General features: G+C 61.7%; 370 protein-coding genes, 6 tRNA genes, 1 pseudogene and 1 other annotated feature (1 of these 378 cut by a window edge). Of the genes and pseudogenes, 251 read left to right on the top strand and 126 right to left on the bottom strand.

Going from position 1 to position 360,363, the window contains the following annotated elements; translation table 11 throughout:
* Positions 1-205: the start of a DUF47 family protein gene (locus ACIQUB_RS05990; protein ID WP_026283297.1), read on the bottom strand. It extends 437 nt beyond the left edge of the window; only the first 205 of its 642 coding nucleotides appear in the window; the start codon lies at positions 203-205; its stop codon lies off the left edge, out of view.
* Positions 206-430: 225 nt separating this feature from the next.
* On the opposite strand from ACIQUB_RS05990, the gene ACIQUB_RS05995 reads away from it, so the two are divergent.
* On the top strand, positions 431-895 hold the full coding sequence (locus ACIQUB_RS05995; RefSeq protein ID WP_113237008.1) for a BA14K family protein: 465 nt from the start codon (positions 431-433) through the stop codon (positions 893-895).
* Positions 896-1,050: 155 nt separating this feature from the next.
* Here ACIQUB_RS05995 and ACIQUB_RS06000 read toward each other — a convergent pair whose 3' ends face one another.
* From ACIQUB_RS06000 to ACIQUB_RS06080, 17 genes are all read right to left on the bottom strand, one after another.
* Positions 1,051-1,515, bottom strand: a complete 465-nt coding sequence (locus ACIQUB_RS06000; protein WP_402928858.1) for an acyltransferase — start codon at positions 1,513-1,515, stop codon at positions 1,051-1,053.
* A gap of 450 nt (positions 1,516-1,965) precedes the next feature.
* Positions 1,966-3,159 carry a tyrosine-type recombinase/integrase gene (locus ACIQUB_RS06005; protein ID WP_402928860.1) on the bottom strand — a complete coding sequence of 398 codons (1,194 nt, stop codon included), beginning with the start codon at positions 3,157-3,159 and terminating at the stop codon, positions 1,966-1,968.
* A gap of 244 nt (positions 3,160-3,403) precedes the next feature.
* The gene (locus ACIQUB_RS06010; protein ID WP_402928862.1) at positions 3,404-3,676 is read right to left on the bottom strand and encodes a hypothetical protein; all 273 of its coding nucleotides are present in this window, start codon (positions 3,674-3,676) and stop codon (positions 3,404-3,406) included.
* Positions 3,676-4,173 (bottom strand): hypothetical protein, encoded by a 498-nt coding sequence (locus ACIQUB_RS06015; RefSeq protein WP_402928864.1) that lies wholly within the window; start codon positions 4,171-4,173, stop codon positions 3,676-3,678. The genes ACIQUB_RS06010 and ACIQUB_RS06015 overlap by 1 nt, the downstream gene beginning before the upstream one ends.
* A 3-nt stretch (positions 4,174-4,176) precedes the next feature.
* The gene (locus ACIQUB_RS06020; RefSeq protein WP_402928866.1) at positions 4,177-4,518 is read right to left on the bottom strand and encodes a hypothetical protein; all 342 of its coding nucleotides are present in this window, start codon (positions 4,516-4,518) and stop codon (positions 4,177-4,179) included.
* Between the two features lie 12 nt (positions 4,519-4,530).
* Positions 4,531-5,040, bottom strand: a complete 510-nt coding sequence (locus tag ACIQUB_RS06025) for a GIY-YIG nuclease family protein (protein ID WP_402928867.1) — start codon at positions 5,038-5,040, stop codon at positions 4,531-4,533.
* 575 nt (positions 5,041-5,615) lie between these two features.
* Entirely contained in the window at positions 5,616-5,828 is a 213-nt protein-coding gene (locus ACIQUB_RS06030) for a hypothetical protein (protein WP_402928868.1), read from the bottom strand.
* Between the two features lie 10 nt (positions 5,829-5,838).
* A complete protein-coding gene (locus tag ACIQUB_RS06035; protein WP_402928869.1) occupies positions 5,839-6,306 on the bottom strand; it encodes a hypothetical protein in 468 nt (155 codons plus the stop codon).
* Positions 6,297-7,235, bottom strand: a complete 939-nt coding sequence (locus tag ACIQUB_RS06040; protein ID WP_402928871.1) for a hypothetical protein — start codon at positions 7,233-7,235, stop codon at positions 6,297-6,299. Before ACIQUB_RS06040 ends, ACIQUB_RS06035 begins: the two co-directional genes overlap by 10 nt.
* Positions 7,232-7,855: a hypothetical protein gene (locus ACIQUB_RS06045; protein WP_402928872.1), complete on the bottom strand. Its 624-nt coding sequence runs from the start codon at positions 7,853-7,855 to the stop codon at positions 7,232-7,234. The genes ACIQUB_RS06040 and ACIQUB_RS06045 overlap by 4 nt, the downstream gene beginning before the upstream one ends.
* A gap of 12 nt (positions 7,856-7,867) precedes the next feature.
* Positions 7,868-8,995: a DNA polymerase III subunit beta gene (gene dnaN, locus ACIQUB_RS06050; protein ID WP_402928874.1), complete on the bottom strand. Its 1,128-nt coding sequence runs from the start codon at positions 8,993-8,995 to the stop codon at positions 7,868-7,870.
* Entirely contained in the window at positions 8,982-9,398 is a 417-nt protein-coding gene (locus ACIQUB_RS06055) for a DUF4326 domain-containing protein (protein ID WP_402928876.1), read from the bottom strand. The genes dnaN and ACIQUB_RS06055 overlap by 14 nt, the downstream gene beginning before the upstream one ends.
* Before the next feature lie 2 nt (positions 9,399-9,400).
* The gene (locus ACIQUB_RS06060; RefSeq protein ID WP_402928877.1) at positions 9,401-10,348 is read right to left on the bottom strand and encodes a DUF2303 family protein; all 948 of its coding nucleotides are present in this window, start codon (positions 10,346-10,348) and stop codon (positions 9,401-9,403) included.
* 32 nt (positions 10,349-10,380) lie between these two features.
* Positions 10,381-10,722 (bottom strand): hypothetical protein, encoded by a 342-nt coding sequence (locus ACIQUB_RS06065; RefSeq protein WP_402928879.1) that lies wholly within the window; start codon positions 10,720-10,722, stop codon positions 10,381-10,383.
* 21 nt (positions 10,723-10,743) lie between these two features.
* Positions 10,744-11,256, bottom strand: coding sequence for a single-stranded DNA-binding protein (locus ACIQUB_RS06070; RefSeq protein ID WP_402928881.1), 513 nt, complete (start codon positions 11,254-11,256; stop codon positions 10,744-10,746).
* Positions 11,256-11,618: a hypothetical protein gene (locus ACIQUB_RS06075; RefSeq protein WP_402928882.1), complete on the bottom strand. Its 363-nt coding sequence runs from the start codon at positions 11,616-11,618 to the stop codon at positions 11,256-11,258. Before ACIQUB_RS06075 ends, ACIQUB_RS06070 begins: the two co-directional genes overlap by 1 nt.
* Positions 11,615-12,325 (bottom strand): hypothetical protein, encoded by a 711-nt coding sequence (locus tag ACIQUB_RS06080; protein ID WP_402928883.1) that lies wholly within the window; start codon positions 12,323-12,325, stop codon positions 11,615-11,617. Before ACIQUB_RS06080 ends, ACIQUB_RS06075 begins: the two co-directional genes overlap by 4 nt.
* 272 nt (positions 12,326-12,597) lie before the next feature.
* Here ACIQUB_RS06080 and ACIQUB_RS06085 point away from each other — a divergent pair, with 272 nt between their 5' ends.
* The gene (locus ACIQUB_RS06085) at positions 12,598-12,948 is read left to right on the top strand and encodes a hypothetical protein (protein WP_402928885.1); all 351 of its coding nucleotides are present in this window, start codon (positions 12,598-12,600) and stop codon (positions 12,946-12,948) included.
* Between the two features lie 528 nt (positions 12,949-13,476).
* Here the strand turns inward: ACIQUB_RS06085 and ACIQUB_RS06090 are convergent.
* Positions 13,477-14,109 carry a helix-turn-helix domain-containing protein gene (locus ACIQUB_RS06090; protein WP_402928887.1) on the bottom strand — a complete coding sequence of 211 codons (633 nt, stop codon included), beginning with the start codon at positions 14,107-14,109 and terminating at the stop codon, positions 13,477-13,479.
* Between the two features lie 99 nt (positions 14,110-14,208).
* Between ACIQUB_RS06090 and ACIQUB_RS06095 the strand changes: the two genes are divergently transcribed.
* The 41 genes from ACIQUB_RS06095 to ACIQUB_RS06295 all read left to right on the top strand — a co-directional run bounded on the left by ACIQUB_RS06095 (position 14,209) and on the right by ACIQUB_RS06295 (position 48,120).
* Complete coding sequence (locus ACIQUB_RS06095) at positions 14,209-14,478, top strand: helix-turn-helix domain-containing protein (RefSeq protein ID WP_402928889.1); 270 nt, start codon at positions 14,209-14,211, stop codon at positions 14,476-14,478.
* Between the two features lie 104 nt (positions 14,479-14,582).
* Positions 14,583-14,658: transfer RNA gene (locus ACIQUB_RS06100), tRNA-Met, on the top strand.
* Positions 14,659-14,801: 143 nt separating this feature from the next.
* Positions 14,802-15,299 carry a hypothetical protein gene (locus ACIQUB_RS06105; protein WP_402928891.1) on the top strand — a complete coding sequence of 166 codons (498 nt, stop codon included), beginning with the start codon at positions 14,802-14,804 and terminating at the stop codon, positions 15,297-15,299.
* Between the two features lie 4 nt (positions 15,300-15,303).
* Positions 15,304-15,525 carry a hypothetical protein gene (locus tag ACIQUB_RS06110; RefSeq protein ID WP_402928893.1) on the top strand — a complete coding sequence of 74 codons (222 nt, stop codon included), beginning with the start codon at positions 15,304-15,306 and terminating at the stop codon, positions 15,523-15,525.
* Positions 15,522-16,082, top strand: coding sequence for a GcrA family cell cycle regulator (locus ACIQUB_RS06115; protein WP_402928895.1), 561 nt, complete (start codon positions 15,522-15,524; stop codon positions 16,080-16,082). Before ACIQUB_RS06110 ends, ACIQUB_RS06115 begins: the two co-directional genes overlap by 4 nt.
* Positions 16,082-18,613: a DNA methyltransferase gene (locus ACIQUB_RS06120; protein WP_402928896.1), complete on the top strand. Its 2,532-nt coding sequence runs from the start codon at positions 16,082-16,084 to the stop codon at positions 18,611-18,613. Before ACIQUB_RS06115 ends, ACIQUB_RS06120 begins: the two co-directional genes overlap by 1 nt.
* Positions 18,610-19,056 (top strand): hypothetical protein, encoded by a 447-nt coding sequence (locus ACIQUB_RS06125; protein WP_402928897.1) that lies wholly within the window; start codon positions 18,610-18,612, stop codon positions 19,054-19,056. Before ACIQUB_RS06120 ends, ACIQUB_RS06125 begins: the two co-directional genes overlap by 4 nt.
* Positions 19,053-19,580, top strand: coding sequence for a hypothetical protein (locus tag ACIQUB_RS06130; RefSeq protein WP_402928898.1), 528 nt, complete (start codon positions 19,053-19,055; stop codon positions 19,578-19,580). The genes ACIQUB_RS06125 and ACIQUB_RS06130 overlap by 4 nt, the downstream gene beginning before the upstream one ends.
* A 3-nt stretch (positions 19,581-19,583) precedes the next feature.
* Positions 19,584-19,793: a hypothetical protein gene (locus ACIQUB_RS06135; protein WP_402928899.1), complete on the top strand. Its 210-nt coding sequence runs from the start codon at positions 19,584-19,586 to the stop codon at positions 19,791-19,793.
* Positions 19,793-20,089 carry a hypothetical protein gene (locus tag ACIQUB_RS06140; RefSeq protein ID WP_402928900.1) on the top strand — a complete coding sequence of 99 codons (297 nt, stop codon included), beginning with the start codon at positions 19,793-19,795 and terminating at the stop codon, positions 20,087-20,089. Before ACIQUB_RS06135 ends, ACIQUB_RS06140 begins: the two co-directional genes overlap by 1 nt.
* Positions 20,090-20,163: 74 nt before the next feature.
* A complete protein-coding gene (locus ACIQUB_RS06145; protein ID WP_402929121.1) occupies positions 20,164-22,185 on the top strand; it encodes a DNA cytosine methyltransferase in 2,022 nt (673 codons plus the stop codon).
* Complete coding sequence (locus tag ACIQUB_RS06150; RefSeq protein WP_402928902.1) at positions 22,182-23,435, top strand: hypothetical protein; 1,254 nt, start codon at positions 22,182-22,184, stop codon at positions 23,433-23,435. Before ACIQUB_RS06145 ends, ACIQUB_RS06150 begins: the two co-directional genes overlap by 4 nt.
* Positions 23,436-23,440: 5 nt before the next feature.
* On the top strand, positions 23,441-25,264 hold the full coding sequence (locus ACIQUB_RS06155; RefSeq protein ID WP_402928904.1) for a phage/plasmid primase, P4 family: 1,824 nt from the start codon (positions 23,441-23,443) through the stop codon (positions 25,262-25,264).
* Between the two features lie 303 nt (positions 25,265-25,567).
* Positions 25,568-26,353 carry a hypothetical protein gene (locus ACIQUB_RS06160; protein WP_402928905.1) on the top strand — a complete coding sequence of 262 codons (786 nt, stop codon included), beginning with the start codon at positions 25,568-25,570 and terminating at the stop codon, positions 26,351-26,353.
* Positions 26,354-26,516: 163 nt separating this feature from the next.
* Positions 26,517-27,062, top strand: a complete 546-nt coding sequence (locus ACIQUB_RS06165; protein ID WP_402928907.1) for a hypothetical protein — start codon at positions 26,517-26,519, stop codon at positions 27,060-27,062.
* Between the two features lie 175 nt (positions 27,063-27,237).
* Positions 27,238-27,840 carry a hypothetical protein gene (locus ACIQUB_RS06170; RefSeq protein WP_402928908.1) on the top strand — a complete coding sequence of 201 codons (603 nt, stop codon included), beginning with the start codon at positions 27,238-27,240 and terminating at the stop codon, positions 27,838-27,840.
* The gene (locus ACIQUB_RS06175) at positions 27,837-29,825 is read left to right on the top strand and encodes a terminase gpA endonuclease subunit (protein WP_402928910.1); all 1,989 of its coding nucleotides are present in this window, start codon (positions 27,837-27,839) and stop codon (positions 29,823-29,825) included. Before ACIQUB_RS06170 ends, ACIQUB_RS06175 begins: the two co-directional genes overlap by 4 nt.
* Positions 29,822-31,444: a phage portal protein gene (locus tag ACIQUB_RS06180; protein WP_402928911.1), complete on the top strand. Its 1,623-nt coding sequence runs from the start codon at positions 29,822-29,824 to the stop codon at positions 31,442-31,444. Before ACIQUB_RS06175 ends, ACIQUB_RS06180 begins: the two co-directional genes overlap by 4 nt.
* Complete coding sequence (locus ACIQUB_RS06185) at positions 31,441-31,710, top strand: hypothetical protein (protein ID WP_402928912.1); 270 nt, start codon at positions 31,441-31,443, stop codon at positions 31,708-31,710. Before ACIQUB_RS06180 ends, ACIQUB_RS06185 begins: the two co-directional genes overlap by 4 nt.
* A gap of 9 nt (positions 31,711-31,719) precedes the next feature.
* A complete protein-coding gene (locus ACIQUB_RS06190; protein ID WP_402928913.1) occupies positions 31,720-32,640 on the top strand; it encodes a S49 family peptidase in 921 nt (306 codons plus the stop codon).
* 17 nt (positions 32,641-32,657) lie between these two features.
* Positions 32,658-33,236, top strand: coding sequence for a hypothetical protein (locus ACIQUB_RS06195; RefSeq protein ID WP_402928915.1), 579 nt, complete (start codon positions 32,658-32,660; stop codon positions 33,234-33,236).
* Between the two features lie 2 nt (positions 33,237-33,238).
* Positions 33,239-33,622: a head decoration protein gene (locus ACIQUB_RS06200; RefSeq protein ID WP_402928917.1), complete on the top strand. Its 384-nt coding sequence runs from the start codon at positions 33,239-33,241 to the stop codon at positions 33,620-33,622.
* Positions 33,623-33,632: 10 nt separating this feature from the next.
* On the top strand, positions 33,633-34,643 hold the full coding sequence (locus tag ACIQUB_RS06205; protein ID WP_132668047.1) for a major capsid protein: 1,011 nt from the start codon (positions 33,633-33,635) through the stop codon (positions 34,641-34,643).
* A gap of 99 nt (positions 34,644-34,742) precedes the next feature.
* Positions 34,743-35,102, top strand: a complete 360-nt coding sequence (locus ACIQUB_RS06210; RefSeq protein ID WP_402928919.1) for a hypothetical protein — start codon at positions 34,743-34,745, stop codon at positions 35,100-35,102.
* A gap of 4 nt (positions 35,103-35,106) precedes the next feature.
* On the top strand, positions 35,107-35,493 hold the full coding sequence (locus ACIQUB_RS06215) for a hypothetical protein (RefSeq protein WP_402928921.1): 387 nt from the start codon (positions 35,107-35,109) through the stop codon (positions 35,491-35,493).
* Entirely contained in the window at positions 35,493-36,206 is a 714-nt protein-coding gene (locus tag ACIQUB_RS06220; protein WP_402928923.1) for a hypothetical protein, read from the top strand. The genes ACIQUB_RS06215 and ACIQUB_RS06220 overlap by 1 nt, the downstream gene beginning before the upstream one ends.
* A 16-nt stretch (positions 36,207-36,222) precedes the next feature.
* Positions 36,223-36,411: a hypothetical protein gene (locus tag ACIQUB_RS06225; RefSeq protein WP_402928924.1), complete on the top strand. Its 189-nt coding sequence runs from the start codon at positions 36,223-36,225 to the stop codon at positions 36,409-36,411.
* Positions 36,412-37,917 carry a hypothetical protein gene (locus tag ACIQUB_RS06230; RefSeq protein ID WP_402928926.1) on the top strand — a complete coding sequence of 502 codons (1,506 nt, stop codon included), beginning with the start codon at positions 36,412-36,414 and terminating at the stop codon, positions 37,915-37,917.
* A 41-nt stretch (positions 37,918-37,958) separates the two neighbouring features.
* Positions 37,959-38,333: a phage tail tube protein gene (locus tag ACIQUB_RS06235; RefSeq protein ID WP_402928928.1), complete on the top strand. Its 375-nt coding sequence runs from the start codon at positions 37,959-37,961 to the stop codon at positions 38,331-38,333.
* The gene (locus ACIQUB_RS06240) at positions 38,333-38,662 is read left to right on the top strand and encodes a hypothetical protein (RefSeq protein ID WP_402928929.1); all 330 of its coding nucleotides are present in this window, start codon (positions 38,333-38,335) and stop codon (positions 38,660-38,662) included. Before ACIQUB_RS06235 ends, ACIQUB_RS06240 begins: the two co-directional genes overlap by 1 nt.
* A gap of 136 nt (positions 38,663-38,798) precedes the next feature.
* Positions 38,799-40,724 carry a phage tail tape measure protein gene (locus tag ACIQUB_RS06245; RefSeq protein WP_402928931.1) on the top strand — a complete coding sequence of 642 codons (1,926 nt, stop codon included), beginning with the start codon at positions 38,799-38,801 and terminating at the stop codon, positions 40,722-40,724.
* A gap of 8 nt (positions 40,725-40,732) precedes the next feature.
* Positions 40,733-41,191 carry a DNA circularization N-terminal domain-containing protein gene (locus ACIQUB_RS06250; protein ID WP_402928932.1) on the top strand — a complete coding sequence of 153 codons (459 nt, stop codon included), beginning with the start codon at positions 40,733-40,735 and terminating at the stop codon, positions 41,189-41,191.
* A 14-nt stretch (positions 41,192-41,205) separates the two neighbouring features.
* Entirely contained in the window at positions 41,206-41,829 is a 624-nt protein-coding gene (locus tag ACIQUB_RS06255; protein WP_402928933.1) for a hypothetical protein, read from the top strand.
* Positions 41,829-42,884 carry a phage baseplate assembly protein gene (locus ACIQUB_RS06260; protein WP_402928935.1) on the top strand — a complete coding sequence of 352 codons (1,056 nt, stop codon included), beginning with the start codon at positions 41,829-41,831 and terminating at the stop codon, positions 42,882-42,884. The genes ACIQUB_RS06255 and ACIQUB_RS06260 overlap by 1 nt, the downstream gene beginning before the upstream one ends.
* On the top strand, positions 42,881-43,297 hold the full coding sequence (locus ACIQUB_RS06265; protein WP_402928936.1) for a phage baseplate assembly protein: 417 nt from the start codon (positions 42,881-42,883) through the stop codon (positions 43,295-43,297). Before ACIQUB_RS06260 ends, ACIQUB_RS06265 begins: the two co-directional genes overlap by 4 nt.
* 8 nt (positions 43,298-43,305) lie before the next feature.
* Positions 43,306-43,836 (top strand): phage GP46 family protein, encoded by a 531-nt coding sequence (locus ACIQUB_RS06270; RefSeq protein ID WP_402928937.1) that lies wholly within the window; start codon positions 43,306-43,308, stop codon positions 43,834-43,836.
* The gene (locus ACIQUB_RS06275; RefSeq protein WP_402928939.1) at positions 43,808-44,890 is read left to right on the top strand and encodes a baseplate J/gp47 family protein; all 1,083 of its coding nucleotides are present in this window, start codon (positions 43,808-43,810) and stop codon (positions 44,888-44,890) included. Before ACIQUB_RS06270 ends, ACIQUB_RS06275 begins: the two co-directional genes overlap by 29 nt.
* Positions 44,880-45,668: a hypothetical protein gene (locus tag ACIQUB_RS06280; RefSeq protein WP_402928940.1), complete on the top strand. Its 789-nt coding sequence runs from the start codon at positions 44,880-44,882 to the stop codon at positions 45,666-45,668. Before ACIQUB_RS06275 ends, ACIQUB_RS06280 begins: the two co-directional genes overlap by 11 nt.
* 15 nt (positions 45,669-45,683) lie before the next feature.
* Positions 45,684-46,559 carry a hypothetical protein gene (locus tag ACIQUB_RS06285; RefSeq protein ID WP_402928942.1) on the top strand — a complete coding sequence of 292 codons (876 nt, stop codon included), beginning with the start codon at positions 45,684-45,686 and terminating at the stop codon, positions 46,557-46,559.
* A 2-nt stretch (positions 46,560-46,561) separates the two neighbouring features.
* Positions 46,562-47,551, top strand: coding sequence for a tail fiber protein (locus tag ACIQUB_RS06290; protein ID WP_402928944.1), 990 nt, complete (start codon positions 46,562-46,564; stop codon positions 47,549-47,551).
* A gap of 8 nt (positions 47,552-47,559) precedes the next feature.
* A complete protein-coding gene (locus ACIQUB_RS06295; RefSeq protein WP_402928945.1) occupies positions 47,560-48,120 on the top strand; it encodes a hypothetical protein in 561 nt (186 codons plus the stop codon).
* 6 nt (positions 48,121-48,126) lie between these two features.
* On the opposite strand, the gene ACIQUB_RS06300 is transcribed toward ACIQUB_RS06295, so the two are convergent.
* Positions 48,127-49,218: an acyltransferase family protein gene (locus ACIQUB_RS06300; protein WP_402928946.1), complete on the bottom strand. Its 1,092-nt coding sequence runs from the start codon at positions 49,216-49,218 to the stop codon at positions 48,127-48,129.
* A gap of 147 nt (positions 49,219-49,365) precedes the next feature.
* On the opposite strand from ACIQUB_RS06300, the gene ACIQUB_RS06305 reads away from it, so the two are divergent.
* From ACIQUB_RS06305 to ACIQUB_RS06345, 9 genes are all read left to right on the top strand, one after another.
* Positions 49,366-50,127: a lysozyme gene (locus ACIQUB_RS06305; RefSeq protein ID WP_402928948.1), complete on the top strand. Its 762-nt coding sequence runs from the start codon at positions 49,366-49,368 to the stop codon at positions 50,125-50,127.
* Positions 50,127-50,558 carry a hypothetical protein gene (locus ACIQUB_RS06310; RefSeq protein ID WP_402928950.1) on the top strand — a complete coding sequence of 144 codons (432 nt, stop codon included), beginning with the start codon at positions 50,127-50,129 and terminating at the stop codon, positions 50,556-50,558. Before ACIQUB_RS06305 ends, ACIQUB_RS06310 begins: the two co-directional genes overlap by 1 nt.
* Positions 50,540-50,872 (top strand): hypothetical protein, encoded by a 333-nt coding sequence (locus ACIQUB_RS06315; RefSeq protein WP_402928952.1) that lies wholly within the window; start codon positions 50,540-50,542, stop codon positions 50,870-50,872. The genes ACIQUB_RS06310 and ACIQUB_RS06315 overlap by 19 nt, the downstream gene beginning before the upstream one ends.
* On the top strand, positions 50,872-51,327 hold the full coding sequence (locus ACIQUB_RS06320) for a hypothetical protein (protein ID WP_402928954.1): 456 nt from the start codon (positions 50,872-50,874) through the stop codon (positions 51,325-51,327). The genes ACIQUB_RS06315 and ACIQUB_RS06320 overlap by 1 nt, the downstream gene beginning before the upstream one ends.
* Positions 51,311-51,655: a hypothetical protein gene (locus tag ACIQUB_RS06325; RefSeq protein WP_402928956.1), complete on the top strand. Its 345-nt coding sequence runs from the start codon at positions 51,311-51,313 to the stop codon at positions 51,653-51,655. The genes ACIQUB_RS06320 and ACIQUB_RS06325 overlap by 17 nt, the downstream gene beginning before the upstream one ends.
* A gap of 128 nt (positions 51,656-51,783) precedes the next feature.
* Positions 51,784-52,281 carry a hypothetical protein gene (locus ACIQUB_RS06330; RefSeq protein WP_402928957.1) on the top strand — a complete coding sequence of 166 codons (498 nt, stop codon included), beginning with the start codon at positions 51,784-51,786 and terminating at the stop codon, positions 52,279-52,281.
* Positions 52,282-52,415: 134 nt separating this feature from the next.
* Positions 52,416-52,700 (top strand): DUF982 domain-containing protein, encoded by a 285-nt coding sequence (locus ACIQUB_RS06335; RefSeq protein WP_402928959.1) that lies wholly within the window; start codon positions 52,416-52,418, stop codon positions 52,698-52,700.
* A gap of 258 nt (positions 52,701-52,958) precedes the next feature.
* Positions 52,959-53,630 (top strand): hypothetical protein, encoded by a 672-nt coding sequence (locus tag ACIQUB_RS06340; RefSeq protein ID WP_402928961.1) that lies wholly within the window; start codon positions 52,959-52,961, stop codon positions 53,628-53,630.
* A 1-nt stretch (position 53,631) separates the two neighbouring features.
* Positions 53,632-54,192, top strand: a complete 561-nt coding sequence (locus tag ACIQUB_RS06345) for a hypothetical protein (RefSeq protein WP_402928963.1) — start codon at positions 53,632-53,634, stop codon at positions 54,190-54,192.
* A 578-nt stretch (positions 54,193-54,770) separates the two neighbouring features.
* On the opposite strand, the gene ACIQUB_RS06350 is transcribed toward ACIQUB_RS06345, so the two are convergent.
* The 3 genes from ACIQUB_RS06350 to ACIQUB_RS06360 form a co-directional block, all read right to left on the bottom strand.
* Positions 54,771-55,145 carry a thermonuclease family protein gene (locus ACIQUB_RS06350; protein WP_402928964.1) on the bottom strand — a complete coding sequence of 125 codons (375 nt, stop codon included), beginning with the start codon at positions 55,143-55,145 and terminating at the stop codon, positions 54,771-54,773.
* Entirely contained in the window at positions 55,142-55,438 is a 297-nt protein-coding gene (locus tag ACIQUB_RS06355) for a hypothetical protein (protein WP_402928966.1), read from the bottom strand. Before ACIQUB_RS06355 ends, ACIQUB_RS06350 begins: the two co-directional genes overlap by 4 nt.
* Positions 55,439-55,760: 322 nt before the next feature.
* Positions 55,761-55,834 (bottom strand) — tRNA-Cys (locus tag ACIQUB_RS06360).
* A gap of 721 nt (positions 55,835-56,555) precedes the next feature.
* Here ACIQUB_RS06360 and ACIQUB_RS06365 point away from each other — a divergent pair.
* From ACIQUB_RS06365 to exoR, 6 genes are all read left to right on the top strand, one after another.
* Positions 56,556-57,218, top strand: coding sequence for a protein-L-isoaspartate O-methyltransferase (locus ACIQUB_RS06365; RefSeq protein ID WP_113237011.1), 663 nt, complete (start codon positions 56,556-56,558; stop codon positions 57,216-57,218).
* 222 nt (positions 57,219-57,440) lie between these two features.
* A complete protein-coding gene (locus ACIQUB_RS06370; protein ID WP_113237012.1) occupies positions 57,441-58,391 on the top strand; it encodes a DUF2497 domain-containing protein in 951 nt (316 codons plus the stop codon).
* A gap of 120 nt (positions 58,392-58,511) precedes the next feature.
* Positions 58,512-61,355 (top strand): valine--tRNA ligase, encoded by a 2,844-nt coding sequence (locus ACIQUB_RS06375; protein WP_113237013.1) that lies wholly within the window; start codon positions 58,512-58,514, stop codon positions 61,353-61,355.
* Between the two features lie 393 nt (positions 61,356-61,748).
* Positions 61,749-63,023, top strand: a complete 1,275-nt coding sequence (locus tag ACIQUB_RS06380; protein ID WP_402928970.1) for an OmpP1/FadL family transporter — start codon at positions 61,749-61,751, stop codon at positions 63,021-63,023.
* Between the two features lie 235 nt (positions 63,024-63,258).
* Entirely contained in the window at positions 63,259-63,756 is a 498-nt protein-coding gene (locus ACIQUB_RS06385) for a hypothetical protein (RefSeq protein WP_162737447.1), read from the top strand.
* Positions 63,750-64,553: an exopolysaccharide production regulator ExoR gene (exoR, locus tag ACIQUB_RS06390; RefSeq protein WP_018900092.1), complete on the top strand. Its 804-nt coding sequence runs from the start codon at positions 63,750-63,752 to the stop codon at positions 64,551-64,553. Before ACIQUB_RS06385 ends, exoR begins: the two co-directional genes overlap by 7 nt.
* A 53-nt stretch (positions 64,554-64,606) precedes the next feature.
* Here exoR and xth read toward each other — a convergent pair whose 3' ends face one another.
* Positions 64,607-65,398 (bottom strand): exodeoxyribonuclease III, encoded by a 792-nt coding sequence (gene xth / locus ACIQUB_RS06395; RefSeq protein ID WP_113237016.1) that lies wholly within the window; start codon positions 65,396-65,398, stop codon positions 64,607-64,609.
* Between the two features lie 121 nt (positions 65,399-65,519).
* Positions 65,520-65,852: an iron-sulfur cluster insertion protein ErpA gene (erpA, locus tag ACIQUB_RS06400; RefSeq protein ID WP_113237017.1), complete on the bottom strand. Its 333-nt coding sequence runs from the start codon at positions 65,850-65,852 to the stop codon at positions 65,520-65,522.
* Positions 65,853-66,071: 219 nt separating this feature from the next.
* On the opposite strand from erpA, the gene ACIQUB_RS06405 reads away from it, so the two are divergent.
* The 13 genes from ACIQUB_RS06405 to ACIQUB_RS06465 all read left to right on the top strand — a co-directional run bounded on the left by ACIQUB_RS06405 (position 66,072) and on the right by ACIQUB_RS06465 (position 81,465).
* Positions 66,072-67,289, top strand: coding sequence for a deoxyguanosinetriphosphate triphosphohydrolase (locus ACIQUB_RS06405; RefSeq protein ID WP_113237018.1), 1,218 nt, complete (start codon positions 66,072-66,074; stop codon positions 67,287-67,289).
* A 65-nt stretch (positions 67,290-67,354) separates the two neighbouring features.
* Positions 67,355-69,112: an arginine--tRNA ligase gene (gene argS, locus ACIQUB_RS06410; RefSeq protein WP_113237019.1), complete on the top strand. Its 1,758-nt coding sequence runs from the start codon at positions 67,355-67,357 to the stop codon at positions 69,110-69,112.
* A gap of 59 nt (positions 69,113-69,171) precedes the next feature.
* The gene (locus tag ACIQUB_RS06415) at positions 69,172-72,228 is read left to right on the top strand and encodes an SPOR domain-containing protein (RefSeq protein WP_113237020.1); all 3,057 of its coding nucleotides are present in this window, start codon (positions 69,172-69,174) and stop codon (positions 72,226-72,228) included.
* 141 nt (positions 72,229-72,369) lie between these two features.
* Positions 72,370-73,383, top strand: a complete 1,014-nt coding sequence (gene nagZ, locus ACIQUB_RS06420) for a beta-N-acetylhexosaminidase (protein WP_113237021.1) — start codon at positions 72,370-72,372, stop codon at positions 73,381-73,383.
* Between the two features lie 72 nt (positions 73,384-73,455).
* Positions 73,456-74,268: a ScpA family protein gene (locus ACIQUB_RS06425; RefSeq protein ID WP_113237022.1), complete on the top strand. Its 813-nt coding sequence runs from the start codon at positions 73,456-73,458 to the stop codon at positions 74,266-74,268.
* Positions 74,265-74,996 (top strand): SMC-Scp complex subunit ScpB, encoded by a 732-nt coding sequence (gene scpB / locus ACIQUB_RS06430; protein ID WP_402928974.1) that lies wholly within the window; start codon positions 74,265-74,267, stop codon positions 74,994-74,996. The genes ACIQUB_RS06425 and scpB overlap by 4 nt, the downstream gene beginning before the upstream one ends.
* 186 nt (positions 74,997-75,182) lie before the next feature.
* On the top strand, positions 75,183-75,392 hold the full coding sequence (locus tag ACIQUB_RS06435) for a twin-arginine translocase TatA/TatE family subunit (protein ID WP_047510174.1): 210 nt from the start codon (positions 75,183-75,185) through the stop codon (positions 75,390-75,392).
* A 48-nt stretch (positions 75,393-75,440) separates the two neighbouring features.
* A complete protein-coding gene (gene tatB, locus ACIQUB_RS06440; protein ID WP_113237024.1) occupies positions 75,441-76,109 on the top strand; it encodes a Sec-independent protein translocase protein TatB in 669 nt (222 codons plus the stop codon).
* Positions 76,106-76,933 (top strand): twin-arginine translocase subunit TatC, encoded by an 828-nt coding sequence (gene tatC / locus ACIQUB_RS06445; protein ID WP_018900081.1) that lies wholly within the window; start codon positions 76,106-76,108, stop codon positions 76,931-76,933. The genes tatB and tatC overlap by 4 nt, the downstream gene beginning before the upstream one ends.
* Positions 76,934-77,030: 97 nt before the next feature.
* Positions 77,031-78,314, top strand: a complete 1,284-nt coding sequence (gene serS / locus ACIQUB_RS06450; protein WP_113237025.1) for a serine--tRNA ligase — start codon at positions 77,031-77,033, stop codon at positions 78,312-78,314.
* A 4-nt stretch (positions 78,315-78,318) separates the two neighbouring features.
* Entirely contained in the window at positions 78,319-79,086 is a 768-nt protein-coding gene (surE, locus tag ACIQUB_RS06455) for a 5'/3'-nucleotidase SurE (RefSeq protein ID WP_113237026.1), read from the top strand.
* Between the two features lie 6 nt (positions 79,087-79,092).
* Positions 79,093-79,746, top strand: a complete 654-nt coding sequence (locus ACIQUB_RS06460) for a protein-L-isoaspartate(D-aspartate) O-methyltransferase (protein WP_018900078.1) — start codon at positions 79,093-79,095, stop codon at positions 79,744-79,746.
* Positions 79,747-79,875: 129 nt separating this feature from the next.
* Positions 79,876-81,465 (top strand): peptidoglycan DD-metalloendopeptidase family protein, encoded by a 1,590-nt coding sequence (locus ACIQUB_RS06465; protein WP_113237027.1) that lies wholly within the window; start codon positions 79,876-79,878, stop codon positions 81,463-81,465.
* Between the two features lie 131 nt (positions 81,466-81,596).
* On the opposite strand, the gene ACIQUB_RS06470 is transcribed toward ACIQUB_RS06465, so the two are convergent.
* Positions 81,597-82,469 carry an ATP-binding protein gene (locus ACIQUB_RS06470; protein ID WP_113237028.1) on the bottom strand — a complete coding sequence of 291 codons (873 nt, stop codon included), beginning with the start codon at positions 82,467-82,469 and terminating at the stop codon, positions 81,597-81,599.
* Positions 82,470-82,678: 209 nt separating this feature from the next.
* On the opposite strand from ACIQUB_RS06470, the gene yajC reads away from it, so the two are divergent.
* The 7 genes from yajC to ACIQUB_RS06505 all read left to right on the top strand — a co-directional run bounded on the left by yajC (position 82,679) and on the right by ACIQUB_RS06505 (position 89,277).
* Complete coding sequence (gene yajC, locus ACIQUB_RS06475) at positions 82,679-83,023, top strand: preprotein translocase subunit YajC (protein WP_047510188.1); 345 nt, start codon at positions 82,679-82,681, stop codon at positions 83,021-83,023.
* 55 nt (positions 83,024-83,078) lie between these two features.
* Positions 83,079-85,610, top strand: coding sequence for a protein translocase subunit SecDF (gene secDF / locus ACIQUB_RS06480; RefSeq protein WP_113237029.1), 2,532 nt, complete (start codon positions 83,079-83,081; stop codon positions 85,608-85,610).
* Positions 85,611-85,614: 4 nt separating this feature from the next.
* On the top strand, positions 85,615-86,001 hold the full coding sequence (locus ACIQUB_RS06485) for an Mth938-like domain-containing protein (RefSeq protein ID WP_113199537.1): 387 nt from the start codon (positions 85,615-85,617) through the stop codon (positions 85,999-86,001).
* A 3-nt stretch (positions 86,002-86,004) separates the two neighbouring features.
* On the top strand, positions 86,005-86,856 hold the full coding sequence (locus ACIQUB_RS06490; RefSeq protein WP_113237030.1) for a phytoene/squalene synthase family protein: 852 nt from the start codon (positions 86,005-86,007) through the stop codon (positions 86,854-86,856).
* Positions 86,857-86,927: 71 nt separating this feature from the next.
* Entirely contained in the window at positions 86,928-87,395 is a 468-nt protein-coding gene (locus tag ACIQUB_RS06495; RefSeq protein WP_113237031.1) for a hypothetical protein, read from the top strand.
* A gap of 169 nt (positions 87,396-87,564) precedes the next feature.
* Positions 87,565-88,224, top strand: coding sequence for a peroxiredoxin (locus ACIQUB_RS06500; protein WP_047512084.1), 660 nt, complete (start codon positions 87,565-87,567; stop codon positions 88,222-88,224).
* A 15-nt stretch (positions 88,225-88,239) separates the two neighbouring features.
* Entirely contained in the window at positions 88,240-89,277 is a 1,038-nt protein-coding gene (locus tag ACIQUB_RS06505; RefSeq protein WP_113237032.1) for an MBL fold metallo-hydrolase, read from the top strand.
* Between the two features lie 31 nt (positions 89,278-89,308).
* Here ACIQUB_RS06505 and trmFO read toward each other — a convergent pair whose 3' ends face one another.
* The 3 genes from trmFO to ACIQUB_RS06520 all read right to left on the bottom strand — a co-directional run bounded on the left by trmFO (position 89,309) and on the right by ACIQUB_RS06520 (position 93,583).
* Positions 89,309-90,742, bottom strand: a complete 1,434-nt coding sequence (trmFO, locus tag ACIQUB_RS06510) for a methylenetetrahydrofolate--tRNA-(uracil(54)-C(5))-methyltransferase (FADH(2)-oxidizing) TrmFO (protein WP_113237033.1) — start codon at positions 90,740-90,742, stop codon at positions 89,309-89,311.
* Between the two features lie 102 nt (positions 90,743-90,844).
* The gene (locus tag ACIQUB_RS06515; RefSeq protein WP_113237034.1) at positions 90,845-92,917 is read right to left on the bottom strand and encodes a pyridoxamine 5'-phosphate oxidase family protein; all 2,073 of its coding nucleotides are present in this window, start codon (positions 92,915-92,917) and stop codon (positions 90,845-90,847) included.
* 51 nt (positions 92,918-92,968) lie between these two features.
* Complete coding sequence (locus ACIQUB_RS06520; RefSeq protein ID WP_113237035.1) at positions 92,969-93,583, bottom strand: glutathione S-transferase; 615 nt, start codon at positions 93,581-93,583, stop codon at positions 92,969-92,971.
* 109 nt (positions 93,584-93,692) lie between these two features.
* On the opposite strand from ACIQUB_RS06520, the gene ACIQUB_RS06525 reads away from it, so the two are divergent.
* Positions 93,693-94,580: a LysR family transcriptional regulator gene (locus ACIQUB_RS06525; RefSeq protein ID WP_113237036.1), complete on the top strand. Its 888-nt coding sequence runs from the start codon at positions 93,693-93,695 to the stop codon at positions 94,578-94,580.
* 39 nt (positions 94,581-94,619) lie between these two features.
* On the opposite strand, the gene ACIQUB_RS06530 is transcribed toward ACIQUB_RS06525, so the two are convergent.
* The 3 genes from ACIQUB_RS06530 to ACIQUB_RS06540 form a co-directional block, all read right to left on the bottom strand.
* Positions 94,620-94,913 (bottom strand): hypothetical protein, encoded by a 294-nt coding sequence (locus ACIQUB_RS06530; RefSeq protein WP_155947784.1) that lies wholly within the window; start codon positions 94,911-94,913, stop codon positions 94,620-94,622.
* A 511-nt stretch (positions 94,914-95,424) separates the two neighbouring features.
* Positions 95,425-95,568 (bottom strand): DUF1127 domain-containing protein, encoded by a 144-nt coding sequence (locus ACIQUB_RS06535; protein WP_018900063.1) that lies wholly within the window; start codon positions 95,566-95,568, stop codon positions 95,425-95,427.
* 308 nt (positions 95,569-95,876) lie between these two features.
* Complete coding sequence (locus tag ACIQUB_RS06540; RefSeq protein WP_113237037.1) at positions 95,877-96,020, bottom strand: DUF1127 domain-containing protein; 144 nt, start codon at positions 96,018-96,020, stop codon at positions 95,877-95,879.
* A gap of 654 nt (positions 96,021-96,674) precedes the next feature.
* Between ACIQUB_RS06540 and ACIQUB_RS06545 the strand changes: the two genes are divergently transcribed.
* The 4 genes from ACIQUB_RS06545 to tig all read left to right on the top strand — a co-directional run bounded on the left by ACIQUB_RS06545 (position 96,675) and on the right by tig (position 100,267).
* Positions 96,675-97,778, top strand: a complete 1,104-nt coding sequence (locus tag ACIQUB_RS06545; protein ID WP_113237038.1) for a DUF2157 domain-containing protein — start codon at positions 96,675-96,677, stop codon at positions 97,776-97,778.
* Positions 97,775-98,368, top strand: a complete 594-nt coding sequence (locus ACIQUB_RS06550) for a GDYXXLXY domain-containing protein (protein WP_113237039.1) — start codon at positions 97,775-97,777, stop codon at positions 98,366-98,368. The genes ACIQUB_RS06545 and ACIQUB_RS06550 overlap by 4 nt, the downstream gene beginning before the upstream one ends.
* Before the next feature lie 156 nt (positions 98,369-98,524).
* Positions 98,525-98,609, top strand: a tRNA-Leu gene (locus tag ACIQUB_RS06555).
* 182 nt (positions 98,610-98,791) lie between these two features.
* The gene (tig, locus tag ACIQUB_RS06560; RefSeq protein WP_402928983.1) at positions 98,792-100,267 is read left to right on the top strand and encodes a trigger factor; all 1,476 of its coding nucleotides are present in this window, start codon (positions 98,792-98,794) and stop codon (positions 100,265-100,267) included.
* Positions 100,268-100,349: 82 nt separating this feature from the next.
* On the opposite strand, the gene ACIQUB_RS06565 is transcribed toward tig, so the two are convergent.
* From ACIQUB_RS06565 to ACIQUB_RS06595, 7 genes are all read right to left on the bottom strand, one after another.
* The gene (locus tag ACIQUB_RS06565) at positions 100,350-102,131 is read right to left on the bottom strand and encodes a B12-binding domain-containing radical SAM protein (protein WP_402928984.1); all 1,782 of its coding nucleotides are present in this window, start codon (positions 102,129-102,131) and stop codon (positions 100,350-100,352) included.
* 186 nt (positions 102,132-102,317) lie between these two features.
* A complete protein-coding gene (gene sthA / locus ACIQUB_RS06570) occupies positions 102,318-103,724 on the bottom strand; it encodes a Si-specific NAD(P)(+) transhydrogenase (protein ID WP_113237042.1) in 1,407 nt (468 codons plus the stop codon).
* Between the two features lie 244 nt (positions 103,725-103,968).
* The gene (radC, locus tag ACIQUB_RS06575; protein ID WP_113237043.1) at positions 103,969-104,778 is read right to left on the bottom strand and encodes a DNA repair protein RadC; all 810 of its coding nucleotides are present in this window, start codon (positions 104,776-104,778) and stop codon (positions 103,969-103,971) included.
* A gap of 7 nt (positions 104,779-104,785) precedes the next feature.
* Entirely contained in the window at positions 104,786-105,622 is an 837-nt protein-coding gene (gene map, locus ACIQUB_RS06580) for a type I methionyl aminopeptidase (RefSeq protein WP_018900055.1), read from the bottom strand.
* Positions 105,623-105,841: 219 nt separating this feature from the next.
* On the bottom strand, positions 105,842-106,054 hold the full coding sequence (locus ACIQUB_RS06585) for a cold-shock protein (RefSeq protein WP_018900054.1): 213 nt from the start codon (positions 106,052-106,054) through the stop codon (positions 105,842-105,844).
* 469 nt (positions 106,055-106,523) lie between these two features.
* Complete coding sequence (locus tag ACIQUB_RS06590; RefSeq protein ID WP_018900053.1) at positions 106,524-106,727, bottom strand: hypothetical protein; 204 nt, start codon at positions 106,725-106,727, stop codon at positions 106,524-106,526.
* Between the two features lie 122 nt (positions 106,728-106,849).
* Positions 106,850-107,320, bottom strand: coding sequence for a hypothetical protein (locus ACIQUB_RS06595; protein ID WP_402928988.1), 471 nt, complete (start codon positions 107,318-107,320; stop codon positions 106,850-106,852).
* Positions 107,321-107,994: 674 nt separating this feature from the next.
* Between ACIQUB_RS06595 and ACIQUB_RS06600 the strand changes: the two genes are divergently transcribed.
* The gene (locus tag ACIQUB_RS06600) at positions 107,995-109,752 is read left to right on the top strand and encodes an AIPR family protein (RefSeq protein ID WP_402928990.1); all 1,758 of its coding nucleotides are present in this window, start codon (positions 107,995-107,997) and stop codon (positions 109,750-109,752) included.
* Positions 109,753-109,830: 78 nt separating this feature from the next.
* Here ACIQUB_RS06600 and ACIQUB_RS06605 read toward each other — a convergent pair whose 3' ends face one another.
* The 3 genes from ACIQUB_RS06605 to uvrB all read right to left on the bottom strand — a co-directional run bounded on the left by ACIQUB_RS06605 (position 109,831) and on the right by uvrB (position 113,358).
* A complete protein-coding gene (locus tag ACIQUB_RS06605) occupies positions 109,831-110,118 on the bottom strand; it encodes a type II toxin-antitoxin system RelE/ParE family toxin (protein WP_113239296.1) in 288 nt (95 codons plus the stop codon).
* Positions 110,118-110,363: a CopG family ribbon-helix-helix protein gene (locus tag ACIQUB_RS06610; RefSeq protein WP_113239297.1), complete on the bottom strand. Its 246-nt coding sequence runs from the start codon at positions 110,361-110,363 to the stop codon at positions 110,118-110,120. The genes ACIQUB_RS06605 and ACIQUB_RS06610 overlap by 1 nt, the downstream gene beginning before the upstream one ends.
* A 61-nt stretch (positions 110,364-110,424) precedes the next feature.
* Positions 110,425-113,358 (bottom strand): excinuclease ABC subunit UvrB, encoded by a 2,934-nt coding sequence (uvrB, locus tag ACIQUB_RS06615; protein WP_113239298.1) that lies wholly within the window; start codon positions 113,356-113,358, stop codon positions 110,425-110,427.
* A gap of 157 nt (positions 113,359-113,515) precedes the next feature.
* Positions 113,516-113,571, top strand: a sequence feature (sul1 is cis-regulatory element that is thought to sense ions involved in sulfur or methionine metabolism; They are found in Alphaproteobacteria).
* Positions 113,572-113,642: 71 nt separating this feature from the next.
* Between uvrB and ACIQUB_RS06620 the strand changes: the two genes are divergently transcribed.
* A complete protein-coding gene (locus ACIQUB_RS06620; RefSeq protein WP_113239299.1) occupies positions 113,643-115,109 on the top strand; it encodes a SulP family inorganic anion transporter in 1,467 nt (488 codons plus the stop codon).
* Positions 115,110-115,410: 301 nt separating this feature from the next.
* A complete protein-coding gene (locus tag ACIQUB_RS06625; RefSeq protein WP_113239300.1) occupies positions 115,411-116,187 on the top strand; it encodes an alpha/beta hydrolase in 777 nt (258 codons plus the stop codon).
* A 29-nt stretch (positions 116,188-116,216) separates the two neighbouring features.
* Here the strand turns inward: ACIQUB_RS06625 and ACIQUB_RS06630 are convergent, their stop codons facing one another.
* A complete protein-coding gene (locus ACIQUB_RS06630; RefSeq protein ID WP_113239301.1) occupies positions 116,217-117,521 on the bottom strand; it encodes a tlde1 domain-containing protein in 1,305 nt (434 codons plus the stop codon).
* Between the two features lie 351 nt (positions 117,522-117,872).
* Between ACIQUB_RS06630 and ACIQUB_RS06635 the strand changes: the two genes are divergently transcribed.
* A complete protein-coding gene (locus tag ACIQUB_RS06635) occupies positions 117,873-118,892 on the top strand; it encodes a methyltransferase (RefSeq protein WP_402928994.1) in 1,020 nt (339 codons plus the stop codon).
* 38 nt (positions 118,893-118,930) lie between these two features.
* Here ACIQUB_RS06635 and phaC read toward each other — a convergent pair whose 3' ends face one another.
* Complete coding sequence (phaC, locus tag ACIQUB_RS06640; protein WP_113239303.1) at positions 118,931-120,769, bottom strand: class I poly(R)-hydroxyalkanoic acid synthase; 1,839 nt, start codon at positions 120,767-120,769, stop codon at positions 118,931-118,933.
* A gap of 152 nt (positions 120,770-120,921) precedes the next feature.
* On the opposite strand from phaC, the gene ACIQUB_RS06645 reads away from it, so the two are divergent.
* The 4 genes from ACIQUB_RS06645 to recJ all read left to right on the top strand — a co-directional run bounded on the left by ACIQUB_RS06645 (position 120,922) and on the right by recJ (position 126,116).
* Positions 120,922-121,338 (top strand): hypothetical protein, encoded by a 417-nt coding sequence (locus ACIQUB_RS06645; protein ID WP_047512040.1) that lies wholly within the window; start codon positions 120,922-120,924, stop codon positions 121,336-121,338.
* A 226-nt stretch (positions 121,339-121,564) separates the two neighbouring features.
* Positions 121,565-122,785: an LL-diaminopimelate aminotransferase gene (locus ACIQUB_RS06650; RefSeq protein WP_018900041.1), complete on the top strand. Its 1,221-nt coding sequence runs from the start codon at positions 121,565-121,567 to the stop codon at positions 122,783-122,785.
* Between the two features lie 65 nt (positions 122,786-122,850).
* Positions 122,851-124,173 carry a homoserine dehydrogenase gene (locus ACIQUB_RS06655; protein ID WP_018900040.1) on the top strand — a complete coding sequence of 441 codons (1,323 nt, stop codon included), beginning with the start codon at positions 122,851-122,853 and terminating at the stop codon, positions 124,171-124,173.
* A 140-nt stretch (positions 124,174-124,313) separates the two neighbouring features.
* Positions 124,314-126,116: a single-stranded-DNA-specific exonuclease RecJ gene (gene recJ, locus ACIQUB_RS06660; RefSeq protein ID WP_402928997.1), complete on the top strand. Its 1,803-nt coding sequence runs from the start codon at positions 124,314-124,316 to the stop codon at positions 126,114-126,116.
* Positions 126,117-126,126: 10 nt separating this feature from the next.
* On the opposite strand, the gene ACIQUB_RS06665 is transcribed toward recJ, so the two are convergent.
* The gene (locus ACIQUB_RS06665) at positions 126,127-126,594 is read right to left on the bottom strand and encodes an Lrp/AsnC family transcriptional regulator (protein WP_113239305.1); all 468 of its coding nucleotides are present in this window, start codon (positions 126,592-126,594) and stop codon (positions 126,127-126,129) included.
* Between the two features lie 96 nt (positions 126,595-126,690).
* On the opposite strand from ACIQUB_RS06665, the gene ACIQUB_RS06670 reads away from it, so the two are divergent.
* Genes ACIQUB_RS06670 through ACIQUB_RS06685 form a run of 4 tightly spaced genes read left to right on the top strand, consistent with a single transcriptional unit; the run spans position 126,691 to position 131,144 of the window.
* Positions 126,691-127,896 (top strand): diaminopropionate ammonia-lyase, encoded by a 1,206-nt coding sequence (locus ACIQUB_RS06670; RefSeq protein ID WP_402928999.1) that lies wholly within the window; start codon positions 126,691-126,693, stop codon positions 127,894-127,896.
* On the top strand, positions 127,893-129,122 hold the full coding sequence (locus ACIQUB_RS06675; protein ID WP_113239307.1) for a Zn-dependent hydrolase: 1,230 nt from the start codon (positions 127,893-127,895) through the stop codon (positions 129,120-129,122). The genes ACIQUB_RS06670 and ACIQUB_RS06675 overlap by 4 nt, the downstream gene beginning before the upstream one ends.
* A 15-nt stretch (positions 129,123-129,137) precedes the next feature.
* Complete coding sequence (locus ACIQUB_RS06680) at positions 129,138-130,292, top strand: M20 aminoacylase family protein (RefSeq protein ID WP_113239308.1); 1,155 nt, start codon at positions 129,138-129,140, stop codon at positions 130,290-130,292.
* A gap of 54 nt (positions 130,293-130,346) precedes the next feature.
* On the top strand, positions 130,347-131,144 hold the full coding sequence (locus tag ACIQUB_RS06685; protein WP_113239309.1) for an aldolase: 798 nt from the start codon (positions 130,347-130,349) through the stop codon (positions 131,142-131,144).
* 145 nt (positions 131,145-131,289) lie between these two features.
* On the opposite strand, the gene ACIQUB_RS06690 is transcribed toward ACIQUB_RS06685, so the two are convergent.
* Together ACIQUB_RS06690 and ACIQUB_RS06695 are read right to left on the bottom strand one after the other, a co-directional pair.
* Positions 131,290-131,364: transfer RNA gene (locus ACIQUB_RS06690), tRNA-Glu, on the bottom strand.
* A gap of 169 nt (positions 131,365-131,533) precedes the next feature.
* On the bottom strand, positions 131,534-132,595 hold the full coding sequence (locus ACIQUB_RS06695; RefSeq protein ID WP_113235839.1) for a class I SAM-dependent methyltransferase: 1,062 nt from the start codon (positions 132,593-132,595) through the stop codon (positions 131,534-131,536).
* A 240-nt stretch (positions 132,596-132,835) separates the two neighbouring features.
* Here ACIQUB_RS06695 and ACIQUB_RS06700 point away from each other — a divergent pair, with 240 nt between their 5' ends.
* Positions 132,836-133,270 (top strand): hypothetical protein, encoded by a 435-nt coding sequence (locus tag ACIQUB_RS06700; protein WP_113235838.1) that lies wholly within the window; start codon positions 132,836-132,838, stop codon positions 133,268-133,270.
* 393 nt (positions 133,271-133,663) lie between these two features.
* Here ACIQUB_RS06700 and ACIQUB_RS06705 read toward each other — a convergent pair whose 3' ends face one another.
* From ACIQUB_RS06705 to ACIQUB_RS06720, 4 genes are all read right to left on the bottom strand, one after another.
* Positions 133,664-134,437 carry an amino acid ABC transporter ATP-binding protein gene (locus ACIQUB_RS06705; RefSeq protein WP_018900031.1) on the bottom strand — a complete coding sequence of 258 codons (774 nt, stop codon included), beginning with the start codon at positions 134,435-134,437 and terminating at the stop codon, positions 133,664-133,666.
* Between the two features lie 17 nt (positions 134,438-134,454).
* A complete protein-coding gene (locus ACIQUB_RS06710) occupies positions 134,455-135,609 on the bottom strand; it encodes an amino acid ABC transporter permease (protein WP_113235837.1) in 1,155 nt (384 codons plus the stop codon).
* A 4-nt stretch (positions 135,610-135,613) separates the two neighbouring features.
* On the bottom strand, positions 135,614-136,819 hold the full coding sequence (locus tag ACIQUB_RS06715; RefSeq protein ID WP_113235836.1) for an amino acid ABC transporter permease: 1,206 nt from the start codon (positions 136,817-136,819) through the stop codon (positions 135,614-135,616).
* 98 nt (positions 136,820-136,917) lie between these two features.
* Positions 136,918-137,943: an amino acid ABC transporter substrate-binding protein gene (locus tag ACIQUB_RS06720; protein WP_018900028.1), complete on the bottom strand. Its 1,026-nt coding sequence runs from the start codon at positions 137,941-137,943 to the stop codon at positions 136,918-136,920.
* 379 nt (positions 137,944-138,322) lie between these two features.
* On the opposite strand from ACIQUB_RS06720, the gene ACIQUB_RS06725 reads away from it, so the two are divergent.
* Positions 138,323-139,513 carry a cystathionine beta-lyase gene (locus tag ACIQUB_RS06725; RefSeq protein WP_113235835.1) on the top strand — a complete coding sequence of 397 codons (1,191 nt, stop codon included), beginning with the start codon at positions 138,323-138,325 and terminating at the stop codon, positions 139,511-139,513.
* A gap of 12 nt (positions 139,514-139,525) precedes the next feature.
* Here the strand turns inward: ACIQUB_RS06725 and ACIQUB_RS06730 are convergent, their stop codons facing one another.
* Together ACIQUB_RS06730 and ACIQUB_RS06735 are read right to left on the bottom strand one after the other, a co-directional pair.
* Positions 139,526-140,677: an FAD-dependent monooxygenase gene (locus tag ACIQUB_RS06730; protein ID WP_113235834.1), complete on the bottom strand. Its 1,152-nt coding sequence runs from the start codon at positions 140,675-140,677 to the stop codon at positions 139,526-139,528.
* Positions 140,678-140,720: 43 nt separating this feature from the next.
* Complete coding sequence (locus ACIQUB_RS06735; RefSeq protein ID WP_018900025.1) at positions 140,721-140,966, bottom strand: zinc-finger domain-containing protein; 246 nt, start codon at positions 140,964-140,966, stop codon at positions 140,721-140,723.
* Between the two features lie 186 nt (positions 140,967-141,152).
* On the opposite strand from ACIQUB_RS06735, the gene ACIQUB_RS06740 reads away from it, so the two are divergent.
* The 8 genes from ACIQUB_RS06740 to ACIQUB_RS06775 all read left to right on the top strand — a co-directional run bounded on the left by ACIQUB_RS06740 (position 141,153) and on the right by ACIQUB_RS06775 (position 148,707).
* Positions 141,153-141,938 carry an alpha/beta hydrolase gene (locus tag ACIQUB_RS06740; RefSeq protein ID WP_113235833.1) on the top strand — a complete coding sequence of 262 codons (786 nt, stop codon included), beginning with the start codon at positions 141,153-141,155 and terminating at the stop codon, positions 141,936-141,938.
* Between the two features lie 201 nt (positions 141,939-142,139).
* The gene (gene cysE, locus ACIQUB_RS06745) at positions 142,140-142,988 is read left to right on the top strand and encodes a serine O-acetyltransferase (protein WP_113235832.1); all 849 of its coding nucleotides are present in this window, start codon (positions 142,140-142,142) and stop codon (positions 142,986-142,988) included.
* Positions 142,989-143,125: 137 nt separating this feature from the next.
* Complete coding sequence (locus ACIQUB_RS06750) at positions 143,126-143,329, top strand: DUF3126 family protein (RefSeq protein ID WP_018900022.1); 204 nt, start codon at positions 143,126-143,128, stop codon at positions 143,327-143,329.
* A 149-nt stretch (positions 143,330-143,478) separates the two neighbouring features.
* Positions 143,479-143,913: a DUF3597 domain-containing protein gene (locus ACIQUB_RS06755; RefSeq protein ID WP_113235831.1), complete on the top strand. Its 435-nt coding sequence runs from the start codon at positions 143,479-143,481 to the stop codon at positions 143,911-143,913.
* 232 nt (positions 143,914-144,145) lie between these two features.
* Positions 144,146-144,514, top strand: coding sequence for a phasin family protein (locus tag ACIQUB_RS06760; RefSeq protein ID WP_111561398.1), 369 nt, complete (start codon positions 144,146-144,148; stop codon positions 144,512-144,514).
* Between the two features lie 259 nt (positions 144,515-144,773).
* On the top strand, positions 144,774-145,127 hold the full coding sequence (gene clpS, locus ACIQUB_RS06765) for an ATP-dependent Clp protease adapter ClpS (protein WP_018900019.1): 354 nt from the start codon (positions 144,774-144,776) through the stop codon (positions 145,125-145,127).
* 10 nt (positions 145,128-145,137) lie between these two features.
* Positions 145,138-147,639: an ATP-dependent Clp protease ATP-binding subunit ClpA gene (clpA, locus tag ACIQUB_RS06770; protein ID WP_113235830.1), complete on the top strand. Its 2,502-nt coding sequence runs from the start codon at positions 145,138-145,140 to the stop codon at positions 147,637-147,639.
* Between the two features lie 123 nt (positions 147,640-147,762).
* Positions 147,763-148,707 (top strand): phosphatase PAP2 family protein, encoded by a 945-nt coding sequence (locus ACIQUB_RS06775; RefSeq protein WP_113235829.1) that lies wholly within the window; start codon positions 147,763-147,765, stop codon positions 148,705-148,707.
* On the opposite strand, the gene ACIQUB_RS06780 is transcribed toward ACIQUB_RS06775, so the two are convergent.
* The 4 genes from ACIQUB_RS06780 to ACIQUB_RS06795 form a co-directional block, all read right to left on the bottom strand.
* Entirely contained in the window at positions 148,691-149,116 is a 426-nt protein-coding gene (locus ACIQUB_RS06780) for an HIT family protein (RefSeq protein WP_111561400.1), read from the bottom strand. The genes ACIQUB_RS06775 and ACIQUB_RS06780 overlap by 17 nt on opposite strands.
* Positions 149,117-149,168: 52 nt before the next feature.
* Positions 149,169-150,359, bottom strand: coding sequence for a GNAT family N-acetyltransferase (locus ACIQUB_RS06785; RefSeq protein ID WP_113235828.1), 1,191 nt, complete (start codon positions 150,357-150,359; stop codon positions 149,169-149,171).
* A 93-nt stretch (positions 150,360-150,452) separates the two neighbouring features.
* The gene (locus ACIQUB_RS06790; RefSeq protein WP_111561402.1) at positions 150,453-151,172 is read right to left on the bottom strand and encodes a glycerophosphodiester phosphodiesterase; all 720 of its coding nucleotides are present in this window, start codon (positions 151,170-151,172) and stop codon (positions 150,453-150,455) included.
* Positions 151,172-151,639, bottom strand: coding sequence for a RidA family protein (locus ACIQUB_RS06795; RefSeq protein ID WP_113235827.1), 468 nt, complete (start codon positions 151,637-151,639; stop codon positions 151,172-151,174). The genes ACIQUB_RS06790 and ACIQUB_RS06795 overlap by 1 nt, the downstream gene beginning before the upstream one ends.
* Positions 151,640-151,775: 136 nt before the next feature.
* Here ACIQUB_RS06795 and ACIQUB_RS06800 point away from each other — a divergent pair, with 136 nt between their 5' ends.
* The 15 genes from ACIQUB_RS06800 to lpxB all read left to right on the top strand — a co-directional run bounded on the left by ACIQUB_RS06800 (position 151,776) and on the right by lpxB (position 166,789).
* Positions 151,776-152,624, top strand: a complete 849-nt coding sequence (locus ACIQUB_RS06800; protein WP_113235826.1) for a cell envelope integrity EipB family protein — start codon at positions 151,776-151,778, stop codon at positions 152,622-152,624.
* Between the two features lie 132 nt (positions 152,625-152,756).
* Positions 152,757-153,431, top strand: a complete 675-nt coding sequence (locus ACIQUB_RS06805) for a pentapeptide repeat-containing protein (RefSeq protein WP_402929124.1) — start codon at positions 152,757-152,759, stop codon at positions 153,429-153,431.
* Positions 153,432-153,646: 215 nt separating this feature from the next.
* On the top strand, positions 153,647-154,414 hold the full coding sequence (rpsB, locus tag ACIQUB_RS06810) for a 30S ribosomal protein S2 (protein WP_112433827.1): 768 nt from the start codon (positions 153,647-153,649) through the stop codon (positions 154,412-154,414).
* Positions 154,415-154,659: 245 nt separating this feature from the next.
* Positions 154,660-155,586 carry a translation elongation factor Ts gene (gene tsf, locus ACIQUB_RS06815; protein WP_018900009.1) on the top strand — a complete coding sequence of 309 codons (927 nt, stop codon included), beginning with the start codon at positions 154,660-154,662 and terminating at the stop codon, positions 155,584-155,586.
* A 93-nt stretch (positions 155,587-155,679) separates the two neighbouring features.
* The gene (gene pyrH, locus ACIQUB_RS06820) at positions 155,680-156,402 is read left to right on the top strand and encodes a UMP kinase (RefSeq protein ID WP_018900008.1); all 723 of its coding nucleotides are present in this window, start codon (positions 155,680-155,682) and stop codon (positions 156,400-156,402) included.
* A 55-nt stretch (positions 156,403-156,457) separates the two neighbouring features.
* Complete coding sequence (frr, locus tag ACIQUB_RS06825) at positions 156,458-157,018, top strand: ribosome recycling factor (RefSeq protein ID WP_018900007.1); 561 nt, start codon at positions 156,458-156,460, stop codon at positions 157,016-157,018.
* Positions 157,019-157,062: 44 nt separating this feature from the next.
* Positions 157,063-157,809, top strand: a complete 747-nt coding sequence (locus ACIQUB_RS06830) for an isoprenyl transferase (RefSeq protein ID WP_026283284.1) — start codon at positions 157,063-157,065, stop codon at positions 157,807-157,809.
* Positions 157,809-158,642 carry a phosphatidate cytidylyltransferase gene (locus ACIQUB_RS06835; protein ID WP_113235825.1) on the top strand — a complete coding sequence of 278 codons (834 nt, stop codon included), beginning with the start codon at positions 157,809-157,811 and terminating at the stop codon, positions 158,640-158,642. The genes ACIQUB_RS06830 and ACIQUB_RS06835 overlap by 1 nt, the downstream gene beginning before the upstream one ends.
* Positions 158,643-158,670: 28 nt before the next feature.
* The gene (gene rseP, locus ACIQUB_RS06840; protein WP_113235824.1) at positions 158,671-159,804 is read left to right on the top strand and encodes an RIP metalloprotease RseP; all 1,134 of its coding nucleotides are present in this window, start codon (positions 158,671-158,673) and stop codon (positions 159,802-159,804) included.
* 195 nt (positions 159,805-159,999) lie between these two features.
* Positions 160,000-162,339 (top strand): outer membrane protein assembly factor BamA, encoded by a 2,340-nt coding sequence (gene bamA / locus ACIQUB_RS06845; protein WP_026283283.1) that lies wholly within the window; start codon positions 160,000-160,002, stop codon positions 162,337-162,339.
* 50 nt (positions 162,340-162,389) lie between these two features.
* On the top strand, positions 162,390-163,451 hold the full coding sequence (lpxD, locus tag ACIQUB_RS06850; protein WP_113235823.1) for a UDP-3-O-(3-hydroxymyristoyl)glucosamine N-acyltransferase: 1,062 nt from the start codon (positions 162,390-162,392) through the stop codon (positions 163,449-163,451).
* Positions 163,444-163,911: a 3-hydroxyacyl-ACP dehydratase FabZ gene (gene fabZ, locus ACIQUB_RS06855; protein ID WP_112945689.1), complete on the top strand. Its 468-nt coding sequence runs from the start codon at positions 163,444-163,446 to the stop codon at positions 163,909-163,911. Before lpxD ends, fabZ begins: the two co-directional genes overlap by 8 nt.
* Entirely contained in the window at positions 163,908-164,726 is an 819-nt protein-coding gene (gene lpxA / locus ACIQUB_RS06860; RefSeq protein WP_113235822.1) for an acyl-ACP--UDP-N-acetylglucosamine O-acyltransferase, read from the top strand. Before fabZ ends, lpxA begins: the two co-directional genes overlap by 4 nt.
* A gap of 3 nt (positions 164,727-164,729) precedes the next feature.
* Positions 164,730-165,611 (top strand): LpxI family protein, encoded by an 882-nt coding sequence (locus tag ACIQUB_RS06865; protein ID WP_113235821.1) that lies wholly within the window; start codon positions 164,730-164,732, stop codon positions 165,609-165,611.
* Complete coding sequence (gene lpxB, locus ACIQUB_RS06870) at positions 165,608-166,789, top strand: lipid-A-disaccharide synthase (protein WP_113235820.1); 1,182 nt, start codon at positions 165,608-165,610, stop codon at positions 166,787-166,789. The genes ACIQUB_RS06865 and lpxB overlap by 4 nt, the downstream gene beginning before the upstream one ends.
* Before the next feature lie 33 nt (positions 166,790-166,822).
* Here lpxB and gltA read toward each other — a convergent pair whose 3' ends face one another.
* The gene (gltA, locus tag ACIQUB_RS06875; RefSeq protein WP_018899997.1) at positions 166,823-168,112 is read right to left on the bottom strand and encodes a citrate synthase; all 1,290 of its coding nucleotides are present in this window, start codon (positions 168,110-168,112) and stop codon (positions 166,823-166,825) included.
* Between the two features lie 327 nt (positions 168,113-168,439).
* On the opposite strand from gltA, the gene ACIQUB_RS06880 reads away from it, so the two are divergent.
* Positions 168,440-170,854 carry a ComEC/Rec2 family competence protein gene (locus tag ACIQUB_RS06880; protein ID WP_402929126.1) on the top strand — a complete coding sequence of 805 codons (2,415 nt, stop codon included), beginning with the start codon at positions 168,440-168,442 and terminating at the stop codon, positions 170,852-170,854.
* Here ACIQUB_RS06880 and lexA read toward each other — a convergent pair.
* Complete coding sequence (lexA, locus tag ACIQUB_RS06885; RefSeq protein ID WP_018899995.1) at positions 170,848-171,573, bottom strand: transcriptional repressor LexA; 726 nt, start codon at positions 171,571-171,573, stop codon at positions 170,848-170,850. The genes ACIQUB_RS06880 and lexA overlap by 7 nt on opposite strands.
* A gap of 199 nt (positions 171,574-171,772) precedes the next feature.
* On the opposite strand from lexA, the gene ACIQUB_RS06890 reads away from it, so the two are divergent.
* The 18 genes and pseudogenes from ACIQUB_RS06890 to ACIQUB_RS06975 all read left to right on the top strand — a co-directional run bounded on the left by ACIQUB_RS06890 (position 171,773) and on the right by ACIQUB_RS06975 (position 185,972).
* Entirely contained in the window at positions 171,773-172,657 is an 885-nt protein-coding gene (locus ACIQUB_RS06890) for a VOC family protein (protein ID WP_113235818.1), read from the top strand.
* Positions 172,654-173,496 (top strand): 3-deoxy-8-phosphooctulonate synthase, encoded by an 843-nt coding sequence (gene kdsA, locus ACIQUB_RS06895; protein ID WP_112979638.1) that lies wholly within the window; start codon positions 172,654-172,656, stop codon positions 173,494-173,496. The genes ACIQUB_RS06890 and kdsA overlap by 4 nt, the downstream gene beginning before the upstream one ends.
* 153 nt (positions 173,497-173,649) lie before the next feature.
* Positions 173,650-174,924 carry a phosphopyruvate hydratase gene (eno, locus tag ACIQUB_RS06900; RefSeq protein ID WP_065694334.1) on the top strand — a complete coding sequence of 425 codons (1,275 nt, stop codon included), beginning with the start codon at positions 173,650-173,652 and terminating at the stop codon, positions 174,922-174,924.
* A 138-nt stretch (positions 174,925-175,062) separates the two neighbouring features.
* Complete coding sequence (locus tag ACIQUB_RS06905) at positions 175,063-175,383, top strand: septum formation initiator family protein (protein ID WP_113235817.1); 321 nt, start codon at positions 175,063-175,065, stop codon at positions 175,381-175,383.
* Positions 175,384-175,529: 146 nt separating this feature from the next.
* Complete coding sequence (gene pdhA / locus ACIQUB_RS06910; RefSeq protein ID WP_018899990.1) at positions 175,530-176,576, top strand: pyruvate dehydrogenase (acetyl-transferring) E1 component subunit alpha; 1,047 nt, start codon at positions 175,530-175,532, stop codon at positions 176,574-176,576.
* Between the two features lie 17 nt (positions 176,577-176,593).
* Positions 176,594-177,976 carry a pyruvate dehydrogenase complex E1 component subunit beta gene (locus ACIQUB_RS06915; protein ID WP_113235816.1) on the top strand — a complete coding sequence of 461 codons (1,383 nt, stop codon included), beginning with the start codon at positions 176,594-176,596 and terminating at the stop codon, positions 177,974-177,976.
* A gap of 18 nt (positions 177,977-177,994) precedes the next feature.
* Positions 177,995-179,344 (top strand): pyruvate dehydrogenase complex dihydrolipoamide acetyltransferase, encoded by a 1,350-nt coding sequence (locus ACIQUB_RS06920; protein WP_113235815.1) that lies wholly within the window; start codon positions 177,995-177,997, stop codon positions 179,342-179,344.
* Between the two features lie 19 nt (positions 179,345-179,363).
* Positions 179,364-180,005 (top strand): SGNH/GDSL hydrolase family protein, encoded by a 642-nt coding sequence (locus ACIQUB_RS06925; RefSeq protein WP_113235814.1) that lies wholly within the window; start codon positions 179,364-179,366, stop codon positions 180,003-180,005.
* A gap of 2 nt (positions 180,006-180,007) precedes the next feature.
* Positions 180,008-180,589 (top strand): GNAT family N-acetyltransferase, encoded by a 582-nt coding sequence (locus ACIQUB_RS06930; protein ID WP_162737372.1) that lies wholly within the window; start codon positions 180,008-180,010, stop codon positions 180,587-180,589.
* Between the two features lie 15 nt (positions 180,590-180,604).
* Positions 180,605-182,050, top strand: coding sequence for a dihydrolipoyl dehydrogenase (gene lpdA, locus ACIQUB_RS06935; RefSeq protein WP_113235812.1), 1,446 nt, complete (start codon positions 180,605-180,607; stop codon positions 182,048-182,050).
* 76 nt (positions 182,051-182,126) lie between these two features.
* Complete coding sequence (locus ACIQUB_RS06940) at positions 182,127-182,381, top strand: GlsB/YeaQ/YmgE family stress response membrane protein (protein WP_065694341.1); 255 nt, start codon at positions 182,127-182,129, stop codon at positions 182,379-182,381.
* A gap of 14 nt (positions 182,382-182,395) precedes the next feature.
* Positions 182,396-182,644 (top strand): GlsB/YeaQ/YmgE family stress response membrane protein, encoded by a 249-nt coding sequence (locus tag ACIQUB_RS06945; protein ID WP_047510257.1) that lies wholly within the window; start codon positions 182,396-182,398, stop codon positions 182,642-182,644.
* A gap of 39 nt (positions 182,645-182,683) precedes the next feature.
* A complete protein-coding gene (gene lipA, locus ACIQUB_RS06950; RefSeq protein ID WP_037178038.1) occupies positions 182,684-183,658 on the top strand; it encodes a lipoyl synthase in 975 nt (324 codons plus the stop codon).
* Between the two features lie 66 nt (positions 183,659-183,724).
* Positions 183,725-183,961, top strand: coding sequence for a type II toxin-antitoxin system ParD family antitoxin (locus ACIQUB_RS06955; protein ID WP_113235811.1), 237 nt, complete (start codon positions 183,725-183,727; stop codon positions 183,959-183,961).
* A 5-nt stretch (positions 183,962-183,966) separates the two neighbouring features.
* Positions 183,967-184,251, top strand: coding sequence for a type II toxin-antitoxin system RelE/ParE family toxin (locus ACIQUB_RS06960; protein WP_113235810.1), 285 nt, complete (start codon positions 183,967-183,969; stop codon positions 184,249-184,251).
* 69 nt (positions 184,252-184,320) lie between these two features.
* A pseudogene (locus ACIQUB_RS06965) lies at positions 184,321-184,907 on the top strand (AAA family ATPase).
* A gap of 42 nt (positions 184,908-184,949) precedes the next feature.
* Positions 184,950-185,519 carry an AAA family ATPase gene (locus ACIQUB_RS06970; protein WP_402929016.1) on the top strand — a complete coding sequence of 190 codons (570 nt, stop codon included), beginning with the start codon at positions 184,950-184,952 and terminating at the stop codon, positions 185,517-185,519.
* Between the two features lie 9 nt (positions 185,520-185,528).
* Positions 185,529-185,972, top strand: coding sequence for a type II toxin-antitoxin system RatA family toxin (locus ACIQUB_RS06975; RefSeq protein ID WP_018899977.1), 444 nt, complete (start codon positions 185,529-185,531; stop codon positions 185,970-185,972).
* Positions 185,973-185,978: 6 nt separating this feature from the next.
* Here ACIQUB_RS06975 and ACIQUB_RS06980 read toward each other — a convergent pair whose 3' ends face one another.
* Both ACIQUB_RS06980 and ACIQUB_RS06985 read right to left on the bottom strand, forming a co-directional pair.
* Entirely contained in the window at positions 185,979-186,479 is a 501-nt protein-coding gene (locus tag ACIQUB_RS06980) for a CinA family protein (protein WP_113235808.1), read from the bottom strand.
* Positions 186,476-187,696, bottom strand: a complete 1,221-nt coding sequence (locus ACIQUB_RS06985) for a bifunctional 2-C-methyl-D-erythritol 4-phosphate cytidylyltransferase/2-C-methyl-D-erythritol 2,4-cyclodiphosphate synthase (protein WP_113235807.1) — start codon at positions 187,694-187,696, stop codon at positions 186,476-186,478. The genes ACIQUB_RS06980 and ACIQUB_RS06985 overlap by 4 nt, the downstream gene beginning before the upstream one ends.
* Positions 187,697-187,858: 162 nt before the next feature.
* On the opposite strand from ACIQUB_RS06985, the gene dusB reads away from it, so the two are divergent.
* The 7 genes from dusB to hflX all read left to right on the top strand — a co-directional run bounded on the left by dusB (position 187,859) and on the right by hflX (position 197,181).
* Positions 187,859-188,860, top strand: coding sequence for a tRNA dihydrouridine synthase DusB (gene dusB, locus ACIQUB_RS06990; RefSeq protein WP_402929019.1), 1,002 nt, complete (start codon positions 187,859-187,861; stop codon positions 188,858-188,860).
* Positions 188,857-190,008 (top strand): nitrogen regulation protein NR(II), encoded by a 1,152-nt coding sequence (locus tag ACIQUB_RS06995; protein WP_018899973.1) that lies wholly within the window; start codon positions 188,857-188,859, stop codon positions 190,006-190,008. The genes dusB and ACIQUB_RS06995 overlap by 4 nt, the downstream gene beginning before the upstream one ends.
* Positions 190,005-191,456 (top strand): nitrogen regulation protein NR(I), encoded by a 1,452-nt coding sequence (ntrC, locus tag ACIQUB_RS07000; protein WP_018899972.1) that lies wholly within the window; start codon positions 190,005-190,007, stop codon positions 191,454-191,456. The genes ACIQUB_RS06995 and ntrC overlap by 4 nt, the downstream gene beginning before the upstream one ends.
* Positions 191,457-191,666: 210 nt before the next feature.
* Complete coding sequence (locus ACIQUB_RS07005; RefSeq protein WP_113235805.1) at positions 191,667-193,937, top strand: PAS domain-containing sensor histidine kinase; 2,271 nt, start codon at positions 191,667-191,669, stop codon at positions 193,935-193,937.
* Positions 193,927-195,291, top strand: a complete 1,365-nt coding sequence (locus ACIQUB_RS07010) for a sigma-54 dependent transcriptional regulator (protein WP_018899970.1) — start codon at positions 193,927-193,929, stop codon at positions 195,289-195,291. Before ACIQUB_RS07005 ends, ACIQUB_RS07010 begins: the two co-directional genes overlap by 11 nt.
* A gap of 242 nt (positions 195,292-195,533) precedes the next feature.
* Complete coding sequence (hfq, locus tag ACIQUB_RS07015) at positions 195,534-195,776, top strand: RNA chaperone Hfq (RefSeq protein ID WP_018325164.1); 243 nt, start codon at positions 195,534-195,536, stop codon at positions 195,774-195,776.
* Positions 195,777-195,852: 76 nt separating this feature from the next.
* Positions 195,853-197,181, top strand: a complete 1,329-nt coding sequence (hflX, locus tag ACIQUB_RS07020) for a GTPase HflX (RefSeq protein ID WP_113235804.1) — start codon at positions 195,853-195,855, stop codon at positions 197,179-197,181.
* A 34-nt stretch (positions 197,182-197,215) separates the two neighbouring features.
* Here hflX and ACIQUB_RS07025 read toward each other — a convergent pair whose 3' ends face one another.
* Genes ACIQUB_RS07025 through ACIQUB_RS07035 form a run of 3 tightly spaced genes read right to left on the bottom strand, consistent with a single transcriptional unit; the run spans position 197,216 to position 199,896 of the window.
* A complete protein-coding gene (locus tag ACIQUB_RS07025; RefSeq protein ID WP_113235803.1) occupies positions 197,216-198,445 on the bottom strand; it encodes an NAD(P)/FAD-dependent oxidoreductase in 1,230 nt (409 codons plus the stop codon).
* Positions 198,446-198,455: 10 nt separating this feature from the next.
* Entirely contained in the window at positions 198,456-199,289 is an 834-nt protein-coding gene (mazG, locus tag ACIQUB_RS07030; protein WP_113235802.1) for a nucleoside triphosphate pyrophosphohydrolase, read from the bottom strand.
* Positions 199,290-199,308: 19 nt separating this feature from the next.
* Positions 199,309-199,896: a nucleoside deaminase gene (locus tag ACIQUB_RS07035; protein ID WP_113235801.1), complete on the bottom strand. Its 588-nt coding sequence runs from the start codon at positions 199,894-199,896 to the stop codon at positions 199,309-199,311.
* A 59-nt stretch (positions 199,897-199,955) separates the two neighbouring features.
* Between ACIQUB_RS07035 and ACIQUB_RS07040 the strand changes: the two genes are divergently transcribed.
* From ACIQUB_RS07040 to ACIQUB_RS07065, 6 genes are read left to right on the top strand one after another with little or no spacing between them, the layout of a single operon-like run.
* Positions 199,956-200,156, top strand: a complete 201-nt coding sequence (locus ACIQUB_RS07040) for a hypothetical protein (protein WP_162737371.1) — start codon at positions 199,956-199,958, stop codon at positions 200,154-200,156.
* A gap of 2 nt (positions 200,157-200,158) precedes the next feature.
* Complete coding sequence (cysG, locus tag ACIQUB_RS07045) at positions 200,159-201,595, top strand: siroheme synthase CysG (protein ID WP_113235855.1); 1,437 nt, start codon at positions 200,159-200,161, stop codon at positions 201,593-201,595.
* A gap of 2 nt (positions 201,596-201,597) precedes the next feature.
* On the top strand, positions 201,598-201,912 hold the full coding sequence (locus ACIQUB_RS07050; protein WP_111561437.1) for a DUF2849 domain-containing protein: 315 nt from the start codon (positions 201,598-201,600) through the stop codon (positions 201,910-201,912).
* Between the two features lie 8 nt (positions 201,913-201,920).
* On the top strand, positions 201,921-203,594 hold the full coding sequence (locus tag ACIQUB_RS07055) for a nitrite/sulfite reductase (protein ID WP_113235800.1): 1,674 nt from the start codon (positions 201,921-201,923) through the stop codon (positions 203,592-203,594).
* A complete protein-coding gene (locus ACIQUB_RS07060) occupies positions 203,594-204,106 on the top strand; it encodes a DUF934 domain-containing protein (RefSeq protein WP_113235854.1) in 513 nt (170 codons plus the stop codon). The genes ACIQUB_RS07055 and ACIQUB_RS07060 overlap by 1 nt, the downstream gene beginning before the upstream one ends.
* Before the next feature lie 37 nt (positions 204,107-204,143).
* Positions 204,144-205,355: a UbiH/UbiF family hydroxylase gene (locus ACIQUB_RS07065; RefSeq protein WP_113235799.1), complete on the top strand. Its 1,212-nt coding sequence runs from the start codon at positions 204,144-204,146 to the stop codon at positions 205,353-205,355.
* Here ACIQUB_RS07065 and ACIQUB_RS07070 read toward each other — a convergent pair.
* Together ACIQUB_RS07070 and ACIQUB_RS07075 are read right to left on the bottom strand one after the other, a co-directional pair.
* The gene (locus ACIQUB_RS07070) at positions 205,335-206,285 is read right to left on the bottom strand and encodes an AEC family transporter (protein ID WP_113235798.1); all 951 of its coding nucleotides are present in this window, start codon (positions 206,283-206,285) and stop codon (positions 205,335-205,337) included. The two genes, ACIQUB_RS07065 and ACIQUB_RS07070, sit on opposite strands and share 21 nt — an antisense overlap.
* A 74-nt stretch (positions 206,286-206,359) precedes the next feature.
* Positions 206,360-207,109, bottom strand: a complete 750-nt coding sequence (locus ACIQUB_RS07075; protein ID WP_018899958.1) for a cytochrome c biogenesis CcdA family protein — start codon at positions 207,107-207,109, stop codon at positions 206,360-206,362.
* A 153-nt stretch (positions 207,110-207,262) separates the two neighbouring features.
* Between ACIQUB_RS07075 and ACIQUB_RS07080 the strand changes: the two genes are divergently transcribed.
* Positions 207,263-209,071 (top strand): sensor domain-containing diguanylate cyclase, encoded by a 1,809-nt coding sequence (locus ACIQUB_RS07080; protein WP_113235797.1) that lies wholly within the window; start codon positions 207,263-207,265, stop codon positions 209,069-209,071.
* Positions 209,072-209,087: 16 nt separating this feature from the next.
* Here ACIQUB_RS07080 and ACIQUB_RS07085 read toward each other — a convergent pair whose 3' ends face one another.
* From ACIQUB_RS07085 to ACIQUB_RS07150, 14 genes are all read right to left on the bottom strand, one after another.
* The gene (locus tag ACIQUB_RS07085) at positions 209,088-209,417 is read right to left on the bottom strand and encodes a DUF6665 family protein (RefSeq protein ID WP_113235796.1); all 330 of its coding nucleotides are present in this window, start codon (positions 209,415-209,417) and stop codon (positions 209,088-209,090) included.
* A gap of 181 nt (positions 209,418-209,598) precedes the next feature.
* Positions 209,599-209,757 (bottom strand): entericidin, encoded by a 159-nt coding sequence (locus ACIQUB_RS07090; RefSeq protein ID WP_113235853.1) that lies wholly within the window; start codon positions 209,755-209,757, stop codon positions 209,599-209,601.
* 87 nt (positions 209,758-209,844) lie between these two features.
* Positions 209,845-210,111: a DUF2934 domain-containing protein gene (locus tag ACIQUB_RS07095; protein WP_081993029.1), complete on the bottom strand. Its 267-nt coding sequence runs from the start codon at positions 210,109-210,111 to the stop codon at positions 209,845-209,847.
* Between the two features lie 281 nt (positions 210,112-210,392).
* Entirely contained in the window at positions 210,393-210,809 is a 417-nt protein-coding gene (locus tag ACIQUB_RS07100; protein ID WP_402929024.1) for a hypothetical protein, read from the bottom strand.
* Positions 210,806-211,180 carry a hypothetical protein gene (locus ACIQUB_RS07105; protein ID WP_402929026.1) on the bottom strand — a complete coding sequence of 125 codons (375 nt, stop codon included), beginning with the start codon at positions 211,178-211,180 and terminating at the stop codon, positions 210,806-210,808. Before ACIQUB_RS07105 ends, ACIQUB_RS07100 begins: the two co-directional genes overlap by 4 nt.
* Complete coding sequence (locus ACIQUB_RS07110; protein ID WP_402929027.1) at positions 211,177-211,392, bottom strand: hypothetical protein; 216 nt, start codon at positions 211,390-211,392, stop codon at positions 211,177-211,179. Before ACIQUB_RS07110 ends, ACIQUB_RS07105 begins: the two co-directional genes overlap by 4 nt.
* The gene (locus ACIQUB_RS07115) at positions 211,389-212,045 is read right to left on the bottom strand and encodes a hypothetical protein (protein WP_402929029.1); all 657 of its coding nucleotides are present in this window, start codon (positions 212,043-212,045) and stop codon (positions 211,389-211,391) included. Before ACIQUB_RS07115 ends, ACIQUB_RS07110 begins: the two co-directional genes overlap by 4 nt.
* Positions 212,046-212,059: 14 nt before the next feature.
* Positions 212,060-213,247 carry a tyrosine-type recombinase/integrase gene (locus ACIQUB_RS07120; RefSeq protein WP_402929031.1) on the bottom strand — a complete coding sequence of 396 codons (1,188 nt, stop codon included), beginning with the start codon at positions 213,245-213,247 and terminating at the stop codon, positions 212,060-212,062.
* A gap of 207 nt (positions 213,248-213,454) precedes the next feature.
* Positions 213,455-213,709, bottom strand: a complete 255-nt coding sequence (locus ACIQUB_RS07125; protein ID WP_402929032.1) for a hypothetical protein — start codon at positions 213,707-213,709, stop codon at positions 213,455-213,457.
* Positions 213,696-213,974 carry a hypothetical protein gene (locus tag ACIQUB_RS07130; RefSeq protein WP_402929034.1) on the bottom strand — a complete coding sequence of 93 codons (279 nt, stop codon included), beginning with the start codon at positions 213,972-213,974 and terminating at the stop codon, positions 213,696-213,698. The genes ACIQUB_RS07125 and ACIQUB_RS07130 overlap by 14 nt, the downstream gene beginning before the upstream one ends.
* Positions 213,971-214,297, bottom strand: coding sequence for a hypothetical protein (locus ACIQUB_RS07135; protein WP_402929035.1), 327 nt, complete (start codon positions 214,295-214,297; stop codon positions 213,971-213,973). The genes ACIQUB_RS07130 and ACIQUB_RS07135 overlap by 4 nt, the downstream gene beginning before the upstream one ends.
* Entirely contained in the window at positions 214,294-214,602 is a 309-nt protein-coding gene (locus ACIQUB_RS07140; protein ID WP_402929037.1) for a hypothetical protein, read from the bottom strand. Before ACIQUB_RS07140 ends, ACIQUB_RS07135 begins: the two co-directional genes overlap by 4 nt.
* A complete protein-coding gene (locus ACIQUB_RS07145) occupies positions 214,599-214,886 on the bottom strand; it encodes a hypothetical protein (protein ID WP_402929038.1) in 288 nt (95 codons plus the stop codon). The genes ACIQUB_RS07140 and ACIQUB_RS07145 overlap by 4 nt, the downstream gene beginning before the upstream one ends.
* 518 nt (positions 214,887-215,404) lie before the next feature.
* Positions 215,405-216,064 (bottom strand): hypothetical protein, encoded by a 660-nt coding sequence (locus ACIQUB_RS07150; RefSeq protein ID WP_402929039.1) that lies wholly within the window; start codon positions 216,062-216,064, stop codon positions 215,405-215,407.
* 105 nt (positions 216,065-216,169) lie between these two features.
* Between ACIQUB_RS07150 and ACIQUB_RS07155 the strand changes: the two genes are divergently transcribed.
* The 31 genes from ACIQUB_RS07155 to ACIQUB_RS07305 all read left to right on the top strand — a co-directional run bounded on the left by ACIQUB_RS07155 (position 216,170) and on the right by ACIQUB_RS07305 (position 246,895).
* Positions 216,170-216,319 carry a hypothetical protein gene (locus ACIQUB_RS07155; RefSeq protein ID WP_402929040.1) on the top strand — a complete coding sequence of 50 codons (150 nt, stop codon included), beginning with the start codon at positions 216,170-216,172 and terminating at the stop codon, positions 216,317-216,319.
* Entirely contained in the window at positions 216,316-216,735 is a 420-nt protein-coding gene (locus ACIQUB_RS07160; protein WP_402929041.1) for a hypothetical protein, read from the top strand. Before ACIQUB_RS07155 ends, ACIQUB_RS07160 begins: the two co-directional genes overlap by 4 nt.
* Positions 216,732-216,914: a hypothetical protein gene (locus ACIQUB_RS07165; protein ID WP_402929043.1), complete on the top strand. Its 183-nt coding sequence runs from the start codon at positions 216,732-216,734 to the stop codon at positions 216,912-216,914. The genes ACIQUB_RS07160 and ACIQUB_RS07165 overlap by 4 nt, the downstream gene beginning before the upstream one ends.
* Before the next feature lie 223 nt (positions 216,915-217,137).
* Entirely contained in the window at positions 217,138-217,431 is a 294-nt protein-coding gene (locus ACIQUB_RS07170; RefSeq protein ID WP_402929044.1) for a hypothetical protein, read from the top strand.
* The gene (locus ACIQUB_RS07175; protein ID WP_402929046.1) at positions 217,431-218,234 is read left to right on the top strand and encodes a DUF6551 family protein; all 804 of its coding nucleotides are present in this window, start codon (positions 217,431-217,433) and stop codon (positions 218,232-218,234) included. Before ACIQUB_RS07170 ends, ACIQUB_RS07175 begins: the two co-directional genes overlap by 1 nt.
* Positions 218,231-218,494: a hypothetical protein gene (locus tag ACIQUB_RS07180; protein ID WP_402929048.1), complete on the top strand. Its 264-nt coding sequence runs from the start codon at positions 218,231-218,233 to the stop codon at positions 218,492-218,494. Before ACIQUB_RS07175 ends, ACIQUB_RS07180 begins: the two co-directional genes overlap by 4 nt.
* A gap of 74 nt (positions 218,495-218,568) precedes the next feature.
* Positions 218,569-218,820, top strand: a complete 252-nt coding sequence (locus ACIQUB_RS07185; RefSeq protein WP_402929049.1) for a hypothetical protein — start codon at positions 218,569-218,571, stop codon at positions 218,818-218,820.
* Positions 218,813-219,088: a hypothetical protein gene (locus tag ACIQUB_RS07190; protein WP_402929050.1), complete on the top strand. Its 276-nt coding sequence runs from the start codon at positions 218,813-218,815 to the stop codon at positions 219,086-219,088. The genes ACIQUB_RS07185 and ACIQUB_RS07190 overlap by 8 nt, the downstream gene beginning before the upstream one ends.
* Positions 219,089-219,090: 2 nt before the next feature.
* The gene (locus ACIQUB_RS07195; RefSeq protein ID WP_402929052.1) at positions 219,091-219,408 is read left to right on the top strand and encodes a DUF3850 domain-containing protein; all 318 of its coding nucleotides are present in this window, start codon (positions 219,091-219,093) and stop codon (positions 219,406-219,408) included.
* Positions 219,409-219,412: 4 nt separating this feature from the next.
* Positions 219,413-220,489, top strand: a complete 1,077-nt coding sequence (locus tag ACIQUB_RS07200) for a toprim domain-containing protein (RefSeq protein ID WP_402929054.1) — start codon at positions 219,413-219,415, stop codon at positions 220,487-220,489.
* A complete protein-coding gene (locus ACIQUB_RS07205; protein ID WP_402929056.1) occupies positions 220,486-221,523 on the top strand; it encodes a hypothetical protein in 1,038 nt (345 codons plus the stop codon). Before ACIQUB_RS07200 ends, ACIQUB_RS07205 begins: the two co-directional genes overlap by 4 nt.
* Positions 221,524-221,595: 72 nt before the next feature.
* Complete coding sequence (locus tag ACIQUB_RS07210) at positions 221,596-223,467, top strand: hypothetical protein (protein WP_402929058.1); 1,872 nt, start codon at positions 221,596-221,598, stop codon at positions 223,465-223,467.
* Positions 223,468-223,875: 408 nt separating this feature from the next.
* Positions 223,876-224,469: a hypothetical protein gene (locus ACIQUB_RS07215; protein ID WP_402929059.1), complete on the top strand. Its 594-nt coding sequence runs from the start codon at positions 223,876-223,878 to the stop codon at positions 224,467-224,469.
* A 634-nt stretch (positions 224,470-225,103) separates the two neighbouring features.
* Entirely contained in the window at positions 225,104-226,789 is a 1,686-nt protein-coding gene (locus ACIQUB_RS07220) for a hypothetical protein (protein ID WP_402929060.1), read from the top strand.
* Positions 226,790-226,824: 35 nt separating this feature from the next.
* Positions 226,825-227,283, top strand: a complete 459-nt coding sequence (locus ACIQUB_RS07225; protein ID WP_402929062.1) for a hypothetical protein — start codon at positions 226,825-226,827, stop codon at positions 227,281-227,283.
* Positions 227,284-227,397: 114 nt separating this feature from the next.
* Entirely contained in the window at positions 227,398-228,960 is a 1,563-nt protein-coding gene (locus tag ACIQUB_RS07230) for a portal protein (protein WP_402929064.1), read from the top strand.
* Between the two features lie 14 nt (positions 228,961-228,974).
* Positions 228,975-229,325, top strand: a complete 351-nt coding sequence (locus ACIQUB_RS07235; protein WP_402929065.1) for a hypothetical protein — start codon at positions 228,975-228,977, stop codon at positions 229,323-229,325.
* A gap of 14 nt (positions 229,326-229,339) precedes the next feature.
* Positions 229,340-230,185, top strand: a complete 846-nt coding sequence (locus ACIQUB_RS07240) for a hypothetical protein (protein WP_402929066.1) — start codon at positions 229,340-229,342, stop codon at positions 230,183-230,185.
* Positions 230,186-230,331: 146 nt separating this feature from the next.
* The gene (locus tag ACIQUB_RS07245) at positions 230,332-231,201 is read left to right on the top strand and encodes a phage capsid protein (protein ID WP_402929067.1); all 870 of its coding nucleotides are present in this window, start codon (positions 230,332-230,334) and stop codon (positions 231,199-231,201) included.
* A gap of 60 nt (positions 231,202-231,261) precedes the next feature.
* Positions 231,262-231,537, top strand: coding sequence for a hypothetical protein (locus ACIQUB_RS07250; protein WP_402929069.1), 276 nt, complete (start codon positions 231,262-231,264; stop codon positions 231,535-231,537).
* Positions 231,538-231,604: 67 nt separating this feature from the next.
* Complete coding sequence (locus tag ACIQUB_RS07255; protein WP_402929070.1) at positions 231,605-232,234, top strand: hypothetical protein; 630 nt, start codon at positions 231,605-231,607, stop codon at positions 232,232-232,234.
* Positions 232,234-234,264, top strand: coding sequence for a hypothetical protein (locus ACIQUB_RS07260; protein ID WP_402929072.1), 2,031 nt, complete (start codon positions 232,234-232,236; stop codon positions 234,262-234,264). The genes ACIQUB_RS07255 and ACIQUB_RS07260 overlap by 1 nt, the downstream gene beginning before the upstream one ends.
* A 9-nt stretch (positions 234,265-234,273) precedes the next feature.
* Complete coding sequence (locus tag ACIQUB_RS07265; protein ID WP_402929073.1) at positions 234,274-234,849, top strand: hypothetical protein; 576 nt, start codon at positions 234,274-234,276, stop codon at positions 234,847-234,849.
* A complete protein-coding gene (locus tag ACIQUB_RS07270; RefSeq protein ID WP_402929075.1) occupies positions 234,849-237,710 on the top strand; it encodes a hypothetical protein in 2,862 nt (953 codons plus the stop codon). The genes ACIQUB_RS07265 and ACIQUB_RS07270 overlap by 1 nt, the downstream gene beginning before the upstream one ends.
* Before the next feature lie 82 nt (positions 237,711-237,792).
* Positions 237,793-238,068 carry a hypothetical protein gene (locus ACIQUB_RS07275; RefSeq protein WP_402929077.1) on the top strand — a complete coding sequence of 92 codons (276 nt, stop codon included), beginning with the start codon at positions 237,793-237,795 and terminating at the stop codon, positions 238,066-238,068.
* 55 nt (positions 238,069-238,123) lie between these two features.
* Positions 238,124-243,184 (top strand): LPD38 domain-containing protein, encoded by a 5,061-nt coding sequence (locus ACIQUB_RS07280; protein ID WP_402929078.1) that lies wholly within the window; start codon positions 238,124-238,126, stop codon positions 243,182-243,184.
* A gap of 63 nt (positions 243,185-243,247) precedes the next feature.
* A complete protein-coding gene (locus ACIQUB_RS07285; RefSeq protein ID WP_402929079.1) occupies positions 243,248-244,615 on the top strand; it encodes a hypothetical protein in 1,368 nt (455 codons plus the stop codon).
* Positions 244,615-245,169, top strand: a complete 555-nt coding sequence (locus ACIQUB_RS07290) for a hypothetical protein (RefSeq protein WP_402929081.1) — start codon at positions 244,615-244,617, stop codon at positions 245,167-245,169. The genes ACIQUB_RS07285 and ACIQUB_RS07290 overlap by 1 nt, the downstream gene beginning before the upstream one ends.
* Positions 245,170-245,219: 50 nt before the next feature.
* A complete protein-coding gene (locus ACIQUB_RS07295) occupies positions 245,220-246,086 on the top strand; it encodes a hypothetical protein (RefSeq protein WP_402929083.1) in 867 nt (288 codons plus the stop codon).
* A complete protein-coding gene (locus ACIQUB_RS07300; RefSeq protein ID WP_402929085.1) occupies positions 246,083-246,367 on the top strand; it encodes a hypothetical protein in 285 nt (94 codons plus the stop codon). The genes ACIQUB_RS07295 and ACIQUB_RS07300 overlap by 4 nt, the downstream gene beginning before the upstream one ends.
* 189 nt (positions 246,368-246,556) lie before the next feature.
* Complete coding sequence (locus tag ACIQUB_RS07305) at positions 246,557-246,895, top strand: hypothetical protein (RefSeq protein ID WP_402929087.1); 339 nt, start codon at positions 246,557-246,559, stop codon at positions 246,893-246,895.
* A gap of 72 nt (positions 246,896-246,967) precedes the next feature.
* Here ACIQUB_RS07305 and ACIQUB_RS07310 read toward each other — a convergent pair.
* Positions 246,968-247,043: transfer RNA gene (locus tag ACIQUB_RS07310), tRNA-Lys, on the bottom strand.
* A 367-nt stretch (positions 247,044-247,410) separates the two neighbouring features.
* Between ACIQUB_RS07310 and ACIQUB_RS07315 the strand changes: the two genes are divergently transcribed.
* From ACIQUB_RS07315 to ACIQUB_RS07335, 5 genes are all read left to right on the top strand, one after another.
* Positions 247,411-247,617: a hypothetical protein gene (locus ACIQUB_RS07315; protein ID WP_113200237.1), complete on the top strand. Its 207-nt coding sequence runs from the start codon at positions 247,411-247,413 to the stop codon at positions 247,615-247,617.
* A 227-nt stretch (positions 247,618-247,844) separates the two neighbouring features.
* The gene (locus ACIQUB_RS07320; RefSeq protein WP_113235795.1) at positions 247,845-249,158 is read left to right on the top strand and encodes an efflux RND transporter periplasmic adaptor subunit; all 1,314 of its coding nucleotides are present in this window, start codon (positions 247,845-247,847) and stop codon (positions 249,156-249,158) included.
* A 9-nt stretch (positions 249,159-249,167) separates the two neighbouring features.
* Positions 249,168-249,887, top strand: coding sequence for an ABC transporter ATP-binding protein (locus ACIQUB_RS07325; RefSeq protein WP_113235794.1), 720 nt, complete (start codon positions 249,168-249,170; stop codon positions 249,885-249,887).
* Positions 249,877-251,085 carry an ABC transporter permease gene (locus ACIQUB_RS07330; protein ID WP_113235793.1) on the top strand — a complete coding sequence of 403 codons (1,209 nt, stop codon included), beginning with the start codon at positions 249,877-249,879 and terminating at the stop codon, positions 251,083-251,085. Before ACIQUB_RS07325 ends, ACIQUB_RS07330 begins: the two co-directional genes overlap by 11 nt.
* 109 nt (positions 251,086-251,194) lie before the next feature.
* The gene (locus tag ACIQUB_RS07335) at positions 251,195-251,812 is read left to right on the top strand and encodes a GntR family transcriptional regulator (protein WP_018899948.1); all 618 of its coding nucleotides are present in this window, start codon (positions 251,195-251,197) and stop codon (positions 251,810-251,812) included.
* 48 nt (positions 251,813-251,860) lie between these two features.
* Here the strand turns inward: ACIQUB_RS07335 and ACIQUB_RS07340 are convergent, their stop codons facing one another.
* Positions 251,861-252,673, bottom strand: coding sequence for a ferredoxin--NADP reductase (locus ACIQUB_RS07340; protein WP_112979677.1), 813 nt, complete (start codon positions 252,671-252,673; stop codon positions 251,861-251,863).
* 247 nt (positions 252,674-252,920) lie between these two features.
* On the opposite strand from ACIQUB_RS07340, the gene pcsA reads away from it, so the two are divergent.
* The 14 genes from pcsA (at position 252,921) to ACIQUB_RS07410 (ending at position 269,077) form a co-directional block, all read left to right on the top strand.
* Positions 252,921-253,649: a phosphatidylcholine synthase gene (gene pcsA / locus ACIQUB_RS07345; RefSeq protein ID WP_113235792.1), complete on the top strand. Its 729-nt coding sequence runs from the start codon at positions 252,921-252,923 to the stop codon at positions 253,647-253,649.
* Positions 253,650-253,673: 24 nt separating this feature from the next.
* Positions 253,674-254,657 carry a quinone oxidoreductase gene (locus ACIQUB_RS07350; RefSeq protein ID WP_113235791.1) on the top strand — a complete coding sequence of 328 codons (984 nt, stop codon included), beginning with the start codon at positions 253,674-253,676 and terminating at the stop codon, positions 254,655-254,657.
* A 39-nt stretch (positions 254,658-254,696) separates the two neighbouring features.
* Positions 254,697-256,271, top strand: a complete 1,575-nt coding sequence (locus ACIQUB_RS07355) for an ABC transporter ATP-binding protein (RefSeq protein WP_113235790.1) — start codon at positions 254,697-254,699, stop codon at positions 256,269-256,271.
* Positions 256,261-257,346: an ABC transporter permease gene (locus ACIQUB_RS07360; protein ID WP_047510346.1), complete on the top strand. Its 1,086-nt coding sequence runs from the start codon at positions 256,261-256,263 to the stop codon at positions 257,344-257,346. Before ACIQUB_RS07355 ends, ACIQUB_RS07360 begins: the two co-directional genes overlap by 11 nt.
* Entirely contained in the window at positions 257,343-258,263 is a 921-nt protein-coding gene (locus ACIQUB_RS07365; protein ID WP_113235789.1) for an ABC transporter permease, read from the top strand. The genes ACIQUB_RS07360 and ACIQUB_RS07365 overlap by 4 nt, the downstream gene beginning before the upstream one ends.
* Before the next feature lie 45 nt (positions 258,264-258,308).
* The gene (locus ACIQUB_RS07370) at positions 258,309-259,382 is read left to right on the top strand and encodes a BMP family ABC transporter substrate-binding protein (RefSeq protein ID WP_113235788.1); all 1,074 of its coding nucleotides are present in this window, start codon (positions 258,309-258,311) and stop codon (positions 259,380-259,382) included.
* 146 nt (positions 259,383-259,528) lie between these two features.
* On the top strand, positions 259,529-260,491 hold the full coding sequence (gene ytfQ, locus ACIQUB_RS07375; RefSeq protein ID WP_112945640.1) for a galactofuranose ABC transporter, galactofuranose-binding protein YtfQ: 963 nt from the start codon (positions 259,529-259,531) through the stop codon (positions 260,489-260,491).
* Positions 260,492-260,611: 120 nt separating this feature from the next.
* Complete coding sequence (gene ytfR / locus ACIQUB_RS07380) at positions 260,612-262,135, top strand: galactofuranose ABC transporter, ATP-binding protein YtfR (protein WP_113235787.1); 1,524 nt, start codon at positions 260,612-260,614, stop codon at positions 262,133-262,135.
* Positions 262,132-263,148, top strand: coding sequence for an ABC transporter permease (locus tag ACIQUB_RS07385; protein WP_113235786.1), 1,017 nt, complete (start codon positions 262,132-262,134; stop codon positions 263,146-263,148). The genes ytfR and ACIQUB_RS07385 overlap by 4 nt, the downstream gene beginning before the upstream one ends.
* Complete coding sequence (gene yjfF, locus ACIQUB_RS07390; RefSeq protein WP_047510358.1) at positions 263,145-264,113, top strand: galactofuranose ABC transporter, permease protein YjfF; 969 nt, start codon at positions 263,145-263,147, stop codon at positions 264,111-264,113. The genes ACIQUB_RS07385 and yjfF overlap by 4 nt, the downstream gene beginning before the upstream one ends.
* Positions 264,106-264,879, top strand: a complete 774-nt coding sequence (locus ACIQUB_RS07395) for a FadR/GntR family transcriptional regulator (RefSeq protein ID WP_402929091.1) — start codon at positions 264,106-264,108, stop codon at positions 264,877-264,879. Before yjfF ends, ACIQUB_RS07395 begins: the two co-directional genes overlap by 8 nt.
* A gap of 81 nt (positions 264,880-264,960) precedes the next feature.
* The gene (gene glmU, locus ACIQUB_RS07400) at positions 264,961-266,322 is read left to right on the top strand and encodes a bifunctional UDP-N-acetylglucosamine diphosphorylase/glucosamine-1-phosphate N-acetyltransferase GlmU (RefSeq protein WP_113235785.1); all 1,362 of its coding nucleotides are present in this window, start codon (positions 264,961-264,963) and stop codon (positions 266,320-266,322) included.
* Positions 266,323-266,430: 108 nt separating this feature from the next.
* Positions 266,431-268,257 carry a glutamine--fructose-6-phosphate transaminase (isomerizing) gene (glmS, locus tag ACIQUB_RS07405; protein ID WP_113235784.1) on the top strand — a complete coding sequence of 609 codons (1,827 nt, stop codon included), beginning with the start codon at positions 266,431-266,433 and terminating at the stop codon, positions 268,255-268,257.
* Between the two features lie 115 nt (positions 268,258-268,372).
* A complete protein-coding gene (locus ACIQUB_RS07410) occupies positions 268,373-269,077 on the top strand; it encodes a DUF502 domain-containing protein (RefSeq protein ID WP_112945635.1) in 705 nt (234 codons plus the stop codon).
* A gap of 10 nt (positions 269,078-269,087) precedes the next feature.
* Here ACIQUB_RS07410 and ACIQUB_RS07415 read toward each other — a convergent pair whose 3' ends face one another.
* On the bottom strand, positions 269,088-269,582 hold the full coding sequence (locus ACIQUB_RS07415) for a peptide deformylase (RefSeq protein ID WP_113235783.1): 495 nt from the start codon (positions 269,580-269,582) through the stop codon (positions 269,088-269,090).
* 168 nt (positions 269,583-269,750) lie between these two features.
* Here ACIQUB_RS07415 and mgtE point away from each other — a divergent pair, with 168 nt between their 5' ends.
* Together mgtE and ACIQUB_RS07425 are read left to right on the top strand one after the other, a co-directional pair.
* Complete coding sequence (gene mgtE / locus ACIQUB_RS07420) at positions 269,751-271,163, top strand: magnesium transporter (protein WP_113235782.1); 1,413 nt, start codon at positions 269,751-269,753, stop codon at positions 271,161-271,163.
* A 77-nt stretch (positions 271,164-271,240) separates the two neighbouring features.
* A complete protein-coding gene (locus ACIQUB_RS07425) occupies positions 271,241-271,633 on the top strand; it encodes a MerR family DNA-binding transcriptional regulator (RefSeq protein WP_018899930.1) in 393 nt (130 codons plus the stop codon).
* Between the two features lie 16 nt (positions 271,634-271,649).
* Here the strand turns inward: ACIQUB_RS07425 and ACIQUB_RS07430 are convergent, their stop codons facing one another.
* Positions 271,650-272,636 carry a heparan-alpha-glucosaminide N-acetyltransferase domain-containing protein gene (locus ACIQUB_RS07430; RefSeq protein ID WP_113235781.1) on the bottom strand — a complete coding sequence of 329 codons (987 nt, stop codon included), beginning with the start codon at positions 272,634-272,636 and terminating at the stop codon, positions 271,650-271,652.
* A complete protein-coding gene (locus ACIQUB_RS07435) occupies positions 272,637-273,401 on the bottom strand; it encodes a DUF599 domain-containing protein (RefSeq protein ID WP_113235851.1) in 765 nt (254 codons plus the stop codon).
* Positions 273,402-273,589: 188 nt separating this feature from the next.
* Here ACIQUB_RS07435 and ACIQUB_RS07440 point away from each other — a divergent pair, with 188 nt between their 5' ends.
* On the top strand, positions 273,590-274,996 hold the full coding sequence (locus tag ACIQUB_RS07440; protein WP_113235780.1) for an L-serine ammonia-lyase: 1,407 nt from the start codon (positions 273,590-273,592) through the stop codon (positions 274,994-274,996).
* 124 nt (positions 274,997-275,120) lie between these two features.
* Positions 275,121-275,558: a DUF1489 family protein gene (locus ACIQUB_RS07445; RefSeq protein ID WP_026283272.1), complete on the top strand. Its 438-nt coding sequence runs from the start codon at positions 275,121-275,123 to the stop codon at positions 275,556-275,558.
* Between the two features lie 40 nt (positions 275,559-275,598).
* Here the strand turns inward: ACIQUB_RS07445 and ACIQUB_RS07450 are convergent, their stop codons facing one another.
* From ACIQUB_RS07450 to ACIQUB_RS07465, 4 genes are all read right to left on the bottom strand, one after another.
* On the bottom strand, positions 275,599-275,877 hold the full coding sequence (locus ACIQUB_RS07450) for a hypothetical protein (RefSeq protein ID WP_113235779.1): 279 nt from the start codon (positions 275,875-275,877) through the stop codon (positions 275,599-275,601).
* A gap of 115 nt (positions 275,878-275,992) precedes the next feature.
* Entirely contained in the window at positions 275,993-277,435 is a 1,443-nt protein-coding gene (locus ACIQUB_RS07455; protein ID WP_113235778.1) for a serine hydrolase, read from the bottom strand.
* 139 nt (positions 277,436-277,574) lie between these two features.
* On the bottom strand, positions 277,575-278,327 hold the full coding sequence (locus ACIQUB_RS07460; RefSeq protein WP_402929095.1) for a hypothetical protein: 753 nt from the start codon (positions 278,325-278,327) through the stop codon (positions 277,575-277,577).
* Positions 278,328-278,577: 250 nt separating this feature from the next.
* On the bottom strand, positions 278,578-279,183 hold the full coding sequence (locus tag ACIQUB_RS07465) for a transglutaminase-like cysteine peptidase (protein ID WP_113235776.1): 606 nt from the start codon (positions 279,181-279,183) through the stop codon (positions 278,578-278,580).
* 36 nt (positions 279,184-279,219) lie between these two features.
* Here ACIQUB_RS07465 and ACIQUB_RS07470 point away from each other — a divergent pair, with 36 nt between their 5' ends.
* On the top strand, positions 279,220-279,528 hold the full coding sequence (locus ACIQUB_RS07470; protein WP_162737370.1) for a hypothetical protein: 309 nt from the start codon (positions 279,220-279,222) through the stop codon (positions 279,526-279,528).
* Positions 279,529-279,556: 28 nt separating this feature from the next.
* On the opposite strand, the gene pip is transcribed toward ACIQUB_RS07470, so the two are convergent.
* The 3 genes from pip to ACIQUB_RS07485 form a co-directional block, all read right to left on the bottom strand.
* A complete protein-coding gene (pip, locus tag ACIQUB_RS07475; RefSeq protein WP_402929096.1) occupies positions 279,557-280,525 on the bottom strand; it encodes a prolyl aminopeptidase in 969 nt (322 codons plus the stop codon).
* Positions 280,526-280,587: 62 nt separating this feature from the next.
* Positions 280,588-281,199, bottom strand: coding sequence for a PilZ domain-containing protein (locus tag ACIQUB_RS07480; protein WP_026283270.1), 612 nt, complete (start codon positions 281,197-281,199; stop codon positions 280,588-280,590).
* A gap of 88 nt (positions 281,200-281,287) precedes the next feature.
* Positions 281,288-281,929, bottom strand: coding sequence for a PAS domain-containing protein (locus tag ACIQUB_RS07485; protein WP_402929097.1), 642 nt, complete (start codon positions 281,927-281,929; stop codon positions 281,288-281,290).
* A 303-nt stretch (positions 281,930-282,232) separates the two neighbouring features.
* Between ACIQUB_RS07485 and ACIQUB_RS07490 the strand changes: the two genes are divergently transcribed.
* Both ACIQUB_RS07490 and ACIQUB_RS07495 read left to right on the top strand, forming a co-directional pair.
* The gene (locus tag ACIQUB_RS07490) at positions 282,233-283,000 is read left to right on the top strand and encodes a rhomboid family intramembrane serine protease (RefSeq protein ID WP_113235773.1); all 768 of its coding nucleotides are present in this window, start codon (positions 282,233-282,235) and stop codon (positions 282,998-283,000) included.
* 101 nt (positions 283,001-283,101) lie between these two features.
* A complete protein-coding gene (locus ACIQUB_RS07495) occupies positions 283,102-283,536 on the top strand; it encodes a CBS domain-containing protein (protein WP_113235772.1) in 435 nt (144 codons plus the stop codon).
* A gap of 20 nt (positions 283,537-283,556) precedes the next feature.
* Here ACIQUB_RS07495 and ACIQUB_RS07500 read toward each other — a convergent pair whose 3' ends face one another.
* The 3 genes from ACIQUB_RS07500 to folE all read right to left on the bottom strand — a co-directional run bounded on the left by ACIQUB_RS07500 (position 283,557) and on the right by folE (position 285,726).
* The gene (locus ACIQUB_RS07500; protein WP_113235771.1) at positions 283,557-284,519 is read right to left on the bottom strand and encodes a patatin-like phospholipase family protein; all 963 of its coding nucleotides are present in this window, start codon (positions 284,517-284,519) and stop codon (positions 283,557-283,559) included.
* Between the two features lie 109 nt (positions 284,520-284,628).
* Positions 284,629-285,087 (bottom strand): phosphoribosyl-AMP cyclohydrolase, encoded by a 459-nt coding sequence (gene hisI / locus ACIQUB_RS07505; protein WP_113235770.1) that lies wholly within the window; start codon positions 285,085-285,087, stop codon positions 284,629-284,631.
* A gap of 24 nt (positions 285,088-285,111) precedes the next feature.
* Positions 285,112-285,726, bottom strand: a complete 615-nt coding sequence (folE, locus tag ACIQUB_RS07510; protein ID WP_113235769.1) for a GTP cyclohydrolase I FolE — start codon at positions 285,724-285,726, stop codon at positions 285,112-285,114.
* A 303-nt stretch (positions 285,727-286,029) separates the two neighbouring features.
* On the opposite strand from folE, the gene ACIQUB_RS07515 reads away from it, so the two are divergent.
* The 4 genes from ACIQUB_RS07515 (at position 286,030) to thrS (ending at position 289,541) form a co-directional block, all read left to right on the top strand.
* Positions 286,030-286,476 (top strand): iron-sulfur cluster assembly scaffold protein, encoded by a 447-nt coding sequence (locus ACIQUB_RS07515; protein ID WP_112945623.1) that lies wholly within the window; start codon positions 286,030-286,032, stop codon positions 286,474-286,476.
* A 10-nt stretch (positions 286,477-286,486) separates the two neighbouring features.
* On the top strand, positions 286,487-286,888 hold the full coding sequence (gene yidD / locus ACIQUB_RS07520) for a membrane protein insertion efficiency factor YidD (RefSeq protein WP_113235768.1): 402 nt from the start codon (positions 286,487-286,489) through the stop codon (positions 286,886-286,888).
* Positions 286,885-287,412, top strand: a complete 528-nt coding sequence (locus ACIQUB_RS07525) for a DUF1697 domain-containing protein (RefSeq protein ID WP_113235767.1) — start codon at positions 286,885-286,887, stop codon at positions 287,410-287,412. The genes yidD and ACIQUB_RS07525 overlap by 4 nt, the downstream gene beginning before the upstream one ends.
* 122 nt (positions 287,413-287,534) lie before the next feature.
* Positions 287,535-289,541 carry a threonine--tRNA ligase gene (gene thrS, locus ACIQUB_RS07530; protein WP_111561469.1) on the top strand — a complete coding sequence of 669 codons (2,007 nt, stop codon included), beginning with the start codon at positions 287,535-287,537 and terminating at the stop codon, positions 289,539-289,541.
* A gap of 83 nt (positions 289,542-289,624) precedes the next feature.
* On the opposite strand, the gene ACIQUB_RS07535 is transcribed toward thrS, so the two are convergent.
* Entirely contained in the window at positions 289,625-290,719 is a 1,095-nt protein-coding gene (locus ACIQUB_RS07535; protein WP_113235765.1) for a hypothetical protein, read from the bottom strand.
* Between the two features lie 113 nt (positions 290,720-290,832).
* On the opposite strand from ACIQUB_RS07535, the gene ACIQUB_RS07540 reads away from it, so the two are divergent.
* The 3 genes from ACIQUB_RS07540 to ACIQUB_RS07550 all read left to right on the top strand — a co-directional run bounded on the left by ACIQUB_RS07540 (position 290,833) and on the right by ACIQUB_RS07550 (position 293,282).
* The gene (locus ACIQUB_RS07540; protein WP_112979700.1) at positions 290,833-291,417 is read left to right on the top strand and encodes a nitroreductase; all 585 of its coding nucleotides are present in this window, start codon (positions 290,833-290,835) and stop codon (positions 291,415-291,417) included.
* On the top strand, positions 291,417-292,019 hold the full coding sequence (locus tag ACIQUB_RS07545) for a flavin reductase family protein (RefSeq protein ID WP_047510415.1): 603 nt from the start codon (positions 291,417-291,419) through the stop codon (positions 292,017-292,019). Before ACIQUB_RS07540 ends, ACIQUB_RS07545 begins: the two co-directional genes overlap by 1 nt.
* Positions 292,020-292,142: 123 nt before the next feature.
* A complete protein-coding gene (locus ACIQUB_RS07550; RefSeq protein ID WP_113235764.1) occupies positions 292,143-293,282 on the top strand; it encodes a DUF2336 domain-containing protein in 1,140 nt (379 codons plus the stop codon).
* Here the strand turns inward: ACIQUB_RS07550 and ACIQUB_RS07555 are convergent, their stop codons facing one another.
* Both ACIQUB_RS07555 and ACIQUB_RS07560 read right to left on the bottom strand, forming a co-directional pair.
* Entirely contained in the window at positions 293,283-293,696 is a 414-nt protein-coding gene (locus tag ACIQUB_RS07555; protein ID WP_113235763.1) for a hypothetical protein, read from the bottom strand.
* A gap of 140 nt (positions 293,697-293,836) precedes the next feature.
* On the bottom strand, positions 293,837-295,006 hold the full coding sequence (locus tag ACIQUB_RS07560; RefSeq protein WP_113235850.1) for an AI-2E family transporter: 1,170 nt from the start codon (positions 295,004-295,006) through the stop codon (positions 293,837-293,839).
* Positions 295,007-295,416: 410 nt separating this feature from the next.
* On the opposite strand from ACIQUB_RS07560, the gene ACIQUB_RS07565 reads away from it, so the two are divergent.
* Positions 295,417-296,040 carry a GntR family transcriptional regulator gene (locus ACIQUB_RS07565; RefSeq protein WP_113235762.1) on the top strand — a complete coding sequence of 208 codons (624 nt, stop codon included), beginning with the start codon at positions 295,417-295,419 and terminating at the stop codon, positions 296,038-296,040.
* On the top strand, positions 296,037-296,492 hold the full coding sequence (locus ACIQUB_RS07570; RefSeq protein ID WP_113235761.1) for an OsmC family protein: 456 nt from the start codon (positions 296,037-296,039) through the stop codon (positions 296,490-296,492). The genes ACIQUB_RS07565 and ACIQUB_RS07570 overlap by 4 nt, the downstream gene beginning before the upstream one ends.
* A 21-nt stretch (positions 296,493-296,513) precedes the next feature.
* On the opposite strand, the gene parE is transcribed toward ACIQUB_RS07570, so the two are convergent.
* Entirely contained in the window at positions 296,514-298,607 is a 2,094-nt protein-coding gene (gene parE / locus ACIQUB_RS07575; protein WP_113235760.1) for a DNA topoisomerase IV subunit B, read from the bottom strand.
* 220 nt (positions 298,608-298,827) lie between these two features.
* On the opposite strand from parE, the gene ACIQUB_RS07580 reads away from it, so the two are divergent.
* The 4 genes from ACIQUB_RS07580 (at position 298,828) to ACIQUB_RS07595 (ending at position 303,113) form a co-directional block, all read left to right on the top strand.
* Positions 298,828-299,712, top strand: coding sequence for an alpha/beta hydrolase (locus tag ACIQUB_RS07580; RefSeq protein WP_113235849.1), 885 nt, complete (start codon positions 298,828-298,830; stop codon positions 299,710-299,712).
* A 160-nt stretch (positions 299,713-299,872) separates the two neighbouring features.
* Positions 299,873-300,643 (top strand): triose-phosphate isomerase, encoded by a 771-nt coding sequence (tpiA, locus tag ACIQUB_RS07585; RefSeq protein WP_113235848.1) that lies wholly within the window; start codon positions 299,873-299,875, stop codon positions 300,641-300,643.
* Positions 300,644-300,749: 106 nt separating this feature from the next.
* Entirely contained in the window at positions 300,750-301,301 is a 552-nt protein-coding gene (gene secG / locus ACIQUB_RS07590) for a preprotein translocase subunit SecG (RefSeq protein ID WP_113235759.1), read from the top strand.
* Positions 301,302-301,484: 183 nt separating this feature from the next.
* Entirely contained in the window at positions 301,485-303,113 is a 1,629-nt protein-coding gene (locus tag ACIQUB_RS07595; protein WP_112979708.1) for a CTP synthase, read from the top strand.
* 333 nt (positions 303,114-303,446) lie between these two features.
* Here ACIQUB_RS07595 and ACIQUB_RS07600 read toward each other — a convergent pair whose 3' ends face one another.
* On the bottom strand, positions 303,447-305,159 hold the full coding sequence (locus tag ACIQUB_RS07600; RefSeq protein ID WP_113235757.1) for a PAS domain-containing methyl-accepting chemotaxis protein: 1,713 nt from the start codon (positions 305,157-305,159) through the stop codon (positions 303,447-303,449).
* A 103-nt stretch (positions 305,160-305,262) separates the two neighbouring features.
* The gene (locus ACIQUB_RS07605) at positions 305,263-306,351 is read right to left on the bottom strand and encodes a citrate synthase/methylcitrate synthase (protein ID WP_113235756.1); all 1,089 of its coding nucleotides are present in this window, start codon (positions 306,349-306,351) and stop codon (positions 305,263-305,265) included.
* An 85-nt stretch (positions 306,352-306,436) separates the two neighbouring features.
* On the opposite strand from ACIQUB_RS07605, the gene ACIQUB_RS07610 reads away from it, so the two are divergent.
* From ACIQUB_RS07610 to ACIQUB_RS07630, 5 genes are all read left to right on the top strand, one after another.
* Entirely contained in the window at positions 306,437-307,576 is a 1,140-nt protein-coding gene (locus ACIQUB_RS07610) for a citrate synthase family protein (RefSeq protein ID WP_113235755.1), read from the top strand.
* 120 nt (positions 307,577-307,696) lie between these two features.
* The gene (locus ACIQUB_RS07615; RefSeq protein ID WP_402929103.1) at positions 307,697-308,242 is read left to right on the top strand and encodes a FecR domain-containing protein; all 546 of its coding nucleotides are present in this window, start codon (positions 307,697-307,699) and stop codon (positions 308,240-308,242) included.
* Positions 308,243-308,248: 6 nt separating this feature from the next.
* The gene (locus ACIQUB_RS07620; protein WP_113235754.1) at positions 308,249-310,108 is read left to right on the top strand and encodes an adenylate/guanylate cyclase domain-containing protein; all 1,860 of its coding nucleotides are present in this window, start codon (positions 308,249-308,251) and stop codon (positions 310,106-310,108) included.
* Between the two features lie 96 nt (positions 310,109-310,204).
* Entirely contained in the window at positions 310,205-312,109 is a 1,905-nt protein-coding gene (locus tag ACIQUB_RS07625; protein WP_113235753.1) for a DEAD/DEAH box helicase, read from the top strand.
* 161 nt (positions 312,110-312,270) lie between these two features.
* Complete coding sequence (locus tag ACIQUB_RS07630) at positions 312,271-312,993, top strand: methyltransferase (protein WP_113235752.1); 723 nt, start codon at positions 312,271-312,273, stop codon at positions 312,991-312,993.
* Between the two features lie 21 nt (positions 312,994-313,014).
* Here ACIQUB_RS07630 and ACIQUB_RS07635 read toward each other — a convergent pair whose 3' ends face one another.
* The 6 genes from ACIQUB_RS07635 to ACIQUB_RS07660 all read right to left on the bottom strand — a co-directional run bounded on the left by ACIQUB_RS07635 (position 313,015) and on the right by ACIQUB_RS07660 (position 319,007).
* Positions 313,015-313,428, bottom strand: coding sequence for an ACT domain-containing protein (locus ACIQUB_RS07635; RefSeq protein WP_113235751.1), 414 nt, complete (start codon positions 313,426-313,428; stop codon positions 313,015-313,017).
* Between the two features lie 110 nt (positions 313,429-313,538).
* Positions 313,539-314,762, bottom strand: a complete 1,224-nt coding sequence (glp, locus tag ACIQUB_RS07640; protein WP_113235750.1) for a gephyrin-like molybdotransferase Glp — start codon at positions 314,760-314,762, stop codon at positions 313,539-313,541.
* A complete protein-coding gene (moaC, locus tag ACIQUB_RS07645) occupies positions 314,759-315,259 on the bottom strand; it encodes a cyclic pyranopterin monophosphate synthase MoaC (RefSeq protein WP_113235749.1) in 501 nt (166 codons plus the stop codon). The genes glp and moaC overlap by 4 nt, the downstream gene beginning before the upstream one ends.
* 1 nt (position 315,260) lies before the next feature.
* Positions 315,261-316,073: an indole-3-glycerol phosphate synthase TrpC gene (gene trpC, locus ACIQUB_RS07650; RefSeq protein WP_113235748.1), complete on the bottom strand. Its 813-nt coding sequence runs from the start codon at positions 316,071-316,073 to the stop codon at positions 315,261-315,263.
* A 9-nt stretch (positions 316,074-316,082) separates the two neighbouring features.
* Positions 316,083-317,099, bottom strand: coding sequence for an anthranilate phosphoribosyltransferase (gene trpD, locus ACIQUB_RS07655; protein ID WP_113235747.1), 1,017 nt, complete (start codon positions 317,097-317,099; stop codon positions 316,083-316,085).
* Between the two features lie 15 nt (positions 317,100-317,114).
* Positions 317,115-319,007 (bottom strand): peptidylprolyl isomerase, encoded by a 1,893-nt coding sequence (locus tag ACIQUB_RS07660; RefSeq protein WP_113235746.1) that lies wholly within the window; start codon positions 319,005-319,007, stop codon positions 317,115-317,117.
* 218 nt (positions 319,008-319,225) lie between these two features.
* On the opposite strand from ACIQUB_RS07660, the gene ACIQUB_RS07665 reads away from it, so the two are divergent.
* The 15 genes from ACIQUB_RS07665 (at position 319,226) to ACIQUB_RS07735 (ending at position 334,377) form a co-directional block, all read left to right on the top strand.
* Positions 319,226-319,507 (top strand): hypothetical protein, encoded by a 282-nt coding sequence (locus ACIQUB_RS07665; RefSeq protein ID WP_018899882.1) that lies wholly within the window; start codon positions 319,226-319,228, stop codon positions 319,505-319,507.
* A gap of 695 nt (positions 319,508-320,202) precedes the next feature.
* Positions 320,203-320,409 carry a hypothetical protein gene (locus ACIQUB_RS07670; RefSeq protein ID WP_018899881.1) on the top strand — a complete coding sequence of 69 codons (207 nt, stop codon included), beginning with the start codon at positions 320,203-320,205 and terminating at the stop codon, positions 320,407-320,409.
* A 186-nt stretch (positions 320,410-320,595) separates the two neighbouring features.
* Positions 320,596-320,685 (top strand) — tRNA-Ser (locus ACIQUB_RS07675).
* 199 nt (positions 320,686-320,884) lie between these two features.
* Complete coding sequence (locus ACIQUB_RS07680) at positions 320,885-321,466, top strand: dual specificity protein phosphatase family protein (RefSeq protein ID WP_162737368.1); 582 nt, start codon at positions 320,885-320,887, stop codon at positions 321,464-321,466.
* Positions 321,467-321,609: 143 nt separating this feature from the next.
* A complete protein-coding gene (locus ACIQUB_RS07685; RefSeq protein ID WP_113235745.1) occupies positions 321,610-323,289 on the top strand; it encodes a phosphoethanolamine--lipid A transferase in 1,680 nt (559 codons plus the stop codon).
* Positions 323,290-323,539: 250 nt separating this feature from the next.
* Complete coding sequence (locus ACIQUB_RS07690) at positions 323,540-324,136, top strand: tyrosine-protein phosphatase (RefSeq protein ID WP_113235845.1); 597 nt, start codon at positions 323,540-323,542, stop codon at positions 324,134-324,136.
* Positions 324,137-324,154: 18 nt separating this feature from the next.
* Positions 324,155-324,544, top strand: a complete 390-nt coding sequence (locus tag ACIQUB_RS07695; protein ID WP_113235744.1) for a response regulator — start codon at positions 324,155-324,157, stop codon at positions 324,542-324,544.
* A 261-nt stretch (positions 324,545-324,805) separates the two neighbouring features.
* Positions 324,806-326,107 carry a RimK family alpha-L-glutamate ligase gene (locus ACIQUB_RS07700; RefSeq protein WP_402929107.1) on the top strand — a complete coding sequence of 434 codons (1,302 nt, stop codon included), beginning with the start codon at positions 324,806-324,808 and terminating at the stop codon, positions 326,105-326,107.
* Positions 326,108-326,142: 35 nt separating this feature from the next.
* Complete coding sequence (locus tag ACIQUB_RS07705; RefSeq protein WP_113235743.1) at positions 326,143-327,672, top strand: hypothetical protein; 1,530 nt, start codon at positions 326,143-326,145, stop codon at positions 327,670-327,672.
* Positions 327,672-329,147 (top strand): aminotransferase class V-fold PLP-dependent enzyme, encoded by a 1,476-nt coding sequence (locus ACIQUB_RS07710; RefSeq protein WP_113235844.1) that lies wholly within the window; start codon positions 327,672-327,674, stop codon positions 329,145-329,147. The genes ACIQUB_RS07705 and ACIQUB_RS07710 overlap by 1 nt, the downstream gene beginning before the upstream one ends.
* 118 nt (positions 329,148-329,265) lie before the next feature.
* A complete protein-coding gene (locus tag ACIQUB_RS07715; protein WP_113235843.1) occupies positions 329,266-329,928 on the top strand; it encodes a porin family protein in 663 nt (220 codons plus the stop codon).
* A gap of 238 nt (positions 329,929-330,166) precedes the next feature.
* A complete protein-coding gene (locus ACIQUB_RS07720; RefSeq protein ID WP_113235742.1) occupies positions 330,167-331,267 on the top strand; it encodes a septal ring lytic transglycosylase RlpA family protein in 1,101 nt (366 codons plus the stop codon).
* A gap of 42 nt (positions 331,268-331,309) precedes the next feature.
* Positions 331,310-332,521: a D-alanyl-D-alanine carboxypeptidase family protein gene (locus ACIQUB_RS07725; RefSeq protein WP_113235741.1), complete on the top strand. Its 1,212-nt coding sequence runs from the start codon at positions 331,310-331,312 to the stop codon at positions 332,519-332,521.
* Between the two features lie 142 nt (positions 332,522-332,663).
* On the top strand, positions 332,664-333,359 hold the full coding sequence (gene tmk / locus ACIQUB_RS07730; protein WP_402929109.1) for a dTMP kinase: 696 nt from the start codon (positions 332,664-332,666) through the stop codon (positions 333,357-333,359).
* A complete protein-coding gene (locus ACIQUB_RS07735; protein ID WP_113235739.1) occupies positions 333,352-334,377 on the top strand; it encodes a DNA polymerase III subunit delta' in 1,026 nt (341 codons plus the stop codon). Before tmk ends, ACIQUB_RS07735 begins: the two co-directional genes overlap by 8 nt.
* A gap of 16 nt (positions 334,378-334,393) precedes the next feature.
* On the opposite strand, the gene ACIQUB_RS07740 is transcribed toward ACIQUB_RS07735, so the two are convergent.
* Positions 334,394-335,188, bottom strand: a complete 795-nt coding sequence (locus tag ACIQUB_RS07740; RefSeq protein WP_113235738.1) for a sulfite exporter TauE/SafE family protein — start codon at positions 335,186-335,188, stop codon at positions 334,394-334,396.
* Between the two features lie 268 nt (positions 335,189-335,456).
* On the opposite strand from ACIQUB_RS07740, the gene metG reads away from it, so the two are divergent.
* From metG to ACIQUB_RS07755, 3 genes are read left to right on the top strand one after another with little or no spacing between them, the layout of a single operon-like run.
* The gene (gene metG / locus ACIQUB_RS07745; RefSeq protein WP_402929111.1) at positions 335,457-337,010 is read left to right on the top strand and encodes a methionine--tRNA ligase; all 1,554 of its coding nucleotides are present in this window, start codon (positions 335,457-335,459) and stop codon (positions 337,008-337,010) included.
* Positions 337,011-337,017: 7 nt separating this feature from the next.
* Positions 337,018-337,800, top strand: a complete 783-nt coding sequence (locus ACIQUB_RS07750; protein ID WP_113235737.1) for a TatD family hydrolase — start codon at positions 337,018-337,020, stop codon at positions 337,798-337,800.
* A 4-nt stretch (positions 337,801-337,804) separates the two neighbouring features.
* Positions 337,805-338,638, top strand: a complete 834-nt coding sequence (locus ACIQUB_RS07755; RefSeq protein WP_113235736.1) for an MBL fold metallo-hydrolase — start codon at positions 337,805-337,807, stop codon at positions 338,636-338,638.
* A gap of 14 nt (positions 338,639-338,652) precedes the next feature.
* Here the strand turns inward: ACIQUB_RS07755 and atzF are convergent, their stop codons facing one another.
* Genes atzF through ACIQUB_RS07805 form a run of 10 tightly spaced genes read right to left on the bottom strand, consistent with a single transcriptional unit; the run spans position 338,653 to position 349,069 of the window.
* On the bottom strand, positions 338,653-340,473 hold the full coding sequence (gene atzF, locus ACIQUB_RS07760) for an allophanate hydrolase (protein WP_402929112.1): 1,821 nt from the start codon (positions 340,471-340,473) through the stop codon (positions 338,653-338,655).
* Positions 340,470-340,823, bottom strand: coding sequence for a cupin domain-containing protein (locus ACIQUB_RS07765; protein WP_113235734.1), 354 nt, complete (start codon positions 340,821-340,823; stop codon positions 340,470-340,472). Before ACIQUB_RS07765 ends, atzF begins: the two co-directional genes overlap by 4 nt.
* Positions 340,816-341,484 (bottom strand): isochorismatase family cysteine hydrolase, encoded by a 669-nt coding sequence (locus ACIQUB_RS07770; protein ID WP_113235733.1) that lies wholly within the window; start codon positions 341,482-341,484, stop codon positions 340,816-340,818. The genes ACIQUB_RS07765 and ACIQUB_RS07770 overlap by 8 nt, the downstream gene beginning before the upstream one ends.
* Complete coding sequence (locus tag ACIQUB_RS07775; protein ID WP_113235732.1) at positions 341,484-343,034, bottom strand: ABC transporter ATP-binding protein; 1,551 nt, start codon at positions 343,032-343,034, stop codon at positions 341,484-341,486. Before ACIQUB_RS07775 ends, ACIQUB_RS07770 begins: the two co-directional genes overlap by 1 nt.
* Before the next feature lies 1 nt (position 343,035).
* Complete coding sequence (locus ACIQUB_RS07780; protein WP_113235731.1) at positions 343,036-344,088, bottom strand: ring-opening amidohydrolase; 1,053 nt, start codon at positions 344,086-344,088, stop codon at positions 343,036-343,038.
* Positions 344,088-344,789 (bottom strand): isochorismatase family cysteine hydrolase, encoded by a 702-nt coding sequence (locus tag ACIQUB_RS07785; protein ID WP_113235730.1) that lies wholly within the window; start codon positions 344,787-344,789, stop codon positions 344,088-344,090. The genes ACIQUB_RS07780 and ACIQUB_RS07785 overlap by 1 nt, the downstream gene beginning before the upstream one ends.
* Positions 344,790-344,801: 12 nt before the next feature.
* Complete coding sequence (locus tag ACIQUB_RS07790; RefSeq protein WP_113235729.1) at positions 344,802-345,818, bottom strand: formamidase; 1,017 nt, start codon at positions 345,816-345,818, stop codon at positions 344,802-344,804.
* A 42-nt stretch (positions 345,819-345,860) separates the two neighbouring features.
* Positions 345,861-346,787, bottom strand: a complete 927-nt coding sequence (locus tag ACIQUB_RS07795) for an ABC transporter permease (protein ID WP_113235728.1) — start codon at positions 346,785-346,787, stop codon at positions 345,861-345,863.
* Complete coding sequence (locus ACIQUB_RS07800; RefSeq protein WP_113235727.1) at positions 346,787-347,926, bottom strand: ABC transporter permease; 1,140 nt, start codon at positions 347,924-347,926, stop codon at positions 346,787-346,789. The genes ACIQUB_RS07795 and ACIQUB_RS07800 overlap by 1 nt, the downstream gene beginning before the upstream one ends.
* An 18-nt stretch (positions 347,927-347,944) precedes the next feature.
* A complete protein-coding gene (locus tag ACIQUB_RS07805) occupies positions 347,945-349,069 on the bottom strand; it encodes a BMP family ABC transporter substrate-binding protein (RefSeq protein WP_113235726.1) in 1,125 nt (374 codons plus the stop codon).
* 326 nt (positions 349,070-349,395) lie between these two features.
* On the opposite strand from ACIQUB_RS07805, the gene ACIQUB_RS07810 reads away from it, so the two are divergent.
* From ACIQUB_RS07810 to ACIQUB_RS07820, 3 genes are read left to right on the top strand one after another with little or no spacing between them, the layout of a single operon-like run.
* Positions 349,396-350,073, top strand: a complete 678-nt coding sequence (locus ACIQUB_RS07810; protein WP_113235841.1) for a GntR family transcriptional regulator — start codon at positions 349,396-349,398, stop codon at positions 350,071-350,073.
* A 55-nt stretch (positions 350,074-350,128) separates the two neighbouring features.
* Positions 350,129-350,524 (top strand): RidA family protein, encoded by a 396-nt coding sequence (locus tag ACIQUB_RS07815; protein ID WP_113235725.1) that lies wholly within the window; start codon positions 350,129-350,131, stop codon positions 350,522-350,524.
* Positions 350,525-350,533: 9 nt separating this feature from the next.
* Entirely contained in the window at positions 350,534-350,899 is a 366-nt protein-coding gene (locus ACIQUB_RS07820) for a VOC family protein (protein ID WP_113235724.1), read from the top strand.
* 29 nt (positions 350,900-350,928) lie between these two features.
* Here ACIQUB_RS07820 and ACIQUB_RS07825 read toward each other — a convergent pair whose 3' ends face one another.
* The 6 genes from ACIQUB_RS07825 to ACIQUB_RS07850 all read right to left on the bottom strand — a co-directional run bounded on the left by ACIQUB_RS07825 (position 350,929) and on the right by ACIQUB_RS07850 (position 356,986).
* On the bottom strand, positions 350,929-351,510 hold the full coding sequence (locus ACIQUB_RS07825; RefSeq protein ID WP_113235723.1) for an NAD(P)H-dependent oxidoreductase: 582 nt from the start codon (positions 351,508-351,510) through the stop codon (positions 350,929-350,931).
* Positions 351,507-352,916 (bottom strand): FAD-binding oxidoreductase, encoded by a 1,410-nt coding sequence (locus tag ACIQUB_RS07830; RefSeq protein WP_113235722.1) that lies wholly within the window; start codon positions 352,914-352,916, stop codon positions 351,507-351,509. The genes ACIQUB_RS07825 and ACIQUB_RS07830 overlap by 4 nt, the downstream gene beginning before the upstream one ends.
* A gap of 1 nt (position 352,917) precedes the next feature.
* Positions 352,918-354,231: a cytosine deaminase gene (locus tag ACIQUB_RS07835; protein ID WP_113235721.1), complete on the bottom strand. Its 1,314-nt coding sequence runs from the start codon at positions 354,229-354,231 to the stop codon at positions 352,918-352,920.
* Positions 354,231-355,073 (bottom strand): ABC transporter permease, encoded by an 843-nt coding sequence (locus ACIQUB_RS07840; protein ID WP_113235720.1) that lies wholly within the window; start codon positions 355,071-355,073, stop codon positions 354,231-354,233. The genes ACIQUB_RS07835 and ACIQUB_RS07840 overlap by 1 nt, the downstream gene beginning before the upstream one ends.
* Positions 355,073-355,903, bottom strand: a complete 831-nt coding sequence (locus ACIQUB_RS07845; RefSeq protein ID WP_113235719.1) for an ABC transporter ATP-binding protein — start codon at positions 355,901-355,903, stop codon at positions 355,073-355,075. Before ACIQUB_RS07845 ends, ACIQUB_RS07840 begins: the two co-directional genes overlap by 1 nt.
* A gap of 66 nt (positions 355,904-355,969) precedes the next feature.
* Positions 355,970-356,986, bottom strand: a complete 1,017-nt coding sequence (locus tag ACIQUB_RS07850; RefSeq protein WP_112944797.1) for an ABC transporter substrate-binding protein — start codon at positions 356,984-356,986, stop codon at positions 355,970-355,972.
* A gap of 183 nt (positions 356,987-357,169) precedes the next feature.
* Between ACIQUB_RS07850 and ACIQUB_RS07855 the strand changes: the two genes are divergently transcribed.
* Complete coding sequence (locus ACIQUB_RS07855) at positions 357,170-358,120, top strand: LysR family transcriptional regulator (RefSeq protein WP_113235718.1); 951 nt, start codon at positions 357,170-357,172, stop codon at positions 358,118-358,120.
* Positions 358,121-358,140: 20 nt separating this feature from the next.
* Here the strand turns inward: ACIQUB_RS07855 and ACIQUB_RS07860 are convergent, their stop codons facing one another.
* Entirely contained in the window at positions 358,141-358,938 is a 798-nt protein-coding gene (locus ACIQUB_RS07860; protein WP_113235717.1) for a creatininase family protein, read from the bottom strand.
* Between the two features lie 210 nt (positions 358,939-359,148).
* Positions 359,149-359,445, bottom strand: coding sequence for a hypothetical protein (locus tag ACIQUB_RS07865; protein WP_113235716.1), 297 nt, complete (start codon positions 359,443-359,445; stop codon positions 359,149-359,151).
* 110 nt (positions 359,446-359,555) lie between these two features.
* Between ACIQUB_RS07865 and ACIQUB_RS07870 the strand changes: the two genes are divergently transcribed.
* The gene (locus ACIQUB_RS07870; protein ID WP_113235715.1) at positions 359,556-360,161 is read left to right on the top strand and encodes a TetR/AcrR family transcriptional regulator; all 606 of its coding nucleotides are present in this window, start codon (positions 359,556-359,558) and stop codon (positions 360,159-360,161) included.
* Positions 360,162-360,363 lie beyond the last annotated feature (202 nt).

Consider the following 360,363-nt stretch of genomic DNA (forward strand, 5'->3'; position numbering starts at 1 on the left):
GGCGAACGGCAAGCAGGACATCGCGGGTAATATCATCGGCTTCGTTTTCCAGTGTGACGATGCGGGCGCAGTGCTTCTCGGTGTCGTTTCCGGAAAGCAGTTCGTTCAGCGCTTCGGCCGCACCCACGACTGTTTTCGCGTGCTGTGCGAAAAGATCGAAGAACCGGTCTTCGCGTGGCATGAGTTTCCGAAACCAGCTCAGCATAATATCCATCCATGAAAGGGTATTGTCATAAAAGTGTCATAAAGCAGCGACCGGACCAATGAAAGTGCCGGAGGGGCATTCGGGGACGCAGGGTTAACCACACGAAATCGCCGCATTCGCTGGCGAATGCTGAGCAAAACCAAGCGATTGGAACGAGTTGTCGGAATGCGCGTTATCTCGTCGTGGGACAACGATGAAGCATCTCTGTGGATTGTGAGGTCTGAAATGAAGAAATTGGCCATTATCGCCGTGGCGTTGATGACATGCCTGGGGAGCATCTCCCCGGCCAGCGCTTTTGACGTCCGCTACCCACGCGGCAAGGAGGTCGATGGACTGACCGGCCTGCCGAATACGCCCAAGCCGGAGTTTAGCGATCGATGCGGCCCGTACCGCAACTGCTACGGCAATCGGGATCGCTATCGCTACAGCGACCGTGGTCGCGATTACTACCGCCGCGACTATAATCGCTACGACGACCGTTACTATCGCCGCCATAGCGACAACACCGGCGCGATCATCGGCGGATTGGCGGCAGGCGCGATTCTCGGCGGCGTACTCGCGTCTCAGCCGCGCTATCGCTCCGGCGATTCGCATGTCGACTACTGCTATAGCCGCTACCGCTCCTATCGCGCGTCCGACAACACCTACCAGCCCAACTATGGTCCCCGCCGTCAGTGCGTGGGTCCGTAAGAGATCGGCACGCGATCGCAATGGAAATGCCTCCGGACGCAATGCCGGAGGCTTTTTTTGTGTGATCTTCGTGGCCGCGTTAACCGTCGCTGCCGCGTGCGCTTTCAATCCGATCCGATGTCGTTTCCTTCGACGACCTCGTTGTCATATTCCTATTAGTGCCACTCGATGTTAGAGCGCAGGAGTTTCGCAGGTACGCCGCCCACCAGCGTTCCCGCTTCAACGTCGCGGGTGACAACTGACCCGGCCGCGATCACCGCGCCGGGGCCAATTTTGACGCCTTTTAGAATGATACTGTTCATGCCAATCCAGACATGATCGCCAATGACGATCGCGCCATCTTTTGGGCGGTTGGAATTGACGATGGTGTGATTGTCGGAATCCCTGATGGAGACATTCTCGGCGATCATCACATCCCGGCCGATTTTGATGGAGTTGAAACAACTGATCGTACTGTTGCTGTTCAGATACCCGCTTCCGAGTTCCAGCACAGCGCCTTGGTCGACGACGACTTTGCTACCTGTGTAGATCGTGAAGTGGCCTTCGACAGATAATTGTCCTCCATCAGAAACTGCAACGAGTGTCTTGTCCGCGAGGTAAGCTGGCCAGCGAAAACCCACGTCGAGCCTTCCATCACCTGACAAGGTGCAATTGCGTGCCCGTTTTAGGACCGCGCCACGCCATAGTTCCACAGTAATACGACCGAATTTCCGCCTACGCGTTGCACGGAAAATAGGGAGCCTGTCCGCTATGCGTTTACCGAGCCGAATTCCTCGCATGAGCATTTAGCAGTCCTGGTTGCCGGTGCCGTAAAGCTGAATGCTAGGAGATGCGCCGCGACTGTGAAACTCCACCTTTGGTGGAGGTCCCAACGATGGCCCGTCTGTCAATGAGCACACGCTCACCGCGTTGACAGGGGAAATCGCCGCACGCAAGCGGTCAATCTTTGACTGCTTATCGGATCTGGGAAAGGAAAATTGGAGGCCTCGCCCGGGGTAGAGAAAGACTTTGAAAGCAGTAACATAGCCAGCTGACTGCCACACTTTCCCGCTGGGAAAACGCAAGTAAAATCAGCCGACGTTGCCACACCCTGCCACACCCTCAATCTCTTCCGGCTGGTCTGCCGAGAGCAGTTTCGTGCCCATCCCATCCCAGTTGATTTTCGCGACCGTTTGTCTCGCTAGCCGCGCTCTGTTCGCGTCCCTCGTGTAGATCTTTGACGTGCGGCCGCCGCTCCATCCGAACATAGATTCAAGCATGTTGTCGGTCGCCTCGTTGTGAGCGACGTCGGTCGCAAGTCCCTTTCGGATCGAGTGCGATGTAAGGTGCGGCATTCCTGCCTGGCGCCACCAATCCGAGATCCTGTTTCCCAGTCCCTTGACGGAGAATGGCTTGCCAAAATCTGTGACCAGATAGGTCAGTGCGGTCACCTTGTGAGTGGCTAAGACGGCTTCGAGGATCGGATGGATAGCGATTTCCAGATCGACCGGCTTCTTCTTGCGGTTTTTAAAAAGCCGCAGCTTAAAAGTATCCTTGCGCCGATGTTGAGGGCCGATAGCAGCGAGGTCGGACACGCGAAAGCCCGTATACATTTGGATCGCCAGGTAAAATACAGCTTTCGAGCCAATGCCATGGTGCTCTATAAAACGTCCTATCTCTTCCGGTGTTGCCGTCGTATGCCCGTCGGTGTGGACCTTGAAAGGAGCAACGAGCTTGGCGACGTTCGCGGTGATCGGCTTCCCCTCCTTCGTCGTGTTGAAGACTTGCCGGAGTACCTTCAACCTCTCATCCGCGGCGAAAGGAACGTCTTTCTTCCGGTCGCGCAGCTTTTCAAGGTTGCCGACATCGAGGCGGGAAAGCGGCATGTCGGCGAAGGTGCGCCGGTCTGCGGGGTCGTTCGGATGCAGCTGCTCTTCCCACATCGCCTCGATGATGTTGCGTCGACGCGTCTGCGTCGTTGTGTCCAACGCCATGAAATCGTTGCTGCGCATGTACTCCAGGCAAAGCCACCGGAAGGTATTGGGCTTGACTATCGATGACATCAGAGGCGAATGTTCGGGCGCGGCTTGGGCAACCGGCAGTACGGCCTTGCGCGCGGCCCAATAAGCGATCGAGAACTCCTCAGAATCTATATCGTCGGGAAGTCGGCAGATACGCTTGCCGTCGATACGAAGATAGTAACGTATCGTCTTGTGGCGCGACTTGTTGCGCTCCACGTATGGTAGGTCGATGTTCGCCACGTCCATCATCACGACGCCCGCCAATCTTCATTGTCGTCCGCGCCGCCCCCTGCTGAGATCGGTTCGCCGCCCCTTGTCGGCCAATCCATCATAGCGGCGGATATCTCGTGGACAAGCCAGAGCGTTCGGCTGTGCCATCTTCGTGGTGGGGGAAGGACGCCCTCCTGTACCATGAGGTCGACAGTGTTCTGGCTGACACCTATGGCATATGCCACTTCCGCTCGGCTCAAGCTCAACCGCGGGACATCGCGCATGGCGGGTTCCGGTTTCATTGGGTCCCCTCTTTAGGCATGCCGCCATGGACTTCGATCGTCATCAGCTTGGCGGCCAGTGCGGAGCCTGATGCGCATGGTTGCAGATTGATGATGTGCGCAGCGTCCGCGCCGAATATGGCTTCGCAATCGTACGTGGCGACGGTCATGACCGCGCCCGCACCTTCGAAGGATCTTTCCGCCAGGCCGCTGCGCTCGCCGCCACAGACTGGGCAGCGACTTTGCGCCGAGAGCTTTGAGATGAATGTCTTACGCACTGAACTTGACATCAGAAAAGGCTTCCTTGCGCTGGCTGGGGCGCGGCCGGCGGCGATATTACCGGGGCGGGTACGATCAGGCGCTGACGCCAGTCGAAGAAGCCGAGGGCGCCCTTGACCTTGATCGGGGTCTGGAGGATCTGCTGTTCGGCCAGGACGAACCCGTAGGGTCCGAAGAACCAAGGGCTATCGTGCGACCTGGTGGTCTCGACGAGGCGGCCGACGCCGATGATGGCACCGAAGGACAGCCCGCTTTCGTCGATGTTCGACAATTCGCTGTGCGGGGACGCCTTTACGTAGTCGTGGACAACCTCGAGGTAGTCCTCGCGATCGTCTTCGAAGTTCTTCTTGGTGTAGGCGCTGGCGTGAATGCAGATGAGACCGCGCTGCGCGGTATTCCACTTGCGGTTCTCGATGTCCTTCCAGCCCATCGCAATGGCCTGCGCCCATGGCTGACGGATGGAGAGCGCCAAGACGGGCAGTTCCGATTCCTGAAGGTTGCAGAACATGGGCTACTCCTGAACAGTTGGGGAAAGGGCCGCAGCTCGCCGTCTAGTGGCGGCGGCATTGCGGGAATGGTGTTGAGCGTCCCAGCGGAGATGGCAGCGCTGGCAGAGCGCGCGGCAGCGCGCCGGATCGGCGTGACGCTCGTCATGGTCCATGTGCGCGATCGTCAGAACGACCTTGCTGCCGGTCTCCGGATGAGCCTCACCGTTTGCCGCGCGGGGATGCATCGGCGTTCCCTCGCAGGCGTTTCCTGCCCGCTGAAGGATTTCCGCGCGAAAGGCCTTCCATTCTCTCGAATGCGTGCCGCCGCCCGGATAGAGAGCCTGCCGCTCAGCGCGAATTGGCATCGGTCGCCTCCATCATCTGAGAAGTGCGATGATGTCATCATCGCTCGGTGATTTTCGAAGTGTAAGCAGTTCGTCTAAGTGGCTTTCGATCGTGCGCGACATATTGATCATCTCGTCGCGTAGCTTTCGATCAACAGAAAACCATTCACCTTTGATGTTCCGATCTGCATATTTGGAATGCATCCGGATCTCCTCTGCCCTTCCACCGTAGGTGATTGCTAAAATTGACAGCCTTTTGGGGTTGGAGACCTGTAGCTCTCGGAGCCTCTTTGCGGGATCAAACGAAATTCCAATCTTCACGAGGCCGCCGACGTCGTAGTTTTCTCCGATAAAATAAACTCGCTGCAACAGTGTCGCCTCGTGCCAAGACCTGTAAGCGTCGACCATTGCCTTCATGGCCTCAAACGGGCATCCGTCCTTCGTCCACCTGAACAAGCCATGTGGTCCGTCGATCCGATACTTGCCGTTTCCGCCGCGGGTTAATCGAAAGGGGCCGAGCGCGTCGATCACCTGTATGGTCATTCGGCGTACCTCTGGACGGGTGACGCTGGCTGGCTGACGGCTGGAAGTGCCGATTGAACAGCCGCGAGAGCCCTGCGTCGGATCTGCATCCCCTCGACATCGTCGAAGCCAGCCCAGCCCTTTTCTTGAATGGCCATGACGATCGCGAGGAGCTCGGGAGCGGCAGCTATCAATCGCGCATCTTCTGGGCGAACGCATTGGGCCACCAAGAGCCGGGTGCGGCCTGCGTCGCTTCCACTGAACCCGGAATAGACGAGGCACAGTTCACGGAGCTGGTTAGTCTGCCATTCATCATCGGTCCATCGGCGCGTGATTGGATTGCGCAAGGTCGTACCTTGGCTCCACGGGCCGGCTGTGTGATTATGCATTGCCAACCTCCCTCTCTACGGGCGCGGGGGTATGCCACTTCGCCTTATAGGCAGTGATGAATTCTGGTTCGAAGCCGGATTGCCAGCCGCAGCACTTGCATTCGAACTGACTGCCGTTGAACTGGGTGCGAGGCATAATCCGGCACGTTGGACCGCCGCAGTATGGCGAGTATCCCCCGCGGTTCATGAGGTTATCGCGGACGATGCTCATAGGCACGCTCCTCTTATGGCTTCCCGCTTCGCCTCGGCCATGGTGTTGACGCCTTCAGGCGAATAGCCGTCGTACAGGTGCCCGCCATCTTTCCAGCGAACACGGATGTAGAATTTGTGCTGCGGGTGGTCGTGGTCTCGCTCGATCTCGATCGTGGCGCCCTTGTGGGTGCCAAGGAAATATCCGCGTTCTTTGGTAATAATCCTCATGGCCTTGCCCTCAACCGCTACTGTCGACGTCGTAGGACTTGCCGCACTTCGTGCAGGTATATTCGTGCTGGCAGTTGCCGGTGCTCCGGTGGTTGAACTCGTGCACGCACTTCTGCCAGCCGAAATAGCGGACCTCCTCGTTGCCGTGTGAATGGAAGTACAGGACGCCAAAGCCTCCATCGATGTAGTGGGCGTGGTCGACGAAGTAGAGGAGCATGGTGGCCCACCCTTCCATCGCCTTTCCGTCCGGAGTTGCCCTGGGCGACCTCTTCACGCCATTCTGACACCAAGCTTCAGCCTTGAAGCCTCGGCTGCTGCGCCAGCCCCAGAACTCTTTCTCGGTGACGAACTTGACGTTCGGCATCATTTCAAAGATCGGATCGAACCATGTTTTACCGTCCGATCCGGGCGCTTCGTAAAACGCTTTCTCGACTTTCTTCCTGTAATCGCCTTCCGGCGCGCCAATGGTTACGAGCATGGCTGATCCTCCAGGTTGGTGTCAGGGTGGAAGCGAGGATCGAGCGGGTGAGGCATGAACTCAAACGGATCAACCGGGCTTTCGCCTTCGAAGTCCCACCAGTAATTTCGGCCGTTCTCGCCTTCCGACCATGCGGCCTCATAGACGCGACCATCGTCGTCGCGGACCCAATACCGATCGGACGTGCGGATGGTGACGCCTACTTCGGAGAAATCCTCGACGTTGGTGATTTCCTTGTCGGCGCGCTCAATCGGGAGCCAGGTTCCAACCGAAAGCTCTGCGGGTGCTGCCGGTTCAACGGCAGAGATGATGGCCATGAACCGATCGAAATTCGTATCGTTGTCGAGGAAGGCGCGATTGAATACCGGGCCGACATCTGTCTCGGCTGTTGCAAGGTCGCTGATCTGATCCACAATCTCGACGCGCCCCTGGGCGCGGGCCTTCGCTATCTCGTCACGCATCCGCTTCATGCTGTAGCGCGGGCCATCGTCACCCACCGAAATAGGAAGGGGTGCTGGGGGCACTTCCTCAAATCGCTTGGTAAATTCAGGGTGGCCGAGATAGGCAAGCTGTGTGCTGCCAACCCGTCGGAACGCGACACCGTCAACACCCTGAGACACCAGTTCGCAGAGATCGCCGTTGACCAGGTTCCGATACTTCGGAAAGATTTCCTCACGAGGCGCGCTGGCCGGTACGGCGGAGATCTTCTCTCGGATGGCGTCCCTGACAAGCTCGAGTGCATCACCCGCCAGCAGCATCGCGTCGTGCGCGACACCATCTGATCCTCCGGCCGCTTTTTCAAACTCACCCACACTGTCGTCGATGATTGCAGCGGCCTCCTGCAGCGCTTCAAGGCGACCGAGGCGGCGGGCGTGGTCGATCTCATCGTGGAGGCGCTTCGTCGTGTAGCGCGGCTGAGTATCGGTCATGGTCGAGTGCCTCCCGTGGATGGATCAAATCCGGGCAACGGCCCACGGCCGTGACGGGTCGATCGCTTGGCGCGGATGCGGGCAATCGTCTCGGGGCGCTGCAGCTTCTCCAGATCTGCTTCGGCGCAGCCGAACAAATTCAGATCGGCAACAACGCAAAGCGACGTCAGCGTCAGCATCGCGGCGCCGACTTCTTTGGCCGGCTCGCCGATTGGACGGTCATAGGTATAATCGACGAGCTGATGGGCCTCCTGGCGGCTCATACCGAAGGCCTGGCAGGTCTCGTTTGCCTCTTCAAAGAAGCGTGCGCGCCGTTCGGTGACATCGGTCGGATCGTCGTGGAACAGGGCGTAGTGGGCTTCCTCGACCCGGTCCTGGTAGCCTTCATCAGGCAAGTGCATCCAGTGTGTCGGCTCATAGTCTATGGTGAGCCAATACTGCAGGAAGTGATCTTCCTCCATGAAGCCTTCAGGGTCGGAGCCCCAGCGCGTCCTGCCGCCGTAGGTCGCCCAATGAGCAACGCAAGGGCGGTAGTAGCCGACGCGGGTCAGGATAAAGGTGCCATTCTTGGGGGCGTTCCTGATGTCCTGCCATCCCGATAGATCTTGACGTATGCTCATTGGTTCTCTCCCTCACACACGCATCGGCATAAGCAGGATCAGGTTTTCCGGATTGCCGCCGACGCTACGAAGCACCGCGGGTGAGCCGCTGTCCGCGAGCTCGATCGTCAGCTGTTCGCCCGGCAGGTGCGCCAGCACGTCGTTGACGTACTTTGCGTTGAAGCCGATCTGCAGTTCAGCCTCACCGGTATAGGACAGGGTGTCGGTTGCGGTACCGGCATCGGGATTGTTCACCTCGAGGTGAAGCTGCCCGCCGGCGAAGCTGAAGCTGACCGCGCGGCCGCGCTCGCCGCTGATGGTCGCGACGCGGTCGATCGCCGCCGACAGCGCGGCGGACGCGATCGTCGCCTGCATCTCGTGGCCGCTGGGCACGATGCGTGCGTAGTCCGGAAAGACGCCGTCGACGAGCTTCGACGTGATTAGCGAACTGCCGCCCGAGAATCGGATCAGCGTGTCCGAGAACTCGATCTTGATCTCGCCGGTCTTCGGCAGGATCTTCTCGATTACCTTCAGTGCCTGGCGGGGAATGATCACGGACGCCATGTCCGGGGTGGTTGCAGCCGCCACCAGCCTCTTTGACAGCCTGTGGCCGTCGGTTGCGACAAGCACCAGGCCTTGCTCGTCAGCGTCCGCGCTGGTGGGGTGCAGGAAAATGCCGTTCAGGTAGTGGCGCGTCTCTTCGGTCGATACCGCGAAGCCGCAGGCCGTGATGGCGGCCGCGAAGTCCGCGCTCGGCACGGTCACCTGGTGCTGGAAACCTGACGGCACCTTCATTTCGGGGAAATCGGTCGCAGGCAGAACCTGCAGGCTGAAGCGCGACCGGCCAGCCTCGATCGAGATCGACGATGCCTGCGCATCCTTGCGCTTGACCGTGACGTCACAGCCGTCGGGCAGCTTGCGGACGATGTCGGTGAGCATGCCGGCCGGGACGGTGAACGCGGTGAAGTTTATATCGACGTCGGCCCTGAAAGGCGTTGAGGCCTCGATGTCGAGATTACTCAGTCGGGCCGACAGCGTGCCGGGTGTCGGGCCGGCCTCGATCAGGACGTTCTGCAGAATGGGGATGGTGTTTCGCTTCTCGACGACGTTTGACGTCAGCGCGAGCGCGGCCATCAGGGCGGACTTTTCAGCCTTGAACATGATCAGGTCTTTCAGGGTTGGCGAGACGGAGAAGCACGTCGGCGTGGCACGGCAGGTCAAGGCTGCACCAGCATGCGAGGTTGCTGCCCCGCAGCGACGACACGTCCTCGGCGGTGAACCGAAGCAGGCGCCCTTCGGAAAGTGCTGCCTCGTAGCAGTCAACCGCTCGTCGGGCAGCATCTTCCTTGGTTCGATGATGGGGGTAGTTGATCTCCTGATCATGTGCGCCGGCCCATGCATCCGCGCCGTCGTGGAACCTGCCACGGACCTTGACCCGCCACGGGTTACCCCACTTGCTCGGCCGCGCCACGTTGATTGGAAGCAGGCCGTTGGCCGCGAGAGAGGCTTTTCCGAGATGGAAGCCTCTCTTGCGGGACAGTTGGATGCGGACCGGCGCTATCATGATCAGGCGCTCATTTCCGGCTGACCCTGGAAGGCAGGGGCGCCGGTTTCGGATGCCGCCTTTTCCATGTCGCGCATCACCTGCTGGGTGATGTAGACGTCAGGACGGTAGAGCTTGATGATCCACTTGATGCTGCCGCCAGCCAGGCGGTAGCGAAGACGGACCGGAATGCGGCAGGGCTCGCCCATGAAGAACGGCGAGACCGAGAGGATGAACATGCCGGGCACGTCGATCTTGTTGCCGTTCGCGTCCCTGTGCTCTTCCTCGAAGGAAATCTGGCCTTCGCCGGTCTGGAGCGTCACCGCGTTCTTGACGCGCGTTTCGGCAAACACCTGCAGGCCACGGGACAGCGTGTGCATTTCGGTCGGGTAGGCGACCCGGAAGCCGAACTTGTGGCGGAAGTCTTCTTCCTCCATGCCGTCGGGCGTGGACAGCTCGGCGATATGGTCTTCGATGAACTCGGCGAAATCGCCCTGATCCATCGGCTTGCCGTCGACGGCAACCCATGCCTTCCATTCGTCGGAGAGCGGGAAATCGTAGCGGATGCGATGCTTGCCGTTGTCGGCGACGCCGCCGGCGACAGCCTGGTGATAATCGACGACCATGGTCAGTGACGGCTTTTGCCAGTCGGTGTCAGCAAAGATCGCGCTATCGTCCGTTGCGTGCCGCTGGCCGAGCTCGATGAAGCTTTCCAGCGTCGTCACCTTCGCGGTGCCGCTCTTGCGCGCGGGCGCGAAGCGGAAGCGCTCGAACAGGTCTGCGACGGGCTCGATGCGGCCGTTCTCGCGATTGACGAAAACCGGCACGTGATCAGGGATCCCGTGCTGTCCATCAGTGCGTTCCAGAATTTCGAGCTTCGAGCCGGCCTTGTCAGCAAGCTTGCTGATCGCTTCGATGTCGGCGCCCATCGCGCCCGAGATCGGGAGAAGCTCGGCGGTTTCCTTGGTCATGTGTCAGCGTCCTTCGTTGCTGGCGTTGAGGTTCAGGCGGTTTCGCGGTCGCGCACTTCGCGCGGCGAGAACATGTCTTGCTGCTGGGGATGTTCGGTGGAGAGCGCGCCGCCTTCGGTGACCCAGTAGACGGAGGCGCGGCGCGGGCGCTTCGGCGTCTTGGTGGAGACGTCGGCATTGATCGTCACCATGCCGTTGGCGACGGCGAAATCGAGCTTCAGGTTGAGCGTGCCCTTGAAGGTGGACTTCGGGCTGTCGTTCGACAGATCGGCCAGTTCGCTCAGCACTTCCTGCAGCTTGGCCGAAAACTCCTTGTTGAGTTCTCCGCCCTCGAGCATGCCGACGAGCGCCTGGCTGTCGCGGATGATTTTCATGTGATGGTCCTCTCGGGTTAATCAGCGCCACTCGGGCGCGAAGGGAATGTCGTCATCCATGTCACGGGAGAAGTTGGCCGGCGCACCTGATGCGTCGGAGCCGCTGCTGGTGCGTGAGGCGCGGTCGCCGTCGAACCCGTAGTCGGACGCTCCATCGCCGCCGGCGCGGTACCCGGAACCCTCGCGCTTATCGAGCAGCTGGATCGACGCGTTGAAGCCCTGCAGGATAACCTCGGTCGAGTACCGGTCCTGGCCCTGGCTGTCCTGCCACTTGCGTGTCTGCAGCTGGCCTTCGACGTAGATCTTCGAGCCCTTCTTGACGTATTGCTCGACAACCTTGCAGAGCGGCTCGGCGAAGATGACGACCTGGTGCCACTCGGTTTTCTCCCGGCGCTCGCCGCTCGAGCGGTCGCGCCAGCTTTCCGACGTAGCGAGGCGGATGGTGGCGATCGGGCGACCATCCTGGGTGCGGCGGATCTCTGGATCGGCGCCGACGTTGCCGAGGAGGATGACCTTGTTGACGGAGCCGGCCATTACGCGACATCCGCGAACTGGGCGCCACCATCAGGTGTCACCTCGCCACCGACGAGCAGCAGCGCGAGGAATGCGCTGGCGAGCAGAATGTCGCGGCCGCCTTCTGTGCGCGCCCGGGGATCGCCGTCGAGGATCCTGCGCGCGAAATGCTCGGCCGCCACGAGATCGACCGGCGCGAGGACGCAATCGAAATTGGCATCGACCACCGCGACCGCGGAAGGGCTGAAGGTACGGCTGATCGGAATGCCGCTACGCGATACGCCCTGCGGCAGTTCGCCACCGGCGTCGGTCAGCACCAGCTTGCAGCCGGAGCGGCTGAAGCTGTCGTCTATGATGGTGCAGGGGATGGGTGTCTTGGTCACAGCTTCAGCTCCAGTGTTCCGCGGTGGGCGGCGTTGCAGGCGGCGGCCTCGAAGAACCGGTCCTCGCCGATCAGCCGCTTGAAGGTCTCGATGAAGGCCTCTTCGGCCTTCATCGGACCCCATGGCTTGATCAGCTTCAGGTCGCCGCGAAACTTCGGCTTCGGGTATCGATCGACCGGGTAGATTTCGACGGCGCGCGGGCCGCAGAGCGCGCGCGCTTCGGCGGCCGCCATGCGGGTGTCCATTTCGCGGACAAGCGCGCGCTGGCTGTTCGTCCAGGCAGACGGCACGGGAAGTCCCGCCGCCGTGTAGATCACGTGATCCCAGCGGTCCTTGATGGTATCGAGCGCGAGCTCGAACGCCTCGCCGGTCATCCTCGGATCGAGATCGCGGATCGTGGCCGCGATCAGGTTGCGCATCGGAACGGTGATGTCGCCAAGCAGGCCTTCATGCGCGTCATGCAGAAGGAAGAGCGCGGCCGTCCGGTTGCTCGCGCCTTCGTTGAGCATCGCCTCCGTGCCCATGACGCAGTGCTGCGCCACCGAAAAGACCGGGCCGATGCGGCTACCGGCAAAGCGCGGAATGACCGACAGCCGCTGTGCGATCTCGCTGAAATTGATCTCGGCAGCATCGGGCGCGGCGAGATCCATCAACGTTCCGTCGCAGCGGAAGGAGGGGATGGGAGACGATGCCAGGCGAGACGTCATCGACGAGCGTCCCAAGCGAGTTGCTGATCGAGATCGGCGAGGCCGTAGTAAGTCTGAACGACGAGGTTGCCCGTCGTGACTGATGCCAGCATCCACAAGATGCCGGTGATGATCAGCGCCTTCCCGTAAGAAACGCAAGGTGACGAGACTTCGACCGTCGGAGGAGGGTCTACGCGCGCGCCGAAAGGCGTGAAGTAGTCATATCCACCTGTCTTGCCATTCCCGCGATAGGATGCAAGATGCGATCCTGAGTTGTTGCCGCAGGAGGGAAAATGAAACGTTGGATCAATGCCTTCGCGATCGGCGCCGTCATCCTGTGTGCCGACACCGCCAGTGCCGATGAGGCGTGGGACAGGGTGATGGTCAAAATGGCCGATGTCATCGCGATCCAGAAGCTCTGCCCGACGCTCCGCCCGGTCACCAAGGTGATGATGGTTGCCATCGCTGCCTTTGACATAGACCTGGCCGAGGGGACTGCGGATAACCGAAAGCTGATGGACCTGACCAGATACAAGATCTCGCTGCTGAACGCCAATGGCGGGCGCGACATGGCCTGCGCGACGGGTATCGCGCTCTACGGCCCGCAGGGTCTGAACGGCGCCAACATGATGGAGCCGTACTGACGCGCGAGCGCCTGATATCGTCAACAGTTTCATGGAGATACCCTCGCTGATCGGTTTGGAAATGGCCGCATTCGAGGGGTGAGCGAACGGGCCATTCCGAAGCCGGCCGACGATTAGGTGTCGGCGACTTGTCTCACGGAGCGTCGTGCGGCAACGCGAGCTGCGGCCGTCGAAAATCGTTTGATCACAGGCTGGGTGTAGCCGCGGCCACGGAGACTGTCTTCGTTCACATTCTCGCCGCCGAATGCCATCTCTCGCATGTCTTCAGCCATGCGAGAGATTATGGTTGCCGTGGGGCTTGGCGCTTGCGCTGGGCGAGGGATCGGAGCGTAGGTGATCATAGATGGCCTCAATTGATTGTTGGAGAGGCCAATATGTCGAATATCGACAATGATTGTCAAGCGGATACTTGTCGATAATCGTCAATATGATTATTCGTCAATCCCGACCATATACTGTTGTTCGACAAAGCAGGAATCAAAAAGGCGGCCATTTGGCCGCCTTTATCGTTGATTGAGGATGTTGGAATTAGTCTTCCCGCTGCACCGAGTAGACCACTTTTCCTACCACTCGGACGATATTCCCGTCGCCTTCAGACAGGTCGATCGGCGATTGGTGCCTTGGGTCGGTAGATTCTGGTATCAGCCAATACTTGCCAGTTTCGTCTCGGAAAAGTGTCTTCACCGTCGCCTCCCTCAGCCCGTCCGGCCGCTCGACCTCGATGATGTACCGCTTGCCTGGTACGAACTGTTCCCCGGTTTCATGGATGTCGGTGTAGATGATCGCCGATCCCTCTGGATACCGCTTATTCATTGATGGGCCACGCGTTTCAGCGCCATGAAGCGTGAAGCTGCGGTACTCGGGATCATCGGGCACTACGACGTCGTAACAATCGTCCTCGTCCCACAGGGGGGATTCGCTCCATTGGCCAGCCTGGACGGGCTGGCGAACCCGGACTGTCCGTACGGAGCCATGATTTGAGATGAAATCCACTGGCTCGCGATGAAAAATCTCGCCGAGCGTACGCATCTTGGTGAGCGTCAGCTCGGTCTTTCCTTTCTCGAGACGGTTGTAATTCTCCGTCGATATCCCAAGCGCTGCGGCCACATCGGCTTGTGTGAGGCCGCTCAACTCTCTGATTTTTTTCAGTTGGTTTGTCATGGCTACTTATAACGATAATCGTCAATTCATGTATGACGGTAATCGACAACAAAAGCGCTTGCCTTTCTTGTCGATAATCGACATATTGACGATATGAGGTTGAAAGAGTGGCGACTTACGCAGGAATTAACGCTGGCTGAGATGGCTGCAGCGCTCTCGATCGAGAACGCGCGGACGTACCAGCGTTATGAGGATGGAGAAAATCGTCCTGACGCTCCCATCGTCGAGCGCATTATTGCGTTGACCACGGGTGTTGTTACGCTCGACGATCTTCATTTGCAGCGTCTGGACTGGCTTCGCAACAAGAGGCCCGATGCTTTTTCCCATCCGATTACTCATCACCAAGTTTGTGCGGAGGGCACGCGTTGATGCCCCTCCATTTACTTGCACGTGTACGCCGTCTTTCGCCTCGTGGCGGCGTACCTGTCGGCCGGGGGCGTCGATCCTCCACGATCCCCGGCCGCTCACCGTTTCGCAGGGTAGGGAAGAGGTCATCCCGCGTGGTTCATACCCACGAGATCGCAGGTTCAAATCCTGCCCCTGCAACCAGTTTCTGCGTTCGTTTTTCATGTGGTCCCCCGTGACCTGCTGACGGACCGAAACTCACATTTTTAGCTCTGTCCCGCCACGGGACATTTCATGGGTTTGTCCCGTGGCGGGACGCGTTTGCCTTTTTGACTGGAGACGAGACGATGCGACTTTCTGAAGCCTGGATGTACCGTGTAAAGGCCGCGCAGCGCGACCTGATCGAGGCGTGCGGCACGGTGCGCCGTATCGAGGAGCGCTTCAACTTCGGAAAATCGACGGTCGGTCGGTGGACGAACGGCGGTGATCCGACGCTGATGCCGATCGAGGCCGTCGTGGCGCTCGAGAGCGAGTGCGGTGTCCCCTTCGTCACCACGGTTCTTGCCGAGCTGCAGGGGCGGCGCCTCAGCGATCCGGGCGAGGATGCAGCCGGCGACGTCTGCGTGATGACGTCGCATGCCGAGCTCCTGCGCAGCGCCGCAGAGCTGACCACCGGCCTGGCGATGGCAATTGCGGACGGCAAGGTCACGCCGGCCGAAGCCTCATCGATCGACAAGGTCGCATCCAAGATGCAGACGGCAATGGCCGACATGCGGTCGGCGCTGGCAACCATCAAGGCCAGAGGCGGTGTCAACGCGTCGCTGCGCCTCGTCAACGAGGATTGAGCCGATGGCGCGCAAAGGTCAGGCATCCATCACATTTCGCAATGTCAACATGTCGGTGTCCGACGTGGAGACGCTGATGCGTGGCCTCAACCGGCATGGCATCAAGGCCGTATCGAGCAATACGCACGTCTGCCCCTGCTGTGATCACGTCCTGGCGATCGCAGAGGTCGTCGAGAAATACTGCGCCAAGTGCGGCGACGTTGAGCCGCGCGAGGTGCGCGCATGAGCGTCTCCGTCGATATCTCTTGGACCGATGCGCGCGTTACCGCCGCCGCCAAGCTCTGGAACGAAGGGCTGTCTGCCGCCGCGATCGCTGAAAGACTGGGCGGCATCACGCGCAGTGCCGTCCTCGGCAAGGTCAACCGTCATCCCGACCTGTTCGCGCCGCGCCGCGAGAGTGGGCAGCGGGCAGGGCGGTCGGCGCGTCCGGCTCCGAAGGCTGCAGTGACGGTGCCAGATGTAGTCAAGCGCACTTCGAGCTTCGGATACCAGCCGTCGGCGCCGCGCGCCCGTCGGCCCGATCCGGTTCCTCCTGTCGTGCAGGCGATGAACATTCCGAATCGGCCGGCCGGCAACTATCGCCACCGGGATTTCCGCCTCGACGACAGCCAAACGGTCCCGTTCTCAAAGGTCGGCCGATTTCAGTGCGCCTGGCCGCTTACCGATTTCGAGGATGCGGATACAGCCGACATGCCTTGCTGCGGCCGCCCGCGTCGCGGCGGCGATGCGCCTGACAGCAGTTATTGCGCCGAGCACGCGGCGATCTCGCGGGGTGTCGCCTGATGGATTACGGCGCCTTCCTGCATGCGAAGATCCAGATGGCGCCAGAAGGCGGCTTCACGGTTTCGGACGATGAAATCAACCTGATCCTGAAGCCGCACCAGCGCGCCATCGTCATCTGGGCGTGTGCCGGTGGGCGTCGCGCGATCTTCGCGGCCTTCGGTCTCGGAAAGTCCGTCATTCAGCTGGAGATCCTGCGCCTGGTGCTGAAACGGTTCGGCGGCCGCGGGCTGATCGTCATTCCGCTCGGTGTCCGTCAGGAATTCCGTCGCGATGCGGCGATGCTAGGGATCGAGATCACCTTCGTCCGGTCGATCCTCGAAGCCGGCGCCGACGGCATCTACATGACGAACTACGAGACGGTGCGCGACGGCAAGATCGATCCGCACCACTTCACCGCAGCCAGCCTCGATGAGGCGTCATGCCTGCGCGGCTTCGGCGGATCGAAGACATTCCGCGAATTCATGCGGTTGTTCGATGGCGTCCGCTTCAAGTTCGTGGCCACCGCGACGCCGAGCCCGAACGAATTCATCGAGCTTCTGGCCTACAGCGCATTCCTCGAGGTGATGGACGTCGGCCAGGCGAAGACGCGGTTCTTCAAGCGCAATTCCGAAAAGGCCGACACGCTCACCATCCACCCGCACAAGGCCCGCGAATTCTGGCTCTGGGTGGCAAGCTGGGGCCTCTTCGTCGAGCGCCCGTCCGATCTCGGTTTTTCCGACGAGGGATACGACCTGCCGGAAATGCAGGTCAACTGGCACGAACTCCCGGCGGACCACACGACGGCCGGCATGGAGCGCAACGGGCAGGGACGCCTGCTGCGCAACGTGTCGGCCTCTCTGGTCGAGACGGCGCGCGAGAAGCGCGACAGCCTGCCGGATCGTATCGCCAAGATGATGGAACTGCGCGCCGAGGATCCCGACGCGCACCGGCTGATCTGGCACGATCTCGAGGCCGAGCGTCATGCGATCGAGGCGGCCATCCCATCCGTTCGCACCGTCTACGGCACGCAAAAACTCACCGTCCGCGAAGATACGATCATCGACTTTTCCGAAGGTCGCATTCAGGAGCTCGCGGGCAAGGCCTCGATCATGGGGTCTGGCTGCAATTTCCAGCGCTTCTGCTCGTGGGCGATCTTTCTGGGCATCGGCTTCAAGTTCAACGACTTCATCCAGGCCGTCCACCGCATCCAGCGATTCCTGCAGACGAATGTCGTTCGTCTCGACCTGATCTACACCGAGGCCGAGCGCCCGGTGCGCGACAGCCTGGAAGCCAAGTGGCGCCGCCACATCGAGCAGAGGGCGGAAATGACCGCGATCATTAAGGAATTCGGCCTTTCGGCTGCAGCCATGGCCGCAACGCTGTCCCGCGCCATGGGCGTGGAGCGTATAGAGGTCAGGGGCGAGGGATACCGCATCGCCAACAACGACTGCGTGCTGGAATGCAAGGGCATGGCCGACAACAGCGTCGACCTGATAGTCACCTCGATCCCATTTTCCACCCAGTACGAATATTCGCCGAACTATGCGGACTTCGGGCATACCGACGACAATGCGCATTTCTGGGAGCAGATGGATTTCTTAATCCCCGAGCTCTTGCGCGTGCTGGCGCCGGGCCGTATCGCCGCCATCCATGTCAAGGACCGGATCGTGCCGGGTGGCATGACAGGTCTCGGCTTTCAGACGGTCTACCCTTTCGCCGACGATTGCACGGCACATTTTCGCAAGCACGGCTTCGCTTTCCTTTCCCGCAAGACGATCACCACCGACGTCGTGCGCGAGAACAATCAGACCTACCGTCTCGGCTGGTCAGAGCAGTGCAAGGATGGCAGCCGGATGGGCAATGGCTTGCCCGAATACCTGCTGATCTTCCGCAAGCCACCAAGCGATGCCTCGAACGGCTACGCCGACAAGCCCGTCGGCAAGAAGAAGCGCCAGTGGTCGGCGGAGGCCTCGAACTGGTCTAGCGACGACGGATACAGCCGCGCCCGCTGGCAGCTCGATGCCCATGGCTACGAGCCGTCATCCGGCAACAGGCTTTTGCGGCCGGAGGAATTGCTAGGGTTGGAGGCAAGTCAGATCTTCAAGATGTGGAAGTCTTTCCAGCTGGATAGCGTATACGATTTCGAGCATCACGTTAAGGTCGCGGAAGCGCTGGAAGAACGTGGCATGCTGCCCTCGACATTTATGCTGCTGCCTCCGCATTCCAAGCACGACGACGTCTGGACCGATGTGACGCGCATGCTGTCGATGAACACGCTGCAGGCGGCCAAGGGGCGGGAACTGCACCTCTGCCCGCTGCAGTTCGACATCGTCGATCGGGCAATCCTGCAATACACCGAAGAAGGCGAGACGGTCTTCGACCCGTTCGGCGGCCTGATGACGGTTCCCTATCGCGCGCTGAAACTGCGTCGCCGGGCCGAGGCGGTGGAGCTGAACCCGGCCTATTTCCTTGATGGCTGCAAGTATGTCGAAGCGATCGCTCGCGAACGCGCCATGCCGACGCTGTTCGATCTGCTGGAGGCCGCCGAGTGAGCGAGCCTGTCCATCTCTTCGTGGTCACCGACGACGCCGAGCGCGCCAGCCTCGATGTCGTCGGCGTGCATCTGCAGGATGTGCCGCCATTCATCCGGATCGTCACCGAGGCCGACGAGATCCGCAAGCTGCCGGTCGGCGTCCGTTGCTTCGGATGCTGGTTTGCCTGGGGCGCGCATCGTCACGACGCCGCGCAGCTCGCGTGGCAGGACCGTCGTTTCCGTGGCGGTATCGAGGGAATGACCGTCAAGTTTCTCGAGCGGCTGGACGAGTGGCGGGCGAAGCGCGCCGAAGCGGAGCGCAGGCTTGTCGCCGAGATCCTCGCGGAAGCGTCCGACGCCCCCGTCACCCAATATGCCGATTTCATCAACGCCCAGGCCGCCGCGCGCGCCGAGCCGTCCGCAACTGTTGCGGTGCTCCAAAGACAATCGAGGTGGTCATGAGTTTCGTAGCCGATCGTTTCGGGTTCCCGCCCGTTGTCACGCAACAGCAGTTGGCGGCCATGGCGCCGCATGTGCGCAGCGAGTGCGTCGCGCTGATGCGCGAAGCCGGGCTGACGATCGAGCAGATCGCGCGGCCGCTCAATGTGCGGCCGGCCGTGATCGAGAGGCTGGCCAGTGCTCGCCATCGCTATCAATTGCCACGGGCGGCCGAGACCGTGGATGAGGCGGGTGACGGCACATCGAAGCCGGCTCACCGTACCGAAGGTCTGCCGCGCGGCAGCTTCCTGATCCTGAAATACGCTGCGCAGCGTCAGTTCGAGCTTTCCATCGGGAAAGACGATCTGGCGTCGGAGCTCGGTGTTTCGCACAAGATGATAGATGCCGGCATGGCGCGGCTTCTGGATGAGGGGCTTATCGTCCGCGCGGCCGCTGGTTCCGGCCACAAGCCCGCACTCTATCGCGCCACCGAACGCGGCGAGCAGTTCGCCGCCGCCGTCTTCCACCTCGATACGACCGGGGCATGACACATGCTGTCCGATTCGATCCGGCATATGCGCGAAAGGTTGAAGCACGAAGGCTCGCAAGCCGGGCTGCTGCTGACCCTTCAGGCGTTCGAGATCGAGGCGCGCAACATGGAAGACCGGCTGCACATGCTTCTCGGCACACCGCATGTGGCGCTCGATGGCAATCTCATCTCGGCGCCGGATCCGATCGTCGACATCGTGGGAGCGGCCTGATGCGCGAGAGAAACACCAGGGTCGTGCTGATCGTAGCACCCGATGTGCTGCAGCGTGCCGAAACGCTCCGTGCTTTCGATCTGGACGCGAGTAAGGACGGACTTCGCTTTATCGACAAGGCCTATAGCCTGCGCGGCTGGTCACGCGGCACGGCCTATCTCGCCATCCAGCCCGGCCGTTGGTCGACGCCTCGAGGGGTCGAGCTTGATCAGGCGCTGACCGCACTCACCCGCAGCGGCCAGCTGCGCATCGCAAACGAGCGCGATCTTGCGTCTCTCAGAAAGGGATCTGCTTGATGTACATGGGCACGCTTTTTGGTGATCTGAGCACTTCCGAGCTGTTGCGTCAGCATGGCGGTCATATTCCGCCGATGATCATTGACAGTTTCGCTGGCGGCGGGGGCGCCTCGACTGGGATCGAGATGGCTTTGGGTCGATCGCCTGATCTTGCCATCAATCACAATGCCGACGCGCTGGCGCTGCATGAAGCCAATCACCCGCAGACACTCCACCTTTCTGAGAATGTCTACAAGGTGGATGTCCTAGACTACCTGCACGGCCGCCATGTCGGATTGGCGTGGTTCTCGCCGGACTGCAAGCATTTCTCCAAGGCGAAGGGCGGCAAGCCAGTGGAGCGCAATATCCGGGATCTTTGCTGGGTGATCCCCGGCTGGATCGAGCGCATTCAGAAGAGCGGTGGCAAGGTCGATGTCGTCATCATGGAGAACGTCGAGGAGTTCAAGGATTACGGCCCGCTGATGATGACGGACAAGGGGCAGATGCCCGATCCGGAGCGCCGTGGCGAGACCTTCCAGAAGTGGTGCAAGGCGTTGCGTCGCCTCGGTGGTAGGATCGAGTACAAGGAGCTGCGCGCCTGCGACTACGGCGCGCCGACGATCCGCAAGCGCCTTTTCGTCATCATCCGCTTCGACAAGAAGCCGATTGTCTGGCCGAAGCCCACCCACGGCGCGCCAGATGATCGTGATGTGATCGCGGGCCGAAAGCTGCCCTGGCGTACGGCAGCCGAGATCATCGATTGGTCGCAGCCGTGCCCGTCGATTTTTGACACAACGGATGAAGTGATGGAAAAGCACGGCCTTCGGTCTGTGCGTCCTCTCGCCGACAACACGATGGCGCGCGTGGCGCGCGGCATGAAGCGGTACGTTCTTGATGCCGAACGGCCGTTCATCGTCAACCTGACGCACGGTGCGCGCTGCGAGGATGCCGCGGAACCGTTCAACACAATCACGGGAGCGAACAGAGGCGAAAAGGCCGTCGTTGCCCCCTCGGTAATCAGGATGAATACCGGGGCGACCGGGCAGGATGTCCGAGAGCCATTGTCCACGATCACGGCAAACAGCTTCATAAAGCGCCCCGGCGGATGCGCTCCGGTTGGTGTCGTCGCGCCGCACCTGATGACGATGCGCAACAGCGGCAAGCCGTTCAACGGGGCGGATGAGCCGACGCACACCATAACGGCAGGTGGGGCGGGTCTTTCAGTTGTGGCTCCGGTTCTAACCTACGCTCAGCAGGGCGGCGCCAATCGCAGTGTCGAGGATCCCCATCATACGATCACGGCCAGCGGCAAGGACCAGAACGCTGTTATCGTGCCGTCACTCGTGGGGTGCGGCGGGCGGGCTGGGCAGAGCCGTCCAAGGGGCGGCGATGAGCCTCTCGCAACGATCACCGCCAAGGCTGATGTATGCTCCGCTGTCGCGTTCATCGCACAACATAACGGGGACCCGCGCAAGGACGGTCAGGATATTGCCCGTCCCGGAAGACCCATCGGCGAACCTATGTCGACCGTAACATCGACAGGAGCGCAGCAGGGCGTGGTTAGCGCCTTCGTTTCTCGCCAGTTCGGCACGTCGACCGGCCACGAGGCGGAGCAGCCTCTGGCAACCACGACGGCGGACGGCGGCGGAAAGTCGATGTTGGTCGCCCCGTATCTGCAGGCCTATTACGGGACTGGCGACGGCGGCGAGGAGGATCAGCCTTGCCGTACGATCACCACCAAGGACCGACACGGGCATGTTGAGGCGAGTATCGACGCGCCGCCGTTCACCGCGGCGCAGGAGGGGCGTGCGCGCCAGGTCGCCGATTTCTTGCGTACACGCGGTTTCTGGGATGATCGGGAGTTCGTAACGGTCGTGATCGGCGACGAGGTGTTCGTTATCGTCGATATCGGCATGCGGATGTTGACGCCACGCGAGCTGTATAACGCCCAAGGCTTTCCGGCAGATTATATGATCGACGGCGACGGCAAAGGGCGCGTGTTCTCGAAATCTGTTCAGGTCAGCTGCGTTGGCAATTCCGTATCGCCGCCGGTTGCCGAAGCTCTTGTTGGAGCGAATTGCGGGCATCTCGCCGTCCTGCACGAGGCGGCAGAGTGAGCGATCCCATCATTGAAGAATTCGTCCTGAAGGCGCAGCAAGTCAGCGTGACCGAGGCGGCGACGCGTCTCGGCGTGCCGCGGCCGAAAGGTGAGGTGAAGGGTCTGCCGTGGTCGAGTGATCGCGGCCAGGCGTGCCCGCGCTGTGGGGGCACCGACCGGTTCTCGATCAGCGCCAGCAAGGAAGCGTGGAACTGCCGCAACGACAGTATCGGCGGCCGCACGGGCATCGGGCTTGCCGGATACCTGTTGCGTCTCGATCTCCATACGCGCTCGGGGTTTCTCGAAGCCTGCGCGGCCGTGCTCGGCGAAGAGATTCCTGAAGGCGGCGAACGCGAGACGCCGGAGGATCGGCAGGCGCGTGAGGAGCGCATCGCGGAAGGCCGGGCGAAGATGGAGGCCGATCGGGCTGAACAGGAGCGCGACCAGAACGCGCACCGCGAGCGTGAGATTGCCCGGGCGCGCGGGATCTATTTCCATGCGCAGGAATGCCTGGACGAAACGCTCTACGGCGCGCGGATGATCCGGGCCTATCTGTTGCGGCGCACCGGCTGCACCGTGCCGATGGAGCTTTTTCTCAACATCCGGTTCGACGGCCGCCACACCTATTGGCACGAGCATGACGAGTTCGGCCGCCAGCGGTCGATCCATTCGGGACCGGCGATGATCGCGCCGCTCGTCACGCTCGACGGCCAGGTCACCGGCTGCCATCAGACATGGATCGACATGCGCAACGCGCCGAAATTCCGGCCGTCTCTCGGTCTTGATGCCAAGGGCAAGCCGCTCGCCACCAAGAAGGTGCGCGGCACGAAGAAGGGATCTCTGATCCCTGTTCTCGGCGATCTGGCGGCCAGACGCTGGGTCGGGGGCGAGGGTATCGAGAACGCCGTCGCCGTCGCGGGTTACGAGGGCTTCCGCGCCGACACGTTCTATTTCGCGGCCGGCGACCTCGGCAATCTTGCGGGCCCGGCCGATCGCGGCCGTGGCAGGAGCGAGAGCTACCCGGTCGATGGCCGCAAGGTTCCGGTCTGGCCGCACCCGAAGCCGGATCAGCAGGCGGACGAAGCCATGCAGGTTCCGGCGCATGTCGCCGCACTTGTGCTGCTCGCCGACGGTGACAGCGAGTTTTACTTCACGGCCGCCGCCATGGCCCGGGCAAAAGCCCGGATGTCAGCGCCCGGCCGCGACATCAAGGTCTGGTGGCCGCCCGTAGGCGCGGATTTCGCCAGTCTTCTTTCTGAAAGGGCATAAGGGGAATGCAGGACAATTTATCGGCGGACATGCCGGGCGGGCTGAAGGATATCATTCAGGACGCCCTGGCGCAGCGCGGGGTGGACCCCGAAACCCCACCCGTCTCAGACGATTCGGATGAGACCCTCGACGACATGCCGCCGGCGCCACCCGCCGACGACGATCTTAAGGCGACGCTCGAATATTGCGCCGGCCTCGACCATTCCGACACGGATAATGGCAAGCGCCTGCTGAAGCATTTCGGGCAGGATCTGCTCGTCATCTCTCAGGAGAAGGCGAAGCAGGCTCTGTTCGGTGTCTGGACCGGGACGCATTGGGACATCGCCAATGGCGGACCGAAGGCGCTCAAGATCGCGCAGCAGCTCGGCGACAGGATCGCGCAGGAGCGCTTCTACATCAAGCCGACCCAGTCGGAGCAGGAGAAGATCGAGGCCGGCAAGGCAGCGGCCGAGATGGAGGAGAACGGCGAGGACATGGACGTCGGCAAGCGGCGACTGATCGCTGCCCGCGAAAAGGCGCTCGATGCCTTCGGCAAGCGCGTCAAACGGCGCATGGACCACGCGGTCTCGTCGAAGAACATCGCGCGGATGAACGCCGCACTTGCGTGCTCGGCGCCCCACATCATCAAGACGCCGGACGAACTCAACGCCGACAGGATGCGGTTTGCTGTTCAAAACGCCACCCTGCGCTTCGAACGCAAGATGGAGCGGCGCAAAAACCCGAAGTTCGTCAGTCGCGAGGAGACGCCGAACGTTCCGGAGACGATCGACGTGTGCATCGAGGCGGAAGCCAGGGTGACGCGAGGACATCGCCGCGAGGATCTGATCACCCATGTCGCGCCTGTGCGCTTCGAGCCGAAGGCGACATGCCCGCGCTGGACACGGTTCCTCGAGACGATGCTGCCCGATCCTGCCGTTCGCCGCCTGGTGCAGGTGTCCTCCGGTCTCGGCCTCGTCGGCATCACCGTGCAATACCTCTTCTTCCACTATGGCGACGGCGCAAACGGCAAGTCGGTCTACATGGAAACACTGTGCCGGCTGCTCGGCGATGTCGCCGTGACGCTGCCCGCCACCAGCCTGATCGGCGAGAGCGGATCGTCAGGCGGCGCGTCACCGGATCTGGCGCGCCTGCTCGGCCGTCGGCTGTTGCGCGTCAAGGAACTGCCAGAGGGCGAAGATCTGAAAGAGAACCTCGTCAAGGAGCTGACAGGCGGCGAGACGATCACTGCGCGCGACCTGTTCGCCGGTTACATGGATTTCGACCCGATCTTCGTCGTCATCATGAGCGGCAACGGCTATCCGAAAATTTCCGGCAATGACGACGGCATCTGGCGACGCATGTCCGTCGTGCATTGGCCGGTCAAGGTGCCGGAGGCGGAGCGGCGCGAGTTCGAGGACATGCTGAATTATTTCCGGCCAGAGTATTCCGGCATCCTCAACTGGCTGATCGAGGGCGTGAACATCTATCTCAAGGAGGGGATCGTCATTCCCGACGCGGTGCGCAGCGCGACGCAGGAGTATCGCGACGATATGGACAGGACATCGGCTTTCGTGGCGCGCTGCGTCGTCAAGGATCCCGAAGCGGAGCCGATACAATCGAAAACGCTCTTTGCTGCCTATTGCCGGTTCACCGAGGACGAAGGTGGCAGGCCGATGAGCGCGACCGCCTTCGGACGAGCGATGGCGAAGAAATTCAAGAAGGAGACGTCTGGTTACGTCTTCTACCACGGTATCCGCTTGCGCGATGTGCCCGCGCCGCATCGCGACGACGTTCCCGAGCCACCAGCTGGTCGCTTCGATGACGATGCACCGCTGCCGGAGGTCTACTGACATGCCCCGTAATCCCACCCGTCACCGCTCGCACCCTCCAGAATTGGATAGTTCGGATAGTTTCTTCGAGGGTTCTTGGAGGGTTCCAAGGGGGTGTGGGGGAGTAAAATCAATGACTTGGATAGTTTCGGAGGGTTTTCGCGTGCGTATTGTCTGCGAAAAATATGGAAGGGGATTTTTGATGAAACATCAATGTAAGGCGAGGAATACCATCCAAACCATCTAACACATTGAATTTAATAGAAATAACTCTCCAACAACTATCCAATCAACTATCCAGACTATCCAATGAGGGAAAAGAAGATGAAGAAGATATCGATTGAACAGTTTCTGACCTGGGCTTTTACGCAGGAGCTGTGCAAGGTCGGGTCTGGGATTGATTACGGTCCGAGCATTGCGGGCGCCTGGGGCAAGGTCAGCGAGATGGCCGATCTTGGAACCATCATCGACCGCTCGCCGAACGGCTACGGTGTGATCCCCGATTACATGGCTGGCGGCGATCCGCATCCAGACGCTGTGGCAGCCGGCGATGCGGTGAAGCGGCTGGCGGCGCGCGGTGGCTTCGAGATCGGCGACGGATGGAAGCCGTTCCCCGAGTGGTCCGACGATCTGGGTCTCGTCGCCGGTGAGGTTGCCAGCACCGTGCAGGCGCTTCGCCTTAAGCCGGATGTGCTGGGCGGACGTCACGTCGTCAACCTGGTCGTCACCTATGCCATCCTCGGCCGTGGGCCGGATTGGACGGTCGAGCGGCCGGAAGAAACGATGGTATCTTCGAAGGGAAAGCCGTTGTGGTTTGTCCAGCGCTCGACCAAGGACGGTTTCGGCCGATCCTATATGTTCGAAACGGACGGCTTTGACCGCAAGAAACAGCGTCCGATGCGTGGGGCTTACCGAAAATACCAGCTTTCTGCGCCGCTGAGAGGAGCGATCCTCTCCCGTCTGGACTGGCAGCTGTGGCAGGATGCGCTAGAAACGCTGCATCGCGAGCTATCGGGCAAGCTTCACAGCTCAACGCTGCTTCCATTTATTGCTGATCGAGCACCATGGGCGCGGTCGAGGGTTTTCACGCAAGGTATTGAAAATGCTTGATATAAATTTCTGTCGGCCGGATTGCGATGCGGCAGATAGTTGACATACATTAAGCACACTGAAAAAGGTTAGAGAAACCCGCTAGGCCACCGCCCGGCGGGTTTTGCGTTTCCGGACGATGGAGGCGACCATGATCTCGCCGCTGTAATGGCGGCATTCCGAGGTGCAGACGATGGCCACCGAGCTTTTTTTCGATGCGAGCGAGATCCAGCAGTTGTCCCGAGCGATCGGCAACCTGCCCGCCGAGATCAAGGGAAAGGCCGTGGCCAGCGCGATGCGTCGCATGCGCGATATGGCCAGGACGAGGATAGTCAAGCGCAGCGCTGAGCGCACCGATCTTCCGGTCGGTAAGGTCAGAAAGCTGACGACGGCTTTCTTCAACGCCGGAAGCAACACGATCGATGTGATCGAGAAGTCTGGCTGGATACCGCTGTCTGATCTCGGCGCCACGCAAACGTCGCGCGGCGTTCGGGTCAGGGCAAGGGGATCATACAAGTCGGCCTTCATCGCCACCATGGGAAGCGGTCATCGCGGCGTGATGAAGCGCGTCGGCAAGGAGCGGCTGCCGATCAGGGAACTGTTCGGTCCGAACCCAGCGCATGACGTGACGAACAATCCAGACGAGTTCGTCAAGGTGCTGGCGGAGCTGATCGAAGATCACTTGGCGCCCCGAGTGCTACACGAACTGGATCGCCTCCTACCTCGATGACCCCCCAAGGGGCGGGGTCGAGGGGGGCGGGCACCCCCCCTGGGCAAGGGACCGTACCGGAAATCTTGCCCTCTGCGGGCCGGGGCGACCCCGGGATCCTGTCAGTCTTTCGCTTCAAAAACTTGGGTTAACGGGGTTAACGGCGTTAACGCGGCAGTTAACGAGCAGGTTAACGATGAGCACTGTCATGTGGTCGATTGCGCAGATTGCTGCGCGCGACGGAATTTCCAAGGCGGCTGTTTCGAAAGCCGTCAAGAAGATGCTCGACGATTGGAAAGACACCCCCGTCGAGCGTGGCTCTCAAGGTCAGGTGATGCGGGTCTCCCTTGCTCACTACGACGAGTTTCGCCAGCGGTTTACGAACCCGGCAAAGGCGACGGCTCCGATCAGAGGTGTCAGTGAAGGCGGGCATTCAGGATCGACCAGACCGCCGCCGCGCGATGAGGAGAGTTTCGAAGAGGCCCGCCGGCAGTCAGAGTGGCTGAAGGTCGGACGTGAAAAGATCCGTCATCAGGAAGATTGCGATCAGCTTATCCGCAAAGATCGAAACGAGGAGGCCTTAGCTATCATCGGCGGCGAGATACAAGCAATCCTGAGGCGTTTGCCGAACAGGGCGGATGAGGTTGCAATGGCTGTCTCAAAAGAAGGCGTACATGGTGTTCGCGTTCTCCTTCGCCAGATCGCATTCGCCATCGGTACAGAGATCGCCGACAAGCTGGCGGTGATCGCGGCGTCCGCGCCGGAGCATGATCCGCTAATCGAGGATGAAGAGGCGTGACGGTGCATCCCGGCGCTTTGCGGTCGGTCGCATCCGTTCTCGAGCGGTCGATCCGCCCGCAGCCACCAGTATCATTTCCGGTCTGGCTACCGAAGAACGTCGTTCTTGTGGATGGCCCGCGAAAAGGGGAGCTTTGGTCGGCAGAGGACGCGCCGTACCTAGTGGATATCGCTGATTGCCTCAGTCAGGAGCATCCCTGCAATCTGGTGACGGTGCGAAAGGCGCAGCAGACGGGTGTCACAATCCTCGCGCTCGCCTGGATGATGTACATCGCCGAGAACAGCCCCGATAATGCGCTTTATGGCGTACCGGGCATCGACGCGCTGCAGGATATCAATTCGGCGAAGCTGCAGCCTCTCATCGACAGATGGCAGGAAAAGACAGAAAAGCTGATCATCCAGCCGACGACAAGTCGGTCAGGGGTCGGATCGACCACCTACGAGAAGAAGTTCCCAGGTGGCTCGATCTTTCTGGCCAACGCTAACACCGTGATGGACTTGTCGTCCAAGACGACAAGATTCGGGGTGAAGGACGAGGTATCGAAGTGGCAGATGCTGCCCAACGGTGCCGATCCAGAAAACCTTTTTTTTGGTCGCTTCACAGCTTTTCGCAGACAGAAGACCTACAAGATCTTCGAACTGTCGACGCCCGAGCTGGACAGCGGGGATGCACTTGGTGAGGGGCCCGGTCACTGCCGGATCGACCGGAGTTTCCGGCGATCTGATCAGCGGTTCTGGTTTATCCGCTGCCCAGAGTGCCGTCAGGAGATGGTGCAAGTCGACGCTAAGCTGCGTATCGACCGCGCGCATCCTCACAAGACTGTAATGGTCTGCGACTGTGGGCATCACATTTCAGAGATGGAACGCGTACTTGGCGTTCGTCAGGGACGTTACATAGCCACCAAGGATGAGCCGGACAGGCATCCTGGTTTCCACGTTGATGCGTTCATGTCGCTGATGATGTCCTATGAGGCCATCGCCGAGGACAAGATCACCTACGAAGCCAAGGGCGAGGCCGGTGCGAAGGACTATAGCAATCTGGTGAAGGCCTTGCCTTACCAGATGAAAGGGAATGCGCCGGATCACCAGCGGCTCATGGAGCGGCGTGAGACCTACGAAGTCGGCACGATCCCATCGGGCGGACTTTTGTTCGTCGCCGGCGCCGACGTCCAGTCCTACGGAATTTACTGTGAAGCGGTCGTCTTCGCGGAGGATCGGCAGAGCTGGAATGTCTTTGCCGAATTCTTCGAGGGTGCGACCGATAACCCCCAGGCGGGCGCCTGGCTGCTGTTGGAGAAGTGGTATCAGCAGGAATTTCCTGATGCCAACGGGGTGCTGCGAAAGATCGAGGCGCTCGGCGTCGATAGTGGTTATCGCACCAACCAGGTTCTCGAGTGGTGCCGCCGCCACCCCAATACATATGCCATCAAGGGCATGCCTGGCCGCGGTGTCCCGGCGATCAGCGCGCCGCAAAAGAAGTCGATCCAGAAAGGCGGGAAGCGCCGCCGCTTCGGTTCGTCGATGGCGTGGCCGGTGGGTACATGGTCGTTGAAGGCCGAGCTTTACGGCAATTTGCATAAGGTTGGTTTGCGGTCCGGCGAGGCTGCTGATCCGCCCGGCTATTGCCATTTCCACATGGAGCTTGGCGAGGAATACTTCCAGCAGCTCACGGCGGAATACTTTTCGCAGAAACTGATCAAAGGGAAGCTCCACGAAGAATGGCTTACGCGGCGCCCTGACAATCACTTTCTCGATTGCAGGATCTACGCCATGGCGATGGCCGAACATCTCGGCCTGTCGCGGATGACGAAAAGTCAATGGGCAGCACTAAGGGCCAAGCACGACCCGATCATGCATCCCGATCTTCTGTCACCCGCGTCGATCATCGTCGCGCAGCAGACTGTACAACCCGAGCCAGAACCTCAGCCGGCGTCGCCGGTGGTGAACAAGCCAGAGCCAGAGAATCGATGGAAACGACGCAGGTGAAACCGAGACACAAGGTCAAGGCGACCGGCGTTCGCAGCGATGCCCCGTCTGTTGCTCCTGGCCCTGGTAGGGTGCGTGCCAGCTACATGCGCGACACCCAGTCGGGCGTGATCGCTGCCCGGCCCGCTTCGCTTCGCGAGCATCGTGATGAGATCCGCAGAGTCTGGACGCGCGCGGCCGGGCTCGCCATGGATCTGCTGCAGAACAGTGGAAAGCTTCGTGGCGCGGCGGATCAGATCATTGCTGACACCGTCGGCATCGAGCTTCAGCTCAACCCGCGTCCTGATTTGACCAGGTTCGGTTATAGCCCGGAAGAGACCACCGTGTGGATCCGGGAGTTAAAGGCGGCTTGGAAGATCTGGGCATGGAACCCGCTCGAGTGCGATTTTCGCGCCAAGTGGACCATCCCGCAGATGACCGATATCGGGGTTCGTCACTGGCTGGCCTTTGGCGAAAGTGTCGGGGTCTGCCAGTATCTGCCGCGGTCGCAACGTCTTGCGGGAACGCAGACTGGGACGAAATTCCTGCTGCTTTCGCCGCAGCAATTGGTCCAGGATACCAGTGACGTCGAGGGCCTTTATCAGGGCGTCGTGCACGACAGCTATGGTCGCCCGATAGCCTATCGCTTCGAAGAGAAGCGTGATGGGTTCCGGCAGAAGAAGGATTATGCGGCGCGCGACAGCGATGGCCGGCAGATGGTCATGCACGCCTATGACCCGTTCTCGAGCGACGATGTGCGCGGGATTTCACCGCTGGTGACAACGTTCCGGAAATACCTGATGGCCGAGAACGTCGACGACGCGACGGCGCAGCTGATGTTCCTGCAGACGATCTATGCGGCGATCTTGAAAAGCGACAAGCCGAGCGCGGAGGCATTCGAGGCGCTCGACATGATGAAGGAAGCAGGCGGAGAAGGCGCGGCTGACATCGCTTCCGACTTCGTCAACTACTTCAAGGCGCAGCTCGACCGGGCTGCAGAATCGGAAATACGGCTTGGCCCGGGGGCAGGGGTGTCGCATCTCGCACCAGGCGAGGACATGGAGTTCAAGAGCATCACGGCGCCGGGGCCGAACCACAAGGATGTGATCGGCACATTCAACCGGGAAACGGCGCGCGCACTCGGCATCACCTACGGCGGGTACACGCTGGACTTTACCGCGGCCACCTATGCCAGCACCCAGATGGAGAACGCCTCGACCTGGCCGATCGCACGCCGGCGCACCGATCGCATCGCTTCGCCGCACGTTCTGATCCCTTACGCAAGCTGGGTTGACGAGCGTATCGAGACTGGCCTGACCCCTTTCAAGGGTGGGATCGATGTCTATCGTGCCAATCGCGAGGCGATCCTGTGGGCGATCTGCACCGGGCCGAGCAAGCCGACCGCCGATGATGTCAAGAAGGCCAAGGGGGCTAGCGAGCGGATCGTCAACGGTACAGGCACGCTCGAGCAGGAAATCAGTGAGGATGGAGGAGATCCGGAAGAGGTCTTCGAAAACCGCCTCTACTGGCACAACCGCTACATCAAGGCAGGCATGAAGTCGCCGTTCGAACGCGGCCTGCCCAGCGATCCGAGCGCTTCGAGTGACGAGCCTGCGGGCAAAGGCAAGGTGAACGCATGACGAACGCAGTGAAAATCGGCGGCATCACGGTCGATGTCGAAGATCCCTGCGCGCTTTACGCCGTTCTGGCCGCGGCCCGGACCAAGCGCCTTGCTGGCGAGCAGATCGAGGAATCGGAAATTCGGTCGCCGGTCATGCATCAGCGGATCAAGGTCGCGTCCTCGAGCATCGCCGATATAGAAAAGGAACTGGTCAGGCTGCAAGCGGCCTGCCAGGCGAAGACGACCGGTTGCCGTCCAACGCGGCGCATGCGGTTGCGTTTCTGAGGATATGTCATGAGCTTTCGTTATGCACAGATCGCCCAGCGCGTGTTCAATACGCCGCTGATGTATGATCCTCGCAAGGCCGAGGCATTCCTGCAGGGGCTTGGGAGCCGCATCGCCGGCGATACCATCGTGATCACCAATCCCGAGGGCGCCATCGATCATGTCGGTGGCGGCAATGGACGGCCGCTGGCAGGAAAGGTCGGAGGCCGTATCGAGCGGGTTTATAACCGGGCCAACGCCCTGCCGTTCGACGTAGTCGAAAACATCGCCATCATCCCGATCGAAGGCAGCCTGGTGCACAAGGGCGGCTGGGTCGGATCGAGTTCCGGCGAGACGTCCTACCAGGGTTTGCAGGCGCAGATCTCGATGGCGCGTCGCTCGAACATGGTTCGCGGCGTTGCGTTCGAGGTGGACAGCTACGGCGGCATGGTCAACGGCGGCTTCGAGACGGCGGCGGCAATGGCACAGCTGTCGAAGGAGAAGCCCACCATATCGATCCTGACGGATCATGCCTATTCCGCCGGCTACCTGCTCGCGTCACAGGCGCGGCAGATCATCATGCCGCGCTATGGCGGCGCCGGATCGATCGGGGTGATCATGATCCACGCGGACTATTCGCAGGCGCTCGAGGATGAGGGCATTCGCCTCACCATCATTCGTGCCGGAAAACAGAAGGCCGACGGAAACCCTTACGAGCCGCTCAATGCGAGCCTTGCCGAAAAGTGGCAGGCCGAAGCGGAGGGCATGCGTCAGGACTTCGCGCAGGTCGTTGCCTCTGGCCGCCGCGGCCGCATCACCAAGGCAAAGGCGCTGGCGACGGAAGCCGGCGTTTTCGACGCATCGGACGCGGTCAAGCTGGGCCTTGCCGATGCTGTCGGCGATCCGCTGGAAGCGTTCGATGCCTTCGTCAAGGAAGTGAACCGGGGCTGATCCCCAGGAGACCCATCATGACCAGTCTGATTGCTGCCATCCGGGCCGCCGTGCGCCCCGGAGCGGCTCCTCATGTCCTCGTCACCGACGAAGGCGAACCGGACGCCTCCGCGTCCATCACCGAAGGGCCTCTGCTCGAGGCATCGCTAACAGGAGAAGACATGCCTGATCCACAGCCTGGGGCCGGCATGGCCCCTGCATCGATCGCTCAAGCCGTTGCAACCGCCGCAGCCGGTGGCGCCGATGGTTTCAAGGCGGCCACCGACCGCATGACCGCCATTCTCGGTGCCGAAGGCGTCAAGGGTGACGCCAAGCGCATGAGCGCGGCGCTCGATCTTTCGACAGCGTCGCCGGACATGTCGGCCGATGCCGTCATCTCATTCGTCGTCGCCAACGTTCCTGCGGCCGAGGCGTCGACAGCCGCCACCGAGCCGGCGGCATCTGCAGCGCCGGCGTCCGCATCGGTGTACGAGGCGCAGCGCCTCGCTGCTGCCAATCTCGCGCTGCCTGGCGCATCCGGCGCCGGCCACAAGGCCGCCGCTATCAATCGTGACGCCATCTTCGCCGCGCGTCGCGTAACCCCGAAAGGAGCATGATCATGGCGACGAGCTTCACTGAAACGGCGCGCGACCTCGCCTTCATCCTCTCCGAGGGTAACGGTATGGTGTCGCGCGAAGTGCTCACCATCAAGTCCGGATCCGGCAAGGTGTTGGCCGGAACCGTCCTCGGCAAAGTTACTGCCGATGGCAAGTATGTTCCATCGCCGAACGCCAGTGTCGCCGGGAAAGAGGGCGCCGAGACCGGCGTTGCGATCCTTGGCTACGAGGTCGACGCGACTTCCGCTGATGTACCTGCGGTCTGCGTCACGAATGATGCGGAAGTCAAGTTGCCGATGCTGATCTTCGAAGCGACGGTGAACGACGCGGCCAAACGCACGACCAAGCTGGCGCAGCTGCGCGCCGTTACAATCAAGGCACGATAGGAGAACGACGATGCCTGCACCGAATGTCCATGCCTCCGACCCGTTCAGCCTTGAAAGCCTGACAGCGGCCGTCAACGCCGTTCCCTATCGCCCTGGCCAGGTCAGCGCCAGCGGCATCTTCCAGGAAGATAGCGTCTCTACCACGATGATCTCGATCGAGCGTCGCAACGGCAAGCTCGGCCTGGTAGAGCCGTCCGAGCGTGGCGGCCCTGGTGAGACGACGGGCGATGATGACCGCACCAAGGTGCCGATCAACGTGCCGCACTACCAGCGCAATGACAGCGTCATCGCCGATGAAGTTCAGAACGTCAGGGAGTTCGGCACCGAGAGCTCTCTCGAAACCGTCGTCGGTCGCGTCAACCGAAAGGCTGCTCGGCACGGTCAGGACCTGCAGATGACGCTGGAACACCAGCGTGTGGGCGCCTTGAAGGGTATCGTCACGGCAAAGTCCGGCAAGACGCTCGTCGATCTCTACAATGCGTTCGGCATTGCCGTTCCGGCGGCCATCTCGCTGGAGCTCGATGTCGACACCACGCTCGTTACCGGGCTCTGGCAGGATGTCGTCTATTCGATCGAAGATTCTCTGGATGAGCCTTATGGCGGCATCCATTGCTTCACCGGTCGTGATTTTCACAAGGCGCTCTGGCAGCACAAGTCCGTACGCGAAACATTTCTCTACGGCACAAGCGCCGTCATCCTGCGTCAGGACGTTCCTGATACCTTCGAGTGGGGCGGCGCGACCTGGGAACGCTACAAGACCGGCGCGAAAGCGACCGCGGATCTCGGCGCACCGTACATCGCCGCCAACGAAGCCCGCGTCGCGATCACCGGTGTCGATGATCTCTACATCACGCGTTTCGCTCCGGCCGACTACAATGAAACGGTGAACACGCCGGGCCTGCCGCTCTATGCGCAGATGATCGAAAAGCTGAACCACAAGGGTTACGACCTTGAAGTTCAGTCTAACCCGATCTCGATCTGCACTCGCCCCGAGGTTCTGCGCAAGCTGACGCTCACCTGATTGCAGCAGCGGACAAGACTAGGGAGGCCGGCCACGCCGGCTTCCTGTTGCCCGATGCCTGGCGAGCAGGCATCGGGCAACAGGAAGGGAGTTCCTAAAATGGCATCGAAAATTGGCATCGCCTTTCACCACGGCGGCATCATTCCGGCGTCCGTCCTGAAAAAGGACAAGGACGTGTCGGTGGCGGCGCACGAGGCGATCGAGGTACCCGCTGACTACGGTCAGCACCTCATCGACGACAAGTTTGCGTACGCGAAGGACGTCGAGAAGGTCACCAAGGCCAAGAAGGCCGAAACTCCGACATCCGGCGCTACTGCCGCTGAAATCGCCGCAGCAGAGAAGGCTGTGACGGACGCAGAAGCCGAAGTGACGGCCGCCGGCGACGACGCCGCTCTCAAAGCCACTGCCGATCAGGCTCTCGCAAGCGCAAAAGCCGCGCTGGAAAAGCTGAAGGGCTGATCCGGTGGTTGACTGGGAAGCGGCGCGCGCCTTCACACTGCAGGCCTGCGCCGACATCTTCGACTACACGTCATGTCGGTTGCAGCCGCGCAAAGCCGGGATCACGGCAAACCACGGTGCCAGCAACGACCCTGATCGGATCGCCTTCGATTTCATAGGTACCATCGATCTGGAACCCCCGAGCGATCGCATTCCACGGCATCTCTCGTCGGATACCGGGATCAGAAACGGTACAGTGTCGTATGACGCGGTGCTCACCGCACATATCGGCGCGTGGCCATATCTGCCGGTCAAGGGTGATTTCGTCGTCGCTGTTGGCACGACATGGAAAATCGCCGCCAAGGAACAAGACGGCACGCCGCGGCCTGCCTGGTATCTGACGAGGGCGTGATGCTGTCTGCCGAGGCTTTGAGACTGGCCGCGATCGAGGTTCTGTGCCCGACGGCGGCGGCGGAGGCTGGCGGCGGGTTCCCGACGCTGGCTGGTTCGCGGGTGTTCGACAGTCGGGCGGCGTCGCTCGAGGACCTCGATCGAACCAGCGGCTACACGCCGGTTCTGGCTCTCTATACGCCAGAGAGCGGTGTGTCGCTTCGCGGGCCACTGGCGTCCGTGGATGACGTCGTCGCCGATGCGATGCTCGACATCGTCGCCGAGCTGGCGGTCGCCAGTCGTGACGATCAGGGGGAATTCGCCGATGCCATGGCGGAAACCGATCCGGAAGCGAGGCTCGTTCTCGCCGCCCTTTGCTCGCAGGTTCGATATCTCCTCGAGCGCAGTCAGTCGGGTGGTATCTGGCGGTACCTCGTCAATCATATCATCAAGATCGAGGCGCAGACCTTCGCGGTCCCCAACCTCGGGCTTCGCTGGCAGCGGGTCACGATGCGGTTTCACTGCGAGATCCGCGACGACGATTTCGGCGGCGAGACAGACGGGTTGCCCGAGCCGATAGCAACGGTGTTCAGTGCGCTGCCCGACAATTCCTATGCCAAGGCGAAGCTTGCGTCGCTTGGTGCGCATTTCAGCCGAGATGCCCGCGTGCCCCTGCAGGGGATCGACGGCGATTTCGGCGCGCCGACACCCGGCTTCAAAGTCGATTTTTCCTAGATCCCCGGAGGGTCCGATGTCTGATCTTTACAAGCCCCGCGATGGGCTGCGCATTCCCATGCCCGGCAGCCAGCCTGATTGGCCAGCCGATGGCAGGTCCGTGAATTTCGCCAGCCCATACGAGGTTCGTCTCGTGAACGATGGCGACCTCGTCAAAGTCGAAGAGCAGCCGGAAGATGCCGGCTCCAGCACAAGGAAGAAGTAAATGGCATCGAACATTCCTGCCGCACTGACAGCGCCGATCTTCACCTTCGATGTGCAGAGCGGCGGCAACTTCGAAGCGGAAACGCGCGAGATCCTTCTTGGCTATGGCCTGGCTGCCGGTGCGCTCGCCGAGGGCAGCATCGCGCTCTGCAACACGCGCGAGGATGCGCGCCGTCTGGCGGGTGCCGGCTCCATGCTCGAATCGATGTTCCTTGCGACCCGTCGCAATGCGCCGGCGCAGGAAATCTGGATAGGTCGAGTGGCTGATACCGGCACGGCCGAAATCCGCACGATCACGGTTGCGAACGTTCCGGCCGCTGGCGGACAGGGCGTACTGCAGATTGCAGGCGAGACGATTTCTATCGAGATTGCGGCCGGCGCCACGGCGGCGCAGGTGGCCGCGTCGCTCGGCGCTGCCATCAATGCCTATTACAACCGATTGAAGAATTACTCGCTGCCGTTTACGGCCAGCGTGGCTGCAGCGGTCGTCACGATCACGGCGCGGCACAAAGGGGTCTACGCGTCCGGTCTGGATATCTACATTCCGGTGCTGGAATCGGTGAATGCATTTTCCGGTGTCCTGACCTTCCAAACGGCAACTCCCGGCGCCGGTGTCGGCTCGATCGCCAACGTCCTGGCAGCGATGAACGACGACCCATTCGAGATCATCACGTCGGCGTTCGGCGATTCCGCCAATCTCGCGCTGGCGATGGTCTTCCTCAATGAAGTATCGGGTCGCTGGTCGTACGCACAGCAGATCTACGGTCACTACTTCTATCCCAAGACGGATACCTCGTCGAACCTCGCCACCTTCGCTCTCGCCCGCGACAACTGGCACCTGACGATGGTCCCGATGTTCAGCGCTGGCGGCTTTGCGACCCCCGATTACATGTGGGTGGCGGCACAGGTTGGGCGGATCGCGACCTGGCTCGGCGGTGGCGCCAATGGCGACGTTTCCCGCAATCAGACGGGTCTCGTCGTGCAGGACGTTCTTGCACCGCGCGACCGGACATACTGGATGGATTACGCAACGCGCGACGCGATGCTGAAGAACGGCGTCTCGACCTGGAACGTAAACCGCAACGGCGACGTGACGATCGACAAGATCATCACGCATCAGCAGACCACGAACGGCGCGCCTGATACGACGTTCCGTGACATCCAGGCGGTCTATCAGGTCATCTATGCGCTGAAGAAGTTCCGGGCCGATCTTGCCTATGAGCACTCGAACAAGGCGCTGGCGCAGGACAATCCATCGAACCTCGACGCCATCAGCACGCCGAAGGACATCAAGGCGACGCTCTTCCACACCTACCAGTCCATGCCTGGCGTGTTGAAGAACTCGGCGTCGGTGTTGCCCTACATCGTTGTCACCATCGACCAGGACAACCCAAACCGCGTCAACGCGCAGCTGCCGATGGACCGCGTCAATGCGCTCGACATCTTCGCCGGCCTCGCCACGGTCTACAGCCAGTTCACGACATCGGCCGCGACGGCGTCGCTCTGACGCCGTTTCCTCTCACACACACCATCTAGGGGATAGATCCTATGGGAAACAAGGATTTTGGCGGTCGTATTACCACCCGCCTTTCTTCCGGCGAAGCGCTCAGCCTTCGCGGCACGCTCAACCTGAACCCGTCCGGCCAGAGCAATGAGGCCGTGACAAACCAGGACGGTTCGGTCGATCGCGTCGCCAGCGTGCAGGCGAAGAGCGCGGAGATCACATTCGCTGATCGCGGCCTCAACCTCGACGCGCTGATGAAGTCGGATCGTTTCAACGTAACCTTCATCGAGGACTTCACCGGCGTCACGCACTATTACACCGGGGCATTCCTGGTCGGCAATCCGCAGATCAACCGCGCGAATGGCGAAGTGACCGGGATCTCGATCGCATCCGAAGGCTATAACCGGAGTGACGCCTAATGGCCGCCGAGGAGCCCGTCACCGAAGAGACGATTAAGCCACCGAAGGGCATTGTCCCGCTGTCGAAGCAGTACACCGTCCACGACAAGACGTTCTCGGAGGTCAAGCTCCGGGAGCCGACCTATAGCGAGATCTTCATGCAAGGCCGCGGCAAGCCGCGCGAATGGCAGCCGAGCCCCCATGGCCCGGTTGTCGTCAGCTATCCCGGCGTGGTCGATTCATACCTGCAGGAGCTCGTGGTCGAGCCCGGCTATGAATTCCTTTCCAGCCTTTCGGTGGTTGACGCCTTGAAGCTTGAAAAGGCGGTTCTCGATTTTTTTCCGATGTAGGCGGAGAGCTGGACGACATCGCCGACTGGCTTGTTTTCAAATGCGGATGGGATGCCGGTCGTGTCGAGACAATGACCGCCCGGCAGATCTTTTACTGGGCGTCTCGCCTGCTTGAATTTGGGAAGCGAACGAAAACGTGACACGCACCGTTGAAGCACAGCTGCGGATTTCGGCGGTCGACAAGACCGGCCAGACGTTCAAGGCCGTGGCCGGCAAGATGGGCGAGATCAATCGCCGCGCCGAAGCGCTCAACCGTCAGCAGAGTATGTTGACGCGCGGGTCGCAGGCGGCCTTTGGTGCGATGTTGCGCTACGCCGCGCCGGCAGCGCTGGCCTACGGGGCAAAGAAGGCGCTGACAGACTTCGCCGCGGTCGAGCGTGAGATGACCAGGATCGGGATCACGGCCAACGCCAGTGCCGAGGAGACGAAGGCAGCGTTTACCGAGATCCAGGCTGTCACCAAACAGCTTGCCATGGGCGTCGAGAGCGGCGTGACCGCGCTCGACACGCTTGTTGCGTCCGGCATGGATCTCAAGGAGGCCATGGCCTTTCTGCCATCCGTGCTGGCGACGGCGCAGGCATCGGGTGCGGCGACCGACGATATCGCCAATACAGCGATCAAGGCGGCTTCGGCGCTCAAACTCGAAACCGGTCAGATGCAGCATGCTTTCGACATCATGGTCGCGGGCGGCAAGGCCGGCCAGTTTGAGTTGAAGGACATGGCGACCTATATTCCGGATCTGGCAAACTCGTTTTCCTCGCTCGGATACACGGGTGAGGATGGCCTCAAGAAGCTGGTCGCAATCCTGCAGACGATCCGTGAGGATACGGGCTCGGCATCATCAGCTGCGACTTACGCGCAGAACATCTTTGGCAAGATCTACTCGGCAGACACGGCGACCAAATTTTCCAAGATGGGTATCGACCTCCGGAAGGAGATGGATGCGGCCCGCAAAAGCGGGGAGGATACCGTCGCCGCTTTCGTTCGGATTTCGAAGGAGGCGATCAAGGGCGATCTCAGCAAACTGCCATTGTTGTTTACCGACGAGCAGTTTCGCCTCGGCATGCAGTCGCTGATGACCAGCGCGGATAGCTACAAGAAGTTTATCGACACGGTGAACAGCTCGGAAGTCGATGGTACCGTTCTAAAAGATCTGGCCCGCGTTACCGGAGATGCTCAGGCGAGCATTGATCGGTTATCGAGCAGCTGGGACAAATTGATGAATAGTGCCGGTAAGGCGATTTCAGTGCCAGCGGTTCCAGCAATGGACACGGTGTCGAATTCCATCGACTACAACACAGCCGTTCAGCAAGGGCTGGCAAAGAACGGCAAAGGTTTCTGGTCTTTAGATTCTTGGATGGCGCCGATCAACGAGTATGCGGCGTCGCTTGGTAGCAAGAGCGCCAGAGATCGCGCCGATAAGCTGGCATTGGCCGGTGGCTACCGAGACCCTGCGTTTATCAACCGCATGCGGCAGGGGCCCAACATGCCGCAGGGGCCGCAGCTTCCGGAGTTCCCCGGTGGAGATCGCCACCTCGATCCCCGCAAGCTGCCTCAGACAGGTGTTCCTGTCCCGGGCTCTCGGCCGGGAGCCTCGGCGCCGGTTAGGCTGAGTGCAGCAGAAATTTACGGTCAATACGCCGATAGTCGGAACAACGAAAATCGACTGGACCTTCAGCGGGCAAAGACCGCCGGCATGCCCGCGAGTGGACCTGGATTATCAGGCGCCTTGGCAGAGTTCTTCCGCATTCCCTCGAAAGAGGAATTCAAGGAGGCGCTGAAAATCGACGCAACCGGCCTGAAGCAGTCCGGCGACGAGGCGGGGCAGAAGGTCGCGGATGGCGGGCGCGAGGCAGGTGATTCTATAAAGTCCTCTGCCGCAGCCTTGTCGGAAGCCGGTGCAAGTATCGCGTCCGCAATTCTGTCAGCGGCCAAACAGCTGCAGGCCGCCGGCGTCACTGCGAGCCGGCTGACGACACCGGGGCCGCGCGTTAACGCGAACACCGGGCCGTCCATGCCATCCACCGCATCACAGCCGGGCGGCGGTGGCGGAGGCTTCTAGGAGAGACCATGCGAGATTGGGCGAAAACACTGCGCCCTGCGAGCTATCGCGGGGTTCCCTTCTGGGTCGACTACGAGGATCTGTCCGGCGGCAAACGTCTTGCATTGCACGAATACGCCGGGGGCAAGCGACCTGTCATCGAAGAGCTTGGCTTGATGTCCAAAAGCTTCGGTGTGACGATGTATCTGGTCAGCGATCTGGCGGACGTTCAGGCCTTGGCTCTTGAGGCCGTTATCCTTGCGGACGGGCCGGGGCTCCTGATCATGCCGATGGACGGCGGAATGCTCGCGACGGCGCAGGATTTCCGTCGCTCGCGGGCAAAAGACAAGCACGGTTATGTCGGCTTCGATGTGACCTTCATCCCCGCTTTGACGGCCGGCGGAATTGTTCTGTCGATCGGCGATTTGACGGCGACGGTCGCCAACGGCTTTGCGGCGGCTGCAGCGCAATTTGCAAAACTCTTCTGATACCGAGGTTCATGATGGCGGCAGATAAAGGCACGATCCTGTCGTGGCTGGCGGACCTGTCTGCCGCCATCGTGGTCGACAACGAAGATGCCACCGATCTTGCGCTCAGGATTGCCGAGGCTCCAGATCTCGATGCGGAAAGCTTCGCCACCGAAGCCTTTCTGATGATGCGGGTCATTGCCGAGAGCGTGGACAGTCCAGCCGATTTCGACCGTCTGGCGCAAAGCGTTGCAGCGACCGGGGCCACTGGCGACGCGATTGCGATCATGTCGAGCATGGCGCTCGCCGTGGCAGGCTGCCGCCCGTCATGGCCGTCACGTCCGGCTGCGCGACGCGCGCGCGCCCGGGTCTCGGCGGCTGGAGATCGCGGCGTTGACGCCATGACGCAGTTGGGAGCCGACGGAGCGGACCTCTATGCATGGCTAACCGCGATCACGGCGATCTCGTGCAGGATCATATCCGACCTTGCGGCAGATGCCGCGCCGATCGTCAAGGCGTCGACGGGTGTGTCTCTCCCTTCCACGGTTCTCGCCTATCAACTTTACGGCGATGCAAACCGAGCTGGTGGCTTGGTGGATATCGCGGGGTCGGGAACGCCGCTGGTGATGCCAACTGTTTTTGATGCGCTGGCGTCGTGATGCTCGAAATTATTAGCGCAAGCGGGCTGCCGCAGATCATCTCCATCACCGTTAACCTTTCGGCCGAGGAGGCGGTGCGAACTGCCGAGATCACCGTCGTTCCGGTCGGCGAGACCGTGCCGGTGTCTCCAGGGCAGGAGACGGTGATCACCGCCGGCGCCGATGTGCTGCTGACCGGATATGTCCGTGATGTCAGGCCCGGCCACACGGCAACCGAGCGCACCCTCGTCGTGACAGTGTGTTCGCGTACGGTCGATGCGACGGAGTGCTCGATAGAACATCCGACGGGCGAGGTCATCGAAAAGGATCTCGCGGCGATTGCCAAGGAACTGGATAGCCTGAAGATCGGGATAGAGACCGATGGCACCAAGTTCCCGAAGGAGCCGCGCCATAAGGTCCGGGATGGCGAAACCTTGTTCTCGACGATCGAACGCCGGGCGCGCGGTCGCGGCATCCTTATTTACGATACGCCGAAAGGGCGGCTGAAGCTGGCGACCAAGCCGGAGGGCACGCACACCGGTGGTCTCATCTGGGGCGTGAACATCGAGCAGGCATCGTCGGAATTGACGGAGCGCGGCCGGTATAGCGAGGTGAAGGTGCGCGGCCAGGCAACGCACGGAACCGACAAGCAGCAGCTGCGTGGCCAGAGCGTCGCAAAGGACAGCGGCGTCAAGCGCTCTCGGCCGCTGGTCATCCTGCACGAGGGCGAAACAACCGTCGATCGCCAGAAGACGCGTGCGGAATGGGGAGCCAAGCGCGGCGCGGGCTTTGCTTCGACTGCATCAGCCACGATCACGGGGTGGCGCGACAGCAGTGGCAAGATCTGGGACCGCAACTGGCTCGTCTACGTCGAGGATCCATGGATCGGCATCGAGGGTATGATGGTCATCAAGGGCGTCTCGCTGACGCAGGACACCAGTGATGGCGGGCCGGGCACAATTGCGACCCTGTCCTTGGCCGACCCCCGCGCCCTTGGTGGCGAAAATCCTCGCGGCAAGACCGCAACCGTCTATTCGGCGCCGGGCGCCATCACCGTCGATTGGGAAGACGAATGAGCGGAAAGCGTATCGAACTCGATGGCAACAATGAGGAAAGCGGCGGCCAGCAGTTCGTCACCGGTCGCGGTCTCTACGCCGACGGTAACAGCCGCATCCACCGCATCGAGTCTCACGGTTTCGCCTCGTCTCCTGTCAAGGGTGCGAAGGCGCTGCTTCTGTCGCCGAATGGCAACCCTGATGAGGCTTATGTCATCGGCGGCGAGCACCAGGCGCATCGCCCCTCCGATCTGCCGGGTGGCGGAACGGCGATCTACGACGCTTCAGGAAACATCATCAGCCTCGTCGGCACAAAGATCCGCATCGTTGCGCCTTTGCTGGAGCTTGTCGGAAATCTCGAGGTGGATGGAAACATCCATGCATCGGGAACCATCATCGACGAGCTCGGCAACACCAACCACCACTCGCATTGAGACATCGCATGCTGAAGATCATTCCGGTCGACGAGGCCGAAGAGCCCTACCGTGCGCCTGATCTCGGGTGGGACGGGATCGTTGGCGACTTGATCTTGAACCCTTTGGATCATGTCGACGCACCAGGTGATCTGCGCGCCGAGCAGGGGCTCGCCACGCAGGTTTTGATTTGCCTCATGACGGACCGGCGGGTCGAGGCAAGCGAGCTGAGAGACGGCGACGAGAACCGTGGATGGATCGGCGACAGTTTCGATGTGGTCGATGGAGAGACGCCGATCGGGTCGAGATTGTGGCTCCTTCGCCGATCTGCCCTGTATCCCGGCATCGAGATAAAAGCGCAGGACTACGCTCGCGAGGCGCTTCAGCCGCTGGTCGATCAGGGTGCCGTCGCCAAGGTCGACGTGACAGCGACCATCGGCATCAATCGGCTCGTTCTTGCCGTTGCGCTTTATGGCCGCAACGGCTCGCAAGTTTACAGCTCGAAATTCGAACTTCTCTGGAGACAGATAGATGGCGTGGGCAATCCGCTCTCTCAGTGATGCGTCTGCGCGTATTCGCGGTCGCTTCCGTCAGTATATGCCGGGTACAGATTCTGCGCTGAAGAACAACTTCGTTACTGTCGTCGTGAAGGTGCTCGCCGCACTCTCGCATGAATTCGAACTGCGCATGGCATTTCTGGCCAAGCAGTTGTTCGTATCGACGGCGACTGGCCAGTTTCTCGCATTGCACGCCAGCGATGTCGGTATCTACCGCAAGCCAGCCTCGGCCGCAGCCGGCAAGATCGTCGGAACCGGCGCGCCAAACGTCACCTATCCCGGCGGCGTCAGGTTCATTTCAGGGAACACGACCTACATCACGGTGACGCCTGCATCTGCCAGCCCGTTGGGCGATGTCATCTTCTCCGTCAAATCGGAAGCGACCGGCTCCCAAACCAATCGGGATGTCGATGGCGTTCTGACCGTAGCTGATCCTGTCCTCTATCCCGCCTTGTCGAGCGAGTTTCTCGTCGGCGCCGATGGCCTTGGCGGCGGGGCAGATGTCGAGGACGATGACAGCTTGCGGGCGAGGGCGCTCCATCGGAAGCGCAATCCGCCAGGTGGCGGAAAGCTCTCGGACTATGAAGAGATTGCGCTCTCGGTGCCCGGCGTCATCAAGGCGTGGGCTTTCCGTCAGTCCCTCGCTCCCGGCTTCATCGCGGTGTTCTTCCTGTTCGATGGGCGCCCGAATTCCATCCCCTCGGCCGGGGACGTGACGACGGTGCAAGGCGCGATCGAGGCCGCAAGGTTGATCCGGATCGATGACAGCGTGGTAGTTGCTCCGACGCCGCGACCGATCGACATCATCATAAACGGTTTGAGCAACGACACTGCCGATGTCCGGCAGTCGATCGAGACGGCGATCGCGGCCATGTACATCGAGAAATGCCGGCCGGGCATAGCTGGTGACACCTTCGCAGTGTCCCGTTCATGGATATCGGAGGCCATATCCGAGGCGACCGGCGAGGATCGGCACGTTCTGGCCTTGCCGCTCGACGATGTGATCATGACGAATGGACAGTTTCCGGTTCCGGGGGCGATGACCTATGGCGCGTAGTCCTGCCTTCAACACGATCACCCGCTCGGCGCGCGACATAGATGGTGGAGAGGCATTGCCTTCTCCCTACGACGCGCTTGCGGCGCCGGCGAATGACGATCTGATCACCGCAGCTCTTTCGATGTGGCCGACAGGTCCAGCCTGGGGGTCGCCGGACGGAGCAGCGGTGTCGCTCGGATCAATGCTCGCCCGCTTCACGCGCGTGCTGCTCGATCCCTTCGTATGGCTTTATGCCAGAGCCTTCGCCTTGACGCGCGAAGCAAGTCTGCAGGGCATCACCGAGTTGCTTCCCGAATGGGAGAACGATCATGGATTGCCCGAACCATGCTTCGCGCTCACCGAGCAGACCACGGCGCAGCGCATGATGTCGCTCAGCCGGAAGGTTCGTGCCGAGGGGGTCAACCATCCGGAAGAATTCGTTCGCCTGGCGCTCGACTATGGTTTCGAGATCGAGATCGAAGAGCCGGCGATCTTCGAATGCGGCTTTTCCGAGATCGCCGGCCGCCACACGGTCGGGCCTTCGTATGAGGAAACCTACTGGATCGTCAGGGTGAGGGACACTGCCATCAGCTATTTCGAGGCTGGTGTCGGCGAGGCGGGATACGACCCGCTGTTTTCCTTCGGGGCGTCCGAGCAGCTTCTTTGCCTTCTACGCAAGATGGCGCCGGCGTGGACGCTTCCGGTTCTTGCTCCATGGATCAACTACGCCGCAATCGGCGACGGTACCGGTCGGGTTCTCGGCGACGAGCACGGCAACATCATCGGCGTCATCATCTAACTGTTTGAGGAAAAGATGAAGTACAACCCTCCCTACGGCAGTGCCGATCCCAATGCTCCGTTCGCGGATCGCAACACGCCTGCAGCGACATCAGGCTCTCGCGTGCCGGCGGCCGCAATCGAGTATCCGCAGCGTGAAATCATGGCCGTCATTGATGCCGCAGGTCTCTCCGCGTCGAATGCCGACCTCACGCAGCTTCTCCAGGCGATCAATCACCTTATCGCGGCCGCTACTGGCGGCGCCGGCGATCCCAACTACGTTCTGATGACGCAGGCTCGCGTTCGCCTGCCGATCTTTCCAGAAGTGCAGGCTTCGGATGGCATCATCCCGATTATTTCACCTGGTGCCGGTCAGGTGCGTGTGCCGGCGGGATACAACTTCATCCACCGTGGCATATTCCTCGTGACGACGGTGCAGACCGACTTCGTGACGATGGCCAGCAAGACCTATCACTTGCGCTGGGCGCCGGACACGGGGTTCGTGCTGAAGGATCTCGCCGACGGGACATACAACCCCGGCGGCCTAGCCGAAGGTAACGCTGCTTTCGATAGCGCCTACGACAATATGCTTGTCGCACGCGTCGTCACGAATGCGTCCAACGGCCCGACCATCACGAGCCTGGTGAACAAGAACCGGATGAGCGCTGACGGCATGGTGACAGTGAATGCAACGCCGTTTGGCGGAGCCGCCTCCACTCCCGTGACGTTGAACTGGGCACGCCGGCCCTTGGTGGCAACGAAGGCCACCACAGCCATCCTGGATCACAACACTGCGAACTGTGAGGTTGATACCGGCGTCGAGGTGAACGACCGCTACTCGATTGGCTGCTTCTATCGGCGCACATCGAACCAGGGCGACGGCGGAAACATTTTCTATCAGGCATGGTTGTAGTCATGGACGATATCGTACTCATCAATGAGCTCAATCCGGATGCAGCTACGCGCAACCACGTTGTCCCCGCTGTAAACGGGGCTGGGGCAGCAACACGTCTGTCGATTGGCGACATTCTCGACCTGTACGATCTCGTCGGGAAGCTCGGGGCGGGAACCATCGACAACAGTTTCGATGATACCGACAAACTTCTGTACATGACCGGCGCGGCACTAAAGCTTGGAACGGTGGCGGGGCTGATTGCATCGTTGCGTAATCAGGTCCCCGTCGGCCTCATCATGCCGATGGCAACCCCCATTGCGCCGGCCGGGGCATTGAAAGCGAACGGAGCAGCATATTCCAGGACCACCTATGCCGCCCTGTTTGCCGAGCTCGTCACCAACCAGGGCTTCAGCGCGCAGACATTCACGGTGTCGATCGCTGCTCCTGCGGTCATAACAAGAGCCGGCCACGGCTTTGTCGGTGGCGAGCGCCTCCGTCTGAGTACCACCGGTGCGCTGCCGACAGGTTTGAACACGACGTCGGATTTCTTTGTCATCTATGTCGATGCCAACACCTTCCGCTTGGCAAGCACCCAGGCAAACCAGCAGTTGGGCACGGCCGTGACTACGACAGGTGCTCAATCGGGAACCCACTCATACACCCGTAGCCTTTGGGGGTTGGGGGATGGATCAACGACCTTCAACGTCCCGGATCTCCGGGGCGAGCATCTTCGCGGGTGGGATGATACGCGTGGCGTCGATCTTAGCCGTGTGTTCGGCTCATATCAGCACGACACCTTCCAAGGTCACTGGCACCGATTGATTCTCTCGTCAGCAGGAGGCGTCGGTTCTGCCCCGCAGCCCGCCGCGACCAATACGGCGAACAACGGTCTGAATACCGACAGTGTTGGCGTTCAGCAGCCAGTCACGGACTTTGCAAATGGCGCGCCAAGGGTCAGCGCGGAAACGCGTGGACGTAACGTTGCGACCGCATTCTGCATCAAATTTTGAGGTCTGAGATGGAAATCTATCACTATCATCCCGCCACTCTCGAATTTCTCACTGCGTCCGAAGCGGATGAAAGTCCGCTCGAGCCGGGCGTTGTCGTGATACCTGCCCACGCAACCATCGTGGCGCCCCCGGTCGCGGTCGCAGGGTACGCGCGCGTTTGGAACCTCGATCAGGAAGCTTGGGGTCAACTCGAGGATCATCGTGGCGAGACCTGGTGGATCGTATCGACGGGCGCCCTTGTTTATATCTCATTCATTGGCGACCCGTCTGAGCAAGGGCTTACAAATGTCGAGCCGCCACCGGTGATCCCGACCGAATATACGCTGCCTGCTGACCTGCCGTGGGACCGAATGACGGAGAGCGAAGCAGAGCTCATTCAGGATGGCGTCGACGCCGCGCCAGCGAAAACCCGCAACATGATCAATAAGGCGACATCCTTCACTACGGGGACGGACGCTTTTACTAAATTCAAGGCGATCATCACGGCTATCGTCGGCGCTGAAAGAGCCGACGCGATAATGGGTTATCCTTTGGAGGCGGCGGCAGTTGTTCTCGAAGAGATGGCCTAATTGAAGTTAGGATACAGCCAAACTCTCTTTCGCATTCGTTTGCGATATCGCCTTGGCAACAACCCTGCCAAGGGTCATCGATGGAACCTCGATCAGCCTGTAGATAGCGCTGCACACGATGAGGCAGGCGGCAGCAGTGCCTATCCATACGAAGGCAAACTGGTACGTTCCCTGCAATCCTAACGCCTGACCGAAAGAGGTAATCTGGTCGAGCAGGAAGAAGTGCGAAATATACATGGAGAAGCTAACTACCCCAAAAGCGGAGAGCGCCTTGTTTGACAGTGGTCTCCCGGCTCCAAAACTCATCGCCAAGACTATGGCCCCGAACGTCAAGCCGTAGAGAGGCAGGTCGTGCAAACGGAAAATCATCACGCTAACAGTGCCCATAATGCCAAGCGCAAGTCCTGTATTCGCCATTGCAAGCCACGGTCCTTTTAGATCCGACTTGGCGGCCGCTCGGATGCGGTATGCCGCAACCCCTGCCGCAAACGCGGTGACCTGGGACGGAAGCGACAAGAAACAGAAATCTGCCATCGTGGCCGGGTCGCTTCCAGGGAATGCTGTTGAAACGGCGAGTTGGGAGTATCTGAGCCAAGCGTCCGAAACGATGTAGGCTATGGCCAACCCAATCAATGATGAGCGAACGTTACGAAGGGCGAGGATCACCAGCGGGAAGATTGCATAGAACGCCATCTCTACGGCGATAGACCATCCGCCAGGAACGATCAGGTTGATCGTGGTGGGAAAGAACCCGTGCATGAAGGTCGCTGTTGCCGCAACATGCCAAAATTCGATGCCCGATGGCGCCGTTGGTCGAGGCCCATATCCGTAAAGAAAAAGGTAGAAGCAGATGCCAAGCCAAAAGACTGGGGCAATCCGGAAAAAGCGGCGAGCGTAGAAGGGCAATGCGCCGTCGTTCCTGCGGTCCCAGGATGCGGCCAGTGTGTACGCCGACACGGTGAAGAAGAGTTGCACGCCTCGGGCGCCCCAGTAAGTAAGAGTGTCAAAGCCCTCGACATGCTGGCCCGCGTGAACCGTCAGCACCAGTAGAATAGCTACGCCTCGAAGCGTGTTGATGAAATCCAACTTCCCGTCCATGCACCTGCCCCTGCACAACCTTCGGCTTCACTTATTAGATAAAGCCGAACGCTTTGCAAAGGGTGCCCGGTCGGAATGAACCACATTTCCTGCGCTCCGTCAGCGCTGAACTCCAACATATGAACTTCCGAAATAGGAGAGTTTTCCATGCTCGTTACCAACTGGCGGCGCGTAGTCGCGATCTCTTTGAGCTTCTGGATGCAGGTCTCCGGCCTGGCGGTACTCATCTTTCCCGAGCTTAAATACAAATGGACGGGAGAAGATTCCGATCCCGTCTTTTTCTGGTGGCTCGGCGTACTGCTGCTGGCCGCCGGTATCGTGGGCCGTCTCTATGAGCAGGGCGTGTCGAAAATCCGGGAGTGGTTTCGTATCGTCGGCGTTGTCGTGGTCCTTGCGCTGCTGGCGCTTCTGCTCGCTACGACCGTGCGTGCGGCGCCGGCGAGCGAGGCTGAAACGCTCGATATAGCGGTTCCATTCATTCTTCAGAAGGAAGGGGTGAAGCTCGTCGCCTATCTCGATATGGTCGGCGTGCCGACGATCTGCGGTGGATTGACCACGGCGGCCGGCATGAAGGTCTATATCGGCATGCCGGCGATGAGCATGGCGGAATGCCTGGCGCTAATGCGCCTGAAGGTGGCCGAGTATCGCGACGGTCTTCATCGCTATTTCACGCCAGCGACCATCCGGGATCGTCTGCCCGCCACGCGCGATACGGCCTATACCTCGCTGGCCTATAACATCGGTGTCGGCACAGCCGGCAACAGCACGGCCGTGCGGCGGCTCAATGCCGGCCAGGTCGCGGCTGGTTGTCAGGCGATCGGATGGTTCAACAAGGCGGGTGGGCGGGTCATCCGCGGTCTTTTCGAAAGGCGGAAGGATGAAATCTCCCTCTGCATGAAGGGCATCTGATGTTCGGGAAACTCACCGATATCATCAAGATCCCTGCCGCTATCCTGTTCGGGCTCGCGATCGGCCTTGCCGTGATGCTCTTCGCCTATGAGGGCATCCGGATGCCAATTGTAGGCCAGCTCGTCAACGGCAAGGTTCAGGATGTGGTCACGGCTGCACTTGCTCAACAGAAGGCCGTTTGCGACGGACGCATCGAAAAGCTTTCCTCGTCGACCGAGTTGGCAGCGCTGAAGGCGACGCTGGATCGCGAGCGCGCACTGCGCCGGATGGCTGACGAGGCGGCGGCCCAGGCCGATGAGAGAGCGTTTGCTGCTGAGCGGCAGAAAACTGCCGACCAGGCGACGATAGCGAGGCTGTTGGCTGAAGCCATGGCTGACACGGGTCTGTCGCGACCCAACGAAAGGGACCGGGCATGGCAAGCAAAACACTGATGGGCGTGACGCTGGCTATGGGACTGGTCGGTTGCCAAACGGCGTCAGACGATGCAAAGGCGCAGATCAGGCTGAACGCCGCTGCGGTGGCGGTCGGGCAGACGAAGGCGCAGCCCCCGAAACTCGTCCTTCCTGGTTCGTGTACGGCAAAGGTCGATCGCGTGGTCGATGCGGACGAGCCGTGGGTCATCCACAATTGGCGTTGGCAGGTATCGGCCGATGACCGGGATCGGAAGGCGGTCGACTGCGGTGCCTGGGCCGAAGATTACAATCGACGTCTCGCCGAACTTCAGCAACACGGAGGGTCGAACTGATGGCCTCGGAGCCTTACGTCGGACCTGGCGTGTGGATACGCGTCAAACACCGGTTCGGCGCACGCATGATGGAATGGTTCTATGCCAGCCACACGGCTGCGTGGGGCGTCGTCCTTATACTGAGCGACCATCTTTTCGATCAGCCTGCCTGGTCGGGGTTCAGGGATATATTCCGGAATGAAGCATTGCTTGGTTGGATCATGGTGCTGCTCGGCGCGCTGCGTGTCGGTGGCCTCATCGTCAACGGCGCTCGTAAGAACGTCACTCCGATGATCCGGCAGGTATCAGCAGGCATAGGCTGTCTCATCTGGGTCGGCATTACATACTGCTATGCATCCTCGAATGTCTTGAGCACCTGGCTCGCCATCTATCCGCTCTTTGCGGTCGGCGAACTTGTCAACATCCACCGTGCAGCTCATGACCAAGGGGAAATAAGGAATGGAAAAGCTGGTTGATCTGCCGCCGGTTGCTTTGGTCACACTGGGCGCGACGCTCGCAGTCATCATCGCCGTGCGCTGGCTGGGGCTGACAGTCGGCGAGAAAGCATCTCCAGTTAAGAGCGGCGCGGCCGCTCAGGTAGCGGCTGTCATCGTTGATCCGACGGCTTTGGTGAACGCCACGGCAGCAGTTGATCGCCTCACGCATGAGTTGGAAGCACAGCGCGTCTTGGCGAAAGATGGCGTGCACATGCTTTGCCGAAGGGTAGAGGCGCTGGGGGACGAAGTGGAAGGCTTAGCAGGGTCTCTCGACAAGCTTATCCTTGAGATGGCACGGAAGCGATGATCCTAAAGGAGCGCGGCTCAACGGCCTCCTTGGTAACGCTATTTGAAATTTGCGGTTGCTTTCCAGTTCAGCCACAGCAAGATTACGCCCCTGTAACAAGGGGGTGGAAAGTGCTTCGAGTCATATCCATGGCGGTCGCCGTTTCGTTGACTTTGGCGATGCCAAGTTACGCCGGGTTTCAAACTTGGTCCGTCGATCGAGAGTCTGATCCGTTCTCGGGCGGAGAGAGCGTCTCTGTAGACTTCATGTCATCGCTCCGCTCAGGCGTAATCGTGCTGTGCGACACTGCCAAAAAAGGCCTCATCGTTCGAGCAATCCCTGGCTTCGACTACGACACAAGGCTTTCTGGCCTAACACCGACTGTCAAATTCGCTTTCGACGGCAAGCTACTATTCAGTGCAGCCGGAGAGACGGGATCGGTTGGGAACAGCCTCGCTGTGTCTCAGGTCACGTTGATCGATGATCAGGCAAAGCAGTTTGTAGAAGCTTTTGCAGCGGCTAAGAAGCAGATTGCCATTGATGATGGCATAGCAGACAAGCCGCACCTGCTTACTGCTAGAGGATCAACCAATTCAGGGCAGGCAATTGTGGCCTGCATCGAGAAGCAAAACCAGTCGGGAGAGTGACGGTTCGCCCTTGCGAAACAACTCACCTTTGCCGCGCGCGTGGTGTGGTGCCTCCATAACTCCTTGATTTGACTCGGAACGAATCACTTTGTCACCAGTTCATTCGCATCCACTGTCAGCCGAGGTGATGCGTTATGGCCAGCTTTTCGCTTACCCCGATCGAGCCGCTCGAAGTTGAGATACGTGGCATCGGGCAGTACGCTCCCGCCGAGACCGTTGAGGAGATGGTATCATTCCTCGTGTCGGAATGGCCGGACAAAACGAAGCCGGGGTTTCACAGCGCGCTAGCCAGATCGATCGATGCCATGGTGATGGCGGCTGAGCCATCCGCCGCCCGCGTCGCCTTCGTTGACGCCGCCCACGCGGCCGGCATGCACGTTCTTCCCGACGATATGGCGGAGATCCGTAAAGCGAGCTAATCGCCATGGTTCGAGCCAAGCCTCTCCAGTCGAGCGACAAGCCGCTCCGCAGCCGCGCGCGCAAGCCTCGCGACCCAGCGCAGCCGAACCTTGCTGGCGTGAGGTCACGTGAGTGGCGCACCTTTCCTCCATTGCAATCGCAGAATGAATGATGCAGTTTGCGGAAAACTCTTGCTGATAAGAATGACCATGTGGAAATCGCAAAGTATACAGCTCGTATGGTTCTTAAGTTCCGTGGAGAACGTACGGGCTAGTAAGGTGTTCGAGGAACTCACTGGCTCTGAGCCGGTAAGCTATCAAAGTAATCGTGTGCCAAATCCGACGAATCCATTCCTTGGCGTGGCTAATGGCCCCCATGAAGGCTTCGAATTCAGCGTGCAGATCCAGCCCGGCCGAATGGATTTAGTCCTCACGCCGGCTATGGACGGTCAGGAAAACGCGGAAGGGCTCCTTCTTGTCGAAACTGAAAAGGCGGTTCGCACCGCTGTTGCAGCGGCCGCAAACGTTGGCGACATTTCGCCAATCCGTTTGGCGCTGATCATCAATTTGTTTGAGCCATCCGAAAGCTTGAGCGTTTCCCGCGCGACCATCGAAGAGAGGATCGGTTTCTCCCCCAACATCGGCGAATACTCGGATCTGGTTTTTCAAATCAATCGCCGGAAACAGCTGGCCTCACCCGAGATCGAAATAAATCGGCTTCTTCGATATGGAAGTATCACACTTCAAACATTCTCAGTCAGCTTCCAACCCGGCGGAGTTCCTTCACCAGTAACCGTCGCTCAGTTCGGGGCCAGTCTGATGGTTGATATTAATACGATCATCGACGGACGGACCTTCAGCAAGGCCGATACCGACACTATATTCAGTCAAATCGCTGGGGAGGCGCTGAGGATCGCTGCCTCCGGGAAAACTGGTTCGCTGGAGGGCTGAGATGAGACAGGTAAAAGGGAAAGCGCTTTTCCCGCGCGTAGCGAATTGGAAAGCGGGCATTGCAGCCAGCAGTGCAGTTCAGGTGGCACCGTCGTCATCGTCGTCTTCCGCGAGCGTTGAGCCGCTCTCGTACTACACTGCCGAACTTGTCTCTTACGCCCGCCCAAATAGCGTTCGCAGCGCGAAATTTTCTGCGGTTCAGGAAGCACTTCTAACGCTTTGTATGCTGCCGGAAGAGCATCCGTTGTACCTGGATCCGAAGGCGTCGTCGCGCGCCTCAGCCTTGCTCGGCGTCCTGTCTTCAAATCTCAATATTTCCCCGCCCAAATTATTCCCGCAAGATGGGGAGGCTGCCGTTCTTACGTGGGATTTAGGGATGATCAAACGACTGCTGACAGTGGATGCCGATGATACTGATCTCATGGATATCAGTCGCAGAACATTCATGCGGTGTGATCACGAGCTTCCTGAGGATGAGACCCAGCAGCTTTCAGCGCTCCTCACTGAATTGGGCGCCCAGCATTCAATGCTTCCCGGTTCGTTAGTGGATGAAGATGCTTGAAGGAGATACGGTGTGTAGGGCCGTGCTCTATCCAAGGTGCGCCAAGAATGGGTCGTTTGACGAAGCTGCGTTGCTCCAGTTCGGCGATGTATATCGCGATGGGAGAATGTATGCGCTTTCGCTAGCATCGCGCTTTCTGCTCAAAGACGAGGAGGGAGCCCACGGATACGGGCGAAGGGCCGCCGGTGTGGCGAACGGTATATTCGCAGAAAAGCACGGAGCTGAGCCTCTAGGCGAAGATCGCGTACACTATCTCGGGTTCTATGACATCGAGTACGGCCCGCTTTCGAAGGTGTCCCTTGAGCATTACCATTCTAGGCTAACTTGGAAGATTGAGCATGGCGAACATGCGCACTTTCAACTCGAGTGGGTGCTCACTAGCAAGCTTCCGCCCGGCAATAAAACTGACAAAGTCCTTAGGAAGGACAGGTCAGCCGCCCGAACTATCATTTCGTTCTTGCTGAGTGGTCCCGTAAGAGATCCACAAGTGGATAGTGAACTCCTACCGTTCGATTTACCCAACTTGCCTCGCCCCCTGGCTGCATAGCAAAAGGCCATTTGGGGCGAGGCAACTCCCTCTAGGCACACCAGTCATTGCGGTGCCCCGGCCGCCACGTCCTGGCGAACCCTTCCTTGAGCAGGGTTTGCCCTACCTCTGACCCGTCGTTCCGATAGATGTTCACCAGCGGCCGGCGGGCAGGGGTCTTGTCCTTTACCCCATAGAACTCGACCGTAAGGCCTACCTCGGCCAATATCTCTTTCAGCCTTCCCTTGGCCAACAGCGCCAGCTTGCGTTCCTTCATGCACTTGGCATGACTTCCGATCTCCGGCGAATCGATGCCACTCTGGAACGGCACTCCCTCTCCAAGCAGTCTTAAGTTCTGGCCGTCGCATGTGACAGTATCGCCGTCGACGACGGTCAGGCTAGCACATACCAGCAGCGTGGCGATCATTGCTTGCTCCCCTTCATTCCGTTCGCCGCCATCAGGTCATGATATCGCTCTTCGACCTTGCGCATAGCCTCGCGGCCTTCATCGGCATAGCCCGAATGCGGCAACACCCTGTTCCTGATCTTCATCGGGCCATGCAGGTTCCACATCCACTTCCCCTTCGTCGGCCCATGCGGCTGCAACTGTATCCTCCCTATCCCGATCTCCCCGTCATAGCCCGACCAGTCGGAATCGCGAGGTTTGTCGCGCTCGTCCAGCTTCGTGCGGCGCCAGTGGTATAGGGGTTGATAGGGCATTCGTTCAGTCTAGCAGTGAGGGGCGCCGGATAAAATTCCCAAAAGAAATCAATCGCCCCAAAATTCCCCTCACATCAAGCCACTTTCATTGTTTTCGCTTGATAATTCTGAATAATTGGTAGTCCTGCAGGGATTCTCAGAGATGGTGGCCGCGATCGGGCCGGCGATAAATCTCGCGTCGAATCGATAGTTGCCGATCGGCCAAACCGGGAACGCATTGCCACACCTCGATTTGGTGTGGCGGAACGGTTCAAGTCCAAACTGCCACACCGGAAAAATTCCGGTGCTTTTTCAGCAAGATAAAAATGTGGTGTGAAGATATTGGAGGCCTCGCCCGGAATTGAACCGGGGTACAAGGATTTGCAGTCCTCTGCGTCACCACTCCGCCACGAGGCCTCACGACGCTTACTTTCGAAAGCGTGGGCGGCATTTAGAATGAATAGAAAACAAGCGCAAGGGGGTTGTTCAAAAACCTGAGGGATTTCAGACGACAAAATTCGCGACGGACATGGTTCGCGCAAACCTGCCGCATAACAGGTCCGACTGCCCGCTGCCGAGCCTGCTACCAAGTTGGTCAGTTGGCGCGCTGCAACGAAACGAGCGGGGACACACCATTGGTCGCGACACCAGGCACGCTCGCGTGTACGAGCGGTATCATCACGATGATCGCGAATAGGCCCCCGATAAAGAGACCACCCAAGAGAGCTGATTTCGCCATGACACCCCGCTGGCCATCGTTCTTATTGGTTAAAGTCATCGCTAATAAAGCTGACGGCCACCTGAACGTCTTGGTTGCGGGAGACGATGTTTAACTCTCAGCCTGTCTCTTTTCCGAGCAAGCCGCAGCACATGATGGCGATCAGCGCGGCGACGATGAAAAAGTCGAACAGCGAGAAATATTCAGCTATGACTGACATGATCTTCTCCTCCTTATTCCTCCGGTTGCAATATTATCACAATCTCATGAACGTCACCATGGATTTTTGAGAAGGCTTAAGGGGAGTGGCCGTGATGTCCGAATTCTTGCTGCAGTCGCTCACGAAGCCTTGAAAGCCGGTTGCCCTGCGATTAAGACACGGGTGAGCAATAAGCGCTTTTCATTGGGCGAGAGGACACTATGAATTTCGAGACGGCACGCGCCAACATGGTCGACAACCAGATCCGCACCACGGATGTCACCTCTCACTCCGTTCAGGCCGCTTTCCTTGCCGTGCCGCGTGAGGCTTTCGTTCCGGAAAAGTCGAAGGCAATCTCCTACATCGACACCGACGTCGAAATCTGTCCGGCGGCCGCAGGCAAGCCGGCGCGTTTCCTGATGCAGCCGTCGCCGCTCGCCAAGCTGCTGCAGCTTGCTGCCGTGACGAAGCATGACGTTGTTCTCGATGTCGGCTGCGGCACGGGTTATGTCTCCGCACTCTTCTCCAAGCTCGCCGGTTCCGTCGTGGCTCTGGAAGAAGACGAAGCGCTTGCCGCCGAGGCAACGGCAAACCTTGCCGATTACGCCAACGTCTCCGTCGTCACGGGATCGCTTGAATCCGGCAGCGCCAAGGGCGCACCCTACGACCTGATCTTCGTCAACGGCGCGGTGGAAGAAGTTCCGGCTTCGCTCTTCTCGCAGTTGCGTGAAGGTGGTCGCCTTGTCACCATCAAGGGATATGGCGGCTCGGCGCGTGCGACGGTGTTTGTCAGCGAGCGCGGCGCGGTCTCCGAAAACGTCTTCTTCAACGCTTCCGTCAAGCCGCTGCCGGGCTTCGCCAAGGCACGTGAATTCGTTTTCTAAGCAACGCGCGACGTGGGTTCTTGATGATGCGGGCGCCACTGGCGCCCGTTTCTGTTTCAGGCGGACCTTCGAAGCAGTCATTGACCTTTGAGAAAACTGTGCAAAGCGGCAGTCATTTGATTCGCGATGATTTTTTTCCCCGATCGGCTATCCTACAGTCTGGGTGATTCGGATGCCGACACCTCGCAATCCGGTCGTTGTTTGAGAATAACGGGGATAGATATGGCTCAGCCAAGCGTAGCGCGTGAACCGTCCATGGAAGAAATCCTGGCGTCGATCCGCCAGATCATCGAAAGCAATGAGCCGGGCGCGGGCAGGGCACTCTCCGCATCGCTGCCGCCTGTTTACGGTGACGATGAAGACGATCACGGCTCCGACATTCATCTGACGGTTGATCAGGCCTATGCCGGCGTGGAATTCCCCGATCCCGCACCGCAGCAGACCGATCCGCGCTTCGTCGCCGCCAATTCCGCGGGCTCCGCACCCGCTCAGGAAGCGCCGCGCGCCGCCATGTCGCTCGCCGATGTCGCCGCCCGCGTTCGCGCCGCCTCCGAGCGCAACACGCTTCAGCCGCAGCGCGAACCGCCCCTCGAGTTCCGCCAGCAGCCGGCGCCTGTGGCACCGGCTCCCGTCATGGACGCCCAGCCGCAGCAGGTAGTCGAGGAGCACCCGGTGGTGCAGCAGGCTGCTCCGGCGCCGCAGCGCGCACCCGAGCCCGTGCTGGCTGACGAACCGGCCGCAACGGCGTTCGAAATGCCGCCTCATCAGCCGGTCGCAGAAGTCGAGACCGCTCAGCCCGCGGCAGCGCCGGTTCAGGAGCAGGTCGCGATCGCTCCGCCCATTGCCGCTTCGCCGATGTCAGCCGCGCCGATCTCGGCACAACCGATCTACGCCGAGCCGGTCTCCGCGCCGCTGTCGGATCGCCTTCTGCCGAGCCTGATGGACGAAACCCAGCAGTCGCTGCTGTCGCAGGATGCCGGCCTGCAGATTGCCCGCTCCTTCGAGGAACTGGCCGCCGCCATCGATGGCGCCGAGCGCCGCTCGCTGGACGAGATCGCCGAAGACATGCTGCGCCCGATGCTGCGCGACTGGCTCGACGACAACCTGCCGACGCTGGTCGAGCGCCTCGTGCGCGAAGAGATCGAGCGCGTGGCGCGCGGCCCGCGCCGCTGATCGGATCCGCCGCTTTTTACAAAGAGCCGCTCCGGTCCCCGGGGCGGCTTTTTTATTGACTTGCTGGCGGGCATCCTATTTACAACCCGCATCCAGAAAACCTCCAGATTTGGTCCAAAAATGCTCGAAAAGACCTACGATTCCGCAGCCGTTGAACCGAAGATCGCCGCGAAATGGGACGAGGCGGACGCTTTCCGCGCGGGCGCGAACGCCAAGCCGGGCGCCGAAAGCTTCACCATCGTGATCCCGCCGCCGAATGTGACGGGTTCGCTGCACATGGGCCACGCGCTGAACAACACGCTGCAGGACATCATGGTCCGCTTCGAGCGCATGCGCGGCAAGGACGTGCTGTGGCAGCCGGGCATGGACCATGCCGGCATCGCAACGCAGATGGTCGTCGAGCGCAAGCTGATGGAACAGCAGCTTCCGGGCCGCCGCGACATGGGCCGCGAAGCCTTCATCGAGAAGGTCTGGGAGTGGAAGAACGAGTCGGGTGGCCTGATCTTCAACCAGCTGAAGCGCCTCGGCGCCTCTTGTGATTGGTCGCGCGAGCGCTTCACCATGGACGAGGGCCTCTCCGAGGCCGTTCTCGAAGTCTTCGTCAGCCTTTACAAGGAAGGCCTGATCTACAAGGACAAGCGTCTCGTCAACTGGGACCCGAAGCTCCTGACCGCGATTTCCGACATGGAAGTCGAGCAGCTGGAGGTCAAGGGCAATCTCTGGCACTTCCGCTATCCGCTGGAAGCAGGCGTCACCTACCAGTACCCGATCGCTTTCGACGAGGAAGGCAAGCCGACGGAATTCGAGACGCGCGACTACATCGTCGTCGCAACGACCCGTCCGGAAACGATGCTCGGCGATACCGGCATCGCGGTTAATCCTGAAGACGAGCGCTACAAGTCGATCGTCGGCAAGCATGTCATCTTGCCGATCGTCGGCCGCAAGATCCCTATTGTCGCGGATGATTACGCCGATCCGACCGCCGGCACAGGCGCCGTCAAGATCACGCCTGCGCACGACTTCAACGACTTCGAGGTCGGCAAGCGCGCTGGTCTGCGCGCCATCAACGTCATGAACATCGATGCCTCGATCTCCATCAAGGAGAACGAGGACTTCCTCGAAGGTCTCGATCATCCGGCGGCACTTCATGGCGCCTGGGACCGTCTGGAATGCCAGGATCGTTTCACCGCCCGCAAGATCATCGTCGAGATTTTCGAAGAGGCAGGCCTGCTCGACAAGATCGAGCCGCACAAGCACGTGGTCCCGCATGGCGACCGCGGCGGCGTGCCGATCGAGCCGCGCCTGACCGACCAGTGGTGGGTCGACAACAAGACGCTCGCCCAGCCGGCGATCGCGTCGGTCCGCGAAGGCCGCACCAATTTCGTGCCGAAGAACTGGGAAAACACCTATTTCCAGTGGATGGAAAACATCCAGCCCTGGTGCATTTCCCGTCAGCTGTGGTGGGGTCACCAAATTCCCGCCTGGTACGGTCCCGATGGCCAGGTCTTTGTCGAGAAGACCGAGGAAGAGGCGCTACAGGCCGCCATCCAGCACTACATCGCTCATGAGGGACCGTGGAAGGCTTGGGTCGAGGAAAAGCTCGAGAACTTCCAGCCGGGCGAAATCCTGACGCGCGACGAAGACGTGCTCGACACCTGGTTCTCTTCCGCTCTCTGGCCGTTCTCGACCCTCGGCTGGCCGAAAAAGACGCCTGAGCTTGCACGCTACTACCCGACCAACGTTCTGGTCACCGGTTTCGATATCATCCCGTTCTGGGTTGTTCGCATGATGCAGATGGGTCTGCACTTCATGAAGGACGAGGACGGCGTTCCGGTCGAACCGTTCCACACCGTCTATATCCACGCGCTGGTTCGCGACAAGAACGGCCAGAAGATGTCGAAGTCCAAGGGCAACGTCATCGACCCGCTGGAACTGATCGACGAGTACGGCGCCGACGCGCTGCGCTTCACGCTGGCGATCATGGCGGCCCAGGGCCGCGATGTGAAGCTCGATCCGGCCCGTATCGCCGGCTACCGCAACTTCGGCACCAAGCTGTGGAACGCCACGCGCTTCGCCGAGATGAACGGCGTCGTCAACGACCCGCATTTTATTCCTGAAGCCGCCGAGCTCACGGTCAACCGCTGGATCCTGACGGAACTGTCCCGCACCGAACGCGATCTCACCGAGGCAATCGAAGCCTATCGCTTCAACGATGCCGCCGGCGTGCTTTATCGTTTCGTCTGGAACCAGGTCTGCGATTGGTATCTCGAACTGCTGAAGCCGATCTTCGGCGGCACGGACGAAGGCGCCAAGAAGGAGGCGCAGTCCTGCGTCGCCTACGTGCTCGAAGAGATCTACAAGCTGCTGCACCCCTTCATGCCCTTCATGACCGAAGAACTTTGGGCGCATACGGCAGGCGAGGGACGCGAGCGTGATGGCCTGGTTTGCCACGCCGAATGGCCGTCGCCGTCCTACGCCGACGACGCGGCAGCCGACGAGATCAACTGGCTGATCGACCTCGTCTCCGATATCCGCTCGGTTCGCTCCGAAATGAACGTACCGCCGTCGGCCGTAGCCCCGCTCGTCTTCGTCAACGCCAACAGCCTGACGCGTGACCGGCTGTCGCGCCACGATGCGGCGATCAAGCGCCTCGCGCGCGTCGATGGCATTTCGCTGGCCGACCAGGCGCCGAAGGGTGCGGCCCAGATCGTGGCCGGCGAAGCGACGGTCTGCCTGCCGCTCGGCGCGCTAATCGATCTCGGTGCCGAGAAGGCCCGCCTCGAAAAGGCAATCGCCAAGACCGAGGCCGAAATGGCAAGGATCAACGGCAAGCTCTCCAACGAGAAGTTCGTCGCCAACGCCAACCCGGAGGTCGTAGCGGCCGAACGGGAACGCCTGGAAGAGCTGACGGTCCAGCTCGCGAGCCTCAAGATCGCGCTCTCGCGTGTAGATGAAGCCTCGTAAAATCAACTTTCAATAGTATTTCATTCCAAGGCGCCCGATGAAGAATCGGGCGCCTTTTTTCGAAAAATTAACCCTAATCACGCCTTCCGCCGCCACAACTTGGCCGGAGCGACACCATTTTTCAGCTTTTCCACGAAGTTTTTCCTAAAAATCGAACTGTTGTCAGAAGGTAACATATCTGTGTTCGTATAGAACGATCGCCCTATCGCCTGATCGATTCCAGGATCTTTTGAGATACATTTTCTAAATTGGGGAAATTTTGACGTGCTCGTCAATTTTTTACGTAAAGCATCCATTAGCTCACTTTTCAATCGCGCCCGGTCACGAAGTTGCCATTTTAACCTCTCGCCGTCACAGTCCCACCATCGCAATTGCCTCAGTGGGGGAGACACCTTGGCATCTCGTAAGGTTCTGGCGGCAGCCCTGCCGCTTGTTATGATTTCGGCGCTCACCCAGCCTGCCCTCGCGGGTGGTCTGGATCGTGGCGGCTATAATATCGATCAGTTGTTCGATGCATCGCAGTTCTCCGTCCAGTCGGGCGTGATCTATGTCATGCCGCAGCGCAAGCTGAAGAACGCCAAGGATACCGATCCAAGCGATGGCTTGGGGAGCAATGGTCGTGGTGGCGGATCGACCACCGCCGACGACACTGAGAATTATGCCATCCCCTATGGTGGCATCAAAGGCGGCATCGGTGATCTCGACTGTTTGGTCGATTACTCGGAGCCCTTCGGCGCTCACACCAATCCGGGTGCGAACTGGGTTGGTGCGCAGAACAATATCGAAACCAAGATCACAACGCACAATTATGGCGCGACGTGCTCCTACAAGTTCGACATGGGTCCGGGGCAGCTCCGCGTTATCGGTGGCACGTTCTATCAGGAAGTCGAAGGCTTTAAGGAACGTTACGTTTTCAATCCGGCGCTGTTGGGCGGCACCGGTACCGGCATTGGCCGGCTTGACCTGGAAGACCAGGCTTGGGGCTGGCGTGCAGGTGTTGCCTATGAGATTCCGGAATACGCGCTTCGCGCGAGCCTGGTTTATAACAGCCGCGTCAAGTACGACAATCTGACGGGTACCGTCGACCTCACGCAGGCGATCGGCGGGATCGCGCCTTATAGCCGCGCTCCCTACGGACGCGTAACGCCAGTATTTGGCTCGGCCGAAGCGCCCGATTCGCTTGAGTTTAAGGTGCAGAGTGGTATCGCGCCGGACTGGCTGGCCTTTGGATCGGTGAAGTGGACCAATTGGAGCTTGCTTCAGTCCATATCTCTTTGCCCAACGGCGACCAGAGGGCGTACTTGCAGCGCGACCAGCGGTACGCAGCTTACCTCGCTCGATCTGCTTTACCAGGATGGCTGGACGGTAACGGGCGGCATTGGCCACAAGTTCAACGATCAGTGGAGCGGTGCAGTCAGCCTGACGTGGGACCGGGGCACGAGCCATGGTTACGGCGCGCAGACGGACAGCTGGACGCTTGGCGTCGGTGCCGCATATAGCCCGACTGAGAACATCGAGTGGCGGCTCGCCGGCGCGCTTGGCATTCTGACAAGCGGTTCCTCGGGTGCCATCACGCAGGATGGTGTCACTTATGGTGACGACGTCTCCTACGACTTCGGCAACGATCTTGTGGCGGCCATCTCCACCAGCATCAAGGTCAAGTTCTGACCTGCCAAGATCAGTGCAAGTGAAAGCCCGGCAAACTGTCGGGCTTTTCTTTGTCTGGGTGCCATTAAGCATGCTTTCGTCACGTGTCATTTTGTGACGATTCAGCAACAGTTTTTTTTGAGTGTTGGCGTATGATGGGCTCCATCACGAATTGTCCATTTCCCGCCACAAACTAGGCGCAGCGGTAATCTCGGGCGAGGGAATGACAGGCATAGGGTGCGCGTAAAAGAGTAAGATGGGTCGTTTTTCGGTGAGTGTGAAAGAGACGGACTTGAGGTGTGGCGCAATTGCCGCCGCTTCGCTTGTTTCGCCTGTTTTACAGGGTGTTTCAGCCGGAAAGCGCCGTTCGATCGCAGACTTCTCAAGCCTTTCATCTTCCTCACGTTCGACGGTGTTGCCTAGATCCGGACCGGCTTTCGGTAACGACGTCTCGCGTTTTGTCACAATTGGTGACTACGACATTTCTGAAGGCGAAATGCCGCTCCGCGGGCTCGCTGTAATGAGGTTGAAGGCATCGCCGTCAGTTCGCGCCGGGAAGCGGGCGGATGCGGTCGGTGCGAAGGGAATGAAGGCTCTCTTTGGGGAGCAGATGGCTGGATGCGACGCGGGCAAGCGGGTCTTGGAACCCACCGCGGGATCGCTCGCCGAAGGGACTTTATCTGCGGGCCGAACGGGCGGGATGTTCGAGATGGCGCGTATGGGTGGAAACGAAAGAAATCGAGTGAAATGCTGACGTTCGAGTTCAGACCTTTCAGATTGATGCTTATGGGGCTCTCCGTCGCCTGCTGCGCGGCGATGAGTTGTCCGGCAAGCGCGTTCGACATCAAGTCGGGCGTCAACAAGGAATCCGGTCCTTTCGATCTCTTCAAGTTCGGTTTCAAGGCCTATAAGAACGGCCAGAAGGAAGAGGCTGTCGAAGCCTACAAATACGCCGCCGAAAAGGGCCACACCGGATCGCGCTGGGCGCTGGCCAACATGTATGCCGATGGCGACGGCGTCGCGCAGGACGATTTCGAGGCCTTCAAGATCTATAGCGAGATCGCTCAGCAGGGCGTCGAGCCCGGCTCCGAGGATACCGGCTTCTTCGTCAACGCACTGCTGTCGCTCGCCGGCTATTACAAGCACGGCATTCCGGGCAGCCCCGTGAAGACCGATCTCACCCAGGCGCGCCAGATCTATTTCCAGGTCGCCTCCACCTTCGGCGTTCCCGAAGCGCAGTTCCAGCTGGCGCAGATGATGCTTGCCGGCGATGGCGGCGCCACCAGCACGCAGCAGGCCAAGAAGTGGCTGAACCAGGCCCGCAAGGCCGGTCACCCGGGCGCCATGTCCGTCTTCGGCAATATCCTGTTCCAGGAAGGCCAGTCGGCCAACGGTCTGGCGCTGATGACGGCGGCACTCGATCGCTGCAAGCCCAAGGATTGCAACTGGATGGAATCGCTGCAGGAGCAGGCCTTCTCGGTTGCCAGCGAAAGCGACCGCCGCAACGCCATCGCTCTCTCGCACAAGATCGCCAGCAGCAACACCGACTGAGCGATGTAAGACCGGATCGCCGAGATCCGGCCTCGATTGGTGCCGCCTAGCCCTTAGGCCGCGAAATCGAAATAGGCGACCACAGGCACGTGGTCGGAAGGCTTCTCCCAGGCACGCACATGTTTTTCGATGGCCGTCGAGGTCATCCGGTCGGCGGCTTCCGGCGACAGCATCAGGTGATCGATGCGAATGCCGTTGTTCTTCGGCCATGCGCCGGCCTGATAATCCCAGAACGTATACGCCGGCACCGCGTCCGTCGTCGCGCGTACCGCATCCGTCAGCCCCAGGCTCTCGAGCCTGCGAAACGCCTCCCGCGTCTGCGGCAGGAACAGAGCGTCGTGTTCCCACACCTTGGGGTCGAAGCAATCATGCGGCTCGGGGATGACGTTGTAGTCGCCGGCAAGGATGAGGATTTCCTCGTAAGCCAGCCGCTCGGCCGCGAATGTGCGCAGCCGCTCCATCCAGGCGAGCTTGTAGCCGTATTTCTCGGTATCGACGGGATTGCCGTTCGGCAGATAGAGGCAGCAGACGCGGGCAACGCGGTTGCCGGGAATTGAGAACACGGCTTCCAGAAAACGTGCCTGTTCGTCCAGCGGATCGCCCGGCAGTCCGCGCGTCACTTCGTCCGGCTTGGTCTTGGAAAGAATGGCGACGCCGTTGAAGCCCTTCTGCCCATGCGTCTCCACATGATAGCCCAGAGCCTCGATCTCCAGCCGCGGAAATCCCTCGTCGACCGTCTTGATCTCCTGCAGGCAGGCGATATCGGGGTTCGAATCTTTCAGCCACTGCGTGAGATTGTCGATACGCGCCTTGACGCCGTTGATGTTCCAGGTCGCGATCTTCACTCTTTTGTCCCGTTCCGCTTTGACGTCTTCTTCTAGCGTGGTCTTGAGACAAGCGACAAGACGTTAAACCGGCCGGAAGGCAATCTTCGGCCGGTTCGGTGTGGATAGCGGGAGAGGGTGGTCAGATCGAGAAGCTGGTGCCGCAGCCGCAGCTGGCAACCGCGTTCGGGTTCTTGATCTGGAAGGACTGGCCGAGCAGGTTATCGACGAAATCGATCTCAGAGCCCGCCATGTAGATCAGCGACATGCTGTCGATCAGCACCTTCGCGTCGTGCTTTTCGACGACCACGTCGTCGTCCTGGATGCCGTCGGTCAGGTCGAACTTGTAGGAAAAACCCGAACAGCCGCCGCCTTCGACGGAAACGCGCAGCGCGCTCTTGCCGGGGTCGCTGCCGACAATAGTGGCGATTCGCTTCGCAGCCGCGTCGGAAAGGGTTACACTTGCTTCGGTCATGCCTGCTCCTGCCGGGGTCAAGATCCGGAGAGAATAGTGGTCCAGCCATCAATATAAACGGCTGTTTTTCAATGCTATCGCGCCTTATATCATGAAAGCGCGGCCCGCGGCAAAGTGGTCGATACGTCGTCTCTTTGCCGTTTATGCTCTCTATAGGTATGAAGAGCATATGGCGGCGTCAATGGGCGTGAACCTGGACATGGCGAGTGACGGTGAAGAATGACGATCGACAGACGTGCATTAGGCTTCGGTAACAGCGACAGGGCAATCTACGCGGCTGACCCGTGGACGACGCGTGGGCGGCTTTATCCCGAGAATTCCAGCCCCACGCGCTCGGACTTCCAGCGCGACCGCGACCGCATCGTCCACACGACCGCCTTCCGGCGCCTCAAGCACAAGACCCAGGTCTTCATCGCCCAGGATGGGGATCACTATCGCACGCGCCTCACGCACACGATCGAGGTGGCCCAGATCGCCCGCGCGCTCGCAAGGGCGCTGAAGCTCGATGAGGATCTGGCCGAAGGCGTCGCCCTCGTGCACGATTTCGGCCACACGCCCTTCGGCCACACCGGCGAGGACGCGCTGCACGAGGTGCTGCTGCCCTATGGCGGCTTCGACCACAATGCCCAGTCGCTGCGCATCGTCACCAAGCTCGAACGCCGCTACGCCGATTTCGACGGCATCAACCTGACGTGGGAGAGCCTGGAAGGCCTGGTTAAGCACAACGGTCCGCTGCTCACCAAGGATGGTACCGGCACGCGCGGCCCCGTGCCGCAGCCGATCCTCGATTACTGCGAGATCCACGATCTCCAGCTCGACACCTACGCCAGCCTCGAGGCGCAGGTAGCCGCGATCGCCGACGATATTGCCTACAACACCCACGATATCGATGACGGCCTGCGCTCGGGCTATCTCACCTTCGACATGCTCGAGGATATTCCGTTCCTGGCTGGACTGATGGCCGAGGTGAGGGAGCGCTACCCCACGCTGGAGCCGAGCCGCTTCACCCACGAAATCATGCGCCGCCAGATCACCCGCATGGTCGAGGACGTGATTTCCGTCGCCCAGGAGCGTCTGGCTGAAATCCGCCCCGAGAGCGCCGACGACGTCAGGCACGCCAGCCGCGTGATCGCGACGTTTTCCGAGGGCATGGCCGAGACCGACAGGCAGATCAAGGCGATGCTCTTCAAGCGCATCTACCGCCATCCCGACATCATGCGCATCCGGTCAGGCGCAGCCCAGATCGTCACCGACCTGTTTTCGGCCTACATGGCCAACCCGAAGGAGATGCAGAGCCACTATTGGGTGGATCACATCGCGGGGCTGGCAGAGGCGCCGAAGGCGCGCCATGTTGGCGATTATCTCGCCGGCATGACCGATACCTACGCCATCAGCGCCCACAGGCGATTGTTTGACCAGACTCCCGATTTGCGCTAGGCAGCGGTCGCTCGGCAAAGGCCGGGCGGATGCCGTGTGGCACAGCCTATGCATGGAAGAGTGCGATGAACCTTTTTACCGATTTCGAAGCCAGGATTAAAACCGCCCTTGAACAGATCGAACTGGTCAAGGAAAAGCGATCCGAGCTGGATTTCGGACGCATTGCCGTCGAGCCGCCGCGTGACGCGAGCCACGGCGATGTCGCGACCAATGCGGCGATGGTGCTTGCCAAGCCGCTCGGCACCAATCCGCGCGCGCTGGCCGAAATCATCACCGAAAAGTTGAAGGAAGATCCAGACGTCGCCGAAGTATCCGTCGCGGGCCCTGGTTTCATCAACATCAGGATCGCCGTCGGCTACTGGCAGCGCCTGCTGGCCTCGATGATCACTGCTGGCACCGATTACGGTCGCTCGACGATGGGTGAGGGCCGCAAGGTCAACGTCGAATATGTTTCGGCCAACCCGACCGGCCCGATGCATGTCGGCCATTGCCGTGGCGCTGTCGTCGGCGACGCGCTGGCCAATCTCTTGTCCTTCGCCGGCTTCGACGTCACCAAGGAATACTACATCAACGACGCCGGTTCGCAGATCGACGTCTTGGCGCGCTCCGTCTTCCTGCGTTACCGCGAGGCGCTCGGCGAAAAGATCGGCGAGATCCCGGCTGGCCTCTATCCGGGCGATTATCTCGTGCCCGTCGGCGAAGCGTTGGCGCGTGACTATGGCGTCAAGCTGCACAACATGCCCGAGGATCAGTGGATGCCGCTGGTCAAGGATCGCACCATTGACGCGATGATGGTTATGATCCGCGAGGATTTGGAGGCGCTGAACGTCCATCACGACGTGTTCTTCTCCGAGCGCACGCTGCACGCCAATGGCGCTGCCGCTATCCGCACGGCCATCAACGACCTGACCTTCAAGGGCCACGTCTACAAGGGCACGCTGCCGCCGCCGAAGGGCCAGCTACCGGAAGATTGGGAAGATCGCGAACAGACGCTGTTCCGCTCGACCGAGGTCGGCGACGACATGGACCGCCCGCTGATCAAGTCCGACGGCTCCTACACTTACTTCGCCGCCGACGTCGCTTACTTCAAGAACAAGTTCGATCGCGGCTTCAGCGAGATGATCTATGTGCTCGGCGCCGACCATGGCGGCTACGTCAAGCGCCTGGAAGCGGTCGCGCGCGGCGTGTCGGAAGGCAAGGCCAAGCTTACCGTTCTGCTGTGCCAGCTGGTCAAGCTGTTCCGCGATGGCGAGCCGGTGAAGATGTCGAAGCGCTCGGGCGACTTCGTGACGCTGCGCGATGTGGTCGAGGAAGTCGGCCGCGATTCGGTGCGGTTCATGATGCTGTATAGAAAGAGCTCGGAGCCGTTGGACTTCGATTTCGCCAAAGTAACGGAGCAGTCGAAAGACAATCCGGTCTTTTACGTACAGTACGCGCACGCCCGTTGCATGTCTGTATTCAGGCAGGCGAAGGAGGCGTTTCCGGATCTCGACGTGTCGCCTGAGATCCTCGCGAACGCCGTGTCCGGAATCTCGGATCCTGCGGAATTACAATTGGTTGCGAAGGTTGCCGAGTTCCCTCGGTTGCTCGAGGCAGCGGCTCAATCGCAAGAGCCGCATCGTGTCGTATTCTACCTCTATGATCTTGCCAGTTCTTTCCATGCTCATTGGAATAAGGGCAAGGATCAGGTAGACTTACGATTTATTAACGATAAGAGCCGAGAGTCTAGTATTACCAGACTAGGGCTGGTGTACGCCGTTGCGTCCGTTTTGAAGTCGGGTCTTGCCATCGCAGGAACGGCTGCGCCGGAAGAGATGCGGTAGCGTCACCATTTACCCACAATGCGCTGGCACGAAACCTTTGCATTTGCGAGTGGATGAGTATGGCAGATAAACAGCGGGCGTATGACACGCGTAACGATGCGAACCTCTTTGCTGACGATGATCCCCTTGCGGAGCTTGCACGTATCGTCGGTTTTGAGCCCCGTGTAGCGGCAAACACCGTCGAAGCGGCGCCAAGGCAGGAGCCTGCCTTCAATCTCGAAGACGAACTGCTGCGCGAGTTCGAGCGTTACGACGCTCCGACCGCGCCTGCAGTCGTCGCTCATCCGATCGAGACGGCTTACGCTCAGCCTGAGCCCGTAGTCTATGCCGAGCCGGAGCCCGTTACCTACGACGAGCCCGAGCCGCACTACGAGCCCGCACAGCACTACGAGCAGGCGCCGCGCTACGAGGCCGAGCCGGTTCATTACGAAGCGCCGGTTGTCTCGGAACGGGTCGAAGACGAGGCCTTGCCTGCCGTCGAGCAGTCGTCTGTCATCGAGCAGCCCGATGCCCGCGCGATCCTCTCGTCCGCCGATTGGGCGGCCAGCGTCTCGCGTCCTGCGGAGCCTGTCTCCGGCGGCGCTCGCGATCTGATCGAGGAGCTCGAGCTTTCGATCAGCGCCGCACCGGCACCGGTTCAGCCTGCCAAGGCCCCGCAGTGGTCAGCCGCAAGCATCCGCCTGCCGATCGCCAATTTCCATACGTCTCGCCGCGAAGAGCCGGCCGCAACGCCTGTTGCCGCCCAGGCACCTGTCGTCGAGCCGGTAGCTGTTGCTCCGCGCTTCGAAGCGCCGGCCGCCGCAAGCTTCCCCGCTGAAATCGACCGTCATGAGCCGTCATTCGTCGTCGAGCAGCCCGTCGCTGAGCCGATCGTCGAACCTGTCGTCGACCACAGCGCCTTCGATCTGGCCGCTGCCGCCAAGGGTGGCGACGTCAAGGCCGATGCCGCGCTGACGGAAGCTGTCACCGAAGTCGACGATATCGCCTTCGATATCGATGACCTCCTGGCCGATGTATCGCAGTACCCGGTTACCGCTCGCGAAGCCGCGCCCGTGGAAGCACAGCCGGTCGCCCCGGTCGTCCACGAGCCGATCCCTGCACCGGCCTATGTGCCCGAGCCGCCTTTGGCCGTCGCTCCCGTAGCGGCAGCGCCCGTAGCGCCTCGCTATGCACCCGAGCCGTTGCCGGTCGCCGCCAAGGCAGCACCTGACGTCGAAGACCCGTTCGCCGGCCATGACTTCGAGCTGGATCTCGAAGGCATCGAGCTTGAACTCGCCGACCTCGATTTCGTCGAGCCCGTCGTGGCCGAGGAGATCGAGCAGCCGAAGCCTCAGCCTGTTGCTGCACCGGTGGCCTACCAGCCGGCAGTCCGCCAGCCGGAGCCTGCCGCGCAGCCGGCACCCACACCGTATCAGCCGTCCGCCCCGGCACCGGCCTACCAGGCGCCCGCTTACCAGGCAGCCGCACCGGTCTACCGTTCGCCGGAGCCCGCAGCGCCGTCCTACCGTGCGCCGGCACCTGCCGTCGACACGACGGAAGAGCTGCCCTTCGATCCGTCGATGATCTCCGATGCGGAGTATCAGATGGAAGCGGTCGAGATGCACGTCCCGACGCTGCCGCCGGTCGAAAAGCACGAACCCGTTCCCGCGATGTCGGATTTCGATTTCGACGTCGATTCGGAAATCGCCAACCTGCTGACGCCAGCCAAGCCCGTCGAAGCACCCGCAAAGCAGGCTCAGGACATCCGTGCCCGCGCCCAGGCTTCTGTCGCCGCCGTGGCTTCCGTTGCACGGCCGCAGCCGGCTCAGCCGCAGGCCCAGAGCTTCGATGAATTCGAGCGCGCGCTGGAGGAAGATTTCCGCCGCAGCGTCAACGAGCCCGTGCAGCAGCGTCGCGAGACGGTGTCGGAAGTTCAGATCCAGTCGGCGAGCGACGCCGAGGATATGAGCCGCGCCCGCTCGATGAAGCGCATGCTGGCGGCAGCCGCTGCCATCGTCATCTTCGGCGGCGTCGCTTATGCTGGCTATTCCTTCCTGGCGCGCGACGGCGGCCTCGGTATCGCCACCGGCGAACCGCGTGTCATCGTGGCCGACAAGGACCCGGTCAAGGTCGTTCCGGAAAACCCGGGTGGCAAGACCGTTCCGAACCAGGACAAGGCTGTTTACGACAGCGTTGGTGGCGCCGCCACCGAAGCCCCGAAGCAGAAGTCGCTGGTGTCAAGCGACGAGCAACCGGTTGACGTCGTTCAGCGCACGCTGACGCCGGAAACGCTGCCTGAAGACAACGACGCGCCGATGCCATCCATGGCGACGCCCGTCGGCGACACCGAGGATCCGCGCCTGCTGCCGAACGACAGCGCGACCGATACGGCCGCTGCCGCTCCGTCGGATGCCGATCGTTCGCCGTCGGTCTCGGCCCGCAAGGTCCGCACCATGATCGTCAAGCCGGACGGCACGCTGGTCGCCCGCGACGAGCCGGCGCCGGAGCCTGCTGCATCCTCGCTGCCGAAGCCCACCTCGGTGCAGACGCAGAAGATCGCCGCAGGTGGTGCATCGGCTTCGGCTCCGACGATCGAACAGCTGGCCTCCGCCGACATTCGCTCGACGCCGGTCGAAGGTGCTACGCCGACCGCAAAGCAGACCTCCGAGAACGTGCTTGCCAAGGCCGCGGCGGCAACGCCTGACAGCGTCAACCCGCCGGTCCGTGCCGTAACTAGCACCAAGACCGACACCGCGCCGACCCCGGCATCGCGTCCGGGCGCTTCGGCTCTCGCACCGGCAACGGCCGCACCGGCACCAGCCGCCCAGGCACCGAAGGAAGTCGCGGCGGTTCCGCCGGCAGCGGCACAGGCACAGCCGACGACAGCGGCTCCTGGCAGCTACGGCGTCCAGATCGCATCGCTGCCGTCTGAAGCCGAAGCCAAGAAGTCCTATGCAAGCCTGTCGAAGAAGTTCGGCGGCGTACTGGCTGGCATGCCTTACGAAATCCGCAAGGCCGACATCGCAGGCAAGGGCACCTATTACCGCCTGCGCATCACCGCCGGCTCCAAGGACGAAGCAGCCGCGATCTGCGAAAAGTATCGCGCAGCCGGCGGCTCCTGCCTGATTTCGAAGTAAGTCTCGAAAACGGAATGATCGAAGAGCGGCGGGGCCTACCCGCCGCTCTTTTCGTTTGTGGAGCTCCCTTTGTGCCCTTCTTTTTTGTGAATGGCAGTTGACGCTGCTCGCATTTCGCGAGGGCGTCTCTATGATTCGGGTATGACCGAATCAAAAGCGATGATCCTTGGCTGTAGCGGCCTTTCCCTGACGCCCGAAGAGAAGGCCTTCTACGCGGGCGAGCGCCCCTGGGGCTTCATCCTGTTCGGCCGCAATATTTCCGAACCGCAGCAGATCTCTGACCTCGTGGCCGAGATGCGCGAAAGCGTCGGCTGGCACGCACCGGTGCTGATCGATCAGGAGGGCGGCCGCGTCCAGCGCATCCGCCCGCCGATCCTGCCGCATTATCCCTCCGGCCAGCAACTGGGCGACCTTTATCGAGAGAATCCTGAAAAGGGCAAGCGCGCAGCCTGGCTGATGTCGCGCCTGCACGCCTTCGATCTCTCGAAGTTCGGCATCAACGTCGATTGTCTGCCCGTCCTGGATGTCCCGGTCGAAGGCAGCAGCAACGTCATCGGCAACCGTGCCTACGGCATGGACCCGAAGACCGTAACCGACATGGGCATCGCCGCCTCCGAGGGCCTGAAGGCCGGCGGCGTTCTCTCGGTGATGAAACACATGCCCGGCCACGGCCGCGGCTTTGCCGATTCCCACCATGAGCTTCCAGTCGTCCGCGTCTCGCGCGAAGAACTCGAAGCCCATGACTTCCCGCCATTCATCGCCATGAAGGACGAATTGATGGCGATGACCTGCCATCTCGTCTTCACCGCGATCGACTCGGATAATCCGGCCACCACCTCGCGCAAGGTCATCGACGGGATCATCCGCGAACACATCGGCTTCAAAGGCCTGTTGCTCTCCGATGATAGTTCGATGAACGCACTGAGCGGCACGCTTGGCGAGCGGGCGGCGAATATCATTGCGGGCGGCTGCGATATCGTGCTGCATTGCAATGGCCATATGGATGAGATGCTGGAGGTCGTGGCCAACGTGCCGCTGCTCCAGGGTGCGGCACTCGAACGTGCCAAGCGCGTGGAGCAGGGGTTCCCGACGGCCGATGGCGCCGACGAGGCTGCGATCCGCGCCGAATTCGATGCGATGTTTGCGACGGTCTGATCGCGAAAGGAACGAGACGACGTGACAACGACGACAAAGGCTCAGGAGCGCCCGCAGACATCGGCAACGCCGATGGACAAGCTGTGGCAGGACGGCAGCGCCGACCGCGCCTCGACCGATCCGGCGCTGTTGATCGACGTCGCCGGCTTCGAAGGCCCGCTCGACCTGTTGCTGCATCTCGCCCGCACACAGAAGGTCGATCTATCCCGCATTTCCGTGTTGGCGCTCGCCGAGCAATATCTGCTGTTCATCGATAGCGCCCGCCGCATCCGCATCGAGCTCGCGGCGGACTATCTGGTCATGGCGGCATGGCTCGCTTACCTGAAGTCGCGCCTGCTCATTCCGCAGCAGGTGAAGGATGACGGCCCCTCGGGCGAGGAGATGGCAGCGTCGCTGGCGTTTCGCCTGAAGCGCCTGGAAGCGATGCGCGAGGCGGCCGGCGGTCTTGTGAACCGCAATCGCCTCGGCCGCGACGTGCTCGCCCGTGGCGCGCCCGAGCATATCCCCGATCGCCACCAATCCGCCTACGACGCCAGCCTCTACGATCTTTTGACCGCCTATGCCTCGCTGCGCCAGCGTCAGGCGGTGACCCAGGTCACGATCGCGCGCCGTACCGTCTGGTCGCTCACCGAAGCGCGTGAATTGCTGACCCGCCTGATCGGTGAGATCGGCGACTGGACGGCGCTCGAACAGCATATCCTGACCTACATGGTCTCGCCCGAAGATCGGGTGACAGCAATCGCCAGCGCCTTTGCCGCGTCGCTCGAGCTCGCGCGTGAAGGCAAGATCGAAATCCGCCAGGAAGGTGTCTTCGAGCCGATCTACATGCGGCGCGGGCCAAATCATGCGACACTGCAGGTCGTCGAACAGGAGCTGCCGGCTTGAGCGATCTGGAAGACATCGATCTGGAAAATGGCGACGCCGAGCGCGACAACGACCGCACCGGCGATGACACCGTCCATGACGAGAGCGAGGCCGCGCGCATCGCCGAGGCATTGGTCTTCGCCTCCGCCCAGCCCGTCTCGGAAGCTTTCATCAGCGATCGCCTGCCGAAAGCATTCGACGTGCGCGCCATCATGCTGCGGCTGCAGCAGGAATACGCCCATCGCGGCGTCAATCTGGTGAGGGTCGACGATGCCTGGGCGTTCCGCACCGCCGCAGACCTCTCCTTCGTCATCCGCCGCGATGAAAACGAGGTCCGCAAGCTCTCGCGCGCCGCACTCGAGGTTCTCGCCATCATCGCCTATCACCAGCCGGTGACGCGCGCCGAGATCGAGGATATCCGAGGCGTGCAGACCTCGCGCGGCACGCTGGATGTGCTGATGGAAGCCGGTTGGGTGCGTTTTCGCGGCCGCCGCCGCACGCCGGGGCGTCCGGTGACGCTCGGCACCACCCGCGACTTCCTCGATCACTTCGGGCTCGAGGAACTGCGCGACCTGCCTGGTATTGAAGAGCTGAAGGGGGCAGGGCTGCTCTCGGGCCGGATCCCGGCCAATTTCAACATTCCGTCGCCGTCGATGAACGACGAGCTGACCGAAGACGAAGACCCCATCACGCAGATGGATCTCGAGGAACTGGGCCTTCTTGCGCCCGGCGGCGCGTCCGAGGAATAGCCGGCTCCGTGTCTTTGTTTCGCCACTGGAAGCGAAAACAATTGTCTTCACGACTTTTCGACCGGGGACTATCTTGTCACGATGGTCGATACCGTGACATTAAGCGTCTATCTACGGGGAATTAGATGTTGGATTTGATGTCGGGTATTCTTACATCAATAGAGCATCACAACAGGAGTTAGCGTAATGGGTTCTTTTAGCATGTGGCACTGGCTGATCGTTCTGGTCATCGTGCTGTTGCTCTTCGGTCGCGGCAAGATTCCGGAACTGATGGGTGATGTTGCCAAGGGCATCAAGAGCTTCAAGAAGGGCATGAACGACGAGGACGCGCCCGAAGCTTCGAGCACGACTACCGCAGGCAAGACCGTCGATCACAAGGCCGACGAAACGAAGTAACCACGTCCGGGCAGCGCCGCCCCCGCGTTTCCCGTTCAGGAGCCTTGAATGTTCGATATTGGCTGGACCGAGCTGCTTGTCATCGCGGTCGTATTGATTGTCGTGGTGGGTCCCAAGGATCTGCCTCCGATGCTTCGTGCTTTCGGCAAGATGACGCAGCGCGCCCGCAAGGTCGCCGGCGAATTCCGTGCCCAGTTCGACGAGGCGCTGCGCGAAGCTGATATGGACGACGTGCGCCAGACGCTGAGCGACGCGCAGAAGCTCAATCCCGTCAACACACTGCGCGAGGCAATGAACCCGCTTCGCCAGATGGGCAACGAGATCAAGGCCGATCTCCAGCGGTCGACATCGGTCGATAGCAAGACGGAAGCGCCGCTTGGTCTTATGCCGGCGCCGGAAGTCGCACCGACCGAGACGCCTGCGGTCATGCCGGCTCCGACGCCGGTGCCATCAGCATCGGCCGCCGTGCCCGAGGCTGCCGCGGCAAAGCCCGCTCGCAAGCCCCGCGCCAAGGCCGCCGACAAGGCGGACGCTGTAGCCGCCGTCGCGGTGACACCGGCCGAAAAGCCGAAGCGTGCCGCTGCAAAGGCTTCTCCAGCAAGCGCTGCGCCAGCCAAGGCTGCTCCCGCAAAGAAGACGGCCGCCGCCAAGCCGGCAGCTGTCGCCACGGCCGCGCCGAAGAAGCCGGCGGCGAAGAAAAAGAAAGATGAAGCATGAGCGGTGATATCGAAGACAAGCCGCAGCCGTTGATCGAGCATTTGATGGAGCTGCGCACGCGGCTCATGTGGTCGATCGGCGCCTTCTTCGCTGCCTTCATCGTCTGCTTCATTTTCGCCAAGCACCTCTTCAATGCGCTGGTCTTCCCCTATAAATGGGCGGTCCAGTGGGCGCATCTCGATGTCTCCAAGGCGCAGCTGATCTACACCGCGCCGCAGGAGTTCTTCTTCACGCAGGTGAAGGTGGCTATGTTCGGCGGTCTCGTGATCGCCTTTCCGATCATCGCCGCGCAGATCTACAAGTTCGTGGCCCCTGGCCTCTACAAGAACGAGCGTTCGGCCTTCCTGCCCTTCCTGATCGCCTCTCCGATCCTGTTCCTGATGGGCGCGGCACTCGTCTATTTCTTCTTCACGCCGATGGTCATGTGGTTCTTCCTGACCATGCAGCAGGCGCCGGGCGAGGGCGATGTCGCCATCTCGCTCCTGCCGAAGGTCTCTGAATATCTCAGCCTCATCATGACGCTGGTCTTCTCCTTCGGCCTTGTGTTCCAGCTTCCCGTCATCACCACGCTGCTCGCTCGTGTCGGCCTGCTGACATCCGACTGGCTGCGTGAAAAGCGCAAGTTCGCGATCGTCATGGCCTTCATCGTCGCAGCGGTGCTGACCCCGCCCGATCCGATGTCCCAGATCGGCCTTGCGCTGCCGACCATCATTCTCTACGAGATTGCCATCTACGCGGCGCGACTCGTGGAACGCCAGCGTGCTCGCGATGCGGCCACCGAGGCTGAAGGGTCCCAGGACGTTGCCAAGACGGACAACGTCTAGCGTCACCGCAATTCCTCGATGAGCGCTTTCCAATATCCGGTCGAGGCCCGGTCAGGCTTTGGCCGGGTCATCCTTTTTGTAACGACCTGGAACGACGATGCTCGATATCAAATGGATCCGTGAGAATCCCGAAGCCCTCGACGCGGCACTTGCCAAGCGTGGTGCCGAGCCCCTGTCCGAAAGCCTGATTGCGCTCGACGAAAAGCGCCGCACGGCCGTTCAGAAGGTCCAGGACATGCTGTCCCGCCGCAACGCCGCCTCCAAGGAGATCGGTGCTGCCATGGCGCAGAAGAACACCGAGCTGGCCGAGAAGCTGAAGGCCGAGGTCGCCGACCTCAAGGTCCTGCTGCCGGCCGCCGAGGAAGACGATCGCGCCTTCTCCGAAGAACTGAACGACGCCCTTTCGCGCATCCCCAACGTTCCCCATGACGACGTCCCCGTCGGCAAGGACGAGGCCGACAACGTCGTCACCCGCGTGACCGGCGAGAAGCCGCGTTGGAACCATACGCCGAAGGAACACTACGAAATCGGCGAAGCCCTCGGCTACATGGATTTTGAAACCGCCGCCAAGCTCTCCGGCTCGCGCTTCACCGTCTTGACCGGCCCGCTGGCAAGGCTGGAGCGGGCGCTCGGCCAGTTCATGATCGACCTGCACACCAGCGAGCACGGCTACACGGAAGTGAGCTCGCCGCTGATGGTGCGCGACGAAGCGGTCTTCGGCGTGGGACAGCTGCCGAAATTCGCTGAGGACATGTTTCGCACGACGGATGGCCGCTGGCTGATCCCGACGGCAGAAGTCACGCTGACCAACCTCGTGCGCGAAGAGATCCTCGAGCATGACAAGCTGCCGCTGCGCTTCACCGCGCTGACCCCGTCCTTCCGCTCGGAAGCAGGCTCGGCCGGCCGCGACACCCGCGGCATGCTGCGCCAGCACCAGTTCTGGAAGTGCGAGCTGGTCTCGATCACCGACGCCGAGAGCTCGATCGCCGAGCATGAGCGCATGACGGCCTGCGCAGAGGAAGTGCTGAAGCGCCTCGGCCTGCATTTCCGCACGCTGACGCTCTGCACCGGCGACATGGGCTTCGGCTCGCGCAAGACCTACGATCTCGAGGTCTGGCTGCCCGGCCAGAACACCTATCGCGAAATCTCGTCCTGCTCGGTCTGCGGCGATTTCCAGGCGCGGCGCATGAACACGCGCTATCGAGGCAAGGAAGACAAGACCAACCGCTTCGTTCACACGCTGAACGGCTCCGGCACCGCCGTCGGCCGCTGCCTGATCGCGGTTCTGGAAAACTATCTCAACGAGGATGGTTCGGTGACCATCCCCGACGTGCTGGTGCCCTACATGGGCGGCCTGACGAAGATCGAAAAGGCGGCTTGAGACCATGCGCATTCTGCTTACCAACGACGACGGCATTCACGCGGAAGGCCTTGCGGCGCTGGAGCGGATTGCGCGCACACTCTCAGACGACGTCTGGATCGTCGCGCCCGAGACCGATCAGAGCGGTCTCGCCCATTCGCTGAGCCTGTCGGAGCCGCTGCGCCTGCGCAAGATCTCCGACAAGCATTTCGCGTTGCGCGGCACGCCGACCGATTGCGTCATCATGGGCATCAAGCAGGTGATGGAGATCAAGCCCGATCTCGTGCTGTCAGGCGTCAACGCCGGTTCGAACGTCGCTGACGACGTCACCTATTCGGGCACCATTGCCGGCGCCATCGAAGGCACCATGCAGGGCGTGCGCTCCTTTGCGTTGAGCCAGGCTTACATTCGCGAAGGCGACCAGCGCATCCTGCCCTGGGAAGTCTGCGAGACGCATGCGCCAGCGCTGCTCAATAAGCTGATGTCGGTCGATCTCCCCGAGGGCACCTTCCTCAATCTCAATTTCCCGAACTGCGCGCCTGACGAAGTCGAGGGGACGGAAGTGACTGCGCAGGGCAAGCTCGCCTTCAATCTGGAGGTCGATGCCCGCGCCGATGGTCGCGGCTTTCCCTACTACTGGCTGAAGTTCGGCGAGCGTGCTGGCGCCTTCGTTGACGGCACCGATGTCAACGCGCTCAAGAATAGCAAGATTTCGGTAACACCTTTGAAACTGGATCTGACCGATTATTCCGTACAGGACCGCGTGGCGCGGGCGCTTTCGGGTACGGAGTAAATCGCATTGGCGGCACGTCTGGTGGAGAAGGAAGAGTTTGCGGCACTCGTTTTGAGGCTGCGGGCCGAAGGCGTGTCCGATCTTGATCTGCTGACGGCGGTCGAGCAGGCGCCGCGCTCGCTCTTCGTGCCGCCGCAGTTTACCGAGCAGGCCTATTCCAGCCGCACCATCCCCATCGAGTGCGGCTCCTTCCTCGAAGGCGTCGATTTCGCCGTCCGCGTCCTGCATCACCTGAGAGTGAAGCCCGGCCAGCGTGTGCTGGAAGTGGGCACCGGCAGCGGCTTCATGACGGCTGTGATTGCCCGCATGGCCGAGCGCGTGCTCACCATCGACCGCTACAAGACGCTGACCTCGAACGCCCAGAAGCGTTTCGAGACGCTCGGCATTCGCAACATCATCGTTCGCCAGGCCGATGGCAGTGCCGGCCTGCAGGGCGAGGGCACCTTCGACCGTATCCTGGTCACCGCCGCCTTCGAGAGCATGCCGCGCTTCTATGCCGACCAGCTGGTTTCCGGCGGTTCGATGATCGCGCCGTTGATCATCTCCGAGACCGAATGTCGTCTCGTGCGCCTGACGAAGACTGGCAGCCGCTTCGAGCGCGAGGAGCTATTCAACTCCCCGTACCTGCCGATTGTTCCGCGCGTCGCCTCGCAACTCTGATCGCGTCGTCGCTATGGTTAGCGATTTGTCAAAAAACGCAAGCCGATGCTTCCGCCTTAACCGGTTGGTAATGCTAACGCGCTTTAATCATACCCACAAATGGTTGCGTTATTCAGTGGGTCGAGTGTCATGCGTTTCAGCGTTTCGCCTAAGTTCGGGAAGTCTGCCGGTAATGCCCTGATCGTGGCTCTCCTGGCGAGTGCTGCATCAGGTTGCAGTTCCGATGTGACACGTTTCGGCGGTCTGTTTTCTTCGTCCGGTCAGGACCAGATGACGACAAATTCCATTCCTCGGCGGAGCATGAGCGGCCTTCAGGCTGATCCGGTGCCGCAGGCGGACATGCAGGGCGGCGCGATGCAGCCCAACTATGCCAACAACAATCAGGCGATGAACCAGTCCTATCCGAGCCAGCAGTCGACCTACGGCTCGAGTGCTCGCATGGCATCGGCTCCGGTTTCCGTCCAGCGCTCCGAGCTTGCCGCTCCCGGCGCCGTGTCGCAGGCCCCCGTATCTGCTGCTCGCGAAAAGCAGGTCGCTCTCGCTCAGCCGTTCCCGGCCGCCAACGCGCCGCAGCATTCCAGCCAAGTCATCGTTCCGCCGAAGCGCAACGCCGACAACATCGTCACGGGCTCGACCCCGAAGGTCTCCGGCTGGTCCTCGACCAACGCTCCCTCGGTCACCATGCGTCCCGGCGAAAGCGTCGCGATCCTCGCCAACCGCTACGGCGTTCCGGAAAAGGAAATCCTGCGCGCCAATGGCCTGAAGAGTGCAGCTGCCGCAAGGCCCGGCCAGACCATCCTGATCCCGACCTTCAACGGCGGCAACGCCGCCAAGGCCGCCGCGCAGTCGAACGACCTTGCGAAGGGTGGTCAGGCGCCGCAGCCGGCTCGTGGCCAGGAACAGAACCTCGCGGTCATCCCGAACGGCTCCAACGCCTCGCGTGACAAGTCGATGGCAAGCGCCGACCAGTCTGGCAAGGCGCCCGTCGGCGCCGGCCCGAAGGGCGTGGGCGGCACCTACGTCGTCAAGTCGGGTGACTCGCTTGCCAAGATCGCCAAGGCGACCGGCAACAGCATCGACGACATCAAGGCCGCCAACAACCTCACGGCCGGCTCGATCCGCATCGGCCAGGAACTGAACATCCCGAACGGCAGCGGCTCCGCCGACACCATGAAGACGGCGTCGATCCAGCCGAAGGCCGAGCCCAAGCCCGCTGCACAGCCGGCATCCGCGCCGGAAACGGCTGCAACCCAGCCCGCCACCTACAAGGCGCCGGTCGCCACCGAAAGCGTCAGCGACGCCGCCAAGAAGGAAGTGGCATCGGCAGCACCTGAAGCAACCGGCATCGGCAAGTATCGCTGGCCGGTCCGTGGCGCCGTGATCGCCGCCTATGGCGCCAACGTCAACGGCAGCCGCAATGACGGTATCGACATCTCGGTTCCGCAGGGCACGGCCATCAAGGCCGCTGAAAACGGCGTCGTCATCTACGCCGGCAACGGCCTCAAGGAGCTCGGCAACACGGTTCTCGTTCGCCACGACGACGGCACCGTCACCGTCTACGGCAATGCCGACACGCTGAGCGTGACGCGCGGCCAGAAGATCCAGCGCGGCCAGACGGTCGCGGTGTCAGGCATGAGCGGCAACGTCAAGCAGCCGCAGGTTCACTTCGAAGTCCGCAAGGACGCGACGCCGGTGAACCCGATGACTTTCCTCGAGTAGGTTGGGCCTCGAGTAGGTTAGGCCTCGAGTAGGTCAAGAGTTTCCTCGAATAGGTATTGTGTATCGAGGACAATGCAAAAGCCCGGCGGACGCCGGGCTTTTGTCGTTTCAGGTGACGGTGAAAGCTGCCATCAGGCTCTGTCGAGCGCGATCCGCTTCCGGCCCGCCAGATCCTGGATATACTGCCAGGCGACGCGGCCCGAGCGCGCGCCGCGTGTCGTTGCCCATTCCAGCGCTTCCGCATGCAGCGTCTCGCGGTCGAGCGGCAGCTTGAAGTGGGCGGCATAGCCGTCGATCATCGTCAGATAGTCGTCCTGGCTGCACTTGTGGAAGCCGAGCCACAGCCCGAAACGGTCTGACAGCGACACCTTCTCCTCGACAGCCTCCGACGGGTTGATCGCCGTCGACTGCTCGTTCTCCATCATGTGGCGCGGAAGGAGGTGGCGACGGTTGGAGGTCGCATAGAACAGCACATTGTCCGGCCGTCCCTCGACACCGCCGTCGAGCGCCGCCTTCAACGACTTGTAGGCCGTGTCGTCATGGTCGAAGGAGAGGTCGTCACAGAAGACGATGACCCGGTGCGGCGTATCCTTCAACAGGTCGAGCAGCGCGGGCAGGCTGGCGATATCCTCGCGGTGCACTTCGACCAGCTTCAGCGAAACGCCGCTTTCGCGTCTGACATCTTCGTGAACGGCCTTCACCAGCGACGACTTGCCCATGCCCCGCGCGCCCCACAGAAGCACGTTGTTGGCGGCATAGCCCTCGGCGAAACGCACCGTGTTTTCATGTAGGATGTCGCGCACCCGATCGACGCCGCGGATCAGCGCCAGCGCCACGCGGTTTGGACGCTGGACAGGCTGCAGATGCTGGCGGGCGGGGGCCCAGACGAAGCAATCGGCCGCGTTCCAGTCGTTGATGGCGGGCGGCGGTCCCGCCAGCCGTTCCACGGCATCGGCAAGGCGGCGCAGTTCGCCGAGAATGATGCTGTTGACGTCTTCGGCCATGGCGTTTCCTCCTTGGGGCGTATGCGGCTGTGTGCCAATCGCTTTTCCTAGCCGGGTAGCATGGTGTTTTATAAGCGGAAAGGTTATGAGGCAGCGGAATCGGTACGGTTTTCGGCTGTTTCAGTTGCAATCGCAAAGACCATAATTATAGTCCGGCCACCGAGAAAAAAGGCGACAATCCGCCTCCGGAAAAGTTTGAGGAGATTAGCATGTTCATCACCCCGGCATTCGCCCAGGCCACCGACAGCGCGGCGTCGCCGTTCGGTTCCGGCTTCGAAATGATCATCCTGTTCGTGCCGCTGATGGTCGTCTGGTATTTCCTGCTCATCCGTCCGCAGCGCGCCCAGGCCAAGAAGCGTGACGAAGCCCTGAAGGCGATCCGTCGCGGCGACCAGGTCGTCACGTCAGGCGGTCTCGTCGGCAAGGTCACCAAGGTGATTGACGAAAAAGAAATCGAAGTCGAAATTGCTGATGGCGTGCGCGTTCGCGTCGTCCGCACCGGCGTCACCGAGATCCGCGTCAAGGGCGAGCCCGTAAAGGCAGACGCGGCATAATCATCACGCATATCCCACGAACCGGATCACCCGGATCTGACATAGTCGAGAGAAAATGCTTCATTTTTCCCGCTGGAAGACCCTTCTGATCTGGTTTGTGGTACTGGTGGCCGTGTTGATCGCGGCCCCCAATTTTCTGCCGGTCGGCCAATCCGGCCTGCTGTCTTCCTGGCTGTCCAAGCACCGCGTCGTGCTGGGCTCCGATCTTCGCGGCGGCACGCATGTCGTCTTCGAAGTCGATCGCGCCGATGTCGCGCGCCAGAAGCTGGTCGCCACCGTCGGCGAGATCAGCCGCTCCTTGCGCCAGGCCAATATCCGTTACACCGGGCTTACGGGCAACGACCAGACGGTCACCGTCAAGATCACCGACCCCGCGCAGGTCGACGCCGCCGTCGCCGCACTGAAAAATCTGACCTCGACACAGGGCGTCACGCTCAAGCAGACCAATAGCGGTGACCTCACGATCGAGATCGCGGATGCCGCCATCGACGCCGCCATTTCAGACGCGCAGGCCCAGTCCGTCGATATCGTCAGCCGCCGCATTGCCGGCCTCGGCAATCCGGATTTCGCGATCAAGCCCGAGGGTGCCGATCGTCTTGATGTCCAGGTCTTCGGCGTCATCGATGCCGAGCGCCTGAAGAATATCCTCAACGAGCCCGCCAAGCTCTCCGTGCGCATGCTCGACGAGACCATGTCGGGACAGGACGCGGTCAACGGCCGCTGGCCGGCGAGCTCCGAGGTTCTCTATTCGCTGGATGATCCGCCGGTTCCCTATCTCGTGGACCGCACCGATTTCATCACCAGCGCCAATATCGTCGATGTCCAATCCTTCGCGGATGCGCAGGCCGACACGGTGGCGATCCGCTATGCGCTCGACGCCGAAGGCACCAAGCGCCTGGCGGAGAAGACACAGCAACACGCCGGCGGCCACCTCGCCATCATCTTTGACGACCAGGTCATGGCGTCGCTCCCGATCAGCGCGCCGATCCTTGACGGCAAGGGCGAGATCCCGGTCAGCTACACCGAGGAAGGCGCCAGCGACCTGGCTCTCATGCTGCGCGCAGGCGCTCTTCCGGCGACGTTGACGACAGTCGAGGAGCGCACGGTCAGCCCGGCGCTCGGTGCGGAATCGGCGCGGGCAGGGCTCGTCGCCGGCATCGTCGCGGCCATCCTGGTGATCGGCCTGATGTTCGGCTTCTATCGCGGCCTCGGCCTGATCGCCGCTTTGTCGCTGCTCCTGAACCTCATTCTCATCCTCGCGGTGATGAGCCTTATCGGTGCCACGCTCACCTTGCCGGGGATTGCCGGCATCGTGCTCATCATGGGCATGGCGGTTGATGCCAATGTCCTGATCTATGAGCGCATTCGCGACGAAGCGAAAACCGGCCGGCCCTTCTTCGAGGCGATCGACTACGGTTTCTCCCGTGCGATCATGACGATCCTCGATGCCAACGTCACCATCTTCATTGCCGCCGCCATCCTCTATTTCCTCGGCAACGACGCCGTGCGCGGCTTTGCCGTCACGCTCGCCGCCGGCATCCTGACCACCATCTTCACGGCGGTCACGCTCACCCGCTGGATCGTCGTAACCTGGCTGCATCGCCGTCATCCCCGGCATCTGCCGAAGGATGTCCACACCGGCATCTTCGATCGCGCCAACATCCGCTTCATGGGCATTCGCCGCTACGTCTTCACCGCCTCGGCCGCCCTTTGCGTCGCAGCCATGGTAGGCTTCGCCGCGGTCGGAATGCATCTCGGCATCGATTTCGCCGGCGGCTCGATCATCGAGGTCAAGGCCAAGCAGGGCCCTGCAGATATCGAGGATATCCGCGCCCGCCTCGGCGATCTGCCGATCGGCGACATCCTTGCTCGCAGGCTGGCCGATCCCGCCGGCGCGCTGATCCAGCTGGAAGCGCAGGGCGGCGGCGAGAATGCCGAACAGTCGGCGGTCACGCTGGTACGCGACGAACTCGCCAACGACTATGATTTCCGCCGCGTCGAAGTGGTCGGCCCCGCCATATCCGGTGAACTCACCCGCGCCGCCTCGCTCGGCGTGCTGGCGTCGCTCATCGTCATCCTCGTCTATATCTGGATGCGCTTCGAGTGGCAGTTCGCTGTCGGCGCCATCGTCGCCACGCTGCACGACATCATCCTGATCCTTGGGCTCTTCGTGCTCACCGGCATCGAGTTCAACCTGACCAGCGTCGCCGCCCTTTTGACGATCATCGGCTATTCGCTCAACGATACCGTGGTGGTCTACGACCGCATGCGCGAGAACCTCAAACGTTACCGCAAGATGCCGCTGCCGATCCTGATCGACGCGTCGATCAACCAGACGCTGTCGCGCACCGTGCTGACCGCCGCCACCACCATGCTGGCGCTGCTCGCGCTGGCAATCTTCGGCGGCGAGGTCATCCGCTCCTTCGCCTTCATCATGTTGGCTGGCGTTGCCATCGGCACGTTCTCCTCCATCTACATTGCTGCACCGGTGCTGATCGTCTTCAAGCTCCGCCCGGATGCGCTCGATAACGATAACGACAAGAAAGTACCGGAACCGGCCGCCCAGCCCGGCAAGCCGGCAGTGTGAGAATATGGCAAGAGGCATTGAAATACGCGAAGCGCATTTTCCCGGTCGCGCTCCGATCGATACCTACGGGAACGGCGGCTTCCGCTTCGCCGACATGTCGCATCGCGGCTCCATCCTCTGCCTGCCGTCAGGCATCCACGGCTGGAACATGGACGCGACCATGCCGCTGTCGATCGAAAACCTGCAGCGCGTCTTGAACGAGGCATCCGAGATCGAATTCCTGCTGCTCGGCACCGGCGTCGACATGCGCCCGATCCCGGCGGAGCTGAAAGCCGCGCTGAAGGGCGCCGGCATTTCCTCGGACTCGATGAGCACGGGTGCGGCGGTGCGCACCTTCAACATCATGCTGATGGAATCGCGCGCCGTCGCAGCGGCGCTGATCGCGGTCTGACGCATGGCCGATCAATCCTCGACGAACCAGGACATCTGCCTGGCGATGCTGCGCGACAGCGATCGTGATCGCTATCTCGCCTGCCTCCTGTCTCCCGAAGACAAGCGCGGCGCGCTGGCGGCGCTTTACGCCTTCAACGCCGAACTCGCCCGCATCCGCGATCTCGTGCATGAGCCGCTTCCCGGCGAAGTCCGCATGCAATACTGGCGCGATCTTCTGGAGGGAACCGCGCACGGCTCCACCGAGGCCAACCCGGTGGCTGCCGCGCTGCTGGCCGCAATCGAGGCGCATCGCCTGCCGCGCAAGACATTGTCGGATATGATCGACGCCCGCATCTTCGACCTCTACGACGATCCGATGGAATCGCGCGGCGCGCTGGAAGGCTATGCCGGCGAGACGGCCTCGGCGCTGATCCAGCTCGCAAGCCTGATCCTGTCGCCCGAGGAGGCGGCGCGGTCGGCCGAAGCCGCCGGCCATGCCGGTGTCGCCCAGGCGATCGCGGGCTTGCTGCTCTTGATGCCGCTCCATCGCCATCGCGGGCAGATCTATATCCCGCTCGAGATCCTGGCCGCGACCGGGCTTGACCGAGACACCTTTCTCGCTGGCGAAGACAAGGCACGCATCTCGGCCGCCATCGAGGCCTTCGCCGGGCTTGGCCGTGACCATCTCGCGAAAGCGCGCAAGGTCGCCATCCCGCAGGCGGTCTTCCCCGCCTTCCTGCCCGCATCGCTTGCCGCGCCGGTTCTGTCGAAGGCGCAGAAGCTGGGGGCGGGGCTGTTCGATCGCTCCGCGCAGCAACCGCAATGGCGCCGCCAGATCGGCATGACCGTGGCGCTGATGCGCAAGAAAATCTGAGGCTCGTTCAAACTCGCGCAAGCCTCGCGCGTTATAGCTGTCATCATCGCTTGCTTTGAATGGAGTGTGACGTGAGCATATTGATCTGGGCCACTCTTTTCGTGATGCTCGTCATCGTGGCCTTCATCGCCGTGCGCATGTCGGCGAAGCATGAGGAGCAGGGCCTGCACGATACCGGCCTTGCCATCATCGAGTTCAACCGCGCCTTCCCGACCGAAGCGATCCGCTCGCTGCAGGCGACGGCCAACGGCCAGGTGGTCTTCGTTCGCCTGCACGACAACAAGGCCGGCTTCATGCGCAGCATGCAGCGCCATTACTCCTGCCAGGTCATTCAGCCGGGCAGGGTGCGCGTTCAAAGCTCTGAAACCGGAAAAGGGCTGACGGTCGATTTCCTCGATACGCCCCACCAGAACGGCACCTTCGAATTCGCCTCGCCGAAGGAAGCCTCCGAAGTCGCCCTCTGGCTGCTCGGCAACTACGTCGCCGAACCCGACCGCGAGCTGCCGCTGGCAGACCCGACCGCCGCCAACCACCGGTAAACTGCCCCCAATTTTCACTCGATCAATGCCCGGCCATGCGCCGGGCTTTTGACGTTTTTCCGACCGCGCTACCTCTTTCGTGTCATATTGCCTTAGTCCTCAAAGTGGAGCATGTTTCGCGCACGCCGCGAGACCTCATGAATTTTCCTACAACTTATTGGAGGTAAGTATGCTTGCGATCAACGACATTGCTCCCGATTTCGAAGCGCAGACGACCGAAGGCACGATCAATTTTCACGATTGGATCGGCAGCTCCTGGGCGGTTCTGTTTTCGCATCCCAAGGATTTCACGCCCGTCTGCACCACGGAACTCGGCTACATGGCGAAAATCAAGCCGGAGTTCGACAAGCGCGGCGTCAAGATCATCGGCCTCTCCGTCGATCCGCTGGATCGTCACGACGGCTGGATGAACGACATCGAGGAAACGCAAGGTACGCGCCCCAACTACCCGATGATCGCCGACGTCGATTTCAACGTCTCCAAGCTCTACCACATGCTGCCGGCAGCCGTGTCGGGTGATCCGACAGTCCGCACCGCGGCCGACAACCAGACGGTCCGCAACGTCTTCGTCATCGGCCCCGACAAGAAGATCAAGCTCATCCTCGTCTACCCGATGACGACCGGCCGCAACTTCGACGAAGTCATTCGCGTCATCGACTCTCTGCAGCTGACCGCGAAGCACAAGGTCGCGACGCCGGCCAACTGGCAGAACGGCGGCGACGTCATCATCGCCGGCTCGGTCTCCGACGAGGACGCAAAGAAGCAGTACCCTGACGGCTGGGTGTCGCCCAAGCCCTATATCCGCATCGTGCCGCAGCCGAAGGGCTAAGCACAGGAGGCGAAGATGATCTTCCGTCAGCTTTTCGACCCCGCATCCAGCACCTACTCCTACCTGATGGCAAGCAGGCGGGGCGGGGAGGCGCTGATCATCGATCCGGTCCTTGAAAAGGTCGATCGTTACCTGCAGCTCATCCACGAACTCGACCTGAAGCTGGTCAAGGCCGTGGACACGCATCTGCATGCCGATCACATCACCGGTCTTGGCGCCTTGCGCGACAAGACCCATTGCACGACCGTCATGGGCGAGCAGACCAAGGCCGATGTCGTCTCGATGCGCCTGTCCGACAACGACAGGCTGACGATCGAGGGCTTGTCGCTCGATGTCATCTATACGCCCGGTCACACGGACGATAGCTACAGCTTCGTCCTTCCCGACCGTGTCTTCACCGGCGACACGCTTTTGATCCGCGGCACCGGCCGCACCGACTTCCAGAACGGCGATCCGCGCGCCCAGTTCGAATCCATCTTCGGCCGCCTGCTGAAGTTGCCCGGCACGACGCTCGTCTACCCCGCCCACGACTACAAGGGCGACACGGTCTCGACGATCGGCGAAGAGAAGGCCTTCAACCCGCGCCTGCAGGTGCGCTCGGCCGACGAATATGCCGACCTGATGAACAATCTGAAGCTCGCCAATCCGAAGATGATGGACGTGGCGGTGCCGGCCAACATGAAGATCGGCATGGATCATCACGACGTCGACAGTCACGGATGGTCATTGAGCGTCCGGCAGGTCTTCGATCTGATGGGCAGGCCCGACGTCGCGCTGATCGACCTGCGCGAGGATAGCGAACGCCAGCGCCATGGCGTTATCCCGTCATCGCTGCATTTTCCCTATCCGGCGCTTGCAGAAAGCATCAGCGCCGGCGGCGTTCTGCATGAACTCGGCGTATCGACCACCAAGCGCCTGGTCTTCTACTGTGCCTTCGGCGAACGCTCCGCCATGGCGGTCCAGGCCTCGCACGATGCCGGCATCGCATCCGCCTGCCACATCGAGGGCGGTATCGACGCCTGGAAGAAGGCCAACGGGCCGGTCACCCACTGACCTGTCTTGGCTTGTGAGCAAAGCGGCCTGATCAGGCCGTCTTTGCCACCGGCAATGTCTCGCCAAGCCACGTCGCGCAGTCGCTCAGCGCCCGCTTGGCGATCAGCTGCCGCTTCATGATCGTCTTGTCCTTGCCGCGGAAGCGCTTCACGCCCTCAGGCTTGACGATCGAGCCCGGCTCAAGCTCCGGAAACAGCCCGAAATTGATGTTCATCGGCTGGAAGGAACGCTTGCCCGGTTCCTCGTCGTTGCTGATATGCCCGCCGGTGATATGACCGAGCAGCGAACCGAGCGCGGTCGTCGCAGGCGGCAGCGATACCGTTTCGCCCTTGCGCTCGGCAGCTGCGAACCGGCCGGCGAGCAGGCCGACGCTGGCGCTTTCGACATAGCCCTCGCAGCCGGTGATCTGGCCCGCGAAGCGCAGGCCCGGCCGCGACTTCAGCGTCAGCGAACCGTCGAGCAGCGTCGGCGAGTTGATATAGGTGTTGCGGTGCAGGCCGCCGAGACGGGCGAACTCGGCGTTCTGCAATCCCGGGATCATCTTGAGGATCTCGGTCTGCGCGCCGTATTTCAGCTTCGTCTGGAAGCCGACCATATTGTAGAGCGTGCCGAGCGCATTGTCCTGGCGCAGCTGCACGACGGCATAGGCCTTGACCGTCGGATTATGCGCGTTGGTGAGCCCCATCGGCTTCATCGGCCCATGGCGCAACGTCTCGCGGCCGCGCTCGGCCATGATCTCGATCGGCAGGCAGCCGTCGAAATAGGGCGTGCCTTCCCACTCCTTGAACCCGACCGTGTCGCCGGTGATCAGCGCGTCGACGAAGGCATTGTACTGCGCCTCGTCCATCGGGCAGTTGATGTAGTCCTTGCCGGTGCCGCCGGGGCCGACCTTGTCGTAGCGCGACTGATACCAGCAGATATCCATGTCGATGCTTTCGCGATAGACGATCGGCGCGATGGCGTCGAAGAAGGCGAGCGCATCGGCGCCGGTTTCCGCCTGGATGGCGCCAGCAAGCGACGGCGCCGTCAGCGGGCCGGTGGCGACGATCGCCAGATCCCACTCCTTCGGCGGCAGACCGGTGATCTCCTCGCGCATGACAGTGATCAGCGGATGATCGTGCACCGCCCGCGTGACGGCTTCCGAGAAGCCGTCACGATCGACAGCCAGCGCGCCGCCGGCCGGCACCTGGTGCTTGTCGGCGCAGGCCATGATCAGCGATCCCGCCATGCGCATTTCCGCATGGATGACGCCGACGGCATTGGCGGTCGCATCGTCCGAGCGGAACGAGTTGGAACAGACGAGTTCGGCCAGATGATCCGTCTTGTGGGCATCGGTGCCGCGCACGCCGCGCATCTCGTGCAGGATGACGGGGACGCCGGCGTTTGCGATCTGCCACGCGGCTTCGGAGCCCGCGAGCCCGCCGCCGACGACGTGGATGGGAGAATGGGAAGAGGTCTTTGTCATGCGCGGCTGATTATCACGCCGCGCCATGACAGCAAACTGGATATTGGCGGGAAACCGGATATTTGAGCAGCACCTGCTGTACCCCGGTCGCCCCGCCATTCTCTAGAGATCGAGCTCCAGCCGCGTCTCGCCCTTGGCCGGAACCGCGCAGCAGATCAAAGCCTCGTCCTCGGCAACCTCGGCCGTCGGCTCCCTGGTATAAGCCACCGCGCCCGACAGCACCTTGGTCCGGCAGCTGCCGCAATTGCCGAGCCGGCAGCTGAACTCCGGCTGCAACCCGCGCGCCTCGGCAAGCTCCAGCAGCGTGCCGCCTTTAGGCTCCCACCGCGCTTCCTTGGCCGATTGCGTGAAGTAGACAGGCACCGGCACATCCGCCGCCGCCCGAGCCTGCACCGGGGCAGCCTCGGCCGAAACGCCACCCGATCGCGCAACCGATGCCACGCCGAACGCCTCGGCATGGATTCTGCCATCCGCGATGTTGAGGCCACGCAGCCCGTCATAGACCGACTGCATGAAGCCCGGCGGGCCGCAGAGGTAGAAGTCGTAATCGTTGAACGGCAGCACGGCGCGCAACAGAGCCATGTCGATCCGCCCCTGCGCCTCATAGTCCCGCCCCTCGACCGCGCCCGAGACATCTCCAAGCAGCCGGACCAACCTGACCGCCCCGCCGGAGGCCGCGACCAGCGCTCCAATCTCATCGTCAAAGGCGCGCTCGGCCTTGCTGTGCGCGGAATAGAACAGCCAGACCGGCCGCATCCCGCGCTTGCGGAACCCCTCATAAACGACATGCCGCAACATCGCGAGCAGCGGCGTTATGCCGATGCCCGCCGCCAGCATCACTGCCGGCCGCTGCTCCGCCGCATCGATGCCGAAGGCACCACCCGGCGCCCGCGCCTCGATGATATCGCCGACACCAATGTGGTCGTGCAGGTGGCGCGAGACGACGCCCTCCCGCTTCACGCTGATGCGGTACCGGTTATCGGACGGCGCGACCGACAGCGTGTAGGTCCGGATCAGCGGCCGATCTTCGCCCGGTACATTGACGCGTATCGGCAGATATTGCCCGGCCGCATGCGCGATGAGCCCGCCGCCATCGACGGGCTCCAGGTGAAACGAGCGGATGCCGGCGCTCTCATCGACAATGCCTGCCACCCGGAGCGGCCGCCAGCGGCTCGCCATCTCGGCGGCGCTGATGCGTCCGGCGGCGGCCTGCCAATCGCCGGTCATCAGCGCGTTCGGCGATTGCCCGTCGGCGCGCGAATTCCACCGAAGCGGCAGCGCATCCGCCCGGTAGACGACACGGCGCGGGCGAAAACGCCACAGACGCTCCGCACCCTGGAAGGCGGCGATCTCCGGCGAATCCAGAACGACTTCGGCATCACCAGACAATTGCATCAGATCGCCGCTGTCGAAATCGACGAAGACAAGACCGGCGCGGCCGTTGATGAGAATATTGCCGAGCGTGTTGAAGAACAGATTGCCGGCGAAGTCGGGGATCGTCAGAACCCCATCCTCGCCGATCCGTACGAAGCCCGGCTTGCCGCCCCGGTGCGAAACGTCCACCTGCCGCTCGCCATCGTCACGATCGGCATAGGACGCCACGAAAAACGTGTCCGACTTCGAGATCAGCGCCATCGCCCGCGCATCCAGCGCCTCAGCAACAACGGCCGGCACGGCCGAGGAGAGTTCAGGCTCGCGGCTGAAACCGAAATCGCGCAGCTGGATATATTGCGGGCAGTTGCCATAGGACTGGCCGACGGTGACGTCGAAGCGATCCGCCGTGCTGCGTGCGATCGTGCCGTTCAGCCGGTTGCGCCGGCGCGTCTGCAGCTCGATGCCAAGCATGCCGATCGCGTCGCCATCCTCCATTCCGCGATCGGCCGGATCGGCGGGCTCACGCGCGAGCTTGACGCTCAGCGTGCGCACATCCGGACTGTCGAGGAACCCTGGATAGTTCGCCCGCAGCGTCGCCCAGGCGTCGCCGTCGGCGTCCACCGTGCCGAGCACGATGAAGGGCAGCTGCGGGTAGAACTGGCGGTGCTGGTCGATCAGGTGATCGCGCAGCACGCGCGCGCCCACATCTTTCATGCGCGCCGCGACCCCGGCCTTTTCCTGCAGGGAAATCTCCCCGTCATGCCACGGGGAAGGCTTTTCAGTCTGCGTCAAGGCAAGCATGACATTCTCCTTCGTGGATTTGTGAGGATCGGCGGCGGCGCGTGGCCCGTATCAGGCCGCGTCGGGAATACCGATCGCCGTCTTCTGGAATGGCCGGAAGCCGGGCAGCGCCTCGATACGCTTCAGCCAGGCGCTGACGTTGCCGTAGCGGAAGCGATCGACATTCCCCTCCGGCGCGCGGGCGATGTAGCTGTAGAGCGCGACGTCGGCGATCGTCGGCCGGTCCGCCGCGATCCATGCCTTGCCGGCCAGCTCCGCGTCGATCAGCGCCAGAATACGGTGCGCGCGCCCGATCACCTCTTCGGTGTCGAAGCTTGCGCCGAACACCGTGACCAACCGCGCGGCGGCCGGGCCATAGGCGATCTCGCCCGCAGCCACCGAAAGCCAGCGCTGAACGGTGGCGGCGCCCACGGCATCCTCAGGCAGCCAATCCGCCGCATGCTTCTTGGCGAGGTAGACCAGGATCGCATTGGAATCCGCAAGCACCAGCCCATTGTCATCGAGCACAGGGATCTGCCCGAACGGGTTGAGCGCCAGGAAGGCGGGCTTCTTGTGCTCGCCGCCGGCGAGATCGATGTCGACAATCTCGGCGTCGATCCCGGCAAGCGAGATGAACAGACAGGCGCGGTGCGCATGGCCGGAAAGCGGGTGCGAGTAGAGCTTCATGGAACAGGTCTCCGTTGATATTGCCCGGGAGAATAATTGTTCCTGTTTTCGTATGGAATTTCGATTATGAGAAAGGGACTGTTTCTCCGAGTGGAATAAAGGCTGCGATATGGATCGGCTTCAATGCATGAAAGTTCTGGTGCGGGTATCCGAGACGGCAAGCTTCGCGGAAGCGGCGCGCCAGCTACACATGAGCCCGCCCGCCGTCACCCGCGCCGTGGCCTTTCTCGAGGATGCCACCGGCGCGCGCCTCTTCGTGCGGTCGACGCGATCGGTCAATCTGACCGAGGCCGGCCGGCGCTATGCCGATGATTGCAAGCGCATTCTGGCGGAGATCGACGAGGCAGAGGCCTCTGCCGGCGGCTCGCACGCGACGCCATCAGGCATGCTGACGATTACCGCGCCGGTGCAGTTCGGGCAGTTGCATACTATGCCTGTCATGACCGAGTTTCTCGATATCCATAAGGGCGTGACCGGCCGTGTGCTCTTGTTCGACAGGATCGTCAGCCTTGTGGAGGAGGGGATTGACGTCGCGATCCGCATTGGCCGCCTGCAGGATTCCGACCAGACGGCGATCAAGGTGGGCAGTGTCCGCCGCGTCGTCTGCGGCGCGCCCTCCTATTTCGAACGCCACGGCGAACCGAAGACACCCGCCGATCTCGCCAACCACGCCACCATCGTCAACACCGGCTCGTCGGCACCGCTCGACTGGCACTTCGCCCCCGACGGCGCCGCCGCAATGCTCCATCCGCGCCTCTATTGCAACACGGTCGACGCCGCGATCGCCGCCTCCGTCACCGGCTGGGGACTATCCCGCCCGCTCTCCTACCAGGTCAGCCGGTACGTTGCCGCCGGCCATCTGCGTCTGACGCTCGAAGATTACGAGGAACCACCGCTGCCGATCCATGTCGTCCATGCCGAGGGCCGCCACGTCTCGGCCAAGACCCGGTCCTTCGTCGATTTCGCGGTGGCGAAATTGCGGGCGCTGGAGATGTAGGTGAACAATGAACTGCGATGATCCGATCGCCGTTGGGTCTCAGGAAGGGCCCCAGTAATAGCAGTAGTCCTCATCCTCGCCGATGTACTCCCAGACGCCGGCGTCATCGATCTCGAGATCGTTGCAGGCTGACGATGGGCCCGCATTGAATGTTGCCTTTGGTGCCGTATGCGCCTTCGCACGAATGCGCCGGCCCATGATCATTGGCGGCCTGGCGCGTCCATCGGCGCCTGGAGGGATTTCGGAATGGCAGTGAATGCAGCGCGTAGCGGCGACTTTGATCTCTTCCTTGCAGATCGGGCAGGCACGAGTTTTAGCATTAGGGTCAGCCATCACGTTGTCCTTGGGAAAGTTGATCGGAGCACTTGGATGCACTGGGGGATCGGGGATGCAGCTCGGCCATGGGCGAGCCGCGCCCGTGAATGCTATAATGAGCTATGTGCGCCGGCCCGCATTTTGGCCGAGTGCGTGGCACACTTTATTCGGCAGTTGTGTATTAGGCAATCGTGATGTTTGGGCGGTGCGACCGGGCCGCCGTAAAGGAAAAGCCCGGTGCGGACTAATCCGACGCCGGGCTTCTGACGGATCGCATAGGGCGATGCATCCGTGGCAAGGTGGATTTCAAACCTTGCAACAAGATAACTGGTAGGAGCCAAGATGGTTCCAGAGAGTTGGAAGCAAACCGCTTATCAGTCCCAAACCGCGACCAAATCGACAATATTAGATCAAAAAAAGCTATGACACGGCCTATGTCAAAATAACTCATGCGCAATAAAATCAATAACTTAAAACGCGAAAACGGCGCCGTGAAGGCGCCGTTTTGGGTACTTCAGGCGTTCCGCTATTAGCGGAAAGCGCGCGAAGCGATGTTGTGGATCTGATAGCGGCTTACGCCGATGTCGGCCAGGGCCTGGTTGGAGAGGCTGCCGAGTTCGCTCAGGGTACGGCGGTAGCTAATCCAGCTCTTTGCAATGCGGATCGGGTTCATGGGTAGTTCCTCAAGATCAATTCAGTGAGCGGCGCGATTGCCGTCTCAGTGGTTGACGCTGATATAGGTTATCCCGGTCATATTGTGCAGTGCATTTATTAGGCTCCTGCCATGCAATTGTGCAGTACGATGCACAGATAAAGCGCAAGTGTCACTTTTTGAGCAGGCGGAATACTGGGCTGTGGCGCAACCCAGACGTTAATGAGGCGTTAAGACAAAAGAAAACGCCCGTTGCCTGGTGGCAGCGGGCGTCTTGGTGAGGCGATCGGCTTGGGAGGAAGCGAACCGCCCGGATACTAGCGCAGATATTAGCGAACGGCTTCGCGAGCAACGCGCTGGATGTCGGCGCGGTCGATGCCGAGGTCGTGCAATTCGCGGTTGGTCATGCGGCCCAGTTCGGTAACGGTCTGACGATACTTGCGCCAGTTGTTGAAAGAGCGAGAAATGTTCATGTCGGTCCCCTTTCCGAGGGCTTGCGTCTGCCAGCTGCCGCCTATCGGCGCTGACCTCTATTTGATGAGCTGAATATATATTGCACTGCGAAGAGCTAACAGAGACAAGAATTCAACGCACATATGCAGCTGCTGCATTTCTCAAGCTGTAAACCGCACGATTTGGCCACGTTCTGGTCAATCAATAGGCAAAATGAGCAATCCAGCGGCGTCGGCGCGGATGAGCCGCCCTGCGGAGGACAAAACGAAGACGCCCACCGGATGCGCAATCCGATGGGCGTCCATACGTATGACCGGCAACTGGGAGGAGGACGTTGCAGGTCGATCGGGTTGTTTGGAAGGGAGGATAGATCCAAATCCCGATCATATCGGCGGAAATCATATCCGAAAGCGTCCGGTAATCCGGTCCGGGTACATCCCCGGCTGCGCGCATGCTCAATGGCTTTGAGTGAAATATTGCGATGCAGTATATCGGTTGTCTCCATGCGCAATATGCATGGCATGAGCAAACCTAAGGGCAAAGTCTTGCCGGGCGATTAACGGCCCTGCCGAAAGGGTCTGTGAAGGAAATCGCAAGGAGCCGTTTCCTCAATCGGCAAACCGCGTCTATAAAGTTGAAAAGTCAGGCGCAATTTTGCGTTTCGGGGGTAGGGCATGTATCGCGGACGTCTTGAGAGGGATTTGTCGCAGTGGGTCGGCAAGGGGTTGCTCACCGAGCAGACCGCCGATGCGCTGCTCAAGGAATATGACGGGCGTCCGGCAAGCTTCAGCCTCGGCAATGTGCTGATGATCCTCGCGGCCATCCTGCTCGGCGCAGCCATTCTTCTGGTGGTCGCGTCCAACTGGGAGGCGATACCGCGTCTGGTCAGGATGTTCTTCATCCTCGCGCTTATCTGGTCCGTCCATCTCGGCGCCGGTGCTGCCCTTGTCCGTGGCCAGATCGCCGCCGCCAACGCGCTGCTTGTTATCGGCACGCTCACCTTCGGCGGCGCCATCTCGCTGGTCGGGCAGATGTATCATCTGTCGGGTGACGAGCAGACGGTCATGTATCTCTGGTTCGCCATGGCGGTGGTCTCGGCCGTGCTGTTCCGCTCGGGCGTGGTGTCGGGCGTGGCGGGCTTCCTCGCCTGGGGCAGCTTCGGCCTGTATCTCAGCGGCTCCGACATGCGCCTGATGACGCTTGATTCATGGGCAGCACCCGTCATGGCGGCGATCGTCGTGGCCTTGGTGCGCTACACCGGCGCTGGCCGCGTTCGCCATCTGGCCTACCTGCTGCTGCTTGGCTGGCTCGCCTGGCTCTACACGCTGAATTCCGATCTGTGGCTGGCGCTGATCTATGTCATCGGCGGCATGGCGGTCTTCGTTCTGGTCAGCCTGCCGGTTGCGCGCCTGTCCTCGCTGATCAGGGGCGCCGGCGCCGCACCTGCCTTCTATTCCTTCCTGCTTGCCGTCATCGGCCTGTTCCTGCTGCATGTGGAACTCGATGCCAGCAAATGGGTTCTCCCGCTCGGCATCGTGACACTCGCCGCCTCCGTGCTGGCGATCGCCTTGCAGGGGCGTGACAACGGCGCCGTCCGCTATCTGGCCTACACGGTCTTCGCGGTCGAAATTCTCTATCTCGGCTCGGTGACTGTTGGTTCCATCCTCGGCACCTCGGGGCTCTTTCTCTGCTCCGGCCTCTTCGTCGCGGCCGTGGCCTGGATCGTCATCCGTCTTGAACGAAGATTTGCCGGCAAGGCCAGGGAGGCGGTCCAATGAGTATATTCTCCTTCAAGGGCTATTCGAAACGCCGCTGCGTCACCGCCGCCGTCACCGTGGCGCTGCTGCAGACAGCCGTGCTCGGCTACATCGTGCAGAGCCGCGCATCTGTCCTGCGCAACGGAACGCAGGTTCTGTTGAAGACGGCGCCCGTCGATCCGCGCGACTTCCTGCGCGGCGATTACGTGGTGCTGAACTACGACATCTCCTCCGTGCCCGTCTCCTCGATATTGGGCGCCATGCCGAAGGAGGCCGCCGAGCGCAGCCTTTGGGTGCGCATCAAGCCGGGCGAGGGCGGTTTCTGGCAGATCGCCGAATCATCCTTCGACAAGCTTCCGCCAGCCGACGGTACGGCCGTGCTCCACACCCAGCCCTTCTATAGCTACGGCGAAACGTCTCAGGCCGAAACCATCCGCGTCGAATACGGTATCGAGCGCTATTACGTTCCTGAGGGCGCCGGACATGCGCTGGAAGAGGCGCGCCGTGATGGGCAGGTGTCGATTGCTGCAAGCGTTGGCGCCAATGGCATGGCGCAGATCAAAAGCCTGCTGGTGGACGGCAAGCCGGCCTATGAGGAGCCGCTTTACTGAGTTTGACCGCTTGCGGGCGCAAGTCCGCGCGGTGGCGGGAAAAATCGCTGTCATTTGACCTTCATTTTTCCTTTGCCTCCTCCAAATCGGGTGATATAGAGACGCCGCGCTCCGGAAGGCCTCATGTGCAGGCATATGCATGCGGTTTTTGAGAACGCGGGTATGGTGAAATTGGTAGACACGCCAGATTTAGGTTCTGGTGCCGCAAGGCGTGGGAGTTCAAGTCTCTCTACCCGCACCAAAGCTGGCTTGCAGGCGAGGGACCGAAAACGGTGCCCCTCGATTGCCCGGAGCCAAGCGCCGTTCCGCTCACGCAGAACGAAGAAGAATTGAGAACAAGCCACGCCCGGCACTTTCCGGCGTCGTGCTCATCGAAACGAACGGCGTCTGGGCACGGCCGCCACGAATTGAAGGTAGGAAGACATGCAGGTTATCGAAACGCTCGCTGAAGGGCTGAAGCGCGAAATCAAGGTCGTAATCCCGGCCAAGGACATGGAAACCAAGATGAACGAGCGTCTTGCCGACGTGAAGGACAAGGTCCGGATCAACGGCTTCCGTCCGGGCAAGGTTCCGGCCGCTCACCTCAAGAAGGTTTACGGCAAGTCCATCATGGCCGACCTCGTCAACGAGATCGTCCGCGAACAGCCGACCTCCATTCTCGCCGAGCGCGGCGAAAAGTCCGCCACGCAGCCTGAAATCGCGATGACGGAAGACAAGGACGAAGCAGAACTGATCCTGTCGGCTCAGAAGGATTTCGAGTTCACGCTCTCCTACGAAGTTCTGCCCCCGATCGAACTGAAGTCCGTCAAGGGCGTCAAGATCACCCGTGAAGTCGTTGATATCTCCGACGAGGAAGTCAACGAGCAGGTTCTCAAGGTCGCTGAAAGCGCCCGTTCCTACGAGACCAAGAAGGGCAAGGCCGCAGACGGCGACCGCATCACCATGGACTACGTCGGCAAGGTCGACGGCGTTGCCTTCGAAGGCGGCACCGACCAGGGCGCCGAACTTGTTCTCGGCTCGGGCCGTTTCATCCCCGGCTTCGAAGAACAGCTCGTCGGCACCAAGGCTGGCGACGAAAAGACCATCAACGTCACGTTCCCGGCTGACTACCCGGCCAAGAACCTCGCTGGCGCTGAAGCCACCTTCGACGTCACCGTCAAGGATGTTGCTGCTCCTGCCGACGTTGAAATCAACGACGAACTGGCTCAGAAGCTCGGCCTGGAATCGGCTGACCGTCTGAAGGAAATCGTTCGCGGCCAGATCGAATCGCAGTACGGCTCGATGACCCGCCAGAAGGTCAAGCGTCAGATCCTCGACCAGCTCGACGAAATGTACAAGTTCGAGACCCCGGCTTCGCTCGTCGACGCCGAGTACAACGGCATCTGGAACCAGGTTGCCAACGACCTCGCACAGTCCGGCAAGACCTTCGAAGACGAAGACACGACGGAAGAGCAGGCTCGCGAAGAGTACAAGAAGCTCGCTGAGCGCCGCGTTCGCCTCGGCCTCGTTCTCTCCGAAATCGGCGAAAAAGCCGGCGTCGAAGTGAGCGAAGACGAAATGCAGCGCGCCATCTATGAGCAGCTGCGTCAGTATCCGGGCCAGGAAAAGCAGATCCTCGAATTCTTCCGCAGCCAGCCGGGTGCGGCCGCTTCGATCCGCGCGCCGATCTTCGAAGAGAAGGTCATCGACCATCTGCTGACCGAACTCGACGTCACCGACAAGAAGGTCACCAAGGAAGAGCTGCTCGCCGACGAAGAAGGCGAAGGCTCCGAGAAGGAAGCCAAGAAGGCCGCTCCGAAGAAGAAGGCTGCCAAGGCTGAAGCCGCCGAAGGCGAAGAAGCTGCTCCGAAGAAGAAGGCCGCTCCGAAGAAGAAGGCTTCCGAGGAAGGCGCCGAGTAATCTCCGGCCAATCGATCCAACGAAAAACCCCGCTTCAAGCGGGGTTTTTTGTGCTCAAAATTTGAAGTCGGGAAACGCCGGCTCAGCCCGCCCGATGCGCATGCGTAAGCTCGTTGACCTTCTTGATATGCGAGACCGCCGCCTGTCCGCCAGCCGTCTTTGTGAAGAGCTCCAGCGTCTCGTCCTCGTGGTCACCAACAGGTGTCAATGCCTGGTCCATATAGGTCTTGGCATTCTTGTCGCGTGAAATCATGAAGGCGGTGACCGCCAGTCGCGCGATCGTGCCGCCAAGCTTCAGATGCTTGGCGATCGTCTCGCCGACGAAGCGTGGCCAGAAGACCAGGTCGCTCTCGCGTGGCAGGTCCGGCCGGCGCTCCGAGGGGTGCTTCAACCGCAACAGCCCACTCTGCAGCGGATGCACGTTTTCAAGCGGCACGGTAGTCGCGAACGACACCAGAACCTTGACCAGTCGCGCCAACGGTACCCCGGTCGCCACCGCCCGGCGCAGTAGCGTCTTCATATGCTCCGGCGAATAGTAGAGCGACCATGCTTCCTGATAGATGCTCTCCCACTCCTGCCTGCTCATCTTCGGGTGCTCGGTGCAGACATGCTCGACATCGTAGATGTTGAGATCCGGATCCATCGCCACGCCCTTGCGGAACAGCGTCTGGTGATCTTCCGAGCCGGGCAGCGGGGTCAACACGAAGAACTCGATCACGTCGAGCGGCAACTCGTGCTGGATGATCGCGATATCCCGGCGGATCGATTCCGGCGTATCGGCCGGGAAGCCAAGGATGTAGCCGGCCAGCGTCATGATCCCCTGCGCCTTCCAGGCGAGCAGCATCTTGCGGTATTCGGTGATCTTGTTCTGGTTCTTCTTCGCCGCCGTCAGATTGTCGGGGTTGACGTTCTCCAGCCCGATGAACACGCGGGTGACGCCGGCGCGCTTCGATTTCTCGATGAAGTTGGGGATCTTGTGGCAGAGCGTATCGACCTGGATCATCAAGCCGAGCGGAATGCCATCCTTTTCACGCAGCTGGATCAACCGATCGAAGATCGCTTCCCAATCCTTGTTGCGGGCGAAGTTGTCGTCGGTGATGAAGAATTTGTGGATGCCCTGCGCCCAATTCATCCGCACCAGCTTCTCGACATCATCGGCCGTGCGGAAGCGCGACTTGCGGCCCTGCACGTTGATGATGGTGCAGAAGGAACACTGGTAGGGACAGCCGCGACCGGCGTCGAAGCTGGTGCTCAATCCAAGCGTCTGCGCGACATTGACCTTCGGCAGGAACGGAACAGCGGCGCCTTCGATGCTCGGAAGATCGTTCATGAAATTGTAGAGCGGCGCCAGCGTGCCCGATGCGGCGTCCTGCAGCACCTTGTCCAGCCGCCCCTCGACTTCGCCCGCGAACATCGAGATGCCCATCTCGCGGCATTCGTCGAGCCCAACGGCATGGTCGTCGAGCATCGACAGACACCCGGAGACATGAAAGCCACCCATCGCCACCGGAATGCCGGCATCGCGGAAGGGCCGGGCGATATCGAGCGCGCGCGGATACTGGTTCGATTGCACGCCGACCAGCGCCACCATGCCGAAATTGCCGTTGGCTTTCAGCTGCCGCAGCAATGCTGAGGTGTTCACCCGCGTATTGGTCTCGTCGATAACGGTGATGTCGATGCCGACACCGGGTCCGAGCACCCGCCGCTCGGCGCAATCGGCGGCAATTCCGTAGAGCGCCGCCAGCGAGTTGGACGGGATCATCGCCCGCCACCAGCGGATGACGTAGCCGTCGTCGTCATAGTGCGACGGCTTGATGAGGATGAGCTGGAAATTCCGGTCAGTCGTCTCGGATTGTTCGCGCACGGTCACTCGCTGATTAGAGAGTCCCCCAGTGACATGAACGCTATCAGACGCAGCCGATTATACAAGCTGCGCCTATTACGAGGTTGTCAGGCGTCGAAACGCCTTCGTGGAGACTGTCAACAAACGGGCTGATGTGCTTGATAGTGCTTACCACCACGCGGATGCGCGTGGCGTCACGCGAAAAGCTCAGAGCTCCGACTTGATATCGCCCATCCGGTTCCAGGCATCGAGGCCGGCGATCTTGTACGCTTCGGCGAGAGTCGGGTAGTTGAACGTGTTCTCGACGAAATACTCGACCGTTCCCTTGAGGTTCAATACGGCCTGGCCGATATGCACCAGCTCGGTAGCGCCTTCGCCGACAATATGGACGCCGAGCAGGCGGCGTGTCTTGAGCGAGAAGATAAGTTTCAGGAGACCGGTATCGAGGCCCATGATATGGCCGCGCGAGGTCTCGCGGAAACGGGCGATGCCGCATTCGTAGGGAATGCCGCGTTCCTTCATCTCTTCTTCCGTCAAGCCGCAGGTCGAAATTTCCGGCACGGCATAGATCCCGTAGGGGAAGTATTTCGGCGGCTCCTTGGCAACGGCACCGACGGCGACGCGCGCCGCGATGCGGCCCTGTTCCATCGAGGTGGACGCCAGGCTCGGGAAGCCGACGACGTCGCCTGCCGCGTAAATGCCGGGCACCGACGTCTCGAACGTCTCGGGATTGACCTTCAGGCGGCCACGGCTGTCGGCCTCCAAGCCCGCCGCCTTCAGGTTCAGCGCATCGGTGGCGCCCATGCGGCCGGCCGCGAACAGAACCATGTCGGTCACCAGGCGGCGACCATTGTCGAGAATGAGCTCGACCTTGCCGTCATCGAGCTTGGTGACCTTCTCCGCCTTGGTGCCGAGCATGATCTTCATGTTGCGGTCGCGAAGCTGGTAGGTGAAGTCCTCGACGATTTCCTTGTCGATGAAATCGAGCATCGTCGATTTCGGATCGATTAGCGTGACGGCGGTGTCGAGCGCGCTGAAGATCGTCGCATATTCGATGCCGATGACGCCGGCGCCGATCACCACCATGGAGCGCGGCAGTTCCTCGATATCGAGCAGCTCGTCGCTGTCGAGAACCGTCTTGTTGTCGAAGGGGATATAGTCAGGGCGGAACGGCTTGGTGCCGACCGCAAGCAGGATGCTGGCGGCCGAGACGCGCATGACTTCGCCGTCGTCCTTGACGATTTCGAGCGTCGAGGCATCGATGAAGCTCGCCTTGCCGCGCAGGTGCTGCACGCGGTTACGCGCGAACTGGTGCTCAAGCACTTCCACTTCATGATCGAGCGTGATCAGCAGGCGGCGGCGCAGGTCCTCGGCGCTGATCTCCTGCTTGACCCGGTAGGCCTTGCCGTAAAAGCCGCGCTCGCGCCAGCCGGAAAGATTAAGCGCCGTTTCGCGCAAGGTCTTCGAGGGGATGGTGCCGGTATGGACGGAGACGCCGCCGACGCGCTTGCCCTGCTCGATGACGAGGACCTTCTTGCCGAGCTTGGCGGCCTGAATAGCACCACGGCGACCGGCCGGGCCGCTCCCCACAACAACGAGATCGTATTGAAACATGGAAGCAGGCCCCGGTTGAAAAGCTGGAATCATATTGCGACGCAAAATGGCGCGTTCACAGGTATCCGGTCAATGTTGCAGATTGATTTACGGCCGAATATTAGGAATGAGCGAGACGAAATAAGGGCGGCGGTGTCGGTGCTGCGGGATGGTTCGTCATAGAGACGGCCATCGACGATGAGAACGAATGGGTCGCTCCAGAATAGCGGATCCGACCTGCGCGGGGAAAATCGCGGCGGCGATTTCAGATCAGCCGCAAGCCCTTGAGGCTGGCATGGCCATCCTTGCCGATGATGATGTGGTCGTGCACCGTGATCCCGAGCGGCTTGGCCGTATCGATGATCATCTTGGTCATGTCGATATCGGCGCGCGACGGCGTGGGATCGCCGGACGGGTGGTTATGCACCAGAATGATCGCGGTGGCCGAAAGCTCCAGCGCGCGGCGCACCACTTCGCGCGGATAGACCGGTGTGTGATCGACCGTGCCATGCCCCTGGACTTCGTCGGCGATCAGCGCGTTGCGCTTGTCGAGGAACAGGATCCGGAATTGCTCGCGGGTCTCATGCGCCATGGCGGCGTGGCAGTATTCGATCACAGACGACCACGACGACAGCACCTGCTTGCCGCGCAGTTCGCTCTTCAGCGTCCGGTGCGCGATGGTCGATATCAGCTTCAGATCGAGCGCCACGGCTTCACCGACGCCCTTCACCTCCTGCAGCAGCGCGATCGGCGCGCCGAAGACGGCGGCGAGCGAGCCGAAGCGGTCGAGCAGCGCCTTGGCGATCGGCTTGGTATCGCGGCGCGGGATCAGCCGGAACAGCATCAGCTCCAGCATCTCGTAATCGGCAAGCGCCGTATCGCCATGATCGCGGAAGCGCTGGCGCAGCCGCTCGCGGTGGCCGTGATAATGCTCTTCCTTGGCGGGCGAGGGCCGAAGCGCTGCGGGCTTGCCGGCCTGCTCGGCGAAGAAGGACCGCTCGTCCATGCCATCGTCCTCATCCGCCGCGAAAGGCAGCTCCAGGTCTTCGGAATGGGAAACCGGTCCTTTTGCCATCAGCGGCTCATTTTGTGAGGGGTGGCAGGCCCGGGCGGTCGAGCCCGCCGGGCGACAGCGTGAAGATCTCGCAGCCATCGGCGGTGACGCCGACCGTGTGCTCGTATTGCGCGGATAGCGACCGGTCGCGGGTAACGGCGGTCCAGCCATCGGCCAGCACCTTCACATGCGGGCGACCGAGGTTGATCATCGGCTCGATCGTGAAGATCATGCCCTCGCGCAATTCAGGCCCCTCGCTGGCGCGGCCGTAATGCAGGATATTCGGGCTGTCGTGAAACAGCGCGCCGACCCCATGGCCGCAGAAATCGCGCACGACGGAGCAGCGCTCGGCCTCGGCATAGGTCTGGATCGCCTCGCCGATGGCGCCGGTGCGCGCACCGGGGCGCACGGCGGCAATCCCGCGCATCAGCGATTCATAGGTCACTTCGAGCAGCCGCTCGGCGGCGCGCTTGACTGTGCCGACGGTATACATGCGGCTGGAATCGCCATGCCAGCCATCGACCACATAGGTGACGTCGATATTGACGATATCGCCCTCGCGCAGCGGCTTGGCATCCGGGATGCCGTGGCACACGACATGGTTGATCGAGGTGCAGGTGGATTTCGTATAGCCGCGGTAATTGAGCGTCGCCGGAACGGCGCCATTCTCAAGCCCGAAATCGAAGACGAAACGATCGATCGCATCGGTCGTCACACCCGGCTTGACGATATCATCAAGCGCATCGAGACACCGGGCGGTGACCTGGCACGCCTTGCGCATGCCCGCGAAGGCATCGGCGCCGTAGAGCCTGATGGCGCCGGTATTCTTGGATGGCGCGGAGGAGGCTTCGATATAGTTTACCATTGCGGGGGCCTTAGCGGAAATTGTCGTCATTCATAATGCAGCTATGCCGGGTTCGTCCATTGCGATCAATGGGGGAGGCGCATTTAAGCTATCACGCCTTCCGCGCACGCTGCCATCCCATTGGCAGCCGATCGAGCCACCCGGCGCCAGCAAGCCGGAAAACGAAAACGGCGCCCTTGCGGAGCGCCGTTCGCAGTCCTGCCGAGGCAGAAACCAGTATTAGTTGGCCGAGATGTTGACGGCCTTCGGGCCCTTGCCCATGCGATCCGGCTCGGTGTCGAAGGTAACCTGCTGGCCTTCGCGGAGCGACTGGATGCCGGAAGCCTGGAGAGCGGAGATGTGAACGAATACGTCCTTCGCACCGCCATCAGGAGTGATGAAACCAAAACCCTTGTCCTGGTTGAAGAATTTTACGACGCCTTTGGTGGCCATTGGGATAGGTCCTTTTCCCTGTAGTCTGTCTGGTATCCATCCCCCCGAGAGGAAATGGACGGCTTTCACTTTCGCGCTCCCTCATCTTAACTCAGAACGCGAAGGGTCAGTCGAGTAGTTCACGAACGGGGAAAGAACGTCTACGCGCGTGAAGGTCCCCCCACGCCGCCCCTCAAAGAAGGGCTCAGCCACATCAGTCCAGTCACCGGCATGCAAATGCCCGAGTACACAATTGGTGCCAGTAAACGGAGCAAAATGCAAGCGACATTATTCTGACATCAGCCGCTCCAAAGCGGGAATGGTCAAAGATTCAAACACTTGACGATTGGTAACGCTGGGCCGGTATCGCTGACCCATTCCGGGAATGCGTACCGGAACGGCACGTTCACATCCCTAATCCGTGCGAATGCCCAACTGTTGGGCGACTGCCCGCTAAACGCGAGCAGAATTCCCGGTAGGCGCGAGTAGATCAGCGGGCCGCGCCGGCGCTGAGCTTGTGCTGCACCATGTCGGCACTCCCACGCACATAGGAGAGGGCAGGCTTGCCGGCGGCATCGGCGGCGGCATAGGCGATGATCGTGACGTCTTCCTCGTAGGTCGAGACATAGAGCACCTGGGCCGGATTGACGTAGATCGTGTGATTGTGGGTGTTCTTGAAGCCGACGAATGCCATAAAAGTCTCCTACCTGTCGCCTGGAGAGATATGCCACGCGGGCGTTGACGCAAGTTTAACGCGATGTCGGCGGGCAGGGCGGGGCGCTGGGGGCGCCGGGGGCGGTGGCGATCGCGATCGCATCAGGGTGTGGCCTGCGCTTCCTCCTGCGGGTGCTCGAAGACCGGTGGCGCTTTCTCGGCGATAAGGGCAAGTGTCTCATCGAGGCAGGCGAGCGCCCGGGCGTCGCCGGCAAGGCAATCACGGACGACCGACACCGTATGGCCGCGCAGGTCCGGCGGCAGGAGGTCAAGGAGCCGGAACATCGCGCCGTGCTCTCCATCGCGGGCATCGGCGCAGGCCATCCCGGCCCAGCCGAGATAGTCGGTGAAGCAGGGTGTGTATTCCGAGGGCAGCGTATGGACGCAGGCGAGCTTGCTTCCCTTGACGGCGATGCGCTGGCAGGCGCGAGCGCGGCGGCAGCGGTTGATCGGGCAGGTTAAGACCGGCATGGACAGCATCTCCGATGTCCTCGCCGCCAGCGCAACGATCAACTCGAGACCGAGGCGGTCCTTAAGGTCCTTGCCGGGATTATCATGAGGGTGCTGCGGCATTGCGGTCCTCTTCGGCTCCGGCGCGCGGCGATGCCGTCACGCGGCTGGTTTTACCCGTGGTTTGCTGGTTCAGGCTTCACTCGGACGGGGCGCTGGAAATCACCGCGATAGAGTAAAAAATATGGTGCCTTCCAGCACCCCGTTCGGCGGTTTATGAACGCAACTCCGGTCTCTCTGCCTTCTCGCCCAACTTTGCGACGAGACCATGTGTGCCTCACAGGCACGTCCGGGCTCAACTCGGGCCTATCTCGCGATAGAACCCGCCGTCACCGGAGGGAGACCATTTTCTGCGAACCCCGGATGAGAGAGCTTGCGTCCTCCTCAAACACCCAGCGCCGACCCCACCTCGCCGGCACGCCTGCCGGTGTATCCGTGGTGGGGTGAGGGGATGATGGCATGGGTGGGGAGGGTGGGGAAAATTTTTGTTTGGGCGTGATTTTGATAGATTAGCGCGAAGCGGGAATAGTTTCGTTAGTCGCCAATATTGTTACAACTGACGTAGGTCTTTTATGATGCAATTATCGTCGGGCCAATTTTCCAAAACAAAACACATATCAGTGCATCGCATTGTTAGTGCGCCTAATACATCGATAGCGGCGCAGTTCCTGCTTGATGCGGGATTTATTTTCACTCTAAAATTGCAATTAGCCGATTCGCACTGATTTGGAGAATCTATGAACCCCGTAATTCGCGCCCAACTAAGAGAATTCTCAGCAGCCAGCGGGATATTAAACGAGAAGCAGGATACGCAGTTCGAAATATACTCAATATTCTGTATTATGACCGGGTTGCTTGGCGAAAATATCGAAGCATATGACGTTCATCTCGTTGGTGACGAATTCGGTCTTGATGGCATAGCCATAGTGGTTCAAGGGGAGTTGGTAAAGAACCGAGAAGAAGCGTTGGAGAAATTAGACAATATCAACAACCCTTCTATTGAATTTATATTCTTCCAGGCGAAGACAGGCACGTCTTATGACTACGGCGATATTTCTAAGTTTTTCGATGCGGCGAGCGGATTCTTCAATGGGGAGCTAAAGGGAGAAAGCCCCGCGATTGACGACCTGATCGATGCAATGGAAGCAATATATGAGAAAGGTGTCGGCAAAAGAAATCCGAGACTTAGTTGCTATTACGTAGCGACCGGAAACTATGAGAGTCCGGCTAGAATTGAAAAGTTGCGGACAAATTTCAAGTCGCAACTTCAGGAGACGAATATATTTGATAACTCGGCGTTGTCAGTTGAGTTTGTGGGAGCGAGTGATCTACAGCAATACTACAGGGCAGCGACGAGTGCCGTGGAGGTCGATATCGACTTCGCTAGAAACGTAGTTATGCCGAATAATAACCATGTAGAAGAGGCCTATGTTGGATACATAGACGCCGCTAACTTGCTAAAGCTATATACGTTAAGAGATGCCTCTGGGAACCTAATCGGAGTCAATAGATCTGTTTTCTTTGATAACATTAGAGATTATGATTCTAAATCGAAAATAAATGTATCCATAAAGGATAACGTTAGATCCTCTGGTGGCCTGGAATTCGTGTTTCGAAACAACGGAATTACAGTCGTATCGAAGAATATCGATCGAACTGGTGATAAGTTCAGGCTAGAGGATTTTCAGATCGTTAATGGTTGCCAGACGAGCAATATAATTTTTGATTTGGTTTATGGTGAGGAAGATGAGCCGGCGAATTTTGAGTTGGCTAACCAGATTCAGGTGCCATTCCGTTTGATTGGTTCGCGGGATGATGATTTTGTCTCCTCAATCATAGTCGGTACGAACAGGCAAAATCCAGTAAGGGACGAACAGTTTTGGGCCCTTCGACCATTCATGAAGAGTTTCGAGGAATACTGCCGAAATCTTGAGGCTGAAGAGATTATCTATTTTGAGCGTCGCGATAATCAATATCGAAAAATGGATATTGAAAGAACCAGAGTTATGCAGCCTGCAGTGGTGATGAAGGCCGTAGCTGCCGCCCTCCTTTGCCAACCACACCGTGCGGCTCGCGACTACCGCGGCATTATATCGGAATATGAGGATTCGATCTTCCTAGATGATCACGACGTGCGAATTTATCATGCCGTAGCGTACCTCTATTATCGATTGGAATTTCTTTGGAGAAATCAGCGCATACCAAACGATTACAAGACGTTTAGATATTACATCATGGCGGGAGTTGGGTTGTCTGAGTTGGACGGAGCCAACGTTTTCTCTCTGAAAAAGAACAAGATAGCCGCTATAGCGCAAAAGATTATAGATGTTAGTAAGGACGAGGACAGTCTGAAAGCTCTCGTTGAAAAAGTGATTGGAGTTGTGCAGGCGCGGCTTGCGGAAATGGGCATTGCTACGCAAGAGCGAGTTAGAGATACGATTAGGTCTGAGACGTTTGCTTCTGCATTTAGAGAGAGATTTTTAGCGTCTAAGTAGCCTAGGGTTGTGGCTGCGGCGTCTTGTTGGCCCTGTTGTATTATGTATGCGGACGCCAACAGGCCCGTGCCTTACGGCCTAAAACCTCTCCGGCCACCGCTGCGCCGCATGGAAAACCGCAATGATCTCGACGTGCCCTGCGTTCAGCCGATAGGCGACGATGTAGGGAATATCCGCCAGAGCCAGTTCCCGCGTGCCGGCTATGCGGCCGGGACGTCCCAGGTCAGGCTGATCGCGCAGGAGATCGATGGCGGCGGCAAGTCGGGCGATGACGCGTAGAGCGGCAGCGGGGTTATCCTGCTCGATCCATTCACCGATATGCCTTAGATTGCCGAGCGCGCGCCTCGTGTAACGGATCGGCGGCATCAGGCGCCGCGTGTCGTTACGCCATACTTGGCGAAAACCGCGTTCACCTCATCTTCGCCCGCAAATTCTCCCCGGTCGGCTTCCGCGAGCCCAGCCTCGATTTCGGCCAACTGCCATTCCTCGCGGGCGACAAAATCCTCGATCGCATCGGCGGCGACGCTGTCCGCAGGCTTCGCCAGCTTATCGGCCAGCCGGTCGAGGCGGGCGGCGGTTTCGTCGGGAAGATGGACGGTAATCGCGTTCATGGAGAACCTCCGGTTCAGGCGATTATGGGAGTTTGGTTAGTGGCGTCAAGCTCGCGCCCACCTACCGCCCCGGCCGCCCCGTCTTGCCCTTCGTCCGCTTCTGCCGTTTCACATCGCCCGCATCCTCATAGCTGCCGACACCCGTCTTGCCGCGCACCAGGGGACGTGGGTCGTCGCGGTCGGGCTGGCCTTCGAGCAGGGGAGAGAAGCGCTTGGTGCTCTTGGCGGCGTCGGGCTTTTCCGGGAGCTTGCCTGACACGGGCTTCTCGGTGCGGCCGACGGTCATTTCGTCGAGGTCGTTCCTGCGGAAGGTGCGGGACGGGATGGCGGTGTCGGTGCCTGGGCCCATGTCGTCGAGGGTGGGTTTCTGGAAGAGGGAGGTGGCCTCGGCGTTCGCGGCTTTCCCCTCCCCAACCCTCCCCACAGGGGGGAGGGAGCCGGTTGAGGTTGCCGATGGGTTGAGGGACTCGCGGGTGGCCTTGGCGTTCCGCTTGATGCCTTCCATGGCTTTGGACTCCTCGCGCGCCATCGGGTCGTCCATGACGGCGAGTTCGGCGGCCTTGAGGCGTTTGATTTCGTCGCGCAGGCGCGCGGCCTTTTCGAAGTCGAGATCGGCGGCGGCGTCGCGCATCTGTTTTTCCAGCGCGTTGAGATGGGTCTGCAGGTTGCCGCCCACGAGGTTGCCGCCGTCGGCAAAGCCCTTGCCTGATACGCCGGAGATGTCGGCGCGGACGTGGTCGCGTTCGTAGACGCTGTCGAGGATGTCGGAGATCTTCGCCTTCACCGATTCCGGGGTGATGCCGTGTTCGGTGTTGTAAGCCACCTGCTTTTCGCGGCGGCGGGCGGTCTCGTCCATGGCGCGCTGCATCGAGCCGGTGATGTTGTCGGCATAGAGGATGACCTTGCCGTCGACGTTACGCGCCGCGCGGCCGATGGTCTGCACCAGCGAGGTCTCGGAGCGCAGAAAACCTTCCTTGTCGGCGTCGAGTATGGCGACGAAGCCGCATTCAGGAATGTCGAGGCCTTCGCGCAGAAGGTTGATGCCGACGAGCACGTCGAAAGCACCCAGACGAAGATCGCGGATGATCTCGATACGCTCCAGCGTGTCGATGTCCGAGTGCATGTAGCGGACGCGCACGCCCTGTTCATGCAGATATTCGGTGAGGTCCTCGGCCATGCGCTTGGTGAGCACGGTGCAGAGCGTGCGGTAACCCTTCGCCGCGGTCTCGCGGATCTCGCCGAGCACGTCGTCGACCTGGCTGCGGGCGGAGCGGACTTCGACAGGCGGGTCGATCAGGCCGGTCGGACGGATCACCTGCTCGGCAAAGACGCCGCCGGACTGGTCGAGTTCCCAGCCGCCGGGGGTGGCCGAGACGGCGACGGTGTCGGGGCGCATCGCGTCCCATTCCTCGAAGCGCAGCGGCCGGTTGTCCATGCACGAGGGCAGGCGGAAGCCGTATTCGGCAAGCGTCGCCTTGCGCCTGAAGTCGCCCCGGTACATGCCGCCGATCTGCGGAATGGTGACGTGGCTTTCGTCGATGAAAAGCAGGGCGTTGTCGGGGATATATTCGAACAGGGTCGGCGGCGGCTCGCCGGGGCTGCGGCCGGTGAGATAGCGCGAATAGTTCTCGATGCCGGCGCAGGAGCCGGTGGCCTCAAGCATCTCGACATCGTAGCGGGTGCGCTGTTCCAGGCGCTGGGCTTCCAAGAGGCGGCCGGCCTTTTCGAGTTCGGCGAGGCGCAGGCGCAGCTCTTCCTTGATCGCCTTGATGGCGCCGTTCAGCGTCGGGCGCGGGGTGACATAGTGGCTGTTGGCGTAGATCTTCACGCTCTTCAGGTCGCCGGTTTTCTGGCCGGTGAGCGGGTCGAACTCCGTGATGGCGTCGATCTCGTCGCCGAACATGGAGATGCGCCAGGCCGCGTCTTCCAAGTGGGCCGGAAAGATTTCGATCGTGTCGCCACGAACACGGAAGGAGCCGCGGACGAAGTTGATGTCCTGGCGCTTGTATTGCTGCGCCACGAGGTCGGCCAATAGTTGACGTTGGTCCAGGCGGTCGCCGACTTCCATCTGGAAGGTCATGGCGGTGTAGGTCTCGACCGAGCCGATACCGTAGATGCAGGAGACGGAGGCGACGATGATGCAATCGTCGCGCTCGAGCAGCGAGCGGGTGGCGGAGTGGCGCATGCGGTCGATCTGCTCGTTGATCGAACTTTCCTTCTCGATGAAGGTATCGGAGCGCGGCACATAGGCTTCCGGCTGGTAGTAGTCGTAGTAGGAAACGAAATATTCCACCGCATTGTCGGGGAAGAAGTTCTTGAATTCGCTGTAGAGCTGGGCCGCCAGCGTCTTGTTCGGCGCCAGGATGACGGCCGGGCGCTGCGTGGCCTCGATCACCTTGGCCATGGTGAAGGTCTTGCCGGAGCCGGTGACCCCCAGCAGCACCTGGCTGCGGTCGCCATTGTCGAGGCCCTCGACGAGGTCCTTGATCGCCGTCGGCTGGTCACCAGCCGGTGAGTATTCCGAGTTCATGCGGATCTCGATGCCGCCTTCGGATTTCGGCGGCCGGGCCGGGCGATGCGGCGTCCACATCTTGCCGTCCTTGAACAGCGGATTGCCGCTCTCGATCAGCGCCGACAACGCTTCCACCGTGGCGGTCACGGCCGTGCCCGCCTTCAGCGCGGCGGCGTCTTCGAGGGATACGTCGAGGCCGGAGACCGGATTGAGGCCGGCCGCGGCGCGCGTCTTCGGGTCGGTCGAGCCGCCCATGGACGTACCGCGCGCGGATTTGGAAGCGGCGATCTCCACCTTCTTGCGGTGCTTGCCGGCCTTGGAGGCGATCTGCCGCTGCGTCTCGACACCGGATGCCTCGGCATCGGCCTCGAGCTGCTTCACCCAATCGGCGACGGAACCCTCTAGGGGCGCGCCTTCGAATGCGGATTGGGGAGCTTCCTCGAAACCATCGGGGGCGGGGGACTTTTTCGGAGATTTGGCCATGGCCGGAATATGGAGAGAGTCAGCGCGAAATGGAAGAGGCAAAGAGTACAAAAGGGAAACGGATTTTGCGGCGTCCGACGCTGGATGTCTGCGACGATCAAATGGCCCGGCGATATTGCATCGCGGCAAAAATGCGGGCTATAACGGACCCACTCACCACGGACCCGGTGAAATTCCGGGTGGCTCTTCTGGCCGCCGATCCGCCAGACAACGCAAAACCTGCACGCCATATTTCGACCGCCCCTTAGGGCGCGTTGGGCCACGCTTTGCGAGATATCACCAACATGCACGTATCCTCCTTCCGCCGGGATTGGTTTTCCAATCCGACCCGCGAAATGCTTGCCGGCGCCGTCGCCACCTTCGCGCTGATCCCCGAGGTCATCGCCTTCTCCTTCGTCGCCGGCGTCGATCCGCAGGTCGGCTTGTTCGCCTCCTTCGTCATCGGCATCGTCATCGCCTTCACCGGCGGCCGCCCGGCGATGATCTCCGCCGCCGCCGGTTCCGTGGCGCTGGTCGCGGCACCGCTGGTGCACGCCCACGGGCTGCCCTATCTCTTCGCCGCCGGCCTGCTCGCCGGCGTCATCCAGGTCGTGTTCGGCCTGTTGCGCCTCGGCGTGCTGATGCGCTTCGTGTCGAAATCGGTGCGCACCGGCTTCGTCAACGCACTGGCGATCCTGATCTTCGGCGCCCAGCTGCCGCATATCATCGGCGGCGACTGGATCGCCTATGCCATGCTGGCCGCTGGCCTCGCGGTGATCTACATCGCCCCGCGCATCACCACCGCCATCCCGTCGCCGCTGATCTGCATCCTGCTGCTGACGATCGCCTCCGTCGGCCTGCATCTGCCGTTGCTGACCGTCGCCGATCTCGGCAAGCTGCCGGATTCGCTGCCGATCTTCGCCTGGCCGCAAGTGCCGCTGAACCTGGAGACGCTTGAGATCATCGCCGGTCCGGCACTGGCCATCGCCATGGTCGGCCTGCTGGAATCGATGATGACGGCGAGCGTCGTCGACGATCTCACCGACACGACGAGCGACAAGAACCGCGAATGCGCCGGCCTCGGCATAGCCAACGCCGCCGCCAGCCTGTTCGGCGGCATCGCCGGCTGCGGCATGATCGGCCAGACGGTCAGCAACGTGAAGTACGGCGGCCGCGGCCGTCTCTCGACGCTGTTTGCCGGCGCGCTGCTGTTGATCCTCATGGTTCTGCTGAAGCCATGGGTCTCGCAGGTGCCCGTCGCGGCATTGGTCGCGATCATGGTCATGGTGTCGATCGACACGTTCGACTGGTCGTCGGTCAAAACCATGGTGGTGCATCCGAAGACCTCGAGCATCGTCATGCTGGCGACCGTTATCGTCACCGTCTTCACCGCCAACCTGGCGCTCGGCGTCACCGTCGGCGTGCTGCTGAGCGGCGTCTTCTTCACCTTCAAGGTCGCCAAGCTGCTGTCGGTCCGCAAGGACACGGACGAAGCGGGCGAGCGCATCGCCTATCATGTCACCGGCCAGGTCTTCTTCGCCTCCGCCGACGTCTTCATCGACGCCTTCGACATCGCCGATGCCGAGGGCATGGCGGTGACGATCGATCTCACCCACGCGCATTTCTGGGACATCACCGCCGTCGCGGCGCTGGACCGCGTGGTGCAGCGCTTCAAGGCCCACGGCGTCGCCGTCGAGGTGAACGGCCTCAACGAGGCGAGCGCGACGCTGATCGGCCGGCTGGACAATGCGCCGAGCCTGAAGGAAATCTGAGCGCTTAACGTCGTCCTGTCGCGAACCCGACCTGTAACAAACCCGCCGACGCCGGCGTATACGGGTCGCGTCAGGACAATCAGGCATAAACGGCATGCCTGTAGCGAGGTCATCCTCACCTGCGCCAGCCGGCGATCGTGTCCTGGCTGCAGGTCTTGGCCAAGGCACGCGACACATTCAATGGTGTCGCGACGGTGCCCGGAAGAGAACCGGCAGGCCGATGCAGATCGACCGGTGCCGATCATGCGCGGGGCCACAGCCTGTCGCCGGGTCGGATGGATCAAAGCCGAAGGTAAAGACCATGATGATCAACAGACGGACTTTCTCGACAGCGCTTCTCGCCGGCGCTGCCGCTTCCCTCATTTCTACGCGCGGCATGGCCGCGATGGCGCAGCCCGCCAAGGCGCGCAACATCGTTCTGGCCCACGGGCTGTTCGCAGACGGTTCCTGCTGGACGGAGGTGATCGCGCGCCTGCAGGCTGCCGGTTTCAACGCCACCGCCGTGCAGAACCCGCTGACCACGTTGCCTGAAGCCGTCGCTTCGGTCCAGAAGGTGCTGGATCGCCAGGATGGCTCGACCGTCCTCGTCGGCCACTCCTTCTCCGGCATGCTGGTCACCGAGGCCGGCGTGCATCCCAAGGTTTCGGCGCTGGTCTATGTCGCCGCCCGCGCGCCCGATGCGGGCGAGGACTATACGGCGCTGGCAAAGACCTACCCGACCCCGCCTGCTTCGGCCGGGATCGTGTTCGATGGCGATGAAGGACGTCTGAGTGAAGAGGCGTTCCTGCGTGATTTCGCCGGCGATCTGCCGGAGGCGAAGGCCAGGGTGCTCTACGCCGTGCAGCAGCCGTTCCACAAAGCGTTGCTGACGGGCAAGACCACGCAGGCGGCGTGGCGTTCGAAGCCGAGCTGGTATGCGGTGTCGACGGAGGATCAGACGATCAATCCGGATCTGGAGCGCTTCATGGCCAAGCGCATGGGCGCCAAGACGATCGAGCTCAAATCCAGCCATCTGTCGCTGATCTCGCATCCCGACGAGATCACCCAGATGATCATCGAGGCCGCAGGCGGCCGCTGAGTTGACGTGAAGCGAACGACGTCGCGGTCTTAGGACCGCGACGAGAACAGCGAGGCGAAGGTGGAGCGCGGCTTGTCGGGCATGCTTTCGACGACGACGAGCTGGCGGATGTCGCCGCGCTTGAAGGCGGCAAGGAAGCGCTTGTAGTCCTTGAAGGAGACGCAGCCGTTGGAGTCGCCGCGCGCGCCGAGCATGTAGGTGTGGGCGAGCAGGCCGACGCGGTTGTAGATGTTGCCGGCGCCGCCGAGCGGGTTGAGGCGGATCGCCTCGACGCCGTGGAACAGGCTTTCGCGCATGGTCAGCTGGTAGGTGTGCGGCGGGGTCGGGCCACGCATCTTCTCGCGAACATATTTCGGATTGTCGCGCATCTTGCCGAGGCCGGAATGGGCTTCGAGACGTTCGCCGTTGGGCAGGTAGACCATGCTTGCGGAGATGTCATAGACCGCGACGCCGGCACGGGCGACAGGGCTTGCCTGGCGCTTCGGCACAACAGGGATTTCGCCTTCATCATCACCGATATCTGGCCGTGCATAGGCAAGCACCGGTTCTGCAGGGCGGCTGGCGCGGTCGTTTGCCGGCGCGCGCTTGGCCATGCCGTCGGGACGGGCCATCGGCAGCGGTACGGAATTGTTGTCGTTGAGAACGAGGCCGAAGGCATTGCCGGCGTCGCCCTTGCCGGCGTCGCTTTCGACGTCGACGCTTGCCACTTCGACAGCTGCGGGCCTTGTCGGAATGGAGGCGGGCGCGTTGACGGCAACGCGGCCCTGCTGCTCATCCGAAGCGGCCTTCGGCATGGCGGCAAGCGCGAGAAGGGCAGGGCCTTCGAGTGCGGCGATCTCAGCCTTGGACGGAATGACGATGCGATCGGACGAGCTGGCGACCTGAGTGGCAGCGGCAACGGCGTCGTCCTTGACCTTCGACGGCTGCGCGGAAGCGACGACGGTGCGTGCGGGCAGGGCGTCGGCGATGACAGGACCCGAGCTGCCGACGAAGGCAGCCCTGAGAACGTCGGGCGTCAGCAGGCGCTCACGCTTCGATGACCGGTTTTCCGCCGTCAGCGGCTGCAGGCGCGAGAATTTGCTGACGTGAATGTTGCGCTCTTTGGGAGCGGCCGTGGCGGTGTGCTGCACGAGCGCGATATCGCCGATGGCGTTCTTGTAGGGTGCGGGAGCGACGGCGTGCATCGTCGCGATCGACGTCACGACCCATGCCGAGGCAGCAAAACTAGCACCGATGAGACCCGCCCCGGACATAAGGCGGAATGAGCGACTGAAACGAGAAATGGACGTACCTACTGGCCTGGTATTGGCAAACACATCGACCGCAAACGCCATAACACTCGTCTTTCACAACTCGTTACTAAGGCCGGCGGTACAGATAGATGGATACTTCTTCGCCGGGGCCGGTAATGGAGCAACAGGGCCAAAATGCGGCCTGTGCGTGATTTCCGGTTGGCTGAGATGATGCCGAATTATGGTAACCAAACCCTTTACGGCGGCGACGCCTGTTTCGAAATTCGTCACCTTGTCCGCTAACCATGTTGATCTTGTTCGATTTTTTCTAATGTTCCTCGGCCTCCGTCGTGCAATGTGACCTATGTCGCCGTTTTGACATAAATATTAGCGGGAAAAGATATTGCGGATGTGCTATGAAAAGGCATCGAAGGCTTCCGAGGGGAAACGCCAATGTCTTCGGCACAAACCGCATCCGTTAACGAGATTTCGCCGGCGTTGCTTGTCGATGCGATGTTCGCGGTTCGCAAGACGGCCGCAATGAAGGCGGCGATCGAACTCGACCTCTTCACCGTGATAGGAACGGGCCAGACGGCCAAGGCGGCGGCATCCGAGATGCGATGCGCCGAGCGCGGCGTCCGCATCCTCTGCGACTATCTCGTCGTCGCCTGCTTCCTAAGCAAGGGTGGCGACGTCTACGCGCTGACCCCATCGAGCGCCGTGTTCCTCGATCGCCATTCGCCCGCCTATATGGGGTCGGCCATCGATTTCATCGCGGCACCGCAGATGCTCTCGCTCTTTCTGAGCGACCCCGCCGCCTGCGTGCGCAATGGCGGCGCCGAGGGGCTGGCGAACCTCTCGCCTGACAATCCCGTGTGGGTGCGCTTCGCCCGTGCCATGGGCGCCTTTACCGGCGGGGCGGGCAGGACGCTTGCCGCCGACGTCGCGGCATGGCCGTCACCGCCGTCAAAGGTGCTCGATATCGCCGCCGGCCCCGGCTATTTCGGCATCGAGATCGCCAGGGCCATTCCGCAAGCGCGGATCGTCGCGCTCGATTGGAAGCCGGTGCTGGAACTGACGCGGGAGAATGCGACGGCGGCTGGTGTGGCCGATCGTTTCAGCTTCATCGCCGGCAGCGCCTTCGATGTCGACTGGGGCAGCGACTACGATCTCATCATGCTGCCGAACTTCCTGCATCACTTCGATATCGCCGGCTGCGCGGAACTGCTGAAGAAGGCACGCCCAAGCCTCAGCGCCAAGGGCAAGCTGATCGCCGTCGAGTTCGTCCCCAACGAGGATCGCGTCTCCCCCGATTTTCCCGCAGCCTTCGCCTTAGAAATGTTGGCGACGACACCACGCGGCGACGCCTATACGGCGTCCAACCTGCGCGAGATGGCCTCGATGGCGGGCTTCCGTGACATCGCGATCAGTCCGCTGCCGCCATCGCCGGCAAGCGTGATTGTGTTCGAGTAGATTGACGTCACCGATCGGTGATGGCGCATAAGCGCCGCTCAGGCCTTCTCCAGCACGTAGCTGCCCGGCGCTTCCTCGAGCGCGTTCAGCGCATCGCCGCCTGGCTTGCGAGCCGGTACCCGCTTGCCGTCCTTGGCCTCGATCCACGCCTGCCAGTGCGGCCACCAGGAGCCTGCCGCTTCCTCGGCGTCGACGAGCCAGTCCTCGTATTCGCCCTTGGCCGGTCTGCCGGTCCAGTATTGGTACTTCTTCTTGTCCGGCGGGTTGACCACGCCGGCGATGTGGCCGGAGCCGGCGAGCACGAAATCGACCTTGCCGCCGAAGAACTGGCTGCCGAGGAACACCGATTTCGCCGGCGCGATATGGTCCTCGCGAGTTGCGAGGTTATAGATCGGGATCTTGACGCTCTTCAGCGATACCGCCTGGCCATCGAGCACCATCTCGCCCTTGGTCAGCGCGTTCTTCAGATAGCAGTTGCGCAGATAGAAGGCGTGGTTGGCCGCCGCCATCCGCGTCGAATCGGCGTTCCAGAACAAGAGGTCGAAGGGCATCGGCTCCTGGCCCTTGAGGTAATTGTTGACGAAGTAGGGCCAGATGAGCTCGGAGGCGCGCAGCATGTTGAAAGCGGTCGCCATCTTCGAGCCATCGAGATAGCCGGTCACGTTCATGTAGTTCTCAAGCCGCGTCAGCTGTTCCTCGTCGACGAACACCTTGAGGTCGCCGGCATGGGTGAAATCGACCTGGGTGGTGAACAGCGTCGCGGAGCGGATGCGCTTGTTCTTCTCCTTGGCGTGCAGCGCCAGCGTCGCGGCCAGCAGCGTGCCGCCGACGCAATAGCCGATGGCGTTGACGTCCTTCTCGCCGGTCGCCTTCTCTATGGTCTCGAGCGCGAAATCGATCCCTTCGCGCGCATAGGCCGCCCAATCCTTGGCCGCATGGCGCGCATCCGGATTGACCCAGGAGATGACGAACACCGTCTGCCCCTGATCGACGCAGAACTTGATGAAGCTTTTCTGCGGATTGAGATCGAGGATGTAGAACTTGTTGATCCAGGGCGGGCAGATGAGGAGAGGGCGCTTCAGCACCGTCTCGGTCGTCGGCTCGTATTGGATGATCTGGCAGATCTCGTTCTGGGCGATCACCTTGCCTGGCGTCAGCGCCATGTCGCGGCCGACGGCGAACTTGGTCATGTCGGTCTGTCGAAGCTTCAGGTCGCCATGGCCGGCCACGATGTCCTCGGCCAGCATCTTCATGCCCCGCACCAAGTTTTCACCGCTGCTCGCGATCGTTTCGCGATAGAGCTGCGGATTGGTGGCGACGAAATTGGTCGGCGAGATCGCCGCCGTGATCTGTCTGACGTAGAAATTGGCCTTCTGCCGCGTGTGCTCGTCCAGACCCTCGGTCTCGGTGACGAGTTTTTCGGCCCAGTCCGCGGTAATGAAATAGGCCTGCTTCAGGAATTCGAAGAAGGGGTTCTTCTCCCAGTCCTGGTCAGCGAAGCGCTTGTCCTTGCGATCGGGCTCCGGCTCGAGCGATTCGCCCTGCATGCGCTGCATCGAGCGCATCCACACGCCGAAAAAGCTGGTCATCAGCTTGGTCTGCGCATCGAAGGCGCGGCGCGGGTCTGAGATCCAGTATTCGCTGACCTTGGAGAGTGTCTTGACCATGTCGGTGACGGGGTCGGCGGTGTTTTCGCGAATCTCGCCGCTTTCGCGCGGGCCAAGCCAGGCGGACGCCGCTTTGCCCAGGTTTTCCAGGGCGCGGGCGAAGTTCAGCGCCATCGTTTCCGGGTCCTTCAGCATGTAAGGATCGAAATCCTTCGCCTCGAAGCCCGGGCCTTGGCCCTTATCGCTCTTGTCCTGGTTGCTGTCGGTCACGCGGTTCCTCCGGCGGCAGCATCTCTATCCAAATCAAGTTGTATCCGCTCGGATCAAGAAAACAAGTTCCGCAGACATGCCTTCATGCTATTGCTTTGTGCAGGCTGCGAATTTAACAAGTCGAAGCAGCTTAAGGATTTGGAACCTCTGGCATGACCAACACAGGCATTCGTACCATCGCAAACGTCACCCGCATCGCCCTTATCGGCGCCGCCGCGGCCATGGCGCTTGCCGGATGCATGCGAACGCCCGAGGAAAAGGCCGCGTTTGCCGCAAAGCAGGCGGCCCCGACAGCCGTGGTCATGAACGCCACCAAGGGCGAGGCGCCGACCGAAAGCGGTCTGTCGCACTATCGTGACGGCTATCCTGGTTTCGGCGCGCCGCTGACCGCCGCCAACGTTCAGATGAACGACGAGGAAGCCTCGGGCCTGCAGCAGAAGCTGACGGCGCTGAGCAACCGACGCAAGGCGGGCACCATCTCGGAAGCCGAATACCAGCGCCGCGTTGCGGAATACCGCAAGCTAGCCGAAGACCACGGCCCGGAAACGCTGTCCGAAATCACCAAATAAGGCCTTGCCTTCTCTGGCGTTTGCAAGCAAAGCCTTCCGTCAGGTGCGGAAGATGAAATTTTCCTGATAAAGCGTCAGCCCCGAGGCGGTCCGTCAAAGAATCGCCGTGCGCTGGACGTCTGATGAATACGGCCTTGGCGATTCTGAAGTTCGTGTCGCAAGCAGCCGGAAGTTAGGACGAACTTCGATTTGCGGTCATGGTGGCCGCGTTTCCGTGGGGAAAGAGATGGAAGAGTTTCACAAAGTCCGGCGTTTGCCGCCTTATGTTTTCGAACAGGTCAACCGTTTGAAAGCAAGCGCGCGAGCGGGCGGAGCCGATATCATCGATCTCGGCATGGGAAACCCTGACCTGCCGACCCCCAAGGCGATCGTCGACAAGCTCTGCGAAGTGGTTCAGGACCCGCGCACGCATCGCTATTCCTCGTCCAAGGGCATTCCTGGCCTGCGCCGCGCCCAGGCCGCCTATTACGCCCGCCGCTTCGGCGTGAAGCTCAACCCGGATACGCAGGTGGTCGCCACCCTCGGCTCCAAGGAAGGCTTCGCCAACATGGCGCAGGCAATCACCGCGCCCGGCGATGTCATTCTCTGCCCGAACCCGACCTATCCGATCCACGCCTTCGGCTTCCTGATGGCGGGCGGCGTGATCCGCTCTCTGCCGGTCGAGCCGGATGACAGCTTCTTCCCGCCGCTGGAACGCGCCGTGAAGCACTCGATCCCGAAGCCGCTGGCGCTGATCGTCAACTATCCGTCGAACCCGACGGCCTATGTCGCGACGCTCGATTTCTACAAGGATGTCATCGCGTTTGCGAAGAAGCACGACATCATCGTGCTCTCCGACCTTGCCTATTCGGAGATCTACTTCGACGACAACAACCCGCCGCCATCGGTGCTGCAGGTGCCCGGCGCCATGGACGTCTGCGTCGAGTTCACCTCGATGTCGAAGACCTTCTCCATGCCCGGCTGGCGCATGGGCTTTGCTGTCGGCAATGAACGCCTGATCGCAGCGCTGACGCGCGTGAAGTCCTACCTCGACTACGGCGCTTTCACGCCGATCCAGGTCGCCGCCACGCACGCGCTGAACGGTGACGGCTCGGATATCGCCGAGGTCCGCGGCGTCTACAAGCGCCGCCGCGACGTCATGGTCGACAGCTTCGGCAAGGCCGGCTTCGAAGTGCCGCCGCCGGCAGCCACCATGTTCGCCTGGGCGAAGATCCCGGAAAAGTTCCGCCATCTCGGCAGCCTCGAGTTCTCCAAGCTCCTGGTCGAGAAGGCAGACGTTGCCGTTGCGCCGGGGATCGGCTTTGGCGAAATGGGCGACGATTACGTGCGTCTGGCGCTCGTCGAAAACGAGCACCGCATCCGTCAGGCGGCGCGCAACATCAAGAAGTTCATGTCCACCGCCGACGAGACGATGCACAACGTCGTCTCGTTGAACGCTCACCGCTGATACAATCAGTTCTTTCGGCAGCCGCTCCGGCGGCTGCCATTCATGACATATTTCAGGATCGATCCATGGCAGATGCCCTTAAAATCGGCGTTGCGGGCTTGGGTACCGTTGGTGCCTCTCTCGTTCGTATCATTCAGCAGCGCAGCGACGTGCTTGCCGCGACGTGCGGCCGGCCGATCCTGATTACCGGCGTTTCCGCCCGCGACAAGACCAAGGACCGCGGCATCGATGTCGGCGGCATCGAGTGGTTCGACACGCCCGAGGAACTGGCGACCAAGGGCGACATCGACGTCTTCGTCGAACTCGTCGGCGGCGCGGAAGGGCCGGCCAATATCGCCGTCCACGCAGCCCTCAACCGTGGTCTCCATGTGGTGACAGCCAACAAGGCGCTGCTCGCCTATCACGGCGTCGAGCTCGCCAGGATCGCCGAAGAGAAGGGCGCGCTGCTCAACTTCGAAGCGGCCGTCGCCGGCGGCATCCCCGTCATCAAGGCGCTGCGTGAATCTCTGACGGGCAACACGATCTCGCGCGTCTACGGCATCATGAACGGCACCTGCAACTACATCCTGACCAAGATGGAGAAGGAAGGCCTGTCGTTTTCCGATTGCCTGAAGGAAGCCCAGCGCCTCGGTTACGCCGAAGCGGATCCCGCCTTCGACATCGAGGGCAACGACACCGCCCACAAGCTCTCCATCCTGACGACGCTCGCCTTCGGCAACCAGATCGCCGTCGACGACATCTATCTCGAGGGCATCACCAACATCTCGATCGACGACATCCATGCGGCCGCCGATCTCGGCTACCGCATCAAGTTGCTCGGCGTTGCCCAGCGCACCGATACCGGCATCGAGCAGCGCGTGCACCCGACCATGGTACCCGTCGACAGCGTCATCGCCCAGGTCGATGGCGTCACCAACGCGGTTGCGATCGAATCCGACATTCTCGGCGAACTCCTGATGGTCGGCCCCGGCGCCGGCGGCAACGCCACGGCCTCGTCGGTACTCGGCGACATCGCCGACATCGCCAAGAGCCGCCCGGGCGCCCAGCAGGTTCCGGTGCTCGGCCACCCGGCCAAGTCGCTCGAGCCCTACCGCAAGGCGCAGATACAGAGCCACGAGGGCGGCTATTTCATCCGCCTGACGGTTCTCGACCGCACCGGCGTCTTCGCCAGCGTCGCCACCCGCATGGCCGAGAACCACATCTCGCTCGAATCCATCGTGCAGCGCTCCAAGCAGCACCTTTCGCCATCGCACCACCAGACGATCATCCTCGTCACCCATGCGACCACCGAGGATTCGGTGCGCAAGGCCGTCGAGGCGATCAAGACCGAGGGCTATCTGGTCGGCGAACCGCAGGTGATCCGCATCGAGCGTCCGAAGGAAGATTGAGCCTCGCACGCGTCGTGGCGATACGGCGTCACCGTATGGTGATCTATTCTGTGGGCGGCGGGGCGCAGGTGTGCTCCGCCGTCTTTCGTTTGCCGTCACGGCTCTGTAGAACGGCCTTGTAGTGGCAGTGGAGTGACATGATGGACATCCCGGCCGATCCGGTACAGCGCGCCTTTCTGGGTGTCGAGAAATCCGTTCTCGACAATCGCTGGATCTCGCGGCTGGATCAGGCCGGGCAGAACCGGGCGCTTGCCATGTCGCAGATGCACGGCCTGCCGGATCTGATCGCCCGCGTGCTCGCCGGCCGCGGCGTCACCGTCGACGAGGCGGTCGAATTCCTCGATCCGACGCTGCGCTCGCTGATGCCCGATCCCTACAAGCTGACCGATTGCGAGAAGGCGGCCAAGCGCATCGTTGATGCCATCAACACGCGCCAGCAGGTCGCGATCTTCGGCGATTACGACGTCGACGGCGCATCGTCCTCGGCGCTGATGTACCGCTTCCTCAGCCATTTCGGCGTGACATCCGAAATCTACATTCCAGACCGCGTCTTCGAAGGCTATGGCCCGAACCCCGCCGCCATGGACCAGCTGATCGACAACGGCGCCCGCCTGATCGTCACCGTCGACTGCGGCTCCACCAGCCACGAGGCGCTGGCGGCTGCCGCCAAGCGCCATGTCGACGTCGTCGTCATCGATCACCACCAGGTGACACACGACCTGCCGCAGTGCCACGCGCTCGTCAATCCGAACCGCGAGGACGATCTGTCGGGGCAGGGGCATCTCTGTGCCGCCGGCGTCGTCTTTCTTGTCTTGGTTGCCACACTGAGGCTGCTGCGCGAGGCCGGCCATCCGAAAGCGCGCAGCATCGACCTCCTGCAATGGCTCGACATCGTAGCGCTCGCCACGGTCTGCGACGTCGTTCCGCTGAAGGGCCTGAACCGCGCCTATGTCGTCAAGGGCCTGATCGCCGCCCGCCACCAGGGCAATGCCGGTCTGTCGGCGCTGTTTCGCAAGGCGGGTCTTGCCGGGCCGGTAACGCCCTATCATTTCGGCTTCCTCATCGGCCCCCGTATCAACGCCGGCGGCCGTATCAGCGACGCCGCACTCGGTAGCCGGCTATTGACGCTTGACGATAGCGGAGAAGCCGAGGCCATCGCCGAGCGTCTGGACGAGCTCAATCGCGACCGTCAGGTGATGGAAGCCCATATGCTGCAGGAGGCAGAGGCCGAGGCATATGCCGAATATGGCGACGGCACCGGCGCCTCCGTCATCGTCACCGCGCATGAGAAATGGCACCCCGGCATCGTCGGCCTGATCGCCGCGCGGCTGAAGGAGAAGTTCAAGCGCCCGGCCTTCGCCATCGCCTTCGACCCCAATGGCAAGGGCACCGGCTCCGGCCGCTCGATCAATGGCTTCGACATGGGCAAGATGGTGCGCGCGGCCGTGGACGAGGGGTTGCTGGTCAAGGGCGGCGGCCATGCGATGGCGGCGGGCCTCACCGTCGAGCGCGACAAGCTCGGCCGCCTGCGCGGCTTCTTTTCGGAGCGCGCCGAAAAGACGGTGGCGGCGCTGGTGGCCAACGAGACCCTTAAGATCGACGGCGCGATCGGCGCCAGCGGCGCGACGATCGATTTGATCGATCGCCTGGAAACGGCAGGGCCATACGGCTCCGGCCATTCGCAGCCGATCTTCGCCATCCCCGCCCACCGCGTCCGCGATTCGAGGATCGTCGGCGAGAAGCATGTGAAGGTGACGCTGGAAGCCATGGACGGCGCCCGTCTCGACGGCATCGCCTTCCGCGCCGCCGATACGCAGCTCGGCAACCTGCTGCTGAATTCGCGCGGCGCCAACCTGCATGTGGCGGGCTCGCTCGGCGACAATCACTATCAGGGCTCGCGCCGCGTCCAGCTGCGGGTGATTGATGGCGCCATCGCGCGCTGAGCCATTCCCGTCAGAGCGGCACTGTCAGCGTCGATTTGACGTTGTCCATGGCGATGAAGGTCTTGAATTTCTTCACATTGCCGCTGTCGAAGAAGAGCCGCCGCGTCAGCCGTTCGTAATGGGCCATGTCTGATATCAGCACGACGAGCACGAAGTCCGCCTCTCCGGTCACGTAATAGCACTGCTGCACCTCGGGCGCACCGGCAAAGCTCTGCTTCAGCGCATCGATCAGATCGGCACGCTCATTCTCCACTTCCACCTCGACGAAGATGGTGATCGGCTGGCCGACCTTGGCGGGATCGAGCAGCGCCGCGTTTTGCCGGATGACGCCACTCTGCTCCATCCGCTTGATGCGCCGCTGCACCGCCGGCGCTGACAGGTTGACCGCCTCGCCGATCACCCGCTGCGGCGTCGTGTTGTCCTCCTGCAGGATCTTCAGAATGGCGATGTCGAATTGGTCGAGACCATCGGCGGACATGGCGGCTCCACGAAACAAACTTGCAAAACAGAGGCCGTTTTGCAGCGCCTTTTTCGCGCCTCCTGCAATATATCTTTGTGCACAGGAGGGATCGACATGTTTTTGAAGAACACGCACATCGATTTCGGCAAGCCGCTATCCGCCAACGACGCTGGCATGCTCGGCCCCGAGGGCGCCGACCAGGCGCAAAACTATCTCAGCCACCGCGACGGCCATAAGCCGACGCCGCTGCACGCCCTGCCGGGCCTGTCGCGGGCGCTCGGCGTCGCCTCCATCCACGTCAAGGACGAGGGCCACAGGCTTGGGCTCGGCAGCTTCAAGGCGCTCGGCGGCGCCTATGCCGTCGCCCGCCTCGTGCTCGACGAGGCATCGAAGCGATTGGGCCGCTCGGTCGATATGGCCGAATTGCAGACGCCCGAGGTGAGAGCCGTGGCCGCCGCGATGACCTTTGCCTGCGCCACGGATGGAAACCACGGCCGCTCGGTGGCGCAGGGTGCTCAGCTGGTCGGCGCCCGCTCAGTCATCTCGGTTCACTCAGGCGTCAGCGCCGAGCGCGTCACCGCCATCGCCCGCTATGGCGCCGAGATGGTCCGCGTCGAGGGCACCTATGACGATTCGGTGGCGGAAGCCGCCCGCGTCGCCACAGAAAACGGCTGGACGATCGTCTCCGATACCGCATGGCCGGGCTACGAGCGCATCCCTGGCCTTGTGATGCAGGGCTACACGGCGCTGGTGCGCGAGGCGCTGCAACAGCTTCCGGAAGTGCCGACCCATGTCTTCGTTCAATGCGGCGTCGGCGGCATCGCGGCAGCCGTGGCCGCCCACTTTGCGCTCGAGCTCGGTGAGAACCGGCCTGTCTTCACCGTCGTCGATCCGGCCGGCGCCGCCTGCATGTTCGAGGCGGCAAGAGCGGGGCGGCCTGTTACCATCGCCCATGCAGAGCCGACGGTCATGGCGATGCTCGAATGCTACGAGCCGTCGCCGATCGCCTGGCGTATCCTTAGCCGGCTTGCCGATGGTTTCATGACCGTGGAGGATGCGGACGCGATCGCGGTGATGAACCGGCTGGCGCGGCCCGCTGCCGGCGATCCGGCCATCGTTTCGGGCGAAAGCGGCGGCGCTGGCCTGGCCGGACTGATTGCCGCGCTGTCTGATCCCGAGGCCAAGGCGGCGCTCGGGCTCGATGAGACGGCACGCGTCTTCGTCATCAACACCGAGGGCGCCACCGATCCGCAACGCTACGAGGAGCTGGTCGGGATAGCACCGGATAAGGTCGGTCACCGCATGGAGATATCCGCATGAGCCTTGCTTCCATTGATCGCGAGCGCATGCTCGGGCGCATTCGCGAACTGGGTGAGGTGGGGCGGGAGGATGGCCGGCTGACGCGGCTCGCCGGATCGGATGCGGACCGCGCCGGCCGCGATCTGCTGGTCTCCTGGTTGGAAGGCGCCGGGCTCGAGGTCAGAATAGACCGCATCGGCAACATCTTTGGGATCTGGACGGAAGAGCCGATCGCCGACGAAGCGCCGGTGCTGCTTGGCTCGCATATCGACACCGTGATCAACGCCGGAATCTATGACGGCTGCTATGGCGTGATCGCCGGGCTGGAGGTGATCGAAACGCTGAAACGAAACGGTTTTGCGCCATCGCGGCCGATCGCGGTGGCGGCCTTCACCAACGAGGAAGGCGTGCGCTATGCGCCCGATATGATGGGCTCGCTGGTCCATGCCGGCGGGCTCTCCGTCGAGGCGGCGCTTGCAAGCGTCGGAACGGACGGTTCGGTGCTGGGCGACGAGCTTTCGCGCATCGGCTACGCCGGCGATATCGAGCCGGGCTTTCTCAGGCCGAAAGCCTATGTCGAGCTGCATATCGAGCAGGGGCCGGTGCTGGAGCGCGAGGGGCTGCGGATCGGCGCAGTCGAGACCCTGCAGGGCATCTCCTGGCAGCGCGTGACGATATCAGGCGTCGCCAACCATGCCGGCACGACGCCGATGTCGATGCGCTCGGATGCCGGCCAGGCCGCCGCCGAGGTGATGGTTTTCCTGCGCCAGCGCGCGATGGCGTCAGACATTCCCGTGGTCGCCACCATCGGCTGCATGGCCTTCGAGCCGAACGCCATCAACGTCATCCCGTCGCTGGCAAGCTTCACCGTCGATCTCCGCAGCCCGGATGAGCAGCGTCTGCGCGAGGAGGAGGCGGCACTTTCCACCTTTCTCGATGCGCTGGCATTGCGCGACGGTCTCGGCGTTTCCGTCGAGCGGCTGGCGCGGTTCCAGCCGGTGACGTTCGACCCAGCTATCGTGGCGCTGATTGAGCAGGCTGCCGGCCGACGCGGTCTGTCGTCGCGCCGGATGACATCAGGTGCCGGCCACGACGCGCAGATGATCGCCCGCATCGCGCCCTCGGCGATGATCTTCGTTCCGAGCCGCGACGGCATCAGCCACAATCCGAGAGAGCATACCGATGCCGATGACCTTGTCGCCGGCGCCGACATCCTGCTTGATGTCGTCCGCGACCTCTCTGCATGATCGGGAGACGATGACATGACCGACCTGAAAGCGCTGAACGACGAGATGACGGCATGGCGGCGCGATCTGCACGCGCATCCGGAATTCGGCTTCGAGGAGACAAGGACGGCGGCCTTCGTGGCGGATAAGCTGCGTTCGTTCGGCCTCGAGGTCGCGGAAGGGGTCGGCGGGACCGGCGTTGTCGGCACGCTTACGCGGGGCACCGGTAATCGCGCGATCGCGCTCCGCGCCGATATGGATGCGCTGCGTATCACCGAGCGGGGACACGCGGACTACCGCTCGCGGGTGCCGGGCACGATGCACGCCTGCGGCCATGACGGGCACACCGCCATGCTGCTTGGCGCTGCCAAACTATTGGCCGAGGAGGGCGGTTTTGACGGCACAGTGCGCTTTCTGTTCCAGCCGGCGGAGGAGTGGGGCAAGGGCGCGCTCGCCATGCTCGACGGCGGGCTGATGCAGCGCTTCCCCTTCGAGGAGATCTACGGCCTGCACAACATGCCGGGCCTGCCGGTCGGGCATTTCGAGACAAGGACAGGGCCGATCATGTCGGCGGAGGATAATTTCGAGATCGTGCTCACGGGGCTTGGTGGCCACGCCGCCCGGCCGCAATTCGGCAACGAGGTGCTGGTCGCCGCCTGCGCGCTTGTGACGAACCTGCAGACGATCGTCTCGCGCCGGCTGAGCCCCGCCGATATCGCCGTGGTCTCCGTCACCGAACTCATCACCGACGGCACCCGCAACGCGCTGCCGGGGCTCGCCCGCATTCTAGGTGATGCCCGCAGCTTCCGCCCGGAAGTGAGCGCCGAGATCGAGCGGCAGATGCGCGTCATCGCCGATGGCACGGCGATGGCCCACAACGTGACGGCCGAGACGCGCTACACCCGCGAATTCGTGCCGCTCATCAACGACGCCACCTTGGTGGAGGAGGCGATGGCCGCCGCCCGCACTGTCCTGCAGGCTGATCACGTCAAGGTCGCCGCCGAACCGATGACCGCATCGGAGGATTTCGCGCGCTTCCTGGAACACGTGCCCGGCTGCTTCGTCTTCATGGGGAACGGCGAAAGCTCCGCGCCGCTGCATAATCCCGATTTCGATTTCAACGACGCTGGCCTTCTGGCGGGAGCACGCTACCATGCCGCGATCATCCGCCGACGCCTGCCGATTGCCTGAGTTTCCGCCCGCATATTTCTACTGCCTGACAAATAATCGCAATGGAGCATCGATATGGCGCATTCCCTGAACAAGCCCTACGCGGCAACCGGCGTTTCCGGCGCCAACCAGCCGGAACTCGACACCGAGGAGGTCTGGCAGGCCCGCGCCGATCTGGCGGCCTGCTTCCGCATGGCGGCGCGCCATGGGCTCGAAGAGGGGATCTGCAACCATTTCTCGGCGCTGGTGCCCGGCTATGACGACCTCTTCATCGTCAATCCCTATGGCTACGCCTTCCGCGAGCTGAGGGCATCGAAGCTTCTGATCTGCGATTTTCACGGCAACGTCGTCTCGGGCGAGGGCGAGCCGGAGGCGACCGCCTTCTATATTCATGCCCGCATCCATGCCCGCGTTCCGCGCGCCCGCGTCGCGTTCCACACCCACATGCCCTACGCGACGGCGCTGTCGATGACCGAGGGCGACCCGCTGATTTTCGCCGGCCAGACGGCGCTGAAATTCTACGGCCGCACCGCCTATGACCGCGATTACAACGGCCTGGCGCTGGACGAGCGCGAAGGCGACCGCATCGCCAATGCGATCGGCGACGCCGACATCGTCTTCATGAAGCATCACGGCGTCATGGTGCTGGCGCCCAATATCGCCGAGGCCTGGGACGATCTTTATTATCTCGAGCGCGCCTGCCAGGTACAGACGCTGGCGCTCTCCACCGGCCGCCCGGTCCTGCCGGTCGCCCCCGATATCGCCGAGGCCGCCTACCGCCAGATGCGCGAAGGCGACCCGGAATCGGCGCGGCTGCATCTGGCGGCGATCAAGCGCATGCTCGATGCCGAGGAGCCGCAATATCGCGATTGAGGGTGGGAGAGGGCGCGTGTCCAGAGGGGTACGCGCCTGATACGAGACGGCGAATAACAGATGGGACCGAACGGCTCGTTCGCTAGGTCATTTATGGGGAAATCAGGAAAAAGTTGTTCGTTATCAATGATAACGAAGAGAGAAGTGGCACGCCCTAGGGGAGTCGAACCCCTCTTCCCAGAATGAAAATCTGGTGTCCTAACCGATAGACGAAGGGCGCCTCCTTCGTGGTGGCGCCCTTATAATCAGGCACTTGGATTCCCGCAAGCGGCAAAACGCATAAAAATGGCGATGTGCTGATCTTTTCCCTATCTGATTGATAGTTAATGGCTATTTTCAGCGTTTGGCGATGCATCGATCCTGTCCGGGCCGCGGAAGTCGGCCTCTTCTCAAGCGCGAACCTCGAACACCATGTTGAACGGCGTTTCGGTGGCGCGGTGGAAATGCTTGAAGCCGGCATCGAGCGCCACCTTGCGCAATCGCGTTTCGCCGGCCTGCGCGCCGAGCGCCAATCCGACCTCCTGCGACATCGAGGCGGGCGTGCAGATCATCGTCGAGGCGCCGTAATAGACGCGGCCGACGGGGTTGAGATTGTCCTTTAGGTGATCATGCGCGAAGGGCTCGACGATCATCCAGGTACCGCCGGGCGCAAGCGTTTCCTTCACATGCTTTCCCGCGCCGACGGGATCGCCCATGTCGTGCAGGCAATCGAACATCGCGACGAGATCGTAACGCCCGGCCGGGAAGCTCGCCGCCGACGCCTGCTCGAAGCTGACGCGATCGGAAACGCCGGCCTCCTTGGCCGCCATCCGGGCGCGTTCGATCGACGGCATGTGATAGTCGTAGCCGACGAAGCGCGAGGCGGGATAGGCCTGCGCCATCAGGATGGTCGAGCTGCCATGGCCGCAGCCGACATCGGCCACCTTGGCGCCGGCCTTCAGCTTGTCCTCGACGCCATCGAGCGCCGGTATCCACTCGGTGACAAGGCTGTTGTTGTAGCCGGTGCGGAAGAAGCGTTCGGTGCCACGAAAGAGGCAGTTGCTGTGCTCGTGCCAGCCGAGTCCCTTGCCGGTGCGGAAGGCGTCGGCCACCTTCGGCTCATCCGTCCACATCGCCTGCACCAGCTGGAACGCGCCGGTGAAGAAGGCGGGGCTGTTCTCGTCGGCGAAGACAAGAGCCTGCTCCGGTGTCAGCCGGAAGCGGTCGGTCTTTTCGTCATAGGTCAGATAGTCGGCGGCGGCGAGCGCCGACAGCCATTCGCGCAGATAGCGCTCCTTGACCGCCGTCTTTTTTGCAAGCTCGGCGGCGGTCACGGGCTCGCCGTCGCTCATTGCCTTGAACAATCCGACGTCGTCGCCGAGCACCACGAGGGAGCCGGATACGGCGGCGCCGATATCGCCGACCAGCCGGCCGACGAGGGCATCCACTTTTTGCATGTCGGGTTGGCGCATGTCATCCTCCATAAAAATGCAGGGAAGAACCAGCGGCGCGACTATACACCCGCTCACGGCGGCGTGAAAGGACGGCGGAGTAGGGGGCGACGGCAGGCGTGAGCCTAAGCGTGGCAGCTGCGAGCTACGCGGATTGGTGTCACGCAATATTCGCGCAACCATCGAAAAAGCCGCGTTGACAACAAAATGCGCCGGGATAAGAGTGGCTTAGCCTGCATATTAGGCTTTGGAGGAATGACCATGATCAAGCATCTGACAATTCTTGCCTCTGTTTCCCTGCTCGGCGCGCTCGCCTTCGCCACACCGTCCTCGGCGCTCTCGATGAAGGAATGCAGCGCCAAGTACAAGTCGGCGCAGGCGGATGGTTCCGCCAAGGACATCAAGTGGAACGACTTCCGCAAGGCGCAGTGCGGGCCTGATGCGACGGCCGAGCCCGACGTGACGATGGCGACCGGCGTCGAGCCCGAGAAGCCGACGATGGACGCTCCCAAGGGCGTGACCTTCCCGACGGCGATTGCTCCCAAATACGCCAAGGAAACCCCCGGCAAGGGCCGCATGCACACCTGCGTCGATTCCTACCATACCAACAAGGACGCCAACACGCTCAACGGCCTGAAGTGGATCCAGAAGGGCGGCGGCTTCTACAGCCTCTGCAATGCCAAGCTGAAGGGCTGATTTCGGATTGCCGAACGTCCCCGGGACGGCATCCGCCGTCCCGTCCGGCTGCTACGGCGAGGCGGGGGAAGGGCTTCGTTTCAAAGGGTTTCCGGCGCCAGCCACCCTCTCCGTCGTCATGCTCGGTCTTGTACCGAGCATCTGCCGGTCTCTCCATTTGCTCGACGGGAATGGATACTTGCACCCGGCGGACTCATTCATCGCCTTTGCTTCGTTCGCTCGGCTTGAGCAGCACCGTTGCATTCTCGACGGCGTGCTTAGATCCTCGGCACGTTGGCCGAGGATGACGCCGAGAGTGAGGAGGCGCTCTCATTTCCACGTGCCCTTCGCGCGTAAAAAAACCCGCAGCGGCCTTCGCCCGGCGGGTTTTCATTGAGCGTTGCTGTCGCAGTCCTAGTGCAGGATCTGGCTGAGGAAGAGCTTGGTGCGCTCGTGCTGCGGATTGTCGAAGAACTCGGCGGGCGAGTTCTGTTCGACGATCTGGCCCTGGTCCATGAAGATGACGCGGTTGGCGACCTGGCGCGCGAAGCCCATTTCGTGGGTCACGCACAGCATCGTCATGCCTTCTTCGGCAAGGCCGACCATGGTGTCGAGCACTTCCTTGATCATTTCAGGGTCGAGTGCCGATGTCGGCTCGTCGAACAGCATGATCTTCGGGTTCATGCACAGCGAGCGGGCGATCGCCACGCGCTGCTGCTGGCCGCCGGAGAGCTGGCCCGGATACTTGTTGGCCTGCTCCGGGATCTTGACGCGTTTGAGGAAGTGCATGGCGATCTCTTCAGCCTGCTTCTTCGGCATCTTGCGCACCCAGATCGGCGCCAGCGTGCAGTTTTCCAGGATCGTCAGGTGCGGGAAAAGGTTGAAGTGCTGGAAGACCATGCCGACTTCGCGGCGCACTTCGTCGATCTTCTTAAGGTCGTTGGTCAGTTCCGTGCCATCGACGATGATCTGGCCCTTCTGGTGTTCTTCCAGACGGTTGATGCAGCGGATCATCGTCGACTTGCCGGAGCCCGAAGGGCCGGCAATGACGATGCGCTCGCCGCGCATGACCTTCAGGTTGATGTCGCGCAGCACGTGGAAATCACCGTACCACTTGTTCATGCCGATGATCTCAATGGCAACATCAGTTGCAGACACGGTCATCTTCTTGGGTTGGGCTTCAGCCATGATTTTTCCCCTTGCTCTTATCGTTTGTGGCCAGTGTCGAGGTGGCGTTCCATGAAGTTTGAATAGCGTGACATGCCGAAGCAGAAAAGCCAGAAAACGAAGCCCGCGAAGATCAGGCCGGTCAAAGGCGTCACAGCGCTTGCCCAGTTGGCGTCCGAGAAGTTCAGGCGCACGATGTTCAACAGGTCGAACATGCCAATGATCGACACCAGCGACGTATCCTTGAAGGTGCCGATGAAGGTGTTGACGATGCTGGGGATAACCAGCTTGATCGCCTGCGGCATGATCACCAGCCGGGTCTTCTGCCAGTAGCCGAGGCCGAGCGAATCCGCGCCCTCGAACTGGCCCTTCGGAATGGCCTGCAGGCCACCGCGGATGACTTCGGCCATGTAGGCGGAGGTGAAGATCGACACCCCGATCAGTGCGCGCAGCAGCTTGTCGATGGTCCAGCCGGTCGGCAGGAACAGCGGCAGCATGACGCTTGCCATGAAGAGCACGGTGATCAGCGGTACGCCGCGGACGATTTCGATGAAGGCCACGCAGACCATGCGGATGACGGGCATCTTAGATCGCCGACCGAGCGCGAGCAGGATGCCGCAGGGAAACGAGACCGCGATGCTGACGAAGGACAGGATCAGCGTCACCATCAGGCCGCCCCAGAGCGACGTTTCGACGACCTCGAGACCGAAGCCGCCGTAAAGCAGCCAGAAGGAAACGACCGGCAGGACGAGGAACAGCAGGATGGCGTTCAAGCCCTTGCGCGGCACCGACGGGATCAGCATCGGCACCAGTAGTGCCACGAACAGGATGCCGACGATGGTCGGGCGCCAGCGGTCGCTGATCGGATAGCGGCCGAAGATGAACTGGTCATACTTGGCCTGCACGAAGGCCCAGCAGGCGCCGCTCCAGCCATCAGGCTGAACGCCGCCCTGCACAGTGGTGGCGCAGAAGGTGCGGTCGGGACCGGACCAGACGGCCTCGATGAACAGCCAGTTGACGATGTGCGGCACCGCCCAGAGGATCAGCGCCAGCGCAAGCAGCGTCAGCACGACGTCTTTCGGCGTCGCCAGAAGGTTCTTGCGGACCCAGGCGGTGACGCCTTTTTGTCCCGCCGGAGCGGGTTCGGGCGACAGCATGGTGGTTCGGACGAAGGAGTTCTTGGATACGGACATCGTCTTATCTCTCCACCAGGGCCATCTTGGCGTTGAACCAGTTCATGAACAGCGAGGTGAGGATGCTCAATCCGAGGTAGATGATACCCCAGATGCAGACGATCTCGATCGCCTGACCGCTCTGGTTCATGATGGTGCCGCCGACCGCGACGAGGTCCGAGAAGCCGATGGCGATCGCCAGCGACGAGTTCTTGGTGAGGTTGAGATACTGGCTCGTCAGCGGCGGGATGATGATGCGCATGGCCTGCGGCACGACGACGAGGCGCGTGACGCTGGAGGGATGCAGACCGAGCGCGCCGGCCGCTTCCGACTGGCCCTTCGGCACGCCGCGGATACCGCCGCGAACGATCTCGGCGATGAAGGATGCGGTATAGAAGGACAGCGCCAGGAACAGCGACATGAACTCAGGCCCGACAACCGAGCCGCCAGTGAGGTTGAACTTGCCGGCGACGGGAATGTCGAAGGACATCGGCAGTCCCGATGCGAGGAAGGCCACGACGGGCAAACCGACGATGAGCCCGATCGACACCCAGATGGTGTGGAACGGCTTGCCGGTGGCAGCCTGCCGCTTGTGCGCCCAGCGCGCCATGACGATAACGGCGATGATCGCGATCACGAAGGCCGCCAGGACCGCGAGCATGCCGCTCTCGAAGATCGGGCGAGGGAAGGCCAGGCCGCGATTGTTGAGGAACATGCTGAACGGCAGATGCAGTGATTCACGCGGCTGCGGCAGAACGGCGAGAACGCCGGAATACCAGAAGAAGATGACGAGCAGCGGCGGGATGTTGCGGAACACCTCGACATAGATCTGGCACAGTTTGGCGATCAGCCAGTTGTGCGACAGGCGCCCGATGCCGACGATGAAGCCGATGATGGTCGCCGTGATGATGCCGGTGATGGCCACCAGCATGGTGTTGAGGATACCGACGACAAGCGCGCGTCCATAGGTCGAATCGCTGGAATAGCTGATCAGCGACTGGCCGACTTCGAAGCCGGCGCGGCCGCGCAGGAAGCCGAAGCCCGAGGCCGTGTTGCTGCGCGCCAGGTTGGCCGCGGTGTTGTGCGCGATCCACCAGACGAGGCCGACGAGTGCGACAACGGTGATGACCTGGAAGAAGATGCCCCGATATTTCGGGTCGTTGAGTACGGACCGGTAGTTCCAGCCGTTTTCGGATATGGGTGTGGTGTGAGCCGCCTCTTGCTGCGCCATGCCGAGCCTTTCCCCTGTGTGCCCCTTTTAGGGCTTTTCTTTTTTGGAAGACGGAAAGGCGGCTTGGCCGCCTTTCCGGGCTTTCATATGGGGGCCGATTAGCGGACCGGAGGTGCGTACTGGATGCCGCCCTTGTTCCACAGCGCGTTCAGGCCGCGAGCGATCTTCAGCGGGCTGCCCTGGCCGATGTTGCGCTCGAAGATTTCGCCGTAGTTGCCGACGCCCTTGATGACGTTTGCAGCCCAGTCGTTGGTGAGACCGAGATCGGTGCCGATCTTGGTGTCAGCCTCGGAGCCGAGGAAGCGCTTGATGTCAGGGTTCGGCGAGTTCTTCATCTCGTCGACGTTTGCCTGGGTGATGCCGAATTCCTCGGCATTGATCAGCGCGTAAGCCGTCCAGGAAACGATGTCGAACCACTGGTCGTCGCCCTGGCGAACGGCCGGGCCGAGCGGCTCCTTGGAGATGATCTCAGGCAGGATCATGTGCTCGTCGGGGTTCTTCAGCGTCAGACGCAGCGAGTAGAGGCCGGACTGGTCGGTGGTGTAGACGTCGCAACGGCCCGAATCATAGGCTGCGTTGACTTCCTCGAGCTTTTCGAAAACCACCGGATTGTACTGCAGGTTGTTGGCCTTGAAGTAGTCGGCGAGGTTGAGCTCGGTCGTGGTGCCGGACTGTACGCAGATCGCCGCGCCCGAGAGTTCGAGAGCCGACTTCACGTTCAGGCTCTTGCGAACCATGAAGCCCTGACCGTCATAATAGGTGATCGGGCGGAAGTTGAAGCCGAGAGCGGTGTCACGGTTGATGGTCCACGTCGTGTTACGCGACAGGACGTCGATTTCGCCGGACTGCAGCGCCGTGAAGCGCTCCTTGGCGTTTGTCGGCGTGTACTTCACCTTGGTCGGATCGCCGAAGACGGCGGATGCAACGGCCTTGCAGAAATCGACGTCGAAACCGGCCCAGTTGCCGGAAGCGTCAGGTGCCGCAAAACCGGTCAAGCCGGTGTTGACGCCGCACTGAACGAACCCTTTTGCTTTTACGTCCCCGAGCGTCGTCGCCGAAGCTGCCGAAGCGCCAAGTGCGAAGACTGCTGCGCCAATGGCGACCGACAGAAGCTTAATCTTCATTTTTCCCAACCTTTTTCCGTTATCTTTTGTTTATTGTGGGAGCATCCGCAGAAGCATGCTGACCCCCCAAAAGACCCGACACCCTCCCGGCGCGAGTTGGTCTATCACAGTCGGAAATGTCATCACGGTCAAGTCTCGCGCCAAAAGATTGCGTGATATTTCGGCAATTTGCTGAGCGGGGCTCACAAAATGAGCAATTGATTACCCAAAAGGCAGCGTTTGGCGAAAAAAATCGCGCAAACTCACTGATATATCTGGATAAATGCCGTACCGGCCGGTTCTCTCGGCCGACTTCACGTTACGTGAGTGGGGTTGACCCCGTCTCAGGAGAGGTCCAAGACTTCGGCAAAGCGCGTTCATTCCAAAGGCTTAATTAGACATGACAGATAGAGACGGCCTGCTGCAAAACGCCGGCATCAACACCCGCCTTTCGCATATCGGCAACGACCCTTCCGACTATCATGGCTTCGTCAATCCGCCCGTCGTGCACGCGTCGACGGTGCTGTTTCCCAATGCCAAGGCGATGGACCAGCGGGCGCAGAAATACACCTACGGGACACGCGGAACGCCAACCACCGATGCTCTTTGCGAGGCGATCGACGCGCTTGAGGGATCGGCCGGAACGATCCTCGTTCCCTCGGGTCTCGCCGCCGTCACCGTGCCGTTCCTGGCTTTCCTGTCGTCGGGCGATCATGCGCTGGTGGTCGATTCGGTCTATGGCCCGACCCGCCATTTCTGCGACACGATGCTGAAGCGCTTGGGCGTTTCCGTCGAATATTACGATCCGGCGATCGGCGTTGGCATCGAGACGCTGATCAAGCCGAACACCAAGCTGGTGCACACGGAAGCGCCGGGCTCCAACACCTTCGAGATGCAGGATATCCCGGCGATCGCCGCGATCGCCCACAAGCATGGCGCAGTGGTAACGATGGACAATACCTGGGCGACACCAGTCTATTTCCGCCCGCTCGATTACGGTGTCGATATCTCGATCCACGCGGCGACGAAATATCCGTCCGGTCACTCCGATATTCTGATGGGCACGGTTTCGGCCAATGCCAAGCACTGGGAGCAGCTGCACGAGGCCAACATCACGCTCGGCATCTGCGGCGCGCCTGACGATGCCTACCAGATCCTGCGCGGCCTTCGCACCATGGGCGTGCGCCTCGAGCGTCACTACGAAAGCGCGCTCACCATTGCGAAATGGTTGGAGGGCCACGAAGACGTCGCCGCCGTGCTGCATCCGGCGCTGCCCAGCTTCCCGGGCCACGAGCTCTGGAAGCGCGACTTCAAGGGCGCCAGTGGCATCTTTTCCTTCGTACTGAAGGCAGATAGCCCGGCCGCCTTCAAGCCGAAGGCGCATGCCTTCCTCGATGCGCTGAGGATCTTCGGTCTCGGCTGGTCCTGGGGTGGCTTCGAAAGTCTGGCGGTCCATGTCAACCTGAACGACCGCCGCGTCACCAAGTCGCCGACCGAGGGGCCGGTGATCCGCCTTCAGATCGGTCTGGAGGATGTTGCCGATATCAAGCTCGATATCGAGCGCGGCTTCGCCGCCGCCAAGGCGGTCTGATCAGCGACGCTGTCAGTCGATCGCGCGATAAGCGTAGATCCAGTCGAGATCCGCCGCGAGACTTTGCGGCGGCTTCAGCGACAGAACGATATCACGCCCGATCCGGAATGGACCACGGGCGTGATAGACGAACTGGTTGAACGCGCCGCGCTGGCGCAGCCGGTTCACGCGCGGCACGCGATGCGTCTCGAACAGCGGCAGCGCTTCTGAAACAGGACGTTTGGCCAGGAACGACGCCAGTTCGTAGGCGTCCTCGATCGCCATCGCGGCACCTTGCGCGGCAAACGGCATCATCGCATGCGCCGCATCGCCGATCAGCACCGTGTCGCGGCCGTTCTGCCACTTGCCGCGCGTCGCCTCGTAAAGCGGCCAGAAAGTCATCTCACCGGACTTTTCGAACAATGACAGCAACGCCGGGTTCCAGCGCGAGAAGCGGGCGAGCAACTGCTGTCGCTGCGCCTGCGTCGGCTGTGAGAGCCATTCGCGCGTAGCAGCATGGCCCGTGGTGATCGCCACCATGTTGAAGCTGTCGGTCTCGCGCAGCGGATAGGCGACCAGATGCGCCGATGGCCCGAGAAAGGCCGAAACGCTCTCGCGGTTGAGGACGCCCCGCGCATCCGCCGCCGAGACGGTGAAGCGATAGGCGATGTTGCCGGAAAAGCGCGAGGAGGGGCTGTCGGCGATGAGATCGCGCGTCTTCGACCAAACGCCATCGGCGCCGATGATCACGCCGCCCGCACGGGCGATCGCAGCGATGTCGCCGCTTTCGATGCGTGAGCCGAGATGCAGCGTGCAGAGCGGATTGTCTTTTACGGCGGCAAGCAGCGCGCCTTGCAGGCTGGTGCGATGCAGCACCCCGTAGGGCGCCTCCCAGCGCGCGCGGGCGGCGGGGCCTGATGGCACGGCGGCCAGTTCATGCAGTGACGTGCCGGAGATCAGGCGAATGCTGTTCGGCTCGAGCCAGACCGGCGTCAACAGGTCGAGAACGCCGAGCTTGTCGAGGATGCGCGACGCGTTGGGCGATATCTGCAGCCCGGCGCCCACCTCGGTCAGCTCAGGCGCCTGTTCGAAGATTTCGGAACGAATGCCATGCCTGGCGAGTGCCAGCGCCGCCGTCAGACCAGCGACGCCCGCTCCGATAATAGCGGCATGTTCGACCGACATGGTCGATCCAATCTGTGTTTCGGTGAATTAAGCGACGTGTGAGTTAGGCGACCTGGAAGTGGAAGACGCAACCGGCCGGGTTCGTCTGGGTGGCCTTCAGCGCGCCGTTGAAGCGGTAGAGGGTCGAGCAGTAGGAACAGACCTTCTCGTTCTCGTCGCCCATGTCGATGAAGATATGCGGGTGGTCGTAGGGAACGGAGGCGCCTGTGCACATGAATTCCTTCACGCCGACTTCGATGACACGGTGTCCGCCGTCGTTCTGGAAGTGGGGGATATTGTGACCGGCCATGAGGGATCTCCGAATGCCTTTGAAAACGTGCGCACCTTATAGTGCGTCGCCGGAAATGTGTCGAGCCAAAGGAGAGGCGCGCCCGATAGTTTTTGGAGGCGCTTTTGGGCCGTGCTTTTTGATTGGGGCAGGGGTTCCCGTCAGCGGCCCGATAAAATATGGTCCCGGCAAAACAGGACTGCCCCGATGAACTTGAATACGCCTGCCTTTTCGACCTTCGTGCACGACGGCCTCAACCTTTCCTATTTCGACGAGGGAAATCCCGAGGGACCGCCGGTGCTGCTCATTCACGGTTTCGCCTCGACCGCCAGCGTCAACTGGGTCTACCCGGGCTGGCTGAAAACGCTGGGCGAGGCCGGATACCGGGTGATCGCCATGGACAACAGAGGCCACGGCGCAAGCGACAAGCCGCATGATTCCGAAGCCTATCGGCCCTGGATCATGGCGGCTGATTCCATCGCGCTGCTCGATCATCTCGGCATTCAGGAAGCCAACCTCATCGGCTATTCGATGGGCGCCCGTATCTCGGTCTTCGCTACGCTGAACAGGCCCGATCGCGTCCGCTCGCTGGTGCTCGGCGGCCTCGGCATCGGCATGACGGATGGTGTCGGCGACTGGGACCCGATCGCCGATGCGCTTCTCGCACCTTCGATCGATGGCGTCACCCACGCGCGCGGCCGCATGTTCCGCGCCTTCGCCGAGCAGACGAAGAGCGACCGCCAGGCGCTCGCCGCCTGCATCAGGGGCTCGCGCGATCTGGTCGAACGAAGCGACATGGCAAAGATCGAGGCGCCGACGCTGGTCGCCGTCGGAACCAAGGATGATATCGCCGGTTCCCCGCAAGAGTTGGCAGCGCTGATGCCCGACGCCCGCGCGCTCGATATCCCCGGCCGCGACCACATGCTTGCCGTCGGCGACAAGGTGTTCAAGGCGGCCGTGCTGGACTTTTATGCGGAACTCTCCGCCCGGTGACATCTGCGAGGGGCACGCAAGGGTTATCGTTCACCAAAAGGCGGAAATAGCGAAAAGCTGTTTCCGTCGACCCATTTATATCAGCGGGATTTTGCCCTATATAGGGTGACACTCAAGCGCCAGTGGCGTGGCCGGATCGCGCGATCCAGCCGGAATACAAATGCCCGGATGGAGTGCCATTCGGAAGACAAGGAGACCTCGATGGTCGCGAAGTCAGACATTCGTCCTCTTGAGACCCAAGGTTCGCTCAAGGCGATGGACCCGATCTGGGATAGCCTGCGCGAGGAAGCGCGTCTTGCCGCCGAAGCCGATCCGGTGCTGGCTGCATTTCTGTATTCGACCGTGCTCAACCATCGCTCGCTCGAGGAATGCGTGATCTATCGTATCTGCGAGCGCCTCGATCATCCCGATATGCAGGCGATCCTGCTGCGCCAGACCTTCGACCAGATGTTGGCCGACTGGCCGGAATGGGGCGCCATCCTGCGCGTCGACATCCAGGCCGTTTACGACCGCGATCCGGCATGCCTACGCTTCATGGAAGCGCTGCTCTATTTCAAGGGTTTCCACGCGCTGCAGACCCATCGTCTCGCGCACTGGCTGCTCAATCGCGGCCGCCGTGATCTGGCGCTCTATCTGCAGAGCCGCTCGTCGAGCGTCTTCCAGACCGACATCAACCCGGCCGCACGCATCGGTCGCGGCATCTTCCTCGATCACGCGACGGGCCTCGTCGTCGGCGAAACCGCCGTTATCGGCGACAACGTCTCGATCCTGCACGGCGTCACGCTTGGCGGCACCGGCAAGGAGGGGGCCGATCGCCATCCGAAGATCGCCAGCGGCGTGCTGATCGGTGCCGGCGCCAAGATCCTCGGCAATATCGAGATCGGTCATTGTTCGCGCATCGCCGCCGGCTCCGTCGTGCTGAAGGCGGTGCCGCCGAAGACGACGGTCGCGGGCGTACCCGCCAAGGTGGTCGGCACGGCCGGCTGTTCGGAACCAGCCCGGCTCATGGATCAGGTGATCATGGATCAGGTGATGGGCGCCGACATCTAGGCGCTTTCGCGTCGCTTATAGCGACAACATGGCCTGAAGAACGGCGGGGAAAGCGGTGTCACTACCGGCTCCGCGCCTTTACAGGCCCAACTTTCCCATGCAAAAAGCGGCCATTGAGACCGCTCAGGAGATGCAGTGTGAAGCCCGAAGAAATCAAGAAACTCGACGCCTATTTCAAACGCACGTTCAACCCGGAAATGATCGTCAAAGCACGTCCGCGCAAGAACGATTCCGCTGAAGTCTACATGGGCGAGGAATTTCTGGGCGTCGTCTACATTGATGACGAGGACGGCGACCGCTCGTACAACTTCTCGATGGCGATCCTCGACGTCGATCTCTGATCCGTCGCGAGGTCCTTCTCGCACCGATTGTGCCTAGGCCGCGGCGTCGCGGCCTGGCCGAAATTGCTGGTCCCGCTCTGGACCACCCGGTCTTGCGCCCCATCTTGGGCTTGAGCATGTGCTCGAGCGCCATCAAGGGGAAACCGGACATGGGTATTTTCGACAAGATCAAACACGCAATCTGGGGTGAAGCGCACGCCGCCGAGGCAGCGCCTGCCGCCGCGCCGAAGATCGAGCCCGCGCAGGCGCCGATATCGCCTTCAGCCGCCCCGAGCCCGTCTCCGACCCCCGCACCCACGTCGCCAGCCACCTCCGCGCCATCGACCTCGGTCGATATCGCGATGGTGCTCGACGCCGCCGTCAAGAAGAATGGCCAGAAGCTCGATTGGCGCCGCTCGATCGTTGATCTCATGAAGGCGGTGGGCATGGATGCGAGCCTGACCGAGCGCAAGGAACTGGCGACCGAGCTCGGCTATACCGGCGACAAGAACGACTCGGCGACGATGAACATGTTCCTGCACAAGGCGCTTCTGAAGAAGCTATCGGAGAATGGCGGCAAGGTTCCGGCCGATCTGCTCGACTGATAGTCGTCGAGAAAGCATTCGCGGCTCGCAACCGAGTTTTTGTTCAAAGCTTACGGTTGCGGCCGCCTGATATATTTTAGCGAAATCAATTAAAGACGTACGTCGCTCGAAAATCGGACCAGCATTACAATTGTTGTCGCAACCAATGATTGTTTTGCATTGCACAAAGTCGCTTGACTTCGTGTGCGGTGCAGCTAACTTCGGTCATCGATGCAAGACAAGGAGGATAGTCATGCTGAATTTTGAGGACACGAATCGCAAGAGCAAGGAAGCCATGGACGCGGTGCTGAAAAGCTACTCGGAAACGGCCAAGGGCATGCAGGCGATCGCCACGGAAACCACCGAATATTCCAAGAAGTCTTTCCAGGATGCTGTCACGCATTTCGAGACGCTCTCGGGCGCCCGCAGCTTCGAAGCCGTCTTCGAGTTGCAGACCAGCTATGTGAAGTCGGCCTACGAAAACTTCGTCGCCGAAGCGACGAAGCTGACGGAAATGTACTCCGACATCGCCAAGAGCGCCTATAAGCCCTACGAGGCGCCGGTCGCGGCCGCCGCCAAGGCAATGAAGCCGGCGCCGGTGGCGACGCAGACGGCGGCCTAAGCTTAGCGCCCACGTCTCTTACCTCTTGAAATACAAAGACCGGCTACGCATCTGCAGCCGGTCTTTTTGTTTTGCCGCCAGGCAGTCTCAAATCTGCGCGCTATTTTTGTGTCTTTGCGCCTGACGCGGGCGAATTGTGATTGCAGTGTGAAGCAAGGGGCTTAAAATCGCACTATTATGAACTAAGTTAGTAGTCAGACATTCGGCGGGTAAAGCACATCTCCCATGCTCCGCCGGGTTGATCGAGGAACGAATGAAAATGATCGCAACGCCCGTCCGGATGCAGGATGATAGCGAAAGGAACGGGGACAACGGAAATCGCGGCACCTCGGTCATAACGCGCACCAAACCGAAGACCAAGAAGCCTAACCTGTACCGCGTACTTATTCTGAACGACGACTACACGCCCATGGAATTCGTCATCCACATCCTGGAGCGGTTTTTTCAGAAGGACCGTGAAAGTGCCACCCGCATCATGCTGCATGTCCACAACCACGGCGTTGGCGAATGCGGAACATTTACATACGAGGTGGCGGAAACCAAGGTGAGCCAGGTGATGGACTTCGCCCGACAGCACCAGCATCCGCTGCAATGCGTCATGGAAAAGAAGTGAGGATCTGAACGTGCCAACATTTTCGCCTAGTCTTGAGAAGGCGCTCCATCAGGCACTGACCTTTGCCAACGAGCGGCATCACGAATATGCGACGCTCGAGCATCTGCTGCTCGCCCTGATCGACGACGCCGATGCGGCAGCCGTCATGGGTGCCTGCAACGTCGATCTCGTCGCGCTGAAGAAGACGCTCGTCGAATACGTCGATAATGAACTCTCCAACCTGATCACCGGATACGATGAAGATAGCAAGCCGACCTCCGGCTTCCAGCGTGTCATTCAGCGTGCCGTGATCCATGTGCAGTCGTCCGGCCGCGAGGAAGTGACCGGCGCGAACGTGCTCGTCGCCATCTTCGCCGAGCGCGAGAGCCATGCTGCATACTTCCTGCAGGAGCAGGAAATGACCCGCTACGACGCGGTCAACTACATCTCGCACGGCATCGGCAAGCGCGCCGGCTCTTCGGAGAACCGCACGCCGCGTGGCGCCGAGGAGGGCGAAGCCGAAAGCAAGCCGAATGCGGCGCGCGGCGCCGAGGAAGAAGGCGGTGCCAAGAAGCAGCAGGACGCCCTGAAGGCCTATTGCGTCAACCTCAACGAGAAGGCCAAGACCGGCAAGATCGATCCGCTGATCGGCCGCCACGCCGAGGTCAACCGCACCATCCAGGTCCTGTGCCGCCGTTCGAAGAACAATCCGCTCTATGTCGGCGATCCCGGCGTCGGCAAGACGGCGATTGCCGAGGGTCTCGCCAAGCGGATCATGGAAGGCAAGGTGCCCGAAGCGCTGGCCGATGCGACGATCTTCTCGCTCGACATGGGCACGCTGCTCGCCGGCACCCGCTATCGCGGTGATTTCGAAGAGCGCCTGAAGCAGGTCGTCAAGGAACTCGAGGAGTATCCGGGCGCTGTTCTGTTCATCGACGAAATCCACACGGTGATCGGCGCAGGCGCCACCTCGGGCGGCGCGATGGATGCATCGAACCTCTTGAAGCCGGCTCTGTCTTCGGGCGCGATCCGCTGCATCGGTTCGACCACCTACAAGGAATATCGTCAGTTCTTCGAGAAGGACCGCGCTCTGGTGCGTCGCTTCCAAAAGATCGATGTGGCTGAGCCGTCCATCGACGACGCCATCGCGATCATGAAGGGGCTGAAGCCTTACTTCGAAGAATATCACCACCTGCGCTACTCGAACGACGCCATCAAGACGGCGGTCGAGCTGTCGGCCCGCTACATCTCCGACCGCAAGCTGCCGGACAAGGCGATCGACGTGATCGACGAAACCGGTGCGGCCCAGATGCTGCTGCCGCCGTCCAAGCGTCGCAAGCTGATTACCGAGAAGGAAATCGAGGCGACAATCGCCACGATGGCCCGCATTCCGCCGAAGAGCGTGTCGAAGGACGACGAAGCCGTTCTCGCCAATCTCGAGCAGGAACTGCGCTCGGTCGTCTACGGCCAGGACCTCGCCATCGAAGCGCTCTCGACCTCGATCAAGCTGGCGCGTGCCGGCCTGCGCGAACCGAACAAGCCGATCGGCTCCTACGTCTTCTCCGGCCCGACTGGCGTCGGCAAGACGGAAGTCGCCAAGCAGCTGGCCTCTTCGCTCGGCGTCGAGCTTCTGCGCTTCGACATGTCCGAGTACATGGAGCGGCATACTGTCTCGCGTCTGCTTGGTGCACCTCCCGGCTATGTCGGCTTCGACCAGGGCGGTCTCTTGACCGATGGCGTCGACCAGCATCCGCATTGCGTGGTTCTGCTCGACGAAATCGAAAAGGCCCATCCCGACATCTACAACATCCTGTTGCAGGTGATGGACCATGGCACGCTGACCGACCACAACGGCAAGAAGATCGACTTCCGCAACGTCATCCTGATCATGACGACCAATGCGGGCGCGTCGGAAATGGCAAAGGCCGCCTTCGGCTTCGGTTCGTCCAAGCGGACGGGCGAGGACGAGGAAGCGCTGAACCGCATCTTCACGCCGGAATTCCGCAACCGTCTCGACGCGGTCATCCCGTTCGCGCCGCTGCCGACAGTGGTCATCCACAAGGTCGTGCAGAAGTTCATCATGCAGCTCGAAGCCCAGCTTTCCGAACGGAATGTCACCTTCGACCTGCACGAGGATGCGATTTCGTGGCTGGCCGAGAAGGGCTACGACGAAAAGATGGGCGCCCGTCCGCTGGCGCGCGTCATCCAGGACGTCATCAAGAAGCCGCTTGCCAACGAGATCCTCTTCGGCAAGCTGAAGAAGGGCGGCGTCGTCAACGTCACCGTCGGACCGAAGGAAGACGGCAAGCCGGGCATCATCCTGGAAGCCGTATCGGACACCGCGCCGATCAAGCCGAAGCCGGAAGCCGAGGTCGTGCACCCCGAGGTGGACGACGAGGATGACGGCGAGCTGAAGACGAAGGCCAAGGCCAAGAAGGCCACGGTCAAGAAGTCGAAGGCAGCAGCGGTTGCCGAGCCCGAGGTAAAGAGCGCGCCGAAGAAGGGCGCGGTGCCAAGGGTGCCGAAGAAGTAAAGCGAATAGAAAAGGCGGCTCCCGGGCCGCCTTTTTCATGTCCGTTGCTTGCTGGGCGCGGCATCGACTTAGGCGAATGTTAAAAGCGATCGGCTATATCGGGCGATATTAGGAGCCTGATCCATGGTGTTTCTGCCGGCCGAGCGCATCATCGTCACTGTCATCGCCGCCCTTGCGGTGCTTGACGGCATCTTGCTGTGGTCGAAGGACGTCGGGATCGATGTCGTCGGTTATGCCGGCATGGTTGGCTGCGGCCTTGGCGCGATGGTGCTCGGGCAATTCTATCGCCACGTCAGGCACAACCCGTCCATTGCCGCAACGGCAACCGCCGCAGGCCTCTTCATCCTCTTCACTATCGTCGGATCGATCTTCAACTATCTGCTGCTGCCGATTGCTCGCGAGCCCGTCGATGTCGCGCTGGCGCGTTTCGACGCGTTCTTCGGTTTCGACTGGCCGCGCTTCGTCGAATGGGCATCGCATTATCCGCGTGTCGGGATGGCGCTTCAGGCGGTCTATGCGACATCGCTGCCGCAGCTGCTGGTCGTCATTTTCGTTCTGGGATTTTCCGGACGGCTGCGGCTTCTGCAGCATTTCCTTCTGACGGGTGTCATCGGCGCGCTGCTGGCCATTATCTGCTGGTCGTTCTTCCCGTCATTCGGCGCATCGTCGATCTACAGCCTTCCCAAGGCAGTGACCGATGCCGTGCCCTTGGCGGTTGGACCGGAGTATGGTGCCGAACTGGTGGCACTCGGCCGGACCGGTGCGACCTATATTTCGCCGAAGAACGTGCTCGGCGTCATCGGCTTTCCTTCGTTTCACACGGTCATGGCCGCGATGTCTGCGGTGTTCATGATGCGAATCCGCTGGATCGGCCCGATCTTTCTCGTTCTCAACGCGATGATGATGCCCGCCATCGTCATTCAGGGCGGGCACAATCTGGTGGACGTGATTGGCGGACTGGTGGTCTTCGTGATTGCCTATGGCCTTGCGGCCATCGCCTTGCTCCAGGCAGAAAGCGGTCCGGCGAAGACGCGAACCGCTTCTTCATCGATCAAAGCTCCGCTTTGATCTTCTCCGCATTCGCCGCCAGCACGGCGCCATCTTCCATCTGGCCGGAATGCGGCTTCAGCGCGATGCCGTCGTGGCGTGGGATGACGTGGAAGTGCAGGTGGAAGACGGTCTGGCCGGCCGCCGGTTCGTTGAACTGGCAGACGAAGACGCCGTCGGCGTCGAAGGCTTCCTTCACCGCGTTGGCGATCGTCTGGACAACGGGGATGGTCTTGGCCAGCGCTGCCGGATCGGCGTCGAGAAGATTGCGCGAGGCGGCCTTGGGCACGACAAGCACATGGCCCGGCGCCTGCGGCATCACATCCATGAAGGCTAGCGTGTGCTCGTCTTCGTAGACCTTGACCGAGGGGATCTCGCCACGCAGGATCTTGGCGAAGATGTTGTTGGTGTCGTAGGCCGCGCTCGTCATCTTGTCTCTCCTGATGGTGTCGTGTTCGCGTAGCGCGGCTGAGGCGAGGGCGTCAATCCTCCTGTAGCCGCTCGCCGCGACGGAACGGGCTGTGCTCGCTCAAAATCTCGTTCATGTGCTCGACGTCGTCGCGTTCGCGGGCGAGATAATCGCCGATCGCCTGGCGCAGGCCCGCATGGGCGACATAGTGGGCCGAGTGCGTTGTCACCGGCAGGTAACCTCGGGCCAACTTGTGCTCTCCCTGCGCGCCGGCCTCCACCCGCTTCAGCCCCTTGGCGAGCGCAAAGTCGATCGCCTGGTGATAGCAGACCTCGAAATGCAGGAAGGGATGATCCTCGATGCAGCCCCAGTGTCGGCCGTAAAGCGTTTCGGAACCGATGAAGTTGATGGCGCCGGCAACATAGCGGCCATTGTGCTTGGCCATGACAAGCAGGATATCCTCGGGCATGCGCTCGCCGATCAGCGAGTAGAATTCTCGCGTCAGATAGGGCCGCCCCCATTTGCGGCTGCCGGTATCCATGTAGAAGGTGAAGAACTGGTCCCAGATATCCTCGGTGAGGTCGCTGCCGGTCAGCCAGTCGATGCTGATGCCGTTTTCGAGTGCTGCGCGGCGTTCCTTGCGAAGCGCCTTGCGTTTGCGCGAAGCGAGCGTTTCCAGAAATTCATCGTGGTTGGCATAGCCTTCGTTGATGAAGTGGAACTGCTGGTCGGTGCGGTGCAGATACTCCTCGCTCTCCAGCACCGCCATCTCGTCGTCGGGCACGAAGGTGATGTGCGCGGAGGATACGCCAAGCCGTCGCACGACTTCCTTCAGGCTTTCCGCCATCGCGTCCTGTACGGCCAGACGCGGATAATCCTCGGCGACCAGAAGGCGAGGGCCGGTGGCGGGCGTAAAGGGGATCGAGCATTGCAGCTTCGGATAATAGCGTCCGCCGGCGCGTTCGAAGGCGTCGGCCCAGCCGTGGTCGAAGACATATTCGCCGCGGCTGTGGTTCTTCAGATAGCCGGGAAGGGCGCCGACGAGGCGTCCGTCTTCCGTCTCGAGCAGCATGTGGTGCCCGAGCCAGCCCGTCTCCGCGGTTGCCGATCCCGATTCCTCGAGCGACGACAGGAAGGCATGCGAGACGAAGGGGTTGTAGGCGATCGATGTGTTTGATCGGGAAGCCCCGGCGAGCTTGGACCAGCTCTCCGGGGAAATCGCGGTGAAAGACCGCTCTATGCGGATTGAAAGTTCATCAGTCATGGAGCGAATGCGAGACCGTTTCAATGATTTGGGGGCATTGCCAGTCTGCGCATATCTTGATGAAAAAGCGAGGGCTTGTTGAAAAAGCGAGCGTCAAACGGACGCGCGCGGGTCGAAGCCCTCGAAGGTCATCTGGTCGGCGTTTTCGAAAGTGTGCTTGCGCGCCTTCTCGTCACGAACCGTCCAGGTGATGACGACGATGCCCTTTTCGCGCTCTGCCGTGATGAAGGGGTTGGGCAGGTCGGCATAGAAATAGGAAATGAAGTCGAGACCATGTTTCATAGCCTTTTCATGGGCTTGGAACTCCTCAGGCTTGTTTCCGCCAGCCGTCAGCCCGATCGGGTAGGGCGCGTTCAGCGCCTTCAGTTCCTTCAGGAGCCAATGGTCGAAGCTCATCAGCGCAACCTGGCCTTCATAGCCCTCGAGCTCTTCCAGCACCGCCTCGACGAAGCCTTCATCGTCGGTTTCGCGGCCCTTGAGCTCGATCACGAGGGGCACTTTTCCCTTCACAAGTTCGAGAAGTTGGCGAAGCGTCGGGATCTTGTCGGCCGTTCCGCCGACCGAGAGCATGCCAAGTTCCTTCGATGTACGCTCGCGCACATCGCCCTTCAGATTGCAAAGGCGTTCGAGATTCTCATCGTGAAAGACGACGGGAACGCCATCCGAGGCGTAGTGCAGGTCGCATTCGATCGCAAAGCCGGCCTCGACCGCGCGCGCGAAAGCGGAAAGCGTGTTTTCCCAGACGACCTTGTTCTGGTCGTGATAGCCGCGGTGGGCAACGGGACGTTCCTTAAGCCATGCTGCAGAGGTCATTACGCGATTTCCATGATGGCATCGATTTCGACGGCGGCGTTCATAGGCAGCGCTGCCATGCCGACGGCGGCACGGGCATGCTTGCCGGCATCGCCGAGAACATTGGCGATCAGGTTCGATGCGCCGTTGATGACGAGGTGCTGCTCGACGAATTCAGGCACGGAGGCCACGAAGCCGTTCAGCTTGATCACGCGCTTGATGCGGCCAAGATCGCCGCCGAGTGCAGCACTTGCCTGCGCCAGGATGTTGATGACGCACAGTTCAGCGGCACGCTGGCCCGTGGCGACGTCGACATTGCGGCCGAGGTGGCCGGTAACCGCGATCTTGCCGTTTTCGATCGGCAACTGGCCGGAGATGTGCAGCACGTTGCCCGAGATGACGTAGGAAACGTAGTTGGCTGCGGGTGCTGCAGCCTGGGGCAGGGATATCCCCATCTCTTTGAGCCGTGCTGCGATCTGATCGGACATTTTCTTCTCCGCTTTTGTTGTGAATAGTTCTAAAACTATGCATCTGGGCTTGAATCAATTTTGTGACACGATCGAGCCTCGATTTAGCCGGATGCGTTCTTATAACATCGTTGGTGAGTCCAACAGGAGATTATCTATGGTCCGATCGAGTCTTGCCGCGCTGTTCCTTGCAGGCGTTTCGGCAACCGCTCATGCGGCGACACCCGCTGCCGGCGCAGTGATGGCCACGGGCCTGATCGCGCATCGGGCGATCTACGATCTGGAACTGAAGGATGCGTCGGAACGTTCCGGCATTTCGGGCATGTCCGGCCGCATGGTCTACGAGTTCGACGGCGACTATTGCACCGGCTACACCACGAAGTTCCGCTTTGTCACGCAGATCGATACAGGCGACGCCGTGCGCGTCAGCGATCAGCAGACCAACACGTTCGAGAACCTGAAGGACCGCAAGTTTACGTTCGACACCAAGTCCTTCACCGACGACCAGCTCGACAAGGAAGTGAACGGTGCGGCCCAGGACCAGGCCGACGGTACCAAGGTCGATCTGAAGCAGCCATCGAGCAAGGAGCTGCAGCTGGCCGCCAGCCGCTTCCCGACCGAGCATATGATGGACGTCATCAAGAACGCCAAGGCCGGCACCCGCCTGTTCGAGGCCCGCGTCTTCGATGGCTCGGATGATGGCGACAAGGCGCTGGCGACGACAACGGTTGTCGGCAAGGCGGTGACACCTGTCAGCGACGAGGCCGATGCTGGCAATGCCGGTGCCTTTTCCAAGACGAGCTTCTGGCCGGTGACCATTTCCTACTTCAACGAAAACACCAAGACCGACGCTCTTCCGGTCTATCGCATGTCGTTCAAGCTCTACGAGAACGGCATCACGCGCGACCTGACGATGGATTACGGCGATTTCGTCCTGACCGGAAAGCTCTCCAAGCTGGAGCTTCTGGACGCCAAAACCTCGCCTGTAAGTAATTGCACGCGTTGAACGATTTCGTCGTTTCAATTTGATACCGTATGCAAAGCGACGCGCTCTGTGCTAGACATCGCTCTATAGTGAGCATTGACGGCAAGCGGAGTGCATATATTGCCAGGCTTTAGAGTATCGATCGTGGCCGCGATGGCCTTGGCTGCTTCGGTGGGGGCAGCGGTGTTTACAAGTTCGATCTCCGCGGCCGATTGCGGCTCGACCGCTACGGCCGGTATTGATTGGGGCGGTTGCAGCAAGAAGAACCTGATGCTGCAGGGTGGCGATTTCCAGAAGGGAAATCTCGCCGACGCCGATTTCACGCTCACCAATCTCAGCCACACCAATCTCGCCGCCGCCAACCTGGAGAAGGCAACGCTGGTTCGCACCTGGTTTACCGGTTCCGACCTGACCAAGGCCAATTTCTCCAAGGTCGAGGCCTATCGTTCCGGCTTTGAGGGTGTGAATGCCGAGGGCGCCAATTTCACAGGCGCGGAGCTGCAGCGCGCCAATTTCAACGGCGCGACGCTGAAGGGCGTAAACTTCGAGAAAGCCGAGCTCGGCCGCGTCACCTTCAAGGGCGCCGATGTCACCGGCGCGAATTTCTCGCTGACCAACCTGTCGCGCGCCGATCTCAGCGGCGCCACCTTCACCGGTCCGATCTCGTTCGACCGCGCCTTCCTGTTCCTGACAAGGATTAGCGGACTGGATCTGTCGCAGGCGACCGGCCTCGACGAGGCGCAGGTGGCACTGGCCTGCGGCGATTCGAAGACCAAACTACCACAGGGCATGGCGACGCCGACAAGCTGGCCCTGCGACGCCGACTGATCCGCCCAAGGGTCGGGAATGTGCCTAAAGGCCGGGCATAGCGGTTATTTTGCCGATAAGGCTTGATTTTCCGGGGCGGGGAGGGTATGGCCCCCGCATTCCACACGTAAGGCATGGGATTGTCCGGGAGAAATCCGGATGGTTCCGCCCGGTGGCATTCTCGAAGAGAGTGCTGTTCGCCTTGCGGAGGTTCAACCGGAAAAGGATAACAAGGCATGGCATTGCCCGATTTTTCTATGCGCCAGCTGCTTGAAGCAGGCGTCCACTTTGGTCACCAGACTCACCGCTGGAACCCGAAGATGAAGCCGTACATTTTCGGCGATCGTAACAACATCCACATCATCGACCTCGCACAGACGGTTCCGCTTCTGTCGCGCGCTCTGCAGGCTGTTTCCGACACCGTAGCCCGTGGCGGCCGCGTTCTGTTCGTTGGCACCAAGCGCCAGGCTTCCGAGCTCATCGCTGACTCGGCCAAGCGTTCCGCTCAGTACTACGTCAACTCGCGTTGGCTCGGCGGCATGATGACCAACTGGAAGACGATTTCGAACTCGATCCAGCGTCTGCGCAAGCTCGACGAGATCCTGTCTTCGGAACAGTCCGGCTACAATAAGAAAGAGCGCCTGAACCTCGAGCGCGAGCGCGAAAAGCTCGACAAGGCTCTCGGTGGTATCAAGGACATGGGCGGCACGCCGGACCTGATGTTCATCATCGATACCAACAAGGAAAAGATCGCGATCGACGAAGCCAAGCGCCTCGGCATCCCGGTTGTCGCGATCATCGACTCGAACTGCGACCCGGACCTGATCGACTATCCGATCCCCGGCAACGACGACGCTTCGCGCGCCATCGCCCTCTACTGCGACCTGATCTCGCGCGCTGCCATCGACGGTATCGCTCGTCAGCAGAGCTCGTCGGGCCGTGACCTCGGTGCATCGATCGAAGCTCCGGCTGAGCCGGCGCTCGAAGGCGAAGCCGAAGCCTGATAAAAGAAGCAGGTGGATCGATTGGTCCGCCGTGCTTTCCAGAGATTGGGAAAAGGCCGCTCGCGACTTTCATGAAGTTGGGCGGCCTTGACCATTTCAGGCGAGGGGAAAAAGTCTCTCGCCATTTGAGTTTCGTTATGACGCGTCATTCATCACGCTGTCATACATACAGGTACATTTCGTGCCTCAATCCGGTGCCGCACCGCCTTTCGCGGGCCACCGTTTGAACCGACAAGAGGAAGCTTATGACCGAGATTACGGCTGCACTGGTGAAGGAACTGCGCGAGAAGTCCGGCGCAGGCATGATGGACTGCAAGAAGGCGCTGGTGGAAAACAACGGCGACATCGAAGCATCGATCGACTGGCTCCGCGCAAAGGGCATCTCGAAGGCCGACAAGAAGGCTGGTCGCGCTGCTGCTGAAGGCCTCGTTGCCATCGCCGGCGCCGGCCACAAGGCTGTTGTCGTCGAGCTCAACTCGGAAACCGACTTCGTTGCCCGTAACGACGCCTTCCAGGATCTGGTTCGTGGCATCGCCAACGTTGCCCTGACGACCGACGGTTCGGTTGAAGCCATCTCGGCTGCGACCTACCCGGCATCCGGCAAGCCGGTCGCCGACACGATCAAGGACGCGATCGCCACCATCGGCGAAAACATGACGCTGCGCCGCTCTGCCAAGCTCGAAGTCGAACACGGCGTTGTTGCGACCTACATCCACAACGCTGCCGGCGACGGCATCGGCAAGCTCGGAGTTCTGGTTGCCCTGAAGTCGGAAGGCGACAAGGCTGTCCTGACCTCGATCGGTCGCCAGGTTGCCATGCACATCGCTGCGACCAACCCGCTCGCGATCCGCGCTGAAGAAGTCGACGCTACCGTTGCAGAACGCGAACGTAACGTCTTCATCGAACAGGCTCGCGAATCCGGCAAGCCGGAAGCCATCATCGAAAAGATGGTCGACGGCCGCATGCGCAAGTTCTTCGAAGAAGTTGCTCTTCTCTCGCAGGCTTTCGTCATCAACCCCGACCTGACGGTCGGTGCTGCTGTTGAGGCCGCTGCCAAGGAAGCCGGCGCCAAGATCGAAGTCGTCGGCATGGCGCGCCTCCTGCTCGGCGAAGGCGTCGAGAAGGAAGAGAGCGATTTCGCTGCTGAAGTGGCTGCTGTCGCCAAGAGCTGATCGTCCTATATATGTGAAAACAGAAGGGCATCGCGTGACAACGCGGTGCCCTTCGTGTATCCGGCACTCAGCGGTAATATACGAGGAGCCAAGATGTCGTCAGAGCCTGTCTACAAACGTGTTCTACTCAAGGCTTCCGGCGAAGCCCTCATGGGCAGCCAGGGATTTGGAATCGATGTAGCGGTGGCCGACCGCATTGCGGCCGACATAGCCGAAGCGCGGCAGATGGGTGTGGAAGTCGGCGTCGTCGTCGGCGGCGGCAACATCTTCCGCGGCGTGGCCGTCGCTTCCAAGGGCGGTGACCGCGTCACGGGCGACCACATGGGCATGCTCGCGACCGTCATCAACGCGCTGGCGCTGGCGACCTCGCTGCGCAAGCTCAACATCGATACCGTGGTGCTGTCGGCGATCGCCATGCCGGAGATTTGCGAGAGCTTCTCGCAGCGCGCCACGCTTTATCATCTGTCGCTGGGCCGTGTGGTGATCTTCGCCGGTGGTACCGGCAACCCGTTCTTCACGACCGACTCGGCCGCTGCCCTTCGCGCCGCCGAAATGGGCGCCGAAGCGATCTTCAAGGGCACGCAGGTCGACGGTATCTATTCGGCCGATCCGAAGAAGGTGCCCGATGCCACGCGCTTCGACCAGCTGACGCACAAGGAAGTGCTCGACAAGGGCCTCGCTGTCATGGACGTTGCGGCGGTCGCACTCGCACGCGAAAATTCCATTCCGATCATCGTCTTCTCGATCCACGAGAAGGGCGGTTTTGCTGAAATCCTCCGGGGCGGCGGTCTGAAGACCATCGTTACCGACAACTGACAGAGTGGCGGCGCCCAAAGCGCGCCGCAGCTTCTACCGAGACGGGAGCACTGCTATGAGTGAAGGCATCGACATCAACGACATCAAGCGCCGCATGGATGGCGCGATCAACGCGTTCAAGAGCGATATCGCATCGCTGCGCACCGGTCGCGCATCAGCGAACATTCTCGACCCAGTCACGGTCGAAGCCTATGGTTCGCGCGTGCCGCTCAACCAGGTCGCGAACGTGACCGTGCCGGAGCCGCGCATGCTCGGCATTTCGGTCTGGGACAAGTCGATGGTCGGCGCGGTGGATCGTGCGATCCGCGAAGCCAATCTTGGCCTCAACCCGATCGTCGACGGCCAGAATCTGCGCATTCCGCTGCCCGAACTCAACGAAGAGCGCCGCAAGTCGCTCGTCAAGGTCGCACACGACTATGCCGAGAAAAGTAAGGTTGCGATTCGCCATGTTCGCCGTGACGGCATGGACGGCCTTAAGAAAGCCGAAAAGGACGGTGTCATAGGGCAGGACCTGAGCCGCTCGCAGTCGGATCGTGTGCAGAAGATGACAGACGACACGATTTCTGAGGTCGACCGCTTGCTTGGCGAGAAGGAAAAGGAAATCATGCAGGTCTAAGGCGCAAAGCGCCTGCGCCTTGGACTGTAAAAACCGGACGGGAAATGTTGGAAAGAACATTTGTGACTGTGCCAGAACACGTTGCCATCATCATGGATGGCAACGGTCGATGGGCAAAGCAGCGGGGGTTGCCGCGCACCATGGGGCATCGCAAGGGCGTTGACGCCGTGCGTGAGACCGTGCGCGCAGCGGGCGACATCGGGGTCAAGTATCTCACTCTCTTCGCCTTCTCGTCGGAGAACTGGCGCCGTCCGGAAACCGAGGTGTCGGACCTTTTGGGGCTGCTGAAGGCGTTCATCCGCCGCGACCTCGCCGAACTGCACAAGCAGAACGTGCGCGTGAAGATCATCGGCGATCGCCACAGCTTGCAGAACGACATTCTCGACCTCTTGATCGACGCCGAAGAGACCACAAAGGCCAACACGGCGCTCACGCTGATCATCGCCTTCAACTATGGCTCGCGCGACGAGATCGCCCGCGCCATGGCGAGCCTGGCTCGCGATGTCGAGCAGGGGCGGCTGCGCTCGCAGGATATCACGCCGGCGCTCATCAATGCCCGGCTGGACACGGCAGGCATCCCGGATCCCGACCTCATCATCCGCACCAGCGGCGAAGAGCGCCTGTCGAACTTCCTGCTTTGGCAGGCGGCCTATTCCGAATTCATCTTCATTCCCGATTACTGGCCGGATTTCAGCCGCGAGACGCTTTACGCGGCGCTCGAGACCTTCGCGTCGCGTAATCGACGCTTTGGTGGCCTGGTTGCCGAAACCGCGGCGGCGGTGGGAACCTGATGCAACGCGAACTGCAGCTTCGTATCATCTCGGGCATCATCCTCGCCGTCATCGTGCTTGCCGCGACGTGGTATGGCGGGCTCGCCTTCAGCCTGCTGTCGGCCCTGATCGGGCTTCTGATCTATTATGAGTGGTCGACGATCACCCGCCTTGCCAGTGAGCAGCCGGTTGCCAATGCGATCGGCTGGATCGGGCAGGCGGCGATTGCCGTTGCTGTTGTATCCGGCACTGTCGGCTACTCGCTGATCCTTCTCCTGTTGTTCTTTGCCATCGCAGTCGGCTTTGTCGTCACGCGCGGCGTATCGCGCTGGTTCCCGGCCGGGATCGTCTATGCCGGGCTGACCGGGATCGCGCTGGCTAATATTCGCGGCAGCGATGCAGCCGGCCTGCACGCGATGCTCTTCGTATTCGCCGTCGTCTGGGCGACCGACATCCTCGCCTACTTCATCGGCCGCGCCATTGGCGGGCCGAAGCTGGCACCAAGGATCTCTCCCGGCAAGACATGGTCGGGTGCGATCGGCGGCGCCGTCTGCGCGGTCGTTGCAGGTGTGCTGGTCGCTTACGCGGCATTTCCCGATGGCATAGCGCTGGCGGCCTTGGTAGCGCTGGTGCTGTCCGTCTGCAGCCAGTCTGGCGACCTCTTCGAATCCTTCATCAAGCGCCGCTTCGGCGTCAAGGATTCCAGCCGTCTCATTCCGGGGCATGGCGGGGTCATGGACCGGGTTGACGGGCTCATTTTCGCCTGTTTTGCGGCGTTCTTGCTTGCCGGGCTTTTTTCGCTGATAAAGGGCGGAGAAATGGCGTCGCTGGGCGCAGCCTTGTTCGGCGGATAATGTCGATAGAGGCTGACGGAAGGATTTTATGGCAGGCTTGACCGAAATTTTTGGGTTTCTGACGGGATATATCGTTCCTTTCGTGCTCGTGCTTTCTCTCTTGGTGTTCGTGCACGAGATGGGGCACTACCTCGTCGGTCGCTGGAGCGGCATCCGCATTCTGGCGTTTTCGGTCGGGTTTGGTCCCGAACTCTTGGGCTTCACCGACAAGCATGGAACGCGCTGGAAGCTCTCGCTGATCCCGCTTGGCGGCTATGTCCGCTTCTTCGGCGACGAGGATGCGTCGAGCAAGCCTGATGAGGACAAGCTCGCGCAGATGTCGGACGAGGAGCGCGCGCGGTCCTTCGCCGGCGCCAAGCTCTGGAAGCGTGCGGCAACCGTCGCCGCCGGCCCGATCGCCAACTTCATCCTGGCGATCGCCATCTTCACCGTCCTGTTTTCGATCTACGGCCGCTCGGTCGCGGATCCCGTCGTGGCGGAAGTCAAGCCGGGCAGCGTTGCCGCCGAGGCCGGCGTCGTGCCGGGCGATCTGTTGATCGCCATCGACGGCTCCAAGGTGCAGACCTTCGACGACGTGCGCCGCTACGTCAGCATCCGCCCCATGCAGCGCATCGTCGTGACGATCGAGCGCAACGGCGAGAAGATCGATGTCCCGATGGTGCCCGCGCGCACCGACATGACCGACCAGTTCGGCAACAAGATCGAGATCGGCCTGATCGGTATCGTCACCAATCAGGACGTCGGACACTTCCGCCAGCAGACCTACACGCCGCTTGAAGCGCTGCATGAGGGAACGCTGCAGACCTGGCACATCGTCACCGGTACCTTCAAATATATCGGCAATCTGGTGTCCGGTTACATGAAGCCCGACCAGCTCGGTGGCCCGATCCGTGTCGCGCAGGCATCCGGCCAGATGGCGACGCTGGGCGTTGCAGCTTTGCTTCAGCTGGCCGCCGTATTGTCTGTTTCGATCGGATTACTCAACCTGATGCCGGTTCCGGTACTTGATGGCGGGCATCTGATGTTCTATGCGATTGAAGCTGTGAGGGGAAAGCCGTTGGGATCGTCGGCCCAGGAGATTGCGTTTCGCATCGGACTGGCCATGGTTCTGAGCCTGATGGTTTTTGCCACGTGGAACGATATTAGTGCTCTGATCGGCTGATTGCAGGACGAGGGAAAATTACGATTTATTTACGATGTTTCAAAGCTGTAGTGGCGAAAGCGTCACGCTTTGAAATGAAGTAAACAGAAATTAACTAGCTCCCTTGCTTGTATATCAAAAGCGGGTAAAACGACACACGTGACCGGAATCGGGGGACGCCTGGTGATGGGGACGAGAAAAAAGGTAATGGGTGAAATGAAGGCTGGTTCAAGATTTTTGAACGCAGTATCGGCGGTTGCGCTGTCTGCAGGTATCGTTGCGTCGGGAGCGGGTGCGACAGTGTTCATCTCGGCTTCTGCTGCCGAGGCTGCAGTCATTCAGCGTGTTGACGTCCGTGGTGCAAACCGCGTCGGCGCCGAAGCTGTGCGGTCCAACCTCACGATCCAGCCCGGCCGGAGCTTCTCCAACACCGACATCGACGACTCCGTAAAGCAGCTCTACGACACGGGCTACTTCTCCGACGTCAAGATCTCCGTTTCCGGCAGCACGCTGGTTGTGACCGTTGAGGAAGCTCAGCTCATCAACCAGGTCGTGTTCAACGGCAACCGCAAGATCAAGGATGACAAGCTCGCAGCGGTCGTCAAGACGCAGTCTTCCGGCGCTTACAACGAGACCCAGATCCAGGCCGACATCCAGTCGATCAAGGACGCTTATGCAGCGACCGGTCGCAGCGAAGTCGAAGTGACGACGCAGGTCGTTCCGCTCGGTCAGGGCCGCGTCAACCTCGCATTCGTCATCAATGAAGGCGACCGCACGAAGATCGACTCGATCAACTTCGTCGGCAACAACGCCTACAGCTCTGGCCGCCTCGCATCGGTCATTGCCACCAAGCGAAGCAACTTCCTGTCCTTCCTGACCCGCAAGGACGTCTACAGCGCTGACAAGCTGCACGCAGACGAAGAAGCGCTCCGCCAGTTCTATTACAACCGTGGTTACGCCGACTTCCGCATCGTGTCTTCGGACGCTGCGTTCGACGAGGCGACCAACAAGTACACGCTGACCTTCAACATCGAAGAAGGCCCGCGTTACGATTTCGGCGCAATCTCTGTCCAGTCCACCGTTCAGGGTGTCGACGGCGCGCAGCTTCAGGGTCTCGTTCGCACCCATGAAGGCCAGGTCTACAACGCCAAGGAAGTTCAGAAGTCGATGGAAGCGATTTCGGATCAGGTGGCTTCGGCCGGCTATCCGTTCGCTCGTGTCACGCCCCGTGGCAACCGCGACCTCAACAACAACACCATCGGCGTCGAATACCTCGTCGACCAGGGCGAAAAGGCCTACGTCGAGCGTATCGAAATCCGCGGCAACAGCCGTACGCGTGACTACGTCATCCGTCGCGAGTTCGACATGAGTGAAGGCGACGCCTTCAATCAGCAGATGATCACCAGAGCCAAGCGTCGCCTTGAGGCTCTCGGCTATTTCTCGACCGTCAACATCTCGACCCAGCCTGGCAGCTCGCCGGACCGCGTTGTCGTTGTTGTCGACGTTCAGGACCAGGCAACCGGTTCGTTCGGTATCGGCGCGGGTTACGCTGCCGGCGGCGACGGCCTGCTGCTCGAAGCCTCGATCGAAGAGAAGAACTTCCTCGGACGCGGCCAGTACATCAAGGTGTCTGCCGGCGGTGGTCAGGAAGGTTCGCGTACCTACGGCCTGAACTTCACCGAGCCTTACTTCCTCGGCTATCGTCTGGCTGTCGGCTTCGACATCAACCACAGCGAGACGTCGAGCAACGACAACTACGACTACGAAGAAAACAACGTCGTTCTGCGCGCCACCGCGCCGATCACCGAAGATCTGGCGACGACGTTCCGCTATAACTACAAGCAGATGAAGTACGATCCGTCGGGATCGCTCTCCGATCTGTCCACGCCTTACCAGGACCTCGTCAACAACAGCCCGTGGGTAAAGTCGTCTGTGTCGCAGACGCTGACCTACAACACGCTGGACGACATGGTTCTGCCGCGTGAAGGTATCTACGCCAGCCTGACGCACGAAATCGCCGGCCTCGGCGGTGACTCGCAGTTCTACAAGATCTACGGCAAGGCGCGTTACTATCACACGCTCGCTGACGACGCCGACATCATCGGCTCGGTTGCGGGTTCTGCGGGTTACGTCGTCGGCTTCGGCAAGGATCTGCATGTCTTCGACCAGTTCACGCTGACGAACGGCGACATCCGCGGCTTCGAGAACAAGGGTATCGGCCCACGCGTTGGCGGCGGTCCGGATGATCCGCTCGGCGGCACGACCTACTTCACCGTTTCGGCTGAAGCATCGTTCCCGCTTCCGGCTTTCCCGCGTGACTTCGGTCTTCGCGGCGCGGTCTTCGCGGACGCTGGTACGCTCTTTGGCAACAAGGTCAACGTCAGCGGTTCCGAGTTCGTGAACGGCGAAGATGCTTCGCTGCGCGCTTCCGTCGGTGTCGGCATCGTCTGGAACTCGCCGTTCGGCGCTCTGCGCGTCGACTACGCGATCCCGGTCCTGAAGGAAGACTACGACAAGGTTCAGCACTTCAAGTTTGGCATCAACAACCAATTCTGATATCGGCAGTCCGGAACCGTAAAATCGAATTCCGTTCTGGAGATTTGCCGATGGAGCAAACCTATTTCTTTCCGCCCCATGACGGTGTGAAGCTCTCGGAGCTAGCGCAATTTCTTGGGGCGGAACTTGCCGACCCCAATCATGCCGATATCGTGATCCGTTCCGTTTCGCCCGTAAGCCGGGCGAAAGCGGGCGATCTCTGTTATGTCATTTCCAAGAAGAGCAAGGACGAACTCGTAACCTGCGAGGCGTCCGCTGTGCTGGTGAGTTCGGCATTGCAGTCGATCGTGCCGGCGCATGTGCCTGTTCTCGTGTCGAAAAACGCCCATGCCGCGTTCGCGATGGCCGGTGGGCTGCTCTATCCGAACGCCTTGACGCCACAGCGGTTGCGGTCTGTGGGCGCTGATGTTTCCGACCGTGCGTCCGTCGATCCGACGGCGAGACTCGAAGCGAATGTCGAGATCGAGCCGTTTGCCGTAATTGGCGCTCATGCCGAGATCGGTGAGGGCACGCGCATCGGCGCCGGCGCCGTCATCGGACCAGGCGTCAAGATCGGCCGCGATTGCACGATCGCCAGCGGTGCCAGCATCCTGTGCTCGCTGGTGGGCAATCGCGTGATCATCCACAATGGCGCGCGCATCGGCCAGGATGGTTTCGGCTATGCGCCGGGTCCTCGGGGCATGATCAAGATCGTGCAGATTGGCCGCGTCATCCTGCAAGACGACGTCGAGGTTGGTGCCAACACGACGATCGATCGCGGCACGATGGATGACACTGTCATCGGCGAGGGGACGAAGATCGACAACCTCGTCCAGATTGGCCACAATGTTCGCATCGGCCGTCATTGTGCCGTTGTCTCGCAGGTCGGCATCGCCGGAAGTGCGATTATCGGCGATGGCGTGCAGATCGGTGGTCATTCCGGCATTCGAGGCCATATAACAATTAACGACGGTGCCCAGATCGCTGCCATGAGCGGCGTAGTGTCCGACATCCCCGCTGGGGAGCGCTACGGCGGCATACCTGCACGACCGGCGCATGACTTTTTGCGCGAAGTCGCGGCAGTCATGATGCGGACGACGGGCCCCAAGAAAACGGGAGAAAAGAATGGCTGAAGAAGTCAAGAAGTCGCTTTCCTCGGCTGACATCATCGAAATCATGAAGTTGCTGCCGCATCGCTATCCGTTCCTGCTGGTCGACAAGATCATCGACATCGACGGCGACGATTCGGCAATCGGCATCAAGAACGTGACGGCAAACGAGCCGCATTTCACCGGACACTTCCCGGAGCAGCCAATCATGCCAGGCGTCCTGCTGGTCGAAGGTATGGCCCAGACGGCCGGCGCGATCTGTGCCAAGAAGGAAGGCGAAAGCGGCAATCTGGTCTACTTCATGACCATCGACAACGCCCGTTTCCGCAAGCCCGTGGTTCCTGGCGATCGGGTGGAGTACCATGTCGTCAAGCAGAAGCAGCGTGGCAACATCTGGAAGTTCCACTGTGATGCGAAGGTCGATGGAGCGCTGGTCGCCGAAGCCGATATTGGCGCGATGATCGTGCGCAAGGATCACGCATGAGCACGATCGCAGCCAGTGCCAGCATTCATCCGATGGCAGTCGTCGAAGACGGCGCCGTAATCGGCGAGAACGTCAAGATCGGTCCGTTCTGCCATGTCGGCCCGCGGGTCGTGCTTGGCGATAACACCGAAATGCTCCCGCATTCGATCGTCAGCGGCATCACAACGCTTGGCAAGGGATGCCGGATTTTCCCGATGGCCGTTATCGGCGGCGATCCGCAGAGCGTTCATCACGGTGGCGAAGAGACGACCTTGACGGTCGGCGACAATTGCACGATGCGCGAAGGTGTGACGATCAACACCGGCACCGCCGACTTCGGCGGCAAGACCATCGTTGGCGACAACAACCTGTTTCTCGCGAACTCGCACATCGCCCATGACTGCCGCGTCGGCAACCACGTCATCATGTCGAACAACGTGATGCTTGCAGGCCACGTCGTTATCGAGGATCGCGTGATCCTGGGCGGCGGTTGCGCCGTGCACCAGTTCACCCGCGTCGGCCGTCATGCGTTCGTCGGTGGCTTGTCGGCTGTCAGCTACGACGTCATTCCGTATGGCATGCTGAACGGCAACCCCGGTCTTCTCGGCGGCCTCAACGTGGTCGGCATGACGCGTGCAGGCATCGACCGCGCCACGATCCATATCGTGCGCCGTGCCTACAAGGCGATCTTCGAGACCGAAGGCAATCTGCGCGACAACGCCGCTGCCATCCGCGAGGAATTCGCCGATTGCGAGCAGGTCGTCCAGATCCTCGACTTCATCGCCGCCGAAAGCGATCGCGCGCTCTCTTCTCCGACGCGGGGACAGAAGGGATAAACCTTGTCTCCAACAAGTGACACGGCAAAAGGCCGCCTGGCGATCATCGCCGGCAGCGGCTTTCTGCCGTCCTATGTCGCCGAAGCCGCCAAGAGCGCCGGCGAAAACCCGCTGATCATCGCGCTGAAAAACGAGACCGACCGCTCATGGGAAGGTTTCGAGCACGCTATTGTCGGGGTCGGCGATTTCGCCGCCATCGACGGCATGCTGGACAGCCATCGCATTGACCGGGTCGTGATGTCCGGCGCGGTACGCAGGCGGCCGGAATGGCGCGAGGTTCGCCCGACGCTGAAGACGCTCGCAAGCATCCCCTCGACCATTCGCACGCTGCTCTCAGGCGGCGATGACACCGTGCTGCGCATGGTGATCGGGCTGATCGAAAAGAACGGCCGCCGCGTGATCGGCGTGCAGGAGATCGCACCGGATCTTCTGGCCTCGGTCGGTCCGCTCGGCGCGATTGCGCCATCAGCCGAGGACGTCAAGGATATCGCCAAGGCGGGGTCGGCAGCAGACGCGCTCGGCCGGCTGGACGTCGGGCAGGGCGCCGTCTCTGTTGGCGGCCGCATCGTGGCGCTCGAGGGTGTCGAGGGAACGGACAGCATGTTGCAGCGTGTCGCCGATCTGCGCGCCGCCGGCCGCATCTCGTCGCGCCGTCGCGGCGTGCTCGTCAAGCTCTGCAAGCCGCAGCAGGACCTGCGCGCCGATCTGCCGTCGATCGGCATCTCGACCATCGAGAATGCCAGCAAGGCCGGCCTGGCGGGCGTGGCGATCGAGGCTGGGCGCGCGCTGATTCTGGATCGCCCGGCAGTCATATCGGCGGCAAAGGAAGCCGGTATCTTCGTCTGCGGTCTGGATCGTGGATTGCCATCCTGGGGGCTTGAATGAGCGTGCGTGCATTGAAGGTCGCGATCATCGCGGGCGAAGTCTCCGGTGATCTTCTGGCGGCCGATCTGATCGCCGCGCTGAAGCAGCAATATGCGGGGCCAGTCGAGCTCATCGGTGTCGGTGGCGAGGGGCTGCAGGCGCAGGGCCTGACATCGCTGTTCGATTTCTCCGAGCTGTCGATCATGGGCATCACCCAGGTTCTCGCGAAGCTTCCGACGCTGGTCAAGCGCATCCGCCAGACAGCTGCGGCCGTCATTGCCGCCAAGCCCGACGTGCTCGTCATTGTCGACAGCCCCGATTTCACCCACCGCGTCGCCAAGCGCGTGCGCACGGCGCTGCCTGACCTGCCTGTCGTCAACTACGTCTGTCCGAGCGTCTGGGCGTGGAAAGAATACCGTGCGCAGCGCATGCTGCCCTATATCGACCATGTGCTGGCCGTGCTGCCTTTCGAGCCCGAGGTGATGCGCAAGCTCGGCGGTCCGCCGACAAGCTATGTCGGCCATCGCCTGACCGCCGATGTCGATGTTCTCGCGACCCGCAAGGCGAGGGCGGCAAGCAAGCCGCGCCCGGCACATGAGCCGAAGACGATCATGCTCCTGCCGGGCTCGCGCGGATCCGAGATCACGAAGCTCTTGCCCTATTTCGGCGACGCAGTGGCCGAGCTCTCTGCCCGCAACGATGGCATGCGCTTTGTGCTGCCCACGGCCCCGCGCCGCGAGGCCATGGTACGAGAAATCATCAAGGACTGGCCGGTCAAGCCCGAGGTGGTGACAGGCAAGGACGACAAGTGGAAAGCCTTCGCCGAGGCCGACGCCGCCATGGCCGCATCCGGCACGGTTATCCTGGAGCTGGGGCTCGCAGGCGTTCCCACCGTCTCGGCCTACAAGACCGATTGGATCATCAAGCTGATGACCGGCAAGATCAAGATCTGGACGGCGGCGATCCCGAACCTCGTCGCGGATTATGCTGTCGTGCCCGAGTATATCAACGAGGTCGTGCGCGGCGCGAGTTTCACGCGCTGGGCCGAGAAGCTCTCATCCGACACCTTGCCGCGCCGCTCGATGATGGAGGGCTACGATCTCGTCTGGGAGCGGATGCAGACCGAAAAACCGCCCGGCGTTCACGCCGCGGAAATCGTGCTTGACGTGCTGAAAAACAAAAAACCCGGTCAAAACTGACCGGGTTTCTTTTTGAGCTTCGATGCGTCGAGCTTAACGCTTGGAAACCGGAACGTAGTCGCGCTGCGCTTCGCCGATGTAGAGCTGGCGCGGACGGCCGATACGCTGCTGCGGATCTTCGATCATTTCGTTCCACTGAGCGATCCAGCCGACGGTGCGGGCGAGAGCGAACAGAACGGTGAACATGGTCGTGGGGAAGCCGAGAGCCTTGAGCGTGATACCCGAATAAAAGTCGATGTTCGGATAGAGCTTCTTCTCGATGAAGTATGGATCGGTCAGCGCGATGCGCTCGAGTTCCATGGCGACGTCGAGCAACGGATCGTCCTTGATGCCGAGCTCGCCGAGCACTTCATGCGTCGTCTTCTGCATGATCTTGGCGCGCGGGTCGTAGTTCTTGTACACGCGGTGGCCAAAGCCCATCAGGCGGAACGGATCATTCTTGTCCTTGGCGCGGGCGATGTACTCAGGAATGCGGTCGACCGTGCCGATTTCCTGCAGCATGTTGAGCGCTGCTTCGTTGGCGCCGCCGTGGGCAGGGCCCCAGAGGCAGGCAATGCCTGCCGCGATGCAGGCGAACGGGTTTGCACCCGAGGAGCCGGCGAGACGAACGGTGGACGTCGAAGCGTTCTGCTCGTGGTCGGCGTGCAGGATGAAGATGCGGTCCATGGCGCGGGCAAGCACCGGATTGACCACATATTCCTCGCAAGGAACGGCAAAGCACATGCGCAGGAAGTTCGACGCGTAGTCGAGATCGTTCTTCGGGTAAACGAAGGGCTGGCCGATATGGTACTTGTAGGCCATGGCGGCGATCGTCGGCATCTTGGCGATCATGCGAAGCGAAGCGACCATGCGCTGGTGCGGATCGGTGATGTCGGTGCTGTCGTGGTAGAATGCCGACAGGGCGCCGACGCAGCCGCACATGACGGCCATCGGATGCGCGTCGCGGCGGAAACCGGTGAAGAAGCGGCTCATCTGCTCGTGCACCATGGTGTGGTGCGTGACGCGGTAGTCGAAGTCCTTCTTCTGCGCGGCGGTCGGCAGTTCGCCGTAGAGAAGCAGGTAGCAGACTTCGAGGAAGTCGCCCTGTTCGGCCAGCTGCTCGATCGGGTAACCGCGATGGAGCAGAACGCCCTCGTCGCCGTCGATATAAGTGATTTTCGATTCACAGGATGCGGTCGAGGTGAAACCAGGATCGTACGTGAAGGAAGCCGTGTTCTTGTAGAGGGCGCCGATATCGATGACATCAGGGCCGATCGTGCCGCTCTTGACCGGCAGGTCGACTGTCTTCTCACCGAGTTTCAGTGTTGCGCTTTGATCCGTCATTCTGATCCTCCAAACTGGCGGTTGGCGCCTTAAAAGCGCCATAGGGTTAAGCGTCGTCTGCGATAGCTATATGATCGCGCGCCTAATGCCAAGTTACCGTGATGCCATTTTGTGCATCGCAGTATCAACTTTTAAGCACTCCAGCGATGTCGTCTCCGCATAGCGGAAGTCAATGATAAACCTGACATTTTTGATGGTTTTATTTCCCGTTTGAATTCAAACGATTATAGTTGCGTTTCGGCTCCACCGGCCTCATTCTGATTGCAGGTCAGGGTGGCTTTCGGGTGTCGTTGCATGCCGGAGTTGAATGCCAGTCACGTCGTTTTGATGCCACCCGAAGCGGCGCAAATTGCCAATTTGCCGGCCGTAACAGGGCAAAATGCCCGTGCCATAATGACGCGCGCGCCATTGACGCAGTCGACGTCGGGTTTTCTGAGTCGCGCAAGCCGAGGGATCAATCGTCAGGCATCCTTCGCAGCACAGGCATTCAGCACGGAATTCGACCACGGCCGCTTTTTCCTGGCGTCGCCCGTCTTCCTCGGCGCTGGCGCCGTCGCCTGGTTCCGGCTCGCCGTCGATATGCCCCCTATGCGGCTCCTTGCCTGGGCTATCCTCTTCGGTCTCGTCTTTGTCTTGGCCGGCGCTGCGCGCGTCGCGACCCGCCGCGTGGCGATATCAGGCCTGCTTGTCGTCCTCGGCATGTTCGCGGCGCAACTCGAGACGTGGCGCGCTGATACCATCGTTCTCGACACACCGGTGACCACGACTGTGACCGGCCGCGTGGAACGGCGCGAGGGAGATGACAACGGCCGCTGGCGCTACATCGTCAGGGTAACGCGCACGGACGAGCCCGCGCTCAAGCGTTCGCCGCAGCAGGTCTCGCTCGTCGCGCGTGCAGGAGAGCCCGTCGCGGTCGGCGGATGGCTCAGAGGCCGTGTGCGCCTGACGCCGCCAGCCGGACCTGCGCTCCCCGAACTGAACGATTTCGCCTTCTCCGCCTATTTCGACGGCATCGGCGCCAACGGCTTCTTCTACGGCGTTCCGCAGCCCATCGCGTCGCAGACCGATATCGCCGATCTCTCTGCCGCCGATCGCGCCGTGGAATGGCTCTACGGCTTGCGCAGCAGTATTGGCGACCGCATTCGCAGCATCCTGCCTGATGATACCGGCGCCTTCGCCGCCTCGCTTGTCACCGATGAGAGACGCGCTATCTCCAACGAGACGACGGAGGCCCTGCGCCAATCCGGCCTCGCGCATATCGTCGCGATCTCGGGCCTCAACATGGCGCTGTCGGCCGGCATCTGCTTTGTCGGGCTGCGGCTGTTCTTTGGACTGTTTCCTGGCTTCGCGCAGGCCTATCCGACCAAGAAGCTCGCCGCCGGCAGCGCGCTTCTGGCGCTGACCGCCTATTACATGATCTCGGGCTTCGCCGTCTCCGCCGAGCGCGCCTTTATCATGATGGCGATCATGCTGGTCGCGGTGCTGTTCGATCGCCCCTCGATCAGCCTGCGCAACATCGCGCTCTCGGCGCTGCTGATCATCCTGATGTCACCATCGGAGGTGCTGGGCCCCAGCTTCCAGATGTCCTACGCCGCGACGCTGGCGCTGGTCGCGGGCTTTGCTGTCTGGACTAGGAGGCGGCATCGCGAAAGCGTTTTTCTCACGCATCCCGCGATAAAGCCGGTCATGGTCACGCTTCGCTTCTTTGGCGGCATCGCGCTGACCTCGATGATCGGCGGTTTCTCGACGGCGCTGTTTTCGATCGAGCATTTTCATCGGCTGAGCGGCTACGGCCTTCCCGCCAACCTGCTTGCAATGCCCGTTATCTCCTTCATCGTCATGCCTTTCGGAATGCTCGCGATGTTGGCGACGCCCTTTGGTCTGGACGCGCCACTATGGACCGTCGCCGGCTTCGGGCTGGATCTGGTGATCGACATCGCCAAGATGGTTTCCGGCTGGGGCGGCAGTGTCGATATCGGGCGGATACCGGAATGGTATTTCCCGATCGCCGTGCTCGGCTTCCTAGTCTGGGGGCTGATGCGGACACGGCTGCGATGGATCGGCGCTGTGGGAGCCGCGCTTGCAACGCTCGTCGTTGTTCTGCTGCCTGCGGCACCTGCGCCCGAGCTGGTCGTCTCCGAGGATGGGAGCCTCGTGGCGGCAGTCACAGGCGACGGCCTCGCCAGCAACCGCGAACGCCCGCCCGACTTCATCTTCGGGCAATGGCAACGCGCGCTCGCGATCGAAGAACACAAGCCGCCTGACATGCTTGAAGGCGAGGCCTTGCCCATCCCGAAGAGGGGAGAGCCGCGACCAAGGCTGACACTGAAACAACAAGGCGAAGCCCGCGCCATGATGCGCGATGCCGCAGCGTCCACAAATGACAGCGCTTTTCAGTGCCTGAAGACGGCCTGGTGCGTGACAGCGCTCGACAGCGGCTACATCATCGCGATGCTCGAAAACGCCGCCTATCTCGGTCCTGCCTGCGACGTTGCCGATATCGTCATCACGCCTGTCCGTCTGCGCCAGGCGACATGCCGTTCCGGCGCAATGCTATTGACCGGCGAAACCCTCAGGCGATCGGGCGCCGTCGAAATCCGCATCGACGAGCAGGGGGCGCCGGTCGTCAAAACAGCCTATGAAAGCGTCGGTCGCCCGTGGATGCGCCATCGCGCCTATGACTGGCGCAACGACAGCTTCAGCGATGATCCGTCACCAACTAGTGACGTCACCACTCAGTGATACCGGCGAATAAGCCCGACGAGCTTGCCCTGAACCTTGACGCGGTCGGGCCCGAAAATACGCGTTTCGTAAGCCGGGTTCGCGGCTTCCAGCGCGATCGAGGCGCCCTTGCGGCGGAAGCGCTTCAGCGTCGCTTCCTCGTCATCGACAAGCGCCACAACGATATCGCCGGGGTTGGCGGTGTTGCCGTTGCGGATGATGACGGTGTCGCCGTCGAAAATGCCGGCTTCGATCATCGAGTCGCCCTTGACCTCGAGCGCGTAGTGCTCGCCGGAGCCGAGCATGTCGGCGGGGACGGTGATGTCGTGGGTGTTGTTCTGGATCGCCGAGATCGGCACACCGGCGGCGATGCGGCCCATGACGGGAACGGACGCTGAGTTGCCGTTGTCGGCGCTCGGCGCGGCCTTCGGGGCAGGGGCTGCGGCCACCGGCTGCGGCTTGCCGAGGCTGCCTTCAATGACGCTCGGCGAGAAGCCGCGTCGCGGCTGCAGGCTCGGATTATAGGCTTCCGGCAGCTTGATCACCTCGAGCGCGCGCGCTCGGTTCGGCAGCCGGCGAATGAAGCCGCGCTCTTCCAGCGCGGTGATCAGCCGGTGAATGCCGGATTTTGATGCGAGATCGAGTGCATCCTTCATTTCATCGAAGGATGGCGGAACGCCCGACTCTTTCATCCGCTCATGAATGAACAGAAGCAGTTCTTGTTGCTTGCGTGTCAGCATCGAAATGAACCCCAGAGTCGTGAAACAAAGCCAGAACGGACACTATATGTTCCATATGTGTTCCGCAAGTGCCTAAATTTTCGTAAAACTTGGCTCGGAATCGTCGCGATTTTGCACTTCATTCGATTTAACCGGGCTCGCCTCTTGCATTGTGGCGAAAGCCAGCGCACATCTCTGCCGATTTCGGGAGGATTTGCTGATGAGTGACCCCCATCCTCTGGACCACGTGGTGCTGCCGGTCGTCAACATCGAGATGGCGCGCGAGCGCCTGGGTAAGCTCGGTTTTACCGTCGCCGCCGATGCGCGGCACCCATTCGGCACCGAGAATGCCTGCGTCTTCTTCGCCGACAAAACCTATCTCGAGCCGCTCGGCATCGCCAGCCTGGAGACTTACGAAGCGGCCATCGGCGATGGCAACGTCTTCACCGCCCGCGACCGCGCCTTTCGCTTCCGCTGCGGCGATGACGGGCTGTCGGCGATCGTCTTCGGGACGCCTGATGCCGACAGTGATCACACACGCTTTCTCGCCGATGGCATGAGCGGCGGCGAGATGCTGCAATTTGCCAGGCAGATGAAGATGCCGGATAGTTCCGAGGCGACCGCCGCGTTCCGCCTCGCTTTCGCGGCCGATCTACGCGCGCCCGATTTCTTCCTCTTCGCCTGCCAGCGCGTCAACCCGCTGCCCAGCGACCGCAAGGCGTTGGAAACGCATGCGAACGGCGTTTTGGGCATCCTGTCGATCGTGCTCTCGTCCTCCGATCCGAAGGCGTTCGCGCCGCTGTTGCAGTTGGCGTCTGATGCGCAGGCGACCCGCGAGGAGGCCTTCGGTGTCAGTCTGGATGCCGGCAACGCCCGTATCAATATCCTGTCGCCGGATGGCTTGAACGCCTATTACGATCTCTCCGAGCCCAAGGCCGATCGCGGCCTGCGCGGCGCGGCGATTGTCTTTTCCGTTGCCGATCTCGCCGTGACAGAGGCGCATTTGGCTGCTAACGGGATCACCTATACACGCAAGAACAATCGAATTCTGGTGAAGGCCGCACCCGGCCAGGGCGCGCTCTTCGCCTTCGAGGAGAAACGATGACTGAAACCAATTCCGAGGTGGCCGTTGGCGAAGGCGCCGGCCGTGTGGTGTTTTCCAACACCGGCAAGCTGTCGCTGATCGCCGGCCCCTGCCAGATGGAAAGCCGCGACCATGCCTTCATGATCGCCGGCACGCTAAAGGAGCTCTGCGACAAGCTCGGTATCGGCCTTGTCTACAAGTCCTCCTTCGACAAGGCCAACCGCACGTCGCTGTCGGCCCAGCGTGGTATCGGGCTTGAAACGGCGCTTGAAGTGTTCGCCGATCTCAAGAAGGAATATGGCTTCCCCGTTCTCACGGACATCCACACCGAGGAGCAGTGCGCCGAAGTCGCCACTGTCGTCGATGTGCTGCAGATCCCGGCCTTTCTTAGCCGGCAGACGGACCTGCTGGTCGCCGCCGCCAAGACCGGCCGCGCCATCAACGTCAAGAAGGGCCAGTTCCTGGCGCCCTGGGACATGAAGAACGTGCTGGCCAAGCTGAATGCCAGCGGCAACCCGAACATCATGCTGTGCGAACGCGGCGCTTCCTTCGGCTACAACACGCTGGTCTCCGACATGCGCTCTCTGCCGATCATGGAAGCCATGGGTGCGCCTGTTGTCTTCGATGCGACCCATTCGGTACAGCAGCCGGGCGGGCAGGGTGGCTCCAGTGGCGGCCAGCGCGAATTCGTGGAAACGCTGGCGCGTGCGGCGGTCGCCGTCGGTGTCGCCGGTGTGTTCGTCGAGACGCACGAAGATCCCGACAACGCGCCGTCGGATGGCCCGAACATGGTCTATCTCAAGGATATGCCGCGCCTGCTGGAAAAGCTGCTGGCCTTCGACGCCATCGCCAAGGGCTGACGTTCAAAAGACTGACACGTTCGTGTATTAGGCCACGAGGAATAAAGCGGCGAAGCATGCGCAAAACGGCTCCGAACTGCCATTGTAATTTGCGCATCTTCGATTAAAGACGAATTTCAAACGATTTATCCACCCTCAAGCAGAGAAGAGCCGATGACCGCTATTACCGATATTATCGCCCGCGAGATTCTCGACAGCCGTGGTAATCCCACCGTCGAAGTCGATGTCTATCTCGAAGATGGCAGCATGGGCCGCGCCGCCGTTCCGTCGGGCGCGTCGACCGGCGCGCACGAAGCCGTCGAACTCCGCGATGGTGGCAAGCGTTATCTCGGCAAGGGTGTCGAAAAGGCCGTCGAAGCCGCCAACACGGAAATCTTCGACGCCATCGGCGGCATCGACGCTGAAAACCAGATCCAGATCGACAACATCATGATCGAACTGGACGGCACGCCGAACAAGTCGCGCCTCGGCGCCAACGCCATCCTCGGCGTTTCGCTGGCCGTTGCCAAGGCTGCCGCTGAAGCTGCCGGCCTGCCGCTCTACCGCTACGTTGGTGGCGCTTCCGCGCACCTGCTGCCGGTTCCGATGATGAACATCATCAACGGCGGCGCGCATGCCGACAACCCGATCGACTTCCAGGAATTCATGATCCTGCCTGTAGGCGCTGATTCCATCCGCGAAGCCGTTCGCATGGGCTCGGAAGTCTTCCACACGCTCCGCAAGGAACTGGCTGCCCAGGGTCACAACACCAACGTCGGCGACGAAGGCGGTTTCGCACCGGGCCTGAAGAGCGCTCCTGAAGCCCTCGACTTCATCATGAAGTCGATCGAGAAAGCCGGCTACAAGCCTGGCGAAGACATCCACCTCGGCCTCGACTGCGCCTCGACCGAATTCTTCAAGGACGGCAAGTACGTTCTGGAAGGCGAAGGCCGCACGCTGGAGCCGGGCGCAATGGCCGAATACCTGGCACAGCTCGCTGCCCAGTACCCGATCATCTCGATCGAAGACGGCATGGCTGAAGACGACTGGGATGGCTGGAAGGCTCTGACGGATCTGGCCGGCAAGAAGGTTCAGCTCGTCGGCGACGATCTCTTCGTCACCAACTCGGCTCGCCTGCGCGATGGTATCAAGATGGGCGTCGCCAACTCGATCCTCGTCAAGGTCAACCAGATCGGTTCGCTGACGGAAACGCTCGACGCCGTCAACACCGCGCACAAGGCAGCCTACACCGCCGTCATGTCGCACCGTTCGGGCGAAACCGAAGACAGCACGATCGCCGATCTCGCCGTTGCGACCAACTGCGGTCAGATCAAGACCGGCTCGCTGTCGCGTTCGGATCGTCTTGCCAAGTACAATCAGCTGATCCGCATCGAAGAGGGCCTCGGCCCGCAGGCCCAGTACGCCGGCCGTTCGATCCTTCGCGGCTAAGTCGTCTTATTTCAGGCATTTGGAACCCGCGCCTTCACCGGCGCGGGTTTTTTGTTGCGCCGCGTTCATAGTCAACGGACGGTTAATCTCTGCCCGGTAGTCTTCTGGTCAAGGGTAATGCGTTTCGAGAATGCGTGTATGTGGACCAAGCATCATAAGAAGAAAAAGATCGGCCGTTTCGTCATTCCGGCGATGGCGGTCGCGTTTCTCTCCTACTTCGGCTACCATTGCATCCATGGCGACTACGGCCTGCGCGCGACCGAAGTGTTCGAGCGCCAGCGCATCACGCGCGAAAGAGAGCTGGCCGTGCTTAAAAATAAGCGCGAACACCTTGAAAAGCAGGTGGCGCTCCTAAGTGATGGTTCCATGGATAGGGACATGCTGGACGAGAAGGCCCGTCTTCAGCTGAACTTCTCCCGCGCCGATGAGGTCGTCATATTCAATCATTATTCGAATTAACTGGATTCCGGTTAATCGAAATAAATTGATATTTATCAATGGCTTATTGATGAATACGAGCCATGCAATTATGGCATTGCTGCGGCGAAATTTCTTCCTTATGGTGCGCACCACCCAAGAACCGATAAACCCATAGGGAGGGTTGAATGGCTCCGCGAAAAAACGCGACCGTTTCCAGCCGTAAGACAAGCGCAAAGCCCGCAGCCAAGGCATCGAATGGCGGCCCGGTGGCCGATTTCGATCGTGACGAAGAGCTCAAGGCTTATCGCGAAATGCTACTCATCCGCCGTTTCGAAGAGAAGGCGGGCCAGCTTTACGGCATGGGCTTCATCGGCGGTTTCTGTCACCTTTATATCGGTCAGGAAGCTGTCGTCGTCGGCATGCAGATGGCGCAGAAGGAAGGTGACCAGGTCATCACCGCTTACCGCGACCACGGTCACATGCTGGCAACCGGCATGACCGCACGCGGCGTCATGGCCGAGCTGACCGGCCGCATCGACGGCTACTCCCGTGGCAAGGGCGGCTCGATGCACATGTTCTCCAAGGAGAAGCATTTCTACGGCGGTCACGGCATCGTCGGCGCACAGGTGTCGCTCGGCACCGGTCTCGCCTTCGCCAACCGCTATCGCGGCAATGACAGCGTCTCGATCGCCTATTTCGGCGACGGCGCCGCCAACCAGGGCCAGGTCTACGAGAGCTTCAACATGGCTGCTCTGTGGAAGCTCCCGATCATCTACATCATCGAAAACAACCGTTACGCCATGGGCACGTCCACGGCCCGCGCGACGGCGCAGTCGAACTACTCGCTGCGTGGTTCCGGCTTCGGCATCCCCGGCGTCCAGGTCGACGGCATGGATGTTCGCGCCGTCAAGGCTGCGGCCGACGAGGCGCTCGAGCATTGCCGTTCCGGCAAGGGTCCGATCATTCTCGAAATGCTGACCTATCGTTATCGCGGTCACTCCATGTCCGACCCGGCGAAGTATCGCTCCAAGGAAGAAGTGCAGAAGATGCGCTCCGAGCAGGATCCGATCGAGCAGGTCAAGGCACGCCTCATTGAAAAGGGCTGGGCCTCAGAGGACGATCTCAAGGCGGTCGACAAGGACGTTCGCGACATCGTCGCCGATAGCGCCGACTTCGCCCAGGCCGCACCGGAGCCGGATGCATCCGAGCTCTACACCGACATTCTGCTGTAATCGGGGAGGGTAGACCCATGCCAATCGATATTCTCATGCCCGCCCTCTCTCCGACGATGGAAGAAGGCACGCTGTCCAAGTGGCTGAAGCAGGAAGGTGACAAGGTCACCTCCGGCGACATCATTGCCGAAATCGAAACCGACAAGGCGACGATGGAAGTCGAAGCCGTCGACGAAGGCGTCATCGGCAAGCTGCTCGTTGCCGCAGGCACCGAAGGTGTCAAGGTGAATGCCAAGATCGCTGTGCTCCTGCAGGACGGCGAATCCGCATCCGACATCTCGGCTGCACCTGCTGCTGCTGCGCCGGCCGCCGCCGCGGCACCGAAGGCCGCTGAAGCGCCCGCCGCTGCCGCAGCGCCGGTTCCGGCCGAGCCCAAGGCTCAGGTTCCGAACGATCCCGAAATTCCCGCCGGCACCGAAATGGTCTCCATGACCGTTCGCGAAGCGCTTCGCGACGCCATGGCCGAGGAAATGCGCGCTGACGACAATGTCTTCGTCATGGGCGAGGAAGTGGCCGAATACCAGGGCGCCTATAAGGTCACCCAGGGTCTGCTGCAGGAATTCGGCGCCCGCCGCGTCATCGACACCCCGATCACCGAGCACGGCTTTGCCGGCGTCGGCGTCGGTGCTGCGATGTCCGGCCTGAAGCCGATCGTCGAGTTCATGACCTTCAACTTCGCCATGCAGGCGATCGACCAGATCATCAACTCCGCTGCCAAGACGCTCTACATGTCCGGCGGCCAGATGGGCGCTCCGATCGTGTTCCGTGGCCCGAACGGTGCCGCTGCCCGCGTCGGCGCTCAGCACAGCCAGGACTACTCGGCCTGGTACAGCCAGATCCCGGGCCTCAAGGTCGTCATGCCTTACACGGCATCCGACGCCAAGGGCCTGCTCAAGGCTGCGATCCGCGATCCGAACCCGGTCGTCTTCCTTGAAAACGAAATCCTCTACGGTCAGCACTTCGACGTGCCGAAGATGGACGACTTCGTTCTCCCGATCGGCAAGGCCCGCATCCACCGTCAGGGCAAGGACGTCACGATCGTCTCCTTCGGTATCGGCATGACCTATGCCACCAAGGCCGTCGCTGAACTCGAAAAGATCGGCATCGACGTCGAACTGATCGACCTGCGCACGCTGCGTCCGATGGACCTGCCGACCGTGATCGAATCGGTCAAGAAGACCGGCCGTCTCGTCACCGTCGAGGAAGGCTACCCGCAGAACTCGGTCGGTACCGAAATCGCCACCCGCGTCATGCAGCAGGCCTTCGATTATCTCGATGCGCCGGTTCTGACGATCGCCGGCAAGGACGTTCCGATGCCTTATGCCGCCAACCTCGAAAAGCTTGCGCTGCCAAGCGTCGACGAAGTCGTCCAGGCCGTGAAAGCCGTCTGCTACAAGTAACAAGGGAAGGGTATTTCGATGCCTATCAACATCACGATGCCTGCCCTGTCTCCGACCATGGAAGAGGGCAACCTCGCCAAGTGGCTGGTCAAGGAAGGCGATACGGTTAAGTCTGGCGATGTCATCGCCGAGATCGAAACCGACAAGGCGACGATGGAAGTCGAAGCGGTCGACGAAGGTGTCGTCGCCAAGCTCGTCGTTCCCGCCGGCACCGAAGGCGTCAAGGTCAATGCCTTGATCGCCGTTCTGGCCGCCGATGGCGAAGATGTCGCTGCCGCCGCCAGCGGCGCTGGCTCGGCTGCTCCGGCACCGAAGGCTGCCGAAGCGCCGAAGGCTGAGGCAAAGACCGAAGCCGCTCCGGCTCCGGCCGCAACCCCCGCGGCTGCCCCGGCACCCGCAGCAGCGCCTGCCGCTGCTTCCACGGGCGGCAACCGCACCTTCTCCTCGCCGCTCGCGCGTCGTCTGGCGAAGGAAGCCGGTATCGATCTCGCAGCTGTCGCAGGCTCCGGCCCGCATGGCCGCGTCGTCAAGAGCGACGTCGAGGCCGCCGTCGCTGGCGGTGGTGCAAAGGCTGCCCCTGCCGCAGCTCCGCAGGCTGCCGCATCGGCTCCTGCCGCCGCACCGAAGGGCGCATCCGACGAGACCGTTCTCAAGCTGTTCGAGCCGGGTTCCTACGAACTCGTGCCGCATGACGGCATGCGCAAGGTCATCGCCAAGCGCCTGGTCGAATCCAAGCAGACCGTGCCGCACTTCTACGTCACCGTGGATTGCGAGCTCGACGCGCTGCTGGCGCTGCGCGCCCAGCTCAACGACGCCGCTCCCCGCAAGGAAGGCGCGCCGGCCTACAAGCTGTCGGTCAACGACATGGTCATCAAGGCCATGGCGCTTGCTCTGCGCGACGTTCCGGATGCCAACGTCTCCTGGACCGAAGCCAACATGGTCAAGCACAAGCACGCCGATGTCGGCGTTGCTGTCTCGATCCCGGGCGGCCTGATCACCCCGATCATCCGCAAGGCCGAGGAAAAGACCCTGTCGGCCATCTCCAACGAGATGCGCGACCTCGGCAAGCGTGCCAAGGATCGCAAGCTGAAGCCTGAGGAATATCAGGGCGGCACCTCGTCGGTCTCCAACATGGGCATGATGGGCGTCAAGCACTTCGCCGCCGTCATCAACCCGCCGCACGCAACGATCCTCGCGGTCGGCGCGGGCGAGCAGCGCCCGGTCGTCAAGAACGGCCAGCTTGCTGTCGCAACCGTGATGACCGTCACGCTGTCGACCGACCATCGCTGCGTCGATGGCGCGTTGGGCGCGGAGTTGCTGCAGGCGTTCAAGGGCTACATCGAAAACCCGATGGGCATGCTCGTCTGACGAAACAGCGGAGGCGGAAATGACGAAGACCGTTCTTTGCTATGGTGATAGCCTGACCTGGGGTTATGACGCCGCTTCCGTCGGCCGTCATGACTACAAGGATCGTTGGCCGAGTGCGCTTCAGGCTGCACTCGGCAACGAAGTCCGGGTTATCGCCGAGGGATTGAACGGGCGGACGACCGCCTTCGATGACCATCTTGCTGATTGCGACCGCAATGGCGCCCGCGTCCTGCCGACCATCCTGCAGACGCATGCGCCGCTCGATCTCGTCATTCTGCTCCTCGGCACCAACGACATGAAGAATGTCGTGGCCGGATCGGCATTCGCCGCATGCCAGGGCATTGCCCGGCTGGTGCGGCTGATCCGCAACCACGCCTGGCCGTTCGATTTCGACGCGCCGGATATCCTGATCGTCGCGCCACCGAGGATCTGCGAAACGGCCAACGTGCCCTTCGCGGCCTCCTTCATCGGCGGCATCGAGGAATCCGCGATGCTGGCAACGCTCTATCGGGACCTCGCCGACGAACTCGGCTGCGGTTTCTTCGACGGCAATTCGGTCGCCAAGACGACGCCGCTCGACGGCATCCATCTCGACGCCGACAATACCCGCGCTCTCGGGCGTGGCATGGAATCGACCGTGCGGATGATGTTGGGGCTTTGACGGTGGCGTCTTTCGTGACGCTGCGTCCCGCCACACGGGATGACGCGGCCGAACTGGCGATCCTCTCGGACATTGCCTCGCATGGTTTCGCGTCCTGGCTCTGGCTGGGTGAGCTCGGCGGCACCGGCAGCGATACGCCGATGGAGCTTGGCCGGCTGAAGATGCGTCGGGACGAAGGTTACGGCACATGGCGCCAAGCGGTGCTGGCCGAAGCCTACGGAGAGACGGCGGGCGCGGCGATCGGTTACGCGCTGGGCGAGGACGTAAAGAGCATGGAGGTCGACCGCGTGGCTTTGCAGCCGGTGATCGACCTGCAGAAGAAGGTTGTTGGCAGCTGGTTCATTGCAACGCTCGGCGTCTATAGCCATCTGCGAGGCATCGGGATCGGCAGGGAAATACTGAAAGACCAGATCGACAGGGCAGGGACGCTGCCGGTCAGTCTGATCACCGCAAGTGACAATGAAGCGGCTCTGTCGCTTTACAAGAAGAATGGATTTTCGGAAGCGGCGCGGCAGAATGCGATGTCTCTTTTCGAAAGCAGCAGGAAACACGAGTGGGTGCTTCTCACCCGCGACGCCCGATAACAAAGGCAGGAAAACATGGCTGAGAATTACGACGTCATCATCATCGGCTCCGGTCCCGGCGGCTATGTGGCCGCTGTGCGCGCCAGCCAGCTCGGTCTCAAGACCGCGATCGTCGAGCGCGAGCACCTGGGCGGCATCTGCCTGAACTGGGGCTGCATCCCGACCAAGGCACTGCTGCGCTCGGCCGAAGTGCTCGACCACGCCAACCACGCCAAGGACTACGGTCTCGTGCTCGAAGGCAAGATGAGCGCCGACGTGAAGGCCGTTGTCGCCCGCTCGCGCGGTGTCTCGGCGCGCCTCAACGGCGGCGTCGGCTTCCTGATGAAGAAGAACAAGGTCGATGTGATCTGGGGTGAAGCCAAGATCACCAAGCCGGGCGAGATCGTCGTCGGCAAGTCCTCCAAGCCCGTCGTCGAGCCGCAGAACCCGGTTCCGAAGAACGTCAAGGGCGAGGGCACCTACACTGCCAAGCACATCATCATCGCGACCGGCGCCCGCCCGCGCGCGCTGCCGGGTATCGAGCCGGATGGCAAGCTGATCTGGACCTATTTCGAAGCGATGAAGCCGGCAGCCCTGCCGAAGTCGCTGATCGTCATGGGCTCGGGCGCCATCGGCATCGAGTTCGCGAGCTTCTACCGCTCCATGGGCGTCGACGTTACGGTCGTCGAGGTCATGCCGACCATCATGCCGGTCGAGGACGTCGAAGTCACCGCGATCGCGCGCAAGCAGCTTGAGAAGCGCGGCATGAAGATCCTGACCAGCGCCAAGATCACCAAGGTCGAAAAGGCCGCCGATAGCCTGACCGCGCATGTCGAGACCGCTGACGGCAAGGTCCAGCAGATCACCGCAGACCGCATGATCTCGGCTGTCGGCGTCCAGGGCAACATCGAAAACCTCGGCCTTGAAGCCGTTGGCGTCAAGACCGACCGTGGCTGCGTCGTCATCGACGGCTACGGCAAGACCAACATCGCCGGCATCTATGCCATCGGCGACGTCGCCGGCCCGCCGATGCTTGCCCACAAGGCCGAGCACGAAGGCGTCGTCTGCGTCGAAAAGATCGCCGGCCTGTCGAATGTTCACGCCACCGACAAGGGCAAGGTCCCCGGCTGCACCTACTGCCACCCGCAGGTCGCCTCCGTCGGCCTGACGGAAGCCAAGGCCAAGGAAGCCGGCCGCGATATCCGCGTCGGCCGCTTCTCCTTTGCTGCCAACGGCAAGGCGATCGCGCTCGGCGAGGACCAGGGTCTCTGCAAGGTGATCTTCGACAAGAAGACCGGCGAACTGCTCGGCGCCCACATGGTCGGCGCCGAAGTCACCGAACTCATCCAGGGCTTCGTCGTCGCCATGAACCTGGAAACGACCGAAGAAGAACTGATGCACACCATCTTCCCGCATCCGACGGTTTCCGAAACCATGAAGGAAGCGGTTCTGGATGCTTACGGTCGCGTCCTCAACGCTTGATAATTTTCTGCGCCGCTCTCTATGACGGATTGAACCACGTTCAATCTCGGACTGGAAAAAGCGAAAGGAAATCATCATGTCCATGGGTACGCAGGCACTCGTCATCTTCCTCCTGATCGGTCTGGTCGCGGGGTTCCTCGCCAGCCTGATCGTTGGCGGAGGCGGATTGATACGGTGCCTGCTCAGCGGCATCATCGGCGCGTTCGTCGGAGGCTTTCTCTTCAACGCGCTGGGGATCTCGCTCGGTATCGAGAATGCGCTTGTGGTGCAGATCATTCATGCCACGGTCGGCGCCATCATCGTGGTGTTGATCGCAAGGGCGATAGCTTGAGGGGATAGGACCGGATGGAAGGTGTGGGCTGGATTACGGCGATCATCGTCGGCGGCTTGGCGGGCTGGCTCGCGGGCATTTTGATGGGCATACGCTTTGGCGTTCTGATGAACATTGTCATCGGCATCGTCGGTGCTGTCATCGGCAGCGCGATCTTTGCCCGCGCCGGCATCTATGTCGCCAGCGGTTGGCAGGGTTACCTTGTGACGGGTTTCATCGGCTCTTGTATCTTGCTATTTCTGGCAAAACTCGTCAGACGCTGACGAAAGAGGCCGTTTCGGCGGTTTGAAGGCAGGTTATTGATGGTAACTATTCTCGACAGGATCAATCCAAACGCTGAAAAGCGCGTGCGGCACCCGGAAAAAGCGCATCGCCCGGATACGGAAGTCATGCGCAAGCCGGACTGGATCCGCGTCAAGGCGCCGACCTCCAAAGGCTACGCCGAAACCCGCTCGATCGTGAAGGAGCACAAGCTCGTCACCGTCTGCGAGGAAGCCGGCTGCCCGAATATCGGCGAGTGCTGGGACAAGAAGCACGCCACCTTCATGATCATGGGCGAGATCTGTACGCGCGCCTGTTCCTTCTGCAACGTCGCGACCGGCAAGCCGAACGCGCTTGACATGGCCGAGCCCGAGAGCGTGGCGAAGGCCGTCAAGGAGATGGGCCTCAGCCACGTGGTCATCACCTCGGTTGACCGCGACGATCTGGAAGACGGCGGCGCCGAGCACTTCGAGAAGGTGATCTGGGCGATCCGCGCTGCGTCGCCGACGACCACCATCGAAATCCTGACGCCCGACTTCCTGAAGAAGCCCGGCGCCTTGGAGCGTGTCGTCGCCGCCAAGCCCGACGTCTTCAATCACAACATGGAAACCGTTCCGGGCAACTATCTGACCGTCCGTCCCGGCGCGCGCTACTTCCACTCCGTTCGCCTGCTGCAGCGGGTGAAGGAACTGGACCCGACCATGTTCACCAAGTCTGGCATCATGGTCGGCCTCGGCGAGGAGCGCAACGAAGTGCTGCAGCTGATGGACGACCTGCGCGTTGCCGACGTCGACTTCCTGACGATCGGCCAGTACCTGCAGCCGACCCGTAAGCACCACGCTGTCATGAGCTACGTCACGCCCGAGGAATTCAAGTCCTACGAGACCGTCGCCTACACCAAGGGCTTCCTCATGGTTGCCTCCAGCCCGCTGACCCGCTCCTCGCACCACGCCGGCGACGACTTCGCCCGCCTGCGCGCGGCGCGTGAGAAGAAGCTGCTGGTGGCTGCGGAGTAAGACGGTTCTCTTGGCGGGCCTGCTGTGCCATTATCGGCGGCAGGTAATGCAGCAAAGGAACACGTCATGCCCGTGGTAACCGTGACTGTGCCGGATGAGATGAAGGCCTGGCTGGAAAAGCAGGCCGCCGTCGGCCGCTATGCCGATGCGTCCGACTACGTCCGCGACCTCGTTCGCCGCGACCAGGAGCGCGCGAGCAAGATCGCCAACATGCAGGCTCTTGTCGATGAGGGGCTGGCAAGCGGTGTCTCCGATGAAACCATGGATGACATTCTGCGGTCGCTAAACGAAGCAGCGGAATAGGTCTTATGGGCTACCGGCTGTCGCGTCAGGCCGCTCATGATCTTCGCACTATTCACGCGACAGGCGTTCGGCTTTTCGGCAAGTCGCAAGCCGACAGCTATCACCGTCATTTTGGCGATATCTTCGAAATACTCGCGGACAATCCGAAACTCGCCCGGCTTCGCCAGGAAATCACCCCACCCGTGAGGATACATCCTTGCGGCGCTCACTTGATTGTCTACCATGAGCTGGGTGATGGCAGTATTCTCATCATCCGCGTACGCCATGGTCACGAGAATTGGCAGGCATAATCGCGGTAGAGCCTTCCACACCCGTCCAGGCGGCCTGATCTCCCCGCAATCAGACAAGAGGCCATCGTGTTGCAACAACCGAAGCATCGGCTGAACGTCACCGATCTCGGTGAGGCTGCCGAACTCCTGAAGCGCGCCGACCGCATCGTCATTTTCGGCTCGTCAGGTGGCGGCAAGAGTACGCTGGCGCAGAAGCTCGCGCGCATTCTCGGCGTTCGCTACGTCTCCATGGACCGCGAGGTGTTCTGGCTTCCAGGCTGGGTGTCGAGACCGAGGCCGGAACAGCGCGAGATCATCGCCAGGATCGTGACCGAGGACCGCTGGATCATCGACGGCAACAATCCGAGAACGCTCGATCTCAGGCTGCCGCGCGCCGACGTCATCTTGTGGGTGAGGGTGTCGCGCTGGCTCTGCCTGTGGAGCATCTTCAAGCGCGGCATCGTCTATCGCGGCAGGACGCGGCCCGACATGGCGCTTGGGTGCCTGGAACATGGCCGGACCGGGAGTTCATCTCCTATGTCTGGAATTTCGAGAGGGACGATGTGCCCGAATTCATGGAAGGCATCCGCCTGCATGGGCCTGATGTACCGCTCGTCGAATTGAGGAGCAGGGCGCAGATGGGACAGCTGCTTCAGCGCCTCGACGTCATCGGCTAGGATGACAGCCTGATTCGGTCTTTGCTTACGGGAGGGAAAGACATGCCGAATTTCGTCACTGATATCACCAGTGCCGCCAACCTCGTCAGCCGCGCCGACCGCATCCTCGTGATCGGCTGCTCGGGCGGTGGCAAGACGACGCTGTCGAAGCGCCTAGGCGCGCGGCTCGGCGTGCGGCACATCTCCATGGATCGCGACTTCTATTGGCTGCCCGGCTGGGTGAAACGGCCGAAGGCCGAGGAGCGCGAGATGATCGCGGCGGCCGTTGCCGAAGAGCGGTGGCTGATGGACGGGACCGGCGCCTCGACCTTCGATCTCAGGATGCCGCGCACCGATATGGTGCTCTGGGTGCGGCTGCCGCGCTGGCGGTGTCTGCTCGGTGTCACCACCAGGTGGCTTCGTTGGCGGGGCAGGGCGCGGCCGGAGATGGCGCCGGGCTGCCCGGAAAAGCTGGATGGCGAGTTCTTGACCTATATCTGGAATTTCGAGCGACGCTGGGCGCCGCTCATCCTTGCGGGCATCGAGCGATACAAGCCCGATGTGCCCGTCCTTCAGTTGAAATCGCACCGTGAAATGCGCCGCCTTCTTGATCTTCTTGGCGCGCCCGCTTAACTGCCGGTCATGCCTCAGTTCGAAACGCACCGCCCCGTCCCGCATTCCGCAGACCAGATGTTCGATCTCGTTGCCGATGTCGAGAAATACCCGCAATTCCTGCCGCTTTGCGAAGGGCTTGCGATCCGCAGCCGCAAGGAGCGCGATGGCAAGGTTCTCCTCATCGCCGACATGACGGTCGGCTACAAGGCGATCCGCGAGACCTTCACGACGCAGGTGCTGCTCAACAAGGCCGAGCGCGTCATTGACGTCAAATACATCGACGGCCCCTTCAAGTATCTCGACAATCGCTGGCGCTTCGAAGATACGGCGTCGGGTTCCAACGTGCATTTCTTCATCGACTACGAGTTCAAGAGCCGCATCCTCGGCGCCCTGATGGGCTCGATGTTCGACCGCGCCTTCCGGATGTTCACCGAAGCCTTCGAAACGCGCGCCGGCAAGATCTACAGCTGATCCAGCTTACTGCGGCCCGAGCTGCCGGATCATCGCCAGCGCCGTCCTGACGGTGGCGAGGCGAACCTCGCCGCGGCCGATATCGCCATAGAGCATCTTGTTGTGAATGAGGTCACCGTGGCGTGACTTCGCGGCGAGGTGCACGAGGCCAACGGGCTTGTCCGCCGATCCGCCGCCTGGCCCCGCGATACCCGTGACCGCGACAGCGATCGATGCTCGCGAGCGGAAGAGGGCGCCATGCACCATCTGCCGCGCCGTCTCTTCCGACACCGCGCCGAAGCGCGCAAGCGTCGCTTCCTGGACGCCCAGCATCTCCATCTTCGCGGTGTTCGTATAGGTGACGAACCCGCGGTCTACGACAGCGGACGAGCCCGCGATTTCCGTGAGCGCGCCGGCGATCAGCCCGCCGGTACACGATTCCGCCGTCGAAACCATCAATCCCGCCGCTCCGAATGTCCTGATAATGGCTTCGGCCTCGGACAGGATATCGGCGGGATAGAGGCTCATTGGGCAATCTCCTGATAGACGACGGTGGCGGTGGCGATGGCGGCGATCCCCTCGCGGCGGCCGACGAAGCCGATCGTCTCGTTGGTCGTCGCCTTGACCGAGCAGCGGTCGATCGAGATGCCGAGAAAGTCCGAAAGCATGGCGCGCATCGTGTCGCGGTGCGGCCCGACCTTCGGCGCTTCGGCAATCAGCGTCACGTCGGCGTTCATGATGGTGCCGCCGCGCTCGCGCACGATCTTGGCCGCATGCTCGATGAAGATGCGAGATGGAGCGCCCTTCCATTGCGGATCCGACGGCGGGAAGTGGTCGCCGATATCGCCGGCGCCGCAGGTGGCAAGCAGCGCGTCCGTCAACGCATGCAGCGCCACGTCGGCGTCGGAGTGGCCCTTGAGCTTCTGGTCGTGGGGAATGAAGACGCCGCACAGCGTCACGCCGTCGCCTGCCTCGAGCTGGTGCACGTCGTAGCCGTTGCCGGTGCGCACATCGGGAAGGCGTGTGCTGGAAAGTCTCTGATCGGCCATTGCGATATCGCGCCTCACTGTCAGTTTTACATTGTCGGCCATGCCCTCGACGATGGTCACGGGATGGCCGGCCCATTCGGCGATCGCCGCATCGTCGGTGAAATCGGTGCGATCGGCGGCGGCCGCCTTCTCATGCGCGGCGAGGATGATGCCGAAGTCGAAGGATTGCGGTGTCTGCGCCGCATAGAGCTGCGCGCGGGGCACGGTCTCGACCACGATACCGGATTGATCCGCCCGCTTCAGCGTATCGGCGACCGGCATGGCCGGCAGCACGGCAGGCGCGCCTACAGCCAGTGTGGCCGCGACGCGGTCGAGCAGATCGTGATCGAAGAACGGCCGCACGGCGTCATGAATCAGGACGTGGGTGATCCCCTTGTCCTTCAGATGCCGAAGCCCCGAAAGCACCGATTGCTGGCGCGTCGAGCCGCCGTGGACAGTGGCGATCGGCAGCTTGGAGGTGACACCAGCGGTTGCCTTCGCAAATAGAGCTTCGTCATCGGCGTGAATCACGGCGACGATCTCGGTCACTTGAGGCCATGTCGTGAAATTTTCGAGCGTGTGGGCAATGACGGGCCTACCACCGATCCGGCGATATTGCTTCGGGCCTTCAACGGATGCGCCGGCGCGCTCGCCCCGGCCTGCGGCCACCAGGATAATTCCGATCGATATCGGTTGCTTTTGATGCATTTGCGGCATAAATCCCCAAAAAGCAGAATTTCTGGAGGTGCTCTAACGGCTTGGCGCACCGAATTCCAGCATCTGCCCGAAAAATATCAATTCGGGCACTTCCCCCTTGGCAAGTCTTTTAAATCTGTCTAAAAATAGTGCACCTGCTTAGCGTGCCTGAAAGATAATCAGTTGTCTGACATACACCTCGCATCTCCTTTGTGCATCGGAACCGTTGCGGTGCGCAACCGTATCGTGCTGGCGCCCATGTCCGGCGTCACCGATATGCCGTTCCGTCAATTGGCCTGGCGCCATGGCGCAGGGCTGGTGGTGACCGAGATGGTGGCGAGCCGCGAACTCGTCAACGACACCGAGCAATCCTGGGCGCGGCTGAAGACCGCTGGCTTCAATCCGCACATGGTGCAGCTTGCCGGTCGCGAAGCGCACTGGATGGCGGAAGGCGCGAAGATCGCCGCCGCGCACGGCGCCGATATCATCGATATCAATATGGGCTGCCCCGCCAAGAAGGTGATCGGCGGCTATTCTGGCTCGGCGCTGATGCGCGATCCCGATCATGCCCTGGGACTGATCGAAGCGACAGTCAAGGCGGTGGATGTTCCCGTCACGCTGAAGATGCGGCTTGGCTGGGACGAAAATTCGATCAACGCACCCGAAATCGCAAAGCGCGCCCAGGAGGCCGGCGTCCAGCTGGTGACGATCCACGGCCGTACGCGCATGCAGTTTTACGAGGGACGCGCCGATTGGGACGCGATCCGCGCCGTGCGCGATGTCCTCACCATCCCGCTGGTCGCCAATGGCGACGTCGAAACGGTCGAGGACGCCCATGAAATCCTGCGCCGCTCGGGCGCCGATGCCGTCATGATCGGCCGTGGCTGCCAGGGGCGCCCGTGGCATGCCGGCGTGCTCGCCGGCGCCGAGGCGCCTCAGCCATGGGAGATCGCCGATATCGCCGTCGAGCATTATCGCATGATGCTCGATTTTTATGGCGAAGCGGTCGGCGTTCGTCATGCGCGCAAGCATCTCGGCTGGTATATGGAGCGCTTCGCACCGTCGGTGTCGGCAAACGACAAGGCGGCGATCATGACCGCGCGCGATCCTCGCGAGGTCTCGCAGCGATTCCACGATGCCCTGGTTGCGGCGGCAGACAATACAGATGCCCGGGAGGCTGCATGACAAACGACGCGTCGCTATCATCTGCCCATGCCGGCAGTGCCGTCGCCATGGCCGTTCTCAACGCCATCCAGAACCCCGTCATCATGGTCGATGACGCAGGGCTTGTGGCCTTTGCCAACTGGGAGGCGGAAGCCTTCTTCGGGGCCAGCGCCTCGCATCTGGCGCGTTACAAGATCTCGACTTTCATTCCCTTCGGCAGCCCGCTACTGGCGCTGATCGACCAGGTGCGCGAGCGCCGCGCGCCGATCAACGAGTATCGCGTCGATCTGAGCTCGCCCAGGCTTGGCCAGGACAAGCTCGTCGACATCTACGTCGCTCCGGTGACGAGCGAGCCGGGCTCCGTCGTCATCGTCTTCCAGGAACGCTCGATGGCCGACAAGATCGACCGGCAGCTGACGCATCGCGCTGCCGCCCGTTCGGTCACAGGTCTCGCCTCGATGCTGGCGCATGAGATCAAGAACCCGCTCTCCGGCATTCGCGGCGCCGCGCAGCTGCTCGAGCACTCGGCAACCGACGACGACCGCGCGTTGACCCGGCTGATCTGCGACGAGACCGACCGCATCGTCTCGCTGGTCGATCGCATGGAGGTCTTCTCCGACGAGCGCCCGGTCGATCGCGTGCCCGTGAACATCCATTCCGTGCTCGATCATGTGAAGGCGGTCGCCAAGGCGGGCTTTGCGCGTCACATCAAGATCACCGAGAACTATGACCCCTCGCTGCCGTCGGTCTACGCCAACCGCGACCAGTTGGTGCAGGTCTTCCTCAATCTCGTCAAGAACGCTGCCGAGGCGATCGGCGACCGGCCGGATGGCGAGGTGGTGCTGACGACCGCCTACCGTCCCGGCATCCGCCTCTCGGTCGCCGGAACCCGCGAAAAGATCTCGCTGCCGCTGGAGTTCTGCGTGCAGGACAACGGCCCTGGCGTGCCGTCCGATCTCCTGCCGCATCTGTTCGACCCCTTCATCACCACCAAGACCAACGGCAGCGGCCTCGGCCTCGCGCTGGTGGCCAAGATCATCGGTGATCATGGCGGCATCATCGAATGCGACAGCCAGACCAACAAAACCACATTCCGCGTGCTCATGCCTGCCTCCAAGGACGCATCGCTTGAGGACGCAACCATAACCCCCACAGGACCTTCTCGATGACAGCAACGATCCTCGTCGCGGATGATGATGCGGCAATTCGTACGGTGCTTAATCAGGCCTTGAGCCGCGCCGGATATGACGTGCGTATCACTTCGAACGCCGCCACACTGTGGCGCTGGGTTTCGGCCGGCGAGGGCGACCTCGTGGTCACAGACGTCGTCATGCCCGACGAGAATGCCTTCGACCTGCTTCCGCGCATCAAGAAGGCCCGTCCGGATCTTCCCGTGCTGGTCATGAGCGCGCAAAACACCTTCATGACGGCGATCAAGGCCTCGGAGAAGGGCGCCTACGACTATCTGCCCAAGCCCTTCGATCTGACCGAACTGATCGGCATCATCGGCCGGGCGCTGTCGGAGCCGAAGCGCAAGCCCGCCAAGGTCGAGGACGACGTGCAGGACGGCATGCCGCTCGTTGGCCGCTCGGCCGCCATGCAGGAAATCTATCGTGTCCTGGCGCGTCTGATGTTGACCGACCTGACGCTGATGATCACCGGCGAATCCGGCACCGGCAAGGAGCTCGTCGCCCGCGCGCTGCACGACTACGGCAAGCGCCGCAACGGTCCCTTCGTGGCGATCAACATGGCCGCGATCCCGCGCGACCTGATCGAATCCGAGCTGTTCGGCCATGAGAAGGGTGCCTTCACCGGCGCCCAGACCCGCTCCACTGGCCGTTTCGAGCAGGCCGAGGGCGGGACGCTGTTCCTCGACGAAATCGGCGATATGCCGATGGATGCGCAGACGCGCCTGCTGCGCGTGCTGCAGCAGGGCGAATACACGACTGTCGGCGGCCGCACCCCGATCCGCACCGACGTGCGCATCGTGGCGGCCACCAACAAGGATCTGAAGCAGGCGATCAACCAGGGCCTCTTCCGCGAGGATCTTTACTACCGCCTCAACGTCGTACCGCTGCGCCTGCCGCCGCTGCGCGATCGCGCCGAAGACATCCCCGATCTCGTCCGTCACTTCGTGCAACAGGCGGAAAAGGAAGGCCTCGGCACCAAACGTTTCGATCAGGAAGCGCTCGATCTGATGAAGGCCTACGCCTGGCCGGGCAACGTGCGCGAGCTGGAGAACCTCATCCGCCGCCTGATGGCACTTTATCCACAGGATGTGATCACCCGCGAAATCATCGAATCCGAGCTGCGCTCCGACGTGCCTGATAGCCCGATCGAGAAGGGCCCGATCCGCAATGGAAACATGACCATTGCTCAGGCCGTTGAAGAAAACATGCGGTCCTATTTCGCGACTTTCGGCGATAACCTGCCGCCTCCGGGCCTTTATGACCGCGTTTTGACCGAGATGGAGTATCCTCTCATCCTGGCAGCGCTGACGGCCACGCGCGGCAACCAGATCAAGGCCGCCGATCTCCTTGGTCTCAACCGCAACACGTTGCGCAAGAAGATCCGCGAACTCGGCGTATCCGTCTACAGAAGCTCCCGCACCGCTTGACGCCCTGCAGCGCTTGACAATGTGACGCGATGCGTTGCATTTTCGCCACATTGCGTTGCCAATAAGTCACGCAAGGGGTTTGTGTTCCTGCGGTCAGTTCTGCGTCCGAAGATCCGGCTCGACGATGGACGAGCGGGAGATCGAGCGCGGTCTTCACCCTGACCCAAGGACGGCGGCGAAATGCGTTTCGCCGCGTGGAGAGTTAAACGAATGAAGCAGGATGCGTTGCCGCCGGCGGCGGAGGGCGAAGCAGTTACCACGGTAACGGATCGCCGCGCGCTGTTTGCTCTGCCCGGTCTCGTGCTTGCCGGGGGCGCGCTCCTCTGCGCGACGATGACGCTCTTCGTGCTGCTCGGCCTGACGCCGATCGCCCCGACATCGCCCGTCGTCATCACGTCCGTCGTCGTCAATTCCTTCTTCGTACTCGGCCTGATGGCGCTGATCGGCCGCGAGGTCTCGCGGCTCCTGAAGGCGCGCAAGCGTGGCCGCGCCGCTGCGCGTCTGCATATCCGCATCGTCGTGCTCTTCTCGATCGTGGCGATCACGCCCGCCATTCTCGTGGCCCTCTTTGCCAGTATCACGCTGAACGCCGGTCTAGACCGCTGGTTCGCGCTGAGGACGCAGTCGATCGTCAGTTCCTCCCGCAATATCGGGCAGGCCTACATGATGGAGAATGCGAGCTATCTGCAGGGCCAGACGGTCTCCATGGCAAACGACCTCGAGCGCAATCGCCAGCTGTTCAATCTCGATCGCACCGGCTTTGCCGAGCTGATGACGCGCCAGGCGAGGGGACGCGGCCTGCTCGGCGCATTCCTGGTGCAGGCGGATGGTACTGTTATCACGCAAGCCGATATCAAGACTGAGAAACCGCTGCCGGCGATCCCCCAGGACGCGCTCAATAAGGCTTCGGCCGGCCAGCCGACGCTCATTCCGCCGGGCGTCACCAATCTTGTCGGCGCCATCATCCGGCTCGAATCGATCGACGGCGCCTTCCTCTATACGGTGCGCGCGGTCGACCCCAAGGTCATGACCGCGATGCGGATGATGGAGGAGAACGCCACCGAATATAGGTCGATGGAGGCGGGGCGTTTCTCGCTGCAGATCGCCTTCGCCATCCTCTATGTCGGTTTCGCGCTGATCGTGTTGCTCGCCGCCATCTGGACGGCCATTGCCGTCGCCGACCGTATTGTCCGCCCGATCCGCCTGCTCATCACCGCAGCCGATAGCGTCGCATCCGGCAATATGGACATCGTCGTTCCCGTGCATGCCGTTGATGGCGACGTCGCCAATCTGTCGCGCACCTTCAACAAGATGATCTCGGAGATCCGCACCCAGCGCGACGAGATCCTCGAAGCCAAGGACGAGGTGGACGACCGTCGCCGCTTCATAGAAGCGGTGCTCTCGGGCGTCACCGCTGCCGTCATCGGCGTCGAGCACGATCGCCGCGTCACGATCGTCAACAGTTCGGCCGAAACGCTGATGGCGCTCGATGCGAGCGACATGCTCGGCAAGCAACTCTCCGAGATTGCCCCCGAGGTCGACCAGGTTCTGACTGAGGCGGCGTCGCGCTATCGCGGCGATTTCCGCAAGCAGATCGCGCTGGTGCGCGCCGGCACAGTGCGCACGCTGAGCGTCCAGGTGACGCGCGAGGAAGTGCGCGATCTCAGCGAATCCTACGTCATCACGCTCGATGACATCACCGACCTCGTGATTGCTCAGCGCTCCACCGCCTGGGGCGACGTCGCGCGCCGTATCGCCCACGAAATCAAGAACCCGCTCACCCCGATCCAGCTTTCGGCCGAGCGCATCCAGCGCCGCTATGGCAAGCAGATCAACCAGGATGACCGCGGCGTCTTCGATCAGTGCACCGAGACGATCATCCGCCAGGTCGGCGATATCGGCCGCATGGTCGACGAGTTCTCCTCCTTCGCGCGTATGCCGAAGCCGATCAAGGAGCCAAGTGACCTGCGCAAGATCCTGCACGACGCGGTCTTCCTGCGCGAGATGGGCAACAGCCACGTCGCCTTCCTGCAGGAGTTCGGCGATGCGCCGCTTGAAGGACAATTCGACAGCCGCATGCTCGGCCAGGCCTTCGGCAATCTCATCAAGAACGCGGTGGAAGCGATCGAGGCCGTGCCGGCCGACGAGCGCGAGGAGCGCAAGGTGCTGGTGCGCGCATCGCTTGATCAGCCGCGTGACCGCTTCACCGTCGATATCATCGACAACGGCCGCGGTCTGCCTGTCGAGAACCGGCACAGCATTTTGGAACCGTATATGACGATGCGCGAGAAGGGGACCGGTCTCGGCCTCGCCATCGTGAAGAAGATTATTGAAGAACATGGCGGGCAGCTCGAACTGCATGATGCACCCGCTGATTTTGACCAGGGAAGAGGGGCCATGATCCGCGTGCATCTGCCACGCCTGGAGCAATCGCCCGCCGCCTCGGCCGCAAGTGACAAGGAAAATGCATATGGCCTCTGATATTCTGGTCGTCGACGACGAACACGACATCCGCGAGATCGTCTCCGGCATTCTCTCCGACGAGGGCCACGAGACCCGCACCGCCCACGACAGCGACAGCGCCCTTGCTGCGATCTCGGACCGTGCGCCGCGGCTGATCTTCCTCGATATCTGGATGCAGGGCAGCAAGCTCGACGGTCTGGCGCTGCTGGACGAGGTCAAGGCGCGCCATCCCGATATTCCCGTCGTCATGATCTCCGGCCACGGCAATGTCGAGACCGCCGTCTCGGCCATCAAGCGCGGCGCCTTCGACTTCATCGAGAAGCCCTTCAAGGCCGACCGCCTGATCCTGATTGCCGAGCGCGCGCTGGAAAATTCCAAGCTCAAGCGCGAGGTCTCCGAGCTGAAGCGCAAGGCCGGCGATCCGGTCGAGCTGATCGGCACCTCCGTTGCCGTCTCGCAGCTGCGCCAGACGATCGAGAAGGTATCGCCGACCAACAGCCGCATCATGATCCTTGGCTCCTCCGGCTCCGGCAAGGAGCTGGTCGCGCGGATGATCCACAAGAAGTCGTCGCGCGCGAGCGGGCCGTTCGTGGCTATCAACGCCGCCAATATCACGCCCGACCGCATGGAAGTGGCGCTCTTCGGCACCGAAGGTTCGCCCGGTCAAGCCCGCAAGATCGGCGCGCTCGAGGAGGCCCATCGCGGCATCCTCTACCTCGACGAGGTCGGCGAAATGCCGCGCGAGACACAGAACAAGATCCTGCGCGTGTTGGTCGATCAGCAGTTCGAACGTGTCGGCGGCTCCAAGCGGGTGAAGGTCGATGTGCGCATCGTCTCTTCGACCGCCTACAATCTCGAAAGCCGCATCGCCGAAGGCTGGTTCCGGGAGGACCTCTATCACCGCCTTGCCGTGGTGCCGGTCAAGGTGCCCTCGCTGGCCGAACGCCGCGAGGACATCCCGTTCCTTGTCGACCAACTGATGCGCCAGATTTCCGAGCAGGCCGGCATTCGTCCACGCCGCATCGGGGACGATGCGATGGCGGTGCTGCAGGCCCATGACTGGCCAGGCAATATCCGCCAGCTGCGCAACAACATCGAACGCCTGATGATTCTCGCCCGGTCCGATGGTCCGGATGCGCCGATCACCGCCGAGATGCTGCCGACCGACCTCGGCGACATGCTACCGAAAGTATCGGCGAAGAACGACTACCACATCATGACGCTTCCGCTGCGCGAGGCCCGCGAGATGTTCGAGAAGGATTATCTGATCGCCCAGATCAATCGATTCGGCGGCAACATCTCACGCACCGCCGAGTTCGTCGGCATGGAGCGTTCGGCGCTGCACCGCAAGTTGAAGTCGCTCGGCGTCTGATCAGAGGTTTGATCGGTAGCCGGCGTGTCTTTTCTATGGGCGGGCAGGGCGACGGCAGGGGCCCAAGGTGATCTGCCGCCGCATAAAATTAGACAGGCCTTTTTCGCCGTTGCGGAAAAGATTGCGATTTGATACCAAAGGCTTTCCGGGCAGCAGGGATGAGGGTTGTCGGCTGCCTGATGGAAAAATAAGAAGTATTTTACCGGCACGTGAAGGCCGGCAATAAAGAAAGAATCGGCGCGATGGCGGAACGTTCTCAAAACCTGCAGGACTTATTTCTCAATACTGTTCGCAAGCAAAAGATTTCCCTGACTATATTTCTGATTAACGGTGTGAAGCTGACCGGCGTTGTTACGTCGTTCGACAACTTCTGCGTTCTGCTGCGCCGTGACGGCCATTCGCAACTCGTGTATAAGCACGCGATCTCGACCATCATGCCCGGCCAGCCGATGCAGATGTTCGAAAGCGAAGAATCCGCTTCCTGACAGGACAGACGTCATCTCGACACGTGATACCAAGAATGATTCGATCATCCCGGAAGCTGTGAAGCACCGGGATGACATGCGCGCGACCGTCGTCGTGCCCGTGCTCAAGCAGGCACGCGGCAGCCGCGGCAGTGCTGACACCATCACCACGACCCGCACGCCGGAAAGCCGCCTCGAAGAGGCGACGGGCTTGGCGCAGGCGATCGATCTCGATGTGGTCAAGGGTACCATCGTCACCGTCAGCGAGCCCCGTCCGGCGACGCTGATGGGCACCGGCAAGATCCAGGAGATCAAGGACAGCCTTGATGAGACCGATTCCGGCCTCGTCATCGTCGATCATCCGCTGACGCCGGTTCAGCAGCGCAATCTCGAGAAGGAATGGAACGCCAAGGTCATCGACCGCACGGGTCTCATTCTCGAAATCTTCGGCCGCCGCGCCTCCACCAAGGAAGGCACGCTGCAGGTCGATCTCGCGCATCTCAACTATCAGAAGGGCCGGCTGGTTCGCAGCTGGACCCACCTTGAACGCCAGCGCGGTGGTGGTGGCTTCATGGGTGGTCCGGGTGAAACCCAGATCGAAGCCGACCGCCGCATGCTGCAGGATCGCATCATCAAGCTCGAGCGCGAACTGGAGCAGGTAGTCCGCACTCGCCAGCTGCATCGCGCCAAGCGTCGCAAGGTGCCGCATCCGATCGTGGCGCTGGTAGGCTACACCAACGCCGGCAAGTCGACGCTGTTCAATCGCATCACCGGCGCCGGCGTTCTCGCCGAAGACATGCTGTTTGCGACGCTCGATCCGACGCTCCGCCGCATGAAGCTGCCACATGGCCGCACCGTCATCCTGTCGGATACCGTCGGCTTCATCTCCGATCTCCCCACCCACCTCGTCGCCGCCTTCCGCGCGACGCTGGAAGAGGTGCTGGAAGCAGATCTCGTTCTGCACGTCCGCGACATGGCCGACGAGGACAACCAGGCGCAAAGCGCTGACGTGCTCCGCATCCTGAAGGATCTCGGAATCGACGAAGCCGAGGGCGAAAAGCGCATCATCGAGGTCTGGAACAAGATCGACCGTCTTGAGCCGGAAAACCACGAAGCGATCGTCCAGAAGGCCGAAGGCGCCCGCAATGTCGTGGCCGTCTCTGCCGTCACGGGCGAGGGCGTCGATGCGCTGATGGAAGAGATCAGCCGCAGACTGTCCGGCGTGCTGACGGAAACCACCGTCGTGCTCCCGGTTGATAAGCTTGCCTTGCTGCCATGGCTTTACGATCACGCCATCGTCGACAGCCGCGAAGACAATGAGGATGGATCGGTCACGCTCGATCTCAGGCTGTCTGAAACGGAAGCCGTCGAACTCGAGCGCCGGCTGGGCAATACGGCGAGGCCGAAGGAAGACTGGGAGCGCTGATCCGGCGCTCCTGTTCCCTATATTTGGCGCTCGGCTAGACCAGCGCGCTCTCATCCTGCACCGCGACTTTTTTCTCTGACACGAGCCGATCGAGTGCGATTCGTCCGACCGGATCGAGCAGCTCACCGGTAACCAGCGTGGTGATCAGGCTGCGCACCAGCGGCAGCTTGGTCGCCGGGCCAATCATGATGTCGCGGCTGAAAGGCAGCACTGAGCTGTCTGATTGATAAAACGGCGTCAGGATACGGCTGAGCAGCTGGTAGAACCGGATATGCATCTGCCGCTGATTCAGATGGCGGTCGATGGCCTCGCCGACAGTAGCCTCACGGCAGAGCGCTGAAGCGAGCGATGCTGCGTCGAGCAGCGCCATGTTGGCTCCTTGGCCGAGCTGCGGGCTCGTGGCATGCCAGGCGTCGCCGACCTTCAGGACGTGCTTGCCGGCGACCGGCGTGCGGGTCAAGTGCCGGTAGCGCGCGTGCACCGGCTCGGCCACGGCGGCAAGCGCCTCTGCCTCAGGCCAGAAGGATCGTACCGAGTCGATCCAGGCGTCGCGCCCGGCAGCCCGCCATGCTTCGAAATCCTTGTTGCGGATGCTCCAGAAGAACGTCGCCATCGGAGCCGCGCCATCGCGCGCCGTTCCGACCGGCAGTACGCCGGCCATCTGGCTTGCTCTCTTGTAGCGCTGCTCCAGTTCGTCCTTGCGGAATACGCCATGCTCCGGCCAGGGCACCGTCGCCCAGAGCGCCCCGTAGCCGAGCTCGGTGGCGGCTTTCGCGGCGAGCGGCGAGTTGGCGCCCATGGCATCGATGGCGAGATCGGCGGTTGCCGTGCGGATGCCGCCGTCGAGGACTAGGCGCGGCGTGCTGCCAGCCTCGATCTCGGCCACCCGTGACGATGTTTCGAACCGTACCCCTGCATTGATCGCCGCTTCGAGCAAGAGATCGAACAGGGCGACGCGCTGGATGGCGATGCCATAGGCGCCGGTGCGATAGCCGACATCGAGCACGGTGCGACCATTGCCGGACAGTCGGCCATGCATGCGGCTGATGCGGGCGCCACGCGCCTCGACTTGGCCAAGCAGGCCCATGCGTGAGAGCACCGCAGCCCCGGTCGGCTGCAGCACGAAGCCGGAGCCAACGGGCTGCGGCGCACTCATCTGATCATAGATGGTCACGCGGGCGCCGCGGCTCGCAAGCAGTGCTGCGAGCGACAGGCCACCAACGCCGGCGCCTGCAATCGCGATGTCGAGCGTTTCAAGCTTCATGGCGCCCAGGTCAGCCCAGCTGTCGCTCGATAGCCTTGGCGGCCTGCCATAGCTCTTCCATCCGCTCCAGCGTCGCAGCCTCCAGCGTTTCACCTTCCGCTTCAAGAGACGTTTCTATATGGTTGAAACGGCGCCTGAACTTGGTATTCGTTCCGCGTAGAGACTGCTCCGGATCAGCCTTCACATGCCGGCCGATATTGACCACGGCGAAGATCAGGTCGCCGAGTTCGTCGCTGACCTTGGCGTGGTCGCCAGAGGCCAATGCTTCCCTCAGTTCCGCGATCTCCTCCTCGATCTTGTCGAGAATGGGTTCCGGCGCAGACCAATCGAAACCGACCTTGGCGGCGCGTTCCTGCAGCTTCAGCGCTTCCGTCAGCGCCGGAAAGCTGCGCTGCACCGAGCCGAGAAAGCCGGCCTTGAAATCCTCCGAGATCCCGCGTGCGGCCCGGCGCTCAGCGCGCTCGCGCTTCTCTGCCTGCTTGATGTCGTCCCACTGCTTCTTCACCGCGTCGGGCGTATCCGCCTCGGAGCGGGCGAAGACATGCGGATGGCGGCGGATCATCTTGCGCGTGATCGCTTCGACCACGTCGCCGAACGAGAACTCGCCGGCTTCCTCGGCCATACGGGCATGGAACACGACCTGCAGAAGCAGGTCGCCCAACTCGTCGCAAAGATCGTCCATGTCGTTGCGCTCGATCGCGTCGGAAACCTCGTAGGCCTCCTCGATCGTATAGGGCTTGATCGTCTCGAAAGTCTGGACGATGTCCCAGGGGCAACCGGTCTCGGGATTGCGAAGGGCTGCCATGATCTCGATCAGGCGGGAAATGTCTTGGGAGGCTTCCATCGTGCTCTGGTCGCTCGCGTCAGTTCAACGGAATATCGTTGTCGCCCTTGGACGACTGGTAGCTCTCGGAAAGCGCGTCGTAACGACCCTTGATCCGCGCCGTCTGCGCCTTCAGTTCGGCCTTTTTGGTGTCGCTCTCGGTCTCGACCAGATCGGCGATCGCGAAGCTGTTCCAGAAGGCGTTGCTGCGGCGGTAGCCGCCGGGCTCCAACCCGAACACTTCCTTGAGGATCTTCAGATCGTGGGGGATCGCGAAGGCGTCGCGGGAATCCTCGTGGCTGAAGAAATAGTAGAAATTGTCGAAGCCGGCCCAGGTGATCGCCGACATGCACATGGTGCAGGGTTCGTGGGTCGATAGGAAGATCAGGTCCTTGGTGGCAGGCTTCTCGCCCAGCTCGTAGAAGCGCTTCAGCGTGTGCACCTCGCCATGCCAGAGCGGATTTTCCAGCTCGTTGTTGGTCTCTGCGACCACGAGCGAAAGGTCCGATTTGCGCAGGATCGCGGCGCCGAAGACCTTGTTGCCGAGCCCGACGCCGCGTTCGGTCATCGGCAGGATATCGTGCTCCATCACATCGAGCAGGCGGGCGGCAATGGTGGTGTCGGACATGGTGTTCTCCTTGTTGCCGGCACTTTATCGCCGGTGCCGCGCGAGGCAAACGAGGATTCTTGGCCGCGCCCGAATTTGTCACAGGCTTTGTGCCGCATTGCAGCGCGATTCACTGTGCTGCGTGTGCCGCATCGGTGAGTTTTGCTCAAATCATTGACATGCCGGGTAAAACAATACGCGGTCGTACCGGGTTTGGAATTTCTGTTTCTTCATTTGGCTGGTCCGGTGGTGCATATTCCGGCAACTTCGAAATGGATTGATGATGCCTTCCAAGAGTGAGCAACTGTCGGTTTTTCCTGCCTTCGTTCGTGTCGAAGGCAAGATCGCGGCTGTCTTCGGCAATGGCGATGAAGCCTTCGCCAAGGTGCGCCTGCTGTCGAACACCAAGGCCCGGATCGTCGCCTACACGGATCGCCCCGAGGCCGATTATCACGCCCACCTGATCGCCAACCGCATCGAAACCGTCCGCGCCGCCTTCGCGCCCGAGCAGATCCAGGGCGCAACGCTGGTCTTTGCGGCCACGGGCGATGCAGCCGCCGATCGCGCCATCGTCGACGCCGCGCGCGCCGCCAAGGTGCCAGCCAATGCCGTCGATCAGCCGGATTACTGCGACTTCTATACCCCGGCGCTCGTCAATCGCGCGCCCGTCGCGGTTGCCATCGGCACGGAAGGGGCAGGGCCTGTGCTCGCGCAGATGATCCGCGCCCAGGTCGATCAGCTGCTAGCGCCATCGCTCGGCCGCCTTGCCGAACTGGCTGTCAGCTATCGCGGTCGCGTCGAACATGTGCTTGAGAAGGGCGCCACGCGTCGTCTCTTCTGGTGCCGGTTCTTTTCCGGCGCGGTTGCCGATGCTGTTTCCAACGAGAACATGCCGCAGGCACAACGCCTTGCCGACGAGCTGTTGCTTTCCGCCAACAAGGCCGAAGGCCGCATCTGGCTGGTCGGCGCCGGCCCGGGTGCCGCCGATCTGCTGACGCTGCGTGCCCAGCGCGTGATGATGGAAGCAGACGTGATCGTCTATGACGCATTGGTGCCGCAGGAAATCGTCGACATGGGCCGCCGCGATGCGGAGCGCCTCTCGGTCGGCAAGCGCAAGGGCTGTCATTCGAAGTCGCAGGAAGAGATCAACGACCTGCTCGTTTATCTCGGCCGCGAAGGCAAGCGCGTCGTTCGCCTGAAGTCGGGCGATCCGCTGGTCTATGGCCGCGCCGGCGAGGAAATGGCCGCATTACGCGCCGCCGGTATCGCCTATGAAGTCGTCCCTGGCATCACCTCTGCTTTCGCAGCCGCCGCTGATTTCGAGCTGCCGCTGACGTTGCGCGGCGTCGCCTCGTCGCTGGTCTTCACGACGGGCCACGATCTGACCGGCGACGTGCTTCCCGATTGGGCGAGCCTTGCCGTATCCGGCGCCACCATCGCCGTCTATATGGGGCGCACGGTCGCGGCATCGGTTGCCGAGCGGCTGATGCGCGCCGGCATTGCGCCGGAAACGACGGTCGCCGTCATCGAGAATGCCAGCCGCGCCGATCGCCGGCTGCTTCATGGTACGCTTCGCGATCTGCCCGGTCTGCAGAACCGTGATGAACTCACCAGACCTGTCATGGTCATCATCGGCGACGCCGTTGCGGGCGCCAATTTCGAACTGTCCGAACCGCTGGTGCGTGCACGCGCCCGGTCCGATGAACTGCTAAGGAGCTGACTATGGGAGACAAGGTTCTGACCGCCAATAGGCTGACCGACGGCATCGCCGTCTGGCTCGATGCCAATGGCACCTGGGTGACGTCGCTGCAGGATGCGCTGGTCGCGCGCCATGCCGAGGCCGTTGCCGCGCTGGAGGCGATCGGCAAGAAATCCTACGCCGATAATCTGGTGGTCGATGTCGCCGTGGTTGACGTGCAGGAGACCGATGGTGTTCTCTGGCCGCTGCGCCTTCGCGAGCGCATTCGTGCACAGGGTCCGACCATGGAATACGCGCCGGGCTACAAGCCCGCCGATCCCGCATTCATTGCAGTCTGAGGAATACGATGTACCGTTACGACGAATTTGACCACGCCTTTGTCGCCGAGCGCGTCGCGCAGTTCCGCGATCAGGTTGAGCGCCGTCTGTCCGGCGAGCTCGCCGAGGATGCGTTCAAGCCGCTGCGCCTGATGAACGGCGTCTATCTTCAGCTGCACGCCTATATGCTGCGCATCGCCATTCCCTATGGCACGCTGAACTCCAAGCAGATGCGCATGCTGGCCCATGTCGCGCGCACCTACGACCGCGGCTACGGCCACTTCACGACTCGCCAGAACCTGCAGTTCAATTGGCCGAAGCTGTCGGATATGCCCGACGTGCTGGCCGAACTCGCCACCGTCGAAATGCACGCCATCCAGACCTCGGGCAACTGCATCAGAAACGTGACAGCCGACCACTTCGCCGGTGCCGCCGCCGATGAAGTCGCCGATCCGCGCCCCTATGCCGAAATCCTGCGCCAGTGGTCTTCCGTTCATCCGGAATTCTCCTTCCTGCCGCGCAAGTTCAAGATCGCCGTGACGGGTGCCGAGCGCGACCGCGCCGCGATCCAGGTCCACGACATCGGCCTGCATCTGAAGAAGAACGACAAGGGCGAGATTGGTTTTGCCGTCTATGTCGGTGGCGGCCAGGGCCGTACGCCGATGATCGCCAAGCTGATCAAGGACTTCCTGCCGGAAGAGGACCTGCTGTCTTATACGACCGCCGTCATGCGCGTGTATAACCTGCACGGCCGCCGCGACAACAAGTACAAGGCCCGCATCAAGATCCTCGTCCACGAAACGGGCGCCGAAGAGCTGGCCCGCCAGGTCGAGGTCGAGTTCGCGGCGCTGAAGGACACCGAACTGAAGCTCCCGGAAGCCGATGTCGCCGCTATCACCGCCTATTTCGCGCCGCCGGCACTGCCGCAGCGTGCCGAAGGCTGGGAGAACCTTGCGCGCTGGAAGAAGGCCGATCCGGCATTCTCCCGGTGGGTCCATCAGAACGTCCAGCCGCACAAGAACCCCGACTACGGCATGGTGACGATCTCGCTGAAGCCGATCGGCGGCATTCCCGGTGACGCTTCAGACAGTCAGATGGATGCGGTGGCCGATATCGCCGAGGAATATGCCTTCGACGAAATCCGCGTCAGCCACGAGCAGAACCTCATCCTGCCGCATGTGGCGCTGGCCGATCTCGAAGCCGTCTATCGCGGCTTGGTTGCCATCGGTCTCGCCGAAGCCAATGCCGGCCTGATCACCGACATCATTGCCTGTCCCGGCTTGGACTATTGCGCGCTCGCCAATGCGCGCTCCATCCCTGTCGCGCAGGAAATCTCGAAGCGTTTCGGCAACCCCGAGCGTCAGGCCGAGATCGGTGAGCTGAAGATCAAGATCTCCGGCTGCATCAACGCCTGCGGCCACCACCATGTCGGCCATATCGGCCTCTTGGGCGTCGAGAAGAAGGGTGCCGAACTCTACCAGATCACGCTCGGCGGTTCCGGTGATGAGCACACCTCGATCGGCGAAATCATCGGCCGTGGCTTTGAGCCGGAAAAGGTGACGGATGCGATCGAGAAGATCGTCGACACCTATCTCGGCCTGCGCAACGATCCGTCCGAAATCTTCCTCGATGCTTACCGCCGCGTCGGTCCGCAGCCGTTCAAGGATGCGCTCTACGGTGATTCCAAGGCGGAGGCTGCATGATGACCAGGATCTGGAGAGAAACCGGCTTCGTCGAGAACGACCCCTGGGTCATCGAGACCGAAGAGGTGAAGGCCGGCGAGGGGCAGAAGCCTCTGCTCAGCCTTGAGGAACTGGTGGCCAAGGCCGACGAGAGCAACGAAGTCGGCTTCGGCGTGCTGATCAAGCCCGCCGACGACGTGCGCAAGCTCGAGCCCTATCTCTATCGCCTCGAACTCGTGGCGGTGGCGTTTCCTGCCTTCAACGACGGCCGCGCCTTCAGCCATGCATCGCTGCTGCGCGAGCGTCTCGGCTATACGAACGAACTGCGCGCCGTCGGCGATGTCCTGATCGACCAGGTGCCGTTGATGCTGCGTTGCGGCATCGATAGCTTCGCGGTGACCAACGAGACTGCGATAAAGCGTCTCACCGAAAAGCGCTTGCCGGAGATTCCGCATTATTATCAGCCGACTGCGCGTGACGCGGAGCCGGGCAAGAGCTATAGTTGGCGCCGTCAGGCGAAGCCGGCGGCATAAGGCCGGCTCGCCGTTTCAGAATTTGCGGAACGGTGCAATGAAGACTTTCGAAATCGCGGTGATCGGCGGCGGACTGGCCGGAATGATCGCCGCAATCGCCCTTGGACGCGGCGGACGCAACGTTGCACTCGTTGCGCCGCCGGCCCCAAGGGAAGACCGCCGGACCACGGCGCTGATGGATCAGTCGATCCGCTTCATCGACCGGCTGACGTTCTGGGAGCGCCTGCGTCTTTCCTCCGCGCCGCTCTCGACCATGCGCATTATCGACGGTACAAATCGGTTGCTGCGCGCGCCGACCGCGACCTTCCGTGCCGCCGAAGTCGGGCTCGAAGCCTTCGGCTATAATTTTCCCAACAAGGCATTGATGGAAGTGCTGGAGGCGGCCGCTGCCGCCGAGGGCAACATCACGCGCTTTACTGCCTTTGCCGACGTGATCGATGTCACGGAAGACGCCGTCTCCATCTCGCTCGACAATGGCGAAACGCTCACCGCCGATTTCGCGATCGGCGCCGATGGCCGCAAGTCGAAGCTGCGCGAGACTGTCGGTATTGACGTCAAGAAATGGTCCTATCCGCAATCGGCCATGGTGCTGAATTTCCAGCATTCCCTGCCGCACGAAAACATCTCCACCGAGTTCCACACGGAAAACGGCCCCTTCACCCAGGTGCCGCTCCCCGGCAATCGCTCAAGCCTCGTCTGGGTACAGAGTCCGTCGGATGCTCAGACGCGCAGCGAGCTTTCGTTGGCCGAACTTGGCAACGTCGTCGAGGAGCGCATGCAATCGCTGCTCGGCAAGGTGACGGTCGAGGAGGGCGTGCAGATCTGGCCGCTATCGGGCATGATGGCGCATCGCTCGGGCAAGGGCCGGGTGGCGCTGATCGGCGAGGCCGCGCACGTGTTTCCGCCCATCGGCGCGCAGGGGCTGAACCTCAGCTTGCGCGATGTCATGGCGCTGACCGATATCCTCTGTGACCGACCGGAACTGCCGATCTCCAAGGATGCCGGCAGCCAGTTCGACCGCAAGCGTCGCGTTGATATCATGACCCGTACGGCAAGCGTCGATGTGCTGAACCGCTCACTTCTCTCCGATTTCCTGCCGATGCAGGTGCTGCGCGCGGCCGGCCTGCACATCCTGGCCGCCGTTCCGCCGTTCCGCAGTATGGTGATGCGCGAGGGTGTCGAACCCGGGCGCGGCCTGCGCGCGATCCCGGATGCGATCAAGGAACATCTACGTCGGAAGAAAGCCTGACTTCATCGCGATCAGGAACAGCGACACGGTCACCACGGATAGCGTCGTGGTGATCAGGATCGTGGCCGACGCCCGTTCCTGCCAGACGCCGTAGAGTTGGCCAATGACGAAGACGTTGGTCGCCGTCGGTAGAGTGGCAAGCAGGACGGCGGCGTAAATCCACACCGGATCGAAGCCGCCGACGGTCGTCAGCGCGAGGTAGACCACGATCGGGTGGATGATCAGCTTGGCCGGGACGATGTAGCTGATCTCAACAGGAATACGCCGCATCGGTCTCAGCGCCAGCGTGACACCCATGGCAAATAGCGCACATGGAGCGGCGGCCTGAGCGAGATAATCGATGAAGCGCTGAAAGGCCGCCGGCTGCGGTATCTCGAAGCCGGCCGCGACGAAACCAAGTGCGGTCGACAAGATGAACGGATGCAGCGCCACCTTGCGCGCGATATCGAACGCCAGCCGTCCACGCGAACGCTTGTCGTCACCCGATGCCGCCATCATTGCCGGCGCGACGATGAAGTGGACGGCGTTTTCGATGCAAACGATCAAGGCTACGGGGACGGCGGCCCCTTCACCGAGCGCGATCAGCGCAAGACCGGGACCCATGTAGCCGATATTGCCGTAGGAACCGGCAAAGGCCTGGATCGTGCTGTCGGCAAACGAGTTGCGGCGCAGAAAGCGGCCGATCAGAAACATCGCGATGAAGATCGAATAGGTGGCGGCGAGATCCGTGACGATGAAGTCTATCCGCGTCAAATCCTCGAACGGGGTGCGCGACACCAGCTTGAAATAAAGCGCGGGCAGGGCGGCATAGACGATGAAAGTGTTCAGCCACCCCATCGCCTCGGCCGGTTGCTTGGTCACCTTGGCGGCGATGAAGCCAATGACGATCAGGCCGAAGAACGGCAGGAGAAGACTGACGATGTCGGCCAAGGGTCATTCCAATGCTGGCGCCGATGTGGCGCTATAGGCGGCCAAGACGGCTTGTCGGTGGGAGGAGCCTAGGCTTAGCCGATTTTCATCAGGATTGGAAAGGTCTGCTGGAACCAGATTGCGGCGTCGCTGACAAAACCGAAGATGAAGGCGAGGCCCGTCAGGATCAGGAACACGCCCATCACTTTCTCGACCGTGCCGAGATGGCGGCGGAAGCGCGTGAGGAAGCCCATGAAGGCGCCGGAAAAGCCGGCGGCGATCCAGAAGGGGATGGCGAGCCCGAGCGAATAGACGGCAAGCAGGCCAGCGCCCGAGCCGACTGTTTCGCGCGAGGCGGCAACGCCCAGGATGGCGCCGAGCACCGGGCCGATGCATGGCGTCCAGCCAAAAGCGAAGGCGAGCCCCATCACATAGGCGCCCGTCAGCGTCGCCGGCTTGCCGCTGCCCTGGAAGCGTGCTTCCCGCGCCAGAACGCCGATGCGGAAGACGCCAAGGAAGTTCAGGCCCATGACGATGATGATCAGCCCGCCGATCTTGGAGAGCAGATCGAGATGCTGACGCAGCGCCATTCCGATGCTCGATGCGCCGGCCCCGAGCGCCACGAAGACGGTGGCAAAGCCGAGTGTGAAGAACAGCGCCGAAAACAGCACGCCGCGCCGAACATCCGGAGCAACCGTGACCGCCCCGCCACCCCGGAACTGCTCGACGGAAATGCCGGCCATGTAACAGAGATAGGGCGGCACCAGCGGCAGCACGCAGGGCGAAAGAAACGACAGGGCGCCGGCAAGCAAGGCACTCAACAGGGAAATATCGGCAATCGACACGCGGTTCTCCGGCGCAGGGCATTGGAGCGCAGTCCTAGCGCAGCCGGTGGCCCGCCGCCAATCACCTTTTTGCGTCTCGCGTCTCGGGAGCTTGGATAGGCCGATACAACCTGTGTTAATTGTCTGGCAATTCGGATGCCCTAATATACCCTCATGCGGATCAGCGTCATCACCAACTGGGCCTACGGAGTGACGGTTGTTCTGACCGTGCTGTCGGGCTCTGCCTTCATCCTGTCTGCCACAAGCGCCACCCGCGAACGGATCGCGGTCGAGGAACATCTGGCGCTGGACGATCTCGCCGACGAACTGGCGCTGGGCGCCGAAGAGCGCACCGATGAAGCGCGCCTCTATGTCATGCGCGACGACATCAGGCATCTCGATGCCTTCCAGGGCAAGGAAGGCGAGGAGCGCCGGCGCGAGCGCGCGATCCGGGGCGTCCGCGAACTGGGTGCAGCACCGATCGAATTGCAGGCGCTTGAAGACGTGGAGAAAAGCGCCGACGTACTCGACAAGATCGAGGAAGAAGCGATCGCCGCGTATCGCAACGGCGATCAGGCGGGCGCCCGCCAGACCTTGTTCGGGCCGGAACACGACCGCCTGCAGACCGCATTGCTCGCTACTGTTACGCGCTTCCGCGATCTCGCGAACGCGCGTACGCAGTCGGTCATGCACAACACCCAGCTGCGCAGCGACTGGTGGGGTTTCATCGCCAAGACGCTGCTCGCCGTCACTGCCGCCCTGTTTCTGAGCGTGCTTTATTTCATCCTGAAGCGTCGCGTCGCTATGCCTTTGATGCGCATGACCGGCATCGTCACGCGTCTTGCCAAGCAGGATTACGCGGTGGACGTGCCGCTCGATCGCCGCCGCGACGAGATCGGCGAGATGAATGAAGCCATTCACATCTTCCGAGAAAACGGGTTGGAACGCGATCGTCTGGACGCCGAGCGCCGGCGCGACCAGCAGACGAAGGACCTGATTCTGCAGATGATGCACCGCTTGCAGGCCTGCCAGGCGCAGGACGAACTGGCCGAAGTCGTGGCCCTGTTCTCCCCGCAGATCTTCCCGGATCTCGCCGGCAACCTCTACATCATGAACGAAAGCCGCTCGACATTGTCGCGCATCTCCTCATGGCACGAGCCGCAGCGCTCCGAGCCTGTATTTCCGGCGACGGCCTGCTGGGGCCTCAGGCGCGGCCGCCCGCATGTGAGCTCGCACGAACACGGCGACATCAGCTGCCAGCATCTCGACCAGTCCGATACGATGGGACTCTGCGTTCCGCTGACGGCGCAGGGCGATGTCGTCGGGCTCCTCTATTTCGAGGAGCGGCCGCAGGGCCATATGGAGGCGGAGGCGTCGCGCCTCTATCTCGAGCTGATCGCCGAAAACATCGGCCTTGCCGCCGCCAACCTGCAACTGCGCGACAAGCTCACCAACCTCTCCATTCGCGACGCGCTGACGGGGCTCTATAACAGGCGCTCGCTCGACGAAGATATGAACAATCACGCACGCGATCGCGAGCTGGAGCAGCTCAGCTGCATGATGGTCGATATCGATCACTTCAAGCGCTTCAACGACGAGTTCGGCCATGACGCCGGCGACGAGGTCATGCGCTACGTCGCGCAGACCATTCTCGACACGATCGGCGACGCCGGCCGTGCCTATCGCTTCGGCGGCGAGGAGTTCACGGTCCTGCTGCCTGATATCGGCGATGCCGAAGGATTCGACATCGCCGAGCGCCTGCGCTCCAACATCCGCGGACTGGCGCTCTCGCATCGCGGCCGCATTCTCGGGCCGATCTCGGTGTCGATCGGCTTCGGCTCTCTGTCTGAAGGCGCTGCCGTCTCGACATTGCTGACACGCGCCGACGCGGCATTGCTGCAAGCGAAGGCGGAGGGGCGCAACAGGACAGTCATGGCCTCGGTGCTGATGCCGGAGGATAGCAAGAGGCGTGGCTCCGCCTGAAGGGCGAGGTGATCGCTTACTTCTCAGTCGATCCAAGCCGCACGAGGACCTCGTCCGGAATGCCGTACCGCTGGATGACATCGCGGCTGTTGCGCAGACCGCAAATCTCGCGCTGGACGAACAAATCCCATATGGCGTCCGCCGCCTTTCGAAGGCGAGCGTCGCGGTCGTCCTGGCCATGTCGCGCCGGATCCCAAGCCTTCAGATCAGCCAAGGCTGCTTCGGCCTTCAGCCCGCTGCGTCCAAGCGAGTTCGCTCGCTCCGCTCTCAATTCGTATTCGAGAACATTGAACCCGCTCTCGACCGAGAAAGGCTGCCTCAGTGATTGCGGCGGACGAACGGTCATGACGATACCCTCATGCTCGCGCTCACCTATACTGTGGGCGAGCATAGCTCGTTTGGCGAATACGGTGACAGAGTAAGGGTGATCAGCTTGCCGGTAAAGATAGCCGCCGAGGCAATCGAGATGCCCCGGCCGAGAAGCTGCTCTTCGGAGTGTGGTGATAACCGAGCCGCAGCTAGCCGCCTTACTTGGCGGCGGCGTTGCCAACCCGGTTGCCCGCATTCTGCGTCGCATCGACGGTGTTGGCCGCATCCTTGCCCATGCCGCGGATCGTATTGCCGCAGGAGCTGAGGGCCAGCATGACGCAAAGAGCAGCCGCGATCTTCGTGGTGATGGAAGTCATGTCGCAATCCTTTTCGTGGAACCTGTGACACAACGCATGGATCGGCAGCTGGTTGCATTCCATTGCCGTTCACGTATGCCTGTCGCGCTATGGCTGCTCGCGCATCCCTGGCGTCGCTTCCCGCTCGTCGGCATCTTCCAGATCCGTCTTCACGATGAAGGCATCGGTATGCTGCCTTGCCGCCTCCCTGAGCGCCTCGAGGTTCGGCACATCATCACCCTCGATCTGGTCGCCGCCATGATTGATCTCATGCTCGGCCTGCGACCAATGCTCTTCATGACGTCCCTCAGGTCTGCCTTCGCGCTCCCAGATGGCATGAGCGCGGTCGCGGATATCTTTTTCACGGTCTGACATGATGTTCTCCGATGTTTTCCATCGCTAGAACTGGCGGCGGGCATCAAATGTTCCGCAGGCGGCCGGGGAACCGGAAAATATAATCCCGGCTGACGGCCAGATGGTGCCTGTGGGACTTTCGATCTGTCCCAAAAGTCCGATGGCAATCTGCTAATTAATTGATTTAATGGTGAGAGCGATGGGGCTCGAACCCATGACCTACTGATTAAAAGTAAGTTGTGCAGCCAGCAAAAACAGATACTTAGCTGATAAAGGCCGTGGGATTTTGTTTGATCTCGTCGCTATCCGTCGCCTTCTGTTTCGCGCTCTAAGTCGTCCTTCAGCCGCTCGTCGATTTGGGCTTGTAGATCCGGCAGGTCATGGTGGCGCCAGGCTTCACACAGCTGGGTGATCACCATATCGGTCTCGCCGTAGAGCATCTCGATTTCCTGCAAGAGCCCGGCGATGTCGTTCAACCTAGTCGTGGCGAACTTATGCACGTTGTGAGGGGTTTGCCGGTTCAAGGTGCGGAAACCAACTTTGCGGGCTGAGCCGATCTTTCGGCGCCAGCCCTTCTTCGCGGCTGCGTTTATCTCTGCGAGCATGGGGATAGAGGCATCGACGACGGCATTGCCATACTGGCCAGCTTCGCAATTGCAAAACTCCCAGCTGGCATCGAACCTGGTGCATGGGCAATCCTTGTCGTGGCCGGCCGTCATCGATCGCCATCCCTCTCTACGGGCGCTGGTGGCTCCCCGTGGCTTGACGCTGTGTCAAGCGCTCTGATTTTGGCGGCGATGGCCGAATGCTTGCCAGCATATTCACCAGCGATAGCCGCGGCCTGTTCGATCGCGATCTCAAAGCCGTCGATGCAGCCGATGACGTAGCCGCGATCAGAGCGCAGTCGGTCGATGGTCGCCTGCAACTCGGCTATGCGAGCGTCATAGATCTCGATGAGCATGCTGTAGTGGCGATCAGCCGCGCTCGGCACGAAGCCGGGAACGTAATCCGGCTTTCCCGCGCTGATCTCGTGGCCGTTTTCAAGCGCCGCGCGCTTCTCTAGCCATTCCTTGGTGATGGGGAGCTTCATGCTGCCTCCCCGAACCGGAGGGCATATTCCTCAGCGACAACATTGGCGGCCGAGACATCCCACGAATATGAAGGGTGGCCGAACGGCACGCCTATATTGGCGATGTAATCGCGATAGGCCTGGCGCGCGAATGGAAGCGCCTCGGCGGCCTTCATGTTCCACCCCTTGGCGATGGCAATCCAGATGCGGAAAACAAACTGTGCCCTGGTCATTCCCCGCCTCCCATAGGAGAGGACAGAGCGGCGCGGATGCGGAGGAGCGTTCCCTCAACCTTGTCGATCAGGGCGGAGGCGTCGCAAAGCGGCTGGCTCATCGTTTCGTTCGCCGCAAGATTAATGTCCTGTTGAGCATCCAAAAGGTCCTCAATCAGGGCATCAATATCATCCAAAGACGGAAGTTCGCGCCCCATCGAACGCTCAGCGGGAGCCGGCGAAAGGGAAGCGCCCAACTCGGGTATGGACGCAAGCGGTAGCATCGAGAAGTAGACGTGTCGGTGCGCGTCGAAGGCTTCCCCCATGATCATACCATCTGATGCTACAGTCTCTTTGAAGGCGTCGCACGCGCCTTGGTAGTCGTTGCCGCTTGCATCGACAGCGAACACCCAACCTTCTTTGAAGCCGTCTCGGAAGGCCATCCCGAACGCTTCGTTGGCAGGGTCGAAGGCGGAGTTAACGTCCGCCGCAGTCGCCACCACATTATGAGTGGGTGATGGGGCCTGCTGTCGGCGGGCTGCGTCCTCTTTATTCACGAGATCCAGCTGCTCGATAAATATAGCCTTCCATCGATCGTCGGCCGGAAACTTACCGGCAATAAAGCCCTTAAGGTTTTGTATCCAGACAAGCTCCATAAGCGTCGCTTTTTCCATTCTACCCTTCCTCGTTAAACTGCCATGTCGATGCTAGCGCCAGCGTCGAACCATTCGACCATCTTGCCGATCGCGGTCGTTGCCATATCCGGATGGATGGCCAGGTAGTGGCGCAGAATGTCGGTTGCGGTCTTCAGGCTGTGGCCGGTGATCGCGCAGATCTCGGCGATCGTTGCGCCGGCGAGCGCCAGCCAGGTGACGGCCGTCGCGCGCAGATCCTTCTCCATGATCGTGGCGCAGCTCTTGCACTTCTTGGCCGCCTCGAGCCGGACCTCTGCGAATAGCTGGCGATAGGTCCAGTGGTTCCACGGCTCCCAGGTGCTCTCATTTATGTGTAGCTTGGTGCTGACCACCTTCTGAACCTTGCGGCGGCGGTAGCCTTCCTCGATCCGAGCCATGTACTGCGGCGAGACGGGCGGGTTGACGATCGCCCTGGTCTTGCCCTGGTAGACAATGAAGCGGCCGTTGCGCACGGCGCTGGTCTCGAGCTGCAGGCGGTCGCCCTGGCGCTGGCCAGTCCAGACGCCGCAATAGATCATGTCGGCGACGTCTACGCGCTTCTTCTTCTTTTCGGCCGCCCAGATCAGCCATTTGAATTCTTCCGGCGTGATGAACCGAGCCCGCGGATCCGGCGTCTCCATATCGAGATCCCGGCAGGGATTGACTGGGATCTTCACCTTTCCGCGCTGCATCGCCCACTTGATGGCGCGGCCGAGGGCGCCCATGGTGCCGCGCGCGGTCGACACGCCGCGCTCCTCGAGGAGCGTTTCATAAAGGCCGTAGCAGATCTGATAGTCCAGCGACGTGACCTCGCTCGCCCAGAGATCCGGATCGTGATCGCCGAGCAGCATGATCTTCTGGCGATAGTCCTGCTGGGTGCGGTCGGCCTTCAGCTGCAGGCGCGGGTTCTTCAACCATTCCTCGGCAAGCTTCGAAACGGGATAAGTGCCTTGCGGCTTTGGCGGCGGGGCGAGAGGAATAACGCCGGTACCGCCGGCGTCGATATCGTCCTGGACAAGCTTCGTGTTGCCGAACTTGTTCGACCAGTCCATGGCCTCGCCCTCGGTGAACCATGCACCGTCGCGATGCTTGAGGTCCCTCGGCGTATAGCCGAGGTTGCGCAGGCCTGGTCCAGGCTTGAAGCGCGGGCGGCCGTCGCGCCATTCGACGTATTTGATTTTGACGGGTTTCTTGGAGGCCATGACTATACTCGATGTTCGCAAAAACAGATCGGCCCGGCAGCCACGCGAAACAAAGACTGCCGGGCCGTTGACAGGCGCTGGGATTGGGGCGGAGGCGCCTGCAGGGGAGCTATCGCCTGGTGTGTGTCACCAGGCTGATCCCTCCCAAGAGAAAGACGGCGAGCACGATCTCGCCGACGAAGGTCCAGCCGAGGAGCGTCACGGCCATCAATGGAGCTGCGCCATCTTGGCGCTGCGGGCATCGCGGCGGCGCTTCTTCAGGAGTTCCATGCTTTCCAGAACGGTCGCCTCGACGATCAGCGAGGTGCGATACTCCTGAGCCTTCAGCATGTGCGCCTCGAGCTCAAGCACGGCCTCCGTCGCGCCATGGTGTTCCTTCAGCGCCTCGATAAGAGCGTGCATCAGTTTGTCCTGCGGATCGCTGGTGGCGATCAGGCGCTCGATGAGCTCAACCGTTTCCATTGCCTGTTCCTTTCAGCTTGTCGCGGGCGATCGTGCCGGCGATCGTGAGATCGAGGCCGCCGCCACTGGTCGCCTTGACCAACTCGAGGCGTCGGAGCGCTTCGATCGTCGAGGCGGGAAAGCGCGTGCTGCCGAGCATCCAGGTCGCACCGTAGTCGCGCTGGTTGCGATAGAAGCCGACGGCCGAGAGCGCCTTGCGCTGCTGGGCGGTAAGCGCCTTCATGGGATTGGTGACGGCAGGGTTTTCGGAGATCGGAGTCGTCATGCTTCGATGCTCTCGATGTATGCGCGGCTCAGATGGGCGTGGCGGATCCACCGCTGGTCGATCAGATCCTTGTAGCTGTCGGCAATCGCCTGATAGCCACCCGGTTCAACCAAATTCGCTGCAACGCTGGAATGGGTCATGACCTGCATGGCCATGATTGCAAAGAGCAGATACTTTGGATCCTCGCCGCGATTGAGCTCGTCATCGACCCACTGCTGAAAATGTTCCGCCCAGGTGCTTGTGCTTGATCTAGCCATGATCCGCATTATCGGATCGTCGCCAAGCAAAGCCTCCTCGGCTCCGATGTTTTTCACCGGTCTCATGCCGCGTCCTCCTGGTCCTCGTAATAGCCGTCGCCATCGCTTTCGATCAGGCTCGCGGCCGTGACGTTGGCCATGGTGCAGGGAATGCGGCTGATGACCTGGTCGTCCTCGTCGATCGAGAACTCGGATCCGCACTCGAAGCGGAAAGCCGCTTTGTCATCCATGTTGGCCTGGTAGCCGTCGTCGCCCTCTTCATCGGGGAAAAACTTCTTGTCGAAGTAGCTCTCCTGCAGGGGCGCGCTGCAGAGAGGGCAGCCGTCCTGCTCTTTCAGTCGCTCGAGGCGGCACTGCAGCAGCGTCTTCATGCCCGTCCTCCGCTGTACTTCGCGCGGAGACGCGCATTCTCGTTGGCGGCGATGACAGCGAGCGGCATGGCGGGCGGCTCGGGCGCTTCGGCGGCCTGGGGAGCGATCGCGCCCTCGAGCCAGGCTTCCATCGCCTTGCGCGGCCAGGCCCAGGCAGACGGCACCTTGCGCGGCATTCCGTCTTTCTGGTGCATGCGCAGCCAGTTGCGCTTAATCCAATCTTCCTTCCGGCCGAGCGCTTGGGCGAGCTCGTCGATCTTCACCAGGCGGTCCTGCAAATGCATGTTTCGCTCCTGCAAATCAGTTGTGCAGGGCGAGCATATTCATCATTTTCACTTTTAATCAAGCGAGAGTTCATGAATTCAGGGAATTTAGTGATGGCAGGCGCGTGCTAAGCAATGACGAAGTCACCTTTTTCCACACTATGCGTTCATTTCAATATCGGCGAGGATCGGAAAGATTTATGGCGGTTAGGTAGGGGCAGAAATGCGGAATATGCTTGGAGCGGCCGGCTCATTATTGGCTTTTATCGCGTCGCTCGCCGTGTCTGGGTTTTATCTTGTGGCTTTCTTCGAGGGCGCGGATCTCTGGTTTGGCTGGCACGGTTGGTGGGTCGCCGTAATTGCGACAGTTGCCATGTTTGTACTTGGACCAGTCGGCTCGGTGGCAATCGCCGTTATTGGTGGGTATGGGGCGCTTTACGGATGGGGCTGGCACTGGGCGCTATGCGCAGTTGTCTTCTTCCCAGGGCTGGCAGGGATAGTCGGCTACGCGCTAATGTCCGGCGCAGCATCGATCTTCTCTACGCGGCGTGACGCTCTCTAAAGGAGGCGATGACTACGCCTCGAACCACAACCCGGTCGTTGTCGATCAACAGCGGCTTAACGAGCGAACGATCAAGAGTTGAAGCCACGAGAAACGGGTCCTCGAATATGCGGAATACCGTCTCGGCCTTGCCGTTTCGGTCGTAAACCTGCGCGCACACGATGTCACCAGCTAGCGGCTTGCCGTTGAGGTCGACCATCAGTACGTCACCGGAAAGGTAGCCTGCTGCTTCCAGGCAGCGGGATCGCAAGATCCAAGGATCCACGCCGTTCCTGTCGGCTTTCAAGGCTTTGACAGCGCCGTCGACGACCTCGAGCGGTTCAGCCTCATATCGGGAGCTCTCAGTTTCAGCCAGGCCGCGTGGCTTGGCGTGCAGCGTATTCTCGTACGCTTTGACGCCTGTCGCCTCCTCGACGAGCATAATCGTCGAGGGCTCCAGCTGCGCTTTCTTATCCGGATCATTGCGGAATTTGGCGAACGTCGAAGGGTTGACCCCCGTTCGACGAGACAGTTCCGCGACCTTCCATCCTTTTGCTCTCAGGACGAAGTCGAGCCAATCCAGCTGTTTTCTACGAATATTTTCCACAACGCAAAACATATGGTGGAGGAGATCACTAAGAAATTCTTGAACAGTCACTTGACGAAATCACGCAAATCACTCTTTTCATGAAATTAGTGACAAAGGAAGAGCGTGATGCAGCTGACCTGGAAGATAGTTGATGAGTGGCGAGCGGAGCGGGGTATGACCCGGTCGGACCTCGCGAGGCGTGCTGGAATTCCCGAGCGCACCATCTATTCCGGCCTCCGCAAGGGCGCCCGCTTGCAGGCCGCGACCACCGCAGTCGTCCGATCGGTTTTCCCCGAAAAGTTCCGCGAGGAGGAAGAGCGGTGAGTGATGTGAAAAACATACTTCGAAGAGAGTATGGGCGCGGCCGTTCAGTCGTCGCCTTTCTGGCCGATCTGATCCTCGGCGGCGCGCCTCCCAAGAAGCCTTTGCCGGAGATCTTCTTCTGCCCCGTCATCTTCGCCAACGGCCGCGACGATGACACGGAAGGCCTGCGCGCCTTCTTCGAAAATCGCCCCGTCATGTGCCGCGGCGAAATGGTTCCTCACGGCCACGTCAATCTGCGGGTCGACGACCTTCGTCTGTCAGTGTCGTCGATCTGGCTTCGCTCCGGTGAGCAGATCGTCGGCGTGCTCGGCAGCCCGGCGCCAGGCCGTCCGATCGCAACGGTCGATGTGGGCCACGGCTTCTTCAGGACGATAGAAGGCCGCTCGATCGGCGTGAATTGCCCGGTGCAGCCATGAGGCGCGTCGGCCAGTATCTCATCGATGCCGACCAGGCGGAGCACTGCCTCGAGCTCTGGGCGTCGAAGCGCTTCGACACGCTGGATATCGCCCGGTTCCTTCGCATCCCCGAGCATGTGGTCTGCCGGACGATCCAGGCGGCCCGGGACATCATCATTATGGAAAGGGCAAAAGCATGATGGGTTTTCCTATCCCTTCCATATTCTTCCAAAAGCCGGTCGTGCCGCCTGCGCCTAAGGCCGAGGGGATCGCGTACGTCGTCCGCCACGACAGCTGGGCGCCCGGTCACCAGGTCCTCACGCGCATTTACCGCAGCGAGCAGGAATTCAGGATGGCTCATATCCATGAGCCGGGGATCCGCTTCCTCTATCGGATCCGTATCCGGGCAAAAGGCGCTCGCCGATGAAATCTCGCGCCTTTGCCACTTCCCGCGATCTCGGCGACCCGGAAGGCGAGCTCGAGGACAACACTGCCGTCCACCAGGCGTTGCTCGACGAGCTCAACGGTCATGCGGCCGCCGACGGCTGGGCCGGAACGACCGTCACCCAATACCTGATCATGTGTGACCAGGTGAGCATCACCGTCGTGCCGGGTCCTGCGTTCGCGGCGATCGACGACCTGCGCCAGGCCTACCTGCGATATCGCAAGGCGGCCGCCGCAGAGAACGACAACCACAACCAAGGAAGGCTGATCTGATGCAAGGCGTGAACATGCAGATCGGCGACGCTCCGGAGCTCGCGTTCATCGATGTCGGATCCATCCGCGTCGATGCCAGCTACCAGAGGCCGCTGAAAGAGCGACGAGTGGCGCAGATCCTGCGCGATTTCACCTGGTCCCAGTTCGGAACGTTGATGCTCGTCGACCAGGGCGACGGCACCTTCACTGTCTACGACGGGCAGCACCGCCTGGCCGCCGCCACCCGACATCCTGGCATCAATCAGGTGCCGGCCGCGATCGTCAGGCTCGACCAGGCATACGAGGAAGCGCAGAGCTTCCTCGGCGTCAACCTCAACCGCTCGGCGATATCGACAGTGGAGAAATACTGGGCAGGCATCGAGGCCGGCGACGAAACGATGATGCGGATCTGCGCGGTCCTCGATGAGGCCGGCTGCGAAGTCGTTCCTCCTGGCACGAAGACGCCGGCGCCGAACCGCACGAGCTCGATCTCGGCGATCGAGCGGGCGATCCGGTCCTACGGCGACAAGGCTGTTACGCAGGCTTGCCTGACCTTGGTCGCGGCCTGGTCGAAAGACAATGGCGCGCTCAACGGCTCGCTGATCCAGGCGATCGCCCGTCTCTACCGCAACAATCGCGACCTGGACGAAGCGCGCCTGGTCACCAAGCTGCGCGGGAAGGATCGCAAGATCCTGACGGCCGACGCCGAGGCGCTGCGGAAGATGGGCGGCGGCGACGCGCCGCTCGCGCTCTCGAAGGCCATCGTCGAGATCTACAACAAGGGCCTGCAACTCAACCACATACAGATTGGAGCGAAGCGATGACCACGAAACCTATTAGCGAGCAAGAGTTCATCGAAATGGCGAAGCGCTGCAGCGATGAAATCAAGGAGCTCCGCGCCACCATCGATAGGCTCCGTCCTAAAGCTGACGCGTATGACAGCGTCTGCATCATTCTCGGTCTCCTGCCGAGGCGCAGTGAGAGTTTTGGCGAGGATCTCGCCTGGAAACTCGATCGTCGAATTGACGAGCTCAAGAAGGCGAAGGCGCCTGTGCCGACCGACGCCGAGCTTGCCACCGAATAAGCTTCGATACCCGCGCTGGCTTTTGTCCGTTGTTGCCGGCGCGGGCACTGCACCAAAAAACACCAGAGAAGAAAATGAAGCAGCGGACACCATACCGGCCGGACCAGGGGCAAGCGCTCGCGCGTATTGAGGCGAGCCGCAGCCGGCTGAAGATTACCCAGGAGGATCTGGCAGAGGCTGCCGATCTCTCCATTCGCACCTACCGCCGCATGATCAAATCCGGGCTTGGCTTCCAGCGCCAGATCCGGGCGCTGCGGTTTGCGCTGCGGACAATCGAGGCGAAGCGCCGATCGGCGGAGAAGATGTTCGAGGGGCACGATGGCTGAATTGAGGATCGTTAAGCGCGCCGCGTCGGTGGCGCTGAAGGGCATTCGCTTCTGCCTGGCTGCAAGCGAGCTCAAGACCGCCGATCGGCGGGCAGTCGAGATCTACCTGTTGGTGACAATCTGCGGCGTCTCCCAGCCGCTGGCCGCCGAGGTCTGCGGCTGCACCAAGCAAAACGTCTCCAAGCTACTGCGCGCGGTCGAGGATCGGCGCGACGACAATAATTTCGACGTGGCTCTCGGCCGCCTCGAGCAAGCAATCGGAGTTTGAGCATGGGAACCACGCACTACCTGAAATGCCTGGCGCCGTTCTATGACGCGATCGAGCGCGGTGACAAGAGTTTCGAGATCCGGCTCGACGATCGCGCCTACCAGACTGGCGATCTCCTGGCGCTTGAGCGCCATGATCCGGACGTCGGGCCGCTCGATCGCAGCGGGATGTTTCCGCCACCGCCGGCGCTGGTGGTGGAGGTCACCTTCGTTCTTCGTGGTGGCCAGTTCGGTCTCGAGACGGGATATGTCGGCATGGCTGTTCGTCGTGCTGAAGCGACAGAGCCCCGATCGGCGAAACTCTCGCCGTTTCAGTCATAGCGCCATGAGCCGTTTTTCCGTCGCCAAGGAACGCGTACTCGACGACCTCGAGGGGATCGTCGAGCAGCTGCTTCGCGCTAGCCGCAAGCATCATCGCCGGTCGCTCTGGAACGTCTGCAATCCTTACCGGCCGAAATCCAAGCCGGAGCAAATGTGCGTCTGGCTGCAGGGTGCCCGTCGCGGTGCCTGGAAGGATTTCGTGTCGGGGGACCAGGGCGACGCGATCGACCTGGTCGCTTACGCGCTGACCGGCGCGGTGACGGCGGACACCCGCATGACGGCGCTGGAATGGATCGAGGATAGGTTCGGCCTGAAGAACATGTCGCCCGCCCGCCGCGAGACGATTGCCAAGGAGGCGACGGCCAGGCGCGCGGCCGCCGAGGCGAAAGAGACGGCCAGGCGCACGGCGTCGCGCGAGCGTGCCCGGAAATTCTTCTACTCGTGCCAGCCCATCGAGGGCTCTCTCGCCGAGGTCTATCTGCGTTCCCGCAATATCGACCTGGCCGGTGTTCCCAAGCTCGGCCGCGCTCTGCGTTTTCACCCGGCTTGCGAATACTGGATGATCGAGGAGCGGCCGCGCATGCCGGCGATGATCGCGGCGATGGTCGGCCAGGACGGCAAGATCGGTGCCTGCCACTACACGTTTCTCGCGCCAGACGGATCCGGCAAGGCCGACGTGCCGAAAGCCAAGCTGATGTTTCCCGAGACATCCGGCCTGGTCATTCGTCTGACCGATGGCCCTTCCGGCCTGCCGGCCGAGCGTGCGGCGGAGGCGTCGGCGCTCGGCCTGGTCGGCTTGGTCGAGGGGGTTGAGGATGGGCTGTCGGTCGCGGTCGCCGAGCCGGATCTGCGGATGTGGTCGGCCGGATCTCTGCCAGGCTTTGGAACCGTGCCGGATCACGGCTGCGTCTCCTCCTGGCTCGTCTTCAAGGACAATGATTGGGGCAAGCGCCAGGCGCAGCAACAATTCAGCCGGGCGGTCGCTCGGCTCAAGGGCTTCGGAAAGCCGGTGGAGGTGATCTCCATGCCGGCCGACTGGGGAAAGGACGTCAACGACGCGCTAAGGAGCGGATGGAAATGACAAATATCAAGGATATCGACCCGGCCGATTTCGCCGGCGGCGTGGCGCATGTCGCCGCTGGCCAGCTGTTTGAGTTTCTCTCGATGACAGAGAATGCCGAGGGCGTGAAGGCCGTCAACTGGTTCGGCGGCTCCTCCTCGGCCGCCGAGGACCTGCAGACGACAGTCTCGGCCTTCGCGCTTTATGTCACCGACACGGATTGCGTTGGCGAAACACTGTGGCGCTGGGCTGAGATCACCGGCATGGGCGTCGCCAGCACCGACAGCCAGACGTTCGACGATCTGGCTATGCCGCACCGCCTAGCTTTCAGCATGTTCGCGACCGTCGCCAAGATCGCCAACGGCCAGATCCGCGCGCTGCAGGAGCAGATCCGCGCGGCCGAGCTCGCGGAGCTCGCCAACGAAACCGCGCCGGCGCTGGCGGTCGAGGACAGCATCTTCGAGCCGATCGGCACACTCGGCGACCAGGAGCCGCACCAGGCGCAGTTCCTCGCCGACCAGGTCGAGCTCGATACGGCCAGGCTCGAGGCCGAGCGGATCGCGGCCGAAAAGGCCGAGGCCGGCGAGGAGCAGTCGGTGGGCGAGGAGCTGCAGGAAGAGCCGGAAACGCCGGCGGCATTGTCAGTTGGAATTGAACAGGGGGCGACCAGTGAAGAAGGCAGTACAGACAAGGGACCGGAAGCAGGCGACGAGGCGCCGGCGGATCCAGCTGCACAGGGCGATGTATCTGACCTTTCTGATGACGGATCTGCCGAGGCGGATCGATCAGGGAGAAGTGACCACGACGCCAGCGCAACGACAGGTCAGGCTGGCGAACTGGCGTCGCCGGTGGAAGAGCAGCCAGGCACGGAAACTGGCGGCGCTCCTGGCCAACCGCAAGCCGTGGGAGCCGATGCGGGCGACCTGGCCGGTGGAGCATCGGGTGCTGACGGATCAGCGCCTGCTGGAGATGGCAGCGCAGGATCTGCAGGAGACGTTGCCGGAGATACGGCAACAGATGGGGTGAAGTCGAAGAAAACCAAATCAGCTGACTGAAATTGACCGGTCAAAAGTCAACCGGAAGGCGGGTTTCGACCCGTTTTCCGGCCACGGGGAAAAATATTTTTGATGACACAGGAAAATGACCAGGGAGCGAGCAAGGTGGGCGGGTTCGTTTCCATGTCGGTGCAAAAGGTAAAGCTGGCCGAAAGGCGCCAGTCGCCCAAATACCCGACGCCTGGCAACCCTTGGAACGGGATCAAGCCAGGCGAGTGGCCGGAAAAGTCGCCGCTCGACGAGACCGGCTTCCTGCCGGACGATTGCCCGGTGCGGCCGCTCGGCTATGACGGCGAAAGTTTCTACTTCCTCGACACGATGGGCCAGGTGTTCAACACCGGCGACGGATCGCTCGGCGTCGAGCGGATCCAGAAGCTGTTCGCCGGTCATGAGGATTTTCTCTATTGGGCCTGGCCGGCGAAGGATGCCAAGCGAATGATCGCCGACCCCACGTTCAAGAGCGAGCGGGTGCGGCGCGATCTCTACGCGGCCTGCCGGCATCGTGGCGCCTGGGCGCAGTCCAACACCGTGCGCGGCCGTGGCGCCTGGCGCGACCTCGAGGGCAATCTCATCCTGCATTGCGGCGATCACATGTGGATCTCCGGAGAGATGGAAGATACCGGCGAGCACGGCGATTTCATCTATCCGCGCCGGCCGCCTTCACTGGCGCCCTGGGGCGAGGCGGTCAAGCCCGAAGGCAATCCGGCCGTCGAGATCATCGAGTTGCTGCGAACCTGGAATTTCTCTCGTGGCGACACGGATGCCATGTTCCTGCTCGGTTGGATCGGCGTTGCCATGCTCGGCGGCGCGCTCGACTGGCGGCCGTCGATCTTCTCGGTCGGTGACGCCGGCACGGGTAAATCGGAACTGTTCGGCCAGCATGGCCTGATGCGCGCCATCCTCGGCCGCATGATGATCTCGACCACGAATGCCAGTGAAGCCGGCCTCTATCAGCTGGTCGGCCATGACAGCCTGCCGATCGCGATCGACGAGCTCGAGGGCGACGACAGTCACGACCAGGCGCAGAAAATCATCAAGATGGCCCGCGACGCCGCCTCCGGATCCGTGCGTATTCGCGGCGGCCAGAACCACAAGGGCGTCGACTTCCAGGCGCAATCGACCTTCAGCTTTTCCGGCATCAATCCACCGCCGATCCCGCCGGCGAACCTGACGCGCCTGGTCATCATCGAGATGCTGCCGCTGAAGCCGACCAGCAACAAGGCGCCGGTGCTGAAGGCGGCCGAGACGGTCGGACCTCGGCTGCTGCGGATCCTCATGGACAACTGGCACGAGCTAAAGACCCGGCTCGAGGAATATTATGCGATCCTGCGCGAAGCGGGGCACGGCAGCCGCGGGCAAAAGACCTTCGGCACGTTCCTCGCCCTGGCGCACACCATGCTCGGCGACGAGGGGCTTGAGCGCCTCGGCCTGCCACATGAGGGATCGGAGGGCGGATACGCCATCTGGGGCCAGCGCCTGGCACCGCACATGCTGCCCGAGCTCGAGGGCGTCGAGCCCGAGTGGAAGAAGTGCCTCGACATGATCCTGACCAGCGTGATCGACGTCCATAGCGGCGGCGGCAAGAAGACCGTCGCCCAGGAGCTCCAGCGGCTCAAGATAGATCCCGAGGCGACGTTGGGCGGCGTGAGGGAGCGGTTGAACGCGATCGACCTCGGCCTGCGCGGCAATGTCGATACGGGTCTTGTCCTGGTCATTCCAAATGCGTCGCAGATCCTCGGCAAGGCGCTGATCGACACGCCCTATGGCGATCGCGGCGGCAATGGCAGCTGGCGCTGGGCGCTTCGACGAGGGCCGCCGGAGATCGTCATGAAAGAAATCGACCTGGGCGACGGCAAGATGGGCAATCGCGTCACTGTCGCCGGCGCCCAGCGGCGCTGCCTCTTCGTCAACCTGAAGGACTACAAGGATTGGCTCAAACAGTAGCCGGCGCAACCTGCGGCGGCACTGGACCGCCAAATTGCGCCATTTTTGAAGAGAGAACCCGGACCCCGACCCGCCGCTATGCGCGAAAGCGTGTGGTTGACGGTTTTTGCCTTGCTGTAGCGTAACCCTAGACGTGTGTTGGCCGCCTGGCCTTTGTCTAAGCTGTCTAACGAGTGTCTAGCGCGACTGGCGCTTCAACTATTTGGTTTCATTGAGGAAACCACACTCGTTAGACAGTGAAGACAGTTAGACACCTAAACCCCTCATATGATGCATATGCACCCGCATACGTATGAGAACATACGCTGTCTAACTGTCTAACCTGTCTATTTATATACCTATGTATATGAATAGATTGAATAAAATGGATTAGACAGTCGATAGACAGTCCTTAGACAGTGAGATCGGATGGCCGAGAATATTAAATCCGGAGAAAATGCGGGATCGGGGCTCGATTGGCGCGCCGAGGCGAGCGAGGCGCTCGACGCCTCGGATCCGGAGAAGGGCGAGCGTCGGCGCGGCCGTGGTCGTCCGAAGGGCTCGACGAACCGCAAGACGCAGGATTTCGCCGCCTGGTACGAGGCGCAGGGGCTGAAAGACCCGCTGCAGCTGCAGGCCGAGTTCATGTCGGCGGATCCTGTCGGCGTCCAGGCGTTCTTCATCGAGCACGAGCGGACCTACAAGGCGATCGGGAAGCAGATGGGGCTCGCGGTGCCGTCCCTGGGCGAGATCGTGAAAGAGCAGCTGGCCTGCGCGCGGGACCTGGCGCCTTACCTGCATGGCAAGGCTCCGGTGCGCCTGGTCGTCGAGGATGAGCGGCTGCCGTTCCTGGTCATCAACGCGGACACCAACCAGATCGACCAGGCCAGGACGATCGCCGCTGCGAAGGGTCTCACGGTCGGCGCGCCGCTCGATGCCACATTCAATGAAATCAATAGCTTAGGCGAATCGGCGACGGAAAGTCCCACGGCAAAAGTCCCACGCGGAGGGAATAGCAAGTGAAATCAATCACTTACGAAAAAATGATACTGATACAATATCAGTTGCATGAGCAGTCCCTTATGAAAGGGGACCGGCCATTTTTGACATTGCCTCCCTTTGCGAGCTCGACCCGGTCGATCGATGCGGCCGAGTGCCTGGGCGATGATCGGCACCCCCTCGACCGGTCGGCCAGCCTGGCCACCTTTCCCCTCGGCGCGGCCAGCGCGGCGCGGCATGCGGCGGGCGCATGGCTGGCCAGAACCCTTGCCGCGCAGTGCCTTCCCGGAAGCGGGGGGCACCCCCACACCCAGGGGTTGGCGCACGCGCACCGATCCCAATTTGTGCCAAGGGCATCAAGGCAATTACAGGTGGTGTTCTGGGGCTTCTGCGCCGCGACTTGGCTCTACGCCCTGGGGGTCGGGGGTCGCGCGGCGAGTGCCCTACGGCCGCTTCTCGCGCCGATCGGGGTCGGGGGCGGAATTCGCTTTGTCCTGGGCAAGGGGAAGGGAAAGCGGACGCTCTCCGACCGTCGTCCGACTGCCGTCGGCCGCCGCTCTCCGATCGACATCAGCGGGGCCTGCGCGCTTGCGCTAATGCGCGCGCAGGCGCTCCTTTCCACGCCGGGCGTCCGCCCGGCTATCATGGGCTGCCGCCCATGAGTAACCACATTGCAAACATCATCGGGCGTGACGACCTCAAGGCGTACAACGACGTCGAGCTGCGCAAGAAGATTGCGGAGCTCGACTATGTCGGCGATTTCAACCCATTCAATTACACGCCGCCCGGGCCTGTGGGGCAGTCGTTCCTCAACTCGACGACGCTCACCAGCTTCATCATGGGGCCGCTCGGCGGTGGTAAGACGACGCTCTGCGCGTTCAAGCGCATTATGGCCGCCACATTAGCGCCTATCGCCTGGCATCCCGAAGACGGGAAGCCGACGCGCATGTGTCGCTGGATCGTGCTTCGCGACACCTTCCGATCGGCGGAAAAGACCGTCCTGGAAAGCTGGAAGCAGTGGTTCCCGAAAGGCTTCATCGGCTCAAAGTGGGCAGGTGGTAACGATCGGCCGGTGACGCACACCCTGCGCTTCATGGGTTCGGACGGTGTTCGCATCGAGATCGTGACCGAATTCGCCGGTCTGGGCGAAAACTCGATCGAGACTCTCATGAAGGGCCGCGAGTATTCCGGCGGCTGGCTGAACGAAGCGGACACCCACGTCGACGGCGCCCTCGACGACATCGAGCAGCGTGTCGGCCGTTATCCCTCCGCGAATATCCTGCTCACGGTCGACGAGATCGAAGAGCTCAGCCGAAAGCTTGGCCGGCGCCTGGTGAGCGGCCAGCGCCAGCGTATGATCATCGGCGACTTGAACGCCCCGACGATCGATAACTGGGTGTACAAGAAATTCGTCAAGCTAGTCACGGCCGACCGCATCCTTTATCGCCAGCCGTCCGGGCTTTCCGACCAGGCCGAAAACCTGTTCAACCTCGAGGCAGACTACTACGCTCGTATCGTCCGCAACCAGGACGAACACTTCATCAAGCGGATGGTCGAGAACGAGTTCGGCTATTCCCGGCACGGCAAGCCGGTCCACGAAAAGTTTAACCGTCTGATCCATGTTGCGCGCCGGCGCATCGAGTTCGATCCGCGCCTGGCGCTTGGGATTGGGATCGATACTTCGACCAACTCCCTCAACCCGGCTGCGGTCCTGGGTCAGCCGGTCGGTGCGCGGATCAAGGTGATCGACGAGCTATATCTCGGCCATGGTGTGGGGCCCGCCCGTTTTGGCGAGGCTCTCAAGTTCAAGCTCGAGACAGACTACGCCGAGGCGAAGACCATGCGCGTCTGGATCGACCCTGCTGCCGAGTTCGGCGCCGATCGCGAGGGTGGCCAGCTGGCAGCGATGGAAATGCTGTCGATGATCCTGCACCTGCCGGTGTTGATCCCGTTCGGGGGGTCGAACGAGCTTGCGATGCGCCTCGACGCGGTCAACACCGAGTTGCGCGGCTATCATGAGCCGGATAGCGAGCTGCTGATCTGCCCGGAAAAGTGCCCGCAGCTCCTGGAAGGGCTCGACGGAAAGTACCGGTTCAAGCGCAAAAAGGAGAACTCGGCCAACGAGTTCGAGGAGCAACCGGAGAAACTGCATCCATGGTCCGACTTGATGGACGGCCTGCAGTATCTCATCGGCGGCTTTCGCGGCAGGACGGCGGTCATTCGTGGCGCGGCCGATCGGGCGGGCGATCGGGATCCGCGTAGTCGGCCCTCCGGCGGACCCGCGCAGTCCCCCTGGGGTCGGGGAGGGTTTGACCCGCACCGCGTCGGTATGGGGCGGCGATGAGGTTCGAGGTCGCGACGCCGGCAACGATATTCGACATGGCCGAGCTCGGTGGCGCGAGAACGTCGCTTCATTGGGCCATCGTCCGCGAAATGTGGGCGGAGGGTGAGACGTTCGCGCTGCGCCTCGACGGCCGCCTGGTCGGCCTGTTCGGCTTCTATCCCTTGGAGGGCGGCGCCGAGGCCTGGTTCAATGTTCGCCCCGAGCTCGCCGAGCACATGCTTTTCGTCATCCGCCAGATACGGTTGACCTTAGTTACCCGCTCTTACCCTGAAATTGTGGTGCTCTGCACCTCCGAAGCTGGTCGTCGCATCGCGGCGCTCGCCGGCTTTCGCTTCGTTGAAAAACTTGAGCGCGGGGAAATCTGGAATGTCGACATTGCTCGGAGGCGGGTCGAGCGCCTCGAAAGCGTCCGCGAAAGCAGCGGATCTACAGAAGCAGGAAGCGGAGGCGCAGCAGCGTCGGACGCTGGCGGATCTCGCCAGGCAGCAGGCTGAGACCGACCAGGCGACTGCCGGCAAGACCGGCCGCAAGTCGGGCAGTCGTCTTCTCACCTTCATCAACGACACGTCCCTGTCCGGATCCGGCAGCGATAAATTCGGGCAGGCCTGATGTTCGAAACAGCAAAGCTGAAGGCGCGCCGCAACGCGGCCAAGGGCGAACGCGACCAGTTTCAGCCGCTGCTCGACGAGGCCTACCAGTATACGATCCCGTTCCGCAAATCGACGCGGAACACCGGTACCGGCGAAAAGCGCGTCGACCAGGTCTTCGACCACACGGCGATCGACGCGGCTTTCCGTTTCGCAGGCAAATTTCAGCAGGACTTCTGGCCGCCCGGCCAGGATAACTTCGAACTGGCGCCGGGCCCCACGGTCCCCGCCGCGGAAAAAGAGAAGCTCGCCGAGGGGCTGAAGCCGGTGAGTGATGTCGCCCAGTCGTTCTTCCAGGATGGCGATTGGGATATCGCTTTCCATGAGATGGGTCTCGATCTGAACGCCGGAAACGGCGCGATCCTGATGAACCCAAGCGCCAGCGACGAGCCGGACAAGCTGTGGAACCCGATCTCGGTCTCCATGGACGAATTGCTCTGGGAGAATGGCCCAAACAATAAGATTTCAGCGATCTTCTGGGACCGCAAAATGTCGATCCGCGTCCTCATGGATACCTGGCCGGAAGGTGATTTCGGCACGGATCTGAAAGAGCTGTTTGCCAACAAGCCAGAGGATCAGATCGAGGTCCATGTCGACACGATCTGGGATCGAAAGCGTCGACGTTGGGACATGCTCGTGTGGTGCGAGAAGCAGGAAAAAATCATCTTCAAAAGCGAGAGCAGGACGTGCCCTTGGCTGACCGTTCGGTATTTCCGCGTTCCGGGCGAAACTTACGGTCGCGGCAACGCGATGCTGGCCATGCCGTCGATCAAGACGGTCAACACGGTCGCCCGCCTGCAGCTGCAGGCAGCCGCGATTGCCATGCTCGGCATCTACACCGCCGTTGACGATGGCGTGTTTAACCCGGATCTCGCACCGCTCGAGCCGGGCGTTTTCTGGAAGGTCGCCAGAAATGGCGGCACGCTCGGCCCTTCGATCAATCGCTTCCCGGATCCGCGCCTCGATCTGTCGAACCTCGTCTTGAACGACATGCGTTCGAGCGTGAAGGCTACCATGCTCGACGAGAGCCTGCCGCCGGAAAACGCGGCGGTAAAGTCGGCAACCGAAATCATCGAGCGCGTCAAGCGCCTGGCTGCGGACTATCTCGGTTCGTTCGGTCGCCTGGTCAACGATATCGTAGTCCAGGCCATCAAGCGCGTGATCGAGCTTGCCTACAATATGGGCCTGATCAGCAACGAGATCCCGATCGACCAGCTGCTCGTCAAGGTGAAAGTCAAATCGCCCCTGGCGATCGCGCGCGAGACCGCCCGCATCGAGAAGATTGTGCAGTGGCTCGAAATGGTCCTGCAGATCCTTGCCTCGACCGGCGCGCCGGGCGGTGTCAACCGGATCGTCCACCTTGAGAAGCTGATGACCGACGTCGGCCGCGAGATGGGCGTGCCGGCTGAGTACATCGTCACGGAAGAGCAGCGTGCCGCGATAGACAAGCAGGAGGCCGAGAAGCAGGCGGCCTTGATGGCGCTGCAGGCAGCCACCACCGGCGCCATACCAGGAGTAGAGTGATGCGAGCAAACCCGATGGAAAGCCTTATCGCCGACGCCTCGCGCGCTGGCTGGGACTGGTTCGACCAGGCCGATCCGTCAGTGCAACAGGCACTCAACGTCAATCAGTCGAAGCAGAATGAGGACGACAAGGCGATTGCCTTGGCTTGGGCCCGGTTCGCCAAGAGCTCGGATGGCAGAAAGGCTATCGAGCGGCTTTTCGACACGACACTGCGACGGTCTGTTTTCTTCGCGCAGCTCGGCCTGGATCTGAATTCCATGGCCGTATTTGGCGCGTTTCGCGAGGGCCAAAACGCTCTCGCTCATGAGATTGCCAGGCAGATTGCCCTGGGCAATGCCGAGAAAATCAAACCTCGGGAAACCTGAAAGGAAGGCGTGACATGAGAGATTTGCTTTCCCGGCTTCGGCCGGTTTTTGATGGCGAAGGCGGCGGCTCCGGTGGCGGAGGCGGCGACGGCGGCGGTGGCGGTGGCTGGTCGGCGCCGCAGGGGCTTCCGTCTGAGTTCTCCGGCGCCTCGGCGGACGAGGCGCTCGGCAAGCTTCTTGGCGGCTACAACGATTTGAATACGCGCTTCGGCGGAATGCGCGAAAAACTCTCGAAGATGCCTTCGGCGCCCGAGAAAGCCGATCTCTACACTTTCGAGCCCGGCGAAAACCTCAAGCCCTTCTTTGGCGATCTCAGCCAAGATCCGACTTTCGCGTCGGCGCGCAACGCCGCGCACAAGCATGGTCTCAGCCAGGAGCAATTCGCCGGCTTCATCTCCGACGTCTACTCGCCCCTCGTCGAGCAGGGTGTTCTCGCGAAGCCTTTCGACCCGGCTGGCGAAATCAAGTCGTTCCAGACCGCGACCGGCATGGATGCGACCAGGACGCAGGAGGCGCTTGTTGCATCGGAGACGTTCGCAAAGGGGCTGACTTCCCAGCTGAAGGACGTTCCCGAGGCGCTAAAGGAGGACGTCAACGCGCTACTGATCGGCATGACGGACACGGCGGCTGGCAATGTCCTTCTTCGTGCGCTGTCCGGCCGCCTCGGCGAAAGCGGCATCCGGGTTTCAGGCGACGGTGGTGGCAACGGTCCTCTGACCATGGACGATCTTCGCAAGCTCGATACGGATCCGCGCATCGACCCCAAAAACCGCGATCACAAGGATGCAAGCCAGCGCTTCGATCCGGATCTGCGTCGGCGTTACGACGACGCTTACAATCGCCTGTCCTCCAACCGATAAAGTTGACCGGACTTCCGCCCGCTTATCGTCGAGATCAGCACAGGGCGGACCTGCAGCGCCCGCGGCCTCTCCGGCCTTGACCGGACCCGCGGGCCTTTGCGGCCTCTCCACCCCGGTGTTTCCCCAGCAACATCGAGGATTTCTCAATGACCGTGAATGCCAACAACTGGAATACGACCCAGTTCGCCAACCGTGCGATGGCGATCTACCAGAACAAGGGCAACCGCCTGCGCCCGACCGTCACCCAGGCAATCAGGATCGAGAACAACGAAAAGGCCGTGTTCTGGCTGGCCGGTAAGTCCAAGGCCGTCAAGAAGACCCGCCGCCAGCGCAACATCCCGAGCAACGGCGAGCGCAAGAAGTTCGAAGCCAGCCTGGAAACTTGGGTCGCCTTCGACGAAGTCGACGAATACGACGTCGACCGCATGACCGTGGATGAAAAGGAAGTCGTCTACGAAAGCGGCGCCAACGCTCTCGGCCGTGCGACCGACATCGAAATCTACGCCAAGATGGCGGCGAAAAAGACTGTTGCCGACCAGGACTTTTCCGCCGGCGCCTTCAGCGCGGCCAATGCCCTCACGATTTGCGCGCAGTTGCAGAACGACAAGGTGCCGTGGGACGGCAATGTGTATTGCGGCCTGCCGTCTCTGCAGTGGAACCAGCTTCTGGCGAACAAGATCGTCAACAGCGCGGACCACGTCGGCAGCGATCTTCCTTTCGTGAAGGCGACCGATACCCGCTTCTGGAATGGCGTCAACTGGTTCCTCTTCGTCGAGGAGGACGCGCAGGATCTTTATCCGGTGCCGTCTGCCAACAAGCAGGACCTCTTCATCTGGCACAAGTCCGCGATGGGCTGGGGCAACAACACGGATCTCAGTGTGATCACGCAGTGGGACAACCGCGAAGACGTCTGGACTATCAACATGAAGGCCAAGGGCTGCGCGACGACCCTGCAGGAAGGCAACGGCATCAAGCGGTTCACCACGTCGACGAACTCGGCGATCACGATCGTCTAACCAGGTCGCCGGCGTCTTCGCCGGCTTCCGCCTTTGTTCACTGAAAAGAGGATCTTCATCATGGCATTCGACGTCAAGGGCTTCCGCACTGTCGACTTCATGTCCAACCCGTCCGGCCTGGCTGGCGCCAACCTCGGCGTACACAAGTATGTCACCAACGACGACACGGCCGCGATCGAAACGGCCGGCTACTTCAACTCGCTTGCGACCCGCGTCAAGGTCGGTGACCACATCGACATGACCCTGGCTCTGGCGACCGCGCCGATGCGGCGCAATTACATCGTCTCCGCCAATGCCGGCGGCGTCGTCACGATCGCCAAGCAGAACGTCGCCTGATTTTCTGCCGCCTTGCCGTCGCCAGTGTCACGCCCTGGCGGCGGCTTGCTGTTTTTAGGAGCCGCCCGTGTCCCTTCTTTCCGTCATCGATATCGTCAACACGGCCTGCGCGCGCATCGGCGAGGATCCTGTCGAGAGCCTGACCGACGACCTAGGCGGCGGCCAGAGCGCTTCGCTCATCTACGACGAGACGGTCGATTTCAATCTCGGCCTGCAGCCTTCCGGGTTTTCTTTCGCGCGCGAGGTCCGCCAGCTTTCCAAGCTTACCGACGCCGAGCCGCTCACCGGTTATGCGCACGTCTATGACATTCCCGGCGCCTACACCGGTTTGCCCGTCTTCTTGAGCGACGATGCCACCGACCCTGATTGCCGCTTCACCCGCTACATTTTGACGGGCGGCCAGGTGCACTCTGACGCGGATCCGCTCTTCGCCATGGTGAAATTTCGGCCTGATCCTAATCGTTGGACTGGGACATTCAAGACGGCCACGATCACGGCTCTTGCGGGGAAGCTCGCGTATGCCATCGCTTCGAACCGGGGCGCCTATAGCGATTTTATGCAGGAAGCCTACGGCACACCAAGCGAGGGTTTTCGTGGTGGCCAGATGCGCGTTGCCTTGTCCGAGGACGGTTTCGCCAATCCGCCGCGCCGCGTCCAGGTCGACAGAAATCCGCTCACCAATGCCTGGAGGTCGTGATGGTTTCCAGTCCTGGGCGCCCGCAATCCGCTTTCACCGCCGGCGAGCTCTCGGAGCTCCTCGAGGAGCGTACCACGCTCAAATATTTTTCGACCGGGTTGAAGTATGCGGAAAATATCACGATCTCGGTCCAGGGAGGCTTTCGTCTGCGGGAAGGCCTCCGGCTGATCGGTGACCTGCCGGCGAACGCTGAGCGCATTATCCCCTTTGATGCGTCAAACGGGACATACTACGACCTGGTCTTTGCCGGTGACAATTGCCAGGCTTGGAACGCGACGGCTAACACGGCGACCTTTGCGATCGCTGGCCTGTCGGCCTACGTTTCCGATATGACGGCAGCGCAGCGTCTCGACACTTTGCTGCTCTTTCACCAGAGCCTGCAGTCGAAGCGTGTCAGGCTGACGGGGACGGGGTGGACGGTCGACAACCTGCCCTATGAAAAGCTGCCGACATACGACTATGGCGCCGCGTACACCAACGGCGTCTCGGCGCAGTGGCGGTTGGAAATGATCGGTTTGACGTCTGGGTCGACCATCTTCGTGCTGACGGTTTCGGGCCAGGAGACGCAGTCGATCGGCTATACGACCGACACGACAGCCCTTGCTGCTGCCATTTATGCCGCACTCACGAACTTGCCAAATGTTTCGCCGGGTTTTGCCGTTGGCATCCCCGTTCTAGGCACGATCGTCATCACCTTCAGCGGCGCCGGAAACGAAGGCGATGGATGGGCTGTCTCTGGCCGCATCGTCAACAAAGCCGACGCCGCCATCCTTTCTGTAAAACAAACCGTCGGCGTCGCCCCTGGCGAGCCGGTGATATCAGCGGCCAAGGGATGGCCACAGTGCGGCTGCTTCTACAATCAGCGCCTCATCGTCGGCGGGTTCAAATCGTTGCCGAACGCGTGGATGGCGTCGAAGTCGGCCGATTATTTCAATTACGATGACCGCTTCACAGAGGCCAACGGACCATTTCTCGTGCCGATGGACATCGCCGGTGGCGAGCAGATCGAGGCGATCGTGCCATCGCTGAATTTGCTGCTCTTCACCACGCAGGCGGAATACTGGATCGCCGAGCGAGCAATCTCGAAGACCGAGGCGCCGAACCACGTCCAGGCGTCCAGGCACGGTATCCGGCGCGGCGTTCCGGTCGAAGAAAACGAGGGCGCGGCCATCTGGTGTCATGCCAATGGTGCAGCGATCGGCGAGCTCCGCTACACCGACGCCGAGGGGAACTTTGTCGCAACCGACATTTCGCTGCTGGCGCCGCATCTCCTCGAGGACGTCACCGACATGGCGGTGCGCAGGGCCACGAACAAGGGCGACGGAAACCTTCATGCGATCATCCGCGCGGATGGCCAGGCGCGCCTGGTCACCATGTTGCGTGAACAAGAGGTGACCGCCTACGCCCGCATGGTTGCCGATGGGGCCTTCAAGGCCGTGGCCCGCAACGGTCGCAACGAGCTTTCCTTCATCATGGAGCGATCCGGCGCCCGGTCGCTCGAGCGGATGGAATACGACTTGCTCCTCGATGAGGCGATCGACTTCACCTACGGCGTCGCACAAAAGGTCGTTGCCGGCCTCAGCCGCTTCAATGGCCGTGAGGTTTGGGCGATCGGCGATCGAAATGTGTTCGGCCCCTATACCGTCGCCGGCGGCCAGATCTCGCTTCCGGTCGCCGTGTCGGCCGCGACCGTCGGGACCTGGCGACCGCCGATCGTTTCCACGCTGCCGCCACCACGCGACGTCGGGCCGAACACCGTGTTGAAGCGCAAGGCCCGGATCCACACCGTGCATATTTCCGTCATCGATACCACGAGCCTGGCGATCTCGACGAATGGCGGCCGCCTTCACGAGGTCGACCTGCATCGCTTCGGCGTCCAGGCCGATATTCCGGAGCTCGACCAGGGCGTGACACGCTCGATCAAAATCTCTGGTCTTCGCGGTTACGCCGACGCGCCCTTCCTCACTATCTCCCAAACTCGGCCCGGTAGACTGAACGTGAGGGCGATTACCGTCGAGGCTGCACTTTAGGGGGTCTCCATGGCAACAGTTGCGCTCGCCGCAATCGGTAAGGTTTTTGCAGGTCTGGGTTTGAGTGGGGCCGCTAGCGCCGGCGCCGGTGCCGCCGCGACTGCGGCGACGGCTACAGCTGGCACGGCTGCGGTCGGCTCTGGAGCGCTTGGCGTTCTTTCAGGTGTTTCCACGCTTTTGAAGGTCGTTGGCACGATTGGTGCCGGCCGGGCCGCTGCGGCCGAAAGCCGGCAGCTAGCCGACCAGGCCGATCTTTCAGCCAACCAGGAGCAGCTTGCCGGAGAGCAGCGCAAGACGAAAATGACGCGCGAGCTCGCGCGCGTCCTGGGTAATAACGATGTTGCATACGCAGCGGCAGGCATCGATCTCACGCAGGGTGTCGCGGCCAGTAATGCGGCCTCGGCCAAGGCGCGCGCGGCCGACGAGATCTCGATCGACCAGCAGGACACGGATTTCAAGCGATCGATGTATCGGATGCGCGCGTCGAACCTGCGCGATCGCGCGCGGTCGCAAAAGGGTGGCGCCATGCTGTCCGCTCTTGGCGATGTCGCCGGCTTTGGCATAGATCTGGCATCGAGGGGCTAATGGTCAACCGTTCTACTCGTAACCCTGGCGCGCTTGCCCGTTTCGACGCAAGCGGCCAGATCTCCACCGACGTTCCATCCTATGCGGTCAACACCGGCCAGGCCTCGGCCGCGCTCGCCGATGTTGCAGGTAGCCTGGCGGGAACGCTTGGCAAGCTCGCCGATCGCGCCGCTAAGCGTGAAGGGGAAATGGCTGGTCTTTCTGCGGGGCAGCAAGCGGGCGCGGCCTATCTTCAGTCCCAGCAGATCGGTATCGAGGCAGGCGCGGTGGCCGGAACCGGTCCTTGGATCGAGCAGGCGAAAGCGATCCTCCGTCGCGAGGAGGGCTTCAGCGACAAGACCTATTATGACGTCAACGCGCACCGCGCCGGCTATGGCTCCGATACGACGGTGACAGCCGATGGCAAGGTCGTGAAAATCTCCCAGGGCATGAAGGTCTCGAGAGAGGATGCTGAGCGCGACCTCGATTACCGCCTGACGAAGCGTGAAGGCCTGCAAGTGCAGAAGCAGCTGGGCGAAACCTGGGCGACCCTGCCGGATGGCGCCAAGGCCGTGCTTTCATCGGTGGGCTACAACTATGGTTCGCTTCCCAAAAACGTCGTCGCTGCGGCAAAGACCGGAGACCTGTCGGCGCTTGCTGCCGCCGTTGGCGGGCTGTCCGCGAACAAGGGTCGGCGAGCGCGTGAGGCCGCGCTCATCCTTGCATCTGCCAGAGGCGCGACATCGCCGGCTCCTGCAGGCGAGCCGGACGGCCTGGTCGAAAAGGGCAACATAGATCTTGCCAAGCGTCCGCAGGTGGAAAATCCGGATGGCTCGATCAGCACGGTGCGATCGATGTCCTTTGAGGAAGATGGGCGCGAGGTCCTGGTGCCGACCGTTTCGCCAGATGGGAAGATCCTGAGCGACGAGGACGCGATCAGCCTTTATCGACGCACGGGCCAGCACCTCGGAAAGTTTAGCTCGGCCGCGCAGGCAACATCTTACGCGGAGAGCCTGCACAACGCCCAGGCTGCATTCTATGGCGTCGACCAGCGAAAAACCGGCAGCGTGAAAGCGCCGGCAGTCGCTGCAGCGCAGCCGCTTTCGACAGCGCCTCTTGCGTTGCGTCGCGACGGCACAATTCGCGGTGAAGCTTACGATGATGCTGCGTTGGCCAGCTGGGGCTGGCGTATGCAGGAGGGCGTTAGCAACGACCTCCTGGCAGCTCAGCAAGAGTTTCAGGACGACCCGGCTGGCTTCGCCGGCGCGGCCGCACAGATCCGGCAGAGGTACGTCCAAGATCTCGGCGATCCCCAGGCAAAGGAGATGTTCGAGAGAAGCTTCGTCGACCGGTCGCAGGCCTATGCGCGCAATGTCGCGGCCAACCATGAGAAGAAGCTCCGCGAAGAACAGGTCGCATCGTTCGGCGCAGGGCTCGATGCGCGCCAGGTCGACATCGAGCGCCAGGCGCAGCTGCTCGGCGCCAATCCCGATGGCGACAAGATCATCGGCGACCAGGTCCGCACCGTCCAGGCGTCGATCGACGGAGCGGTTGCGGCCGGGACGATCACCGCCCTGCAGGGCGAAAAGCAGAAACAAGAGCTCGCCGAGACGGCCGCGCGCGGTCGCATTCAGGGTGTCTATGATGCGCTAGCGACGCCGGAGGCCAAGGAGCAGTTCTCGCTTTCTATCCTCGAGGACTGGAAAGACCAGAAGGGACCGCTCGCCGCGATGCCCTTTGCCAAGGTGAAGGCGATCTCGGATACGCTGCGTCGCGATGCTCGCGAACAGATCAATGCGAAATCGGCCGACAACAAGGTCGAGGCCGCTCGGCTTTCCTCGCTCATCGATGACGATGTCACCAGCATGACCGCCACCGGCAAGGGTGTGGATCCGTCGTCGACCGGGTTGACCCCGGATCATGTTCGCGCGGTCGTCGGCGAGGCTGGGCTGATCAAGTGGCAGGAAGCGCGCGAGCACGCCGGCAAAGTCTATGATGCGACGAGCGGCATGGAAACACAGTCGGCCGACGATATTGCGCAGCGCCTCGAGGTGATTGCACCTAAAGCCGGATCTGCAGGATACGCTGAGGATCTCGATGTATTTGAAAAGGCGCAGAAGCAGGCCTCGGCGGTTCTGAAGGCGCGGTCGCAGGATCCGGCCGCCGCCGTTGACAAGGCGTTTCCCAACGTCAAGGCACTTGCCGACCAGGTCGACCCGCAGGATCCATCGACAACGCAGGCTCTCGTTTCCGGTCGTCTGCAGGCGCAGAAGGCTCTCGGGATTTCGGATTTCGAGCAACAGCCGTTGACGAACGCCGAGGCGCTGCAGCTTGCGCGATCCGTTACCAGCCAGCGCGATCCCGGTCTCGCCTCGAAGGCAATGCTCGACCTGGTCGGACAAGTCGACAATACCTATGGGCCGCAGGCCGATCGCGTCCTGTCTCAGGTTTTGGCCGCCCAGGGCGTCGATAAGGAAATGGCCACGCTCGGCGCCGGCTATTTTCGGCGGCTGTCGCAGGGACAGAAGCCGACGAATGCGGATAAGCGCCAGGCGCAGGTTGCCAGCGAGACCGCCGCGTCTGAGGGGCGTGGAAAGTCGTTTACTGCGACTGGACCTTCTGGCGATCCTCTGCAGGCTTCGCAAAGCCCGGCCCGCGCTTCGACGAGTTCGGATTTTTACGGCGTTCCCAACTACCAGCAAATGCAGCGCCTGGTCGATCATCCGGAGTTGGCGCCGGCGTTTGATGAAAAGTTCGGGCCTGGTGCATCCACGCGGATCATTGGCCGCCCGGGAAATCTGTCTTACCAGACGCCGCAGGGCCTGGTGACGATCGCGCCTGACGGCACGCAAACGATCGAGCCGCAGCCTGGCCAGAAATAGCCCTTGTAAAGATGCGACCCCCGACTTCAATTACAACGACAAGCCTGTATAGGTTGAAGCGTGGAATCGATCGGGGGTCGTCATGAAGCGTGTCGTCGGATTATCTGTCTTGTGTGTCCTCGCGGGCTGCGTCTCGGCGCCCCAGGGTTATTGGCACCGCGTGAGTGATGGAAAGCGTGTCGATGCCGACCAAGTCCTCCTTGCTCAGTTTCAGCGCGATCGGGCGGTTTGCGACGGCGAGGCCGCGAAGGCGTCGCTTGCTTCGAATGAGAAGGTGCTTTCAGTCCACAATTATAATGTGAACCTGGTCTTCGACGGGTGCCTGGTCGGCAAGGGCTACGTTCGACAGCCGACGTAGTTGACCTGACAACCCGACTTTTATTCTGCAGCCTCCACAATTGCGAGGCTGCACCATGCCCAATCCCTTTGACGATCTCGACAATGACAACAGCGGCGTGCTGCAGGAAGCGCCTCGCCCTGGGTTGATCGATCGTTTCAAAACCAATTTCGAGGCGGGGAGCCGGCAGAACACTATTCTCGGCGCCACCTTCGACGCGGCGACCTCTGTCGGCCATGAGGATCGCCAGCGCTTCGATCGCCAATATGAGAGCTATCCAGAGTGGCAGGGGATCCTCGAGGGCGGCGCGGCGCTTGCTGGCCAGATCGGCGGGACGGCGGCCAGCCCTGAAAATTTCCTGCCGATCGGCCTCGGCGAAAAGATCCTGGTCGGCGGGAAAGTGGCGGTGACTGGCCTCTGGGCCAAGGTTTTCGCCGGCGCCGTCGACAGCGCCGCGTCGAACGCGATCGCCGATGCAGCTGTCCAGGGGATCGAGATCGCCGGCGACAACCGGGAAAGTTTCGACCCGGTTCAATATGCGACCAGCGTCCTACTGGGCGGTATCGTCGGCGGTATTGGTGGCGCGGCCGGAAAGGGCCTCGAGCGCTTGCGTGGCGGCAAGGCGGCGGCCGGCGAGATCCCGGCTAAATCCAATCCGTTCGACGACCTGGACGAAGCGGCCGCGCCGATCGCCAACGGCCCCGATGTCGCGGCGCAGGCCAAGCCGGATCCTGCTCCGGAGCCCGTCGTCGAGGCTGCTCCGAATCCCGTCGTTCAAGCGAAGCCAGCTGCGGCTGCTATCGACCAGGTGAGCGCCTCTCCTGCTCGAGCCGAAACTGCGGCTCCATCCGCGCCAGCCGAAACCGGAACGATCGGTGAAGTTCTGTCGGCAAAAGCTGCGGAGGTGCGTGGCACTTCGACGGAAGCTGCTCCTGCCAGCGGTGCAGAAACTGCCCATGCCGCTGGCGAAGGATCGGCGCCTGCTCCGGAGGCGAAAGACGCTGTACCGCTGAGCTTTGAGACGGAGCGTGGTTCAACCTACGAAGTCTCCGGCCCATCGACGACCAGGACGAAGGCTGCGCGCGATCTGCCTGGTCACGAGGGGGATGCGGGATTGAAAGATCCTTCCGAGTTGACAGTGTACGTCGACGAGAACGTGGGGGCCTTGAGTTCCGCAGGCCTGGAGGGTGTCGGCTCCAACGGGTCGCGGGTCGTGCTGAAGGATGGTAAAGCGACGCTCCTAACCTGGAATGAAAAGGCCGGCGCATGGGGATCGACAGAAAGCTCGCGTGACATTGTCTATCATTCTGAGCCTGCCGTTGGCCGCTATCCGCTCGAGCTCTGGAAGCAAAAGGACGATGTGCCTGGATACCAGGCTTATTCCTCGATGCATGCCGGCAATAAAATCGTCAAGGTGGGGCCCACTCTCGCGGAAACGCGCGGGGCAGCAAAAGACGTTGGCGATTTCCTGATGGCGCAGCCTGCGACCGGCCTGCAGGCTCAGCGGTCGCGAGGGGCGCCCAGCGCGGCCTCATCCCCAGCGCCACAAGCGGCCGGGCGTGTCCAGCGCGTGCGTGAGACAGCCGAAGCGCTCGCCAAGGCAATGAACATCACCGCGACCAGGCAGGGTCGGATCTCGGGTGGCAAGCGTGTTCTCGGCACCTTCGACACGAAAGATAGTGTCGTTCGCGTTCGGTCGCTCGACGACTTCGACACGTTAACCCACGAGTACGGCCACCACCTCGACGCCCATGTTCCCGACGTCAAGGCGTTCATCAAGCAGAATTCCAAGGTGCTATCGGCGCTCGACTATGATCCCAGCAAAGGGCGCGACTACGAAGGGTTCGCCGAGTTCTTTCGTCTCTGGGTCACCAACCGGCCATATGTCCAGATAAACATGCCGGCGCTCGCCGGTGATTTCGAGAAGCTGCTGCAGGCCAAGGCTCCGGATCTGGCGAAAGCGATCGACGACGCAACCGACGCCTGGGACGCGTTCTTGAAAGCGCCCTCGACCGTGGCCGTGCGGTCGACGATCGTTTCGGCGAAAAAGGGTGGCTGGTTTAACAACACCAGCAAGGAGCTGAAGAAATCCGGGTTCGGCGGCACGATCGCCGAGGTCCTGCAGCGCATCTATACTTTCAGCTTCGACGACCTCAATCCGATCAACCGGGCGGTCGGCTATCTCAAGGATCTGCACCTCGAAAACAAGGGCGTTGCGCTCGACCTCAATGTGTCGAGAGATCCGTACAAACTTGCCCGCATGTCGCGCGGCTCCTACGCTTCTGGGCACATGGACGTCATGTATGGCGTGGCGCCGTATCGTGGCATCAATCCGGAGAGCCCATCGCTTCGCGACGCGATCGTCGAGGCGACCGGCAAGCCGAACTCGCTATCCAAGTGGGATGACGAGAAGGTCGGCGAGTTTGGCGCCTATCTGTGGTCTAGGCGCGCGGTCGGCGAGTGGGAGCGGTATCGGAAAGGCGAGATCCCCAATCCGCCCGACAAGCTGACTGAGGCCGACCACCTCCAGAACATAAAGGATCTCGAGGCCGCCAATGCGAAATATCAATCGGCCGCGGCGAAGGTGCACGAGTTCGGCCGCGCGCTTTGGAAAAAGAAGCTGGATGCCGGCCTCATCGATCAGGAGACCTATGCGCGCGGTCTTCTGATCCAGGACTATGTGCCCGGTCTCCGCGACTTTTCGAACGATACCGACATGAAGGTCGGCGGCAACAAGCGCGCCGGCGGATCCACGAAGGGCGGTTTCGTCAAGCGCTTCAAAGGGTCGAAACGCGACGTCATCAATCCGCTCGAGAGCATGGCGGCCGACGCCTATGAGACTGCCATGACGATCGCCCGTAACGACGTTGTCAAGTCGCTCCATCGCCTGGCGCTCAATGCCGGGCCTGGCGGCGGCGCGATCGCCGAGCTCGTCCCCGCCAAGGAACTGAGAGCGAACATGGTCGACCCGCTCGAGGCGGTGCAGAACGCCGCGAAGAATGCCGGTCTCTCGGATGCTGATATCACGTTGCTGCGCGACGCCGTCGAGAGCGCTGTCGGTGAAGAGAAGGCGGCCGTGTTCCGGCCGGCGATGATCAACGAGAAGGGCGAACCGATCGTGTTTTTCCGCGACGGCGGCGACCTGAAGGCCTTGCGCCTGGCAGACGGAAAGTTCGGCCTCGACATGTATAAGTCGCTCACTGGCATGAGCCAGGTCGAAAGGAATTTCTGGCTCGAGCTCGTCGCCATGCCGGCCCGGTTGCTTCGCGCTGGCATCACCCTGTCGCCGGAATTCATCGCAGCCAACTTCGTCCGCGATCAGTTCATGGCCAGCATCTTTTACGGCAAGCCGTTCCAGCGCGTTGCGCGCACGCTGCAGGGCGCGACCGACGACCTGGTCGGTAGCGATGTCGCCAGATCGTATTCCCGCATGTTCGGGATATCCGGCGGCGCCGAAACCGCGTCGCTCTCCAAGGCCATGGCCGAGCGAGATCTAGCCGGCCTGCGCCATCGCGGCTGGGCCGCCAACCGTCTGACGTCGTTTCACGGGATCCTCGAGACGGCCGAGATCGCCGAGACGGCGACCCGCGTCGGGCTTTTCCGCACGTTCAAAGATGAGGCGAAAAAGCGGGGGCTCGACGATTACGAGGCCTTGTTCGAGGCGGCTTGGCGTGCGCGCGACTACATGGATTTCGATCGGCGCGGATCCGGCATGGCTGCGCTATCGAAGGTGACGCCGTTCCTCAATGCGTCCCTGCAGGGTCTCGACAAGGCGACCCGCCACATGATCGCGCCGCTTGCCCGCAAGGTCCTCGGCCAGGCCCAGGGTCCGGAGGACGCGGCGGCCGTCGCGCTCGCCGCGAAAACCTGGGCGCGGCTTTCCGTCCTGGTCGCCGGTTCCGTATCGCTCTACGCGCTGATGAGCCAGCACGAGGATCACGACGAGATCTCGGAGACGACCAGGGCGACACACTGGATGATCAAGTCGGGCGAGAAGTGGACCGCCATTCCTAAGCCGTTCGAGATGGCGATCGCCATCAATCTCGGCGAGGCCGTTTACGATAGCTGGATCCAGAAGGATCCGAAGGCAATGCAGCGGTGGCGCGATAGCTTGTTCATGACCGTCATGCCGCCGTCGGTCATTGAGAGCAATCCGGCGATCAAGAGCTATTTCGAACTCAAGGCGAACAACGACTTTTTCACCGGCGCGCCGATCGTGCCCGATCAGCTGCAGGGGATGGAGCCCTGGCTGCAGTACACGGCTCGCACCAGCGCGATCGCCAAGCAGCTCGGCTATATCTTCAACGAGCCGCCCGTGGTCATCGACCACCTGATCGTCGGCCACCTCGGATCCTGGGGGCGGAATGCGATCTCGCTTTATGACCTGGCGCAACCGGATGCGCCTGGCTTTGCCTGGGACGATGCGCCGATCGCGCGGCGCTTCATCAAGGACGCCGCCAAGGGATCGCAATCCGTCACCATGTTCTGGGACCAGGTGAGCGAGCGAGAGGGCAAGCTCGAGGGCCGCGTGAAAAGCTGGAAGGCCATGGCCGAGGCGGGCGACGCAGCGGGCGCGGCAGACTATTTCGCTAGCCTGCCGGCGATTGATAAAGCCTATGTCGCCGTCTCCTCGCTTGATGCTGATAGCCGGCGGCTGCATCCGCTCATTCGTGCTCGAGGCGGGATCCAGGCGATCAGCACCGTGCGACGTGAGCTGGCCAGCGGCAGGTTGACCGACGGCGACGGCAATCCGATTAAGGTCTCGCCGGCCGAGCGGACGGCGGCCGACGACATCCTATCCTCGCTAGCCATGGCCATGGCGCGTAACGGGCTGAAGACGACGGGCGTTGCGGGATGGGAGCAGCGCACTGAGATGGACGAAGATGGCTTCTATCGCGAGCTTGAGGCCGTCAATCCGGATCTAGCCCGTCGCCTCGGTGATGCTTTCGCCGACAAGAGGGTGTGGAAACTCGACGCAATCAAGGAAGCTTGGCCGGAACTGAAAGCGAGGGCGCTCGACGCTGGATCCGACGCCTTCACCGGCGACCTGGTCGCCGAGGTGAAGTCGGCCGGCCTGGCGCTCGATGGCGACAAGCGCAAACGCAAGAAGCGGCCGGAGCTCGTGCCGGACCAGTGAGCCTGGTTGACCCGATCTGCGAAATGACATCATCGCCCCATCTGTTAGAAGGGGCGATTTTTCATGAGCATTGTGTTCCCGATCGAGGAAGATGATCGCTACCGTCGTTATACGGCTAGCGCGGGGCAGAAGGCCTTTGCTGTTCCATTCCCCTTCCAGCAGAATGAGGACGTGGCGATCCTCCTGCAGACGGCGCCATCGGAATATACGGAATTCTCTCCGACCGCCTACGTTCTCGCGGGCGCCAACGACCCTTCCGGCGGCAGCTTCACGATGAACGTCGGCCGTACGGCCGGTGATGTCATCCTGGTCCTCGGCCGTGCCATCCTCGACCGCATGTCGTCGATCGTCACCAACGGCCGCTTCCGTTCCGAACTGATCGACGGCGAGCTCGACCGGATCCGCATCATCCAGCAGGAAATCGCGCGTGACAACGAGCGAGCTATGAAGGTCGATTATGGCGCGCCAGGCTATACGATTGCCAACGACCTGGCCGATGGCGAGCTCTTGATGAAGAGCGGGCAGCGTTTTGTTGCCGGGCCAGACGCCAGCGAAATCCAAAATGCCCAAGGATATGCGCAGGCTGCATCACTTTCTGAGATAGCTGCTGGCCTGTCTGCAAACGCGGCAGCGGGAAGCGCGGGCGCAGCTGCGGCCAGCGCCACACTCGCGCAAAAATGGGCGACAAACGCGGAGGACGCTGAAGTTGTGCCCGGATCTGGGCTCTTCTCCGCCTATCATTGGTACAGCAAGACGCTTGCCCTCTATAATAGCGTCGTCGCCGGATTAGCGGGAGCCATCCACGGGGCAACCGCCAAGACGGCTTTCGTAGCTGCAGACGAGCTTGGTTTCTGGGATAGCGTTTCCGGCGCTCTTCGCAAAATCACCCTTGCGAATTTCTGGGCGCAATCGAAATGGAAGTCCGTCAAGATCGGTGAATACTACTTCGTCAATACGGGCTTGGTTGGAGTTGATATTCCTCCGACCAGTGACCCTGAAGTCGTCTTCATCGAGCTCACGGCAGGCCTCACTGGAGCAGGTGGCTTCAACAACGGCAAGCTGACAACCGAAAGCGTCACTGGATCTGCCCCGCTTGTGGTTGCGACGGCCGTCATCTCTGTCGCGGGTTCGCCGATGAATGGGCAGACGATCAATTTGCTCAACACCGAGGGCCGAATTCTGCGACCGAGTGCGAGCCCTAACACGAAGCAGGACGATCAGCTGCAGGAACATGGTCACCGACAAATGCTCTCCTCGGCCGGGTCGCTGGGTGGGGCCCCGCAGTCGCCGACCGTTTCGACCGCAAACAATGGCGCGCAGCTGGACAGCAATATCACCCTTGTGGTCACCACGACGGGTGGCGCGGTTCGGACGGGTACGGAAACCCGCATGAAAAACATCGGCGTTAAAGCTTACATGAGGATCAAGTAATGCCCTGGGCGATAAACGGACAAGTTTCGACCGATCTCATCGTCGGCGGCGTCGCAATCACAGAAGAGCAGTACCAGCAAGCGATCGCTGGCATTGTCGAAGGGAAGGTCGTCGTGATCGATGGTGGATTTTCGGTAGTGGAGCCGCCGGAGGTCGAGGCCCCTGTCGAAGAGCCAACACTCGACGAAGTCAAGGCGGGTCTCAAATTCCAGATCGATGCGGCTGCTGAGAGCGAGCGCAGCCGCTACATCACGGCCGGCTCTGGGCAGGCGATGACCTATATGCAGAAGGCGTCCGAGGCGGCGCTTTACCTTGCTGATCCTAGCCAAGACGCGAGCTCATTCCCACTTTTGTCTGCCGAGGTCGGCATCACGGCCGACAGCCTCGGCGACGTGGCAAGCGTCGTCAACTCTGCGTACCTGCAGTGGCAGATAGTCGGCGCGGCTATCGAGGCGACCAGGCTCGCCGGCAAGGCAGCGGTTCAGGCGGCGACCGATGTCGAAGCAGCCAACGCTGCGGCCGGTGCGATCAGTTGGCCGGATCCAGGCGTTTGACCGCATCGGTCTAACCATAACCTTCAGGCTCCACCCACCAGGAGCCGACGATGTCATCGAAAACCATTCCTCTTGCCGTGCCCGCTGCCGCTATGCTGTTGCTCGATTTCATCGGCGACTACGAAGCGCCAGGCGGGTACAATGTCATTTATGGGAACAACCAGGGCAAGCTTCCGAAGCCGCTCACCGAGATGACGCTCGGCGACGTGATTGACGCGCAGCCGTCCTGGACGAAGCGTTTCAAATCGAGCGCAGCTGGCCGCTACCAGTTTATGCGGAACACACTGCAGGGGATCAGCCAGGAGGTTCGGACCCTGCGTGGTGACGTGCTATTCAACAAGGGCCTGCAGGATCGGCTCGGCTTCTATCTCCTTCTTCGCCGTGGCTATCAGGACTTCATCGACGGCAGGATCGGCGTCGCCGAGTTTGGAAAGCGCCTTGCCCAGGAGTGGGCAAGCTTCCCCGTGCTACAGGATTGCCAGGGAAACAGCCGCGCGGTCGCTCGCGGTCAAAGCTACTACGCCGGCGACGGACTGAATAAAGCACTGGTGGCGCCCGACCTGGTCGAGCGTACGCTGCGGCGTGTCCTGACCAAGGCCGCCGCAGCGCCTGTCGCGCGTCCGGATCCCGTCGCCGAGCAGGAGGATCAGATCTGGTCTCCGCAGACGCCGGCCAAGCCAGAGGCATCGAGCTCGGCCGCGCCCGCCAAGCCAAAAGCCGTTCGAAAGTCGGGCCGGTTCTGGACCTGGCTGACGACGGGCGGCGTGTCGCTGACGACGATCGCCGAAAAGGTCGGCCTGTTTCAGTTAGACTGGCGAGTGCAGATCTCGATCCTGCTCGTGGTCGTCGGCTTCGCTGTCTATGCGATTGCGACCATGCCGGCTGTTCGCAATGTCCTCGGGCTTGCACCGAAATGATCAGCAACCTCAAAGCCGCCGCCGCCGCGATCGGCGCCGCCATCGTTGCTGCGGCTCTGGTCTTTTCCTACGCCGAACTCGCGCTGGTGCCGGCGGCGCGCCTCGAGGGCGGGAAAGCCAAGATTGGCGAGATCGCGGCCGATGCCCAGGCGCAGGAAAATGAAAGGAAGAACGATGATGCCTACCTGCAGGACCGCAGCCGCTACGATCTTTGCGCTGAGTACCTCTCTTCTCGCAAGCTGCCAGTCGACGAGTGTGAAGGCCTGCGGGGGCTTCGTTAAGGCGAACCTTTCGCCGATCGGCGTGGCACAACTGCTCACCGTGGATCCGGAGGGCGGCCGGCGCGTTATAGGGAATGATCGCAATGGCCAGCGGCTTGGGCTCTGGGAATAACCTGGTCGCATTTGACTGGACCGCTGTCGCCCTAGGATCCGTCCTGGGGCGATTGGCATTTAAGGGTTAAGGTCAACATGACACCTGCAGATTTTTTCGATGCGCTGGGGATCAAGGCCAGTGTCATGTTTGCCGGGCTTTCCGGCGGCGCTCTGCGCGCGTTGTCGCGCCGGCGGTACTCGGCGAGGGAAATCATTGCTTCGCCCGTCTGTGGCGCGCTGGCGGCCGCGTATCTTACCGAGCCGGTGCTGCACTATCTGCACGCGATCAACTGGCCACTGCCGGAAGATTTCATGACGTCGATGAACGCAACGGCGTTCGTTGTCGGCGTCTCTGCGATGTGGATCGCGGATCTGATCTTCGATGCTGTCGCACGGTGGATCCGAGGCGGCGGACCGCCCGCCAACCCGGCTTAATCGACCGTGGGACTCGTGGGACTTTTTTTAGTCCCAAAAGTCCCACGAAAATTTGCTAAGTTATTGATTTTATGGTGAGAGCGCCGGGGTTCGAACCCGGGACCTACTGATTAAAAGTCAGTTGCTCTACCAGCTGAGCTACGCTCTCCCGTGTTCCGAAGCATCCCTCTAGGACCCCGGCTGGAAGTGCGCGGAACATATGCAGACGACCCATTGCGGTCAACTGAAAAATCCACCTTTCCTGTGCATTAGGCACATTTCTTGCGAGAGATCGAGAAGCAGGCGGGGGAATGCAGCGGGAAGGCCTGCGGCTTTCGGATTGGCGGTGGAAAGTGGGGATCCAAAGATTGAGACCGTCGCCTATTGTCGATGCCCCAGGTCGAATGAGCGCATCAAATGCACGAGCAGCAATAAAGTTCCCGAAAAATATTTAAGAAAATCAATTGGTTCAATCGCATTCGCGGCTTAACAAATCGATCCCTGACCCTAAATCTCCCTTATAGAAGGAGATGACCATGACCGACGTGATCGAACACACCAATAGCCGCAAGGTACTGCGTGGCCGTGCCTATAGTCTCACGGAGTTCTCGCGCAAATACAGGCTCGGCCAGGATGAAGCCGTTCGCCTGTTCGAGAAATTCGGCCCGTCCGCCACCGAACTCGATCTGCTGATGGCTGCCAAGCGCCGTCCGCCCGTCTCGCTGGAATCACTTGGCGCCTGATAGGCGCCATTCGCGCCGGGGGCAGAATCACGCGGGCAATCAACGCTCGCGTAAAGTGATGTGCGGCGTACGCCCTGCCACAAACTCGACTTTCATTACCAAGATTTCATTTCCATTTGACGTTGCTGCGTGCCAATGCGGTCAACTTGCTAATCCTGCGTTCAGCTTCAGATCGTTATTCCCGAAGCTGACAGTCGTATTGGCTGTATCTGACCGAGGCTGCCCGCATGAACGATATGACAACGCCCAATAAACCCCAGAGCACGAAGCCCCAGAGCACGGCAACCGCCGATCTCGCCGTTGTCCTCGCCGCCTCTCAGCAGAAGCAGAAGGGCCGGTGGTGGAAGCGCTCGTTGGTATCGCTGGTCGTGATAGCGGCGCTTGGGGGCGGATTGTATCTGTATTCGCGCCAAAGCGGCAGCGAGGTGAGCTATACGACGCAGCCGGTTAAGAACGGCGACCTGACTGTGCTTGTGACAGCCACCGGATCTGTGCAGCCGACGGAGCAGGTCGACATATCGAGCGAACTGTCAGGTACCGTTCGCGACGTCAACGTCGATTACAACAGCGAGGTGAAGGCCGGCGACGTGCTGGCAGTGCTCGACACCATCAAGGTCGAGGCCGACGTCAAGAGCACGCAGGCGAAGCTCGATTCGGCGAAGGCGAACGTCGTCAAGGCTACCGCGGATCTGGAGTCCGCTAAGAGCTCCTACGATCGCTACCGTAACCTCGTCCAAAGCAATGTGACGACGCAGCAGAGCCTCGAGGACGCGCGCTACAAGTACGATTCGGCTGTTGCCACCAAGGAGATCAACGAAGCGGCGGTGCTCTCGGCGGAAGCCGATCTGCAGCTCGCCCAGGTCAATCTCACCAAGTCCAAGATCGTCTCGCCGATCGATGGCGTCATTCTCACGCGCTCGGTCGATCCGGGCGCGACGGTCGCGGCTTCGCTGTCGGCGCCTGTTCTCTTCGTCATCGGCGGCGACCTCAGACAGATGGAGTTGCAGGTCGATGTCGACGAGGCCGATGTTGGCCAGATCGCGGTCGGTCAGAAAGCGACCTTCACGGTCGATGCATATCCGGATCGCACATTCCCCGCCGAGATCAAGCAGATCCGCTTTGCCTCTGAAACGACCAACAACGTCGTCACCTACAAGGCCATCCTCTCCGTCGACAACGCCGACCTGCTGTTGCGCCCGGGCATGACGGCAACCGCCGACGTCACAGTCGAAGCGGTCAAGAGCACGCTCATGGTGCCGAACGCTGCCTTGCGCTACGCGCCTCCGGCCACTGAAGCCAGGCGCAATCGGGGCCTGTTCGGCATGTTCGCTCCCCCACGCATGGGCCCTCGCGGCGGCAATCAGGGTGGCGGCGAGACCTTGACCGGTGCCAAGCGTCGGGTCTGGGTGCTGAGATCCGGCAAGCCATCGCCTGTCGTCATCCAGGTCGGTTCTTCCGATGGCCAGTTCACCCAGGTGACGTCAGGCGATCTCAAGGAAAACGAAGCGATCATCACCGATTCGACCGAGCGGTCGAGATAGCGGCGCGCCATGACCACGCCGCCTCTCATCGAGTTCAGCAAGGTGTCGAAGATCTACGGTCGCGGCGAAGCCTCGATCCGTGCGCTCGATCATGTCGATCTCGCCATCCGCGAGCACGAATTCGTCGCGATCATGGGGCCATCGGGCTCCGGCAAATCGACGGCCATGAACATTCTCGGCTGTCTCGATGTCCCAAGCGCCGGCGACTACCTGTTCCAGGGCATCTCGACCACCGGTTTCGACCGCGCGCAATTGACGATGCTGCGCCGTCACATGCTGGGCTTCGTCTTCCAGGGCTTCAACCTCTTGCCGCGCACGTCGGCGGTCGAGAATGTAGAGCTGCCGCTGATCTATCGTGGCATGCCAGCCGCGGAGCGGCATCGTCTGGCGAAGGAAGCCCTTGGCTTGGTCGGCCTTGGCGGCCGTGAACATCACAAGACACAGGAGCTCTCCGGCGGCCAGCAGCAGCGCGTCGCCATCGCACGCGCCATCGTCACGCAGCCATCCCTGCTTCTCGCCGATGAACCGACGGGTAATCTCGACACCAAGACCAGCATCGAAATCATGGACCTGATGACGCGGCTGAACCGCGAGCAGGGCATCACCATCGTCATGGTTACGCACGAGCCTGACATCGCGGCCTATGCGCAGCGGCTGCTGCGCTTTCTCGATGGTAAGCTGGAAGCGGAAACAGCGCATCAGGGAAGGGCGGGTCACCATGTTTCTTGAGACGGTCAAGCTCGCGCTGCGCGCCATCAGCCGCAACATGTTGCGGTCGTTCCTGACGGTTCTCGGTGTCGTCATCGGCGTCGCCGCCGTCATCGCGCTGGTCACGATCGGCAACGGCACCACGGCACAGGTCACGTCCGAGCTGTCGCGTCTCGGCACCAACATGCTGTTTGCCCGCCCCGGCCAGTTCGGTCCCGGCCGCGCAAGCTCCGAGGCACGGCGTTTCACCGTGGCAGATGTCGACGCCATCAGCGAGCAGGTGAGCGGGCTGCGGGCCGTGGCGCCGCTCAACCAGACCACCGCGACTGTCATCTACGGTGGCCAGAGCCACTCGACGACGGTGATGGGCACGACCAACGACTATTTCACGGCACAGGACTGGGACATCGCCTCCGGGCGCACCTTCGACGCCGCCGAAGAGCGCGGCCGCGCGCGCTGCGTTCTTGGCGAGACCGTCCGTTCGCAGCTCTTCGGGTCCGCCGATCCGATCGGCCAGCAAGTGCGCGTCGGCAAGGTCTCTTGCGGCGTCATCGGCGTGTTGGCCAAGCGCGGGCAATCCGGCATGGGTACCGACCAGGACGATGTCGTCATCGTGCCGATCAAGGTCTACCAGCGCCGCATCGGCGGGAAGGCCAATGCCAATGTCTCGATGATCCTGATCTCCGCGCGCGATGGCGTTGCCACATCCAAGGTCCAGTCGGATACGGAGAACCTGCTGCGCGAACGCCGCAAGATCATTCCCGGTCGCGAAGACGATTTCAACGTCAACGACATGACCCAGATCGCAGCCGCCATGACCGGAACGACGACGCTTCTCACCAGCCTGCTTGGTGCGGTGGCCGCGATCAGCCTGCTCGTGGGCGGTATCGGCATCATGAACATCATGCTGGTCTCTGTCACCGAGCGCACGCGCGAAATCGGCATTCGCCTGGCGATCGGGGCGCTGGAGCGGCAGGTGTTGATGCAGTTCCTGGTCGAGGCGGTGGCGCTGTCGATATTCGGTGGCATGAGCGGCATTCTGCTCGGGCTGGGGCTTGGCTTCGGCGCCGTCTCCCTGCTCAAGGTGCCCTTCGTGGTGAGCCCGACGATGATCATCGTCGCCTTCGCCTTTTCCGCTGCGATCGGCATGATCTTCGGCTATTTCCCGGCTAGACGGGCCGCCCAGCTCAATCCGATCGATGCGCTGAGGCACGAGTAAGCCACTGTAAAATAACGGCTCTCCCTTCGGCCTAATATATCATGGCAACCTGCCATTGAATCCGTTAACGCGGGGCTTATGATATATCAGGTCGAATCACGGATCCGCGATGCCGAACTCCTCACAGAGCCATCTTGCCTATCTGGCGCTGGAACATGCCATCGTGACCTTGGCGTTGACGCCTGGTGCGCTCGTCAATGAAAAGCAGCTGATCGATCTCTCCGGACACGGCCGCACGCCGGTGCGCGAGGCGATCCAGAAGTTGGCCTGGCAGGGGTTGATCGTGGTGAAGCCACGCGTCGGCCTGCAGATCGCCGAGATCAAGCCGACCGATCACGCCCATGTCATGCAGGTTCGCCGCGAGCTAGAGCCGATCGCCGCGGCACTCGTTGCCGAACAGGCGACCGATGGGCAGCGCAACCAGTTGGTCGAATGCGCGCGCGCCATGAACGATTGCGCCGTGAGCGGCGATCTCGCGGGATTTTTCGCAGCAGACAAGGCATTTGATGAGATCCTCGAAGAATCCTGTCCCAATGCCTTCATCACCTCGGCGCTCGGCCCGGTGCAGACCCATTCGCGTCGCCTCTGGTATTCGAAGGCGAGCCCGGAGCGCATGGATCGGTCGATCTCGCTGCACGTTGCCGTTATCCGTGCGATCCAGCAGGGCAAGGCGACTGAAGCGCGCAAGGCGATGACGACGCTGATCGATTACCTCGGCCAGAAATGAAAACGGCCCCGTTTCCGGAGCCGTTGTTCTAACCATGTGATGGGGCGATCAGCCGACGAAGGCGCGTTCGATGACGAACTGCGCCGGCTTGCTGTTTGCGCCTTCCTCGAGGCCAGCCTGCTCAAGCAGTTCCTTGGTGTCCTTCAGCATCGCCGAAGATCCGCAAATCATGCCGCGGTCGATTTCGGGATCGAGCTTGGGAACGCCGAGATCGGTGAACAGCTTGCCTGAGGAGATCAGGTCGGTGATGCGGCCGCGGTACTCGAAGTCCTCGCGCGTCACCGTTGCGTAGTGCAGCAGCTTGTCACCGACCACTTCCTGCAGGAGCTCGTCATTCTGGATCTCGTGAACCAGGTCGAAGCCGTATTTCAGCTCGGCTATGTTGCGCGTCGTGTGGGTGAGGATGACCTGGTCGAACTTCTCATAGGTTTCCGGATCGCGGATCAGGCTGGCGAAGGGCGCGATGCCGGTGCCGGTCGAAAACATGTAGAGACGACGGCCAGGCGTCAGTGCGTCGAGCACCAGCGTACCCGTCGGCTTCTTGCGCATCAGCACCTGATCGCCGGGCTTGATCGCCTGCAGATGCGAGGTCAGCGGACCATCGGGAACCTTGATGGAGAAGAATTCGAGTTCTTCGGCCCAGGCGGGGCTGGCGATCGAGTATGCGCGGAAGATCGGCTTGCCCTCGACCATGAGGCCGATCATCGCGAATTCGCCCGAGCGGAAGCGGAAACCTTCAGGACGCGTCATCGTGAAGCGGAACAGGTTGTCCGTGTAATGCGTGACGCTGAGAACGGTTTCGGCGAATACGCCGGCAGGGATTGGGGCTGCGAATTCTTCGGTCTTTGCAGGGGCGTTCATTGCGGTATCGGATCCCGTAGTTCGTCGATCATCAATTCGATGCGAGCGAGATATTACAAATAGGCGGCGGATTAAAGGTATTCCATTCCCTCTGTGGCGAGTTGCATGAAATATGCATGTTATCGTCAGGTTTGGGAAACCCGATGTGCATCATTCGCTTTTGCTCTGGCGAAGCCTGACAAAGGATGCATATTAGGCCGAAATCGCGCCTCGGGGGTGCGGATTGCTTATGGCAACTCGGGGAAACATGAAGATTTTCAATTACAAGCGCGTACCCTACGCGGAAATGCGCGCATTTTCCGTCCATATTTTGACGGCCTCCGGTTCCTTCCTCGCTTTCCTCGGCGTCGTCGCCGCCGCCGAACATCGTTTTGTCGACATGTTCTGGTGGCTGGGGCTGGCGCTTCTGGTCGATGGTATCGATGGGCCGATCGCGCGCAAGGTCAAGGTCAAGGAAGTTTTGCCGAACTGGTCGGGCGATACGCTCGACAACATCATCGATTACGTCACCTACGTCCTGCTGCCGGCCTTTGCGCTCTACCAGAGCGGCATGATCGGCGAGCCATGGTCCTTCGTGGCCGCCGGCATGATCGTCGTGTCGAGCGCCATCTATTATGCGGACATGGGCATGAAGACGGAGGAGTATTTCTTCTCCGGCTTCCCCGTTGTCTGGAACATGATCGTCTTCACGCTGTTCGTCATGGATGCAAGCGCCACGACGGCGCTCGTCGTCGTCACCGTCTCGGTGATCCTGACCTTCCTGCCGATCAACTTCCTGCATCCGGTGCGCGTCCAGCGCCTGCGTCCGCTCAATCTCGGCATCTTCTTCCTGTGGTCGGCGCTCGGCATCTATGCGCTGCTGATGCATTTCGTCGTGCCGCAATGGGCGCTCGTTCTTTTCGTTCTGAGCGGTGTCTATCTGTATTGCATCGGCGCCGTCCTGCAGTTCCTTCCGGCGCTGGGACGTCGTCTATAGGAGAATTGGCATAGGAGAGTTGGAATGACGAAGACGCAGGCTGTCGTGCTGAACGGGACCGGCGGTCCCGAGGTTCTCGATTATGTCGATATCGACCTGCCGCCGCCCGGCGCCGGCGAAGTGCAGATAAGGCACGCCGCGATCGGCCTGAATTTCATCGACGTCTATTTCCGCACCGGCCTCTACAAGGCGCCGCATATGCCTTTCGTTCCGGGCAAGGAAGCAGCGGGAACCGTGACGGCGGTCGGCCCCGGCGTTTCGGATTTCAAGGTCGGCGACCGCGTCGCCTATGCCGGGTCCGATGGCGCCTACAGCATCGAGCGCAACATCGAGACCAGGCATCTGGTCACCGTGCCCGATGGCATAGGGCTCGATACAGCCGCGGCGATGATGCTGAAGGGCATGACGGCGCAGTATCTTTTGAACCGCACCTTCAAGGTCGGCCCTGACACCACGCTGCTCTTCCACGCCGCCGCCGGCGGTGTCGGCCTGATCGCCGGCCAGTGGGCCAAGGCGCTTGGCGCGACCGTCATCGGAACGGTCGGCTCGGACGCCAAGGCCGAGCTGGCACGCGGGCATGGCTACGACCACGTCATCAACTACAACACTGAGGATTTCGTCGCGCGCGTCTCGGAGATCACGGGCGGCAAGGGCGTCGACGTGGTCTACGATTCCATCGGCCGCGATACCTTCCCGCAATCGCTCGACTGCCTGAAGCGTCTCGGCATGTTCGTATCCTTCGGCCAGTCATCCGGGCCGATTGAGGATTTCACCCTGGCGTTGCTGGCGCAGAAGGGCTCGCTCTTTGCGACCCGTCCGACGCTTTTCACCTATATCGCCACCCGTGATGAGCTAACTGATTGTGCAAACGCATTATTTGATGTTGTTTTGAGCAACAAAGTGCGTATCAATGTCAATCAGACCTATCCGTTGCGCGAGGTTGGGCGAGCCCACACGGAACTGGAAGCTAGAAAAACGACCGGAACGACGCTGCTGATCCCAGAATGATCCTGAAGGGGCAGGTCGGCAGTGGGAAATGAGGGGAAAGTGTCGTCATCGACTGTGCCGGCATCAGGCGCGTTATTGTCGGTCCAGAAGCTGACAAAGCTCTTCGGCAGCTTTGCTGCCTGTAACCACATAGACCTCGATATCGCTCCCGGCGAAATCCATGCACTGCTCGGCGAAAACGGCGCGGGAAAATCCACGCTGGTGAAGATGCTGTTCGGCGTCCTGGAACCGAGCGAGGGCGAGATCGTGTGGGAAGGCCGTCCGGTTGCGATCGGCTCGCCCGGAGCCGCCCGCAAGCTCGGCATCGGCATGGTGTTCCAGCATTTCTCGCTGTTCGAAGCTCTCACCGTTGCCGAAAACATTGCGCTCTCGCTCGATGACAGCATCCCGATCGGCAAGATCGCCGAGGAGGCGAGGGCGCTGTCGCAGGCCTATGGCCTGCCGCTCGACCCACACGCCCATGTGGCCGATCTGTCCGTCGGCGAGCGCCAGCGCATCGAGATCGTCCGCGCGCTGTTGCAAAACCCGAAGCTGATCATTCTCGACGAGCCGACCTCGGTGCTGACGCCGCAGGAAGCAGACAAGCTGTTCGAGACGCTGTTCAAGCTGAAGGCCGAGGGCCGCTCGGTGCTTTACATCAGCCACAGGCTAGAGGAGGTGCAGCGCATCTGCGACCGCGCCACCGTGCTGCGTCACGGCAAGGTCACCGGCGCCTGCGTACCGGCGGACGAAACACCGGCCTCGCTTGCGCGCATGATGGTCGGAAACGACGTAGCATCCGTCACGCACCCCGATCGCGGCGCCAAGGGTCCGGTCCAGCTTGCCGTCTCAGGCCTCTCCGTCGCCCCGCGCACGCCCTTCGCCATGCCGCTGAAGGACGTTTCGATGACGGTCTGTTCCGGGCAAATCCTGGCGATCGCAGGCGTTGCCGGAAACGGGCAGGGCGAGTTGTTCGATGCGCTCTCGGGCGAATATCCTGTTTCGACGCCCGAATCCGTCGTCATCCGCAACAAGCCGGTCGGCACCCAAGGGATCACCGCCCGCCGCCTGCTCGGCGCCGGTTTCGTGCCCGAGGAACGCCACGGCCACGCCGCCGTCTCCGCGATGAAGCTCTCCGACAACCTCGTGCTCGCCCGCAGCAAATCCGACCGCAAGGCGTTTCTGTCGGGCGGTTTCCTCAAGATCATCCGCCGTAGCGCCGTCAAGAATGCCACGAAGCGCATCTCCGAGGAAATGGATGTTCGCAAGAGCGGCGAGGATCCGGCAGCCGGCTCGCTCTCGGGCGGCAACCTGCAGAAATTCATCGTCGGCCGCGAGCTCGACCGGCAGCCGGCTGTCCTCGTGGTCAACCAGCCGACCTGGGGCGTGGACGCGGGCGCTGCAAGCCGCATCCGCCAGGCCCTCGTCGATCTCGCGCGCAATGGTTCGGCAGTTGTCGTCATTAGCCAGGATCTGGACGAAATCTTCGAGGTCGCAACCGAGATCGCCGTCATTTCCGAGGGACGCCTGTCGTCGCCATTCCCTGCGGGCGAACTGACGCGCGAGAAGATCGGCCTGCTGATGGGCGGCCTGCATGAAAGCAAGACCGCGCCGGAGACCACGCATGCGCATTGAACTCGAAAAGCGCCCGCAGGCGTCGAAGCTCTACGGTCTCGTCTCGCCGCTGCTGGCGCTGATTTTGACGCTGGTTGCCGGCGCGATCATGTTCGAGATCCTGGGTAAGGACCCGATCGAGGCGCTCGATGCCTTCTTCCTGGAGCCGCTGCTCGAAGTCTGGTCGCTGCACGAGCTGGCGATCAAGGCGGCACCTTTGATCATGATCGCCGTCGGCCTCGCCGTCTGTTATCGCTCGAACAACTGGAACATCGGCGCCGAGGGCCAGTTCACCATGGGCGCGATCACCGGCTCGATTCTGCCCATCCTGTTCACCGAATGGCATTCACCCCTGGTGTTGCCGCTGATGCTGATTATGGGTGCTCTCGGCGGAGCGCTGTTCGCCGGCATCCCGGCACTGCTCAAGGCGCATTTCAACACCAACGAAATCCTGACCAGTCTGATGCTGGTCTATATCGCGCAGCTCTTTCTCGACTGGCTGATCCGCGGCGCCTGGCGCAATCCCGCCGGCTTCAACTTCCCCGAAAGCGTCTCCTTTCCGCCCGAAGCGGTGCTGCCGGCGATCTGGGAGGAATCCGGCCGTGCTCACTGGGCCTTCATTTTCGCCATCATCGCTGCGATCCTCGTCTGGTTCATGCTGAAATACACGCTGAAGGGCTTCGAGATTGTCGTGCTCGGTCAGTCGGAACGGGCAGGGCGCTTTGCCGGTTTCTCGTCGAAGAAGATGATCTGGTTCAGCTTCCTGTTCTCCGGCGCGCTGGCCGGTCTCGCCGGCATCTCGGAAGTCTCGGGCTCGATCGGCCACCTGCAGCCGGCGATCTCGCCCGGCTACGGCTTTACCGCGATCATCGTCGCCTTCCTCGGACGCCTCAACCCGCTCGGCATCATCGCCTCCGGCCTGGTGCTGGCGCTGACCTATCTCGGCGGTGAGGCGGCGCAGCTGTCGATCGGCGTCTCCGACAAGGTTACCCGCGTTTTCCAGGGGCTGCTGTTGTTCTTCGTCCTGTCCTGCGACACGCTGATCGCCTACAAGATCCGCATCGTCTGGTCGCGTGTCCGGGGAGGCGTCGCATGAGCATCTTTGAAGCGATCCTGCTGACAGTCATCACCGCTTCGACACCGCTCGTCATCGCAGCACTCGGCGAACTGGTGACCGAACGCTCCGGCGTGCTGAACCTCGGCGTCGAGGGAATGATGATCATGGGCGCCGTGGCGGCGTTTGCCGGTGCGCAGATGTCGGGCTCGCCCTATATCGGGCTCATCGCCGGCATCGCCATGGGCGCCATCTTCTCGCTGCTCTTCGCCTTCCTCACGCTGACGCTCGTTGCGAACCAGGTGGCGACGGGTCTCGCGCTCACCATTCTCGGCCTCGGCCTGTCGGGCATGCTCGGCGAGGGCTATGTCAGCGTGCCCGGCGTGCGGCTCGCGCCGATCGTCGTGCCCTATCTCTCCGACCTTCCCTTCGTCGGCTCGGTGCTGTTCAAGCAGGACCTGACCTTCTACCTGTCGTTGGCGCTGCTCTTCGGCGTCAGCTGGTTCCTCTTCCGCAGCCGTGCCGGCCTGAAGCTGCGCGCCATCGGCGACAGCCACGGCTCGGCGCATGCGCTCGGCATCAGCGTCATCCGCACCCGCTATCTCGCCGTAATGTTCGGCGGCGCCTGCGCCGGGCTTGCCGGTGCGCAGTTGTCGCTCGTCTATACGCCGCAATGGGTGGAGAACATGTCATCAGGTCGCGGCTGGATCACGCTGGCGCTGGTGGTCTTCGCATCGTGGCGTCCGTGGCGCGTCTTCGCCGGCGGTTATCTGTTCGGTGCCGTCACGATCCTGCAGCTGCATGCACAGGCTTTCGGCATCGGCATTCCGGCGCAGTTCCTGTCGATGTTGCCCTATGCGGCGACTATTGTGGTTCTCGTCATCATTTCTCATAATCGGCGCACGACGCTGATCAACACGCCGGCGTCCCTGGGAAAACCATTCGTCCCGGAACGATAGAACAAGAACAAACGAACTCAGAAATTCCAAACCACAGGGGTTATCATGAAAAGACTAGCATTCGCATTTGCCGCTTCGGCAGCTGCCATTCTGAGCGTCGGCTCCTCCGCACAGGCCGCCGACAAGACCAAGGTCTGCTTCGTCTACGTCGGCTCGCATACCGACGGCGGCTACTCGCAGGCGCACGACCTCGGCCGCCAGCAGATCCAGAAGGAGTTCGGCGAGAAGATCGACACGCCTTATCTCGAAAACGTTCCTGAAGGCCCCGATGCCGAGCGCGCCATCGAGCGTCTCGCCCGCTCCGGCTGCAAGCTGATCTTCACGACGTCGTTCGGCTTCATGGACGCCACCGTCAAGGTCGCCGCCAAGTTCCCGGATGTGAAGTTCGAGCACGGCACCGGCTACAAGTCCGGCCCGAACCTGGCCACCTACAACTCGCGCTTCTACGAAGGCCGCTACATCCTCGGCCAGATCGCCGCGAAGACCTCGAAGAACCACGGCGCCGCCTACATCGCCTCCTTCCCGATCCCGGAAGTGGTCATGGGCATCAACTCCTTCGAGCAGGGCGCGAAGTCGATCGATCCTGATTTCAAGCTCAAGGTCATCTGGGTTAACACCTGGTTCGACCCGGGCAAGGAAGCCGATGCCGCCAAGGCCATGGTCGACCAGGGCGTCGACGTCTTGACTCAGCACACCGACACGACGGCTCCGATGCAGGTTGCCGAAGAGCGCGGCATCCACGCATTCGGCCAGGCTTCCGACATGATCGCGGCCGGCCCGAAGGCACAGCTGACGGCCATCGTCGACACCTGGGGTAACTACTACTCCAAGCGCGTTCACGCGCTGCTCGACGGCACCTGGAAGTCCGAGCAGAGCTGGGACGGCCTGAAGGACGGTATCCTCAAGATGGCCGACTACACCAACATGCCTGACGACGTGAAGAAGATGGCGCAGGATACCGAAGCCAAGATCAAGTCGGGCGAGATTCACCCCTTCACCGGCCCGATCAACAAGCAGGACGGTACCCCGTGGCTGAAGGCCGGCGAGAAGGCTGACGACGCCACGCTGCTCGGCATGAACTTCTACGTCGAAGGCGTGGACGACAAGCTGCCGAAGTGAGCATTTCTCACTGTTAGCACGTGCGAAAGGGCGCTCGTTTCGGGCGCCCTTTTTTGCTGCATTGCATACCAGAAAGTGCATTTACAAAAGTAATACTATATGATTTTCCTAGTGCGTGCCGCGGGAGGCGGCTTTTGGAGGAAATCATGAAATTCAAGACAGCACTCATGAGTGCCACGGTTTTTGCTGCCTGCATGTTCGGCTCGGCACAGGCCGCCGAACTGGTTGTCGGCTTCTCGCAGATCGGCTCGGAATCGGGCTGGCGCGCTGCTGAGACGACCGTCACCAAGGAAGAGGCCAAGAAGCGCGGCATCGACCTGAAGTTCGCCGACGCCCAGCAGAAGCAGGAAAACCAGATCAAGGCGATCCGCTCCTTCATCGCCCAGGGCGTCAACGCCATCCTGCTTGCTCCTGTCGTCGAAACCGGCTGGGACGCGGTTCTGAAGGAAGCGAAGGAAGCCAACATCCCGGTCATCCTGCTCGACCGCACGATCAAGGCGCCTGAGGATCTCTACCTGACGGCAGTGACCTCCGACCAGGTGCATGAAGGCAAGGTTGCCGGCGACTGGCTGGTCAAGACCGTTGCCGACAAGAAGTGCAACATCGTCGAGCTCCAGGGCACCACCGGCTCCTCGCCGGCCATCGCCCGCAAGAAGGGCTTCGAGGAAGCAATTGCCGGCAAGTCGAACTTCAAGATCGTTCGCAGCCAGACCGGCGACTTTACCCGCACCAAGGGCAAGGAAGTCATGGAAAGCTTCCTGAAGGCCGAGAACGGCGGCAAGGACATCTGCGCTCTCTACGCCCATAACGACGACATGGCTGTCGGCGGTATCCAGGCGATCAAGGAAGCCGGCCTGAAGCCGGGCAAGGACATCCTCGTCGTCTCGATCGACTCGGTTCCGGATATCTTCAAGGCCATGGAAGCCGGCGAAGCCAACGCGACCGTCGAGCTGACGCCGAACATGGCAGGCCCGGCATTCGACGCGCTCGACGCCTACCTCAAGGATAAGAAGGCTCCGGCTAAGTGGATCCAGACTGAATCGAAGCTCTACACGCAGGCTGACGATCCGAAGAAGGTCTACGAGTCCAAGAAGGGCCTCGGCTACTGATCTGACACATGAACCGCACCGGTCCGTCATGGACCGGTGCGGAACTGCCGCGAACGCTGCCAGACATCATGTCGGGTTGCTATCAGGCCATGTCGGTCAATATCAGGAAAAGCCCACTTGATGATTCACAATTTCGAGAACGTCCTTGCCGCCTCAGGCATATCGAAATTCTTCCCCGGAGCCGTCGCTCTCGACAAGGTCGATTTCACCCTTCGCAAGGGCGAAGTGCACGCTCTGCTGGGTGAAAACGGCGCCGGAAAATCGACGCTGATCAAGTGCATCACCGGTGCTTATCTCCGCGACGAAGGCAGCCTCACGCTTGATGGCGCCGAGATCGATCCGGCTGATACCCTTGCTGCGCAACGGCTTGGCATCGGCACCGTGTATCAGGAGGTCAATCTCCTCTCCAATTTGAGCGTTGCCGAAAACCTCTTTCTCGGACGCCAGCCGAAGCGCTTCGGCATGATCGACGTTTCCACCATGAACCGCCAGGCGCGCGAGTTGCTGCGACAATATGGCATGGAGATAGACGTCACTGCGCAGCTCGATCGCTTCTCCGTCGCCGTCCAGCAGGTCGTGGCCATCGCCCGCGCCGTCGATCTCTCCGGCAAGGTGTTGATCCTCGACGAGCCGACGGCAAGTCTCGACGCGCAGGAAGTGGCGATGCTCTTCGGCATCCTGCGCGATCTGAAGAAACGCGGCCTGGGCATCGTCTTCATCACGCACTTCCTCGAGCAAGTCTACGACATCAGCGACCGCATCACGGTGCTGCGCAACGGCAAGCTGGTCGGCACACGCGAGAAGGCCGAACTGCCGCGCCAGGGCCTGATCTCGATGATGCTCGGCCACGAGTTGGCGCATGCAGAAGCCGCCGTGAAGGAGCGCAGCGTCGCCGCCGGCCCGGTGAAATACAGCTTCGAGGGATATGGCAAACGCGGCAAGGTGAAGCCGTTTGACCTGAACGTGCGCGTCGGCGAGGTCGTCGGAGTCGCCGGGCTGCTTGGCTCCGGGCGCACGGAAACGGCAGAGCTTCTCTTCGGCATCGAGAATGCCGATAGCGGCACGGCCAAGATCGACGGCAAGCCGGTGGCGCTCTCCAACCCGCGCGCCGCGATCCGCGCCGGTTTCGGCTTCTGCCCGGAGGATCGCAAGACCGATGGCATCATCGGCGATCTCTCGATCCGCGAGAACATCGCGCTGGCGCTGCAGGCGCGCCGTGGATGGGCGCGGCCGCTGTCGCGGGGCGAGCAGAACACGCTCGCCGACCAGTACATCAAGGCGCTCGATATCCGCACCACGGACCGCGAAAAGCCGATCCGTCTGCTGTCAGGCGGCAACCAGCAGAAGGCGATCCTCGCTCGCTGGCTGGCCACCAATCCCGATTTCCTGATCCTCGACGAGCCGACCCGCGGCATCGATGTCGGCGCCCATGCCGAGATCATAAAGCTGATCGAGGAGCTCTGCGAACGGGGCATGTCGCTTATTGTTATTTCTTCGGAATTAGAAGAGCTTATCGCCTACAGTTCACGTATTTTGGTATTGCGGGACCGCGAGCATGTGGCGGAGTTAACGGGTGAGAACGTCAGCACGTCGCGCATCGTCCAGGCAATCGCCGCCGTGCAGAAAAAGACGGAGGACGCATGACGTCGTCACAGAAGGCGCTGCTCATTCGCCTGGCACCGCAATTGATCGCGCTTGCAGTCATATTGCTGTTGAACTTCATAATGTTTCCGCAGTTTTTTAATGTCACAATTCAAAATGGCCGGCTCTACGGCAGCTTGATCGACGTCTTGAACCGCGGCGCTCCCGTAGCGCTGCTTGCGATCGGCATGACGCTGGTTATCGCCACCAAGGGCATCGACCTCTCCGTCGGCGCGGTCATCGCCATTTGCGGCGCCGTCGCCGCGTCGTCGATCGTCTCGGGCAACTCGCTCGCCTGGACGCTAGTGCTGACGCTTCTGATCGGTCTCGCATGCGGCGTCTGGAACGGCTTCCTCGTGGCGGTCCTCAACATCCAGCCGATCATCGCGACGCTGGTGCTGATGGTTGCCGGTCGCGGCATCGCGCAGCTGATCACCGAGGGCGTGATCATGACCTTCAACGATGACGGTCTGATCTTCTTCGGCAGCGGCTCCTTCGCCTTCATGCCGATGCCCGTCGTCATCTGGCTGGTGGTCGGCGTTCTGGTCACGCTGCTTGTCCGCCGCACCGCGCTTGGCATGCTCGTCGAGGCAACCGGCATCAATCGCCGCGCAAGCACGCTCTCTGGCGTCCGCACGCCGGTGCTTCTGATGGCCGTCTACATGCTGAGCGGGCTGTGCGCGGCGATCGCCGGCATCATCGTCGCCGCCGACATCAAGGGCGCCGACGCCAACAATGCCGGCCTCTGGCTCGAGCTCGACGCGATCCTCGCGGTCGTTGTCGGTGGCAATTCGCTGCTCGGCGGGCGCTTCAGCATCGTCGGCTCGCTGATCGGCGCAATGATCATCCAGGCGGTCAACACCGGCATCCTGCTCTCGGGCTTCCCGCCGGAGTTCAACCTGATCATCAAGGCGGTGATCGTTCTCGTGATCCTGGTGATCCAGTCGCCGGCCGTGCAATCGGCAGCCGTCTTCGTGGGGCGTCGCTCCAGCCCGAGAGGGGAACTGCAGAAATGAATTCGAAATACCTGCCGCTGCTTGCGACAATCGTGATCTTCATCCTCTCCTACGCCGTCTGCGCCATGCAGTATCCGAGCATGCTGTCGACGCGCGTGGTCGGCAACCTCCTGACCGACAACGCCTTCCTCGGGATCGCCGCCGTCGGCATGACCTTTGTGATCATCTCGGGTGGTATCGATCTCTCGATCGGCTCGGTCATTGCGTTCACCGGCGTGTTCCTCGCCGTCATCCTCCAGAACACCAGCATCCATCCGCTGGTCGCCTTCGCGCTGGTGCTCGTCATCACCACTGCTTTCGGGGCGGCGATGGGCGCCGTGATCCACTATCTGCAGATGCCGGCCTTCATCGTCACGCTCGCCGGCATGTTCCTGGCACGCGGCATGGCCTTCGTGCTCTCCATCGACAGCATCCCGATCGGCCACGATTATTACAACACGCTGTCAGGCCTTTATTACAAGCTGCCGGGCGGCGGCCGACTCACTTTGATCGGCGCCGTGATGCTCCTGGTCTTCGCCGTCGGCATCTTCATTGCCCACCGCACCCGCTTCGGTACCAACGTTTACGCGCTTGGCGGCGGGGCGCACACGGCGCAGTTGATGGGTGTGCCGGTTGGTCGCACCACAATTCAGATTTATGCGCTTTCTGGCTTCCTTGCCGGCCTGTCCGGAATCGTTTTTTCCCTCTATACGTCCGCCGGCTACTCGTTGGCGGCTGTCGGTGTCGAGCTCGATGCCATCGCGGCGGTTGTCATTGGGGGCACTTTGCTGACGGGTGGAGCGGGATTTGTAGCAGGGACCTTTATCGGGCTCCTGATACAGGGTTTGATTCAGACCTACATCACCTTCGATGGAACACTCTCCAGTTGGTGGACGAAGATACTGATCGGCCTGCTGCTTTTTGCATTCATCCTGATGCAGAAGGCCATCCTGTTCCTCTCGAGTTTGAACAAGAGGTATGCCTGACGGGGGTCGTGGCTTGCGCAATAGAATTCTGGACACCGGGAAGACACAACGGCGATCTCGCACCAGCCACGCACAGGTGGTGGACGAACTCGGCCGCTCCATCGTCGCCGGAACCTATCCCGTCGGGAGCATTCTCCCCGGCGATATCGACCTCGCGCAGCGCTTCAAGGTGTCCCGCACGGTTCTTCGCGAAACGATGAAGACGCTGGCCGCCAAGGGCATGATCGTCGCCAAGGCGCGCGTCGGCACCCGCGTCACCGAGAAGAGCCAGTGGAACATGTTCGACAGCGAGGTGATCGCCTGGCACTTCGATGACGACGTGACCGAGGAATTCCTGCTGCAGCTTTACGATATCCGCCTAGCCGTCGAACCCTTCGCGGCCGGCCTGGCGGCCGAACGGGCAACGCCTGAGGAGATCGCGCTTTTGACCGATCTCGCCAAGGAGATGGCGGCGCCCGATCATACGACCGAGAGCCTGGCGATGGCCGATCTCGAGTTCCACCTTGCCGTCGCCGATGCCGCGCACAATCCTTTCATGCACACGCTCGGGAGCCTGATCGAGGCCGCACTCGTCGGCATGTTCCGCATCAGCACGCCGCCGTCGCAGAACGGCTTCTCGAACATCGCCGAAACGCATATGCGCATCGTCAAGGCGATAGCGGCGGGCGATGTGCCGGCGGCCCGTTCAGCGATGGAGGCGGTCATCGTCGAGGGCCGCGATCACGTCCACGACGCCTATGCCGGAATGACCAGGGTATCGGCCTAATCCTTTTTTGATCTTTGTTCCGTTATCGAGTTGCTGCTATGAGGCGGCAACGCGCCTGTAACGGATTCTTGGGAGCAGACCATGGAACGCACTTGTCTTGCCGTCATTCTCGCCGCGGGTGACAGCACGCGAATGAAATCGTCGAAGTCGAAGGTTCTCCACCCGGTGGCCAACCGCCCGATGATCGCCCATGTCGTCGAAGCCGTGGCCAAGACCGATATCGGCGCCGTGGCACTCGTGGTCGGCCGCGATGCCGACGAGGTTGCCAAGGCTGCTGCTGTCGGCGGTGTCGAGATCGAAGCCTATCTCCAGAAGGAACGCCTGGGCACTGGCCACGCCGTTCTCGCAGCCTGCGAGGCGATTGCGCGTGGCTATGACGATGTGATCGTAACCTACGGCGACGTTCCCCTGCAGACAGAAGCGCCGCTGAAGGCAGCACGCCAGGCGCTGGCGGATGGCAGCGATATCGTCGTCATCGGTTTCCACACCGACAGGCCGACCGGCTACGGCCGTTTGCTGGTGAAGGACGGCGACCTCATCGCCATCCGCGAGGAAAAGGATGCAACCGACGCCGAGCGCGCCGTCACCTGGTGCAACAGCGGTCTGATGGCCATCAACGGCCGCAAGGCCTTGGAGCTTCTGGCGCTGATCGGCAACAGCAATGCCAAGGGCGAGTATTATCTGACCGATCTCGTCGAGATCGCCCGCTCGCAGGGCGGCCGCGTCACCGCGGTCGATGCCCCCGAAGTCGAAATGACCGGCACCAACAACCGCGCCGAACTCGCCGTCATCGAGCGGCTCTGGCAGGAGCGCCGTCGCCACGAGTTGATGATCTCGGGCGTCACCATGATTGCCCCCGAAACCGTCTTCTTGTCCTACGACACCGTCATCGGCCAGGATGCATTGATCGAGCCGAATGTCGTCTTCGGCCCGGGCGTGGTGATCGATGGCGGCGCCATCATCCATGCCTTCTCGCATATCGAGGGCGCGCATGTCAGCGCCGGCGCGACGGTCGGCCCGTTCGCGCGCCTGCGGCCGGGTGCGGATCTCGCCGAAGGATCGAAGGTCGGCAATTTCTGCGAGGTGAAGAACGGCAAGGTGGGCGAGGGCGCCAAGGTCAACCATCTGACCTATATCGGCGACGCCCGCATCGGCGCCGGCGCCAATATCGGCGCGGGCACGATCACCTGCAACTATGACGGCGTCAACAAGAGCGAAACGATCATCGGCGCAAACGCTTTCGTCGGATCGAACTCCTCGCTGGTGGCGCCCGTAAGCATCGGCGACAACGCCTATATCGCGTCGGGCAGCGTCATTACCAATGACGTTCCGGCGGACGCGCTTGCCTTCGGGCGCGCGCGCCAGGAGATCAAGCCCGGCCGCGCCAAGATCCTGCGCGAACTGGCGCTTGCGAAGAAAGCCGCCAAGAAGGCGAAAGGCTGATTGTCTTCGTAACGCGCGGTCACCGAAAGTGACCGGCCGGCCGATTGAGTAAAAAGTGAAAATTGTTACGACTGCCTGCAATTGATTGCTGGCTCTGGGGATTTCTTTATGTGTGGTATTGTTGGTATCGTTGGTAACAGCCCTGTGGCGGTGCGTCTGGTAGATGCGCTGAAGCGGCTCGAATATCGCGGTTATGATTCCGCCGGCGTCGCCACCATCCACGATGGCGCGATGGACCGCCGCCGCGCCGAAGGCAAACTCTTCAATCTCGAAAAGCGCCTCGATAGCGAGCCGCTGCCCGGCACGACCGGCATCGCGCACACCCGCTGGGCAACGCATGGCGTTCCGAACGAAACCAACGCCCACCCGCATTTCGTCAAGGGCGTCGCTGTCGTTCACAACGGCATCATCGAGAACTTCTCCGAACTGCGCGACGAACTGACCGCCGAAGGCGCCGTGTTCGAAACGCAGACCGACACCGAAGTCGTGGCGCATCTTGTCGCCAAGTATCTCGGTGAGGGCCTCGAGCCGCGCGCAGCAATGATGAAGATGCTGAACCGCGTCACCGGCGCCTATGCGCTGGCCGTCATGCTGCAGAAGGACCCCGACACGATCATGGCGGCGCGCTCCGGCCCGCCGCTCGCTGTCGGCTACGGCAAGGGCGAGATGTTCCTGGGCTCGGATGCGATCGCGCTGTCGCCCTTCACCAGCGAGATCACCTATCTCGTCGACGGCGACTGGGCGGTTCTGACCAAGGACGGCGCGACCATTCTCGATTTCGACGGCAACGAAGTCTCGCGTCCACGCCAGATCTCGCAGACCACTGCCTATGTCGTCGACAAGGGCAACCACCGCCATTTCATGGAAAAGGAAATCTACGAGCAGCCGGAGGTCATCTCCCACGCGCTCAGCCAGTATGTGGATTTCGCCAGCAATACGATCAGCGCCAACGCGGCGGCGATCGATTTCAAGTCGGTGACGGGTGTCGCCATCTCCGCCTGCGGTACCGCCTATCTCGCCGGTCTCGTCGGCAAATACTGGTTCGAGCGCTATGCGCGCCTGCCTGTCGAGATCGACGTTGCCTCCGAGTTCCGCTACCGCGAAATGCCACTGTCGCCGACGCAGGCGGCACTCTTCATCTCGCAGTCGGGCGAAACCGCCGATACGCTGGCCTCGTTGCGTTACTGCAAGGACAACGGCCTGAAGATCGGCGCCGTCGTCAACGTCAAGGAATCGACGATCGCCCGTGAATCGGACGCGATCTTCCCGATCATGGCAGGCCCAGAAATCGGCGTCGCCTCCACCAAGGCGTTCACCTGCCAGCTCGCCGTTCTGGCATCGCTGGCATTGGGCGCTGGCAAGGCGAGGGGCACGATCGGTCCGGATCAGGAAAAGGAGTTGGTGCGCCATCTCGCCGAGATGCCGCGCATCATGAGCCGCGTGCTCAACGCCATCCAGCCGCAGATGGAAACCCTGTCGCGCGAGCTGTCGAAGTGCAAGGACGTGCTCTATCTCGGCCGCGGCACCAGCTATCCGCTCGCCATGGAAGGTGCGCTGAAGCTCAAGGAAATCTCCTACATCCACGCAGAAGGCTATGCGGCCGGCGAATTGAAGCATGGCCCGATCGCGCTGATCGACGAGAACATGCCCGTCATCGTCATCGCGCCCTACGACCGATTCTTCGAAAAGACCGTGTCGAACATGCAGGAAGTGGCTGCCCGCGGCGGCCGCATCATCTTCATCACCGATGAAGCGGGCGCCGCCCACTCCAAGCTGCCGACCATGGCGACGATCGTTCTTCCCAATGTCGACGAGATTATCGCGCCGATGATCTTCTCGCTGCCGATCCAGCTTCTAGCCTATCATACGGCGGTCTTCATGGGCACCGATGTGGATCAGCCGCGCAATCTCGCCAAGTCGGTCACGGTCGAGTGAGGCCGTCCGACCGAGACTTGTGCGGCGCGGCGAATTCTGGCAGTTTTTGGCACGGAAAGCACGGGGGCACTGATTTCCGATCGCAGCTAAACTCAACGGAGTTCGTCGGCATACGATGACGGAAAAACTGCCCCGATTGTCGGTCGCGTCGCGCATCAGAAACAACTTTCTGGCGGGCATTATCATCTGCGCGCCGATCGCCATCACGCTGTGGCTGACATGGTCGGTGGTGCGCTGGGCCGATAGCTGGGTGAAACCCTATCTGCCGGCACGCTACGACCCCGACAACTATCTGAACTTCGCCGTTCCTGGCTCCGGCCTGCTGATCGGCCTGATCATCATCACCATCATCGGCTTTCTCGGCAAGAACCTGATCGGCCAGCAGATCGTGATGTTCAGCGAGTCGCTCGTGCGCCGCGTGCCGCTGGTGCGCGTCATCTACAAGAGCGTCAAGCAGATCTTCGAGACGGTGCTCAAGGAGCGCAGCAACTCCTTCAAGAAAGTCGGGTTGATCGAGTATCCGAGCCAGGGCCTCTGGGCGATGGTCTTCATCGCGACGGATGCGAAGGGCGAGATTGCCTCGAAGTTCAACGCCATGGGCCACGACATGGTCAGCGTCTTCCTGCCGCCGACCCCGGTGCCGACGGCGGGCTTCCTGATCTTCGTGCCGCGCGAGAAGATCGTCTTGCTCGACATGTCGCCGGAAGACGCCGCGAAGCTTCTGATTTCGGGTGGTCTCGTGACCCCGGAAGAACTGGCCTCGCAGATCGCCGCCCCTGAGCCTGCACGCAAGCCGCTGCCCGCGCCGGTCGAGATGTAATCCAGCCGGCTCAGCCGCCGGCCTTCTCCCACTTCTTCACCAGCCGGTCTCGCTTCAGCTTCGATAGGCGCTGCAGCCAGAAAATCCCGTCGAGCTGGTCGATCTCGTGCTGGATGCAGATGGCGAGAAAGCCTTCGGCATCCTCCTCGTGGGTATTGCCATCGACATCCTGATAGCGAAACCGGATCGCGTTCGGCCGGATCACCTCGTCGGTCGACCCAGGCATCGAGACGCTGCCCTCTGTATTGCGGCTAGTGTCCTCGGATGCGCTGATGATCTCCGGGTTGACGTAAACCCGCACCCCATCCGCGCGGCTGAGCTCGATGACGGTTACGCGCTCGAACACGCCGATATGCGCCGCCGTGATGCCGACACCCGGGGCCGCGCGCATCGTGTCGAGGAGGTCGGCGACAAGCGTGCGCAATGTCTCGTCGAAGGTTGTCACCGGTGCGCAAGGCGTTTTGAAACCGGGGTGCGGGAAGCGTAGAATGGGGCGGACGGTCACGAAAACCTCTCCTGATTTCAGATGCGCCGAAACTATCTTCCGACTGGCGAATTGTCATCCGTATGAACGGTTTAACGCTGGACGTTCCCATGTCTTTCGGCTAGCACGGGTTGAATTCCGGCGTATCGAAGCGTTCTAAACTTCGAAAGAGATGCGAGGGCGGCAAAGATGACGAACGACGCAGAAGAGCTCGTCCGCACGCGTCCTGAGGACAGCGAAGCCGACCTCTACGACGAGAACGGAAACGTCCGCAGCGACTTCCTGGCGCTTGTCGGCGCGGCCATCGCCGACCGCGATACGATCTTCCTCAGACAGCACGTCGCACGCCTGCACGAATCGGAACTGGGCGATCTGCTGGAATCGATCCAGCCCGATCAGCGCTTAGCACTCGTTCGCCTGCTCGGCGACCAGTTCGACATGACGGCGCTGACCGAGGTCGACGAGGCGATCCGCCGCGAGATTGTCGACCAGATGCCGAACGAGCAAATCGCGGCCGCGATCGGCGAGCTCGATTCGGACGACGCCGTCTACATTCTGGAAGATCTCGACCAGGAAGACCGCGACGAGATCCTGGCGCAGCTGCCCTTCACCGAGCGCGTTCGCCTGCGCCGGGCGCTCGATTATCCCGAGAGCTCCGCCGGCCGCCGCATGCAGACGGAGTTCGTCGCCGTGCCGCCGTTCTGGACGGTTGGCCAGACGATCGACTACATGCGCGACGAGGAGAACCTGCCGGATTCCTTCTCGCAAATCTTCGTCATCGATCCGACGTTCAAGCTGCTCGGCGCCATCGATCTCGACAAGATCCTGCGCACCAAGCGGCAGAACAAGATCGAAACGATCATGCGCGAGACCAACCACCCGATCCCGGCCGAAATGGACCAGGAGGAGGCGGCGCAGCTCTTCGAGCAATACGACCTTCTCTCCGCCGCCGTCGTCGACGAGAACGACCGTTTGGTCGGCGTGCTCACCATCGATGACGTGGTCGACGTCATCCACGAAGAAGCCGACGAGGACATCAAGCGCCTCGGTGGTGTCGGCGACGAGGAGCTGTCGGACAACGTCTTCTCGACGGTGAAGTCCCGCTTCCTGTGGCTGGTGATCAATCTAGGCACGGCGCTCCTGTCAGCCAGTGTCATCGGCCTGTTCGACGGTTCGATCGAGAAGATGATCGCGCTCGCCGTGCTTATGCCGATCGTCGCCTCCATGGGCGGCAATGCCGGTACGCAGACCATGACCGTGACCGTTCGCGCGCTCGCGACCGGCGATCTCGATATCTACAACGCCGGCCGCGTCATCCGAAGGGAAGTGGCGGTCGGTCTTGCCAATGGCGCCATGTTCTCGGTGATCATGGGCACCATCGCGGCCACCTGGTTTCATGACTACCAGCTCGGCTTCGTCATCGGCGCGGCCATGATCATCAATCTCTTCGCCGCCGCCGTCGCCGGCATTCTTTTGCCGTTGTTGCTCGATAAGGTCGGTGCCGATCCCGCTATCGCCTCGTCGGTTTTCGTGACCACGGTCACCGATTGCACCGGCTTCTTCGCTTTTCTGGGGATCGCCACCTGGTGGTTTGGAATATAGGCAACTCGCAACCGGGTTGCACAAATTGACTATTACGTAAAAGTCAATATTATGGGTTCCTGAATATCGAGGGATCCATGCCGGTTAGCAAATATTACAGCATCACGGAGTTGACGCGCGAATTCGGAGTTTCGACGCGCACACTTCGATTTTATGAAGACGAAGGCCTCATTCACCCGGAGCGTCGTGGCCGCACGCGGCTGTTTCGCCCGACCGACCGGCGCCTGATCCAGGAGATCCTGCGCGGTCGCCGCATCGGCTTCACCATCGCCGAAATTCGTGAGATCATTCAGGTCTACAAGGAGCCGCCGGGCGAGCTCGGACAGCTCAAGCTGCTGATGAAGCGCGTCGATGAGAAGCGCGAGGACCTGCGCCAGAAGCGTAAGGATATCGACGACACGTTGGCCGAACTCGACAATATCGAAGAATCCTGCCTCGGCCGCCTCGCAGAAATCGGCGTAGGTACCTGATCAGCCAATGCGCCCCTTATTGGGGCGCTGCGCTGCATTCGCTGGCAAGGCTGAGGATGCGACCATCATCGGCTTTGACCTCGCCGGATTGGAACGGCGTGAACAGCTTCTGTTCCTGCAGTTTATCAAGCGTGCACTGGCAGAAGCTGCGGCACAACGCTTCGCCTTCCTGCAGGCTGCAGGACGTGTTGCATTGCTGCAGGTAGGTCTGAACGGGATCGGGTTTGGCCGGCGGCACGATATAGGCCAGGGCAAATGCAATCGAGATCAGAACCGGCTGGTGGATCAGGTAGAAGGCGAGGCTGTGCCGGCCCAGTCGTGCAAGCAGGCTCGATCCAGTCCCTAGACCGGCGAGCTTCGCCGGCAGCTTGGTGCGCAAAGCGATCGCAGCACTCGTCAGCCCAAGCAGAAACGGCACCATCCAAGGAAACAGCGGAACGTAGTCGTTGGAGCGCTGCGGCATCTCGGCGAAGCCGATCCAGGCGAGGTAGCGCGGGTCGAAGAACGGCGAACGCAGGATGCCCGGCGAGACCCACGTATCGGCGATCCAGCCAGCGACCGCCACGATGGCAACGGCGACGATCGCGGGCAGGGGCAGCCGCAACAGCAGCACGCCGACCACGCTCAGCACGGCGATGCAGTGCAGGATCCCGAAGAAGATCCATTCTCCCGGCATGAAGAAATAGGTTGCCAAGGAAATGGCCGCCGACGCGGCGGCGATCATCGCGAACCGCTTCCAAAACGAATTCCAGCGCGTCTCCGGCGTATTGGCGAGCACGAGGCTGACGCCGACGATGAACAGGAAGGTTGAGGCGATGGCGCGGGCATAGAGTTTCAGCCAGCCGGTCTCGGCGGTGCCCGGCGTGAGATAGCCGACGAACTCCATGTCCCAGGTGAAATGATAAGTCGCCATCGCGATCAGTGCCGCGCCACGCAGCGTGTCGAGCAGGCCGATGCGCGGCGGCTTTGGCGCCGCTGCGGTCTCCGTCGCCGGAACAGTCATTCACAATCCCCCAGGTGAGTCGTTTCCGTCGGCCGACGGATTGCTGCGGGGAATAGGAGAAAGGTGGAGATTTGATGACGGTTCGCGATCCATGATCGCCAGCCGCGCCTCCGAGAAGAACTGCCGACGCGTCAGGACGACGATGACGATCGTGGTCGTCGCCATGAAGACGTAAGGGTTGATGAACCAGCCGAGATAGCCGATCGACAGGAAGATTGCCCTGAGCCCCTCGTTGAAATGACCGCCGGCGATGATGTTCATGCGGATGACGCGCTCGGCCGCCCGTTCCGCTGCCAGAACGTCGTTTTCCGTGTCGCGCATCATCGGGATGCCGCCGAACAGGATGGTGCAGTAGTTGAACAGGCGATAGGACCAGCCGAATTTGAAGAAGGCATAGCCGAATAGCGCGGCCAAGCCGCCGACCTTCATCTCGAACACCGCGTGGCCGCTGTGCAGCACCAGCGGCAGATCGGCGAACACCGCATCGACCTTTTCCGTCGCGCCGAGCAGCGCGAAGCAGCTGCCGACCGCGAAGATCGACGTGGAGGCGAAGAAGGCCGTGCCGTTCTGCAGCCCTGCCATGATCTGTGTGTCGATCATCTTCAGGTCGCGGCGCAGCGAATTGTAGATCCATTCGCGTCTACGCTCGATCATCGCATGCGTGAGACTGGTGCGGCCGAAGAGACTGGCACTGCGCAGGAGACGCGCATAGCCGAACCACATGAGCGCGAAGAAGCACAGGGCGATGTAATCTGGTGTCGTCATCATTATATTGATTCAGTCCCTCTCCACGCGCCCACTCTATAGATAGAAGCGCTGACCGCAACAACGGGCGGAAGTGGAACCTTTCACAGGATGATGTCGCACGCGTGAAATGCTATGTCGGTGGACCGAACGGATCGCAGGCCGCGCTGGCGTAGCTTGATTAAGTAAATTCTCAACAGGACGCACCCATGTTCCTTTCTGTTTTCGACGTATTCAAGATCGGCGTCGGCCCTTCCAGTTCTCACACGATGGGGCCGATGACGGCGGCGAACCGCTTTCTCGATCTGATTCTGTCGGATGAATGGCCGCGCCCGTCTTCGGGTGCCAATGTCGCGGCGATCAAGGTCAGCCTGCACGGCTCGCTCGCCCACACCGGTATCGGCCACGGGACGGGCAGGGCCGTCATCCTCGGCCTGATGGGTGAGCAGCCTGACAGCGTCGATCCCGACCAGATGGACGGCATCATCGACAAGGTCGAGCGCTCCGGCCGTATTACTCCACCTGGGCATCCCGCTTACCAGTTCCAGCCGAAGACCGATCTGGTGTTCGACAAGAAGCAGCCGCTTCCGGGCCATGCCAACGGCATGTCGTTCTCCGCCTTCGACAAGGACGGCCGGATGCTCGTGCGCCGCATCTATTATTCCGTCGGCGGCGGCTTCGTCGTGACCGACACGGAACTGGAGACGATGCGCGCCAAGAAGAAGATGCCGTCTGATGGCGTCAGGGTGCCGTATCCCTTCTCCACCGCCAAGCAGATGCTCGACATGGCGGCGCGCTCCGGCATTTCGATCGCACAGATGAAGCGCGCCAACGAGGAAAGCCAGCGCAGCCGTGAGGAGCTCGACGAGGGCCTCGACCGGATTTGGGAAGCGATGCGCTCCTGCATCGAGCGTGGTCTCAAGGTCGACGGAATCATGCCGGGTGGCCTCAATGTCCGCCGCCGCGCTCGCTCGATTCACGACAAGCTGCAGGAAGAGTGGCGCAGCAACCGCATCAATCCGCTGCTCGCCAACGACTGGCTGAGCGTCTACGCCATGGCGGTCAACGAGGAGAACGCGGCTGGCGGCCGCGTGGTGACCGCGCCGACCAATGGTGCGGCCGGCGTCATCCCGGCAACGATCCGCTACTACGAGCACTTTCACGACGATTGGGACCAGAACGGCATCCGCGATTACCTGCTGACGGCAGCGGCCGTCGGCGGCATCATCAAGCACAACGCCTCGATCTCGGGCGCCGAGGTCGGCTGTCAGGGCGAAGTCGGCTCGGCTGCCGCGATGGCCGCCGCCGGTCTCGCCGCCGTCATGGGCGGCACGCCTGAGCAGATCGAGAACGCGGCCGAGATCGCGCTGGAACACCATCTCGGCATGAGCTGCGATCCCGTCGCCGGTCTGGTGCAGGTCCCCTGCATCGAGCGCAACGCGCTGGGCGCCGTGAAGGCTGTGACAGCCGCATCGCTCGCGATCAAGGGTGATGGCCGCCACTTCGTGCCGCTCGACGCCTGTATCGAGACCATGCGCCAGACCGGTTACGACATGAGCGAGAAGTACAAGGAAACCTCGACCGGCGGCCTCGCGGTCAACGTCGTGGAGTGTTGATAGGTCGGGCCGGCTATCGCGGTCTGGACGGCGTATCACACTGTGATTGGAAAACCGGCGGCGATGGGCCGCCGGCGCGTTCAAGCCGCTTGACGCTGCCGCGCAAAAGGATTTGAACGGCGGTATGGCATTGCATCTTATCAAACTCTGCGTCGGCGCCGACTCGATCGACGACTTGCGCGAATGGGTGGCCGAACGTTCCTTGAGGGCGATCGCGGCCGGCATGGAACCACACTCCGTCCACACGACCCGAATGGTCCCGAAGCGCGTTGAAGAGCTGCTTGACGGCGGCTCACTGTATTGGGTGATCAAGGGGCAGGTTCAGGCGCGGCAGAAGCTGCTCGATATTCAAAGCTTTACCGATGGCGAGGGCATTGGCCGCTGCCATCTGGTGCTCGGTCCCGAGGTCATCGAAACGGCGGTACAGCCGAAGCGGGCCTTCCAAGGATGGCGTTATTATCCGGAAGAGGATCGCCCGCGTGATCTCGATACGCTCGGCGAGGGTGTCGCCGAGATGCCTGCCGATCTGCGCCGCGAGCTCTCCGAACTCGGCCTTCTCTGACGTAACGAATTACGTCAGAGGAAGACCCGTTCGTTTCGGCTCAGCGGAGCCGCATCGTCACCGGCGCCCGGCCTTCCGGGTTGGTGACGTGAAGATGGATACTGGCTTCGGGCTGCGAGTAACGCCAGGCGCGCGCGCCGTGCGACAAGAGCAGATTGATCAGGTCCTTGGTCTTGGCTGTCTTCGCCTTCGTCCGCGGCATGCCAATCTCGGCAAGACGCATCGCCGCTTCGTGAAGCGGATGCAGAACCGAGCGCGGATTCTTGCCAGTCAACCGACCTTCGGCCGGAAATTCCGGAACATTCTCGTTGATCGCCATAATTATCCCCGTACGCAATACAAATCAGGTCTAGGAAGGCCGGCCCTGTCGCGAACACCGATCAAGGCCGAATTCCGCGCCGCCGCCTGAACACCATAGGCGGCGGTCGTTTTCATCACTGGGCGGATGCCCAGCACTTCACGCCGGCACGCTTCAGCGAGTTGCAGGCGTTGACGGCTTGCTTCTGGTCATCGAAGCCACCGAAACGTGCGCGATAGCTGCCGGCATAGGCGACGGCGAAAGGCTTGGCGGAACGCAGTGCCTTGCCGCCCTTGGTCTTGGCGCCGTCGAGAAGGTCCATTGCAGCTTCGCGGCTGGCCGAGACGCCGATCTGCACGACCCAGCCTTCCGGCTGCGCCTGCTTGGTGGATGCGGTCGTGACGTTGTCGACCGAGGTATCACCCTGTTCCGGCGGGACGTAGGCGGTGGTCGGCGTGGGAACCGGCGCGGCAGCGGCCTGCTTGATCGGCTGCGTCTTCACCTTCGTCGGCTGCGGCATTTCCTGCAGAAGCGGATTGTCGGACTTGGACGACGACGTGCCGGCATAGGCGACCTGCGCCGAGGCAACCTCGGTGCGGCTGACCGGCAGCGGATGCGTCGGCGGCAGTTCCGCCACTTCCTGCTTGGCAACAGTCACCGGAATGACGGTTTCGGACGAAATCTTCGGCGCCTGGGCAACCAGCGCAGATCCGCCGCGGGTCGAAGCTTTCGGCAGGTACGACGCAATCAGGTTGCGCATCTGGGTGTCGCGGGCAGGCGTGGAGGCGCCACCGAGCACGACGCCGACGATCGACTTGCCGTCAACCTGAACCGAGCTCACGAGATTGAAACCGGCAGCGCGTGTGTAACCGGTCTTGATGCCGTCAACGCCGCGCACCGAACCGACGAGGCGGTTATGGCTGCGGATGATACGGTTGCCGAACTTGAAGCTCTGCGTGGAGAAATAGCCGTAATACTGCGGGAAATGCTGGCGCAGCGCGATGCCGAGACGGGCCTGGTCGCGCGCCGTGGTCATCTGCGCGGTGTTCGGCAGGCCGTTGGCATTGCGGTAGGTAGTGCGCGTCATGCCGAGCGCATGCGCCTTCGCAGTCATGATCTGCGCGAAACGGTCTTCCGAACCGCCGAGCAGTTCGCCAAGCGCGGTCGAGGCGTCGTTGGCGGAAAGCGTCACGAGGCCGAGAATGGCCTGCTCGACCGAAATCGTGGCGCCCGGGCGAACGCCGAGCTTGGTCGGCGCCTGACCGGATGCGTGAGCGGAGAAGGGAACGGCGCTATCGAGACGGATGCGGCCCTGCTCGAGCGCTTCGAACGTCAGATAGAGCGTCATCATCTTGGTCAGCGAGGCCGGATACTGCAAGCGATCGGCGTTTTCGCTGTAGAGAACGTTGCCGGTATTGGCGTCGACGACGATGCCGGCATACTTCGAGTTGGCAGCTTCCGCGTCGGAATTGACCGTATCCAGACCGAGCAAACCGACTGCCATGGACAGCGCAACGATCGCCTTGATCAGGAAATTGCTGGAGCGGGACGGGGAAGCGGAAGAAGCTGACCTTGACACTATTTCACTCTTTGCTTGGCTTGCAGTTTAGAAGAATCGGGACCGCGCTTCGCCCGCACGATCAACCTCGTCGAAGGTAGCTCTTCGGGGTTACCAATCCGTTTATGATTAATCGTTTGTTTCACCGTTTCGGACCATTCTACCGAGATGTCGCGGAACGGTTCACAAGGCGCGTTTCCACAAATTGGGCAATAGCGGCATCAATATGTTCCCACTCCGCCAAATGACGGCTGGAGAAGCGGTAGAGCACACTTAAATCGCGCCCGACCTTGATATCGCGCTGGCAATCGCCGCTGGTGGTCAGCTCCGGGCTCGCCGGCAGCAGGCAGCGCACGACGTAGTCGGGACCACCCTTGCGCGGCGCCGTCAGCAGCACTTCGTCGCCATATCCGGTATCGGCCCGAAGCTTGTGAAGCGTCATTCCATTGGCGAATGGCTGTGGGGTCGGGTCGATCAGATGCGAGTAGATCGGCTCGTAACGCCCCGACATGTCGCGCGACATGGTCGCCTGCGTTACCTGCAGGAAAATCAGGTCCGGGGACTTGGCGATATCGTCGAAGCGATCACGGTTTTCGCTCGAATAGCCCTGCATTTGCGGCCAAGCGAGATAGAGGTCCGCGCGCTCGGTGGTGCCGCTATGCCGCTGGCTGGGAAAGCGAATCGTGTTTTCCTGGAGTTGCAGCGTGTCCTGGCCGATCGTCAGCGTCACCGGCGCGGTGCTGTCGGTATTTCCGGCGAGCGAGACGCGCGCGCCAAACCATCGGCCGCCAACGCTGATGGCAACGGTGAGCACCGCCAGAAGCGCAATGACAATGGTTGTGCGGATGAGAAAGTCAGTCGACAGGAGAGGGGATTCCTCGACCTCTGTGGAGCTCTGAATGGCCTGGCGCATGACGGCTTTCGGATATCTGACCGTCGCAGGAAAAACGTGAGCCGCCGGTGTCGCTGATCTATGGCGCGATGATCGGGCTTGTGTGGTTAATTAAGCGTTAACCGAGGGCGTCGGACTCATGCCGATGGCCCATAAAAAGCGAGCCGCTCCTGGGACAGCAGGAGCGGCTCTTGAGACGCCGGTCTGGACGTGCATGCGGGGACGGGACCAGGCGCCTTGCTTGCCCACCGGATTGCTCCGGCGGATGGAATTACTTGACGCTGCCGACAGCCACGGCGCGGCCGTCCTGAAGCTTGACCCAGCGGGTCGGATCGCTGGACGACTGGCGCTTCAGAAAGGTGTACTCGGTATCGGCCCAGAGCATGACCTTGTTGCGCATGTTGTCGAGAATGAAGTCGCCGCGATCGGTGCGAACGGTCAGCACGGCATGGCCATCGCCATTCGGCTGCAGCACGACGGTCATCAGGAGGTTCGACGGCGAGAAGCCGGCTTCGATCAGCATCTTGCGCTTCAGAAGCGCGTAGTCTTCGCAGTCGCCTGCAGTCTTCGGATAGGCCCAGCGTTCTTCGACGCCGTAAATCTCCATGTCGGTCATCGGCGTGATCTCCGAGTTGACCTGGTAGTTGATCTTCAGGATCGTCTTCCAGCTGTCTTCGGTCAGCACCATCGTGCCCTGGTCGCCGGCCGCGTTCTTGCAGTCCTCGGGAATTTCCTTGCAGAACTGGTAGGCGCCGATCGGCGGGCTGGTGTTGCCGAGAACGGTCATGCTCTGGTAGCCGGCCTGTCCGACGCCTGCCATCGACATGAGCATCGCAGCAGCGGCGAGGCCGCCCTTGATGAAGTTTGTTATCGTCATTTGTATGTCCCCGTTTGTGTGGAGACATTGCCAGACGTGTTTTTACTCGACGCAAAATTCAGAAGCAAAATTAAAGGCTTAGTTGATTCAAAAGCGCGTCGAATTCGACTAAAATCAACATCGAATTTTACCGAAATTCGAAGAGAATTTTTACCAAGATTGCTTCAAATTTTATCTTTCTCAAAAAGCCTCGCCGCCATCGGATGGCTCGTTTCGAGGCAAAAGATTAACGCGGGCCGCCATGGCGCGATTTCGGTAACGTTGCGTTCATCATGTCGCTTGCGAGGATTCGGTGCTCTTTTGACCCTTGGAACGCCGGATTCGCCCGCAAATGGCGCGTTTTGAGCCGCTTTTTAAGGTGATGCGTCGGAAATTATTTTTGAGAAATTTCGCGAAATCTGTCGGTCGCGGCGATAATTGCGCGCGCCATGCCGTCATGATCGGGCGCATGGGCGGCGTTTTCGACGATGATGAGCTCGCTTCCCGGCCACGCCCGCGCCAATTCCCATGCCGTGGTCAATGGGGCCTCCAGGTCGAGCCGTCCCTGAGCCAGAACGCCGGGGATCGAGGCCAGCTTTCCGGCGTCCCGCAACAGCGCACCTTCCTCGAGCCACGCCGCATGGCTGAAGTAGTGGGTTATGATCCGCGCGCGGGTGAGCAGGTAGTCAGGATTACGCCAGCGCCGGGGATAGCCGTCGGGCTTTGCATGCAGGATGGACGCCGCCTCCCAATCGTGCCAGTCCCGCGCTGCCTTGAGGCGCACGTCGAGATCGGGCCCATTGAGCAATTCTCGATAACCCGCAAGAACGCCCTTGGCTCTCATGTCGCTGGGAAGGGACGTGTTGAGCCGATCCCATTCCTCGGGAAACAGCGCGGCCATTCCCTGTGTCAGCCATTCGATTTCCGATCGCCGCGTCGTCGTCACGCCGGCAAGCACCATGGCCGCGACGCGGGCCGGATGGGTCTGCGCGTAGGCGAGCGCAAGCGTTGATCCCCAGGATGTCCCGAATAGCACCCAATCCGTCACCTCAAGGTGACAACGCAGTTTCTCTATGTCGTCGATCAGGTGCCAGATCGTATTGGTGGAAAGATCCGTCCCCATGTCGGCGGCATTGGGAAGGCTGCGGCCGCAATTTCTCTGGTCGAACAGGATGATCAGATAGGCCGATGGGTCGAAATAGCGTGCCGCCGACGGCGATGCGCCGGAGCCCGGCCCGCCATGCAGATAGAGCGCCGGCCGTCCACGCGGATTGCCGTAGCTTTCCCAATGGATCAGATGGCCGTCCCCGACATCGAGGAAACCGTGATCGTAAGCTTCAATCTCGGGATAAAGAATCGACATCGGGCGCGCCTCCTAAAGAGGCGCTTCAATCCATCAGCTTTGTGAAGCCGAGATGACGGTGATCAGAGAAATTCGCGCAGCGTGTCGCGCGATTGAAGCGACAGGAACTCGATCGCGACGCCTTCGACGAAGTGACGCACCACGCGGCCGCGCATGTTGCCGAGGCGAAGCGCTGTGCCGATCGCCGGGCGAACCTCGACGTCGACGGCAGCACCCGAGAGCGACAAGTCCATGATCCGGCACATATATTGGGTGCCGTCCTCGAGCGTGATTTCCGTCTGCGTCTCGCGCGGCATCAGACGATCGTGGCGACGATCTTCCGGCAGTCCGAGCTCATGCTTGTTGGCAAGCCAGGTCAACTGCGCGGCAAGCTTCTCGCGCTTGCGCTCGGTGGCGTGGATGGACATGTTGAAGCCGCGGCTGTCGATCGTCTGGACATAGCCTTCGACGCGACCGAGGTGATCGATATAGGCGACGACGCGTTCGTTGACGCGCGGGCGGCCTTGGCAGGTCACATACATGTCGCCGGGCGACATATCGATGACCAGGCACTCGAATTCCTCGTAATTTGCCAGCATCAGGCGGCCCTGCATATTGATGGGCACGCGCTGGAATGCACCTTGTTCAAGGCGAGGCGCAGTTTTTTGCGTCTGAGCTTGCTGGAAAGCGTGCATTAAAGGGCTTCTTTTACAAATAGCTTGGCGCCAAGCTTTACTCGCAATCCATTAACAGAAGGTTGTTCAGACGAGGGTGATTTACCGCTCAGCGGTAGTGCCGAAATTGTGCATCCTGTTTCACGGGTTCGTCCATCAGGCTGGACATCAGACGACGCACCGTATCGGCGATCGAGCGGCTGCCGCTGGTCGCCGCACGGGGCTCGTTCGCGCCGCTTTGCGTGCTCTCCACCGGGTCGAGCTGCTCATGTAGCAACCGGCTGCGGTCGAGCGCCAGGAACTGCAGCGGAACCACCTCCAGCCAGCTCGCGGTCGTGGCCGGTGCGATTGCGCCGAGCAGCTTGTCGCATTCCCCCTCGGCATTGCGCAGCGGCAGAAGAATGATCTCGAAAGCCGCGCGATGGCCGGCGGTGCTGTATCCGGTGGCGTTCAAGAGCGCCGGGATGCCGTGTTCCATGACGCCGACGGCGGTCTTTTCGATATCCTCGTGACCGTGCGCCCAGAGCTCCGACAAACAGCTGCCGCCAAGGTCGTGGCCGAAGAGATCGCAGATACGCGTCCCCGCGAGGCGGAAGGTGACGCGACCGGCGGCGGAGGTTTCGAGCATGAACAGGCTTGAGAGAATCTGTCTGATATCGCGCGGTTCCACCTGCGCCCGCAGGGGAGCGATCTCGCTGCCGCGTAGCTTGTTCCAGTAATCGAAAACCTGGATGGTGGTGTTGAGACGCATTGGACTGCCGATCTGTTTCATTTCGGTTCAAACGGCGGCCATCATGGCCACCTTGCCCTACGCCATGCGGATTTCATGCCAGATCCGGGCAGTTAAGGTTAAGGAAGGGTTTCGATTGTCTGTGACGGCCTCTCGTGCCAGTATCTTTTCATTGCTTCCGGTATTGGAAGTTCAGCATGAATTGCTCGGGCGCGAGGTCATTCTCGGGGGACGCTCAGCAAGCCGTTCGGTAGATTGCCGGACGGCTTTTTTTTTGACCTGTCGTCCTGTAAGCCAGTTCACGCGAAGTGAACGAGGAATGCAATGGACGATACGAACGAGCCGCACCAGCCGACCGAGCCCGCCGCCAAGCCGCCGCGCACGCCCGTTTTCAATCTTCCAGGCGTCATTGTCGCAACGATCGGTCTCCTAGCGGCGATCTATGCCGTGCAGGCGATTTTCCTGACCGAAAGCGGCGTCGACATGCTGTTCTTCGATTTCGGCTTCATCCCGCTGCGCTACATCACACCCTTGGCGGAGCAGGGACCGCAATTGTTCTGGACGCCGCTCACCTATTCGCTGCTGCACGGCAATATCGAGCATATCCTGTTCAACGGGCTTTGGCTTATGGCCTTTGGCGCCCCCGTCGCCCGCCGCATCGGCTGGGTTCGCTACACGGTCTTCTGGGTGCTCGCCGCCGTCGCCTCGGCCGCGCTTCACGCCGTGCTTAACTGGGGGCAAGCGACCGTTCTGATCGGCGCATCCGGCGTCGTTTCGGCCCTTATGGGTGCTGCCTGCCGCTTCGCATTCCCCTCGGAGCGTCGCGTCGCGCTTCCCGCCCATCTCAATCCGCGCCTCTCTATCATGGAAACCTTCCGCAGCCGAACCGTCGTCATGTTCATGCTCTTCTGGTTCGTCGGCAACATCCTGATCGCGGTCGGCATTCCACTGATCGGTGACACCGGCGCGCCGATTGCCTGGGACGCCCATATCGGCGGCTTTCTCTTTGGCTTCGTGCTGTTTTCCCTGTTCGACCGCCCGCCGCCCGAACTTCCTCCTATTTCAGAGGATGCGGATATATTGCAATCCTGACCGTTGAAGTGCACCATCGAACCGATCCGCGTTGGGAGGAGAGACCGCCGCGGATGCCTGTGATCAGCTGAAGTGTCTCACTTTCGACATAGGAGGTTCAAATGTCCAATACAGTCAAAGCCATACTGGAAGCCAAGGGTCGGGACGTCGTTACCGCCGGCCCCAACACGACCGTTTCCGAAGCCGCCGCGATTCTGAGCAAGAAGAAGATCGGCGCCATCGTGATCGTCGGCATGGAAAACAAGATCGCGGGGATATTTACCGAGCGCGACGTCGTACACGCGATCGCCAAATCCGGTCCCGCCTGTCTTGATAGCGCCGTTGCATCGGTGATGACGGCGAAGGTTTATCGCTGCAACGAGGCGACGACGGTCAATGAGCTGATGGAACTCATGACCAGCCGGCGCTTCCGCCATGTGCCGGTCGAAACCGCGGGAAAGCTTTCCGGCATCATCTCGATCGGTGACGTGGTCAAGACCCGTATAGCCGAGGTGGAGCGCGAGGCCGAGGACATCAAGGCCTATATCGCAGGCTGAATGAAGGCGCGCCGGCTCGCTCAGCTGGAGCCGGCGAACAACTCCTGCATTCGCTTCAATTCGGGAAGCCGCGCGGTGGTTTCCTGATAGCCGCGCTCGATTGCTTCGCCGGCGCGATGAAATTCCGAGAGACCGATATCGCTGAGCCGCGGTTGAAGCGAGATGTCCGGCGGATCGCCCGCCAGACGCGCGCGCGCGATGCGGTCCTGGATGATATTGAATGCCTGCACCATCACCCCGGTCATACCGAGCTTGGCATAAGGCGCATGCTCCTGTTTCTGCACCTCCGACGGGGTCAGGCTGGCGCTGTGGCGCACCACGGCCGAGCGGCCGTAGATGTCGTAATTGAGGTTGACTGCGACCACCAGCGGCTGCTCGTAAGCGCGGCAGACAGACACCGGAACGGGATTGACCAGCGCGCCATCGACCAGCGTCCGGTGATTGCTGCGCACCGGCTCGAAAATGCCGGGCAGGGCATATGAGGCCCTGAGCGCCGTGATCAGCGAGCCGTTTGCGATCCAGACCTCATGACCGCTGTTGACCTCGGCCGAGACCGCGACGAACGGGCGGTCGAGATCCTCGACGTTCAGCCCCTCCAGATGTTCCTGCATGCGTTTGGTCAGCCGCATGCCGCCGAACAGGCCGCTGCCGCCGATGGTAAGATCAAGCAGGCTGGCGATCCGGCGCATGGTCAGCGACCGCGCGAAACCCTCGAGTTCATCGAGCTTGCCCGCCAGATAGCAACCACCGACCAGCGCGCCGATCGACGTTCCCGCGATCATGCCGATCTCGATGCCTGCCTCGTCGAGCGCCCGGAGTACGCCGATATGCGCCCAGCCGCGCGCAGCACCGCCGCCAAGCGCAAGCGCCAGCTTCGGCTTCTTGGGTGTGGGAGCGGGGAGCTTGATGTCGGAGGGCGAGGCGATGCCAGCGTCGGAACCGACGGCTTCGGAGCCTTGACGGATCAAACTCCAGCTCACCATGGCAAACCTCCCCCTGGCACGACGCGCAGGTAAATATTAGTGCGCCGCTACCCTTTCGAATTGGTATATGGCCGCCCCTTGTGACCCAACAAGAGACGGCATGCCGTTGTTACGGCTCTTTTCCGTAAACTTCGTGAGGATCGAACTGGCGTTCGTCGTCGGCGATCTCGAGCATCGGCTTGCCGTCTTCCAGGCTCACCGTCCGATAGAAGCAGGAACGGCGACCAGTGTGGCAGGTCGCGTCGTGACCGGCAACTTCGACCTTTAGCCAAATTGCATCCTGGTCGCAGTCGGTGCGGATTTCCTTGACCGTCTGGATGTTGCCGGAGGTTTCGCCCTTCAGCCAGAGCTTGCCGCGCGAGCGGCTGAAATAGTGAGCCTGGCCGGTCTGGATGGTCAGCGCCAACGCTTTCGCATTCATATGCGCCACCATCAGCAACTCGCCGTCACGGGCGTCGGTCACGATCGCGGTGATCAGGCCGCGATCATCGAACCGCGGCGTGAAATCACCGGCATCCTCGAGCTCGGACTTGTCTTCGGACGGCGCATTGAAGGCAAATGGCATCATCGCGGCTTTCTGAAATGAAGCCGGTCAGCGGCTCCGCACCATGGAAATAAACCGGGCTTGATCAGCCGGCTCAGTTTTAAATGTGCCGGTGAAGGTTGTCGTCAATGTGGTCGAGCCCTGTTTCTGAACACCGCGCATCGCCATGCACATATGTTCGGCCTCGATCATCACGGCGACGCCGCGGGGAGCGAGCGTTTCGTCGATCGAACGGGCGATCTGGGCGGTCATGGTTTCCTGCGTTTGCAGGCGGCGGCCATAGATTTCAACGACGCGCGCGATCTTCGAAAGACCGAGAACCTTGCCGTCGGGCATGTAGGCCACATGCGCCTTGCCGATGATCGGAACCATGTGGTGTTCGCAATGCGAGAAGAACGGAATTTCCTTGACCAGCACCATGTCGTCGTAGCCGGCGACCTCTTCGAAGGTCCGGCCAAGCACCTCTTCGGCTTCCATCTCATAGCCGGCGAAAAGCTCGCGATAGGCTTTCGCGACACGCGCCGGCGTATCCAGCAACCCCTCGCGCGAAGGGTCGTCGCCGGCCCAGCGGAGCAGCGTGCGCACCGCGTCTTCGGCTTCCTTCTGGCTTGGGCGATTGGCGTCTGGCGTGGTCTGCGGAAAGTTCTTTACGATGGCGTCCATCTGCAACTGTCTCCTGATCCGCAATGCGGACCGTATTTCGGACTAGCCACTGGCAATCCCACTCGGGAATAGTGCACCTTTGGCAGGCTCCGGGGCTTTCAGGGCGAAATTCTGCGGCCCATCCGGCACGGTTTCCCATTCAAACTTACCCGAGGCCATTGCATTTTTATGGCCTTCGAACGACATACATATAGGAAAACGGCATCGCTATGTAAGTCTTCCAGCGCGACACGGTGTGTTTTTGTTTGTGCTACAATAAACGATCAGCCGCCTATCCGCATGAAATATGGAGCGGAATACCCGATGGACGACATCTACAACAGTAAAATTCTCGAATTTGCCGGCAATATTCCGCTGATCGGCGCTATCGACGATCCCGACGCCAGCGCCCAGGCGCACTCCAAGCTCTGCGGTTCAAAGGTCAGGATCTGGCTGAAGATGGACGGCGACACGGTCTCGGCCTTTGCCCACGACGTCAAGGCCTGCGCGCTCGGCCAGGCCTCGTCCTCGATCATGGCCCGCCATGTGGTCGGCGCGACCGCGCAAGAGTTGCGCCAGGCGCGCGCGGACATGCTTGCCATGCTGAAGGAAGACGGCGAGGGTCCGTCGGGGCGCTTCGAGGATATGCGCTATCTGCGGCCTGTCCGCGAATACAAGGCCCGCCACGCCTCCACCATGCTGACCTTCGACGCCGTGGTCGATGCGATTGGACAGGTCGAGGCCAAGCGTGCCGAGACCGTGGAAGCCTGAGCGGATCGCCATGTGCCAGTTCTGCTCGATGAACCACGATGACGACGAGGACGAAGGCGGCGCCGCCGCTTCGCCGCGGAAGAAGCAGGTTCATCACTCGCGCAATTACACCGGCCCTTTCCGCAAGACACCGGACCGCCTGTTCGGCATGGGCCTGATCCGGCTCTACCAGCTGACCCTATCCGGCTTCATCGGCAACTCCTGCCGCCACATCCCGACATGTTCCGAGTACGGTTACGAGGCCATCGCCCGCCATGGCCTGTGGAGCGGCGGATGGATGGCGCTGTTTCGCGTCGGCCGCTGCGGCCCCGGCGGCACTAGCGGCTTGGATCGTGTGCCGGAAACGCTGGGTGACCGTTTCCATTGGTGGACGCCGTGGCGCTATCTCGCGTTCGGCCGCAAGCCGACGTGACCGTTTACGTCGCACTCCTCCATAGCATCGTTCTGGCGCCGGGCCGTAGAGTGATCATGTCCGATCTGCGCGACATGGCCACGTCGCTCGGCTATCGAAATCCGCGCACCCTTGTTTCGACAGGCAACGTCGTCTTCGAGGCGCCAGCGCCACCGATTGGAGACATGGAAGCGCGGCTGGAGCAGGCGTTCCTCACGCGCTTCGGCAAGCCGGTTGATATCCTCGTTCGAACGGCCGAGGATTGGCGCAAGATCGCGGCCGCCAATCCTTTCCCCGATGGTGATGGCAGTCAGGTGATCCTGCGCGTCATGCGAAAGCCACTCGACCGTACCGTCATCGAGCGGCTGCAGCCTTATGCCCAGCCGAACCAGCGCCTTGCCGTGATCGGCGGCGATCTCTGGATCGATTTCGCCGGCAAGCCTAGCGAATGGAAGCTGCTCTCGGCCCTCACGACCAAGCGCATGGGTGTCGGCACGCTGCGCAACTGGAACACCGTTCGCGGCCTCACCGAAATGCTCGGTTAAACCGTGTTTTTCTTTACTGCGACGGCAAATCCCGGTATCAGGCGGCGGCGTATTCGTGATCCGAAACGCATCATTGCAACCACCCGCATTCGTTGGCGGGACTGGACAAGGAGAAGTCTAAAATGTCCCAATCCGTTTCCCTGACATTCCCCGATGGTTCCGTGCGCAGCTACGATGCTGGCGCAACCGGCAAGGATGTCGCTGAATCCATTTCCAAGTCGCTTGCCAAGAAGGCTGTCGCCATTGCGATCGACGGCACCGTGCGCGACCTTTCCGATCCCGTCGTCGACGGCACGATCGAGATCATCACCCGCACCGATCCCCGCGCGCTCGAGCTCATCCGCCACGACGCCGCCCACGTCATGGCCGAAGCCGTGCAGGAGCTCTGGCCCGGCACGCAGGTCACGATCGGCCCGGTGATCGAGAACGGCTTCTATTACGACTTCGCCAAGAACGAGCCCTTCACGCCTGACGATCTGCCGAAGATTGAAAAGAAGATGAAGGAGATCATTTCGCGCAACGCTGCCTTCACCAAGCAGATCTGGTCGCGCGAGAAGGCCAAGGAAGTCTTCGCCGCCAAGGGCGAAAGCTACAAGGTCGAACTCGTCGATGCGATTCCTGAAGGCCAGGACCTGAAGATCTACAATCAGGGCGAATGGTTCGACCTTTGCCGCGGCCCGCACATGGCCTCCACCGGCCAGATCGGCACGGCCTTCAAGCTGATGAAGGTTGCCGGCGCTTACTGGCGTGGCGACAGCAACAACGCCATGCTCTCGCGTATCTACGGCACGGCCTGGGCCGAGCAGGCGGATCTCGACAACTATCTGCACATGCTGGCGGAAGCCGAAAAGCGCGATCACCGCAAGCTTGGCCGCGAAATGGACCTGTTCCATTTCCAGGAAGAAGGCCCCGGCGTCGTCTTCTGGCACGGCAAGGGCTGGCGGATGTTCCAGGCGCTCACCTCCTACATGCGCCGCCGCCTTGCCGGCACCTATGAAGAGGTCAACGCGCCGCAGGTTCTCGATGCCTCGCTCTGGGAGACCTCGGGTCACTGGGGCTGGTACCAGGAGAACATGTTCGCGGTGAAGTCGGCCTATGCCTTCACGCACCCTGAGGACAAGGAAGCCGACAACCGCGTCTTCGCGCTGAAGCCGATGAACTGCCCGGGTCACGTGCAGATCTTCAAGCATGGTCTAAAATCCTATCGCGAGCTGCCGATCCGTCTGGCCGAGTTCGGCACCGTACACCGCTACGAGGCCTCTGGCGCTCTGCACGGCCTGATGCGCGTTCGCGGCTTCACCCAGGACGACGCGCACGTCTTCTGCACGGAAGAGCAGATGGCGGCGGAATGCCTGCGCATCAACGATCTCATCCTGTCGGTCTATGAAGACTTCGGCTTCAAGGAAATCGTCGTCAAGCTCTCGACCCGCCCTGAAAAGCGCGTCGGCTCCGACGCTCTGTGGGATCGCGCCGAGGCCGTGATGACCGAAGTGCTGAAGACGATCGAGGAACAGTCCGAAGGCCGCATCAAGACCGGCATCCTGCCGGGCGAGGGCGCGTTCTACGGTCCGAAGTTCGAATATACGCTGAAGGACGCGATCGGCCGTGAATGGCAGTGCGGCACCACGCAGGTCGACTTCAACCTGCCGGAACGCTTCGGTGCCTTCTATATCGACAGCAACTCCGAAAAGACGCAGCCGGTGATGATCCATCGCGCCATCTGCGGCTCGATGGAACGCTTCCTCGGTATCCTGATCGAAAACTTCGCCGGCCATCTGCCGCTGTGGATGTCGCCGCTGCAGATCGTCGTCGCGACGATCACGTCGGAAGCCGATGCTTACGGTGAAGAAGTGGCGGAAGCGCTGCGCGAGGCTGGCCTCCATGTCGAGACCGACTTCCGCAACGAGAAGATCAACTACAAGGTCCGCGAACACTCGGTCACCAAGGTGCCGGTCATCATCGTATGCGGCAAGAAGGAAGCCGAAGAGCGCACGGTCAACATTCGCCGTCTCGGCAGCCAGGAACAGAGCTCGATGTCGCTCGACGACGCGATCGCTGCCCTGACGCACGAAGCGACGCCGCCGGACGTGCTGCGCAAGGCTGCTGCCAGGAAGGCGAAGGCTGCCTGAGGCCTTCGTGATCCTGGACTGAAAATGAAAACGCCCGGTCAGCAATGACCGGGCGTTTTGCGTTGATAGCGATGTAGGATGCGTCAGTCGGAGTCGACGCCACCTGCGGCCGCTCCGCTCTGCAGCTGCTCGAACGAGGGCAGCGGCTGTGCGACGTGCGATTGTTCCGTCGGGGTCTGCTGCTCCGGCGGCAGCTGCTGCAATGTCGTCGCGGCCGGCCCCTGGTCCGGCTGCACGTCCTTCATCAGAACTTCGACATCGGTGTTCTTGCCGGCCTCGACCTTGAATTCGCGCTGGTAGATCTTGTCCTTGTTGCGCGCCACAGCGGAATATTCACCCTCGGCAAGCACCATGGTCGGAAACGCGCTGACGCTTTCACCGACGCTGTCGCCTGCAGCCGTCAGGATCGACCATGCGGTATCGGCGATCGCTTCGCCGCCCTTGTCGGACACCAGCTTGAAGGTGATCTGTGCGGCCTTGTGCTGGATCGTCGCCTCGGTGAGCTTGCCCGCTTCCACCTGGATGTCAGCGCGCACCGATGCGTTGGTCTCGCCATAATCGGAAACGACGTGATAGGTGCCGGCGTTGAGCCGCACGACCGTGTTCGGCGGCACGTCGGCCATCACCAGACCGCGCTCTCCGTCATCGCGCACATCGGCGGAATAGATCGAGAAGCTCAGCTGATCCGGCCGGATCTTCACATCAGACCCCGAGACCGCGTTGAGCAGCAGTCCGCCGGCCTCAAGAACCATCGTCTGCTTTTCAATCGCGCCGTCCTCGGGCACCGAGAGCTTGCGGGTCACGCCCGCGCGGCCGAAGGAAACGTTGACGAAATAATCGCCCGGCGCCAGCTGGAAATCGGCCGAACCGCCCTGGGAGCTGGCGATCAGCGGCAACTTGCCGTCGCTGCCCGCGACCGGGCTGAACACATACCAGGAGAGCCCGTCCTTGACGGCGTCGCCCGATGCCGTGAGCTTCGCCTCGAGCGCGACGGAATGCAGCTTCGCGCCCTGGGGCGTCGTGCCGGGCGCGATGAAGGCGTTCAGCTTGGGCATCTTCGTCGTGGTGTCGAGCTGCTTGAACTCCTTGAAGGCATCCTGCGCGCCGGCGCCGGCGGGGATCAAGGCAAGGAGGGCTACGGCAACACTCCAGCGCGCGTATGGCAAAATGCCGAGCATGTGTTTTGCGAACCAATTGACAACTGAAATGACAGAGGCCACTTCAAGACCAACCGGATGGCAAATTCAAGACCCATCTCCGATACCGCAGTGAAAATGAGAGTTTCTTGTCCATGAGATCCGATATCAAGCTGATCGACTACCTCGGCGTCCGCCGGTCCATCCCCGCCTTCCAGATGTCCGAGCCCGGTCCCGAAAAGCCCGAGATCGAGGAAATACTGCGCCTTGCGTCGCGCGTGCCGGATCACGGCAAGCTCGCGCCCTGGCGTTTCATCGTCTATCGCGGCGAGGAGCGTGCCCGCATCGGCGAGGAGCTTCTGAAGCTTGCCTTGGAAAAGAAGCCCGATCTCTCCGAAGAGATGATCCAGGTCGAGCGCAGCCGCTTCACCCGCGCACCCGTCGTCGTCGCGGTCGTCAGCAAGGCCGGCCCGCACATCAAGATCCCGGAATGGGAGCAGCTGATGTCGGCTGGCGCCGTCTGCCTCAACATCATCTTCGCCGCCAACGCCCATGGCTGGGTCGCCAATTGGCTGACCGAGTGGTTCGCCTATGACGAACGCGCCTATCCGCTGCTGGGCGTCGAGGAAGGCGAAAAGGTCGCCGGCTTCATCCACATGGGCTCGACGACGTTCCCGCCCGTCGAACGCCCGCGCCCCGAGCTTTCCGAGACGGTCACCTGGGTTGGCGGGGAAGGCTGATGTTCTACACGACGGATCAGAACCGGCACGGCCTTGCGCACGATCCCTTCAAGGCGATCGTGTCGCCAAGGCCGATCGGCTGGATCGGCAGCAAGGGCAGGGATGGCACGCTCAACCTCGCGCCATATTCGTTCTTCAACGCCGTGTCGGATCGTCCGAAGCTCGTGATGTTCTCGTCGAGCGGCCGCAAGGACAGCTACCGGAACGCCAGCGAAACCGGCGAGTTCACCTGCAACTTCGTGAGCCGCAACCTGATCGACAAGATGAACATGTCCTCGGCCGCCGTCGCCTACGACGTCGATGAGTTCGCTTTGTCGGGGCTGACGCCGAAGAAGGGTGAACTCGTCGATGCTCCCTATGTGGCCGAAGCCTTCGCGGTTCTGGAGTGCAAGGTTACTGAGATCATCGAGCCGAAATCGCTGAGTGGCGAGCCGTCGGAGAACGTCATGATCTTCGGCCAGGTCGTCGGTATCCATATCGACGAAGCGATCCTGCGCGATGGCCGCATCGACATGGGTCTGGCGAGACCCGTCGCACGCCTCGGCTACATGGATTACAGCGAGAGCAGCGACGTGTTCGAGCTATTCCGACCCAAGGCCTGAACCGTCTGCCAGGCCTGCCGAACGGTTAAAGTATATGGTGAACCAATCATAAACTTTTTGCCGCTACCGTCATCCTCAACACTTGGGGTGCGAGAGAATCGCACTTGAGGATTGGGGTTCGCAGTGATCGTAGAGGCATTTCTTCGTTGGGTTGAGACTGCCAAGGCTGGAGATCGGGCGAGGGCGGCGAGCGCGCTCGGCCGGGCCTACTTGCAGTCTGAAATGTCTCTGGAAGAGCGCAAGGCCGCCGAGATGGCCATGACCTTCCTGCTCGACGACCCGTCGCCGAAGGTTCGCCTTGCCATGGCCGAAGCCATCGCCTGGTCTCCGAATGCGCCCCGCGCCATCGTCTTGTCTCTGGCCGGTGATCAGGCCGAGATCGCCTGCCACGCCATCACCTTCTCGCCGCTTCTGTCGGACGCCGATCTGGTTGATCTCGCAGCACGCGGCAGCGCCGTTACCCGCATGCTGATCGCCGCCCGCTCCAGCATTTCGCGTTCGGTCGCAGCCGCCTTGGCCGAAATCGGCGGCGCGGAAGACGTGCTGTGCCTGCTTGAAAACGAAGGCGCCGCAATCTCCCCGCAGGCGCTGAAGCGCATTGCCGAACGGCTGGGCGGCGATTGCGAAGTGCGCAACCTCCTGCTTGATCGCCCGGACCTTCCGGCTGATGCTCGTCAGCTCTTGACGCAGCATGTCAGCGACGCCCTCATCAATCTGCCTCTGGCGCAAGCCGCGATTGGCACCGACCGGCTGCAGCGCGTGGCCCGCGAGGCGACGGAAACCGCGATCGTCGCTATCGCCGGCGAGATCACGTCACGCGAAGTTGCCGATCTGGTCGAACATCTGCGCGTCAGCGGACGCCTGACGCCATCCTTCCTCATGCATACGCTCTGCTCCGGCAAGATCGAGTTCTTCGCCGGCGCCATCGTCAATCTGACCGGCTGCGACGAGCGGCGGGTGCGTTCGATCCTGGCGACCGGCCGCATGCATGCCGTGCGCGCGCTTTACGAATCGGCTGGCCTTGCGCGCGACATCAGCGTGATCTTCGTCGAAGCCACGTTGCTGTGGCGCGAGGCGTCGAAATCCACATCAGGCACGATGCTGGCGAATGTCTGCGGCCGGCTGCTGCAGAGCTTCCGGAGCCGTAACACCACCCATGGCGCGGTGCAGGAACTGCTGGAGATGGTCGAGAAACTGCATGTCGCCGAGCAGCGACAGTCGGCACGCGGCTACGCCTATATGACGGCGCTCGCTGCTGCCTAATTAATTGCTCAAGCGCCTGACGACCCAGGAATAGCTTCCTGTTACGAAGTGCACAGGCGTCGCGAGCGCGGATTTCATCGAATGGCCAGAGGGAAGGTGCGTGCGTACCTCTGCCGCCATTCTGGACGCTAGCCCGGAAACCCCGGTCTGCGGCTTTTCCTCGATAACGGCAGGCGCAGGCGCTGGTGCTGCGGCGACCACCTTGGGTTCCGGCGGCAGCGGTGGATGCGGGGGCTCGCAGACGGCGATGACCGTCGGATAGCTGATGTTCGAATAATGCTTCAACTGCCGCTCGGAATCGGCATCGCACATCGCCACCGTCTCAAAGTGCTTTCCCACCGTCGCCACGTAGTTGCACTGCGTGACCGAGTCGTTGCAGCCGAGGATGGTCATGGCGATGAGGACAGCTTGCATGGGGGCGCTTTCGATATTGAACCGCTCCCCTTAGACGCAGCAATTTCAACCAAATGAAGGCCGCTTTCCGGCATCCATGCGGAGCAGGATTACAATCAGGAAAGGTGACGCCGTCGATCAACCTTCGGCGACTGGCTTGATCAGCCTTCGGCGACCCTCGGCGGTGGCGGAGCCTGCTCGTCAATCAGCACCTGCGGACCGAGATCGGGCTTTTCGGCCGTGCGAACCTCATGCATCCATTCGCGCCAGATCGCCACCAGAAGCGCCATCAGCACCGGACCGATGAAGAGCCCGAGGAAGCCCATCGTTTTCACTCCGCCGATCAGGCCGAAGAAAGTCGGCAGGAACGGCAGCTTGATCGGGCCGCCCACGAGCTTGGGGCGCAGCGTCTTGTCGACTATGAAGAGTTCGACGGTTCCCCAAACGAATAGGCTGATGCCGGCAACAGGCGAGCCGCTGGCAAGCAGGTACAGCGACACCAGCGTGAACGACAGCGGCGCGCCGCCGGGGATCAGCGCCATGATGCCGGTGATGACGCCAAGCGTCACGGGCGAGGGCACGCCGGCGACCCAATAGGCGACGCCGAGCACGATGCCTTCGCCGATGGCGATCAGCGTCATGCCCATCACGGTCGAGCTGATCGTGGCAGGCACCACGCGCGAAATCCGCTCCCAGCGGTTGGGCAGGATGCGTTCCCCGAGCATGTCGATCTGGCGGGAGAAATCCGCGCCGTCGCGATAGACGAAGAACAGCGCGATCAGCATGAAGAGCAGCGTCAGCAGCAGATGGAAGGCACCGCCGCCGGCGGCAAGCACGGCGCGGTAGATATTGCCGATATGCGCGCCGCTCACTGCCTGGATCAGTTCACCCATGCTGCCGGGGCTGCCGATATACTTGACCCAGAGCTCATCGAGGTAGGGCCCAACAAATGGAAAGGCCGAAATCCATTGCGGCGTCGGTTCGCCAAAGCGGTTCACATGGATCAGCCAGCCGACCCATTCGCGCACTTCGCCCGTGGTATAGGTGACGGCAAGCACGATCGGCGTGATGAGAAAAGTGACGATGAGCACGATCGCGATGGTCGCCGCGACCGTCGTGTTGCCGCCAACCCTTTGCAGCAGCCGGCGATAAAGCGGCCAGCTTGCAAATCCGATGACAAGCGCGGCCAACACCGGCACGACGAAGCCGTAGAAGAAATAGACGCCAGCGGCCACGACGAGGATCAGAAGCCAGCGTGCCGCGGAGATCGAAGGGATGAGCGGCGTACGTGCGGGAGAGGATGGACCGATCCATCGCGACTCGCGCTGCATATTGTTGTTCGGAAGGCTCACGTCGTCCTTTTCCCCCTTATTTCACCTAAGGATATGGGCCATGCATCCTTTGCACGCAAGCGCCATCACCGATTTAAGCCCGATGACGCCCCCGCCGCCGGTCCATCGGCCTGATCCGCAGGCTTCATAACCTTACATCACGCAATCATTAAGACAGAAACCCTTCGACATCCTTGTCATGGATCACGCTCGGCCTGCGCGATCGGCGATTTTTGCCGAGATCGCGCCTGTTTCGACCAATATTGGAACGAACCGCCGTGATCTGACGGAAATGTGATCCCGCAATTTGGGCTGCCGTACGCCTGCGAAGCTTCAGCGGATTTCCGCCGGCTGACCCAATCCCACAACAAGCTCTTGCAGCAATGATACGCCTCGACTATTTTGGATCCATGGATACAAATGGAATCATCACATCGCTTCGGCGCGATATCGAATCCGGACATCTCGACGCCGGCACGGTGCTCAAACAGGAACAACTGGCGGAACGTTTTGGCGTCAGCCGCCAGCCCATCAGGCAGGCGCTGGACAGGCTGCTGGCATCAGGGCTTCTGGTGCGCCGCCCGGATCGTAGTCTTGCCGTGTCGGGTCTGAACGAGGAGCAGGCGCGTGAGCTTGCCGAAATCCGCCTGTCTCTGGAGACGACCGCGCTGCTGGCGTCGATCGAGGCGCTGACCGAAAGTGATCTGCGCAAGGCGCGGCGGCTGAACGAGGATCTGCTCGATGAAGAAGACCCGCAACAGCTGGAGGAACTCGACCTTGCATTTCACCGCACGCTCTACGGCCGCTGCGGCAACGCGAGATTGCTCGACATGATCGACACCTTCCGCCGTGAATCGCGTCGGGCCTATGCGCGGCAACCGAAAGGCTCCGAGGCCCGCCCGACGCTTCATGGCGAGCATCAGGCGATCATCGAGGCATGCGCCGCGCGAGACGCCGATCTGGCGCGCCAGGCGCTTTCTCAACATCTGCAATTGACGACCGCAAGGCTTACCCGCGAAGGAGAAGAAGGATGACGACGTTCTCGGCACAGGTGGCGTGGAAGCTGGGCGAGGGCAGCTTTATCGATGGGCGCTACAGCCGTGGCCACAACTGGACCTTTGACGGCGGCATCACGGTTCCGGCCTCCGCATCGCCGCACAATGTGCCGTTGCCCTATGCCGTCGAAGAAAATGTCGATCCGGAGGAGGCCTATGTCGCGGCGCTCTCCAGCTGCCATATGCTGTTCTATCTCTGGATCGCCTCGAAGAAGCGCATCGGCATCGACAGCTATGTCGATGATGCGGTGGGCGTCATGGAGAAAGTCGATGGCCGCATGATGGTCAGCCGCGTCGATCTGCGCCCGAAGGTCGGTTACACCGGTGAAGTTCCGAGCCGTGACCTCGAGGAGCAGATGCACCACCAGGCGCACGAACTCTGCTTCCTCGCCAATTCGGTGAAGACGGTGATCGAGATCAGGCTCGACTGAGCCTGATCCTAAACCTCGGCGTCAGATGTCGAGGTTTTCCGCGAAGGCGGCGCGATCCTGGATGAAGCGGAAGCGGGCTTCCGGCTTCGTGCCCATGAGATCGTCGACCGCCGTGCGCGTGCCCTCGAAATCCACCTCGTCGATCAGCACCCGCAGCATGGTGCGCTTGCTCGGATCCATGGTGGTTTCCTTGAGCTGCGCCGGCAGCATTTCGCCCAGACCTTTGAAGCGGCTGATCTCGACCTTCGCCTTGCCCTTGAATTCCGTCTCCATCAGCTCGGCGCGGTGACGGTCGTCACGCGCATAGGCCGACTTCGCGCCCTGCGTGATTTTGTAGAGCGGCGGGACGGCGAGGAAGAGGTGGCCGCCGCGCACGAGCTCGGGCATCTCCTGATAGAAGAAGGTGATGAGCAGCGATGCGATATGCGCGCCGTCGACGTCGGCATCGGTCATGACGATGATGCGTTCGTAGCGAAGGTCTTCCTCGCGGTATTTCGAGCGTGTGCCGCAGCCGAGCGCCTGGACGAGATCGGAGAGCTGCTGGTTGGCGCCAAGCTTCTCGCGGCCGGCGCTGGCGACGTTGAGGATCTTGCCGCGCAGAGGCAGGATCGCCTGGTTGGCGCGGTTTCGCGCCTGCTTGGCGGAGCCACCTGCCGAATCCCCTTCGACGATGAAGAGCTCGGCGCCCTGGGCGGTGTTCTGAGAGCAATCGGCAAGCTTGCCGGGCAGGCGCAGCTTGCGGACGGCGGTCTTGCGGTTGACTTCCTTTTCCTTGCGGCGGCGCAGGCGCTCTTCCGCACGCTCGATCACCCAGTCGAGCAGCTTGGCCGTCTCGTTTGGATTGTCGGCGAGATAGTGGTCGAAGGGATCGCGCAGCGCGTTTTCGACGATGCGCTGGGCTTCGACGGTGGCAAGCTTGTCCTTCGTCTGGCCGACGAATTCGGGCTCGCGGATGAAGACCGAGAGCATGCCGACGGCGGAGATCATCACGTCATCGGTGGTGATCTGCGCGGCGCGCTTGTTCTGCGTGAGCTCGCCATAGGCTTTGAGGCCCTTGGTCAACGCGATGCGCAGGCCGGCCTCATGAGTGCCGCCTTCGGGCGTCGGAATGGTGTTGCAATAGGAGTGAACCTGCGGATCACCGCCGTACCAGGTGATCGCCCATTCGAGCGAACCATGGCCGCTGGTCTTCTCCGTTTTGCCGGCGAAGATCTCGCGGGTGACGGTGAACTCCTTGCCCATTGTCGCCTGCAGATAGTCCTTCAGGCCGCCGGGGAAGTGGAAGACCGCCTTGTCGGGGATCTCGCCGCCCTCTTGCACGACACCAGGATCGCAGCTCCAGCGGATCTCGACGCCGCCGAACAGATAGGCCTTGGAGCGCGCCATGCGGAACACCCGGCCGGCATCGAACTTGGCGTGATCGCCGAAGATTTGCGGATCGGGATGGAAGCGGACGCGCGTGCCGCGGCGATTGTGAACGTCGCCCAGTTCTTCCAGTCCACCCTGCGGGATGCCGCGCGAAAAGCGCTGGCGGTAGAGCTTGCGATTGCGCGCGACCTCGACTTCGAGAACATCCGAGAGCGCGTTGACAACGGAGACGCCGACGCCGTGCAGACCGCCTGATGTCTCGTAGGCCTTGCCGTCGAACTTACCGCCGGCATGCAGCTTGGTCATGATGACTTCCAGCGTCGACTTGCCGGGAACCTGCGGGTGGTTCTCGACCGGAATACCGCGCCCGTTGTCGCTGACGGTGAGGAAGCCCATCGCGTCGAGATGCACTTCGATGAAATTGGCGTGGCCGGCCACCGCTTCGTCCATCGAGTTGTCGATGACTTCGGCAAAGAGGTGGTGCAGCGCCTTCTCGTCGGTGCCGCCGATATACATGCCGGGACGCATGCGTACCGGTTCTAGGCCTTCCAGAACGCGGATCGAAGACGCGCCGTAGTCTTCCGACGTAGAACTCGCCGGTGGCGCCTGCCGCGGCGCGGCAGTGGCGGCAGCACTCGGCGCAGCCGAAGCGGCGACGGGCGCGGGGGCGGCCGCGGCTGGCTTTGGCGCATCCTCCTGCTTCTTGGTCAGGGGCATTCCGGAAAAGAGGTCGTTGCTATCGTCCATGGAGCCGTTCAGATCTTCATCTTGTCGTGGGGTGGGCCGCTTGCGCTTGAGCCTGACCCAAAATCACCGTAATTCATATCACGTTTGCGAATCAGGCAGAGTCTGCCAGAAAGCACCTCGATACGCGACGCCACCTCACCGGGCGGACTTTCTTTAAGAAATGATTTGCGTCCTGGGTCGCCGAATGGCAAGCGGCCAGACGCCTCAGGGAACCTTGCGCATGCGAATGTCCACAAGTCATTGCATAACTATCACAGCAATTGCGGCCTTTTTCATGGTCGCATCGGCTGGTCTTAGCGCAGCCGACACCTTGCCACCCTTCAAGGACGACCTGTTTTCCACGCAGACGACGCTTCAGACCGGCAATGGCGGCGCCTTCGATGTCATCGACTACGACGAAATGCGCGATATCAACGGCCGCGACCAGATCCCAGAAAAGCGCACGCAGCAGAAGTATGTCTCGCTCGGCATCCGCAAGCTCCAGAACAACGAGACGCTGTCGCTCGATGGCGTCAAGCTCGACGTCGCGAGGGTAGGGCCGAGCGCCGGTGCCGCCTTCACGGTGATATTCATCCACGGTCGTGATGGCGACCGCCGCCTCGGCGTCAACGATTACACCTTCGGTGGCAACTTCAACCGGCTGAAAAACCTCGTCGCCGGCAATGGCGGCGTCTATTACGCGCCGTCGGTCAAGACCTTCGACAGCGATGGCGTGACCGCTGTCGCCGGCCTCATCCGCTACGCCAGCGCCCAGGCGCCGGGCCGCCCAATCATCCTCACCTGCGCCTCCATGGGCAGCCAGATCTGCTGGGGCGCGACGCGCGACGCCGAGACGGTCAAGCGCCTCAAGGGTATGGTCATCATGAGCGGTGTCGCCGATCCTGATTTTGCGAAGAGCGCCTTCTACAAGGCCAAGCTGCCCCTCTGGTTCGCCCACGGCAGTCGCGATCCGACTTACGCCGCCGCCGACCAGCAGGCGCTGTTCGAAACGCTGATCAAATCGCGTTATCCGACGCATTTTACGCTGTACCAGACGGGCAATCACGGGACGCCGATCCGCATGATCGATTGGCGCCAGACGCTGAACTGGATCCTGGCCTCCTAAAATTGAGGGGGCTAGCCATAGTTTAGGCACCACGGCTGACAAATTTTAAGCATTTGCGCCGCAAAACGCCGCAATTTCCCTTACGTAAGCGTCCCAAACCTTTTCATTGCCGCATGCTTTTGCTAAGGCCCGTGCTGACGGAGAAATGGGGAAGGCCGGCATGACACCTGACGTGCGACCGCTTGTGGCGGGAAACTGGAAAATGAACGGCACGCGTGCCTCGCTGGATCAGATCAAGGCGATCGCTTCGGGTGTCCAGGGTCCTCTTTCCAACAAGGTGGAAGCGCTGATTTGCCCGCCGGCGACGCTGCTTTACGTGGCGACCGCGCTTTGCACCGATAGCCCACTCGCCATCGGCGCGCAGGATTGCCACCAGAACCCCGAAGGCGCCCATACCGGCGATATCTCGGCTGAGATGATCGCCGATTGCTTTGGCACCTATGTCATCGTCGGCCATTCCGAACGCCGCACCGATCATGCCGAGACGGACCATCTGGTGCGCGCCAAGGCCGAAGCCGCCGCCGCCGCCGACCTGACGGCGATCGTCTGCATCGGCGAGACCGCCGCCGAGCGCCAGGCCGGCCAGGCGCTCGATATCATCAAGCGTCAGCTGTCGGCCTCCGTGCCCGAGAACGCCACGCCTGAAACCACCGTGATTGCCTACGAGCCCGTCTGGGCGATCGGCACCGGTGTCACGCCGACCGCCGAGGACGTCGAGAAGGCGCATGCCTTCATGCGCGCCGAGCTCGTCGCCCGCTTCGGCGACAACGGCCGCAAGTTCCGCATCCTCTATGGTGGCTCGGTCAAGCCGGGTAACGCCAAGGAATTGATGGGCGTTGCCAATGTCGACGGCGCGCTGATCGGCGGCGCGAGCTTGAAAGCAACCGATTTCCTCGCCATCTACGGCGCATACGAGGCGTTGCTCTCTTGAGATGCGTGTATATTCCGGGCTGAAGGGCTTGGAATAGCGGATCACCTCATGTAAAGAGCGCCAGAATTTTACTTTATGCCCGCTTCGTGCCGGCAGGACTGGACCCATGCAGACCGTATTGATTGTCATTCATCTCATGATCGTGCTGGCGCTTGTCGGCGTTGTGCTTATCCAGCGCTCCGAAGGCGGTGGCCTCGGTATCGGCGGCGGTTCGGGCTTCATGTCTGCACGCGGCACGGCCAATGCGCTGACCCGCACGACCGCGATCCTCGCAGCACTCTTCTTCATCACCTCGCTCGGCCTTGGCGTATTGAACCGCTACGAAAGCCGTCCGACGGATATCCTGAACCGCATTCCGGCAACGAGTGGGCAGGGCAACGGCATTCTCGATTCGCTCGGCGGTCAGCAGCAGAACGGCGCCGCCGCTCCGGCTGCACCCGCGGCTCCTGCCGGCAACGGCGTTCCGACCGGCGGTGACGCACCTGCTGCTCCGGCCGCTCAGGCTCCTGCCGCGACTGCTCCGGCTGCCCCTGCAGCCACCGCACCGGCTCCCGCCGCGACGACGCCGGCCCCGGCAGCGACTGAAACTGCTCCGGCAGCACCGCAGGCCACCACGCCTGCCACTCCGGCCCCGGCGACTGCTCCCAGCGGGCAGTAAGCCGAACGACGCATAAACCGCCGGCAGGCCCCAGGGTCTGCCGGTTTTCTTTTGTCCAGATGTCACCGCACAGCGATCGCGCGGCAAGCGCGAGAAGAATGCTGTTGAATTAGAGCCCTAAAATTCAGGACATGAATTTTAGGGCTGGTGGAATCGTTTTTGAAAAGGTAAGCGGTAGCTCCCATGGCGCGATACGTATTCATCACTGGCGGCGTGGTTTCCTCTCTCGGTAAAGGAATTGCGGCCGCCGCTCTCGGAGCGTTGCTGCAGGCCCGTGGTTATCGGGTGCGGCTGCGCAAACTCGACCCCTATTTGAACGTGGATCCGGGCACAATGAGCCCGACCCAGCACGGCGAAGTCTTCGTCACCGACGATGGCGCGGAAACCGATCTCGATCTTGGCCACTACGAGCGCTTCACCGGCCGCTCGGCCACCAAGACCGACAACATCACCACCGGCCGTATCTACAAGAACATCATCGACAAGGAACGCCGCGGCGACTACCTCGGCGCGACCGTGCAGGTCATCCCGCACGTCACCAACGAGATCAAGGATTTCGTGATCGAGGGCAATGACGAGTACGACTTCGTCATCTGCGAAATCGGCGGCACCGTCGGCGATATCGAGGCGATGCCCTTCATGGAAGCCATCCGCCAGCTCGGCAACGACCTGCCGCGCGGCACGGCCGTCTATGTCCACCTGACGCTGATGCCCTATATCCCGGCGGCCGGCGAGCTGAAGACCAAGCCGACCCAGCACTCCGTCAAGGAACTGCAGGCGCTCGGCATTCACCCCGACATCCTGCTGGTGCGCGCCGATCGCGAAATCCCGGAAGCCGAGCGTCGCAAGCTCTCGCTGTTCTGTAACGTCCGCGAGAGCGCAGTCATCCAGGCGCTTGACGTCGCCAACATCTACGACGTGCCGATCGCCTACCACAAGGAAGGCCTCGACAACGAAGTTCTGGCCGCCTTCGGCATCGAGCCGGCGCCTAAGCCGCGCCTCGATTCCTGGGAAGAGGTCTGCAATCGCATCCGCACGCCTGAGGGCGAAGTCACGATCGCGATCGTCGGCAAGTACACCGGCCTCAAGGACGCCTACAAGTCGCTGATCGAAGCGCTGCACCATGGTGGTATCGCCAACCGCGTGAAGGTCAATCTCGAGTGGATCGAATCGGAAGTCTTCGAAAAGGAAGACCCGGCGCCCTATCTCGAAAAGGTCCATGGTATCCTCGTGCCCGGCGGTTTCGGCGAGCGCGGCTCAGAAGGCAAGATCCTCGCTGCGCAGTTCGCCCGCGAACGCAACGTTCCTTATTTCGGTATCTGCTTCGGCATGCAGATGGCAGTCGTTGAAGCGGCCCGTCATCTGGCCGGCATCGAGAAGGCCTCGTCGACCGAGTTCGGCAAGACCGAGGAGCCCGTGGTCGGCCTGATGACAGAATGGGTCAAGGGCAACGAGCTGCAGAAGCGCACCTCTGCCGGCGACCTCGGCGGCACCATGCGCCTCGGCGCCTACAAGGCGGCCCTCAAGAAGGACACCAAGATCGCCGAGATCTATGGCTCGACCGATATCTCCGAGCGCCACCGCCACCGCTACGAAGTCAACATCGACTACAAGGACCGCCTGGAAAACTGCGGCCTCGTCTTCTCCGGCATGTCGCCGGACGGCGTGCTGCCGGAGACCGTCGAATACCCTGACCATCCCTGGTTCATCGGCGTCCAGTACCACCCGGAACTGAAGTCCCGCCCGCTCGAACCGCACCCGCTGTTCAAGAGCTTCATCGAAGCGGCGACCGAGCAGAGCCGGTTGGTTTAAGACATAGTCGCAAGACGATAGAGAAGGCCGCTTTCGACAGCGGCCTTTTTGCTTTTGGGGATCGGGATGTAAGCGAGTTGGCTGACGCTGATGTGGGCAGCGCCGGGCGCCAAAAACTCCCCTCATTCTCGCCCTTGTGGCGGGAATACGGCCGCCGCGCGTCCGTGCGACGAAGAGACTCTTTCCAGCCTAAGGACTTGGGCTGGCTGGATGTCTGTGACGAGCACAGAAATGAGGGTGAAGGAGCTGCCGGGGCCATGGCTAGGCAAGCAAAAGCCGCCGACATCCAACGATGCGGCGGCTCCTGCATTCCCAAATCTGCGATACGCCGCCTCAGGCCGCGCGTTGTCCCCGCGCAGGGACACCTGCTTCCGTCCCCTGATCGCGGATCATGCCGCGCCGGTTAAGCTTGAAGTGGTTGACCAACTCAGCCAGCAGCGCCGCACCCGATGCAAGCTCCGAGCTGATGCCCGTCGTGCGCTCCACCATGCCGGCATTTTGCTGTGTCATGCGGTCGATTTGCGAGACGGCGTTGTTGATTTCCGAAAGGCCGGTCGATTGCTCGGCGGCGGCGGTCGCCAGCGCGGTCATGTTGGTGTCGATCGATTCGACGAAGGTCTCGATCTCGTTGAGCGCCGTGCCGGTCGCGTCGACGAGGCGAACGCCTTCGTTGACTTCCTTGCCGGAGTTTTCGATCAGACCCTTGATCTCCTTGGCGGCCTTGGCCGAGCGCTGTGCCAGTTCGCGCACTTCCTGGGCGACCACGGCAAAGCCCTTGCCGGCTTCGCCGGCACGCGCCGCCTCGACACCTGCGTTCAGCGCCAGAAGGTTGGTCTGGAAAGCGATCTCGTCGATGACGCCGATGATATGGCCGATTTCCTTCGAAGCCGAGGCGATCCGCTGCATGGCGGTGATCGTCTCACGCACGACGGCAGCGGAGGTCGAGGCCGAGGCGCGCGCGCTCTGCACCAGCTTGCGCGTCGCCTGCGTGTTTTCCGTCGAGGACTTGACCGTCGCCGTCACCGTCTCAAGCGCGGCGGACGTCTCCTCGAGCGAGACCGCCTGTTCCCTTGTCCGCGCGGAGAGCTGCTCGGCGGCGTCGCGCATTTCCTGGCTGTTGCCGTTCAGTGCGTTGGTCTGCTGCAGCACCTTCACCAGCGTTGCCTGGAACGCGCCGATCGAGGTGTTGAAATCGCGGCGCAAGGTCTCGAATTCGCCGACGAAGGGCTCGTCGATGGTCTGGCGGATATTGCATTCGGAGAGACGGGCAAGACCGGCGCCGAGATCGTTGACGACCTTCATCCGCTCGGTGACATCGGTCGCGAACTTCACGACCTTGAAGACGCGGCCCGACGCATCGAGGATCGGATTGTAGGACGCCTGGATATAGATCTCGCGCCCGCCCTTTGCGATCCGTTTGAACTGGTCGGCGGCGAACTCGCCGGCGGCCAGTTTCGCCCAGAAGGTCTTGTATTCTGCGGAGCGGCTGTAATCCGCTTCGCAGAACATCGCGTGATGCTTGCCGACGATCTCGGACAGGGAATAGCCGAGCGTCGCCAGGAAATTCTCGTTGGCCGTGATGATGTTGCCCTCAGGCGTGAACTCGATGACTGCCTGCGCGCGCGACAGTGCTTCGAGCTTGCCCTTGTCCTCGGCTGCCTGCTTCTTGGCGGCCGTGATGTCGGTCGCGAATTTCATCACCTTGTATGGCTTGTTGCCGCGATAGATCGGATTGTACGTCGCCTCGATCCAAATCTCGCGGCCGCCCTTGGCGATGCGTCTATATTGGCGCTGGTCGAACTTGCCTTCGCCAAGCCGCGCCCAGAAATCCGCATAATCCCTGGAGTTCGCCTCGGCAGGATCGACGAACATCCGGTGATGCTTACCGACGATCTCGCTGAGCTCGTAGCCGACCGCCTTGCAGAAATTCTCGTTGGCCGTCAGAATCTTTCCGGTGAGGTCGAATTCGATGATTGCCTGCGACTTGTTCAACGCGTCCAGCACAGCGCTGCTGGAAGAGCCGATGCTTGATAGAAATCCGACCATGGACAAACCCCGATATGCCAAGCGTGCCAAATCGCACGCCGGGCAAATCTACGGACTTTGTGTAAATATTCGCTAAACGTTTATTAGTGTTGAGTTTTTCGGATTATGCGACCTTTGGTAGAGGTCCGGTGTAGATCGAGCGGGGACGGATCAATCGGCCGTTGAGTGCCTGCTCCCGGGCATGGGCGATCCAGCCTACAGTGCGCCCGATTGCGAAGACGCCGGTAAAGGCTTGCCGCTCGAAACCGAGCGCTTCGAGAAGCAACGCCGTGTAGAACTCGACATTGACGTCGAGCGGCCGATCCGGCTTCCTCTCCTTGAGAATGGCAAGAGCGGCGCGCTCGACGGACGCTGCCAGCGCCATCCGTTCACGATCGACCTGGCCGGAGCGAACGAGAGGCGAGAGCGCATTCTTCAGCGCGTCGGCTCTCGGATCGCGAACACGATAGATCCGGTGCCCGAACCCCATCAGCCGCTCTCCGCGATCAAGTGCGTCCGTCAGCCATGCATGGGCGTTGGCTTCGGTTCCGATCGCATCCAGCATATCAAGCACCGGGCCGGGCGCTCCGCCGTGAAGCGGTCCTTTCAGTGCGCCGATGGCGGCCAGTACCGAAGATGTCAGCCCCGCCTGGGTGGAGGCGACAACGCGCGAGGCGAAGGTCGAGGCGTTCAATCCATGATCGGAGATCGTCACCAGATAGGCGTCCAGCGCCGCCGTCTGCTCCGCGCTCGGCATCCTGTCGGTCAACATCCGCAAGATGTCCGCGGACTGCGACAGCGACTCATCCGGCGTCACCGGCCGCTGGCCGGCCTGCAGCCTGAGGATGGCGGGCAGGAACACGGCGGGCGCTGCCATCAGATGCAGAGCCGTGTCGAGATCCTGCCCATCGCCAAGGCGCGCGATCATCGCGCGCATGGCATCGACGGGCGGGAGCGCCAGAAGCCCTTCGTCCAGACGCGTGATGTGCGAATAGAGGTCGACCCTCGCGGCCCCGAGCAGCGACCGCAGTGTGGTCGCGGTGACCGGACGCTCCATCAGTCCGTCGAGCAGCGATGCTGCGACACCCTCATATGTCTCGCCGGGAACGAGATCATCAAGCGAGACGCCGCGTATCACCAGGCGTCCGCGTTCACCGTCCACATCGGACAGTTGGGTTTCCGCTGCAATCACATCTTCCAAGCCGTTCTTCATTGCGTTTCTCCTTTACGCTTGGAAGAATCGGACCTAGATAGATTGACGTCAATCTTGATGAATAAGATCAATGTAAGAGGCTCGCATGACATGGCTGACGGCCGAGGAAGCGTTGGAACGGCTCGGCACGAAGCCGCAGACGCTCTATGCCAATGTCAGTCGTGGCCGCATCCGCGCGAAGCCCGATGCAGCCGATAGCCGCCGCAGTCTCTACCATTCCGAGGACGTTGCGCGTCTCGCCAAGCGCCATGCCGGCAGACGAAAGGCGGCGTCGATTGCCGCCGAAACGATCGACTGGGGCGAGCCGGTCCTGCCGACCGCGATTTCGACGATCGCGGATGGCCGGCTTTACTATCGAGGTCGCGAGGCGGTCGCCTTGTCCGAACGGGCGACGTTCGAGCAGGTCGCGGCCTTCTTGTGGGAGAGCCAAGCAGCCATATGCCCGTCGATCGAACTCTTGGCTGGCGAGCCATCAAGGATATCTGGCGCTTTCGTCTTGCTGGCGAGGAGAGCGGCGGCGGATCTGCCGGCGTTGGGCCGAGCGCCCGCCGCGTTGAAGTCGGAAGCCGGTCAGGTGCTTGCCACAGTGGCAGCCGCACTTGTTCCGAGCCAAATCGACTTGCCGCTGCACGAGCGCCTTGCGCAGAGCTGGGATCGGCCTGATGCGGCAGAACCGATCAGGCGGGCACTTGTGCTCGCCGCCGAACACGAACTCAACGTCTCCGCATTCGCGGCGCGCGTCACCGCATCGTCGGGCGCTTCACTGGCCGCTGCCACGTTATCCGGCCTTTCAACGCTGACCGGCCCTCGTCACGGCGGTGCCTGGCAGGGCGCCGTGCGGCTGATGGAGTTGTCACGAGAGATGGGCGCGCGCGAGGCGATCAGAACGATGTTGGCGACGGAAGGAGTGGTGCGGGCCTTTGGCCATAAGCTCTATCCAGATGGCGATCCTCGCGCGGCGGCGATTATGCATTCGTTCGAGATGCCGAAGCTCTACGCCGAGATTGCCGCTCTCGGCGCGGAATTGTTGGGCGAGCCTGCGAATATCGATTTCGCGCTCGCGGCGATGGCGGGGCATTTCGACCTTCCCGACGACGCGCCGCTTGTCATCTTTGCGCTTTCCCGAACCGCCGGATGGCTCGCGCATGCTATCGAACAGGTGACCAGTGGAACTATGATCCGCCCGCGTGCCCGCTATGTTGGACCATCGCCGGAGGCGCATTGAGGGAACGCGGGATGGTCTCATCGCCTGTGTAACTGCCGCCAAGCGCATTGCGGTGCCAGGCGAGGCGGGGTTAGAGTGCGCTATTCGGTCGTGGGGCGGAAATTGCCACAGGGGGATATCATGGAGACAGTATCGTACGGTCGTCCTTGTCTGGCCGCCGCCATCGCCGCGATGACTTTGCTTTGGGCGGGGCTCTGGGCTGGCTTGGCATCGGCGCAGTCAGCCGGCTGCACGCTTGAACGCGTCGCCGGCACGTCGCGCCAGATCATGCGCTGCGCTGATGGCGTGACCGTCACCGCCGAAGGTGGCGCGCGCTTCCAGCTTGTCGACAGCAATGGCGATGGTCGTCCCGATTCGGTGTCGCTGCGCAACAAGGCGGTCCTCGTCGATGTCGACAGTGCCAGGCGCAGTGGCGGCTTCCAGGTGGTGACGCCGCAGGCGATCGCCGCCGTGCGCGGCACGCGCTGGGCCGTCGACGTCAAGAACGGCACGACATCGGTCTTCGTCGTACGTGGCCGTGTGGCCGTGGGCAGGCCATCGGCGGGGCCGAGGGTCGTGCTGGCGCCGGGCGAGGGCGTGGACGTGTCGCGCACCAGTGGTGCGCTCACGGTTCGGCGCTGGCCGCAGGCGCGCGCTGCGGCACTTCTCGCGCGGCTGGGCCAGTAGTCGCCCATGCAGGCCAGACGGCTTCTGATCACGATATCCCTGATCGCGGCCGCCCTTTGGGGCGGCGCGCTCGGCTATCTCCACATGCAGGGCAATGCCGGCTTTCTCGATCGCATGGAAGCATCGCTGGCCGACCTCAGAAGCCACCTCATTGGGCCGAGCAGCGCGCCTTCGGTCGTCACCATCGTTGCGATCGATGATCAGACGGCGAGCGCCAACGGATATCCGTTGAGCCGGGCAACGCTCGCGCGCCTAGTGGAAACCATCGGCGCGCTGAAGCCGAAGGTCATTGCGCTGGACTTGCTGCTCGTCGATCCCGGACCCGAGGAGGGCGACCAGGCACTCGCCGATGCGCTGAAGGGCGTGCCGACTGTCATCGCCGCAGCCGGCGTCTTCCCATCAAGTCTTCAATCGGTGACATCGAGTGCCGAGGATCCGCTTGCGACCATTCCGGTGGCTGATCGGATGATGTTGCCGATCGCCCGTTTCGCCGATTCCGCCGCGATCGGCGTCGTCAACGTGTCGACCGATCAGGGCGGAACGCCGCGCTATATTCCGCTGATCTCTCGCGGCGCGCAGCGCGTCGATGCCTCGTTTCCGCTGCGGGTGGCGTCGGTGGCGCTCGGCGTCAATCCGGCCTTTACGCCGGCGGCCCTTGCCCTCGGCGAACTGCGCCTTCCGACCGATATCGGCCAGCGCCTGCCGTTGACCTTCTACGGACCGCGCGGAACGATCCCCACCTTCAGCGCCGCCGATGCGCTCGCCGGCAAGATCGACGCCAAGATGGTCGAGGGCAGGGTGGTTGTGATCGGCTCGACGGTAACCGGCGGCGGCGACGTCTTTCCGACGCCGTTTGATCCGGTGCTTCCCGGCGTCGAGGTCATGTCCACGGCCATCACCCGGCTGATCGCAGGCGACAACATCGTGCGCGACGGCAATGTGCGCTCGTTCGATGCGCTGCTCGGCGTCACTCTGCCGGTGCTGATCATCAGCCTGCTCGGCTGGCGCCGCAGCGCCGTGGCCTACAGCGCCATCGCGGCCGCGGTGTTGGCGTGGTTGACGTTCAACATTGTCGCGTTCTCGCATGGCTATTGGTTCAGCGCGGCCCTGCCGATCGCCGCGACCCTGCCGCCGGTGCTGCTGTTCGGCGCGATGGAGCTGTGGCTCGATCGCCGCCGCGCCACGCATTTCGCCGCTCAAAGCGACCTGTTGCAGCGAATCGAGGCGCCGGGGCTTGGCGAATGGCTGGCGCGCGATCCGACTTTCCTCTCACGCCCGGTGCGTCAGGAAGCCGCGGCGGTGTTCGTCGACCTGTCGGGCTTCACCGGATTGAGTGAGGCGATCGGTGCTGCGCGCGTACAAGAGGTCTTGAGCGGCTTCTTCGAGCTCGTCGATGACGAGGCGCGCGCCCATGGCGGCGCGATCACCAGTTTCATGGGCGATGGCGCGATGATCCTCTTCGGCCTGCCGCGACCGGCCGATGACGACGGTCTGCGGGCGGCGGCCTGCGCAGTCGGGCTCGGCAATCGCCTGAGGGCCTGGCTTTCAGCAGATCCGGGGCTTTCCGGCCGCAAGATCGGCTTCAAGGTCGGTGCCCATTGCGGCACGGTCGTAGCTTCGCGTCTCGGCACCGGCACACGCCAGCAGATCACCGCGACCGGTGATACCGTCAACGTCGCAAGCCGCCTCATGGAAGTGGCGGCAAGCCGCGGTTTCGAGGTCGCGCTGAGTTCGGCATTGATGAGCGCGGCGGGCGCGGGGGCAGCACCCAACCATCAAGGGCATATTGAAGGGCCGGTCTCAGCCAGAATCAGGGGCCGCGCCGAAAGCATCGATGTCTTGCTGTGGCGCGGACATCCGCTTTGACATTTGTCGTGTGACGCAGTAGGAACAGCCCAACTTTTCAACCGGCAAGTTCCGGACGGCGCACCGTGCGCCCGATTATTCCGAAAGACAGACAAAATGACAGAGATAAGCGGCGTCGTTCCGGCGATCGGCAAGGCGTTGGCGAAGCGCGGTTATTCCGAGCTCACCCCCGTTCAGCAATCCATGCTCGATCCGGCGCTTGCCGCATCTGACGCGCTGGTATCGGCGCAGACCGGCTCCGGCAAGACGGTTGCCTTCGGCCTCGCCATGGCGCCGACCCTGCTTGGCGACGACGATCGCTTCGAGCCGGCCGCCACCCCGCTGGCCCTCGTCATCGCGCCGACCCGCGAGCTTGCGCTGCAGGTCAAGCGCGAGTTGGAATGGCTCTATGAGCTGACCGGCGCCGTCATCGTCAGCTGCGTTGGCGGCATGGACATCCGCAGCGAGCGCCGCGCGCTCGAGCGTGGCGCCCACATTGTCGTCGGCACGCCGGGTCGTCTTTGCGATCACATCCGCCGCCGCGCGCTCGACATCTCCGATCTGAAGGCCGTCGTTCTCGACGAAGCCGACGAGATGCTCGACCTCGGCTTCCGCGAAGACCTCGAATTCATTCTCGATGCCTCCCCGGATGATCGTCGCACGCTGATGTTCTCGGCAACCGTGCCGGCTGCCATCGCCAAGCTCGCCAAGAGCTACCAGAAGAACGCCGTGCGCATCGCCACCACGACGGAAGAAAAGCAGCACGTCGACATCGAATACCGTGCGCTGGCTGTCGCCCCGAGCGACCGCGAAAACGCGATCATCAACGTGCTCCGCTACTACGAGGCGACCAACGCCATCGTCTTCTGCTCGACCCGTGCCGCCGTCAACCATCTGACCGCCCGCTTCCACAACCGCAATTTCGACGTCGTCGCGCTCTCTGGCGAACTGACGCAGAACGAGCGTAGCCACGCCCTGCAGGCCATGCGCGATGGCCGCGCCCGCGTCTGCATCGCCACCGACGTCGCCGCCCGCGGCATCGACCTTCCAGGCCTCGATCTCGTCATTCATGCCGACCTGCCGACCAATCCGGAAACCCTGCTGCACCGTTCGGGTCGTACCGGCCGCGCCGGTCGCAAGGGCGTCAGCGCCATGATCGTGCCGCTCAACGCCCGCCGCAAGGCCGAGCGTCTGCTCGACAATGCCGGCATCGCCGCCACTTGGGCGCTGCCGCCGTCGGCCGAGGAAGTCATTGCCCGCGACGAGGAACGTCTGCTCGCCGATCCGATCTTCGAGGAGGCTCCCCGCGAAGAGGAGCAGGACATCGTCAAGCGCCTGCTTGAAGCGCACGGCGCCGAGAAGCTCGCCAACGCCTTCGTCAATCTCTACCGCGCCAAGCAGTCGGCGCCGGAAGATCTGATGGAGATCAGCCTGCAGGCCGGTCCGCGCAAGCCGCGCGACAACGCCGATGGCCCGCGCGACACCAGCCCGCGTGGCCCGCGCGACGATTTCGGCCCAAGCGTCTGGTTCTCGCTGTCGGTCGGCCGCAAGCAGAACGCCGAGCCGCGCTGGCTGATCCCGATGATCTGCCGCAACGGCAACCTGACCAAGCGTGACATCGGCGCCATCAAGATGCAGCCGGAGGAGACCTTCGTCGAGATCGCAGCCGGCAGCGCCGACGCCTTCCTCGCCGCGACCGGTCCGAACAAGACGATGGAACGCGGCATCCGCGTCAGCCGTCTGCCCGGCACGCCGGAATTCGGCCGCCAGGATTACGGCAAGTCGGATTTCAACAAGTCCGGCCCGAAGCCTTACGCCGCCAAGAAGAGCTATGACGACCGCCCGCGCGACGGCGGCTTCAAGAAGGGACCGCGCAGCGATGCCGCCCCATCCGGCGAGCGCGACAGCAAGCCGTGGAGCAAGCCCGGCAAGCCGAAGTTCGAAGGTAAGCCGAAATACGAGGGCAAGCCGAAGTTCGACGGTAACGGCCCGAAGCCGAAATTCTCCAAGAAGAAGGGCTGAGACCCAAAGCGTGACGGCGAGGATCGCATGCGCCGCCAGTCGTTTGGATGATCCTGATTTTCAGGGCACCACTCGACCTGGCAGCCATGCCTCGCCGTTTCTCATATCAAGCAATCGCGAAACATGAATCTCGCGGTTGCTGATCCGGACCGGGTGACGCCATGCATGATAAGACCGAGCGCATGACATCCGTTTCCACTGACGATGGTACTCAACCACAAAAGCGCACGTCTTCCTTCGACGCCAGCGCCTTCATCGCCAGGAATCTCCGGCTTTCGCCCGTCCCGGGTCTCGCAAATATCCAGCTCTACACCGCCCATTCCGGCAGCCGGCTGTCACGCCTCGGCGGCACCGATCCCGATGCGCCGGCGCCGTACTGGGCTTATGGTTGGGGCGGCGGTGCGGTGCTCGCACGTCATATCGCCGAGAACCCGGACCTCGTTCACGGCCGCCGCGTTCTCGATCTCGGCACCGGCTCCGGCCTCGTCGCGATCATCGCCGTCAAGGCCGGCGCAACATCCGTGGTCGCCGCCGACATCGACGAGAACGCCATCGTCGCCGCCCGCCTCAATGCGAGCGCCAACGGCGTCGCGATCGATCTCCTGCATGCCGACCTCCTCGACGGTGCGCCGCCTGTGGTCGATATCGTACTCGCCGGTGATCTCTTCTATGACGAAGCGTTGGCAAAACGCGCTCTGGCGTTTTTCGAAAGCTGCCGCGCGACCGGCATCGACGTCCTGATCGGCGATCCCTATCGGGTGCCGCTGCCAACAGCGAGGCTGCGCTGCATCGCCGAGTATTCCGTGCCGGATTTTGGTCTTGGCAGCGACGGAAGCGAGGTGCGCGCCGGTGTCTTCAGCTTGGACACGGTTCCTGACCGCTAGCCCATTCCAGGCGCTCCAGTGTCAGCCTACCGCCGCCTGCAGCTCCAGCAGCACCCGCATGGCCTCTTCCGCGTCGGCCGTTGGCACGAAGACATGGTCGTGATGATAGGCGGCCACCATGTTGCAGGAGATATTGTGATTGGCGAGAGCTGTGGCGACGGCGGCCGTCAGTCCGACGCCCTCAAGCGAGGAGAACACGTTGAGTGTGATCCGCCGCATGGGGAGGGTGGTGTCGAAGCCCAGCCGCTGAGCGTCGGCAGCCGGCAGTATCAAGGACACGCCTTCGGCTTCGCGAAGCCAGCCGAGCGACGAAGGCGCAGCCTGCACGGCTAGTTGCTCGTCCTCCGTCGTGCAAAACACATAGTCTTTGGCATCAAGGCTTGGCGTCATGCCACTGAGCATGGCCTTGGTATCGCGAACCGGCTCGGTGGTCATGATCGTGCATCCCGGCATTGGTGAAGATGCGCCGAGTGTGGAATAAGCGCGCTGTCCGCACAAGTCACCGCGACAACCGAGATCGGTCAGCGCGCCCTGCGACCGAACGCTTAGCCGAGCAGTTCCGGACGGATCAGCATCACCTCGCAAGCCTCTCCGGCTGCAAGCTCCGGCGCGTGCGGCGGCCGTATGATCAGGCAGTCCGCTTCCGCGAAAATCTTCATCATCGACGAATCCTGCTTGCCAAATGGCTCCACCTGCAAAACGCCGGTTGGTGAGCGCACCGCTCTTGCCCTGACATAATCCTGCCGCTGGTCGTTCGCCTTCATGCTGACAGCGGCTTCGGCCATAGCTGCTCGCTTGACCGGCGGCAGGGATGCGAGCTTGCGGATCAGAGGTTCGAGAAACAGCAGCCCGCAGACGAGGCTGGAGACCGGATTGCCCGGAAGACCGAGCACATGCATATCGCCGAAACTGCCCACCATCAACGGCTTTCCCGGTCGCATGGCTATCCGCCAGAAATCGAGTTTCATGCCGGCGGCAAGCAGCGTTGCCTGCACGAGATCGTGGTCGCCGACGGACGCGCCGCCCAGCGTGACGATCACGTCCACCTTGGCTTGCCGTGCTCTCTCGACCGCTGCCGTGATCGCTGCCTTGTTATCGGGAACGATACCGAGATCGAGCACCTCGGCGCCGGCCTTGCGCGCCAGCGCCGCAATCCCGAATGTACTGGATGCGATGATCTGCGAAGGGCCGGGCTGCTGGCCTGGCGGCACCAGTTCGTCGCCGGTGGCAAGCAGCGCGACCAGAGGCTTGCGCCGGACATCGAGCGTCGCGTGGTTCATGCCGGCGGCAACGGTTAGGCGCGAGAAATCGACTACGGTGCCTGTCATCAGCACCGGCTCGCCCTCACGAAAGTCCTGCCCGCGTGGCCGCACATGCTGGCCGGGCCGCACCGGGAAGGTGGTGCGGATGCCGTTGTCCATCTTCTCGGCGTCTTCCTGCAACAACACACTGTCGGCGCCCTCGGGAACCGGCGCGCCGGTGAAGATCCGCACGGTCTCGCCGGCGCCAATCGTGCCGTCAAACGCGTGTCCTGCGGACGACGTCCCGATTATCAGTAGCTCGCTACCGGGCTCAAGGGCATCCTCGCCGCGCAGCGCATAGCCGTCCATTGCCGATGAGTTGAAGGGCGGCTGTGTCAGCCGAGCCGCGACGTCGGTGGCGAGAACACGCCCCTCGGCCTCAGCCAGTGAGACGGTTTCGAGCGCCATGATCGGCTTTGCCCGCGACAGCAGGCGTTCCTGCGCTTCGGCGACGGGCAGCATGCTCATTTCGCATGCTCCGGATGCCTGAAATCGCCCGACTTCCCGCCCGATTTCTCAAGCAGGCGGATGCCGCTGATCTCCATCGCCTTGTCTGCCGCCTTGGCCATGTCGTAGATCGTCAGGCAAGCGACCGAGACGGCCGTCAGTGCTTCCATCTCGACGCCGGTCTTGCCGGTGAGCTTGGCGGTCGCGGTGACGCGCAGGCCGGGCAGGGCGCTGTCTTCGGTAATGTCGACAGAAACCTTCGTCAGCATCAGCGGATGGCAGAGCGGGATGAGATTGCTGGTCTGCTTGGCGGCCATGATCCCCGCCAGCCGCGCCGTGCCGATCACGTCGCCCTTCTTGGCGTTGCCCTCGAGGATCAGCTGAAGCGTCGCCGGCGCCATCTTTACGTGACCTTCGGCGGTGGCGATACGGGTGGTGTCGGCCTTGTCGCCGACATCGACCATATGCGCTTCGCCGGCAGCGTCGATATGGGTCAGGCCGGCCTTCTCCCCACTCATCTTATTCGGCCGCCAGCGATGCCTGGCCAAACAGCAGAGCCTGCGTGGCCGCCGTCACATCGTCCTTGCGCATCAGGCTCTCGCCGACGAGGAAGGTATTGATGCCAAAAGCCTGCAGCCGCTTGCAATCCTCATGCGTGAAGATGCCGCTTTCGCCGACCAGCAGCCGGTCATCCGGCACCATGGCCGACAGCTCCTCGCTGACGGTGAGGCTGACCTCGAACGTTCTGAGGTTGCGGTTGTTGATCCCGACCAGCGGCGACGAGAGCTTCAGCGCCCGCTCCATCTCTTCGGCGTCGTGGACTTCGACGAGCACATCCATGCCGAGCCCGAAAGCCTCGTCCTGCAGCCGCGCCGCATCGCTGTCGGAGAGCGAGGCCATGATCAGCAGAATGCAATCGGCGCCCCATGCACGGGCTTCCTGCACCTGATAGGTCTCGAACATGAAATCCTTGCGCAGGGCTGGAAGCTTACAGGCCGCGCGGGCCGCCATCAAGAATTCGGGCGCGCCCTGAAAGCTCGGTGTGTCCGTGAGCACGGACAGACACGCGGCGCCGCCAAGTTCGTAAGCCTTGGCCAGCGCCGGCGGATCGAAGTCCGGCCGGATCAGTCCCTTGGACGGGCTTGCCTTCTTGATTTCCGCGATCAGACCAAACTGGCCCGCATCGCGCTTGGAGACCAGCGCCTTGTGGAAACCGCGCGGCGCGGTCTGGTCCTGCTGTATCGCCTTCAGATCGGCGAGCGAAACCCTGGCTTTCGCAGCCGCGATCTCTTCGCGCTTATAGAGTTCGATCTTCTGCAGAATGTCGGTCATGTCGGTATCCTAGTCCAGGTCGTTGGATACGGCGACAAGTTTGTCGAGCGCACCCGCGGTGGCGCCGCTGTCCAGCGACTGCGCGGCAAGCCGCATGCCGTTGCGCAACGTTTCGGCCTTGCCGGCGATCACGAGCGATGCGGCGGCATTGGCGAGCGCGATGTCGCGATAGGCATTCTTCGCGCCGCTGAGCACATCCCGCAGCGCCGCCGCGTTGACGACGCCGTCGCCGCCCTTGATCGCTTGGAGCTCGACAGTCTCGACGCCGAAATCGCTAGGCGACAGCTCGAAGCTTTTGATCTTGCCGTCCTCAAGTGCTGCCACGCTGGTCTTGCCCGTGGTGGTGATTTCATCGAGACCGTTGCCGTGCACGACCCACACACTCTCGGAGCCGAGATCGCGCATCACTTCGGCAATCGGCATGACGAGCTGCGGCGAGTAGACGCCGAGCAGCTGACGGCGAACGCCGGCCGGATTGGAGAGCGGGCCGAGAACGTTGAAGATCGTACGCGTGCCGAGCTCGACGCGCGACGGGCCGACATGGCGCATGGCGGAATGATGCTGCTGCGCGAACATGAAGCCGACGCCGGCTTCGCGAATGCAGCGCGAGATGGTTTCCGGAGTCACGTCGAGCTTGACGCCGAGCGCGGCCAGGCTGTCGGCGGCACCGGACTTGGAGCTCAAGGCCCGGTTGCCGTGCTTGGCGACCGGTACACCGGCGCCGGCGACGATCAGGGCCGCCAGCGTCGAGATGTTGTAGGTGCCGCTGGCGTCACCGCCGGTGCCGACGATGTCGATGGCATCAGCAGGTGCCTCCACCGTCAGCATCTTCGAGCGCATGGTGGTGACGGCGCCGACGATCTCGTCGACGGTCTCGCCGCGAACGCGCAGCGCCATCAGAAAGCCGCCGATCTGCGAAGGCGTGGCCTGGCCGGACATCAGGATGTCGAAGGCCTCGCGGGCCTCCTCACGTGTCAGCGGTTCGCGGCTTGCGGCCTTCGCCAGGAGGGGCTTCAGATCGGTCATGCGTTCATCTTCCCTTTAGCGCGAGGCTGCCTGTTCGGCGAGCTGCTGGTTGATCGACACGCCATACTGCGTCTGCAGCAGGGAGACCATCTGGTCCAGGATGTCGTCGCCGGCGGCGTTGGCGATCGCGTTGATCTGCTGGTCCTGGTTGGCAAGCACGTCGCCGGTTGGCTCGGTGTTCACTTCCGTCACCTTCATCAGGATCTGCGTCGTCGGATCGGCGCCGATAGCCGTCGCGATCGTGTCGATCGGGCCGGAGAAGGAGGCATTGACGCCACCGGTGCCAAGAACCACGTCGTCCATGCCGCGGGTGATGCCGCTCTTGCTCTCCACCTGAATGCCGAGCGGTGCGGCGATGTCAGCGAGCGAGGTACCCTTCTGTGCCTGCTGCTTCAGCTCGTCCGCCTTCTTGGCGAGTTCGCTCTTCTGCTGCTCGGCGGTCCAGTCGGCGACGGCCTTGTCGTGAACTTCGGCAAGCGGACGGTCGCGCTCGGGCGTGATGTCGCCGAGAGCAAACCACAGATAGCCATCCGTGCCGATTGACAGCGACGGGATATCAGCACCGGCTTCGGCACGGAATACCGCACCCAGCACCTGCTGCTTTTCCGGGATGTCCTTGACCTCGTTGCCGGCCTTGTCGAGGCCCGTTGCATCGACGGCGTCGATGGTCACGGCCTTGAGCTTCAGCTGCGTGGCGATCTGGTCGAGCGTCGAGCCGGCGCTACGCAGGTCTTCGATCTGGTCGTGAACGGTGATCATCTGCTGCGAGGCGTTTGCGACGGCGAGCTGCTTGCGCAGGTCTTCCTTGACCTCGTCGAAGCTCTTCGCGCTCTCAGGCTTGATGTTGGTGATGCGCAGGATCACCGGGCCGAAGCTGCCCTCGACGACCGGCGAGGTCCCGCCGTTGCGGGAAACCGCGAAGGCCGCGTCGGCAACGGACTGGTCGGGAACCTTGTCCTTGGTGAACTCGCCGAGCATGACGTCGTTGGCGGTCTTGCCCTGGTCGGTCACCAGCTGGTCGAAGGTCGTGCCGGTTTTCAGCGCATTTGCGGCCGCGTTGGCGAGATCCTTGTTCTGGAAGGTCAGCTGCTCGATCGTGCGGCTTTCCGGCGTGCGATAGGCATCCTTGCGCTTTTCGAAGTCTTCGCGGATCTGATCGTCGGTCACCGTTCCGGCATCGGCGATGTCGGCCGGCTGCAGTTTCAGATAGGTGAACTTGCGATATTCGGGCGCACGATAGCGCGCCTTGGCACCCTCGAACCACTTGGCCAGCACGTCGTCGGTTGGCGCCTTGATCGGCTCGATATTGGCGTTCGTCAACAGCAGGTAATCGATCCCGCGGCTTTCCTGACGGTGGAGCTTCAGCGAATCGACCAGCGTCTTCGGCGGCGTGAAGCCGTTCGAGATCGCATCGACGATCTGGCTGCGAACCGCGACCTTGCTGCGCTCCTTGATATAATCGTCCTCGCGAATACCGGCATTGCGCAGGCGCGAAGTGAACAGCGAACGGTCGAACTGGCCGTTGACGGCCTTGAACGCCGGATCGTCACCGATCAGCTGGGCGAGACGATCCTCGGAGAGGCCGAGCCCCATGTCGGCGGCGAGCTGGTCGAGCGAAGCGCCGGCCACCAGCTGCGAGATCACCTGCTGCTCGACGCCGAAGGCGCGGGCCTGATCGGGCGTCAGGCGCATGCCGAACTGCTGGCTGAGGTTGGAGACCTGGCGCTGATAGGCGAGGCGGAACTCGTTGACGTCGACCTGCTGGTCGCCGACCGTCACCACGGTCGTGCTGGTGCTGCCGGTCAGCAGGGAGTGTGACACACCCCAAATGCCGAAAGAGGCGACCAGGAGCAGCATCAGGAGCTTGGCCGCCCAGGTCTGGGCAGCTCTACGCAGAAGATCGAACATCGAAACGCAAACCTCGCATTATATTCGCCCGTTCGCGGGCAAAGCATTGGACGTTCCTTAGAGCAAACGCATGAGGAATTGAAGGGTTATCGCGCGAAAACATCTGCGCTATACCAGCCGTGTTTCGCGACGCCGACCGACGACAAAAGATGCTCGCTTGCGGAACCTTTGGCAGCGCTATTTCGTTGAGCAGCATCCCCAAGAAACAGGAGCAAACAATGGCCGACATGAAAACCGCCTCCGCACAGTCCACAGCCGCGCGCGTCAAGGCGGAGATTGCAACGGATGATCTGTCCGCCCAGGTCGCCGCATTGCGGGAAGATCTGGCGCGCCTGTCCGAAAGCGTTGTTGCGCTGGGGCAGGGTGCAAAGACCGCCGTTGCTGATGAGGCCTCAGTTTTGACCGAACGCGTCCGAGACAAGGTCCGCGAGGAGCCGATCCTCGCGATCGCCGTCACCGCGGGCGTGGCATACCTGTTTGGCCTGATGAGCCGTCGATAGAATTTCTCGACTGAGAATGGGAAGGGCCGGGCTATCGAGCTCGGCCCTTTTTGTATCTTGTTGTCGGTGCGTCGAAGCCGCCAAAGAAGACGCTTGTGAGAGCTGTGCTCTGGTTGACCGATCATCTTACCCCGATGGCCGCCATGATGCATGGAAATCACGCAAATGTGAAATGCAACTAGCGGGGGATTTTTACGAAATTACTCGACACATTGTGGAGTGATTGGACGTGGCGCAAGCCTCGATGAGTAGAGGCCTCTCGCATGATGATCCATTTTGGTCGCAATGTTATTTTGGTGCCGCTTTATGGTTTATATAAAATCAACCCTTAGAAGAATTTAGGATGATACATAGAGTCAAAATATGTTCGAATATAAAAGCGGAAATATGGTATCGGTGTGAGCTCTATTGTCTCAGGTAATACTGAGTAGAACTTTGGCGGTGCGATAGATGTTGTTGGGTTGTTTTGTTGATGCCGGAGTATGTTTCATCATTTTCAATGATGTATCGCCGACTATGGAACATATTTATCACCCCATTCGCGGCACTTTCGGTCAGGTTGCATGGCTGATCGCCTAGGGCGAGTGTCGTTGAAAAACCTCATCCGGCGGCAAAATTTAGGTTTTGATCAGCAATCCCTTGCTCAACCTGCAATCTATGTCATGGTACAGCCTTGGACATGAGGGGTAACAGAGATGATCAATCTTCAGTCAGCTCGCAGTGACACCAACCACGACCAGCGTTTGCTCGATTGCCGGGCCGACGTAGAACCTGCACTCCACCAGATTATCAGGGAAGCGCAGAAGAACGGATGGGCGGCGGCCGAGGTGGCCATGGCGATCGCCGATGCCGCCGACGATTACATTCTTCTGCTGGCGAACCGCAAAACCACCGCGCACTGATCGTCTTTTTCCTTCGCTCATCCGACGTCTTCGCTCGTGCTCCTGCACCATTATGCGAGATCACGGCGCGAAGACGCGGCCGGGCTGGTTGACGGTGCCGACGAAGCAGCTTAAAGCCTTCAAAATCTGATTTGGTGACACCAAAGGTGCGCGCATTTTGCCGCCGGGCCATCAGATTGGTGCGCTGGATGGGTGGCCGAGTGGTTTAAGGCAACGGTCTTGAAAACCGTCGTGCGGGGAACCGTACCGTGGGTTCGAATCCCACCCCATCCGCCATTTTCGCTTTGGTCTGCCCCGGACGTGTAGGTAAACTCCGTACCGAATACTTAGGTTACAACCTCGTCCCTGGCTGCCGATCGCGTGCGCAGACCGGCGCTCGGGCGGGCTTGGTTTTGCACTGAGCATAGCTTTCAGGTGGCCGTCAGGCTCATTCATCAAAGTCCCGATCGCACTTTGATGAATGAGGTTTGTCGTCATGCGTTTCGCCGCCAGTCGGAAGAAGATTCTATTGAGAGCCGCCGCCTGCGTGTTGTTCGCAGGCGCCCTGTTCGGAGGCTATATCGGCTATCTGCAATTGAGCGGGAATTTTCATAGCGTCGTTCATGGAGAGTTTTACCGATCGGCGCAGCTCTCTCCAGCGCAGCTTGAGCGCCACGTCCGCGATCACGGCATCAAGACGATCATCAACCTGCGCGGCGAGAATGTGAACGCGCAGTGGTATAATGCCGAGGTCGAGACGGCCGCTCGACTTGGTGTTCAGCATATCGATTTCGCAATGTCGTCCGGTACTGTCCTGACACCCGAACGGGCTGACCAACTGGTCGCCATCATGAAGGCAGCGCCGAAGCCAATTCTCGTGCACTGCCAGAGTGGTGCAGATCGAACCGGCCTGGTGTCAGTCATCTACAGCCAGCAGATCGCGGGCGTCGGCGAAGATGTCGCTGAGCGTCAACTGTCTGTGCGTTACGGCCATGTCGCGATACCGCATATTTCGTCTGTCTACGCGATGGATGTCAGCTGGGATCGGCTGGAGGCTCATTACGGCCTCAAGGGCTAGCGCAGGGCGCGGTGCGCGTTGATAGCATATAGCCTGGAAGCATTCAGGCTTGTGTCAGAAAAGAAAGGCATTCCGTCACGCATTGGCGGGATAAGGCCATCGCTTTGACGGTGTCCCGCGCCAGCTATTGCGGAGACATCGAATTGAACGACAGTAATGATCGACCCGGACCACGCTTCTTTCGTCCGGAAATAGGAAGCATCACGCTCTGCCTGCTGACAACCGCTTATCTTCTGGTCGTCACCAACCAAACCTTCTGGTCCAAGGCCTTCGGATATTTCGCCGCCGATCGCTTCGGCTTTTCGATTTTCGTCATCGGTATCGCGGCGGCAAGCCTGGGCGTGGTCACCTTCTTCTCCGCGAAATACGTTACCAAGCCGTTCCTGATCTTCTTCGTGATCGTGGCGTCCGCTGCATCGTGGTTCACTGATTCGTTCGGCGTCATTGTCGACAAGGAAATGATCCGCAACGCAGTCGTCTCTACCGGCGCTGAGGCCGGGCACCTGATTACCGGCCGGTTTGCATTGCATATCTTTCTGACCGGTATCGTGCCGTCGCTGCTCATTCTTTGGGTACGCATCCGGCACCGGCCGATCCTCGGGAAGCTGGCGCACAACACAGCCGTTATCCTGGCCTGCACGGCCGTTTTCGCGGCCATAGGAATCGGTGACTACCGGACGTTCGCGGGCGTCGGGCGTGCCCACAAGGATATTCTCGACACGCTCAATCCGTTCGTGCCGATCACCAGCGCCGTGCGCTTTGCCATTTCGTCGGGACAGGACGCCAATATCGTCGCGCAGCCGCTTGGCGCCGATGCCCATCGTGTCAACTCGGCAGCAACCACAAAGCCTCGCGTCCTCATCATGGTCGCCGGCGAAACCGCCCGCGCTCAGGATTTCGCGCTCGGCGGCTATACGCGCGATACCAACCCTGAGCTGGCGAAGCAGAATGTCGTCTATTTCCCGAACACGAGCAGTTGCGGAACGGCAACGGCTATCTCGATCCCATGCCTGTTCTCGGTGTATCCGAGAACAGCTTATACGCACCGCAAGGGGCTGGAGACCGAGAATGTTCTCGACGTTTTCGGACATGCTAACGTCTCCGTGTCATGGCTCGACAACGACACCGGCAGCTACCATGTCACCGACCGGGTACCTTACGAATTTCTGCCGGATTCCGCTGATCCGAGGTTCTGCAAGGACGGCGAATGCCTTGATGCCATCCTCCTGGACAAGATCGACGGCTGGCTCGACAAGGTGAAGGGCGACAGCGTGCTGGTACTTCACCAGCTCGGCAGTCATGGCCCGGCATATTATGCTCGCTATCCCGAGGAATTCCGCCGGTTCCAACCGGATTGCCGCGCCAACGATTTCGGGAGCTGCTCGCCGGAAGAAATCCGCAATGCCTATGACAATACTGTCCTATATACGGATCACATCGTGTCGACGGTTATCGACAAGCTGAAGAAGCGGTCCGATACCGTTGCGGGCTCCGTGGTCTACATCTCCGACCACGGCGAATCGCTGGGCGAGAATGGGCTCTATCTGCACGGTACCCCCTATGTTGTCGCGCCGATCCAGCAGACCCACGTTCCGTTCCTGGTGTGGCTCTCAGACGATCTCCAGGCGTCGGCTGGCTTCGACATGGCGTGCCTGGCGAACAACGCCAACAAGACGACCTCCCACGACAATATCTTCCATAGCCTGCTCGGCCTGATGGATGTTTCGACCAAGGTGTATGATCCCTCGCTGGATGTGTTTTCCAGTTGCCGGAAGGGGGATTCCCATGTCGCGAGTGTGAGCGCGGCGGTCGGCGTCAACTGAAATCAGATGCTTTTGATGACCGGGGCTGAAAGGCCCCGGTCGCATGTTATGCGCGACCTTGGCCGCGTGTCCGCGTTCTCTTCACCGGCGAACCGCCGATGTCGCAATAATGTCATTTCCGCTTCAGGTTGTTGTCAGCAGCCCGCGCCATAGAGCAACTCTCTTTGTTATTACTTAGGAGATACTCTTGCGCGCACTGAAGCGAGTTCGGATCGCCCGCCCCGTAAAGATTTTCGGTGGTCTGATACTTTTGACGGGCCTGACCCTCGCGGGCTATGTCGGTTATCTCCAGTTTACCGGAAATTTTCATACTGTCGTGGCGGGCCAGTTCTACCGTTCGGCGCAGCCGTCTCCGTCTCAACTGGAGCGCTATATCCGCGAGCACGGCATCAAGACCGTGATCAACTTGCGCGGCGATAGCGGACACGCGAAATGGTGGGCGGAAGAAGTCGCCGTGTCGGAGCGGCTGGGCGTTGAGCATATCGATTTCGGTATGTCGGCATCCAAAATCCTGACCACCGAGAAGGCGGACCGGCTCGTCGCCATCATGCGTGACGCTCCAAAACCCATCCTGGTCCACTGCCTGTCGGGCGCGGACAGAACGGGCCTGGCCTCCGTGCTTTACAGCCAGCAGATCGCCAACGTGAAGGAAGATGTCGCCGAGCGCCAGCTGTCCTTTGCGTTCGGGCATGTGGGTATTCCCAAGCTGTCTTCAGCCTATGCCATGGATCAGAGCTGGACGAACCTCGAGAAGCACTACGGGCTCGACAAGGTCTTGGCTCCAGCGCCGGCTCCGGTTCGCGACGCCCAGGCGGAAAGCACCCAGATCACCGGTGGCGCTGGCTAGGTTGGAAGGCGTGCGGTTATGAATGTGTTGTTGGTCGAAGATAACGCGATCCTGGGAGATGCCGTTTGTGACCATGTTTCGGCAAACGGCTATTCTGTGGAATGGTGTCTGACGCTTGCTGACGCGACCCGCGCCGCCGATAGCGGTGAATACGGCCTGGTTCTGCTCGATTTGCGCCTTCCCGATGGCAGCGGGCTTTCGTTACTGCGCAGATTGCGCAGCCGGGCCGACAATGTTCCCATCATCATTCTTACCGCACATGATCAGGTCTCAGATCAAATCGAGGGTTTCACCTGCGGAGCAACCGACTATCTGGTAAAGCCCTTCGGCCTGTCTGATCTTGATCTGCGCATGCAATCGGTTACCCGAAGCCACGTTACGGCTGAACGGCTTCAGGCTGAACTCTAATCCAGTCTTCGCGGCGCCAGCCCGGCGCGATAGGCGTTCGCGCGACACGCATCTTTCCCATCACGCCGGCAATTGAATAAGCATGGCCTCGCTCCCCAAGTGTCCAGCGCCGCTGCGGCGATTTGTGCTTACTGATCGACCGGAACAGCAAGGCCCACGCAAGCAACCGGGCACACAAGTGAACTCGAATATTTGCCAACCGGTGATGTCGCGGCGAGTCTCGCTGAAGGCGATCACGCCGGTTCATATGGAGTTGATGCCGTGAAGATTGCCGCCGCCCAGATCCACGAAATTGAAGACCTGCACGCGATAGCCGGCAAGGCGGCGATCGTTCGCACGGTCTACGAGGGCAAGGACATTTCCCCTTACTGGGATGCGCTGATGGCGCGGGTTTCCGCCGACGTCTCCGATGCGGGCGCCTTCATGGACCTCGCGATCATCCTGCAAACGCTAGGCAAGAGTCACGAAGCCGCCATCACCCAGAAGGGCGCGCTGGAGATGAGCCGTAAGTATCATATTCGCAACGGCAGCGGGTCGGGCCTTCGCGTCCTCGTGATAGCCACCCGCGGCGACTTCATGGCCAATACGCCGATCGAGTTCCTGCTGGAGAGCTCCAATGCGAATATCCTTCTCCACTACGTCGATGAGTTGACGGCGCATCTGAATGATGTGCCGGAGCATGATGTGGCCTTCGTCGCCGTCGGCGAGTCGCCCGAAAATCTGGCCGTGCTGGAAAACCTTGAGCGACTGCTGGCAAGCTGGACCGGCCCGATCGTAAACAGTGCGCCGCGCCGGGTTATCGACCTGTCGCGCGAGGGCGTGGCCGAAGCCTTCCGCAACGAGCCCGCCATCCTCGCTCCGCTGACAACGCGGATCGCCCGGCAGACGCTTGTTGATCTCTCAGCGGAGTTGCTCTCGATAAACTTGATCGACGGACTGACATCCTTCCCGATCATCCTTCGCCCGATCGGCACCCACGCCGGGCATGGAATGGAAAAGATCGGCTCGACCGATGCGATTGCAAGCTATCTGACCGGCCGCCCGGAAGCCGAATTCTACATCGCTCCCTTCATCGATTACAGCGACGAGGATGGCAAGTTTCGCAAGCAGCGCATCGCGGTCATCGATGGCAAGCCCTATGCGAGCCATCTGGCGATTTCCGACCACTGGATGGTGCACTACCTCAGCGCCGGCATGGCCGAACATGCCGAGCGGAGGCTTGAGGAGGCGTCGTGGATGGCGGATTTCGACACCGATTTCGCCGTGCGGCATGCCGATGCGTTTGCAGCACTGCACCGCCGCCTCGGCCTCGACTACTTCGCCATCGATTGCGCGGAGCTGTCGGACGGACGCCTGCTGCTGTTTGAAGCAGACGTCGCGATGATCGTCCATTCGATGGATTCCGAGACCGTCTTTCCTTACAAGAAACAGTCGATGGCAACACTGTTCGCGGCATTCGAAGGCGCGCTGGCAAGCCGCGCGCGGGCGTCCAAGCCTCAGCGAGGCCAGCAGGCGGGTGGGTCCAATCAGGCAGGCGTCGTGTCGCTTGTGGAAACGCTGTGATCGCTGCTTCGAGAGCCAGCAGATCCGGAGATGACATGTTCGCTGTCAGGACGATGGCCGAACTTGTTCCTGAATACCGGCACAAGCTGGGCGCGGCCAGTATCGACCACACGCTGTCGCTTCTGTTCGCGGCCGGCGGTGATAGCCGTATCTGGCCGGATGCAGCAACCGGCCGTAATCGATACGGAACCCGCACGGCTCCCGCCAAGGACGAGATTTCCTTCGCGTCCACAACCGCGAGCAACGTCTCGCCGCAGGGCTTCACCGCCGCCGGCCATCAGCTGAAGCGGCTGTTCGGCGTCGATGGCGCCGCTGCGATCGCCGTGGACGAATGGTTCGCCGAAATCCGTGGCCGTATCGGCCGAAACATCGGATGCGACGGGAGCGGCATCGTGCTTGCCGCATCCGGAACGGATGTGGAGCTTCTTGCGCTCGGCCTGATGCTCTCGCTGTCGCCACGCCCGATCACCAACATCCTCATCGCGCCGGAAGAAACCGGAAGCGGCGTGCCGCGCGCTGCCGCCGGCCGCCATTTCGCGGATGTGACGGCGCTGGGCCACGCCGTGAGCGCGGGCGAGATGCTCGTCGGCATCGACCCTGATCGCATCGAAGTTCAGGCGGTGGCGATCCGCAACGCGGCGGGCCAGGCACGAAATCCCGATGATGTCGACGCCGACGTCATGTCGCTTGCCGAGGATGCGCTGAAACGCGACAGGGATGTCTTCGTCCATGTTCTGGATACCTCCAAGACGGGCCTGACCGGGGTCTCGCGACAGGCTGCCCGCTACATTTCGGCGCGCGCGCCCGGACGTGTTCGCGTTCTTGTCGATGCCTGCCAGTTTCGCTGCAGCGCCACCGCGCTCGCCCGGGATATCGCCGACGGCTTTCTCGTCGCGGTCACCGGCTCGAAGTTCCTCGCCGGACCGCCTTTCGCGGGTGCGCTTGCGATACCGCCGGCGCTCGTCGAGGAATTCGCCACAAAGCCCGCTGTTGCCTCGGGGCTATCCGACTACACGGCGCTTCATGATTGGCCGGCGCTTCTGCGCGGCGGTCAGGATCAGCAATTCGGATCGCACTTCAATCTAGGTCTGGGCCTCAGGTGGACAGCCGCGCTTGAGCAGCTGGAGCCCTTTGCCGCAATCGACACCGTCGTTCAGCGTCGAATCAAGCAGGCCTTCGCCAACCTTGTACGTGCCCGCGCCGAGCATATGGATGGCATATTGATCCATCCCGACGACGAAGGCGACCATATCGTCGATCGCGCCATCTTCCCTTTGACCATCACAGCCGACGACAAGCGGTTTGCGTCGCTTGCGCAGGCGCAAAGGCTCCATCTGGCGCTTCGCGAGAACGACATTGGACCGGTCTGCCATATCGGGCAGGCAGTCAATCTGGGCGCTCGCACGATCCTCAGGGTCGCGGCCTCGGCGATCGATATCAACGCCGTGTCCGATAGACTGGCCAGCGGCGACAGCATGGAGAAGGCGATGCGGCCGATTGCCGACGATCTCGACACCGTGTTCGAGAAATGGGCCGCCGTCTCCCAGGCCAATCGGGGGCTCTGATGTCACGCAGTACGAAGACGGATTTGTCGGCGGGCTCGGATCAGGAGAAGCCAACGAGCCTCGACCCCACGGACTGGCAGGCGTTTCGCGAAGCGGCTCACCGCATGCTCGACGACACCATCGATCACATCGCCAACGTCAGACAAAAGCCGGTCTGGCAACCGATGCCGTCCGACACGCGCGCCAGATTTGCCCGCGCGCTGCCGGATGAACCCCGTGCGCTCGACGATGTGCTCGACGATGTCCGCACGCATGTCTTTCCCCACGCCACCGGCAATCTGCATCCGCTGTTCATGGGTTGGGTTCACGGCGCTGGCACACCCGTCGGCATGGTGGCGGAGATGGTCGCCGCCGGGCTGAACATGAATTGTGGTGGCCGCGATCATGTCGGCATCGAGGTCGAAAAGCAGATCGCCCGATGGATGGCTGAGGCGCTTGGCTATCCCTCATCGGCAAGCGGTCTCTTCGTCACCGGTTCGTCGATGGCCAATTTCCTTGCCTTGACGATCGCCCGGACCGAGGCTTTGAGCGAAACCGTGCGGCGGGACGGATTGCGCAGGGCTGACCGACAGTTGGTCGCCTACACATCCTCGCAGGCGCATGTCTGCGTCGCGCAGGCAATGGAGCTTTCCGGGATTGGCTCGGCGAACCTGAGATATATCGCGGTCGACGACGCCGGCCGGATGAGCGTCGAGGCACTGGCCGCAGCAATCGCGGAAGACCGCGCGCAGGGCTTGCTTCCGTTCCTCGTGGTCGGCACGGCGGGCACGGTGAACACCGGCGCGATCGATCCACTCCTGGAGATATCGAAGCTGGCCGAAGCTGAAAATATTTGGTTCCATGTCGACGGAGCGATCGGCGCTCTTGCCATGCTCGCGCCCGAGATGCGCCAGCTGTTTTCGGGCATCGAACGGTCTGCCTCGATCGCCCTCGACTTCCACAAATGGGGCCACGTGCCCTATGACGCCGGCTTTCTTTTGGTGCGCGACAGTGATGCGCATAAGCGCGCATTCGCCCAGCCCGCCGCATATTTGCAACGGTCGGGCAGGGGCCTTGCCGCCGGTGAGACATGGCCTTGCGATCTCGGCCCTGATCTGTCGAGAGGCTTCCGGGCGCTGAAAACGTGGATGACGATCGAAACGCTGGGCACGGAGCGGATGGGCAATGCCATTGCGCACACCTGCGAACTCGCCCGCTATCTCGCCACAAGCCTCGAGCGCGATCCTCGCTTCGAGATAAAGGCGCCGGTTGGCCTCAACATCGTCTGCTTCGGCATTCGTGGCTCCAACGACGACTTCATCCGCGATCTCGTGCTTGATCTTCACGAGCAGGGGCTGGCCGTCCCGTCCTGGACGACGTTGCAGGGCGAGCTCGTGGTGCGTTGCGCGATCGTCAATCACCGGACGACCCGCGAGGATATCGACGTCTTTCTGAACATCCTGTCGGATTACCTTGACCGGCATCCGCGCGACTGAGGCGACACTGTGGTCTTCCGGCCACAACGCGGCAATGAATCCGCAGCATGCATCAGTTGAAATAGCGCTGTCACAAAGGACGGCGAAGATCGCCGGGTTGATCACCTGGGGACCATTCATGCGCCGCGCATTCCGTCTTTCGACATACGCACTCGTCACTGCCGCCTGTCTCTACGGTCCGGCAAAGGCCGAGGATCTGCAGTTCTCCGTCTATGGTGGCTACCAGACGGCACCGCACAGCGGCGTGGATGTGTCCGACGGCACGCATTTCAATGCCGGCTGGGAAGGCAAGTCCTTCGGCTCCCCGCCCTACTACGGCGCGCGCGTCACTTGGTGGCTCGAGAACCTCAATCACCCCAACCTCGGCCTGTCCATCGATTACACCCACGACAAGGTCTATGCCGACGAGAAGACGCTGGCGACATCGGGCTGGTCGCATTTCGAGTTCACCGACGGCCTGAACCTTTTGACGGCGAACGCGCTCTATCGCTTCCCAATCGAGGGGCAGCGCTGGACGCCCTATGTCGGCGCCGGCGTCGGCGTCAACATTCCGCACGTCGAAGTGACGCGCCCGCAAGGCAAGACCTTCGATTACGAGTTCGGCGGCGTGACCTTCCAGGCCCAGGCCGGCGTCGATTTCCGCATCACCGACCGTTGGTCGACCTTCGTCGAGTACAAGGGAACCTATTCCCGTGTGAACGTGCCGATCGATAGCGGTGACAGTCTGAAGACCAACATCATCACGAACGCCGTTAACCTTGGTGTCTCGTTTCACTTCTGATAGTCCGATCGGCAGCCATTCCGCGCTGTCGGAGAGGTCATGAATGTGCCGGATCGCTTCATTAATTTAGCGATCCATTAACCATATTCATTAGAATTGTCTCTATCTCGGCGAAAGCTTTCGCAAATTCGCCGCGAAGGTCGCATGATTAAAGTCTCGTTAGGTTGATGGCGGTACGGCTTGTTTTGCCTGAATAGGCGGACTTTGAGCCATAACGGTCTTGAGCGGCGTGGGACATATGAGACGAGACTTCGGGGCGGCGGCACTTGCGACACCAATACGGTGGGTGGGCTTGTCGCTTATCTGTGCGACAGTGACCGCTTGCGGAACGGCACCCACGACGACGGCCAAGCGCACGCACGGCAAGGAATATTTTGCCGAGTCGGAATATGGCGTCAAGGCGAGCCCACGCGTCGCCACCGGCAACAATATTCCGAAGGGCGGCGGTCGCTACATCGTCGGCAATCCCTATGTCGTCAAGGGTAAGACGTATTTCCCGAAAGAGGATTTCTCCTACAACAAGGTCGGTATCGCCTCCTGGTACGGTTCGGCTTTCCATGGCCGTCTGACAGCCAATGGCGAAGTCTACGACCAGATGCACATTTCCGCCGCGCATCCGACATTTCCGCTGCCGAGCTATGCGCGCGTGACCAATGTCGAAAACGGCTCGTCCATCATTGTGCGCGTCAATGACCGCGGCCCCTATCATGAAGGCCGCATCATCGACCTGTCGAACAAGACGGCCGATCTGCTCGATCTCCAGCACAGCGGCACCGGCAATGTGCGCGTGCAGTATGTCGGTAAGGCCCGCATGGACGGCCACGATATGCCGTATCTGATGGCCTCTTACGTACCGAAGGGCAGTCGCATTCCTGGCGTCTATCCGGGCGAGGGCCAGATCGCGACCGGCGTCATGGTTGCCTCCAACAGCAAGCGCATCACGCGCGACGAGATCCAGAGCTTCGGTGGCTTCACGCCTCCTGCGGCCGATAGCGTACCGGTTCCGCGCTCCGCGACCTCCTACGCCGGATCGACGCCGAGCGCGCCTTATAACGCCGCTCCGGTCCCAACGCCGCTGCGCGCCCCGTCCTTCGACAATGCCGCACCGGCTTCGTTCGGCGAAATGGTCGTGCTGCCGGAGATCGGTCCCTATCCCTACGAGCGCCCCTATGGTTGGCAGCAGGGATCGATGGCCATGGGTTACCAGGAAGAGGGCGTGAAGACCGTGACGGTCGATCTCGCCTTCGACGCGGTCATGGTTCGCAATGACGGCTTGACCGAAGACAGCATCCTGGCATCATTCAAGCGTCAGAAGGCAGCGAAGGCTGCGCTGAAGTAAGTGTTTCCGAGGTCCTTCGGGGCCGGATCGATGAGGGTTTCGATGCTGAAACATATGCTTCGTCTCTGTGTCTGCCTGTTGCCGCTGGCTCAGGTCGTTTCGACCGATGCCGTGGCGGCACCCGCCGACGCCAACCAGTCGTTCGTCACCAAGGCGGCGCAGGCGTATATGGTCGAAGCGTCGACCGGCACGGTGCTGCTTGCCAAGAACGAACATCAGACCTTCTCGCCGGCCTCGCTTGCCAAGCTGATGACGGTCGAGCTCGTATTCGATGCGTTGACGAGCAAGCAGATCACGCTCGACACCCAATATCCCGTCTCCGAATTTGCCTGGCGCACCGGCGGCGCGCCGTCGCGCACCGCGACCATGTTCGCGGCGCTGAAATCCAATGTGCGTGTCGAGGATCTCGTGCGCGGGATCGCCATCCAGGGCGCCAACGACAGCTGCATCATTCTCGCCGAGGGCATGAGCGGCGGCGAGCCGGCATTTGCCGAAAGCATGACGCGCCGCGCCAAGACGCTGGGTATGCAGCACTCGCTTTTTGCCAACTCCACCGGTCTGCCCGATGGCAAGAGCAAGACCACGGCCTACGACATGGTCGCGCTGGCGGAGCGGCTGCAACAGGCTTATCCAGCCTATTATCCCTACTTCGCCCAGCCCGATTTCCAGTGGAACAAGATCTTCCAGCGCAACCGCAACCCGCTGCTCGGCTTCGGTCTCGGCGTCGACGGTCTGGCGACAGGCTTTGCCGAAGGCGAGGGCTACTCGATCGTGGCGTCGGCCGAGCGCAACGGCCGCCGGCTGTTCATGACGCTCGGCGGTATCGCATCCGACAAGGAGCGCACCGAGGAAGCCAAGCGCGTGCTCGAATGGGGCCTCAGCGCCTTCGAGATCCGCCAGCTCTTCGCGGAAAACGAGGTGATCGGAACGGCAAGCGTTTACGGCGGCGCATCGCGCAGCGTCGAACTCGTCGCCAAAAGCCCGATCAGCGTCTACATCCCGGTCAACAATCCCGACCGGCTTGCCGCCCGCATCGTCTATCACTGGCCGCTGCCGGCGCCGGTTGAGGCGGATCGCGAAATCGGAACGCTGCGTCTTTTCGCGGGTAGCAGACTGCTGCGCGAAGTGCCGCTCTACACCAAGACCGCGGTCGAGGAGGGCACTCTCAGCAGCCGCGCTGTCGATGCTGTGTTGGAACTCGGCGAAACGCTGCTGTTTTCCTGGCTCTGGGATAAGCCCGCCGAGCCCACATGATCGCCATAGTCGCGTTTCACCTTGTGACAAAGCTGAGAGATCGACGCGAAGCGGTTCCGCTCGCCATCATCTTCGGCTAGATGTACGGACGAGGTGCCACTGGCGCCGACTGAGTGCAGGCCAAGATCGCAGGAACATATTGTTGTCATCCGCTACCGGATTGTTCGTTACGTTTGAAGGCGGTGAGGGTGCTGGTAAGTCCACCCAGATCCGCCGACTGGCCGATGCCTTGCGCGCCAGGGGCCATGAGGTCGTAGTCACGCGCGAGCCGGGCGGTTCGCCGGGTGCGGAAGCCGTGCGCCATGTGCTGCTCTCGGGTGCTGCCGAATCCTTTGGAACGCGCATGGAAGCGATTCTCTTCGCCGCCGCCCGCAACGATCATGTTGAAGAGATCATCCGTCCGGCCCTTGGTCAGGGCAAGGTCGTGCTCTGCGATCGATTCATGGATTCCTCGCGCGTCTATCAGGGCGTGACGGGCAATCTGGAGCCCGATTTCATCGAAACGCTGCAACGCGTCGCGATCAACGGTGTCGTTCCCGATTGCACGCTGATGCTCGACTTGCCGGCCAAGGCAGGTCTTGAGCGCGCCAAGCGCAGGGGTGCTGCCGGCGACGTCGCGCCCGATCGCTTCGAGAAGGAAGAGATCGAAACCCACGAGAAGCGCCGCGAAGCCTTCCTCGACATAGCCTCGCGCGAACCCGAGCGCTGCCACGTCGTCAACGCCATGCAGACCGAGGAAGCGATCGCAGCAGAGATCGTCTCGATCGTCGGCCAGTTGCTGGCGCCCGCAGACGCCCCGAAGGTCGCCGAGCCGGCGATGAGTGCGACCGATGAGTGACGAGCACCCAAGCCTTCTCGACGGCGCCATCTGGCCGCCCGAAAACACCAAGCTCTTCGGTCACGAAGACGCCGAGGCCTTCCTCGCGCAGTCCTACCGTTCGGGCAAGGGCCACCACGCCCTCCTGATGGAAGGGCCGTCGGGGATCGGCAAGGCGACGCTCGCCTTCCGTTTCGCCAATCACGTCCTTTCGCATCCGGACCCGGAGACGGCGCCCGATATCATCGCCGATCCCGATCCGAGTTCATCCGTCAGCCGCCAGATCAATTCGGGCGCCTCGCACAACCTGCTGCATCTCGCCCGCCCGGTGGACGAGAAGACGGGCAAGGTGAAATCGGCGATCACCGTCGATGAAGTGCGCCGCGCCGGCCGCTTCTTCTCGCAGACATCGGGCACCGGCAACTGGCGCATCGTCATCATCGATCCCGCCGACGACATGAACCGAAGTGCCGCCAACGCCATTCTGAAGATCCTCGAGGAACCGCCGAAGCGCGCGTTGTTCCTGTTGATCTCGCACGCGCCCGGCAAGCTGCTCCCCACCATCCGCTCCCGCTGCCTGCCACTCAAGCTGTCGCCGCTCGGCGACAATGCGCTGCGCTCGGCTCTGGGGCATCTCGGCGTGGACGCAAATGACCCGTCGCTGCTGGCATCCGCCAATGGCAGCGTCGGTGAAGCGCTGAAGCTGGTGAACTACGGCGGTGGCGAGATCATCTCCGCCTACAACGAGGTTCTGACCCTGCAGGGACCATCGGCGCGCAAGGCGATGCACCGTCTGGCCGACGCGCTGTCTGGCAAGGAAAGCGACACGATCTTCGAGTTCTTTGCGGGCCATCTCGGCGACGATCTGATGGGCAAGGCGAAGGCTGCGGCGCTGGCGGGGCAGGTGGCCCAGGCCGAGCGCTTGTCGCGCTTGCACAGCGATATCATCGAACGCCTGACCGTCTCCGACGCCTACAATCTCGATCGCAAGCAGACGATCCTCAGCATTCTCGGCGACATCAAGCAGCCAGGACCTTGATCCGGTCAGTCCCTGATCAGGAAGTCAGAAGCTTGTAGGCGACGACGGCAAGTGTTGCCGCCAGCACAAGGCGGATGGTCCGCTCATGCAGCTTCGGCGCCAAAAGGCTGCCGGCGATGATCCCCGGGATCGAGCCGACGAGCAGCGCCGCAAGCATGAACCAGTCGATCTCGCCGATCATCCAGTATCCCATGCCGCCAATCAGCGTCAGTGGCACGGCGTGGACGATGTCGGAGCCGACGATCTCCCGCACATCGAGCCTGGGATAGAGCACGAGCAAGATGGTCACCCCCAGCGCGCCCGCGCCGACCGACGTCAACGTCACGAGAATACCGAGCGCCAGCCCGAGCACGACAGTGAGGATGCCAAGCGTCGCCGGCCGCAGCGTCCGCCGTTCGCCCATGGAGCGCTGCGCGAACGCCAGCACCTGTTTGCGAAATACCAGCATGAAGGCCGTCATGACGAGCAGCCAGCCAAGCGCCGTCGTGATCGTATGCGCGACTTCGATGCTCTTGCGATCGACGCCCGACAGCAGCCAGAGCATGATTAGCGCAGCCGGCACGCTGCCGGCGGCAAGACAGCCGACGATCCGCCAGTTGATGCGTCCATGCATGCCGTGAACGGCGGTGCCGGCGCTCTTGGTGACGGCCGCGTAGAGCAGGTCGGTCCCGACGGCGGTCGCCGGATGGACGCCGAATAGCAGAACCAGCAACGGTGTCATCAGCGAGCCACCACCGACACCGGTGATGCCGACAAGCGCGCCGACGAAGAAACCCGAGAGCGAATAAAGCGGATCGAAATGGGAGAACATCAAATCGCAGGCCCCAAGCCTGCATTCAAAAAGCCTAAGTGGGAGCGGTAGGCGCGGGGGACGGCTGATGTCACGTTTGCGGAACCCTGTTCTATGGTTCCCTTGGGTAGAATGCGGAAAAAAACGAGTCAAGCACGCGGCGGTCACGAAGATTGCACTGCTGCGTGTTGGAGGCATCGCTTTCCAAACTTACTGTTTCGCTTCGCCGCCACATGCGCTAAGGAGCGGCTATAGATTTCAAAGAATAAGCCGCACGAGAATGGCCGCCATGACAGACAAGACACCCTTCTACATCACCACCGCGATTTCCTACCCGAACGGCAAGCCGCATATCGGCCACGCCTACGAGCTGATCGCGACGGATGCCATGGCGCGCTACCAGCGCCTCGACGGCAAGGACGTGTTCTTCCTGACCGGCACCGACGAGCACGGCCAGAAGATGCAGCAGACGGCCCGCGCCGAAGGCATCACCGCGCAGGAACTCGCCGACCGTAACTCCGGCGAATTCCAGGCGATGGCCAAGCTCCTCAACGCCTCGAACGACGACTTCATCCGCACCACGCAGGAACGTCACCACGAGACATCGCGAAACATCTGGAACCTGATGGCCGACGCCGGCGACATCTACAAGGACAGCTATGCCGGCTGGTACTCGGTGCGCGACGAGGCCTATTACCAGGAAAACGAGACCGAGCTGCGCGCCGACGGCGTGCGCTACGGACCGCAGGGCACGCCCGTCGAATGGGTGGAAGAGGCGAGCTACTTCTTCAAGCTCTCCGAATACCAGGACAAGCTCCTGGCGCTCTATGAAGCCGAGCCCGATTTCATCGGCCCGGCCGAGCGTCGCAATGAGGTGATCTCTTTCGTCAAGTCGGGGCTCAAGGATCTGTCGATCTCGCGGACCACCTTCGACTGGGGCATCAAGGTGCCCAACGATCCGGAACACGTCATGTACGTCTGGGTCGACGCGCTGACCAACTATCTCACTGCCACCGGCTATCTCGAGGACAAGAACGGCCCGCGCGCGAAGTATTGGCCGGCCGACGTCCACATCATCGGCAAGGACATCATTCGCTTCCACGCCGTCTACTGGCCTGCCTTCCTGATGTCGGCCAAGCTGCCGCTGCCCAAGCGCGTCTTCGCGCATGGCTTCGTGCTGGCCAAGGGCGGCGAGAAGATGTCGAAGTCGCTCGGCAACGTGCTCGATCCGTTCGAGCTGATCAAGCATTTCGGCCTCGACGCGATCCGCTACTTCCTGATGCGCGAAATCTCCTTCGGCCATGACGGCAACTGCAGCGAGGACGCGATCGGCACCCGCATCAACGCCGACCTCGCCAACGGCATCGGCAACCTCGCCAGCCGTTCGCTGTCGATGATCGTCAAGAACTGCGACGGAAAGATCCCCGTCTGCGGCCCGCTGACCGACGAGGACAAGGCGATGCTGGCAGCCGCCGACGCGCTGCTCGCCTCGACCCGCGAGGACATGGAAAAGCAGCTCATCCACCGCGCGCTGACGTCGATCATATCGGTCGTGTCCGAAACCGACCGGTATTTCGCCGGCCAGCAGCCCTGGGCGCTGAAGAAGACCGATCCTGCTCGTATGGAGACCGTGCTTTACGTCACGGCCGAAGTCGTGCGCCAGATCGCCATCCTGCTGCAGCCCTTCGTTCCGGGCTCGGCCGAAAAGATGCTCGATCTCGTGGGTGCTGCCGCCGAAAAGCGCGACTTCACGGCCTTGGGTGAAGCCGGTCGCCTGGTTTCGGGCACGCCGCTCGAAGCGCCGACGCCGGTCTTCCCGCGCTACGTCGCGCCGCAGGCGTGAGGCTGAGATGCTGATCGATACCCATTGCCATCTGGATTTCGCCGACTTCGAGGAGGAGCGCGACGAGATCGTCAAGCGTGCGCACGATAGTGGCGTCAAGCAGATGGTGACGATCTCGACGCGCGTTCGCAAGTTGGACGGTCTTCTCGCGATCACCGAGAAGTATCCCTCCGTCTTCTGCTCCGTCGGCACGCATCCCAACAGTGCCGGCGAAGAGCTGGACATTGAGGCCGAAGACCTGATCCGCCTGGCGAACGCGCATGAAAAGGTCGTGGCGATCGGCGAGGCGGGTCTCGACTATTTCTATGACACGCAGAAGCCGGAGGACCAGAAGACCGGCTTTCTGCGCCACATCGAGGCGGCCCGCGAAACGAAGCTGCCGCTGGTCATCCACAGCCGCAGCGCCGACGAGGACATGGCCGCGATCCTGACGGAGGAGACGGGGAAGGGCGCCTTCCCCTTCATCCTGCACTGCTTCTCGGCTGGAGCTGACCTGGCCCGCGTTGGCGTCGAGCTCGGCGGCTACATTTCCTTCTCCGGCATCCTGACCTTCCCGAAGTCGCAGGAACTGCGTGACATCGCCGCCACCATCCCGCATGACCGCCTGCTGGTCGAAACGGACGCGCCATATCTGGCGCCAAAGCGCTGGCGCGGCAAGCGCAACGAGCCGTCCTATGTCGTCAACACGGCCGAGGTCTTGGCAGAGACGCTGGGCCTCAGCTATGCCGAGATGGCGGCGATCACGACGGACAATGCCTTCCGCTGCTTCTCCAAGATGCCGAGGATCTGACACGGTGGGCTACAGGCGGCGGTTCACCATTCTCGGCTGCTCGTCGTCACCAGGCGTTCCGCGTATCACCGGCGACTGGGGCGCCTGCAATCCCGACAATCCGAAGAACCGGCGCACCCGCGCCTCCTTCATGATCCAGCAATATGATGCCAACGGCGGCGTCACAACCGTGGTCATCGACACCGGACCGGATTTTCGCGAGCAGATGATCGCGGCCAAGGTCGGGCATATCGACGCCGTGATGTACACGCATCCGCACGCCGATCATATTCACGGGCTGGATGACCTGCGCGGCTACTATTTCGGCGCGCAGCAGCGCGTGCCGATCTATGCCGACGAAACGACCATGGACCGCATCCGCCAAGGCTTCGGCTATTGCCTGGAAACACCACCGGGAAGCAACTATCCGCCGATCGTCGAAGCAAGAGTGATCCACGATCTCGACAAGCCTGTTCATATCACCGGCGCGGGCGGTGCGATCTCCTTGCGCCCGCACGTGCAGCAGCACGGCGACATCACCTCACTCGGCTTCCGCATCGGCGACGTCGCTTATTGCAGCGATATCAGCGACTTCCCGCCGGAAACCGTGCCGAAGCTGCAGGGCCTCGATGTCCTGATCATCGACGCGCTCCAATATCGCTACCACCCGAGCCATCTGTCGCTGGAGCAATCGCTGGAATGGATCGGTCGCTTGCAGCCGAAGCGCGCGATCCTCACACACATGCACACCCCACTCGACTACGACACCGTCATGGCCGAAACGCCCGATTATGTCGTCCCGGCTTACGACCAGATGAGCTTCGAGATCGAGCTGGAAAACCTGGAGCGCGGGGCCTAAGCCAACGCGCGACATCATCGCGCGCCGCCGACCTTCTGCTGCGATCCCGCCTCGACATAGCTGCGCCAGCCGCCATAGCCGGTGATATCGGCGGCACCGGAGATGGCCACGGCCTCGACCAGAAACCCCTTCACTTCGGTTCCATCCGAAAGCGAAATGCTGCCGATCCCGAGCGGCGAGGGGATCGCCGCCACGAAGCGGCCGAAGGCATCCGGCGTCAACCGCCACACTTCCACATCGATCGCGCCTCCGGTGGCCGCTTCGACACGGATCAGCCCCGGCTTGGCGGGCACCTGGCCGGCGAGCGCATAAAGGCGGTAGGCATCCGTCGTCCGCGCCTCGCGCATAAAGCGAGCATCGAGTTCGCGAAGCTGACCGTTGAGCGGCATCCCCGAGAGATGCGCCCCGACCACGACGATATCGATCCCTGGCTCGATCTCCGCATCATGCTGCACAGCATTCGGCAACGGCCAACCGGTCGCACCCAGCGTCAGCCCGGAGGCACGATGGATGTCGCGGGCAAGCGATGCTGTCAGCCCATCCCGGCCGAAGGGCGCCAACAGGGTGACACTCGCCGGCAGGCCGTCCGAGCGTTTGCCGGTGGGAACGGCGATGCCGCACATATCCAGCAGGTTGACGAAGTTGGTGTAGGTTCCCAGCCGCGAATTTTCGCGGATCGGCTCGGCGGCGAGATCGGCAAGCGTATAGTGGCTCGGAGCCGTCGGCACGCAGAAGAGATCGACGGAGGCGATCACGGGTGCGAGCTTCCGCTTCATCGCCTGCAGCGCATAGAATCCATTGAACGCATCCGCCGCCGTCAGCGTCTTGGCCGCGCCATAGATCTTGCGGGTTACCGGGTGGAAGCTTGCTTCACGCGCATCGAAGAAATCCTTCACCGCCGCATAACGCTCGGCAACCCAGGCGCCCTCGTAAAGCAGGTTGGCCACATCGTAGAAATCGCCGAATGGCACTTCGACGATCAGATGACCAAGACCCCGAAGCATATCGATCGCATCCTCATAAGATGCCGCCATCACGGCATCGCCGAAGAAACGCAGATCCGCCTTCGCGGGCACGCCGATGGTCAGCATCGGCGGCAGCCGGCCGTAACCCGTCGCCGGCACCGCGCGCGAATAGGCATCCTCGCCATCCTCCCGGGCGGCGACGCTGAAGACACGCCAGGCGTCATCGACGGAAAGCGCGAAGATCGACACGCAGTCGAGCGTTCGGCAGGCAGGAATGACGCCTTTCGTCGACAGCGCGCCGACACTCGGCTTCAGCCCGACAATATTGTTGAGCCCGGCCGGAATGCGCCCGGAGCCGGCGGTATCCGTGCCAAGCGCGAAGCTGACGATCCCCTGCGCCGTCGCCACCGCCGACCCTGAGCTCGATCCGCCCGGCACCAGCGTCGGATCGATCGCATTGCGCGGGATAGGATAGGGCGAACGAACGCCGACGAGACCGGTAGCGAACTGGTCGAGGTTGGTCTTGCCGATCACAAGCGCCCCGGCTTCCCTGAGCAGCCGCACCACGGTCGCATCGGCGGTCGCGTCATAGGCATAATCGGGGCAGGCGGCCGTCGTCGGCATGCCGGCCACGTCGATATTGTCCTTCACGGCGAAGGGAATGCCCCAAAGCGGCTTTGCCGCCGGATCGAAGGCGCCGAGAGCGGCGGCCTCGGCGAGCAGCGATTGGCGGTCGGCGAGATGTAGGAAGATACCGGGATCATCGACGGCGGCGATCCGCGCGAACATCTGATCGATGATCTCGGCCACCGTGCAGCCAGCGGCATAGAAGGCGTGCAACGAAGCGATATCGAAGGCGGGCGTGCTCATGCCGCGACCTCCTCGAGGATTTTCACCGGCCGGTCCCACTGTATCAGCACCACACAGCCCGTGTCGCTCCACACCGAATGCTCGGTGCCGATGGCGTTGACCACATAGCTCCCCTTGCCATAGTCGCCCGCTTCGTCCGACTGGACGCCATCGAGCACCAGGATCGTCTCCAGCCCCTCATGCCGATGCCGGGGCACGGACGCGCCGGCCTCGTATTTCAACAGCGCCACGCCCGGCTGGTCGCCCTCGAAGGGCTTGATCCAGTGGATGGTCACGCCATCGCGGAACGGCCCGAAAGCCAAGTCCTTCCACCCGCCGGATGTCAGCAGTTCGCGCGTTGTCTCAGGCATGACTGATCGTCTCCAATATGTCATCGATATCGGCCGTCCACCCGACGATCGCCCCTTGGGCGCGGATCATCGCAATGGCGGCTTCCTTGAATTCCGGGAAATAGCTTTCGGTCGCCTGCACGCAGAGCAGACATTCGTAGCCTCGGTCATTGGCCTCGCGCATCGTCGTCTGCACGCAGACCTCGGTCGTCACGCCCGCAAACACCAGCTGCGTGACGCCTCTTTTCTTCAGCACGTCGCCAAGCTCGGTCGCATAGAAGGCGCCTTTGCCTGGTTTCTCGATGACGACTTCGCCATCGATGGGCGCGACTTCCGGCAGGATCGCCGTACCCGGCTCGCCGGCGATCAGGATCCGCCCCATCGGCCCCTCGTCGCCGATCCTGAGGCTCGGCTTGCCCCGGTTGCGCTTGGCGGCAGGCAGGTCCGAGAGGTCCGGCCGGTGGCACTCCATCGTGTGAATGACCGGCAGCCTGGCATCGCGAAAGCCCTGGATCAGCCGCTTGACGTCAGGCACGATCCTGGTGATCCGACCGACATCATTGCCGAGGCTGGCGCCGAAGCCGCCGGGTTCGGCGAAGTCGCGCTGCATGTCGATGACGACGAGCGCGATCTCCTGTTTTCGGAAAGGAAAATCAAACGGTTGCGCCTTGATTTCAGCCATCAGTGATGCCCCGCCATATGCGCGCCGATCACGGAGATATCGGCAGCCAGCGCCGGCGTCTCATAGACCAGTTTGCCCTCCGAGATCACCATGATCCGGTCGGACATCTCCAGCAGTTCGTCGAGGTCCTCGGACAACAGCAGCACCGCCGCACCCGAATTGCGCGCCCGCATAATCCGCGCCCGGATCTCCGCCACCGCCGAGAAATCGAGGCCGAAGCACGGGTTGGAGACAATCAATAGATCGACCTCGCCGGTGAGCTCGCGTGCCAGCACCGCCCGTTGCACGTTGCCGCCCGAAAGGGCTGCGATCGGCGAGGACGACGACGCGGTCTTCACCTTGAAATCGGCGATCAGGTCGGTCGCGCGCTTGCGCATCTTGCCCTTGCTGAGCCAGATCGCATCCTTGCCGTCGGCCTTCAGATCGAAGGTGCGGAAGGCGAGGTTTTCGCTGACAGTCATCTTCGGCGCGCAGGCGTTCTGCAGCGGTTCCTCGGGGATGAAGCGCACATTGTTGCGTCGCGTTTCCGGCCGCGTCGCGCCGTAGGCGTCGCCATTGACTTCGACGGTGCCCGCATCGGTCGTCCGCTGGCCGGCGAGGATTTCAGTCAGTTCCTTCTGGCCGTTGCCGGAAATGCCGGCGATGCCGACGATCTCGCCGGATCGCACCGTCAGGTTGTCGATCTCGATCGTTTTCAGCCCGGACCGATCCGGCGCCTTCACCTTCTCGACCTTCAGAACCGGCTTGGCGGCCGACGACACCGGCACACGCGTGTCGAGATCGGCGAGCTTCACATCGCCGATCATCATCGCCGCCATATCGGACGTGGAGAGCTCGCCGACCTTGCCTGATCCCACCAGCTTGCCGCGCCGGAGGATCGAGACGGCGTCCGCGAACTTGGTGACCTCGTGGAACTTGTGCGAGATCATCAGCACGGTCAGCTCGCCGCGCTCCGTCATCCCGCGCACCAGCCCGAGCATTTCGTCGGCCTCGGCGGGCGTCAGCACCGAGGTAGGCTCGTCGAGCACCAGGAAGGATCGGCCGAGATAGAGCTGCTTGACGATCTCCAGCTTCTGCTTCTCACCGGCCGCCAATTCGCTCACCGGCCGGTCGAGCGGAATCTTGAATGGCATCCGCTCCATGAAGGCGGCAAGGTCCTTGCGCTCCTTGGCCCAGTTGATGATCGCGGGCACTGCGGCACGGCTGATGACGAGGTTCTCGGCGCCGGTCAGTGATGGCACCAGTGTGAAATGCTGGTAGACCATGCCGAGCCCATAAGTCGCCGCATCCTTGGGCGAGGCGACCGCCACCTCGCGACCATCGACCGACAGCGAGCCCGAGGTCTGGTGGTAGAAACCCATGATGCATTTCACCAGCGTCGACTTGCCGGCGCCGTTTTCGCCGAGCAGCGCGTGGAAGCTGCCGGCCGGGATGTCGACCGAGACGTGGTCGAGCGCCGTGAAGCTGCCGAAGCGCATGGTCATGTCTAGGGTCTGGATGCCGACGGCCTTGCCGGCCTGCGGAAGAGGCGTGTCGCGGACTATGCTCACTTCAGGTTTCCTTTTCGACGATGATTGCCACGGGACCGCCACCGGGCGGCCCCTGATGCTCGGCGCCACCCGAGACGTAGAGATCGGTCGTTCCGAACACGCCACCAAGCACGCCGCCGACGAAGGCGCGGGCATGGCGCGTGCCGGATATATCGGAATCGCCGAGCATGGTGTGCCGCTTGCCGCGCACTTGGCCGCTCGGGTCCGGTTCCGCCTTGGCCAGCACCGCCGCAAGCTTGCCCGAAGGCAGTCGCGCATAAGCTGCCTTGACCGACTGCACATCGATTGCGTCCTGCATGACGGCATGGTCGATCTGGAACGGACCGGACCATTTGGAGCTCATGCCGAGCACGACGATCTCGTGATCCAGCAACTCGACGCCGGCGGATGCCGACGCGCAGCGCGAATAGAGTTCGTGACGCATGCCGATATCGCCATCGGTGATCTCGTCCGCATCGATCTCGCCAAGCGCCACCGCGACCCCAAGCGCCGACGCGCCGCGCGAAAGCCCCATGGATTTCAGCGTATCGCGCGTGGCGACGGTCTTGCCGGATGCTTCGACCTTCGCGATCCGCTGCGTCGTCAGCAGCGGGCACTTGATCTGCACGAAATGCACATCCGACATATCCTCGATCCCGGCATCCCGGATCGCGGCCTTCACGGCCTCGGCCACCATCAGCACCTGTGCCAGGCGTCCGAGATCATGCGAGGGCAGGGCAGGCGTCCGTGCCGCGCCGATCGCCAGCGCCCGTGTCGCCGGCGCTTCGGTCTCCTCGCGGGCAAACACCGTCCAGTGCGGCGACAGCGCCCCTTCGGTGCCGCCGGACATAACGATCGACACGCCCTCGACGCCGTGTCGGCGAAACAGCGCCTCGAAACTCGATGTCGCATAGCCACGGGTGAAATCGTTGACGCAGCCGTTGCCCTCGGTCTTGCCGAGAATGGCGACGACATTCTCCGGCTTCAAGCCGGCAGCAAACAGCGCCTCGACGCCGGAGACATCATCCGGCCCGTCGGCCGGCACGCGAAAGACCTGGGCACGCATTGATGGCATCAGACGAGCGCCTCGATCAGGGCCTTGGAATTCGAAACCGAGCCGAACACGCCGCCCTGCATTTTCACCATGTGGATGGCTGCGAGGTGGTTGTTGTAGTCGGTGGCGCCGCAGCAATCCTCCAACAGCAAGCATTCGAAGCCGCGGTCGTTGGCCTCGCGCATGGTGGTGGAGACGCAGACGTCGGTGGTGATGCCGGTAAGAATGATGTTCTCGATGCGCTTCTGGTTGAGGATCAGTTCGAGATCCGTGGCGCAGAACGAGCCCTTGCCCGGCTTGTCGATGATCACTTCGCCGTCGAGAGGATAGAGCTCGGGAATGATATCCCAGCCCGGCTCTCCGCGCACCAGGATGCGACCGCAAGGCCCGGCGTCGCCGATGCCGGCGCCGATCCGCTGCGAGCGCCAGCGCTTGTTGGCCGGCAGGTCGGCGAGGTCGGGCCGGTGGCCCTCGCGGGTGTGGATGATGTGGTAGCCCTTGGCGCGCATCGCCTTCAGCACCGCCTTGATCGGCTCGATCGGCGCCTGCACCAAAGCGAGGTCGTAGCCCATGTGATCGACATAGCCGCCCTTGCCGCAGAAGTCGGTCTGCATGTCGATGATGATGAGCGCCGTATTGTCGGGCCTGAGCGCCCCGTTATAGGGCCAGGGATAGGGATCGGCCTTGACGTAGTGCTCTTTTGCCTCGGTCATCATGTCCATCATCCGTCTCCTCTATTCGCCCGCAAGCTTGAATGTTTCGCCATAGCGCCTCGCCGGCTTGTCGAAGCCGCAGGAGGTGCCGTCGGTGATCTTGATGTCCGCTTCCCACGGCAGCTTGTATTGGCCCGCGATCAGGTCGTGCATGTAGCTGTAGGGCGCGTCGCCCGCGCCGCCCGCGACGGCGACATAGCCGCGATGGCCGAACTGGTAGATGTTGTTTTCCACACCCCAGCCGAGCCGCGCCTCGCGCACCAGGTCAGGCCTGACTTCGGCGGTGATGATCTCGTTGACCCGGCCGGACGTGCCGTGGGCGATGATCGATCCGTCGAAATTGCAGATCATACCTTCGCCCATGCTGTCGAAGGTGCCATCAGAGCCGCACATGCACACGCTCGCGGTGACCATGAGGTTACAGAAGGCGTTGGACTGGTTGGTGAATTTCCAGCTGTCGCGGATCGGCGCGGTATAGCCCGCCGTGCGGATCATGATCTCGGCGCCCTTGTAGGCGCACTCCCGCGCCATCTCGGGGAACATGCCGTCATGGCAGATGATCAGCGCCAGCTTGGCGCCCTTTGGACCATCGATGACGGGAATGCCGAGATTGCCTGGCTCCCATGGTTCGACCGGCACCCAGGGATGCAGCTTGCGGTAATAGAGCTTCAGTTCGCCCGTGTCGTCGATGACGATGCCGGAATTATAGGGCATGCCGCCGGGGTTGAATTCCATGATCGAGAAGCAGCCCCAGATCCTGTTGTCCAGGCACGCCTTCTTGAAGGCCGCGACCTCAGGTCCGTCCAGCCGGCACATGATGTCAGGATTGATATCCATCGATAGCCCATGCAGCGCATATTCGGGGAACACGACGAGATCCATGCCCGGCTGGTTGCGCCGTGCCTTGCCGACGAGGTCGACGATGAGCTGCGTCTGCCGCGCCAGATCCTCCTTGGTGACAGTCACGGGGAGTTGCAACTGCACAAGGCCGATGCCGACGCCGTGTTCGGATTTGTTGAGGCCGCCGAGACCGTTCATGGCTAAATCCCTATTTCAAAACAGAATTACTGGGTGAGTGACTTATTTCGTGAGTGACAGGGCCCCCGGCGCACCCGCAAGCGAACGAGTGGGCGAGGAAGTGGCGATCAGGATGGCGAGCGTCAGCACGTAAGGTGCTGCGTAGAACAGGTAGTAGCCTTGCGTGACGCCGACCGATTGCAGGGCAGGGCCGAGCGCGCCCGCACCACCGAAGAGCAGGGCGGCGAGGAAGCAGCCGATCGGGTTCCAGCGCGCGAAGATGACCAACGCTACCGCCATCAGACCCTGGCCGGATGAAATGCCTTCGTTCCAGGAACCCGGGTAGTAGAGCGAGAGATAGGCCCCGCCGACCGCAGCTAGAGATCCGCCGGCCGCCGTGGCGAGCAGGCGAACGCGATCCGGATCGATGCCCATGGCCCGCGCCGCATCCGTACTGTCGCCGACGACGCGCAGGATGAGGCCGACGCGGGTGTTCTTGAACGCCCACCACAGCGCCACCGCGAGCAGCGCGCCGATGACGAAGAGCACATTGATGTTCAACGCCGCCTGCACCTGCGGCAGGCTCGACCAGCCGCCGAGCGGGATCGACGGCAGATGCGGCGCCACCGGCTTGATGAAGGGCTTGCCGAGGAAGAAGGCCATGCCCAGGCCGAACTGCATCATGGCGATGCCGATCGCGATATCGTTGACCTTCGGCCACTTGCAGATCCAGCCGTGCACTAGGCCGAAGACGGCGCCCGTCGCCATGGCCGCGAGCACGCCGAGCCAGGCCGAACCGCTCATGACGGCTACCGCGTAGGCCGTCATCGCGCCGAAGACCAGCGTTCCCTCGAGCCCGAGATTGATGCGACCCGATCGCTCTGTAATCGTCTCGCCGAGGCTGACGAAGATGAAGGGTGTGGAGACACGGATGGCGCCGGCGAGGATCGCCAGTGGTACACCCCATATGCCGATACCGGTATCGTCCATCACGGGTTCCTCTTCCAAAGGTCGGGGTTGAAGATCTTGAAGCGTCCGTAGAAGGTCTCGAACAGCAGGATGACGACGAAAAGCGTTCCCTGCAGCACCAGCACGGTCGCATCCGGCAGGCCCATGCGCCGCTGTATCAACCCGCCCGAGGCATCGATGCCGCCCAGCAGGATGGCCACGGGAATGATCGCCAGCGGATTGTGTCGCGCCAGGAAGGCGACGAGGATGCCCGTGTAACCATAGCCGGCCGCGATCGAGGCATTGGCGCTGCCCTGGACGGCGGCCACTTCGATCATGCCCGCAAGCCCGGCGAAGCTGCCGGCAATCGCCGTGAAGCCGACGATCAGTCGCCCCACCGGCAATCCCTGGATCTGCGCGGCGCGCACATTGCCGCCGGCGATGCGGGCGGCAAAGCCGTAGCTCGTCACCTCGATCAGGATCCAAGAGACAGTGCAGGCAACGATACCGATCACCAGACCCCAGTGCACGTCCATGCCCGGTATCTTGCCCATCATGTATTCCGCCGGCAGCGGCGCTGTGGAGGGCTTGTTGAGGCTGGCTGGATCGCGCAGCGGCCCCTCGACGAACTGGTTCATCAGCGCAATCGCGATATAGGCGAGCAGCAGCGAGGAGATCGTCTCGTTCACCCCGCGATAGTGCCGCAGGAAGCCCGCAAAGCCGATCCAGATGCCGCCGACCACCATGGCCGCCGCCGCCATCAGAAGCAGCACCAGGATGGCGGGCAGGGTGCCGATGAAGGGAAGGGCGATTGCCGCCGCCGCCACGCCGCCAAGCACCACCGCTCCCTCACCGCCGATGATCGTCAGCCCAAGCCTTGCCGGCAGCGCCACGCAGAGCGCCGTCAGAAGCAGCGGCGCGGAACGGCTGAGGCTGTTCTGCACCGAAAACCAGCTGCCGAAGCCGCCGGTATACATGAGCTGGAAAAGCACGGCCGGCGACTTGCCGACCGCCATGATGAAGAGCGAGAAAAGCGCCAGACCGACCAGGATCGCGCCGAGACTGATGACGACGGGCTCGGCCCGCCGCGCCAGCCATTCCAGCAACGGCCCCAGGAAGGACCGCGCCGGCGTATCGGAGATTGCAGGCGATAGGGATGGAGTGTTCGCCTCGATTGTCATGACGCTTCTCCCTCTGGCTTAAGCCGTGGATCCGACAACGCCCTCGACCAGATAGTCCATGCTCTCGAGCTCGATGGCGTCCTCGGCGAGCGCCTTGTCGGCGGCGACGATGACGTTGCCCTTGTTGTCCTTCATCGGTCCCTTGAAGACCGAGAACTTGCCGCTCATGATCTCGGCATGGACGGCCTCGAACTTGGTGCGGGCTTCAGCCGATACGGCCGGCCCGAGCGGGCTCATCTTGACGAAGCCGTCCTTCAGGCCGCCGCGCACGAAATTGCCGAGCTTCTCGCCGGCCTGCGCCTTCTTGACGAAATCGATGTAGACGTTGCCCCAGGCCCACTCGGCGCCTGTGAGATACTTTTCCGGCGCCAGCGGGCTCTGGTTGGCGTGGTAGCCGCAGACGAAGGCGCCGCGACCGGCCGCGGTCTCGACCACCACCTTCGGGCTATCGACATGGCAGGTGATGACATCGGCGCCCTGGTCGACCAGCGCGTTGGTGGCTTCCGCTTCCTTCACCGCCAGCGACCATTCGCCGGTGAAAATCACCTGGCAGGTGATGGCGGGATCGACCGAGCGCGCGCCGAGCAGGAAGGAGTTGATGTTCTGCAGCACCTGCGGGATCGGCTTGGCGGCGACGAAGCCGATCTTCTTGCTTTTCGAGGCGTAACCGGCAGCGATCCCGTTGAGATACTGACCCTGGCCGATATAGCCGAAATAGGAGCCGGTATTCATCGGGTTCTTGCCCTCCTGCCAGAGGCCGCCGCAATGGCGGAACTGGATGTCGGGATATTTCGCGGCCATGGCCAGCATGTGCGGATCGAAATAGCCGAACGAGGTCGGGAAGAGCAGCGTCGCGCCATCGAGATTGATCATCGATTCCATCGTCTTCTGGACATCGACGGTCTCAGGCACATTTTCCTCTTCGACGACGGTGATGCCAGGCATTGCCTTGACGGCTGCGGCACCTTCTGCATGTGCCTGGTTATAGCCATAGTCGTCCTTGGGGCCGACATAGATGAAGCCGATGGTCAGCGCAGTCTGCGCCATGGCGCGACCTGACAGCAGGCCCGGCGTCATCGCCAGCGCGCCGGCGGCGGAAGCCTGGAGGAAATGGCGGCGATTCATGGAAAGGAGCTTGGTCATTGCGATTCTCCCTGCGGCAAGGCCGCGTCAAACAAATGGTTGCAGGAGAAAGTGCATGCAATGAGCGTGCCAGCTTTTAACCCGTTGTTATTGCGTATTTTTCAAAAGAGGGGAGGCGAGAGCGCGTAAACTGTATGCAGATTGCAATCTAGATGTGATTAAAAATGCATCCATGTGCGAAAAATCGGCGTATGCGGCTGATAACACCAAAGAAATGCTGCATATAGACATTCACATAAGTGCATAAGACACTGCAAATATGAAATTATTTGACTTTCCGTGTTTCGCCATTCATCTGTATGCAATATGAAATGCAGAGTTCTGAAGTGAAGCAGATCAGGCGCAGACAGGTCATACGCACAGGCACCACCGTCGAGCAGATGGTGCGCGCCATCGCGGATATGATCGTCACCGGCGTCATGCATCCCGGCGAGCGGCTGGATGAACTCTCCCTTGCTGTCCGTTTCGACGTCTCCAGAACGCCGGTGCGCGAGGCCTTGCGCGAACTGGGCGCCATGGGTCTCGTCGATCGCGAACCAAACCGCAGCGCCGTGGTCGCGAATGTCACGGAAGCCTATCTGCACTCCATGTTCGAGGCTATGTCGGAACTGGAAGCCATCTGCGCACGGCTGGCCGCTGAACGCATGACCGTCGATGAGCGCCACGCGCTCGAACTCGAACATCGCGCATCGGCGAGATTGGTTCACGCCAACGCCCAGGAAGACTACGCCGCCCACAACACGGAGTTCCACACCAGGCTCTATCGCGGCGCCCATAACGACCATATCTACGAAATGGTGACGCAGACCCGCGCACGCCTTGCGCCCTTCCGCCGTGCGCAATTCCGGCTCCCAGGGCGCCTCGCCAAGTCCTATGACGAGCACGACGTCATCGTCACGGCGATCATGCGCGGCGATAGCGCTGCAGCCAGCCAGGCCGCCTTTTCGCATGTTGCCATCGTCAGCGATGCCAGTATTGTATTCGCATCCGACAAGGCGGAGTGATCTTCGTCTTGGATATCAACAATGAACCATAAAGAATTGCGAAATATAGGTTTTCATGAAGAACGCGATCAATCCCCCATCTGTTCGCAAGCCCTTTGGCAACTACAATCACGGCCTCCTCGTGCCGCCAGGCGCCTCGCTGCTGGTGACCTCAGGGCAGCTCGGCATAGCCGTTGACGACACCATTCCGGAAGGCGTCACCGCTCAGGCGGAACTCTGCTTCAAGGCAATCGGCACGATCCTGGAGGAGGCCGGCATGACCTATGCGGACGTGATCCGCATCTCCGGCTTCGTGACCCGCCGCGAGGACTTCTCGGCCTATATGGCGGTGCGCGACCGCTACACGCTCGACCCCAAGCCTGTCTCCACGCTGCTCGTCGTCGGCGGCTTTACGCGGGCGGAGTTTCTGGTCGAGGTCGAGGTGACGGCGGCGAAGGTGGTCACGCTGTAGGAGGTCGTATTGTCTGTTCAGCTGGGTGCCGTCGTGATCTACGCCAAAGACATAGAAGCTACCGTTGAATTTTACAAAAAACATTTCCTGTTCAGCATATTGAGAGACGATGCTGATAGAATAGTCGAGCTAGTGAACGAAAACGGCGGCAGCCGTATAATGGTTCATCAAGCGGGCAAGGCGGTGAGGCAGGGCCAGTCAGCAGTCAAGCTGGTCTTTGCGGTTGAAGATGTCGTTACCTTCTGCGCTGCTCGCGCAGCCGAGGGCCTGGAATTCGGTCCGGTGCACAAGGCCGACGGATACGTTTACGCCAATGCGCGCGATCCATCCGGAAATCCGATCTCGATTTCCAGCCGAGCTTTTCGCCAACGTTGAGCCGGGCAGGTAAGCAAGCCAGCGTTCCTCTAAAACCGCCCCATTGCCGTCTCGACCTTCCCCATGAATGCCGCCCTCGTTTCTTCCGTGCAGTTGTTCATGTCGTAGTGGGCGAGAAAGGTCACCGGGCGCACCGGATTGATCTGCGCCCTCAGCACCCGCTTGACGATCTTCTTCGGCGGATTGCCGGCGACGAAGGCGCGGAAAGGCGTGGCTCCATAGGTCAGCACCGCGCCGAGCTTGCGGATATGCCTGAGACGGGATTCCACCTTCCCGTCCACCAGTTCGAAGGACACGCCCGGCAGCCAGACGCGGTCGAAATAGCCCTTCAGGATCGCCGGGAAGCCGAAGTTCCAGATCGGGGTGACGATGACCAACCCCTCCGCCCGCTTCAGCCGCTCGACATGGTCCTTCACCAGCTCGGTATTCTCGGGATAGTCGTGGTAGACCAGCCGGTCATGCCGCGACAGAACGGGATCGAAATCCTCGGCGTAGAGGTCGCAGGCATCGACCTCATGGCCCGCCGCCTTCAGGCTCTCCAGCGTCTTTTGATAGAGCGCCTTGCCGTAGCTCGATTCCACCGGATGCGAGTGAAGGACCAGAACCCTCATGCGCTCTCCATCACCGAGGCTAGGCCCGGGAACAGATAGTTCTCGCCGGCGGAGAAATCGAAGTTGGGGTTCTCCCAGGCAATCATCTTGCCGGGGTTGAGGAGGCCCTTCGGATCGGTCTCGTGCTTGAAAGCGAGCTGCACCTTGTCCGTCTGCTTCATGCCGCCTTCCTCGAGCGTATAGCGGTGCGGATTGAAGATCGGGCAGCCATGGTCCTGGTGGATCTTGATGATCTCCTCCAGCCGCTCTTCCGTGGTGTAGCGCACCAGCGGCAGGCCTGAGCATTGGATCTGCCCGTCGAACTTGATGAACTCGAGATGGCCGGGTACCTCGTCACCGAAGATCTCGACCATCTTGGCGACCTTCGCCACATGGTCGGGGCCGGGATACTGGACCTGGAGATAGGTGTACTCGGGATCGACCTTGAGCGCGCGCAGCGTCGTGTGGTTCCAGGCGAGCTCATAGGCATGCGGAATGCCCTTCATGCTCTCGACCTTGTCGGAGCGGAAGATGATCTCGCCCTTCTGCGAGGCCGTAAACGCGGCGAAGGCGTCGATCGAATGCGGCGCCACCATCACCACCACGACCGACTGCGCCTCGCGGATATAAGGCTTGTGGCGTGTGAAGTAGCTGTAGGGGATGGGGGCGGCGATCGGGGCGATCTCCTTGGTCAGGATGCCGTTGCACTTCGCCAGCGCATCGGCGTAGCGCACGCCGTCCATGAACTGGTCATAGCCGACGAGCACGTCGACCCAGTCGTAGGCGGGCGCCAGCGGCATCTCGATCTCGGTGATGATGCCGTTGGTGCCATAGGCGTGGCTGACCTTCTGCAGGTCCCAGCCCGTCAGCTCCAGCACGCGCGGCTCGGCCTCCATGGTCACCACCCGCAGCCGGATGATGTTGCCGATATCGCGCAGGCCGCCCCAGGTGATCGATCCGACACCACCGGAGCCGCCGGCAATGAAGCCGCCGATCGTCGCCGTCTGCGCCGTCGAAGGATGGAAGCGCAGCTCCTGACCGGAATGCGCCTTGGTCTGCTTGTCGAGCTGGGCGATGATGATCCCCGGTTCGCAGATCACCCGGCCGGGATGGATTTCCTTGATCTGGTCCATGGCGGCCAGATTGAGAACGATGCCGCCGGAGAGCGGCATGGCCTGGCCGTAATTGCCGGTGCCGGCACCGCGCGGGGTGACCGGGACGCCGTGGGCGAACGCCACCTTCAGCGTCTGGATGACTTCGGCCTCGTTCTTCGGCGTGACCACCAGATCGGCGGTGACGCCATCGAGCTGCGCCTTCAGCACGGGGGAGTACCAATAGAAGTCCCGGCTCTTCTGGCGCACCAGCGCTGGATTGTCCTCGATGGCGATGCCTTCGAGTTCCTGTTTGATCTTCTGGTAATCCGGCATGTCAGGCTCCAACGACGCTATCGAGTTCACGGTAATCCGGCAGGCTGCGGTCGATGACCTTGCCGCGGCGTAGCACCACGCGGTCGGCCTGCGGACGGGATAGAAATTCGCTCCAGCGGCGGGCGCTGAAAAGCACGAGATCGGCAGGCAGGCCGACGGCGATGCGGCCCATATCCGGGCGTCCGGCGATATCGGCGGACGAGGTGGTCACGACGCGCGCGGCGCTGTCGAGCGGGTGGTCGAGCTGCAGGATGCGCACCGCCTCACGGAACACTTCGACTGGATCGAGATCGCCATAGGCATAGAAGGGGTCGCGCGTATTGTCGGAGGCAACGGCTGTCAGCACGCCTGCGGCATCGAGCTCCTTGAACAGCGTCACTCCGCGCCAGCGCGGCGTTCGATCGGGATAACGGTCCTGAAGGTACATGTTGCACATAGGCAGAGAAATGATTGAAATTCCTGCCTTTTGCACCAGCTCGATGGTGCGCTTGGCCAGCTCGTCGTCCTGTCTCGCCAGCGAGCAGCAATGGCCGGCCGTCACCTTGCCGGTGAAGCCGTTGCGCAGCACCGCCTCGGCGATCGCCTTCAGCGTCTCGGCGCCGGGATCATCGGTTTCATCGACATGCAGATCGACGTCGAGCCCATTGTCGGCTGCGGCCTTCAGCAGCGTATCGAGCTGCCAGGTGAGATCCGCGCTCATCTTGGTTACGCCGCCAAGCAGGCAGCCGGTGTCGCGAACGATTTGGACGAGCTCGGCGAAGTAGGCCTCGTTGACCATGTCGTCCATCGGAAACAGGGCCGCCGCCTGCAGCGCAATTTTGTCCTTCCAGGCATCGCGCACCTCGGCAAACACCTCGAATGAAATGCGATGCTGCGGCGAGGGCGAGTCCAGATGCGTGCGGATCAGGCTGGTGCCGTGCGCGTAGGCCGAGCGCAGCGAAAACTCCATGCGCTTGCGCACATCGGCCGCGTTCCAATGGGCTGCACGGTCGACACCGACGGAGGTCAGCGCGCCCATGAAAGTGCCGTCCGGGTTGCTGTTGCGCGCCCAGATATGGCCCTTGTCGAGATGCGTGTGCACATCGGCGAAACACGGCCAGACCATGCCATCGCGCATGTCCGATTTCGCCAACTCCTGCGGCGCCGAACCGGGCGGCAGGATCGCCGCGATCAACCCGTCCTCGATCACGAGATCGGCCTTCACCAGCCCCTCGGCAGCGACAGCCTCGTAACCCTCGACGGCGATATCGGGCAACGTGGCATGGCTGAGCACGAAGCGCGCGGAATTGGGCGGCGACATGAAGGAATAGGTCATCAGTTTTCCCGCTTCAGGCTGCTCTCATGCCAGCGGTGCAGGCTGAGCCAGGAGATGAATGAGGTGATCGCGAAGATCGCCACGCCGAGCAGCGACAGCATCAGCAGGGCGGCGAAGAGGCGAGGGATGTTCATGCGGTACTGTGCCTCGAGGAGACGGAAGGCCAGACCCGATCCGGCGCCTGCCGAGCCCGCAGCGAACTCCGCGACGACGGCGGCGATCAGCGCCAGCCCGCCGCCGATCCTGAGCCCCGTCATGAAATAGGGCTGGGCGGCCGGCAGCTTCAGATAGAGCAGCGTCTGCCAGCGCGAGGCGCCGTAGAGCTCGAAGAGGTTGATCAGGTTGTGATCCACGCTCTTCAGGCCCTGCACCATGTTCGACAGGATCGGAAAGAAGGCAACGAGAAAGGCGCAGATCAGCAGCGCCACCTGCGTCGACGGCGCATAGATGAGGATCAGCGGCGAGATCGCCACCACAGGCGTCACCTGCAGGATGACCGCCAGTGGATAGAAGGCGATTTCGATCCAGCGCGACTGCACGAGAAAGACGGCAAAGCCCACGCCGCCGATCAGCGCAAGGATCAGCGACAGAAAGGTGATCTTGGTGGTGACCCAAAGGGCAGGGGCGAGCGTCCCCCAATCGCTGACAAAGGCGCTGGCCACGGCCGCCGGCCCCGGCAGGATATAGGGTGGCACGCCCGACAGCTTGACATAGAGCCACCATATCACGACCAGCGCCGCAACGGTCAGCACCGGAACCAGGATCCGCAGCGCCAGATCGCGGCGGCGCGCGTTGATCGGTTTGGCAACCTCGATGGCGGGTGTCTCGGCGATATCGGCCATCAGTGGCCCTCCTTCGCGGCGTTGATCGCGCCGATCAGCGAGTGCGAGACCGTCTCGCAAGCCTGGCGGTATTCCTCGGAGGTGCGGTAGTGCGCGTCGCGCTCAAGACTGGTGACGAGCGGCAGATCGGCATGCACCCGTCCCGGCCGCGCCTTCATGACGACGATGCGGTTCGAGAGGTAGGCGGATTCGAACACCGAATGCGTGACGAAGATCACCGTGATGCCGGTCTCCTTCCAGAGCCGCAGCACGTCGTCGTTGAGTTTCTGCCGGGTGATTTCGTCGAGCGCCGCGAATGGCTCATCCATCAGGAGCAGCTTCGGCTTGGTCACCAACGCGCGTGCGATCGACACGCGCATCTTCATGCCGCCCGAGAGTTCACGCGGATAGGCTTCGGCGAAATCCTGCAGCCCGACCGTCGCAAGCACCGCCATGATTTCCGCGCGCGCCGCAGCTTTCGATACACCGCGCAGCTTCAACGGCAGGTGCACATTGTCGAACACGTTCTTCCAGGGCATCAGCGTCGGCTCCTGGAACACGAAGCTGATATCGCCCTCCGGCAGGCCGCGCGAGTTGATGCGCGAGCTCGGCCAGTCGATCGTCCCCGATGACACGTCGCCGAGCCCGGCCATGATCCGCAGCGCCGTCGATTTCCCGCAACCGGATGGTCCAAGCAGGCTGATGAACTCGCCGCTCTCGACCGTCAGCGTCATGCCGGAAAGCGCGACCGTGCCGCTGGAAAAGACCTTGGAGACCTGCTTCATCGCAACGAGCGGCCGCCTGCGCGCTTCGGCTGGTATCGCTGACGGGGTGGGCTGCGATGAAGTCATGAGGTCCGTTCGTTTCCTGGGTATGCGATGGACCTCCTCTCCACACGGGAGAGGAGGAAGCCCGACTTACTTCTTCAGCGCCATGCCCACGCCCTTGCAGACGTATTTGGTGGTGAACGCCTTGGTGTAATCCGTGTCTGCCTTCAGCACCTTGATGCCGACCATCTCGTCGAAGAACTTCTTGTAGTGCGCGTCGGTCATGCAGCCGATGCCCTTGTCCAAGGCTTCGCCGGATTCGACGATCCCGTATTCCTTCATCTTGGCGATGGAATAGGCGATCTGACCATCGGTCATCTCGGGATTGTCTTTCTTGATCAGTTCGTTGGCCTTGGCGTTGTCGCCATAGAGATAATTGTACCAGCCCTCGATCGAGGCGTCGACGAAGCGCTGCACCACGTCGGACTTGCCGTCGATCATCGCCTGCGTCGTGGTGATCGCCGTGGAGTAGGGGCTGTAGCCGTTGTCGGCGAGCAGGAAGACCTTTGGCTCCCAGCCGGTCTGCTTCTGGATCTCGTAGGGCTCGGACGTCAGGTAGCCCTGCTGCGCCGAGGACTTGTCGGCGATGAAGGGGCCGGGGTTGAAGTTATAAGGCTTGTACTGCTCGTCCTTGAAGCCGGAATAGTTGGCCTTCATCCACTCGAAGAAGGTGAGATAGCCATCCTTGCCGAGAAACAGCGTGTTGAGTTTCGCCAGATCCTCGAACTTCTCGACGCCGGCGTCTGGATGCGCGATCAGCACCTGCGGGTCCTTCTGGAAGATCGCCGCGACATCGACCAACGGAATACCCTGCTCGACGGCCGTCAGTTCACCCTGCGAGCTACCCATGTAGAAGTCGATCTTGCCGGAGATTAGCAGCGCCGAGTTGGCCGCATTCGGCCCACCCTGAACGATCGTTACATCGAGACCATGCTTGGCGTAAGTGCCGTCGGCAACCGCCTGGTAGAAGCCGCCATGCTCTGCCTGCGCCAGCCAGTTGGTGCCGTAGCTCACCTTGTCGAGCGCGTAGGAGGGAGCAGCCGCGCATAGCGCCGTTCCGAGACCGAGCAGCGCCGTAAAAGCCATAGTCTTCAATGCATTGGACATGTCAGCCATTCCCCTTTCAGGCCAAGGAGCGTCTTCGACAGCGCTCCATTTCTTTCATTTGAGCGATTGCTTTGCTGTTTGAAAAGCATCAAAATTCGTGCGCAACGATGCCTTTTTGGCATCTCATGAAGCGTCTGTTTCTAATTTGTGCGCGACGCTTAAAATAGATGCACCGAGGGTCGAATGCTGCACTCCAGAAAGCTCCAATACATCGACGAGATTGCCCGCTCCGGCTCGATCCGCAAGGCCGCCGCGCGCCTCAATGTCGCATCCTCAGCCATCAACCGGCAGATCCTGGCGCTCGAGGAGGAAATCGGAGCGCCGCTCTTCGAGCGACTGCCGCGCGGGCTGAGACTGACGGCCGCAGGCGAGCTGTGCATCGAGCATATCCGCGAGGTCCTGAAGAATTACGATCGCCTGGAAGGTCGCATCCGCAGCCTGAAGATGCAACAGGCCGGCAAGGTGCGACTGGTGACGACGGTGGGGCTTGCATCGGGGCCGCTTGCGGAAATCATCGCGCGCTTCCAGACCGAACATCCGCGCGTCTATTTCCAGATCAGGAACGACGCCGGCACGACCACGGTCAATCCGGTTCTCTCGGGCGAGGTCGACATCGGCCTCGGCTTCAACATTCCGGCCACGCCAGGCATTCGCTCGCTCGGAAGCTTCGACATCCCGATCGGTATCGTACTGCCGCCAGGCCACTGGCTGATCGGCGACGGACCGATCAATCTCGGCGATGTCGTCCAGGAGCGCCTGCTTCTGGCGCAACAAGGCACCAGCCTGCGCGACGTCATCAATCTGGCGCTGGCGCGGCTTGATGTGTCCGTCGAACCGGTGCTGGAGAGCAACGCGTCGGAAATGCTGAAGAAATTGGTGAAATGCGGGGCAGGGCTGACCATGTTGAACCCGCTCGACGTGGTGACCGAGTGCCGCGCCGGCGAACTCGTGTTCCGCCCGATCGCCGAGCCGCATGCCCGCCATCAGCCGATGAAGCTTTTCGCCCGCGCTCGCGCACCGCTGGACGCCGCCACCAGCCTGTTCGTCGAATACCTGCTGGCCGAGCTTGCGGGCCTCGTTCACGAGCTGCAGGACAAGGGCCACATCGCGCCCGACAGATCAGTCTGCGCGTGACGACATGTCCGCCTGGTGGCCTATTTGCTGTAGAGATTGGAGAGCGGGTAACGCTTGAGGTCTTCAAGCATCTCGACGAAGCCCTTGACCTGATGCCGGCAGATCGCCTCGCCCTTTTCGGCGGTGCCGCGCGAGGCATCGCCGACCACGCCGTTCGGATTGAGATCATGGGCGATCCAGGCAAGCGAATGCGGCGGCAGCGGCTGGATGAACTTTGACTGTTCGCGCATCCATTCGGCCCTCGACCCGAAGTTCTCGGCCTTGTCCATCCGCACCAGATCCGGCCGGAAATGCAGCATCAGCGACGTCTCGACCTCACCGCCGTGAATGCCGTAGCGCGTCTCATGCTCGCTGATCATTCCATCAGGATGGCCGAACCGGCCCCACTGCGTGGAGACCACAGCCATCTGGTAACGCACCCGGAGCTCGCGCGCGACGATGCTCATGATATCGACATTGCCACCATGCGAATTGACGATCACCATCTTGCGCAAGCCGGCTTCCGCCACCTTCGCGCCGATCGCGGTCCAGACGGGAATGAGCAGTTCGGCACTGAGAGACAGCGTGCCCGGGCCATAGACATGCTCGTTGGCCTTGCCGATCTCCTGGGTGGGCAGCACCAGTATATCGAGATCGCTAGGCCGCTGGCGGCGCAGTTCCTGCAGCATGCCGTTGGCGATGGCCACATCGGTCGCAACAGGCAGATGCGGCCCATGTTGCTCCGTCGAAGCGATCGGCAGGATGGCGATCGTGGTGTCGGCGGACAGCCCGGCGAAATCGTAGGTGTTGAGCTCGTTCCAGTAAAATGGGGTTGCCATCGCCGTGTCCTCTTCGATCTGGTGGACATTGACTAGGCCTTAAGCCGGCATGCGAAAAGCATCAATTTGCGTTCGTGCCGATGCCTTTTTGCGAGAGATATGCACGACCGGGACGGAAGATGGCGCGTCACGACGCAAAGGCCGGGCAGGTCGCGCCGCCCGGCATGCCCGTGTGGATGGATCGTTCGGAAAATGGCGGTCCGCCCGTCTCTACCGCTGAGGACGCGGCATGCGCAGCACATACCAGCCGAAGTGCCGCTGGATGGTTGGCGTCACCAGAAACACGATCAGCGACACCATGACGGGCGTGATGACCAGCGTTCGGTGCCACGTCTCCCAGGTGCTGGTGAGCGGCATCAGAATATAGAGCAGCGTGGTGATCAGCGGATAGACCGCGATGATCAGCAGGAAGGATAGGCGAAACCGGCACGGTCTAGGCAGCCGGTGCGGCGGCGGCTTGCCCGTATCGCCCGAAGACGCGGCGGTATCGTTGTGGTCGGCGCTCATGATTTTCCCCTCTTATAAGAACGCATCGTTTCGATGAAACCATAACGAACCGATACGTTTCATTCAAGCCTGCGTTGTGCTACGAAAACCAGGGATAACGGAGGAGTTTCATGACATCGACACTGATGGCCGAGCGACGCACCTCGATCGGCGCGCAGCGCAATCCGGCCAGCCAGGAAGCGATCCTGAAGGCGGCCGCCGACATTCTGCGCGAGACAGGATTGAGCGGCTTTTCGATCGAGGCCGTCGCTAGGCGGGCGCACGCCGGCAAGCCGACGATCTATCGCTGGTGGTCGTCGCGCGCAGCACTTCTGCTCGATGTCTACCATGATCAGAAGCACGTTGAGCCGGTGCCCGATACAGGATCGATCGAAAGCGACCTGTTCGCCTTCGTCACGGCGCTCTTCGACTACTGGCGCGACAGCGAGGCCGGCTCGATTTTCCGCTTCGTCATAGCCGAAGCCCAGAGCGACGCCACGACCTCATCAGCGCTCAGAGCCTACATGGCCGAGCGCATCGACCAGACCGCCGAACTGGTGCGCCGCGCAACGAGCCGCGGCGAGATCAACGCCGACGTCGATCCGGAACTCACCATCGAACTCCTGGCCGGCTTCGCCTGGGGCCGCTTGCTGACCGGCCGGGAGGATGTGGATCCCGAGCAGCTCCACAAACTCATTCGCCAGATGGTTCGGGGATTGCGCGGCGACGGTGATTAAGGTGAGGTGCGATGAAGTGAAGTGGTGGGTTGCTGAGCATTTCGAGCCAGTTTCACGCATCCGCATACATCTGATTGTTCCATAATCTATCTTATGCGATATTTGTATGTAAGGGCTATTTAGTAATGCGACAGTTGGGCCAGTTAGAGATGCGACAGTCTCGCCTCTCGACGCACTGGTCAAAGCCAACGTTGGGAGCAAG

Origin of the sequence: Rhizobium sp. NPDC090275, assembly GCF_044772225.1 — a bacterium.
GTDB lineage: Bacteria > Pseudomonadota > Alphaproteobacteria > Rhizobiales > Rhizobiaceae > Rhizobium.

What these genes read in the sequence shown, in the direction of transcription:
- exoR (WP_018900092.1), top strand. Translation starts at nt 63,750, where the DNA reads ATGCTGACGTTCGAGTTCAGACCTTTCAGATTGATGCTTATGGGGCTC.
- ACIQUB_RS06505 (WP_113237032.1), top strand. Translation starts at nt 88,240, where the DNA reads ATGATCTTCCGTCAGCTTTTCGACCCCGCATCCAGCACCTACTCCTAC.
- ACIQUB_RS07725 (WP_113235741.1), top strand. Translation starts at nt 331,310, where the DNA reads ATGCTGAAACATATGCTTCGTCTCTGTGTCTGCCTGTTGCCGCTGGCT.
- ACIQUB_RS06725 (WP_113235835.1), top strand. Translation starts at nt 138,323, where the DNA reads ATGACAGATAGAGACGGCCTGCTGCAAAACGCCGGCATCAACACCCGC.
- ACIQUB_RS07440 (WP_113235780.1), top strand. Translation starts at nt 273,590, where the DNA reads ATGTTCCTTTCTGTTTTCGACGTATTCAAGATCGGCGTCGGCCCTTCC.
- ACIQUB_RS07085 (WP_113235796.1), bottom strand. Translation starts at nt 209,417, where the DNA reads ATGACCGTTCGTCCGCCGCAATCACTGAGGCAGCCTTTCTCGGTCGAG.
- ACIQUB_RS06080 (WP_402928883.1), bottom strand. Translation starts at nt 12,325, where the DNA reads ATGACGTCTCGCCTGGCATCGTCTCCCATCCCCTCCTTCCGCTGCGAC.
- ACIQUB_RS07385 (WP_113235786.1), top strand. Translation starts at nt 262,132, where the DNA reads ATGACGTCGTCACAGAAGGCGCTGCTCATTCGCCTGGCACCGCAATTG.
- ACIQUB_RS07540 (WP_112979700.1), top strand. Translation starts at nt 290,833, where the DNA reads ATGAGATCCGATATCAAGCTGATCGACTACCTCGGCGTCCGCCGGTCC.
- ACIQUB_RS07625 (WP_113235753.1), top strand. Translation starts at nt 310,205, where the DNA reads ATGACAGAGATAAGCGGCGTCGTTCCGGCGATCGGCAAGGCGTTGGCG.
- tatC (WP_018900081.1), top strand. Translation starts at nt 76,106, where the DNA reads ATGAGCGGTGATATCGAAGACAAGCCGCAGCCGTTGATCGAGCATTTG.
- ACIQUB_RS06185 (WP_402928912.1), top strand. Translation starts at nt 31,441, where the DNA reads ATGACGAACGCAGTGAAAATCGGCGGCATCACGGTCGATGTCGAAGAT.
- ACIQUB_RS07600 (WP_113235757.1), bottom strand. Translation starts at nt 305,159, where the DNA reads ATGGTCGGATTTCTATCAAGCATCGGCTCTTCCAGCAGCGCTGTGCTG.
- ACIQUB_RS06720 (WP_018900028.1), bottom strand. Translation starts at nt 137,943, where the DNA reads ATGAAGATTAAGCTTCTGTCGGTCGCCATTGGCGCAGCAGTCTTCGCA.
- tpiA (WP_113235848.1), top strand. Translation starts at nt 299,873, where the DNA reads ATGACACCTGACGTGCGACCGCTTGTGGCGGGAAACTGGAAAATGAAC.
- ACIQUB_RS07565 (WP_113235762.1), top strand. Translation starts at nt 295,417, where the DNA reads ATGGATACAAATGGAATCATCACATCGCTTCGGCGCGATATCGAATCC.
- ACIQUB_RS07105 (WP_402929026.1), bottom strand. Translation starts at nt 211,180, where the DNA reads ATGAAGCTCCCCATCACCAAGGAATGGCTAGAGAAGCGCGCGGCGCTT.
- ACIQUB_RS07620 (WP_113235754.1), top strand. Translation starts at nt 308,249, where the DNA reads ATGCAGGCCAGACGGCTTCTGATCACGATATCCCTGATCGCGGCCGCC.
- ACIQUB_RS06205 (WP_132668047.1), top strand. Translation starts at nt 33,633, where the DNA reads ATGCCTGCACCGAATGTCCATGCCTCCGACCCGTTCAGCCTTGAAAGC.
- thrS (WP_111561469.1), top strand. Translation starts at nt 287,535, where the DNA reads ATGTCCCAATCCGTTTCCCTGACATTCCCCGATGGTTCCGTGCGCAGC.
- ACIQUB_RS06705 (WP_018900031.1), bottom strand. Translation starts at nt 134,437, where the DNA reads ATGGCTGAAGCCCAACCCAAGAAGATGACCGTGTCTGCAACTGATGTT.
- ACIQUB_RS06240 (WP_402928929.1), top strand. Translation starts at nt 38,333, where the DNA reads ATGGCCGCCGAGGAGCCCGTCACCGAAGAGACGATTAAGCCACCGAAG.
- ACIQUB_RS06070 (WP_402928881.1), bottom strand. Translation starts at nt 11,256, where the DNA reads ATGGCCGGCTCCGTCAACAAGGTCATCCTCCTCGGCAACGTCGGCGCC.
- ACIQUB_RS06760 (WP_111561398.1), top strand. Translation starts at nt 144,146, where the DNA reads ATGCTGAATTTTGAGGACACGAATCGCAAGAGCAAGGAAGCCATGGAC.
- ACIQUB_RS06300 (WP_402928946.1), bottom strand. Translation starts at nt 49,218, where the DNA reads ATGGACGGGAAGTTGGATTTCATCAACACGCTTCGAGGCGTAGCTATT.
- ACIQUB_RS06465 (WP_113237027.1), top strand. Translation starts at nt 79,876, where the DNA reads ATGCGTTTCAGCGTTTCGCCTAAGTTCGGGAAGTCTGCCGGTAATGCC.
- ACIQUB_RS07080 (WP_113235797.1), top strand. Translation starts at nt 207,263, where the DNA reads ATGCGGATCAGCGTCATCACCAACTGGGCCTACGGAGTGACGGTTGTT.
- ACIQUB_RS06775 (WP_113235829.1), top strand. Translation starts at nt 147,763, where the DNA reads ATGGTGTTTCTGCCGGCCGAGCGCATCATCGTCACTGTCATCGCCGCC.
- ACIQUB_RS07330 (WP_113235793.1), top strand. Translation starts at nt 249,877, where the DNA reads ATGTTTCTTGAGACGGTCAAGCTCGCGCTGCGCGCCATCAGCCGCAAC.
- ACIQUB_RS06370 (WP_113237012.1), top strand. Translation starts at nt 57,441, where the DNA reads ATGGCTCAGCCAAGCGTAGCGCGTGAACCGTCCATGGAAGAAATCCTG.
- ACIQUB_RS06130 (WP_402928898.1), top strand. Translation starts at nt 19,053, where the DNA reads ATGAGTTTCGTAGCCGATCGTTTCGGGTTCCCGCCCGTTGTCACGCAA.
- ACIQUB_RS07705 (WP_113235743.1), top strand. Translation starts at nt 326,143, where the DNA reads ATGTTCGCTGTCAGGACGATGGCCGAACTTGTTCCTGAATACCGGCAC.
- ACIQUB_RS07825 (WP_113235723.1), bottom strand. Translation starts at nt 351,510, where the DNA reads ATGAGGGTTCTGGTCCTTCACTCGCATCCGGTGGAATCGAGCTACGGC.
- ACIQUB_RS07850 (WP_112944797.1), bottom strand. Translation starts at nt 356,986, where the DNA reads ATGTCCAATGCATTGAAGACTATGGCTTTTACGGCGCTGCTCGGTCTC.
- pip (WP_402929096.1), bottom strand. Translation starts at nt 280,525, where the DNA reads ATGTCGATTCTTTATCCCGAGATTGAAGCTTACGATCACGGTTTCCTC.
- hisI (WP_113235770.1), bottom strand. Translation starts at nt 285,087, where the DNA reads ATGATGCCATTTGCCTTCAATGCGCCGTCCGAAGACAAGTCCGAGCTC.
- ACIQUB_RS07210 (WP_402929058.1), top strand. Translation starts at nt 221,596, where the DNA reads ATGACACAGGAAAATGACCAGGGAGCGAGCAAGGTGGGCGGGTTCGTT.
- ACIQUB_RS07800 (WP_113235727.1), bottom strand. Translation starts at nt 347,926, where the DNA reads ATGACAATCGAGGCGAACACTCCATCCCTATCGCCTGCAATCTCCGAT.
- ACIQUB_RS07515 (WP_112945623.1), top strand. Translation starts at nt 286,030, where the DNA reads ATGGACGACATCTACAACAGTAAAATTCTCGAATTTGCCGGCAATATT.
- ACIQUB_RS07145 (WP_402929038.1), bottom strand. Translation starts at nt 214,886, where the DNA reads ATGCATTTGCAGGACCGCCTGGTGAAGATCGACGAGCTCGCCCAAGCG.
- ACIQUB_RS07865 (WP_113235716.1), bottom strand. Translation starts at nt 359,445, where the DNA reads ATGAGCGCCGACCACAACGATACCGCCGCGTCTTCGGGCGATACGGGC.
- lpxB (WP_113235820.1), top strand. Translation starts at nt 165,608, where the DNA reads ATGAGCGTGCGTGCATTGAAGGTCGCGATCATCGCGGGCGAAGTCTCC.
- ACIQUB_RS06665 (WP_113239305.1), bottom strand. Translation starts at nt 126,594, where the DNA reads ATGTCCGCCGATGGTCTCGACCAATTCGACATCGCCATTCTGAAGATC.
- ACIQUB_RS07340 (WP_112979677.1), bottom strand. Translation starts at nt 252,673, where the DNA reads ATGAACGCCCCTGCAAAGACCGAAGAATTCGCAGCCCCAATCCCTGCC.
- ACIQUB_RS06915 (WP_113235816.1), top strand. Translation starts at nt 176,594, where the DNA reads ATGCCAATCGATATTCTCATGCCCGCCCTCTCTCCGACGATGGAAGAA.
- ACIQUB_RS06015 (WP_402928864.1), bottom strand. Translation starts at nt 4,173, where the DNA reads ATGTTCTGCAACCTTCAGGAATCGGAACTGCCCGTCTTGGCGCTCTCC.
- erpA (WP_113237017.1), bottom strand. Translation starts at nt 65,852, where the DNA reads ATGACCGAAGCAAGTGTAACCCTTTCCGACGCGGCTGCGAAGCGAATC.
- ntrC (WP_018899972.1), top strand. Translation starts at nt 190,005, where the DNA reads ATGACAGCAACGATCCTCGTCGCGGATGATGATGCGGCAATTCGTACG.
- ACIQUB_RS06200 (WP_402928917.1), top strand. Translation starts at nt 33,239, where the DNA reads ATGGCGACGAGCTTCACTGAAACGGCGCGCGACCTCGCCTTCATCCTC.
- ACIQUB_RS06230 (WP_402928926.1), top strand. Translation starts at nt 36,412, where the DNA reads ATGGCATCGAACATTCCTGCCGCACTGACAGCGCCGATCTTCACCTTC.
- ACIQUB_RS07500 (WP_113235771.1), bottom strand. Translation starts at nt 284,519, where the DNA reads ATGGTGAGCTGGAGTTTGATCCGTCAAGGCTCCGAAGCCGTCGGTTCC.
- ACIQUB_RS06980 (WP_113235808.1), bottom strand. Translation starts at nt 186,479, where the DNA reads ATGAGCCTCTATCCCGCCGATATCCTGTCCGAGGCCGAAGCCATTATC.
- ACIQUB_RS07055 (WP_113235800.1), top strand. Translation starts at nt 201,921, where the DNA reads ATGTACCGTTACGACGAATTTGACCACGCCTTTGTCGCCGAGCGCGTC.
- ACIQUB_RS07220 (WP_402929060.1), top strand. Translation starts at nt 225,104, where the DNA reads ATGAGTAACCACATTGCAAACATCATCGGGCGTGACGACCTCAAGGCG.
- ACIQUB_RS07195 (WP_402929052.1), top strand. Translation starts at nt 219,091, where the DNA reads ATGGGAACCACGCACTACCTGAAATGCCTGGCGCCGTTCTATGACGCG.
- ACIQUB_RS07580 (WP_113235849.1), top strand. Translation starts at nt 298,828, where the DNA reads ATGCGAATGTCCACAAGTCATTGCATAACTATCACAGCAATTGCGGCC.
- ACIQUB_RS07285 (WP_402929079.1), top strand. Translation starts at nt 243,248, where the DNA reads ATGAGCATTGTGTTCCCGATCGAGGAAGATGATCGCTACCGTCGTTAT.
- frr (WP_018900007.1), top strand. Translation starts at nt 156,458, where the DNA reads ATGAGTGAAGGCATCGACATCAACGACATCAAGCGCCGCATGGATGGC.
- ACIQUB_RS07225 (WP_402929062.1), top strand. Translation starts at nt 226,825, where the DNA reads ATGGCCGAGCTCGGTGGCGCGAGAACGTCGCTTCATTGGGCCATCGTC.
- yjfF (WP_047510358.1), top strand. Translation starts at nt 263,145, where the DNA reads ATGAATTCGAAATACCTGCCGCTGCTTGCGACAATCGTGATCTTCATC.
- folE (WP_113235769.1), bottom strand. Translation starts at nt 285,726, where the DNA reads ATGGACGCCATCGTAAAGAACTTTCCGCAGACCACGCCAGACGCCAAT.
- ACIQUB_RS06110 (WP_402928893.1), top strand. Translation starts at nt 15,304, where the DNA reads ATGGCGCGCAAAGGTCAGGCATCCATCACATTTCGCAATGTCAACATG.
- ACIQUB_RS06020 (WP_402928866.1), bottom strand. Translation starts at nt 4,518, where the DNA reads ATGCCAATTCGCGCTGAGCGGCAGGCTCTCTATCCGGGCGGCGGCACG.
- ACIQUB_RS07325 (WP_113235794.1), top strand. Translation starts at nt 249,168, where the DNA reads ATGACCACGCCGCCTCTCATCGAGTTCAGCAAGGTGTCGAAGATCTAC.
- ACIQUB_RS06795 (WP_113235827.1), bottom strand. Translation starts at nt 151,639, where the DNA reads ATGTCCGATCAGATCGCAGCACGGCTCAAAGAGATGGGGATATCCCTG.
- ACIQUB_RS06295 (WP_402928945.1), top strand. Translation starts at nt 47,560, where the DNA reads ATGGAAATCTATCACTATCATCCCGCCACTCTCGAATTTCTCACTGCG.
- ACIQUB_RS07450 (WP_113235779.1), bottom strand. Translation starts at nt 275,877, where the DNA reads ATGGCGATCAACGAGAATGTTCCGGAATTTCCGGCCGAAGGTCGGTTG.
- ACIQUB_RS07750 (WP_113235737.1), top strand. Translation starts at nt 337,018, where the DNA reads ATGCTGATCGATACCCATTGCCATCTGGATTTCGCCGACTTCGAGGAG.
- ACIQUB_RS07275 (WP_402929077.1), top strand. Translation starts at nt 237,793, where the DNA reads ATGAAGCGTGTCGTCGGATTATCTGTCTTGTGTGTCCTCGCGGGCTGC.
- ACIQUB_RS06235 (WP_402928928.1), top strand. Translation starts at nt 37,959, where the DNA reads ATGGGAAACAAGGATTTTGGCGGTCGTATTACCACCCGCCTTTCTTCC.
- ACIQUB_RS07035 (WP_113235801.1), bottom strand. Translation starts at nt 199,896, where the DNA reads ATGTCCGACACCACCATTGCCGCCCGCCTGCTCGATGTGATGGAGCAC.
- ACIQUB_RS06325 (WP_402928956.1), top strand. Translation starts at nt 51,311, where the DNA reads ATGGAAAAGCTGGTTGATCTGCCGCCGGTTGCTTTGGTCACACTGGGC.
- ACIQUB_RS07320 (WP_113235795.1), top strand. Translation starts at nt 247,845, where the DNA reads ATGAACGATATGACAACGCCCAATAAACCCCAGAGCACGAAGCCCCAG.
- ACIQUB_RS06550 (WP_113237039.1), top strand. Translation starts at nt 97,775, where the DNA reads ATGAGTATATTCTCCTTCAAGGGCTATTCGAAACGCCGCTGCGTCACC.
- ACIQUB_RS07410 (WP_112945635.1), top strand. Translation starts at nt 268,373, where the DNA reads ATGACGGAAAAACTGCCCCGATTGTCGGTCGCGTCGCGCATCAGAAAC.
- ACIQUB_RS06645 (WP_047512040.1), top strand. Translation starts at nt 120,922, where the DNA reads ATGACCAACACAGGCATTCGTACCATCGCAAACGTCACCCGCATCGCC.
- ACIQUB_RS06280 (WP_402928940.1), top strand. Translation starts at nt 44,880, where the DNA reads ATGGCGCGTAGTCCTGCCTTCAACACGATCACCCGCTCGGCGCGCGAC.
- ACIQUB_RS07170 (WP_402929044.1), top strand. Translation starts at nt 217,138, where the DNA reads ATGAAATCTCGCGCCTTTGCCACTTCCCGCGATCTCGGCGACCCGGAA.
- ACIQUB_RS07065 (WP_113235799.1), top strand. Translation starts at nt 204,144, where the DNA reads ATGAAGACTTTCGAAATCGCGGTGATCGGCGGCGGACTGGCCGGAATG.
- ACIQUB_RS06040 (WP_402928871.1), bottom strand. Translation starts at nt 7,235, where the DNA reads ATGACCGATACTCAGCCGCGCTACACGACGAAGCGCCTCCACGATGAG.
- ACIQUB_RS06010 (WP_402928862.1), bottom strand. Translation starts at nt 3,676, where the DNA reads ATGTCAAGTTCAGTGCGTAAGACATTCATCTCAAAGCTCTCGGCGCAA.
- gltA (WP_018899997.1), bottom strand. Translation starts at nt 168,112, where the DNA reads ATGACGGATCAAAGCGCAACACTGAAACTCGGTGAGAAGACAGTCGAC.
- ACIQUB_RS07555 (WP_113235763.1), bottom strand. Translation starts at nt 293,696, where the DNA reads ATGCAAGCTGTCCTCATCGCCATGACCATCCTCGGCTGCAACGACTCG.
- trpD (WP_113235747.1), bottom strand. Translation starts at nt 317,099, where the DNA reads ATGACCGATCTGAAGCCCCTCCTGGCGAAGGCCGCAAGCCGCGAACCG.
- ACIQUB_RS07785 (WP_113235730.1), bottom strand. Translation starts at nt 344,789, where the DNA reads ATGGACATGATGACCGAGGCAAAAGAGCACTACGTCAAGGCCGATCCC.
- ACIQUB_RS07370 (WP_113235788.1), top strand. Translation starts at nt 258,309, where the DNA reads ATGAAAAGACTAGCATTCGCATTTGCCGCTTCGGCAGCTGCCATTCTG.
- ACIQUB_RS06540 (WP_113237037.1), bottom strand. Translation starts at nt 96,020, where the DNA reads ATGAACATTTCTCGCTCTTTCAACAACTGGCGCAAGTATCGTCAGACC.
- ACIQUB_RS06135 (WP_402928899.1), top strand. Translation starts at nt 19,584, where the DNA reads ATGCTGTCCGATTCGATCCGGCATATGCGCGAAAGGTTGAAGCACGAA.
- ACIQUB_RS07190 (WP_402929050.1), top strand. Translation starts at nt 218,813, where the DNA reads ATGGCTGAATTGAGGATCGTTAAGCGCGCCGCGTCGGTGGCGCTGAAG.
- ACIQUB_RS07670 (WP_018899881.1), top strand. Translation starts at nt 320,203, where the DNA reads ATGATCAATCTTCAGTCAGCTCGCAGTGACACCAACCACGACCAGCGT.
- tatB (WP_113237024.1), top strand. Translation starts at nt 75,441, where the DNA reads ATGTTCGATATTGGCTGGACCGAGCTGCTTGTCATCGCGGTCGTATTG.
- yajC (WP_047510188.1), top strand. Translation starts at nt 82,679, where the DNA reads ATGTTCATCACCCCGGCATTCGCCCAGGCCACCGACAGCGCGGCGTCG.
- ACIQUB_RS06170 (WP_402928908.1), top strand. Translation starts at nt 27,238, where the DNA reads ATGAGCACTGTCATGTGGTCGATTGCGCAGATTGCTGCGCGCGACGGA.
- ACIQUB_RS06790 (WP_111561402.1), bottom strand. Translation starts at nt 151,172, where the DNA reads ATGACCTCTGCAGCATGGCTTAAGGAACGTCCCGTTGCCCACCGCGGC.
- ACIQUB_RS07605 (WP_113235756.1), bottom strand. Translation starts at nt 306,351, where the DNA reads ATGAAGAACGGCTTGGAAGATGTGATTGCAGCGGAAACCCAACTGTCC.
- ACIQUB_RS06945 (WP_047510257.1), top strand. Translation starts at nt 182,396, where the DNA reads ATGGAAGGTGTGGGCTGGATTACGGCGATCATCGTCGGCGGCTTGGCG.
- ACIQUB_RS06435 (WP_047510174.1), top strand. Translation starts at nt 75,183, where the DNA reads ATGGGTTCTTTTAGCATGTGGCACTGGCTGATCGTTCTGGTCATCGTG.
- ACIQUB_RS06500 (WP_047512084.1), top strand. Translation starts at nt 87,565, where the DNA reads ATGCTTGCGATCAACGACATTGCTCCCGATTTCGAAGCGCAGACGACC.
- clpS (WP_018900019.1), top strand. Translation starts at nt 144,774, where the DNA reads ATGATCGCAACGCCCGTCCGGATGCAGGATGATAGCGAAAGGAACGGG.
- ACIQUB_RS06115 (WP_402928895.1), top strand. Translation starts at nt 15,522, where the DNA reads ATGAGCGTCTCCGTCGATATCTCTTGGACCGATGCGCGCGTTACCGCC.
- ACIQUB_RS06190 (WP_402928913.1), top strand. Translation starts at nt 31,720, where the DNA reads ATGAGCTTTCGTTATGCACAGATCGCCCAGCGCGTGTTCAATACGCCG.
- ACIQUB_RS06830 (WP_026283284.1), top strand. Translation starts at nt 157,063, where the DNA reads ATGTTGGAAAGAACATTTGTGACTGTGCCAGAACACGTTGCCATCATC.
- uvrB (WP_113239298.1), bottom strand. Translation starts at nt 113,358, where the DNA reads ATGGCCAAATCTCCGAAAAAGTCCCCCGCCCCCGATGGTTTCGAGGAA.
- ACIQUB_RS06375 (WP_113237013.1), top strand. Translation starts at nt 58,512, where the DNA reads ATGCTCGAAAAGACCTACGATTCCGCAGCCGTTGAACCGAAGATCGCC.
- ACIQUB_RS06415 (WP_113237020.1), top strand. Translation starts at nt 69,172, where the DNA reads ATGGCAGATAAACAGCGGGCGTATGACACGCGTAACGATGCGAACCTC.
- ACIQUB_RS06940 (WP_065694341.1), top strand. Translation starts at nt 182,127, where the DNA reads ATGTCCATGGGTACGCAGGCACTCGTCATCTTCCTCCTGATCGGTCTG.
- ACIQUB_RS07395 (WP_402929091.1), top strand. Translation starts at nt 264,106, where the DNA reads ATGCCTGACGGGGGTCGTGGCTTGCGCAATAGAATTCTGGACACCGGG.
- ACIQUB_RS07870 (WP_113235715.1), top strand. Translation starts at nt 359,556, where the DNA reads ATGACATCGACACTGATGGCCGAGCGACGCACCTCGATCGGCGCGCAG.
- ACIQUB_RS07365 (WP_113235789.1), top strand. Translation starts at nt 257,343, where the DNA reads ATGAGCATCTTTGAAGCGATCCTGCTGACAGTCATCACCGCTTCGACA.
- pcsA (WP_113235792.1), top strand. Translation starts at nt 252,921, where the DNA reads ATGAAGATTTTCAATTACAAGCGCGTACCCTACGCGGAAATGCGCGCA.
- hfq (WP_018325164.1), top strand. Translation starts at nt 195,534, where the DNA reads ATGGCGGAACGTTCTCAAAACCTGCAGGACTTATTTCTCAATACTGTT.
- ACIQUB_RS06785 (WP_113235828.1), bottom strand. Translation starts at nt 150,359, where the DNA reads ATGACTGATGAACTTTCAATCCGCATAGAGCGGTCTTTCACCGCGATT.
- ACIQUB_RS06975 (WP_018899977.1), top strand. Translation starts at nt 185,529, where the DNA reads ATGCCTCAGTTCGAAACGCACCGCCCCGTCCCGCATTCCGCAGACCAG.
- ACIQUB_RS07205 (WP_402929056.1), top strand. Translation starts at nt 220,486, where the DNA reads ATGACAAATATCAAGGATATCGACCCGGCCGATTTCGCCGGCGGCGTG.
- ACIQUB_RS07805 (WP_113235726.1), bottom strand. Translation starts at nt 349,069, where the DNA reads ATGACCAAGCTCCTTTCCATGAATCGCCGCCATTTCCTCCAGGCTTCC.
- ACIQUB_RS06055 (WP_402928876.1), bottom strand. Translation starts at nt 9,398, where the DNA reads ATGATAGCGCCGGTCCGCATCCAACTGTCCCGCAAGAGAGGCTTCCAT.
- ACIQUB_RS06210 (WP_402928919.1), top strand. Translation starts at nt 34,743, where the DNA reads ATGGCATCGAAAATTGGCATCGCCTTTCACCACGGCGGCATCATTCCG.
- ACIQUB_RS06220 (WP_402928923.1), top strand. Translation starts at nt 35,493, where the DNA reads ATGCTGTCTGCCGAGGCTTTGAGACTGGCCGCGATCGAGGTTCTGTGC.
- ACIQUB_RS06735 (WP_018900025.1), bottom strand. Translation starts at nt 140,966, where the DNA reads ATGGCCGGTCACAATATCCCCCACTTCCAGAACGACGGCGGACACCGT.
- ACIQUB_RS06120 (WP_402928896.1), top strand. Translation starts at nt 16,082, where the DNA reads ATGGATTACGGCGCCTTCCTGCATGCGAAGATCCAGATGGCGCCAGAA.
- ACIQUB_RS07290 (WP_402929081.1), top strand. Translation starts at nt 244,615, where the DNA reads ATGCCCTGGGCGATAAACGGACAAGTTTCGACCGATCTCATCGTCGGC.
- ACIQUB_RS07260 (WP_402929072.1), top strand. Translation starts at nt 232,234, where the DNA reads ATGGTTTCCAGTCCTGGGCGCCCGCAATCCGCTTTCACCGCCGGCGAG.
- ACIQUB_RS06160 (WP_402928905.1), top strand. Translation starts at nt 25,568, where the DNA reads ATGAAGAAGATATCGATTGAACAGTTTCTGACCTGGGCTTTTACGCAG.
- ACIQUB_RS06700 (WP_113235838.1), top strand. Translation starts at nt 132,836, where the DNA reads ATGATCAAGCATCTGACAATTCTTGCCTCTGTTTCCCTGCTCGGCGCG.
- pyrH (WP_018900008.1), top strand. Translation starts at nt 155,680, where the DNA reads ATGTCGTCAGAGCCTGTCTACAAACGTGTTCTACTCAAGGCTTCCGGC.
- lpxD (WP_113235823.1), top strand. Translation starts at nt 162,390, where the DNA reads ATGGAGCAAACCTATTTCTTTCCGCCCCATGACGGTGTGAAGCTCTCG.
- ACIQUB_RS06515 (WP_113237034.1), bottom strand. Translation starts at nt 92,917, where the DNA reads ATGCTTGCCTTGACGCAGACTGAAAAGCCTTCCCCGTGGCATGACGGG.
- ACIQUB_RS06290 (WP_402928944.1), top strand. Translation starts at nt 46,562, where the DNA reads ATGGACGATATCGTACTCATCAATGAGCTCAATCCGGATGCAGCTACG.
- ACIQUB_RS06650 (WP_018900041.1), top strand. Translation starts at nt 121,565, where the DNA reads ATGGAAGAGTTTCACAAAGTCCGGCGTTTGCCGCCTTATGTTTTCGAA.
- ACIQUB_RS06780 (WP_111561400.1), bottom strand. Translation starts at nt 149,116, where the DNA reads ATGACGAGCGCGGCCTACGACACCAACAACATCTTCGCCAAGATCCTG.
- ACIQUB_RS06045 (WP_402928872.1), bottom strand. Translation starts at nt 7,855, where the DNA reads ATGAGCATACGTCAAGATCTATCGGGATGGCAGGACATCAGGAACGCC.
- ACIQUB_RS07125 (WP_402929032.1), bottom strand. Translation starts at nt 213,709, where the DNA reads ATGGAAACGGTTGAGCTCATCGAGCGCCTGATCGCCACCAGCGATCCG.
- ACIQUB_RS07795 (WP_113235728.1), bottom strand. Translation starts at nt 346,787, where the DNA reads ATGGACGATACCGGTATCGGCATATGGGGTGTACCACTGGCGATCCTC.
- ACIQUB_RS06425 (WP_113237022.1), top strand. Translation starts at nt 73,456, where the DNA reads ATGGACAAGCTGTGGCAGGACGGCAGCGCCGACCGCGCCTCGACCGAT.
- ACIQUB_RS06195 (WP_402928915.1), top strand. Translation starts at nt 32,658, where the DNA reads ATGACCAGTCTGATTGCTGCCATCCGGGCCGCCGTGCGCCCCGGAGCG.
- rseP (WP_113235824.1), top strand. Translation starts at nt 158,671, where the DNA reads ATGGCAGGCTTGACCGAAATTTTTGGGTTTCTGACGGGATATATCGTT.
- ACIQUB_RS06085 (WP_402928885.1), top strand. Translation starts at nt 12,598, where the DNA reads ATGAAACGTTGGATCAATGCCTTCGCGATCGGCGCCGTCATCCTGTGT.
- ACIQUB_RS06385 (WP_162737447.1), top strand. Translation starts at nt 63,259, where the DNA reads ATGGGTCGTTTTTCGGTGAGTGTGAAAGAGACGGACTTGAGGTGTGGC.
- ACIQUB_RS06320 (WP_402928954.1), top strand. Translation starts at nt 50,872, where the DNA reads ATGGCCTCGGAGCCTTACGTCGGACCTGGCGTGTGGATACGCGTCAAA.
- ACIQUB_RS06740 (WP_113235833.1), top strand. Translation starts at nt 141,153, where the DNA reads ATGAACTTGAATACGCCTGCCTTTTCGACCTTCGTGCACGACGGCCTC.
- lexA (WP_018899995.1), bottom strand. Translation starts at nt 171,573, where the DNA reads ATGCTGACACGCAAGCAACAAGAACTGCTTCTGTTCATTCATGAGCGG.
- ACIQUB_RS06285 (WP_402928942.1), top strand. Translation starts at nt 45,684, where the DNA reads ATGAAGTACAACCCTCCCTACGGCAGTGCCGATCCCAATGCTCCGTTC.
- ACIQUB_RS07595 (WP_112979708.1), top strand. Translation starts at nt 301,485, where the DNA reads ATGGCGCGATACGTATTCATCACTGGCGGCGTGGTTTCCTCTCTCGGT.
- ACIQUB_RS07005 (WP_113235805.1), top strand. Translation starts at nt 191,667, where the DNA reads ATGAAGCAGGATGCGTTGCCGCCGGCGGCGGAGGGCGAAGCAGTTACC.
- ACIQUB_RS07560 (WP_113235850.1), bottom strand. Translation starts at nt 295,006, where the DNA reads ATGCAGCGCGAGTCGCGATGGATCGGTCCATCCTCTCCCGCACGTACG.
- kdsA (WP_112979638.1), top strand. Translation starts at nt 172,654, where the DNA reads ATGACTGAAACCAATTCCGAGGTGGCCGTTGGCGAAGGCGCCGGCCGT.
- ACIQUB_RS07140 (WP_402929037.1), bottom strand. Translation starts at nt 214,602, where the DNA reads ATGAAGACGCTGCTGCAGTGCCGCCTCGAGCGACTGAAAGAGCAGGAC.
- ACIQUB_RS07695 (WP_113235744.1), top strand. Translation starts at nt 324,155, where the DNA reads ATGAATGTGTTGTTGGTCGAAGATAACGCGATCCTGGGAGATGCCGTT.
- ACIQUB_RS06265 (WP_402928936.1), top strand. Translation starts at nt 42,881, where the DNA reads ATGAGCGGAAAGCGTATCGAACTCGATGGCAACAATGAGGAAAGCGGC.
- surE (WP_113237026.1), top strand. Translation starts at nt 78,319, where the DNA reads ATGCGCATTCTGCTTACCAACGACGACGGCATTCACGCGGAAGGCCTT.
- ACIQUB_RS06225 (WP_402928924.1), top strand. Translation starts at nt 36,223, where the DNA reads ATGTCTGATCTTTACAAGCCCCGCGATGGGCTGCGCATTCCCATGCCC.
- sthA (WP_113237042.1), bottom strand. Translation starts at nt 103,724, where the DNA reads ATGTTTCAATACGATCTCGTTGTTGTGGGGAGCGGCCCGGCCGGTCGC.
- ACIQUB_RS07460 (WP_402929095.1), bottom strand. Translation starts at nt 278,327, where the DNA reads ATGCGCCAGGCCATTCAGAGCTCCACAGAGGTCGAGGAATCCCCTCTC.
- ACIQUB_RS07855 (WP_113235718.1), top strand. Translation starts at nt 357,170, where the DNA reads ATGCTGCACTCCAGAAAGCTCCAATACATCGACGAGATTGCCCGCTCC.
- ACIQUB_RS07200 (WP_402929054.1), top strand. Translation starts at nt 219,413, where the DNA reads ATGAGCCGTTTTTCCGTCGCCAAGGAACGCGTACTCGACGACCTCGAG.
- ACIQUB_RS07110 (WP_402929027.1), bottom strand. Translation starts at nt 211,392, where the DNA reads ATGACCAGGGCACAGTTTGTTTTCCGCATCTGGATTGCCATCGCCAAG.
- ACIQUB_RS07815 (WP_113235725.1), top strand. Translation starts at nt 350,129, where the DNA reads ATGAAGAACGCGATCAATCCCCCATCTGTTCGCAAGCCCTTTGGCAAC.
- ACIQUB_RS06155 (WP_402928904.1), top strand. Translation starts at nt 23,441, where the DNA reads ATGCAGGACAATTTATCGGCGGACATGCCGGGCGGGCTGAAGGATATC.
- ACIQUB_RS06755 (WP_113235831.1), top strand. Translation starts at nt 143,479, where the DNA reads ATGGGTATTTTCGACAAGATCAAACACGCAATCTGGGGTGAAGCGCAC.
- ACIQUB_RS07100 (WP_402929024.1), bottom strand. Translation starts at nt 210,809, where the DNA reads ATGACGGCCGGCCACGACAAGGATTGCCCATGCACCAGGTTCGATGCC.
- ACIQUB_RS07635 (WP_113235751.1), bottom strand. Translation starts at nt 313,428, where the DNA reads ATGACCACCGAGCCGGTTCGCGATACCAAGGCCATGCTCAGTGGCATG.
- ACIQUB_RS07350 (WP_113235791.1), top strand. Translation starts at nt 253,674, where the DNA reads ATGACGAAGACGCAGGCTGTCGTGCTGAACGGGACCGGCGGTCCCGAG.
- ACIQUB_RS06525 (WP_113237036.1), top strand. Translation starts at nt 93,693, where the DNA reads ATGGATCGGCTTCAATGCATGAAAGTTCTGGTGCGGGTATCCGAGACG.
- ACIQUB_RS06920 (WP_113235815.1), top strand. Translation starts at nt 177,995, where the DNA reads ATGCCTATCAACATCACGATGCCTGCCCTGTCTCCGACCATGGAAGAG.
- bamA (WP_026283283.1), top strand. Translation starts at nt 160,000, where the DNA reads ATGAAGGCTGGTTCAAGATTTTTGAACGCAGTATCGGCGGTTGCGCTG.
- ACIQUB_RS07270 (WP_402929075.1), top strand. Translation starts at nt 234,849, where the DNA reads ATGGTCAACCGTTCTACTCGTAACCCTGGCGCGCTTGCCCGTTTCGAC.
- ACIQUB_RS07465 (WP_113235776.1), bottom strand. Translation starts at nt 279,183, where the DNA reads ATGACGATAACAAACTTCATCAAGGGCGGCCTCGCCGCTGCTGCGATG.
- ACIQUB_RS06545 (WP_113237038.1), top strand. Translation starts at nt 96,675, where the DNA reads ATGTATCGCGGACGTCTTGAGAGGGATTTGTCGCAGTGGGTCGGCAAG.
- ACIQUB_RS07135 (WP_402929035.1), bottom strand. Translation starts at nt 214,297, where the DNA reads ATGAGACCGGTGAAAAACATCGGAGCCGAGGAGGCTTTGCTTGGCGAC.
- glmS (WP_113235784.1), top strand. Translation starts at nt 266,431, where the DNA reads ATGTGTGGTATTGTTGGTATCGTTGGTAACAGCCCTGTGGCGGTGCGT.
- ACIQUB_RS06485 (WP_113199537.1), top strand. Translation starts at nt 85,615, where the DNA reads ATGGCAAGAGGCATTGAAATACGCGAAGCGCATTTTCCCGGTCGCGCT.
- ACIQUB_RS06025 (WP_402928867.1), bottom strand. Translation starts at nt 5,040, where the DNA reads ATGACCATACAGGTGATCGACGCGCTCGGCCCCTTTCGATTAACCCGC.
- ACIQUB_RS06355 (WP_402928966.1), bottom strand. Translation starts at nt 55,438, where the DNA reads ATGCCCTATCAACCCCTATACCACTGGCGCCGCACGAAGCTGGACGAG.
- atzF (WP_402929112.1), bottom strand. Translation starts at nt 340,473, where the DNA reads ATGAGCACGCCCGCCTTCGATATCGCTTCGTTGCACGCCTTCTATGCC.
- ACIQUB_RS07335 (WP_018899948.1), top strand. Translation starts at nt 251,195, where the DNA reads ATGCCGAACTCCTCACAGAGCCATCTTGCCTATCTGGCGCTGGAACAT.
- map (WP_018900055.1), bottom strand. Translation starts at nt 105,622, where the DNA reads ATGGTAAACTATATCGAAGCCTCCTCCGCGCCATCCAAGAATACCGGC.
- ACIQUB_RS07485 (WP_402929097.1), bottom strand. Translation starts at nt 281,929, where the DNA reads ATGCGTCTCAACACCACCATCCAGGTTTTCGATTACTGGAACAAGCTA.
- ACIQUB_RS07570 (WP_113235761.1), top strand. Translation starts at nt 296,037, where the DNA reads ATGACGACGTTCTCGGCACAGGTGGCGTGGAAGCTGGGCGAGGGCAGC.
- ACIQUB_RS07230 (WP_402929064.1), top strand. Translation starts at nt 227,398, where the DNA reads ATGTTCGAAACAGCAAAGCTGAAGGCGCGCCGCAACGCGGCCAAGGGC.
- ACIQUB_RS07765 (WP_113235734.1), bottom strand. Translation starts at nt 340,823, where the DNA reads ATGCCTGAGACAACGCGCGAACTGCTGACATCCGGCGGGTGGAAGGAC.
- ACIQUB_RS06715 (WP_113235836.1), bottom strand. Translation starts at nt 136,819, where the DNA reads ATGGCGCAGCAAGAGGCGGCTCACACCACACCCATATCCGAAAACGGC.
- ACIQUB_RS07770 (WP_113235733.1), bottom strand. Translation starts at nt 341,484, where the DNA reads ATGGCTGAAATCAAGGCGCAACCGTTTGATTTTCCTTTCCGAAAACAG.
- ACIQUB_RS06145 (WP_402929121.1), top strand. Translation starts at nt 20,164, where the DNA reads ATGATCATTGACAGTTTCGCTGGCGGCGGGGGCGCCTCGACTGGGATC.
- argS (WP_113237019.1), top strand. Translation starts at nt 67,355, where the DNA reads ATGAACCTTTTTACCGATTTCGAAGCCAGGATTAAAACCGCCCTTGAA.
- ACIQUB_RS06970 (WP_402929016.1), top strand. Translation starts at nt 184,950, where the DNA reads ATGCCGAATTTCGTCACTGATATCACCAGTGCCGCCAACCTCGTCAGC.
- ACIQUB_RS07295 (WP_402929083.1), top strand. Translation starts at nt 245,220, where the DNA reads ATGTCATCGAAAACCATTCCTCTTGCCGTGCCCGCTGCCGCTATGCTG.
- ACIQUB_RS07435 (WP_113235851.1), bottom strand. Translation starts at nt 273,401, where the DNA reads ATGACGACACCAGATTACATCGCCCTGTGCTTCTTCGCGCTCATGTGG.
- ACIQUB_RS06600 (WP_402928990.1), top strand. Translation starts at nt 107,995, where the DNA reads ATGAACCCCGTAATTCGCGCCCAACTAAGAGAATTCTCAGCAGCCAGC.
- lpdA (WP_113235812.1), top strand. Translation starts at nt 180,605, where the DNA reads ATGGCTGAGAATTACGACGTCATCATCATCGGCTCCGGTCCCGGCGGC.
- ACIQUB_RS06140 (WP_402928900.1), top strand. Translation starts at nt 19,793, where the DNA reads ATGCGCGAGAGAAACACCAGGGTCGTGCTGATCGTAGCACCCGATGTG.
- mgtE (WP_113235782.1), top strand. Translation starts at nt 269,751, where the DNA reads ATGACGAACGACGCAGAAGAGCTCGTCCGCACGCGTCCTGAGGACAGC.
- ACIQUB_RS07835 (WP_113235721.1), bottom strand. Translation starts at nt 354,231, where the DNA reads ATGACCTATTCCTTCATGTCGCCGCCCAATTCCGCGCGCTTCGTGCTC.
- ACIQUB_RS07280 (WP_402929078.1), top strand. Translation starts at nt 238,124, where the DNA reads ATGCCCAATCCCTTTGACGATCTCGACAATGACAACAGCGGCGTGCTG.
- ACIQUB_RS07830 (WP_113235722.1), bottom strand. Translation starts at nt 352,916, where the DNA reads ATGCCGGATTACCAGAAGATCAAACAGGAACTCGAAGGCATCGCCATC.
- ACIQUB_RS07090 (WP_113235853.1), bottom strand. Translation starts at nt 209,757, where the DNA reads ATGACTTCCATCACCACGAAGATCGCGGCTGCTCTTTGCGTCATGCTG.
- ACIQUB_RS06365 (WP_113237011.1), top strand. Translation starts at nt 56,556, where the DNA reads ATGAATTTCGAGACGGCACGCGCCAACATGGTCGACAACCAGATCCGC.
- ACIQUB_RS06730 (WP_113235834.1), bottom strand. Translation starts at nt 140,677, where the DNA reads ATGTCGGTCGAACATGCCGCTATTATCGGAGCGGGCGTCGCTGGTCTG.
- ACIQUB_RS06635 (WP_402928994.1), top strand. Translation starts at nt 117,873, where the DNA reads ATGTCTTCGGCACAAACCGCATCCGTTAACGAGATTTCGCCGGCGTTG.
- moaC (WP_113235749.1), bottom strand. Translation starts at nt 315,259, where the DNA reads ATGAGTGGGGAGAAGGCCGGCCTGACCCATATCGACGCTGCCGGCGAA.
- ACIQUB_RS07185 (WP_402929049.1), top strand. Translation starts at nt 218,569, where the DNA reads ATGAAGCAGCGGACACCATACCGGCCGGACCAGGGGCAAGCGCTCGCG.
- ACIQUB_RS07250 (WP_402929069.1), top strand. Translation starts at nt 231,262, where the DNA reads ATGGCATTCGACGTCAAGGGCTTCCGCACTGTCGACTTCATGTCCAAC.
- ACIQUB_RS06985 (WP_113235807.1), bottom strand. Translation starts at nt 187,696, where the DNA reads ATGCCGCAAATGCATCAAAAGCAACCGATATCGATCGGAATTATCCTG.
- ACIQUB_RS07175 (WP_402929046.1), top strand. Translation starts at nt 217,431, where the DNA reads ATGCAAGGCGTGAACATGCAGATCGGCGACGCTCCGGAGCTCGCGTTC.
- ACIQUB_RS06105 (WP_402928891.1), top strand. Translation starts at nt 14,802, where the DNA reads ATGCGACTTTCTGAAGCCTGGATGTACCGTGTAAAGGCCGCGCAGCGC.
- ACIQUB_RS07720 (WP_113235742.1), top strand. Translation starts at nt 330,167, where the DNA reads ATGAGACGAGACTTCGGGGCGGCGGCACTTGCGACACCAATACGGTGG.
- ACIQUB_RS06695 (WP_113235839.1), bottom strand. Translation starts at nt 132,595, where the DNA reads ATGCGCCAACCCGACATGCAAAAAGTGGATGCCCTCGTCGGCCGGCTG.
- ACIQUB_RS06805 (WP_402929124.1), top strand. Translation starts at nt 152,757, where the DNA reads ATGGCCTTGGCTGCTTCGGTGGGGGCAGCGGTGTTTACAAGTTCGATC.
- ACIQUB_RS07610 (WP_113235755.1), top strand. Translation starts at nt 306,437, where the DNA reads ATGACATGGCTGACGGCCGAGGAAGCGTTGGAACGGCTCGGCACGAAG.
- cysE (WP_113235832.1), top strand. Translation starts at nt 142,140, where the DNA reads ATGGTCGCGAAGTCAGACATTCGTCCTCTTGAGACCCAAGGTTCGCTC.
- fabZ (WP_112945689.1), top strand. Translation starts at nt 163,444, where the DNA reads ATGGCTGAAGAAGTCAAGAAGTCGCTTTCCTCGGCTGACATCATCGAA.
- glp (WP_113235750.1), bottom strand. Translation starts at nt 314,762, where the DNA reads ATGAGCATGCTGCCCGTCGCCGAAGCGCAGGAACGCCTGCTGTCGCGG.
- ACIQUB_RS07300 (WP_402929085.1), top strand. Translation starts at nt 246,083, where the DNA reads ATGATCAGCAACCTCAAAGCCGCCGCCGCCGCGATCGGCGCCGCCATC.
- lpxA (WP_113235822.1), top strand. Translation starts at nt 163,908, where the DNA reads ATGAGCACGATCGCAGCCAGTGCCAGCATTCATCCGATGGCAGTCGTC.
- ACIQUB_RS07715 (WP_113235843.1), top strand. Translation starts at nt 329,266, where the DNA reads ATGCGCCGCGCATTCCGTCTTTCGACATACGCACTCGTCACTGCCGCC.
- ACIQUB_RS07660 (WP_113235746.1), bottom strand. Translation starts at nt 319,007, where the DNA reads ATGTTCGATCTTCTGCGTAGAGCTGCCCAGACCTGGGCGGCCAAGCTC.
- ACIQUB_RS07155 (WP_402929040.1), top strand. Translation starts at nt 216,170, where the DNA reads ATGACCCGGTCGGACCTCGCGAGGCGTGCTGGAATTCCCGAGCGCACC.
- ACIQUB_RS07025 (WP_113235803.1), bottom strand. Translation starts at nt 198,445, where the DNA reads ATGAAGCTTGAAACGCTCGACATCGCGATTGCAGGCGCCGGCGTTGGT.
- glmU (WP_113235785.1), top strand. Translation starts at nt 264,961, where the DNA reads ATGGAACGCACTTGTCTTGCCGTCATTCTCGCCGCGGGTGACAGCACG.
- ACIQUB_RS06335 (WP_402928959.1), top strand. Translation starts at nt 52,416, where the DNA reads ATGGCCAGCTTTTCGCTTACCCCGATCGAGCCGCTCGAAGTTGAGATA.
- ACIQUB_RS06680 (WP_113239308.1), top strand. Translation starts at nt 129,138, where the DNA reads ATGACCGACCTGAAAGCGCTGAACGACGAGATGACGGCATGGCGGCGC.
- ACIQUB_RS07490 (WP_113235773.1), top strand. Translation starts at nt 282,233, where the DNA reads ATGGACGATACGAACGAGCCGCACCAGCCGACCGAGCCCGCCGCCAAG.
- ACIQUB_RS06605 (WP_113239296.1), bottom strand. Translation starts at nt 110,118, where the DNA reads ATGCCGCCGATCCGTTACACGAGGCGCGCGCTCGGCAATCTAAGGCAT.
- ACIQUB_RS06030 (WP_402928868.1), bottom strand. Translation starts at nt 5,828, where the DNA reads ATGAGGATTATTACCAAAGAACGCGGATATTTCCTTGGCACCCACAAG.
- mazG (WP_113235802.1), bottom strand. Translation starts at nt 199,289, where the DNA reads ATGGAAGCCTCCCAAGACATTTCCCGCCTGATCGAGATCATGGCAGCC.
- ACIQUB_RS06675 (WP_113239307.1), top strand. Translation starts at nt 127,893, where the DNA reads ATGAGCCTTGCTTCCATTGATCGCGAGCGCATGCTCGGGCGCATTCGC.
- secG (WP_113235759.1), top strand. Translation starts at nt 300,750, where the DNA reads ATGCAGACCGTATTGATTGTCATTCATCTCATGATCGTGCTGGCGCTT.
- ACIQUB_RS06960 (WP_113235810.1), top strand. Translation starts at nt 183,967, where the DNA reads ATGGGCTACCGGCTGTCGCGTCAGGCCGCTCATGATCTTCGCACTATT.
- radC (WP_113237043.1), bottom strand. Translation starts at nt 104,778, where the DNA reads ATGGCAAAAGGACCGGTTTCCCATTCCGAAGACCTGGAGCTGCCTTTC.
- ACIQUB_RS06470 (WP_113237028.1), bottom strand. Translation starts at nt 82,469, where the DNA reads ATGGCCGAAGACGTCAACAGCATCATTCTCGGCGAACTGCGCCGCCTT.
- ACIQUB_RS06610 (WP_113239297.1), bottom strand. Translation starts at nt 110,363, where the DNA reads ATGAACGCGATTACCGTCCATCTTCCCGACGAAACCGCCGCCCGCCTC.
- pdhA (WP_018899990.1), top strand. Translation starts at nt 175,530, where the DNA reads ATGGCTCCGCGAAAAAACGCGACCGTTTCCAGCCGTAAGACAAGCGCA.
- ACIQUB_RS07780 (WP_113235731.1), bottom strand. Translation starts at nt 344,088, where the DNA reads ATGCCATCAATGCGTGCCCAGGTCTTTCGCGTGCCGGCCGACGGGCCG.
- ACIQUB_RS06250 (WP_402928932.1), top strand. Translation starts at nt 40,733, where the DNA reads ATGCGAGATTGGGCGAAAACACTGCGCCCTGCGAGCTATCGCGGGGTT.
- ACIQUB_RS06905 (WP_113235817.1), top strand. Translation starts at nt 175,063, where the DNA reads ATGTGGACCAAGCATCATAAGAAGAAAAAGATCGGCCGTTTCGTCATT.
- ACIQUB_RS06535 (WP_018900063.1), bottom strand. Translation starts at nt 95,568, where the DNA reads ATGAACCCGATCCGCATTGCAAAGAGCTGGATTAGCTACCGCCGTACC.
- ACIQUB_RS06620 (WP_113239299.1), top strand. Translation starts at nt 113,643, where the DNA reads ATGCACGTATCCTCCTTCCGCCGGGATTGGTTTTCCAATCCGACCCGC.
- ACIQUB_RS06305 (WP_402928948.1), top strand. Translation starts at nt 49,366, where the DNA reads ATGCTCGTTACCAACTGGCGGCGCGTAGTCGCGATCTCTTTGAGCTTC.
- ACIQUB_RS07095 (WP_081993029.1), bottom strand. Translation starts at nt 210,111, where the DNA reads ATGTCAGACCGTGAAAAAGATATCCGCGACCGCGCTCATGCCATCTGG.
- ACIQUB_RS06310 (WP_402928950.1), top strand. Translation starts at nt 50,127, where the DNA reads ATGTTCGGGAAACTCACCGATATCATCAAGATCCCTGCCGCTATCCTG.
- ACIQUB_RS06655 (WP_018900040.1), top strand. Translation starts at nt 122,851, where the DNA reads ATGGCAGATGCCCTTAAAATCGGCGTTGCGGGCTTGGGTACCGTTGGT.
- ACIQUB_RS07180 (WP_402929048.1), top strand. Translation starts at nt 218,231, where the DNA reads ATGACCACGAAACCTATTAGCGAGCAAGAGTTCATCGAAATGGCGAAG.
- ACIQUB_RS06035 (WP_402928869.1), bottom strand. Translation starts at nt 6,306, where the DNA reads ATGCTCGTAACCATTGGCGCGCCGGAAGGCGATTACAGGAAGAAAGTC.
- nagZ (WP_113237021.1), top strand. Translation starts at nt 72,370, where the DNA reads ATGACCGAATCAAAAGCGATGATCCTTGGCTGTAGCGGCCTTTCCCTG.
- dnaN (WP_402928874.1), bottom strand. Translation starts at nt 8,995, where the DNA reads ATGTTCAAGGCTGAAAAGTCCGCCCTGATGGCCGCGCTCGCGCTGACG.
- ACIQUB_RS07120 (WP_402929031.1), bottom strand. Translation starts at nt 213,247, where the DNA reads ATGGCCTCCAAGAAACCCGTCAAAATCAAATACGTCGAATGGCGCGAC.
- ACIQUB_RS07710 (WP_113235844.1), top strand. Translation starts at nt 327,672, where the DNA reads ATGTCACGCAGTACGAAGACGGATTTGTCGGCGGGCTCGGATCAGGAG.
- ACIQUB_RS06520 (WP_113237035.1), bottom strand. Translation starts at nt 93,583, where the DNA reads ATGAAGCTCTACTCGCACCCGCTTTCCGGCCATGCGCACCGCGCCTGT.
- rpsB (WP_112433827.1), top strand. Translation starts at nt 153,647, where the DNA reads ATGGCATTGCCCGATTTTTCTATGCGCCAGCTGCTTGAAGCAGGCGTC.
- lipA (WP_037178038.1), top strand. Translation starts at nt 182,684, where the DNA reads ATGGTAACTATTCTCGACAGGATCAATCCAAACGCTGAAAAGCGCGTG.
- ACIQUB_RS07535 (WP_113235765.1), bottom strand. Translation starts at nt 290,719, where the DNA reads ATGCTCGGCATTTTGCCATACGCGCGCTGGAGTGTTGCCGTAGCCCTC.
- ACIQUB_RS06685 (WP_113239309.1), top strand. Translation starts at nt 130,347, where the DNA reads ATGGCGCATTCCCTGAACAAGCCCTACGCGGCAACCGGCGTTTCCGGC.
- hflX (WP_113235804.1), top strand. Translation starts at nt 195,853, where the DNA reads ATGCGCGCGACCGTCGTCGTGCCCGTGCTCAAGCAGGCACGCGGCAGC.
- ACIQUB_RS06345 (WP_402928963.1), top strand. Translation starts at nt 53,632, where the DNA reads ATGAGACAGGTAAAAGGGAAAGCGCTTTTCCCGCGCGTAGCGAATTGG.
- ACIQUB_RS07845 (WP_113235719.1), bottom strand. Translation starts at nt 355,903, where the DNA reads ATGACTTCATCGCAGCCCACCCCGTCAGCGATACCAGCCGAAGCGCGC.
- ACIQUB_RS07315 (WP_113200237.1), top strand. Translation starts at nt 247,411, where the DNA reads ATGACCGACGTGATCGAACACACCAATAGCCGCAAGGTACTGCGTGGC.
- tsf (WP_018900009.1), top strand. Translation starts at nt 154,660, where the DNA reads ATGACCGAGATTACGGCTGCACTGGTGAAGGAACTGCGCGAGAAGTCC.
- ACIQUB_RS07840 (WP_113235720.1), bottom strand. Translation starts at nt 355,073, where the DNA reads ATGGCCGATATCGCCGAGACACCCGCCATCGAGGTTGCCAAACCGATC.
- ACIQUB_RS06275 (WP_402928939.1), top strand. Translation starts at nt 43,808, where the DNA reads ATGGCGTGGGCAATCCGCTCTCTCAGTGATGCGTCTGCGCGTATTCGC.
- ACIQUB_RS06710 (WP_113235837.1), bottom strand. Translation starts at nt 135,609, where the DNA reads ATGTCCGTATCCAAGAACTCCTTCGTCCGAACCACCATGCTGTCGCCC.
- ACIQUB_RS06835 (WP_113235825.1), top strand. Translation starts at nt 157,809, where the DNA reads ATGCAACGCGAACTGCAGCTTCGTATCATCTCGGGCATCATCCTCGCC.
- ACIQUB_RS06585 (WP_018900054.1), bottom strand. Translation starts at nt 106,054, where the DNA reads ATGGCCACCAAAGGCGTCGTAAAATTCTTCAACCAGGACAAGGGTTTT.
- ACIQUB_RS07860 (WP_113235717.1), bottom strand. Translation starts at nt 358,938, where the DNA reads ATGGCAACCCCATTTTACTGGAACGAGCTCAACACCTACGATTTCGCC.
- ACIQUB_RS06625 (WP_113239300.1), top strand. Translation starts at nt 115,411, where the DNA reads ATGATGATCAACAGACGGACTTTCTCGACAGCGCTTCTCGCCGGCGCT.
- ACIQUB_RS07215 (WP_402929059.1), top strand. Translation starts at nt 223,876, where the DNA reads ATGGCCGAGAATATTAAATCCGGAGAAAATGCGGGATCGGGGCTCGAT.
- ACIQUB_RS06630 (WP_113239301.1), bottom strand. Translation starts at nt 117,521, where the DNA reads ATGGCGTTTGCGGTCGATGTGTTTGCCAATACCAGGCCAGTAGGTACG.
- ACIQUB_RS06350 (WP_402928964.1), bottom strand. Translation starts at nt 55,145, where the DNA reads ATGATCGCCACGCTGCTGGTATGTGCTAGCCTGACCGTCGTCGACGGC.
- ACIQUB_RS07010 (WP_018899970.1), top strand. Translation starts at nt 193,927, where the DNA reads ATGGCCTCTGATATTCTGGTCGTCGACGACGAACACGACATCCGCGAG.
- ACIQUB_RS07060 (WP_113235854.1), top strand. Translation starts at nt 203,594, where the DNA reads ATGACCAGGATCTGGAGAGAAACCGGCTTCGTCGAGAACGACCCCTGG.
- ACIQUB_RS07245 (WP_402929067.1), top strand. Translation starts at nt 230,332, where the DNA reads ATGACCGTGAATGCCAACAACTGGAATACGACCCAGTTCGCCAACCGT.
- ACIQUB_RS06090 (WP_402928887.1), bottom strand. Translation starts at nt 14,109, where the DNA reads ATGACAAACCAACTGAAAAAAATCAGAGAGTTGAGCGGCCTCACACAA.
- ACIQUB_RS07445 (WP_026283272.1), top strand. Translation starts at nt 275,121, where the DNA reads ATGGCATTGCATCTTATCAAACTCTGCGTCGGCGCCGACTCGATCGAC.
- ACIQUB_RS07630 (WP_113235752.1), top strand. Translation starts at nt 312,271, where the DNA reads ATGCATGATAAGACCGAGCGCATGACATCCGTTTCCACTGACGATGGT.
- ACIQUB_RS07680 (WP_162737368.1), top strand. Translation starts at nt 320,885, where the DNA reads ATGCGTTTCGCCGCCAGTCGGAAGAAGATTCTATTGAGAGCCGCCGCC.
- ACIQUB_RS07360 (WP_047510346.1), top strand. Translation starts at nt 256,261, where the DNA reads ATGCGCATTGAACTCGAAAAGCGCCCGCAGGCGTCGAAGCTCTACGGT.
- parE (WP_113235760.1), bottom strand. Translation starts at nt 298,607, where the DNA reads ATGGACGATAGCAACGACCTCTTTTCCGGAATGCCCCTGACCAAGAAG.
- tig (WP_402928983.1), top strand. Translation starts at nt 98,792, where the DNA reads ATGCAGGTTATCGAAACGCTCGCTGAAGGGCTGAAGCGCGAAATCAAG.
- ACIQUB_RS07265 (WP_402929073.1), top strand. Translation starts at nt 234,274, where the DNA reads ATGGCAACAGTTGCGCTCGCCGCAATCGGTAAGGTTTTTGCAGGTCTG.
- ACIQUB_RS06890 (WP_113235818.1), top strand. Translation starts at nt 171,773, where the DNA reads ATGAGTGACCCCCATCCTCTGGACCACGTGGTGCTGCCGGTCGTCAAC.
- ACIQUB_RS07545 (WP_047510415.1), top strand. Translation starts at nt 291,417, where the DNA reads ATGTTCTACACGACGGATCAGAACCGGCACGGCCTTGCGCACGATCCC.
- ACIQUB_RS07480 (WP_026283270.1), bottom strand. Translation starts at nt 281,199, where the DNA reads ATGCACGCTTTCCAGCAAGCTCAGACGCAAAAAACTGCGCCTCGCCTT.
- ACIQUB_RS06995 (WP_018899973.1), top strand. Translation starts at nt 188,857, where the DNA reads ATGACAAACGACGCGTCGCTATCATCTGCCCATGCCGGCAGTGCCGTC.
- ACIQUB_RS06270 (WP_402928937.1), top strand. Translation starts at nt 43,306, where the DNA reads ATGCTGAAGATCATTCCGGTCGACGAGGCCGAAGAGCCCTACCGTGCG.
- ACIQUB_RS05995 (WP_113237008.1), top strand. Translation starts at nt 431, where the DNA reads ATGAAGAAATTGGCCATTATCGCCGTGGCGTTGATGACATGCCTGGGG.
- yidD (WP_113235768.1), top strand. Translation starts at nt 286,487, where the DNA reads ATGTGCCAGTTCTGCTCGATGAACCACGATGACGACGAGGACGAAGGC.
- ACIQUB_RS06255 (WP_402928933.1), top strand. Translation starts at nt 41,206, where the DNA reads ATGGCGGCAGATAAAGGCACGATCCTGTCGTGGCTGGCGGACCTGTCT.
- ACIQUB_RS06405 (WP_113237018.1), top strand. Translation starts at nt 66,072, where the DNA reads ATGACGATCGACAGACGTGCATTAGGCTTCGGTAACAGCGACAGGGCA.
- recJ (WP_402928997.1), top strand. Translation starts at nt 124,314, where the DNA reads ATGGACATCCCGGCCGATCCGGTACAGCGCGCCTTTCTGGGTGTCGAG.
- eno (WP_065694334.1), top strand. Translation starts at nt 173,650, where the DNA reads ATGACCGCTATTACCGATATTATCGCCCGCGAGATTCTCGACAGCCGT.
- ACIQUB_RS06065 (WP_402928879.1), bottom strand. Translation starts at nt 10,722, where the DNA reads ATGAAAATCATCCGCGACAGCCAGGCGCTCGTCGGCATGCTCGAGGGC.
- ACIQUB_RS06955 (WP_113235811.1), top strand. Translation starts at nt 183,725, where the DNA reads ATGCCCGTGGTAACCGTGACTGTGCCGGATGAGATGAAGGCCTGGCTG.
- ACIQUB_RS06260 (WP_402928935.1), top strand. Translation starts at nt 41,829, where the DNA reads ATGCTCGAAATTATTAGCGCAAGCGGGCTGCCGCAGATCATCTCCATC.
- ACIQUB_RS06060 (WP_402928877.1), bottom strand. Translation starts at nt 10,348, where the DNA reads ATGACCAAGGAAACCGCCGAGCTTCTCCCGATCTCGGGCGCGATGGGC.
- ACIQUB_RS06670 (WP_402928999.1), top strand. Translation starts at nt 126,691, where the DNA reads ATGTTTTTGAAGAACACGCACATCGATTTCGGCAAGCCGCTATCCGCC.
- ACIQUB_RS07430 (WP_113235781.1), bottom strand. Translation starts at nt 272,636, where the DNA reads ATGACTGTTCCGGCGACGGAGACCGCAGCGGCGCCAAAGCCGCCGCGC.
- ytfR (WP_113235787.1), top strand. Translation starts at nt 260,612, where the DNA reads ATGATTCACAATTTCGAGAACGTCCTTGCCGCCTCAGGCATATCGAAA.
- ACIQUB_RS06315 (WP_402928952.1), top strand. Translation starts at nt 50,540, where the DNA reads ATGGCAAGCAAAACACTGATGGGCGTGACGCTGGCTATGGGACTGGTC.
- ACIQUB_RS06590 (WP_018900053.1), bottom strand. Translation starts at nt 106,727, where the DNA reads ATGGCATTCGTCGGCTTCAAGAACACCCACAATCACACGATCTACGTC.
- trmFO (WP_113237033.1), bottom strand. Translation starts at nt 90,742, where the DNA reads ATGACAAAGACCTCTTCCCATTCTCCCATCCACGTCGTCGGCGGCGGG.
- ACIQUB_RS07050 (WP_111561437.1), top strand. Translation starts at nt 201,598, where the DNA reads ATGGGAGACAAGGTTCTGACCGCCAATAGGCTGACCGACGGCATCGCC.
- ACIQUB_RS07235 (WP_402929065.1), top strand. Translation starts at nt 228,975, where the DNA reads ATGGAAAGCCTTATCGCCGACGCCTCGCGCGCTGGCTGGGACTGGTTC.
- serS (WP_113237025.1), top strand. Translation starts at nt 77,031, where the DNA reads ATGCTCGATATCAAATGGATCCGTGAGAATCCCGAAGCCCTCGACGCG.
- cysG (WP_113235855.1), top strand. Translation starts at nt 200,159, where the DNA reads ATGCCTTCCAAGAGTGAGCAACTGTCGGTTTTTCCTGCCTTCGTTCGT.
- ACIQUB_RS07790 (WP_113235729.1), bottom strand. Translation starts at nt 345,818, where the DNA reads ATGAACGGTCTCGGCGGCCTCAACAAATCCGAACACGGCGTCGGCATC.
- ACIQUB_RS06880 (WP_402929126.1), top strand. Translation starts at nt 168,440, where the DNA reads ATGCCACCCGAAGCGGCGCAAATTGCCAATTTGCCGGCCGTAACAGGG.
- ACIQUB_RS06330 (WP_402928957.1), top strand. Translation starts at nt 51,784, where the DNA reads ATGGCGGTCGCCGTTTCGTTGACTTTGGCGATGCCAAGTTACGCCGGG.
- ACIQUB_RS07115 (WP_402929029.1), bottom strand. Translation starts at nt 212,045, where the DNA reads ATGGAAAAAGCGACGCTTATGGAGCTTGTCTGGATACAAAACCTTAAG.
- ACIQUB_RS06595 (WP_402928988.1), bottom strand. Translation starts at nt 107,320, where the DNA reads ATGCCGCAGCACCCTCATGATAATCCCGGCAAGGACCTTAAGGACCGC.
- ACIQUB_RS06800 (WP_113235826.1), top strand. Translation starts at nt 151,776, where the DNA reads ATGGTCCGATCGAGTCTTGCCGCGCTGTTCCTTGCAGGCGTTTCGGCA.
- ACIQUB_RS06490 (WP_113237030.1), top strand. Translation starts at nt 86,005, where the DNA reads ATGGCCGATCAATCCTCGACGAACCAGGACATCTGCCTGGCGATGCTG.
- ACIQUB_RS06925 (WP_113235814.1), top strand. Translation starts at nt 179,364, where the DNA reads ATGACGAAGACCGTTCTTTGCTATGGTGATAGCCTGACCTGGGGTTAT.
- ACIQUB_RS06530 (WP_155947784.1), bottom strand. Translation starts at nt 94,913, where the DNA reads ATGGCTGACCCTAATGCTAAAACTCGTGCCTGCCCGATCTGCAAGGAA.
- trpC (WP_113235748.1), bottom strand. Translation starts at nt 316,073, where the DNA reads ATGACCGACATTCTGCAGAAGATCGAACTCTATAAGCGCGAAGAGATC.
- ACIQUB_RS07495 (WP_113235772.1), top strand. Translation starts at nt 283,102, where the DNA reads ATGTCCAATACAGTCAAAGCCATACTGGAAGCCAAGGGTCGGGACGTC.
- ACIQUB_RS07740 (WP_113235738.1), bottom strand. Translation starts at nt 335,188, where the DNA reads ATGTTCTCCCATTTCGATCCGCTTTATTCGCTCTCGGGTTTCTTCGTC.
- ACIQUB_RS07305 (WP_402929087.1), top strand. Translation starts at nt 246,557, where the DNA reads ATGACACCTGCAGATTTTTTCGATGCGCTGGGGATCAAGGCCAGTGTC.
- ACIQUB_RS07425 (WP_018899930.1), top strand. Translation starts at nt 271,241, where the DNA reads ATGCCGGTTAGCAAATATTACAGCATCACGGAGTTGACGCGCGAATTC.
- ACIQUB_RS07165 (WP_402929043.1), top strand. Translation starts at nt 216,732, where the DNA reads ATGAGGCGCGTCGGCCAGTATCTCATCGATGCCGACCAGGCGGAGCAC.
- ACIQUB_RS07735 (WP_113235739.1), top strand. Translation starts at nt 333,352, where the DNA reads ATGAGTGACGAGCACCCAAGCCTTCTCGACGGCGCCATCTGGCCGCCC.
- ytfQ (WP_112945640.1), top strand. Translation starts at nt 259,529, where the DNA reads ATGAAATTCAAGACAGCACTCATGAGTGCCACGGTTTTTGCTGCCTGC.
- ACIQUB_RS07615 (WP_402929103.1), top strand. Translation starts at nt 307,697, where the DNA reads ATGGAGACAGTATCGTACGGTCGTCCTTGTCTGGCCGCCGCCATCGCC.
- ACIQUB_RS07665 (WP_018899882.1), top strand. Translation starts at nt 319,226, where the DNA reads ATGGCCGACATGAAAACCGCCTCCGCACAGTCCACAGCCGCGCGCGTC.
- metG (WP_402929111.1), top strand. Translation starts at nt 335,457, where the DNA reads ATGACAGACAAGACACCCTTCTACATCACCACCGCGATTTCCTACCCG.
- ACIQUB_RS07240 (WP_402929066.1), top strand. Translation starts at nt 229,340, where the DNA reads ATGAGAGATTTGCTTTCCCGGCTTCGGCCGGTTTTTGATGGCGAAGGC.
- ACIQUB_RS07130 (WP_402929034.1), bottom strand. Translation starts at nt 213,974, where the DNA reads ATGACGACTCCGATCTCCGAAAACCCTGCCGTCACCAATCCCATGAAG.
- secDF (WP_113237029.1), top strand. Translation starts at nt 83,079, where the DNA reads ATGCTTCATTTTTCCCGCTGGAAGACCCTTCTGATCTGGTTTGTGGTA.